The following is a 454,118-nucleotide window of genomic DNA, read 5'->3' as shown; positions in this document are numbered from 1 at the left end:
GGGATAGTCATGAAGTAGCGCGTGATGTCAGGGTGCGTCACCGTCAGCGGACCGCCGGCCTCGATCAGCGCAGTGAAGGTCGGGAGCATCGAGCCGCGGCTGCCGAGCACGTTGCCGAATCGCACTGACAGGTAGCGGCCCTTGCCTCGCGCTGCGACCGATGCCGTGAGACGTTCGGCCAGGCGCTTCGAGTGGCCGAGCACGCTCGTCGGGTTTGCGGCCTTGTCCGTCGATATGTTGACGAACGTTTCGACATCGGCGGCGAAGGCCGCTTCTAGCACGTTCAAAGACCCGAGCACGTTCGTCTTCCATGCTTCATCGGGATACTGCTCGAGCATAGGCAGATGTTTGAGCGCGGCCGCATGGAAGACGACCTGCGGGCGACGCTCGGCCATGAGGTCTCGAATAGCTTCGGCATCGCGGATGTCGGCGAGAACAACGTCTTTCGTGTGCAGCAGTCCGTGGCCGGCGATCGAGATTTGCACGGCCTGCAGTGCCGACTCGTCGCGGTCGAGCATCATGAGCTCGGCTGGTCCGAATTTAGCGATCTGTCTGCAGAGCTCGGCGCCTATTGAGCCGCCAGCGCCGGTGACCAGCACTCGCTTGTCAGTGAGGTATCCGGCAACGGTGGCAACGTCAGTATCCACAGGGTGGCGCCCGACGATGTCTTCGATCGAGATGTCGCGCAGGTCTCCCATCCCGCGTCGCCCTTCGAGGATGTCGTCGAGCGGCGGCATGACCAACACGCGGAGATCTGCTTCTGCCGCTTGGTCAGAAATGCGTTGCAGCATTGACGCGTCGGCTCGCGCGATTGCGACGACGAGCGCTGTCGCGCCGGTGTTCTGAGCAATACGCGCGAGGTCCTCTCCCTTGCCGAGCACCTTCACACCTGAGCGGACGGCGTTCGCCTGCTCCGGGGCGTCATCGATGATTCCGATGGGGTTGAAGCGGGACTTGCTGTCGGTACGCATCCGCTTGATGAGGCTAGACCCGACGAAACCAGCGCCGTAGACGAGCACGGGTGTGGCCGCGTCAGTCGGTCGGCTCGCGCGCTCGATCGCGACGCGACGAAAATAGCGCGTGAGCGCCATTGCGAGGAAGGCGAGCGGGGCCGCGATGAGTGCCGTGCTTCGCGGGATGCCGAGCTCGTTGCCGAAGATGACGATCGGCAGGGCAATCACGACGAAGGTCAGCGCTACTGACCCCGTCAGGCTGAGGACCTCGTCAAAACTGCCGACCTGGTAGCGCCGGCGGTAGAGGTTCAAGATCAGCCCGGCCCCCAGCTGCACTAGGACGGCGACGACGCAGATGGCAAGTAACGTGAGCCAGTTCGTGTCGCGGAAGGTGAACTCGTAGCGGAGCCAGATCGCAACCACGATGGCAAGGATCCACGCGATGGCGTCGAACAGGTACTGGTAGACACGAATCCCGGCTCGGATCGATCGAAGAGTCGTTCCGTTGCCTGCGCTCGAACTCACCAGTTGCCTCCGTGTCACTGCCAGCCCGCGACGAACCATCTTCACAGGCGCGACCGGACGTTCTCTTCGGTGTCAATGATACCCAAGGGCTCGTGCCGGGCTGGTGCACAGGCGGACTCAACGTTGGACGCAGCGTGTACCCGTGCGCCAACCCCAGCAAAATGCCGGCGAGTTGAACAGTGTCAGCGGCGTGCAGGGTCGCTCGCTAATGCGCTTCCGAATGGATACCAGTTGCCAGGATGTTGCGCTATGTTTCTCGCCATGGCTAAGAAGACATTTGTGCAGTTGGTCGACGACTTCTCGGGCGACAGCATCTCGGACGGCGAAGGCCGTACCGTGCGCTTTGCATTCGACGGAGCAGAGTATGAGATCGACCTTTCCAACGAGCACGTCGAGGAGTTCTCGAACGTGCTCGAGCGCTACGTGCGTGCATCGCGCCGAGTCTCGGGACGCCGCAAGACCGGTGGGGCAAGCGCTGCCCGCAACGGCGGCAACTCCGAGACCGCGGCTATTCGTGAGTGGGCCGAGTCGCAGGGGATCAAGGTCGCCTCGCGTGGCCGGATCTCTGCGGACATTGTGGAGCAGTACCGGAATCGTTGATTCCCGTATAGCCGAATGCGCCGTCCCGGTTTGGGGCGGCGCATTTTGTTTCGATACGCGGTCGGGCGCCGCCCGACCGCTGCTCAACCAACGGGTGGGGCGGGCGGGTGCGTGACCATTGCTCGGACTGCTTCTAGGGGTACAGAGACCCAGGTGGGGCGATTGCGCAATTCATAGACGACCTCGTAGAGCGCCTTGTCGAGCAACAGCGCGCTGAAGACCGGATCCTGCTCGTCGACGGGACCCAGCGCATCCGCATACCCCGACAGGAACTCGGCGCGGCGCTGGGCTACCCAGTCGCCGGCTGCCGTGGGATCGCCGCCTGGGTTCTGCTGCAGGGCAGAGCCGGCGGCGTAGTCGAATGAGCGCAGCATGCCGACGATGTCGCGCTGGCGCGGCTCGCGCACCATCCGCTCGTGGAGCGGCCGCAGCGGCTCGCCCTCGAAGTCGATCAGCGCCCAGCTGCCGTCGGCCGAGCGCAGCACCTGGCCGAGGTGCAGATCCCCGTGGATCTGCTGCAGCTGGCCGAGCGCATCGATCTCGCGGAGCCGCGCCGCCGCTGCGGACAGGTCGTCGTCGAGATCCGAGAGCACGCCCGCGCCTTGCTCGCGCGCCCAGGCGAGGCGCTGCTCGAGGCCGGTGATGAAACGCAGCGTGTCGGCCTCGGTCGCGACGGCCGTGCCCAGCGCATCCGCGAGGTCCTTGTGCACGGTGGCGACCGCTGCGCCGAGTGCTGCGGCGTCGGGCACGTCGCGCTGCTCGCCGCGCAGCGTGGCGAGCGCGTGCTGGCGGAAGAGCTCCCAGCCGTCCTCGCCGCCGGAGACGAACGACGAGACGGCCAGCAGGTGGCCGCTGACGAATGCGTCGCCCGCCGGCCAGGTGGCCGTCAATGCGGCCAAGAGGCTCGGCACCGGCTTGCACCGCGCGCGTGTCAGGGCGCCGGTGACGACGACGTCGGGGTTGTCGCCGGGGGAGACGACCCGGAAGACCTTCGCGATCCACGGGTGCTCGCCGCCGCCGATGATCGACGTGTTCGACTGCTCGCCGGAGATGACGCGGATCTCGCCTACGGCCTCTGGCGTGCTGGTCGCCTCGCCGCTGAGGCCCTCGACCGCACGGTTGCCGGAGGCGACGTCGATGAATGCCTGCACCGCATCCGCGTCGTGGCACGCATCGATCAGCCAGCGGCTGCCGAACTGCGCGATGCCTGCCGAGCCCGGCTCGTCGCGCCAGGCGACCGGCACCTGCAGCAGGGTCTCGCCCGCGCGCAGCAGCAGGATGGCCGCGTCGCCGAGGTCGTAGGCGCGCTCGAGCGTGACGTCGACCACCTGGCCCTTCAGCGGGTACCAGCGGGTGGTGGGCATCCAGGCGGCGATCGCGTCGATGACCTGCCGGTCGCCGAAGTCGGGAGCGTCGGTCGGGGTGGTTGCGCTCATGGGGGCCATGATGCCGCCCGCAGGTGAGTGCTGGCTATGGGTGGTTCTCGGTGTGCAGCTGCAGGCCGTGCACCGTGGCCATGAGCTGCGAGATGGGCGCGATGAGGCCCTGGGTCGAGCAATTGCCGGTGAGCGGGGAGCGCAGCCCGGAGACGACGCCGACCGCGATCGCACCCTCGGCGGTCGGCATGCTGACGACCGGGCCGCCGGAGTCGCCGAAGCAGAATGCCCTCTCGCCGCTCGAGCGCACGATCTGCACGTTCATGCACTCGTTGCCGTGGCTCGTGCCGTAGCAGGTGACGTAGGCCTCGCCCGCGGTCAGGTCGCACTTCCAGCCAGTGATCTGGCCGGAGGAGCAGAGCCGGTAGCCGGCCGGCGGCCAGGTGTTCTGCGAGCCGGTGATGGTCACCGTGCCGGTCTCGCTCGTGTAGATGCGGGGGAGCGTGCGCGCGTCGTAGTCGGCGGCGATCACGCCCAGGTCGTAGAAGCGGGCGCCGTCGTTGAGCTCGGCCACCAGATCGCTCGTGCCGATGCGGGTGCCGTTCACGTTGCGCACCGCGCGGTCGTCGGCGTAGTCGCTGCAGTGCGCCGCGGTGACGACGACCGGGCGGTGCCCGTAGAAGCCGGTGAAGCCAGAGGTGCAGCTGACCCATGCGCCGGTGGAGAACTGCGTCTGCACGCGCATGCCACCCGAGAGGACGCTCGTGTCGTTGGAGCGGCCAGTGATGATGTTGGCTGCTGCGGGTGCGTCGAGGTGTGCGCCCGCCGGGAACTGCTGCGTCAGGGCGGCGTTGACGGGTGCGGAGTCGGTCTCCTGGACCGTCACTTCCGCGCCGAGGGCTGCGGCGGCCTGCTCGGTCGCGCCGATGACGTCGAGCACCTCGCCCTCGAGCTCGATGTGCTCGCTGCCGACGGCTGTTGCGGCTGCCTGCGTCGGGATCTCGATCGAGAGGGTGTCGGTGCCGAGGCCGATCGCGAAGGCGCCGTCGACCGGCATGCTCGCGGCGAGGTCGTAGGCGACCTCGAGCCTCTCCTGCTCGCTCGAGCGCTGCGGCACGAACGTGACGTCGATGCCTTGGTCCCCGGCAGCATCCGCCATCTGTCGCACCTCGGTGGGCACGGGGCCGGCCCAGCCGATCGCGATCGTGCCCGCCACCGGGTCGCCCTCGATCGCGCCGAGTCGCGGGTGGGGCGTCAGCGCATCCCACTGGGCGATCTGGTCGATGACCGCGAAGTGGGCCTCCTGCACCTCGGCGAGGTCGTCGGCAGCGGCAGTGGGCGCGACGGGTGCGAGGGCGACTGCGGAGCCGACGGCGAAGGCGCCGATGGCTGACAGGAGCATGGAGCGGCGGCGCAAGCGGGACCTCGTGATGTTCGGGCTGGGGAGGGGGAGGGACTGTGCTGAGTGTACCCCTGAGGCTCAAGTGACGGTAGAGGGTTGCGGACGCGAGCCCGCCGACTCAGATCGCGCGCTGCCAGATGTGCTCGCGGAGCATCAGCACGATCGGGGAGCCCTCGCTGTCGTGCGCGGCCAGGCGCAGATAGGTGAGGTCGGCGCCCGCGACGATCCTGTCGACCGGCACCGCGGCGCTCTCGGCCCACTCGGTCAGGCTCGTGGCGCCGTTCACGGTGGCCTGCAGGTCGGCGAGGAGCGCGGCGATGTCGGTGTCGCTGTAGGCGGGCGGCCGCTCGAGGTCGTTCAGCATCTTCAGAACGTACCCCGAGCGTGTACCCCAACGGCTGAGAAGTCGGTGAGTGATTACTGAGGGCGGCGGTCCGGTCTGCTCGACCGGCGCCGGCTCCTTCGCGCCCACCGGGTTCACGACCTTCGCCCTCGACCGGGCTGGTGCGTGTCGGCGTCGACGAGCCCTGACTCGCCGCGCCCCGGCGCCGCGATGTGTCGTGACAAGCGGCGCTCTTCAGCCGAAGAGTATCTCCGCTTCGCGGTAGCGGTGCTCGGGGACGCGCTTGAGGTCGCCCAGTGCATCCGCCATGGGCACGCGCACGATGTCGGTGCCCCGTAGCGCCACCATCGAGCCCCACGCTTCGTCGATGATCGCGTCGACCGCCGCGAGCCCGAAGCGCGTCGCCAGCACGCGGTCGGCGCCGCTGGGCGCCCCGCCGCGCTGGATGTGACCGAGCACGGTCGAGCGCGACTCGATGCCGGTGCGCTCCTCGATCATGGGCGCCAGCAGCTCGCCGATGCCGCCCAATCGCGGCCGGTTGAAGGCATCCAGGCCCTTGTGCGAGTGCGCCTCGTCCATGCCCTCGAGCTTGAAGCCTTCGGAGACGACCACGAGCGGCGCGCGGCGCCGGTCATAGACCGACTGCACGTAGTCGCAGATCCACTCGATCGAGCGCGGCTGCTCGGGGATGAGCGTGACGTGCGCGCCGGTGGCGATGCCCGTGTGGAGCGCGATCCAGCCGACGTGGCGGCCCATGACCTCGAGCACCATGCAGCGCATATGCGAATCGCCCGTGGTGCGCAGCCGGTCGCCCGCGTCTGTCGCGATCTGTACCGCGGTGTCGAAGCCGAAGGTGTAGTCGGTGGCGTCGAGATCGTTGTCGATCGTCTTCGGGACCCCAATGACCTGCAGGCCGTCGTTCGCGAGCCGGTTGGCAGCCGCGAGCGTGCCCTCGCCGCCGAGCGCCATCACAGCGTCGATACCGAGACGATCGAGGGTCTCCCTGATCTTGTCTGGCCCACCATTCGGGCCCTCGTAGGGGTTCGTGCGGCTGGTGCCGAGGATCGTGCCGCCGATGCGCGAGATGCCGCGCACCGAGGAACGATTGAGCACGCGCACGTCGCCATCGACCAGACCCCGGTACCCGTCGCGGATGCCCACGAACTCGAGGCCATGGTGCACCATGCCGGTGAGCACCGCGGCGCGGATGACTGCGTTGAGGCCGGGGCCATCGCCGCCAGACGTGAGGATGCCGACTCGCATATCACCTTCCACCGGAGAGCCCTGGGTGAGCCAACCGACGGATCCATTCAAGCGGCGGCCGCGAGGAAAGTCCAACCCGCTAGAAAGTTCGACTCGCGCGTGTGGCAGCGGGCGAGCACGCCTTGTCGCACCGGCGCGTCGTCACGAATCCCCGCGCGTCTTGAGCCACGCGATGCGCGGAAGGTCGAAGGTTGAGGCGATCACCAGAACGATGGCAGCGACGCCGAATGCCGGGATCATGAACATCGCGGCGCGGAGGCCCAGCAGCTGCTCGACCAACGCAAGACAAGCTGGCGCGGCAGCGATTGCCAAGCCGAGTGCGAACGTGCTCGCTGCAGCCGCGGTATCGGCTCGATGATTCGACGCAGTCACGAGTCTTGCCAGAGAGAGCGGGAACTGCCCACCGACACCGAGGCCGATCACAAAGAGTGAGCTGAACCCAAGGATCAGAGAGGGACCTAGCCAGAGCGCGAAGAAGCCCACGATGCTGAGCATCACCGAGCCGATCAGCAGCGCGTCCTGGGACACGCGCGACGCGACGCGCGAGAGGACGAGTCGGCTGACGACCATACCGAGCAGCATGCAGGTTGGACTCGCGGTGGCGAGCGCCACATCCACACCGCCGAATTGCAGGAGCCAAACTGGCGCCCAGAGGGCCGTGGCGAACTCGATTCCCAGTACGAGGATGGTGCTGATCCACACGATCACAAATGAAGTGCTACTCCCCGCTACTGCTTCGACGACCTTCGTCTGCGCTTTCGGGCCGCGACGCAGAGTGATGGCGTTCACCATGAGTGAGCCGACGACGAGCACGAAGGCCACCGCAAGGCCGACTCGCCAGCCGAGGACGCTCGCACTGGCGACACCCACGAGCACTGGAGCCGTGAGCCCGGCAATCTGCGAGAGCGCCGATCCCTCATTGAGTAAGCGGGCTCGAACCGCCAGCGGGTTGTCGGAGAGATCGGCAAACGCGTTGGACTGCACCAGCGTTGCGAAGATGCCCGTGAGGCCGATCCCGATCAACGTGATCGCGAGACTGCTTCCCAGGAGGTAGCAACCGAGGCCGACGGCGATACCGACTGAGCCGATCAGGATGCTCCGGGCACGGTTGATTCGGCGCGCGAGCGCGGGCGCGACGAGCGCACCGACGATGAAGCCGGACCCGAAGGCTGTCGCGTGCAGCGATGCGAGCCCCATCGGGATGTCGAGGTCGTGCGCGAGAAGTTGAACGGTCGGCGCGTATCCGTCAATCACGAATGCGACGATGCCGAGCTGCGCGTACCGCAGCCACGTCACCGGCGTGCGCCTTACCGCCCCCGCGATTCTTGCGTCAGTCATGTCTGCTCGTTCGGTCTGGTGTCCCCGCCGAGCGGGACCTGCTTGCGGAGGTCTACCCGCGGAACGCGGAGATGCCAGTCAGTCGCTCGCCCAGGATGAGCGTGTGCACCTCATCAGTGCCTTCGTACGTGCGCACCGACTCGAGGTTGTTCGCGTGCCGCAGCGGCGAGTAGTCGAGGGTGATGCCGTTGCCGCCCAACATGCTGCGCGCGTCGCGGGCGATGTCGATTGCGATGCGGGTGTTGTTCAGCTTCGCGACCGAGATCATGTGGCGCTGCAACGTTCCCGCGTCCTTGCGTCGTCCGAGGTGCAGCGCCACGAGCTGCGCCTTCTGGATCTCGAGCGCCCAGTCGACGAGCTTCTTCTGCGTGAGCTGGTAGCCGGCGAGCGGCTTGCCGAACTGCAACCGCTCCTGCGCGTAGCCGAGCGCCGCGTCGAAGCTGTCTCTCGCCGCGCCGACGGCACCCCACGCGATGCCGTAGCGCGCCTCGTTGAGGCAGGAGAACGGGCCGCTCAGGCCCTGAGCGCCCGGCAGCATCGCGTCGGCAGACACCCGAACACCCTCGAGAGTGATGTCGCACTGGATCGACGCACGCATTGAAAGCTTCTGCGCAATCGGCACAGCTGTGAACCCTTGGCTGTCCGTCGGCACGATGAATCCGCGCACGCCCGAGTCGGTCATCGCCCAGATGATGGCCAGCTGTGCGATGGAGGCGAGGCCGATCCAGCGCTTGGCGCCGTCGATCACCCACGCGTCGCCGTCACGGCGAGCAGTGGTGAGCATGCTGGAGGGATCGGAGCCAGCGGTGGGTTCCGTGAGACCGAAGCAACCGATGACCTCGCCCGCAGCCATGCGAGGCAGCCACGTCTGCTTCTGTTCCTCCGAGCCGTGCTTGGCGATCGCTGACATCGCGAGGGATCCCTGCACCGAGACGAACGTACGAATGCCCGAGTCGCCTGCCTCGAGCTCCTGCATCGCGAGCCCGTACTCGACTGCGCTCTTGCCGGCGCAGCCATACCCCTCGATATGCATACCGAGCAGACCGAGTTCTGCCATTTCAGGCACCAGCTCGAGCGGGAAGACGCCCTCGTCGTACCACGAGGCAATGTTCGAGCGGATGCGGCGGTCGACGAATGCTCGCACGGAGTCGCGCACCTCCAACTCTGCTTCGCTCAGTTCATGATCGAGCTCCAGCAGATCGCTGGCGCTGGCGTCGACGATGCTGCTCGCATCACGGTTCACGGGAGACTCCTTCTCTCGGGGTGCTCCTAGCCTGGCCGGTGCAGGGGCACCGTTGCGCATTGGTGCGCAAACGGGCAACGGTCCTTGCGTTTGCGGCATCGACGACCTGCGGGGGTTGGGCGTGGGCAACAGTGGGAGCCGAACGGGTTCGAGAAGGGGAGCGATGTCTAGGGGAACAGTGCGCGGCAATGGCGACAGCGGGGGTGCGCGAGCATGATCGCGTTGACCGAGCTCGAGTCGATCTTCGGTCGGCCCGCGACGGGGCCGCTTGCCGGCTTAGTCGTCGCCGACCTCAGCCGCGTGCTGGCAGGGCCGTACGCGACCATGCTCCTGGCCGACATGGGTGCGCTCGTCATCAAGGTCGAGAGCCCCGAAGGCGATGACACTCGCGGATGGGTGCCACCGGTCAGGGACGGCGTCGGCACCTACTACCTCACCGCCAACCGCAACAAGCACTCGATCGCGCTCGACTTCGCTGACCCGGACGACCTCGCCGTGCTGCATCGCGTCATCGATCGTGCTGACGTGCTGGTTGAGAACTTCCGGCCGGGCAGCCTCGCCAAGTTCGGGCTCGACGCGCAGACGCTGCAAGCGCGCCATGAAGACCTGATCTATGCCTCGATCACAGGCTTCGGCTCGAAGGGAGGTGCCGACCTGCCGGGCTACGACCTGCTGGCGCAAGCGGTCTCCGGGCTGATGTCCGTCACGGGTGACGCGAAGGGGGAGCCCACGAAGGTCGGTGCGGCTCTGGTTGACGTCATCACCGGCCTGCACACTGCGGTCGGCATCCTCGGGGCACTCCAGGCTCGCTCGACGACGGGCGCGGGAGACCGCATCGAGACCAATCTGCTCTCGTCGATCCTCTCAGGCCTCGTCAACCAGACATCTGCCTACGTCGCTGCCGGAGTCGTGCCGCAGCGGATGGGCAACGAGCATCCCAGCCTCTACCCCTATGAGCCGTTCCCGACGGCAGATCGGCAGCTCGTTCTCGCCGTCGGCAACGACCGCCAGTTCGAGCGCCTCTGTGCAGTGCTCGGCGTGGCCGAGGTGGCCGAAGACGAGCGCTTCCGGACCATGGCAGCACGCAACGCCAACCGTGCCTCGCTGCGGACGCTTCTCGTGCAGCGATTGCGTACCAGGGGAGCGGATGCGTGGTTCGATGAGCTGCGACGCGTGGGAGTGCCGTGCGGGCCGATCCAGGGCGTCGACGGTGGCGTCCAGCTTGCAGCTGAGATCGGGTTGGAGCCGATCGCGATGGTGGGACCGGCGGATGCCGCCGTGCCTACCGTGCGGCATCCGATCTCGTACACACGCGCGACGGTCGATTATTCTCAGGCGCCGCCAGAACTCGATGCAGATCGCGAGCGCGTGCTGGAGTGGCTCGCAGGCTGAGCGGCCGACGCGGCATTGTGCCGCTCACCTCCGCCGAAGACGAGGGCGGCGACCTCGATGACTGCGCGCACAGCGGGATCGGCCGTCCCGGCTCGAAACGCGAGGCGTACGGCGACGGCGCCGAGATCGGTGGTGAGTGGTCGGAATGCGATGCCGCGCGACGGCAGGCTGTCTCTCACGCCAGACAGCGTGAGGGCAATGCCCTCTCCTGCTTCGACGAGCAGAAGCTCGGTGGCGGAGTCGGGTGCAGTGTGCACGATGCGCGGCACGAACCGACCGTGGCGCCCGAGCAGATGAAGTCGGTGTGAGAGTGTCGCGCCGCTGCCGCCGGGGAGCACGACCCAGGCCTCGTCGACGAGTTGCTGCGGCGAGATCTGCGGGTGGCGAGCGAGGCGGTGCGCGGACGGGAGTGCGACGAGCAACTCTTCCTGCGCGATCACGCGCGACTCGATCTCACGCGGCAGGAAGTCCCAGCGCCCCACCACCAGGTCGAGACTGCCGTCCTGCAGTCGCTCCAGACCTGGACGCGAGAGTTGCGAACTCTCGAGCTCGACTGTGAGGCCCGGTCGTTCGCGCCGACTGCCAGTCATCAGTTCGGCGACCAGATGGCCGACGGAAGCGCCAGCGAAGCCCAGACGGACCCGACCGGTCTCACCGGCGCTCGCGCGCCGCACGATTTCTGACACCCGCTCCGACATCGTGACCAACTCGCGCGCGGGCTGCACGAGTGCTTCGCCGGCGGGAGTCAGCGTGACGCTGCGCGTACTGCGCTCGAACAGTTGCACGACGAGCTGCTCTTCGAGCCGTTGGATGAGTCGGCTGAGCACCGACTGCGCCATGTGCAGCCGGGCAGCGGTGCGCCCGAAGTGCAATTCGTCGGCCAGCACGAGGAAGGCTCGAGCCTCGCGGATTTCCACGCGCACAGTCTAAGTCCCGCGCAAGTGATATCGTTATCATGTGGGCGCTGGTGCCCTCGACGAAGCGCAATGAGAGGCCGATCGATGTCACAGACGTTCCGCTTGAGGAAGCCGGTGCCAGCCAAGACGACTGAGCGGTCGTACTGGATCCAATCGTCTGGGATGCGCGACGAGGACTATCTCCCTGCGCTCCGCGGTGACATTGACGCCGACATCGCGATCGTCGGCGGCGGCCTCACCGGGCTGTGGACCGCTTGGCGCATCAAGGAGCTCAATCCCGACGCCGACGTCGCGATCCTCGAGGCCGACTTCTGTGGTTCAGGTGCCTCGGGGCGCAATGGCGGCCAGGTACACACGTGGTTCGGCAGCCTCGACTACCTTCGCTCAGTCGTGGGTAGGAAGGAAGCGATCCGGCTCGCGCGCGCTACCCGCGATGCCATCGCTGAGATGCAGCAGCTGCAGGCCGACGGCGTGCTCGAGATGGATCTGCGCCTCGGCGGATTCGTGAGTGTCTCCGTCGCGGCAGCGCACGACGGTGGGTGGCAGGAGAAGCTCGCCGAGCTCGAGTCGATCGGCGAGGCGCCCTACGAGGCGATGGGCAGGGAGCGTGCCCAGGCGGTCTCTGCTGCGGCGACGAGCCGCGAGGGAGTCTTCGAGCAGTTCTCGGGCACGATGGATCCCTTCAAACTGTCCCGGAGCCTGCGCGACCAGCTTGTCTCGCGCGGCGTGCGCATCTACGAGCAGTCGCCTGTCGTTGAGTTTCGCACTGGCTGCCCAAGCACCCTCGTCACGCCACAGGGGAGCGTCGTTGCCAAGGACGTGCTGATCGCGAGCGGAGCGTGGGCAGGATCGATCCCGCAGATCAACCGTGCCGTCTACACCGTCGACGGGCAGGTTGTCACGACCGAGCCGATTCGCGAGCTGCTCGACGAGATCGGCATCGAGCCCGGGCGGGCGATCAGTGACAGTCAGATGCAGGTGCTCTACCTGCAGCGCACCGTCGACGACCGGCTGCTGCTGGGGCAAGGCAGCGGATTGCCGGTCTACAAGGATCAGCTCGGGCAGCGCACGAACCACAACCCGCAGTTGCAGGAGGACGTGACGGCCGAGTTGCGCCGAATGTATCCCCAATTGCATGATGTGGCGATCGACTACTCGTGGGCGGGACCGATCGATATCTCGGCAAGCCACCTGCCGGTCATCGACACGCTCGACAAGGCACCAAACGTGCTGTTCTGCGTGGGATGGACCGGCACCGCGCTCGCGCAGATTCCTGTGGTGGCGCGGATGCTCGCCGCCCGCCTGCTGGGCGTCGACGACGAATGGTCGAAGAGCCCGCTCGCAGACCAATCAGGTCGCATCACCAGGGTGTTCCCCGAACCGTTTCGCTTCATCGGCGCGAACGTCGTGCGTAAGGCTGTGCAGCGGCGAGTCGTGCGAGAGCGCGCTGGCCAGCGCGTGGCCTGGCCGACGCGCGCACTCATCTCGCTCATGCCGCGCTACCGTGAGCCGGCGCAGGAGTACGTGCCGACAGAGCGACCGTGACCAATAGAGCGCAGGAGACCGCAATGCTCACCATCGACTCAGTCACCGGCACGAACTTCGCCTACCATCGGGTGCCGCTCACTCGCTGGCTCGACGACATGGTCGCGCTGGAGCGACGCGAGCTCGAGCTGTGGGGGATCGCCCAACACGTCGACCTGCTCGAGTTGACCGTGCCGGCCGTGCGCAAGCTGAAGGGCGAATTGGACGCTCGCGGCCTGAGGGTCGCGTGCGTCACGCCGGAGCAGATCATGTACCCGGTGAACTTCGCCAGCGCCGACCCCGCCATCATTGCCCGCACGCAGCGAATGTTCACGAATGCCGCAGAGCTGTGCGCGGAGCTCGGGGGCGACCTGGTGTTCTTGACACCCGGATGGGGCTGGGAAGGGGAGCCGGTCCAGGACGCCCAGCGGCGCGCGGCAGCGCAGCTCCACGACATCGCGGAGCATGCTGCCGGGCTCGGCCTGCGCTGCGTGCTCGAAGCGCTGCAGCGGCACGAGTCGAACCTCGGCGTCGGCATCGAGCAGCTTGGCGCGGTGTTGGATGCGGCCGACGCGCCAGCGCTCGGCGTGGCGCTCGACACGGTCGCCATGGCGACATCCGGCGAGGGCATCGATGACTACTTCTCGCGCTTCGGCGACCGCGTGTGGCACGTGCATCTGGTGGACGGCTCGCCCGGAGGCCATCGTGCGTGGGGTGACGGAGAGCTGCCGCTCGTGGACTACCTGACCGCGCTGCGGGCAGTCGGCTACGAGGGGCTCCTGACCCCCGAGCTGTTTGGCACGCCCTACGTCTACGACCCGACCGCTGCGCACGCGGCGAATCTCGCGTCCATCCGGCAGGCGTTCGAGCGCGTCGACGCAGGCATAGCGGGCATCCGCTGATGCCGGTCACGCTCCAGGACGTCGCAGCCGCCGCGGGGGTCTCGCAGGCCACAGCCGCGCGAGCGCTGAACAATTACGGCTCCGTCAGTGCTGGCGCGAAAGAACGGGTGCTCAAGGCTGCCGCTGATCTGGGCTATGAGACCAACCACGTCGCCCAGGCCCTGCGCTCTGGCAACACCCGCACCGTCAACTTCCTCCCCGGGAACATTGGGGCACCGTTCTTCGCGCGCATCGCGCATATCCTCTCTGGCACGCTCGAAGAGGCGGGATATGTGCTTGCTGTCTCGAGCTCGTATGAGCAGGTGGAGCGGGAGCGCTCGATCATCGAGTCGATGCGCGCTCGGATGAGTCCTGGCCTGATCGTGGCGCCAGCCCACCGGGACCTGCATGAGCACCTGCAGCGGCTGCAGCAGCGCGGCACCGCGGTCGTCGCGATCGACCGGTCGCTCGCGGAGCGTGGGATCGATTCGATCACCGTCGACAACTACGCGCTCGGTGCCGACGCTGCGGCGCACCTGATCGCGCTCGGGCACCGCACGCTCGGACTGATCTACGATTCCGACGACATCGGGTCGACACCCGATCGCGTCCGCGGCGCTGCAGAGGCCATCAGGGCTGCCGGCGGCACGGTCGTTGCGATCCAGGCGGGCACAGACCTCGAGATGGCGACGACGCGCATCTGCGAGCGCCTGGCTCTATCGTCGTCGGAGCCCACTGCGCTCATCCCCATGGATGCACTCATGACCGAGGCGACGATCGCTGCGATCCGCCAGCTCGATCTGCGCATCCGCACTGACCTGTCACTCGTCGCGGTCGACGACCATTCGCTCGCGCGGCTGCTCGACCCTCCGTTGACCGTCATGGCGCAGCCGGTCGATCAGATTGGGGAAGATGCGGCGAGACTCATGATCCAACGCCTGGAGGGCGAGCGCACCGACGAGGTGGTCGATCTGCGTCATCGTGCTGAACTCATCGTGCGCGGCTCCACCGCTCTCCGCAACTGAGCGACACTTCCCACGTACGGAAGAACGCCATGTCCTGTCTGGGACATGGCGTTCTTTCGTGTCGGAGCGCTAGAGCACTGCGGGCAACCAGGTCGACAGCACCGGAATGAACGTGACGGCCAAGAGCACGGCAACCAGCGCAAGGAACAATGGGATGAACGCTCGCACGAATGCTGGGATCGACACCCGCGTGATCGCGGCGACGGTGTAGACGACGGTGCCGACCGGCGGCGTGAGCGAGCCGATGCTCAGGTTGAGCACGATGATGATGCCGAACTGCACGGGGTCGATGCCGAGTTGCACCGCAAGCGGGGCGAGCACGGGCACCAGGATGATCATGAGGCTCGACGACTCGAGGAAGATGCCGAGCACCAGCAGGATCAGGTTGATGATCAGCATCACGATGACGGGGTTGTCGGAGATGCCCAGGAGCAGCCCGGAGAGCTGGTCGGGGATGCGCTCGTAGGCGACGACGATCGCGAACACCGAGGCGGCTGCGATGATGATCATCACCACGCCCGTGATCAGCACGGCTTCGCGCAGCAGATTCGGGATGTCGCGCCAGGTGATGTTCTTGTAGACGAAGATGCTCAGGATGAGCGCGTACACCACGAGCACCGCACCGAGCTCGGTCGGTGTCATGATGCCCATGCGCAGGCCCACGAGCAACAGGACCGGCATCAGCAGTGCTGCGAAGGTGCGGCGGAAACCGCGCCAGATCTCACGCAGCGTTGGCCGTCGCTCATTCGCGCGCGGGAAATTGTGCACGCGTGCGAGCACCCACACAGTGGTGGAAAGCGCGATGGCGATGAGGATGCCCGGCAGCACGCCGCCGATGAAGAGGTCTCCGATAGAGACACCGCCGAGCACGCCATAGAGGATGAGGCCGATGCTCGGAGGCAGGATTGGCGAGATCGAACCCGAGGCGACGCTGATCGCTGACGCGAACGCGTTCGTGTAGCCCTGCTTGCGCATGATCGGCACCAGGATCTTCGCGTCGATCGCAGCGTCGGCGTTCGCCGAGCCGGACATGCCGCCGATCATCAGGCTGTTGAGCACGTTGACCTGTGCCAGGCCGCCGCGGAAATGCCCGACGAGCGTCGTGGCGAAGCCCATCATGCGTTCGGCGACGCCACCGCCGGCCATGATCACGCCGGCGAGGATGAAGAAGGGCACGGCGAGGAGTGGAAAGGAGTCAAGCCCGCTCGTCAGCCGCTGCACGACCTGAGGGCCGCCGCCGCCGCCCTCGAACACGAGGTACCCGACCGAGATCGCCAGCAGTGCCGCCCAAACCGGTACCCGGAGGGCGAGCAGTCCGAGCATTATCGCGATCAGCAACGCGAGGGTCATGCGCGTGTTCCCTTCTCGTTGTCATCGGCTTGGCGTTCGGTGATGAAAACGGCCTCCGTGACGGAAGTCGGAGGCTCGTATCCGCCGCCGACGGGGGCGCTGGCCTCCAGCGACGCGAATTCGTCGTCGCTGTCGTCCTGCAGCGGGGCGAATTCGCCGGTCGCGACTCCGCGCCCGGCATGCAGCAAGTCGCGGATCGAGTAGATCGCCATGAGCGCGAAGCCGACAACGATCGCAGCAGTGAACACGCCACGGTTGACGCCGAGCCCTGGGACCTCGACGAACCGCGTGTGCAGCAGGGCGTCGACTGCGAAGTAGAGCACGTAGCCGATCAGCGCCAGCACCAGCAGCTGCACGAGCAGCTGCGTCGCTGCTTGCAGACGCTGCGGGAAGCGGGAAACGAGCACGTCGATCACGATGTGGCGACCGCGTCGGGCGATTCCTCCGGCGCTGATGTACGTGATCCAGATGAAGGACAGCATCGCTATCGAGCCAGCACCCGGGATGGGACTGTCGAAGATGTAGCGCGCAGCGACATCGGCGCACAAGAGCACGACGCTGACCGCCAGGAGGAGCGAGGGGATGACTTCTTCGATCGCTGTCGCGATCGCGGCGAGCGCTCTGCGCGGCCTGGTCTGCGTGGATTGTGTGGGCACTGCTTCGTCCTGATTCCGTTGACGTCGTTGTCGCGTCGGCGGCGCTGAGCACGCCAGGCTGAATATTGATAACGTTACCATTGAACGGAGGGCCGCCGCGAAATGCCGCGGCGTCCGAGTCGCAGCAGAGGCGAGAGGCGTGAAGATGCGTGGAGCTCCAGTGAAGATCGTGCACCCAGACGGGAGCCAAGACGAGCGTGGAGAACTCGAGCGCGCGTTGCAAGAGCACGGCATCCCTCTGGACGACGTCGAGGTGCACTATGGCGCCCCTGCGGATGCCGATGAGTGGGTCTCGCGGGTCGGCGACGCCGAGCTCGTGATGCTGGGCTGGAGCGTGCCGGATGCCGCGCTTGAGCGCTTCCCCGCTGTGCGGGCGATCGTATTCCTGGGCACCGGTGCTGCCGATCACATCAACCTGGCACTCGCTGACCGACTCGGCATTGAAGTGCGCACGGTGTCGGGCTACGGCGACGACTCCGTCGCTGAGCACGCGCTTGCGCTGCTGCTGTCGATGGCCCGTCGGATCCCCGAGCACGATGCCCAGGTGCGCAACGGTCAATGGGGACAGCGCGCCGGCACGCTGCTGCGCGGCAAGACCGTCGGCGTCGTCGGTCTGGGTGGCATTGGCAGCCGGTTTGCGCAACTTGCAACCGGAATCGGCATGGAGGTCGTCGGTTGGAACCGCAGCGCGGAACGCGGCGCGAGCATCCATGACGGCATTCCTCTGCTGCCGCTCGATGAGCTGTGTCGGCGTGCCGACGTCGTGTCATTGCACCTCGCGCTCAACCGAGACACCGAGGCGCTGATCTCGGCTGAGCGCATTGACTCGATGGCCCCGGGAACGATCCTGGTGAACACGGCGCGCGGGGGTGTCGTCGATGAGGCCGCTGTGCGTCGCCGCGCCGAGGCGGGGGAGCTGCGCTACGCGGCTGACGTCTTCGATCCCGAGCCGTTGCCTGCGGATTCGCCGCAACGGCAGTCGCCGAATACGGTGCTGACGCCGCACGTCGCCTTCTTCACCCCGGAAGCAACCCTCGAGCTGTACCGGGGCGCGTGCGCGCACGTCGCGACGCTGCTCGTGAAGGCAGCGTGATGACGATGCGAGCTGGCCACCTGCTGATCCAGAGCCTGCACGAGCAGGGTCTGACCCACTACACCTGCGTGCCGGGCGAGAGTTTCCTCCCCGCCCTCGACGCCATGCCCGACTACCCGGGCAGTGACCTCACCGTGTGCCGACACGAATCGCCTGCCGGGCACATGGCCGAGGCGCACGGCAAACTCACCGGGATGCCCGGGGTGTGCTTCGTCACACGCGGGCCAGGAGCGATGCACGCATCCATCGCAGTGCACACTGCCGACCAGGATGCGACTCCGCTGCTGCTCCTCATCGGCCAGATCGATGCCAAGGATCGCGGGCGCGGCGCCTTCCAGGAGTTCGACTCGCACCAGGTCTTCTCGTCGATGGCGAAGTGGGTCGTGACCATCGACCACGCAGAGCGCATCCCCGAGACGATTGCGCGTGCCGTGCGCATCGCAACGACCGGCCGACCTGGCCCGGTCGTCATCGAGCTGCCCGAGAACATGCTGTACGACGAGGTGGAGGCACAGCGAGCCCGCCCTGTCGCACAGGTCGAGCGCGAGCGCATCGACGGTTTCGCTGAGCAACTTGCTGACGAGCTCCAATCCGCTCAGCGGCCGCTCATCGTGCTCGGTCGCGGCGGTTGGGGTCATGAGCAGCATGCTGCGATCGCTCGTTTCGCAGAGAGCAACGCACTGCCCGTCGTCGCTGCCTGGCGCTGTCAAGACCTCATCGACAACGACTCCGCCTCGTATGCTGGCCACCTGAGCCTGTCGGTCGAGCCCGAACTCGTCTCGTTGGTGGAGGAGTCGGATCTCGTCATCGGGATCGGCGGCCACTTCGGCGATGTCGACACCCGTGGCTACCAGCTGCTGGAGCCCGCAGAGGGTCGTAGGGTCGTCCACATCGCGCATGCAGAAGTCGATCTCGATCGATACGTGCATGCGGACGTCGCAGTGATGGCGAAGTCGGGCGAAGCGCTGCGCAGCCTCGACGGCCTGGTGGTCGACTCTGAGCGCTGGCGGGAACGCACGGCGGCGGCACACGAGGACTATCTGCGTCGTCGCACGCCAGCCCTTGATGACCTGCTCGGCACCGCGATCGCCTGGCTCGCCGATCGGGCGCCAGCCGGCTCCGTCGTCGCGAACGGTGCTGGGAACTACGCGGTGTGGCTGCATCGGTACTACCGCTACCGCACCTATGGCACGCAGCTCGCGCCCGCGAACGGCGCCATGAGCTACGGGCTGCCGGCAGGCATCGCCGCTGCAACGCTCGATGCGGGTAAGCCCACCTTCGTGTTCGGGGGCGACGGATGCTTCACGATGAGCAGCATGGAACTCGCGACCGTCGCTGCGCGCCAACTGCCGGTGATCTCGATCGTCGTGAACAACGAGGCCTACGGAACGATTCGGATGCACCAGGAGCGGGAGTTCCCCGGTCGCGTGAGCGGCACGGGCCTCGTCAACCCGGACTTCGCGGCGCTCGCACGGGCGCACGGAATCGTCGGTAGCACCGTCACCGATCTCGAAGGATTCACGAGCGCGATCGAGGCGGCACTTGACTCAGGAGGCCCAGCGCTCATCGAGGTGCAGACAGACGTCCGGAGCATCTCGCCGACAACACGCATCACCGAGGCTGGGCTCGCAGCGGTCGACAGTCGCTGACTGAGAGCGGTGCGCTACCGATCGGCCCGCGATCAGTAGCGCACCGCATCTTGCAGTTTGGCGCGCGGACGACTCAGAGAGCGTCGAGCACGCTGCGTGCCACGTCCACCGCCATGCGCTGGACGGCTTCGTCCGTCATAGCTGCCAGGTGGGGCGTCGCGATGATACGTGGCTCGTGCAGGATCGCGTCGTCAGCGGCGGGCGGCTCCTGCTCGTACACGTCGACCGCGGCCCCCATGAGGCTGCCAGAGCGCACCGCGGCGATCAGTGCGTCATGGTCAACGAGTCCGCCTCGGGCGGCGTTGATCAGCACCGCGCCGTCGGGCAGCAGGCTGATGCGCCTGGCATCGATGATGCCGCGAGTGGCATCGCCGCCAGGCAGGTGGAGGCTCAGGATGTCGGAGCGCGAGATCACGTCGTCGAGCGATTCCAGCGCGGTGATCTGCGCATCCGCGAGCACGGCAGCGTCAGCGAACGGATCGTAGGCGATCACCGCGACACCCAGCGCCTGAACGCGGCGCGCGACCGCGCGACCGATGGCGCCGGCGCCAACCAATCCGAGCGTCGAACCCTGCAACTCGCGCCCGAGCAGCCCGGCGCGCTGCACCTGGCCGGGCAGTGAGCTGGGCTGCTGCAGCGCACCGCCAGCGAGCGACTCGCGCCCCTCGTCGAAGCGACGGAAGAGGCTGAACGCTGCGGCCACCACATACTCGGCCACTGACTCGGTGTTCGAATGGGGAGTGTTGACGACGACAATGCCGCGGTCGCGCGACGCTTCGAGGTCGATGTTGTCGAGACCCGCACCGTGCCGTCCGACGACTCGCAATCGAGGCGCCAGATCCAGCAGCGCGGCATCGACGCGCGTCGATCGAACGATCAGCGCGTCGGCGTCGCGCAAGGCTGCCGCCATGCGCGCATCTCCGGGGCCATCCAGCACGACGACGTCGACGCCGCTGTCTCGCAAGAGCCGCTCGCCATCTGCATGGATGCTCTCCTGCAGCACGATGCGAGCTGCAGCTGCGGTGCTCATACCTCGCCTGCGTACGTGTAGACCGTCGACGTGGTGGTGAAGAACTCACGCGCCGCGGTGCCCTGCTCACGGCTGCCGTAGCTCGAAGCCTTGTTGCCGCCGAACGGCACGTGGAGATCCGTTCCCGCGGCGGAGCGGTTGACAGCCAGGATGCCTGCACGGCATCGTGCAGAGAAGTCACGAGCCCGTGCGAGCGAGCTCGTGATGATGCTTGCGGAGAGGCCGTACTCGACAGCATCGGCCAGACGGAGGGCCTCTGCGTAGTCGTGCACGCGGATGACGGTGGCGACAGGCCCGAAGACCTCTTCTTGATTGATGCGCCAGTCGTTCTCGGTGTGCGTGAACAGCGTCGGCTGGAGGTAGTACCCGGGCGTCTCTGCTTCGACGCGCTCGCCACCGAACGCAAGCTGACCACCCTCGGAGCGAGCGATCTCGATGTACTTCAGATCCTGCTCGAGCTGCGACTCGCTCACGACCGGGCCCATGGTCGTGCCCGCTGCGCGGGCGTCGCCAACGGTAAGGCCGCGCATCCGCTGCACCAAGGCTTCGATGAACCGATCGTGCACGGCGTCGTGCACGATCAACCGGCTGGATGCGGTGCACCGCTGGCCGGTGCTGCCGAACGCGCCATCCATGGCCGCGTCGACCGCGATCTCGAGGTCGGCGTCGTCCATGACGATCAGCGGGTTCTTGCCGCCGAGCTCGAGCTGCACCTTCTTCATGCCGTGTGCAACGGCCGCCGCTGCGACCGTGCGCCCGACCGCCGAGGATCCGGTGAACGTGATGGCCTGCACGTCAGGCGACTCGCACAGCCTGACGCCAATCTCGCGCCCGGCACCCATGACGAAGTTGAACACGCCGTCAGGGCATCCGCTGGCGTGGATGATCTCAGCCATCAACCAGCTTGTGCCGGGCGTGAGCTCCGCCGGCTTCAGGACGACCGTGTTGCCGTACGCGAGCGCCGGCGCCGACTTCCATGCCGGGATCGCAATCGGAAAGTTCCAGGGAGTGATGATGCCGACGACGCCGACGGGACGGTGCACCGTCTCGATCGTCGCGGGTGTCGCCAGACTTGCGTAGACGGATCCGCGCGCGCTCAATACTTCACCGGCGTAGTAGGCGAACGTCGCGGCCGCGCGCCGAACCTCGCCGATCGACTCGGCAAGCGTCTTGCCCTCTTCGCGCGCAAGCATGTCGGCCAGTTCGCCCTCGCGAGCGGTGATGCCGGCGCTGATGCGCTGCAGCACTGCCGAGCGCTCGGCGATCGGCGTCGCTGCCCAGCCGGGGAATGCGCGGGCAGCCGCCTCGATCGCGGCATCTGCCTCAGCGACGCCGCCCTTGGCGTACAGACCGATCAGATCGCCGGTGTCTGAGGGGTTCCGGTTCTCGGTATAGGCAGTTCCAGCGACGAGCGAGCCGTCGATGAAGTGGTCGTACCGGGGTGCTGCCGAAGTCATGATGCTCCTTCATGAGCGCGCGGTGCGTGCCCGACATTGTGCCGGGCACGCACCGCGCTGTGGGTGTGGATGGGTGGGCGTCAGCCCTGCGCGGCCTCGCGAACCTGCTCGTAGAGCTCTTCGTTGCCCTCGTAGAACGGAGCGGTGCGCTCGCGGTAGGCGTCCGAGTCAGCTTCGTGGAACTCCACGCCAGACTCTTCCTCCATCAGCGCCATCGTCGACTCGATCTCGGCGGCGTACTGCTCCTGCGCTCGCTCGCCGCCGGCGATGAACTCCTCAGAGATGATCTGCTGCTGCTCCTCGGTCAGCGACTGCCACAGGGCTTCGCTGATGCCGAAGCCGATGAGCGTCTGGAAGTGACCGGTGAGCGTGACATGTGTCGCGACCTCCTGCCAGCGCTGCACGTAGGTGCCGTTGATCGGCCCCTCTGCGGCATCGACGACACCCTGCTCGAGAGCGCTGTAGGTCTCGGTGTTCGCGACCTCTGTGGGCACCGCGCCGAGGAGGTCGAATGTGGTGATCCACGTGTCGATCGGAGGTGTGCGCAGCTTGATGCCTGCGAGGTCGTCAGGGTGGGGAACCGGCTGGTTGGCGAAGATGTGCCGCGGCCCGTCAGTCCAGCCGAGCGAGAGAATCCGGATGCCCTGCTCGGCAGCGGCCTGGTCACTCATCTCCTGGAAGAGCTCGGAGCCGAGGAAGTTGTTGACCTCTTCTGTGCTGTCGAACAAGAAGGGGCCACCCAATAGGTTGAAGTCTGTAGCACCCATCTGTCCGATCGCCGAAGCGTCCATGTAGGCGATGAGATCTTCGCCGTTTGCGACCTGCTCGGCGGTGTCGCTGGTCGTGCCGATCTGCCCCGCGGGGAAGACCTCCATCACCAGCTCACCGTTCGATCGCTCTTGAATCGTTGCGGCGACTTCCTCGAGGATCTGTCCGTCGATGCTCGTTGGCGGGTTGACGGTTGAGATTCGGATCGTGCGGGTTTCGCCGCTCGCCGCCTCGCCGTTGCTGGCCTCGGGGCTGTCGCCGCCCGACGTGCTGCAGCCGGTCAGCAGCAGGCCGGCCGTAGCGACGAGTGCGGTGCCTACCAGCAGATGCTTCTTCTTCATGGCCAATGTCCTTACGGTCTTCGGACGCGCAGCACTCCAATGGGCTCACGCGATTTGATAACGATATCACTGCCGCCATGCGCTTCGCATAACGGAATTGCAACGGTGTGGCAGCAGTGCGCAGGTCGCGGCGGCATGACGGGGCAGCGCAGGCGATCTGCGGGGGAGTGCGGCTGGCCCGGAGTGTCTCAGCTCGTGGGGACGGAGATCACCGCGAAGGAGCCGCTGCCGTGCACGATCGGCGTTTCGCCGTCGAGGATGAATGCACCGGCACCGCGGTGCAGCTCAAGCCGCTCGTCACCCGACACAAGTTCGCATTGATCGGCGAGCGCGATCAGGATCTTGGGTCCGAACGCTGGCACCTGCGAGCCTTTGTCCCCGCCCTCGCCCTCGTGCAGATCGACGCGGAACTCCTCCACACCGGCGCTCGCCGACGCGGAGTGCGGCCTGCTGAGATATGCGGGCCTCGTGATCAGGTTTGCGATCGACTCGCCGACGTCGACGCGCTTTGGTGTGAGACCGAGTCGGAAGACGTTGTCTGAGTTCGCCATCACCTCGAGTGCCAACCCAGAGAGATATGCGTGGGGTACACCCGAGTGCACCATCACGGACTCACCCGGCGCGAGCCGCACGCGCTCCAGCATCAAGCTGACCAGGGCACCCGCGTCGCCCGGATACTGCTGCTCGAGCTCGAGCAGCGTCCCTGCCGACTCTGAGCCGTCAGCTGCCAATCGAGTCGCGGCGGCGACAGCTTCTGCGACGCTCTCAGCAGGAGCCGTGGCGAGGATCTCGACAGCCTTCCGCAGTGCGGGCTCATCGCCCGGATCGAGTGCTTCGAGTGCCGCCTGCGTTCGTGCGAGTCCGAAGGGAGCCAGAGTGCGCGCGATGTCTTCGGCCGACCGCAGGCCAACGAGGCCCTCGAATTGCGTGAGCGCGAAGATCATCTCGGGCTTGTGGTTGCCGTCGACGAAGCGGCGGTCTGACGCGGGCGCGGCGGCGTCGGCCGCGAAGCCTTGTGCTGCGCGGGCGGCGCTCGGATGCACCTGCAGCGAGACCGCCCTCCCGGGTGCGAGCAGCTTGACGAGGTAGGGAAGCTCGCTGTCGAAGCGCTCGGCAACAGCAGCGCCGAGCGCGCGGGTCGGGTCTTCAGCGATGAGTGCCGCGAGCGTGCGCCCGTCGGCTAGCGTCGATGAGCCCGCTGGGTGCGAGCCGAACCAGATCTCGGCCAACGGATGGCCTGGAACGCCCACGCCGGCGTACTCCTGGATCGCACGGGTGGACCCCCATGCATATGGTTGCTGGGCTGGCACCAACGCGAACATCGTGCTCCTATCCAAATGAGGCGATCTCTGCTGGCCGCTGGGGCCAACCGCCCACGTGCTGGCATGCATACGACCCTCGTGCAACGCCGGCAGCCAAAGCACCCTCGACGTTCTCTCCGTCGAGAGTGGCCGCGATGAATCCTGCCATGAATGCGTCGCCCGCGCCCGTCGTGTCGACCACGCTCACAGGCATGGGCATCGCCCGCCACCGCTGCGCACCTCGGCCGGCGAGTGCTCCTTCTGGGCCCAGCGTCGCCACGGCTGTACGAGCGCCGTTCTCAAGCATCTCGAGCACCATGGCCTCGGCGACCACCGCGTCTTCGCCAGCCGACGCGAAGGCGACCGCGAGGCGGTGCGACTCCGGGCTGACGCTGCAGTCCTGGCTCACTGGCACCGGCGACATGGCTGCGATCGAAGCACCGAACGCGCGCGAGCGCGGCAACATGCCAACGTGAACCCAGCGACTCGCCCCGATCATCTCGAGCGCGTCGCTTGTCGGATAGTACTCCGCAGTGACCCCGAATTCCTCGGTTTCGAATCTTCGGTCGCCCTGTTCCGTCCGGCTGATCGTCGTCAGCGCGGTGCTGCCGGGCATCGTGACAAGACCGTCGAGCACTACGCCCCGCGCTGCGGCCGCATTGGCGACAGCACTAGCGTTCTCATCGTCACCGACGGCGCCGAAGTAGCCAACCCGCAGACCCATCATCGCCAGCTGGACGGCTACGTTCAGCGCATTGCCGCCGATCAGGTCGCCGATTTCGGGCTCGTCGAGGTATCTATCGAGGGTGTTATCGCCCACCACGGCGACGTCGAGCGGTTGCGAGGTCATCATCGAACTCCGTCGTATTGCGCAGGTCGCTACCTGCAGGGGGTCACTGGCGCTCTCACTCTGGCACGCCTTGGTTGGTCTCGGCGCGAAGGGCAGGGCCGGTGACGGCCCTGCCCTTCGCGCATGCTGAGGCTAGAAATTGCCCTTCTTGTAGTAGCGGCGCGTGGTGAGCGGGTGGTCACGCACGACCTGCAGGTGCATGCTCAGTCGCTCGAACGCTGCCGCGATGACGGCCGGCGCAATCAATGCGCGTACGTCGTCGGAGATCGACCCGAGCTCGAAGTCCTTCGTGTCGAACACGCGCAACTTCTTGGTGACTGTGGTCGCGAAGCGCTCCACACGGTCTGCCAGCGGGCGCTGCTCGTCCTCACCCTTGATGAGCCACACGCTCGTGTCCTCTTCCAGCAGTTCGAGCGTGCCGTGGAAGAAGTCGGATGCGTGCACCGGGCGAGTCCAGATCCACTGCATCTCTTCCAAGATGCACATGGCGTAGTACCAGGCCTCGTACCAGGTGTTGCCAGCACCGGTCACGATGTGGTGCTGCTCATCCTTGATCTCGACGGCAAACGCCTCGGCGCGTGGTTCGAAGGCGCGCTTGACCTCGACGAGCTGTGCCGGCACCGTCTGCAGCTCGGCGACGATGCGGTCGAAGTCGTCGATCTCACCCCGGACGTCCATGATCGCGAGCGCGACGAGGAGCGACTGCAGGTAGAAGTTCTCGCTCGAGGTGTCGTCAGCGCAGAAGTTGGTGAAGTTGATGTCTGCCAGCTCAGCGAGCGGCGTGTCAGCCTTTGCGGTCAGCGTGAGCACGCGAGCGCCCTTGCCGCGCACGAACTCGAGTGCGGCAAGCGCTTCCTTGGTGGTGCCAGAGACGGTCGGAAAGACGACCAGCGACTTGGGGCCGAGGTGCTGGCTGCCCGAGTTGACGAGCTCCGCTGCCATCTCGACAAAGGTCGGGAAGGTCGAGCGGGTCTGCAGCAGCCGTGCCGCAGGCTGCATCAAGAAGTTCACGCCGCCCGCGCCGGCGAAGAAGATGTTCTCGATCCCATTCGCAAGTTCAGATTCCAGCGCGCTGCGGATTCCGGCGGCGTGCTGCACCGCCCCGCTCTGGATACCGAGGTACCGCTCTTCGTCAAAGTTCAGCATGTCGCATTCCATCCTTCATCGGCGTGCTCGTCGAGCATCATGTCGGACAACTGTAACAGGACGTCTGGCAAGTGCGAATATGCTGGTGATCAGCGTCCGACTTCAGCGCCAGGCGGATGCGCGCACGGCACACAGCGCCGGTTGGCGCTCGGTGCTTGGTACGGTCGAGCGACACGCTGGAGGCTGCGATGCAGTTCGAACAAGGAGTCACCCTGTCTAGGACCACACCGGCGGCTCAGGCCAGCCGAGGAAGCATGGTGCTCCGCGTCTACGACCAGATCCTCGCGCTCATCGCCGACCTGGGGTTGAAGCCAGGAGATCGGTTGACCGCCGAGACGGAACTGGCAGAAGTCTTCGGTGTGTCCCGCTCTACCGTCAGAGAGGCTCTTCGACTGCTCGAGCAGGAAGGCGTCGTGCATGCCAAGCAGGGGCAGGGTCGGTTCGTGTCGGCGTCTGGGTCCATGCGACTCGAGCGCCCGATGACGAAGTACGAGAGCATCACGGAGGTGCTGACCGCCCGCGGCTATACCGTCACGAGTGCGGTCCTCGATGTGCGCGTCGCCGCAGCGGATGCTCGGGAAGCTGACGCACTCGGGCTTGCCGAGGGCGCAGAGGTCATCCGTCTGCTCCGGATCCGCTACGGCAACAACGAGCCGCTTGTGGTCAGCGAGAACACCTTGCCGCGTGCAGCGATGCCCGGTCCCATCGAGCATCGCGACTGGAGTGGCTCGCTCACCCTCGCGCTCGCTGGCCACGGTCACCATGTCAATGCTTCCGTGGCGACAATTTCGGCAGTCGAGCTGCCCGAGGCCTGGCAGGCGCGCTACAGCCTTGCGGGCCTGGGTCCGTGGTTGCTCGTCTCTGAGGTTGGCATGACCCGCACTGGCGACCACGTCTTGCTGGCGTCGGACTATCACCGCGGGGCTGAGATCTCCTTCAGCGTGCTCCGGCACCGCTGATCCATCACTCGCGCCGTTCGAGGGCTTCGCCGTCGAGCGGGCTCTGGCATGCCCGAGCGCAGGCCGCAGCTGGGGCCATCGAGACAGGCAGGTCTGACTATTGCGCGTTGATGTAGGGCATCAATGGTGTAGTGTCTGACAACATTCGAGCCCACTGGGGGATCGGGCGAAGCAAAGGAGCTTGACAATGACGCGTAGAAAAGTTTCAGCCCTCCTCGCAGTAGCGACGGTTGCACTCACTGCCGGCTGCGCCGCGGGAACAGGCGCCGACCGCGATCCCGTGGATGCGCAGGGCGCTGCCGCGGACACGCCCAGGATCGCGTTCATCCCCGGGATTTCCTCTGACCCGTTCTTCGTTGCAATGGAGATCGCGGCGCAAGAACAAGCTGAGGAACTCGGGTTCGAGTTGGTCTATCAAGGCAGCTCGAGCGACTATTCACCGCAGGCGCAGTTGCCGTTCGTCGAGAGCGCGCTCGCGGACGACATCGACGCGTTGATCATCGCCCCTACCGATGGGGACGCACTGCAGGCATCCGTGCAGCGCGCAACAGCCCAGGGCGTCCCTGTCATCACGGTCGACACGACGGTCACGGATCAGTCTGAACTTGTCTCGCATGTCACCGGCGACAACGAAGACGGTGGCCGACAGGCAGCGATCGCAATGGCAGAGCTCGTCGGTGGCGACGGGCAGGTCTTCGTCATGTCAGGTGCGCCCACGATCACGACCGACACGCAGCGTGTCGAAGGCTTTGTCAATGAGATCGAGGCGAACCACCCCGATATCGAGATCGTCGGCATTGAATACGCGTACAGTCAGCCGACCGAAGCGACCACCAAGATCAACGCGGCGCTGTTGAACTACCCGGATCTGGCTGGCGTGTTCGCGGTCGAGGGCAACAGCGGCGTTGGTGCGGTCGCGGCATTGCGAAACGCGGATGCCATTGGCGACGTCGCGCTCATCGGGTACGACGCCTACTCGAACCAGGTTGCCGAGCTCGAAGAGGGCCTCTACAGCGCGCTTATTGCACAGGACCCTGCCGAAGAGGCACGCATCGCCATTGAGTTCGCGCTCGCGGCTATCGAAGGACGAGACGACGACATCGAAGCCCAGGTCATCATCCCGAACGTGGTCATGACAGCCGAGAACCTCTCTGAGACGCGCCAGTACCAGTACGCCGAGAAGTAGCCGAGGCAGTCTGCCTGATGCAAGAGACCAACACCGAAGGACGTAGAACCATGCGCAAGAAGAAGTTTCAGAAGCAGGTCATCGCAGTCGGCATCACCGCTGTCGCGGGACTGGCGCTCGGCGGCTGCGCGAGCAGCGGGACGATGACGGAAACGGATGGCGGCCAGGGCGAAGCGGACGATCCCATCCGCGTCGCATTCATCCCGGGCATCTCCTCTGATCCATTCTTCCGAGCTATGGAGATCGCGGCCACGGCTGAAGCCGCCGAACTCGGCATAGAGCTCATCTGGCAAGGTGCATCGGATGCATATTCTCCGCAGGCTCAGCTCCCGTTCGTCGACGCGGCGTTGGCCGACGATATCGATGCACTGGTACTCGTTCCGACGGATGCTGACGCGCTGCAGCCCAGCGTCGCACGAGCCACCGGTATGGGGATCCCCGTGGTAACCGTCGATACCTCGGTGACTGACAGGTCTGAGCTCGTCGCGCACATTACCGGCGACAACGTCGATGGTGGCTCGCGCGCAGCTGAAGAGCTGAGCGACCAGATTGGTGGTGAGGGCACCGTGCTCGTCATCTCGGCATCGCCGACGAACACGACGGGCACGCAGCGTGTCGAAGGCTTCGAAGCGACGCTCGCGAGCGACCATCCGGGACTCGAGATGCTGCCGGTGCAGTACGCCTACAGTCAGCCGTCTGAAGCAACGACCATCTTGAACACAACGTTGCTTGAATATCCTGATCTCGCCGGCGTCTTCGCTGTCGACGGCACGTCATGCACTGGCGCGATCGCGGCACTCAACAACGCCGACATGGTGGGGGAAGTCTCGCTCATCTGCTATGACGCGTATGCGGCGCAGGTCGCTGAACTCGAAGCAGGATCGATCTCCGGCCTCATTGCACAGGACCCGGCGCAGGAAGCACGCCTTGCACTGCAGTATGCACTGGCGGCTGTCACTGGCGAGGGCGCAGACGCAATCGAGTCAGAGGTAGTCATCCCCAATGTGGTCATGAATCTCGACAACCTCGCGGAGACTCGCGAGTACGAGTACGCGGAGTGAACCCGGTGAGCACGGCGACGAGAGATACGCCCGCAGTCGAATCCAGCCCGCTCCGGGCGAAGCGGGGTGGCCGATGGGTAGAGCTCGCGACACGGCAGGAGACGCTGCTGATCGTGGTCTTCGCGATCATGGTGACCGTCTTCTCGATCCTGAATCCGCGCTACTTCTCCACTGCCAGCTTCGGCAACATCATGCAGGACTTCGCTCCTGTGATGCTGATGGCGATCGGGCAGACGTTCGTGATCATCACGGGTGGAATCGACCTCTCGGTTGGCGCCGTCCTCGGGCTCTCGGGGGTTTCCGCGGCACTGACCGTTCGCGCAACCACCGCGAACGGCATCGATCCGGGGCTGAGCATCGCGGCTGGCATCGGCACGGCGCTGCTGGTCGGCGTGCTGGTCGGTGTGATCAACGGCTTGCTGGTGACACGCGTGAATCTCGCGCCCTTCATCGCGACGCTCGCCACGATGGGAGCCTGCATGGGCACGACGCTTGTTGTCACCGGTGGGGTCCAGATCGCGGGTGCCCCCGCTGAAGTCGTGCAGATCGGCAACACTCGATACCTCGATGTCTTCACTGCACCGCTGCTTGTGGCGCTCGTGATTCTTGTCGTGGCAGCGGTCGTGCTATCGAAGACGCGCTTTGGCCGCCACACATACGCCATCGGCTCGAACGTCTTCGCCGCGCGCGTCGCGGGCATCAACGTGAAGCGACACCTCATGAAGGTGTACGTGCTCGGGGGCGTGCTCGCCTCGATCGCCGGCCTGTTCGTCTACTTCCGACTCGGATCGGGTTCTCCCGCCTCAGGGCGTGGTGGAGAGCTGCAGGCGATCGCTGCCGCAGTCATCGGTGGTGTCAGCCTCATGGGTGGTCTTGGCCGTGTCACCGGCGCGGCTCTGGGCGCGCTCATCACGGCAAGCGTCCTCAGCGGGCTCATTCTGATCGGCGTCGAGCCGAATGCGCAGCAGATCGTCGTCGGTGCTCTCATCGCCGTCGCCGTCGCAGTGCAAGGTATCGGCCGCTCGAACGCAGGAAGCTAGGGAGAAAGCAATGACCGCACAGCAGCCTGTGTACGAAGCACGCGGGATCAGCAAGCGCTACGGCAACGTGATCGCGCTGGACGACGTCGACTTCTCCGTCGCGGCGGGTGAGGTCGTCGGCCTTGTCGGCGACAACGGCGCGGGAAAGTCGACCCTCGTGAAAGCGCTCTCGGGGGCCCACCGCCCCAATTCCGGCGAACTCTACCTCGACGGGGAGAGAGTCGAATGGCACTCGCCCCAGCAGGCACTGGAAGCCGGTATAGAGACCTTGTACCAGGATTCTTCGCTCGCGCCCGATCTCTCCGTCAGCGCCAATATGTTCCTAGGTCGCGAACAACTGGTGCCCGGGTTCTGGGGAAAACTTGGGTTCCTGGCCAACAAGCGCATGGATGAGGTGGCGAGCCAAGAGTTGCAGAACGTCGGCATTGCGGTGCCGTCATCGACACGCTCGATCTCAAAGCTCTCCGGTGGTCAGCGGCAAGCAGTCGCGATCGGGCGTGCGGTCAGCTGGGCAAACAAGGTCATCATCCTCGATGAACCGACCAACCACCTTGGTGCCCGCCAATCTGCAGAGGTCTTGCATGTTGTCAAGGCGGCTCGCGAACGAGGCCTCGCCGTCATCTTCATCTCGCACACCCTGCCTCACGTGTTGGAGGTGACCGATCGCATCGTCGTGCTGCGCCTCGGCAAGGTGTCGGTCGAAGCACCAACGAGCGAATTCACCCCGGACACCCTTGTCAAGGCCATTACGGGACTGAGCGGAGCCGCATGACCGACACGTCGCTTGCTGAGCCGGATGCTGATCTGCTCGCTCGTCTGGATCTCGCAGTCGCCGAGCACGCCGAATCGGCTGAGACGCTCCTGGTCGACCTCGTCGCGATCTCGAGCGTCAATCCTCTGCAGCCAGGAGTCAGTGCGGAAGAGCACCTGGGTGGCGAGTCTGCCGCGAACGCGCTCCTGGCCGAGTGGATGTCGCGCGCGGGCGCCGAGAATCACACCGTGACAGGCGATCGCGGACGCGACAATCTCGTTGCGGTGCTGCCAGGCTCCGGGGGAGGGCGTTCGCTCGCGGTCAACGGTCATATCGACACGGTGGCTTCACAAGATGGTTGGCGCACCGACCCATGGACGGCCGTACGAACGGAGAACCGAATCTATGGGCTAGGCACGACGGATATGAAAGCCGCTCATGCTGCGACATGGCTCGCCTTCCGCGCTCTCTCTGATGTCGGCATCCAACTCGCGGGCGATCTCCACCTGCATTCCGTGATCGGCGAAGAGACCATGAGTCATGAGTTGGGCACGACCGCGGTGCTCGAAGCTGGATTCGTCCCGGATGCCGTGTTGATTCCCGAGCCCACTTCGTACGACGATGGCGCGCTCCAAGTTGCAAACACCGCCGCGGGCAACTACCTCTTCTCGATGACGGTGCGCGGAAGGTCGACACATTGGGCGTCGCGCAATCTGGCCATCAGAGCCGGAGGCGGGGGCGATGCAGTGGGCGTGAACGCGATCGACAAGGCCTTCTACATCTATTCGGCGATGCGTCAGCTCGAAGAGCAGTGGGCCTTCACGAAGCGCCACCCACAGTTCGCGCCGGGGGCGTTCATTATTCACCCGGGTGTGCTGCATGCGGATGTCGGATTTCCGGCAGCTCCGTATTTCCCTGACCGCGCACGCTTCGATTATTTGCTGTCCTTTCCTCCTGGCGATACCTCGGAGGCCATCCGGGCAGAGGTCGAAGGGCACATCAACGCGGCCGCAGCACTCGATCCTTGGCTTGCCGCGCATCCGATCGAGTTCGACTGGATCGATACCTGGCCACCCGCCTACACTGACCCGCAGGGCGATTTCAGTCGCGTGGTGATGGCCGCGCGGAATGAGGTAGTGGCGGGCTTAGGGGCGCCGGCCATGGATGCGCCGCGTCCGAACGGCGCACAGTCGGACGCGTCGTTCTATGAGGCGCGCGGTGTGCCGGCGCTCGTGTGCGGCCCGGGCAATCTCCAATCCGCACATGCTGCAAATGAATTCGTCGATCGACGGCTGATTCCGGCAACCGCCCGCATGATCCTGAAGACAGCACTCCGGTGGAGCACGTGAAGCGCGTTGCGGCACCGAACCCCTCGGTGACGCCTGCGTCTAGAGGAGGGCATCCCCTATATGAGGCGATCGTCTTCGACTGCGACGGGGTGCTCGTCGACAGCGAAGAGCTGGCCATGGAGGTCTCGCATCGGCTCCTCGCCGAGCTCGGTCTGCACTACGACCCCGCAGAGATGCGGCAACGCTTCGTCGGCTGCTCGAGTCAGTTCTTCCGCGAGACGGTAGAGGCAGATCTCGGGCGTCCGCTGCCGCCGGATTGGGATACGCGCTCCAGCAATGAGATGGCAGAGGCGCTACGGCGTGATGTCACAGCCATCCCCGGTGTTGAAGCAGCACTTCGATCCGTCCGTCTACCCATCGCGGTCGCGTCGAATTCTGGGCACGATCGCATCCGGCTCAGCCTCGAGACGGTCGGCTTGATCGACATGTTCGATTCAGCAATCGCCAGTGCGGAGGACGTCGCCGAGGGCAAGCCCGCGCCCGACGTGTATCTGCACGCGGCGGCTCTGCTAGGCGCCGACCCTGCCAGGTGTATCGCGATCGATGACAGCCACTTCGGCGTGCTCGCGGCCTATCGCGCGGGAATGCGTGTGCTGGCCTTCGAAGGCGCTGGCCCAATAGCGAAGCTGCCGGACAGCGACCGGGTGACGAGGTTCCAATACATGCGCGAACTGCCGGCGCTGCTCGACACTGTGCAGCGTGAAGTACTAGTCGGAATTTCGAGCTGCGACGGCAACGGAAAAGCACAGACCCGCCGAACGTGAGATGGATGACGGGGTCCTCCAAGCCGGCCCCGCCAGCTGGACGCTCACGGTGTTCGTGGTGCCAGCACGCTCCGTCGTCGCGCTTGTCGTTGTCGGCATCGCGTGGCTACGCATGCTGCCGAACGCGAGGGATCTCATCAGCGAATGAGACCATTCCCATCGCGATACAGACCAGGTGTGCCGTTCGTCGTCTGGCTGGCGATGACAGCCGTCGCGAACACCGTCGTCAACGTGTTCATCGCGCACTTCCTCTTCATGCTCTTCGCACGCGGCGACACTTCGGGCGACTTCGTCGGGCCGCCCGCCCTCATCGTCGTCACGCTCATGCTGCTGCTACTCGATTTCTGCCTCTATCTCGGTCGCTACCCGCGCTTCGACCGCTAGGGCGTTCGGCAACCCGTCTCGTTCGCCAAGAAGCTGCGCACCCGCTTCGGCGACCGCGGCAACCTGCACACGTGCCTGGGCTTCACGAGCATGGCGGTCTCGACAACGCCACGGTGGATACGATTCGCCGATACCTGGAAGTAGTGGGCGGCGGGCTCTCGATCGAGTATGTGGTGGGCGACGAGCGCGTCCAGGTCGCCTGAACGCACTCGCCGTCGCTGCGCAGCTGCTACTCGACCGGCGCCGGTTCCTTCGCGCCCACCGGGTTGACGACCTTCGCGCCCTCGACCGGGGTGGTGCGTGCCGGCATCCGCTTCATGATGCGTCGGACGATGAGCCAGACGATCAGGCCGGCGATGGCGAGGATGACGAGCGTCGGCATCGCCTGGCCGAGGCCGAACAGGAAGGTGGCGCCCCAGGCGAGGAAGCCGTTCCAGCCGTCGACCAGGCCGTCGAAGAAGCTGGGCGTGCCGGTCGGGCCTTCGACGGTCGTCGAGCGGATCTGCACCTCGAGCGTCGACATCGCCACCAGCTCCTCGAGCGAGCGCTGCTGCGAGAGCAGGCTCTCGAGCTCGCTGGTGCGCTGCGTCAGCTGCGCCTCGACCTCGAGCAGCGTCTCGGTGTCGGCCGCAGTCGTCAGCAGCTCGGTGAGGCGCTCGACGGATGCCCGTGAGGCGTTCACCCGCACCTCGAGATCGCGCACCTGGTTGGTGACGACCTCTTCGCCCAGGTCGAGCGCCGTGACCTCGGCCAGGCCGCGCAGGGCGTCGAGCATGCCGTCGACCTCGGCGGCCGGTACGCGCACCGTGAGCGTCGCCCAGGCGGGCTCGAAGTCAGTGGAGGCGCCCTCGGCGCGGCGGTCGATCGTGCCGCCGCGAGCCTGGGCGGCGTCGGAGACCGCGTTGGCGATCTGCAGCGGGTCGCCGGCGCGCATCGCGACGGTGCCGGTGACGATCACCGCGCGATCCTCGTCGGTGGCGATCTCGGGCTGGCCGCCGCCGGCGCTTGAGTCGGAGCCGTCGCCGGAGGTGCCCATGTCGCCGCCGCTCTCTTCCTGCGGCATCTCGACGCCGGGCCAATCGGGCGCGGACTCGAAGCCGGGTTCAGCGGCAGGGGAGACGGAGCTGCCCGCTGCAGAGCAGCCGGCGAGGAGGACGGTGCCGGCGATGACGATGCCGGCCATCGAGAGGAGTCTGCGGGTCATGCTTCCAGCGTGGGCGCAAACTTTCTGAAGCACAGCCCAACCTTTGCGGTGACTCGGGCGTCAGCGGGTTACGAGACGATTGGAACTTCAAGGCAGTGCGGGAGGTGGAACAACTGACGAGGGGGTTGTGTCCAACCGACAGCAACCGGGCCGCGTGCCGGTGTCCCGGGTCGCCCCGATGTCTGCCGCACTTTCGCCGACGACCAACTTGCCCCGAGATGTGCGTTGAGCGCCACCGGATGTGGGTGACCGTAAATATTTCCAACGCCGAACGAATAGACCAGCCGATGGTAAGCGTTCGCGCCGGGCGACGGTACAGCTCCGGGTTGTCTTGGCTTAGCACCGTGGTGAGTAGCGACGAGTCCAACTAGGCGTCCTGGTTGAGGGCAGAACATGGAGTAATCCGCGTCGCCCGGGAAGATCCAAAGCAGTTTGTCCGCAAGCCTTCGTACGGTCAACACGATCCCGCTGTCGTTGATTGAGTTCCCGCGACAGTAATCGATGAGGATCTCCTGGGTCCGCTGTCCAATTGACACTCTTGGTTTGCTTGAACGCTTGACGATAAGAATGTCACCGCCAGCCTCGAGTATTGCAGCTCCGAACTGGCTCTGAGTCTTACCGATGGCTTGTCGCGGAGCGATCCATTGCGACCGCAACAGCCTTGGTTCGAAATCCACCCCCGCCCAGTGGTCTTGATGCCAGTGCGAAAGAACGACGACCGGCTGTTCGCAAACGCAGTACTTGAGGTTGGTGGGTCGTGTTCTGGCGTTCCCTCCGAACGCGGCGCCGACATCGCTGTAGATGAAAGCAAAACCTTGTGCGTCAACGAGCGCGCTTGCAGCACCTTGTCCCACGTCGAATGTCGCGAAGGCTGCTAGGCGCGGCGTCGCCCCGAGTACGGTCGCGACTCGATCCGCTGTGGCGCTGGGCCACGCAGCCATGCCGAAGATTCTGTCTAGGCGCCTGGAGTCGCCGATAGGTACGGGGCGTACTTCCCTGATCTCGAATGAGCTGCCGAAGACTACCTCCGCCCAGTTTGACGCCTCGGGCCAGACTGAGCTCCACGTGGGAAGGTCAGAAACGTCAGTTTCAAGAAGACCGCCCTTAAAAGTGCTCAACTCCGTAGAAATTTGAGAGACGGAGGGCTGCGATTCGAATGCTTGCTGCCACATCCGACGAAAGATTCCGGAGGTGCGCTTGAACTCGGCTCCGGAAAAGCGCTCATCAGTCGCGTCAATAAGATCAAGTCGAACAACCCGTTCATCATGGGATAGCGACTCAACGATCGCAAAGTAGCGTCGCTCGGGAACCGGTAGGAACCGTGGCGTGCTCTGGGCCGCTTGTCGCGGCAGTGTGCCAGTCAGAGTCATGGGTACTCAAGATCCTTGGGCTGCCGTCAGGGAGAGGGAGGAGAAATGCCCATCTCACCGTAGCGAGCGGACCTTCCCCTCGCTGCGAGGTGAGCAGGTGAAATTGTTCCAGGCCAGGGCTCCCCATTGATGCGTTGGCGCTCTCCTCTGAATCGTGGCGGGCCGTCGCCGACAGAATCACGGATGCGTCGAAGCGAGAGTAGGCGTCCGGTCGTCACGTCCACGGAACTGACCCCGCCAGTGACAGTGCCCCGACTTGCAGTGTGACTGACTACCTACGTGCTTTCGCCTCGGCCTTGGCGGCCTTGAGCGCCGCTTTCGCGGCCTCGCGCTCGGCGGCCGCCTCGGCCTTGGACTCTGCGGCCCGCAGCCGGTCTGTGACCTTGGCCACCGCATCCGCTGCCTTCGACTCCGCCTGGCGCAGATCAATGCGTGCCTTCTCGACGAGCTTCGCCGCCTCGCGCACCTGCTTGTCGCTGGTGATGGCGGTCGGCAGCCGGTCGATGCTATCGGCCGTGTTGTCAGTGCGCTCGAGCCAGCGCTCGATGCCGTCGAAGAGGCGGCTGAGGCCGAAGCCGAAGCCGGTGTCGCGGTCGGTGTCGACCGGCTCGAACACGCCCGCCCGCACCGCCGGCGCCAGCAGCGGGAACCGCTCGTCGGTGACGAGCTCTGGCAGCGCCCTGCGCACCGCGTCGTCGACCGCCGCGTTGCTCGACGCCTTCGCGTAGAGCGCGATGTAGCCGAGCAGCAGTAGCAACGTCGGCACCTTGCCGTCGTCGGGCATCCGCACGCCCTCGAGCGCCGTCAGCCCCGCCTCGATGATCGCCAGCCGGTTCGGCGTCGTCGGCGTCGAACTCGGCGGCAGGTCGGCCAGCCACGGGTGCGCGTCGTAGGCGGCCCGCACGAACATCGCCCACTCGCGCAGACCCTTGCGCCAGGTCTCGGCCGCGCCCGGCACCGTGATCTCGCTCGCCGTGTCGTACATGAGCAGCAGCAGGTCGTCCTTGCCGGTGACGTAGCGGTAGAGGCTCATCGGGGCGACGCCCACCGCCGCCGCCACCTTGCCCATGCTGACAGCCTCGAGGCCGTGCTCGTCGGCGATGGCGATCGCCGCCTCGACGATGCGCTCGGTCGTCAGCTCGCGCTTGGGCCCGCGGTGCGGCAGCGCGGCGACGCCCCACGTGACGGCGTGCGCGTGGGGGAGCACGGGGGTCTCGGCGTGCTGGGGGCCGGGGTCGGTGCTCATCGCTGGATCACTGCCGCTCGTCGGGGTGCGTGCCGGTGCGCTCGCCGGTCTCGAGGCGCGCGATCCGAGCCATCTCGTCATCGCTGAGCGCGAAGCCGTCGACGTCGCGGTTCTCCCTCAGGCGCTGCGGATGCGTCGACTTGGGAATGAGGGCGCCCTCGAGCTGCAGATGCCAGCGGATGATCGCCTGGGCGGGGGAGACGCCGTGGTTGTTGGCGATCTTCTTGATCGTGGGGTCGTCGAGGATGCGCGCGCGGCCGAGCGGGCTCCAGGCCTGCGTGACGATGCCGTTGGCGTCGTGGAAGGCGCGGAGGTCGTGCTGCGGCAGCCACGGGTGCGACTCGACCTGGTTGATCGCCGGTGCGACGCCGGTCTCGTCGATGAGGCTTTGGATGTGGGCTTGGGTGAAGTTGCTGACGCCGATTGAGCGCACGCGGCCCTCCTGCTGGAGCGCGATGAGCTCGCGCCAGACGTCGACGAACTGCCCGCGGGCCGGGCGCGGCCAGTGGATCATGTAGACGTCGACGTGGGTGCCGAGGCTGCGCTCGGTGGCTTCGAAGGATTTGCGGGCCGCCGCCGGGCTCTGGTCAGGGTCGCCCCAGAACTTGCTCGTGAGGGTCAGCTCGTCGCGGGCGATGCCGCGATCGGCCGCCCGTGCGACCGCGGTGCCCACCTCGCGCTCGTTGCCGTAGAACTCGGCGCCGTCGATGAGCCGGTAGCGGGCGTCGAGCCCGGCCGCCACGACCCGCTCGGTCTCCTCGAGCGGCACCTTGTAGAGCCCGAAGCCCAGCGCGGGGATGGCGCTGCCATCGTTGAGCTCGAGCGTGCGGGGCATGCGTCGATTGTGTCAGGCGGTCGCGTGGCGGCCGGCCGCCGATACGTTGAGAGAACCCCGTTGCTCGCTCCGCCCGACGATTGGACGCCTGTGCCCACCTCATCTGCTGTCACGCCCGACCTCGGCCGCATCGGCTTCTGGCGCGGGGGACCGATGCTCACTCCTGGGATGGCCGCCGCTGTCGAGCGGCTCGGCTACGGCACGATCTGGATCGGCGGATCGCCGACCGCCGACCTGGGGATCGCGGAGCAGCTGCTCGGGGCGACCGAGCACGTGACGATCGCCACCGGAATCGTGAACATCTGGACGGCGCCCGCTGCGGAGGTCGCTGATTCCTACCACCGGCTGGAGCAGGCGCACCCGGGCCGCTTCCTGCTCGGCATCGGCATCGGGCACCGCGAGCGGAACGACGACTACCGCAAGCCCTTCGCCGCGCTGGTCGACTACCTCGACGACCTCGATGCCGCAGGTGTGCCCGTGTCGCGGCGCGTGATCGCGGCCCTCGGGCCACGCACCCTGCGTCTGGCCGCCGACCGGGCTGCCGGGACGCATCCGTACATGACGACGCCGCAGCACACGCGGTTCGCGCGCGAGACCGTCGGGCCAGATGTGCTCATCGCGCCCGAGCAGCGCCTCGTGCCCAGCACCGACGCCGCGGCCGCGCGGGAGTCGGCGCGCGGGTTCCTCGACCGCTACCTGTCGCTGTCGAACTACCGGCGCACGCTCGAATCGCGCGGCTTCTCCGCCGCCGAGCTTGACGACGGAGCGACCGATGCCGCGGTCGACGCGCTCGCGCCCCACGGCACGCCCGCCGAGCTGGCCGCAGCCGTGCAGGGGCACCTCGACGCCGGCGCCGACCACGTGTGCGTGCAGCTGTTGCCGCAGCGGGACGACCCGCTGCCCGGCCTCGAGGCGCTCGCGGGCGAGCTCGGGCTGCGCTGAGAGCTTCCGGCGTGGAGCCGGACGGGCGTCAGACCGGACTGGGCTCTGCGTCTGATGAGCCCGCGTAGCCGTCCATGAAGCGTCGGTACATCACCTGGTTGGGGAACGCGTCGCGCACATGGGTGCCGACGACGTGGGCGAGTTCGGGTGCAGGATGCCCGACGAAGCCCCAGCGGTCCTTGCCCTGATCCCACGGCATCTCCGATGGGAACCACGACTCCACGCGATAGACGCCTCGGACGATCCCGTATGCGACACCCAACGCGAACTCGGTGCGCTCACGTACCCATCCGGCGACCTTCCAGTGACCTCTCGTCGCCTCGTAGATCTCCTGCTCGTTCATGTCGGGACGCCAACCCCTCTGGATCTTGAGCATGATGACGGCGCCCTCGATTGGAGGGCAGGCCGCGGCGCGGTGCCGTGCCACGACTGCAGGCAGCGTCGCCAGGCCGTGACGGCCTGAGTGGTGCCCGCGCACGAGATTCGTCAGAGGATGGTGATTCGCGTGGAAGGCGTCGATGACCGCCTGTTCGACGATGAACGCGGTTGATTCGTCCTCGATGCCCGTGCGCAGGAAGAGCATGTCGACCGTTCGCCCGCTTGCTTCGATCTCGTTGATCCTGCGGAGCTTGGCTCGCTCGGACTGCAGGTCTGCTCCAGCTTCGCGGACGTGCGCGTTGAGGCGGTCGCCGACGCCCTTGCCGACATAGAAGACCTGTCCGTCGCGCGGATCGCGCAGTGCGTACACGTAGTAGCCGAGAATGGCCGCGACTTCGCCAGGGATGCGGACCTCAGCAGACATCCTGCGATGCTATCCGCGGGCGTCCAGGTCTTTGTCGGTCAGCCGGCCGGCGTCGTCGGCTGCCGGTGCTCCCAGCCGTCGCCGCCTCGCAGGTACTCGACCCGCACGTGCTTGCGGTCGAGCGTCGCCTGCAGGAAGACGCACCGCGTCGGCTCCAGCGCCCACAGCACCCACTCCGGATTGGGCTGGCCGACGTAGCTGGGGCGTTCCCGCCAGTCTGCGGCAGACGCATCCGCCCCCATCTCGGTGACGAAGCCCGACACCTCCACCTGGCGGCCGAGCTCGCGCCAGAAGAACAGCGCCGTCGCGACCGGGTTGCGCTCGAGCTCCTGCCCCTTGCGCGAGCCGCGGTTCGAAGAGAAGTGCAGGCCGTGCTCGTCGACGTCCTTCACGATGAGCGTGCGACTCGCGGGAGCGCCGTCCTCGCCGATGGTGCTCAGCGTGAACGCGTTGGGCTGCCGCGCGCCGCTGGCGATGGCGTCATCGAGCCAGGTGGTGAAGAGCGCGAGCGGATGCGTCGGCACAGCCCCCGGGTCGAGCACCGGCATGGTCTCGGGGAAGGTGGGCAGCGCGCGGAGGCGCTCGCGGAGCTCGCTCATGCCGCCACGCTACGCCCGCCGCGCCCGCCTCGCGTTTTCATCCGAAGATGGGTCACTTTCTGCGCTTGATCGGCGATCGGAAGAGCGGTTCGTGACCCATTTCTTCTGCGGGCTCAGCGCGGCAGCTCGATCGGCGCCGTGTCGGGCGGGTCGCCGATGCCGTGCCGCAGGTCGGGCTGGTGGCGGCGGAAGATGGCTGCGATGGCTGCCGCGATCGCCACCATCACCGCGCCCACCCAGACGCCGCCGACGCCGCCGACCGCATCGATGCACACGCCCGCGAGCGCCGAGCCTACGGCGGCGCCGAGCAGCTGGCCGGTGCCGATCCAGGCGTAGGCCTCGGGGGTGTCGGCGAACTTCACGGTGCCGGCGATGATCGCCGAGAACGCCGCGAGCGCAGGCGCGGTGCCGAGGCCGGCGATGAACAGTGCGATCGAGAGGCCGAACACCTCGGTCATCGGCAGCGCGATCACCATGCCTGCCAGCACCACCGTGAGCCGGATGGCGACCGACCAGGGTGCGATGCCGCGGCTGCCGATGGCGAAGCCGCCGACGAGCGAGCCGATCGCTGAGACGGCCAGCACGATGCCCGCCTCGAGCGCACCCTCACCGAAGGTGCCGACCACGCCGGCCTCGACGGCCGAGAAGCCGCCGATGAACATCGCCGAGATGACGACCGACAGCAGCACGGGCGGCTTTCGCAGCACCCGGCCGAGCTTGCGAGTCGTCGGCGGGATGCGCAGTCGGCGCACCTCCAGATTGAGGATGAACAGCACCGCCCCGAAGAACTGGATCGCGATCGTCACCAGCAGCGTCACCCCGGTGCCGGCGAGCGCCACCAGCGAGACCACCAGCACGGGGCCGAACACCCAGATGATCTCCTGCAGCGCCGCGTCGAACGAGAACAGCGGCGACAGCAGCCGCTGCGGCACCATGCGCGGGTAGAGGGTGCGCACCGTCGGCGTCACCGGCGGCGTGGCCGCGCCCGCGACGATGCCGGCGAGCAGGTCGACCCACAGCGGCACCGCCTGCGTGGCCAGCAGCAGCAGCGCGCCCGCCGAGATCGCCGCCGTCACCAGCAGCACCGTCAGCGTGCCGAAGCGCGACAGCAGCCGGGTGATGAACGGCCCGGCGGTGGCCATCCCGACCGAGAACGCGGCGAGCACGAGGCCGGCGGCGCTGTAGGAGCCGTGCAGGTGCTCCATGTGCATGAGGATGCCGAGCGACATCATGCCCGCGGGGAAGCGGGCGATCAGCTGGCTGAAGATGATGCGCGCCAGCCCGGGAACCTTCAGCACCTCGGAGTATGCGCGCACCAGGTGATACTACGGTCCGGATGCGTCCAGGCAGTGAAGGCGCGGGGGTCGCGCGGCCGCGCGCCGCGGCCCGCTCGAGGAGGTGGAGCCGGGGGCTCAGTCCTCCCGCGGCGACTTGATGAGGAAGCCGGCCACCACGAACAGGGCGGCGGCGACCAGGTGGCCCCAGAACCAGAACGCGGTGAGCGCCTCGCCCTGCCACTCGAACGGCACGATCGGGTTCCAGATCACGGCGATGGCGGCGAACACCGGCACCCACCACCAGTGCTTCGCCTGGATGGCGAACCAGCCGACGATGAGCGCCAGGATCGAGATGACGTACCGCAGCACCTCATCCCACGCGCCCGCCAGCCACAGCTGCGCGGCGACCAGCGCGAGCGCGGCGAGGATGCCGGGGGCGAGCGCGTTGCGCTGGAAGCTGGGGCCGTAGCGGTTGTCGTCCATGGTGCCTCCAGGCTATTGCCGTTCTGCCGCACTCCTGAGCCAGTGCTGAGCGGGCGGGGCGGTACTCCTGGGGCAGCTCGCCTACGGTGTCGATACCACCGTTTCGACGAGGAGGCGGCCGTGGCAGAGGCAGCGCGCACCACCGTTGGAAGCCGATGGACGCGCCTGCAGGCGCTCGCCGTCGCGGCGGCCCTCGCGGTCGGCCTGGCCGTCCTACCGGCGACGGCACCGCCCGCGCAGGCGGCACCACCGCCCGGCCAGGGCGAGGTGATCGTCACGATCACCGCCGACGACACCGGCCTGCCCGTCGAGAACGCGTGGGTGCAGGTGACCGCCGACGACCCCAACGGGCTGCTCTTCGACGGCTACACCGACGCATCCGGCACCGTCACGATCCACGCCGACCCCGGCGCATACCGCATCTGGGCGAGCTACGGCGGGTACGCCGAGTCGTTCTTCCCGAACGCGTTCCTGCTGGCGGATGCGCAGGTCATCAGGGTCGTCGAGGGCGCGACCCAGTCGCGGGCGATGCGCCTGATGGTGGGCGGCAGCGCCACCATCACCACCACCTTCGCGGGCGCCGCGCCCGAGCAGGAGGTGATGGTGAGCCTGGTGCGCCGTCAGGCCGACGGCTCGTTCGAGTTCGTGCCCAACATCGGCTGCAGCACCTTCACCGGCAGCTGCCTCATCGAGGGCGTGCCACCGGGCGACTACCGCGCGATCGCCTCGATCGGCTCCTGGACCCCGGGCTACGGCCAGTGGCTGCCGGGCGTGTGGCCCTCGCGCACCGGCACCGTCTCGATCGCCGACCGCCAGCACGTCGATGCCACCGTCACCATGCCGGCGGCCACGACCGTCACCGGCAGCGTGATGCTCGACTTCGCCAGCGCCGTGCCCGCCGTCGACGTGCAGGTGCGCGCCGTCTACCTCGACGCGATGCCGCAGGAGGAGCCGCTGGTCGCGCAGCTCTCGATCGCCCCCGGCGCCAACGCGCCGTTCACCCTGCCGGTCGAGCCCGGCCGCGCCTTCCAACTGCAGCTCGAGTCGCAGCTGACCAACACCGGCGCGACCTTCGACCCGGGCAAGGTGATCATCACCGAGCAGTGGACAGCGTCGGGCATGGCGCTCGTCGGCACCGCCGTGACGGTCGCCGTCGGCGAGGCCCGCAGCTTCACGCTCACCGGCCACGCGGGCGCACGCTTCACCGGCGACTACACGATCCGGGGCGACTCGGGCGGGCCGCTGAGCGTCGACTGCGACACCTGCGGCATCCCGGTGGTCGAGCTGTATCGGCAGGTCGGCGGCGCCTGGGTGCTCGTCGACGAGCACCGGTGGGGCTCAGAGGACGTCTTCGGCGCCGTCCAGGGGTTCTGGTTCACGGGCGTCGCGCCCGGCACCTACACGCTCGGCTTCTGGGCCGACACGCTCTGCCGCGAGTACTGGCGCGACTCCGAGACGCTCACCGGGGCGACGAGCTTCCAGGTGACGATGGCCGGCATCACCGGAGAGCTGCGCGCCGACCTGCAGCCGATCGCCGGCGGCTGCACGCAGCCGACGCCCGACCCGGATCCCGGCCCGGACCCTGATCCCGACCCGGGGCCTGGTCCCGGCCCCGATCCCGACCCAGGACCGGACCCTGGCCCGGGCCCGGATCCCGACCCGGGTTCGCTGCCGACGGCCGAGCGGTTGGCGGGCGCGAACCGCTATGCCACCTCGGTCGCGATCTCGCAGCGTTCGTTCCCGGGGACGGCGCCGGTGGTCTATCTCGCGAGCGGGACGAGCTTCCCCGACGGTCTCGCCGCCGGACCTGCGGCCGCGCACGAGGGCGGACCGGTGCTGCTGACCCCGCAGGGCTCGGTGCCGCAGGTCGTGCTGGATGAGATCGCGCGACTGCAGCCGGCGAAGGTCGTGATCGTCGGCGGTACGCCGTCGGTCTCGGCGGCGGCGTCGCAGCAGGTCGCGGGGCTGCCGGGCAGCCCGACGGTCACGCGCCTCGGCGGCGCGAACCGCTACGAGACGAGCCGGCTGATCGCTGCGCACGCGTTCCCGACCGGTGCGCCGGCGGCGTTCCTGGCGACCGGAGCGAAGTTCCCGGATGCGCTGACGGCCGGTCCCGCAGCTGCGCTGCGGGACGGACCGGTGCTGCTGGTGCGCGGCAACGCGCCCACCGCCGACGCCGAGACGCTCCAGACGCTCGCCGCGCTCGGCGTCGGCTGGGTGGGCATCGCAGGCGACGCGAACTCGGTCTCGGCGGGCATCGCTTCGAGCGTCGACGCGGCGGTGCCGACGGTGCAGCGCTTCGCCGGCGGCAACCGCTTCGAGACGGCCACGCTGATCGGCGGGCTCTTCCCGACCGCTGACACGGTGCTGGTCGCGAGCGGCCTGGGCTTCGCCGACGCGCTGCCGGGCGCGGCGGCGGCGGGCGCCGCGGGTGCGCCGATGGTGCTCGCGCGCAACAGCTGCATGCCCGCGCCGACGCTCGCCGCGCTCGAGGGCTGGATGCCCAGTCGCGTCGTGCTGCTCGGCGGCATCCCGACGCTCAATGCGGCGGTCGCCGGCTACACCCGCTGCTGAGCCCCGACGGACCGGCTGCGGCACCACACCGCGGCCGACCCGCCGAGCGTTGCGTCAGGCGCTCAGCGTCTTGCGGATGCGCTGCAGGCTGACCGGGCCCGAGGTGCCGAGCTGCTGCGCGAAGAGGCTGACGCGCAGCTCTTCGAGCATCCAGCGGGCGGCGACCAGCGCATCCGTCGCCCCGTCCTTGAGCGGCAGCGTGCCACCGGCCGCGGTGTAGAGGGCGGTGGCCTGCTCGACCTCGGTCATCCAGGTGCGGTCGCGGTTGGCGGTCTCGGGCAGCCGCGCCACGCGATGCACGATCGCCCGCACGTAGACCTCCAGGCGCGGCAGCCGCTCGAGCCCCGTGCGGCTGACGAAGCCGTCGAAGATGAGCTGCTCGAGGTGCGCGCGGGCGTCCGCGAGCGCCGCCATGTGCGCCAGGCTCGCACCCTCGCGAATCGCCTTGTCGGCGTTCCGGGCAGCGGTGAGGATGCGCGCCACCTGGCTCGCCAGCGCGAACATCCGGTCGACGAGCCCCGCCTCCACCCGGCCGCGCACCGAGGCGAACTCGGCCGCGGACGCGGGCACCGCATCCGCCATCTCGGCATCGATGATCGCGAGCATCAGATCGTCGAAGAGCCGGTCGGTCGAGGGGTAGGGGCTCGCGCCCAGCGCCAGCTTCTCGGCGCCCGTCAGGTTCGCCTGCACGTAGGGCGCGGGGCTCTTGACCTGCGTCAGCAGCAGCTGCCGCACCGCCGCCCGCTGGTCGCGCTGCTGCGCCTCGCTCGTCGACGCGAGCCGGATGCCCACTCTGCCCTTGCCCGTCACCGCATAGCCCGGGTACGCGCGCACCGTGTTGCCGCCCTGCTTGACGTCGATGTGGGCGGGGAGATCCTGGTCGAAGCCGGGCACCTCGTCGCGCTCGAGATCGCTCGTCACCTTCACGGCCGCCTTCGCCACCTGCGCCGTCGCCTGCTGGCCGAAGCGCCGCTTGAGCGCCTCGAGGTCCTTGCCCTGCCCGAGGCGCCGGCCGCGGGCATCCTCCACCGCGAAGGTGGGCTTGAGGTGGTCGGGGATGCGTCCCCAGTCGACGTCGGTGCCGGCCGCCTGCACGTAGGCGGTGCGGCTGACCCGCGCGGCCAGCACCTCGGCGAGGGAGCGGTCGGTGGGAGCCGCCGGCAGCTCGGCCAGCATGCTGCGCGCCCAGTCGGCCGCCGGCACCACGTGCTTGCGGATGTGCTTGGGCAGGCTCTTGATCATCGCGGTCAGCAGCTCTTCGCGCATGCCCGGCACGAGCCAGTCGAACCCGGCCTCGCTGAGCCTGGGCAGCACCGCGAGCGGCACGTGCACCGTGAGCCCGTCGTCGGCAGTGCCGGGCTCGAAGCGGTAGCTCAGCCGCAACCGCTGCTCGCCCTGCAACCACTTGGTGGGGAACTGCTCGTGGTCGACCCGCGCATCCTCGCCCGTGAGATCCTCGCGCGTCATCGTCAGCAGCTCGGGGGTCTCCTCGCGGGCCTTTCGCCACCAGCCTTCGAAGGTGCGCGTGCTCGCCACATCGGCGGGGATGCGCGCGTCGAAGAACTCGAACACCGCCTCGTCGCCCACCAGCAGGTCGCGGCGCCGCTGGCGCTCCTCGAGCCGCTCGATCTCGCGCCGCAGCTCGCGGTTCTTGCGGTCGAACTCCTGCGGGCTGTCCCACTCGCCCTCGACGAGCGCGTGCCGGATGAACAGCTCGCGCGCGTGCTCGGCGTCGATGCGCGCGTACTGGATGCGGCGCCGCTCGACGATCGGCACCCCGAACAGCGTCACCTTCTCGTACGCCACCACCGCGCCCTGCTTGCGCTCCCAGTGCGGCTCGCTCACCTGCCGCTTCGCCAGCTCGCCCGCGAGCGGCTCGGCCCAGGCGAGGTCGACGGATGCGGCGGTGCGGGCGAAGAGGCGGCTGGTCTCCACGAGCTCGGCGGCCATGACCGCTCTGGGCGGGCTCTTCGCCAGCGCGGAGCCCGGGAAGATCTGGAACCGCGCGCCGCGCGCACCGAGGTACTCGGCGCGCTGCTTGGTGCGGCGATCGTGCTGGCGCTTGCTCTCGCCGGGCCGCGCCTGCTGCGCCTTGCCGGTCTCGTCGATGATGCCGATGCGGCCCAGCAGCCCCGCCAGCAGCGCCTTGTGCACGGCGACCGCGTCGACCGTCGCGACGTAGCGGTCGTCACCCTCCGTAGGTCGAGGAGCGCCGCCGCGCAGCGGCGACGCGTCACGAGACCGGGACCCCTCGCGCCCTACGGCCTCGTGACGCGAGCCGGCTCCGCCGGCGCGCTCCTCGACCTGCGGGCCGCCGGCTCTGCCGGCGCGCTCCTCGACCTGCGGGCCGCCGGCTCTGCCGGCGCGCTCCTCGACCTGCGGGCCGCCGGCTCCGCCGGCGCGCTCCTCGACCCGCGCGCTCACCCGCTCCCGCTTCAGCCCCATCGCCCGCGTCAGCTGCCGCACCACGTCCTGCCACTCGCGCACCCGCCGGAAGTTCAGGTGCTCCCGCTTGCACAGCCGCCGGAACGCGCTGCCCGACAGCGCCGCCTGCTGCTCCTGCAGGTACCGCCACAGCGCCAGCAGCGAGAGGAAGTCGCTCGTCGGGTCGGCGAAGCGCGCGTGCAGCCGATCCGCCTCCTCGCGCCGCTCGAGCGGCCGCTCCCGCGGGTCCTGAATGGTCAGCCCGGCGACGATCGCGATGACCTCGTGCGCGACGTCCGCATCCCGGCCGGCCACGGCCATCCGCCCGAATCTCGGGTCGACGGGCAGTCGCGCGAGCTCGCGGCCGATCTTCGTGATCGCCCCCGACTTGCTCATCGCGCCGAGCTCGAGCAGCAGGTCGTTGCCGTCCTTGATGTCGCGCGCGGCGGGCGGCTGCAGGAACGGGAACTCCGCCAGCGGCCCGAGCCCCAGGCTCGCCGCCTGCAGGATCACCGCCGCCAGGTTCGTGCGCAGGATCTCAGGGTCGGTGAACTCCGGCCGCTTCTCGAAGTCGGCCTCCGAGTAGAGCCTGATCGCGATGCCCGGCGCCACGCGCCCCGCGCGCCCCGACCGCTGGTTGGCGCTCGCCTGGCTGATCGCCTCGATCGGCAGCCGTTGCACCTTCGAGCGGGCCGAGTAGCGCGAGATGCGGGCCGTCCCCGTGTCGATGACGTGACGGATGCCCGGCACAGTCAGGCTCGTCTCCGCCACATTCGTGGCGAGCACGACCCGACGCCGCACGCCGGGGCGGGTGCTCTGCTCGAACACGCGGTGCTGGTCGGCGGCGCTGAGGCGGCCGTACAGCGGCAGGATCTCGGTGTGCTGGCCGAGCCGGCCCTGCAGCTGATCCTGCGCGTCGCGGATGTCGGCCTCGCTGGGCAGGAACACCAGCACGTCACCGGCGTCGTCGCGCTCGATCTCCTTCAGGGCCGCCGCGATGCCCTCGACCGGGTCGAGGTCCTGGGTGTCCTCGTCGTCGGTGCCGTCGTCTCCGTCGGCACCCGCGCTCGCGGAACCGGGGCCACCGCCGGCACCACCGGCACCACCGGCACCACCGCCGGCGCCGCCGCCGGCGCGCCCCGCGCTGCCACCGTGCCCTGACGCATCCTTCGCCTCGGCGACGAGCGGCCGGTAGCGGATGTCGACCGGGAACGTGCGCCCCGACACCTCGATGATGGGGGCGTCGTCGAAGTGGCGGCTGAACGACTCCGGGTCGATCGTCGCGCTCGTGACGATCACCTTGAGATCAGGGCGGCGGGGGAGCAGGCGCTTCAGGTAGCCGATCAGGAAGTCGATCGTGAGGCTGCGCTCGTGCGCCTCGTCGATGACGATCGCGTCGTAGGTCTGCAGATCGCGGTCGCGGTGCATCTCGGCTAGCAGGATGCCGTCGGTCATCACCTTGATGCGGGTGCCCTTGCTCACCTGGTCGGTGAAGCGCACCTTGTAGCCGACCTCGCTGCCCATCTCGACGTGCAGCTCCTCTGCGAGCCGCTCGGCGATCGTGCGGGCCGCGAGCCTGCGGGGCTGCGTGTGGCCGATGCTCTGGCGGCCGAGCTCGAGCAGCATCTTCGGCAGCTGGGTGGTCTTGCCCGACCCGGTGGCGCCCGCGACGATCACCACCTGGTTGGCGCTGATCGCCGCCATGATCTCGTCGCGCGCCTCGCTGACCGGAAGCTCGGCCGGGTACTCGATGCGCATCCACCCATTCTCCCGCACCCGCGCCGCCCCGCCTCGCGTCCGCCCTGCCGCGCCTCGCGTCCGCCGTGCGCCGCCCGGTTGCCACCCGTCGCACGGACCCGTTCGTGATCGGGCGACCCGAAATTTCGGGTCCTCCCGTCAAGAACCGGTCCATCTGAGGATGGTGCCGCGCACGATCGGGTCCATCGCTCACGATCGGGTCCGTGTGGGCGCGGCGCGTGGCTCCGCGAGCCATCCACAAGGCAGCCCGCCGACGCTGCGCCCCAGAGCCGCGGTGCGGCACCCTCCCGCCCATGAGGGAATCGGATATTCGGATCTGGGAGCAGCGCGCACTGGTGCAGCGAGCGGGTGATCTGCTCGAGCAGTCGCCGGGTCAGCCGTCGCGCAATGCGACGCTCGTCCGCATTCGCCACGGCGTGTACGCCCGCGCCGATGAGGTCGGTGAAGATGCGCACGGCGTGCGCTACCTCGCGCGAATCGAGGCCGTGGCCGAGGTGCGCAAGCGCCCGATCTTCGCACGGGAGTCGGCGCTCGCGGTCCACGGCAACCCCTACGGCAAAGAGCCCGAGCGCGTGTTCACCGCCGGCGGCTCGAAGACGGCCGGCCTGAAGGCAGGCGTGCAGCACGATCGAGCCGAGCTCGACGATGCGGACATCGTCGAGTGCCACGGCCTGCTCGTGGTCTCGCTGCCTCATGCGCTGGCCGACTTGGCGCGGCATCGCGACCAGCGGGTCGCGGTCGCGGCGATCGATGCGGCGCTCCACGAGCAGCGCACCACCAAGGCGGCGATCCGCGAGGCGCTCGCGCGGCAGAGCCGCATGGGACGCGCGAAGGCGGAAGCCGCGATCGCCTTCGCCGACGGCAGGGCCGAGTCAGTGGGCGAGTCTTGGAGCCGCGTGGTGATGCATCTGCTCGGCTTTTCGGCGCCGCAGCTGCAGCAGGCAGTGCTTGGGGGCAGCGGAGCGGAGTACTTCCCCGACTTCCGCTGGGTGCTGCCAGAGCTCCCGCGTCCGTTGCTCGGCGAGTTCGACGGCATGAAGAAATATGGGCGCATCGCCGCGGAGCAGGGCCGCACGCCCCAAGAGGCGCTGGCGCGCGAGAAGTTCCGCGACGACGATCTGCGCGTCGACAACGACACCGCCCACTGGGTCTGGGCAGATCTGCTCGAGCCGACGCGGCTCGAGCGCATCCTTCTCGCGCACCGACTTCCTCGAGTGCGCCGCCGATCCCTCTGGCTTCCGCGCACAGCATAAGTCCACTCCACGCTTGCCGCAGCACCACAACACTTGTGGTGTACTACCTAAGAGTTGTACCGTGAGCCGTGCGTGGACCGTCGACGTCCGACACGTGAAGGATTGGCTGATGTCGCTGGACGATCGTTCGTATGACCAGGTGATCGGTGCTTTGGAAGTGCTCGCTGAGCACGGTCCCCAACTGGGGCGACCCTTGGTCGACTCGATCGCGGGCTCACGGCACCGGAACATGAAAGAGCTCCGGCCGGGGTCGAGCGGGCGCTCCGAGTTGCGGCTGCTGTTCGCGTCGACCCGGAACGGCATGCGGTCGTCCTTGTCGGTGGCGACAAGGCTGGCAATTGAAACCGTTGGTACACCGTCAACGTGCCGATTGCCGACGCACGATTCGATGCTCACCTGGAACGACTAAGGAGGCTGTGATGTCAATGACGCTAGAAGAGCTGCTTGCCATTCGGCCGGCCGATCCGAAGCGGATCGCGGAGCACAGGAAGCGGATGCTGGAGGAAGTTCGCGCGTACCGGCTTCGCGAACTTCGAGAGGCCGCTGCTCTGACGCAGGTGCAACTGGCGGAGCGTCTTGAGGTGAGTCAGAATCGTGTGTCTCGGCTTGAGCAAGGTGACATCGAGCGTTCGCAAGTGGACACGCTGCGACGCTACGTCGAAGCCGTTGGCGGGCGACTTCGGATCGAGGTCGAGTTCGGCGACGAGCGCATTCAGATCGCTTGAGCCGTGAGGGACGGCGAGGTCGCGTTACCGTGACCCCATGAGTGAGATCAGCGTGCGAGCGTTGGCGGCAGCCGACCGAGAGCGGTGGCAGGAACTCTTCCACGGCTACCGCACCTTCTACGGCAACCCGCACGACGACGCGGTCGCCGAGCGCGTGTGGCAGTGGGCGCTCGACCCGGCGCGCCAGGTGCAGGCGCTCGTCGCCGAGCTGGACGGCGAGGTCGTCGGCATCGCGCACTGGCGTCGCTTCGCGCGACCATCGGTGGGGGAGACCGGCATCTACCTCGACGACCTCTTCGCCGACCCAGCCGCGCGCGGCAAGGGCGTCGGCCGCGCGCTCATCGCCCGTCTGCAGGCGATCGCCGCGCACGAGGGCGCCTCGGTCGTGCGCTGGATCACCGCCGACGACAACGCCACCGCCCAGCGCCTCTACGACCGCGTCGCGACGAAGACGCGGTGGCTCACCTACGACGCGGCGCCAACCGCCCACTGATCACCGCATCCGCACCCTGGTGCCGCTCAGGATCGAGGGGCAGGATCGACGCATGGACATCCACGACAACGGCCCGCAGCGCAACGCGTTCGACATCGAGACCGCCTCGCGCGAGAACACGAACTACCGCCAGGTCGCCTGGAGCGGCGCCCACCTGCAGGTGGTGCTCATGTCGATCGAACCCGGCAGCTCGATCGGCCTCGAGGTGCACTACGGCACCGACCAGTTCATCCGCCTCGACGCCGGCCAGGGCCGCGTCGTGATGGGGCCCTCCGAGAAGGATCTGCCCTTCGAGCAGGACGTCATCGACGGCTGGAGCGTGCAGGTGCCCGCCGGCACATGGCACGACATCATCAACACCGGCAGCGAGCCCCTGAAGCTCTACACGGTCTACGCGCCCACCCACCACGCGCAGGGCATCGTGCAGGCCACCGCGGCCGATGCCGAGGCCGATGAGGAGGCCGGCCGCGACGAGCCGCCCGCCTTCGCCGAGGAGATCGACACCAAGGGCGAGGACAAGGCCTGACGCCACCCGCCCCACGCACGACGCCCGCCGAGTGGATCGGCGGGCGTCGTCGCGTCTGGGGCGTGCGACCGAGCTCGGCGGTCGGGCTGCCGGGTGACGGCGAGCGGATGCGTCAGGGCCGCTGGTCGCCCGGGGTGACGAGCGGATGCGTCAGGGCCGCGGAGTGCCCAGGTGGTCGTCGGTCTCGGCGCCGTCGGTGCCCTCGGGCGCGGCATTCACGTCGGTCTCGGCCGGGGGCGTCGCGAGGTCGGGGTCGGCGCCGATGACCGTCGTGCCGTTCTCGGCCGCGTCGCTCGGGCCCGGACGGTCGGCGGAGCGCTCGGGTTCGCCCGCGGCCTCCCACGCGTCGTAGTCGGCGTCGGTCGGCGCCGCCCCGTCGCGCACGGGCTGATCGGCGAAGTCGGCGGCGTACGCCTCCGCGCCGGCCGCGCCGACGCCCGCGTAGCCGGCCGATCCCGCGGCGACCGAGCCCGCAGCGCCGGCCGACGCGGCACCGCCCAGCACTGCCGCTTCTGCCGCTGCTGAGCCGCGGCCGCGCACGGGGTCGTCGCTGTCGTCGATGTCGCCGTCGAAGGGGTTGTCGCCGATCAGCGGCGGCAGCTCCTCACCGTGCTCGCCGCGGCGCTCGAGCACGAAGACCGCGCTGAGCATCGTGATGATCGACAGGCCGACGAACACCCAGCCGAGGATGCTGTTGGCGAGCAGCCCCATGGGGTCGGTCACTCGGGTGTAGCTGAGGATGGCCAGCAGTGCGCCGATCGCGACCAGCACGCAGGTCAGGACGACGAACCAGGTGGGGCGGGTGCGGCGCGTGGCGATGAGTGCGCCGAGGACGAGTGCTGCGAGTCCGAGCAGGTAGTGCATGGGGTCAGCCTAGGCGCGCCGCCTGCGATCTGCGCAGATCTCAACGTCTCAGGCGGTCGTTCGCTCCATATATCGCGGCGAAACATCACCTGACACGTTGAGATTCGCCCGAGCCAGGCGCGCTCCAGCGCGACACGCGAGGTCGGCCGGCGTCAGCGCTCTCGCCTACCCTTGATCGGTGACCTCCCTGCCCCAGACCCGTGCCGACGAGCACTTCGGTTCCTGGGCGGTCGACCACCTCTCGCCGACCTATCCGGAGCGCGCCGCCTGGGGCACCGTGCAGCCGCTGCGCGCCTGGCAGCAGGAGGCGCTCGAGCAGTACTTCCGCACCGAGCCGCGCGACTTCCTCGCCGCCGCCACCCCGGGCGCCGGCAAGACCACCTTCGCCCTCCGCCTGGCGAGCGAGCTGCTGCGTCGCGGCACCGTCCAGCGCATCACGGTCGTCGCCCCCACCGAGCATCTGAAGCAGCAGTGGGCTGACGCCGCCCACAAGGCGGGCATCCGGCTCGACCCCGACTTCGCCAACGCCGACGGCGACTACCCGCGGCAGTACCACGGCGTCGTCGTGACGTACGCGCAGGTCGCGGCCCGCGCATCCGTGCACGAGCGCATCACCCGCAGCGCCGCCAGCCTGGTGATCCTCGACGAGGTGCACCACGCCGGCGACGCCCTCAGCTGGGGCGAGTCGGTGCTCGAGGCGTTCGGCCCCGCCACCCGCCGGCTGTCGCTGACCGGCACGCCGTTCCGCAGCGACACCGCGCCGATCCCGTTCGTCGAGTACGTGCGCGACGAGCGCGGCATCCGCCTCAGCCGCACCGACTACGCGTACGGCTACGACGCGGCGCTGCGGGACAACGTCGTGCGCCCGGTGGTGTTCATGGCCTACGCCGGCACGATGGCGTGGCGCACCTCGATGGGCGACGAGATGAAGGCGACGCTCGGCCACGGCGACACGAAGGACATCACCGCCGGCGCCTGGCGCACCGCGCTCGACCCGGGCGGCGAGTGGATCCAGCAGGTGCTCAAGAGCGCGGATGTGCGCCTGACGCACGTGCGGCAGGCGGTGCCGGATGCGGGGGGCCTGGTGGTCGCGACCGACCAGGCACAGGCGCGCCAGTACGCGCAGATCCTGCGCGGCATCACCGGGCACGAGCCGACGGTCGTGCTCTCGGATGACGCCGGCGCATCCAGCCGCATCGACGCCTTCTCGAAGGGCGACAGCCGCTGGATGGTCGCGGTGCGGATGGTCTCGGAGGGCGTCGACGTGCCGCGGCTGGCGGTGGGCGTCTACGCGACCAGCTCGTCGACGCCGCTCTTCTTCGCGCAGCTCATCGGCCGCTTTGTGCGCAAGCGCGCACGCGGCGAGATCGCCACCGTGTTCCTGCCGAGCGTGCCGCCGCTGCTGGCGCTCGCGGCCGAGCTCGAGCGGCAGCGCGACCACGCGCTCGACCGCGAGCAGGCCGACGACCAGCTGCTCGACGACGACCTGATGGCCGCCGCCGAGCAGGGCGACAAGGACGACCGCGAGCCCGCGCCCTTCACGTGGGAGCCGCTCGAGTCGAGCGCCACCTTCGACCGGGTGCTCTTCGGCGAGGCCGAGTTCGGGCAGCTCGTCGAGCCCGCCAGCGAGGAGGAGCTCGACTTCATCGGCATCCCCGGGCTGCTCGACGCCGAGGACGTCTCCGAGCTGCTCAAGCGGCGCCATGCGCGGCAGGCGGCGCGCATCCGCGAGCGGCCGCAGGCCGAGGCAGGGCCCGAGCCGCTCTACCGCAACATGCGCGAGGAGCGGCAGCTGCTCAACTCGCTGGTCGCGATCGTCGCCAAGCGGCGCGGCGAGGCGCACGCGCTCGTGCACGCCGAGTCGCGGCGCGTCTGCGGCGGGCCGCCGGTGGCGCAGGCCTCGATGCAGCAGCTGCGCGACCGCATCCACTACCTGCGCAAGGTGATGGACCGCGGCCGCTGAACGCCCGTGTCACTCGACCGTGAAGTCGGCGTGCCAGACGTAGATCGCGTCCGGCGGCGCACCGGTCAGCGCGACCAGGCGCTCGGCGTCGCCGATCGGCGGATGCTCGCCGTCGAGGGGTGCGAAGAAGATCTTGCGCGTCGTGGTGCCATCGGCGTTCGGCGGCTGGTGCAGCTCCTGGAAGCCGTCCCCCTCGCTCTGCGCGACGTAGCCGTTCGCGGCCGCCCAGGCTTCGAGCTGCTCGAGCGCGCCGCCGTCGCTCGCGACGAAGGCCTCCGAGGTCTGCATGACGCCCGGCTCGCCATCGGTCGGGGAGCGATACGTGATCGCGCACACGACGTCCAGGCCCGCGAGCGCCTCGGCGGCAACGAATCCGGGCTCGGGAGCGGCCTGCGCCAGCTGCTCCTCCTGGGTGCCCATCCACCAGACGATCGACGAGCGGTCGACGATGAACTCGTCGCCGCAGTACGGCAGCGCAGCAGCCGACGCAGTGGAGGTCGGGGAGGGCGATGCGGTCGGGGTCGCCGAGGGTGTGGGCTCGGCCGAGGGTGCGGCCGGCGCTGGCGTGCCCGGCGCGGTGGTGGCCGCGGGCTGCGGCGCGGCGCAGCCGGCGAGCGCTGCAACGGCCAACGCAAGCAGGAACCCGGCGAGCGTGCGGCGCACGGGGCTGAAGGGAGACGACATGCTCCATCCCATTCCTCCAGGCTGGGATGGCGCTCGAGATCCGATCACGATCGGATCAAGGTTTCCGCTTGGCGTCGGCCCGGGACGGGCCGACGAGCTGGCGTCGCGGCGGAGACCCGAAAGGGTCTCCGCCTTCAGCTCCAGCGCTCAGTCGTGCTCGACCCAGCAGGTCAGCACGGCGGAGGCCATCACGTAGGCCGCCTCGTCCTGCGTCCTGGTGCCGTCGCCGAAGCCGTCGGGGAGCGCGGTGGCATCGACCGTGAGCGTCTTGCCGTCGCGCAGGAACGCGACCATCCCGTCGCCGGTCGAGAACGACGGCAGGCCGAGCCCGAGCATCCCCTCGATGTCCTCGGCACCCAGCGTCTGCTGCAGGGCGTCGAAGTGCTCCTGCCCGGCCGCCGCATCGGTCACGTCGTGCACGGTCAGCACCACCGGCGCGCCGTCGACGTCATAGGTGCAGGCGAACATGGGGGAGTCCCAGCTCGACGACGGCGCGGCCGAGGCCTCGAGGTCGAAGATCTGTGCCGCCGAGGTGACGACCTGACCCTCGCACACCATGCGCGCGGCCTCGGACGGACCCTGCGCATCCGTCGTGCCGGTCTCATGCGCGTCGTGCTCCTCGTGCGCGGCATCCTCGCCGTGCGCGTCGTGCTCGGCGCCGGACATCACGGTGCCGTCGGGCATGGTGTGGGAGGGCGCAGCGGGGGAGGGCGCCGGCTCGCCGGACGCTGCCGCGCAGCCGCTCAGCAGCAGCGAGGCGACGGCGAGCGTGGTGAGCAGCGTGGTGCTCTTGCGGATCGTGCGAGCCATGGGAGCCATCCGTTCTGTGACGTAGGGGTGCCAGGGGTTCGTCGCCGCACCGCGTTCGGATTGGTGCGGTTGCCCCGGATGGATGCTGCGGTGAAACTGCTCCAATCCGCACCGGCGAGGGTGCCGAACCACGTTCCAAGAGCGGGCACGTCCAACTGCCCGAGACTCAAGGAAGAGGTACCGCCATGAAGAAGACAGCACTCCTGCTGGCAGCACCGGCACTCGGCATCAGCCTGGTGGCGATGGGCGCCATGCCGGCGATGGCCCACGACGGAGCCCACGCATACGAGACGACGCTCGACGAGATCAACAACAGCGGCGCGACCGGTGAGGTCTGGATCGACGTCGAGGGCAGCCAGGCCACCGTCACGCTGAACGCCTCCGGGCTGGCCGCCGAGTTCGACGGCGCGCCCTACCCGCACGTGCAGCACATCCACATCGGAGCAATGGGCACCTGCCCCAGCCCGGATGCCGACGAGAACGGCGACGGCATCATCAGCACCACCGAGGGCGGACCCTCGTACGGTGAGATCGGCCAGACCCTCTCGATCGGCGACGCCGACAAGAGCCCCGAGGGTGCACTCGACCTGATGGCGGCGCCGGGTGGCGACACCATCACGTACGAGGAGACCTTCGACATCAGCGAGGCCACCGCGACCGCGCTGCACGACGGCACGGCAGTGGTCGTGGTGCACGGCCTCGACCCGGCCACGCAGCCTGAGGGCGCGACCGAGCCGAGCGACCTGGTGCCCGAGCTGCCGCTCGCCGCCACCTCGCCCGCGCTCTGCGGCGCACTCGCGATGGCGCCTGCAGGCGGCGTCGACACCGGCGTCACCACCGCCGGCGACAACGGCGCAGAGATGGGCTTCGTCGCCCTGGGCGCCACGCTGGCCGCGATGACGGCAGCCGGCATCTACGTCGTCCGTCGTCGCACGGCCAACGAGAACTAAGCACCAGTCAGCTCGATGATGCTCCACGGAACGGGCCGTCGCCTCCGCCTCACGGCGGTGGCGGCGGCCCTCCTGCTCGCTCTCACCGCCTGCGGCACGGCCGCCGACGACGCTGGGCAGCCGGAGGCATCCGCTGCCCCGTCCCCGGCCACCAGCGCGGCGCCCGAACCCAGTGCCGAACCGAGCGCCGACGGCGACTCGGCACCGAGCGAATCGGACGCCGACGAGCCTGCCATGCCCGCCTCGCAGCCCGTGCGCATCGACATCCCCGCGCTCGACCGCACCTCCGAGCTCATCGTCACCGGGCAGCGCGCCGACGGCACGCTCGAGGTGCCGCCCGGCGCCGAGGGCTCGCCCGCCAGCTGGTACGACGGCTCGCCCACCCCCGGCGAGCGCGGCGCGTCGGTGATCCTCGGGCACGTCAACTCGCTGTCGGACGTCAGCGGCGTCTTCTACGAGCTCGACACGCTCGAGCCGGGCGATGAGATCCGGGTCACGCGCGAGGACGGCTCGACCGCGGTCTTCGCGGTCGACCACCTCGAGTCGTTCCCGAAGGACGAGTTCCCGACCCGCGCGGTCTACTACCCGGTGCCGGGCGCGGAGCTGCGCCTGATCACCTGCGACGACCTGGGCGCCGGCGGCGACGACTTCCCGAACAACACGGTGGTGTTCGCGACCCTCGTGCCGGGGGCGTAGCGGGCGCACTCGACGCGACCCAGCGCATCCGCTCGTCTGCCTGTCGGAGGCGGCTGTGTATGCACGGGCGGCGATCTGTGGCACGATATTGGCAAGGACGGCCGCAATTCGCGGTCGTGTGCATACACAGCGGATGCGGGGGTGCGGTTCCATGTCGACGGAGCGCGCGAGCGATCGGGCCTACGCCAGCCTGCGCGCCGCGATCGTCGACTGGGAGCTCGAGCCCGGCACGGTGCTGCAGGAGGTCGAGCAGGCCGCGCGCCTGGGCGTCTCCCGCACACCGCTGCGGGAAGCGCTCTCGCGACTCGCCTCCGACGGGCTGGTCGAGCCGCTGCCGGGCCGCGGGCTCGTCGTCAGCGCCTTCTCGCTCGAGGACGTGGCCCAGCTCTACGAGCTGCGCGCCGCCCTCGAGACGCATGCCGCCCGGCTGGCCGCCGCCCGCCACCGCGCCGAGCCCTTCCAGGAGCTCGAGGCGGCGTTCACCCGCGTCGCCGACGTGCTCGACGACGATGACGAGGCGCACCACGGCTACTACGCGCTGGTGGCCCGCTTCGACGCCGCCATCGACGAGGCGGTCGGCAACCGCTTCCTGGTCGCAGACCTGCAGAGCATGCGCGCGCACCTCGCCCGCGCACGCCGGCTCTCGCGCCGCTCGCAGCAGCGGCTGACCTCGGCGGCCGCCGAGCATCTCGCCATCGTGCGTGCCATCCTCGATGGCGACGGCGAGCTCGCCGCGAACGCCACCCACGTGCACCTCAGCAACGCGCTGCGGTCGATCCGCCAGACGGCTCCGGCCGCGCACGCATCCGAACACGACTGAACCCACCTCCAGCGATAGGAGCACCATGAACGCCAGTGTCACCAGCCACGAGCCCGCCACGAAGCACGAGGTCCGTGCCCACAAGAGCGCCGAGAACCTGCCCCGCGAGGAGCAGCTGGCGTGGAAGATCGCGCAGGTGGCCGTCGACCCGGTCGAGGTGGAGGCGGAGGTCGTCGAGATGATCGCGAACCGCATCATCGACAACGCCTCGGTCGCGATCGCCTCGCTCAACCGGGCGCCGGTCGTCTCGGCGCGCGAGCAGGCGCAGCGCCACCCCTACCAGCCCGGCGCCGCCGTCTTCGGCGTCGAGGGCACCGTCAGCCCCGAGTGGGCGGCGTGGGCGAACGGCGTGGCCGTGCGCGAGCTCGACTACCACGACACCTTCCTGGCCGCGGACTACTCGCACCCGGGCGACAACATCCCGCCGATCCTGGCGGTCGCGCAGCACGTCGGCTGCGACGGCGCGGCGCTGGTGCGCGGCATCGCGACCGGCTACGAGATCCAGGTCGACCTGGTGCGCGCCATCAGCCTGCACAAGCACAAGATCGACCACGTCGCGCACCTCGGCCCGTCGGCCGCCGCCGGCATCGGCACCATGCTGGGCCTCGAGGCAGAGACCGTCTTCCAGGCCGTCGGCCAGGCGCTGCACACCACCACCGCCACGCGCCAGTCGCGCAAGGGCGAGATCTCCACCTGGAAGGCGCACGCGCCGGCCTTCGCGGGCAAGATGGCCGTCGAGGCGGTCGACCGTGCGATGCGCGGGCAGACCAGCCCCGTGCCGATCTACGAGGGCGAGGACGGCGTGATCGCCTGGCTGCTCGACGGCTGGGAGGGCTCCTACCAGGTGCCGCTGCCCGCGGCGGGCGAGCCCAAGCGCGGCATCCTCGACACGTACACGAAGGAGCACTCGGCCGAGTACCAGGCGCAGGCCTGGATCGACCTGGCGCGCAAACTCTCGGCCGAGCGGCCCGAGCTGCGCGAGCCCGAGAACGTCGCCTCGATCGTGCTCCACACCAGCCACCACACGCACTACGTGATCGGCTCTGGCGCCAACGACCCGCAGAAGTACGACCCCACCGCGAGCCGCGAGACGCTCGACCACTCGATCCCGTACATCGTCGCCGTCGCGCTGCAGGACGGCGGCTGGCACCACGTCGGCTCCTACGCGCCCGAGCGCGCCCAGCGCCCCGACACGGTCGAGCTGTGGAACAAGATCACCACGGTCGAGGACCCGATCTGGACCGAGCGCTACCACGACCCGGACCCGCAGAAGAAGGCGTTCGGCGGCCGCATCGTGATCACCATGGTCGACGGCGAGACGATCGAGGACGAGATCTCGGTGGCGGATGCGCACCCGGCCGGGGCGCGCCCGTTCGGCCGCGCGGAGTACGTGCACAAGCTGCGCACCCTCGCGCAGGGCATCATCGCCGACGCCGAGATCGACCGCTTCCTCGCACTGGTCGAGCGCCTGCCGGAGCTGACCGTCGATGAGGTGCGGCAGCTGAACGTCGTCGGCCCCGAGGGCACGATCGACGTCGGCACCACGAAGGGCCTCTTCTAGTGCTGTCGACGAGCGTCTCGCCGAGCGAGAAGCGCACGGCGCTCCGGGCCGGCCTGGCCTCGGGCACGCTGCAGCGCTTCCCCGGCGCGTTCACGCCGCTGACCGCGCCGCTCATCCAGCAGCTGGGCTTCGAGGGCGTCTACATCTCCGGCGCCGTCATGTCGGCGGAGCTGGGCCTGCCCGACATCGGCCTCACCACGCTCAGCGAGGTGGCGGAGCGGGGCCGGCAGATCTCGCGCATGACCGATCTGCCGACGCTGATCGACGCCGACACGGGCTTCGGCGAGGCGATGAACCTCGCCCGCGCCGTGCACGAGCTCGAGGACGCTGGCGTGTCGGGGCTGCACCTGGAGGACCAGGTCAACCCCAAGCGCTGCGGCCACCTCGACGGCAAGGAGGTCGTCAGCCAGGACCTCGCGATGCAGCGCATCGCGGCGGCGGTCGCCGCCCGCCGTGACAGCGACCTGGTGATCATGGCCCGCACCGACATCCGCGGCGTGCAGGGCATGGCGGCGGCGATCGACCGAGCCAAGGCGCTCGAGGCCGCCGGTGCCGACGCCATCTTCCCCGAGGCGATGGCCACGCTCGAGGAGTTCGCCGCCATCCGCGCGGCCGTGCAGGTGCCGATCTTGGCCAACATGACCGAGTTCGGCAAGAGCGCCCTGTTCACCCACCAGCAGCTGCAGGACGTCGGCGTCAACATCGCCATCCATCCCGTCTCGCTGCTGCGCATCGCCATGGGCGCCATCGAGCGCGAGCTCGGCCTGCTGAGCGAGACCGGCACCCTCGACGGCGCGGTCGATCGCATGCAGACGCGGGCGCGGCTGTACGAGCTGAACGACTACGCCGCCTACAACGCGTTCGACGAGGGCGTGTTCAACTTCGAGGTGCCGAGCGCGGCGTCGATGGAGGGCACGACGCACGCATGAGTCGTCTCTTCACGCCCGTCGCGGTCGGGCCCGTCGTGGCCCGCAACCGCGCCTGGGTCTCACCGATGTGCCAGTACTCCTGCGAGCGCCAGGACGGCATGCCGGGCGAGTGGCACCACGAGCACCTCGCCTCCTTCGCGCGCGGCGGCGCCGGGCTCGTCATGACCGAGGCCGCCGCGGTGGTGCCCGAGGGCCGCATCTCGCCGCAGGATGCCGGCATCTGGAACGACGCGCAGGCCGAGGCCTGGGCGCCGATCGCCGCCCGCATCCGCGCCCACGGGGCCGTGCCCGCGATGCAGCTCGCGCACGCCGGCCGCAAGGCATCCACCTACCGTCCGTGGTCGGGCCGCGACACCGTGCCCGCGAGCGAGGGCGGCTGGCAGAGCGTGAGTGCGACGACGGATGCGTTCGGTCGCTTCGCGCCGCCGCGTGCGTTGACCACGGCGGAGGTCGCGACGCTGCCGGAGGCCTTCGCCGCGGCCGCCCGTCGCGCCGTGGCCGCCGGCTTCGAGGCGCTCGAGGTGCATGCCGCGCACGGCTACCTGCTGCACCAGTTCCTCTCGCCGCTGTCGAACGCCCGCACGGACGAGTGGGGCGCCGTCGAGTGGCGCACGACCGACGGCGAGCGCGACCCGCGCGGGCTGCGCGTCGAGCTGCTGCGCCAGGTGGTCGCGGCCGTCCGGGCAGCGGCGCCGGAGGCGGCGCTGATGGTGCGGCTGAGTGCCTCCGACTGGGTCGACGGCGGCATCGACACCGCTATGACGATCGAGCACGTGCGGGCGGCCGCCGAGGCGGGCGCCGACTGGTTCGACCTCTCCTCCGGCGGGCTCGACCCGCGGCAGCAGATCGCGCTCGAGCCCGGCTACCAGGTGCCCTTCGCCCGCGACGTGCGGGCGGCGACGGGCGTCACGGTGAACGCGGTGGGGCTGATCGACGAGCCGGCGCACGCCGAGCGGGTGCTCGCCGACGGCGACGCCGACGCGATCATGCTCGCCCGCCCCTGGCTGCGCAACCCGCACTGGGCGCTCGCGGCCGAGGCCGAGCTCGACGGCGACCCCGATAGCCGGCCCGACGCATCCGCCGGCACCGTCTCGGTGTGGCCGCCGCAGTACACCCGCGCGCGGCGCCTCCCCCCATCCGCCGAGCGCTGAGCCGTCAGCTCGAGGGCTCGAAGACGAACTCCGGCTCGGCGTTCGTGCCCGCCGTGCCGTGCTTCGCGCCCGTCTCGACGAACGCCTTGAGCCGCGCGTTGAGGTCGGCCCAGCCGTAGTCGTACGAGGCGCGGGCGCCCGCCGCATCGTCGTCCCACAGCAGCGCCGAGTCGTGCGTCAGGGTCACGCGCGTGCCGGCATCGGTCGCCTCCAGCTCGTAGCGCACCTCGCCCCACGCGCCCGCGCCCATGCCCATCTGGCCGAGCCAGGCGTAGACGCTGCCGGGCGTCACCGCGCTCACGTGGCCCCACAGGGCAGAGGCGTCGCCCTGCCGCTCGACGACGGCGGCGCCGCACTGCAGCGGCAGCTCGAAGCTGCTCGGGCCGTCGAGCAGTTGGTAGGGCGCGCCCCACCAGGCGGCGGGCTCCTCGACGAGCGCCTGCCAGACGCGGGCGGGCTCGGCGGCGATGTCGATCGCCTGGGTGATGTGGAACTCGGTCATGCGCTGCTCCTTCGCAGTCGGTGTCGGCGCAGTCGGTGAGGGTGCAGGCGCCTCGGCGAGGCGCTTGAGGCCGTCGAGCGCGTGCGCCGTGCGCGCGCTCTCCGGCTCGAGCCACCCGATGGTGGCTTGGAACAGGGCGGATGCGTTGAGGGCGTTCAGGCGCTCACGGCCGCGTTGGGTGACGAGCACGAGATCGGCCTCGCGCAGCACCTGCAGGTGGCGCTGGGTCGCGAAGCGGCTGGGGGAGGCGCCCTCGCGCTCGAGCCGCGCGTGCAGCGCGCCGCTGGTGGCCGTCTCGATCCGGAGCGCGTCGACGATGCTGCGGCGCGCCGGGTGGGAGAGCGCTGCCCACACCGCATCGCGTGCCTGCATCTCCGCCTCCCAGAACAGGTGCGGAAAACCGCACACGACGAGGATGCCCGCGCACCGCATCCGCCGTCAACCCCTGCTCTGCACGCTGTCGGACCCTGTTCGGCGCGGTGCGGCGAGGCGCGCGCTCGATGCGGCGCGCGCGATGCGGCATGCTTGAGGGCAGCGCCCAGCGTGGAGCGCGACCGATCGAGACCCGACCGGCGCCGCGCACGCACCGACGGCGGCTGCACCGAACAACGGGAGACCTGATGGCGATCGACCTGTCCACCTACTCGCTGAGCGACGACGAGGTGGCGCTCGCGGAAGCCGTGCGTGACTTCGCCGAGCGCGTGGTCGCTCCGGTCTCGTACGAGGCCGACCGCACCAAGACGCTGCCGATGGATGTGGTGGCGCAGATGGGCGAGATGGGCCTGTTCGGGATCCCCTTCCCGGAGGAGTTCGGCGGCCAGGGCGGCGACTACTTCGCGCTCTGCCTGGCCATCGAGGCGCTCGCGCGCGTGGACCAGTCGATCGCGATCACGCTCGAGGCCGGCGTCTCGCTCGGCGCCATGCCGATCTTCAACTTCGGCAGCGACGAGCAGAAGGCCGAGCTGCTGCCGGCGCTGCTGGCCGGCGAGGCGCTCGCGGGCTTCGGCCTCACCGAGCCCGAGGCCGGCTCGGACGCCGGCGCCACCCGCACCACCGCGCGCCTGGAGGGCGACGAGTGGGTCATCAACGGCTCGAAGCAGTTCATCACGAACTCCGGCACGCCGATCACGAAGTTCATCACCGTCACCGCCGTCACCGGCGAGACCGACGGCCGCAAGGAGATCTCCACCATCTACGTGCCCAACGGCACGCCGGGCTTCACGGTGGAACCCGCCTACGACAAGGTCGGCTGGCACGCCTCGGACACGCATCCGCTCACCTTCTCGGACGTGCGCGTGCCGGCGGCGAACCTGGTCGGCCAGCGCGGGCGCGGCTTCGCGAACTTCCTGCACATCCTCGACGAGGGGCGCATCGCGATCGCGGCGCTCTCGACCGGCGCCGCCGAGGGCTGCCTGGAGGAGGCGGTCGACTACGCGCACAAGCGCAAGGTCTTCGGCGAGCCGCTCGCGAGCCGACAGAACGTGCAGTTCGTGCTCGCCCGCATGCAGACGCGGGTGCACAACGCGCGCCTCGCCTGGCACCACGCCGCTCGGCTGCGCGACGCCGGCAAGCCCTTCAAGACCGAGGCGGCGCTCGCCAAGCTCACCGCGAGCGACGCGGCGATGGACAACGCCCGCGACGCCACGCAGATCTTCGGCGGCAACGGCTTCATGAACGAGTACGCGGTGGCGCGGCACTACCGCGACTCGAAGATCCTCGAGATCGGCGAGGGCACCAGCGAGGTGCAGCTGCTCGTGATCGCGCGCGCCCTCGGCGTCGCCTGATCGCTGGATCGCGCTGATCGCTGGATCTCCCTGATCGCTGGATCGCGCGGAGCGCCGGAGCGCGCGGAGGCCTCAGCCCGTTGATGAGAGGCCTCTCACGCGCCCTTCCTTCCCACCTCACGCGCGAGGCGGAGAGTTGCTCTCATCAGGCCCCGATGCACTGGGGCTCAGCACACCCAGGAGGAGCAGCATGAACACCAAGTGGATGGCAATGGGAGCAGTGGGAGTCCTCGGTCTCGGCGCGATCGCCGCCAGCGCCGCGGGCGTCGCGAGCGCCGTGGAGCTGCGCACCGCAGACGGCGCCGTCGTCGAGTCGGCCCACGCGAGCAGCGACATGCTCGGCAGCGGCACGGTGCAGATCAAGGCGAGCGGCGACCGCGCCACGGTCGTCTCGGCCGCGGCGACGGACACCGCGGGCCCGACCGACTCGGGTGCCCCGGAGACCACGGCACCGGCCCCGCAGCAGGATTCGGCGCCCAGCCCCGCGTCGGCGCAGAGCCCGGCGTCGGCGCAGAGCCCGGCATCGGCACAGAGCCCGGCGTCGGCACCGAGTGCCCAGTCGCCGGTCTCGGCACCGAGCGCGCAGTCGGCGCAGTCGCCCGCCTCGGCACCGTCGAACGCCTGACTCGCGCCCGGCACGCACGACGCCCCGCCATCACGGCGGGGCGTCGTGCTGCGTGAGCCTCCTGAGAGCGGTCAGGGCCTGGGCTCGTCGCCCTCGGGCTCGCCGCCCTCCGGCTCGCCGGCTCCGGGCTCGCCGGCTCCGGCCTGCTCCGGATGCCTGCGCGCCTGGCGCTCGCGCCGCAGTCGCTCCATCCGCTCCTCGCCGACCGTGAGGGCGTTGTCGCCGGATGCGGTGTGATCGGGCCGGTCGGGGCCCTTGCGCTGGATCCGCCCCGGATCCAGGTTGCGCGTCACGTCGGCCGCGTGGATCGTGCCGGTCGTCGCATCCGTCCACCACTCGGTGAGCGAGGGGTCCTCGGTGTCGAGCCAGGCGCCCGCGCCATCGTCGGCGACGACCTCGCTGGAGCCGAAGACGAAGTCGTCGCCGTGCTCCTCGATGCCCAGCCGCACGCCCTGGGCGATGGCTGCCTTCGCGTACTTGCGCCGCAGCATGTAGGGGTCGGTGCGAAGCTCCTTCGCCCAGGCGAACATGATGCCGATGACCACGATCGCGAACGGCAGCGCCGTGACCACCATGAGCGACTGCAGGCCGCCGAGCGCCGTCTCGCCGCCGGCGACCAGCAGCGTGGCCGCGGTCGCGCCGAGCAGCACGCCCCACGTGATCGTCACCCACATGCTCGGCTCCGGCTTGCCGCGCTGGCTCATCGAGCCCATGACGATGGATGCGGAGTCGGCGGAGGTGACGAAGAAGATGGTGATCGAGATGAGCGCGAGCACCGAGGTGATGATGCCGAGCGGCAGGTTGCCGAGCACGGTGAACAGGATCGCTTCGGCCGAGCCGGACCCGCTGATGCCGAGCCCGTCCATCTCCATCGCCATCGAGGTGCCGCCCAGCACGGTGAACCAGACGAGGCAGATGATCGACGGCACGATGATCACCACGGTGACGAACTCGCGCAGCGTGCGGCCGCGGGAGATCTTCGCGATGAACATGCCGACGAACGGCGTCCACGAGACCCACCAGGCCCAGTAGTAGGTGGTCCAGGCCGACAGGAACGCCTGCGTCTCCTCGCCCTGCGAGCCGCTGCGGGCGAGCATGGTGCCGAGCTCGGAGAAGAACGACACCACCACCGAGGGCAGCAGGTTGAGCACCAGCAGTGTCGGGCCGGCGACGAAGACGAACAGCCCGAGCACGCCGGCGATGATCATGTTGATGTTCGAGAGCGCGCGGATGCCGCGCTTGATGCCCGAGACCGCGGAGACCACGAACATCGCCGTCAGCACCGCGATGGCGCCGATGATGAAGCCGTTGCCGACCTCGCCGATGCCGGTGATGATCTCGAAGCCGCGGCTGATCTGCAGCGCGCCGATGCCGAGCGAGATCGCGGTGCCGCCGAGGGTCACGACGATCGCGAAGATGTCGATGATCGAGCCGAGCCAACCCTCGGTCTTCTGGCCGAAGATGGGGGTGAAGATGGCCGAGATCAGCGGCGAGCGGCCGCGCCGATAGGCGGCGTAGGCGATCGCGCCGCCCACCAGCGCGTAGTACGCCCAGGCCATCGGGCCCCAGTGCAGCAGCGTCTGCGCGAGTGCGGCGTGCATGGCGTCGACGGTGCCGTCCTCGACCCGGAAGCCGGGCGGCAGGTCGACGAAGTAGGTGAGCGGCTCCATCGGGCCGTAGAAGAGCAGGCCGATGCCGAGGCCGGCCGAGAAGAGCATCGCCACCCACGAGACGGTCGAGAACTCCGGCTCCTCGTCGTCCATGCCCAGCCGCACGCCGCCGGTGCGGCCGTAGCCGACGAAGAGCATGAAGATCGTGATCGCGATCGTGAGCGCGCCGAACATCCAGCCGAAGTTGACCGTCACCCAGCCGAGCGACGCGCTGCCGACCGCCTGGATGCTGTCGGGATCGACGATGCCCCAGATGATGACCGCGGCGACGAAGGCGCCGGCGATCGCGAAGACGGCCCAGTTGGTGGCGAACTCCTTCCCGGTGCGCTCGACGCCGATGCCGGGGATGAGGGCCGGATGCACGAGCCCCGGCTCGGTCACCTCGCGCACCACCTGCTTGACGGGTGTGCGGGGCTTGCGGGGCGGTGTCGCCGGTGTGCTCTCGGACATGAGGGGTGCCTCGTCTCGTCGGCGGATGCGTCCCTGCACGTCCCGTGCGGCCGCGTCGCGAGAATAGCGCGGCCGATGGCAGCGGCCCGGAGCGGCCGCGGATCGTTGCGCCATCGTGACCGTTCGCCCGACGAACGAGTTCACCGCCGCGGTGCCCTAGAGTCGGATGCGCGTCCCCGCCCATCCCTTTCCGAGGAGCACCATGGCTGAGCCTGACATCAAGAAGGGCCTCGCTGGCGTCTACGCCGACACCACCGAGGTCTCGAAGGTCAACCCCGACACCAACTCCCTGCTCTACCGCGGCTACCCCGTGCAGGAGCTCGCCGCCACCCAGCCCTTCGAGGCCGTCGCCTACCTGCTCTGGCACGGCGACCTGCCCGACGAGGCGCAGCTGGCCGAGTTCCGCGCCGCCGAGCGCGAGCTGCGCGCCCTGCCCGACAACGTCAAGACCGTGATGGATGCGCTGCCCGAGACCGCGCATCCGATGGACGTCGTGCGCACGGCCGTCTCGATCGTCGGAGCCAGCGACCCGGGCGCCGAGGACGCATCCGACGACCTCGACAAGGCCTTCCGCCTCTTCGCCGTGCTGCCCGCGATCGTCAGCTACGAGCAGCGCAGGCGCAACGGCCAGCCGCTGGTCGAGCCGCGCGACGACCTCGACTACGCCGCGAACTTCCTCTGGATGTCGTTCGGCGAGGAGGCCGACCCGCTCGTGGTCGAGGCCTTCAATCAGTCGATGATCCTGTACGCCGAGCACTCCTTCAACGCCTCGACGTTCACCGCGCGCGTGGTCACCTCGACGCTCGCCGACCTCTACTCGGCCGTCGTCGCCGCGATCGGCGCCCTCAAGGGCCACCTTCACGGCGGCGCCAACGAGGCCGTGATGGAGGTCTTCGGCGAGGTCGGCAGCGCGGAAGAGGCGGATGCGTGGATGCAGACCGCGCTCGACGAGAAGCGCAAGATCATGGGCTTCGGGCACCGCGTGTACAAGAACGGCGACTCGCGCGTGCCGACGATGCGGGCGGCCCTCGAGCGGCTCGTGGAGCACTACGACCGGCCCGACATGCTGGAGATCTACCACGCGCTCGAGCAGGCGATGGCCGACCGCAAGCCCATCAAGCCCAACCTCGACTTCCCCTCCGGCCCGGCCTACGCGCTGATCGGCTTCGACGTGCCCATCTTCACGCCGCTGTTCGTCGCCGCGCGCGTCACCGGCTGGACGGCGCACATCATCGAGCAGCGCGCGAACAACGCGCTGATCCGGCCGCTCTCGGCCTACAGCGGGCCGGACGAGCGGCACGTCGACGGCGTCGACGCATCCGCCCTGCCCCAGGACACATCGACCATTGAGGAGACCGAATGAGCATTCCCGCACTCGAGCTGAACGACGGCCGCAGCATCCCGCAGCTGGGCTTCGGCGTGTTCAAGGTCGACCCGGCGGAGACCGAGCGCATCGTGACCGACGCGCTCGAGGCCGGCTACCGCCACATCGACACCGCAGCCATCTACGGCAACGAGGAGGGCGTGGGCCGCGCCATCGCCGCGTCGGGGATCGCGCGCGAGGAGCTCTTCGTCACGACCAAGCTGTGGAACGACCGCCGCGGCGCCGCCGACACGCGCGCGGCGATGGGGGAGAGCCTCGAGAAGCTCGGTCTCTCGCACGTCGACCTGTACCTGATCCACTGGCCGACGCCCGCCGCGGGCTCGCCGGTCGAGACGTGGGAGACGCTCGCCGCTCTGCGCGATGAGGGGCTCGCCACGTCGATCGGCGTCTCGAACTTCGACGAGCGGTTCCTGCCGGCGATCCTCGAGACCGGCATCGTGCCGGCCGTCGACCAGATCGAGCTGCACCCGCAGTTCCAGCAGCGCGCGGCGACGGCGCTGGCGGCTGAGCACCGGATCGCCATCGAGGCGTGGGGGCCGCTCGGCCAGGGCAAGGTCGACTACTCGGGCGGGCCGATCGGCGAGATCGCCGAGCGGCTGGGCGTCTCGTGGGCGCAGGTGGTCATCGCGTGGCACCTGGCCTCTGGCCGCATCGTCTTCCCGAAGTCGAACCGCCGCGAGCGCATGGACGAGAACCTCGCCGCCGCGTCGGTGCAGCTGACGGCCGACGACGTCGCCGCGATCGACGCGCTCGATCAGGGCGCCGCGGGCCGTGTCTCGGCGGACCCCGCCGAGGTGAGCTGAGCGCTCGGCGCTCCGCGTCACGCTTCGACGACCCCTTCCGCCTTCGGCGACCCGGTGCACCGAGTCGCGGGAGGCGGAAGGGGTCGTCTTGCTGTGCGGCGCTCTGCTGCGGTGCGCTGCCCCTCTCCACAGGCGGTCGACGCGGTCGCTCGCGGCGCGGCGCGGCGGTGCGAAGGTGCGCCGCATGGACGAACCGATCACTGCCGAGGCCGAGAGCTACGTGCGCGAGCTGGCCGAGCTGTGGCTCGCGCCCCACGAGCAGGAGTGCCTCTCCTGCTACCTCGACCGGGTGGTCGCCGTGTTCGGCTGCCAGGGCGACCTGCGCTTCGCCGGGCGCTACCGCGACCTTGCCGCGCCGCGGGCGACGGCGCTCGAGCGGCGGCTGTCCGACTCCGGCGGCCGCTGCGACTGCGAGGTGCTGATGAACACCATGCAGCCCGCCTGGCATCTCTGGAAGCCTCGCCGCACAGAGGTGGTCGATGGCTGGGCGACCGAGCTCGACGCGGAGCCGCCCGACGAGATGCCGCACTGCACGGGCGTGCGCCGCGGCTCGACGCAGCCCTGCCGCAACTGGCACTCGATGCTGCGGCCCAGCTCGCGTGGCCGCCGCGGCGGGTCGCGCTGATGACGCCGCCCAGGGCGTGATCCGCATGCTGCAGAAGCACGCAGATCCGGCGCGCCCCTGCTGATGCCAGCGCGCCCTCGCATTCCTTGATGTGGGGGATGCGGCGACGCGGTCTCACAGGTCTCCGGCGGTGCAGCCGAGGTCCCGCCGAGGTGCGGCCGAGATGCCGTCAACGTGCCACTGGTGCGCCGGCCGGCGCAGGTCTACGCTCAGGCTCATCGACGACGGGGTCGACTTGTGGGTCACGCCGATCAGGGCCCGCCGAATCGAATCGAATCGAATCGAATCGAAGGAGACCTGTCATGGTCAAGCGGATCGGCGCGGTGTTCGCCGCCCTAGGACTCACGTTCTCAATGCTGGCTATCGCCCCGCCTGCATTGGCGGCCCCGCCGCCGGGCGCTGCGCAGGTCGCGTTCGGCGACTCTGAGGCGGCGGGAACAGGCAACCTGCTCTACGTCGACAGGTCATGCCTGCGATCGCGGGTGTCATACCCGCTCATCCTCAAGGCGAAGTCGTACGCATGCGCGAGCGCGACCACGACCGATGCGCTCACCCAGATAGGCACCGCCGTCGCGGCCCAACAGCTGGGGCACGCTACGAGACTCGTCACGGTGACGGCCGGCGTCAACGACCTCGGCTGGCAGCAGGTGCTGCAGACCTGCTACTCGCAGGGCGACGCGGCGTGCCAGGCTGCGCTGGCGCAGGCCGCAACGGCGCTTCCCGGCGTCGGTGCACGGCTGACGCAGGCGGTGGGCGCGATCCGGCAGGCGGCTCCGAACGCGACGATCCTCGTGACGGGGTACCCACGGCTCTTCGGACAGATCTCGAAGCCGTGCACCGTGGGCTGGCTCGAGGGCACGAAGATCGTCGTGACGGCCAACCAGGCGGCGATGGCGAACGCGGGTGTGAACGGGCTGAACACCGTGATCAGCAGCGTCGTCACTGGCTTCACCCTGGCCGGCGACTCGAAGGTCGATTTCGTGGACGTCGCGTCGCTGTTCAGCGGGCGCGGGCTGTGCGACACGAGGCCCCGGTGGATCTACGGCGTCATCGGAGTGCCTGTGCTCTCGAATGCGAGCCTGCACGTCAATGCCGTAGGGCAGCTCGCCATCGCGGCGGCGGTCTGGAGGCAGCGCTAGCTCGGCGCGTAGCGTGGCGGTCATGCGGGATGAGAGCGACAACAGGCTCGCGAAGGCCTCGAGCGACTACCTGCGGCTGCACGCCGACAACCCCGTCGACTGGCGCGAGTGGGGCGACGCCGCCTTCGCCGAGGCGCGCGAGCGCGGCGTGCCGGTGTTCGCCTCGGTCGGCTACGCCACCTGCCACTGGTGCCACGTGATGGCGCGCGAGTCGTTCGCCGACCCGGCGATCGGACAGCAGCTGCGCGAGGCCTTCGTCGCGGTGAAGGTCGACCGCGAGGAGCGGCCCGACGTCGATGCGGCCCTGATGGGCGCCGCCTCCGCCTTCACGCGCAATCTCGGCTGGCCGTTGAGCGTGTTCCTCACGCCCGAGGGCTTGCCGTTCTTCGCCGGCACCTACTTCCCACCGGTCGGCCGGCAGGGCATGCCGGGCTTCCAAGAGGTGCTGGCAGCGGTCGGGCAGGCCTGGCACGACCAGCCGGATGCGGTGGCCGGCACCGCAGCACGGGTGCAGGAGGCGCTGCGCTCGGCGAGCGCAGCGGCAGGCGCGGACGATGGCGCGCTGCCCGATGCGGCAGCGGTGCGCGCGGCGCTCGCGGCCACCGCCGGGCAGGAGGACGCCCGCTTCGGCGGCTTCGGTGAGGGGCAGAAGTTCCCGCAGGCGCCCCTCATCGTGGCACTCGCGATGGCGGATGCTGGCTCGGTGAACCCTGCAGCGGATGCCGCCTCGGTGCCCGGGGCCGCCGCTGCCGCCTCACCGGATGCCGCCGACGCTCAGCCAGCGAGACCGCTGCGCGCGCTCGCCGGTCGGCTGCTCGACGCGGCCGCGGGCGACGACGCGGTGGTCGCGGCCGGCGGCTACTCGCACCTGCGCGGCCGCGACGGCGGGTTCTTCCGCTACGCGACCCAGCGCGACTGGTCGGTGCCGCACTTCGAGCGGATGCTGGTCGACAACGCGCAGCTGCTGCAGGCCGCGACACTGCTGGGCCGCGAGACCGTCGCCGACGGCATCGTCGACTTCCTGGCCGAGGTGCTGCGGCTGCCGAGCGGCGCCTTCGCCATCGCCGAGGACGCCGAGTCGCTCGTCGACGGGCAGCGGGTCGAAGGCGGCTGGCACCTGCCGGAGCACGCCGACGCGCAGCGCGAGCGCCCTCCGCTCGATCGCCTCGTCGTCACGAGCGCCAACGGGCTGGCGATCGAGGCGCTCGCGATCCGCGCCCTGCGCGACGAGGACGGGCGCGCGCGGCGCCTCGCGGAGGCAGCCGCCGAGCACCTGCTCACCGCCCACGCGCCCCATGCAGCGGGGGCCGCCACTCGAGCGGCTGCGGATGCGGATGCTCCCACCGCGCTGGTGCACGCCAGCCTCGACGGGGTCCCCTCGAGCGCTGCCGCCACCGCGGCAGACGCCGGTTGCCTCGCCAGCGGGCTGCTCGCGCTCACCGCGGCGACCGGCGAGCCGCGCTGGGCGGCCGCCGCGCGCGCGATCCTGGACGCGGCGCCCGACCCGGCGGCGACCGCATCGCAGGGGCCGGCCCTGCAGCTCGGCCCTGCCTCCGACGGCGACGCGCCCTCGGGGCAGGCGGCGCTCGCTGGCGCGCTGCAGCAGCTCTACGCACTCACCGGCGACGCCGCGCACCTCGAGCGCGCGACGCGGCTGCTCGACGCGCGCCTGGCGATGCGCAACCCGTTCGCCGGCGCCGCCACGCTGCGCGTCGCCGCGCTGCTGGCGGAGCCGCCGCGCACTGTCGTGATCGTGGGGGAGCCTCCCGCCGACGAAGCCCGCGCGCTGCGCCGCGAGCCCGGCGCACTCGTGGTGACGACGGAGCAGGCAGCGGCGCTCGCCGACGCGGGCTTCACGCTGGTCGAGGGCAAGAGCGAGCCCGGCGCCTACCGCTGCGAGGGATTCGTCTGCGAGCTGCCACAGCGCTTCTGAGCTGCCCGGCGGTGCTGCGCAGGCCGGCAACGCTGCGCTGCCCCGCGAGGCTGGGACACCGCGCGACGCAGGGGCGCCCCCGCTACGGCCAGATCGGCGCCGGCGGCCAGTAGCGCAGGCGGATCTGCGGCTCGGGCATCGCGATGCCGTAGGCGACCGGCAGGAACCACAGCGCGACCGCGATGCTGACGATCACCAGCACGGCGATCACGGTCCAGCCGGCGGCGCGGCGCTCGACGTCGTCCTCCCAGCGGGGCAGCCCCGGGCGGCGCGCGCGCCGACCGTGCGGAGCGTGGTGGGGGATCGCGGCGGCGATGTCCGCGTCGAGGCGCGCCGAAGCATCCGCCCCCACCACCGCGGGCGGCCGGTAGCGCCCGACGAGCAGCTGCAGCGCGTAGGCGAGGCCGATGAGCATGAACGGCAGGAAGACGATCGCGTAGAAGAAGAAGATCGTGCGGTCGGGGAACGCCAGCCACGGCAGGTAGCCGGCGGCGATCGCGACCAGCAGGAAGCCCGCGCGGCGGTCGGGGGCGCGGCCGAGCCAGAACAGCAGCACGCCGATCACCAGCACGCCCGCGTACCAGGTGAGCAGGTTGGGCAGCGCGGTGATCCACCAGACGCCCGCATCGGTCGTCGCCGACTCGAACGCCGTCGGGCGACCCAGCCACAGCCACTCGATCGCCGGCGACTGGTAGGGGTGATCCTTGTCGAGGCCGACGTGGAAGCCGAGCTGCTGCGCGTGGTACATCCACAGCGACTGCAACCCCAGCGGCACCCAGGCGAGCAGGCCGCCCCAGCGCAGGTCGGCGCGCTCGAGCGCGAGCTGTGAGCCCCAGCCGCCATCGAACCAGCCGGCGTAGCTGGCGACGTAGACGATGAGCGCCGGCCCGACGAACAGCACCACGCTGACCGGCGCCTGCAGCAGCAGGGTGCTCAGCCACGGGCGGCGGAAGCCGGCGCGGCGGCGATCGAGCGCGTCCATCAGCACGATCCAGAGGCCGAACACCGCGAGGAAGGCCGCGCCCGACCACTTGGTGGCGCAGGCGGCGCCCAGCAGCACGCCGGCGACGATGATCCAGGGGCGGCCCCACAGTGCCGACAGGAAGCGCCGCCGCCCCTCGGCCAGCGCCCGCACGCTGCGGGCGGGGGAGCCGCGCCGGTCGAGCAGCAGCGCTCCGGCGCCGGCGAGCACGAACAGCGCGAGGATGCCGTCGAGCAGCGCGGTGCGGCTCATCACGATCGCGAAGCCGTCGATCGCGAGCCAGAAGGCCGCGAGCGACGCGAACGCGATCGAGCGCAGCATGCCGCGGGCGATCGCGTAGGTGAGGGCGACCATCGCGACGCCGGCGAGGGCGCTCGGCAGCCGCCACCAGAAGGCGTCGGTCATGCCGAAGGCCGCCATTGCCATGCCGATGATCCACTTGCCCAGCGGCGGGTGCACGACGTAGTCGGGCTCGCTCGTCAGCCCGCTCGCGTCGCCGGCCTCGAACGCCTCGTTCGCACCCTCGCCCCATTCGCCCTCGTAGCCGAGCTGCCACATCGACCAGCCCTCTTTGACGTAGTACGTCTCGTCGAAGACCAGCTGGTGCGGGTGGCCGAGCGCCGTCAGCCGCGCGATCGCGGCGATCGCCACGATGGCGACGGGCGCTGCCACCTCAAGCGTGCGGCGGATGCGCGGCTCGTGCAGCCGCGCTTCCACGCGGCCGTACGCCGCGGTGACCCGCTCGAGGCGCGGCCGGGAGGGCGCCTCGGGCGCGTCCTCGGTCGCGACACCGCCGCCGGAGCCGTCGGCGGGCTCGGCGGCGGTCGGCAGGGTCACACGGGCGATTCTTGCATCTGGCGGCCGGGGACTCGCGCCCGCCACGGGCGCCGCAGATAGCCTGAGCGCCGTGATCATCCTCGGCGCGACCCCCATCGGCAACCTGGGCGACGCGAGCGGCCGGCTGCGCGAGGCGCTCGCGACCGCGCCCGTCATCGCCGCCGAGGACACCCGCACGACCAAGCAGCTGCTGCGCGCCCTCGGCATCGACGCATCCGCCGTCTTCGTCGCCCTGCACGAGCACAACGAGGAGGCCGCCTCGCCCGCGCTGGTCGAGCGCGCCCGCGACGAGGACGTGCTCGTGCTCACCGACGCCGGCATGCCGACCGTCAGCGACCCGGGCTTCCGGCTCGTGCAGGCGGCGGTGGCCGCGGGCGTCGAGGTGACCTGCCTGCCGGGGCCATCGGCGGTGCTGACCGCGCTCGCGCTCAGCGGCCTTCCCACCGACCGCTTCGCGTTCGACGGCTTCCTGCCGCGCAAGAGCGGCGAGCGCGACCGCTTCCTGCAGCAGGTCGCGCGCGAGGAGCGCACGCTCGTGCTGTTCGAGGCGCCGCACCGGCTCGCCGAGTCGATCGACGCCATCGCCCGCGCGATGCCCGAGCGCCGCATCGCCGTGTGCCGGGAGCTGACCAAGCGCTTCGAGGAGGTGCGGCGCGGCACCGCGGCCGAGCTGCTGCCGTGGGCGAGCGAGGGCGTGAAGGGCGAGATCGTGCTGGTGATCGAGGGCGCGACGCCGGCGCTGACCGACGTGGATGCGGCGGTGCAGCAGGTGCTGCGACTCAAGGAGGGCGGAATGCGGCTGAAGGACGCCGCCGCCGAGGTCGCTGAGGCGACCGGGCACGCGCGCAACGCGCTCTACCAGGCCGCGCTCACGCATCCGCAGCCCTGACATGGCGTCGTCGTCACAATCTGTGGCGCGAACGTAGGATTGACCCCATGCCCGAGCGCTTCACCGTGACGACGCCGATCTACTACGTCAACGACGTGCCCCACATCGGCCACGCCTACAACGAGGTCGCCACCGACGTCCTCGCCCGCTGGCACCGGATGCGCGGCGACGACACGTGGATGCTCACCGGCACCGACGAGCACGGCCAGAAGATCATGCGCACCGCCGCCGCGAACGGCGTCAGCCCGCAGGAGTGGACCGACCGGCTGGTCGAGACCGCCTGGAAGCCGCAGCTCGAGCTGCTGAACATCCAGAACGACGACTTCATCCGCACCACCAGCGAGCGGCACAAGGCGGGCGTGCGCATCTTCCTCGAGCGGCTCAAGGAGGCCGGGTACATCTACCACGGCGAGTTCGAGGGCCAGTACTGCGTCGGCTGCGAGGAGTACAAGACCGCGAACGACCTGGTGCCCGGCACCGGCGAGTACGAGGGGCAGCTGGTGTGCGCGATCCACTCGCGCCCCATCGAGGTCGTGCGCGAGGCCAACTACTTCTTCAAGCTGAGCGAGTTCGGCGACCGGCTGCTCGAGCTCTACGACTCGCGCCCCGACTACGTGCAGCCCGAGCACGTGCGCAACGAGGTGCGGCAGTTCGTCAAGCAGGGCCTCACCGACCTGTCGATCAGCCGCAACACCTTCGACTGGGGCATCAAGGTGCCGTGGGACGAGTCGCACGTCGTCTACGTCTGGTTCGACGCGCTGCTCAACTACATCACCGCCATCGGCTACGGCGTCGACGACGAGCAGTTCGAGCGCCGCTGGCCGGGCGTGCACATCGTCGGCAAGGACATCGCGCGCTTCCACGCCGTCATCTGGCCCGCCATGCAGATGGCCGCGGGCCTGCCGATCAGCGAGCACGTCTTCGGCCACGGCTGGCTGCTCGTCGGCGGCGAGAAGATGTCGAAGTCGAAGGCCACCGGCATCGAGCCGAAGCAGATCACCGAGGTGTTCGGCGTCGACGCGTTCCGCTACTACTTCATGTCGGCGATCGCCTTCGGCGCCGACGGCTCCTTCTCGTGGGAGGACCTCGACGCCCGCTACCACTCCGAGCTCGCCAACGGGCTCGGCAACCTCGCCTCGCGCGTGATCGCCATGGTGCACAAGTACTGCGACGGCGTGGTGCCCGACGTGATCCCGGATGCGGAGATCGCGACCCTGATGGCGGATGCGGTGGGTCGCGCCGACAAGGCGATCGACACCTTCCAGATCCACGACGCGGTCGACGCCGCGATGTCGATCGTCGAGCGCCTCAACGGCTACATCACCGAGCAGGCGCCGTGGGTGCTCGCGAAGGACGAGGCGCAGCGGCTGCGGCTGCACGCGGTGCTCGCCACCAACGTGCAGGGCATCGGCACGGCCGCGATCATGCTCGCGCCCGTCATGCCCGAGACGGCGCAGAAGCTGTGGGCCGCGGTCGGCGGCGAGGGCGACGTGACGGCGCAGCCCATCCAGCAGGCGCACCAGTGGCGCGGCACCGGCCGGGTCACGACGGTGCCGCCGCTGTTCCCGCGCATCGAGCAGCCGTAGCGGCAGCTGCCAGTTGAGGTTCTGCGTCCGAGTTGAGGCTCGAACGGACGCAGAACCTCCACCGGGCGCCCGGATCGGGCGCCCGGATCGCGTGTTGACCGAGCCCGGTCGTGCGGCGATCATGAGCGCATGAGCGAGACCACGCACGAGCGCGTCGGCGAGCAGTCGATCGTGCACCGCCGCGAGTTCGATGCGCCGGCGTTCGCGGTGCAGCGCGCGCACACCACCGCCGCGCTGTTCGCGCAGTGGATGGGTCCGCGCGGCTCGACCATGCGCATCCAGCGGTTCGACGCCCGCACCGGCGGCTCGTTCGACTACGTGGTCGAGCGCGGCGGCGATTGGCGATTCTGGGGCTCGTACCACGAGGTGGTCGCCGGCCGCATCGTGCACACCTGGGAGTTCCAGGAGGAGCCGGGGCAGCCGACGCTCGAGGTGCTGGAGTTCCGCGAGCTCGCCGATCATCGCAGCGAGCTCGAGATCACCTCGACCTACGCTTCGAAGGCTGCGTGCGACGCGATGGCGGCGTCGGGGCTCGACGGCGGCATGGACGAGAACTTCGACCGGCTCGACGAGGTGCTCGCGAGCCTCGCGCACTGAGCTCGTCCCGGGACCCGAGACGGGTCCCGGCGCTGGCGTCGCAGTGGACGCCCGAAAGGGTGGCCTCCGCTTCCAGCTCCACCGCGCTACCCGGCGAGCAGCGTCAGCGTGAAGCGGTGCGCGAGCCCGTCGATCGAGACCTCGAGGTCGGCACCGCCGTCGATGCCTTCTGGCACCTCGATCGTGTAGGTGCGGGCCGAGTCGAACGCGGCGCACTCGCCGGCCACGAACTCGACCGAGAGCTGCCATGCCGACTCGACGACCGGCGCTGCCGCCGACGGCCAGCAGTCGGCGCTGGCAGGCAACGAGATCGCGAGAGTGTCAGGCGCATCGATCCAGGTCGCCACGGCGCCCAGTCGCAGCACGTCGTCGACCGAGGCGCCGCTGCCGGCGGGGAGGCCCGGCTCGCCGGCGTCGAGCGCCGCCGCGAGGCTCAGCGTGCCGGAGCGCAGCGCGCTGCCCGCGCCCTCGGCGGTCTGGCTCGCACCCGACTCGCCAACGCCCGACTCGCTTGCACCCGACTGGCTCGCACCCGACTGGCTCGCACCCGACTGGCTCGCACCCGACTGGCTCGCACCCGACTCGCTGGCGAGCGCTTCGGGCTGCGCCGGCGCCTGCTCGGCCGATTCGGCGGCACCCGCGGCGGGCTGCGCGCCGTCAGCCGGCGGCGCATCGGCCGGCGGCTGCGCCGAGCTGCAGGCAGCCACCGTCAGCACGGTCGCCAGCGCTGCCGCGATCGCGAGCATTCGGGGCATGCCGAGTCGACCTCCTGCGGGGTTGCTGTACCGGCAATCGTGGCACCGGACCCATTGCGCAGCCTGGACGATCGCTCAGGTTTTCCTGTGGTCCGGCGCTTCTAGGCTGGAGCCATGCCAGCGAGCCACGACGCGCCCTCGTCCACCCCAGCATCCGGGACAAAGCCCGGCAACGCATCCGCTCAAGTGCCCGACGTGCCGAGCGCGACGGTGCTGCCGGGCGGCGAGTACATCCGCGAGCGGCACGACGACGGCAAGCGCGACATGACGCGCCCGCCGATCCCGGAGCCGCTCGGCGTGCCGATCTACGACAACCACACCCACCTCGAGATCAAGGACGGCGAGCACTTCACATATGCGGATGCGCTGCGTGCGGCCGAGCAGGCGGGCGTCGCCGGCGTCATCCAGGTCGGCGGCGACGTGGAGTCGTCGCAGTGGTCGGCGGCGCTCGCCGCCCAGGATCGGCGCGTGCTCGCCGCGGTCGCCATCCACCCGAACGAGGCGCCCGGCTACGCGAGCGCCGGCACGCTCGCCGACGCGCTCGCGACCATCGACGAGCTGGCCGCCCAGCCCCGCGTGCGCGCGGTGGGCGAGACGGGGCTCGACTTCTTCCGCACCGGCGACGATGGCCGGCGCGCGCAGTTCGAGTCGTTCGAGGCGCACATCGGGATCGCGAAGCGACACGGCATCGCGCTGCAGATCCACGACCGCGACGCGCACGACGAGGTGGTCGAGACGCTGCTGCGGGTGGGCGCGCCCGAGACGACCGTCTTCCACTGCTTCTCGGGCGACGAGCACCTGGCACGCATCGCCGCCGAGCACGGCTGGTACCTCTCCTTCGCCGGCACCGTCACCTTCTCGAACGCGAAGAACCTGCACGCGGCGCTGCAGGTGGCCGACCGCAGCCGCATCCTGGTCGAGACGGATGCGCCGTTCCTGACCCCCGCGCCGTTCCGCGGCCGCCCGAACAGCCCCTACCTGACGCCGCTCACCGTGCGCTTCATGGCCGAGCGGCTGGGCGTCGAGGCCGATCAGCTGGCCGCCGAGACGGCCGAGAACACCCTGCGCGCCTACGGCAGCTGGGGCTGACCGCAGCGACGAGCCCCGCCGCCGGCGACTGCCGGGCGGCGGGGCTCGAGGCGGCGCGGCCGTGGCCCCGGCGCAGCGGCTGGGGTCAGTTGGTCTCGGACATCGGCTGGATCTCGACGGTGAAGTCCTGCCCGTCCTGCGTCCAGTCGTCGACATGCGCCTCGGTGATGGTGTCGTCGGCGCCCACCACGGGGAAGGCCCAGCCGAACACGCGCAGGTCGGCGGTGCAGGCCATCATCGGGTCGGACTCCTCCCACTCGAAGTCGATCTCGAGCATGCCGTCGTCGACCTCGATCGACTCGCCGGCGGGCTGGCAGTTGAGGCTGCCGCTGCCGGTGCCCAGCACGTGCACGAGCGTGCGGTCGGCGTCGGCCCAGACCACCAGCGGCTCACCGCCCGGGATGTCGTCGATGCTGTAGGCGGCGAGCGCGTCATCCTCGAGGCGGTACGGCGCCTCCGCCTCCGCGGTGGGCGACGGCTCCGAGGTCTGGGTGGGCTCCGGGGTGACGGTCTCGGTCACCGTCGGCACGGGCGTCTGCGAGTCGGGGGCCGGTGCGCTCTCCTCCGGCTCGCCTGCCGACGCGCAGCCGGCAAGGGCGACGATGCCGATGATCGCTATGGGCAGGATCCTTCGCATGACGTCCAACTCCTTCGGTGACGGCCCGTGCTGCTCACAGGAGATTCCGCGTCCGCCAACCGTGCACGACGGGGCTGGATGCGGCCTGGACGGATCATTGCAATTCGAGCACGTCGTCGGGCGCGACGGTGACGTCGAGGAAGGGACCGGCGTCGCTGGTGCCGGTGACCCGCACCTCGACCGGCAGGGTCGCCGAGACAGCCTCCGGCAGGGTGAACTGCCAGCCGTAGACCACGAAGTCGTCCGTGCAGGTCGTGCCCACGGCCGGCTCGAAGGTGACATCGATCACACCCGGCCCGCTCGAGACCGCGCCGACCGGCGTCGGCACGCACGCGGGAGTGCCGGAGTCGCCCAGCAGCACCGCGATCGTCCTGCCCGGCTCCACCCAGAGCGCCGACAGCGGTTCGCCGCCCGCGATCATCAGGTTGCTCTGCGCGCCGAGCTGGTCGGCGGGGATGACTTCGGGCGCGGGCGCCTCGCCCGCGTCGGGGATCTCGCTCGGCTGCGGGTCGGCGGTGGGGCCCGCGTCGAGCAGGTCGTCGGGGCCGAGCTCGACCTCGATGGTGACGTCCGCGTCGCTGGTGTTCACGAGCTCCACCGGCACGGTGGCCGAGGGGTCGATGGGCTCGGGCAGCACGAGCTCCCAGCCGTGCAGGCGGAAGTCCATGGTGCACATCGCCTCGGGGTTCGGCGGGTCGAAGCGCACCGTGATGGTCGGCCCGCTCGGGTCGAGGCCCGCGCCCTGCGGCTGCACGATGCACTCGCCACCGGCGCCCGATCCGCCCACAATCACCGCGAGCGACTCGCCCGGCGTCGCCCAGCGCACCGCGATCGCCGACTCCTGGATGCCGTCGAAGACGTCGAGGCCGGGCAGCCGCGCATCGTCGAGCGGCACAGGCTCGGCGCCCGGGGTCACCCCCGGCGCCATCGTCGCGCCAGGATCGGTGTCGCCGCTCGCGCAGCCGGCCACGAGCGCGGCCGCACCCACGAGCGCGACGGCCGCGAGCATCCGTGACCGCCTGGTCGTGCGGGTCGTGGTGCTGGGCATGCGTTCCTCCTTCGGAGCGCCACCGGCGCCCTCGCCGGTCGCGTCACCATCGTCGCAGGCGCCGCCGTGGGGCGCCTGCCGGTGCGCTCAGCATAGGCTCGACGCGTGAGCGAGAGCATCGAAGGAGCGGCGGCGGGAGACGCGGCCGGGCGCGCGGCGGAGGGCCGATCGAGCGCGGCGACGCTGCTGGGCGGCACCGAGATCCGCGCGCTGGCGGCCGAGCTCGACCTGACGCCCACCAAGCGCTGGGGGCAGAACTTCGTCGTCGACGCGAACACCGTGCGGCGCATCGTCAGGACGGCGGATGTGTCGGGCCTGGATGTCGTGGAGGTCGGGCCCGGTCTCGGCTCGCTCACGCTCGGCCTGACCGAGGTGGGCGCCAGGGTGGCGGCAGTCGAGATCGACCAGCGCCTCGCCGAGCTGCTGCCGCGCACCGTCGCGCGCAAGCAGCCGGATGCCCGGCTCGAGGTCGTGCACCACGATGCGCTCACGCTCGAGGAGCTGCCCTTCGCGCCGCAGGCCGTGGTGGCGAACCTGCCCTACAACGTCTCGGTGCCGGTGCTCATCCACCTGCTCGAGCGCTTCGAGACGATCGAGCGGGTGCTCGTGATGGTGCAGGCGGAGGTGGGCCACCGGCTCGCCGCGCGGCCGGGCTCGAAGACCTACGGCTCGCCCTCGGCGAAGGTCGCCTGGTGGGGGCCGTGGTCGCTCGAGGGCGACGTGTCGCGGCAGATCTTCTGGCCGGTGCCGAACGTCGACAGCGTGCTGGTGGGCTTCCGGCGCGGGCCCTCGATGGGCTCGGAGTCGCTGCGGCGGCGCACCTTCGCCGTGATCGACGGCGCCTTCGGGCAGCGGCGCAAGATGCTGCGGCAGGCGCTCTCGGGGCTCTACGGCTCGTCGGCCGCCGCCACCGAGGTGCTCGAGCGCGCCGGCGTCGACCCGACGCTGCGCGGCGAGGCGCTGTCGCTGCCCGACTTCATCCGCATCGCGGAGGCCGCATCCGCTGCCGAGACCGAGGAGCCCTGATGGTCGAGCGCATAGACAAGAGCACGAGCGCCGAGGCGCTGCTGGCCGCCACTGGGCGCACGCGAGAGGCATGGCGGGCGCTGCTTGAGCAGGCCGGTGCCCTCGAGTGGACGCACAAGGCGACCGCCGAGTGGCTCGTGAACGAGCAGGGCGTCGACGGCTGGTGGGCGCAGGGCATCACGGTCGACTTCGAGCAGACCCACAAGGGACGGCTGCCCGGGCAGCAGGCCGACGGCACCTTCGTGGTCTCCAAGACCCGCACTGTGCCGGGCGAGCGGCTCGATGCGCTCGCTGCGGTGCGAACGGCGATCGAGGCGCGGCACGGCGACGCGCACGGCGAAAACCTCGCCGCCTCCTACCCGGTCGTGCGGTGGCGCCTCGACGACGGCACCCGGCTGTCCGCAGCGGCACAGAAGCAGGGCAAGAGCGGCACCGGCATCAACCTGACGTTCGAGAAGCTGCCCGACCCCGCGGCGATGGCGCCCGCGGAAGAGGAGATCGCGGCGATCTTCGAGGCCGCCGCCGGCTGAGACGGCTCCCTTCCCTCTCGCGCAGCCGCTCCCGCACGAGATGGGTCACGAAATGCTGCGTCCCGCTGCGAGATCGAGCAGATCGTGACCCATCTCCGCGGCTCGGGCGGTCAGAGCCGCGCGTCCAGCTCGGCCACCAGGCGCTTCGGCGCCGTCACGCGGAAGCTCGCGTCGATGAGCTCGCCCATGCGCACCCAATCGGTCGCGCTCCCGAGGTCGACGGCAACCCATCCGTACGGCCCGAGGTAAGCGGGCGCGATGGCGCCCTCGCCCAGCATCGCCAGCCGCTCGTCGGGCTCGAGCAGCACGCTCAGCCGCGGCGGGTGCAGGCCCTCGTTGTGCTCGGCCTTCGTGGTGCCGCCGTAGTAGGCGAAGACCTTCTGCGTGAAGAACGCCGGCCGGCCGTGCGAGACCTTCTCGCTCGCGCCCGGCATCGCCAGCGCGATCGCGCGCACGCGTGCCAGCAGGGGGTCGTCGGCGTCGAACATGAGCGCATGCGCCATGCGGGTGCGCGGTAGCCCCCCGGCCGGCGCGAGCGATGCAGCGGTTGGGCGACCGTGCAGGAACGGCCGTCGACGGCCACTAGGTTTGAGGCGTGGGACGAGGCAGCGCGGTGCGGGCGAAAGCGCCCGGCAAGATCAACGTGCACCTCGGCGTGGGCGCGCTGCAGGACGACGGCTACCACGACGTCGCCACCGCGTACCAGGCCGTCAGCCTCTACGAGTTCGTGGAGGCGACCGAGGCGCCCGACTTCTCGGTGCGCTTCTCGGGACCGATCCCGCACGAGCACCTCTCGACCGGGGCCGACAACCTGGCGATCCGCGCGGCGATGGCGCTCGCGCGCCGCGGCCGCGTCACCAGCGGCGTGGCGCTCTCGATCGAGAAGCACGTGCCGATCGCCGGCGGCATGGGCGGCGGCTCGGCCGACGCGGCCGCGACGCTCGTGGCGTGCGACGAGCTGTGGGGGCTGCACCTGGGCCGGGAGGCGCTGCACGAGATCGCGCGCGAGCTGGGCGCCGACGTGCCCTTCGCGCTCGCCGGCGGCACCGCCATCGGCACCGGCCGCGGCGACCAGCTCTCGCCCGCGCTCGCGAAGGGGCAGTTCCACTGGGTGCTCGCCTACGCCGACGCGGGGCTCTCGACCCCCGACGTCTACCGGGCGCTCGACGAGCACCGGGCGCTGCACGCGGCCGACATCGCCCCCGCGCACGACGTGCCGACGGTGGATGCGCGGGTGCTGCAGGCGCTCCGGGCCGGCGATGCGGGCATGCTGGCCGAGTCGCTGCAGAACGACCTGCAGGCGCCCGCGCTGCGGCTCAAGCCGCGCCTCGCCGGCACGCTCGAGCTGGGGGAGCGCTCCGGCGCGCTCGCCGGCGTGATCTCCGGATCGGGACCGACCGTCGCGTTCCTGTGCGACTCGCTTGAGTCGGCGATCGAGCTGCAGATCAGCCTCTCGGCCGCGCAGCTGATGGCGGTGAAGGTGACCGGCCCCGTGCCCGGCGCCCGCCTGATCGACTGACGCGCCCGATTCTCAACGTGTCAGGTGGTGGTTCGCCGCACCCCATGCGCCGAACGACCACCTGAGACGTTGAGATCCTGGGCGTGCGGGATGATGGAGGCCATATGGCACATCTCCTGGGCGCCGAGCGCGTCGGCATCGCCTTCCCCACCCGCACCGTGTTCGAGTCGATCTCGCTCGGGCTCGAGGACGGCGACCGCATCGGCATCGTCGGCCGCAACGGCGACGGCAAGTCGACGCTGCTGCGCATGCTCGCCGGCCGACTCGAGCCCACCAGCGGCCGCGTCACCCGCCGGGGCGGCCTGCAGGTCGGCGTGCTCGACCAGCAGGACACGCTCGACCAGGACAGCACCATCGGCCACGCCATCGTCGGCGACCGGCCCGAGTATGAGTGGGCGGGCGACGCGCGCATCCGCGACCTGCTCGCCGGCCTGGTGGGTGACCTCGACTGGCACGCCCGCATCGGCGACCTCTCCGGCGGGCAGCGCCGCCGCGTGGCGCTCGCGCAGCTGCTGGCCGCCGACTGGGACGTGCTCTTCCTCGACGAGCCCACCAACCACCTCGACGTGCAGGGCATCGCCTGGCTCGCCGAGCACCTGAACAAGCGCTACGCGACCGGCCGCGGTGCGTTCGTCGCCGTCACGCACGACCGGTGGTTCCTGGATGCGGTGTGCACGGGCACGTGGGAGGTGCACGACGGGCAGGTGGAGCCGTTCGAGGGCGGCTACGCCGCATACATCCTGCAGCGCGTCGAGCGCGACCGCATGTCGGCCGCGACCGAGGCGAAGCGGCAGAACCTGATGAAGAAGGAGCTCGCGTGGTTGCGCCGCGGGGCGCCGGCGCGCACGGCGAAGCCGAAGTTCCGCATCGACGCCGCCAACCAGCTGATCGAGGACGAGCCGCCGGCGCGCGACCCGATCCAGCTCGCGCAGCTGGCCGCCACCCGGCTCGGCAAGGACGTCGTCGACATCGTCGACGCGAGCGTCGAGCTCGGCGGCCGCACCATCCTCGACGACGTCACCTGGCGCATCGCGCCCGGCGAGCGCGCGGGCATCCTGGGTCGCAACGGCGCCGGGAAGTCGACCCTGCTCGCCCTGATCGCGGGACGCATCCGCCCCACCACCGGCCGCGTGAAGACCGGCAAGACGGTGAAGATCGCCGAGCTCACGCAGGATCTCGCCGAGCTCACCGAGCACGAGAACGATCCCGTGCGCGTGGTCGTCAGCAGCCTGAAGTCGAGCTACCAGAGCGGCGGCAAGGAGCTCACGCCCGGCCAGCTGCTCGAGCGCCTCGGCTTCCGCAGCGGCGAGCTCTCGACCCCGGTGAAGGACCTCTCCGGCGGTCAGCGGCGCCGCCTGCAGCTGCTGCTGATCCTGCTCGACGAGCCCAACGTGCTGATCCTCGACGAGCCCACCAACGACCTCGACACCGACATGCTCGCCGCCATGGAGGACGTGCTCGACTCCTGGGCGGGCTGCCTCATCGTCGTCAGCCACGACCGCTACCTGATCGAGCGGGTCACCGACCACCAGTTCGCCATCGTCGACGGCGGGCTGCGCCACGTGCCGGGCGGGGTGGATGCGTACCTGGCGCTCTCGGGCACGGGCTCGGTCGCGGGCAAGGTCGGCCCGGCATCGCAGCAGCAGGACACGCGAGCGCAGGACTCCTCGGCGACGTCGGCGGACGCATCCGCACCCTCGGAGGGCGCGAAGCCGTCGGCGCTCACCGGCGCCGAGCGGCGCGCGCTCGAGAAGGAGGCCGCGAGCCTCGACCGCCGGCTCGAGAAGGCGACGAAGCAGCGCGCGACGCTGCTGCAGCGCTTCGAGACCGCCGACCACAGCGACTTCGACGCGCTCGCCGCGCTGCAGGCCGAGCTGGCAGCGGTCGACGAGCGCATCGGCGAGCTCGAGGAGGCGTGGCTCGAGACGCACGAGGGCCTCGAGGCCTGAGCGCGGCGCGCGCAGCGCGCGGCACGTCGGCGGCCGCGCAGCGGCTCCGATACCTTGGCGATGTGATTGCTTCGCTGCCGAACGCGACGAACCTTGACGCACGCCGCGTTGCGAAGCTTTTGAGCGCGCGCGCTGTCGACCCGAAGGTCATTAGCGAAATCGCTCAGGCGTTGCCTTCGGATGCCTTGGGCGTGATCCTGTACGGCAGTCAAGCTCGCGGAGACGCTTCCGAATCCTCGGATATCGATTTGCTCGTGGTCGCCAATCGGCACGCCGCGACAGTTGCCTGCGGCAGGGTCAATGTGTCGACGTACGACTTTTCTCAGCTTGAGTCCGCGGCCGGAACCATCTTTGGCATGCACCTGGCGCGCGACGGCGTGATCCTGCACGACGCGGGGCGCGTGAGATCGCTTATCAGCGGTTTCCATACCGTCGATTTGCCTCGACTTCGATCTCGACTGCGCTCGCTCGCAGGACTGCTCACCTTGCCAGACGACCAAGTGCTAGCACGGCTGCCCGCATTCGTGCGTCACGCCCGTTATGTGCTCCGTACGGCCAAGTACATGCAGGCTATAGAAGCGGGCGCTCCATGCTTTTCAGTCGCCGAGCTAGCCGTGCGAGATGCCGATCCGGCTCTCGCCGCGATGCTTTCATCGCATTCGGCGGTCCAGGGCCCTCCGACTCTGTCCGTGTTATCGGAGCTCGACAGGCGCATCCGCGAGATTCTTGAACCGGAGTCCCTGGGATACCAGTCCATCGCGGATCTGATCGTCGGTGAGTCTGTACATCGTCCGGAGTTGGCAGATGCAGCCATTCTTCTCCTTGCAACAGACTCGGATGGGCCATATACCGAGATTCCACGGGTGATTCTGTGACCGACGAAGCTGCCTTCGTCGGCGACATTCACGGCCGAGTGGATGTCCTGCAGGGGATGCTGACCCGTCTAGCCAACATTCCCGTCCCGCTCGTGTTCCTCGGCGACTATGTTGATCGGGGGCCGGACTCGAGCCGTGTCATAGACACTCTCATCGCCCTAGCGGCCGGCCGGCAGGCCGAGACGGTGTTCCTCCGGGGAAATCACGACGAGGCAATGCTGCGGGCAATGTCGGAGGACGATTCGATAGACAAGTTTCTGCGTATGGGAGGCGCGCCGACGATTTCTTCGTACATTGAGGGAGCGTCGCACGATGTCGTTGCGCACTTCCGGCGCGCTGTCCCCTCGACGCATCGAGCTTTCCTGTCAGCAACGCTGCCTAGTTGGACCAACGGTAGCGTTCTTGCCGTCCACGATGCGCGCACTGTGCCCCTTGGACGCTCGTTTCTGGTGGCAGGTCACTCGGCCAGGGTGGGCCTGGTGCCTACATTGGGTGCCAACTACGCACTTATCGATACTGGCTGCGGGACCCTCCCACGGGGGAGATTAACCTGCTTCAGATGGCCATCGAAAGAGTGGTTCCAGTCAAGTTCCGAGGCTTGACCTACGACTGTTGGCGATGGCCGAGGCGAGGGGCGCGTTGCCGCTGGCATTTGCCACTTCCTCGGCGGTCTCAAAGCTCCGCAACGCGCTGACCTGGTCTCCGAGGCGTGCGAACCTCTCAGCTTGCAGACGCAGGCCAGTGGCGCGGCCTATAGCGCTGCCCGACCGCTCGCTTTGGCGGATCGTCTCCTCGATTGCTGCTTGCTCTGCGTCTCCGTCCCCCAAGTTGGCGTAAGCACGCGCTAACAAGCCGCTCGCAATGCTGATCCCGTTGGAGTTGCCGAGCTCCTTATTGATCTCGAGAGATCGATCAAGCTTCTCCACCGCTTCGTCGGCACGCCCGACTTGAACCAGCGCGTCTCCCCACCCGCTCAGGCAGCGTGCCATCTCGACAGGATCGTCCTCGAGCTCCGCGGCCGCCGACTCGAAGTTCGCCGCAGCGATCTCCGGCTGTGAGTTCTTGAGGGCAAGCCAGCCCAAGTGCAGTGAAGTCATCAGTGCATGGCGTGGGTCGCCCGCGATTCGTCGAGCGTCGCCGGCTCGTTCGTAAGCGGCGCGCGCTTCGTCGAGATGAGAGATGTGTGCGAGCGAATGGCCGAGATTGTCGAGTGCGTAGGTGAGCTGCTCCGTCACGTCATGCGGGGACGACTCCGCTAGACGGATCGCCTCCTCCAGGGCTGCGATGGACCGCTCGATGTCTCCTTGGGATCGCGCAATCACGCCAATGTTAGCCATGGCGCTCACCAACGCCGAGTCTTCGTCAGAGCTTCGGTCGCGCCGGGCCGACAGCGCTGCGACTGCATGCTTGTTCTGTTCTGTCGCATCTTCTAGCAACCCCCTACGCCGCGCGAAGCGGGCGGACGCCACGAGCGCCGCAGGGTCACCATCCTCGGCGGCCTGGGCGAAGAGGATTTCTGCTCGAACCGTGGCGCCCTGCGTCTCGGCCTCGAGAGCCGCCTCGAGGGGATCCACCGACGCGCGTTCGAAGTCGGCGAATGATCCCGGCATGTCGATCACCATGGGTGACCTTGCGCTCAGGGTGCCAGACCATTCACGCAGGCTGCGATGCACCCTGAGCGCAAGGTTCTCATCAGTGTCGAAGGTCGAGTAAAGAATCTTCTGACTCTCCTGCAGCCGCTGTTTGAATGCCAGGACCTTCTTTAGTTCATCGCCTGGATCACGAAGTAGTTCAGGGGCAATAGTTCGAAAATAGACGTGGATGTCACGCATGTCGCTGTTTACTGCCGCAAGCAGATCTAACGCGTAATAGAACTCCTCTTCTGTGCCGGAGCTAAACTTCGACTCGCCCGGTGGCGTCCCCCACCTTTCTCCCAGCACTACCAACATGAAGTCGCAAGGCTCGATCAATCGATTGATCAGGGTCTGGGCGCGGCCAACTCCCGGGGGCGTTTCTTCCCACCCTCTGTCGATGAAGATCACACCTTCACGCATGGCGTCCGAGCGGTTGAATATGCGGAGCGCTTGGCGCACGGCGTCCCGTTCGGGGTCGAGCCCTGAAGGTGATGCGATGAAGACCTGACGTCCTTGGAGCTCGATCGGCATAGTCGGAGGCTAGCCGAACGCGTAGATCTTCGGCATGAGTATCGAACCAATTGCGCCGCCCAAAGCCACGTCACACTTACTTCTATCAAATCGCAGCCTCGCGATCGGGACTGCTTAGGCCCCAGGCGACTCGGATACAGTGGCGGGAGCCGCGCCGGAGCGGTGCAGCGAAATCGCGGAGCAGCACGAAGGGAGCGCCCATGTCAGAGCAGACGATCCTCGTCGTCGACGACGATCCCGCGCTCGCCGAGATGATCGGCATCGTGCTCGCGGGCGAGGGCTACGCGCTCGAGTACTGCGCCGACGGGTCGGATGCGCTCGACCGGTTCCACGAGGTGCGTCCCGATCTGGTGCTGCTCGATCTGATGCTGCCGGGCAAGGACGGCATCCAGATCTGCACCGAGATCCGCGCCGAGTCGGGCGTGCCCATCATCATGCTGACCGCGAAGGGCGACCCGACCGACATCGTGCTCGGCCTGGAGTCCGGCGCGGACGACTACGTCGTCAAGCCCTTCAACCCGAAGGAGCTGGTCGCCCGCGTGCGCACCCGGCTGCGCCCGCAGCGCGCCGCCGACACCGGCACCCTGAAGGCGGCCGACCTCGAGATCGACGTCGAGGGGCACCGGGTGAGCCGCGCAGGCGAGACCATCGCGCTGACGCCGCTGGAGTTCGAGCTGCTCGTCACGCTCGCCTCCAAGCCCAGCCAGGTGTTCACGCGCGAGATGCTGCTCGAGCAGGTCTGGGGCTACCACTACAAGGCCGACACGCGGCTGGTGAACGTGCACGTGCAGCGGCTGCGCTCCAAGGTCGAGCGCGACGTCGACAACCCCGTGGTCGTGACGACCGTGCGCGGGGTCGGCTACCGCGCCGGCGCCCCGCTGGGCTGAGCCGCCCGTGGCCGCACGACGCCTCACGATGTGGGAGCGCGCCATCGGCGTGTTCCGGCGATCGCTGCAGGCGCGCGTGGTCGCGGCCAGCATGGCGCTCTCGACGCTCGCGCTGGTGGGCGTGTTCGGCTACATGTCGGCCTCGGTCGGCCAGAACCTCTTCGAGACCCGCCGCGACGACGCGCTGGTCGAGGCGGTGCAGGCCTCCGGCGAGATGCAGCAGATCTTCAACGAGGCCGTCACCCAGAACCTCACGAGCGGCGAGGTGGATGCGCTGCAGGACACCGCGCTGCAGGCGATCTCCGGCATCATCTCCAGCCGCTCCACCACCGAGTACGCGATGCTGCGCTCGAACGGGCAGGCAGAGACGCTGCTGCAGATGAACGACGTGCAGTCGCAGGCCTTCGAGGCCGATCTGCTGACGTTCGATCTGCGCCGGGCGGTCGCCGATGCGCCCGAGAGCCCCTTCTACCAATCGGTGCGCATCGCCACGCCCACCGGCGACCAGCCCGGGCTGATCGTCGGCACCGCGGTGGACGTGCCGCTCACCGGCCAGTACGAGCTGTACCTGATGACGAGCCTGCAGTCGACGCAGGAGACGCTCGACTTCATGCAGCTGACGATGATGCTCGGTGGCCTCGCGCTCATCGCGCTCATCGGCATGATCACCTGGATGGTCGCGCGCCTGATCGTGGGCCCGGTGCAGACCGCCGCCGAGTCGAGCGCGCGCATCGCGGCGGGCGAGCTCGACGTGCGCATCCCGGTGCGGGGCGACGACGAGCTGGCGAAGCTCGGCCGCTCGTTCAACGACATGGCCGACTCGATCTCGCGCCAGATCAACGAGCTCGCGACCCTCTCCACCGTGCAGCAGCGCTTCGTCTCCGACGTCTCGCACGAGCTGCGCACCCCGCTCACCACCATCCGGCTGGCCGGCGACGTGCTGTACGACCGGCGCACGTCCTTCGACCCGGTCACCAGCCGCACGGTCGAGCTGCTCTACACGCAGATCGAGCGCTTCGAGCAGCTGCTCGCCGACCTGCTCGAGCTCAGCCGCTTCGACGCCGGCGCCTCGCAGCTCGAGATCGAGCCGACCAACCTGGTGCGCCTCGCCGAGCGCGAGATCGAGGCGGTGCAGCCGCTGGCCGCCGAGCGCGGCACCGAGCTGCGGCTGGTGGCGCCCGGCGGGCACTTCGAGGCAGAGGTCGACCCGCGCCGCATCCGCCGCATCCTGCAGAACCTGCTCGGCAACGCCATCGACCACGGCGAGGGCAAGCCGGTGGTGGTGATCGTCGATTCGTCGACGGATGCGGCGGGCATCGCCGTGCGCGATCACGGCGTGGGGATGTCGGAGGAGGAGGCACAGCGGGTGTTCGACCGCTTCTGGCGCGCCGACCCCTCGCGGCAGCGCCGCACCGGCGGATCCGGGCTGGGGCTCTCGATCAGCCGTGACGACGCGGCGCTGCACGGGGGCTGGATCGACATCTGGTCGAAGCCCGGCGAGGGCACCCAGTTCCGGCTCACGCTGCCGCGCGCCGGCGCCACGGCGGTCGCCTCGCCCATCGAGCTGGTGCCCGACGACACGCAGCCGCTGGCGCTGCCGGTGGCGATGCCGCCGGACGGCTCGACGCCCGAGCCGGCGCGCGAGCCCGACAGCGACGGGACGGCGCTGTTCGATCCCGCCGTCTCGACCACGACCGTCTCCACCGACACCGGAGGGAACGAGGTCAGCCCCACCGACTCCGGTATCACCAGCACCGACACGACCGCGACCGAGGAGGCCGACCGATGAAACGCATCCTGATCGCACTCGTGGCCGTGCTGGGACTGGTCGGATGCGTCGCCATCCCCGACGCCGGACCGGTCGTGCAGGGGCAGGTGGACACCGACCAGCAGAGCAACGACCTGCTCTTCCTGCCGCCGGGCCCGGAGGAGGGCGCCACGCAGGAGGAGATCATCCTCGGCTTCCTCACGGCCGCCATCAACCCGAGCGACGACTTCGAGGTCGCCCGCGAGTACCTGTCGGGTCTCGCCGCCGCGACCTGGAATCCCAACGCCCGCGTGATCGTGCGCTCTGGCGTGCAGCCAGAGATCTCGCTGAGCGGCGAGACGGAGACCGAGGCGAGCGCCGTCGTCTCGGCGCTGTCCGAGCTCGACGCCGGGGGAGCGCTGCGGCTGACCGGCGGCGACCGCATGCTGGAGTTCGCGCTCGCGCAGATCGAGGGCGAGTGGCGCATCGTCGAGGCGCCGGAGGGCATCGTGCTCTCCGCCTATTACTTCGACCAGCTCTTCCGCGCGCACACGCTCTCCTGGGTCACCCCCGACGGCACGCGCGCCGTGCCGGAGGTGCGCTGGTTCGAGCGCACCGCCAGCACGCTGAAGGAGCGCATCGTCGACGCCCTGCTGCGCGGGCCCTCTGCCTGGCTGGCGCCGGCGGTGACCACGTATGCCGCGCCGGACGCCGCGCTCGTCGGGCCGCCGCGCATCACCGGCACCACCATGACCGTCACGCTCGGCGCCGTGCAGCTCGAGCAGCTTCCCTCTGCCAGCCTGGTGCCGCTCGCGGCGCAGCTGGCGCGGTCGCTGCAGGATGTCGGCGTGCGCGAGGTGCGGGTGGAGGTGGAGGGGATCAGCGGCTTCATCTCGAGCACCGAGGCGGAACCGGTCGACCAGGGCAGCGTCGACCAGCGCCCGCTGGTGCTCGAGGGCGACGAGCTGCGCTCGGTCGGTGGCGGCACGTCGATGATCGACGACGTCGGGCCGACGCTGGCCGAGATCGGGGCGACGAGCTTCACCGTCGGTGCCGCAGGCGGCATCGCCAGCACGGGCACCGCCGCGACCTGGATCGTGCCCGGCGCAGACCCCGTGGTGGTCTCCACGGCTGTCGGGGCCGTGCCGACCGTGGACGACAGCGGCTGGGTGCTGCTGCAGGAGCGCGGCGCGGCGCAGCGACTGGTCGCGTGGCGCGATGGCGAGCGCGTCGAGCTCGCGCTGCCGCCGGGCTCGAACGAGATCGCCGCGATGGAGCTCTCGCGCGATGGCACGCGGCTGGCGGTCGTCACCTCCGACGGCAGCACCAGCGCGGTCTGGGTGCTCGCGGTCGTGCGCGACGTCGACGGCAGACCCGTCAGCCTCGGCGAGCCCTACCCGATGCCCGGCGTCGAGGGCGCCGGCACCGACATCACCTGGGTCAGCCCGACGCAGGTCGCGGTGCTCGCCACCGACGACGACGCCGCGCAGATCGCGGTGCTCACCATCGGCGGCGTCTCCGAGCAGCTGCCCACCCCGAACGGCCCCGTGCGTGCGATCGTCGGCGGCAGCGAGGGCACCGCGACCCTGCGCGCCCTGGGTGCCGAGGGCTCGCTGCTGTCGCTGCGCGATCGCGTGTGGAGCCCGGCGAACGGCCTCGACCCGATCCAGCTGATGGTCACGCAGCAGTAGCCGCACGACTCTCCACAGGTGTGGTGCGCGCGCGAGCGAGCCCGCGCATCCGCACGCCATCCTTGCCCGCATGGATTCGACCGCCCGTGCACCGACGAGCGCCCGTGCACCGACGAGCGCCACGCGGCTGGCGGCCGCGCTGCGCGAGGCGGCGAGCGTGCTCTGGCCGGTCGAGTGCGCGGGCTGCGGCGCGCTCGACATCGCCGTCTGCCCGGCCTGCCGGGACCAGCTGCTCGCGGGACTCGTGCGGGAGCGGTTCGAAGGCATGCCGCTCGTGGCGGCCGCCGAGTACGCGGGGTCGGTGCGCGCTCTGATCGGTTCGCTCAAGGAGCACGGCGGCCGAGCCGAGGCGCGTGCCCTCGGCGCGGGGCTGGCGCTCGCACTCGCGGCGCTGCCGCCGGCCGAGGCGGTGCTTGTGCCGTCGGGTCGCGAGGGGATGCGTCGGCGCGGCTTCGACCCGGTCGTGCTCGTCGCGCGCGCGGCCGGGCTGCGCACCGCGGCACTGCGCCGCGCTCCTGCGGGGCGGGGGAGCGGCGCCCAGAAGGAGCGCACGATCGAGGAGCGGGCGCGCGCCGCGCGGGGGTCGCTCGTGCTCCCGCAGCGGGCCGCGCGGGCGCTCGCGGGACTGCCGGTGGTGGTCGTCGACGACATCGTCACGAGCGGCGCGACGGTGCGCGAAGCGGTGCGCGCGCTGCGCGTCGCGGGCTGCGAACCGGTCGGGATCGCGGCCGTCGCGAGGACGCCCAGGCGACTCCCGGGATGACTGGCGAAACGCATGGCTGCCGGGGGTAGAGTGTCGGCACGCAAGTCGGCACAGCAGCCGCTGGCGCCGACGCCGAACATTACGGGAGGCCACGATGGAGATCACATTCGGCGCAAAGGGCGCTGACATCACAGACCGGTTCCGTGCGTACGCCGAGGAGAAGCTCGCGAAGGTCACGCAGCTGCTTCCCCGAGCCACCGCTCTCGATGTCAAGCTCACCCGGCACGCGGTGCCTCATACCTCGGTCGCAGGTGGCCGGGTGGAGATCACCGTGCACGGCCCGGGCTCCATCATCCGCGCCGAATCCGATGGGCCCGACAAGTACATGGCCTTCGACTCCGCCTACCACCGCGTCATGGAGCGCGCGCGTCGCGTGCACGACAAGCGCACCGACCACGGCGGCCGCAAGCGCACCCCGCTGCACGAGGCGGTCGCGACGGGCTTCCAGCAGGTCGACATCACGCCCGCCGACCCGGCCGTCGTCGACGCGGTGCGCACCGGATCCATCCCTACCGTCGAGGCCGAGCAGCAGGAGACCGACTGGTCGCCGGTGGTCATCCGCCAGAAGCGCTTCCCCTCCAAGCGCATGAGCGTGCGGGATGCGGTCGACCAGATGGAGCTGGTCGGTCACCCCTTCTACCTCTTCGTCGACGACGCCAGCGGTGAGTGCGCGGTCGTCTACCGGCGCAAGGGCTGGTCCTACGGCGTCATCACGCTCGACGACCAGGCCTCCGAGGCAGCCGCCGCCGACACCGAGCGCGCTGCGTCCTGATCGGCACCCAGAGGCGTCCCGGAGCCTTCCGGGGCGCCTCTGGCCTGTGCCTTGTTAGGATGGGCAGTCGGTTACCGAACCGGTCTCTTCCTCCCGGCGCCCCCACCCGGGCGCTCTGACCCCAGAACACGGAAGGCATCCCACCGTGGCCAATATCTTCGAGAACATGCTGCGTGCCGGCGAGGGCCGGCTGCGCCGTCGGCTGGAGCGCATCGCCAAGGACGTCACCGCGCTCGAGGATGCCTTCGAAGAGCTGACCGACGAGGAGCTGGCGGGCGAGACCGACGAGTTCCGCAAGCGCTACGCCGACGGCGAGCCGCTCGACGCGCTGCTGCCCGAGGCCTTCGCGGCCGTGCGCGAGGCGGCCAAGCGCACGCTCGGCATGCGCCCGTACGAGGTGCAGGTGATGGGCGCCGCGGCCCTCCACCTCGGCAACATCGCCGAGATGAAGACCGGTGAGGGCAAGACGCTGGTGGCCCCGATCGCCGCATACCTCAACGCCATCCCCGGCAACGGCGTGCACGTCGTCACTGTCAACGACTACCTGGCGAGCTACCAGTCGGAGCTCATGGGCCGGGTCTTCCGCGCGCTCGGCATGACCACCGGCTGCATCCTCGCCGGCCAGACCCCCGAGGTGCGGCGCGAGCAGTACGCCGCCGACGTCACCTACGGCACGAACAACGAGTTCGGCTTCGACTACCTGCGCGACAACATGGCGCACTCGCGCGAGGCGATGGTGCAGCGCGGCCACGGCTTCGCGATCGTGGACGAGGTCGACTCGATCCTCATCGACGAGGCCCGCACCCCGCTCATCATCTCCGGCCCCGCGGCCGGCGAGGCCAACCGCTGGTTCGGTGAGTTCGCCCGCATCGCGAAGAAGCTGCGACCCGAGATCGACTACGAGGTCGACGAGAAGAAGCGCACCGTCGGCGTGCTCGAGCCCGGCATCGAGCGGGTCGAGGACCTGCTGGGCATCGACAGCCTCTACGAGTCGGCGAACACCCCGCTGATCTCCTTCCTCAACACCGCGCTCAAGGCGAAGGCGCTGTTCAAGCGCGACTCCGACTACGTGGTCATGAACGGCGAGGTGCTGATCGTCGACGAGCACACCGGCCGCATCATGCAGGGCCGCCGCTTCAACGAGGGCATCCACCAGGCGATCGAGGCGAAGGAAGGGGTGCAGATCAAGGCCGAGAACCAGACGGTCGCGACGGTCACCCTGCAGAACTACTTCCGTCTCTACGAGAAGCTCGCCGGCATGACCGGCACCGCCGACACCGAGGCGGCCGAGTTCATGTCGACCTACAAGCTCGGCGTCGTCCCGATCCCGACGAACAAGCCGCTCGTGCGCATCGACCAGTCCGACCTCGTCTACGCGACGGTGGAGGGCAAGTTCAAGCACGTGGTCGAGGACATCGCCGAGCGGCACGAGAAGGGCCAGCCGGTGCTGGTCGGCACCACGAGCGTCGAGAAGAGCGAGTACCTCTCGACGCAGCTGTCGAAGCTCGGCATCAAGCACGAGGTGCTGAACGCCAAGAACCACGCCCGTGAGGCCGCGATCATCGCGCAGGCCGGTGGGCTCGGCGCGGTCACCGTCGCCACCAACATGGCGGGCCGAGGCACCGACATCATGCTGGGCGGCAACGCCGAGCACCTCGCCGTCACCAAGATGCAGGAGCTGGGCCTGAGCCCCTCCGAGACCCCGGAGGAGTACGAGGAGCGCTGGGACGAGGTCTTCGCCGAGGTCAAGGAGGAGGTCGCCGCCGAGGCCGCGAAGGTGCTCGAGGCCGGCGGGCTCTACGTGCTCGGCACCGAGCGCCACGAGTCGCGCCGCATCGACAACCAGCTGCGCGGCCGCTCCGGCCGCCAGGGCGACCCGGGCGAGAGCCGCTTCTACCTGTCGATGCAGGACGACCTGCTGCGGCTGTTCGGCGGCTCCGTCGCCCAGCGGTTCCTGGCAGCGGATGCGGATGAGGACGAGATCCCGCTGGAGTCGAAGATCTTCTCCCGCACCATCCGCTCCGCGCAGGCGCAGATCGAGGGCCGCAACGCCGAGATGCGCAAGAACGTGCTCAAGTACGACGACGTGATGAACCGCCAGCGCGAGGCGATCTACTCCGACCGTCGTCACATCCTCGACGGCGACGACCTCGACACCCGCGTGCAGGGCTTCCTCGAGGGCACGATCCGCGCCGTCGTCGACGAGCACGCCGTCGGCAACGACAGCGACGACTGGAACCTCGAGTCGCTCTGGAACGACGCCAAGCAGATCTTCCCGGTCAGCATCACCATCGACGAGGTGGTCGCCGAGGCGCAGCCGCGCCTGACCGCCGACTTCGTCTACGAGCAGCTGCTCTCGGATGCCCGCATCGCCTACGCGAAGCGCGAGGAGGAGCTCGGCTCGCCCGCCATGCGGCTGCTCGAGCGACGCGTCGTGCTCTCGGTCATCGACCGCAAGTGGCGCGACCACCTGTACGAGATGGACTATCTGCGCGAGGGCATCGGCCTGCGCAGCATGGCCCAGCGCGACCCGGTGGTGGAGTACCAGAACGAGGGCTTCGCGCTCTACCAGCAGATGATGTCGGCGATCCGCGAGGAGTCGGTGACGTTCCTGTTCAACCTCGACGTCAAGGTGCAGCAGGGCACGACGGCCGCTGCGCCCGCCATCGAGGGCGGCGGGCTGGAGGAGACCGAGGCCGACACCTCGAACCTCACCTACTCGGCGCCGGACGAGGACGGCGAGGCCTCGGTGCACGACGCCAAGGGCAAGGAGCTCGGCGCCGCGACCGGCAAGGCGCGCGCCAAGAGCGGCAACCCCGCGGTGGCGGCGAAGGCCCAGGCGGGCGCGGCCGGTGGCAACCGGCAGCAGCGCCGCGCAGCGACCAAGCAGGCGGCCGCCAAGCCGAAGCAGGTCGGCGCCTTCGGCCAGGCGAAGGACGACCCGGAGGACTGACGCGGCTCAGCCGCCGAGCGACTGTAGGCCGTTCCAGGCGGTGACGCCCAGCGGCGGTCCGTAGGCGCCGGTCGCGCCGCCGTTGGAGTAGACCGCGGTGATCGTGCCGGCGCCGGTGGCCGCATCGAGGTTGGAGACCCAGCCCGAGCCCGAGGCGCCGTCGCCCATCTCGCAGTCGGCGCCGTAGTTGGGGTCGTCGCCGGCGCCGTAGCCGACGTCGTCCTCGGCGCAGTACCGCAGCACCTCGGCGTCGAAGTCGTCGTTGCCCGGGTAGCCGGCGATCACCACGCCGTTCGTCTCCGCCGTGAAGCTCACGCCCTGACCGCCCACCGCGTCCTCGAGCGTCTGGCCCTGCTGCGGCGCGAAGCGGATCAGCCCGAAGTCGAAGCCCATCCAGCCGTTGTCGTCGGCGCCGTCGAGCCAGCGCGTGTTCGCATCGAGGTACTGCTGCGGCACCCAGAGCTCCTCGGCCTCCCAGGTGCCGAACGGCGCGTCGCCGCGCTCGTAGCCGGGGCTGAAGGTGATGCGGTCGTAGTAGTCGCGCGTGTCGTCATCCCAGACGCAGTGCGCCGCCGTGAGCACGACCAGGCCGGTCGCGCTGTTGATGACCGTGCCGCTGCAGGTGTACTCCGCCTCTTCGCTCTCGAGCACCAGGCGCCCGACGGTGGTGAGCAGCAGGTCGCCCCCCGCACGGTGCGGCTGGCCCGCGTAGAGCTCGTCACCGGCATCGCTGGTCGGCAGCGCGATGCCGGGGGCGACAGCAGGCGTGCCGCGGGTCGGCGCCAGCACCATGTCGTACGCGGCGTCGGGGAAGTAGCCGTCGCCCGTCCGGCCGGGCTCACCCGCATAGAGCTCGCCGGAGTCCGCAGCGGTCTCGTCGCTCGTGGTGATCGGCTCGTCGGGCTCGACCCGCTCTGCGGCCGAGCCGGCCGGGTCGTCCTGCGGCGCGGGGGTCGGCTGCCACGATCTGGCCGGCTGCGGCACCGGCGTGCTGGGCGGCTGCTGCGCTGCCGGTGACTGCTGCGGCGCGGTGGGCAGCGGCGGCGGCAGGATGCAGCCGGTCACCGTGAGCACGGCGGCCGCCGCGGTGAGTACGGCTGCTGTTCGGAGGTGGCGCATGGTGGTCACCACGCTAGGGCGGCGCACCGGGGGAAGGCTGGGAGGCTAGGCCGGCGGATCCAGCGCGACGAGCAGGATGCCCGTCCAGTGGCAGGCGAACGCGAGCACGGTGCAGACGTGGAAGATCTCGTGGAAGCCGAAGTGGCCGGGGAAGGGGTTGGGCTTCTTCAGCCCGTAGAAGACGGCGCCGACCGTGTAGGCCAGGCCGCCGGCGATCGTCAGAGCCGCGGTGGCGGCGTTCGCCGCCCAGATCTGGCCCATGAAGGCGACCGCCGCCCAGCCCAGCGCCAGATAGATGGGCACGTAGAGCCAGCGCGGCGCACCCAGCCAGAAGACCCGGAAGGCGATGCCCAGCAGCGCGCCGCCCCAGATCACGGCCAGCAGGATCCAGTCGGTGGGGGAGGGCAGCGTCAGCATCGCGATCGGCGTGTAGCTGCCGGCGATCAGGAGGAAGATGTTGGCGTGGTCGAGCCGCTTGAGCACGACGCGCGTGCGCTCCTGCCAGCGGAAGCGGTGGTAGACGGCGGAGATGCCGAACAGCAGCACGCCCGAGAGCGCGAACACCGCGGTCGTCCAGGTGGCGACGGGGCCGTCGGCCAGCACCACCAGGACGATGCCGAGCACGAGGGCGAGCGGCGCGGTCGCGGCGTGGATCCAGCCGCGCCAGGTGGGCTTCTGCTCGATGGCCGCCTCGGCGATCGCGTCGCCGGCGGCCTCGATGAAGGGCAGGTGGGCGTCTGCCGGGTCGCTCATGGCTCGCATGATGACAGCGTACGGCGTACGCAGTGACCGGATGCGCATGCATCCGTCGTGCGGGCGGGTAGATTCAGCGGATGCGACTGCGAAGCGCCCCGGGCTCACCGCTCGTCTACCGCTACTACGAGCGACGGCTGCGACGCGACCTCGAGCGGGCGCCCGTGCCGCGGCACATCGCCATGATCATCGACGGCAACAGGCGCTGGGCGCGCGAGCAGAATCTGGCCACCGCCGGGCACGGCCACCGCGCGGGCGCCGCGAAGCTGCGCGAGTTCGTCGACTGGTGCGCCTCGATCGGCGTCGAGGTCGTCACCCTCTACCTGCTCTCGCGCGACAACCTCAGCGGCCGCGCGACGGAGGAGCTCGGCGAGCTGTGCGAGATCATCGCGGAGCTCGCCGACGACCTGTCTCGGCAGCCGGGCCGACGCATCCGCCACGTCGGTGACATGAAGGGACTGCCGGAGCCGCTCGTCGGTGCGCTGCAGGCCGCCGTCGACCGCAGCGCGCAGCACGACGGCATCCACGTGAACCTCGCCGTCGGCTACGGCGGCCGGCACGAGCTGGTCGAGGCGGTGCGGCGCATCCTCGCCAGCGCGGGCGAGGTCAGCCACGAGGAGCTCGCCGAGCGGCTCACGCCCGAGCTGATCGCGGAGCACCTCTCGACCGCCGGCCAGCCCGACCCGGACCTGGTGATCCGCACCTCTGGCGAGCAGCGGCTGAGCGACTTCATGCTGTGGCAGAGCGCCCACAGCGAGTTCTACTTCGTCGAGGCGCTCGGGCCAGACCTGCGCGAGGTCGACTTCCTGCGTGCCGTGCGCGCGTACGGGCTGCGGGAGCGCCGCTACGGGAAGTGACGACGCCCAGGGGTGCCGACGGACGCCGACCCGAACCTTCAAGGTGTCCTTGAGGTGAACAGAATGGGCGCATCCGTGTGTCTGCGTCGCCCGCGTGGGCGGCGACCGTAGATTCGGCCATGTCGGGCAGCTTCGCCCGACGAGCGAGCGGCCATCGTGTCTGCGAGCACCACGGGAGGCGACGGCCGCGTGATCCGACCCTAGGTCGGAAGGGAGCGCCTCGTGCCTGAACTCGCCACCACCCCCGCAGCCGAAGTCTTCGAGGTCGACGACGTCGAGACCCGCCAGCGCACGTACGTGCTCGACACCAGCGTGCTGCTGTCGGACCCGGGGGCGATCCACCGCTTCGCCGAGCACCAGGTGGTGATCCCGGTGATCGTCATCGCCGAGCTCGAGAAGAAGCGGCACGACCCCGAGATCGGCTACTTCGCGCGCAAGGCGCTGCGAAACCTCGACGACCTGCGCACCGCGCACGAGCGGCTGGACTTCCCGGTGCCGACCGACGGCGGCGGGAGCCTGCGGGTCGAGCTGAACCACACGAACCAGCAGGTGCTGCCCAGCGGCCTGCAGCTGGGCGACAACGATTCGCGCATCCTCGCCGTCGCATCCAATCTGGCTGGCGATGGCCTCGACGTCTGCGTCGTGTCGAAGGACATGCCGATGCGCGTGAAGGCCGCCTCCATCGGCCTGGCCGCCGAGGAGTACCTGGCCGAGCAGGCGGTCGACTCGGGCTGGACGGGCATGGCCGAGATCGCGCTCTCCGGCGAGCAGATCAACGCGCTCTACGAGGACGAGCGCATCGAGACGGCCGCAGTCAAGGACCTGGCGCTCAACACCGGCCTCGTGATCTCCTCCGAGCGCGGCTCGGCGCTCGGACGCGTGACGCGGCCCGGCGAGATCTCGCTCGTGCGCGGCGACCGCGAGGTGTTCGGCGTGCACGGCCGCTCTGCCGAGCAGCGCCTCGCGATCGACCTGCTGCTCGACAACGAGGTGGGCATCGTCTCGCTCGGCGGCTCGGCAGGCACCGGCAAGTCGGCGCTCGCGCTCGCGGCGGGCCTCGAGGCCGTGCTCGAGCGGCGCCTGCACAAGAAGGTCATCGTCTTCCGCCCCCTCTACGCCGTCGGCGGCCAGGAGCTCGGCTATCTGCCCGGCGACAAGGACGAGAAGATGAACCCCTGGGGCCAGGCGATCTACGACACCCTCGGCGCACTGGTGGGCGACAACGTGCTCGACGAGGTCGCCGACCGCGGCATGCTCGAGGTGCTGCCGCTGACGCACATCCGCGGCCGCTCCCTGCACGACGCCTTCGTGATCGTCGACGAGGCGCAGTCGCTCGAGCGCAACGTGCTGCTGACGGTGCTCTCGCGCATCGGCCAGAACTCGCGCGTGGTGCTCACGCACGACGTCGCGCAGCGCGACAATCTGCGCGTCGGCCGGCACGACGGCGTCGCGAGCGTCATCGAGACGCTCAAGGGCGAAGACCTCTTCGGCCACATCACGCTGATGCGTTCGGAGCGCTCGCGCATCGCCGCGCTGGTGACGAGCCTGCTGGAGGGGTGAGCGTTCGCTGCGCCGCGCAGCGCACGGGCGCGATGGCGCCGCACGGCGCTGCGCACGACCGCGGCGGTGCGGCGCAGCGCAGTGGACCTGTTCGAGATTCCGGGACCCCGCAGATCGGGACTCACGATCTCGAACGGGTCCAGCTCATGCGGCAGACGGCGGTCGACGGTGGGTGGCTGCCGGTAGCGTGAGCGCATGCTCGAGCTGACGAAGGCCGAGGCGAGACGGATGCGTCTGGTCGCGCAGGGGCTGGCGCGCGGCGGCCGGGCGGGCGGTGCCGCGGGCTCCGCGGCCGGCCGCACATCCAGCGGTGGCGCTTCGGCCACGGCCGGTCGCACGCCCGTCGAGGTCGTGCGCCGCATGGTCGCGATGCAGGGGCAGGATCTGCGGCAGGTGCTCCGCGCGATCGCGATCCGCTCGGCGGCGGGCACGGCGGTCGCCGACGTGCGCGCCGCCTTCGACCGCGGCGAGCTCGTGCGCTCGTGGGCGATGCGCGGCACCCTGTTCGTCTCGACGCCGCAGGATCTCGCGGTGCTGCATGGCGCCGTCGCAGAGCGGATGCGGCGGCAGGAGTGGCGAATGTGCACCGAGCGCGGCATCGACGAGGCCACCGCCGCGCGTGCCGCGGCGGTCGCTACCGCAGCGCTGGCTGCCGGGCCGATGCGGCGCTCCGACCTGCTCGCGGCCTGGCAGGCGGCCGGCATCGAGACCGGCGGCGGCAACGGCTATCACCTGCTGGCCTTGCTCGCCTACGACGAGCTGGTGCGGTTCGGGCCGTTCGCTGCGACCGGTGCGGGCGATCGCGAGCAGCTGCTCGTCGGTGGCGCCGCCCCCGCGGTCACGGCTCCGCAGGCCGCGCTCGACGAGGCGCTGGTGCGCTTCGCGATCGCGCGCGGGCCCGTCGCGGCCGACGACGCCGCCTGGTGGCTGGGCACCGGCAGGGTGGCGGTGCGGGCCTCGCTCCAACGAGCGGTCGCCGCCGGCAGGCTCGCGGAGGCCGAGGTCGCGGGCGAACGGATGGTGCTGGAGCCCGGCTCCCAGCCCGCGCGCACGACCGGGGTGACGCTCGCGCCGGGCTTCGACGAGTGGTTCCTGGGCTACCGGGACCGCTCGTTCACGGCAAGCCCCGCCGCGCTCGCGGCGATCCTGCCCGGCCGCAACGGCGTCTTCCGGCCGATGGTGCTGGTGGACGGCCGGACGGTCGGTTCGTGGCGGATCCCCATCGCGAAGGGCGTTCCGGCGGGGGAGCCGCGGCTCGAGCTCGCCGAGGCGCTGCCGGCCGCACGGCAGCGGCAGATCGAGCGCGCGCTCGCGCGCTGGCCGCACGCATGACGAGCGTCAGGACTGCAGCTGACCCCGCCAGATGCTCTCGCCGCTGTGCGTCGGGTCACCGTCGAACGGCTCGACCGAGACGTCGACGATCGGGAACCGGCCGATGTCCACACCCTCGGGCAGCACGTACTCCTGGGTGCCTGCGTCGAGGATGCCGACGTTGATCATGCCCTGCACGTCGGTGTCGATGAGCCAGACATCGAAGTAGCCGTCGGCGGCGGGCAGCGCGCCGGTGTCGAGCACCAGCACCTGACGACCGTCGCGCTCGACCACTTCCGCGCTCGCCGGTGCGAGGCCGCCGGTCAGCGGCTCCAGCGGAGCGGCCGCGACGACCGTCCCCGGGTTCGTGCGGTTCGCAAGGACGCCGACCCCGAGCGCGACACCGCCGACGACGACTGCAGTGGCGACGCACGCGAGCGCCAGCGCACCCGCGCTGAAGCGCCGAATGCCGCGTGCCCGTCGAGCGCGCCGCGGAGCGACGTGATCGTTCGCCCGGCTGTCGTCGCGGAGCGGCACCGCGGCACCGGTGATGGCGTCGTCTGCGTCACCGGAGGTCCGAATCCCGGCCATCGTCTCGGGCTCGGCGATCTCCGCGGCGATCCGCGTCCAGAGGCCCGCCGGCAGCGGCTCAGGGCTCACCGCCGCTGCACGCAGATGCCCGACCTCGGCGCGCAGTGTCGCAAGCTCGGCGCGGCAGACGTCGCAGGCGTCGAGATGCGCATCGTGCTCGGCGGCATCGAGAGCGAGCTCGGCGAGCCGCTCAGGCGAGATGTGCGTCATGAGCTCCCTCCCATCGGTCTCTGAGTCTTCGGAGCGAACGGGACAAATGGCTCTTGACCGTCCCCACCGGCATCTGCAGCGTGTCGGCGATGACGGCCGTGGGCTGGTCCTCGAGCACGGCCATCCGCACGATCGTGCCCTGCGGCTCGCCCAGGGAGGCGAGCGCCTCTTCGACGGCGATCGCCTCTGCGACCGCGACGGGCACGTCATCCGTGCCCTCGGTCTCGAGCTGCTCGAACAGCGCCTCGGGGGCGACGGTGCGCTCGCGCTGCACCGCGGAGGAGCGGCAGTGGTCGGCGATCCGTCGACGGGCGATGCGCACGAGCCACGCGCCCAGCGGACCGGCGTCGGGGTCGTAGGCGTCGCGGGACCGCCACGCTGAGACGAAGGTGCGCTGCACGACGTCCTCCGCATCCGACCGGCTCATCGCGCGCAGCGCCAGGGCGAGCACCAGGCCACCCCAGCGCTCGTACGCGAGGCGGAGACCATCCTCGGCCGGGCCATCGGCGAAGACGCGGGCGATCATCGCCTCGTGCTCCTCATCGCTCCGCACCCCGCTACGGTATCTCAGCCGATCAGCGTGGCGGTGGCCACGACGTTGTCCTCGAACGCCCCCGCCACGGGATCCCACTCGCCGGCGCAGGTGATGAGGCGCAACCGGTGCTCGCCGTCGCGCGCGAAGAGCTCGTCGACGGGCAGGCGCTCCTTGCCGAGCTGCTCAACCGTGTCGACGCGGTACCGCAGCACCTCGCCACTGCGCGTCATGACCTCGATCGTGAAGCCGGGCGTCGCGTCGAGCAGCACGGCCATAGGCGCCGCGCCCTGATCGGAGGCGACGTGCGCTGCGATGACCGCCGAGCCGGCGTCCGCGCCGGGCTCTGGCCCGAAGCGGTACCAGCCGGCTTCCGAGACCAGCAGCGGCACATCCATCTGGCCGTCGTCGCGCACGCCGACCGGCACGACGGCCAGGTCGACTCCGAGCTCGGGCATCGACAGCGCGACCGGCTCGTCGCTCGGCTGCTGCGCCTGCGCGCCGATCCCTGCGTCGGATCGACCGATCGACGTGCTGGCGGGCGCGGCGGCGGACGGCTGGGCGGATGCGGTCGGTGCCGCCGCGCCGGACGCGCTCGGCATCGGAGCCGTGGGTGCGTCGGGCAGCAGCAGGACGATCCCGACGACCACCGCGGCGGCGCTCAGGACGGCGGCGATCACCATGGGTGCCTTGGCTCGGGACACGGTGCTCCTCTCGATCGGGTCGTGCAGGAGTCCCCGCGGGCACAGCCGCGGGGACTCCCTCCAGTCAGCGTCGCTCGGCGACCGGTGCCGTCTGGCGGCGGACCACGACGAGCGCCGCGAGCCCCATCAGGCCGGCGATCGCAAGTGCGATGCCGGTGGTCCCGTCATCGCCGGCAGCGACGCCGAGGTCGGACGGCACACCGCTCGGGGCGCTGTGCGCCTCGACGGTCTGCACGGCGAGCGCCAGGTTGCCGTCTGCGGCGCTGCCCCAGGCGGTCACGATGGTGTTGACGCCCTCAGCGAGCTCGAGATCGGCCGGGCCGATCGCGATGTCCTCGGTGCCCGCGAGCACGACATCGGCAGAGACCGAGCCGGCCGCGGTCTCGAGTGCGGCCTCATCCGGGTTCGTGAGGCCCTCGACGATGATGTCGCCGCCGGCGCGGATGTCGACCGCGGGTGCGGCTGCCAGGTGCCGGACCGTGAGCCGGGCCTGGCCGGCCTCGACGGCGGCGGTGTCGTTCGCGAACGCCGACAGCGTCGGGTCACCGCTCTCCGTGAGGTGCGCGGCGAGGGTCAGATTGGCCGAGGCGGGCACCTCGACCCCCATCGCCTCGATGGCAGGGTCTGCGGAATCGGGTGTGTCGCCGTCGGCGAAGACCTGGATGTCGTAGCTGCCGGCGGCGAGCATCATCGGGTCGGTGAGCGTCCCGGGCTCGAAGTCGGCGATGGCCTCTTCGCCATTGATGTAGACGTCGACCGTCAGGCCGGGCACGGCGTGCAGCACCGACACCGTCGAGTCGCCCTCGGCCGCCATGGCCGGAGCGGCGCCGAATGCCGACAGGGCGAGAGCGGCGCCGACGCCGATCGCGAGCTTGCGCTTCATGGTCTTCTCCTCAATCTTCGCGACACGGTGTGCGTCGCCTCTACCCCCATATCGGCGAGCGAGACCCGATCGGTTGCAGCAGATTCGAAAGAATGCATCCCGGGCGTGTCGCGGACAGGCCGCGGCCTGTGGAGAACGGCATCGCCAGCACCCCGATCCTGGCTACCGTGGCCCGCGTGACCACACTGGCGGAGGCGACGGCGAGCGAGCTCGCCGGGCGGCAGCCACCGCTGCGCCTGCGCCCGGCCGACCTGCTCGGAGTCCCGCTCGCCTCGGCCGTCGCCGCGCTGCTGGTCACGCAGGGCTGGGATGCGACCGCGATCGTGCCGCTGGCGGTGGCAGCCTTCGCGGCGCCCGCCCTCGCGCGCATCGACACGGCCGAGCGTCGGCTGCCGAACGCGATCACGCTGCCGCTGCTCCTGCTGGGTGCCCTCGCCTGCGTCGTGCGACTGCTGACCGGCGACCCCGCGCTGCTCGTCGCGCTCGGCTGCGGCGTCATCCTGCTGGTCATGGCGATCACCGGCGGCATGGGCATGGGCGATGTGAAGCTCGGCACGGCGCTCGCGCTCGCGACCGCGACGCTCGGGTGGGCCGTCCCGCTCGCGGGACTGGCCGCATCCGTCATGGTGGGCGGCATCGCCGGGCTCCTCGCGCTCGTCGCCGGCCGGCGCACGGTGGCGTTCGGGCCGTGGCTGCTCGTCGGCCACGCGCTGGCCGCCGTCGCTGCGGCGTTGCGCGTCGTGTGACCTGCGTCATGTGTCCTGCGCTGTGCGACGCGCATTGTGTGACGCGCGTTGCGTGGCGCGCGTTGTGTGGCGCGCGCTGTGACCTGCGCAGTGCTACCCGCGCAGTGTGACCCGCGCTATGTGACCTCGCGTGACAGCCCGATTGGTCGGCGCAGGTATCTGATTCCTAGCGTGGTGGGCAGGCCGGATACCCCGGCAGCACGCTTGAAGGAGCCACCATGTCCATCCGCCCCAGCCTCTCCAACCGCCGTCAGCCCGGCCGCGCGCTCGCGATCGCCGGCGCCCTCGGCATCGCCGTCACCCTGGTCGGCTGCAGCGCCGCCGCCGGTGCCGACGGCGCAGAGCTCGGCTCGGCCGAGAACCCCGTGCAGCTGGGCGTCGTGGGTGCCGCCGAGCCGTACTGGGAGGCCTACGAGGAGGCCGTCGAGGCCGAGGGCATCGAGCTCGACATCGTCGACTTCGGCGACTACAACCAGCCCAACCCCGCCACCAGCGAGGGCGAGCTCGACATCAACCAGTTCCAGCACATCATCTACCTCGCCAACTACAACGTGCAGTCCGGCGACGACCTGCAGCCGATCGGCTCGACCGCGACCTACCCGATCGGGCTCTACTCGTCGCAGTACGAGTCGACCGACGACATCCCGGACGGCGCCGAGGTGATCGTGCCGAACGATGACACCAACCAGGCGCGCGGCCTGCTCGTGCTGCAGTCGGCCGGGCTCGTCGTGCTCGAGGACGGCGGCAGCCCCTACTCGACCGTCGACGACGTCATCGAGGCCGAGTCGCGCGTGACTGTCAGCGCCGTCGACGCCGCCATCACCGCCACCTCGCTGCCCGATGTCGCGGCCGCGATCATCAACAACGACTTCCTCACCGACGCCGGCATCGACCCGGCCGACGCGATCGCCGTCGACGACCCGGCCGACCCGGCAGCGCAGCCCTACATCAACGTCTTCGCGACCACTGCCGACAACGCCGACAACGAGGTGCTGAACCGTCTGGTCGAGATCTACCAGACCAACGAGGAGGTGCAGGCGGGCGCGCTCGAGTCCTCCGGCGGCACCGGCCTGTTCGTGCAGACGCCAAAGGCAGAGCTGCAGGCGAGCCTCGCCGCCGTGCAGGAGGCGCTGCAGCAGCAGTAGCCACCTGCGGCACCCGCGGAGTGTGCGGTTCTTGCGCGGCCGGAGCCGGATGCGCGCAAGACCTGCACACTCGCAGACCCGCGCCCTGCGCGGCGCACCACCACTCAGCACAGCAAGGAGCGACCGTGACCAGCCACATCGTGCTCGATCGGGTCAGCAAGCGGTTCCCGCCCGCGAAGCGCGGCGGCGACGAGATCGTGGCCGTCGACGACGTCTCGCTCGCGATCGAGCAGGGCGAGGTCTTCGGCATCATCGGCTACTCGGGCGCCGGCAAGTCGACGCTCGTGCGGCTCATCAACCAGCTCGAGCCGGTCACGAGCGGAGCGATCACCGTCGGCGACGTGACGATCAGCGAACTGCGCGGCAAGCGCCTGCGCGAGCAGCAGACCCGCATCGGCATGATCTTCCAGCGCTTCAACCTGCTCACCTCGCGCACGGTCGCCGGCAACGTCGCCTATCCGCTCGAAGTGATCGGGGTCGGGCGGGCAGAGCGCACGCGGCGCGTCGAGGAGCTGCTCGAGTTCGTCGGCCTCGAGGGCCGCGCCGACGCCTACCCCGAGCAGCTCTCCGGCGGGCAGCAGCAGCGCGTCGGCATCGCACGCGCGCTGGCCGCGAACCCGCAGATCCTGCTCGCCGACGAAGCCACATCCGCCCTGGACCCCGAGACGACGGCCGAGGTGCTCGACCTGCTGGCCCGCGTCAACCGCCAGCTGGGCGTCACGATCGTCGTGATCACCCACGAGATGGAGGTGATCACCCGCATCGCCGACCGCGTGGCGGTGATGGATGCGGGGCGTGTCGTCGAGACGGGCCTCACCTACGACGTGTTCACACGACCGCAGACCGCGACGGCGAAGCGCTTCGTGCAGACGGTCGTGCGGGCGCTGCCGGAGGGCGACGAGCTCGCCAGGCTGCGCGCGACGCACGATGGCCGCTTCTTCACCATCTCGTTCACCGACGAGGGCGTGAGCGAGGCGCGGGTGTTCTCGGCGCTCGCGAAGGCCGGTGTCGACTTCAACCTCGTGCACGGCGGGGTCGACGACATCCAGGGGCGGGTCTACGGCCTGCTGACGATCGCGGTGCGCGGTGAGGCGGACGCGGTGGCACGCGCGCTGGACGGCATCGGCTCGGGCGTCACGGTGGAGGAGCAGCGATGAGCGAGATCGTGGGCGTGCTGCCCGACCTGCTGGAGCAGACGGCGATCATGCTGTGGATGGTCGCGCTCTCGCTCGCCCTCGGCGGCATCGGCGGGCTGGTCATCGGCACGGGGCTGACCGTCACCCGCCGCGGCGGCATCCTGCAGCAGCCCATCGTGTGGTGGGTGCTGAACGTGCTCGTCAACACCTTCCGCCCGATCCCGTTCATCATCCTGCTGGCGGCGCTGCAGCCGGTCGGCCGGCTGGTGGTCGGGAAGGGCATCGGCACCGAATACGCCGTCTTCGCCATCGCCATCGCCGCGACCTTCGGCATCGCCCGCATCGTCGAGCAGAACCTGGTGGCGCTGCCGGCCGGTGTCGTCGAGGCGGCGCGGGCGACGGGCGCGAGCCCGTGGCGCATCATCCGCACGGTGATCATCCCGGAGACGCTCGGGCCGCTCGTGCTCGGCTTCACCTTCGCGGTCATCGCCATCGTCGACATGTCGGCCGTTGCCGGGCTCGTCGGCGGCGAGGGCCTCGGCAACTGGGCCGTCATGTACGGCTACCGGCAGTTCGACGAGGTCGTGACGTGGTCGGCGCTGATCATGGTGGTGATCGTCGTGCAGCTGATTCAGGCGTTGGGCAACTGGCTCGCGCGCCGCATCATGCGCCGATGAGTCAGCCGGCGCATCCGTCGTGATCGGCGGATGCGCGGGGCCGGCTCAGTCGCCCAGCCGCCGGTAGGCGCGGGCCGACAGCGGCAGGAAGATCGCGATGATGAGCGCTGGCCAGCCGATCGCGAGCCAGATCGATGCATCGGCGAGCCAGCCGCCGGTGATGCCGGTGGCGTTGCCGAACAGCTGTCGCACGGCGGTGGCGGTCGCCGAGATGGGGTTCCACTCGGTGATCGCTCCCAGCCAGGCGGGCATCGTCTCAGGCGCGACCAGCGCGTTCGAGGCGAAGCCGATCGGCCAGACGAGCACCTGCACGGCGACCATCGCGCTCTCCCCGCGGAAGGTCAGCCCCAGGAAGATGCCCAGCCAGACCAGCGTGTAGCGCAGCCACAGCAGCAGTGCCACGCCTGCGATCGCCTCGAGCGGCGTGGCGTCGATGCGCCAGCCCATGAGCAGCCCGCCGCCGACCAGCACCACCAGCTCGAGCGCGGAGCTGAGCATGTCGGCGCCGCTGCGGCCCATCGCCACCGCCGCACCGCTCATCGGCAGCGAGCGGAACCGGTCGGAGATGCCTCGCTTGGCGTCCTCGGCCATGCCGAGCATCGTGCCCTGGATGCCGAACATCATCACCATCGCCAGCAGCCCCGGCAGTAGGAAGCCGATGTAGTCGTCGCCGCCGGGCACCTCGATGGCGCCGCCGAACAGCAGGCCGAACATCGCCAGCAGCATGAGCGAGAACGCCAGGTTGAAGATGGGCGCCATCGGCTGCCGCACCCAGTGCGCGAGCTCGCGGCGCGTGAGGATGCCCGCGTGGGTGAGCGTGGTCATGCTGCCTCCTTGGTGAGGGTGAGGAAGACGTCATCGAGAGTGGGGCGGCGCAGCTCGAGGTCGGCGATCTCGATGCCGGCGGCGTCGACCGCGCGCAGCACGGCGAGCACCGCCGCGGTGCCATCCAGCGCGGGCACGGTGACGGTGCGTGTCTCCTCGTCGACATGCGCCTCAGCGCCGATGGCCGACTGCATCGCCGCCGCAGTCGCCGCGAGGTCGGCGGGATCGTTCGGCGCCACCGCGACGCGGTCGCCGCCGATCGACTGCTTGAGCTCTCGCGGCGTGCCCTCGGCGATCACGGCGCCGCGGCGCAGCACCGAGATGCGGCCGGCCATGCGGTCGGCCTCGTCGAGGTACTGCGTGGTCAGCAGCACCGCGGCGCCGCGCTGCGCGACCTCCCCGACTGCCAACCAGACCTCCGCGCGGCCGCGTGGGTCGAGCCCGGTGGTGGGCTCGTCGAGGAACAGGACTGCGGGGGAGAGCAGCAGCGCGACCGCGATGTCGAGTCGTCGCCGCATGCCGCCGGAGTACTGCGAGACGGGCTTCGCGGCGGCCTCGATGAGCTCGAAGCGCTCGAGCAGCTCGTCGGCCCGCGCTCTGGCGGCCGCGGGCGCGAGCCCGGCCAGCCGGCCGAACATGACGAGGTTCTGCCTGCCGCCCAGGATGTCGTCGACGGCGTGCGCCTGCCCGACGAGCCCGATCCGGCGGCGCACCTCGCCGGCCTGCCTGCGCACGTCGAAGCCGGCGATCGACGCCTGGCCGGCGTCGGCGCGGCGCAAGGTCGTGAGCACGCCCACCGCGGTGCTCTTGCCCGCGCCGTTCGGTCCGAGCAGTCCGTGAATGGTGCCGGCGAGCACCTCGAGGTCGAAGCCGTCGAGAGCGGCGGTGCCGCCATAGCGCTTGTGGATCCCGGTGGCGCTGATCGCGAGTGGGGTGGACATCGAACCCTTTCCTCGTACATTGTACGGAGTGAAGCGAGATCACCGTACACCATACGGAGTTCCTCTACAATGGACGCATGAGCGACAAGCACGAGGCCGTGGATCCGACCGAGGAGCCCCGCAGGACGCTGCGGCTGCTGTGGCGCGCATCGCTCACCGACGAGGCACCCAAGCGCGGTCCGCGACCGCGGGCGTCGACCGACGAGATCGTGCGCTCGGCCGTCGCGATCGCCGACGAGGAAGGCATCGACGCGGTCACCATGCGCAGCGTCGCGGAACGTGTGGGCGTGGGCGCGATGACCCTCTACGGCTACGTGCCCGGCCGCTCGGAGCTGCTGGGCCTGATGATCGACGAGGTGGCGGGGGAGGCCCCGCGGGCGCCGCACGCCGGCGGGCTCGGCGAGCGGGTGGTCGCGATCGCGGAGGAGCTGATGGCCGAGTACCGGCGGCACCCTTGGCGGGTCGACGCGCGCCTGCCCCGCCCCTGGATCGGGCCGCACCTGAGCGATCGCTACGAGTGGCAGCTCGCCGGCATCGACGGCTTCGGCCTCGACGACATCACGATGGATCAGGTGGTCACCACGATCAGAGCCTTCGTCGACGGTATCGCGCGCGGCTGGGTCGCAGAGCAGGAGCGGATGGCGCTCGGCGAGAGCGATCTCGAGTGGTGGCTGCAGACGGGCGCGGTGCTCGAAGAGGTGATGGACGGCAGCAGGTACCCGGTCTCCGGCCGCGTCGGCCAGGCCGCCGGCGAGGACTACGGACTCGGCGACGCCGAGCGCTCGTTCCGCTTCGGGCTGGAGATGATCGTGGTCGGCGCCATGGCGCTCGCCGATCGCGCTTCGTCATAGTCCGTCACAGTCGAGCGGAACCGGGCACCGGCGCGCATGATGGTCGCATGAGCGCAGTCGCCACCCATCTCGTCGGCAGCATCAACCAGCCAGACGCGGAGTCCGTCTTCCGCGTCGTCGCCGACCGGCTCGACGATGTGCCGCGCATCCCCGACGGAGAGGTGGGCGAGCGCTACTACTGGATCCAGTTCCAGACGCTGCGCTTCGACCAGACGCCCGGCCTCGAGCGCGTCGGGGAGCCGGGGTACCGCATCCGCGACCAGTTCGACGTGCGCCAGTTCACGATCACGGGCGACGTGCAGCTGCCGGAGCTCGGCTATGCCGCCGCCGCGATCGACTCCTATGCGCGCTTCGCCGCGCTGCAGGAGCAGGGCGTGCTCGCCGCCGGCACGCGCTTCCAGGTGTCGCTGCCGACGCCGATCGCGATCCTCGGCGCCTTCATCGAGCCGGGCAGCCGTGCCGCCTTCGAGCCGATCTACCGGGATGCGCTCAGAGCCGAACTCGACGCGATCCTGGCCGCGATCCCGCACGAGCGGCTCGCGATCCAATTCGACGCGGCTGTGGAGTTCGCGATCCTCGAGCGCGACCGCAAGCCCGGCTTCATCATCGAGCCATGGTGGGACGGCGACGCGCTCGACGGTGTCGTCGCCAGGCTGAGCGAGCTCGCCTCATGGGTGCCGGCCGAGGTGCAGCAGGGCTTCCACCTCTGCTACGGCGACGTCGAGGAGGCGCACTTCGTGCAGCCCGAGGATGCCGGCACCCTCGCCGCCGTCATCCGCGGCGTGCTCGCTGCTGCGCCGCGCCAGGTCGACTGGATCCACCTGCCCGTGCCGATCGAGCGCGACGACGAGGCCTACTTCGCGCCGCTCGCGGGCATCGAGTGGGGCCGGACGCAGCCGTTCCTGGGCCTCGTGCACCATGAGGACGGCGTCGACGGCGCCCTGCGCCGCGCCCGTGCCGCGCAGACGGCAGTGCCGGCGCTCGCGGCGCCCGGGGCGTTCGGCATCGCCACCGAATGCGGCTTCGGCCGCGGCCCGGCCGAGCGCACCGCGCCGCTGCTCGACCTCCATCACGACGTCGCAGAGCGACTGGTTGGGGAGCTCGCCGGCTGATCAGCGCCGTCGCCTTCGCGGCAGCAGCTCAGTCCTCAGGCTCGGTGAGCGCGACCGCGTAGGCCCGCACCGAGCGGTTGTATCGCGGCAGCGTCGGCTCGATCGCCTCGACCACGACGCGCATCGCCTCGTCGTGGCGGCCGGCGGTGTGCAGCGCGAGCGCGAGGAAGACGCGCGGGGCGGCGCCGGTCGACGGATGCGTCGGCGCGGCCTCCAGCACCGCGATCGCCTCGTCGAGACGGCCGGTGTTGCGCAGCGTCGAGCCGTACTGCACGGCAAGCTGCGCGTGCTGCTCGGGCTCGAGGCCCAGCGCGAGCGCCCGCTCATACTCGCGCTCGGCCTCTTGCTCGAAGCCGTTCGAGTCGTACATGCCTGCCAGCTCGAACGCGCCACGCCCGTCGGTGCCCGGGTACGCATCCGCCAGCTGCTGCATCTCGGCCACCGCCGCATCCCGCGGCGTCTGGTCGAGCCGTTCCCAGAGCGCGTCGGCGCGCGCCTGCCAGTCGCCGCTCATGCGCGCTCCTCGGTGAGCATGGCGGCGTAGTCGGTGAGCGCTCGCCGGTACATCGGCAGCGTCGGCACCAGCGCCTCGATCGTGACGCGCAGCGCCTCGTCGTGTCGGCCCGCGTCGTGCAGCGTCAGCGCGAGGAAGGCGTCGCGGGCGGCACCGACCTCCGGGTGGTCGGGCGCGTCACGAAGCATGGCGAGCGCCTCCTCGAGGCGGCCGAGGTTGCGCAGCGTGGAGGCGTGCTGGATCTGCCGGTGCGCATCGAGGTCGGGGTCGATCTCGGCGAGGCCGGCGGCCGCCGCCTCCTCGTAGAGGGCCGCAGCCTGGGGCTCGAGCCCCGCGCCGTCGTGCGCGCTCGCGAGCTCGAACAGCCCGAGCGCGGGATGCGGTGCCGTCGGCGCGAGCACGGCCATGCGCTCGACCCGCTCGAGGTCGTCGATCGACTCGTCGTCCCAGAGGGCGGCGAGGTCCCGCTCCCAGCTCATGCCGAGCTCCCCTCCGCCGCCGGAGGCACCTGCAGTCCGGTGTGGTGCGCCGCGAACGCCAGCTGGTCGGCGAACTCGAGGGCCGCGGCATCCTTCGGCTTGCCCATGCCGTGCCCGGCGCGGGTATCGACCGAGAGCAGCACGGGCGCATCCTTCATCGGGTCCGCGCCGCCATCGCCGGCGGTCGCCGAGCCGGGCGCGACCGAGCCGGCGTCGGCCTGCGCCCGCTGCAGCTCGGCGGCGAACTTGAACGAGTGCGCCGGCACGACGCGGTCGTCGTGGTCGCCGGTGGTGATGAGCGTCGGGGGATAGGCGACGCCCGCCCGCACGTTGTGCAGCGGCGAGTATGCACGCAGGTACCCGAACGCATCCGCCTCGTCCGGGTCGCCGTAGTCGCTCGCCCACGCCCAGCCGATCGTGAAGCGGTGGTAGCGCAGCATGTCGAGCACGCCGACGCCCGGCAGCACCGCGGCCCACAGCTCGGGCCGCTGCGTCAGCGCGGCGCCGGCGAGCAGGCCGCCGTTCGAGCGGCCGTGCAGCGCCAGCTGGCGGGCCGTCGTGACGCCCGAGTCGATCAGTCGCTCGGCGACGGCGAAGAGGTCGTCGAAGACCTGCTGCTTGCGCTCCTTCGTGCCGCCCTTGTGCCACTCGGAGCCGAACTCGCCGCCGCCGCGCAGGTTCGGCACCACCAGCACGCCGCCCGCGGCGACCCACGCCGCCAGCACCGCGCGGAAGCCGGGGTTCATCGGGATGTTGAAGCCGCCGTAGCCCCAGATCAGCGTCGGCTGCGGGTCGTCGACCAGCACGGTGTCGGTGAGCGCAGTGTGGTCCGGTGCAGGGTCGTGCAGCGCAGTGGCGCCCAGCGTGGTGTCGGCCGGCGCCGCATCGCTCTGCGGCTCAGTCTCCTCCGCTGCGGGCCGCACCACGAAGGCCGGCACCGTCTCGCCGTCGCTGGAGACGACGCGGATGCGCTGCGTGGTCGCCGCGGGCGCCGCCGGCCCCGGGGTGGCGATCGTGCGGTGCGAGACGAGCCGCGCGCCGTCCACCTCGATGACGTGGCGCGTGCCGCGGTCGACGAAGCTCTGCGTCAGCGCGGTCACGGTGCCGGAGTGCGCGCTGGTCTCGGAGCCGACGATGCTGACGCCCTCGCCGAGCGGCACGTCGTCGCCGACCGCGCCGTCGAAGCTCGCCAGCTGCATGCGGTGGCTCGCGTCGTGCGAGTACTCGAGCACGAGACCGGATGCGGTGAGGCCGGCATCGAGCAGCACGTCCTCCGGGTGCTCGGGCACGATGGCGCGCTCGTCGCCGGTCGCGAGGTCGAAGGCCGCGAGCCGGTACCGCGGCGCATCCGCGTCGGTGACGGCGTAGAGCAGACCGCCGTGGATGCCGATCGCGTTCCACTCCTGCTCGTGGCCGCTGACCAGCTGCCGGTACTCAGTCTCGTCGTGGCGGCGCACCGCCAGGTCGTTGCCGCTGGAGGAGCCGGTGTCGGTCGAGAGCACGAACCACTCGTCGTCGCGCGGCCAGTGGCGCGCGAACAGCCGCGGCTCGTCGGGGCGGGAGAAGAGCACGGTGTCGCCTGCCGGGTCGGCGCCGACCTCGTGCCGCATCAGGCGCCCGGCTCCCATCTCGTCGGTGAGCGCGTCGTCGGTCGGCTCGTCGTAGGCCCAGTAGCTGAAGGCGCGGCCGCCGGGCAGCCAGACCGCGGAGTTCCACTTGGTCCACCCGATCTCGTCGGCGAGGTCCTCCCCGGTGTCGACGTCGCGCACGCGGATGGTGCGCCAGTCGGAGCCGCCGTCGGCCGCGCCGTAGGCGAGCAGCGCGCCGTCGGGGGAGACGGTCGCCATGGTCACCGCGACCGTGCCGTCGCTCGAGAGCGCGTTCGGGTCGAGCAGCACGCGCGGCGCCGCCTCCCCGGTGCCGTCCAGCTCGTCGATCGAGTCGGCGACGACAAGCACAGGCTGGTTCTGGCCGTCGGAGTGCCAGGCGAAGACCCGGCCGCCGCGCACCCAGGGGCAACCGCGGGTGGGCGCCTCCAGCAGCGCGGTGACGCGCTCGCGGAACGCCTCGCGGGCGGGCAGCGCCGCCAGGAACGGCTCGGCGAACGCGTTCTGCGCCTCGATGAACGCCCGCGTTTCGGCCGAGTCGCCGTCCTCGAGCCAGCGGTACGGGTCGGCGATCGCCTCCCCGTGGATGGTCTCGACCGTGTCGTCTCTTCTCACCTCGGGGTAGCGCATCCGCCCACCCTACGAGGCGCCGTCGCGTGTCGGCTGTCGCCCGCCGCCGCACGCCTCATGCTCCGACCTGCTGCGCCTGAAAGCGCGCCACTTGCTGCTCGGGGTTGTCGGGTCGCGCAACCGCTGCCGACGACAACCGGCGCTGGTAGTCGTCGTGCGGCGGCTGGCCCCGCTGACCCGCGTGTCGCGAGTGTGCAGTTCGTGCGTCCAGCAAGTCTGCACGAGAACTGCACACTGGCCACACGCGGGAGGGGCACCCGCCGCAGCGGATGCCCCTCTCGCGGTGCTAGCTACTTCGCGACGCTGACTTCCGGCTCCTCAACGCGGATTCCGGCCGTCTCGGCCTTGTCGACGTCGATCTGCGGCGGCGGCTGCCGGAACCCACGGGTCATGACCGCGAGGATGACGACGCCGACGCCCACCCAGATGAGCCCGACGGCGAGCGCGGAGCCGGAGAGGCTGGTCCAAAGCCAGGCGGTGAGGAGGAAGCCGATGCCGGGCAGCACCCCGTAGAGCAGGATCGCGCGTGCGCCGCGGCGGCGCTCATCGACGAGGTGGTGCTTGATCACGCTCAGGTTCACCATGCTGAAGGCGACGAGCGCTCCGAAGCTGATGAGGCTCGAAAGCGTCATCAAATCGAGGGCGAGTCCCACGAGGGAGACCACAGCGACGGCCGCGGTCGCTCCGGCCGGCGTGCGGAAGCGCGGGTGCACGAAGGCGAAGAGCCGGCGGGGCAGCATGCGGTCGCGCCCCATCGCGAAGAGGATGCGCGAGACAGTGGCCTGCGAGGCCATCACTGAGGCGAAGCATCCCGCGACATAGGCGGCGGTGAAGAAGGCACTCAGCAGCTCGCCGCCCGCCGCGGCCATGACGTCGAGCGACGCCGAGTCGGGGGAGGAGTACGTCGTGTAGTCGGGGAAGACGAGGTTGGAGGCAGCGGAGAGCAGCATGAACAGCAGCCCGCCAAGCACTGTCACGAGGATGATCGCGCGGGGCAGGGTCCGCTCGGGAGCCTTCGTCTCCTCTGCAAGGGTTGAGACCGCATCGAAGCCGAGGAACGAGAAGCACAGCAGCGCGCTGCCCGAGAGAATCGCGACCAGGTTGGCGCGGTCGTTGAGGAACACCTCGGCGAGACTGGGCATCGACGTACCGGAGATGCCGCCCACCACCATGACGAGGAAGACGCCGATGAAGACGACCTGCAACGCGAGCAGGGCGACGTTGACACCGGCGAGGAGCCGGATACCGATGATGTTGAGGATCGTCACCAGCACGAGCGCGGCGACGAAGAAGACCCACATCGGGATGGCGGGGAAGGCCGCATTCAGGTAGATGCCGATCACGAGGTACGTCACCATGGGCAGCAACAGGTAGTCGAGTAGTAGCGCCCAGCCCGCGAGGAAGCCGACATGCCCGCCGAAGGTGCGCCGGCTGAAGGTGTACGCGGAGCCCGCCACCGGGTGTCGGCGCACCATCGTGGCGTAGCTGACGGCCGTGAACGCCATCGCCACGAGCGTGATCGCATAGGCGGCGACGAGATTGCCGTCGGTCATGACGTTGGCGATGCCAAGCGTCGTGAACACGGTCAACGGGATCATGTAGGCGAGACCGAAGGTCATCGCCCCGCCCAGGCCCAGCACTCGCTTGAGTTGGGGTGCGGCGTCATTGCTGCGGGTCATGATGGCCTCCATCGGCTCAGATGGCTCCCCATTCTGGGTCTGCGGACGGCTGGCATCCATACGTCATCTGACGGATGTCGCAGCGATGATCGACGGCGCCCGGAAGCGGCGCACGTCGCCTTTGGGTGCCGGCGCGAGCGTGACGAGCGCCCCCTCCTGCACTTGATGGATGAGCAGTGCCTGGCCGATAGACGAGTCCTCGGTCTCGTACGGGAAGCACAGGGCGGTCTGGCCAGGAGCGCCGAGGTAGTAGACACCGTTGAGTCCCCGGATGATCGTGGAGCGGAGATGCTCCGCGGTCGCCGCACGATCGGTCGTGCCGTTCGTCGTCCACGCATCGGCCAGCAGCCGCACTTGGTCGTAGGCCGCACTCGCCTGCGACCAACCGGGCGCCTCGCCGTAGCGGAGCATGAACTGGCGCTGGAAGCGCTCGCCCATCGCGTCCTCGTAGCGGCCGGTGACTGTCGACCACACGATGCCTTCGGCCGCATCCCCCGCGAGCGCCTGGAAATGTGGGATGGCAGCGGCGTACACGTAGTACACCAGCCCCTCGTACCCGCTCTGGGCGAGGCAGCGCTGCAGCAGGGCGACGTCGGGCAGGAAGTGAGTGATGAGCACGGCGTCCGGCTCCAGCTGTCGGATCGCGTCGTGCACTCCTCGCCAGTCGGCGTCGCGGACGGGCACGCGGATACGCTCACTCAGCTCCCAGCCGATCTCGGTGAGCTGCACCGCGAGCTCGCTGTCAGCGAGCGTGCTGCTGGGAGTGTCAGCCTCGACCGCGACCACTCGCCTGCCCTCGGGACGCCAGCTGCCATCGTCGACGAGCGTCTCTAGGAACGCAGCGAAACCGCGGCGGTAGTGCACCTCAGTCGGACACGTCTGGAACACGTTGCCGTAGCGCTCGGGGTCGTCCCGGACGAGCTGTGCGAGCGATTCGAGGCTCGCGGTGTGCAGCAGCGGGCACCCGTGCTGCGCGATGCGGTCGATCATCGCGGGCTGCTCGGCAGTGACATAACTCGTCGTGATCCCGTCCGCGTCCTCGGCGATCAGCCGCTCGACCGCCCGCTCGACCGAGCCTGCATCGAAGAGGTCGACTTCCTCGATCCGGTGCTCGACCAATCGCCCGTCGATCCCGCCGCGCTCGTTGATCTCGCGCACCGCGATGGAGGCGCCGCGGACCAGTTCGAGCGCGTCGGACGCGCCGGCGCCCAGCAACGGCGCAATCGTGCCCAGCACGATCGGGCGGTGCTCGGGGAAGGAGACCGCCGCATCCGCACCCGCATCCCACCGCCGGTGCAGCGTCGCCGCCGCGTGCTGGATCTCTGCTTGCGTGATCGACGTGGAGAGCACGTTGCCGCCCGGCAGCGGGAGCACGATCAACGAGGCATCGACCGCCATCGCTGCCAGGCCCGATCGGCTTCCCTGGCCGAGTTTGCTCAGCAGGCGCTCGACCTGCGTCGACACGGTGCGCGGGCGGGTGCCGAGACGACCCGCGATCTCGCCGTTCGTGAGTCCCAGTGCCACGAGCGTGAGGACTTGCGCCTCTCGTGTGGTGATCCCGCGAGGGAGCGTCGCAGGAGCGACGGCCACCGACGCGGTCGGCTCGTCGGTGGTGGTCGCTCGCGTGAGATGCACCGCATGCCATGCGGACCGCGAATGCCACAGGAACCGGGCGCTACGACGTCCCGTGATGATGAAGCCGCGCGCGAGCGCGAGCAGCTCCGGCTCGCGGGCTGCGTCGTCCGCGTGTGGCGCGAGGCGGATCGTGAAGACGTCGGTGGTTCCATCGGCGGGGGTCACGCTCACGACGATACGTCATATGACGCATGACAAGCGTGCGCCGCGGACGGTCTACTGGGTCACAGCGCCGCACGAATCCGGCGCGGCGGCCCAATGACGGGAGGCACCGATGACGGCACGATGGACGGTCAGCATCGACGCAGGCGGCACATTCACCGACGCGATCGCTCGCTCGACGGAGGGTGATACGCGCGTCGCGAAGGTGGCATCAACACCCCACGATCCGGCGCAGGGTCTGCAGCGCGCGATCGAGGCGCTCGCGGCCGAGGGCTTGCCGCTCAGCGACGTCGCGCTGCTGTGCCACGGCACGACCGTCGCGACGAACGCCATCCTTACGGATGGGCTCGCGGATGTGGCGCTCGTGACCACTCTCGGTTTCCGGGATGTCATGGGGTACCGCCAGAGCAGCCGTCCCGACGTCTACAGCCTCACCCCGCGACGCCCCCGCGACCTGGTCGACCGTCGCGCCCGCATCGAGGTCGATGAGCGCATCGGGGGCCGTGGCGAAGTGGTTGTCGCGCTTACCGACGATGAGATCGCGCGGGTCGTGGACGAGGTCGTCGCGCTCGCCCCCTCCGCGGTGGCCGTGAGCCTGCTGTTCAGCTACCTCGAGGACGAGCACGAGCGCCGTCTGGGCGCAGCCCTGCGCGCCGCGCTGCCGGACACTCCGATCTCGGTCTCGAGTGAGATCGTGCGAGAGTTCCGCGAGTACCCGCGCACCGCCACTACCGTGCTCAACGCCGCGCTGCGGCCGGTCGTCGGCGCCTACTTGGGGCGCGCGGAAGCCGCCGTGGTGGAGGCGGGCCTCGATGCGCCCTTCGTGGTGATGCAATCGAATGGCGGAAGCGTGCCGGCCGAGCGCGCCGAGCGCCAGTCGCACCAGCTCGTACTCTCGGGGCCCGCCGGCGGCGTCGCCGGACTTGTGCACCTCGCCGAGGTGCACGGTATCGACAACCTCATCAGCCTCGACATGGGCGGAACATCGACCGACGTCTGCCTCGTGCGCGACGGTCGCGCACCGTTCGCGCGAGAGCAGCGGCTGCAGGATCACACGCTCCTCGCCCCGACCATCGACATCCACACCATCGGCGCGGGCGGCGGCAGCATCGCCTGGCTAGACCCGACGGGGCGGCTCCGTGTCGGCCCGCACTCCGCTCGCGCGGTCCCGGGCCCGGCATCGTACGGACGCGGCGGCGTCGAGCCCACCATCACCGACGCGCACGTCGTGCTCGGCACGCTCGGCGGCGCAGAACTCGCGGGCGGGCTCACGCTCGACCGGGACGCTGCGGTTCGAGCGATGGCGCGTGTCGGGGAACCCCTGGGGCTCTCGCCCGAGGAGACTGCAGAGGCGATCCTCGCGATCGGCCTCGCACACATGGTCCAAGCGGTGCGCAAGGTCAGCGTGGAGCGCGGGCTCGACCCTAAGGAGTTCTCGCTGGTGCCATTCGGCGGTGCCGGACCGCTCCACGCAGGCTTGCTGCTGCGCCACCTGGGCCTCCGCTCGGTCATCGTGCCGCGCCAGCCCGGACTGTTCTCGGCGGACGGTCTGCTCGTCGCCGGTCTGCGGTTCGACGACTCGCGCACGGTGCTCCGGACGCTCGAGCCGCACGCGGTCGCCGATCTCGCCGAGTGGTACGAGTCCGCTGAGGCGATCGGCCGGGCGCAGCTCGAGCTCGACGGCGTGCCGGGTGACGCGATCACGGCGCAAGCATCGGCCGACTGCCGCTATCACGGCCAGGGCTACGAGCTCACCATCCCGATCGAGGAGGCGGACGTGACGGGCCTCGCCGACGTGGCGGAGCGCTTCCACGCCGCGCACGGGGAGCTCTACGGGCACGCGAGCCGCGGCGAAGCGATCGAGCTCGTCACTGTCCGTATGGCGGTCACCGGGGCGTACGCACGTCCTAGCCGCTCCGCAGCCGACAGCGGGGACGCCGTCGATTCGCGCATAGGCCGGCGCGAGGTGCGCATCCCCGCAGAGGGGATGCGCGAGATCGACGTGATCGATCGCGCGCTGCTGCGCGCGGGGGACCGCGTCGACGGTCCGGCGATCATCGCCCAGATGGACTCGACCACCTTCTTGCTGGGCAGACAGCACGCCATCGTCGCCGACGGGGGCGATCTCATCGTGATGGAGGATGACCGATGACTCTCACCGACCAGCCGGCAGTGACGGCAGCGATCGACCCGGTGACCTTCGAGGTCGCCGCCGCGGGCCTGCAGTCCGCGGCCGAGGAGATGGGCAGCGTGCTCAAGCGCTCCAGCTACAGCCCCATCATCCGTGACATGGACGACTTCTCGTGCGCCATCTTCACGGCGGACGGCCACTTGGTCGCGCAGGCCGATTACATCCCCGCGCAACTCGGTGCCATGTCGCTTGTCGTCCAGGCGGTGCTTGCGCGCTGGAACGGCCGCATCCAGCCGGGCGACGTCTACATCTGCAACCATCCATACCTCGGTGCGATGCACCTGCCCGACATCAACATCGTGGCACCCGTGTTCGAGGGGAGCGAGCTCATCGCCTGGACGGGCACTGCGGCGCATCACATCGACGTCGGCGGCGTGAATCCCGGCAGCGAGGGCCCAGAGTTGCAGGACCTGTTCGGCGAGGGGCTCGTCCTCCCGCCGGTGCGGCTCTCGATCGCGGGTGAGGAGAACGACGACGTCATCGCGCTGCTCACCGAGAACATCCGCGATCCTCGCAGCACCATCAGCGATCTCCGAGCGCAGCGCGCGGCCTGCCACCTGGGCTCCGACCGAGTGCTGGAGCTGGCCGAGCGCTACGGAGTGGAGGTGCTGAGCCAGATCATGGCGCGCATGCTCGACTCGGTGGAGCGCGGCGTCCGCACCGCGCTCGACGACCTCCCGGACGGAACGGGGAGCGCCGAAGGCTTCTTGGACGACGACGGGAGGGGCGGTCGCCCGACGCGGATCCACGTGGCGGTGACGAAGCGTGGCGACCGGCTGCACATCGATCTCTCGGGCAGCGACCCGCAGACGGCGGGTGCCATGAACGTGCCGTGGGCGAGCGCCCGGGCCGGCATCGTGTACGCGGTGCGCGCCGTTGTCGCGCCCGACATGGGAGCGAACGACGGGCTCTTGCGAGCGGTCGACATCGTCGCACCAGACGGCATCGTGCTCAACCCGATCGCTCCGGCGGCCGTCTCCATCCGCCACAACACCTGCCAGCGCTTCGCGGACACGCTCATTCGGGCGCTGACAGACCTGTGGCCGAGTAAGGCGGTCGGCAGCAGCACCGTGAGCTTCTTCTGCTTCAACGTCGGTAGCACCGATCCGCGCACCGGCCGACCTGCGGTCATGGCGGATGTCGTCGGCGGTGGCACCGGCGCGTCGTCGCTCGGCGACGGGCTCGATGGCGTGGACACGTACATGTCGAACGTCGGCGTCATGCCCGCGGAGGTGGTCGAGACGAACTACGCCGTGCGCGTTCGCCGCACCGAGTTTGTCCCCGGCTCGCAGGGCCGCGGCCAGTTCAACGGCGGCATGGGGCTGCGCCGTGAGTACGAGATCCTCGACCACGCCCAGCGCGTCACGTTCTACGCCGAGCAGACGCATCCTGACTTCCGCCCCCGCGGTGCGGCCGGTGGCGAGGACGGCAAGTCGACGCGGATCACCTTCGTGGACGAGCAGGGCAGGGAGACCGCCGCGCCGTCGAAGGCTTCCACGACGCTGCCTGCAGGCACGATCGTGCGCGTCGAGACGGCGGGCGGAGGTGGCTACGGGAACCCTGCCTTGCGAAGCGAGGATGACGCCGCAGCGGACCTCGCGGATGGCAGGCTGGAGGCGCGACCGTGACGGCGTCGCATCCGGTCTACAGCGCGACGCACCGGCACGACGTGCGCGAGCTCGACTCCGCTCTGCGCGACGCCGCTCCGGTACCGTTCTGGATCGACGACCTGCCGACCGGGGAAGCGGCTCCTCGGCTTCGGGAGGATGCGACTGCCGATCTGCTGGTGATCGGCGGAGGCTTCGCGGGGCTCTGGACGGCGCTGCAGGCGAAAGAGCCGAATCCCGGTCGCGACGTGCTGCTTATCGAGGCTCGGACGCTGGGCTGGGCAGCGAGTGGCCGGAATGGCGGGTTCTGTGAGGCGAGCCTGACGCACGGCGGCGCGAACGCTCGCATGCGGTTCGAGGACGAGCTGGCAGCGATCCGGGAGGTGGAGCGTGACAACTTCACGGGGTTGCTGGGCACGCTCGACCGATACCGGATGCAGGTCGAGTTCGAGCAGACCGGCGTGCTGCAGACCGCGGTCGAGGAGCATCACGTCGCCGAGCTGCGCGCCGCGGCCACTCCCGAGACGCCGCTGCTGACGGGAGAGGCGCTCGCGAGGTACACGCGAGCGCCCGTGCACCGCGCCGGGCTGCTCAAGCGCGACGGCTATGCGCTGCTGCACCCGGCGCGGCTCGTCCAGGAGCTGCGTCGCGTCTGCGTGGAACTCGGCGTTCGGATCCATGAGGCGACACCCGCGCTGGCGCTGCGACGCGACGGCGATGGCGTCACAGTCCAGGTGCCGGGAGGCGCCATCCGAGCACGACGCGTCGCTCTGGCCTCCAACGGCTTCCGATCGCTGCTGCCGCGCCTGCGGCTGCTGACCCTCCCGGTCTACGACTACGCGCTGATGACCGAGCCGCTGACCGCAGCGCAGCTCGAGGAGATCGGATGGACGGGCAGGCACGGCATCACGGACTCAGGCAGGCAGTTCCATTACGCCAGAAAGAGCGCCGATGACCGCATCCTCTGGGGAGGGTTCGATGCGGTCTACCACCCGGGCGGTCGCGTCCGTGACGAACACGATCAGCGGCCCGAGACGTTCCGACGGCTCGCCGACCACTTCCTCACGACGTTTCCCGCGCTCGCTGGCGTGCGCTTCACGCACAGTTGGGGCGGCATGATCGACATGTCGACTCGACTCGTGGCGAGCCAGGGAACCGCGCTCGGAGGCCGGGTGGCGTACTCGTTGGGGTACACCGGCCTGGGAGTGGCTGCCACGCGATTCGGCGCGGCGACCATGCTCGACCTGCTCGAGGGATCCGACACTGCCCGAACCCGACTGCGGCTGGCGACGGGCCTGCCGATCCCCATCCCGCCCGAACCCTTCGCCACACCGATCGTGCAGACGATCCGGGGTGCCGTCGCGCGTGCGGACGAGCGAGGAAGGCCCGGCCCGCTGCTGACCACGCTTGAGCGCTTCGGCATCGGCTTCGACTCCTGAGATCGTGCCCGCCGCGCACGCGGGTGTGCAACGGCGCACGGAGAAGGGCGCGGATCCGAACCGGATCCGCGCCCTTGCGCCGTGGCGGGCGGCAGCTACTTCGCGACGCCCGGGTGCGTCATCGACAGCAGGTCGAGCGCCTTGTCCATGTCGGCCTCGGTCAGCTCGCCGCGCTCGACGTAGCCGAGGTCGATGACGGCCTCGCGCACGGTGATGCCCTCGGCGACCGAGTGCTTGGCGATCTTCGCGGCCGCCTCGTAGCCGATCAGGCGGTTGAGCGGCGTCACGATCGAGGGGCTCATGCCGGCCAGCGCGGCGGCGCGCTCGACGTTGGCCTCCAGGCCCGCGACGGTCTTGTCGGCGAGCACGCGCGAGGCGTTCGAGAGCAGCCGGATCGACTCGAGCAGCGCCGTGCCCATCACCGGGATCTGCACGTTGAGCTCGAACGAGCCGGAGGCGCCGGCCCACGCGATCGTCGCGTCGTTGCCGATGATGCGCGCGCAGACCATCAGCACGGCCTCGGGGACGACGGGGTTGACCTTGCCCGGCATGATCGACGAGCCCGGCTGCAGGTCGGGGATCTGCAGCTCGCCGAGGCCCGTGTTCGGCCCCGAGCCCATCCAGCGCAGGTCGTTGTTGATCTTCGTGAGCGAGACCGCGATCGTGCGCAGGGCGCCGGATGCCTCCACGAGGCCGTCGCGGTTGGCCTGCGCCTCGAAGTGGTTGCGCGCCTCGGTGATCGGCAGCCCGCTGGAGGCGGCGATCTCGGCGATCACCTTCTCGGGGAAGCCGAGCGGCGTGTTGATGCCCGTGCCGACGGCGGTGCCGCCCTGCGGCACCTCGGCCACGCGGGGGAGCGCGGCCTGGATGCGCTCGATGCCGTAGCGCACCTGCGCGGCGTAGCCGCCGAACTCCTGGCCGAGCGTGACCGGCGTCGCGTCCATCAGGTGCGTGCGGCCGGGCTTGACGGCGTCGGCCCAGAGCGTCGCCTTCTCCTCCAGCGCGCCGGCGAGGTGCTCGAGCGCCGGGATCGCCTGCTCGATGAGCGCACCGGTGACGGCGATGTGCACCGAGGTGGGGAAGACGTCGTTCGACGACTGCGAGGCGTTGACGTGGTCGTTCGGGTGCACCGTGTCGCCGAGGTGCTTGGTCGCGAGCGTCGCGAGCACCTCGTTCATGTTCATGTTCGACGAGGTGCCCGAGCCGGTCTGGTACGTGTCGATCGGGAACTGGTCGTGGTGGGCGCCGCCGATGACCTCGTCGGCGGCCGCGACGATCGCGTCGGCGATCCGGCCGTCGACCGTGCCGAGCTCCTTGTTCGCCAGGGCCGCGGCGCGCTTGATGCGCGCGAGCGCCACGATCTGGGCGGGCTCCAGGCCCGAGCCCGAGATGGGGAAGTTCTCGACCGCTCGCTGCGTCTGCGCGGCGTAGAGCGCGTCCTTGGGCACGCGCACCTCGCCCATCGTGTCGTGCTCGATCCGGTAGTCGACGTCGTTCACTGCACTGCCTTTCACTTGGCTGCTGGTTGCGTTCTGGGTGGCTAGTCGCCGGCGGTGAGCTGCGCGCTCACGGCTTCGGCGAAGGTCTGCAGCTCCGTGTCGTCGGCGGTGCCGCCGATGACCACGGTGGATGCGTCGTGCTCGGTCGTGAGCACGTACGCGAGGTTGCCGGGGTCCTCCGTCGCACGCTGGTCGTACTCGATCCAGGTGGTGCCGTCGATCGTGCGCTCGCCCGTGCGCGTCGCGCCCTCGATCGCGGCGACGAGCCAGGTCGGGTTCGCGTCGATCGCCTGCTGCACGAAGGCGTACTGCTCGGCGGGGGTGATGTAGCCGACGTGCCAGGTGACGATCTGGTCGGCTCCCGTGCGGATCTCGGCCGCGTTCGAGCCCCAGCCCTCCGGCAGCTCCGGCACGATCAGCGGCTGGTTCGAGACGATCTGCGAGGCCTCGGCCGCCGCGGCGACGTCGATCGGCTCGCGCTCGGGCATCGGCGGCCGCACCACCACGAGCACCATCACCAACACGACCCCGAGGCACACCACGATCGCCGCGAGCAGGTTCGTGAAGGTGCGGTTCTCACGGTGCCGTCGCGACGATGCGGCCTTGCGGGCGGCAGCCTCGTCGGGGGTCTCCGGCCGGCCGAGCTCGGCGACGACGCGGGGGTCCTTGCCGCTCATGCCCGATCGGCGCCTTCCGGGTTCTCCGACGCGGTCGAGGCCGACGTGCGGGCGGCGTCGAGGCGCGCCTTGGCGCCCTGCAGCCACTCCTCGCAGCGGTCGGCCAGCGCGTTGCCGCGCTCCCAGAGCGCGAGCGAATCCTCGAGCGTCGCGCCGCCCGACTCGAGCGCCGTCACCACCCGCACCAGCTCGTCGCGAGCCTGCTCGTACGAGAGCTCGGGGACGTCGCTGTTCACGGGGCTGTCGGCTGCATCGGTCACGTGCTCCAGCCTACCGCGCGGCCCGCACATGCAGGATGCTCGCGTGCGACCGCGCGGCCATGTCCGTCGCCGCCGTCACCGGTCGTGGCGCCGGCCTGTCAGGGCTGCGGATGCGCGGCGCGCACCTCGGCGTCGAGGGTGCCGGATGCGAGGGTGACGAGCAGTGCTTCGCCTGCGGTCAGCGTCGCCGCGTCGCGCGCGACAGAGCCGGCTGCGGTCTGCACGACGGCGTAGCCGCGGTCGAGGGTCGCCTGCGGGCTGAGCGCCCGCAGGGTCTGTCGCAGGTGGTCGAGGCGCTGGCCGCCGAGGTCGACGACGCGACCGGTGAGCTCGTCGGCCCGAGCGGTCAGCCGGGCGAGGTCGTCGCCGAGGGACTCGATGATCGTCTCGGGGCGTGCAAGCGAGGGGCGCGTGCGGAACGCCTCGAGCCGCTCCGCCTCGCGGGCGACGTGCTGCGTCACCCTCGCGCGCAGCTGCGCGCGCGCTTGCGCGATGCGGTTGAGCTCCTCCGCGACATCCGGCACCACCCGCTTCGCCGCATCCGTCGGCGTCGACGCGCGCAGGTCGGCGACGTCGTCGAGCAGCGGGCGATCGTTCTCGTGGCCGATCGCCGAGACGATCGGCGTGGTCGCGGCCGCGACCGCGCGCAGCAGCCGCTCGTCGCTGAAGCCGAGCAGGTTCTGGAAGTCGCCGCCGCCGCGGGCGATCACGATCACGTCGACTTCCGGGTCGGCCTCCAGCAGCGCGAGCGCGGCGAGCACCGTCGGCACCGTCTGGTCGCCCTGCACCGCGGCGTGCTCGACGCGGAACTCGACCCCCGGCCAGCGCAGCTGCGCGTTGCGCAGCACATCCTTCTCGGCATCCGAGTCGCGCCCGGTGATGAGCCCGATGCGGTTCGGCAGAAACGGGAGGGGGCGCTTGCGGCCAGCGTCGAACAGCCCCTCCTCGGCGAGCGCGCGGCGCAGCGCCTCGAGCCGGGCGAGCAGGTCGCCGAGGCCGACGTGGCGCATCTGCTGCGTCACCATCGAGAGGGTGCCGGCGCGCGGCCAGTAGTCGGGCTTCACGAGCATCACCGCGCGGTCGCCCTGCTTGAAGTCGCCCTCGATGCGACTGAGGGTCGAGCTCCAGACGTTGAACGAGACCGTGGCGTCGGCGGTGACGTCCTTGAGCTTGCCGAAGACGTTGCCGCGCGAGTTCGACCACTGCGTGATCTCGCCCTCGACCCACAGGTGCCCGAGCCTGCCGATGTAGCCCTTCAGCTCGGCGCCCAGGCGCTCCACGCTCCACGGCTCGTCGGGGGTGCCGGTGATGCGTTCGGCCATCGTGCTCCTCGGTGTCTGCCTCGAAAGTGCGGCGGTGTTCGCTCGCAGCGACCACGGGGCCACCGCGTGCCACCAACGGTAGACTGGGGCGGTGACGATCACGAACGGACGAGTGCCTCTGGACGACCCCCGTCCCGCACTCCGTCGGGGCCGCCTGCAGAATCACCCGGTGGATGGAGCCAAGCGCATCTTGCTCGCGTCGCCGCGCGGCTACTGCGCTGGCGTCGATCGCGCGGTGCTTGCCGTCGAGAAGGCGCTGCAGCAGTACGAGGGCCCGATCTACGTGCGCAAGGAGATCGTGCACAACAAGCACGTCGTCTCGCAGCTGACCGAGCAGGGCGCCATCTTCGTCAACGAGGTCGACGAGATTCCAGAGGGCGAGCGCGTCATCTTCAGCGCTCACGGTGTCAGCCCGGCAGTGGTGCAGGCGGCGGCCGACCGGGGCCTCGACGCCATCGATGCGACCTGCCCGCTCGTGACGAAGGTGCACCGCGAGGCCGTGCGCTTCTCGCGTGACGACTACGAGATCCTGCTGGTCGGCCACGAGGGCCACGAAGAGGTCGAGGGCACCGCCGGCCACGCACCCGACCGCGTCACGATCGTGAACAACCCCCACGAGGCCGACACGGTGCAGGTCAAGAACCCCGACCGCCTCGTGTGGCTGAGCCAGACGACGCTCTCCGTCGACGAGGCCATGGAGACGGTGCGCCGCCTCCGGGCTCGCTTCCCGAACCTGCAGGATCCGCCCAGCGACGACATCTGCTACGCCACCCAGAACCGCCAGGTCGCCATCAAGAAGGTGGCGCCGGAGGCCGACGTCGTGATCGTCGTCGGCAGCGCCAACTCCTCGAACTCGGTGCGCTTGGTCGAGGTGGCGCTCGAGTACGGCGCGAAGGCCGCTTACCGGGTCGACTTCTCGACCGAGATCCAGCAGGAGTGGCTCGAGGGTGCGCGCACGGTGGGCATCTCGAGCGGTGCGAGCGTGCCGGAGGGGCTCGTGCGCGAGGTGCTGCAGGAGCTCGAGGACGCCGGCTACGCCGACGTCGCCGAGGTGCGCACCGCCGAGGAAGACCTCATCTTCTCGCTGCCCAAGGAGCTGCGCCCCAGCCGCAAGCGCTGAGGACGCCTCACGGCGCTGCCGGGGTCGGCGGCGTTGCTCAGCGGTCCTTGAGTTGCCTGTGCAACGGGCGTCGCGCTACCAATTCCGTCGCCATCGCGCTGACGAGCAGTGCGATGCATGCTGCCGCCAATCCACGCAGCGCATCCGCAGCGAAGGAGGGGTGCCAAGCCTGCAGCGCGATGAGACCCGCAGTGTTGCTGATGGCAATGAGGCCGGCGAACCATGCAGTCTCGAGGGTGAGGATCCAACGCAGTGCGATGGGCGCGACACCGCTCACTCGGTAGCTTGCGACCGCAGACTGCCGACCGACGATGGTGAGCGCGAGCAGGCCGCCACCGAGGACGCCGACGAGGAGTGACATCCATCGACTGGGTCTGTCGAGGTGGCGTTGCACTGCGGACGTCGCATCTTGATGGGTGAGCGTGGCGATCACAGGCCCCCCGAAGACTCGTATCTGTGCTGTCGCCGCGGCCAACGCAGACGCACTCTCGGCGCCGGGCTCAAACTCGACCAGGCACCGTTCGCCAGATCGGGCGCTTATGGGCGCAGTAACTGCGATCGCTGCGTCGAGCGGGATTCCCTCTGGTTGGTCCGATCCCGGGACTGCTGCGACCGGGACGTCATCAATGACGACATGGCCAGGATTCATCTGAGCAGCGAGGCCAATGCCGATCACGGCGGTCGACGCCGACAATTCCGGCACGAGCGAAGTGCTCACCTCGACAACCGGGACCCCTAGGCCGGTCGGTCCGACGACCGTACGATGGGAGTTCCAGATGAGGCCCGCGCGGGCGACTTCGGAACGATTCGCGAGCCTCTCACATGAACGTCGATCGATCTGCACCTCAGCCCGCGTGCTGGAGGCGATGACGGCGACTTGGCCACCTGCGGCGGTCAGTACCTGCTGGTCTGCAGTGAAGCTTGCGTGATCGACGGCGGCGACAGCGCTCAACGTCGCGCCGAGTGCGATGACGACGCACGAGAGTGCGACCGTGCCAATGCGACCGCCGGTCGCATTGAGCAACGCCTCACGGACGATCGCCGCGGGCCGTAATCCGTCACGCGCCACGAGCGAGATCCACGACGACGTCGCATGCGGCAATAAGGTGCTGATCGTGGGTGGCCACGACGATCGCGCTGCGAGAGCGCAGGGACCGGAGCAGCGCGACGACGTTCTCAGCATTGGCTCGGTCGAGTCCCGCGGTCGGCTCGTCAGCGAGCACAAGTGGGCGGTCGAGGGCAAGGGCGCGTGCGAACGACAGTCGCTGCTGTTCGCCACCGCTGAGAGTGTCGGCGTCGTTGCGCTTCCTGGGTGCGATGTCGACACGCTGAAGGCACTGGATCGACCTGCGCAGTGCGGCGGTGTCAGAAATGCCCGTCGAAAGTGCTGCGACGAGGACGTTGTCGAGCGTCGTTCGTGCACCCAACGCATTGCCACCTTGCGGTACCCATGCGACGGCGCCGGCTGGCACCGGGATGGCCTGATCGCCGTCGCACCAATCGATGGTCCCCGACTCGATCGGCACGGAGCCCGCGATCGCGCCGAGCAAGGTTGTCTTGCCGCTCCCCGACGGGCCCCGCACGGCGGTGATCGTCCCGGACTTCAAAGTGAAGCTGAGACCGTCCAGGATTCGTGTCGATCCGAGCTCGACAATGACGTCGTGTGCGATCAACCGCATGTCGCCTGGGTTTCTGCAGGTGCCTGAGCGCCGACGCGCAAGACCTGTGAGCCGATGAGCGAGGCCGGCACCACAGACGTGCCACTGACCCCGATCGAGGTGGTGCCCTCGACTTGCACCGCGTTTGTCGCGTCGCCGTCAACGGTGACAACACAAGGCGTCCCATCGTCTGTCGCGATCAATGCTGAGCTGGGGACGACGCCGTACTCTTCTGGTTCGGCCAATGCCCATATGGCCTCCCGATATTGCACTTCAGTTTCCGACGTTCTCGTAGACGGCAGAGAAGCTGCCTGGATTGCCGCCAGCAGCGGAGCCAACCCGGGCTCAGCGATTGCGGTTCCTGAAATGGGGAAGGTGCTTTCCGCAATTGTAAGAACAGTGCTCGCGGTAGACAGGCGCGCGTCGACCGAAGCTCCCTCCAACGGTGCTAGCCGAGCTTCGACGACGGGTGCGGTGAACTCACCGAGTCGACCGCCTTCGGACACGACTGACCCAACCGGGGCCTCGAAGCGGCCCACGGAGGTCTCCGTCGGGTTCGCGAAGAGCACCGACGAAGCGCGGAACACTCCGTCGCGTGGCCAGCCGCCTTCGCCGTTCCGTGCGTCGATCGCGAGCCGAAGAGCTGCGCTGTACCGCTCTCCGGAGCCGTCGACGCCCAGGTGCTCTGCGACGAGTTGGACATCGGTGCCGGTCGACCCCGGCGATACATCGCCGACGAGTGGCGAAGTCGCGACGAACCACCGGACCGCTCGTCGGTCGACCTGCAGGGCGACAGCACCGTTTTCGATGTCTGCCCCGTGCCCGGTCGACGAAGACGTCACGGTGCCGCCGATCGGTGAGATCAGCTCTCGCGACTGACCAGAAACGAGCGTGACAGTGACCGGAGAGGATGCATCATCGACGACGCTGCCGACAGAAACAACCGGGTCCGCCTCGTCGACGATCGCCGCTCGCTCGAAACGGTCTGCGAGAACGAGCGTAGTCGCAACGACGAGAACGGGAACCACCCAGAACGCGATCAGCAGCGCTGCGGCGGTGCGAGGGTTCAACCGGTCTCGATGCCTACGCGTCACGGATCGACAACCTCCGGTGGGTTCGCGAAGCAGGCCTCATCGAGTCCCGCGTCCACGAGCTGGGCATGCTCGTCCTCTACCGTGCCGGCAGGCTGGATGCCTGCGCTCTCGAGGCACTCGCGGACTTGCACGGAGGCGGCCGACGAGTACGCATTCTGGATCTGCCAGGCGATGTCGATCGGCTGGAACGGGGTGTAGCACGTCGACTCTACGCCAGACGTGATCGCGCTTTCGGGCAGTGAGTAGTCGATCACGGTTCCCGTGTCATCGGAGACGCGAAGGGGGTGACCGGCGGCCTCCATGCACGTCGCAAACTGCTGAAACGCCGTGCGGTATTCATGCTCCGTAGTCGCAGATTGCTCGTCGTCGCCCGCTGCGCAGCCTGACACGCCGAAGACGAGCGCGAGAGCTGCGCCCAGGACAAGTTGCCGACTCGATGTGCGCGCTTTATTCCCCTTCGGAGGCAGTCTCAACTCGACAGCGAGAAGTAGGATCGACCGGAGGAACTGCCGTTATGATTCGTCAGAATTTGACCACCAGGGTCTGCACGGTAGGCGTTCGTCGGGTGGTATGTCCATGATGTGTAGTAGGTCGGGCTACCCGCGTACGGCCGGTATGCGATCCGAACCGAAAACTGGCCGCAGTCAAGGAACTCGGTCGTCCGGGCTCCGCCGCCTGGGTAGTAAGTCCCGATCGCCGATGCGCCGCCGGGGCAGCCGATGCCGCCGACGCCGGCGAGAGCGGGCGTCGCACCTGCACCGATTGTCAGGCCAGCAACGGCAATTGTTGTCAAGGCGAGCGCTGCGATCCTGGAACCTATGGCCATGGCCTTCTCCTTTAAAGCCGAACGTGGCCCAAACAGTAGCACCTGGTTGCCGTTGCCTGAGAGCTTGCTTGATCGACGCTGAACCGAGCGGAACGGCCGCACAGTCGCTTGTTGTGCGGCGGTCCCTTCTTTAGGCCGAAAGGCTTGACGGTTATGAACTCCATGCGGTGCGGACGGCAGCGGATCAGCTCCGACGAGTCTTAGGCGGCCTACTTCGCGACGCTCACCCGAGAGCCGCTCCCGCAGAGAAGCGGCAGCGAACCTAGGACGGTTCATCATTCTTCACGGTGCATTCTCGCAATCGGGTCGCAACCATCGCGCCACGAGGAGGTCGAGGGCACCGCCGGCCACGCGCCCGATCGCGTCACGATCGTGAACAACCCCGACTAAGCCGACACGGTGCAGGTGAAGAACCCCGACCGCCTCGTGTGGCTGAGCCAGACGACGCTCTCTGTCGACGAGGCCATGGAGACGGTGCGCAGGCTCCGCATCCGTTTCCCGAACCTGCAGGATCCGCCCAGCGACGACATCTGCTACGCCACCCAGAACCGCCAGGTCGCCATCAAGAAGGTGGCGCCGGAGGCCGACGTCGTGATCGTCGTCGGCAGCGCCAACTCCTCCAACTCGGTGCGCTTGGTCGAGGTGGCGCTCGAGTACGGCGCGAAGGCCGCTTACCGGGTCGACTTCTCGACCGAGATCCAGCAGGAGTGGCTCGAGGGTGCCCGCACGGTGGGCATCTCGAGCGGTGCGAGCGTGCCGGAAGGGCTCGTGCGCGAGGTGCTGCAGGAGCTCGAGGACGCCGGCTACGCCGACGTCGCAGAGGTGCGCACCGCCGAGGAAGACCTCATCTTCTCGCTGCCGAAGGAGCTGCGCCCCAGTCGCAAGCGCTGAGCGGAGCGGCCGCCCTGGCGTGCCACAGCGCCCGTGGGTACGATCGGGCCATGACTGACGCACAGCCGCAGAGCCAGCCGCAGGACGACCAGTGGGCCGAGCAGATGGCCGATGGTGAAGACTACGACGAGTCGATGGGCGAGAGCACCGATTCCGACCGAGTGCTCGCGACCGATGAGCTCGACGAGATCGACGGCGACGACGCTCCCGAAGGCTCAGAAGGCCGCGACGAGGAGTGGGAGGGCGACGACCCCGCCGACATCCCCGACGAGCATGGTGGCACTCAGGCGGGCGTCGACACCGACGACAACGGCGTCGACGACACCGTGATGCCCGAGGGCACCGACAGCATCATCGACGCCGGCGACTGGGAGTAGGGCCACCGCGGTGCGGTCGTTGGCGAGCGGTCGCAACTGAACCGCCTCGGTCACGCAACCGCGCGGGATGCGCCACGTGGACGCATCCGCACCAAGACGCAGAACGGGCGCCTCGCGAAGAGGCGCCCGTTCTTGTCTGCGATGACTACTTGCTCGACCAGCCTGCCGAGCCGAGCTGCTGCGTCGACGAGGCGACGCGCGCCGCCATCGCCGTCTCGGCTGCCTTGCCCCACGAGCGCGGGTCGTAGACCTTCTTGTTGCCGACCTCGCCGTCGACCTTCAGTACGCCGTCGTAGTTCGAGAACATGCTCGAGGCGACCGAGCGCGTGTAGGCGTACTGGGTGTCGGTGTCGATGTTCATCTTGATGACGCCGCTGGCGACCGCGGTGGCGATCTCCTCATCCGACGAGCCCGAGCCGCCGTGGAAGACCAGGTCGAGCGGCTTGGGGCCGCTCTCGGGGCGGCCTGCGCCGAACTTCTCGGCGATGCCCGCCTGGATCTGCCCCAGGAGCTCTGGCCGCAGCTTCACGTTGCCCGGCTTGTAGACGCCGTGCACGTTGCCGAACGTGAGTGCTGCCATGTAGCGGCCGTGCTCGCCGAGGCCCAGCGCCTCGACCATCGCGACCGCGTCGTCGAGCGTCGTGTAGAGCTGGTCGTTGATCTCGTGGCTCACGCCATCCTCTTCGCCGCCGACCACACCGATCTCGACTTCGAGCACCTGGTTGAGGGCATGCGTGCGAGGCAGGATCTGCTTCGCGATCTCGAGATTCTCCTCGAGCGGCACCGACGAGCCATCCCACATGTGCGACTGGAACAGGGGAGCACGGCCGGCCTTGACCTCTTCCTCGCTCGCCTCGATGAGCGGGAAGACGAAGCCGTCGAGGGCGTCCTTCGGGCAGTGGTCGGTGTGCAGCGCGACCTTGATCGGATAGGCCTTTGCGACCTCGGTGACGAAGCGGGCGAAGGCGATCGCTCCGCCTGCGCGGTTCTTCACGCTCTGGCCGGCGAAGAAGTCGGCGCCGCCGGTGGTGACCTGGATGATGCCGTCGGAGCCGGCCTCGGTCAGGCCCTGCAGCACGGCGTTGATCGTCGACGACGACGACACGTTGATGGCGGGGTAGGCGAAGGCGTTCTTCTTCGCCTTGTCGAGCATCTCTGCATACTCTTCTGGCGTTGCGACGGGCATGGCACAGCTCCTGACTCGTCTGGGGCGCGGGCCGTTGACGCGGGCCGCGCGGGATCAGGCTCAGTCTAAGAGGCAGGACGTGCGGATGCGCGGGGTCGCGTCGTGCCGGCCCGGGCCGACAGCGAGTGTCGGCGGCCGCATCTATCGTCGCGGCATGCCGAAGATGATCCGGATTCCCGATTTGCCCGAGTCGGTGCACGCCGCCCTCGCTAGCCGGGCCGACGCACGCGGTCTGTCGTTCAACGCCTACCTGCTTGAGGAGCTCACCCGAATCGCGGCACGCGAGCCTGCAGGGCTGCGCGGCGCGGGCGATGTGCCCGAGCACGGAGGCGAGCCCGGCTGACCGCTGGAGACGTGCATGCGGCGTTCGGGTGGACGGTCTACGCTTCTGGCACGCGCCCTGCCGACGCCGGGTGCGCCCAGGAGGCACGACATGCAGACGAACGATGGGCAGCTGCGCGACGCCATCGTCCGCACGGCACTCGAGCGGATCGTGGCCGCACTCGATGAGGCTCGCGAGGAGCTGGACGAGCTCGACGCCGTCGGTGACGACGGCAACCACGGCACCCACATGCTCGCCGGTGCCACCGCCGCACTCGCCGCCGCTGAGGCCGCGTCCGACGGCGGGGCACTCGCCGCCGCCAGCGATGCCTGGGCGGGCGAAGTGGGCAACGCCAACACGCTCTGGGGCGCGATGGGCAGAGCTGCGGCCGCCGCGATCGTCGACGGGCCGACGGCCATGGTCGATGCCGCGCTGCGCGGCCTCGAGGCCGCCACGGACGCCCATCTGGGCCAGAAGTCGCTCGTCGACACGCTGCTGCCGGCGCTCGGTGACGCCCACGTGCACCTGCAGCGCGGCGAGAGCGGCGCCGATGCCGCCGCCCACGCGGCCGGCGTCGCCGAGGAGGCAGCGATGCAGACCGCTGCCATCGAGGATCGCTTCGACGCCTCCAGCCCCGACCTGGGCTACCCCGACCCCGGGGCCGCCTCGTCGGCGGTCGTCCTGGCCGCGGTCGCGGACGTCATCGCCGAGCTCGAGTGAGACCCTCGCACCTGCGAAGGAACCGCGGGACTTTCGCCGCACGGCATGGCGGCCAGGACGCATCCGCTCACTAGGCTCGAAACAATCCCTGATCCGTTGGAGGACACCCCGTGCCGCAGAGCGACTCGCAGAAGGCTCCCGTCTTCGACAACCCCGACCGCAACCTCGCGATGGAGCTCGTGCGAGCCACCGAGGCCGCCGCCATCCGCGCCGTGCCGTACATCGGCCGCGGTGACAAGAACGCGGCCGACGGCGCAGCGGTCGACGCCATGCGCACCTTCCTCGCCACCGTCGCCTTCGACGGCGTGATCGTCATCGGCGAGGGCGAGAAGGATGAGGCGCCGATGCTCTTCAACGGCGAGCACGTCGGCAACGGCCGCGGCCCCAGCGCCGACATCGCGGTCGACCCGATCGACGGCACCTCGCTCACCGCCGCCGGCCGCCAGAACGCGCTCAGCGTCATCGCGGTCGCCGACCGCGGCACGATGTACGACCCGGTCGACGCGTTCTACATGGACAAGCTGGTCGCCGGCCCCGAGGCGATCGGCGTCATCTCGCTCGACCAGTCGATCGGCGACAACATCCGCGAGTACGCGAAGGCCACCGGCAAGGACGTCGAGGAGATCGTGGTCGCCGTGCTCGACCGCCCGCGCCACGCGGAGCTCATCGAGGAGATCCGCTCGGCCGGCGCCGGCACGCGCCTGATGCGCGACGGCGACGTCGCCGGCGGCATCAACGCCTCCCGCTGGGAGAGCCGCATCGACATCTGCGCCGGGGCCGGCGGCACCCCCGAGGGCGTCATCACCGCGTGCGCGATCAAGGCGCTCGGCGGCTTCATGGAAGGCCGCCTCGCACCGCAGAGCGACGAGGAGCACCGCAAGGTCGTCGCGGCCGGTCACGACCTCACGCGCGTGCTCGGGCTGAACGATCTGGTCGCGAGCGACAACACCTACTTCGTCGCCACCGGCGTCACCGACGGGCAGCTGCTCGACGGCGTGCGCCGCAAGGGGCCGCTCATCCGCACCGAGTCGCTCGTGCTGCGCTCGAAGACGGGCACCGCGCGCCGCGTGATCGCCGAGCACCGCGCCGAGAAGTGGCTCGAGAAGGAGTGGGCGCGCAGCTGACGCACGCCCGATCGCGACCCCGTGGCCCCGGCGGCCGCGGGGTCGCGTCGTCTGCGGCGCGGGCTGCGTCGTCGCGGCGCCGGGCCGCGTCTCTTGCGGCGCTGGCCACGTCGGGGTGAGCGGATGCTCGGCGCACGCGGCCGGGTGCGGCACGATGGGTGCGTGAGCGGCTCTGCGCGCGCCGGCGACCGGCTGGTCGGCATCGACCTGGCTCGCTTCGTCGCGCTGGCGGGCATGATGGCCGCGCACACGCTCACCTGGGCGGGTGCGCCGCCGGCAGCGGCCGTGGCGCTCACCGACGGGCCGCCCTCGACGCTGTTCGCGGTGCTGGGCGGCGTGAGCGTCGTGCTCGCCGCTCGCGCCCGGCTCGCCGTCGGCGATCGGGCCGGAGCGGTGCGCTCGACCGTCGTGCGGGGCCTGGTCGTGGCGGTGCTGGGCGTGCTGGTGGCGCCACTGGCGACCGCGGTCTACGTGGTGCTGGTGCCCTTCGGTGTCGCGATCGCCGTCGGCGGCCTCGCGCTGCTCGCGCCGACGTGGCTGCTGGCCGTGCTGGCCGCCGCGATCGGGGTCGGTGGCGGCAGCGCCGTCGCCTGGGGTGCGGCGAACCTACCGTCGCTCACGCGCATCTCGCGCGAGCTGAGCCCCGCCGAGTCGCTGCTGCCCGCGCTCACCGACGTGCTGCTCACCGGGGTCTACCCGGCGCTGATCTGGTTCGGTTACCTGCTCATGGGCATGCTGGCCGCGCGGGCGCTGCTCGCCGCGCGCGCCCAGCACGCCGAGCGGGCGACCCTCGTGCGGCTGGCGGGCCTCGGGGCACTGCTGGCAGGTATCGGCGTCGCCTTGAGCGAGGTGGGCGTGCTGCTGCTCACCACTGCGGTCGCGCCGGGGGAGCCGGCGCTCGCCCGCGACATCCTGCTGCAGAACGGGTACGGCGCCGTGCCCGTCGCTCCGGCCGAGCCCGGCGGTCTGCTGTGGCAGCTGCTCGCCGCGCCGCACACGGGCACGCCGGCCGACATCGCCCGCACCGCCGGCATCGCGCTGCTCACGATCGCGCTGCTGAGCCTGCTCGTGCTGCGCCTTGGCCCGCGCGCCCGCCGGCTGCTCGAGCCGGTGCGCGCGGCCGGCGGCGCCCCGCTGACGATCTACATCGTGCACATCGTGCTGGTGACGCTGCTGGGCGGGCTCTTCATCGAGACCGCACCGGGGATCGCGAGCGGCTGGGGCGGCTGGGCGGTGCAGGTCGCGGTCGCGCTCCTGATCGGCGCTTGGCTGGCGGCCAGCGGTGCGCGCGGGCCGTTCGAGCGGCTCGTCGGCTGGTTCGCCGATCGCGCCGGCGGCGACCGCGCCGACGACCGGGCGCACGCGACCGGGGGTTGACACGGGCGGAGCGCGAGCGTACATTACCAAACAGTTATAGAACCGAATGGTGATGGAGGCGAGAGGCGAGATGCACGAGCACAGTGTCGACGACGAGGCGCTCGACCGCATCTTCGCCGCGCTCTCCGACCGCACGCGCCGCCGCATCCTGCTGCGGCTGCGGTCGGGGGCCGCGACCGTCACCGAGCTCACCGCGCTCACCGACCTGAGCCAGCCGGCGGTCTCCAAGCATCTGAAGGTGCTGGGGGAGGCTGGGCTGGTGCGGGCCGAGCGCGACGCGCAGCGCATCCACCGCATGATCGAGCTGGCGCCGCTCATTCGCGCTGCCGTCTTCGTCTCCCAGTTCGAGGTGCAGGTCGACGCCCGACTCGACCGCCTCGAGGCGCACCTCACGTCGGGAACCCGGCCGGACGCATCCGGCCCGACACCGAAGGAAGCATCATGAAGACCCGATTCAGCCTGCCGGACGACACCTCGATCGCCTACGAGCGCGACTTCAATGCGCCGGCGAGCGAGGTGTGGAAGGCCTACACCGACCCGGAGATCGTGCGCACGTGGATGCTGGGCCCCGACCCCGAGACCGAGTTCCCGACGTGCGAGATGGACATGCGCGCCGGAGGCTCGTTCCGCTGGGTGTGGGTCGACGGCAGCGGCGAGCTCGAGATCTCCGGCGACGTGCTCGAAGCAGACGCGCCGCACCGCATCGTCACGACCGAGCGCATGAGCGGCAGCGCGGTGGGCGGCATGGAGTTCCCGCCCACCACGAACAGCTCGACGCTCACCGAGCACGACGGCGTCACGACGCTGCGCACGGTGATCGTCTACGACTCGAAGGAGAGCCGCGACGGCGCCTACGCGAGCGGCATGGACGCCGGCATCGACGCCGGCTATGAGCGCATGGCCTCGCACTGGGGCTGAGGCTCGGGCCCGCGCTGGGTTGAGGCTCGGGTCCTCGCGCTGACCAGAGCAGCGGCGCCGGTGACGCGTGCTCTGTGTGCGACCGGTGGAGGTACCCGCGAGCGGTGGGGTCGCAGCTCCACCGCTCGCGGGTTGCTCCACCGCTCGAGCAGGCCTGGCCGCACGGGGGCGCGTCAGCGCACCGGCTGCGGGGCGCGCATGGCGAACAGGCGCGCGGCGGGGCCGTCGCCGGCGAGCAGCACGGTCGGCGGCCCCGCCTCCACCAGGCGACCGGCATCCAGGTGCCAGACCACGTCGGCGGATGCGACCAGCTCGGCGTCGTGGGTGAGGACGAGCGTCGTGCCGGCTCGGCCGCGCACGACCTCGCGCAGCGTCTCGCGCGTCTGCGCGTCGAGGTGCGCGTCGGCCTCGTCGAGGACGAGGATGCGCGGATCGCCCAGCATCGCCCGGGCGAGTGCGACGCGCGTGCGCTGGCCGGCCGAGAGCTGCCTGCCGGACTCCCCGACGTCGGTGCCCCAGCCCTGGTCGAGTCGCTCGGCGAGCGCGTCGACGCCGGTGATGGCGGCGATTCGGCCCACCTCGCTGTCGCCGGCAGCCCGGCCGGATCGGGCAGGGGCTCGAGCTGCAGGAAGCGGATCGCCGCGGCTCTGGCGACCCCGGCGCGCGCGTGGTACTCGGCGACCCGGCCCAGGTTGCGCAGGTGCGTCGCGAGCATGCCGACGACGGTGAGCGCGCCGACGATCGCCCGGGGGATCATGGTGTCTCCTCGTCGTTCTCTGGTCGTCGCGCTGTCGCAACGGGATCCATTCGAATGGCCGGCGATGAGTCGGCGATGGCCAGGGGATGGGACGGCTCTCACATGCCGGTGGAAGACGCAGCCCTCGCCCGCGAGACTGGTGCGGCGGACGCCGTCGTCCGCACGAGGAGGGTCGGATGCGCTCGATGATGTCGATGCCCGGCAACCAGTGGCCGCCCGCGATGAGCATCTCGATCGAGGACCACAGCTCGCCGATCGAGGAGTTGCTCTGGATCCGCGAGGCATATGCGCTGCAACCGGAGGGCGACGTGCCGCCGCTGCTCGTCCAGACGCCGGAGGCCGCGGGGGAGCCGGAGGATGCTTCCATGTGGGAGGCGGCCCGGGTGCAGCTCTGGAGCGCGGCGGTGCAGCATGCCGGAGGCGTGATCCCGGGGGAGCGGCTCGAGGCCCTCATGCACACCGAGGACGCCTCGGACGAGCGGCTGGCGGCACTGCTTGCCATGCACGGGCCGAGCTGGCGCGACCGCTTCGGCGACGCGGCGCTCGAGCGCGGCTACCTGGAGTGGAGCGGTCGGCGCTTCGATGCGCTGACACAGGCGATGCAGCAACCGCTGCGGGAAACGCCCGAGCACCGCTCGCTCGCCGCGCTCATCGCGGCGTGGGAGGCCGGGCTCACGAGGATCGTCACGATCCCGTGCCGCAGCGAGCACACCCGCGTCATCAGCAGCTCTGCGCTTCTCATGACGGAGGAGACGCGCGCCGATCCCGCCGCGTACGCCGCGGCCCTCGGTGCCTTCTGAGCAGCGCCTTCTCGTGAGCAGCACCTGCTCCTGAGCAGCACGAGCGGCCGTGCCGTCCGTTGCGCTGGTCACGATCCGGTCACGTTCGAACGGCGGGTTTGACACGCGCGAGCCTGCGGCGCATGCTTGAACCTGAAACCTGAACCACCTGTCAGGTTCTTGACACCGTGAAGCCGCACGAGGGAGTGCTCGCCCAGCCGAGCCGCCCCTGACGGGGCTCGCACAGCTGAAAGGCAACTCATGCGCAGGACAACGAAGTTCGCCGGGGTCGGCATCGCCATCGCGGCGCTCGCCCTCACGGCGTGCGCTCCCACCACAGCAGGCCCGGATGCCTCCGAGCCGGCCGGCTCCGAGGGCGCGGCCGAGACGGTCACCGTCGATGTCGGCATGATCACCTCGATCACCGGCCCGCTCGCCGCCTACGGCGCCACCTACCAGCAGGGCTTCGAGGCAGGCCTCGACTACGCCACCGACGGCACCGGCGAGATCGAGGGCATCGAGCTCAACATCGAGTGGCTCGACGACCAGGGCAACCCCGACACGGCCGTCAACCTCGCCAAGGACGTCATCGGCCAGGGCTACCAGATCATCGGCGGGTCCGCGGCCTCCGGCGTCTCGCTGGCCGTCGCCGAGCAGGCGGCGCAGAACAACGTGCTGTTCCTCTCCGGCCCCGCCGCTGCCGATGCCATCACCGGCATCAACGAGCAGACCTTCCGCTCGGGCCGCCAGACGCTGCAGGATGTCGCGACCGCCGCGACCTTCCTCGACAGCGTCGAGGGCTCGAACATCGTCGTGTTCGGCCAGGACAACGCGTTCGGCCAGGGCAACGTCGCCTCGGTCGAGGCAGTGCTCGGCGCCGAGGGCGCGACCGTGACGCCCATCCTCGTCCCCGAGGACGCCACCGAGTTCACGCCGTTCGCGCAGCAGATCGCCGCCGAGAGCCCCGACATGGTCTTCGTCGCCTGGGCCGGCGCCACGACCGGTGCCATGTGGGAGGCGCTCGCGCAGCAGCAGGTGCTCGAGTCGACGACCGTCGTCACAGGCCTCGCCGACCGCGCGTCGTACCAGGCCTACGGACCGGGATCGGGCGACATCCAGTTCCTGAACCACTACTTCCCGGGCGCGACCGACAACGAGGCGGCACAGGCGATGGACGCCTACCTCGAGGAGAACGGCTACGAGGCCGACCTGTTCACGCCGGACGGCTTCGTCGGCGCGCAGATGCTCGTGCACGCCATCACCGAGGCCGCCGGCGACGTCGACGGCATGATCGCCGCGCTCGAGGGCTGGACCTTCGAGTCGGTCAAGGGCGAGCTCACCATCCGCGCCGAGGACCACGCGCTCATCCAGCCGATGTTCCAGGTCTCGCTCGTCGACCAGGACGGCGAGTGGGTGCCGGAGCTCGTCGAGATCGCCGACGCCGAGGCCGTCGCACCTCCGATCGCGGGCGAGTGATGGCTGACCGACTCGCGCTCGCGCTGCACAGCGTCGGCCTCCAGATCGGCGGCGCGCGCATCCTGCACGACGTCTCGATCGAGGTCGCGACCGGAGAGATGATCGGGGTCATCGGCCCCAATGGCGCCGGCAAGACGACGCTGTTCAACATCATCTCGGGCGTCCTCATCCCCACGAGCGGCTCCGTGTCGCTCGCGGGCGAGGATGTCACGCGGCGCAAGGTGCACCAGCGGGCGAGGGTCGGTCTCGGCCGCACGTTCCAGACCTCCAGCGTCTTCGCCGGCCTCACCGCCGGCGAGAACGTGCGCCTCGCGGCGCAGTCGAAGCTCGGGGGAGCGACCAGCCCCTGGAAGTTCCCCCGGGCCGACGACGAGGCCGCCGGCATCGCCGAGCGCTGCCTCGAAGAGGTGGGCCTGGCCCACCACATCGACACGGAGGCCGGCGTGCTCTCGCACGGCGACAAGCGCAAGCTCGAGATCGCCATGCTGCTGGCCACCGAGCCCGAGGTGGTGCTGCTCGACGAGCCCATGGCGGGCGTCGGCTCGGGCGACGTGCCGGGCCTGGTCGAGGTGATCCGCCGCCTGCACGCCTCCGGGCGCACCGTGCTGATGGTCGAGCACCACATGGAGGTGCTGCTCGGCCTCGTCGACCGCGTCGCCGTCATGCACCACGGCGAGCTGCTCGCGATCGACACCCCCAAGGCCGTCATGGCCAACCCCGAAGTCCAGAAGGCCTACCTCGGAGAGACCGTATGACCGACATCCTCACCGTGCGCGGCCTCAGCGCCCGGATCGCCGGCCAGCAGGTCGTCGAGGACGCCTCCTTCGACGTCGCCGAGCACGGCGTCACAGCGCTGCTGGGCCGCAACGGCGTCGGCAAGTCCTCCACCATCAAGGCGCTGCTGGGCCTCTACGAGCGCAGCGGCGAGGTGACCTTCGACGGCACCCGCATCGACAAGCTGATGACCCACCGCATCGTGCAGCAGGGCATCGCCTACGTGCCAGAGGACCGCGAGGTCTTCAGCCAGCTCACCGTCGAGGAGAACCTCCGCCTCGCTGAGCGCGACGGCGCCCCCAACCGGGCCGTCGTCGCCGCGCTCTTCCCGGAGCTCATCGAGCGCGCCAAGCAGCAGGCGGGCACGCTCTCGGGCGGCCAGCAGCAGATGGTCTCGCTCGCGCGTGCCCTGATGAACGAGAATCGGCTGCTGCTCGTCGACGAGCCCACCAAGGGGCTCGCACCGCTGATCGTCGGCACCGTGACCAAGGCGCTCGAGGCCGCCGCCGAGCGCACACCGATGCTGCTCGTGGAGCAGAACCTGCAGGTGGTGCGCGCCCTCGCGCACACCGTCATCGTCCTCTCCGGCGGTCGCGTGGTCCACACGGGCCCGGCCGCCGAGTTCCTCGACTCCGACCTCGTGCACCGGCACCTCGGTGTCTCGACCGACGAGGAGGCAGCGTGAGCATCATCATCCTGCTGCTCATCACCGGCGTGGGCCTCGGCGCCCTCTACTTCCTGGTGGCGAGCGGGCTCTCGCTCATCTACGGCCTGATGGGCGTGCTGAACTTCGCGCACGGCTCGTTCCTGACCATCGCCGGCTTCATCGGCTGGGAGGTCGGTCGCAGGGTCGGCGACGGCACCTGGAGCGGCCTGCTGATCGGCATGCTCGTCGGCGTCGTGGTCGGCGCCGTGGTGGCGGCCCTCACCGAGCTGGTCTTCATCCGGCCGCTCTACAACCGCCACATCGAGCAGGTGCTCGTCACCGTCGGGCTCGGCCTGGCATCGGTGGCCCTGTTCGAGGGCATCTGGGGCACCGACCCGATCCAGATCCGGCTGCCGGGGTGGCTCGGCCAGACCACGAACGTGCTGGGCGCCAACATCCCGAACGACCGCTGGCTCCTCATCGGCGCCGCCGTCGCCGTGCTGCTGCTGATCGTGCTGTTCCTGCAGCGCACCAGCTACGGCCTCGTCATCCGCGCCGGCGTCGAGAACCGCACCATGGTGACCGCGCTCGGCATCGACGTGCGCCGCGCCTTCACGATCGTCTTCGCCATCGGCGGTGCCGCGGCCGGCCTCGGCGGCGTGCTCGCCTCCGTCTACTACGGCCAGGTGTCGGCGCACCAGGGCACCTCGCTGCTCATCTTCGCCTTCATCGTCACCGTCATCGGCGGCCTCGGCTCCCTCACCGGTGCGGCCATCGCATCCGTGCTCGTGGCCGTCATCCAGCAGTTCGCGAACTTCTACGGCGGCTGGGGCGACTTCGCGGTCGTCCTCGCCCTGGCACTCGTGCTGCTGTTCCGACCGACCGGCCTCATGGGCAAGGTCAAGCACTAGGAGATGACGATGCGCACCTTCTTCACGTCCCTCTGGGGCAAGCTCGCCATCGGCGGCGTCATCGTCGTCGTCGCCGCGATCCTGCCGCTGCTCAACATCCACATCCCGGGCGTGCTGCCCGGCCCGACCTACACGGCCGGCGCGATGTCGATGCTCGCCTACGCGTTCCTCATCGCGGCGCTCGCGCTCAGCTACCACCTCATCTTCGGCGTCGCCGGGATGCTCTCGTTCGGTCACGCGATGTTCTTCGCCGCGGGCGCGTACGGGCTCGCCATCCTGCTGGGGCTGCTCGCGCCCAGCGGCATGCCGCCGACGGTGGTCTTCCTCATCTCGATCGTGCTCACGCTCGTGCTGGCGCTCGTGCTCGGCGGGCTGGTCGGCGCGCTCGCGCTGCGGGTGACCGGCATCTCGTTCGCCATGGTCACGCTCGCCTTCGCGCAGGCCGCGAACGTGCTCATCCGCCGCAACACCGGCGGCCTCACCGGCGGCGAGGAGGGCGTGCGCATCACCACCGAGGTGGTGCCAGAGTTCTTCGTCGGCGTCGTCAACACCCGCAACCTGTACTGGCTGGCGCTGGGCATCCTCGTGCTCGTCTACCTCGCATGCCTGTGGGTCGAGCGCTCCCGGCTCGGCCACGTGGTGGCCGCCTCGCGCGAGAACGAGCTGCGCGTGACGGTGCTGGGCCTGCGGCCCTACACCGTGCGCCTGTTCGTGTTCATCGCCGCCGCGGTGCTCGGCTCCGTCGCCGGCATGGGCTTCATGCTGCTGCAGTCGGGCGCCACGCCCCGCATCTCGACGGCCGACTTCACGCTCACCCTGCTCGTGATCGTCGTGCTCGGCGGCCTCGGCTACCGCTGGGGCGCGATCGTCGGCGGCATCGTCTACACGATCCTCGACCAGCGGCTGGCCGACCTGGCCTCCGCCGCCTGGATCCACGACCTGCCCGACGTGCTCCGCATCCCGCTGTCCGAGCCGCTGTTCATCCTCGGCATGCTCTTCGTGCTGGTCGTGATGTTCGCGCCCGGCGGCATCGTCGGCCTCAGCCATCGCATCACGAAGCGGCGCGGCGGCAAGCAGGACGTCGCACAGCCCGAGGCGCTGCAGGACGTGGAAGCCTAGGGCGATGGCAGCCGAAGCGACGACACCGGGCGAGTGCACCCCCGGCGCGCTCACCCCTGGCGCACCGACACCGGGCGCGCTCACCGTGGGCCGCTGGCCCGCCGACCGTGCCGCGACCGACCCGGCGCGGCCCGCGATCCTCGATCGCGGCGTCACCGTCTCCTACGGTGAACTCGAGGCGCGCGCCACCGCACTCGCGCATGCGCTCGGCGAGGCCGGCCACGGCCGCGGCGCCCGCATCGCGACCGTCACCGGCTCGACCGCCGACCAGGTGGTGCTCTTCTTCGCCTGCGCGAAGGCCGGCGCCATGCTCGTGCCGCTGTCGTGGCGGCTCACGGCGGGCGAGCTTGCCGCCCAGCTGACCATCGCCGACCCCTCGCTGCTGCTGGTCGAGGACGACCACCTGCCCGTCGCCGAGGCCGCGCTCGCGCGCCTGGGCGAGCACCGCATCCGCACCACCACCCTGGGCGCCTCCGGCGTCGAGGCACAGGTGCCGGATGCGTCGGCCCACCTCGGTCACGGCGTGCCGGCCGACGACGATGGCCTGCTCATGCTCTTCACCTCCGGCACCACGAGCGCGCCGAAGGCCGTCGTGCTCAGCCACGCGAACTGCGCCTGGAACAACCTCGCGCTCTCGCGCGCCACGCCGCTCACCCCCGACGACGTCGTGCTGCAGGTGCTGCCGCAGCACCACGTGGCGGGCTGGAACATCCAGCCGCTGCTGGCCTGGTGGGTGGGTGCGCGCGTCGTGCTCGAGCGCACCTTCGACGCCGGCCGCGCGCTCGCGCTCATCGAGCGGCACCGCGTCACCGCCACCATGGGCGTGCCCACGACCTACCGGGCGCTCATCCAGCACCCCGACTTCGTCGCGCGCGACCTCACCAGCATCCGCACCGCCATCGTCGGCGGCGGCATGCTCGACCCGCGCGCGGCCGAGCAGCTTTCGCAGCAGGGCGTGCACGTGCAGCAGGGCTACGGCCTCACCGAGGCGGCGCCCAACGTCACCATCTGCCGCGACGAGTCCGACGCCGGCACCGTCGGCCGCGCCTACCCCCACGTCGACCTCGCGCTGCTCATCGACGGACGGGTCGAGCACGGTCCCGGCACCGGCGAGCTGCTCGTGCGCGGGCCGGCGGTCTTCCAGGGCTACTTCCGCGACCCGGACGCGACCGCCGCCACGCACCACGGGCCGTGGCTGCGCACCGGCGACCTGGTCGCGCGCGACGCGGCCGGACGCATCCGCATCGTCGACCGGGTGAAGGACATCGTGCGATCGGGCAGCGAGTCGATCGCGCCTATTGAGGTCGAGATGGCGTTGCTCGAGCACCCGGGCGTGGCCGACGCGGCCGTCGCGGGCGTGCCGAGCGATCGCTGGGGCGAGGAGCTGGTCGCCTGGCTGGTGCTGGCCGAGCCCGTCGACGAGGCGGCGCTGGCCGAGCACCTCGACGGTCGCCTCGCCGACTTCAAGCACCCCAAGCAGTACGTCGTGGTCGAGGACATCCCGCGCACCACGAGCGGCAAGCCGCTGCGCCGCGCGCTGACGGCCGCCTACACGCAGGAGAGGGCGGACGCATGACTGCCGAGCCGAGGACGAAGCGCGGCGAGCTGACCAAGGCGAAGCTGCTGGCGGCAGCCGAGCAGGTCTTCGCCGAGCAGGGCTACCAGGCCGCGTCGATCTCGCGCATCACCGAGCGCGCGCGGGTGGCCCAGGGCACCTTCTACCTGTACTTCGCGTCGAAGCTCGACCTGTTCGAGCAGCTCGTGGAGGACCTCAACCGGCGCGTGCGCGCGGCCATGAGCGACGGCGCGGCGCGCGGCTCCAACCGTGCAGAGGCCGAGCGCGAGGGCTTCCGCGGCTTCTTCGCCTTCACCGCCGAGCACCCGGCGCTCTACCGCGTCGTGCGCGAGGCCGAGCACGTGGCTCCTGGCGCCATGCGCAACCACTACGAGCGCATCGTCGAGGGCTACATGGAGGGCCTCACCCGCGCGAAGGCCGCCGGCGAGATCGCCGACATCGACCCCGAGGTCGCGGCCTGGGCGCTGATGGGCGTCGGCGAGATGATCGGCATGCGCTACGTGCTGTGGCCGACGGCGGAGGACGGGCCGTACGGCACCGGTGCCACCACCGTGCCCGAGCACGTGTTCGACGAGATGGTCGCCTTCGTGCAGCGCGCGCTCGGCACCGTCCCCCCGCACCACACCGTCGCCGCCCCGGCGACCGACGACGTCGCCACCGCGACACCGACCAAGGAGGACGCATGAGCACGCTCGCTGGCCGCAGGGCCGTCATCACCGGCGGCGCCGCCGGCATCGGTGCGGCGATCGCCCGCTCGTTCGCCGCGGAGGGCGCGGAGGTGGTCATCGCCGACCGCGACGGGGCGGCCGCGCAGGCGCTCGCGAGCGAGCTCGGCGGCGAGGCGTGGGAGGTCGACTTCCTCGACACCGCCGCGCTCGAGTCGCTCGAGCTGCGCGCCGACATCCTGGTGAACAACGCCGGCATCCAGCGCGTCGCGCCCATCGAGCAGTACGAGCCCGAGATGTGGCGCCGCATCCACACGCTCATGCTCGAGGCGCCGTTCCTGCTCATCCGCGCGGCGCTGCCGGGCATGTACGAGCGCGGCTTCGGGCGCGTCATCAACCTCTCGAGCGTGCACGGCCTGCGCGCATCCGCCTTCAAGTCCGCCTACGTCGCCGCCAAGCACGGCCTCGAGGGCCTCTCGAAGGTGACGGCGCTCGAGGGCGCCGAGCACGGTGTCACCTCGAACTGCATCAACCCCGGCTACGTGAAGACCGCGCTGGTCGAGTCGCAGATCGCCGACCAGGCGGCCACGCACGGCATCCCCGAGAGCGAGGTGCTCGAGAAGGTCATGCTGACCGAGGCTGCCATCAAGCGCCTCGTCGAGCCCGAGGAGGTCGCCTCGCTCGCGACCTGGCTCGCCGGCCCGCACGCGGGCATGGTCACCGGCACCTCGTACGTCATGGATGGCGGATGGAGCGCGCGATGACCAGCGGTGCGAACGAGACGCCGCTGCGGCTGCCCGTCGACGGCGGCGAGCTCGTCGGCACGCTGTGGCGAGCGGATGCGTCGGGCACGCCCGTCGTCGCCATCCACGGGATCACGGCGAACCACCGCTCCTTCTCGCCGCTGGCCGACAGCCTGGAGTCGCCGCTGCTCGCGCTCGACCTGCGCGGTCGCGGCGGCTCGCGGTCGCTGCCCGGTCCCTACGGCCTCGCGCAGCACGCGGACGATGTCGCGGCGGCCATGCGCGCCGCCGGCATCGGGCGGGCGATCGTCGTCGGCCACTCGATGGGTGCCTACGTGGCGGCGCGCCTCGCCCACGCGCACCCGCAGCTGGTCGAGTCGCTCGTGCTCGTCGACGGCGGCCTGCCGCTGCGCCCCGCGCCCGAAGGCAGCGAGCTGGCGCCCGAGGACGTGCTGGGCCCGGCCATCGAGCGGCTGCGGATGACCTTCGCGTCGCCGGCCGCCTACCGCGACTTCTGGCGCCAGCACCCGGCCTTCGGCCCGTACTGGTGCGAGGCGATCGAGGAGTACGTCGACTACGACCTGATGCCGGTCGACGGCGCGCTGCGACCCTCCGCGAACCCGGACGCGGTGATGGCGAACCTCGTCGAGCTCGACGGCCGCGGCGGCTACACCGAAGCGCTGCTGGCGCTCGAGCAGCCCGTCCAGCTGCTGCGCAGCCCGCGCGGACTGTTCGACGAGATGCCGGGCCTCTACGATGACGAGTGGCTGGCGACGTGGACGTCCCGGCTGCCTGCGCTCTCCGTCACGGACGTCGAGCACACGAACCACTACACGATCCTGATGGGTGCGGGGGTGGATGCGGTGGCCGAAGCGGCCGCACGCGCCGCCGTCGCCCCGCGGGCCCACGCAGTGCAGAAGGAGACACGCTGATGATCGACAAGACCTATGCGTCCGCGGCGGAGGCGGTCGCAGACATCCCGGACGGCGCGACCATCGCCGTCGGAGGCTTCGGCCTCTCTGGCAACCCGATGGCGCTCATCAAGGCCATCGAGGCGAGCGGCGTGACCGGCCTCAAGGTGGTCTCGAACAACTGCGGCGTCGACGACTGGGGCCTGGGCCTGCTGCTGCGCGGCGGTCAGATCGACAAGATGACGTCCTCCTACGTGGGCGAGAACAAGGAGTTCGAGCGCCGCTACCTGGCCGGCGAGCTCGAGCTCGAGCTGACCCCGCAGGGCACCCTGGCCGAGAAGCTGCGCGCCGGCGGCTCTGGCATCGGCGCCTTCTACACCCGCGCCGGCGTCGGCACGCAGGTGCAGGAGGGCGGCCTGCCCCAGCGCTACAACGCCGACGGCACCGTCGCCCAGGCCTCGGCCCCGAAGCCCACCGCCACCTTCGACGTGGACGGCGAGCCCAAGGAGTTCGTGCTCGAGGAGGCCATCACGACCGACTTCTCGCTCGTGCACGCGCTGCGCGGCGACCGCCACGGCAACCTGGTGTTCAACAAGGCCGCCCGGCAGTTCTCGCCGCCCGCGGCGATGGCCGGCCGCATCTGCATCGCCCAGGTGGAGGAGCTCGTCGAGCCGGGCGAGATCGACCCGGATGCGGTGCACCTGCCGGGCGTGTTCGTGCACCGGATCATCGAGGTCGGCACCGACATCGAGAAGCGCATCGAGCGCCGCACCGTGTCTGAGGAATCCACGAGCGAGGAGAGCTGAGATGGCACTGACCCGCAATGAGATGGCCGCCCGCGCAGCGCAGGAGCTGCAGGACGGCATGTACGTCAACCTCGGCATCGGGCTGCCCACGCTGGTGCCCAACTACGTGCCCGACGACGTGACCGTCGTGCTGCAGAGCGAGAACGGCATCCTCGGTGTCGGCCCGTATCCGACCGAGGCCAACGTCGACCCCGACCTGATCAACGCCGGCAAGGAGACCGTCACGACGCTGCCGGGCACCTCGTTCTTCGACTCGGCCACGTCGTTCGCGATGATCCGCGGCGGCAAGATCGATGCCGCCATCCTGGGCGCCATGCAGGTCTCGGCCGGCGGCGACATCGCCAACTGGATGATCCCCGGCAAGATGGTCAAGGGCCCCGGCGGTGCGATGGACCTCGTGCACGGCGCCCGCCACGTGATCGTGCTGATGGAGCACGTCGCGAAGGACGGCTCGGCGAAGATCGTGAACGCCTGCTCGCTGCCGCTGACCGGCAAGGGCGTCGTCGACCGGATCGTCACCGACCTGGCTGTGCTCGACGTCACGCCCGAGGGCCTGAAGCTGGTCGAGCTCGCGCCGGGCGTCACGCTCGAGGAAGTGCGGGAGAAGACCGAGCCGGAGATCCTGGAATGAGCGCCGTTCCTCGAGTGAGCGCCGTTCCTCGCACCGGGCTGCCGGCATGACGACGATCCTGGACGGCATCGATGCGCAGGTCGTCCAGACCGACCGCCTCAGCGCATCCGTCCTGCGGCGCACGCCCGAGGGAGCCACCGGCGCCCCGGTCGTGCTCATCCACGGCAACGTGTCGTCGTCGCTGTTCTGGCAGCCGCTGATGCTGGCGCTGCCGCGGCCGACGATCGCGATCGATCTGCGTGGCTTCGGCGACAGCGAGACGCTGCCGGTCGACGCCACGCGGGGGCTGCGCGACTTCTCCGACGACGTCGCCTCGGTGCTGGATGCGCTGGGCGTCTCGGGCGCGCACGTGGTCGGCTGGTCGATGGGCGGCGGTGTCGTGATGCAGCTGCTGCTCGACCGGCCCGATCTGGTGCGCTCGCTGACGCTGCAGGCGCCGGTGCCCCCGCAGGGCTTCGGCACCCGGCTCGACGGCTCGCTCTGCACGCCGGATGCGGCGGGCACGGGCGGCGGGGGAGCCAATGCCGACTTCGTCGCGCGGCTCGCGGCCGGCGACACCTCCGCGGACGAGCAGACCAGCCCGCGCTCGGTCTACCGCGCGAGCTACGTGGCGCCGGGGTTCAGCGACGAGCAGGAGGACCTCTGGGTCGAGTCGATGCTGTCGACGAAGACCGGCGAGGACAACTACCCCGGCGACGGGATCGCGACGGAGTCGTGGCCCGGCTTCGCCGCCGGCGACCGCGGCATCCTCAACACGATGTCGGCGAAGCACCTCGACCTGACGGGCATCGTCGACGTGGCGGAGAAGCCGGCCATCCTGTGGGTGCGCGGCGCGCACGACGTGATCGTCGGCGACGAGTCGTTCTTCGACTTCCACACGCTCGGCAAGCACGGCATCGTGCCGGGCTGGCCGGGGGAGGAGGCCGCGCCGCCGCAGCAGATGATCGCGCAGACGCGCGCGGTGCTCGACGCGTACGCGGCGAACGGCGGCAGCTACCAGGAGGCCGTGTTCGAGGGTGCCGGCCACTCCCCGCACCTGGAGGATCCGCATCGCTTCCGCACCCTGCTGCAGCAGCACATCGAGGCGCACGACCCCTCGTAGGTCGAGGAGGCCGCGTCCGCAGGACGCTGCCGTCACGAGACCGGTGGTTCCCTCGTAGGTCGAGGCGGCCGCGTCGGCAGGACGCTGCCGTTGCGACACCGGTGGTCGCCGCTCGCTCTCCACAGCCGCAAACGTCTGCCCGACGCGCTCGTCGCGCATCCGTCACTGTCGTGCGATGCCGTACATGTACATCCTCGCGTGCGCAGACGGTTCCTACTACGTGGGACGCACCTGGGATGCGGAACGCCGCGTCGCCGAGCACAACGCGGGCATCGGCGCGAAGTACACGAAGCGCCGACGGCCGGTGCAGATCGTGCACGCCGAGTGGTTCGAGCGGATCGACGAGGCGTACGCGGCCGAGAAGCAGGTGCCGGGATGGGGCCGGCGGAAGCGGCAGCTGCTGATCGAGGGGCGAGCGGACGATTTGCCGGGATCGGGATCGCGGTCGTGGGCTGCGAGGCAGAGACGGGACGGTCAGCCGCCTCCGGTCTCGTGACGGCAACGGGCTTCGCCCGCGGCCTCCTCGACCTACGAAGCGGGCTTCGCCCGCGGCCTCCTCGACCTACGAAGAGGGCCCCGCATCCGGGATGGATGCGAGGCCCTCGGCGTCGAACGACGTGGCTACTCGACGGGGTCGATGCCCTCGCTCAGCGAGTCGACGTACTCCTGGTTCTCGCCGATCCAGGTCGCGACGACCTCGGGGTAGTCGCTGGCCTCAGCGTCGCTGTTGAACATCGCGTTCTCGAGCGAGAAGAGCAGCTCCGAGTCCATCCGGAAGTTCGACAGCGCCTCGGCGACCTGCGGGAAGTCCTCCTCGATGCCGGTGCGGGCCAGCGTGTGGATCTCCTCGGCGGCGCCGAGCGTGCCCTCGGGGTCCTCGAGGTCGCGGATCGGGAACTCGTCGTACGCCCAGTGCGGGCGCCACAGCGTGACGACGATGTTCTCGCCGGCGTCGACCGCCGAGCTGAGCTCCGCGAGCATCGCGGGCGTCGACGAGGTGATGAACTCCATGCCGTCGAGGCCGTAGGTCGGGATGACCGCGTCCTGCGTGGCGGCGGTCAGGCCCGCGCCCGGCTCGATGCCGACGATGCGGTTGTCGAACGCGTCCGCGTTGTCGGCGAGCTCCTCGATCGAGGTGATCGGGGCATCCTCGTTGACCGCGAGCGTGAGCACGGCATCGTCGTTCCACGAGCCGAGGTCGACGATGTCCTCGCCGAACTCCTCCATGTAGTCAGCGTGCGTGGTCGGCAGCCAGCCGTCGAGCGCCACGTCGTAGTCGCCGCTGGCGACACCGGCGAAGACGGGGCCGGCGTCGGCGTACTCGAGCTCGACGTCGTAGCCCTTCTCCTCCAGGATGGCCTCCCACAGGAACGAGGCGGCCTCGCCCTCGGGCCAGCCGTTGAAGACGCCGATCGTGAGCTCGGTCTGCTGCTCGGTCGCGCCGCCCTCGGGCGCCTCCGGGTCGTCACCGGCTGCCGAGCAGCCAGCCAGCGCGAGCGCGCCGACAGCGGCGATCGCGGTACCGCGGATGATTCGCTTGTTCATGGTGTGTGTCCTCTCTCGTTTCGTATCGTGTGTCTCAGACGCGACCGCTGGGACGGCCGCATCAGTCTCAGCGGCCGCCGGCGGCGGCCGCTTCGGTCTCTGCGGTCGGCGATGCGACCATGTCGGGTTCGACTACCGCCGGCCTCGGCGCGTCAGCAGCGGCCCTGCGGGCACGCAGCTTCGCGACAGGGCTGTGGTCCTGCAGGCTGCCGAGGGCGTTCGTGACGCGGTCGAGGAAGATCGCGAGGATCACCACCGACAGGCCCGCCTCGGAGCCGAGGCCGATGTCGATGCGCTGCAGCGACTGCACGATCGGCTGACCGAGCCCGCCGGCGCCGACCATGGCGGCGATGACCACCATCGACAGCGACAGCATGATGATCTGGTTGACGCCCGTCATGATCGTCGGCAGCGCCAGCGGCAGCTGGATCTGGCGCAGGATGCGCCCGGGCGATGCGCCGAAGGCGCTGCCTGCCTCGACGATCTCGCGGTTCACGCCGCGGATGCCGAGCTCGGTGAGGCGCACGCCAGGGGCCATCGCGAAGGCGATCGTGGCGATGATGCCGGGCACCACGCCCACGTTGAACAGGATGATCGCCGGGATCAGGTAGACGAAGGCGGGCATCGTCTGCAGGAAGTCGAGCACCGGGCGCACGATGGTGGAGACGGTGTCGTTGCGGGCGGCCCAGATGCCCAGCGGGATGGCGATCAGCAGCGCGAAGAACGCGGCGACGATCGTCAGCGCGAGGGTGGCCATCGCGTTGTCCCACTGGTTCACCAGCACGATCACGAATAAGCCGATGACGGTGCCGAGAGCCATCTTCCAGCCGCGCACCAGGAAGGCGATGGCGGCGAGCACGAGGATGAGCACCAGCTCGGGCGGCTCGATCAGGACGTACTCGATGGCGTCGTAGATGCCGGTGATGACCGACTTGACGAAGTCGAACAGGATCGCCAGGTTGGCCGTGATCCAGTCGACACCGGCCTCGACCCAGTCACCGAGGGGAAGTCGCAGGTCATCGAACATCGGACACCTCCGTGTCGTCGAGGGTCTGCGTGACGAGCTGGGGATCCATCGCCGGCGGGATGTCGACGATGGTGAACTCGCTCGTGTCGGTGGAGACGTTGCCGAGGGCCGCGAGCAGCAGCACGCGCGGCACGATGCCGAGCAGTCGGTCGTCCTCGCCGACCACCGCGATGGGCATGCCGCTCGTGATGGCGAGCTCCGGCAGATCCGCCAGGCTCGTGTCGGGGCTCACCGTCGGCACGCTCGCGTCGACGAGCGTGCCGAGGTCGTGCTCGCCCTTCTGGATCGCGCGGAGCACGTCGCGATCCTTGACGGCACCGAGCACGGTGCGGCCGGGCCCGGTCACGAGCAGGCCGGAGATCTGCATGTCGCGCATGGTCTTCAGCGCACCGCGCGGGCCCATCGTGACCGGCACGGCTGCGGCGGGAGGCTCCATGACGCTCGCCGCGGTGAGCACGCGGGTGCGGTCGACATCCTGCACGAACTGGGCCACATAGTCGTTGGCCGGGTCGGTGAGGATGTCCTCCGGCGTGCCGATCTGCACGATCCGGCCGTCGCGCATGACCGCGATGCGATCGCCCAGGAACATCGCCTCGTTGAGATCGTGGGTGATGAAGACGATGGTCTTGCCGAGCTCGGCCTGCAGCTCGACGAGCTGCTCCTGCATCTCACGGCGGATGAGCGGGTCGAGTGCGCTGAAGGCCTCGTCCATGAGCAGCACGGGGGTGTCGGCGCAGAGCGCGCGGGCGATGCCGACGCGCTGCTGCATGCCGCCGGAGAGCTCGCTGGGAAGACGGTGCTCCCAGCCGGAGAGGCCGACGCGCTCGATGACCGCGCGGGCGAGCTCGAGCCGCTTCGATCGCTCGACGCCCTGGATCTCGAGACCGTACGCGACGTTGTCGAGCACCGTCCGGTGGGGCAGCAGGGCGAAGTGCTGGAACACCATCGACACCTGCGAGCGGCGCACGGCGCGCAGCCGCTTCGGGTCGATGCCGGTGACCGGCTCGCCTTGGATGTCGACCGAGCCGGCCGTCGCGTCGAGCAGGCCGTTCAGCATGCGGATCAGGGTCGACTTGCCGGAGCCGGAGAGGCCCATGACGACGAAGATCTCGCCGCGCTTGACCTCGAAGGAGGCGTCGATCACCGCTGCGGTGCCGAGCTTGGCCACCTCGTCGCGGGAGGCGCCTTGGGCCAGCCGGTCGGCGGCCTCACGCGCGCGCCGTCCGAACACCTTGGTCAGGTGCTCGACGCGCACGACGATGTCATCGACGATGGGCGCATCGCCGTTCGCGCTGGGTTCGCTCACGTTCGCTCCTGTCGCCCCGGTCAGGGGCTCTCAGTCGTGGACGGGTGCAGCCGCGCTCGCGGTCGTTCGTCTGCCGTTCTCGCACGAGTCGTCTCGTTCGCGAAGCGGCACCATACGCTCGCCGACAGGTTCGTCGACGGTCGCGTCCTTGTGGGGACGGCCAGCCGAATCTGCTGAACGCCTCGTCAAGGGTACCCATAGCCAAAACCTGCGATTTGGATTGCGGCGGCCGAGATCCACGGGAATCCGCGGAATCACGCGGATGTCGCCCTTGGCGAACGCCGTGATTGTAACGCTTTCGTTATGGCTTGGGGCACAATCGCGCCCCGATCACTGCCACCAGGGCCGCTCGCGCTGGGCAGCGCGACGGCGCGACTCGAGCTCCTGCATCTGCTCGTGGCGCTCGCCGATCTCGTGCACGGCGGAGACGCAGCGCTGCACCAGCGCGTCGAGATCGTCGCACTCGTGGCGCCGTGCGGCACCGATGATGATGGCCGCGCAGGCCTCGGCGTCGCCGGCCGCGTCGTGGTGCTGGAAGTCGTCGAAGCCGGCCGCCAGCGCCGCGACCGGCAGCCGGTACGACTCGAGCACGAAGGTCTTGCGGGCGATGCGCAGCGAATCCGTCCAGCGCATGTCGGGCACCGGCAGCCGCGCCGCCTTCGCGGCCGCCCGCATGACGCCCTTGTCGAAGCCGGCGTTGTGGGCGACGTAGACGTCGTCGCCGCCGAAGTCGAGGATGCGCTCCTGCGCCTCGGCCCAGTCGGGCGAGCCCAGCACTTGGTGCGCCTGGATGCCGTGGATCTTGACGTTCCACTCCCAGAACTCGTCGTATGGCGCGGTTGGCCTGATCAGCGTCGAGAAGCGGTCGACGACCATGCCGTCGCGCACCTTCACGAGCCCCACCGCGCACGCGGACGCAGCGTTTCCGTTGGCGGTCTCGAAATCGATCGCGGTGAAGTCGAGTGCCATGCCACCATCTTCACAGAGCCCGCCCACACGGCTGACCGGCCCCGGGCATCCGCTCGCCATCATCACCGGCGTCGCATCTGCCAGCATTGGGGCATGGCAAACCCCACGCTCGAGGCCCTGCACGACATCGACGCCGCCGACCATGCCGGCGCATGGGCGATCGTGCGCGAGGCGGAGCTGGTGGTGCCCGCGGTGGTGGAGAACCCGCGCGACCCGGGCTTTGGCAAGTTCCTGGTGCTGCCGCACAAGGAGATGCAGCTGGTGGTCGCGTTCACAGCCGCGACGCGCATCGGCGGCTTCGCGACGCGCACGCGCAGGCACCTGAAGCTCACCGGCGCCGAGCTGGCCGCGGGCATCCCGGCGGGGCACGCGATCGTGCTCGACCCCGGCCACGACGACGGCCGGGTGTTCCTGCCGGAGGTCATCGCCGGCGACGCTGCGCAGGCGTAGGCGAGCGACCGGCTCGGCGACAGTGCCGAGATCGTTCAGCCGCGACGGCTGGGCTGGCTCAGGTGCAGGCGCCCACGAGCTCAGTGCGGTCGATCGCGTTCGAGACGGCGTCGAGCGCGGTGGCCGCGGTGACGACGCTCGTGTCGACGACCACCTCGGTCGCGGGGGAGCGGCCGTAGGAGACGAAGGTCCAGACGTTCTCCTCCTGCGCCACCTGGAGCCAGTCGACCGAGCGGTCGGGGGTGAGCTCGATGCTGATGCAGCGGTCGGTCGACGGCGCGGGCACGGGCATGCCGCAGCGGAGCGTGATCGCGCTCGGGTCGCCCCACGCGGAGGTGCCCTGGCTGGTGGTGTCGCGCTGCTCGAGCGGCACCGGCAGGCTCTCGTCGCCGATCTGGGCGGGGAGTGTGACCATCACCTCGGCGCAGCCGGGGTCGCTCGCCTCCTCCGCGGGGGGCAGCGCGAGGGAGCGGGCGCAGCCGGTGAGGGCCAGCAGCGCGATGGCCGCGGCGGCGAGGGGGAGCAGACGCACCCCTCGAGCCTATCGACGCGCGTCGCCTCCGACGTCCGGGACTCCGTGCACCGATCGGGCCCCGGCGCACCAGGTCCGCACGGCGGAGCGGCTCCCGTCGATGGGGCGAAAGACGGGCAGCGGGCGGCTACCGTTGCGCACATGGACGCCGCGCCCAACGACCCCACCCTGCACGAGGCCGGCGAGCTCGAGGCGCTGCGCCGCTTCCTGCCGCTGCTGCCGGCCGGTGACGTCACCGATATCGGCCCCGGCGACGATGCCGCAGTCGTGCGCGCCGCCGACGGTCGCTTCGTCGTCACCACCGACACGATGCTCGAGGGCGCCGACTTCCGCCTCGGCTGGTCGAGCTGGCGCGACCTGGGCTGGAAGGCCGTCGCCACCAACCTGATCGACGTCGCCGCGATGGGTGCCCGCCCCACCTCGCTCGTGGTCGCCCTCGCGGTCGCGCCCTCGACGCGCGTGTCGGCGCTCGAGGCCTTCGCGCGGGGCCTCGCCGACGCCATCGCGGCCATGGCCCCCGGCTGCGGCGTGGTCGGCGGCGACCTCGGCACCGCGCCCCACGCAACGATCGCCGTGACCGCCTTCGGCGACCTCGAAGCCCGCGCGCCGGTGCTGCGCTCGGGTGCCAGGGTGACGGATGCGGTGTGGTGCGCGGGCGGTCTCGGCCTGGCCGCGACGGGGTTGCGTCACCTCTTCTCGCAGGCGCAGGACGAGGCGGCGGTGCCCGTCGCCGCAGCCGCCGAGCGGCTGCGCGCCGGAGCGCACGGCCGCGCCGTCGCAGCGCAGCTCGCGCCCGTCACGCCGATCACGGCCGGCACGCTGCTGGCGGATCTCGGCGCCACCGCGATGCTCGACGTCTCCGACGGCCTCGCGCTCGACGCCGCCAGGGTGGCACGCGCATCCGGGGTGCGCATCGCGCTCGAGCGATCCGGTGTGGAGGCCGCGGCGGCGGAGGCGCTCGCGATGGGCGCTCCGCTCGAGGCGGCGCTGCACGGCGGCGAGGATCACGCGCTGCTGTTCACGCTGCCGGCGGGCGTCCAGCCACCCGCCGAGCTCGTCGGCCACGCCGTGCACCGGCTCGGCCGCGTCGAGGCGCTGGCCGACGACGAGCAGCCCGGCGTCACCCTCGACGCCGCGCCCCTCGAGCCGCGCGGCTGGGACCCGTACCGCGCGGTGCAGCGCTGAAGCGGAGACCCTTTCGGGTCTCCGCCGCGACCTCAGCGCCGAGGTCCGTCTCGGGCCTCAGACATCCGCCTGACCCTGCGGGCCGCCGCGCGACTCAGTGGTCGGCGAAGGCGCCGGTGGTCGTGAGGTAGTGCAGCGTCGTGTCGCCGTAGTTGCGCGTGCGCTCCACCTCGAGATCGCCCGGCGGCTCGAGCGGCCCGGCCTTCTTCGCCCGCTCGACGACGACGGTCGCCGGGTGCGACAGCAGCGGTCCCAGATCGATCAGCACGGCCGTGAGCTCGTCATCCGGCTGGTCGTAGGGCGGGTCGATGAACACCAGGTCGAAGCTGCGCCCGGAGCGCTGCAGGAACGGCGTCACCGCCACCTGCTCGACCAGCGCCCGCGTCGCGCCCGCCTTCGCTACCGTCTCCGCGTTGCGGATCGCCACCTTCGCCGCCGCCCGGTCGCGCTCGACCAGCACCACCGACTCGGCGCCGCGGCTGGCGGCCTCGAGCCCGAGCGCGCCCGATCCGGCGAACAGGTCGAGCACCCGGGCCCCGTCGCACAGGCTGCGAGCGTCGAGCGCGCTGAAGATCGCCTCGCGCACCCGCTCGGAGGTCGGCCTCGTGCCTCGCACGGGCACGTGCAGGCGGGCGCCGCCGGCGAGGCCTCCGATGATGCGGGTCATGGCGACATCTTCGCGCATGCCGCCGACGCCACGCTCCCAGCCATGCACAGGCCGGGGACGGATGCGCGGCGGGCGTCAGCCGTGCGCCCTACCCTGAGAGCGTGGCGAAGAAGGATGCGAGCGGCACGGCGCTGCCCGACGGCTTCGAGCGGCCGCTCGAGCGCGTGCTGGGCAAGGCCGCCTCCGGCAAGCTCGAGCGCGCCTTCGGCATGACCACCCTCGGCGACCTGGTCTGGCACCTGCCGCGCCGCTACGCCAAGCGCGGCGAGCTGACCGAGCTGGCGAGCCTGGTGCCCGGCGAGCACGTCACCGTGGTCGCGAAGGTGCGCACGGTCGAGACGCGGGTGCTGCAGCGCGACGCGAAGGGGCGGCCGCGCACCCTCACCACCATCACGATCACCGATGGCACCAGCAGCCTCGATCTGGCCTTCTTCAACCAGGCGTTCCGCGGCGAGCAGCTGCATCAGGGGGTCACGGCGCTGTTCTCGGGCACGGTCGGCATCTATAAGGACCGCCGCCAGCTCGCGCACCCCGACTTCGAGCTCTTCGACGAGGAGGCGGGCGTCGACGCCGAGCAGTGGGCGAACCAGCCCGTGCCGATCTATCCCGCCACCTCCACCCTCGCCACCACGAAGCTCCAGCAGCTCGTCGCGCAGGGCCTCGACGCGCTCGGCGAGGTCGACGACCCGGTGCCTGCCGAGACGCGGCGGGAGCACAAGCTGCTGCCGCTCACCGAGGCGCTGCGCATGGCGCACGCACCGGCGAGCGAGCAGGAGGCCTACCGCGCCCGGCACACGCTCGCCTGGCAGGAGGCGTTCCTGCTGCAGACCTACCTGCTCGCCACCCGCGACTGGTTCGACACCCTGCCGACCGCGCCGAGGCATCCGGGGCCGCTGCTGCAGCGCTTCGACGACGGACTGCCGTGGCAGCTCACCGACGACCAGCAGACGGCTGGCGAGGCGATCGCCGCCGATCTCGCCAGCGGCACCGCCATGCACCGGCTCGTGCAGGGCGAGGTGGGCTCGGGCAAGACCGTCGTCGCCACCCGTGCGATGCTGACGGTCGCCGAGTCGGGCGGGCAGGCGGCGCTGCTGGCGCCCACCGAGGTGCTCGCGATGCAGCACCTGCGCTCCATCACCCGCTCGCTCGGCCCCGACCTCGCCGCTGAGCTGCAGCCGACGCTGCTGACCGGCCAGATGCCCGCCGGCGAGCGCAAGAAGGCCATGCTGCGCATCGCTGCCGGACAGTCGCGCATCGTCGTCGGCACGCACGCGCTGCTGAGCGAGAAGACCACCTTCGCCGAGCTGGCGCTCGTGATCATCGACGAGCAGCACCGATTCGGTGTCGCCCAGCGCGAGGCGCTGCGATCGAAGGGCCTCCACCCGCACACGCTGGTGCTGACTGCCACGCCCATCCCGCGCACCATCGCGATGACCGCCTTCGGCGACCTCGACGTCTCGACGATCCGCTCGCTACCGGCCGGCCGCAGCCCCATCAAGACCTTCGTCGTCGACCGCGCCGCGCATCCGGGGGTCTTCCACCGCGTGTGGCAGCGCATGCACGAGGAGATCGAGGCCGGCCGCCAGGCCTTCGTCGTCTGCCCCGCCATCTCGCCCGGCAAGCTGGAGGGCATCGACGTGCATCCGCCGGCTGAGGGTGAGGGGGCGGATGCGTCGGCCGACCCCGCGCAGGCGGCCCCGGTCGACGACGTCAGCACGACGCTCAAGCAGCTGCGGCGATCGCCCGTGGGCGCGCACCGCATCGCGCCGCTGCACGGCGGCATGCCCACCGACGACAAGGACCGCACGATGCGCGCCTTCCGCGACCGCGAGATCGACGTGCTGGTCGCGACCACCGTCATCGAGGTGGGTGTGGACGTGCCGAACGCCACCATGATGGCGGTGCTCTCGGCCGACCGCTTCGGCGTCTCGCAGCTGCACCAGCTGCGCGGCCGCGTCGGCCGCGGCGAGCACGCGGGGCTGTGCATGCTGGTCACCTCCGTCGACGAGCTCAGCGACGCCCGCGAGCGGCTCGACGCGGTCGCCGGCACGCTCGACGGCTTCGCGCTCGCGGAGGTCGACCTCGAGCAGCGCGGCGAGGGCGATGTGCTGGGCCTTGTGCAGTCCGGAAGCCGCAGCGGCCTCAAGGTGCTGCGGGTCGCGCGCGACGGCGCGATCATCGACGCCGCCCGCGCGGCCGCGCGGCAGGTGCTCGACGACGACCCGAGGCTGGAGCGCCACCGCGCGCTGCGCCACGCGGTGCACGGCCGCCTGGATCCGGACGCCCGCGCGGCCCTGGTCACCGCGTAGCCCCGCCGCGCCGCCCGCCCGCCTCGCCCCGCGCATCCGCCCGCTGGCGCGGTCGCGTGGCCGACGGTTCTGAGCAGAGGAGATGTTCTCAGCAGAGGACGATGCGTCCTCCCCTCGCGACATTTCGCGAGTTCATCCTCAACTGGGAACGGCGGCACGGGCCGCGCGGGCGGTGACGACGGAGGCAGCGCGCCAGTGTCGCCGTCCGTTCACTCGCGCCCGATAGGCTGGATCCCATGCCCCGCATCGCCGTCGTGCCCGGTTCCTTCGACCCTGTGACCCTGGGTCACATCGACGTCATCGCACGCGCGGCGAAGCTGTTCGACGAAGTGCACGTCGTCGTCACCCACAACCCCGACAAGCAGGCGTTCCTGCCGGTGGTCGAGCGCGAGCAGCTCATCGAGCGCTCCATCGAGGAGGCCCGCATCGAAGGCCAGGTGCGCATCGCGAACTGGTCGATGGGCCTGCTGGTCGACTACTGCCAGCAGGTGGGCGCCGAGGTGCTCGTGAAGGGCATCCGCACCTCCACAGACCTCTCGTACGAGACGCCGATGTCGATCGTCAACCGCAACCTCGCGGGCGTCGAGACCATCTTCATGCTGCCGAACCCCGAGAACGCGCACGTCTCCTCCTCGCTCGTGCGACAGGTCTCCGAGCTCGGCGGCGACATCAGCCCCTACGTGCCCCGGGCGGTCGCCACCTTCCTGCAGCAGCGATGAGCGATCCGCAGCCCGGCCTCGATCAGCCCGGCGCCCACCAGCCCGGCGCCGACCTGCAGCTCTGGGCGGTGCGCGGCATGGGCGAGATCCGCTCCGGCGACGACCTGCCGGCGATCATCGCCGACGCGCTCGCCCCGCTCGAGCCGCGCGACGGCGACGTCGTCGTCGTCACCAGCAAGGTCGTCTCGAAGGCCGAGGGACGCATCCGCCCCGCCGACGAGCGCGAGCAGGCCATCGACGACGAGTCGGTGCGGCTGGTCGCCAGCCGCGAGCACCCCGGCGGCGTCACCCGCATCGTCGAGCACCGCACCGGCCTGGTGCTGGCGGCCGCCGGCATCGACGCGTCGAACACCGACGACGGCACGATCCTGCTGCTGCCGCTCGATTCGGATGCGTCGGCTCGCGCGATCGCCGAGACCCTGCGGTCGCGCTTCGGCGCACGGGTGGGCGTCATCGTCAGCGACACGCTCGGCCGCGCCTGGCGCGTCGGGCAGACCGACGTCGCGATCGGTGCTGCGGGCCTCCGCGTACTCGAGCCGCTCAGCGGCCAGCTCGATGCCAACGGGCGGCCGCTGGTCGTGACCGCGCCCGCGATCGCCGACGAGATCGCGGGGGCCGCCGACCTGGTCGCAGGCAAGTCTGACGGCGTGCCGGTCGTGCTCGTGCGCGGCATGGGGCGGCATGTGGCGGAGCTCGACGAGCCCGGCGCGACGCGGCTCGTGCGCAGCGCCGCCGATGACATGTTCCGGCTGGGTACCGATGAGGCCTGGGCGCAGGGCTTCGCCGCCGGTCGAGCCTCGGCGAGCGCGATGGCCGAGTCGGAGGCGACGTCGTGAGCGGCATCGGGACGCCGCCGGAGCCGGAGGCGACCGCCGCCGAGACCGAGGTCGTCACGGCCGCCGCGAGCGACCAGCCCACCGCCGGCGAGCGCATCGAGCGCGCGGTCGGCAGCGTCATCTCCGGCAAGCACGAGGAGATCCGCACGGTGCTCACCGTGCTGCTGGCCGAGGGGCACATGCTGCTGGAGGATGTGCCCGGCGTCGGCAAGACGCAGCTGGCCCGAGCCTTCGCCGCGGCCATCGGCGGCACGGTGCGCCGCATCCAGTGCACGCCCGACCTGCTGCCCAGCGACATCACCGGCATGTCGATGCTCGACCAGCGCACCGGCGAGCTGCGCTTCCAGCCCGGCCCGGTGTTCGCCAACATCGTGATCGCCGACGAGATCAACCGCGCGAGCCCCAAGACGCAGGCGGCGCTGCTGGAGTGCATGGCCGAGGGCCAGGTGACCGTCGACGGCATCACGCACATCCTGCCCAAGCCGTTCCTCGTGGTGGCGACGCAGAACCCGATCGACATGGAGGGCACCTACGCGCTGCCGGAGGCGCAGCGCGACCGCTTCATGGCGCGGCTCGAGCTCGGCTACCCCGACGAGGATGCCGAGCACGCGATGGTCTCCGCGCGCGAGACCGCGCAGCCGCTCGACGCGGTGCGGGCGGTGACGACCGAGGAGCAGTTCCAGAGCGAGATCGACCAGGCACGTGCCGTGCGCGCGCACGAGCTGGTCGAGCGCTACGCGGTGCGGCTCGCCCGCGCCACCCGCGCCCACCCCGACGTGCGGCTGGGCGCGAGCCCGCGCGCCACCCTGCAGCTGGTGCGCGCGGCGAAGGCGCACGCGCACCTGCTGGGCCGCGACTGGCTCTCGCCCGACGACGTCAAGGCACTCGCGGTGCACGTGCTGCCGCACCACCTGGTGATGCACGACCCGCACGCGCGCTACGAGGATGCCACCGCGGTGGTGGCGCAGGCGCTGGCCAAGACGGTCGCCCCCGTCATGCGCTGATGGCCGGTGAAGGCTCGCGCCAGAGCGGCGCCGCGGACGGCGCCACCAGCGGCGACCAGAGTGGCAGCCGGCGCGGCACGCGCCGCCAGGCCGACCGCTCGAGCGCCCGTCCCACACCCCGCGGCGGCGTGCTGCTGATGGCCGGCGCGCTGCTGCTCGTCGCCGCCTACTGGGAGCGGCAGGTCGTGCTGCTGGTGCCGGCGGCGCTCTGCCTGAGCATCGTGCTGCTGGGCGCATGGTGGGCGATCGGCGCGGTCGGCAGCGTGCGGCTCGGTGTGCCCGGCGTGGTGCAGGAGGGGGCGGATGCGTCGCTGCGCATCGCGGGCGAGCGTCGGCATGCGGGTGCCCGGTGGTCGACGTGGGCGCCCGGCCCGGAGCGCTACCTGCTGCTGGAGGGCGAGCTCGACGGCGAGGGCCGCGACACCGTGCGGCTGGGCGAGCACGCGCGCGGCCGCTGGCGGCTGGCGCCGGTGTCGGTGACCGCGCTCGATCCGTTCCGCGTGATGCGCACCACCCGCACCGTCGACCCGCTCGCGAGCCTGGTGGTGGGCCCGGAGGTGCTGGCGATCCCGTCCTCCGCGCTGCGCTCGAACCGCGAGGAGGGCAGGCTCGCGCAGTCCCGCACCGCCGACAACGTGGATGCGATGGTGCGCGAGTGGCGGCCCGGCGACCCGCAGCGCCGCGTGCACTGGCGGCAGAGCGCCAAGCGCGGCCAGCTGATGGTGCGGCAGGAGGCGAACCCCTCGAGCGACGACGACCTGGTGGTGGTCGACACCGCGGCGGCGGCGGACGCCGACCGCGACGCGCAGGATCGCCTCGCACGCGCCGCTTGCTCGATCGTGCGCGCGCTCGCCGGGCAGGAGCGCACCGTCGTCGTGCACGAGACCGGCGAGCCCAGCATCCTGCGGGCCGACTGGCGCGACCTGCCGGCGGCGCTCGCGGCGTTCGCCTCCATGGAGGCGGTCGAGCGGGCCGAGCCGGAGCGGCCCGGCGGGGCGCCGGCGCACGTGATCGCGCTCGAGGAGTCGGCGCCCGAGACGTGGACGCTGACGCCCGGCACGACCCTCTGGCTGGTCGCCGCCCGCGATGCCCCGCCGCGCCGCATCGCGCCCGGCTCGCGCGTGCGCATCCAGCGCTGGATCGACCGCGTCGGCCCGGTGAGGGAGCTCTCGTGAGCGCGAGCGAGCTGCTGCGCCGCGGTGCCCGGCGGAGGCAGCCGGACCGGGACCCGGGACGGGCCCCGGCGCTGGGGTCGCGGCAGAGGCCCGAAAGGGCCTCCGCCCGCAGCTCCACCGCGCAGGCCGGCACGGTCGAGACGATCGCCCTGGCGGTGCTGCCGATCGCGTGGCTGTGGTCGGCGATCACGGTGCTGGGGGAGGCGTGGCTGTGGCCGGTCGTCGCCGCCGTCGCGACCATGACGATCGCCGCCTCGCTGGTGCGCGCGGTCTGGCCGCCGCTGGTGGCCTCCGCGGCCGCGGCGCTCGCGGGCGTCGCCTGGGTGACCGGCCTCACCGCGCCCGAGCAGGCGATCCTCGGCATCGTGCCGACCCCCGAAGCGGTGCTCGAGTCGCTGGCGGTGCTGAACCAGGGCGTCATCGACATCGCCTGGGCGCAGTCGACCCCGCTGGATGCGACCGGCGCGGTGCTCGCCGTCATCGTGGCGGCGGCGGTCGCGGTGACCGTGATGACGGATGTGCTGGGGCACGGCCTGCGCGTGCCCGCCGTCGCGGTCGTGGTCGCGGCGGCGCCGCTGCTGCTGCCGATCGCCTTCCGCATCGACGTGCCGTGGTGGCATGCGCTGCCGGGCGTCATCGCCACCGCCGCCGTACTCGTGGCGCCCGCGATCGACGAGCGGGCTGCGCAGCCTCGCGGCTGGGTGGCGCCGGTCGCGCTGGTGGCGGCGGCCGCCGTGCTCTCGGCGGCGGTGCCGCTGGTGGCGCCGAGCCCGCGCGAGAGCGAGTTCGACCTGCCGACCTTCCAGGAGCTGTTCACGCCGGCGACGCCGGTGCTCAGCACCCGGATCGACCTCGGCGACGAGCTGCGCCGCCCCGCCGACCGACCCGTGTTCACCTACTCGACCACCGACGGCGACCCGATCGTCTCGCGCCTGATGACGCTGCCGGAGGCGGGCCCGGAGGGCTTCGTCGCGCTCGAGCCGCAGCCCGGCAGTCCCCAGGAGCTCGTCGAGGGCGCGGGGCTGGGCGAGCCGGTGCGGATGACGGTGCGGATGGGTGACGTGCGCGCCGAGAGCCTGCCGACGCCCGAGCGCGTGGCCGGCCTGCAGGCGCGGGAGGGCTCCAGCTGGGACGACGCGAACGACGCGCTGCGCATCAGTGCGGACGTCGAGACCCGCGAGCTCGAGTACACCGCCACCGGCACCCGCTCGCTGCCGCTCGACCAGCTGCCCGCCGACGCCGGCTCGAGCGGTCACGACCCGTACCTGGCGATGCCCGAGGCCGCCGCCGCGATCGTCACGCAGGGCGCGGCGCTCGTCGACGAGGGCATGAGCGCCGCCCAGCGCGTGCAGGCGGTGCACGGCTTCATGACCGAGGGGCTCTGGAACTACTCCGAGCAGCTCGATCTGCCCGGCTTCGCCGGTGCCGGGGGCGACGGCTGGGAGGCGCTCGCGGGCTTCCTCGAGACCCGCAGCGGCTACTGCGTGCACTACGCCAGCGCCACCGCCGGCCTGCTGCGCGGCGCCGGCGTGCCCGCGCGCGTGGTGATCGGCTTCCTGCCCGGCAGCGACATCAGCGGCGGCTGGGCCGTCTCCACCAACGACATGCACGCCTGGGCCGAGGCCTGGATCGACGGCGCCGGCTGGGTGCGGGTCGAGACTACGCCGGGCGCCGGCACCGGGGTGGCGAGCCCTGAGGGCGCGGAGATCACGCAGAGTCCCACGCCCGAGCCCACGCCGTCCGAGACCCCGGAGGAGACCGCGCCGCCGACCGCCTCGCCCACGCCCAGCACCGCGCCGACGGCGCCGGCCCCGAGCGACAGCGCCGCCCCCGGCGCGCCCAGCCCGGGCGACGGGATTACCATCGACCCGGCGCTGCTGCGGGCGCTGCTGATCGGGCTGGGCGTGCTGCTGGTGCTGGCGCTGCCGGCGATCGTGCGCGCCGTGCAGCGCGCGGTGCGGCTGCGGCGCGGCGCCACCGGCGGCTGGGCCGAGCTGCGGGCGACGCTCGCCGATCTCGGCACGCTTCTGCCGGCATCGGCGACCCCCGGCCAGCTGCAGGCGGCGCTCGCGAGCCGTGTGGAGCCGGCCGCCGCGGCGGCAGCCGACCGCGTGCGCCTGACCGCCGAGCGGGCGGCCTTCGACGCCGGCCCGCGCGATCGCGGCGTCGTCGACGCCGACGTGCGCACCGTACGGCAGGCGCTCGCGGCGGGCGCGCCCTGGTGGCGCCGAACGCTGGCGGCGGTGCTGCCGCGCAGCCTGGCGGGGATCGTCGCGCGCGACGACGACGAGGGCTGAACGTCCGGGCATCCGAGTCGACGTAGTCTGGACGACATGCTGTGGTCGATCGTGATCCCCGTGAAGGGCTCCATCGGCAAGTCGCGCCTCGACGCGGGTGACGCGCGCGCGGCGCTCGCGGTGGCCTTCGCCCGCGACACCATCGCGGCGGCGCGAGCCACCGCATCCGTCGACCGCCTGGTGGTGGTCACCTGCGACGCGCAGGTCACTGAGGGGCTGGCCGGCATCGAGGTCGTCGACGACCCGAGCGCCGGGCTGCGCTCCGCGATCCTGGCGGGCACCGCGGTGCTCGACCCGGCCGCACCGGTGGCCGTCGTTCTCGGCGACCTGCCAGCGCTCACCCCCGCAGAGCTGGAGGCGGCGCTCGAGCTGGCCGGGCGCGAGGCGCGCTCCTACGTGCCCGACGCGCTCACCACCGGCACGACGCTGCTGGCGGCGAGGCGGGCGGATGCGCTGCGGCCGCACTTCGGCCCCGGCTCCGCCGAGCTGCACCGGCGCGCCGGCCACGTCGAGCTGCCCGTCGCGTCGGAGTCGGGGCTGCGGGTCGACGTCGACGAGCTGGCCGACCTGCACATCGCGGTCGATCTCGGCGTCGGCGAGTACACCCGCGCCGTGCTGCGGGACGCGGCGATCGCCGCCTAGCCCTACGGGAGAGCGAGCGCCAGCGCGTCGCGCGCCACCTGCGCGGCCGGCCCGCCGGGCGTCAGCAGCAGCGGGCGCGCCTCGGCGCGGATGCCCAGCTCGCGGAGCGCACCCAGCCCCGCCTCGTCCTCCTCCGCGACCAGCCAGCCGTCGAGCAGGCCGCCTCGCGAGCGTGCGCCGTAGTGCGCGGCGACCGCAGCCGCATCCGCCTCGACACCGATGACCTCGAGGCAGGTCGCCGCCATGCCGCGCAGCGCCCTCCCCCCGACGATGGGGGAGACGCCCACGATCGGCGCGGCCGCCGTCTCGAGCGCCTCGCGCACCCCCGGCACGCCCAGGATCGTGCCGATCGAGACCACCGGGTTCGAGGGTGCGACGAGCAGCACGTCGGCATCGGCGATGGCCGCCCGGGCGGCGTGCGAGATGCGGGCGCGCTCGACGCCGTGCTGCACGAAGCGGTGCGCGGGCGCCTGCGCGCGGGTGCGCACCCACCACTCCTCGAAGTGGATGACGCCCTCGTCGGTGACCACGTGCGTGGGCACCTCGTCGTTCGTGACCGGCAGCAGGGTGGCGCCCAGGGGCCAGCGGGCGGAGAGCCGAGCGGTCGCCTCGGTGAGGGTGGCGTTCTCGCGCAGCAGCGCAGTGCGGGCCAGGTGGGTGCCGAGGTCGAGGTCACCGAGCGTGAACCAGGGCCAGCCGACGCCGTAGGCGGTCAGCTCGGCCGCCACGCGCTCGCTCTCGCCCGCCCGGCCCCAGCCGCGCTCGGTGTCGCCGACGCCCGCGAGCGCGTACATGAGCGAGTCGAGGTCGGGGCACACCTTCACGCCCGCGAGCCACATGTCGTCGCCCACGTTCGCGACGATCGTGATGTCGTCGTCGGGGGCCGCCTCGCGCAGCCCGAGGGCGAAGCGGGCGCCGCCGACGCCGCCGGCCAGCACGGTGATCCTCATGCGCGATGCCTCCTCACGGGCTGGTGCCTGCTCATGCGCTGCCGCTGCAGCCGCGGTGCGTGCTGCTGCGCGCTCATGCGTCGATCCTCCGGTACCTGATGGCGACCCCGTCGGGGGCGGCGTCGATCGACGCCTCCACCCCGTAGACCGAGCGGATGCGGTCGGACGTCAGCACCGCATCCGCATCGCCCGCCGCGATCACCCGCCCGCCGTCCACGAGCACCACGCGGTCGGCGTGGGTGGCGGCGAGGGCGAGGTCGTGCACGGTCAGCACGACCGGCCGGTCGGCCGCCAGGCGCCGCACGAGCTCGAGCAGGTCGAGCTGCCAGGCGACGTCGAGGTGGTTGGTGGGCTCGTCGAGCAGCAGGGCGCTGCCGGGGGCGGATCCCGCCTGCTGCGCGAGCGCGCGGGCGATGTGCACGCGCTGCAGCTCGCCGCCGGAGAGCGCGCCCAGGCGCCGCTCGGCGAGCGTGGTGGCGCCGGCGTCGGCGAGGGCCGCCTCGACCGCGCCGTCGTCGCCGATCGAGAAGCCCAGCATGCGGTGGTGCGGCGTGCGGCCGAGGCGCACGGCCTCCCGGGCGGTGAGCTGCGGCACGGCGTCGGCCAGCTGCTCGACGAGCGCCACCCGGCGGGCGCGCTCGCGGGCGGGCACGGTGTCGAGGCGCACGGTGTCGAGGCCCGCAGTGCCGAGCCGCCCGGTGGCGCCCCGTGCGGTGCTCAGGTGCACCTCGCCGCGCACCGTCGCGCGCTCGGGCACGACGCCGGCGATGGCGCGCAGCATGGTCGACTTGCCGGCGCCGTTGGGTCCGACGAGCGCGGTGATCTGGCCGGTCGGCGCGCTCCAGGAGGCGTCGTCGACGAGCGTGCGGCCGGGCACGGCGATCGTGAGGCCACGCACCTCGAGGCCGTGTTGCGTCTCGCCGTGCACCTCGCGGCCGCGTTGCGTCTCGCCGCGCACCTCGAGGCCGCGTTGCGTCTCGCCGTGCACCTCGCGGCCGAGCGTCTCACGCCCGCTCGCGTCGCGCCCGCTCACGTGCGCACCCGCTCGGTGAGGTCGCGCCCGCTCACGTGCGCACCCGCCCGGTGAGCATGAGCGCCGCGAACACGGGGGCGCCGATGAGCGCGGTGACGATGCCGACGGGCAGCTCGCGCGGGTCGAAGGCGGCGCGCGCGACGGTGTCGGCGACCAGCAGCACGATCGCGCCGGCGAGGCCAGAGGCGGGCAGCAGCAGCGCGTGCGAGGAGCCCACCACCAGCCGCACCGCGTGCGGCACGACCAGGCCGATGAAGCCGATCGCGCCCGAGACCGACACCAGCACGCCGGTGACGAGCGCGCACGCCACCAGCAGCACCCAGCGGGTGCGGCGGGCATCGACGCCGAGCGCGCCGGCGGCGCTGTCGCCGAGCGAGAGCGCGTCGAGCAGGCGGCCGCTCACGAGCAGCGGCAGCGCGAGCGCGGCGCCGACCAGCGCGATGAGCGCGCTCTGCCAGCTGATCGAGGCGAGCGAGCCCAGCAGCCACGCCAGGATCTCCCGGTAGGCGTCGCCGTCGGCGCCCCAGAAGATCACCAGCGAGACCAGGGCCGAGGCGGCGGATGCGACCACGACGCCCGCGAGCACGGTGCGGGTGGGCGTCGCCCCGCCCGCAGCGCCCGCGAGGCCGAGGGTCGCCAGCAGTGCCAGCAGCGCACCCGCGAAGGCCGCCACCGGCAGCAGCACGCCGAGGCCGGCGATCAGCACCAGCACCGCGCCGACCGATGCGCCGGAGGAGACGCCCAGCAGGTAGGGGTCGGCGAGCGGGTTGCGCACGAGCGCCTGCATGACCACGCCGACGATCGCGAGCCCGGCGCCGACCGCGCAGGCGGCGAGCACGCGCGGCATGCGCAGCTTCACCACGATCGCGTCCTCGATCGCGCTCAGCGGCGTGGTGCCGACGCCGAGGCGCGCGGCGAGCGAGGCGAACGCGTCGGCCGGCGCGATGCCGGCCGCGCCGAAGCACACCGCCGCGAGCGCGGCAGCGACCAGCACGGCGCCCAGCGCCGGCAGCGCCCAGCGGCGCGCGCGCCGTCCGCGCCGCGACAGGTATAGGGCGCTTCGCTCCTCCGCCCCGCGTTCGCGAGCAAACCGCCCTATATCTGTCGCACGAGCGGGCGCATGGGGCCCGTTCTCGGCGTCGAGGCGCGCCGGATGCGCCGCGTCGCCGGCGAGCGGGTCGCGAGCGGGCGCACCCGGCTCGGTTCCGGGCGCGAGAGGCTCCGTTCGCGACCGCTCGCTCGGCGGCCGCGACGCCCCACGATCGGTGCGCGTCATTCCATGCCCATCTCGCGCACCGCATCCGCCACCAGGGCCGCGGCCTCGACGGAGCCGACGCCCGCCTCGGCCATCGGGAACGGCACGACCACGAAGCGCTCCGCCTGCACGGCGCTCAGCTGCGCGGTCGCAGCGTTCGCCCGCAGCCGCTCGATCTTCGACTCGGCCGTGTGCCAGGGGGCGTCGACGAGCACGATCACGTCGGGATCGCTCGCGGCGAGCGCCTCCCACGACAGGGTCGTCCAGGTCTCGTCGATCTCCGCCTCCACGTTCGTGAGCCCGGCCGCGTCGAGCACCAGCTGCGGGGCGCCCGAGCCCGCGCCGACATAGGGCGCGTCCTCGCCGGAGGAGTACCAGAGGGCGGTGAGTGCGCCATCCGCGCCTTCGGCGACCGGCTCGACCTCCGCGAGCGCCGCTCGCTGCGACTCGGCGAGCGAGGTCCCGGCCTCGGGTACGCCCAGCACGGCACCGGCGTCGGCGAACTCGCCGAACAGCGCATCCCACGTGAGCGGCGGCACCTCGGTCGACCAGCAGGCGGCGGGGGAGACCCACGTGGTCACGCCCAGCTGCTGCAGCTGCTCGCGGTCGCCGACCGCCTCGGGGGCGAAGGCCGACTCCCAGCCCGCCACCACCGCATCCGGGTCGAGCCCGAGCACGGCCTCGCGCGAGGGCATGCCCTCGATGGTGGGCGCGTCGAGCTCGCTGCCGTCCGCGCTCAGCACCGGCCCGTCGAGGAACGCGGTCGTCACGATGTGCTCACCGAGGCCCAGCGCCACCACGAGCTCTGCCGCGGTCGACTTGATCGCCACGATGCGCTCGGCCGGATGCGTCATCGGCGTGACGTCGATGCCGCAGTCGTCGATGGCGCTCGCCTCCGCACCGCTCGTGCCGCTCGCACCCGGATCGGCACTGCCGGTCGGCGTCGGCTGGCCCGCGCAGGCCGTCAGCGCCAGCGTGCTCAGGGCGAGCAGCGCGACCGTCGGGGCGAGGCGACCGCGGCGGCGGCGGGTGCGGCTGGGTGCGTGCATCGGCGGGATCCTCCTGGGCAGGCTGACGCGAACGTGAACTTCGGGTTCGCGCGCGGAGGTGATGCCCGGCGCGACTGCAGTCTAGCGGGCTCGCGCGGCACCGCTGCGGGACGCACGACCGATCGCTCGACCGCTTCGGGCATCCGATCGACGAGGCCGAGCGCCGCTTCGAGCGCACCGAGGATTCGGTCGGGGCGGTCGGCCGCATGTCGGCGTGCCAGATGCTTGACCACTCTCACCCGGCAGGACAGACTCAGGAGACCGATCCGCAACGAGGCGGAGAAAGTCGAGGAACCCCCATGACCACAGTTCGTGCAGCGATCACCCAGACGACGTGGACGGGCGACAAAGCGTCGATGCTCGATCGCCACGAGGCCTTCATGCGGGAAGCCGCCGAGCAGGGCGCGCAGATCATCTGCTTCCAGGAGCTCTTCTACGGCCCCTACTTCGGCATCACGCAGGACAAGAAGTACTACGACTACGCCGAGCCGGCCGACGGCCCCATCGTGCAGCGCTTCGCGGCGCTCGCGAAGGAGCTGCAGATGGTCACGATCCTCCCCATCTACGAGGAGGAGCAGACCGGCGTCTACTACAACACCGCGGTCGTCGTCGATGCCGACGGCACCATCCTCGGCAAGTACCGCAAGCACCACCTCCCGCACCTCGACCGCTTCTGGGAGAAGTTCTACTTCCGCCCCGGCAACCTCGGCTACCCGATGTTCGAGACCGCCGTCGGCAAGGTCGGCGTGCACATCTGCTACGACCGGCACTTCCCCGAGGGCTGGCGCGAGCTCGGCCTCTCGGGCGCCCAGATCGTCTTCAACCCCAACGCCACCAAGCCCGGCCTGTCGAACCGGCTGTGGGAGGTCGAGGGCCCCGCGGCGGCGGTCGCGAACGGCTACTTCGTGCTGCAGCCCAACCGCGTCGCCCGCGAGGACAACGAGTACGGCGAGCTCGCCGTCGACTTCTACGGCACCAGCCAGGTGATCGACCCGCGCGGCAACTGGGTGGGCGAGCGCGGCTCGGAGACCAGCGAAGAGCTGCTGATCCGCGACCTCGACATGGATCTGGTCAAGGAGATGCGCGACGACTGGCAGTTCTACCGGGATCGCCGGCCCGACTCCTACACCCAGATCGCGAAGCCGTAAGGGGGCGCACGATGGCAACCACCCTCATCACCGGAGGCACCGTCGTCTCCGCCACCGGCCGCTCGCTCGCCGACGTGCTCGTCGACGGCGAGACCATCCGCGCCGTGCTCGAGCCGGGCAGCCGGCTGCTCGGCACCGACCTGAAGCAGAGCGTCGACACGGTGGTGGATGCGACGGGCAAGTACGTCATCCCCGGCGGCATCGACGCCCACACCCACATGCAGATGCCCTTCGGCGGCACGGAGGCGAGCGACACCTTCGAGACCGGCACGCGGGCGGCGGCGTGGGGCGGCACCACCACGATCATCGACTTCGCCATCCAGAAGTACGGCGAGCGGGTCGAGGACGGCCTGGCCGCCTGGCACGAGAAGGCCGCCGGCAACTGCGCGGTCGACTACGGCTTCCACCAGATCATCGGCGACGTCAACGACGAGTCGCTGAAGGCCATGCGCGGCCTGCTCGACGAGGGCGTCTCGAGCTTCAAGCTCTTCATGGCCTACCCAGGGGTGTTCTACTCCGACGACGCGCAGGTGCTGAAGGCCATGCAGGTCTCGGCCGACACCGGCCTGATGACGATGATGCACGCCGAGAACGGCCCGGCGATCGACGTGCTCGCGCAGCAGCTGCTCGCGCAGGGCAAGACCGACCCCTACTTCCACGGCATCGCGCGCGCCTGGCAGATGGAGGAGGAGGCGACGCACCGCTCGATCATGCTCGCCAACCTCACCGGCGCCCCGCTCTACGTCGTGCACGTGAGCGCGAAGCAGGCGGTGGCGCAGATCGCCACGGCCCGCGACGGCGGTCAGAACGTCTTCGGCGAGACCTGCCCGCAGTACCTCTACCTCTCGCTCGAGGACCAGCTGGGCGCGAAGGGCGATCAGTGGGGCGAGTTCGAGGGGGCGAAGTGGGTGTGCTCGACGCCGCTGCGCTCGAAGCACGAGCACCACAGCGACGAGCTGTGGACGGCGCTGCGCACCAACGACATCCAGATGGTCTCCACCGACCACTGCCCCTTCTGCATGAAGGATCAGAAGGAGCTGGGCCTGGGCGACTTCTCGAAGATCCCCAACGGCATCGGCTCGGTCGAGCACCGCATGGACCTGCTCTTCCAGGGGGTCGTCGACGGGCACCTGACGCCCGAGCGCTGGGTCGAGATCACCGCCACCACGCCCGCGCGCATGTTCGGCCTGTACGGCAAGAAGGGCGTCATCCAGCCCGGCGCCGACGCCGACATCGTCGTCTACGACCCGAAGGGCCACACCTCGATCGGCCTCGAGAAGACCCACCACATGAACATGGACTACTCCGCGTGGGAGGGCTACGAGATCGACGGCCACGTCGACACCGTGATGAGCCGCGGCCGGGTGATCGTCGATGCGGATGCGTACCTGGGCACGGCGGGCGACGGCGCGTACGTGAAGCGCGGCCTGAGCCAGTACCTGCTGTGACGCGCCGCTCAGGGCTCGCAGCAGCCACAGGGCCTGCAGCAGGCGCAGTGCCCCCGACCCCTCGACCGATCGGAGCATGATGGACTTCGGTGCCGTCTTCCAGACCAACCCGCCCGCGAGCCGCGCGGTGCAGCTTGCGCAGCTGGCCGAGGTGCACGGGTTCGACAACGTGTGGACCTTCGACAGCCACGTGCTGTGGCAGGAGCCCTACGTCATCCACTCGGCCATCCTCGCCGCCACCCGGCGGGTGACGGTCGGCCCGTTCGTGACCAACCCGGCGACGCGCGACTGGTCGGTCACCGCATCCGTCTTCGCCACCCTGAACGAGATGTACGGCAACCGCACGATCTGCGGCATCGGCCGGGGCGACTCGGCGGTGCGCGTGGGCGGCGGCAAGCCCACCACGCTGAAGGACCTGCGGCAGGCCGTGCACGTCATCCGCGAGCTGGGCTCGAGCCGCGAGGTGGAGGTGGCCACCGCGGACGGCGAGCCGCTGACCCTGCGGCTGCCCTGGTCGCACGGCTCCGAGCTGCCGGTGTGGGTGGCCGCCTACGGCCCGATGGCGCTCAAGCTCACCGGCGAGGTCGCCGACGGCTACATCCTGCAGCTGGCCGACCCGGAGATCACCGCGTGGATGATCGACCACGTGCGCAGCGCCGCCGACAACGCCGGCCGCGACCCGATGTCGATCAAGATCTGCGTCGCCGGCCCCGCCTACGTCGGCGACGACATCGCCCACCAGCGCGAGCAGTCGCGCTGGTTCGGCGGCATGGTCGGCAACCACGTGGCCGACATCGTCGCCCGCTACGGCAAGGCCGCCGGCACCGACGGCGAGGCGGGCGTGATCCCGAAAGACCTGGCCGACTACATCGAGCAGCGCTCCGGCTACGACTACAACTCGCACGGCAAGGCCGACAACGACCACGTCGACTTCGTGCCGGATGCCATCGTCGACCGCTTCTGCGTGCTCGGCACCGCAGACGACCACATCGAGAAGCTCACGCGCCTGAAGGACCTCGGCGTCGACCAGTTCGCCGCCTACGTCATGCACGACGACAAGGAGGAGACGCTGCGCCAGTACGGGGAGCGCATCATCCCGGCACTGCGCGAGCACAGCGCGGCCAGGTCGTGACCCCTTGCGGCTGAGCAGCAGGCAGACCCGGGCGATCGGCTTCGGCGCGCTGGGCGTGCTCTCGCTGGCCGTGGTCTGGGAGGGCTACAAGCTGCTCGGGCCGCCGGAGGGCATCTCGATCGGCGAGACCGTGCTGCTGCCGCGCACCACCGAGCTGGCGATGCCGCACGTGTGGGACTCGGTGGCGCGCGCCTTCCAGCCGGCCTCCAGCGCCAGCGGCGAGCTCGTGATCGTCGCGGTCGCGAAGGCGGCCGCCTCGACGCTCGGCATCGCCGGCCTGGGCATGCTGCTGGGCGCCGTGGTGGGCGTGCTGCTGGCGCTGCTGATGCAGCGCTTCCTGCTCGCCGACCGCGCCATGCTGCCCTGGCTCATCCTCAGCCAGACCGTGCCGCTGATCGCGCTGGCACCGCTCGTGGTCGCCTGGGGCGGCAAGCTGCAGCTCGGCCCGTTCGAGTGGGAGCGGTGGATGAGCGTGGCGGTCATCGCCTCCTACCTGGCGTTCTTCCCGGTCGCGATCGGCACGCTGCGGGGGCTGCGCAGCCCCGAGCAGGCGCACCTCGACCTCTTCCGGGCGCAGGGCGCCGGCTGGTGGAAGACGCTGCGCTACCTGCGGCTGCCCGCCGCAGTGCCGCACCTGCTGGCCGCGCTGCGGCTGGGCACGGCGACCGCCATCATCGGCACCGTGGTGGCCGAGGTCTCCACCGGCGCGCGCGGCGGCATCGGCAGGCTGATCGTCGAATACGCCCAGTCGGGCTCCTCCGATCCGGCGAAGGCGTGGGCGCCGATCGCCGGCGCCGTCGTGCTCGGCCTCGTCGCGGCGGGAGCCGTCGCACTCGCGGGGCTGATGCTCCACAACTACCGAAGAGCGGAGGCGCGATGAGCGCGGTCGAGGTCGCAGGCGTCACGAAGGTGTTCGAGACCCGCACAGACACGGTGCGGGCGCTCGACGAGGTGAGCCTCACTGTCGCCGACGGCGAGTTCGTCGCGCTGATCGGCCCCTCCGGCTGCGGCAAGTCGACGCTCATGCGGCTGATCGCCGACCTCGACGAGCCGAGCGAGGGCGAGGTGCGGGTCTTCGGCATGCCCGCCCGCACGGCGCGCCTCGAGCGCGCCTACGGCATCGCCTTCCAGCAGGCGGGGCTGCTGCCGTGGCGCACCGTGCGTGCCAACGTCGAGCTCCCGCTCGAGCTGCACGGCGCATCCGCCGCCGCACGCAGGGCGCGGGCCGACGAGCTGGTCGAGCTGGTGGGGCTGGGCGACTTCGCCGACCACCACCCCGATCAGCTCTCCGGCGGCATGCAGCAGCGCGTCGCGATCGCCCGCTCGCTCGCCGAGCACCCGCGGCTGCTGCTGATGGACGAGCCCTTCGGCGCCCTCGACGAGATGACCCGCGAGCGGCTGCAGGGCGAGCTGCTGCGCATCCGCACCGAGACCGGCGCGGCGGTCGTCTTCGTCACCCACTCGATCCCGGAGGCGGTCTTCCTCGCCGACCGGGTGGTGGTGATGAGCCCGCGGCCCGGCCGCATCACCGAGATCGTCGACATCGACCGGCCGGACGCGACGGCCGATGCCGAGTCGATGCGGGAGTCGGATGCGTTCTTCCGCTCGGTCACGGCGGTGCGGGAGGCGCTCCACGGCGGTGGCGCCGCTGCCGAGTCCGCCGCCACGCACGGGGCCTCGACGCGAGGGGTCGAGACGCGATGACCGACACGGCGACCCGGCAGCTCGCGCTGGGCCAGGCAGGCGGGCGCAAGGCAGCCCGCCGGCACTGGAGCGAGCACGGCTGGGTGCGCTTCACCGCTCCGGCGGTGCTCGGCGCCGCCGCGCTGGGGCTGTGGGAGGCGGCGGTGCACCTGCTCGACATCCAGCCCTACCTGCTGCCGGCGCCGAGCGCCATCCTCGACCAGCTGGTCACGGCCATCGGCGGCATCGCGCAGGCGACGCTCGCGACCGGCACCAATGCCCTCATCGGGCTGCTGCTGGGTGCGGTGGTCGCCGTCGTCACCGCGGCGCTCGCCTCCCGGTTGCGCTGGATCGACCAGCTCGTGGCGCCGCTGGTGGCGGCGATCGCGGTCGTGCCGATCGTGGCGCTCGCGCCGGTGCTGCAGACCATGTACGGCGCCACCAGCGAGATGCCGCGCATCCTGGTGGTCGCGATCGCCTCCTTCGTGCCGGTGTTCATCACCACGCTCCGCGGCCTGCGGCAGGTGCGCCCCGTGCACCTCGACCTGATGCGCGCCTACGGCGCGAGCGGCTGGCAGGCGACGCGCATCGTGACGCTGCCGGGCGCGGTGCCCTACGTCTTCGGCGGCCTCACCATCGCCTCGTCGATCGCCGTCATCTCTGCGGTCGTGGCGGAGTACTTCGGCGGCCTGCAGAACGGCCTCGGCAGCCGCATCGCCAGCGCTGCCGCGCAGTCCGGCTACCCGCGCGCCTGGGCCTACGTCGTGGCATCGATCGTGCTCGGCCTGGTCTTCTACGGCGTCACCCTGCTCGCCGAGCGGCTCGCCAGCCGCTGGGCGCACATCCCCATCACCTGAAGTCACACCACCAGAACACCACCAGAATCGAGAGCACCATGCAACGCAATGAAGCACTGCCCGGTCGATCGAAGCGCCGCCGCACCCTCCTCGCGGCGGTCGCGGCAGCCGCATCCGTCATCCTCGCCGCCTGCTCGCCAGGGGCCGCACCCAGCGAATCGGAGCCCGGCGCCGAGGGCAACGACGAGCTGACCCCCATCACGCTGCAGCTGCAGTGGTTCGCGCAGGGCCAGTTCGCCGGCTACTACGCGGCCCTCGACCAGGGCTTCTACGAGGACGCCGGGCTCGACGTGACCATCGCCGAGGGCGGTGCCGACATCGTGCCGCAGACGGCAGTCGCCAGCGGCTCTGCCGACTTCGCGCTCGCGTGGGTGCCCAAGGCGCTCGCCAGCCGCGAGCAGGGCGCCATGATCACGAACGTCGCGCAGATCTTCCAGCGCTCGGGCACCCTGCAGGTGTCGTTCGCCGACGCCGGCATCGAGTCGGTCGCCGACCTCGAGGGCAAGAACGTCGGCTCGTGGGGCTTCGGCAACGAGTTCGAGCTGTTCGCCGCGCTCACCGAGGCGGGGCTCGACCCGATGAGCGACGTGACGCTCGTGCAGCAGGCCTTCGACATGTCTGGCCTGCTCGCCGGTGACATCGACGCCGCGCAGGCGATGACCTACAACGAGTACGCGCAGCTGCTCGAGAGCGTCAACCCCGACACGGGCGAGCTCTACACCGCCGAGGACTTCTCGGTGCTCGACTGGAACGACGTCGGCACCGCGATGCTGCAGGACGCCATCTGGACCTCCAGCGACCGGCTCGAGGACCCCGAGTTCCAGGCCACCACGGTCGCCTTCATCAAGGCGTCGATCCAGGGCTGGATGTACGCGCGCGACAACCCCGAGGAGACGGCGCAGATCGTCGTCGACGCGGGCAGCCAGCTGGGCGCCTCGCACCAGCTGTGGATGGTGAACGAGACCAACCGGCTCGTGTGGCCCGCCGAGGGCGGCGTCGGCCTGATCGATGAGGCCGCCTGGGACCAGACGGTCGAGATCGCGATGAACACCGCCAACCAGGACGGCGCGACGGTGCTGACCGCCGAGCCCGACGAGGGCGCGTGGACGAACGAGTACGTGCAGCAGGCGCTCGACGAGCTCGAGGCCGAGGGCGTCGACGTGTTCGGCGCCGACTACGCACCGATCGAGGTCGAGCTGGAGGAGGGCGGCCAGTAGAGTCCGAACCAGCCCCCCTGTCAGATACCACGCGAGGAGCGAGCCATGACCACACCAGACCCTGCTGCAGGCGACCGCGCACGCGAGCTCGACGAGCTCGTGCTGCACTCCTGGTCGAAGCACGGCCAGGTCAATCCGTTCACGATCGCGCGCGCCGAGGGCGTGCGGATGTGGGACTACGAGGGCCGAGAGTACCTGGACTTCTCGAGCCAGCTCGTCAACACGAACATTGGGCACTCCCACCCGAAGGTCGTGGCGGCGATCCAGCAGCAGGCGGCAGAGCTCGCCACGGTCGCGCCGCCCACCACGAACCTCGCTCGTGGTGAGGCGGCCGAGCGCATCCTGTCGAAGATCGACGACATGGCTGCCGTCTTCTTCACCAACGGCGGGGCGGATGCGGTCGAGAACGCGATCCGGATGGCCCGCATCCACACGGGCCGGGCCAAGGTGCTCTCGCACTACCGCTCGTACCACGGCAACACCGGCTCGGCGATCAACGCGACCGGCGACCAGCGCCGGGTGGGCAACGAGTACGCGACCGGCCACGTGCACTGCTTCGGGCCGTTCCTCTACCGCTCGGAGTTCTGGGCGGAGACCGAGGAGCAGGAGGGCGAGCGCGCGCTGCAGCACGCCCGCCGGGTGCTCGAGGCGGAGGGGCCCTCGACCTTCGCGGCCATCATCGTCGAGGCGGTGCCGGGCACGGCGGGCATCCTGCTGCCGCCGCCCGGCTACCTGCAGGGGCTGCGCGATCTCGCCGACGAGCACGGCATCGTGCTGATCTTCGACGAGGTGATGGCGGGCTTCGGCCGCACCGGCTACTGGTTCGCGCACCAGCACGACGGCGTGAAGCCCGACCTGGTCACCTTCGCGAAGGGCGTCAACTCGGGCTACGTGCCGGTCGGCGGCGTCGTCATCAGCGAGAAGATCCTGGCGACCTTCCGCGAGCGGGCGATCCCGGGCGGGCTGACCTACTCGGGCAACCCGCTCGCGGCCGCCTCGATCGTCGCGTCGATCGACGCGATGACGGAGGAGGGCATCGTCGAGCACGCGAAGCACCTGGGGGAGGACGTCTTCGGCCCGGCGCTGCGCGAGATGGCCGAGCGGCACCCGATCATCGGCGAGGTGCGGGGCCGCGGCGTCTTCTGGGCCCTTGACCTCGTGCAGGACCGCGAGAGCCGGAAGCCCGTGGACGCATCCGTCATCGCATCGATCAAGGCGGCGCTGCTCGAGCGCGGCTATGTGCCGTTCGGGGCCGACAACCGCATCCACGTCGTGCCGCCGCTGGTGATCAGCGACGAGGACGCGCGCGCGGGCCTGGCGATCCTCGACGAGGTGCTCGCCGCCCACGCCTGAGCGAGCTGAACGTGTGAGGTGGCGGTTCGCCGCATGGTGTGCGCCGAACGACCACCTCACACGTTGAGATCCGGCCGCGGCGGGCCTGCCAGACTGGCACGCATGAGCATTCACCTGCTGGGCGGCGGCTGGGCCGACGACGAATCGCGCTGGACGGGCCGCTTCATCGACGAGGCGCGGCAGCGCGCCGGCGGCCCGCCGACGATCGCGGTCGTGCTGTGGGCGGCCGACGAGGCCGAGGGCGCGACGTGGCACGCCGACTACCGCGACGACATGACGAAGCTCGGCGCGGGCGAGGTGCGCATCGTGCAGCTGACCGCCGAGCGCACGCTGCTGCCGACCGATCTGGGCGGCGCCGACGGCATCTTCATCGGCGGCGGCCTCACCCCCGGCTACCACGCGGCCGTCATGCCGGCGGCCGACACGATCCGCGGGCTGGTCTCCACCGGCGTGCCCTACGCGGGCTTCTCGGCCGGCTCGATGATCGCCGGCGACGTCGCGCTGCTGGGCGGCTGGCGCATCGGCGGCGTGCCCGTCACGGCCGAGTCGAACGCCGAGGGGCTCGACGACGTCACCCTCGATGCGGGCCTGGGCCTGATCGACCTGGTGGTCGACGTGCACTGCGCGCAGTACGGCACGCTCTCTCGCGCGGTCGCGATCGTGCACGCCGGCCTCGCCGAGCGGGTGGTCGCGATCGACGAGAACACCTCGCTCATCATCGGCCCCGGCGGCCTGGAGGTCGCCGGCGACGGCAGCGTCTGGACGGCCGACCGCGACGGCGAACGGGTCAGCATCGGGGTGCTCGCGGCATGAGCGGGCGGCCCCTCGCCGAGCTCGTCGATGCAGGGTGGGCGGATGCGCTGGCGCCCGTCGAGCACGTCGTGCACGGCCTGGGCGAGCGGCTGCGCGCCGAGACGGCCGCTGGGCGGCCCTCGCTGCCGCCGGGCGACGCGGTGCTGCGCGCCTTCCGGCGGCCGATGGCGGATGCGCGGGTGCTGGTCGTCGGCCAGGACCCGTACCCGACACCCGGGCACTCGATCGGGCTCGCGTTCGCGGTCGAGCGCCACGTGCGGCCGCTGCCGCGCTCGCTCGGCAACATCTACCGCGAGCTGCACGACGATCTCGGCATCGAGCCGGCCGCCCACGGCGATCTCTCGAGCTGGGCCGATCAGGGGGTGCTGCTGCTCAACCGGGTGCTGACCGTCGAGGCCGGCGTCACGGGCTCGCACCGGCGCTGGGGTTGGGAGCAGGTGACGGAGACGGCGATCCGGGCGCTGGTCGCACGTCGCGACGCCGCGGGCGCGCCGGCGCCGCTGGTGGCGATCCTCTGGGGCGCGCAGGCGCAGTCGCTCGCGCCGCTGCTCGAGGGCGTGCCGGTGATCGCCTCGCCGCACCCCTCGCCGCTGAGCGCCCACCGCGGCTTCTTCGGCTCGCGCCCCTTCTCGCGCGCGAACGCGGCGCTGGTGGCGCAGGGGGCGGCGCCGATCGACTGGCGCATCCCCGACGCGCGCTGACGTAGGCCGACGCGACCTCGGGCAGGCTCCGGCGGCCTGACGCAAGCCGCGCAGAGGCGTTGCGCAAGCGTGGCTGAGGGAAGCCGCAGGTTTCTGTAACGGCGGTTGCAAACCGGTTCTCCGAGGAGCACGCTGGCGTCAGCCGCGTCGAGGGTCGCCGCGGAGGAGGCAGCGATCATGGCCATCGCGCAGCACCGGGCACCGGTCGACTACACGGTGCCGCTGGCCTGGGCGGCGGTGATCGCCCTCGCCGTCGGCATCGTCGCCGGCTTCGCCATGGGTCTCGCCTCCGCGCCGGGCGGCGAGGGGCTGCAGCGCGGCGTCATCCTCGGCCTCGCGCTCGGCGTGCCCGCCGCGGTCGCCGTCGTCTTCACGAGGCGCTTCGTCGACCAGGGGGCCCAGCCGTGGCTCGTGACCGCGCTCGGGCTCGCGGTCATGGTGCTCATCGCCGCACTGCTGTTCGCACTCACCCAGTTCGACGTCTCGATGGCGCCGGTGGGCGCGGCGCTCGGCGTCGCGACCGGCGCCCTCTCGCTCGGGGTCGGCCTCTGGCTCGCCCAGCGCAGCGACCGCTCGATCGAGGCCACCCACCGACGCCACTGAGCACTGCATGCCCGGCGGATGCTCGGCATCCGTCACCGTGTCGGTCCGAGGTGGCACCATGGTGGGGTGACCGAGTTCGAGCAGTGGCGCGCGAAGCGCGAGCGCACCGACGCGCAGGCGGCCGCTGCCGCGAGCGATGTCAGCGCCACCGTGACCGACCTCGGGCCGGGATTCTGGATGGTGTCGGTCGCCGGCGCCACTCGCGGCTTCATCGTGCAGATCGAGGTGCGGGGCGAGACGCGCTACGACGCGCGGCTGCGCCACATGAACCCCGGCCAGGGCACCCGCATCGGCGAGTACTGGGAGCTCGAGAAGGCCGTCACGGCGATCCTCGCCGAGCCGCCGCGCTTCGTCGGGCGCGACCCGTTCCGCGAGCTGACGAACTACGCCACGCGCGACGAGATGCGCGAGCGCACCGAGCGCAAGCGGCTGCAGCGCCGGGCGGGCCGCTTCCTGGGCTAGGAGCGGCTCCCGATCTCGTCGAGCCGTGCGAGATCGTGCACGTCGGCCGCGCGCGGCTCGTAGCCGCTGTGCAGCTCGCGCTGCAGCTCGGCATCGATGCACCGCACGGGTCGATCGCCGATGAGACCGGTCGTCAGGCGCTCGATCGGGTAGCACAGCTCGCCGTCGAGCACCCGCTGCACGAGCGCGTCCGACCGCTCGATCACCGGATGCAGGTCGACCCGCAGGCGAGCGCCGGCCACCTCGACGCGCACCGGGAGCCAGTCCGTCTCGACTTCGCAGCCGAGCTCGGCAAGGGCGGCGAGCGCGGCCTCGAGGCGAGCAGCGGGGACCAGCACGTCGAGGTCGCGGTGCTCGCGCGTCTGCCGCCCCACGAGCGCGTCGACCCCCCAGCCGCCCGCGATCCACACCGGCTCGCCGATCGCGTCGAGGGCGAGAGCGACGTCGTCCGGCTGCATCCCGCCACGGTACGCGACGTAGGCTCGAGCCATGACCGCGATCCACGAGCTCGGCGCCCTGGAGCTGTGGAAGCTGCTGCACGCGCGCGAGCTGAGCGCCGTGCAGGTCGCCGAGCACTTCCTCGACCGCATCGCCCGCCTCGACGCTGCGAACGCCTTCGTGCACGTCGACGCCGGCCTCGCCCTCGAGCGCGCCCGCGCCGCCGACGCGGCGGAGGATCGCACGGGCATCATCCACGGGCTGCCCTTCGCCGACAAGGACCTCACGCCCCGCGCCGGCCAGCCCGCGAGCATGGGCAGCCGCGCGCTCGAGGGCGCGATCGCCGAGGTCACGCATCCGCTCGCGCAGGTGCTCGACGCCGGCGGCGGCGTGGTGCTCGGGCGCACCGCAGCGCCCGAGTTCGGCTTCGCCGGCTACACGCGCTCGGCCCTGCACGGCGCGACGACCCTGCCCGGGCGCCCCGACCTGCACGCCGGCGGCTCCTCCGGCGGCGCAGCCGCGGCGGTCGCCCAGGGGCTGCTGCCGTTCGCGCCCGGCTCCGACGGCGGCGGCTCCATCCGCATCCCCGCGGCGACCTGCGGCCTCGTGGGGCTGAAGCCCACGCGCGGCCGCATCCCGGCGCAGAGCGGTGTCGGGCAGGTGGGCGGGCTCACCACGGCGGGCGCGATCGCCCGCTCGGTGATCGACGTGGCGCTGCTCACCGATGCGCTCATCGGGCGGGTCAATGGCCGCACGCCGCATGGGCTGAGCCTGCGCTCGCCCGAGCACGACGACGGCTCGCTGCTCGCGGCGGCGATGCGCGGCCAGGGGCGCTTCCGCATCGCCGTGATGACCGGTGGCACGCCCTGGGACGCGAGCGACGACATCCGCATCGCACCAGAGGCCGAGGATGCGGTCGCCGCCACCGTGCGCGCGCTCGAGGCGCTCGGCCACGAGGTGGGCGAGGTGGCGCTGCCGGATGCGTCGGGCGACCTGGGCGTGCCGGGTGTCGCCGGCTACCCGGCGGCGTTCACCGACCTGTGGCGGGGTGGGGCGGCGACCATCCCGATCCCGCGCGAGCAGCGGCACCTGCTCGAGCCGCTCGCCCGCTGGATCATCGACACGAGCGATGAGCTGACCGCCGGCGGCCTCGCCCGGGCGCAGCTGTGGGCGACCGAGTACGAGCGGCGGGTGATCGCGGCCTTCTCGCCCTGGGATGCCGTGCTCACGCCCACGACGGCGCTCACGCCGCGGCCGCTCGACTGGTACCCGGCGGGCGACGGCGAGGCCGACTTCCGCGCCCAGGTGCTGCACACGCCGCACACCTCGTTCGTGAACCTCACCGGCCTGCCGGCGATCTCGCTGCCGGTGCACCAGATGGCGCCGCCGCCCGAGGGCGAAGGCCTGCCGATGGGCGTGCAGCTCATCGGCCGCCCGGGGGAGGAGGGGACGCTGCTGGCGATCGGTCGCCAGCTCGAGCGCCGCATCCCGTGGACGCAGCGCGTCGTCGACCGCATGCGAGCCTGAGCGGAGGCGTCCGCGCGACGCTCACGCTGTCGGCGGCGCCTTCCGTGGCCGGAGCCGGCCGACCTGTGCGGCGGTGGGGGCGGGCGGGGCGAGTCGGGGTCCGCGGCCTGCCGTGTCGCCGCCGCCGACGCGATTGCTGCGCTCGGTGAGCGCCACCAGGCCCAGATGGCGATCAGCCGTCCAGCACACCAGCCGGCCCCGTTGATCCTTCGTGCGGCCGAGGATCCTTGCCTCACCGAGCTCGGTGAGCGCACGATGCGCCGCCGCAGGCGAGCCGCCGAGCCGAGCGACCACAGACTCCGCAGTCAGCACGGGATCGCTGGCGAGGGTGGCGAGGATGCGCAGCACGAGCGCGTCGCTGCGTGGGGTCGCGGGTGAGAGCCCGCGTTCGCGACGGTCGGCGATCAGCTGCTCGAGGACGGCCGCGTCGAGCGCCGTGATGTCCTCCGAGAGCCGCACGGCATTGCCCGCGGCGAGCTCGGCGGCGTGTGCGAAGCCGAGCACCCAGTCGTCGAGCCGCGGCGGGTTCGCTCGAAAGGCTGTGAGTCCACCCAGATAGGCGTCGACGTCGCCGGCGAACACCGTGCTGATCGGGATGAGGGTGTTGCGCAGCGCATCGGCGCGGCGCAGCACCGTGTGGATGAGCGCCCGACCGGTGCGCCCATTGCCGTCGATGAATGGATGGATCGTCTCGAATTGCGCGTGCGCGATCGCCGCTCGCACGACGGGATTGCCGTCGGTCGCCGTGAGGAAGCCGCTGAGATCGTCGACCAGGCGTCGCACTTCACCGTCGGGCGGTGGCACGAAGTCTGCCCGCAAGGGGCTCCAGCCGGGACCACCCACCCAGTTCTGCTCGGTGCGCAGTCCGGGGGTCAGCGCGGGCTGGATGACGTGCTGCAGCCGTTCGATGTCGCGGGTCGTGATCGGCCGCTCTCGATCGGCGAGCTCGGCGATGGCCTGCTCTGTCGCACGCACGTTGGCGACGACCTCGAGCGCCACCCGGTTCCCCTGATGCAGTGCTTCGGCGATCGCCAGCTTCTTCGGCGCGATGCGGTTGCCCTCGATCCACGAGGACGAGATGCTCTCCGATCGGACGAGCAGGTGGTTCAGGTACCGTCCACGCGAGCCGATCCGCTCATCAGCGCGGGCGAGCACCGCGAGTGCGTCCGCAGCGGCGGACTGCGCCGCCTCGCCGATGGGCGGCAGCCGATTTCCGAGCTCGTCGGGGACATACGCTCGGTAGTGGCCCGCTGCGCGATCCTTGCGGCTCAGTCCGGCTGCATCATCCGGCTTCCAGAGCAGGTCGACATAGTGCGCCATGTCCGTCTCCTCGCCTGATCGTGACCCGAATACATCTACCTTAACCCTGCTAAGTGAGAAATAACGGGAGAGCGATCTCAGTTGCGCACCGTTGCGTCAGGGGGAGGTGGCTTCCCGTGGCGGCAGGTTGCGACCGCGCTTCGGCAGGTAGCCGCCCTTCTCGAGCCCCGCCTCGATCTCGAAGCGGTTCTTCGTCGCGTCCTGGCCGGCCGCGAAGTACATCGGGATGAACCACAGCCCGTAGCGCTCCCACTGCCGACGGTGCACGTCCTCGTGCTCGAGCACCGAGGGCGCATCGGATGCGTGGGTCAGGTAGGTCGCGCCGACCGTCGTGCCGCCGCGCCCGAACGCCCACTTCGGCAGGCCGGTGATCACGTGCAGCTCGCCCTCCGTGCGCTCGTCTCCGCCGAGGATCCGGCCCCAGAGGCGCGCCGCCTGCGTCGCGATGCGGGCGCCGCCGCGGGCGAGCGGGGGAGCGGTGACGAGCTCGAACGCGGGCCCGCCAAGCGTGCGGCCGACGGAGCCGAGGGCAGTGCCGGAGCGGGCGAGGAGGCTGGATCGTGAAACTGCCATGCGGGCGACGATAGCGCGCCGATAGCCTGGACTCATGTGCCCGGAGCCGTACGGCAATCCTGATGGGGCGCCTGCGCAGCCACCCCTGCGGGTCGCCCTGGTCTCGATGCACACCTCGCCCGCGGACCGCCCTGGCAAGGGTGACGCCGGCGGCCTGAACGTGCTCGTGCTCGAGAGCGCGATGGCGCTCGCCGCTCGCGGCAATCGGGTCGACATCTTCACCCGCTCCACCGGCGCGCCGCGCACCGAGGCGCTCGCGCCGGGCGTCGCGCTGCACGCGCTCGAGACCGGCGGCGGCATCGTGCGCAAGCACGAGCTGCCCAACCTCGCCGACGAGTTCGGCGAGCAGCTGCAGCGGTTCGCCTTCGCCGCCGACGAGCCCTTCGACGTCATCCACGCGCACTACTGGCTCTCGGGCCTGGCGGCGCTGCCGGTGGCCCTCTCGCTCGGCATGCCGATCGTGCAGACCTTCCACACGCTGGCCGAGGAGAAGAACCGGCGGATCGGCGACGACGACCGCCCCGAGCCCGAGCGTCGGCTGCTCACCGAGCGCTACCTGGCCAGCGAGGTCGACGCGATCGCCGCCGTCTCGCGCGCCGAGGTCGACGTCCTCTGCGACGGCGTGGGCGCATCCGCCGAACGCGTCTGGCTCGTGCCGCCGGCGGTCGACACGATGCTGTTCCAGCCCGCGCCGCTGGCGGCCCGGCTGGATGTGCGCGCCAGGCTCGGCGTGCGCCCCGAGGACGGCCTGGTGGTGTGCGTCGGCCGCGTGCAGCCGCTGAAGGGGCAGGATCTGGCGGTGCGCATGCTGCAGCATCTGCCCGGTGCGGTGCTCGTGCTCGCGGGCGACGCGACGCCCGGCTCGGAGCGCTATCTGGAGTCGCTGCACGACCTGGCCCGCGACCTCGGCGTCGAGCGTCGCGTGCGCCACATCGGCAGCCTCGACCGCGAAGCGCTCGCACAGCTGCTCGACGCCGCCGACGTGGTGGTGGTGCCCAGCCGCACCGAGTCCTTCGGCCTCGTGCCGCTGGAGGCCGCAGCCTCGGGCACGCCCGTGGTGGCCTCACGCGTCGGCGGGCTGCTGGAGTCGGTGATCGACGGGCAGACGGGCATCCTCATCGACGGGCGCGATCCGCTCGACTGGGCGCAGGCGGTGGGCTCGATCCTCGAGGACGACGACCTGCAGGTCGAGTTCGGGCTGGCCGGCCGGCGCGCGGCGAGCCGCCGCGACTGGCAGGATGTCGCGCTCGAGCTCGAGACGGTCTATCGGGCGGCGGCCCGAGCCCGCGCGTAGCCGCCCACGCGCTGGGCGACCGCAGCCTCCACGTTCTGAGCAGAGGAGATGTTCCGAACAGAGGACGATCCGTCCTCATCTGGCGACAACGATGCGATGCATCCTCTGCTCAGGACGCAGAGGGCGCGGTGGCGACGCCGGTCGGCGGCGCGGGCAGCGGCGCCGCCGTGCACGCGACGAGGGGCCGGGCGGGAGCCCGACCGGCGCCGCCCGGCACGCGAAGAGGGGCCGGGCGCGAGCCCGACCCCTCTTCCGCGCGCGTGTGCGTCAGCGGTCGACGACCTCCGCGTCGACGGCACCCGACGCATCCGTCTGCGACGAGCCGGCGCCCAGCTGCCCCTGCGAGCCCTGCTTGAGCGCGGCCAGCCGAGCCTCGATCTCGGTCTCGCGGCCGACGTCCTCGAGCGCCTCGAACTGCGCGTCGAGCGACGAGGCGGCGAGCTCCTGCTGGCCCATCACCTTCGCCTCCTCGCGGCGGATCTTCTCCTCGAAGCGGCCGATCTCGCTCGTGGGGTCCAGGATGTCGATCGACTTCACGGCGTCGTGCACCTGCGTCTGCGCCTCGGCGACCTTCGAGCGCGCGATGAGCTCGGAGCGCTTCGACTTCAGCTCGTCGAGCTTGCCCTTCATCGTCTGCAGGCCGGTCTTCAGCTTGTCGACGACCTCGTTCTGCGACTGGATCGAGGGCTCGGCCGAGCGGGCCTCCGACTCCGACTGCATCTGCTTGCCGATCGCGACCTTGGCGAGGTTGTCGAACTTCGCCGCGTCGCCCGAGCCCGATGCGCGCAACTCCTCGGCGCGCTGCGAGGCGGCGAGTGCCTTGCGGCCCCAGTCCTCGGCGGCGCGCACGTCCTCCTGGTAGTCCTGCTCCTGCATGCGCAGGTTGCCGATGGTCTGCGCGATGGCAGCCTCGGCGTCGGCGATCGAGTTCGTGTAGTCACGAACCATCTGATCGAGCATCTTCTGCGGGTCCTCTGCCTGGTCGAGGAGCGCGTTGATGTTGGCCTTCGCGAGCTGCGCGATGCGGCCGAGGATGGACTGCTTGGACATGGTGTTCCTTCCTGCGGTTGCCGCCGGAGCGGCCATTGGATCGTGTCGGTTCAGTTGTGGTCGATGGATGTGTCAGGTCACGCTGCTGGGTGGGGTCACGGTGCGCATCGGCGAGGGCCGGCCCCGGTGCGGCTCAGCCGCCGAAGCTGCCGCCTCCGCCGCCGAAGCCGCCGCCGCCGCCCCCGAAGCCGCCGCCGAAGAAGCCGCCCCCGCCGCCGCCGAAGGAGCCGCCGCCGCCGGAGAACAGGTCGCCGAGGCCGCCGCCTCCGCCGCCCGAGCCGCCGGCGAAGGGGTCGGAGTAGGCGCCGCCGTGGCCGCCGCCGGAGCCGCGCATCATGTCGCCGAGGATGTAGCCGAGCAGGCCGCCGGTGAGCATGTCCTGCCCGCGCCCGCCGCCGCGGCGGTAGTAGGGGTTCTGCGACTGGCCGCCCCAGCCGCCGATGTCGCCGGAGGCGTCCTGCATCGCCTGCTCGGCATGCTCCGATGCGGCCTGCGCGTACTGGGTCGCCGACGCGTCGTCGTGCCCCTGCAGGCGCAGCGCCTGCGCGAGCTCCTGCTGCGCGGTGGCGAGCAGCTGGCGGGCGTGCGGGCCGACGCCGATGCGGCGGGTGGCGATGAAGTCCTCGGCGCGGTCGATGTTCGAGCGGGCGGAGGTGATCCAGCGCTCGAGGCCGGCCTTCGAGCGCTGCAGCTGCTCGCCGTGCGCCCGCGCCTGCCCGGTCGCCTCGTCGAGCCGCTGGTTGGCGCGCTGCAGGTTCGCGAGCACGGTGAGCGTGTCAGTGGGCCGCTGCTGGGCGATCGCGACCTGCTCCTCCACGAAGCGGATGAGCGGGGTCAGGTCGGTCGTGGAGGTCGCGCGCTGCGTCTTGGCCGCGGCGATGTCGCCGATCGAGTCCTGCACGAGGTCGGCGAGCTGCCGCGCGGAGTTCGCCAGGTCGCCCTCGGCGCGCTCGACGGCGGCCAGCAGGCCGGAGGACTGCGCCAGCGCGGCCTCGGCCGCATGCACGGCGAGCGCCGCGTCCGAGCCGTTGCCTGCGGCGACGGCCTCGCGGCCGGCGGCGATCGACTGATCGATGTTCGGCAGCTGCCGCTCGGCGCCGGCGATGTTCTCCCGCACCGGGTCGATCGAGGCGCCCGAGTGCACGTCGTCGAGGCGGTCGAGGATCTGCTTGGCGTTCGCGATCCGCCCGTCGAGCGCGGCACGCGACTGCGCGACCGACTCGAGCACCTGCGGCGCGTTCTGCTCGAGGTCGCGCAGCTGCTCGAACGACGCGCCGTGGCTGGCCAGCTCGTTGCCGGCGCCCTCGGCGATCTGCAGGATGCGGCTCGACCAGTCGTGCACCTCCTGGTCGGTGTCGGGGAAGGCGTCGTCGAGCTGCTGCTGCAGGCCGAAGGCCTCCTGCAGTCCGCCCTTCGCCTTGTCGAGCGCCTGGCGGTAGGGGCGCACGGCCTCCTCGCCGAACTGCGCGTTGGCGAAGGCGAGCTCCTGCTCGCTCTGCTGCACGGTGTCGTCGAGCTGCACGAGCGCGATGTCGGCGCGCTGCTTGAGCTCCTCGAGGCTGAGCTGCTGCTGCTTCTGGGCGGCGACCTGGCCCTTGCGCTTCTTGTTGGCCTTCGTCCCGCGGTAGATCAGGTAGCCGCCGCCGCCCACGACGGCCGCGCCGCCGACGAGCGCCACGACCGGCCAGACGGCCGAGCCGTCGACGTTCACCTCGGTGCCGCCGCCCGAGCCGCCCGTGCCCCCGCTCGCGACCGCCTCGTCGATGGCATCCGCCATGGCCATCACGCCGCCGGCGACGTCGCCGTTGTTGAGCGCCGGCACGAGCGCCTGCTGCGCCACCTGGTCGACCTCGCCTGCCGAGAGCGGGTAGGCGTTCGCGACCGCGCGGCCCCATTGTCCGTCCTCCCAGGCGATGGTCACCAGCAGCGCATCCTGCGGCAGGCCGGAGGCCTCGGCGCTCTGCACCGCCCACTCGCCGCGGTCCATGCCGTCGAAGCTGCCGACGACGGCGACGTAGAGGTCGGCCTCCGCCTCGGCGTTGTGCTGGTCGAGGAAGGAGTTCAGGTCGTCCGCGTCGCTCGAGAACTCGCCCGTGGTGTCGACGAACGCGTCGCCGCCCAGGTCGACGGGGTCCTCGGTGACGAGCGCGCCAGCCGAGAGCCCGAGCAGCCCGGCGGCGCCCAGGCCCATGACGATCAAGGGGCGTGCCACCACTGTCGACGGGCGAACGATCCGGACGTGCATCTGTGCTCCCAGCCGCCGGCCTAGGGGTGCCGGCTTGGCGCGAGTCTAACCAGCGCACCTTGCCGCGAACCTTGGAGATGGCGGCACTGCGCGGCGCTCTCAGCGAACGCTGTACCCCGCCGGTCGCGGCGGGCGAACGGGTCACTCGTTGGGCGTGCCCACCACCGCGAACGGCTCGCCGCCGTCGAGCTGCACGATCACGACCGGCACGTCGGCGGATGGCGTCCCGTCGCCGCAAACACCGGCCGGCAGCACCGCCGTGGGCGCGTCGAGCACCGCTGATGCACCGGGCGAGAGCGCGAACGACTCCGCCTCGCCGCCGGCGATCCGCCCGCTCGAGTTCTCGATCTCGAGCGCGATGACCGGCTCGAGCTCGAGCGCGACGGACCGGGTGCCGATGTTCGTCACCTCGACGGGCGCGAAGCCGCTGCCCGGCCCAGCTGCAGGTGCCAGCTCCATCATGGTCAGCGCGAGCCCCACGTCGCCCGCTCGCGAGAGGCCGCACCAGGCCGCACCGGGGTCGAGCGGCAGCGTGCGCGCGTCCGCGGGCCACGACCCGGCAGCGGCTGCGTCGCCGCCGTCCGATGCACCCGTGTCGCCCGATGCACCCGTGTCGCCCTCGCCCGCATCCTCCGCGCCGGCGCCGCTGTCGGCGCCCTCGTCGACGCTCGGACCGGTCGCGGGAGCGTCGACGCCCGACTCCTGCGCCGACTCCGGAGCAGCGCCGGAGTCGGACACGGTGCCCATGCCGGTCTGCTGCAGCGGCGACAGTCCCGGCGCCACGAACGGCGCCACGATCAGCACACCGGCGACGGTCGCCGCCGACGACAGCGCGATGGTCTTCGGCCGCCGCCGCTTCCTGGCGCCGGCGATGATCGCGTCGGTGTCGAGCCGCGCGCCGGCCGTCGGGATGTCGTGCAGCCGCCGCCGCAGCTCGTCGTCGCCGCTCATGCGCCGCCTCCCATGGTGCGCTCATCGCGCTCCGCCTCCTGCGTGAGCATCCCGCGCAGCTTGCCCAGCGCATCCGACAGGTACCGCTTGACCGCGCCCGCCGAGATGCCCAGCTCGGCGGCGATCTGCTCGACGGTGCGGTCCTCGTCGTAGCGCAGCACGATGCAGGCGCGCTCGCGCGGCGAGAGCTTCTGCAGCCGGCGCGCCATGTCGAGCCGCTCGCCCGTGAGCGTCGAGCCCGAGTCGACCAGCTCGCGCTCGGTCACGAGCGGGGCGATCCGCCGCCACCGCTGCCCGCGGCGGGCGCGGTCGAGGAAGCGGTTCGCGATCGCCTTCCGCACGTAGGCCTCCGCCTGCTCGACCGCGAAGCCGTTGCGCAGCCGGCCGAACGTGGCCGTCAGGGCGTCCTGCACCATGTCGCGCGCCTCCTCCTCATCTCCCGAGAGGAGCAGCGCGTAGCGCACCAGTGCTTCGCCGCGCTCGGCGACGAGCTCTGCCACGACCAGCTCCCACCTGGCTGCCACGCGCACTCCCTCTGTCTACTGAGACGAACGACCGCAGTCGAAGGTTGGGGTCAGTCTGCCGTGGCTTGCCGCGAAGCGGCGGCGTCGGCCCCGGCCGCCCGCATGCGCGCCGCGAGTCCGGGGTTGGATGCCTCCACCTGCGCGAGCACGGATGCGCGCGTCGCGTCCGACTTGTTCTGGCTCATCTTGCACTTGGCGTCGAAGGAGCGCACGGTCAGCCGCAGCCCGATCGTGCCCATCGCCATGCCGCGATTGCCGTCGTCGTCGACGTCGAGCCGCACGCCGTCCTCGGGCGCGTAGGCCTGCTCGAAATGGGTGACGAGGCGCTGCAGCGTCTCCAGGTTCGCCTGCGCGTCGAGCACTTCGACGTCGCACGTGAGCGTTGCCTGCTCGAAGTTCCAGGTGGGGATCTGCCCGGCATCGGCGCCGAGGTACCAGCTGGGGGAGATGTAGCCGTGGTCGCCCTGCACGATGACGAGCATCCGGTGCGGCTCACCGCCCTCGCGCGGCTGCAGCAGGCCGTGCAGGCGACCGTCGGCACGGCCGAGGTGCGTCTCGAGGACGATGGGCTCGCTGTCGCCGCCCCGATCGTGCGGTGCGAGCAGCACCGGCGAGGGCGAAGCGACCGGCCCGGATGCCGGGTGCGAGATCAGCTGCATCCACGGATTGCGGGTGATCAGCTCGCGCACGTCGGCGACGCCGATCTTGTAGAGCGGGTTGGGCTGCATGCTCTCAGTGTCTCCCACGCTCGGCGACGCGGCCGCGAACGGCGCGGCTTCGTGCCCCAACGGTGCCCTCCGAGCCCGCTAGCCCCTCGCCTCGCGTCTTTGCTCGGGCGCGCGCCTCGCCTCGCGCATCGCGCCGCTGCGACCGTTGCGCCGAGAAAATGGGTCACTCGTTGCTCGAAGCCCGGCCGGGGCCGAGCGGATGGTGACCCCGATCCGCTGCGCGCAGGGGCGAAGCGGATGCGCGGGGCGGGTTGGGCGGCTGTCCACAGCCGAGCGGGCGGCCGGCGCGCGAGCAGACAGCTGCGCGGCATTCTGCGCGCCATGACATCACGCTCTCCGCTGCCCGAGTCGCTCGGCACTGCGTTCAACGTGCGCGATGGACTGGAGGCCGGCGTCGGGCACGGACGGCTGCGCGGTCGAGACCTGTCGGCCCCGTTCCACGGCGTTCGTGCGGTCCTTGCCGAAGACGTCGCCGCACGCGCCCGCGCTTTCGCCACTCGCATGCTGCCGCACCAGGCTTTCGCTGGTCGTACCGCAGCGCGGCTCTGGGGGCTGCCGCTCGCTCAGCGGTGGACCGCGGAGGAGCCGCTCGACGTCGCGCGACCGCATGATGCCTACCGGAGCAGGGTCAAGGGCACGCGCGAGGTCGTCGTCGCGGCTGGCCGCCTCACGACCCTGGAGATCGATGGGCTGCGCGTGCTCTCGCCGGCTGCGACTGCGTTGACGCTCGGACGTGAACTCCATCACGAGCACCTGGTGCAGGTGGTCGACGCGCTGCTCACGCCCGCGAAGCGCTATCCGGAGCTGCGGCTGCCCCGCGAGCCGGGCGCCGCATGCATGACGCGTGCGGAGCTCGACGACTTCCTGCGTCGCTGCGCGGGGCTCAGCGGCGTCGTCGCGCTGCGTGCCGCCGCTGCCGATGCGCGCGCAGGGGCGGAGTCGCGCTTCGAGACGATCACGCGGCTGCTCATCGTTGAGGCGGGGCTGCCCGAGCCGGTGGTGCACCCGAGCGTGGTCGTGGACGGCATCGAGCTGCACCCGGACCTCGGCTACCCAGAGCTCAAGATCGCGATCGAGTACGAGGGCGACGGTCACCGCGATGAGCAGCGGTGGGGGCAGGACATCGATCGCTACGCGCGCCTCGAGGCCGCCGGCTGGATCATCGTGCGCATCACGAAGGCAGACCTGCCGCGCCGAGGGGCCCGGCTCGTCGAGCGCGTCGCGACCGCGCTGGCGCGCCGCGGCTGACGCCATCGCGCGAAATGGGTCACGATCTGCTCGAGTCGATCGTGATGATCGAGCAGATCGTGACCCATTTCCTCCCAGCGGAGGCGAGGAGCGAGGCGAGGAGCCTCAGGCGGGGACGCGCTCCGCCGCCAGCTGCGTCTGCTGCATGTGCTCGAGGCGCCACCGCACGTGGTTGAGCTGGCGCACGAGGCCGGTGGGCAGCGAGTGCCCGAACTGGCCGAAGAAGGCCTCGACGTCGACGAGCTCCGACAGCCACGCCTTCGGGCGCACCTCGAAGAGCTCGTCGAGCGTCTCCTGGTCGAGCTCGAGGCCCTCGAGATTCAGCGCGCCGGTGGCCGGCATGACGCCGATCGCCGTGTCGACGCCCTCCGCGGTGCCTGCGACGCGGCCCGCGATCCACTCGAGCACCCGGGCGTTCTCACCGAAGCCAGGCCACATGAATCCGCCGTCCTCGTCGCGGCGGAACCAGTTCACCGAGAAGATCTTCGGCGCGTGGCGGCCGAGGCGGTGGCCCATGTCGATCCAGTGCGAGAAGTAGTCGCCCATGTTGTAGCCGCAGAAGGGCAGCATCGCGAAGGGATCGCGGCGGATGTCGCCGACCGTGCCCTCAGCGGCGGCCGTCTGCTGGCTCGAGACCGTGGAGCCGATGTAGACGCCGTGCTCCCAGTCGCGCGCCTGCATCACCAGCGGCACCTGCGTGGGGCGGCGGCCGCCGAAGATGATCGCGTCGAGCGGCACGGCCTCCTCCCAGTCGGGGGCGATGGAGGGCGCCTGCTCGGCGCGCACCGTGAAGCGCGCGTTCGGGTGGGCGGCGGGGCCGTTGGCCGGGTCGTAGGGGCGGCCCTGCCAGTCGGTGAGGCCCTCGGGGGCCTCCTTCGTCATGCCCTCCCACCAGACGTCGCCGTCAGCGGTCAGTGCGACGTTCGTGAACATCGTGTCGTGCGACATCATCGCCATGGCGGTGGCGTTCGTCTTCTCGCTCGTGCCGGGGGCGACGCCGAAGAAGCCGTTCTCGGGGTTGATGGCCCAGAGGCGGCCATCCTCGCCGGGGCGCATCCAGACGATGTCGTCGCCGAGCGTCTCGACCTTCCAGCCGGGGATGGTCGGCTGCAGCATCGCGAGGTTCGTCTTACCGCAGGCGGAGGGGAAGGCGCCGGCGAGGTGCATGACGCGGCCGTCCTCGTGGCGCATGCGCAGCAGCAGCATGTGCTCGGCGAGCCAGCCCTCATCGCGCGCCTGCACCGAGGCGATGCGCAGGGCGAAGCACTTCTTCGCCAGCAGGGCGTTGCCGCCGTAGGCGGAGCCGAACGACCAGATCTCGCGCGTCTCGGGGAAGTGGGAGATGTAGCGGGTGCTGTTGAACGGCCAGGGCACGTCCTGCTCGCCCTCGGCGAGCGGAGCGCCGATCGAGTGCACCGCGGGCACCCAGTCCCTCGTGCCGTGCATCGCCTTGAGCGCAGCCGTGCCGACGCGCGTCATCGCGTGCATGGAGGCGACGACGTAGGGGGAGTCGGTGATCTCGATGCCGAGCTTCGAGATGGGGCCGCCGACCGGGCCCATCGAGAAGGGGATCACGTACATCGTGCGACCGCGCATCGCACCGTCGAAGAGCCCGCCGAGCACCTGGCGCATCGACTCGGGGTCGCGCCAGTTGTTCGTGGGGCCGGCGTCGTCGGAATCCTCGGCGCAGATGAAGGTGCGGCTCTCCATGCGGGCGACGTCGTCGGGGTTCGAGCGCGCGAGGTAGCTGTTCGGCCGCGCGGGCACGGGCACGATGGTGCCGGCCTCGAGCATGATGTCGACCAGCCGCTGGTACTCCTCGGCGCTCCCGTCGGCCCAGACGATGTCGGCCGGCTCGGTGAGCTCGGCGATCGACGCCACCCACGAGACCACACCCGGGTCGGCGCCCTCGGGGGCGTTGACCAGAGCCGGCTTGACGGGCTTGGCGGATGAGCGGGTCGGCGCGGGAGGGAGGAGCGTCATGTCTCGAGTCTTGCCCGCGAGCACCGCCAGGTGTCGCCGATCCCTGAGAAGAATCCACCCATCCTTCACTTCCACGAAACTTGGATGCCCCAAGGGCGGAACGCGCCTTGTATGACGTCGTTCGCGACGAACATGGCGAAGATTCGCTGAAAGTTTCGTACACTGGGCGCATGGTCGACGCAGCAGTCCTGGGGCACCGCATCCGTCATTTCCGTACCAGTGCCGAGCTCACGCTCGACGGGCTGGGGGAGCGCATCGGGCTGGCGGGCAGTCAGCTGAGCCTGATCGAGAACGGGCACCGCGAGCCGAAGCTCAGCCACCTGCAGGCGATCGCCGAGGTGCTGGGCGTCACGAGTGCGCAGCTGCTCGACCCCGAGCCCCCCAGCGAGCGCAGCCGCATGGAGCTCGACCTGCAGCGGCTGCAGGAGGGCGCCAGCTACAAGCGACTGGGGCTTCCTGCGGTGCGACCGACCCGCTCGATGAGCGACGACCACCTGCGCGCGCTCGTCGGCCTGCACCGCGAGCTCGACCGCCGCGCCCGCGAGGCGATCGCCACGCCCGAGCAGGCGCGCCGCGACGCCACCGCCATCCGCCACCGCATGCGCCAGCAGAGCAACGCGCTGCCCGAGATCGACGAGCTCGCCGAGGAGCAGCTGCGAGCGGTCGGCTACGACGGCGGCAGCCTCACCCACCGCACCGTGAGCGAGATCGCGGCGCGGCTGGGCTTCGAGCTCGTCTACGTCACCGACCTGCCGCACTCGACGCGCTCGGTCACCGACCTCGAGACCGGCCGCATCTACCTGCCGCCGGCGTCGATCCCCGGCGGGCACGGCCTGCGCTCGATGGCGCTGCAGGCGATCGCGCACCGGCTGCTCGGGCACCACGAGCCGCGCGGCTACGCCGAGTTCCTGCAACAGCGGCTCGAGATCAACTACTTCGCCGCCGCGACGCTCATGCCGCGCTCGCGGGCGGTCGACTACCTCAAGCGCGCGAAGAAGGAGCGCAACCTCGCCGTCGAGGACTTCCGCGACGCGTTCGGGGTCACGCACGAGACCGCGGCGATGCGCTTCACGAACCTCGCGACCACCCACCTCGACCTGCGCGTGCACTTCCTGCGCGTGCAGGAGGACGGCGCCCTCTCGCGCGTGTACGAGAACGACGGCATCCCGGTGCCGGTCGATGCCTCCGGTCACGCCGAGGGGCAGCTGGTGTGCCGCAAGTTCGCCGCTCGCAGCGCCTTCGAGCGCACGAGCCGCACGACGGAGTTCTACCAGTACACCGACACGCCCGCCGGCACCTACTGGTGCTCGACGCAGATCGGCGCGGGCCACGACGGCGAGTTCTCGATCTCGTTCGGCGTGCCCTTCGACGACGCGAAGTTCTTCCGCGGATCGCAGACCGCCTTCCGGCAGGTCTCCACCTGCCCCGACGAGCGCTGCTGCGCCCGCCCCGACGACGCGCTCGCGGGCCGCTGGCGCCACAAGTCGTGGGCCTCGGCGCGCATGCACCAGCACACGCTCGCGCCGCTGCCGCGCGGCACCTACCCGGGCGTGGACGACGCGGAGCTCTACGAGTTCCTCGAGCGCCACGCGCCAGAGCTGTGACAGGCAGAGCCGTGACAGGCAGAGCTGTGACAGGCAGTGCTGTGACGGCCAGCGCCGTGACGAGCGTCGCATGAAGATGCGGGGGCGGATGCGTCTGCCCGCCATCCTGGGTCGCACGGCCCTTGGCAGGCGGTCACCACGGGCCTACCCTGATCTCGCCACGTCGACCGAGGGAGCCGACATGACCGAGACAGCCGACGGACTCGATTCTCCGGAGCAGACCCTGCGGCGGGGCGCGCAGCACCTCGCAGAGCTCCATCCTGCACTCGATGCGCAGCTGGTCGAGCGCATCGTCTTCGAGTCGCATGCGACGCTCGTGCGCGGGGCGCGCATCCGTCATCACCTTCCGCCGCTCGCGCTCAAGTTCGCCGCCGATCGCCTGCGGGCGCTCGAGGGCGGCGACCGCCGCGGCGAGGGCGGTCCGCTGCGCATCATGATCGAGTCGATCCGCAACGACGGCATCTCGCAGATGGCCGCCGCCTACCTGAACGCGCTCGGCGAGGGCCGCGTCGAGGCGCTCTCGGGCGCGATCAGCCCCGCCGACGTGGTGCTGCGCACGGTCGTCGACGTGATGGAGGAGGATGGCGTGCCGCTCGGCGAGGCGTACCCGAAGCCGATCACCGATGACGTCGCCCGTTCCGCCGACGTGATCGTCACGATGCTCATCGAGCACCCGTTCGACCTCGCGCCGGGGCAGCGCATCGAGCAGTGGGACTTCGACGATCCGGCCGGCCGCGGCACCGACGAGGTGCGGCGCATCCGCGACCGCGTCCGCCGCCGGGTGCAGGACTACCTCGACGGCCTCGACGCTTGAAGCGATCGGCACGAAAGCCATATCACGCGATATCATCGGCCTATGGTGAATCCGATTCGGGAACTTCGCGAGGCTGCGGGACTGAGTCAGACTGAGCTCGCACGACGGTCCGGGATTGCGCAGCCGAATGTCGCTGCCTACGAGTCGGGGCGTCGCAAGGCCTCGGCCGAGATGCTGGGGCGCCTGCAGGCGGCCGCGCGGCCGCTGCCGCACGATGCGCTCGCCGCGCGCCGAGCCGAACTCCTGCAACTCGCCGCCCAGTACGGCCTGAGCAACGTGCGCGTATTCGGTTCCGCAGCTCGCCTCGCCGACGGTCCGAAGAGCGATCTGGACATCCTGGTCACGCGCTCGCCCGGCACCGGGCTACTCACCGTCTCGGCGTTCGCCGCTGCGGCGAGCGCATTGCTCGATGTCGAGGTCGACGTGGTGACTGACGGCGGTCTGCCTGCCCAGCACGAGATCCTGGAAACGGCTGTCGCGGTATGAAGCAACGGGATACCGCAGCCCTGCGCGAGATCGTGCGGTTGTGCGCTGTCGGCTCGAATCTCGTGGCGCGCGGCGAGGAGTGGTACCTCGGTGACCCCGACAATGTGCCGGGCCTGGCGGCCGAGTCACTGATCATCAAGATCGGCGAGAATGTCGCTCGGCTGAGTCCAGACACGACGGACCGGCATCCCGAAGTTCCTTGGTCGCTGATCAAGCGGATGAGGGACCGCCTGGCGCATCACTATGAAGGGACGGATTACGGCGCGGTCTGGGACACGATCGTCGTCGATCTGCCGACGATCAGCAGATACATCCAGTCGCTCAACACCACCTGACCGCCGCCATGCCTTGCGGCCGCGTCGAGGTGCGGCGAGCCCGCCCGGCGCTATCTTTTCGCCATGACCACCGACGCCGAGCAGAAGCTCGCCTCCCGCGACCTCACGCTCGACCTCGCGCGCGTCGCGGCGGTGCTGCTCGTGGTCGTCATCCACCTGCTGTTCGTGGGCGTCGGCCGCGCCGCCGACGGCGCGCTGGTCATCGAGCGCACGGTCGAGGCGCAGCCGTGGTTCGCCGGCGCCACCTGGGTCGGCGACATCATGCCGCTGTTCTTCGTGGTCGGCGGCTTCGCGGCACTGGCGGGCTGGCAGAGCCTCGAGCGGCGCACGCCGGCGGGCGCGCCCGTCGACGCGAGCGCCTTCGTGCGCACCCGGCTCGCGCGGCTCGCCCGACCCTCGCTGCCGCTGTTCATCTTCCTGGCGGTCGCGCTGCTCGCGGCTTGGGCGCTCGGCGTCGACGCGGCGCTCGTCGACACGGTCGCGATCGGCATCGGCTCGCCGCTGTGGTTCCTCGCCGCCTACGTGCTGGCGCAGGCGCTCGCACCCGTGATGATCGGGCTGCACCGGCGCGCGCCGGTCGCGACCCTCGCGGTGCTCGCGGTCGCCGCCGCGGCCGTCGATGCGGTGCGGCAGCTCTCGGGCATCGAGCTGCTCGGCCTGCCCAACGTCGTCCTCATCTGGGTGGCGGTGCAGCAGCTGGGCTTCTGGATGCACGACGGATGGTTCCGGTCGCGCTCGGCGTGGACGCTCGGCCTCATCATCGCGCTCGGCTTCGGCGCGCTGGTCACGGTCGTGCCGCTCGCGGGCTACTCGTGGAGCATGCTCTCGAACCAGTACCCGCCGACGATGCCGATGCTCGTGCTGGGCCTCGCGCAGGCGGCGGCGCTGACGCTGCTGCACCGGCCGCTCAGCGCCCTCATGCGCACGAGGGTCGCGCGGGGCATCGTCTGGTTCGCCGGCAGCCGGCTCATGACGATCTACCTCTGGCACCTGCCGGTGATCATGCTGCTGGTCGGTGTGCAGCTGCTCCTGCCGATGCCGCTGCCCGACCCCGGCTCCGGCACCTGGTGGCTGACGCGCATCCCGATCTTCCTCATCGTGCTGGGCGTCGTGTGGCTGCTCTCGCTCGCGCTGGTGCGCTACGAGCGCAGCCCGTCGCACCTGGTCGACCCGGTGCATCCCGGCATGCTCGTGACCGTCGCGGCGGTGCTGCTGTTCGCGGCGGGCCCGTTCCTCATCATGGTGCTCGGGCTCGACACGCTGCTGGCGGCGCTGAGCCTTGTGGGAACGACGGCGGCGATCTGGCTGATCCGCGGCCGCCGCGCGAGGCTGCTCGCGCCGTGAGCGCCGCGGTCGGGACGCGCCTCGGCGCGCGACCCGACGCATCCGCTCACGGCATCGGGGTCGTGAGGCCGGCGAAGGCCAGGACGCGACGTGCGACCTCCTCGGGCTGGTCGTCGACGAGCCAGTGGCCGGCGCCCGGCACCTCCTCGATCCGCACGTCGGGCGCGTAGCGGTCGATGCCCTCGAGCACGTCGCGCGGCAGCACGTGGTCGTCGCCGCCGAGGAGTACGAGGATCGGCATGGTGGGGAGCCGATCGCGGAAGGCGCCGCGCACGATGCGGAGGAACTCGGGCACCACCAGCTGCCGGTAGATGCGCGAGCCGGCGCGGGCTCGGGCGGGATCGCGCATGCTCGCGACGTACACCTCGGCGTCGGCAGCCGGCACGCCGCCGTAGCCGGCGAGCAGCCAGCGGGGGAGCCGCTGCCGGCCGCCGCGCAGCAGGCGTGCGCCCAGCCGAGGCGTCGCGAGCGCGTACTGGAACCACAGCCCCGGCATCGATCGCACCATCGACGGCCGCGGCCGAAGGTACATCGGGGGCACCGAGAGCACGCCGACGTGGGTGACGCGCTCGGGATGCTCGATCGCGAGCGACATCGCCACGAGCGCGCCGATGTCGTGCCCGACGACGACGGCCCGCTCGATCTCGCGCGCGTTGAGCAGCGCGACGGCATCGCCGCGCAGCTGGGCCAGGCCGTAGCGCGCGTCGGGTGCCTCGCTGCTGCCGAAGCCGCGCAGGTCGGGCGCGATCACGTGCGCGTGCTGCGCCAGGAGTGGGATGGCGCGCGACCACTCGCGCGAGCTCTGCGGGAACCCGTGCAGCAGCAGGATCGGCGTGCCGGCGCCCGCTTCGACGACGTGCGCCCGCAGCTCGGGCAGTTCGACGACATGCTCACGAGTCGAGGGGCTGGGCTGCGCGTCCAATGGCTTCCCCTTCGCGAGTGCGAACACTGTTGGTGGCCGGCACGACGGCCGGGATCTGGCTGATCCGCGGCCGCCGTGCGGCGCTCATCGCCACGTGCGTGTGGCGTCAGCCGAGAGCTTCGACCAGCAGCTCGGCGATCGCGCGCTGGCCAGCGGAATTCGGGTGCAAGCTGCGGGCTGCGACGGGTGCCCCGTTCACGAAGCCGCTGATCCAGCGATCACCCGTGTCGCACAGCCCGTGGCCGGCGAAGGTGCCCGTCAGCGGGACGAACGAGACGTTCGCATCGATGCCCGTCATCTGGGAGTACTCCAATGCGTAGCCGGCCAACCCGGCCGCGATTGCCCCGTTCACCTGCATCACTGCGACATTGATGAACTGGGCCTGCGCCGCGGTGACCTTCACCGGGGTGCGTTCGAACGCGCCGATGCTGCAGGGCGTCGCAACCTGGCCGAACAGCATGGGGTATCCCGTCACGGCGATGTGCGCGTTGGGAGCGTGCTGCCGCACGGTCGCGACCATCAGTCCGATGTCGTCCGGCAAGGCCGCGAGCGCCGCAAACGCTCCGCCGGTCGCCGCCTGGCACGCCAGCGAGCTCTCGTCCTGCGCGCATTCCTGCAGGAGCGTCGTCCAGCCGAGGTTGTTGATGCCTGCGGTGATCGTGACCAGCTGCGTATCCGATCCGAGGTGGCTGAGCTGCTCGGTCAGCACATCGGCCGTGGTCGCGCCAGAGCAGGCGGAAGAGGCGACGTCGATGCCGAACGCGCGGGCGAAGAGCTGCGGGTAGGCCTTGCGCGACTGCATGCAGTCGGTATCGACATACGGCAGGTTGCCGGTGCCCGCGGCAATCGAGTCGCCGAGCGCCACGTAGGCGGCACCGTCCGGTGGATCATCCGCGGCAGTGGCCGGCGCGATGCCGGCGGCCAGGAGGCCGCTGGCGGCGAGGGCGGTGAGGATGGCGAGAGTGCGACGGCGCATGACTTCCCCCTGAGGTGGAGATCGGGGAATCGGGTGCCCCGGTCAGCTTTGCTGCTCAATCTCCTCCGGCCCATCGTCGGGGGAGTGACGCAACCGTAACAGTGATATCAGCCACGGATCCTTGCGATCCGCGCAGGACTTGCCTCAGCGTGCGCCGGCCCGTCGGCCTGCGTTCCAGTCGGGAATGGAGCGATGGCGGTGCGCCGCGTACGCCCGAGTGCGCTCAGCGCGTCGGGCGGAATCCCCGCAGCATCAGCGAGTGCAGCACGACGAACACGCTCGAGAAGGCCATCGCGGCGCCGGCGATGAGCGGGCTCAGCAGCCCGAGCATCGCGAGCGGGATGGCCGCCGCGTTGTAGGCGAAGGCCCAGAAGAGGTTGCCGCGAATGGTGCGCAGCGTGCGGCGCGAGAGCGCGATCGCGTCGGCGGCGCCGGCGAGGTCGCCGTGTACGAGTGTGATGTCGGCGGCCTGCTGCGCGGCGTCGGTGCCGGTGCCCATCGCGAGCCCCAGGTCGGCGGCGACGAGTGCGGCGGCGCTCCGATTCTTCGCAAAATCGTAATGATTCGTTCGCTTGTGCGACGCCATAGGGTTGTCACGCAGACGGCTTTGCACTGATCAGTCGCCGCGCAGAGCAAAGCCAGAGAGCGCGTATTGGCCACGGGCAGCGAAAGGCAAACAGATGAAAGTGTCCGCGGAAGCACGAACGGTAGTTGAGGAATTCAGAGCTGTGGTTGCGGCGATGCGACGCCGCACTCTTGTGGTTGCGCTCGCTATCGTGCTCGTCCCAATGGTGCTTTTAGGCGTGCGCTGGGCCGCCCCCTCGTTGGGGCAAATCCCGTTCGGGTGGCAGATGCACACCAGCTGCTGGGGCAACCCCGGCAAAGTGGATTGCACTCCGTGAGCGGCTACTCAGTCAGTCGAGTTCTCGCCCTTCTCTCCATTGTCTGGGGGATGCGTTACATCTTTCTCGCGGTCGAGCTACAGGATCTTACGATCTCGATCTTCTTCCTTTCGTGGGCGTTGGCATGGGCGACGCTGGCTTTGTTCTTGTGGTTAGAGCGTGGCACCTTGCTGATTTCTGGGGCTGTGATCGTTCTGGGTGCCGTGGATCTGCTTTTACTTGACAGGTGGTACGACTACGCGGTGATGATCATGGGCTGGTTGGCGCTGGCACTGTTTATCGCACCACGTCGTCGGCACGATCAACTCTTCGTCGCCAGGATCCTGCTCAGCACGGTTTACGCTTTCGGGGCTTTGTCAAAGCTCCAGCCTTCGTGGCTCATCGGCGACAACCTGCTCTCTCTGGCTGCCACCCGCCCCGCGGCGGCCTGGCTTGAGATCTTTCTGGTGCAGCCGTGGCTTTCCATTGCAGCCACTGCGCTGGTAGCCACCGAGTTGTGGATGGCGGTCGGACTTTGGATTCCACGGACACGGCTGATCACTGCGGTCATCGGCATCCTGCTCCACATCGCGCTCACGATCCTGGCAACTCGCGGCGGCATGTTTGGGCTTTTGCACCTCGTTGCGCTTAATGGTGGACTGGTCCTGCTTTATCCGGCGTTCTGGCAGCGGCTGCTGCCTGCCGAAACTGCCGAGCGTTCGGTCCCAACGACGCAGTGAGTAGCGGAGTGCGCGCGTCGGCGCCGCGCTCAGGCGGTCGGCTTGAAGGCCCTCAGCGTCAGCGAGTGCAGCACCACGAACACGCTCGAGAACGCCATCGCGGCGCCAGCGATGAGCGGGCTCAGCAGCCCGAGCATCGCGAGCGGGATCGCGGCCGCGTTGTAGGCGAAGGCCCAGAACAGGTTGCCGCGAATGGTGCGCAGCGTGCGGCGCGAGAGCGCGATCGCGTCGGCCGCACCGGCGAGATCGCCGTGCACGAGGGTGATGTCGGCGGCCTGCTGCGCGGCGTCGGTGCCGGTGCCCATCGCGAGCCCCAGATCGGCGGCGGCGAGTGCGGCGGCGTCGTTCACGCCGTCGCCCGCCATCGCGACGCGCGCCCCGCGCGCCTGCTCGGCGATGACCGCGTCCACCTTCTGCGCCGGAGTCACGCCGGCGATCACGCGGCGAATGCCGACCTCGGCCGCCACCGCTTGCGCGGCGCGCTCGTGGTCGCCCGTGAGCATCACGACGTCGATGCCGAGCTGCGAGAGGCGCTCGACAGCGGCACGGCTGGTCGCCTTGACGGTGTCGCGCACCGCGACGACGGCGCGCATCCGCCCGTCCCACGCGATCGCGAGGGCGGTGGCGCCCTTCGCCTCAGCCGCCTCGAACGCGTCCGCCAGCTCGGGAGGCATGGATACGCTCCAGTCGGCAGCGAGCCAGGCGGGCTTGCCCACCTGCACTGCCCGCCCGTCGACGTCGCCGACGACCCCGGCACCCTGCGCGGCCCGCACGTCGGTCGCCACGTCCACCGAGTCGACGGCCTCGACGATGGCCCTGGCGATCGGGTGCTCGCTCGCACGCTCCACGGCGGCGGCGACGCGCAGCGCCTCATCGGCGTCCTCACCAGCAGCGGCGACGACGCTCTCGACGCTCATGCGCCCCTCGGTCACGGTGCCGGTCTTGTCGACGAGCATCGCCGTGATGCCGCGGCTCGACTCGAGCACGCGCGCGTCGCGGATGAGGATGCCCAGTTCGGCACCGCGGGTCGTGCCGGCCAGCAGCGCGGTCGGGGTCGCGAGGCCGAGGGCGCACGGGCAAGCGATGATGAGCGTCGCGACGGCAGCGGTGAAGGCGGCCGGCACGTCGCCGGTGATGAGCAGCCATCCCACGAGCGAGAGCAGCGAGAGCACGAGCACGGTCGGCACGAAGTACTGCGAGACGCGGTCGGCGAGCCGCTGCACGTCGGCCTTGCCCTCCTGGGCGCGCTGCAGCAGCGACGCGATGCGCGAGAGCTCGGTGTCGGCGCCGACGCGCGTGGCCTCGACGACGAGCATGCCGTGGCCGTTGATGGTGGCGCCGACGACCTCCGAGCCCTCGGTCACCTCGACCGGCAGCGACTCACCGGTCAGCAGCGAGGCGTCGATCGCAGAGGCGCCTTCGACGACCACACCGTCGGCGGCGATCTTCTCGCCCGGCACGACGCGGAAGCGATCGCCCACGACCAGGTCGGTCACCGCAATGCGCGACTCGACGCCGTCGCGGATGACGCTCGCCTCCTTCGCGCCCAGCCGCGCGAGCGAGCGCATCGCCTGCTGGCTCGAGCGCTTGGTGCGGTGCTCGATGTAGCGGCCGCCGAGCAGGAAGACCGTCACGATCGCGGCGACCTCGAGGTAGAGCTCGTCGCCGTGCCCGCCGAACCACTGCATCTCCATGCGCATGCCGATCTCGCCGGCGCTGCCCCAGATGAGCGCCCACAGCGACCAGCCCATCGCGGCGATCACGCCGAGCGAGACGAGCGTGTCCATCGTCGCGGCGCCGTGACGCAGGTTGACGGCGGCGGCGCGGTGGAACGGCCACGCGCCCCAGATCGCGATCGGCAGCGTCAGCGCGAGCGCCACCCACTGCCAGCCGGCGAACTGCAGCGCGGGCACCATCGACAGCACGCCGACGGGCGCGCCGAGAATGGCGGATGCGACCAGTCGCCGCACGAGACTCGTCCCGCGGGCGTCGTGGTCGTCCTCGGCCGCCGGCTCGGGGAGCGCAGCGGTGTAGCCGGTCGCCTCGACCGTGCGGATGGCGTCCTCGACGGACGTGCCCTGCGGCAGGGTCACGTGCGCGACCTCGGTGGCGTAGTTGACGCTCGCCTCGACGCCCGGCAGCTTGCTGAGCTTGCGCTCGATGCGGTTGGCGCACGAGGAGCAGGTCATGCCGCCGATCTCGAGATCGATCGTCGTCGCACTGGTGGTGTCGGTCACGTCTGCCACTATACCCCCTAGGGGTATTTAGATGTGCGTCGGTCGAGTGGCTGACCCAGTCGGCGCATCGAAACCAGAAAGCGCCGACCCCCGCAGGGATCGGCGCTTTCCATGATGAAGTCTCAGCCCTCGACGAGCGTGTATCCGGCCTCGCTGACCGCCGCGCGCACGTCGTCGATGCGCAGCGGGCTGTCGGAGGCGACGGTCACGGTCGAGCGGCCGCCGGCGACGAGCTGCACGTCGACGCCTTCGACGCCTGCGAGCCCCGAGATCTCCTCGGTGACCGACGAGACGCAGTGGCCGCAGGTCATGCCCTCGACCGAGAACGCCTGCGAGACGCCGGCGTCCGTCGCGGTGGCCGCAGCGTCGGTCGAGCAGCAGCCGCCACCGCAGCAGCCGCCCGCCTGCTCGTTCGTGTCGGTCGGGATGGTCGTGATCTCGATGTCCTGCAGCATGGGTGCCTTCCGATTGACGTGGGTGTGGTTCAGGAGCGCACGAGGCGTGCGATGGCTGCGCTCGCCTCGGCGAGCTTCGCCTCGGCCACGGGTCCGCCCTGCGCGGCGGCTTCCGCGACGCAGTGTGCGAGGTGGTCTTCGAGCAGCTGCAGCGCGACGGTCTCGAGCGCCTTGGTGGCGGCCGAGACCTGAGTGAGGATGTCGATGCAGTACACGTCTTCGTCGACCATGCGGGCGACACCGCGCACTTGGCCCTCGGCACGGCGCAGGCGCTTGAGCAGCGCATCCTTATTGTCGGCATAGCCGTGCGTCGGCGCGACAGCGGTGGTGGTCATGCGTCGATCATACCCCCGAGGGGTATTGCGATCAAGCGTCAGGCGGCGACGGCGCCGAGGTGCTCGGGCGTCGCCCAGCTGCGCCAGATGGCGGCCAGCAGCGCGGCGAACAGCGCGTCGGCCTGCGCGGCGGGGTAGTGGCCCAGAATCTCGAGCGCGATGAAGCCGTGCACGCCGGCGAAGATCGTGCGGGCGGTGGTCTCGACGTCGCCGTGCAGGATTCCCTGCTCGGTCGCAGCCGTCACGGCCTCGAGCAGCGGCTCTGTAGCGCGCTCGCGCGCCTCCGCGATTGCGGGGGAGTCGTTGGTGCGGCCGAAGACGACCTGGAACATCGCGGCGTTCTCGGTCGCCCACTGGCGGATCGCGTGCGCGATGCCCACGATGTGCTGCACAGGGTCGTCGCTGTGCGCCGTGCGCTGCGCCGCCACGAACGAACTGGCGGCGCGCACCGTGATCGCCTCGAGCAGCTCACCCCGCGATCCGAACAGCGAGTACACGGCGGAGGTCGAGGTGCCGACGGATGCGACCAGTGGCCGCAGGGAGAAATCGGGGCCTTCCACCGCCATCAAGTCAGTGGCGGCCTCGAGCAGGCGCTGTTGCAGGTGCTCGTCATGAAGGCGTGGGCGTCCCATGCAAGTAAGCGTACGGTGTTTCGCGCGCGTCCCCGGACCCGCCGCGCAGGCGGAAGAATTTGGTGCCCCCAGCAGGATTCGAACCTGCGGCCTTCTGCTCCGGAGGCAGACGCTCTATCCCCTGAGCTATGGGGGCCGGGCTGTGTGAACAGCGACGACCAATCTATCACCGAGCTGGCTACGCGCCGACCGTCGCCACTGCGAGCCCTGCGGCGGCGCCGACGATCATCCATGGTCCGAATGCCAGGTCGGACTTGATGGATGCGCGACGCACGGCCATGAGGGCGAAGGCGACGAGGGCGAGCACGATGAAGCCGCCGAGGATGCCGAAGAAGACTGCCTGCCAGCCGAACCAACCGAGCGCGAGCCCGAGCACGAGTGAGAGCTTGACGTCGCCGAGGCCGAGGCTGGCGGGGGAGATGAAGGCGAAGATGAAGTAGCCGGCCCCGACGGCGAGCATTGCAAGGACCGCAGTCCAGAACCGTCCCCACTCGCCGGTCACAATCGCGGCGAGCAGCAGCAACACGAGCACGAGCCCGGTCGTCGGCCACACGATCATGTCCGGCAGCCGGAAGACCGCGAGGTCGACTGCAATCAGCAGCGCACAGCCGATCGCGAGCACGCATAGTGCGAGCAGCACGGCCCAGTGGCCGGCGAGGAGAGCCGCGCCCGCGCCGAAGATGGTCCCAAGCACGCCGGGAACCCAGCGGTGCAACCACTTCGACGAGCTGTCGACGATGCCGCGGGCCCACGGCGTCAGCAACACCGCGGCCGCAGCGCACAGTGCGGCCGCGGTCGCGATCATGAGCGGCGGCATCGCCACTGATGCTATGTCAGCGGCAGCGACCAGCCGCCGACGCTCAAGCTTCGGGGCTCAGGCCCGCCTCAAGGTCGATGAACGCCTTGTCCACCAGGTCGGCGATCGCGTCAGCGCCGCCACCGCTGTTGTCCCACATGCGGATGGCCGTCTTGACGGCGGTCGTCGCAGCTCCCGCGATCAGGCGCGGGAACGGGTCGGTGTCAGGGTCGACGCCGCTGCGCTCGGCAATGGCTTCGCGGATTGCCTCCTCGAGCTCCTCGAACTGTGCCATGCGATGCGGCATCAGTGTAGGGAATCGCTCAACGAGCTCGTCCTTCGCCTTGAGAGCGGCCATCTGCTCCTTCGTCCAGCCGCGGATGGCGGTCGTCAGCACAGCGCGCAGGGACTTCAGCGGAGGCTCATCCGTCGACCGCTCATCGAGTCCGGCGAGCATCTCGATCGGAGCGTTGTTATGTGCCGCGATGATCGCGGCTTCCTTCGACGTGAAGTAGTTCGAGACGGTGCGCGGCGAGACGAACGCACGCTCCGCGATCTGGTCGATCGTGACGCTGTCGAGCCCGTTCTCGCTGGTCAGAGTGAAGGCGGCGTCGGCGATCGTGCGGCGCGTCAGTTGCTTTTTGCGCTCGCGCAGACCGGGCTGGGGCTGCTCGTCGGCAGCGGAGTTCGTCTCAGGCATGGCGGCTCACTGTAACGGCGAGAAGTCGAGTACGAGCCCTGCGGATGCTCTGGGTCGGCCCTGGGGGTCGGTGGCATTCAGTTGCATGACGGTGTCCGGTCCTCGGAAACGGGTGGGCGCTGCTGTTGCACCCGGTGGTCGCGGTGCCGGCGGGTGCGCGGCTCCACGGAGCAATCTTCTGCCGTAACACTGTTTCAGTCAAGCCCTCTTGCGCAAACCGGAAGGTTGCCGCTCATGCAACGCGGGTCTTGAGCAAATCTTTAGCCTTCGGATTCTTGCGCGCTGAGCAATCCGCGTGCGAACATCATTGTCGTCGTCCTGAACGGGCCGGCATCCCTCAAGCACCGGAGTCCCCAGCTCTGGGCCTGTCAAGTTAGGAAATTTCCATGCTCGCATTCCTCGTTGCGGCTCAGACCTTTGTGGCTGAGCGTTTTGACAAGAAGAACGACCGCGGCGCGACCGCAGTCGAGTACGGCCTGCTCGTCGGCCTGATCGCCGTCGTGATCATCGTGGCCGTCACGGCCCTTGGTGGACAGCTCGACACGCTGTTCGGCAACGTCTCGGATGCGCTCCCCGAGGGCACGCAGCCCCCAACCACTCCGTGACGTCGAGTTAGTTGATTGGCGCCCGGCGTGGGTTCACCGTCGGGCGCCATCGCTCTCGGAGCACATTCGACGAAGGAGCATCACGTGTCTGCACGCGCGAAGGACACAGGGGCGGCGGCTGTCGAGTTCGCGCTCGTGGTCCCGCTGCTGCTCGCGCTCACTTTGGGCATCATCGGCTTCGGCCACGCTTTCCACGTTCAGACCGTGCTTGACAATGCAGCACGGGATGCAGTGCGTATAGCGGCGATTGGCAATCTGCCGGCCGATGCCGCCGCCGAAACTGCCGCACAATCAACGATTGCTGGCGTCGCAATCGACTCTGCTTCAGCCTCGGTTGCGATAGCAGCTGCGGAGGTCGATGTCGACTGGTCTGCCTGCCGCACTCCTCCGGAGTCCGCTGACCCGCGCACCGTACGCGTCTCGATCGAGCACACGTTTGGCATGCTCGGCGGCCTCTTCGGCGATCTCACTCTCACAGGACAAGGGACCATGCGATGCAACGGTTGACTGGAAGCCCTGCAGACCGCGGCGCAGTTGCTGTGTGGGTCGCGATCCTGCTCATCCCGCTGATGGTCATCGCGGCACTGGCGATCGACGTCGCAGGCATGCACGCCGACCGCCAACGGCTCCAGACCGGCGCTGACGCGGCAGCCCTGGCCGTCGCGCTGGATTGCGCGCAGGGAGATTGCGGCGAGGCGAATGGAACGGCGGAGCGCCTGGCAGACGCGAATTCTCCGTTTGGTGGTGAAGCCTCCGTCGCCGACGTGACGGTTTACCCCGAATTGAGTCGTGTCGAAGTCAGTGTGGAGTCTGACCGCACGCATTGGTTCGTGCCGGGCAGTACCGATCTCGCTGCGTATGGCGCCGCCGCATGGAATACTGCTCCGAGCGCAGCAAGGTCGCCGATTCCATTCGCATTCGCGGAGTGCGAACTCGTGAACTTCGGCGTTCTTGCCACAGATGTAGATGGCAACGTGGTCGGGCTGCAAGAGAGTGCGATTGGTCAGCGGTTTCAGCTGGACCAATCGCAGGTTTCGCCAACAGGCGTTTGCAACAAGACGAACAGCGGCCTGTACGCTCCGGGCGGCTTCGGCTGGCTGGCGCCGGACTACGCTGCCGGTGAACTGCCGTGCAGTGTGCACACGCGAGTAGGCGAGAACGTTGGCTCCGGGAACGGTACGGCGGACAGTGCGTGTTACACGCGCCTGCAACAGGAGATTGTTCGAGGCAACGACGCCTCAGAGCCATACGGCCTGCTCCCGGTGTTCAGCACAGCCGATCAGGCGAACAACGCCAAGAACTACCGCATCATGGGCTACATCGCGGTGACCCTGGAGGGCTACTGCTTCCACGGAAATCGAGAGTACGGCCTAGACGTTAACGGCGCTGCCGTCTCGAGTTCGGCGTTGTGCAAAAACCCTGGCAATGGCGCGGGTTGGATCACGATCATGCCGCAGCGATTTGTCTCGACGGATGCCGAGGTAGAGACGGATCCCGGGGCTCCGAACTTGGGAGTTGTCGTCATCACGCTTGAACTTCCGAACGGTGGAACCCCATGATTCGTCGTCTGATTGTTGCGCTCGTGGCGCTGCTCATTGCCGCGGTCGGAGGAGTCGCCACCTACCTGTACGCCTCGAATGCTGATTCCCGCGCCATGGCGCGAATGGACCCGGTGCAGGTGCTGGTGGTGGCGGAGCCGATTGCTGAGGGCACGCCCGCAGAATCGATCTCGCGTTCGCTGACCGTGGCAGAGATTCCGTCGGCTGCTGTCGTTCCTGGCGGTGTCGTCGACCTCAGTGACGTTGCAGGCCTCCTGACGGTGACCGACCTGCAGGTGGGTGAGCAGTTGCTCGCCTCGCGTTTCGTCGCGCCTGAAGCGGTGCCTGGCGAAGTCGAAGTTCCTGCAGACATGCACCTGTTGACCATCGAACTGGAACCGCGCAGAGTCATTGGAGGCGAACTCCACGCTGGCGACACGGTCGGATTCTTCGTCTCCGCGACCGACAGCGAGACTTCCGCGACCCACCTGATGCTGCACAAGGTGCTCGTCACTGACGTTCGCGGCGGTGTCAGCACTGTGACAAACGAGGACGGGTCGACCTCCGAGCAAGCTGCTGCAGGCAGCGTGATGGTGACCCTCGCGCTGTCTCCTGCCGACGCGGAGCGGGTCGTATTCGCTTCGGAGTTTGCGACGATCTGGCTCTCGCTCGAGGGCGAAGCAGTGCCTGAAGCCGGCACGCAGATCGTGACCATCGAGGAGATCTTCCAATGAGCCAGAACGTGCTGCTCGCGAGCGATTCGAACGAGTTGAGGGGCAGAATCCACGACGCTGCTGGCGGCACGAGCGTCGCCGTGTCGTCGCATCCGTTGCCTGTCGAGCCCATGCAGTTGCTGGCGCTGACGCAGCACCAGACTTTGCCCGATGTGCTCGTTCTCGACGCGACGAGCGACGCGCCGTCGGCCTTGGGACTGGCTGCGCGATTCGATCGCGACTTCCCGGGCACCGGCGTACTGCTCATCGGTGACCCGGTTGCGCTGTCGAGCGCAGCAATGCGCGCTGGCGTGCGTGGCGTCGTACCGGAGGATGCCGGCCAGGAGCAGTTGCGAGATGTCATCGCCCAGATCGCGCGGGCGATGCAGTCGCGCCGTCTCGGGATCGGGGCTGGCGCGGTCGGACAGCCGCTAGACGCACCGGGCCGCGTGCTCACTGTGCTATCGCCGAAGGGCGGCGCCGGCAAGACCATGCTCGCGACGAATCTGGCCATCGGGCTCGCGGAGCGGGCGCCCGGATCCGTCGTGCTCGTCGACCTCGATGTGCAGTTCGGCGATGTCGCGACGGCGCTGAATCTCGACCCCGAGTACACGCTTGACGACGTCGTTCACGGAGCAGCACTTACCGATGCCATTGCGATGAAGACGTTGTTGACCTTGCACGAGTCAGGTCTCTCGGTCGTCTGCGCCCCGGAGAGTCCCGTCGCAGCCGACGGCATCACCGCCGAGCAAGTCAACGCGCTACTGGAGACGCTCAAGACACAGTTCCGCTATGTCGTGGTCGATACCGCTGCCGGTCTCGAACCCCGCACGCTTGCAGCACTGGATCACACCACCGAGCCCATCTTGGTGACGACCTTCGACGTCGCGGGGGCGAGGGGCCTGCGCAAGGAAATCGCCACATTGCGCGAGCTCGGCATGCTGACCAATGCGCGCCAGACGATCCTCAACTTCGCTGATCCGAAGGCGGGGCTGAGCGTGTCCGACATCGAAGCGACCATACGCTCAGGTGTCGACCTGACAATTCCGTACTCGAAGGCGGTCACGGCATCGCTCAACACTGGTATCCCGCTGCTGCAGCGCGCGCCTCGCGATCCGGTAGTGAAGCAGGTTCGCAAGTTGCTCGGTGCATTCGCGCCCGCAGCGAAGCCGCTTCAACCGTTCGGAAAGAGCGAATCGTGACGAGCCTCTCCCAGCGGCTCTCTGTTGCGAGGGTTACGTTGCCAGACACTGAGCCTGAGCCCGGCACTCGTCGCGCTGCAAGGTTGGCTGCCGAACGTGCCACGGGCGAGGTCGCGATTGCAGACCTCCCCGAAGGGTCAAACGACAACGCTTTCGTAGCAAACGAGCAGCACGAAGGGCCGACCGCTCCACAGATAGATGGACTGCTGCGAGTCAAACAGCGTGCAGCCGATGCGCTGTTCGAGCGCATCGGTGCCCGACTCAACGACCCGAACTTGAGCGAAGAGCAATTGCACATTCTGGTGCGCGACGAACTCAACGCCGTGGTCGAGGCAGAGCAAGCGCCACTGACGGTGGAAGAGCGGCAGCGCCTCATCAACGAAGTACGCGATGACGTCCTTGGACTTGGCCCGCTGCAAAAGCTCATCGACGACGAGACCGTGACCGAGATCATGGTCAATGGACCTGACAACATTTATGTCGAGCAGCACGGAAAACTTGGTCGGGCGCCCGCCCGCTTCACCTCAGAAGACCAGCTCCGCCGTGTGATCGAACGCATTGTGATGCGCATGGGGCGTCGCATCGATGAGTCTTCACCGATGGTCGATGCCCGCCTCGAGGATGGCTCGCGAGTGAACGCCGTGATCCCTCCGCTCGCGTTCTCTGGCTCAACACTGACGATTCGCAAGTTCGCGAAGGATCCGTTTAAGGTTCCTGACCTCATTCGCTTCGGCACGCTGACTCCGCAGATGGCACGCCTACTGCAGGCGTGCGTCGAGGGCAAGCTCAACGTCATCGTCTCCGGAGGAACCGGTACCGGTAAGACGACGCTGCTCAACGTGCTCTCGTCGTTCATTCCCCCGCGCGAGCGCATTATCACGATCGAAGATGCGGTGGAGCTGCAACTGCAGCAGGAGCATGTGGTGCGCCTCGAGTCGCGCCCTCAAAACATCGAGGGCAAGGGCGAGATCACCATCCGTGACCTGGTTCGCAACTCGCTTCGTATGCGCCCCGACCGCATCGTGGTCGGCGAGGTGCGTGGTGGTGAGACGCTCGACATGCTGCAGGCGATGAACACCGGTCACGACGGATCGCTCTCGACCGTGCACGCCAACTCACCCCGTGACGCGATTGCGCGACTTGAGACCCTCGTCCTCATGGCTGGAATGGAGCTGCCGCTACGGGCCATCCGAGAGCAGATCTCGTCAGCTGTCGATGTCATCGTGCAGCTGAGCCGACTTCGTGACGGCACTCGGCGTGTCACCGCGGTAACCGAGGTGGTGGGCATGGAGGGCCAGACAGTCACGTTGCAGGACGTGTTCCTCTTCGATTACGCCGCGGGTGTCGACAACTCCGGCCGGTTCCAGGGCGTGCCGATCGCCACTGGTGTGCGTCCGAAGTTCACGGAGCGATTCGATGATCTTGGCATCGAGCTACCTCCGGGCACCTTCGACATCCAGGGCACGCCGTGAGCCTGGCACTGATTGGCGCGGGTGCGGTTGCTGCAGGGGTCGGCGCCGCAGCGCTGGTCGTCGCTCGACCAGGTCGGGAGCGACTGCCTCGAGAGCGTCGGCGACCCAATATCGAGGACGGCGAGGGTGCACTTTCGGGTGCGGCCGAGGCTGCGACGGATGTAATCGGCCGCCTGCTGCGAGGCCGGTCGCATGCAATTGCTCACAACCTCGGCCTCGCAGGCGTCTCGATGCGACCTCAGGATCTTGCCTTTCTCGTCGCCATTGCCTCACTAGTGGTGGTAGCTGCGACCATGCTGCTCGGCGGCGGATTGCTGGCGGTTCCGGTCGCGGCGCTCGCCCCGATGGGCGCAGTGCTCTGGGTGCGAAATCGCATCGACAAGCGCCGCAAGGCCTTCGCTGACCAACTGGACGGCACCCTGCAACTCATGGCCTCGAGCCTCCGCGCCGGCCACAGTATGCTGCAGGCGCTCTCGTCAGTCGCCAAGGAGTCAGAAGAGCCGACGGCCTCAGAGCTCGCTCGCGTCGTCAATGAGACTCGCGTCGGTCGCCCTGTCGTGCCGGCGCTGGAAGAAGCGGCCGAGCGGATGCAGAGCGAGGACTTCGTCTGGGCGGTGCAGGCGATCGCCATCAACCGTGAAGTGGGCGGCAGTCTGGCGGAGACGCTCGACGGCGTCGCCGGAACGATCCGAGAACGCGGTCAGGTGCGTCGCCAGGTCGCCGCACTCAGCGCCGAAGGCCGCCTGTCGGCTGTCATCCTCATGCTGCTGCCATTCGGTGTCACAGGCTTCCTCCTGATGTCGAACCCGGGCTACCTCGCGCCGTTCATCGAGTCGCCACTCGGGTTCGGGCTGATCGGCGTCGGTGTCGTGCTGCTGATCGTCGGCGGCTTTTGGCTTCGCAAGGTCGTGGAGATCGAGTTCTGATGCCGACTGCCGTCATCCTCGCTTGCTTGCTTGTGGCGGTTGCCGTCGGTGCCATCGTCTGGGTGATGGCCGACGCGCTGCAGCCGGCGCGCGCGCACGCGCTCGCGAATCTGCAGCGCGGGCAGCGCACGGAACTCGCCGATGGGCCGAAGGCCGCGAGCGATGGGCTGCCGAAGTTGGCTCGCAGGCTGACCGTTCCCACGCTGGTGGCGGTGCTCGAGCGACAGCACGCACGCGCTGGCCGACCAGCGGACTGGACCGTCGATCGTCTGCTCGCGCTCAAACTGCTGTGGGTGCCGACCGCAATCGCGCTCTTCATTCTGATGTTCGTCTCGGGCCAGGAACCACTGATCTTGCTGATCGTGGGGATCTCCGCCGTCGTCGTGTACTTTGTGCCCGATCTGCTGTTGCTCAGTCGCGGGCAAGAGCGTGACCAGCTCATCCAGAAGCAACTCGCTGACACGCTCGATCAGATGACAATCGCGGTTGAGGCCGGTCTGGGATTCGATGCTGCGATGACGCGTGCAGCCTCCAACGGCAAGGGGGCGCTCGCTGAGGAGCTCACGCGAACGCTGCAGGACATGCGCATGGGGCGGTCGCGCAAGCAGGCGTTCCACGACCTTGCGGATCGCAGTCATGTGTCAGATCTCCGCGCGTTCGTCCGCGCGATTCTGCAGGCAGATGCCTACGGCATCTCGATCGGTGATGTGCTGCGCACGCAAGCCGACGAGATGCGATTGAAGCGTCGCCAGCGTGCGGAGGAGAAGGCGCAGCAAGTACCGGTGAAGGTGCTCATGCCGCTGATGCTCTGCATCTTGCCCGTTTTGTTCATCGCAGTCATGGCACCGGCCGTGATGGACATGATCGACGCATTCAGCGGGATGTGATCCACAGCCGGACGTCACTGCTGTGTGGGATGATGTACGCCAATGCGCACCGCTCATGCAGCCTTCTCCATGTCGCTCGTGGGCGACACCGACTTCGTGCTGCTCGCGCTGCCGGCGGAGGCGTACGCATCCGCTGACCAGATCTCGATCGCGGTCGACGGGGCGCCGGTCGACTGGCGCATTCTGGCCGGAGCTCACGACACGCGACAGCTCGTCTTCACCGCGCCGACCGGCACGCTCGACGTCGACATCCAGACGAGTCTCAGCAACCTGCGGCGGCCCATCGACGACGCCGACCCGGCCCGCTATCTCGAGGACTCCCGCTATATAGAGGCATCGGCGCTGCGCGGCTTCGTCGACGAGCGCTTCGGGCGTGCGAGCGGCTTCGAGCAGCTCGACGCGATGCGCAACTGGATTGCGCGCGGCTTCACCTACTCTCCCGCCATGTCGGCGATCGACGACTCTGCGGTAACCACCCTGCAGAAGCGCGGTGGCATGTGCCGCGACTACGCGCACGTCATGATCGCGCTCGCTCGAGCCGCCGGCATGCCGGCGCGCTACGTGGGCGTCTACGCTCCCGGGCTCAACCCGCCCGACTTCCACGCCGTCGCCGAAGTGTTCGTCGACGGCGACTGGTGGGTGTTCGACCCGACCGGGCTCGCGCCGCGTGGAAGCCTCATCCGCATCGCGACCGGCGCGGATGCGCTCGAGACTGCCTGGGCGACCACGGCCGGCAACCCGGTGGTGCTGACGCGGCTGACCGTCGAGACGACCGATGACTCGATCATCGAAGGCGCCGTCGATGATCCTACGATGCGGTACCGGATCCTCTGACGGGCGTCAGTTGACGTTCGCGGCGACCTCGTCGAGCACCTGCTGCGCGTCGCGCGCTTCGACGAAGTAGATGGAGGCCGCGGCGATCACTGCGCCGTTCGCCTGCGCCGACGCGACGCCGATCTCGCCGACGGTCTCGAACGGGGGAGCGTCGAAGTCACCCGGGCCCTCCAGCACCCCGACCACCAGCCGGTCCGACCCGGTCACGTGCTGGTACGCGCACACCGTGCCCCCCGCATCCGCAATGTCTGCGATCGCGCCGGGCAGTTCGCCCTGGTCGCTCGACGGCGCGAAGTTCGGGTTGAACGCGTAGAGCTGGTCGGCCGTGAACACGTCGGTGCAGGGCAGGTCGCCCGCCACCGGCGGTGTCGTCACCTCGGGGGTGTCGGTCTCGGCGGGCGTCTCGGTGTCGTCCGGCTGCCCGGGCTCGGTCGTCTCAGTCGGCTCGACGGTGACCGTCGGGCTGGTCGTGGGATCCGACGAATCCGCCGGGGCCAGCGCGCCCGGCTCGCAACCGGTGAGCGCCATCGCCGTCACCGCGGCCATGATCGTGACGGGCAGGAGACGAGGGCGGATGCGCAGGCTGGGGCTCGACATCCAGCCAGACTAGGGCGCGGGGCCGGGGATCCCGGGGCAGGCACGCGGACTAGAATCGAAGGATGCAGCCCTCCGAAATCTCTGCCGCCGTGCTCGCCGCCGTCCGCTCTGCGGTGGGCCGACGAAGCAGCGACGTGGAGGTCGGCGAGAGCGACATCGTTCTGGAGCGCCCGCGCAACCGCGACCACGGCGACTGGGCGACGAACGCCGCCATGCGCTTCGCCAAGAAGGCCGGCGCGAATCCGCGCGAGCTCGCCGAGGAGGTCGCGGCCGAGCTGGCCGCCGTCGACGGCATCGAGCGCGCAGATGTGGCCGGCCCCGGCTTCATCAACCTCACCATCGCCGCCGGCGCCGCGGGCGAGCTCGCCCGCACGATCGTCGAGGCCGGTGACGCCTACGGCTCGGGCGAGACGCTGCAGGACATCAAGATCAACCTCGAGTTCGTCTCCGCGAACCCGACCGGGCCCATCCACATGGGCGGCACCCGCTGGGCCGCGGTGGGCGACAGCCTCGGCCGCGTGCTCGAGCGCCAGGGCGCGCTCGTCACCCGCGAGTACTACTTCAACGACCACGGCGGCCAGATCGACCGCTTCGCGCGCAGCCTGGTCGCGGCCTTCCGCGGCGACCCCACGCCCGAGGACGGCTACGGCGGCGCTTACATCGCCGAGATCGCCCGCAAGGTCGACGACGCGTACGACGGCGACCTGCTCGACCTCGACGACGCCGATCTGCAGGAGGCGTTCCGCGCCAACGGCGTCGCGCTGATGTTCGAGGAGATCAAGCAGGATCTGCACGACTTCGGCGTCGACTTCGATGTCTACTTCCACGAGCACCAGGTGCAGTCCGACGGCTCGGTGCAGCGTGCGATCGAGACGCTGCGCGAGCGCGGCCACGTCTTCGAGGAGGAGGGCGCGACCTGGCTGCGCACCACCACCTTCGGCGACGACAAGGATCGCGTCATCCTGCGCTCGAACGGCGCCCCGGCGTACTTCTCGGGCGACCTGGGCTACTACCAGAACAAGCGCGACCGCGGCTTCGAGCAGAACATCATCATGCTCGGCGCCGACCACCACGGCTACGTCGGCCGCATGATGGCGATGTGCGCGGCGTTCGGCGACAAGCCGCACCACAACCTGCAGATCCTGATCGGTCAGATGGTCAACCTGCTGCGCGAGGGCCAGCCGGTGCGGATGTCGAAGCGTGCGGGCACCATCGTGACGATGGAAGACCTGGTGGATGCGGTGGGTGTCGACGCCGCCCGCTACGCCCTGGTGCGCTCGAGTGCAGACACGCCCCTCGACATCGACCTCGAGCTGCTCACGCAGCGCACGAACGACAACCCCGTCTACTACGTGCAGTACGCGCACGCCCGGATGTCGGCGGTCGGCCGCAACGCCGCCGCAGCGGGTGTGGACCGCTCGGAGTTCGACCCGTCGCTGCTCTCGCATGCGAGCGAGTCCGCGCTGCTCGGCGCCCTCGCCGACTTCCCGCGCGTGCTGGCGCAGGCCGCAGAGCTGCGCGAGCCGCACCGCGTCGCCCGCTTCGCCGAGGAGCTCGCCGGCCTGTACCACCGCTGGTACGACGCCTGCCGCGTCACGCCCGTCGGCGACGAGCCGATCACGACTGTGCACCGCACGCGCCTGTGGCTGAACGACGCGACCGGTCAGGTGCTGCGCACGGCGCTGTCCACGGTCGGCGTCAGCGCGCCCGAGCGGATGTAGCGCAGCGGGAGCTGTCGCACCTCTGCAACCTTTGGCGCGGGATCAAGGCTGGGTGCGCCGTTCACCGGTTGAACTGCAGTCTGTGGACAAGAAGCGCGCGGAATCAGCCAGTGGTGCATGCTCGCGGGATGGCATCCACGACACCGGGATTGACGCCAAGCCACGCCTGCTTGCAAACTGTAAGCATGCCCAACGTTCTGGTTCGTGATCTGCCTGAAGACGTGCACGCTGCGCTGCTGGGGAAGGCTGCTGCGCGTCAGCAGTCGCTGCAGCACTTCCTGGCTATCGAGCTGCGGCGCATTGCTGAGGAGAAGCAGCTCGCCGACATCCTGGATGACATCGAGCGGAGGCAGTCGGGCGGGCGAATCGGATTCCAGCAAGCGGTGGACGCCATTGAAGCTGAGCGTGATCGGCGGTGAAGGTCGTCGACGCCTCCGTGCTGGTGAACGCTCTCGGCGACGATGGAGACGCAGGCCGGAGCGCGCGTGCAGCCCTGCGCGCTGCGGACGAATTCACGGCACCCGACCTGATCAATGTTGAGGTGATGGCCGCGCTGCGCCGATTGTGGCTCGCCGGATCGCTCTCGGATGCACAGTTCGAAGCAGCATCGAGCGACCTGCAACAGCTCGCGTTCCCACGAGTGCCGACCCGGCACCTGGTGACTCGCGCCTACGACCTGCGCGCGAGTGTCAGCGCCTACGACGCGATGTACGTCGCCCTGGCAGAGGCGCTCGACTGCGATCTGCTCACTGGCGACCGGCGGCTCGCCAACGCCAACGGGCCTCGCTGCCGCATTCGCGTTGTCCGCTGATCAGCGCTTGCGCTGCACCGCGGGCCGGTAGGCCGAGACGCTCGGCTCGCCCGGGATCCAGAAGCGCCAGGGGTAGGCGGATGCGTCGCCGCCGGGGCCGCTGACGCCGACGCGGGGGCCGGTGCGGTGGTGCGGCGGCGCGGTCGCCGGTTCGAAGGACCAGCCGGTGGGGATCTCGATACGGCGCTGCGCGCCTACTCGATCAACAGGTTCGTCGTCGACAGTGCGGTGGAAGGCAGCGCCGTCGTCGGTGAGCGTCGCGCCGAGCGCTTGGGCGACGTTGCCGGGGCCGCGGGCGAGCTCACCTGCGATCCGCGTCGCGCGGCGCACATGCCGGCGCTCCGCCGCGAGCTCGTAGCCCTCAACCACCTCACCGGCACGCACGAGCACACCCCAGCCAGAGCCTTCCGGCCCGGCGACGATGTTCACCGCGTGGTGCATGCCGTAGGTGAAGTAGCAGTAGACGTGTCCGCCGGGACCGAACATCGTCGCGTTCCTGGCCGTCTTGCCGCGGAACGTGTGCGCGCCCGGGTCGTCGCTGCCGCGGTATGCCTCGACCTCGGTGAGGCGCACGGCGACGGCCCCCGACGCATCCGCTCGTCTGAGCACGCCACCGAGCAGCAGCGGAGCGAGCTCGAGCGGGTCGCGCTCGAACCAGGTGGGGTCGGGAGTGGCCACCCTGGCACGTTACTCATAATCACGACGCTGGGAATTATGAGCAACGCCGCGTCGCCGAGCGCCGCGCGGTATCTGACTGTTCCGTAGGATGGAGGCAGCGCCACAAGCGCCGCACACCACCCGCACCCGGAGCGATCCGTCGCGGGCACACGCACCACCACTCGGACGGAGTTCCGTGCCGCATCCGCTCGCCCCCCAGCTGCCCGACACCAGCGACGCCAACGCGCTCGTCGAGGGCGTCTGGCCTGCGGGCGCCGAGCGCATCGACGGCGCGATGCACGTCGGGGGCGTGGCGCTCACCGCGATCGCCGAGCAGCACGGCACGCCCTTCCTGCTCGTCGACGAGGCGGTCGTGCGCGAGCGCGCCCGCCGCATCCGCACCGCTTTCGAGGCGGCGTTCACGGATGCGGAGGCTGACTCGGGAGGGCAGGGCGTCGACGTCTACTACGCGGGCAAGGCGCTGCTGACCGCCGACGTCGCGCGCTGGATGCGCGCCGAGGGGCTGCGCATCGACGTCTGCACCGGCGGCGAGCTCGCCACGGCGCTCCGCGCGGGCGTCGAGCCGGCCGCGATCGGCTTCCACGGCAACAACAAATCCGTTGTCGAGATCGAGGCGGGCGTGGCCGCCGGCATCGGCACCTTCATCATCGACTCGCCCATCGAGGCCGAGCGCATCGCCGCCGCAGCCGAGCGCGCCGGCCGCGTGCAGCGGGTGCGGCTGCGCATCTCGGTGGGCGTGCACGCCTCCACGCACGAGTTCCTCGCCACCAGCCACGAGGATCAGAAGTTCGGCATCCCGGTCGCCGAGGCGCCCGCGCTCGTGGCGCGCATCCGCGAGCTGCCGAGCCTCGAGCTCGTCGGCCTGCACACGCACATCGGCTCGCAGATCTTCGACGCCGCCGGCTTCGGCGAATCCGCCCGCCGCATGCTCACCCTGCACGCCGAGCTCGGCGGCACCGGCAGCACCGCCGACGGCGCCTTCCCCGAGCTCAACCTCGGCGGCGGCTTCGGCATCGCCTACACGGCCGCCGACAGCCCCGAGCCCATCGAGACGATCGCGACGAGGCTGGCGGATGCGGTGCGAGACGCCGCAGACGAGCTCGGCATCGCGGTGCCCAGGATCTCGATCGAGCCCGGCCGCTGGATCGTCGGCCCGGCCGGCGTGACCGTCTACCGCGTCGGCACGATCAAGCCCGTGCAGCTCGAGCAGGGCACCCGCACCTACGTCTCGGTCGACGGCGGCATGGGCGACAACGCCCGGCCGGCCCTCTACGGGGCGCAGTACTCCGCGCGGATCGCGAGTCGCGCATCCGCCGCCGAGCCCATGCTGACCCGGGTCGCCGGCCGCCACTGCGAGTCGGGCGACATCGTCGTCGACGCCGAGTGGCTGCCGGGCGACGTGGCGCCGGGCGACCTGCTCGCCGTCGCCGCGACCGGTGCCTACTGCCACTCGCTCGCCTCGAACTACAACGCCGCGCCGCGCCCGCCGGTGCTCGCGGTGGCGGACGGCGTCGTCCGCACGCTCGTGCGCCGCGAGACCATCGACGACCTGCTCGGCCGCGACGCCGGGCTCGACCGCCAGAATCCCGGAGCCGCATCATGAACTCCTACCGTTCCCTCCGCATCGCGCTGCTCGGCGCCGGCAGCGTCGGCTCGCAGGTGGCGCGCCTGCTGCTCGAGCACGGCGACGAGTTCGCCGCCCGCGTCGGCGCGCCCCTCGAGCTGGTCGGCATCGGCGTGCGCGACCTCGACGCCAAGCGCGACGTGGAGCTGCCGCGCGAGCTGCTCACCACCGACCTCGACACGCTCGTCGCCAGCGCCGACATCGTGGTCGAGCTGCTGGGCGGCATCGAGCCGGCCCGCACGCTGCTGCTCGAGGCGCTCGCCGCCGGCGCCGACGTCGTCACCGCCAACAAGGCGCTGGTCGCCGCGCACGGTCCCGAGCTGTTCGCCGCGGCCGAGATCGTCGGCGCGCAGGTCGCCTACGAGGCTGCCGTCGCCGGCGCCATCCCGATCATCCGCCCGCTCGAGCACTCGCTCGCCGGCGACCGCGTCATCCGCGTAATGGGCATCGTCAACGGCACCACCAACTTCATCCTCGACCGCATGCACACCGAGGGCTCCACGCTCGAGGAGTCGCTCGCGATCGCCACCGAGCTCGGCTACGCCGAGGCCGACCCGACCGCCGACATCGAGGGCTTCGACGCCGCCAGCAAGGCGACCATCCTCGCCTCGCTCGCCTTCCACACCGAGGTGCCCGCCAGCGAGGTGCACCGCGAGGGCATCACCGGCGTCACCAGCGACATGGTCGCGCAGGCCGAGCGCGCCGGCCGGGTGCTGAAGCTGGTCGCGATCTGCGAGCGGCTGCCAGCCGGCGAGGGCCAGCCCGGCGGTGCGGGCGACCGCGTCTCGGCACGCGTGCATCCCGTCTCGCTGCCGGCGACGCATCCGCTCGCCGCCGTGCGCCAGGCGATGAACGCCGTCTTCGTGACCGCCGAGGCAGCGGGCGACCTGATGTTCTACGGCGCCGGCGCCGGCGGGCCCGAGACCGCCTCTGCGGTGCTCGGGGACCTGGTCTCGATCGCGCGCCGGCACGTCGCGGGCGGCCCGGGCACCGCCGGCTCGACGCACGCGAAGCTGCCGCTGGCGCCCTTCGGCGAGGTGCTCGCGCGGCACGAGATCGCGCTCACGGTCGCCGACCAGCCGGGCGTGCTCTCGGTGATCGCCGGGCTCGTGGCGCTGCACGGCGTCTCGGTCGAGTCGGTGCGCCAGGATGTGCGCGACGGCGCCGCCACCCTGGTGCTCGGCACCCACACCGCGACCGAGGCGCGCATCGCAGACGTGCTCGCCGCGCTCGAGCAGCAGGATGACGTGGAGCGGATCGACAGCGTGATCCGGCTCATCGACTAGGAGGAACCGATGGCGAACCAGACTGCACGCACGCAGGGCGTACGCAACCAGGGCTCACGCAACCAGTGGCGCGGCCTGCTGCACGAGTGGGCAGACGTGCTGAACGTGACGGATGCGTCCACGGTCGTGACGCTCGGCGAGGGCGGCACCCCGCTCATCGAGTCGCGCGCGCTCTCGCAGCTGACGGATGCGCGGGTGTTCGTGAAGTTCGAGGGCCTGAACCCGACGGGGTCGTTCAAGGACCGCGGCATGACCGTCGCGGTCTCGCGGGCCGTCGAGCGGGGCGCGAAGGCGATCGCCTGCGCCTCCACCGGCAACACCTCGGCCTCGGCCGCCGCCTACGCGGCCGCCGCCGGCATCCAGGCGATCGTGCTGGTGCCCGAGGGCAAGATCTCGATGGGCAAGCTCGCCCAGTCGGTCGTGCACGGCGCCCGCATCGTGCAGGTGCGCGGCAACTTCGACGACTGCCTCGAGATCTCGAAGGAGCTCGCCGAGCAGTACCCGGTGCACCTGGTGAACTCGGTGAACGACGACCGCATCGAGGGGCAGAAGACCGCCGCGCTCGAGATCGTCGACGTGCTGGGCGACGCGCCCGACATCCACTGCATCCCGGTCGGCAACGCCGGCAACATCACCAGCTACTGGCGCGGCTACTCGCTGGCCGAGACCAGCGGTGTCGCCACCAAGCGGCCGCGCATGCTCGGCTTCCAGGCCGCCGGCGCCGCCCCGATCGTGCGGGGCGAGCGGGTGCTCGAGCCCGACACGGTCGCCACCGCCATCCGCATCGGCAACCCGGCCTCGTGGCAGCAGGCGCTCGACGCCCGCGACGAGTCGGGCGGCTACATCGGCGCGATCGCCGACGCCGACATCCTGAAGGCGCAGCGGCTGCTGGCCTCCTCGACCGGCGTCTTCGTCGAGCCGGCCTCGGCGATCTCGGTCGCGGGCCTGCTCGAGCGGCACGCGGCGGGGGAGATCCCCGCCGGCTCGACCATCGCGCTGACGGTCACCGGCCACGGCCTGAAGGACGCCCAGTGGGGGCTGAAGCTCGACGACGGCTCCGACGCCGCGCCCGAGTCGGCCGACGCCGACACCACGCAGGTCGCCGAGCTGCTGGGCCTCGCATGAGCGGTGCTGGTGTGACTGATGTGACCGTGCCGCTCGGCCGTCGCGTGCACGTGCGCGTGCCCGCCACCAGCGCCAACCTCGGCCCCGGCTTCGACACGCTGGGCCTGGCGCTCAACGTGCACGACGAGCTCGACGTCGAGGCGACCGCGTCCGGCGTGACGGTGGAGGTCGCGGGCATCGGCGCCGCGGACACCGAGCACGCCGTGCCCACCGACGAGACCAACCTGGTGGCGCGCGCGATCCTGCACGTGTTCGACCGGGTGGGCGTCGAGGCGCCCGGGCTCGCGCTCACGGCGACCAACAGCATCCCGCACGGCCGCGGCATGGGCTCCTCCGGCGCCGCGATCGTCTCGGGCGTGCTGGCGGCGAAGGGGCTGCTCGAGGGCATCGTCGAGGTCACCGACGACGACGTGCTGCGCTACGCGACCGAGCTCGAGGGCCACCCCGACAACGTCGCGCCCGCCATCTTCGGCGGCCTCACCATCGCCTGGGTCGACCAGAGCGGCCCGCGCCACAAGCAGCTCGCCGTGCACCGCGGCGTCTCGCTGCTGGTCGCGGTGCCCGAGGCGACCATGTCGACGAAGCTCGCCCGCAGCCTGCAGCCGGAGGCCGTGCCGCACGCCGACGCCGTCTTCAACCTCTCGCGCTCGGCGCTGCTGGTCGCGGCGCTGACGCAGAGCCCCGAGCTGCTGCTCGATGCCACCGAGGATCGCCTGCACCAGTCGTATCGGGCCAGCGCCATGCCGCAGACGAGCGAGCTCGTCGAGCAGCTGCGCGCCGCCGGCCACGCGGCCGTCGTCTCGGGTGCCGGCCCGTCGGTGCTCGTGCTCGCCGCCGACCCGGCGGCCCGGCTCGAGGCGGCGACCATCGTCGAGAACCGCCCCGAGGGATGGACTGCGCGCCTGCTCGCGGTCGACATCCGCGGTGGTACAGTGGAGCGCATCCCCACCAGTGCCGCGGCCCAGCCCGGTTCGGGGAGTTTCTGACTCCACTCTCTGCATTTCTGATGCGCTCGACCGTCGGCCAGCACTGTTCGCTGCACCGGCCGTGGGCGCAGCGGGAGACAAGGTCCCATGCCCGCGGCATCGCGCGCGGGCCAACATCGAAGGAGCCCTCGCGTCATGACCAGCGAGTCGACCAACCGCACCCCGGCAGCAGACGCTGCCACCAACCCCGCAGCCGAGGCTGCGCAGGCCGAGACAGCACCGTCCGAGGCACCCGCCGCGCCCAAGCGCCGCTCGCGCCGCGCGTCGTCGTCGTCAGTGGCGGAGCAGGCTGCGGCCCCCGCCTCGACCGCCGCCGCCGAGGCGCCCGCCGCTGAGGCTGCGCCCGCGCAGGCCGCAGCAGACGCCGCCTCGGCCGAGAAGCCGGCCACCAAGCGTCCCGCGCGCCGCACGGCCGCGCAGAAGCGCGCCGACGAGGCAGCCGCGGTCGAGGCCGCCGGCACCGATTCCGGCACCACCGAGTCGGGAACCACCGGCTCGGCCGTCACCGAGTCGGCCAGCGCCGGCTCGAGCGAGCAGCCCGCAGCCGACACCGGCAGCGGGGCCGCCGCCGCCGAGAAGCCGGCCACCAAGCGTCCCGCGCGCCGCACCGCCGCGCAGAAGCGCGCCGACGAGGCCGCAGCCGCCGAGGCCGCAGCCCCCGCCGAGCAGGACGGCGCCGCCGCCCTCCTCGAGAGCGCCCTCGACAAGAAGAGCAGCGACAAGGCCGGCTCCGACAAGGCCGCCGACAAGGGCGATTCCGACAAGGCTGGCAGCGACAAGGCCGACAGCGACAAGGCCGACAGCGACAAGGCCGACTCCGACAAGCGCGGCAACCGCAAGCGCGGCGACAAGGCCGACGCCGACGAGCAGACCACGACGGATGCGCCTGCGGCCGACGCAGGCACGTCGCGTTCGCGCCGTGGCCGCGGCAACGCATCCGCCACCGAGTCCGACAGCGGCTCGAACGACGGCGACCGCCGCGACGACCAGCGCGGCGACGACCAGGACGACCAGGGCGACGACCAGCAGTCGTCGAACTCGCGCCGCCGCCGCAGCCGCGGCAAGGGCGGCCAGGGCGGCGACCAGCAGGACGGCCAGCGCGGCAACCAGCGCGGCCAGCAGAACCAGCAGCAGGACGACGACTCGGACGACGAGGGCGGCTCGCGCCGCGGTCGCGGTCGCGGCCGGGGCCAGAACGGCAACCAGGGTGGCCAGGGCGGCAACCAGGGCGGCAACCAGGGCGGCAACCAGCAGCAGTCCGACCAGGACGGCGGCTCGCGCCGCGGCCGCGGCCGTGAGCGCACCCGCACGCGCGGCCAGGACGACGAGCCGCAGATCCACGAGGACGACGTGCTGCTGCCGGTCGCCGGCATCCTCGACGTGCTCGACAACTACGCCTTCGTGCGCACCTCCGGCTACCTGCCCGGCTCGAACGACGTCTACGTCTCGCTCGCCCAGGTCAAGAAGCACGGCCTGCGCAAGGGCGACGCCGTCGTCGGCGCCATCAAGCAGCCGCGCGAGGGCGAGCAGCACTCGACGCGCCAGAAGTACAACGCGCTCGTGCGCGTCGACACGATCAACGGCCAGACCACCGAGGACTCGCTCGCCCGCGTCGAGTTCTCGAAGCTGACGCCGCTCTACCCGCAGGAGCGCCTGCGCCTGGAGACCACGTCGAACAAGCTCTCGACCCGCGTCATCGACCTGGTCGCGCCGATCGGCAAGGGCCAGCGCGGCCTGATCGTCTCGCCGCCCAAGGCCGGCAAGACGCTCGTCATGCAGGCCATCGCCAACGCGATCGCCGAGAACAACCCCGAAGTGCACCTGATGATCGTGCTCGTCGACGAGCGCCCCGAGGAGGTCACCGACTTCCAGCGCACCGTCAAGGGCGAGGTCATCGCGTCGACCTTCGACCGGCCCGCCGAGGATCACACGATCGTCGCCGAGCTCGCGATCGAGCGCGCCAAGCGTCTGGTCGAGCTCGGTCACGACGTGGTCGTGCTGCTCGACGGCATCACGCGCCTCGGCCGTGCCTACAACCTCTCCGCCCCGCCCTCGGGCCGGATTCTCTCCGGCGGCGTCGACTCGAGCGCGCTGTACCCGCCGAAGAAGTTCTTCGGCGCCGCGCGCAACATCGAGCACGGCGGCTCGCTCACCATCCTCGCCACCGCGCTCGTCGAGACCGGCTCGAAGATGGACGAGGTGATCTTCGAGGAGTTCAAGGGCACCGGCAACATGGAGCTGCGCCTCTCACGCCACATGGCCGACAAGCGCATCTTCCCCGCGGTCGACGTCAACGCATCCGGCACCCGTCGTGAAGAGATGCTCATGGGCGTCGAGGAGACCAAGGTGATGTGGAAGCTGCGCCGGGCCCTCGCCGGCCTCGAGACGCAGCAGGCGCTCGAGCTGGTGCTCAAGCAGCTCAAGGAGACGCAGTCGAACGTCGAGTTCCTGATGAAGGTCTCGAAGTCGGTGCCCGGCCAGCACGACAAGGACTGACATGTTCGAGTCGGTCGCCGGGCTGCTCGCCGAGCACGCCGACCTCGAGCAGCAGCTCGCCGACCCGGCGCTGCACGCCGATGCTGTGCGTGCGCGCCGGGTGAACCGGCGCTACGCCGAGCTCAACCAGATCAAGGCAGCGCACGAGCGCTGGCAGGCCTCGGTCGAGGACCTCGAGGCGGCGCGCGAGCTCGCCCGCGAGGACGACGCCTTCGCCGAGGAGGTGCCCGCGCTCGAGCAGACCGCCCACGAGGCGGAGGAGAAGCTGCGCAGGCTCCTCATCCCGCGCGACCCCGACGACGGGCGCGATGTGATCATGGAGGTCAAGGGCGGCGAGGGCGGCGAGGAGTCGGCGCTGTTCGCGGCCGACCTGGTGCGCATGTACTCGCACTACGCGGCCGCCCGCGGCTGGAAGGTCGAGATGCTCGAGTCGACCGCCAGCGACATGGGCGGCTACAAGGATGTGCAGATCGCCATCAAGTCCTCCTCGAATGACCCCGCCGAGGGCGTCTGGGCGTCGCTGAAGTACGAGGGCGGCGTGCATCGCGTGCAGCGCGTGCCGGCGACCGAGTCGCAGGGCCGCATCCACACCTCCACGACCGGCGTGCTGGTCTTCCCCGAGGTGGATGCGCCGGACGAGATCCAGATCGACCAGAACGACCTGAAGATCGACGTCTACCGCTCCTCGGGCCCCGGTGGTCAGAGCGTGAACACCACCGACTCGGCCGTGCGCATCACGCACGTGCCGACCGGCATCACCGTGTCGATGCAGAACGAGAAGAGCCAGCTGCAGAACCGCGAGGCCGGCATGCGCGTGCTGCGCGCCCGGCTGCTGGCGCGGCAGCAGGAGGAGCTCGAGGCGGCCGCCTCCGACGCGCGCAAGTCGCAGATCCGCGGCATGGACCGCTCCGAGCGCATCCGCACCTACAACTTCCCCGAGAACCGCATCGCCGACCACCGCACCGGTTTCAAGGCCTACAACCTCGACACCGTCATGGACGGCGCGCTGCAAGCGGTCATCGACTCCTGCATCAGCGCCGACGAGGAGGCGCGGCTCGCGGCCCTCGCTGGCGACGAGGGCTGACCGCGGCATGACCGACAGGCCGGGGCGGATGCGTCCTGGGCGCGGGCGGGCACGCGCGGCCCCGATGGGGGCCGCGTTCTGGCGCTTCTGGAGCGTCGAGCTCGCCACCGAGACCGGCCTCGGCCTGGCGGTCATCGCCCTGCAGACGATGGTCGTGCTCGACCTCGGCGGCGGAGCGACCGAGGTCGGCTGGCTCTCCTCGGCCCGCTGGCTGCCCTACATGGTGCTGGGGCTGCTGGTCGGCGCGATCGTCGAGCGGATGCGTCGGCGCACGGTCATGATCGTCAGCGACGTCGTGCGCGCGGTCGTCCTGGGCGGCCTCGCAGCCGTCTGGCTGAGCGGCGGCGGCGCGCTGTGGGTGCTGCTGCTCGCGGTCATGCTGCTCGGCACAGCGAGCCTCGTGAACGACGCCGCCTCGCAGGCGTTCGTGCCGCGACTGGTCGGCCGCGACCGGCTGCTGCCCGCGCACCAGCGGCTCGACATCGGCTCGAACGCGGCGCAGTCGGCCGGGCCCGCGGTCTCGGGCGTCGTGATCGCCTGGCTCGGGGCGCCCATCTCGCTGCTGCTGGCCGCCGGTGCGCACGTTGTCTCGGCCGTGGTGCTGTGGACGCTGCCGGCCGATGAGCGGCTGCCGCGCCGCGCGCACGGCCTGGGGCGCTCGATCGCGCACGGCCTGCGCTTCGTGCACCGGCATCCGCGTCTGGGTCCTTTCGCGCGCTGGACGCACGTGTGGTTCCTGTGCAACGGCGCAGCGATGACGCTGCTCGTGCCGCTGGTGCTGCTCGAGCTCGAGGCCGGGCCCGCTGGCTTGGGCCTGGCGATCGGTGTGCTCGGCGCGGCGACGCTCGTGGGCACGTCCCTCGCGGGCGTCGTCGGCTCGCGCCTGGGCGCTGCGCGCACCATCATCGTCAGCCGCGTGACCTCGCCCATCGCGTGGAGCGCCGTCGCGCTCAGCGCCTTCGCGGGCGACGTGCTCACCGCCGGTCTCTCGACGGTCGTGCTGCTGGCGGGGCTGGCGCTCGTCGGCGTCGGCATGGGCATCGGCAACCCGAGCGAGATGGCGCTGCGGCAGCGCGCGACGCCCGACCGCATGCAGGCGCGGATGAACGCCACGATGCGCACCGTCAACCGCGCGATGTTCGTCATCTCGGCACCGCTCGCTGGGCTGCTGGGCGACGCGATCGGCTTCGGCCCGGCCCTCGCGATCGTCTGCGCAGGCTTCGCGATCGCGGCGATCGGGCTCGCGGTCTCTCCGCTCGCCCGCGGCCGCACCGCGCACTGACCGGGCGCGCCGCGGCGCGAGCGAGCCTTGAGCAGCGCCGCACCGCGCCGATAGCCTGTCGTCGTGATCTCTCAGCTGCCGAACCCGCTGCTGCCCGCGAGCTACGACCTGATCTGGTCAGGCGTGGTCGTGGTGGTGCTCGCGCTGATGGTGACGGCGCTGTGGCAGGCGCTGCGCTCGAAGGCGCACACGGGCGGCCAGCAGCTCCTCTGGGCGCTCGTCATCGTCGTCGCGCCCGTGCTCGGCGCTATCGCCTGGTTCGTGCTCGGCCGCCCGAGGGACGCCGCCGCGCCGACCGCCTCGTAGCGCCCGCGCCGCCCGAGAACCGGGGCCGCGCATTCATCAGGCTCGACACGATCTCGACCGGCGGCGGCTCGGTGGTGCGGTTCGACCTGCGCTGACTGCTACTCGGGTCGCGCCCGGCTCACCCCGGCTTCTCAACGTGCGAGGTGGTACGCCGCCGCGATAGTTGCGGCGAACCCCCACCTGGCACGTTGAAATCCTCTGGCGCGGGCGACGCGTAGGCTCGCGCACATGGCCCAGGTCACACTGCTGTGCGGGCCCGCCTGCGCGGGCAAGTCGACCCTCGCGCGCGAGCTCGAAGCCGGGGGAGCGCTCGTGCTCTCCTACGACCGCGAGGCGTGGGCGCGCGGGGTGCGCGACGGCAAGCCTTCGCAGCAGCTCATGCACGAGATCGATGACGACTTCCATCGGCAGGTCGCCGATGCCGTCTCGGCCGACCGGCACGTGGTGCTCGACGCGTCGCTGTCGACCCGCGGCGTGCGGGATCGGTGGCGGATGCGCTGCGGCGCCATGGACGCGCAGGTCGAGCTGGTCGTCGTGCGAGCCCCGCTCGAAGCGCTGCTGGAGCGCTCGCACGAGCGCGAGGCCGGCCCCGAGTCGGTGGTGCTCAGCGACGAGGAGCTGCGCGACTATGTCGCCGGCTTCGAGTGGCCCGGCGACGACGAGCGGCACCGCACCGTCGACACCGCCTGATCCTGCCAGGATGGGCGCATGGATCCCGCCGTCGCCCTCTCGCTCGGCTCGCTGCTGCTGATGCTGGGCTCGCTCGCGATCGGCATCGTCGTGCACCTCATCGGCCTGGGCCGCATCGCGCCGACGCCCGTGCTGGGGCTGCTCGGCTGGCGGCTGCGGACGGATGCGCGGGTCTACACGGGCACCCACCGCGCCGCCACGCCGCTGACCTGGCTGACCGCGGCGGTCGCCGCGGTGGCGGCTGGCGGCGCGCTCGTCGCCGGTGCGCAGGGAAGCGCCGACGAATCCGCGGTGCTGCTCGTGCTCGCCGCCATCGTGCTCCTCATCGGGCTCACGCTCGCCACCTGGCGCGCGCACACCGCCCTCGGCGACGACGCGCTGCGCGACGACGGCCCTGACGCTCGCTGACCGCTCCGCCCAGCGCGAGACCCCGGGCACACCCTGCCAGATCGGCCCGGACTTGCTAGAATCCTTCCTGGATCCGAGGCTGGATCCGCGGACGAGGGAGCCGTACCCGCATCGCGACAAGACGGCCGGAAGGACTCGTCATGTCCTGGGTGATCCTGATCGCCTCCGGTCTGCTCGAGGCGGTCTGGGCGGCCGCCATGCAGGCCTCGAAGGGCTTCAAGCGGTGGAAGCCGACGGTGCTGTTCGCCGTCGCGATGATCGTCTCGATGGGCGGGCTCGCGTGGGCGATGCTCGAGATCCCCACCGGCACCGCCTATGCGGTCTGGGTGGGCGTCGGCGCCGTCGCGACCGTGCTGCTGCAGCTCGCCCGCGGCAAGGAGCGCCTCACGCTGGTGCGCTCGCTGCTGCTCGTGCTGCTGGTCGGATGCCTCGTCGGCCTGAAGCTGGTGAGCTGAGATGCGCGGCCGCACCGCATGGATCGTGCTGCTCGGCAGCGCCGTGCTCGAGGCCGTCTGGGCGACGGCGCTCGGCCAGTCGGAGGGCTTCACGCGGCTCGTGCCCTCGATCGTCTTCGTCGTCGCCGGCATCGCCAGCTTCATCGGCCTCGAGCGGGCTGTGCGCGTGATCCCGCTGGCGACCGGCTACGCCGTCTGGACGGGCGTCGGGGGAGCGCTCACCGTCGTGTGGGCGCTCGCGACCGGCGCGCAGCCGTTCAACCCGCTCATGCTGGTCTTCCTCGCCGGCATCCTCGCGGCGGTCGCGGGCCTCGCGCTCACCGAGCGCGCCGAGCCCGCCTCGCCCGCCGAGCCCGCCACGAGGGACCCCGAGCCGACGTCGCCCCAACCGTCCGCACCTGCGCCCCCCACCGCATCCGACCCCGCCTGACACGCTGCACAGCGCCCGTCGCAGCATCGGGGTCACGATCTGCGCCGCGCGCAACCGAGATCGAGCCGTTCGTGACCCGGATCCACCGGGAAGCCCTAGATCGAGTACTCGATCTGCGGCAGCTCCGCCGGCGACAGCTGCGAGACCGGCCTGGCGGGCATCCCCACGAGCGTCACGCCCGACGGCGCGTCGTGCAGCACGACCGCGTTCGCGCCCACCTTCACGTCGTCGCCGAGCGCGATCGGCCCGAGGATCTTCGCGCCCGCCCCCACCAGCACGCGGTGCCCGAGCGTGGGGTGGCGCTTGACGGCGGCGTTGGCCGTGCCGCCCAGCGTGACGCCGTGGTAGAGCATCACGTCGTCACCGGTTTCGGCCGTCTCGCCGATCACGACGCCCATGCCGTGGTCGATGAAGAAGCGGCGGCCGAGCCGCGCCCCGGGGTGGATCTCGACGCCGGTGAGGAACCGCATCCACTGACTGCCGGCACGCGCGAGCGGGCGCGCACCGGCATGCCAGAGGCGGTGATGGATGCGGTGGGCCCACACCGCGTGCAGGGTCGAGTAGGTGAGCGCGATCGTCACGCTGCCGTGCGCAGCGGGGTCGTGCCGCTTCGCGTTCTCGATGTCCTCACGGATGTTGAGCAGGCCCAACCGATCCTCCTTGTTCGTGCGGTGATGGCGGATGCGTCGTCCCGCCCGGGCGGACCGGTCAGGCCAGCTCGGCGTAGACGGGCATCGAGAGGTAGCGCTCGCCGGTGTCGGGTGCGATCACGACGATCGTCTTGCCGGCCGACTCGGGGCGGCGGGCGACCTGCAGGGCGCTCCAGACGGCGGCGCCGGCGGAGATGCCGGCGAAGATGCCCTCCTTGGCGGCGAGCTCGCGCGTGGTGGCGACCGAGTCGTCGAGCGAGACGTCGATGACCTCGTCGTAGACCTCGCGGTCGAGGATGGCGGGCACGAAGTTGGCACCCAGCCCCTGGATCTTGTGGGGGCCGGCCTTGCCCTCGGTCAGCAGCGGCGAGTCGATCGGCTCGACCGCCACGACCTGCACCGATGGCTTGCGCTCCTTGAGCAGGTTGCCGGCGCCCGAGATGGTGCCGCCGGTGCCGATGCCGGCGACGAAGATGTCGACGGCGCCGTCGGTGTCGGCCCAGATCTCCTCGCCGGTGGTCTCGCGGTGCACGCGCACGTTCGCCTCGTTCTCGAACTGGCGGGCGAGCACGGCGCCGGGCGTCTCGTCGACGATCTGCTGCGCGCGCTCGACCGCGCCGCGCATGCCGTCGGGGCCGGGCGTGAGCACGAGCTCCGCACCGTAGGCCTTCAGGATCGCGCGCCGCTCGACAGACATGGTCTCGGGCATCGAGAGGATCACCTTGTAGCCGCGGGCCGCGCCGACCAGTGCGAGCGCGATGCCGGTGTTGCCGCTGGTGCCCTCGACGATGGTGCCGCCGGGCTGCAGGTCGCCGGAGGCCTCTGCGGCGTCGACGATGGCCTTGCCGATGCGGTCCTTGACGGACGCGGCGGGGTTGAACGACTCGAGCTTGACCAGCACGGTCGCGTCCGAGTCGTTGATGCGCTGCAGCCGCACCAGGGGTGTGCCGCCGATCGTGGCCGTGATGTCGTCGAAGATGCGCGCCATGCGAATACCTTTCATCGGGTGGAAGCTTTGCTTCTAGTCTACGCCGCTCGTGCTGGGAGTCAGCGCACGCCGCTCGCCCGGCATTCCCGTCCGGAACCCGCAGCCGCTGGCGCTAGCGTGATGCTGTGGATCCTCAGGTGGTCGCCGACCTCGTGCGCGACGCTCGCTCGCGCCTCGGCCTGGCCGGCATCGACGGCCCCGACGCCGAGCTGCTCGCCGCCTGGGCTGCCGGCAGCTCGCTCGGCGAGGTGCGCGTCGACATGGCCATGGGCCGGTCGTTCGAAGCGGATGCGGTGGCCCGCTTCCTCACGGCCGTCGCCCGCCGCGAGGGCCGGGAGCCGCTGCAGCACATCACCGGCTCCGCGCCGTTCCGGCATGTGGAGCTGCGCGTGGGACCGGGCGTCTTCACCCCCAGGCCCGAGACCGAGGTGCTGGTCGACGTCGCGCTCGAGCACCTGCGGCGGCACCGGCCTGAGCTGGGCAGCGGGCTCGTGCTCGATGTCGGCACCGGCAGCGGGGCCGTCGCGATCACGATCGCCCGCGAGGCCGACGTGCCGGTGGTCGCCGTCGAGCAGAGCCCGGCCGCCTACGTCTGGGCGCGGCGCAACATCGCCGAGCTCGCGCCCGCGACCGTGCTGCTGCACGCGGATGCGCGGGATGCCGCCGCGCTCGCCGCTGTCGGGGTCGAGCCGGGCTCGCTCGCCGCGCTCGTGTCGAACCCGCCCTACGTGCCCCACGCATCCGTGCCCGCCGACCACGAGGTGCGATGGTTCGATCCGGCGACCGCGCTCTACTCGGGCGCCGACGGGCTCGACTTCATCCGAGACCTGGTCTCGATCGCCGCCGACCTCGTGCGGCCCGGCGGGCTGGTGGCCGTGGAGCACGCCGAGCAGCAGGCCGCCGACGTGCGCGAGCTGCTGGCCGATGCGGGCTTCCGCGACGCCTTCACGCGGCGCGATCTCGCCGGCCGCGACCGCGTCACCGGCGCCATCCGCTGACCCCGCCACCGCCCGTCGCGGGGGACGGTGGCGGCCCTGCCAGCACTACCATGGACGGGTGCCCGCCATCCACGACACCGCCGACCCTGCCTCGCTGCTCGCCGGGATCCGCGCGGCTCGCACGGCCATCGCGGCCGGGCGGTGCATCGTGATGCCGACCGACACGGTCTACGGCATCGCGGCCGACGCCTTCTCGCACCAGGCGGTCGCCGGGCTGCTCGCCGCCAAGGGTCGCGACCGCGGCTTCCCGCCGCCGGTGCTGGTCGCCGACCGCCACATGGCAGCGGCGCTCGCCGAGCGCATCCCGGCCGAGATCGAGCCGCTGCTCGACGCGCACTGGCCGGGCCCGCTCACCGTCATCGTGCGCGCGCAGTCCTCGCTGGCGTGGGATCTGGGCGACACCGGCGGCACCGTCGCGCTGCGCGTGCCCGACCACCCCATCGCCATCGGCCTGCTGCAGGAGACCGGCCCGCTCGCGGTCTCGAGCGCCAACCTGCATGGCATGCCCGCGCCCACCGAGGCCGCCGCGGCCGCCGAGATGCTCGGCGAGAGCGTCGCGCTGGTGCTCGATGCCGGCACCGTCGGCGGTCAGGCGCCGGGGCAGCAGCCCGCCGGCGCGAACAACGGCTCCACCATCCTCGACTGCTCGAGCGAGGGCGTCTTCCGCATCGTCCGGCAGGGCGTGCTGCCGCGCGAGACGATCGCCGCGGTGCTCGGCGAGCAGCTGCAGGCCGCGGCGCCGGCGGAGGGCGGCCAGGCCGACCCTCCCGCCGCCGGATGACGCGATGACCTTCCTCCTCATCACGCTCGCGGCGGCGGTCATCACCTTCATCGCCAGCCGCGTCGTGCTGCGCCTCGCGCTCAAGCACGGCATCCATCCGCCCGTGAGGGAGCGCGATGTGCACTCGCGACCGACGCCGCGGCTGGGCGGCGTCGCGATGTGCATCGGCATGCTCGGCGCCTTCGGCATCGCCACGCTCATCCCCTCGCTCGCGGGCGTCTTCGCCGAGCCCATCCGCATCTGGACGCTGCTGGGCGCGGCGCTCGCCATCACCGTCATCGGCGTGCTCGACGACCTCTTCGACCTCGACTGGATGCTGAAGCTCGGCGCGCAGATCCTGGTCGCCACCGGTGTGGCCGTGTTCGGCGTGCAGATCGTCAGCCTGCCGATCGCGGGGCTCACCGTGCCCTCGGCGACCATGGCGATCGTGCTGACGGTGCTCATCATCGTGCTGGTGATGAACGCCCTGAACTTCATCGACGGGCTCGACGGGCTCGTCACGGGCACGACGATCATCGGCTCGGCAGCCTTCTTCGGCTACATCTGGATGATCAGCCAGAACTTCGCCCAGCAGAATGCCTACTTCTCGCTCGCGAGCCTCATCACCGCGGTGATCGTCGGCGTCTGCCTGGGCTTCCTGCCCGTCAACTGGCACCCGGCCCGCATGTTCATGGGCGACGGCGGAGCGCTGATGCTGGGCCTGCTGACCGCGGCGAGCGCCATCGCCGTCACCGGCCAGATCGACATCGGCACCATGGGCGGCCGCAGCCAGATCCTGCCCGCGTTCATCCCGGTGCTGCTGCCGCTGGCCATCCTGCTGCTGCCTTTGACCGACTTCGTGCTCGCGGTCGTGCGGCGCGTCATCAACGGCAACAGCCCCTTCGCCGCCGACCGCAAGCACCTGCACCACCGGCTGCTCGACATGGGCCACTCGCACCTCGGTGCCGTGCTCATCTTCTACGCCTGGACGGCGGTGGTCTCGATCGGCTGCTTGCTCTTCCTGATCTGGCCGTGGTGGGTCGTCGTCGGCGTCATGCTCGCGGGCTTCCTGGTCTGCGCGCTGCTCACCGCCGCGCCGGTCGGCAAGCGCATCTGGCGCACCTTCCTGCGGGTGATGCGCGAGCGGCGCGGCACTCGTGGGAAGATGGCTGCCGACGCAACGACACTCGCCGACACCAGCGCCGAGACGCCGATTCCCAGGGGAGACATCCGGTGACCAGCACCCAGATCATGCAGCGCATCCTGCTGTGGGGAGGCATCCTCGCCGCGGCCGTCGCCGTCATCGGCGGGGTGGTCGGATGGTTCCTGGCCGCAGGCGCGGGCGTCGCCTCCGCACTGGTCGGCACGGCACTCGCGATCATCTTCTGCATGCTGACGGCCGGCAGCATCCTGCTGGCGCTGAAGGTGTCGAAGGGCGAGATGGTCTCCGGCGCCTTCTTCGGCATCGTGCTGGGCGGCTGGCTGCTCAAGTTCGCGCTCTTCATCGTGCTGGTGTTCGTGCTGGGCGAGCAGAGCTGGCTGCACCGCGGCGTCGCCTTCGGCTCGCTCGTGGCCGCCGTGATCGGCTCGCTCGCCATCGACTGCGTCGTGATCGCCACTAGCCGTCAGCCGACGATCGACAGCGACGCCGACGATGAGACCCAGGGACGCCCAGCATCGGGCGCACGCGCCTGAATCCTGCGCCCGGATTGGCCGATCGGCTGAATCCGCTCTGATAGAGTTGTGATCGCTCCCCCCTGTTGTGCCGCTCATACCCTGAGCGTGTGTGCGCGAGGGGGCGCACCGACGTCGAACCGGCGCCAGGCGCCATGAGGTTGAGGAAGAAACGCTGAACGCCTTGATGACGCTGCTGGCCTCCGCTGCGAACGAGCCCGAGCCGTTCCATCCGCCGAGCCTGGCCGACTTCTTCCCGCAGGTCTTCCTGTTCGCTGAGCCGACGATCCCGTGGTTCGAGGACGACTCGCCCATCTTCGGCATCAACCGCATCATGCTGGTGCGCTTCATCGCCGCGATCGCGCTCATCCTGATCTTCGTGCTCGGTACCCGCAAGATGCGGCTCATCCCCACGCGCGGTCAGAGCCTGATCGAGATGGGCCTGGGCTTCGTGCGCGACGGCATCGCCTACGACCTCCTCGGCGAGAAGGACGGCAAGCGCTTCCTGCCGCTCCTCACCACCATCTTCTTCATGGTGCTGGCGATGAACCTCACCGGCGTCATCCCGTTCCTCAACATCGCGGGCACCTCGGTGATCGGCGTGCCGCTCGTGCTCGCGATCGTCTCGTACCTCGCCTTCATCTACGCGGGCGTCAAGAAGCACCCGGGTGCGTTCTTCAGGAACTCGCTGGCTCCCGCCGGGGTGCCCTGGTTCCTGTACATCATCGTCACGCCGCTCGAGTTCATCTCCACGTTCCTCCTGCGGCCGATCACGCTGACGCTGCGACTGATGATGAACCTGCTCGTCGGCCACCTCATGCTCGTGCTGTTCTTCGCCGCGACGCACTTCTTCCTCTTCAGCCTCGGCGGTGGCTTCATCGCACTGGGCGCCGGCACGCTCGTGTTCGGCTTCGCATTCACCGTCTTCGAGCTGCTCGTCTGCGTCCTGCAGGCCTACGTCTTCGCAATTCTCACCGCTGTCTACATCCAGCTCGCGCTGGCTGAAGAGCACTGACCAACCACCGGACTCCCGGAACACAACGGAAGGAAACACCGTGGACAACGCCACGACCATTCTCGCCGAGATCAACGGCAACATCGGCACGGTCGGCTACGGCCTCGCCGCGATCGGCCCGGCCATCGGCGTCGGCATCGTTGTCGGCAAGACGATCGAGGGTGTTGCGCGCCAGCCCGAGCTGCAGGGCCGCCTGACGGTCCTCATGTTCATCGGCATCGCGTTCACCGAGGCGCTCGCCTTCATCGGCATCGCCACGTTCTTCTTCATGGTCTGAGGACCCGATGCTGACAACTGCACTCAGGATGGCGGAGGAGGGGGAGCAGCCCAACCCGCTGCTCCCCGCCTTCTACGACATCCTCTGGTCGTCGGTCATCTTCGTCGTCCTCCTGCTGATCTTCTGGAAGGTCGTCCTGCCTCGCGTGCAGGCGCTGCTCGACGAGCGCGCCGCAGCGATCGAGGGCGGCATCAAGAAGGCCGAGGAGGCGCAGGCGGAAGCCGCTGCCGCACTGGAGTCGTACAACACGCAGCTCGCCGAGGCCCGTGCCGAGGCGTCCTCGATCAAGGAGAAGGCTCGCGCCGACGCCGCGAAGATCGAAGCCGACCTCAAGGCACGCGCCACCGAGGATGCCGAGCGCATCACCGCGCAGGCGCAGCAGCGCATCGAGCAGGAGCGCCAGGCGGCGTTCTCGTCGCTGAAGTCCGAGGTGGGCACGCTCGCCCTCGACCTCAGCGAGAAGGTCGTCGGGGAGTCGATGGACGACTCGCGCTCGGCAGCCATCGTCGACCGCTTCCTCGCTGACCTCGAGCGCGAGGGTGTGAGCCGCTAGTGGGCAGCGCGACCAGCCAGGCGCGAGCCGGCATCGACGAGGCGCTCCGCGCGCAGCCGCAGGCCGGGCTCGAGGACGCACGGGAGCTCTTCCAGGCTTCGCGCGCGATCGAGCGCAGCTCGCAGGTGCTCGCCTCGCTCGGCGACCCGGTCTCGACCCCCGACGCGCGTGCGGCCCTGGCCCACCGCGTGCTCGGTCAGCTCGGTGCACCTGCGAGATCGATCGTCGCGCACCTGGCCCGCCAGCGCTGGTCCGACGCCGCCGACATCCTCTCCGCCATCGACGGCGCGGGCATCCGCGTCGCCGTGCGCGCGGCGGGGGATGCCGATGTCGCGGGCGAGATCGCCTCGTTCCAGCGGATCGTCGCCTCGGATGCCGAGCTCGAGCTGGCCCTGGGTGGCCTGCGCGGCACGGCCGACGAGAAGGCACGCCTCGTTCAGCAGCTGCTCGCAGACAAGTCGAGCGAGCCCGCTGCGGTCATCCTCGACCACCTGGTGCGCGCGCCGCGAGGCCGCCGCATCGGAGCGATGCTGCGCTCGGCGGCGGCTGAGGTGGCTGCGGCTGCCGGCCGCTCGCTCGCGACCGTCACCACGGCCCGTGAGATCTCCGCCTCGCAGCTCGACCGGCTCCGCGCCGGCCTCGAGCGCCAGTACGGCCGCACGCTGCAGCTGCAGCAGATCGTCGACCCCGCCGTGCTCGGCGGACTTCGCGTCTCGATCGGCGACGACATCATCGACGGCACCGTCCGTTCCAAGTTCACCGACCTGCGCCTGAAGCTCGGCTAGGTCGAAAGCCCCGAAGAGGAAGACACATGTCAGAGCTCACCATCAGCCCAGACGAGATCAAGGGCGCCCTCGCCGACTTCGTCTCGTCCTACGAGGCGTCGACGTCGACGACGGCCGAGGTCGGCCACGTCATCGACGCTGCAGACGGCATCGCGCACGTCGAGGGTCTCCCCGGCGTCATGGCGAACGAGCTGGTCCGCTTCGCGGACGGCACGCTCGGCCTTGCGCAGAACCTCGACGAGGCCGAGATCGGCGTCGTCGTGCTCGGTGAGTTCGCCGGCATCGAAGCAGGCATGGAGGTGACCCGCACTGGCGAGGTCCTCTCCGTCCCCGTCGGCGAGGGCTACCTCGGCCGCGTCGTCGACCCGCTCGGCAACCCGATCGACGGCCTGGGCGACATCGCCTCGACCGGCCGCCGCGCCCTCGAGCTCCAGGCTCCCGGCGTCATGCAGCGCAAGTCGGTGCACGAGCCGCTCCAGACCGGTGTCAAGGCGATCGACGCCATGATCCCCGTCGGCCGCGGCCAGCGCCAGCTGATCATCGGCGACCGCCAGACCGGCAAGACGGCCCTGGCGATCGACACGATCATCAACCAGAAGGCCAACTGGGAATCCGGCGAAGTCAACAAGCAGGTGCGTTGCATCTACGTCGCCATCGGCCAGAAGGGCTCGACCATCGCTTCGGTGAAGGGCGCGCTCGAGGACGCCGGTGCGATGGAGTACACGACCATCGTCGCCTCGCCCGCATCCGACCCCGCAGGCTTCAAGTACCTCGCCCCGTACTCGGGCTCGGCTATCGGCCAGCACTGGATGTACGAGGGCAAGCACGTCCTGATCATCTTCGATGACCTGTCGAAGCAGGCAGAGGCCTACCGTGCGGTCTCGCTGCTCCTCCGCCGCCCGCCGGGCCGCGAGGCATACCCGGGTGACGTCTTCTACCTGCACTCGCGTCTGCTCGAGCGCTGCGCGAAGCTCTCCGACGAGCTGGGTGCGGGTTCGATGACCGGTCTGCCGATCATCGAGACGAAGGCCAACGACGTCTCGGCGTACATCCCCACCAACGTGATCTCGATCACCGACGGCCAGATCTTCCTGCAGTCCGACCTGTTCAACGCCAACCAGCGTCCCGCGGTCGACGTCGGCATCTCGGTCTCCCGAGTCGGTGGCGACGCGCAGGTCAAGTCGATCAAGTCGGTCTCCGGCACGCTCAAGCTCGAGCTCGCCCAGTATCGCTCGCTCGAGGCCTTCGCGATGTTCGCATCCGACCTCGACGCCACGTCGCGCCGTCAGCTCGCCCGAGGCGCACGCCTCACCGAGCTGCTGAAGCAGCCGCAGTACTCGCCGTACCCGGTGGAGGAGCAGGTCGTCTCGATCTGGGCCGGCACCAACGGCAAGTTCGACGACGTCGAGGTCAGCCAGGTGCTGCAGTTCGAGTCGGAGCTGCTCGAGCACCTGCGCAGCAACAGCACCGTGCTCGCCACGATCCGCGACTCCGGCAAGCTCGAGGACGACACCAAGGCGCAGCTCGAGTCCGAGGTCGACGAGTTCGCCAAGAACTGGCAGGGCAAGGACTCCGCGAGCATCACGGACCCGGGCACCGAGGCGAACAACCCGATGGTTGAGGACGTCAACCAGGAGCAGATCGTCAAGGGCCGTCGCTGACGCGAGCTCGCTGAGGAGGCGGAATGGGAGCCCAGCTCCGGGTCTATACGCAGAAGATCAAGTCTGCGCAGTCGACCAAGAAGATCACCAAGGCGATGGAGCTCATCGCTGCATCGCGAATCCAGAAGGCGCTCGTGCGCGTGAAGGCGTCGAACCCGTACGCACGGGCGCTGACGCGCGCCGTGAGCGCGGTCGCCACGTACTCCAACGAGGCGCACCCGCTGACGGTCGAGCGCGACGAGCTCAAGCGTGCGGCGATCGTCGTGCTGACGAGCGACCGCGGCCTGGCCGGCGCGTTCAACTCGCAGATCATCCGCGAGGTGGGCGAGCTGCGGGCGAAGCTCGAGGCTGAGGGCAAGGAGGTCGATCACTACCTGATCGGCAACAAGGCCGTCGGCTACTTCAAGTTCCGCCAGCGCCCCTACATCAGGGAGTGGACGGGCATCTCGGACGTGCCGACGCCCGAGGTCGCGCAGGAGATCGCGGAGGCTGTGCTCGAGGCGTACGTCTCGGAGCAGGTCGACGAGATCCACGTCGTCTACAACCGCTTCGTCAGCATGATGACGCAGGACCCGACCTCGGTGCGGCTGCTGCCGCTCGAGGTGGTGGAGGCGGAGGACGCCGGCACCGCAGAGCACCTGCCGCTGTACGAGTTCGAGCCCGAGCCCGCTGGGGTGCTCGACGCCCTGCTGCCGGTCTACGTCGAGAGCCGCATCTTCAACGCACTGCTGCAGTCGGCCGCCGCCAAGCAGGCCGCCACGCAGAAGGCGATGAAGTCGGCCTCCGACAACGCCGACAAGCTCATCACCGACTACACCCGCCTGCGCAACAACGCGCGCCAGGCCGAGATCACGACGCAGATCTCCGAGATCGTGGGCGGCGCGGACGCCCTCGCCTCGGCGAAGTAGCCACGAAAGGCAACCACCATGACCATCACTGACACCACCGAGACCTCGCAGACGCAGGCCGGCGTCGGTCGCGTCGCTCGCGTGACCGGTCCCGTCGTCGACATCGAGTTCCCGCACGACGCGATCCCCGCCGTCTACAACGCGCTCAAGACGACCGTCGACTTCGGCGACGGCACGCCCACGCAGGAGATCACGCTCGAGGTCGCCCAGCACCTCGGCGACGACCTCGTGCGCGCCATCGCGCTGAAGCCCACGGACGGCCTCGTCCGCGGCCAGGAGGTGCGCGACACCGGCGAGCCGATCATGGTTCCCGTCGGCGACATCACCAAGGGCAAGGTCTTCAACGTCATCGGCGAGGCGCTGAACCTCCCCGAGGGCGAGACGCTCGAGGTGACCGAGCGCTGGGGCATCCACCGCAAGGCGCCCTCGTTCGACCAGCTCGAGTCGAAGACCGAGCTCTTCGAGACCGGCATCAAGTCGATCGACCTCCTCACACCGTACGTGCAGGGCGGCAAGATCGGCCTGTTCGGCGGTGCCGGTGTCGGCAAGACGGTCCTCATCCAGGAGATGATCCAGCGCGTTGCGCAGGACCACGGCGGTGTGTCGGTGTTCGCCGGTGTCGGCGAGCGCACCCGTGAGGGCAACGACCTCATCCACGAGATGGAGGAGGCGGGCGTGTTCGACAAGACCGCCCTCGTCTTCGGCCAGATGGACGAGCCCCCGGGCACGCGTCTGCGCGTCGCGCTCAGCGCGCTGACGATGGCGGAGTACTTCCGCGACGTGCAGAAGCAGGACGTGCTGCTGTTCATCGACAACATCTTCCGCTTCACGCAGGCCGGCTCCGAGGTCTCGACGCTGCTGGGCCGCATGCCCAGCGCCGTCGGCTACCAGCCGAACCTCGCGGACGAGATGGGCATCCTGCAGGAGCGCATCACCTCGACCCGCGGCCACTCGATCACGTCGCTGCAGGCCATCTACGTGCCTGCTGACGACTACACCGACCCGGCCCCGGCCACGACCTTCGCGCACCTCGACGCGACGACGGAGCTGAGCCGCGAGATCGCGTCGAAGGGCCTCTACCCGGCCATCGACCCGCTCACGTCGACCAGCCGCATCCTCGACCCCCGCTACCTGGGCGACGACCACTACCGCGTCGCGACGACGGTCAAGCAGATCCTCCAGAAGAACAAGGAGCTGCAGGAGATCATCGCCATCCTCGGTGTCGACGAGCTGTCCGAGGAGGACAAGATCGTCGTGAACCGTGCGCGTCGCATCCAGCAGTTCCTCTCGCAGAACACCTACATGGCGAAGAAGTTCACCGGTGTCGAGGGCTCCACGGTGCCGCTCAAGGAGACCGTCGAGTCGTTCGACGCGATCGCCAAGGGCGAGTTCGACCACGTCGCCGAGCAGGCCTTCTTCAACGTCGGCGGCATCTCCGACGTCGAGGAGAAGTGGGCGCAGATCCAGAAGGAGAACGGCTGATGGCTCTGACCGTCAGCATCGTCTCCGCCGCCGAGGAGGTCTGGACGGGCGAGGCCACGCAGGTCATCGCCAAGACCACCGAGGGCGAGATCGGCATCTTGAAGGGCCACGAGCCGGTGCTCGCGGTGCTCGCCGACGAGGGCACGGTGCGCGTCACCGAGTCCTCGGGCACGGTGCACACCGTCGAGGCCGCTGACGGCTTCCTCTCGGTCGACCACGACCGGGTCGAGATCGTCGCTCGGAACGCCAAGCTCGCGTGATCGTCCTGCTGCCGCCCAGCGAGACGAAGGCGGCAGGCGGGAGCGGCGCAAGCCTCACGACGGCCAGGCCGGGTGAGTCCCCATTGGGATTCCCCGGGCTGGCCGTCGCCCGTTCGCGGGCCCTGGCTGCGCTCGACCGCCTGGTCGCCGCTGGGCAGGATGTCTCGACGCCCGCGAAGGCCCGCGCCGCCGCCGACAACGCGGCCGTGCGCTCGGCACCGACCATGCCGGCGATCGACCGCTACACGGGCGTGCTCTACGACGCGCTCGGCGCCGGCTCGCTCGATGCCGACGCTCGCGCCTGGGTCGAGACCCACGTCGTCATCCAGTCGGCCCTGCTCGGCTTCGTGCGCGCATCCGACCACATCCCCGCCTACAAGGTGTCCGAGCACACAAAGCTGCCGGGGGAGCGGATGCGCGACCTCTGGTCCGAGGCCGGTGCGGTGATCGACGGCTTCGCTCTCGACCTGCGCTCGAAGGCCTACGCCGCGCTCGCGCCGGTCGCGGGCGCGGTGCCGGTCGAGATCGTCTCGCCCGAGGGCAAGGCGCTCAACCACTGGAACAAGGCGGGCAAGGGCGCGCTGGTGCGCTCGCTCGCAGAGGCTGCCGTCGAGGTCGATTCGGCGGATGCGCTGGTGCGCTGGGCGGCGTCGGCGTCGGTGCCGCTGACCGGCACCGAGACGGGCCTGCGCCTGGTCGTGCAGGACCCCCGCTTGGCCCCGTCTGAGCCGGGCACCGCCGCTGGACCCGTTCAGGATCGGTAGACCCCTTCGCGCAGGCGGTCAGAGCCTGCTGGACCTGTTCGAGACTGGGGGACCTGTTCGAACGGGTCCCGCGATCCCCAAGAGGTCCGTTCTAGGATCGAGCCGTGTCGAACCGTGCCGAGACGCTGCAGCGCATCCGCGAGGCCTTCGAGCCGCTGCCGATCCGGCTGCAGCCGATGTTCGGCGAGCAGGCGATCTACTGCGACGACCGCATCTTCGGCTTCATCTGCGACGACACCCTGCTGCTCAAGCTCGTGCCCGAGGCGACCGAGCTCACCGAGCAGCTCCCGCGCGGCGAGGCCTACCCGGGCTCCAAGCCCTACGGCATCGTCGACGACGATGCGATGGACGACATCGACTGGCTCCACGAGGTCGCGCAGACCATCGCCGCGACCCAGCCGCACAAGCCCGCCAAGCCGCGGAAGCCCGCGGCCGGCACAGCGAAGGCGCGGCGACCGGGCGCGCACTGACCGCGGCGGAGATCGCCAGCCGACGTCGGTAGCCTGTCTGACATGACGCGCACACTCGGCACCAGCGGCATCGAGGTCTCACCCATCGGCCTCGGATGCAACAACTTCGGTCGCAAGGGCACCCGCACGGAGGACCAGTCGGGCACCGACGCGGTCATCCACGCCGCCATCGACCACGGCATCACGCTGTTCGACACCGCCGACATCTACGGCAACCCCGCCACGACGTCCGAGACGCTCATGGGCGTCGCACTGGCGAAGGCCGGCAGCGCCGCCCGCGACAAGGTCGTGCTTGCCACCAAGTGGGGCCACCAGGGCTTCGCGATCGACGGCACCGAGACGTGGGGCCCCAAGGGCGCGCGGCAGTACATCCGCAAGGCCGTCGAGGCTTCGCTGCGCCGGCTGCAGACCGACCGCATCGACCTCTACCAGCAGCACACGCCCGACCCCGAGACGCCCATCGAGGAGACCGTGCGCGCGCTCGACGAGCTCGTCGCCGAGGGCAAGATCCGCGCCTACGGCCACTCGAACTTCAGCCCCGAGCAGATCGCCGCCGCGGCCGAGGTCGAGACGCCGAACGGGTTCGTCTCGGCGCAGGACGAGTACTCGCTCGTCGCCCGCGACGTCGAGAAGGAGGTGCTGCCGGCCGTGCTCGAGACCGGCATCGGATTCCTGCCCTACTTCCCGCTCGCCAACGGCCTGCTCTCCGGCAAGTACTCGAAGGGCACGGGGCCGGCGGATGCGCGTCTGACCGCCCTGAAGCCGCAGCTGCTCGAGCAGACCGACTGGGCGCGCATCGACGAGTACGAGCGCATCGTCGGCGACGCCGGCACGACCATGCTCGTGACCACCTTCCAGTGGATGCTCGCGCAGCCGGCCGTCACGAGCGTCATCGCCGGAGCGACCCGGCCCGAGCAGGTCGCGCAGAATGCGGCGGCCGGCAAGGGCGAGCTCGACGCGGCCACCATCGAGCGCATCGCCGACCTCTTCTCCTAGCGGCTGCCGCGCTGGCGCAGCGCAGCGCTATCGGAGTGCCGCGTAGCCCTGCTCGCCGCGCGGATTCGCGGCCGCGCGGATCGTCGGCAGGCGGCGGCGCTCCTCGCCGCCAGCGCCCGGACCGGCAGCGCCCGCCTCGAACGACGCGAACGAGAGCCGCCCGAGCGACCAGGGCCCCGCATCCGTCACCACGTGGCCGCGCCGGCGCAGCTCGGCGATGGTCGCCTCGCCCAGCCGCGACTCGACGTGCAGCCCGCCGGGCTCCCACACGCGCGGCTCAAACGACGAGACCAGGTGCGTCAGATGCCAGGCGGGCGCGTCGATCGCCGCCTGCGGGCTGAGCCCCAGCACCCGCATGCCCAGCAGCATCGAGAGCTGCCACTGATCCTGCTGGTCGCCGCCGGGCGTGCCGAGCGCCGCCACCGTGCCGTCGTCGTCGACCAGCATCGTCGGCGACAGGGTGGTGCGGGGGCGGATGCCCGGTGCCAGGCTCGTGGGCAGCCCGGGTTCCAGCCACAGCATCTGGGCACGCGTGCCGAGGCAGAAGCCGAGCTCGGCGATCGTCGGGCTCGACTGCAGCCAGCCGCCCGACGGCGTGGCGGAGACGACCATGCCGTCCCTGTCGACGACGTCGATGTGGCAGGTGTCGCCGCGCGTGGGCTCGCCGGTGCCGGCGGCGGCTGCGCCGCCGTCCGCGGCGGCGGCGGCCGCGTGCTCGTCGGCGGTGCGCACCTGCGCGAGCCGTGGAGCGCCGTGCAGAGCGCCGGGCCGCAGCGCCAGCGACGCCTGCTCGCCGATGAGCGCGCGCCGCTCGGCGAGATAGTCGGGGTGCAGCAGCCGCGACAGGTCGGCCCCGTCGCCGAACCAGGCGTCGCGGTCGGCGAACGCGAGCTTCGCCGCCTCGGCCGCGACGTGCACGAGATCGGGACCGAACGCATCCGACCCCTCGTGCGCGGCACGCTCCGGCAGCAGCGGGTCGAGGATGCCGAGCGCCTCGAGCAGCGCCGGGCCCTGCGTCCAAGCACCGGCCTTGTGCACGGTGGTGCCGCGCCAGGGCAGCGAGAGGGTGTCCTCCCACTGGGGGCGCCAAGCGGCCAGGTCGTCGCCCGTGAGCAGGCCCGCGTGGGCCTCGCCGGTGGAGTCCATCTGCGGCTCGCGGCTGTGGCGGTCGATCGCCTCCGCGACGAAGCCCTCGCTCCAGGCGGCGATGGCGGCATCGCACGCGGCCTCGCGCGCCTTGCCACGGCCTGCGTCGGCGAGGCGCCGGTAGGTCTCGGCCAGCGCCGGATTGCGGATCATGTCCCAGTCGGCGGGCGCCGGGTCGGCCCAGAGCGCAGCCGAGGCGGGCCAGTGCTCGCGGAAGAAGTCGGCGCGGCCGGCGATCGTGCGGGCGACGCGCGGCAGCACCCGGTGGCCGCGGTCGGCCAGCTCGATCGCGAACGCCAGCACCTCGGCGGGCGCCCAGCTGCCGTGGTCGCGCAGCAGCGTCAGCCACGCGGGCACCGCACCCGGCACGACCGCCGCGAGCAGGCCGGTGCCGGGGATGTGTTCGATGCCCTCCGCGCGCATCTGCTCGATGGTCGCGGCGGCAGGCGTGACGCCCTGGCCGCTCAGCACCCGCGGCTCGCCGCCCGGCACCCGCACGATCAGCGGCATGTCGCCGCCCGGCCCGTTCAGGTGCGGCTCGACCACGTGCAGCACGAAGCCGGCAGCGACAGCCGCATCGGCGGCATTGCCGCCGCGCTCGAGCACGGCCATGCCGCTGGAGGAGGCGAGCCAATGCGTGGAGGCGACCGCCCCGAACGAACCGGTGAGCTCTGGGCGGGTGCGCATCATGCGGACACGTTAGCGCCGTCGCGCCCCCCACCCCCCCAGGTACAGGGCTGTCTGCTCCTGCACCGCACCGCGAGCAGCAGACCGCCGTATATCGGTGCCCGGGCGCCGCTCAGGCTGCGAACGCCCGCGCTGCCGATCGTGCCGGGTCGAGGTCCAGCCGACGCAGCAGCTGTGCGTTGAGCGCCACCACCACCGTCGAGACCGACATCAGCAGCGCACCCACCGACATCGGCAGCACGAAGCCGACGGGCGCGAGCACCCCCGCCGCGAGCGGCACCGACAGCAGGTTGTAGCCGGCAGCCCACCAGAGGTTCTGCACCATCTTCCGTGCGCTCGCGCTCGAGAGCTGCACCACCGAGACGACGCTGCGGGGATCCGAGCTTGCGAGGATCACATCGGCCGAGGCGATCGCCACATCGGTGCCCGCGCCGATCGCGAGCCCCACGTCGGCGCGCGCGAGCGCCGGCGCATCGTTCACGCCGTCGCCCACGAACGCCACCCGGCGCCCCTCGCCCTGCAGGCGGGCGACCTCGCGCTCCTTGTGCTCGGGGCGCACGCCCGCCGCAACCCGGTCGATGCCCAGCTCCTTCGCGACCGACTGCGCCACCGCCTCGGCATCGCCCGTGACCATCGCGACCTCGATGCCCAGCGCGTGCAGCGCATCCACTGCCTGCCTCGACTCCTCGCGGATCTCGTCGGCGAGCCGCAGCGCACCGGCGACCTCGCCGTCGACGACCACGTGCAGGATGATCGCGCCCTCGGCACGCCACGGCTCGACCGCGGGCAGCTCCTGCGCTCCCTCCTCAGCCAGCATGTGCGGGCCGCCCACGCGCACGGTGCGGCCGTCGACCGTGGCGGTGACGCCGACGGCGGGGGAGGACGTGAAGTCGGATGCCTCTGGCACGGTCAGGCGCGCGTCCTCGGCCGCGCGCACGATGGCCCGGGCGAGGGGGTGCTCGCTCGGGGTCTCCGCCGCGGCAGCCAGCGCGAGCAGTCGGTCGGCGGCACCGAGGCCCGCGTGCGCGTCGGCCACGAGGTGCTCGAGCACGACCGGCTCGCCCGCGGTGAGCGTGCCGGTCTTGTCGAAGAGCACGACGTCGATGTGCCGCATGGTCTCGAGCGCGAGGCGGTCGGCGATCAGCACACCGCCGCGGGCCGCGCGCTCCGTGGCAATCGAGACGACCAGCGGGATGGCCAGGCCCAGCGCGTGCGGGCACGCGATCACGAGCACCGTGACCGCGCGGATGACGGCGTCGTCGGGCATGCCGACCAGCGACCATACGACCGCGGTGACGACGGCCGCGCCCAGCGCGAACCAGAACAGCCAGCCCGCGGCGCGATCGGCGAGGCGCTGCGCCTTCGAGGTCGAGGCCTGCGCGTGGGCGACCAGGCGCCGGATCCCCGCCAGCGCCGTCTCGTCGCCCACCGCGTCGATGCGCACGCGCACACCCGAGTCGGTCGCCACCGTGCCGGCGACGACCCGGTCACCCGCACCGCGCGCGACGGGGCGAGACTCGCCGGTGATCATGGCCTCGTCGAAGCTGGCTGATCCCTCGATCACGACGCCGTCGGCCGGGACGCGCGCGCCGGGGCGCACGACCACCACGTCGTCGAGCTGCAGTGCGTCGGGGGAGACGAGCTCGGTGCCGCCGTCGACGACCCGCTCGGCCTCGTCGGGCAGCAGGGCCGCGAGCGAGTCGAGCGCGCTGGAGGTCTGCGCGAGCGAGCGCATCTCGATCCAGTGCCCCAGCAGCATGATCACGATCAGCAGCGCGAGCTCCCACCAGAACTCGAGCTCGTGGTCGGCCAGCCCGAGGGTGGACGCCCAGGAGGCGACGAACGCGACGGTGATCGCGAGCCCGATCAGCAGCATCATGCCCGGCTTGCGCGCGCGCAGCTCGTCGACCGCGCCGGTCAGGAACGGCCTGCCGCCGACGACGTACATGATCGTGCCGAGCACGGGGGCGACCCAGTGGAGCCACGGCCAATCGGGCAGCGTGTAACCGACGATCGAGGCGAACATGCCGCTCAGCAGCACCGTGGGCACGGCGAGCGCGAGCATCCACCAGAACAGGCGACGGTAGATCGCGACATGGTCGCCGTGGCCCGCGTGGCCCGCGTGGCCGTCGTGACTCGCGTGCGCGTCGTGGCCCGCGTGGCCGTCGTGACTCGCGCGGGTATCGTGACCGGCGTGCGTGTCGTGACCGGCGTGCGCGTCGTGACCGGCGTGCGTGTCGTGACTGGCGTGCGTGTCGTGACCGGCGTGCGTGTCGTGACTGGCGTGCGCGTCGTGCGTTGCCTGGGCGTGGTGGCTGGTCTCGTCGGTCCCGCTCATGCTTGTCAGGCTATACCCCCTAGGGGTATATATCCACACCCCTTCAATGGGATGCCGCGCGGTACTCGTGCGGTGCCGCACCCTGCGCGCATGGAGACCATTCGCATCCGCACCCCGCAATCCCTGCTGCAGCTGCTGCCGCGCCTGGTCGGCGAGGTCGGTGCGCCATCGCTCGTGGCGCTGCCGTTCTCGGACGGCCGCTCCGGCATGCCGATGGCGCTCGACCTGCCCGCGGCGCACAGCGTCGAGGCCGTCGCCCGGGCGATCCGGTCGAGCGCCCTCGGCGCCGAGGCCGTCGTGCTGATCGCCTGCCTCCCCGAGTCGCTCGGCGCCGGTCCGCTGCCGTTGCGCGACGAGCTGCTCGGCGTGGCCGAGCGACTCGACCGTGCGGGCATCCGCATCCTGGAGCTGCTCGCGATCGCCCCCGACGCGTGGGGCGACTACGCCCATCCCGATGCCGCGCGCGGGCCGCTCGCCGAGCTCGACCTGCTCGACGACCCAGCGCCCGGTGTGCCGGCGCCGAGGCGCGTGCCGGGGTTGCCGGAGGGCGACTGCGGCGCCGCCGGGCAGGCGGTCGCCACCCGGCTCGAGGCGCTGCAGCGCGCCGAGCTGGATGCGGCCCGGGCGGCCCCGATCGAGGCGCTCGAGCTCGCAGTGGCCCTGGCGCCGCAGCTGGACTCGGGGCCGGGCGCGCTGGGCGTCGATCCGGCGCGGGCCGCAGCGCTCGCCGCCGTCCTGGTCGCCAGCCCGCTCCTGCGCGATCTCGCGATCGAGCTCGCCATCGACGGCATCGACGCGGCGCAGCACACGCTGGCCGCGAGCCAGGACGCAGACGCGATCGCCGGCGGTACGGCGGCGAACCGCTTCATGGGCGTCGGGCCGGCACCCGACGCGGAGCGCCTGCACGAGCGCCTCCGCCGATGGAGCGCGATCGCCGAGGCAGTGCCCCTCGAGGCACGCGCACCGCTGCTCGTGATCGTCGGATTCCTGCAGTTCTTCGTGGGCAGGGGCCGCACCGCGGCACGCTGCGCCGAGCTGGCGATGGCGGTCGATCCGGGTCTGACGATGGCGCCGCTGCTGCGCGACATCGTCGACGCCAGAGGCGCTCCCGACTGGGTGCTGCGACCTGATGTCTCAGCCATGCAGCAGACGGGAGGATCCGGTGCGGATGCCCGTTGATGGGCGTGGTGCATCACCTGGCGTCCGATCATGGGAGACTGGAGGATGTGACCCATATCGGACCGGCGACCGGCGAGCACGCGACAGAGGGCCCTGAGGGGCAGCGGTTCGCGGTGCGCTGGGCAGGTCTGACCGACACCGGCTTCCGCCGCCAGCACAACGAGGACTCCCTCGTCACGCAGCCGCCGATCTTCGCGGTGGCCGACGGCATGGGCGGTCACTCCCACGGCGACCTCGCCAGCAAGGCAGTCGCCGAGGAGCTCGGGGGACTCGCGGACCTCGAGGCCGTCGAGCCGATCGATGTCGTCGACGCCCTCCGGCGCGCGACTGACATCATCGAGAAGCTCGGCGACGGCGAGGGGGCCGCAGGCACCACCGTCACCGGCTGCGCGTTCGCGATGCACGACGACGCCCCGCACTTCGCGGTCTTCAACGTGGGCGACTCCCGCACCTATGCGATGCTCGGCGAGCGACTCACGCGCATCACCATCGACCACTCGGTCGTGCAGGAGCTGATCGACGCGGGCCTGCTCACCGAGGAAGAGGCCGAGACGCACCCGGAGGCCAACGTCGTCACGCGCGGCGTCGGCGCCGGCATCGACCCGGTGCCCGACTACTTCCTGCTGCCGATCATGCCCCAGCTGCGGCTGCTGGTCTGCTCCGACGGCCTCACCAAGGAGGTGCACGACATCGAGATCGAGCGCCTGCTGAGTGAGCACGCGGAGCCCGCAGCCGCCGCCAGCGCGCTCGTCGCCGCTGCGCTCGACAACGGCGGACGCGACAACGTCTCCGTCATCGTCGTCGACGTCACGAAGGCCCCCACCGTCGACGACGTCGACCGCACCGTGCCCCGGACGACGCTGCGCGACGAGGAGACCAGGCGAGCCTGATGGCCAGGCGGCTTCCCTCCGCGCCCCCGGTCCTTCCCGGCTACTCGCACCTCCACGTGCTCGGCACGGGCGGCTATGCCGACGTCTTCCTGTACGAGCAGGCGCTGCCGCGCAGGCCGGTCGCGGTCAAGGTGCTGCTGGCCGAGCTCGTCGACGAGGACGTGCGCCGCTCGTTCCGCACCGAGGTCAACCTGATGGGCCGCCTCTCCTCGCATCCGAGCATCCTCACCGTCTACGGGGCCAGCGTCGCCAGCGACGGCCGCCCCTACCTCGTGATGGAGCTCGCCAACCCCGAGCTGGGCGACCGCTTCCGCACCGAGCCGCTGCAGGTCGAGGCCGCGCTGCGCGTGGCCATCCGCATCGGCGCCGCCGTCGAGACCGCGCACCGCGCCGGCGTGCTGCACCGCGACATCAAGCCCGCCAACATCCTCACCACCTCCTTCGGCCACCCGGTGCTGAGCGACTTCGGCATCGCCGGCCTGCAGCACGACACCACCGAGGCGGCCGGCGTCTCGGTGCCCTGGGCGGCACCCGAGGTGCTGCGCGGCGACACCGGCGGCACCGTCGCCACCGAGGTCTGGTCGCTCGGCGCGACGATCTTCTCCCTCATCGCCGGACGCAGCCCCGCAGAGCAGCCCGGCCGGGCCAACGACCACGACGCGCTCAGCGGCCGCATCATGAACCACGAGCTGCTGCCATCGCGCGCCATCCCGGTGCCGCTGCGCGCCGTGCTCGACAAGGCGCTCGCGGCCAAGCCCAGCGACCGCTACGAGTCCGTCGAGGCGATGCTGCTCGAGCTGCAGGCCGTGCAGCGCGAGCTCGGCTTCGACGAGACCCCCGTCGAGGTCGAGGTCGACGCGTGGGCCGCGGAGCCCGCGCCCGAGCACGAGGTCGAGGAGGATTCGGATGCGCTGCGGCTGCGCGCGCGACGCTCCCGCAGGGGTGCGGGCATCACGGGCAGCCGGGTCGACATCTCGCAGTCCACCGGCAGGCGGCAGCCGCAGAAGCCCAAGCGCTTCGCGATCGGCGTCGGGATCGGCGTCGCGAGCATCGTCGTGCTGGGCATCGTCGCGGTCGCGGCCATGGCGCTCTCGAGCGTCTCGCAGCAGATTCCCGTGGTCGCAGAGGTGGTGGCGGCACCCGAGTCCGGTCGCGTCGTGTACAGCTGGGACGACCCCGGGCTGGTCGGCACCGACTCGTACCACGTGCGCACCACGACGGGCGATGCGTTCATCCAGGGCGGCCGCGAGTTCTCGCTCACGGGCGAGCCGGGCGAGCAGCTGTGCATCGACGTCGCCGTCAACCGCGACGGTGCCACGGGTGAGCCCACCAGGGCGTGCGCGGAGCCATTGCCGTGAAGCGCCGCGTCGCCGGTGTCGCGCTGGGCAGCCTGCTGGCTGCCGGCGTCGTCGCCGGGGCGGTGCTGACGCCCGGCTACGCATCGCTCGAGCCGCACCTCGACGGCTCGAGCGTCTGGATCGCGAACGCCGACGCCGGCGTGATCGGGCTCGCGAACACCGCGAACAGCTCGATCGAGCGGATCGTCAGCGCCGGCTCCGCCGACCTGGCGCTGCAGGCCGCCAGCGGCACCATCATCATCGACCGGGACGCCTCGACCGCCCGTGTCGTGCTCGAGGGCGCCGCACAGCCGGGCCCGGCGGTGCCGATCGCACCCGAGGCCGAGGTGGGCGTGCGAGGCGATCGCATCGTCGTCACCTCGCCCTCCACCGGCGATGTCTGGCGCACCACCACAGGCGCGCTCGCTGAGGGCGCTCCGCTCGGCGACGCAGTCGTCGCGCTCGGCAGCGGTGGCGTGGCCGTGCTCACCGACGACGGCCTGCTGGCCGCCTCGCCCGGCCTCGGCCGAGTGCTGCGCGTCGACGCTGCGGGCGAGATCGTCTCGAGCGACCGCGCGCCGGTGTCGCCCTCGGCTCCCGAGCTGCAGCTGACGGTGCTCGGCGACGACTGGGTGCTCTACGACTCGGGCTCCGGCGTGCTCTCCACGCGCACCTGGCAGACGGTGCTGGATGCCAGCGGCGTGCGCCTGCAGGAGCCCGGCGCGGCCTCCCAGACCGTGGTCTACGCCGCCGACGGCACGCTCGTGCGCCAGCGGCTGGGCGTGCCGAGCTCGACCGTGCTCGCCTCCGGCGCCGGCGGCGAGGCCGCCAACCCCATCGTGACCGAGGAGTGCGTCTTCGCGGTCTGGCACGGCGGCACCGCCTGGCGCTCGTGCGAGGGTGCCGAGCCCGTCGTGCTGAGCCTCGAGGAGGTCGCGGTCGACGCCGACCTGCGCATCGTGCAGCGCGGCAGCGCCACAGCGGTCGTCGACCCCGGCACCGGCGATGCCTGGGCGATCGATCGCGACGGCAGCCGCATCACCGGCTGGGAGCTCGCCGACGAGGAGCCGACTCCCGAGGATCCTGCCGAGGGCGAGACCGTCGAGGAGACGGTGGAGGCCGACCCTGCGCCGCCGGTCGCCGAGGACGACGAGCTCGGCGCTCGCCCCGGCGCGGTCGCGCTGCTGCCGGTGCTGCTCAACGACAGCGATGCGAACGGCGACCCCATCGTCATCACCGAGGCGCAGGTCGACCGCGACGACGCATCCGTCTCCCTCACGCCCGACGGCCGCAGCATCCGGCTGGAGGCCCCGGAGTCGGGGGAGGCTCGCGTCAGCTACCGGGTCTCGGACGGGACCATGAGCGACCAGGCCGTCGCGACCGTCACGATCCGCTCGGGCGATGAGCCGCCGGAGCTCGTCCGGCCCCTGCAGGCGACGCTCGAGGCCGGCGGGTCGATCGTGCTCGATGCGCTCGACGGCTGGGTCGACCCGGAGGGCGACCCGCTCGCCGTGCTCTCCGCCGCCGCAGAGGAGCCCGATCGCGTCAGCGTGCGTGCCGACGGCAGGCTCGAGTTCCGCGACGGCCGCGCGGGCGCCCAGCGGGAGGTGCGCGTGACCGTCACGGACGGCGAGCACGAGGTGACCGAGACGATCGCGCTCACCGTGCACGCGGGCACCGTGCCCATCACCGCGCAGCCCGTCACCGCGGTCACCCGGGTGGGACACGAGCTCGTGCTCGAGCCGCTGCTGGCCGCGCGCGGCGGATCCGGCGAGCTGAGCCTGCACAACGTGGTCGCCGGTGCCGCCCCCGTCACCCCCGACTTCTCCGACGGCACCATCAGGGTCAGCCCCACCGAGCCCGGCCTGCTGCGCTTCGGCTACGTCGTCAGCGACGGCGAGTCGACCAGGAACGGGCTCGTGGCCGTGCGCGTGCTGGAGGGCACCGATGCCTCCTCCGCACCGGTCACGCGGCCCGCCAGGGCCACGGTGCCGGCGATCAGCGCGACCGAGGTGGAGGTCGGCTCGCTCGCCCACGACCCGGCCGGCGGCGTGGTGGCGATCACGGAGGCATCCTCCGACAGCGAGAGCGTGCGCGCCGAGGTGATCGACGGCGAGCGCGTGCGGCTCTCGCTCGCCGACGACCTCGAGGGCGACGCGAGCGTGACGTACACGGTCACGAACGGCCTCACCTCGGCGACCGGCGAGCTGCGGGTGTCGCAGTCGGCGACGGCGGCCGTGCAGGCACCGATCGCGCGCGACGACGTCGTCTCGGTGCGACCGGGCGGCCTGGTCGAGATCCCGGTGCTCGCCAACGACGAGCAGCCTGACGGCCTGCCCATCGCACTCGAGCCGGAGCCGGTGGCGGCGCCGGAGGAGGGCCTGCTGTTCGTCGACGGCGACCGGATGCGCTACGTCGCCGCCCAGGAGCCCGGCACGTTCACGGCCACCTACGCCGTGCGCGGCCCGGACGGCCAGACGGCGAGCGCCGACATCACGCTGCGGGTCGTCGACGCCGCAACGGGGACGAATGCGGCACCCATCGCGCCCACGATCGAGGCCCGCGTGGTGGCGGGCGCGAGCGTCGACCTGCCGCTGCCGCTCTCGCACGCCGACCCGAACGGAGACCCCGTGCAGCTGCTCGGGCCATCCGCCGCGCCGGCGCTCGGCTTCGTCACGCAGTCGGGCCGCTCGTCGACGCTGCGCTACCAGGCGGGGGACTACTCGGAGGGCACCGACGAGTTCCGCTACCGCATCAAGGACGACCTCGGCGCGGTCGCGGAGGGGCTCGTGCGGATCACCGTCGTGCCGCCCGGGCCGGCGCTGCCGCCTGTGCTCGAGGCCGACGAGGCGCAGATGCGGCCCGACTCGACGCTCGTGGTGCCCGTGCTCGACAACGACAGCGACCCCGCAGGGCTGCCGCTGGAGATCGTCGGCATCGAGGTCGTCACGACCGGCGCGACCGTCGAGCAGCGCGACGGCGCCGTGCTGGTGACCGCGGGTCCCGACGCGTCGGCGATCGGCGTGCTGGTGACGGTCGAGAACTCGGCCGGCTCGAGCGCCACCAGCTGGCTGCGCATCGAGGTCGACCCCGACGCGCCGCCGCCCGCGCCGGACGTGGAGGACGTGCAGGTGGCGATCCAGTCGATCGCCGATGCCGAGGCGGTCGTCATCGAGCCGCTGGCGCACGCCTCGGTGCGGGACGGCCGCAGCGACGTGCTCGAGGCCGCGCTGCCGCTCGAGACCACCGGTGTGCAGCTGCGCGACGACGGCGCCATCGAGATCGCGGTCACCGACCGCACCCGCTTCGTACCCTTCACCATCACCCGCAGCGACGACCCGTCGGCGACCGGCACCGCCGTGATCGCCGTGCCTGGGCGGCTCGACGCGCTGCCTCAGCTGCGCGCCGGCGTCGCGCCGCTGAGGGTGCAGGCGGGAGAGACGATCGAGATCGCCATCGACGACGTCGTCGACACCGTCGACGGCAGCGGCGTCCTCCTCACCGACGCGAGCGCCGTCGAGGTCTCGCCCGACTCCGGGGTGAACCCGGTGATCGACCTCAAGACGCTGCGCTTCGCGCCTCCACCCACCTACTACGGTCCAGCCAGCATCAGCTTCGAGGTCACCGACGGCGACAGCGCGACCGATCCGGAGGGCCGCATCGGCACCATCGTGCTGCCCATCGAGGTCGTGCCCGGCGACGATCAGCCGCTGGGCGTGCTCGGCGCCTACGTGCGGCTCGAGGCGGGCGATGAGCGAGAGATCGACCTGACCCGCATCACCCGCTCGCCGGATCCGGCACGGCTGCAGGCTGCCACGTGGGCGATCCTCGAGGGCGTTCCGCCGGGCTTTCGCGCCTCCGTCACCGGCTCGACGCTGACGGTCGCCGCGCTGGAGGGCACCGCCGCCGGCACCACCGAGGATGTCGAGATCGGCGTCTGGGACTCCGCGGGCGAGGGCCAGAGCGGTGCCGTGCGGCTGCAGGTGATCACCTCGACCAGACCGCTCGCCGCCCCGGTCGCCGACGCGGTCACCGTGCAGCGCGGCAGGAGCGCGCAGGTGACGCCGCTCGCCAACGACGAGGCCTCCAACCCCTTCCCGACTGTGCCGCTGCGCATCGGCGCGATCAGCGAGGAGGGCGCTGCCGAGCGCGGCATCAGCGCCTCGCTCGACGGCGGCACCGTGACGATCGACGTGGATGGCGCGGCGCAGATCGGCACCACCATCGTGCGCGTGCTGGTCGTCGATGCGACAGATGCGCCCAGCCGCGCCGTCTGGAGCCCGATCACCGTGACGGTGCAGGACGTGCCGGATGCGCCTGCGCCACCCGTGCAGGCGTTCGACGAGCACGTCGACGGGGTGGTCACGATGCGCATCGAGCCGCCCGCCGCGAATGGCAGCCCCATCACCGGCTACCGGATCCTCGGCGGCGAGACCACCTACGAATGCGGCGCCGAGCCGCGCTGCCGCATCGAGGGCCTGCCGCCCGGCGTCGAGCTGCGCCTGCGCGCGGTCGCCGTCAACGCACTGGGTGCCAGTGCGCCCTCCGCCGCCTCCGAGCCGGTGCACGCCGACCGACGCCCGGCGGTCGTGCGGGGCATCACTGCCGCACCCACCGGCGAGCCCGGCTCGATGCGCATCACCTGGCAGCCGGTGCCGCAGCCGCAGGGCGGCACGCCCATCGAGGGCTACCTGGTGCGCATCACCGGCAACGGGGCCGACCGCATCCTGCGCGCGGGAGCCACCGAGCGCAGCACCGTGGTGACCGACCTGACGCCCGGGCTGGCGTACTCCGTGGCCGTCGCCGCGCGGAACGCCGCCGGCGTACCCGACGAGGGCTGGCGCTGGCCCAGCGCGCCGGTGCCGTTCACCGCCGTCGGCGAGCCCGCCACGACGCCGGTGCTGATCACCGGCCAGACCACCGGCACCGTCACCGCCAGCTGGTCGCGGGTCGACGCCGGCGGCGCGTCGAGCGTCGCCTACGCGGCGCGCATCGTGCCGGTCGGCGAGGCCGCCTCGCTCGGCTGCGACAGCAGCGGCACCGGCGTGCCGGCCGGCAGCACCGCCACGAGCGCGACGCTCTCGGTGGCGGAGGGCTCGCGCGCGGTCGTCGCGGTCATCGCCGACAACGGCTGGCACTGCTCCGTCTCCCTCTCCGACCCGGTCTTCGGCAAGCCCGCACCGGTCGATGCCGCACAGGTGCGGGTCTCCGCCGGCGCAGCGCAGGTGCGCGACGACGCGCTCGACCTGCAGCTGACGCAGGTGCCATCGCTGCCCAGCGGCATGTGGTTCGAGGCGCGCGTGCGGCAGGCGCCGCAGGCGACCGAGCCGGTCTGGACGCGGGTGGGCGCGAACTCGTGGCTCACCCCGACGACCACGTCCTTCGCCTACGGGCGCGAGGCATCCGTCGACCTGCGCGCCTGCGCGCCCTCCGGCGCCGGCGCCGCGAAGGTGTGCTCCGATCCGACCTCGGTCGGCAGCGGCATGCCGCTGAGCCTCGAGGCCACCGTCAACGCGTGCACCCCGCTCGCACCGCTGAACGCCACACCGCCCGCGAACGCCGGCGCGACCATCCGGGGAGAGGTGGTGGCCTCCTACCTCATCGGCAGCACCTGGAGCTCGGAGCGGGCGGCATCCGAGCCCGTTCCGGCGGGGGCGACGCAGGTGCGGGCGTGGGGCGTCGTAACCTATCTGGAGTCCAGACCGCATCGCGACGAGCAGCCGACCGTCGCGGGCTGCGGGCTGTGAGCAGGCCATGACCATCGACCGAAGGGAGTCGCCCGTGGAGGTCGATGTCGCGAGCATCCAGGAGCTGGCAGAGCACGTCGTCGAGCGCGTCGAGCGGGTGCTGGTGGGCAAGCCCCTCGCGGTGCAGCTCTCGCTCACGGCCATGCTCAGCCACGGCCATCTGCTGATCGAGGACAACCCCGGCACCGGCAAGACCTCGCTCGCCCGCGCGCTCGCGGCCACCATCGACGGCACCGCCAGCCGCATCCAGTTCACGCCCGACCTGCTGCCCGGCGACATCACCGGCGTGAGCGTCTGGAGCCAGGGGCGCGGCGAGTTCGAGTACCGCCCGGGCCCGGTCTTCGCCAACGTGGTGCTCGCCGACGAGATCAACCGCGCGAGCCCGAAGACGCAGTCGGCGCTGCTGGAGGTGATGCAGGAGGGTCACGTCACGGTCGACGGCATCGCGCACCCGGTGCCGCATCCGTTCATGGTGATCGCGACGCAGAACCCCATCGAGCACGCCGGCACCTACCAGCTGCCAGAGGCCCAGCTCGACCGCTTCGCCCTCAAGGCGTCCATCGGCTACCCCGACCACGCCTCGACGCTGCGCATCCTCACCGATTCGGGCGAAGAGGTCTCGCCCGACGAGATCAAGCCGGTGGCGGATGCGCGGCTCATCCAGGCGATGGCGGCCCGGATCCGCAAGGTGCACGTCGAGGCGTCGATCGTCGACTACGTCGCCCGCCTGGTCGACGCCACCCGGGAGGCGGACGAGGTGCGGCTGGGCGTCTCGGTGCGCGGCGCGCTCGCGCTCGTGCGCACGTCGCGCGCGTGGGCGGCGATCCACGGCCGCGACTACGTCACGCCCGACGACGTCAAGGCGCTCACGGTGCCTGCCCTCGCGCACCGGCTGGTGCTGCAGCCCGAGGCCGAGTTCGATGACGTGCGCCCCGAGAGCATCGTGCAGCAGCTGATGCTGACCGTGGCGCCGCCCAGGCGCTGAGACCGGGCACCGCGATGCGCGCACTCGACGCCGTCACGCGCACGCTCAGCCCGTGGGGCTGGTCGCTGGTCGCGGTGGTCGTGCTCGGGCTCGTGCTGGCGCGCACGCTGGGTTGGACGGAGGCGCTGGTCGCGGCCGTGGCGGCCGCGGTGCTGCTGCTGGGCGCCATCCCGTGGATCGTGGGCGAGCGCTGGGCGCGGGCCCGCATCGGCCTGAGCGCCGAGCGGGTGCCGGTCGGGGCCGATGCGCTCGCGCTGGTGGAGGTGTCGCGGCCGACCCGGGCGGCGACGCCCAATCAGGTCGACCTCGTCGTGGGCGAGGACGAGGTGGTGCTGGAGATTCCGCCGATCGAGGTCGGCGGGAGAGTGGTGCGCTCGGTGCCGCTGGACACCTCCCGGCGCGGCCTGCGCACCATCGGCCCCGCCACCATCATCCGCACCGACCCCTTCGGCGTGCTCGAGCGGCGCCACCGCCTGACCGACTCCCGCACGCTCGTCGTGCACCCGCGCGTGGTGCGGCTGCCGGGCGGCGCGGGCGGCATCGTGCGCGACCTCGACGGCGAGGCGGCCGCCGAGCGCACCGCCGACGACGTCTCCTTCCACAGCCTGCGCGAGTACGCGCCGGGCGACGACCGCCGGCTGGTGCACTGGCGCTCGAGCGCCCGGCTGGGCACGCTGCTGGTGCGGCAGTTCGAGCCGTCCAGGCGCGCCGACACCCTGATCGTGCTCTCCACCGACCCGCGCGAGTACGACGGCGACGACTTCGAGCTCGCGCTCTCGCTGGTCGGCACCCTGGGACTGGCGGCGATGGCCGACCGCCGCGCCCTGCGCATCGTCGAGAGCCCGCGCGGCGAGCGCGGCGAGGCGCACGCCATCGACGCGGCGACGCGCGATCGGCTGCTCGATGCCCTCGCCGTGCTCCAGCCGCAGCAGCCCCTCGGCATCGCCGCGGCCGCTCGCGCCTCCCGGCGAGCGGCGCCCGGCAGCCTCGCCTGGCTCATCACCGGCTCCACCGTCCCGCCTCGCACGCTCCGCACGGCGGCCAACGGCATGCCCGCCGGCGTCGTCTCGGTGGTCGTGCGCGCCGCGGTGGGAGCGCTGCCGTCCCGCTCGCGGCTCGGCGACGCCGATGTCGTCACCGTCGGCGCCATCGAGGATCTCTCGCGCGGCATCGGGCAGTCGAGGCAGCGATGATCCAGCGCGCCCCCGCCGTCGCGATGCTGCTGCTGGCCATCGGTGCCGCCTGCGTGCCCATGTGGTGGATCTTCGGCACGCTGCAGCTGGTGGTGGCGCTGGCCGTCGTGCTGCTCGTCGGCGCCGCGATCGCGTGGCTGGGCACCGTGCGCCACTGGTCGTCGATCACGATCATCCTCACCGGCCTCGCCGCGCTCGCCCTGCTCGCCGTGCCGCTCACCGCGCCCCAGCGCATCCCTCGCGGGGAGTGGCTGCCGGCCCTGCCGGACGCCGCCGCCGCGGTGGTGCTCGCCTGGCGCCGCCTGCTGACCATCGGCCTGCCGGTCGGCACCGGCGACTCGCTGCTCATGGCACCGGTCGTCCTGGTGCTCGCCGGCACGATCATCGGCGTGTCGCTCGCGCTCCGCTCGAAGCGGGCGGAGACCGCGGCGCTCGTGCCGGCCGCCATCGCGGCCTGGTCGATCCTGTGGGGTCCGCACGAGCTGCCCAACCCGTGGCTGACGGGGCTGGCCTCGATCGTGCCGATCGCCGGGTACGTCGCCATCGTGCGGCAGGCGCGCCGCCGCCGCAGGGCTCCCCGCGCGCTCTCGTCGCTCGCGCGCCGGGTCGGCGCCGGTGCGGTGGTCGCGGTGCTCGCGGTGGGCGCCGCCGGCGCGGCGGGTGCGGTCGTCCCGCTGCCCGACCGCACGGTGCTGCGCGGCGACAGCCCCTCGTCGATCGATCTCCAGGGCACCTCGCCGCTGGCCGCCTACCGCTCCTTCTGGTCGCCCGAGAGCCGTGACGCCGCCCAGCTGACGGTCACCGGTCTCGAGCCGGGTGACCGCATCCGCATGGCCGTGCTGGAGAGCTACGACGGCGAGGTGCTGGGCATCGGCCGCTCGGCGTTCGAGCGCGTGCCGATCGCCGAGCCGGGCGACGGCCGCGTGATCGGCGTCACGGTCGACGCGCTGACCACCCCGTGGCTGCCGGTGGTGGGCAGCCCCTCCGCGATCCGCTTCGTGGGCGACCGCGCCGAGCGGCTCGCCGCCGGGCTGCACCGCAACGACGCGCTCGGCACCTACTTCTTGGAGCTCGGCATCGCGCCCGGCGACGGCTACCAGATGCTCTCCGAGCCCGGCCACCCGATGGTCGCGCCGGAGGCCGTGGCCGCGCTCGAGCCCGCCGACCCCCGGCAGGGCTCGCAGTCGCTGCCCGACGCCATGCTCGGCCGGCTCGCGGCGTGGACGGGCGAGGCGGCGACGCCCAGCGAGCGGCTCGCCGCGATGCTCGAGGGGCTGCGCGCCGACGGCTACGTCAGCCATGGCGTGGAGGCCGACGAGGCGCCCTCGCGCCCCGGGCACTCGCTCGAGCGGCTCGAGGAGATGTTCGCCGAGCCGATGATCGGCGACGCCGAGCAGTACGCCACCGCCGCCATGCTGCTGGCGCGGCAGCTGGGCTTCGACGCGCGGGTGGTCGTCGGCTTCACGCCCGAGGGCATCGCGTCCGGCCAGCCGACCGGCGTCGTCGGCGCCGATGCGGATGCGTGGATCGAGGTGCGGACGGAGGCCGGCTGGGTGGGGCTCGACGTGACGCCGGAGCCGCGACCGATCCCCGAGCAGGAGCAGGGCTCGCCGACGACCGTCGAGGAGCCGCCGATGCAGCAGGCGCCCGCACCGGCCCCCGGCGGGCAGACCGAGGGCGGTGACGCCGCGGCACCCAGCGCGCCGCAGGACACCGACGACGGCATGGCGCGGCTGCTGCAGGTGCTCGCCGCCAGTGCCGCGGTGCTCGGTCTGCTGGCGCTCGTCGCCGCGATCCCGGTCGGGCTGGTGGTGGCGAAGGTCGTGCGCCGCCGGCGGCGACGGAGCGCCGAGGAGCCGCGCGATCGGGCGGAGGGCGCGTGGGCCGAGGTGGTCGACGGGCTCCGCGACCGCGGCGAGACGCTGCCGCCCGGCGGCACGCGCCTCGAGCAGGCGGCCGCCGACGCGCGCATGCGCGAGCTCGCGCACCGCGTGGACCGCGCCGTGTTCGCGGCCGACCCGCCCAGCGAGCCCGAGGTCGACGCGACGTGGATGCTGGGCCGCGCGGTGCTCGACGCGCGCGACGCCGGTCAGGGATGGCTGCAGCCGCTCCTGACTCGGCTGAACCCCGCCTCGCTCGTGCGGCGCTAGCGAGCGCGGCCGCAGCGCTCCCGATGGGCCCGCCGCCGGCCGTGGCTGCCGCGGCGCTCCCGATGGGCCCGCCGCCGGCGATGGCTGCCGCGGCGCTCTCCACAGGCGCGCCGTCGCCCGCCGCGCACGCGCGCGCCGCTGGCGCATCCTGCCGCCATGCCGACCCGCATCGACCTGCCGCGCCCGCCCGCAGACCCCGAGCCCGCGCCGTTCCCGCTGCTGGCGAGCCTGGCGCCGGTGCTGGGCGCCGGCGCCATGTGGCTGCTGCTGCAGACGCCCACGGTGCTGGTCTTCGCCATCCTCGGACCGGTGATCGCGGTGGCGAGCATGGGCGACGGCCGCCGCAATCGCAAGCGACGGCGCGCGCGGGAGGCGGCGCGCTGGAGGGCCGAGATCGCCGAGGTCGCGAACCGGATCGACACGGCGCTCGACGAGCAGCGGGCCGAGCTCGCCGCCGCGCACCCGGGGCCGCGGGCCGTGGCCGCCCGTCCCTCCCATGATCCGCACCGGTGGCGGCGGGAGCCCGGCGCTGCGGTGCCGGTGGTGCTGGGCACGGGGCCGCTGGCCTCCGGCATCGCCGTCGAGGGCGAGGTGCCGGCGACCGAGCCGGCGGTGCGCAGGCTGGGTGCCGCCGAGCAGGCCGAGCGGCTGCGCTCGGCGGCGGCGGTCGTCGAGGGCCCGCTCGTGGTCGACGCGCGCGAGGGGATCGGCATCGTCGGTCCGCCGCTCATCGCCCTCGCACTCGCGCGCTCGGCGGTCGTGCAGGCGGCGGATGCGGTGCCACCCGACGCCGCGGAGGCGATCGTCCCAGCCGACCCGGCCTGGGACTGGCTGGCGCAGCTGCCGCATCCGATCCACCGCGAGCCGGGCTCGAGCGTGCGCCTGGTGGGCGACGGTGTGGAGGTGACGATCGCGGTGGCCGAGCACGCCTCGCAGCTGCCGCGCGAGTGCCGCATCGTCGTGCACGCCTCGCTCGATGCGGCGCGCGTCGGCGAGCGCACCTGCACCCCCGCGGCGATCGCCGAGCGCGAGGCGCTGGCGGCGGTCGAGACCCTGGCTGCGGCAGCCGCGCACGCCGGCATCCGGCTGGCGGGCGGCCTGCCCGCCCATGTCGAGCTCGAGACGCTGCCGGTGGCCGAGGGCGGGCTCGCCGCGGTCTTCCTCGCCGACGAGGCGCCGATCGAGCTCGACCTCGTGCGCGATGGCCCGCACGCGGTGGTCGGCGGCACGACGGGCTCTGGCAAGAGCGAGCTGCTGATCGCCTGGGTGGCGGCGATGGCCGCCGGGCGCTCGACCGCGGAGGTCTCGTTCCTCCTGGTCGACTTCAAGGGCGGCGCCTCCTTCGCGCCGCTGCTGGGCCTGGCGCACTGCGTCGGCGTGATGACCGATCTCGACCAGGCGGGCGCGGTGCGCGCGATCGAGAGCCTGAAGGCCGAGCTGCGCCGCCGCGAGCGGCTGCTGGCCGAGCAGGGCGCGCGATCGATCGAGGAGGCCGTGGGCATGCCGCGGCTGGTGATCGTGGTCGACGAGTTCGCCGCCATGCTCGCCGAGCTGCCCGACCTGCACCGGCTCTTCGTCGATCTCGCCGCCCGCGGCCGCTCGCTCGGCGTGCACCTGGTGCTCTGCACGCAGCGGCCTGCAGAGGCGGTGCGCGACTCGCTGCTGGCCAACTGCGGCATCCGCATCTCGCTGCGCGTCACCGACGAGCACGACGCGGTCGCCGTCACCGGTGACGCCTCGGCCGCGTCGATCCCGCTGGCGGCACGCGGTCGCTGCGTCGTGCGGGTCAGCGGCGGGGCCACCCGCACGGCGCAGGCGGCGCTGGCCGGGCCCGCGCACCTGGCCGCGCTGGTCGCTGCGGCCGCCGAGCAGCCGCGCGCCCCGCGGCCCTGGCGCGAGCCGCTGCCGGCCTCGTTGCCGCTGGCGGCCGTCGACGCGGCGATCCGCGCCGCGGCAGCCGGGAGGGTCGGCACGGGTGGGCAGTCGGACGCCGTGCGCTCGGACGCCGTGCGCTCGGACGCCGTGCGCTCGGACGCCGCGCGCACGGACACCGCGCCCGCGGGAATCCGGCTGGGCCTCGTCGACCGACCCGCAGAGCAGCTGGTCGCGCCGGTGCTGTGGCGGCCGCGGACCGACGGCGCGCTACTGGTGGTCGGGGGAGCGGCGAGCGGCCGCACGAGCCTCGCCGAGCTGCTCGCCGGCCAGCTCGGCACGAGCGTCGTCGACCGCGAGGACGCCCTCTGGGATGCGCTGCACGAGCCCGGCCCGCTGGTGGTCGACGACCTCGACCTGCAGCTGGCTCGCCTCAGCGACGAGCAGCAGTCGAGCGTCGCGCAGACCCTCGCCCGCCGCATGCGGGAGGGGTCGCCGGTGGCGCTCACCGCGCGCCGGGTCTCGACCGCGATGGGGCAGATCGCGCCGCTGGCCGAGCTGCGCATCCTGCTGCGCATCGCGAGCAGGCAGGAGCACATCGTGGCCGGCGGCGCCGGGCATCTGCACGACGGCGCGCTGCCGCCCGGCGCGGGCTGGCTCGACGACGAGCGCATCCAGCTCGCGCTGCCCGAGGGCCCGGCGGCCAGGCGCGCGCCCCGCGCGGTGCCGCTGCCGGAGGGCCCGATCGCCGCGGTGCTCGGCCCGGGTGCGCAGCTGCCGGCCGCGCTCGCCGCGCTCGACCTGGCGGCGCGCTCGGCGAAGCCGGGGCAGGGTGCCGCCGGCGGCGACGCAGCGGGGCCCGCCACGGGTGCCGCCCCCGAGCTCGTGCTCGGCTCGGTCGGCGAGTGGGAGGCGGCGTGGGGCGAGCTCGACCGGCTGCGCGCCGAGCGGCCGGTGCTGGTGCTCGGGGTGGACGAGCGGCAGCTGCGACAGGTGCTGCGGCACGCGCCGCCGCCGCCGCCGATGCGCTCGGCACCGGCCTGGGTGCTCGACGGCGGCCGCTTCGAGCGGCTGCGCTACCCCAGCAGCGAGGCGAGCGGCGTCGCCTGAGTGTCGAGCGCCGACGCGACCGCGGCATTGGCCACCTGCCCGCCGGTGGTGTTCAGCCCGGCCGCCAGTCCCGCATCCGCCTGCAGCGCCCCCCGCCAGCCGAGATCGGCCAGCCGCGTGGTCGCGTGCAGCGTGGCGTTGGTGAGCGCCTCGGTCGAGGTGCGCGGCACCGCGCCCGGCAGGTTCGTGACGCATGCGAAGACGGTGTCGTGCACGCGGAAGGTCGGCTGCTGGTGGGTCGTCGGCCGCGAGTCGGCGAAGCAGCCGCCCTGGTCGATCGCGATGTCGACCAGCACGGAACCGGGCCGCATGGCCTGGACCATCTCGGTGGTGACGAGCTTCGGCGCCTTCGCGCCGGGGATCAGCACCGAGCCGATCACCAGGTCGGCGTCGCGCACCGACTCCGAGACGGTGACGCGGTTCGAGTGCAGCGTCTGCACGCGGCCGCCGTAGATGGTGTCGAACTGCCGCAGGCGGGGGAGCGAGACGTCGAGCACCGTCACGCGCGAGCCGAGGCCCACGGCCATCTCGACCGCGGCCGTGCCGGCGACGCCGCCGCCGACCACGACCGTGTGGCCCGTACGGGTGCCGGGCACGCCGCCCAGCAGCAGCCCGGCACCGCCGGCGGGGGCGGTCAGCAGGGAGGCGCCCTGCACGACCGAGAGCCGGCCGGCGACCTCGCTCATGGGGGCGAGCATCGGCAGCGAGCCGTCGGGCGCGCGCACCGTCTCGTAGGCGATCGCCGTCGTGCCCGCGTCGAGCAGCGCCTGCGCCAGCACCGGCTCCGCCGCCAGGTGCAGGTAGGCGAACAGCGTCAGGTCCTCGCGCAGGAAGCCGTACTCGGCCGGGATCGGCTCCTTGACCTTCAGCACCAGCTCGGCCGCCCACGCCTCGGCCGCGGTCGCGACGATGCGCGCACCGGCCTCCTCGTAGGCGGTATCCGGGAAGCCGCTGCCGGCGCCGGCGCCGGTCTCCACCAGCACCTCGTGGCCGCGGGCGACGAGCTCGGTCGCGCCGGTCGCCGTAAGGGCGACCCGCGCTTCGTCTGCCTTCGTCTCGCGGGGGACCCCGATCCGCATCACTTGGCGCTCAGGCTCGACGCGATCGCGCGGCCGATCACATCGATCGCCTCGCGGATCTGGTCGTCGGTGATCGCGAGGCTCGGCAGGAAGCGCAGCACGTTGTAGTCGGTGCCGGCGGTCAGCACGAGCACGCCGTCGAGCCCGGCTGCCGCCGAGATCGGAGCGGTCGGGATCGGTGCGCCCGATTCCGGGTCGATGAACTCGATCGCCAGCATCGCGCCCTTGCCGCGCACCTCGATGATCTCGGGGTGCTGCTCGGCCAGCTGGTCCAGCAGCGGCCGCATCACGCGCTCGATGCGCTGCGCCTCGCCGTTCAGGTCGTCGGCCTCGAGCTGCTCGAAGATCGCCACCGCGGCGGCGCACGCGATCGGGTTGCCGCCGAAGGTGCCGCCCAGGCCGCCGACATGCACGCTGTCCATGATCTCGGCGCGGCCGGTGACACCGGCCAGCGGCAGGCCGCCGGCGATGCCCTTGGCCGAGAGCACCAGGTCGGGCACCCAGTCGAAGTGCTCGGAGGCGAAGGTCGCGCCGGTGCGGCAGATGCCGGACTGCACCTCATCGGCGATCATGACGACGCCGTTTGCGGTGCACCACTCCTGCATGGCGGGCAGGTAGCCGTCAGCGGGCACGATGAACCCGCCCTCGCCCTGGATGGGCTCGATCACGAGGCACGAGAGGTCCTCGACGCCCACGTGCTTCTCGAGGTAGTACTGGGTGCGCTCGGCGGCCTCAGCGCCCGTCAGCCCGTCCTGCAGCGGGTAGGAGCCCGGCGCGTGGAAGATGTCAGAGGCGAGCGGGCCCATGCCGGATGCGTACGGCATCGGCTTGTAGTTCATGGTCATCGTCAGGTTCGTGCGGCCGTGGTAGCCGTGCTCGACGACGGCGACGGCGCGGCGGCCGGTGTACTTGCGCGCGATCTTCACGCCGTTCTCGACAGCCTCCGAGCCTGAGTTCACGAAGAACGACTTCTTGGCGTGGTCGCCCGGGGTGTGCGCCGCGAGGTACTCGGCGACCCGCACGTAGGGCTCATAGGGCGTGGTGCCGAACAGCGAGTGCGTGAGCTTGCCCACCTGCTCGCGCACCGCGGCCACCACCTTGTCGTTGGTGTGACCGATGGTCGTGACGCCGATGCCGCAGCCGAGGTCGATGAACCGGTTGCCGTCGACGTCGGTGATGATCGCGTCGTGCGCCGACTCGATGAACACGGGCAGCTGGTGCGGCACCGCCTTCGCGACGACGCGCTCCTTGCGCTCCAGCAGGGCGCGGCTGTTCGGGCCGGGGATCTCGGTGACGATGGAGCGGGAGAGCGCAGGCGCGGCGATGTCGGTCATGCCGCCGATCCTACGCTGAGCGGCATGGTCAGGACAGCCGGTCGGCACTGGTGATCCGCCCATCACGGCCCGCCGATGCTGGAAGCGCCACGAGGGCCTCGGCATAGGGTGGCGGCATGCCTATGCAGCACGCCTATGCCGTCGAGGTCGAGTGGACCGGAGCGGGCGATCAGGGCACCGCCACCTACCGCTCCTACACGCGCGATCACGTCGTGCGCATCGACGGGCTGCCCGACATCCTGGGCTCGAGCGACAAGACCTTCCGCGGTGACGCGAAGCGCCACAACCCCGAGCAGCTGCTGCTGACGGCGCTCGCGCAGTGCCACATGCTCAGCTACCTGCACCAGGCCGCCAGCCGCGGCATCGTCGTCACCGCCTACCGCGACCAGGCGACCGCGACGATGGAGACCGCAGGCACCGGCGGCCGCTTCACGAGCGCGCTGCTGCGCCCGGTGGTGACGATCACGGATGCGTCCCAGGCCGAGGACGCGCTGGACGCGCACGGGCACGCGTCCGAGGACTGCTTCATCGCCGCATCCGTCGCCTTCCCGGTGCTGCACGAGCCGACCATCCTGGTCGCCGGCGAGGTCGTCGCGGGCGGGCCCGATGGGGACGGCGGCGCGGCATGAGCCCCTCCAGCAGCACGGGCCAGCGCCGCCGCGTCATCCTGCTCGGCTCCACCGGCTCGATCGGCGTGCAGACGCTCGACGTCATCCGCGCCAACCCGAACCGCTTCGAGGTCGTCGGCCTCATCGCCGGCAGCGATCGGGCGGGCCTCGACGCCCAGCAGGCCGAGTTCGGCGGCGAGGCGGCACTGGGGGCGGATGCGGCAGTCACCATGATCGAGTCGGTCGAGGCCGACGTCGTGGTCAACGGCATCACCGGCTCGGTCGGGCTCGCGCCCACGCTCGCCGCGATCGATGCCGGCCGCACCCTTGCGCTCGCCAACAAGGAATCGCTCATCGCCGGCGGCGACCTGGTCATGGCGCGCGCGCAGCCCGGCCAGATCGTGCCGGTGGACTCTGAGCACTCGGCCATCGCGCAGTGCCTGCGCGCCGGAGACCACGCCGAGGTGCGCAGGCTCGTGCTCACCGCATCCGGTGGACCCTTCCGGGGCTGGAGCCGCCAGCGGATGGCGGATGTGTCACCGGCGGATGCGCTCGCGCACCCCACGTGGGACATGGGGCCGATGGTCACGACCAACTCGGCCACGATGGTCAACAAGGGCCTCGAGGTGATCGAGGCCCACCTGCTGTTCGACGTGCCGCTCGAGCGCATCGACGTGACCGTGCACCCGCAGTCGATCGTGCACTCGATGGTCGAGTTCATCGATGGCTCGACGATCGTGCAGGCCTCGCCACCCGACATGCGGCTGCCGCTCTCGCTCGGGCTCGACTGGCCGCACCGCATCGCAGAGGTGGGCACGCCGCTCGACTGGACGACCGCGTCGAGCTGGGAGTTCGAGCCGCTCGACGAGGAGGCCTTCCCCGCCGTGGCGCTCGCGAAGCGCGTCGGCCGGGCGGGCTCGACGTTCCCCGCGGTGTTCAACGCCGCGAACGAGCAGGCGGTCACGGCCTTCCACCTGGGCGAGATCGGCTTCCTCGACATCATCCCCACCATCGAGCGGGTGCTCGAGCAGCACGAGCCGGGGGAGCTGACGCTCGAGACGGTGCTCGCCGCCGAGCGCTGGGCGCGCCGCGCCGCCGACGAGGCCGCCGGCGTGAACCGCTAGCGGGGGAGCACCACCACCTCGACGTCCGCGTCGTCGATCGCCGCCACCACGGCGCCCGCGTCGTCCCACCAGCGCGCGTAGTGATCGGGGTCGAGGTTGATCTGCACCCCGTGCGCGACGCGCGTCGGGGCCAGCTGCTCGCGGCCCTCGAGCTTCGCGAGCGCCCGGTAGAAGAGCACGGCCGAGCCGTACGCATCCATTCGGATCTCGTAGTCGCCCCAGCCGGTGCGCTGCTGGAAGAGGCCGCGCGAGTCGGGGCCGGCGTCGTCGCCGTGGTCGACCACCCGCAGGCTCGACTCGCCCATCGCCGTCATCACGCCGATCCGCACGTCGCGCTCTGAGAGCCCCAGGTCGCGGCCCGCCTGCACGACGATGGCGGCGTTCGCCAGCTGCCCACCGCTCCAGCCGGCGACCGAGCGCGGCAGCTCGCCCTCGACGCGCGCCGTCTGCGCGACCGGATCGGGCGCGGGGCGGGTGATCGCCCAGGCGAGCAGCACCACCAGCAGCAGTCCGATCGCGCCCAGCACGATCGCCCGGCCGTCGAGCCGCGAGGCGGGCACGCGCTCGGCGACGGGCCGGCGCGCACCTGCACCGGTGCCCGCGCGGCCGCGACGGGTGCCGCCGCGCGGCGTGGCGGGACGGCGCGCAGCTGCGCGACGCGATGCTGGGCTGCCGGACATGCTCGCCAGCGTAGGCACATTGCCTATGGCACTAGCCTTGACGCTCGATGGAAGCCGTCCTCCTCTACATCGTGGGCGTGCTCGTCGTCGTCGTCGGCCTGGCCGTCTCGATCGGCCTGCACGAGCTCGGGCACCTGTGGCCCGCGAAGCTCTTCGGCGTGCGCGTCGGCCAGTGGATGATCGGCTTCGGGCCGACCATCTTCTCGTTCCGCAGGGGCGAGACCGAGTACGGCATGAAGTGGATCCCGCTCGGCGGCTACATCTCCATGTCGGGCATGTTCCCGCCGCTGCGGCCAGGCGGTGAGTCGCGGGATGCGTCCACGGGCTTCCTCGACACGCTCGTGCAGGATGCGCGTGACTCGAGCGCCGACACGATCCACGAGGGCGAGGAGGAGCGGGCGTTCTGGCGCCTGGCCACCTGGAAGCGCATCGTGATCATGCTCGGCGGCCCGACCATGAACCTGCTGATCGCCATCGTCGCCTACGGCGTCGTGCTGTGCGGCTTCGGCATCGCCGTGCCCTCGACCACGATCGCGAGCGTCTCGGAGTGCGTCATCGCCGCATCCGCCGACCGCACCGACTGCGAGGCGAGCGACCCGCTCGCGCCGGCCGCAGAGGCGGGCATCGAGCCGGGCGACCGGATCGTCTCGATCGCCGGCCAGCCGATCGACCGCTGGGACGACATCCAGGGCGCGATCCGCGAGCTCGGCGGCGAGCGCGTGCCGTTCGTCGTCGAGCGCGACGGGGCGGAGATGACGCTCGAGGTCGCCCCGCTGCCGAGCGAGCGCTACGTCTTCGACGACGCCGGCCAGATGGTCGAGGTGGACGGCGAGCCGCTCACCGAGACCGTCGGCTTCGTCGGCATCGGCCCGCGCTACGAGGTCGAGCAGCAGCCTGTCAGCGCCGTGCTGCCCGCCGTCGGCGACAACGTCGTGCGGGTGGGCGAGCTCATCATCACCCTGCCGCAGCGGCTCGTCGACGTGGCGGAGGCCGCGTTCGGACCGGGGGAGCGCGACCCGAACGGACCGATGTCGGTCGTCGGCGTCGGCCGCATGGCGGGCGAGATCGCGGCGCTCGACCAGGTGCCCGTGCTCGAGCGGATCAGCGCCATGGTGCAGCTGATCGCGAGCCTCAACGTAGCGCTGTTCGTGTTCAACCTCATCCCGCTCATGCCGCTCGACGGCGGCCACGTGCTGGGCGCGATCGTCGATGCGGTGCGGCGCGGATGGGCGAAGCTGCGCGGGAAGGTCGCAACACCGCTGGACACGGCCAAGTGGGTGCCGGTGACCCTCGCGGTGACCGCGGTGCTCGGCGTCATGAGCGCGCTGCTGATCTACGCCGACATCGTCAAGCCGATCAGCGTCTTCGGCGGGTAGCGCGCGCCTGCGCGTCTCGAGCGGAGGAGAGATTCGGGATCCGGCGCCAGCCGAGGAGAAATCGTCCTCTCCCGGAGACATCTCCTCTGCTCGCGACCTGCGGGTGGCCTTCCACGGCGCGAGATCGCCGCGGGGGAGGCGCGACCGCTCGGGCGGCTACTGCTCGCGGGTGCCCTGGTGGAAGCGCTGGCGCCAGCGGCCGCCGGTGCGCACCCAGAGGCTGCTGCGCAGCGCCGGCTCGTCGCCGGCCGAGCGCCAGAGGATGAGCAGCGTGTCGTCGCCGAGCTCGTGGGTGGCGAGCAGCTCGAGCTCGACCGGCGAGGGCAGCGGCGCGATCTCGGCGAGCAGCTCGTCGCGGCTCCAGCGCCGGCCGGAGACGCCGATCTCCTCCCACTCAGGGTGCAGCAGCGCCGCGACCGAGGCCGGGTCGGCACGCACCTCATCGCTCAGCAGCGAGCGCTCGAGCCGCACGACCTCCGCCTCCGCAGGCGCGTCGGTGAGGAAGTCGAAGCCGTCGAAGAGATCGGGGGAGTGCACGGGCGCGGCGGGCGCGGGCGCCGGCGCAGCCGCGCTCGTGACGCCGCCGAACCCGGGTCCCGCATCCGGCACCTTGCCCCGCTGGTAGGCGGCGGCCGCGCCGTTCGCGAGCCGGTCGGCGGCCTCGTTGAGCTCGTGACCCGCGTGGCCCTTCACCCACTCGAACGTCACGACGCCGCCCGCAGCCCGGCGCTCGGTCATGAGCCGGTCGAGCTCCTGCATGAGCTCGACGTTCATCACCGGCTTGCCGTCGGCCTTCTTCCAGCCCTTGCGCTTCCAGCCCGGCATCCACTGCGTGATCGCCTTGATGACGTACTGGCTGTCGCACAGGATGTGCAGCTCGTCGACGCCGCCGGACTGCTGCAGCAGGTCGATGACGGCCGAGAGCTCACCGATGTTGTTCGTGCCCTGGCGCTGGCCGCCGGCGGCCCAGCGGGCCTCGTCGATGTACCAGGCCCAGCCGGTGGGGCCGGGGTTGCCGAGGGAGGAGCCGTCTGCCGCTGCGGTGATCACCCGTCGATCCTGCCAGGCCGCGTCCGCGCTCATCGCCGCGGCGCGTAGTCTTGATGCCATGGCAGCCATCAACCTCGGCAAGCCCGAGTCGCTCACGCTCGCGCCCCGCCGCAAGAGCCGGCAGATCAAGGTCGGCAAGGTGCTCGTCGGCGGCGACGCGCCGGTCTCGGTGCAGTCGATGACCACGACCAAGACCACCGACATCAACGCGACGCTGCAGCAGATCGCCGAGCTCACCGCCACCGGCTGCGACATCGTGCGCGTCGCGGTGCCGAGCCAGGACGACGCCGATGTGCTCCACATCATCGCGAAGAAGAGCCAGATCCCGGTGATCGCCGACATCCACTTCCAGCCGAAGTACGTCTTCCAGGCCATCGACGCCGGCTGCGCCGCCGTGCGCGTCAACCCGGGCAACATCCGCAAGTTCGACGACAAGGTCGGCGAGATCGCCAAGGCCGCGAAGGACGCCGGCACGAGCCTGCGCATCGGCGTCAACGCCGGCAGCCTCGACCCGCGCCTGCTCCAGAAGTACGGCAAGGCCACCCCCGAGGCGCTCGTCGAGTCGGCGGTCTGGGAGGCGAGCCTGTTCGAGGAGCACGACTTCCACGACTTCAAGATCTCGGTCAAGCACCACGACCCGGTGGTGATGGTGAAGACCTACCGGCAGCTCGCCGAGCGCGGCGACTGGCCGCTGCACCTGGGCGTGACCGAGGCGGGCCCGGCCTTCCAGGGCACGATCAAGTCGGCGACCGCGTTCGGCATCCTGCTCGCCGAGGGCATCGGCGACACCATCCGCGTCTCGCTCTCGGCCCCGCCGGTCGAGGAGATCAAGGTGGGCATGCAGATCCTGCAGTCGCTGGGGCTGCGCGAGAAGAAGCTCGAGATCGTCTCCTGCCCGTCGTGCGGCCGCGCGCAGGTCGACGTCTACACGCTCGCGGAGGACGTCACCGAGGGCCTCAAGGATGTGCAGATCCCGCTGCGCGTCGCCGTGATGGGATGCGTCGTCAACGGTCCCGGCGAGGCCCGCGAGGCCGACCTCGGGGTCGCCTCGGGCAACGGCAAGGGGCAGATCTTCATCAAGGGCGAGGTCGTCAAGACCGTGCCGGAGGCCGACATCGTCGCCACCCTGATCGAGGAGGCGCGCCGCATCGCCGACGAGCAGGGCCTGCCGGCCGGCGAGGCCGAGGTCGTCACGGTCTGACATGAGCCAGTCGCCGGGTGAACCACCGCGCGCCCAGCCCGCTCCCGACGGGGCTGCAGACGAGACCGCGCTGAGCGTCGGGCTGCAGCCCGAGGCGGCCGCGGATCGGCCGCACCCCGCGCAGGGCCGCACGCTCGTGGTGCTCTCGGTCGCGCAGGCGCTCGGCGGCCTCTCCAACGGCGTCGCGCTCGGCGTCGGCTCGCTGCTGGTCGAGCAGGTCACCGGTCGCGCGGAGCTCGCCGGCCTCGCCGCCACGCTGCTGACGCTGGGCGGCGCCGGGCTCGCGGTGCCGCTGGCGCGACTGGCGCAGCGGCGCGGCCGCCGCATCGCGCTGACGACCGGCACGCTGCTGGCGCTCGCCGGCGCCGTGATCCTCGCCGTCGGCGGTTCGCTCGACTCGCCGCTGCTCGTGCTGCCGGGCTTCTTCGTGCTCGGCGGCGCGATGGCCGTGAACCTCCAGTCGCGCTTCGCCGCGACCGATCTCTCCACGCCCCGCCATCGCGGCCGCGACCTGTCGCTCGTCGTGTGGATGACGACCATCGGCGTGGTCATCGGCCCGAACCTCATCGGCCCCGGCGATGCGCTCGGGCTGGCGCTCGGGCTGCCGCACCTGGTCGGCGCATACGTCATCTCGGCCGTCGCGATGGCGATCACCGCCGCCGTCCTGTGGGTGCTGCTGCGACCGGATCCGCTGCTGGAGAGCCGCGTCGGCCTGCCCCCGCAGACCGAGCGGCCGCGCCTGCGCCTGCGCGCGCATCCGCGTGCCCTCGCCGCCGTGATCGCGGTCGCTGCCGCCCATTCGACGATGGTCGGCGTCATGGCGCTCACCCCCGTGCACCTCGACCACGCCGGCCAGCACCTGGGCGTCATCGGCTTCACGATGAGCGCGCACACCGCCGGCATGTACGCGCTCTCGCCGCTGTTCGGGTGGCTCACCGACCGCGTCGGCGCCCGCGCGACCGTGCTCACCGGCGCCGTCATCCTGCTGCTCGCGATCGCGGCGAACCTCGCCCTGCCCGCCAGCCTCGCGCCCATCGGGCTGGCGCTGCTGGGTCTGGGCTGGAGCGCCGCGACCGTCGCCGGGTCGACGCTGGTCGCCGCAGCGGTCGAGCTGCCGCTGCGCCCGGCGCTGCAGGGCCGATCGGATCTCGTGATGGGGCTGTGCGCGGCCGCCGCCGGGGCCGCTGCCGGCCCGATCCTGGGCGTGGTCGGCTACGCCGGGCTGAACCTCGCGATGCTGCCGGTGATCGCGGCGCTGGTGGTCGCGGCCATCCTGGCCACGCGCGTGCGTGACCGTGCCGCATGAGCGGCACACCGCATCCGCTCACGCAATCTCCAGAGTGCTGATCGCGTGAGCAGATACCGTGACCGGGGCGAGAGCCCGTCAGAGCATGCCCGGCAGCGGCCGCGGCGACCGACCGCGAGGAGCGACGCGTGACCCAAGCAGTGCCCGGCAGGGATCCGATCACGCCCGAGGAGCTCGAGCGGGCCAAGACGATCATCCGCTCGATCGAGCAGGCCTTCCAGTCGACCGTCGTCGGCCAGCACCAGCTGCTGCGCTCGCTGCTGGTCGCGCTGCTGACCGGCGGCCACGTGCTGATGGAGTCGGTGCCGGGCCTGGCGAAGACGACCGCCGCGGCGACGCTCGCGCGCGCGGTCTCGGCCTCGTTCCACCGCATCCAGTGCACGCCCGACCTGCTGCCCAGCGACATCGTCGGCACGCAGATCTACAACCAGCACTCGGGCGAGTTCCGCACCCAGCTGGGCCCGGTGCACGCCAACTTCGTGCTGCTCGACGAGATCAACCGCTCGAGCGCCAAGACGCAGTCGGCGATGCTCGAGGCGATGCAGGAGCGGCAGACCTCCATCGGCGGCGAGACCTTCCCGCTGCCCTCGCCGTTCCTCGTGCTCGCGACCCAGAACCCGATCGAGCAGGAGGGCACCTACACGCTGCCCGAGGCGCAGCTCGACCGCTTCCTGCTGAAGGAGATCCTCACCTACCCCTCGCCGACCGAGGAGGCCGAGATCGTGCGCCGCGCGGAGGCGGGCGTCTTCGACGACGACCACGACAAGCCGGTCGTCTCGCTCGAGGAGGTGCGGTTCCTGCAGGGGCTCGTCAAGCGCGTCTACGTCGACCAGGCGATCACCAACTACGTCGTGCAGCTCATGTACGTGACGCGGCACGCGGAGGACTACATCGGCGCGCAGCTGGCCGGCTACATCGAGTACGGTGCCAGCCCGCGCGGCTCGCTGTCGTTCTCGCAGGCCTCGCGCGCGCTCGCGCTCGTGCAGGGCCGCGACTGGGTCATCCCGGAGGACGTCAAGGACCTGCGGCACGCCGTGCTGCGCCACCGCATGATCCTCGGCTACGAGGCGGAGGCCGACGGCGTCACGAGCGAGCAGATCATCGACGCCATCTTCGGCGCAGTGCGGACCCCGTAGCGCCGTGACGACCCAGCGGCGGCTGCGCAAGGTGAAGACGACCATGTCGATTCACGCGCATCGCCGTACCCTCGAGCTGCTCGACGGGGAGTACGCCTCGATCCACCACGGCCGCAGCCACGACTTCGACGACCTGCGCGAGTACCAGCCGGGCGACGAGGTCAAGGACATCGACTGGAAGGCGACCGCGCGCAGCCACGTGCCGCTCGTCAAGCGCTACATCGCCTCGCGCCAGCACAACGTGCTGCTGGTGGTGGACTCCGGCCGCAACATGGCGGCCATCGCGGAGTCGGGGGAGTCGAAGCGCGAGCTCGCGATCCTGGTCGCCGGCGTGCTGGGCTACCTCGCCACCCGCCACGGCGACCGCGTCGCGCTGCTGATGGGCGACCAGGAGCGGCGGCAGGACATGCAGGAGGGCGGCAGCGAGTCGCACCTCGAGCGCATGCTGCGGCGCATCGACGAGGCGATCTCGGTCGAGGGCCCGCGCTCGAACCTGGCGGCGGTGCTCGAGCATGCCGTGCGGCGGATGCGTCGACGCTCCTTGATCGTGGTGGTCGCCGACGACCTGGCCTACACGCACGACCTCGACGTGCACCTGGGCCGGCTGCACGCCAGGCACGAGGTGCTGTGGGTGTCGATCGGCGACGCCGACCTGATGTCGCGCGCGGGCGACCACCGCGAGCTCGTCGGCGTCGACACCGGCGCCGGCCTGCCCGCCTTCCTGCGGCGCGATCGCGGGCTGCGGAAGGCCTTCGACGGCGCCAGCGCAGAGCGCCGGGAGCGGCTCGAGACGGGCCTGCGCACCCTGGGCATCGCATCCGCTCGCATCGCCTCGACCGAGACCGCCATCGGCTCGCTGTTCACGCTGCTCGAGAGGCACCGCCGTGCGCGCCGCTGAAGCCGCAGCCGGGCTGGCCATGCTGCCCGCCCCCGACACCTACGGCCCCTTCGGCTACTGGCCGTGGTGGGTGCTGGGCGCCAGCGCGCTGCTGCTGGTGATCGCGCTGTACGCCTTCTCGTGGCTGTGGACGCGGCCGCGCGGCATCCTCACGCCGCCACCGCCGCCGCCCGTGCCGATCGACGTGCGCAGCGTGAAGCAGAAGTACCTCGGCATGATCGACGAGGTGGTCGCCGAGCACCAGGCGGGCGAGCTCGACCCGCGCGAGCTCTCGCAGCGGCTCAGCCTCGTGCTGCGCTTCTTCGCCCACGAGTCGACCGGCGTGGTGGCAGAGGTGATGACGCTGCGCGACCTGGGCGAGGCTGACCTGCCCTCGGTCGAGGGCGCCGTCTCGCAGTACTACCCCTCGTCGTTCCGCCGCGCCGCCAGGCACGACCCCGACGCCGCGATCGCCTCGGCCCGGCAGGTGGTGGCGACATGGATGTGATGCTGCTGTGGCCGTGGATGCTCGCCCTCGCGGGCGTCGTGGCGGTGGTGCTCGCCGTGCTCGGCCTGTGGCTGCCGCGTCATCGCCGCGACCGGGGCCTGCCGGTCGCGCACGTCGATCGCATGACCGGGCTCGCCGCGTTCCGCGGTGCGTTGCTGCGCTACCGGCTGTGGATCGGCGGCGCCCTGCTCGCCTCGGTCGTGGGTGCGCTCGTCGCCGGCGCGGTCGCGGCGCGGCCCTCCGGCATCCACGCCAACCAGGAGGACGACTACAAGCGCGACATCATGCTGTGCCTGGACGTCTCCGGCTCGATGGTCGACGTGGATGCCGAGATCCTCGGCGTCTACCAGCAGATCGCGGCCGGGCTCGACGGCGAGCGCATCGGCATGCGCATCTTCGACGCGTCGAGCGTCATGTCGTTCCCGCTCACGAGCGACTACGACTACATCGCCGAGCAGCTGGGCCGCTACGAGCGGGCGCTGAACGGCACGCTCGGGCCCGACGAGCAGTTCAACTACCTCGCCGGCACCGCCAGCGGCCTGGGCGCCTCGCTGGTGGGCGACGGGCTCGCCTCCTGCGTGCTCGACTTCGCCGACCTGGAGGCCAGCGAGCGGCCGCGCTCGATCATCCTCGCCACCGACAACATGGTGAACGGGCAGCAGATCTTCTCGCTGCCGCAGGCGGGGCAGCTCGCCGTCGACCACGAGGTGCGCGTGTACGCCATCAACCCGTTCGACTGGGGCGGCGACCCGGTCTCGCAGGAGCTGCGCGAGACGGCCGAGGGCACCGGCGGCGCCTACTTCCCGCTCGACTTCGCCCAGACCGTGCCGCAGATCGTCGACCGGGTGAACGCCATCGAGGCCGGCTACATCGAGACGCCGCCGCAGATCCAGGTGGTCGACCGGCCGGGCGCCCTGCCGCTGGTCGTGCTGGTCGTGGTCGCCGCCGTCTGCGCTGTCGCTGCGAGGGTGCGCCTGTGATGCTCACCTTCCACCCCACGCTCCCCATCGTCGTCATCGTCGTCGGCGTACTGGCGCTCGGGCTGTGCCTGTGGCAGCTGGTCGCCGCGCGCGGCCGCCGGCTCGCCTGGACCCGCCGCGCCCTGCTGGTGCTGCTGGCCGTCGCGATGGCGTTCCGGCCCGCGCTGCCCGGCGGCGAGGTGCCGACCGCCTCCATCCAGGCGCGCGTGTTCGTGATGATCGACACCTCGCAGTCGGTCGCCGCCGAGGACTGGGGCGCCGAGCCGCGCCTGACCGGCATGCAGGCGGATGTCGTCGAGATCGCCCGCTCGTTCGCCGGTGCCGACATCTCGGTGATCTCCTTCGACTCCCAGGCGAGCCTGCGCGTGCCGCTCACCGACGACGGCTCGGCGGTGATCGAGATGGTGCGGGCGCTGCGGCCCGAGATCGCCCAGCAGTCGCGCGGCACCTCGGTCGCCGCGGCGCACGACCTGCTGCGCACCGAGCTCGAGCGCAGCGAGGCTCAGGATCCGGCCAGTCCCGCCGTCGTCTTCTACCTCGGCGACGGCGAGCACACGGCCGAGGAGGAGCCGCAGTCGTTCGACGACCTCGCGGGTCAGGTCGATCGCGGGCTGGTGCTGGGCTACGGCACCGAGCAGGGCGGCCGCATGCGGGTGTCGAGCTTCGACGCCGGCGAGCAGCAGCAGTACCTGCAGGATCCGGCCGGCGGCGACGCGATCAGCCGCATCGACGAGGACAGGCTGCGCGGCATCGCCGACCAGCTCGGCATCACCTACCTGCACCGGGCGTCCGGTCTGCCGCTCGAGGATGCCCTGGGCCCGATGGCGGCGCTCGACGGCGAGGCGAACCTCGACCGCACCGAGGAGGCGCGTCTCGAGGTCGCCTGGGTCTTCGGCATCCCCATCGCGCTGCTGCTCGCCTGGGAGGGCTTCAGCCTCGCCCGCTCGCTGCGCACCACCAGCGGCATCCTGCCGAAGGGGGCGAATCGATGAAGCGCCTCTTCCGCCGCCGGGTGGTCACCGACGACCAGCGCCGCACGCTGCGCTGGTGGCTGACGCTCGGGCTCATCCCGTTCGCGCTGGCCGCCGTCATCCTGGCGACGAAGCTCATCAGCGTCAACGTGCTGAGCGAGACGGCGATCGACCGCTTCGAGTCGCGCGCCTACTCGCAGGGCGCGGAGGCGGCGCGCGGGCTGGAGGCCTGGAACTGGACCGAGCCGTGGAAGGCGCCGTTCGCGGTCGGCGTGAACCTCACGATGGCGGGCACGCTCGAAGAGGGCCGCGCCAAGATCGAGGAGGCGATCGCCCTGCACGGCGAGCCCACGACGGCGCCGCAGATGCACGAGCACTGCGTCATGATCGCCTCGCTCGTGACGGCGATCGAGAAGCAGGGCGACGTGGCGCGCGAGGCGGAGGACACGCAGGCGGCCAACGGCTTCTACAACGAGGCGCTCGCGCTCATCGCGGCCCAGCCCGACGGCTGCATCGACACGCCCCTTCCCGGCGAGGCCGACACGGCTGCGCAGTTCGAGGCCGCGGTGCCGCGCATCGAGGAGAAGATCGAGGACGAGTCGTCGCAGGACGGCGAGGGCGAAGGGGAGGGGGAGAGCGAGGGCGGCGAGCAGACGCCCCAGGATCAGCTCGAGGAGCAGAACCAGGAGGCGCAGGAGGAGCAGCAGCAGCAGGACCAGTACGACGAGGGCGACGAGCCCGGCGGCGGCGGCCCGAGCGTCGAGCAGCCTTGGTGAGTCTCTAGACTCGCAAGGGTGATCCGCCTCTCCCAGCTCTTCTTCACCACGCTCCGCGAGGACCCGGCCGAGGCCGAGGTCGCCAGCCACCGGCTGCTGCTGCGCGCCGGCTACATCCGCCGCGCCGGCGCCGGCCTCTACTCGTGGCTGCCGCTCGGCCTGCGCGTGCGCCGCAACATCGAGCGCATCGTGCGGGAGGAGATGGAGGCCGTGGGCGCCCAGGAGGTGCTCTTCCCCGGCCTGCTGCCGCGCGAGCCGTACGAGCGCAGCGGCCGCTGGACGGAGTACGGCGACGGCATCTTCACGCTGCAGGACCGCAAGGGGGCCGACCACCTGCTCGCGCCCACGCACGAAGAGGTCTTCACGCTGCTCGTGCAGGATCTGGTCTCGAGCTACAAGTCCCTGCCGCTGACGATCTTCCAGATCCAGGACAAGTACCGCGACGAGGCCCGCCCGCGCGCCGGCCTGCTGCGCGCTCGCGAGTTCACGATGAAGGACGCCTACTCCTTCGACGTGTCCGATGCCGGGCTCGACGCCTCCTACCGGGTGCAGCGCGACGCCTACGAGCGCATCTTCCAGCGCCTCGGGCTCGACTACGTCATCGTCGACGCGGATGCCGGCGCGATGGGCGGCTCGAAGTCTGAGGAGTTCATGCACCCGACGGCCGTCGGCGAGGACACCATTGTGCGCACGGCGGGCGGCTACGCGGCCAACGTCGAGAAGTTCCAGACCGTCGTGCCCGAGCCCATCGCGATCGAGGGCCAGGCGGATGCGGTGGTGCGGGAGACGCCCGACACCCCCACGATCGAGACGCTCGTGGCCGACGCCAATGCGCGCTTCCCCCGCGAGGACGGCCGCGAATGGACGGCCGCCGACACGCTCAAGAACGTCGTGCTGCGCCTCACGCACCCCGACGGCAGCCGCGAGCTCGTCGTCATCGGCCTCCCCGGTGACCGCGGGGTCGACGAGAAGCGCGTGGAGGTCGCGTTCCAGCCGGCCGAGGTCACCGCAGCCGACGAGGACGACTTCGCGGCCAACCCGGGCCTCGTGAAGGGCTACATCGGCCCGTGGTCGGCCTCGGGCGCCGTGCTGGGGGAGAAGGCCGCCACGGGCATCCGCTACCTGCTCGACAAGCGCATCGTCGACGGCACGAGCTGGATCACCGGCGCGAACGAGCCCGGCAAGCACGTCTTCGGGCTGGTCGCGGGCCGCGACTTCGTCGGTGACGGATGGGTCGAGGCCGCCGACGTGCGCGCCGGCGACCCCGCTCCCGACGGCTCCGGACCGGTCACGCTCGAACGCGGCATGGAGGTGGGCCACGTCTTCCAGCTCGGCCGCAAGTTCGCCGACGCGCTCGGCCTCAAGGTGCTCGACGAGAACGGCAAGCTCGTCACCGTCACGATGGGCTCCTACGGCATCGGCGTGACCCGCAACCTCGCCGCCATCGCCGAGATCGCGCGCGATGACAAGGGGCTCATCTGGCCGCGCGAGGTCGCGCCGTTCGACGTGCACGTGGTCGCCACGGGCCGCGACCAGGCCATCTTCGGCGTCGCCGAGACGGTGGTCGCCGAGCTCGAGGCCCGCGGGCTCGAGGTGCTCTTCGACGACCGCCCGAAGGTCTCGCCGGGTGTGAAGTTCGGCGACGCCGAGCTCATCGGCGTGCCGCAGATCGTGATCGTCGGCCGCGACGCCGTCGAGGGCTCCGTCGAGGTCTGGGACCGCGCGACGGGGGAGCGGCAGAAGGTGGAGATCGGCGAGCTCCAGGCGGCGCTGGGGCGCTAGCGCAGGCGCTCTGCCTCTGCCTCGGCCTCGGGGTCGACGACCTCCCACTGGCCGGTGACGGTCTGCTCGTCCTCCCACACCTCGATGCCGCGCACCTCGGGCAGCATGTCGCGGGTGAAGACCGGGTCCCTGCCGGCGCGGCGCTGCTCGTCGTAGTTCTTCAGCACCTTGAACGCGACGCCCGAGAGCAGGCCGATCGCGACCAGGTTGACGATCGCCATCAGGCCCATCAGGAGGTCGGCGGTGTTCCAGATGGTCGCCGTCGCGATCACGGAGCCGCCGACGACGGCGATGACCGCCAGCACGCGGTAGGCCGTCAGCACCCACGGCCGCTCGGTGATGAACTCGATGTTCGACTCGCCGTAGTAGTAGTTGCCGATGATCGACGAGAACGCCAGCAGGAACACGATCACCGACAGCGCGATGCCCGCCCAGTCGCCGAGCTGGCCGGTGAGCGCATCGAAGGTGAGGCCGATGCCGCCCTCGGCGCCGGTGAGGTCCGGCGTCGAGACGAGGATGATGAACGCGGTGATCGAGCAGACCAGGAACGTGTCGAAGTAGACGCCCAGGGTCTGCACGAGGCCCTGCTTCGCGGGGTGCGTGACGGCGGCCGAGGCGCCGGCGTTCGGCGCAGAGCCGAGCCCGGCCTCGTTCGAGAACATGCCGCGCTTGACGCCCTGCATGAGGATCGTGCCGATCGCGCCGCCGGCGACCTGCTGGAACCCGAAGGCGCCGGCGTAGATCTCGCCGAGCACCCGCGGCACCTCGGTGATGTTCATCGCCACGATCATGATGCCGAGGATCAGGTACAGCAGCGCCATCGCGGGCACGAGCGACTCGGTGACCTTCGCGATGCGGCGCACGCCGCCGAAGATGATCAGGGCGGTCAGTATCGCCACCGCGATGCCGAGCGTCCAGGCGAGCCAGGGGGCGTCCGTGCCCACGGTCGAGCTGACCGTCGCGACGATCGTGTTGGCCTGCAGCGACGAGAAGGCGAAGGGGAAGACGGCGATCAGGATGACCGCGAAGAGCACGCCCATCCAGCGCTTCCCGAGGCCGCGCTGCATGTAGTACGCGGGGCCGCCGCGGAAGCCGTCGCTGTAGCGGTGCTTGTAGAGCTGCGCGAGCGTCGACTCGATGAAGGAGGAGGCGCCGCCGACGAAGGCCATCGTCCACATCCAGAATACCGCTCCGGGACCGCCGATGGCGATCGCGGTGGCGACGCCGGCGATGTTGCCGACGCCGACGCGGCTGGCGGCCGAGATCGTGAACGCCTGGAACGAGGAGACCGACTGCGCGCTGCCGTCGCGCGCCTTCGGCGTCTTGTCGCCGAGCACCGTGAACATCGCGGGCAGCAGCCGCAGCTGCACGACGCCGCTGCGCACGGTGAAGTAGATGCCCAATGCCGCGAGGATCGGCAGCACGATCCAGGTCCACCAGAAGTCGCCGGCCGTCAGGATCAGATCGTTGAACGCGTCCACGAGCAGTCACCCTAGACCTATGGCCTGGCTCAGTCCCGGCTCGGGCCGCGATGTGAGCATGCGGCTCTGCCCCGCTGGCCCCGCCGTGCCTGTAGACTGACCGGTCGGCATTCGTTGCCGAACGGACCGCAGGAACAAGGAGCCCACAAGTGAAGATCGATCTGAACGTGCTGAAGACCGTCGAGCGCGAGCGGGAGATCTCCCAGGACGACCTGATCCGCATCACCGAGCAGGCCATCCTGCAGGCGCACGTGCGCTCGGGCGAGAAGCCCGACCCCGCAGCGCCGCAGCCGCGCGTCGAGATCGACCGCAAGACGGGCGAGGTGACGCTGTACGAGCCCGAGCTCGACGAGGACGGCAACCGCATCGGCGAGTCGGTCGCGACCACCGACGACTTCAGCCGCATCGCCGCCACCGCCGCCAAGCAGGTCATCTTCCAGGCGCTGCGCGACAAGAGTGACGAGACCGTGCTGGGCGCCTACAAGGATCGCGAGGGCGACATCATCGCCGGCGTCGTGCAGCAGGGCACCAACCCGCGCATGGTGCAGGTCAAGCTCGGCGACGACATGGAGGCGCTGCTGCCCCCCGAGGAGCAGGCGCCGGGCGAGACGTACGCCCATGGCAAGCGGATGCGCGTCTACATCACCAAGGTCGAGCGCGGCCAGCGCGGGCCGCAGGTGACCGTCAGCCGCACCCACCCCTCGCTCGTGCGCCGGCTGTTCGCGCTCGAGGTCCCCGAGATCGCCTCCGGCGCCGTCGAGATCGTGGCGATCGCCCGCGAGGCCGGCCATCGCTCGAAGATCGCCGTGCGCGCGACGCAGCCGGGCATCAACGCCAAGGGCGCGTGCATCGGCGAGATGGGCGCGCGCGTGCGCGCCGTGCAGGCCGAGTTGGGGGAGGAGAAAGTCGACATCGTCGACTTCTCCGAGGACCTGCCAGCCTTTGTCGCCAGCGCACTCAGCCCGGCACGGGTGTCGGATGCGTTCATGCTGGATGAGAAGACCCGGGCCGTCCGTGCGCTGGTGCCCGACTTCCAGCTCTCGCTCGCGATCGGCCGCGAGGGGCAGAACGCCCGGCTGGCCGCGAAGCTGACCGGCGCGAAGATCGACATCCAGCCCGACTCGGTGATGGAGGACTGAGCTCAGCCGGCCGGGCGTGTCGCCTGTTATGCTGAACTCCATCCGTACGTGCCTTGGCTGTCGCGCGCGCTCCGAACCCGCACTCCTGGTGCGGATCGCTGCGCAGGGCGACGAGGCGGTCGTCGATCACGATCGACGACTTCCCGGCAGGGGCGCGTGGGTGCATCCGACGCAGCAGTGCGCGGAACGCGCACTGCGTGCGATCCCGCGGGCCCTGCGCCAGCGGCACCTGGATACCTCGCCCATCGCCCGATGGGCACAGGACGGGCTCGCCTGAGCCCCGACCGAAGGAACGAAACCCACATGGACAACTGATGAGCAGCTCGAAATGAGACCCGTCAGCTATTGACGTCCGCCCTGTCCTGGGCGGACCAGGACAGGAGAGAAGTGGCAAACCCACGCGTTCACGAGATCGCCGCCGAAGTCGGCGTCGAGAGCAAGGTCGCCATGGCCAAGCTCAAGGAGATGGGCGAGTTCGTCAAGGGACCCGCCTCGGCGGTCGCGCCCCCGGTCGCTCGCAAGCTCAAGGCTGCGCTCGAGGCCGATGGCGCCGCTGGCGCCGCAGCCGAGAAGAAGTCCGCTGCTGCCGCACCGGCAGCGGCGAAGGCCTCCGCGAAGACCCCCGCCGCGAGCAAGCCCGCTCCGGCACCCAAGGCAGATGCCCCGGCGCCTGCGCCGAAGGCCGCCCCGGCCCCGGCAGCTGCGGCTGCCCCGGCTGCAGCCGCCCCCGCCGCTGAGCAGCCCGCTCAGGCCGCCGCGCCGAAGCCCGAGGGCGATGCGCCCGCCGGCGACGCCGCATCCGGCCCGACGCCCAACGCCATCCCGCGCCCGATGGCGCGCCCCGGCGCGCCGCGGCCCGGCAACAATCCGTTCGCCTCCAGCCAGGGCATGGGCCGTCCGCGCGGCGGCAACAACCCGTTCACCAGCAAGCAGGGCGCTGCGCGCCCGGCGGCGCCGCGCCCCGGTGCGCCCCGCCCCGGCGCACCGCGTCCAGGCTCGCCCCGCCCCGGCTCTCCCCGCGGCGCGGGTGCCGGGCGTCCCGGCGGCGGCGCCGGCGGCCCCGGTGGCTTCCAGCGTCCCGGCCAGGGCGCGCCCAGCCGTGGCGCTCCCGGTCGCGGCGGTCCCGCCTTCGCGGGTCGCGGCGGCGGTCGTGGTCGCGGTGGCACGGCTGGTGCGTTCGGCAAGGGCGGCGCCAAGGGCAAGTCGCGCAAGTCGAAGCGCACGAAGCGGCTCGAGTTCGAGATGCGGGAGGCTCCGTCGGTCGGCGGCGTCAAGATCCGCCGCGGCGACGGCACGACCGTCGTCCGCATGCGCCGCGGCGCCTCGATCGCCGACTTCGCCGAGAAGATCGATGCAAGCCCCGCCGACCTCGTGACGGTGCTGTTCCACCTCGGTGAGATGGCGACGGCGACGGAGTCGCTCGACGAGTCGACCTTCCAGATCCTCGGCGAGGAGCTGGGCTACCGCATCCAGATCGTCAGCCCCGAGGACGAGGACAAGGAGCTCCTGGAGGGCTTCGACATCGATCTCGAGCAGGAGCTCGAGGACGAGTCGGACGAAGACCTGGAGTACCGCTCGCCGGTGGTCACCGTCATGGGTCACGTCGACCACGGAAAGACCCGCCTGCTCGACGCGATCCGCAACGAGAACGTCATCGAGGGCGAGGCCGGCGGCATCACGCAGCACATCGGCGCCTACCAGGTCTGGCAGGAGCACGAGGGCGAGGACCGCTCGGTCACCTTCATCGACACCCCGGGTCACGAGGCGTTCACCGCCATGCGTGCCCGCGGTGCGCAGGTCACCGACATCGCGATCCTGGTGGTCGCGGCCGACGACGGCATCATGCCGCAGACGGTCGAGGCGCTGAACCACGCGCAGGCCGCAGGCGTGCCGATCGTGGTCGCGGTCAACAAGGTCGACAAGCCCGAGGCCAACCCGGCCAAGGTGCGCCAGCAGCTCACCGAGTACGGCCTGGTTGCAGAGGAGTACGGCGGCGACACGATGTTCGTCGACGTCTCGGCGCTGGCCCGCACCGGCATCGACGAGCTGCTCGAGGCGGTGCTGCTGACGGCGGACGCCGGTCTCGACCTGCGTGCGAACCCGAACAAGGAGGCGCGCGGCGTCGCCATCGAGGCACGCCTCGACAAGGGCCGCGGCTCGGTCGCGACCGTGCTCATCCAGTCCGGAACGCTGCGCGTCGGCGACGCCATCGTGGCGGGAACGGCCTACGGCCGCGTCCGTGCGATGGTCGACGACCGCGGTGAGCTGGTGCAGGAGGCGTACCCCTCGATGCCCGTGCAGGTGCAGGGCCTCTCGCGCGTCCCCCGTGCAGGTGACACGTTCATCTCCACGGAGGAGGACCGCACGGCGCGCCAGATCGCTGAGAAGCGTGAGGCCGTCGAGCGCAACGCGCAGCTGGCGAAGGCCCGCAAGCGTCTGACGCTCGAGGACTTCTCGACCCAGCTCGAGCAGGGCAAGGTCGAGACGCTCAACCTCATCATCAAGGGTGACGTCTCGGGTGCCGTCGAGGCGCTCGAGGAGTCGCTGCTGAAGATCGAGATCGATGACAGCGTCGACCTGCGGATCATCCACCGCGGTGTCGGTGGCGTCACCGAGTCCGACGTGAACCTCGCGACGGTCGACAACGCCGTGATCATCGGCTTCAACGTCCGCCCCGACCCGAAGGCCCGTGAGCGCGCCGCCCGTGAGGGCGTCGACGTGCGGTTCTACAACGTCATCTACGCGGCGATCGAAGACATCGAGAACTCGCTCAAGGGCATGCTCAAGCCCGAGTACGAGGAGGTCAAGTCGGGTGTGGCGGAGATCCGCGAGGTCTTCCGCTCGTCGAAGTTCGGCAACATCGCCGGCTCGATCGTCCGCTCCGGCACGATCACCCGCAACGCGAAGGCCCGTGTCATCCGCGACGGCGTCGTGCTGGCCGATGGCCTGGCCATCGAGTCGCTGCGCCGCTTCAAGGACGACGTCACCGAGGTGAAGACGGACTACGAGTGCGGTATCGGCCTCGGCAAGTTCAACGATCTGCAGATCGGCGACGAGATCGAGACCACCGAGATGGTGGAGAAGCCGCGCGTCTGATCGCGTGATTGCCAGAATGAGCAGGTGAATGTGGGGCGGCCTCGGTCGCCCCACATCCGTCTCGAGACTGGAGGAAGTCATGAAGGAGAACCCCAGGGCGAGGAAGATCGCCGACCGCATCCGCGAGATCACCGTGCGCGCCCTCGAGCGCGAGGTGAAGGACCCGCGGCTCGGCTTCGTGACGATCACGGATGTCCGGGTCACCGGCGATCTGCAGCACGCGTCGATCTTCTACACCGTCTACGGCAGCGACGAGGAGCGGGCCGACACGGCGATCGCCCTGGCGAGCGCCAAGGGCGTGGTGCGGCGCGAGATCGGCAAGGGGCTCTCGCTGCGGCTGACGCCGGCGATCGAGTTCTTCCTCGACGCGCTGCCCGAGAACGCCGCGTCGATCGAGCACCTGCTCGACGAGGCGCGGATGCGCGACAAGGCCGCCCACGACGCGGCTGCGTCAGCGAAGTACGCCGGCGACGCCGACCCGTACCGCAAGCCGCACGAGGACGAAGAGCGCGACGAGGCCTGATGCGCCGCGCAGCCGCTGGGGCGATCGCACTGTCGGTCGTGCTCGGCGGCTGCGCCATGCAGGACGACAGCCTCATCGAGCTCACCCCGACGCAGGCGGCCGCGGCGTACCGCGACGCGATCTGCCGGGTGCTGCAGACCGACGGCGATGTGGGGGCGGCGCTCACCTCGGACGACCATGACGCCGTATTCGAGGCCGCGCGAGCGCGCGCGGAGGTGCTCTCGAATCGAGGCATCACGGTCTCCGAGCAGCACGAGTGGCCCGCCGGCGCGGAAGCGGTCTGGCAGGTCGACGAAGCACTGTCCCGTGAGCTCAGCTGGGTGCTGGCGGTCGCTGGTGCGTCATCGACCGCAGCCGCTCGTGCCGTGCCCCGACCGGATCTCGCACAGCGCGCATCGCTCGACCAGCACGTGCGAGCGGCGCTCGCACTGCCGGCCGACGACGTCGAGCTCTGCCGCTGACTCTCAGGCCTGGGCGAAGCGCAGCCGCCGCGTTCCCAGGTCGGCCTCGGTGAGCCGCACCCGGATGCGCGAGCCGGGCTCCGCATCCGTCTCACACTTCGCCTCCGTGGGCGGGTCGATGAGCTGGATCGTGGCGCCCTCCTTGCGGGCCTCGACCACCACGGCGTCGAACTCGTGGCCGATGCGGTCGCGCAGCACCGCGATCTCGACCGCGTCGATCGACTCGCGCTCGAGCGTGCCGGCGAGCTGGCTCGAGCGCTGCATGATCTCCGGCAGCCCCGTCAGCCCCTCGGCCGCCCACTGCGGGATCTCGCGCCCGTTCGCGATCGCCTCGCAGTGCGCGAGCACGTAGCGGTCGACGAGTCGGCGCAGCGGCGCGGTGGTGTGCGCGTAGGGCGCCCCGATCGCCGCCTGCTCGAGCCGCGACGCCTCAGAGCCGTCGTGCAGCACGTCATAGCCGGCGCCGCGGAAGAGCCGCCTGGCCGCCTGCAGGATCGCGAGCGTGGTCGGCTTCGCACGATCGAGCCGCCGCAGGAACGCGCCGTAGTGCTCGTCCTCCGCCCACTCCTCGCCGATCGCGCGCACCTCCTTGCGGAAGCGGTTGACGTCGCCCTTCGGCGGCCGCGGCATGGTGCGCAGGATGCCGCGCTTCGCCCGCAGCTGCAGGTTCGCCGCCTCCATGCCGGTCATGAGCGAGATCTGCGCGTTCCAGCGCTCCACCGGCAGCAGCACACGCCGCTCGATGAAGAAGCTGTCGCCCTCGCGCGCGATCTCCTCCTCCGGCATGTCGAGGCTCGCTCCCTCGCGCGCCTCCTCGAGCGCGATGCGCAGCTCGCCCACCGTCTCGAGCAGGCCCAGCATCGCGTCGCCCGCCTCGACCCGCTCCTGCGCCTGCGCGTAGGTGAGCTGCTCGCGCGAGCGCACCCGTGCGCGCTCCAGGGTCGTCTCGGTGACGTCGCCCGACGCATCCAGGTGCATCGTCCACACGTAGGCGCCGCGCTCCTGGCCGGCGAGCAGGCTCGCTGCGCCCTCGCTGACGACCGGCGGGTGCAGCGGCACGCGGCCGTCGGGCGCGTACATCGTCTGGCCGCGCCGCCGCGCCTCGGCGTCGATCGCGCCGCCGGGGGCGACGAAGGCGGGCACGTCGGCGATCGCGTAGCGCACCACGAAGCCTTCGCCGTCGCGCTCGATGTGGAGCGCCTGGTCGAGGTCGGTGGCGCCGGGCGGGTCGATGGTGACGAACTCGATGCCGGTCTGGTCGGCCTCCGGCAGCTGCGGGTCGGCCGCGAAGGCCCCGGCCTCCGCCTGTGCCTCCGACGGGAACTCGCTCGTCAGCTCGAGCTCGGCCCTGATGGCGGCGAGCGCCGCCTCGAGCTCGTCGGTGGTCTCGGTCAGTCGCTGGTGTCGTGCCGGCATGCGCACCAACCTATGCCCCGCGGATTCTCAACGTGCTGGGTGCGCCTTCGGCGCACCCCCTGCGCCGAGCCAGCACCTCACACGTTGAGATCTCAGTCGGGGAGGCGCACGCTGCCGTCCGCCCGCACGATCAGCCCGTCGATTGCCAGGGAGGCGAGCGCACGCTCGAGCTGCTCGCCATCGGGCCACAGCTGCGCCGCCTCCGCCTCGGTCAGCGGCACGTCGATGCCGCGCAGCGCCCGCAGCACCGTGCCGCGCACCTGCCGGTCGCTGCCGGCGAAGCTCGCCTGCCGCGGTGCTCGCTTGCCTTGGTAGGGCGGGTAGCCGGCCGCGCGCCAGGCGCAGGCGTCGGCGATCGGGCATGCCTCGCACGTCGGTGCGCGGGCGGTGCAGACGAGCGCGCCGAGCTCCATGAGCGCGATGGAGATGACGGATGCGTCCTGGTCGTCCACAGGCAGCAGGGCCTCGACGTCGGCCAGGTCGCGTCGCCGCGCGGGACCTGCCTCGCCCTGCCCGTGCATCGCGCGGGCGACGACCCGTCGCACGTTCGTGTCGACGACCGGGTGGCGGTCGCCGTAGTGGAAGACGGCGACGGCCCGCGCCGTGTAGTCGCCGACGCCCGGCAGCGCGAGCAGCGCATCCACGTCCCTCGGCACCTCGCCACCGTGCCGCTCGACGATCGCGCGCGCTGTGTCCTGCAGCCGCAGCGCGCGCCGCGGGTAGCCGAGCGTGCCCCACTGCCGCAGCACCTCGTGGGTGGGCGCGTCGGCGAGGTCGGCGGGCGTGGGCCAGCGCGCCAGCCAGCGGTCGATCTCGATCGCGACCCGAGCGGCCTGCGTCTGCTGCAGCATGATCTCGCTCACGAGCGTGCCCCAGGCGTCGAACTCGGGCCGGCGCCACGGCAGATCGCGGGCGTGCGCCCGGTACCAGCCGGCGAGCTCGTCGAGCGGGAGGGCACCGGGCATCCAGCCAGCGTAGACGGGTCGCCGCTAGCGTCGATCGGGTGAGCCAGCCCCAGCCGCCGATTCCGCAGCCGTCCTTCCCGGGGCAGTTCGAGCAGGGCCGAGCGGCGCAGCCCATGCCCGCGGGGTCATCGCAGCAGCCGGCGCAGGCACCGTGGCAGCCGGGGCAGGCCGCGCCGTGGCAATCGGCGCCGCGGCAACCGCTGCCAGAGGTCGACCTGGCCGCCGCGGCGACCGCGGCGAGGGGCCGCAGCCTCGCGCCCGATCTCGCGCGCGGCATCATGCTGCTGCTGATCGCCCTCGCGAACGTTCCGTGGTGGCTCACCGCCGCCGAGCACGGTGCGACGAACGCGCACGGGATCGGGTACGAAGGCGCCGACCTCATCTACCAGCTCGTCTCGCTGGTCGTCATCGATGGCCGCGCCTACCCGCTGTTCGCGTTCCTGTTCGGCTACGGCATCTGGCAGATGTACAGCAGGCAGGCCGCAGCGGGCACGCCCTGGCGGGATGCCCGCCGCGTGCTGCAGATCAGGCACGGCTGGATGGTCGCGTTCGGTGCGGTGCACGCGTTGCTGCTCTGGTTCGGCGACATCGTCGGCGCCTACGGGCTCGTCGGGCTCATCGTCGTCGGCGCCCTGCTGCGGCGCTCCGACCGCACGCTCGTCGTCGTCGCGTGGATCGTCACCGGCCTGCTGGCCGTGGCAGGCGTGCTGACGCTCGTCAGCGGCCTGCTGCTGGGCTCCGGAGCCTTCGGGGATGCCTCGCTGTTCGCCACCTCCGACATTCCGGCGGTGGCCGCCGAATCGAACTACCTGCTGTTCATGGCCGCGAGCTTCGGCACCTGGCTCCTCGCGACCCCCGGGCAGGTCATCATGCTGACCGTGCCGCTCGCCGTGGTGCTCGGCCTGCTGGCAGCGCGCCGGGGCCTGCTCGACCGACCGCAGGAGCACCGGGCGCTGCTGACGCGCATCGCCGTCGGCGGCATCCTGATCGGCTGGGCCGGCGGCGCGGTCGCGGCGCTGCAGTTCGCGGGCGTGCTGCTCGACCCGGCAGTCTCCTTCGCCACCATGGGCATCACGGGGCTCGCGGGCGTCGCCGGCGGCATCGGCTACGCCGCGCTGTTCGGCCTCATCGGCGCCGCGATCGGCCGCCGCGGCGAGCGACGACCGCATGGCATCGTCACCCGCGCCGTCAGCGCCGTCGGCAAGCGCTCGCTCACGAGCTACCTGCTGCAGTCGGTGCTGTTCGCGCCGGTGCTGGCGGCTTGGGGCTTCGGCCTCGGGGCGACGATGACGCCGCTGACCGCTGCCGGCCTCGCGGTCGGCGTCTGGCTCGTCACCGCGGTGGTCGCACTGCTGCTCGACCTGCGGGGCAAGCGAGGCCCCGCCGAGGCGCTGCTGCGCCGGCTCGCCTACGGCAGGCGCCCGGTGGCCGCGCCGACACCTGTCGGCTGATCGCGAACACCGCAGGCGCGCCCGCCCGAGCGCTTAGGCTGGCCGCATGGCAGACAGCGCACTCCTCATGCGGGCCGCGTCGTGGACGCCCGAGCAGAAGCAGCTCTACACGCAGCTGGCCGAGCTCATGCTGCGGCGCAACCCGAGCGGCCGCCGGCTGGTGGCGGTCGAGGGCCGCGACGGCACCGGCAAGACCCACTTCGCCGACGCCCTGCAGGTCGCCTTCGCGCGCGCCGGCGTCGAGGCGTTCCGCGCGAGCGTCGACGACTTCCACCGTCCGCAGGCCTTCCGCTACCGCCAGGGGCGCGACTCGCCCAAGGGCTACTACGAGGATGCCTTCGACACCGAGCTGCTCGACCGCGTGCTGCTGCACCCGTTCCGCATGGGCGGCTCGACGGGCTTCCAGACGCGCGCGTTCGACCTGCACCGCGATGCGCCGGTCGAGATGGCGTGGGAGAGCGCCGGGCCGGACGCGGTGCTGATCGTCGACGGCGTCTTCCTGCAGCGCCCGGCGCTGGCGGGCAAGTGGCATGCGGTCGTCTACCTGGAGGCGACCGACCGGGTCAGAGGCGAGCGGATGCGCGCACGGGATGGCGCGCACCCCGACGTCCAGCACGAGTCGCACCGCCGCTACCGCGAGGCGCACGACTTCTACGAGTCGAACTCCACGCCGCGTCGCAAAGCTGCGTTCATCGTCGACAACACCGACTGGCGCAAGCCCTTCCAGTCCTTCGCCGACAGCTGCTAGGCGAGCCCCCGCACGACCGACGGCGGCAGGAAGTCGCCCGTGCGCTCCACTTCGTGCACGAGCTCGACGAGCGCCGCGTTCACGGGCGCCTCCAACCCGATCCGCACCGCCGCATCCACCACGGCGCCGTTGATCGCATCCACCTCGGTCAGCTGGCCGCGCCGGATCGACTGCTGCGTCGAGCCGAGGTTGGGCACGTCGCCCAGCCGCTCCTTGATGCGCAGCGGCACCTGCTGCGCGAGGCGCCGCGGCGCGTAGGCGACCACGCGCACGAGCAGGGGCGTGAGGCCCTGCAGCGGCTGGAAGGCCACCCCCGCGGCGAGCCCCGTGCGGGCGGTCTCCCGCATCGAGGCGAGCATGACGCGCCGCAGCCCCGGGTCGCGGATCACGTCCTGCACCGAGTGGCCGACGATGGCGGGGATGGCGTTGACCATGTTGATCAGCAGCTTCGTCCACTGCGCGCCCTCGATCGAGGGCGTCTCGCTGGTCGGCAGCGCCTCGCCCAGCAGTGCGGCGAAGCGCGCGCCCTCGGTGCCGCCGACGATGGTGTCGCCGGTCGCGGTGACCGTGACGATGCCGGGCTCGAGCGAGTTCGCCGCCATCAGCGAGATGCCGCCGGCGACGCGCTCGTGCCCGAGCAGCCGCGCGGCCGCCCGCTCGCCGCCCAGCCCGTTCTGCACCACCAGCAGCGGCACGCCCGCAAGCGAAGCCCGGTTCGCCGACAGCGCCTCGACGGCGCCGGTCGCCTTGACCGCCAGGATCGCCGCGTCCGGCCGCTCCGCCAGCGTCTCGAGCGCCGCCACGTGCGCCGTGTGCGCGCCGAAGCCGCCCTTGATGCGCAGCCCGTGCGCCTCGATAGCGGCCAGATTCTCGCCCCGCGCGGTGACGGTCACCTCGTGCCCCACCGCATCCAGCCTCGCCGCGATGGTGCCGCCGATCGCACCCGCGCCGATCACCGCGATGCGCTGCCGGGCAGGGCTCGTCCCACTCGTCGCCGCCATGCTGGCCAGGCTAACGCGCCTTCGCCGACCCGTCCCGGCCACGCCGACCCGGTGCACCCGGTCGCGCTGGCCGCAACGGGTCGGCAGAGCTGCGCGCTCGCCGTCGCCGGTAGGCTTCCGGGGTGCCAGCAGCCCCCACAGCCCCCGACGGCATCCTGCTCGTCGACAAGCCGCAGGGCATCACGAGCCACACCGCCGTCAGCCGCGCCCGCCGTGCGCTCGGCACCCGCAAGGTCGGCCACGCCGGCACGCTCGACCCGATGGCGACGGGCCTGCTCATCCTCGGGGTCGGCCCCTCCACGCGCCTGCTGACCCACATGGTCGGCCTCGACAAGACCTACACGGCGACCATCGCGCTGGGCGCCGCCACCACCACGGACGACGCCGAGGGCGAGGTGACCGGACGAGCGGATGCGTCGCACCTGTCGGGCGACGACCTCACGGCCCCGATCGCCGCCCTCACGGGCGAGATCGAGCAGGTGCCCTCGTCGGTCAGCGCCATCAAGGTCGACGGCGAGCGTGCGTACAGCCGGGTGCGGGCGGGGGAGCAGGTGGAGCTGCAGGCCCGGCCCGTCACCGTCTCCCGCTTCGACGTGCTCGCGTTCCGGCCCGCCGCATCCGCCTCCACACCCGCAGAGGTCGACGTGATCGTCGACTGCTCGAGCGGCACGTACATCCGTGCGCTGGCGCGCGATCTGGGCCAGGCGCTCGGCGTCGGCGGCCACCTCACGGCGCTGCGCCGCACGCACGTCGGGCCGTTCGAGGTCCGCGGCGCCCCGATCGCCGACGACTTGCCGGAAGAGGGCGCGGCCGAGCTGCTCGTGCCGCCAGCCGCGGCCGCCGCGCGCATCCTGCCCGTCGCGCAGCTCGACGACGAGCGGGCCGCGAACCTCATGCACGGCCGCAAGACCCCCGCGCTCGACGGCGAGGCGGGCATCGTGGCTGCCGTGCACGGCGAGCGGCTCATCGGCATCGCCCGCGTCTCGGGCAACCGGCTGCTGCCGGTGACGAACTTCCCGACTGTCTGATCTGGAGGACGAGTGATCGACTGGCTCATGCTCGCGCAGGCGATCGGCCTGGCCGCGATCGGCGTCGCCGTGGTGATCGTCGGGCTGCTGCGCAAGCCGTTCAACGACTGGATCCTGGGCGCGGCGGCGCTCACGCTGCTGACGCTCGTGGTGCAGGCGGTCGCCTCGATCGTCGCGCCGCTCATGGGCGCGGGGCCGACGGGCGACCTGTTCGAGTACTGGGTCTACCTGATCTCGGCGCTGCTCATCCCGCCGGCAGCGGTGATGTGGGCGCTCATCGACAAGAAGAGCGAGTGGCAGAGCCTCATCGTCGGCATCGCCATCCTGGCGGTCGCCGTGATGGCCTACCGGATGCACCAGATCTGGTTCGTGCAGGTGGCGTGACGCCGGGCCGTAGAATCGATCGAGTGAGCGAGCGCAGGCATGCAGGCATCGGGCGGGTCCTCATCGCGGTCTACGCGGTGCTGGCGATCGGCGCGACCGGCCGCTCCTTCGTGCAGATCGTGCAGCGCTTCGACGAGGCGCCGCTCGCCTACACGCTGAGCGCCGTCGCCGCGGTCGTCTACATCGTCGCCACCGTCGCGCTCGCGATGCAGCGCAGCGAGACCGCCAGGAAGGTCGCGCTCGCCGCCGTCTGCTTCGAGCTCGCCGGCGTGGTCGTGGTCGGCACGCTCTCGCTCGTCGCGCCCGAGCTGTTCGGCCACCCCTCCGTGTGGAGCTGGTTCGGCATCGGCTACCTGTTCATCCCCGCCGTGCTGCCGTTCCTGGGCCTCTGGTGGCTGCGCGTCAGCCGGGAGCGGGTGGCAGCGTGAGCGCCGTCGCCCCGGGGGCGTCCGACCGGGCCGCATCCGAGCCCGACCCGATGGCCTGGATCGACGAGCTCGTCTCGATGCCCAGCGCCGTCACGATCGGCAAGTTCGATGGCGTGCACGTCGGCCACCAGCGCATCCTCGAGCAGCTCCGCGCGCTCGCCGAGCCCGCGGCAGCGGGTGCGCCGCGGCTGTCGACCACGGTCGTCACCTTCGACCGCAACCCGCTCGAGGTGGTGCGCCCCGACATCGCACCGGTGCCGCTCACCTCGCTCGACGACAAGGTCGCGCTGCTGCGCGACGCGGGCGCCGACCGCGTGATCGTCATCCCCTTCACGAAGGCCGCCGCGGCCCAGCCGCCGCAGGAGTTCGCCGAGCGCGTGCTCTTCGACGGCCTCGGGGCGCGGATGCTGCTGGTCGGCGACGACTTCCGGTTCGGCTTCAAGGGTGCGGGCACGCCCGCGCTGCTGCGCGAGCTCGGCGAGCCGCGCGGCGTGCGCGTCGAGTCGATCGACGACATCTGCTTCACCGACGGTCGCCGCGTCTCCTCGACCTGGATCCGCGAGGCGCTCGAGCTCGGCCGCATCGGTGAGGCGAACGAGATGCTCGGCCGCCGCCACCGGCTGCGCGGCGATGTCGTGCGCGGGTTCCAGCGCGGCAGGGCGCTCGGCTTCCCGACCGCCAACCTGGGAACGCCCGTCGATGGCTTCATCCCCGCCGACGGCGTCTATGCGGCGATCGCCCACGTCGACGCCGGCACCTTCGCCGCCGCCGTCTCGATCGGCGACAACCCCACCTTCGACGGCGTGCAGGCGAAGACGGTCGAGGCCTACCTGCTGGACGTCGATCTCGACCTCTACCACCGCCCGATCGAGCTCGAGCTGGTCGACTTCGTGCGCCCCATGCACCGCTTCGAGGGACTCGATGAGCTGATCGCGCAGATGCACCGCGACGTCGAGCAGACGCGCGAGAGCGTGGTGCCGCTGCTCGCTGGGTAGACTTCCCTGCACGCAAGCCGCGAACCACCTAGCGATGATCCGCACCGCAGCTTCAGCAGAAGGAACAGCGTGACCAGTCCTCGTCCAGCATCGGCCAGTCAAGCGCTCGCCCCCGCAGAGCGCGCCGTCCAGCTGCTCGGCGGTGACCTCTCAGAGGTCGCGCTCCGGCAGCACCTCGAGGGGCTCCCGACCGTCGACGCCGTGGGCCTCGAGGCCCGCGCCGCATCGTTCGGCACGCGCTCCATCAAGACCACCTCGAAGGCGGCGGCGCTCGACACCGTCATCCGCATGATCGACCTGACGACCCTGCAGGGCTCGGACACCCGTGGCAAGGTGCGCTCGCTGGTGGCGAAGGCACTCGTGCCCGACGCATCCGACCCCTCCACACCCCGTCCCGCGGCCGTCTGCGTCTACGGCGACATGGTCGGGAACGCCGTTGAGGCGCTCGGCTCCGCGTGGAGCGCCGGCAAGGACGACGGGATCAACGTCGCCGCCGTCGCGACCGCCTTCCCCTCCGGCCGCGCCAGCATCGGCGTCAAGCTGCAGGACACCCGCGACGCGGTCGCCGCCGGCGCCGACGAGATCGACATGGTCATCGACCGCGGCGCCTTCCTGGAGGGCAACTACGGCAAGGTCTTCGACGAGATCGTGCAGACCAAGGATGCCTGCCGCCGGGACGACGGCACCTACGCGCATCTGAAGGTCATCCTCGAGACCGGCGAGCTCGTCACCTACGACAACGTGCGGCGCGCCTCCTGGCTGTCGATCCTGGCCGGTGGCGACTTCATCAAGACCTCGACCGGCAAGGTGCAGCCCGCGGCGACGCTGCCGGTGACCACCCTCATGCTGCAGGTCGTGCGCGACTGGGAGCGGCTGACGGGGGAGCGCATCGGCGTGAAGCCCGCCGGCGGCATCTCCACCTCGAAGGACGCCATCAAGTACCTGGTCGCGGTCGCCGAGACCTGCGGCGAGGCGTGGCTCGACCCGCACCTCTTCCGCTTCGGCGCCTCGAGCCTGCTGAACGACGTGCTGCTGCAGCGCCAGAAGCTCACCACCGGCCGCTACTCCGGCCCCGACTACGTGACGATCGACTGAGGCTCGCGATGACATTCCTCGACTACGCACCGGCTCCCGAGTCGACCTCCATCCTGGGTCTGCGCGACGAGTACGGCCTGTTCATCGACGGCGAGTGGCGCCCGGGCGGCGGCACGAGCTTCGCCTCCGTCTCGCCCTCGACCGAGCGGCAGATCGCCATGTTCGCCGCCGCCGACGAGGGCGACGTGGATGCCGCGGTCGCCGCCGCGCGCAAGGCCTACCGCACCGTCTGGGGCCCCATGTCGGGCCGCGACCGCGGCAAGTACCTCTTCCGCATCGCGCGCATCCTGCAGGAGCGGGCGCGCGAGCTCGCGGTGGCCGAGTCGCTCGACAACGGCAAGCCCATCAAGGAGACCCGCGACGCCGACGTGCCGCTGGTCGCCCAATGGTTCTTCCACTGTGCCGGCTGGGCCGACAAGCTCGACTGGGTCGGGCTCGGCGCGGGCCCGCAGGCGCACGGCGTGGCCGCGCAGATCATCCCCTGGAACTTCCCGCTGCTGATGCTGTCGTGGAAGATCGCCCCGGCGCTCGCCGCCGGCAACACGGTGGTGCTCAAGCCCGCCGAGACCACGCCGCTGACGGCGATGCTGTTCGCCGACATCTGCCAGCAGGCCGGCCTGCCCGCGGGCGTCGTCAACCTCATCACCGGCGCAGGCGAGACCGGCTCGGCGCTGGTGCGCCACCCCGATGTCGACAAGGTCGCCTTCACCGGCTCCACCGCCGTCGGCCGCGAGATCGCCAAGGCGCTCGCCGGCACGAGCAAGAAGCTGACGCTCGAGCTGGGCGGCAAGGGCGCCAACATCGTCTTCGATGACGCCCCGCTCGATCAGGCCATCGAGGGCATCGTCAACGGCATCTTCTTCAACCAGGGCCAGGTCTGCTGCGCCGGCAGCCGCCTGCTGGTGCAGGAGAACATCCACGACGCGGTGATGGATCGCCTCAAAGAGCGCATGGCCACCCTGCGCCTGGGCGACCCGCTCGACAAGAACACCGACGTGGGCGCGATCAACTCCACCGCGCAGCTCGAACGCATCACCCGGCTCGTCGACGCCGGCATCGCCGAGGGCGGCGAGGCCTGGAGCGCGCCGTGCGAGCTGCCCAAGGAGGGCTACTGGTTCGCGCCCACGGTCGTCACCGGCGTCGAGGCCTCCTCCACGATCGCGCGCGAGGAGATCTTCGGCCCGGTGCTGTCGGTGCTCACCTTCCGCACGCCCGACGAGGCGATCGCGAAGGCCAACAACACGCCCTACGGCCTCTCGGCCGGCATCTGGAGCGACAAGGGCAGCCGCGTGCTGGCCGTCGCCGACAAGCTGCGCGCCGGCGTGGTGTGGACGAACACGTTCAACAAGTTCGACCCCGCGAGCCCCTTCGGCGGCTACAAGGAGTCGGGCTACGGCCGCGAGGGCGGCCGCCAGGGCATGCAGGCATACCTGAAGGGCGGCAAGTGATGGCCACGAGCAAGACCACGACGGCCAAGGCGACCACCGCGGAGCGCACCGCGTCCCGCACGGCCGCACGCACCGCATCCGACCGCGCCGCATCGGCCCGGCTCGATGTGCCGAAGACCTACAAGCTCTTCATCGGCGGCGCCTTCCCGCGCAGCGAGTCCGGTCGCGTCACCGAGGTGACGGATGCGAAGGGCCGCTTCGTCGCGAACGTCGCCAAGGCGTCGCGCAAGGATGCCCGCGAGGCCGTGCGCGCGGCCCGCAAGGCGCACCCCGGCTGGGCGGGCGCGACCGCGTACAACCGCGGCCAGGTGCTCTACCGCGTCGCCGAGGTGCTCGAGGGCCGCAAGGCGCAGTTCGTCGACGAGCTCGTCAGGACCGAGGGCCTCACCGCCGCGCGGGCGGCGAAGCAGGTCGAGGCCGCCATCGACCTGTGGGTGTGGCACGCGGGCTGGACCGACAAGATCGCGGCGATCGCCGGCAACGCCAACGCGGTCGCCGGTCCGTACTTCAACATCTCGGTGCCCGAGCCCACCGGCGTGGTGGCGATCATCGCGCCGCAGACCGATGGGCTGCTGGGCCTGACCTCGGTGGTCGCGCCCGCGCTCGTGACGGGCAACAGCGTCGTCGTCGTGCCCGGATCCGCGCAGCTCTCGGCTATCTCGCTCGCCGAGGTGCTCGCGACCAGCGACCTGCCGGGCGGCGTGGTCAACGTGCTCACGGGCGACGCGGCAGAGCTCGCGCCCTGGCTCGCGAGCCACGCCGACGTCAACGCGCTCGACCTCACCGGCGCGGGCGAGCTCGACTGGATCACGCTCGAGCAGTCCGCCGCCGACACGCTCAAGCGCGTGCTGCGCCCCGAGCCGGGCATCGCGCCCGAGACGCCCCAGCGCATCCTCGCCCTGACGGAGACGAAGACCATTTGGCACACGAAGTCGCGCCTGTAGCGGTGCGGGGTCGGCGTGCTGGGTCGAGCGGCGAGCGCATGCGCTCGCTGAGCGGCGGGCACTGATGTCGGGCGGGCACGCGCACGGCCACAGCGCCGGCGGCGACGCTTCGAGCACGACGCGCATCGCCGTCGCGTTCGGCATCACCGCGGTGCTGCTGCTCGCGCAGATCGTCGGCTCGATCGTCACCGGCTCGCTCGCGCTGCTGGTCGACACCGTCCACATGCTGACGGATGTCGCCGGGCTCGGCGTCGCGCTCGGCGCGCAGCGGCTGCTGCGCCGGCCGCCGAGCGGGCGCCGCACGTGGGGGCTCGTGCGGGTCGAGGTGCTCGCGGCCGCCGCGCAGGCCGCGGCGCTGCTGATCGTCGCGCTGGTGGTGGTGATCGAGGGCGTGCGCCGGCTGGGCGAGCCGACCGAGGTGCCGGGGCCGCTGCTGCTGGTCTTCGGCGTCGTCGGGCTGGTGGGCAACCTCGTCTCGCTCGCGGTGCTCGCCGGCGGCCGCGGCTCGAGCCTCAACCTGCGGGCGGCGTTCCTCGAGGTGCTGAACGACGCGATCGGCTCGGTCGCAGTGATTGCGGCGGCGGTCGCCATCTGGGTCTGGGGCTTCCAGCAGGCCGACCTGATCGCGAGCGCGCTGGTGGCGGCGCTGATCGTGCCGCGCTCGATCGTGCTGTTGCGCGACACCGGCCGCATCCTGCTGGAGTCGGCGCCGCAGGAGATCGACCTCGAGGATGTGCGCGTGCACCTGATGGAGGTGGAGCACGTCGTGTCGGTGCACGACCTGCATGTCTCGACGCTCGGTACGGGCCTGCACCAGCTGACGGCGCACGTCGTGGTGGCGGAGAGCTGCTTCGGCGATGGTCACGCGCCGCGCATTCTCGATGCGCTGCAGGAGTGCGCCGCCGAGCACTTCCCGCTCCCGCTCGAGCACGCCACCTTCCAGCTCGAGCCCCCCGGCCACGCCGAGCACGAGCCGCACCTGCACGCCTGATCCAGGGCATCTCACTGAGGTGCCAACCGCCACCAAGCGCTCAGGGACGTTGCGGTGTCGGACGCTTGACACGAAGACTCCCGAGGTGCACCATCAACGCGAAGTCTCGGGCAGTTGGCGATTGGGCAATCCATGACAACGCAGACGTTGAACGTTCGGTTCCGTCCTCAATCGTTGACGCTTGCAGCGATCGTGATCGCTGCCTTCGTCGTGGGATTCGTGGTCTCGTTCGCTCCTGCCGCCGCACATGCTGGCGTCTCGACGGGCGGGACGGGAGCCTTCTCCTGGTCCGGTTCTTACCGCAACAATGCGACCGTTGCGACATACCCGTCGACCCATCAGGCCAACGCGTTCACCGACACCTGGCCAAACGGTCACACAGCACCGGCAGGCTGGGTCGGCTCCCGAGGCAGGCTCTTCAACGCCTCCACAGGCGCACTGCGATGCGAAGGCTCGAACCAATACAACCCGTCCGCACTTCCGTCAGGTTCTCACCAGGTCGGTGTCTCGTGCGTCATCTACCAGGCCGGAACCTGGTATAGCTATGGCGTGAGCCGCGCTTACAACGGATCGTCCTGGACCAACAGGTACACCTTCGCAAGTGGAAACCAAAACTCCTAAGAGGTGTCGACCATGAAGAAGCCAACTCGACTGGGCATCATCGTCGCGAGCGTCTGTGCGTGTCTACTCGGTCTGGGTGTCGGTACGGCGGCGGCGCAAGGAGCGTTCGTGCTCGCGCCAGCGGGATTGAGTCCGGCCGATGGTGCGGATTCTGCGACGGCACCAACACCTGAGTACGCCGTGAACGCTGAGGAGCTGACCTACGGCTCGGCCGCAGACGCGATCTCTCCCGACACAGAGCCGGATCTCATCCTCGTCGAATACTCGGCCGGAATGACCGGCTATGTCCTCAAGAGCGATCTCGACGGCGCCCAGGGGCCGGGTGACGAGGCCACCCCAGAGGAAGTGCTTGCGTGGCAGGCCGTGGAGGGGCAGTCTGACCGGAGCATTCCTGTCTATGACGTCAGCGGCCAAACGATCATCGGGGAGTTTGTGATCGCAGGAATTGACACCGAGCGATAGCTCGAATCAACTGCACGTCTCGAGCAGGTCGGCATACCAGCGGCAGCCGGCCAGCCAGGTGTCGATGCGGATGCGCTCATCGCGCGCGTGCAGCGTCAGCCGCTCCTCGCGGGTCATCTCGAACGGCGTGAAGCGGTAGACGCGGTCGGTGATGCGGTGCGCGTGCCGGCCGTCGGTGCCGCCGAGCATCACGTAGGGCACCGTCAGCACATCCGGCCGCAGCCGCGCGATCGCCGCCTCGAGGTCAGTCCAACCAGACCCCTCCGAAGGGCTCTCGGCGCTGGGCCCGTGCCCGTGCAGCACCGTCAGCTCGACCGCCTCGTCGGCGATCGCGCGCTCCATGAACGCGACGGTCTCCTCGACCGACGAGCCCAGCGCGATGCGCGCGTTGACCACCGCGACCGCCTCTTGGGCGAGCGCGTTCGGCGCCGCCGCGCCCGAGAGCTGCGTCACGACCGCCGTGGTCGCGAGCATCGCCCGCGTCTCGTCCTGCCGCGCCAGGATCCGCTCCACGAGCGGCCGCGAGCGCCGCACATTTCGCAGCACCGCGCCCTGCACACCCTCGGCCTCGGCGCCGAGCAGCTCGAGCATGCGCAGCGCGGGCTCGGGCAGCGAGCGCGGCCACTTCGCGAAGTCCAGCCGCCGAATGGCGCGCGCCAGCCGCGAGGTGGCCGGCAGTGCCGGCGGCGTCGACGCGTGCCCGCCCGTCTGCGCCACGCGCATCCGCACGTTGGCGAAGCCCTTCTCGGCCACCCCGACCACGGCGACGTCCTGCGTCACGCCCGTGATCGGAGGCTCGATGATCGCCCCGCCCTCGTCGAGCGCCCACGCGGGCCGCACGCCGCGCCGCTCGAGCTCGGCGATCGCCGACTCGGCGCCGGTGCCCATGGTCTCCTCGTCGTGCCCGAACACCAGCCAGACGTCGCGCGCGGGCACGAAGCCCGCTCCCAGCAGCGCGTCGATGGCGACGCAGATGGCGACGAGCGAGCCCTTGTCGTCGAGGGTGCCGCGGCCCCAGATATGGGTCTCGTCGCGGTGACCGGAATACGGCGGATGCGTCCAGGCCGCCCCGCCGATGCCGTCACCATCGGTCCGGTCGCCGTCGGGTGCGGGCACGACATCCTGGTGCGCCATCAGCAGCGCCGGCGCGCCCTCGCCGCGGCCGGGCCAGCGGGCGAGCATCGTGTCGCCGATCCACTCGGCCTCGAGGGCGGCGAAGAGCCGTAGGAAGCGCTCCTCGAGCGCTGCCCGGAAGGCCGGCAGCTGCTCGGGGGCCTCGGTGGGCACCTGCACGAGGGCGATCAGGTGCTCGGTGGCGTCATCGGCGATCTGCACTCGCGCAGGCTATCGTCGGCACCGATGGAACCCGCTGCACCGCACGGCTACGACGCCGAGGAAGCCGAGCTGCTCGCCAAGCTGCGCGGCGCCGGCAGCGTGTTCGCCGAGGAGGAGCTGGCCGAGCTGCAGGCTGCTGCCGAGGTGGACGACGACCTCGAAGCGCTGCGGTTCTTCGTCGAGCGGCGCACGCTCGGCGAGCCGATCGAGCACATCGTCGGCAGCGCCGCCTTCGCCGAGCTGCGCGTCGCCGTGCACGCGGGCGTGTTCGTGCCGCGTCGCCGCACGCTGCTGCTGGCGACCATCGTCGCCGACCGGCTGCGCGAGCTCGCCGACCGGCGCGCACCCGGCGAGCCAGCTCCGCGCCTGCTCGACCTCGGCTGCGGCACGGGCGCCATCGCGGCCCTCGCGATGCACCGCGTGCCGGGGATCGAGGTGGTCGCGATCGATTCCGACCCGGCCGCCGTGCGCTGCGCGCAGGTCAACCTGCCGGGCGCGGTGGTGGTGCGGGCGGACGAGATCGAGGCGCTGCACGGCCTGCCCGCCCCCGGCAGCATTGCGCCCGGCGCCGACGGACCCGGCCCCGACGCGCCAGGCACCGGCGCGCCCGCCGGCACCGGCGCATCCGCCCTGTTCGACGTCATCGCCGCCAACCTGCCCTACGTGCCGAGCGCCGAACTCGTGCACCTGCCGCACGACACCCTCGAGTACGAGTCGGCGCTCGCGCTCGACGGCGGCTTCGACGGGCTCGACCCGCTCGGCGAGCACGCCACCGCCATGGCCGCGCACCTGCGCACCGGCGGCATCGCCGTCACCGAGGTCGCGCCGCACCAGGTCGAGACGGCGGCGGCGATCCTCGAGGCGGTCGGCTTCTCGGCCATCGAGGTGCGCGGCGACGACGAGATCGGCGCGACCGCGCTCATCGCCACCCGGTGAGCGCGCTATCGATCCGTGGTCGGTGATGTGTGACCGCCGATCCGTGTCGGTGGCCCTGACGAAGCGGCCACCCGGCGCGTTACCGTGGGGCGACCCAGCAAAGAGGAGGCTGCCGTGAGCGTCGAGGACAACACCCGCGAGATCGAGGAGGGCGTCGTCACCGACCTGCGCGAGCGCATGACCTACGGCGGCTATCTCGGCCTCGACACGCTGCTCGCCTCGCAGCACCCCAAGAGCAGCCCCGAGCACCACGACGAGCTGCTGTTCATCATCCAGCACCAGACCACCGAGCTGTGGCTCAAGCTCGTCATCCATGAGCTCGACGATGCCCGCCGGCTGCTCGCGAGCGACGACCTGGGCGCGGCGCTCAAGCGCATCGCGCGCGTCAAGCACATCCAGGAGGTGCTGACGCAGCAGTGGTCGGTGCTCGCCACCCTCACGCCCACCGAGTACGCGCAGTTCCGCGGCTCGCTCGCGAGCGCCTCGGGCTTCCAGAGCGCGCAGTACCGGCAGGTCGAGTTCGCGCTCGGCAACAAGCACGCCCGCATGCTGCAGGTGTTCGAGTCGAACCCAGCCGACCACGCGGCGCTCGAGGCCGAGCTGCACCGGCCGAGCCTGTACGACGAGTTCCTGCGGCTGCTGGCGCGCCGCGGCCACGACGTGCCCGCCGAGCTGCTCGAGCGCGATGTCACCAAGGCGCACGTCTACACCGAGGCGCTCGTGCCGGTCTTCCAGAAGATCTACGAGGACGCCGGCCGGCCCGACGTCGACGAGGACTGGCGCGCCTACGAGGCCTGCGAGGAGCTCGTCGACCTCGAGGACAACTTCCAGTTCTGGCGCTTCCGTCACCTGCGCACCGTCACCCGCACGATCGGCATGAAGACCGGCACCGGCGGCTCGAGCGGCGTCGACTTCCTCAAGCGCGCGCTCGAGCTCACCTTCTTCCCCGAGCTCTACGTCGTGCGCACCCGGATCGAGGAGTGAGCCTCCCGATCATCGCCCGGGTGGATCGGGCGCGCATCGGCGGCCACTGGGTGACGGATGCGGTGGTCGAGCTCGGCGAGACCGGCATGCGCCTGGTGCCCCAAGACGAGATGCCGCCGAAGGTGCGCACGCGCATCCAGGGTGCCCTGCTGCCGCCGATCACCGACGCGCACGTGCACCTGGGACTGGCACAGGCGGCGCTGCGCGAGCCGACGGCGCTCGGCAGGGTGCTCGACCTCGGCTGGGCGCCGGATGCGCTGCCCGGGCTCATCGAGGCGGCGGGCGCCGCGCACCGCGGGCTCGACGTGCGCTTCGCGGGCCCCTTCCACGCCGCTGTCGGCGGCTACCCGTCCGACCGGGCGTGGGCGCCGCCGGGCGCCGTCGCCGAGCTGGCGGACGCGGCCGACGCGGCGCGCTCGATCCGCGCCCAGGCCGACTCCGGCGCATCCGTCATCAAGGTCGTGCTCAACAGCGACGACGGGCCCGTGCCCGACGACGGGCTGCTGGGCGCCATCTCCGCAGAGGCGCACGGCGCGGGGCTGCTGGTCGCCGCCCACGTGCAGGGCGCCGGGCAGGCCGCGCGGGCGCTCGCGGCAGGGGTCGACGTGCTCGCCCACACGCCCTGGACGGAGCGGCTGAGCGACGACGTCATCCGTGCGGCCGCGGCCGGGCAGACGTGGATCTCGACGCTCGCGATGCACGGCCGCGACGGTGACGAGCTCGCCTTCGCGCGCGCCACCGACAACTTGGCGCGCTTCGCCGCAGCCGGGGGAGCGGTCGCCTACGGCACCGACCTCGGCAACGGCATCGAGCGCTTCGACCTCGACCCGCACGAGCTCGCCGCGCTACGGCAGGCGGGCATTGAGGGCACCGCGCTCGTCGACGCGCTGCTCGCCGAGTGGCTGCTGCCGCCCGGGCCCGTGGTGACCAGCGGCATGCCGGAGGTGCACGACGACGACTCGTTGATCGATGCGCTGCTAGGGCCGGCCCGGCACCGGCCGCGTTCGCGATCGATCACCTGGTTCGACCTGGAGGAGGACGCATGACCACCGCAGACCCCGGCATCGCCGCACCTGCCGACGGCGGCACCGCCGCGCTGGCCGCGCAGCTCGACGCCGCCGACCCGCTCGCCGCCCACACGAGCGCCTTCGTGCGCGACGGCGACGTCGTCTCCTACCTCGACGGCAACTCGCTCGGGCGCCCGCTCGCGTCGCTGCCGGAGCGCTTCGCCGGCTTCATCGAGGGCGACTGGGGCGGCCGCCTCATCCGCGCCTGGGACGAGCAGTGGATGGAGCGGCCCTTCGCGCTCGGCGACCGTATCGGCGCGCTCGTCGGCGCCGCCGCCGGCCAGGCCTTCGTCGGCGACTCCACCACGGTGCTGCTCTACAAGCTCGTGCGCGCGGCCGTCGACGCGCAGCTGAAGGCCGATCCCGCGCGCACCGAGATCGTCATCGACGACGACAACTTCCCGACCGACCGCTTCATCGTCGAGGGGGTCGCAGCCGAGCGCGGCATGACGATCCGGTGGATCGAGGCCGACCCGGCGAGCGGCGTCACGCTCCAGCAGGTGCAGGAGGCGGTCAGCGAGCGCACGGCGCTCGTGCTGCTCAGCCACGTCGCCTACCGCTCGGGCTTCGTCGCCGACCTGCCCGACATCACCGCAGCCGTGCACGAGGCCGGCGGCCTGATGCTGTGGGACCTGTGCCACTCGGCGGGCGTGATCCCGACCGAGCTCGACGCGGCCGGCGTCGACCTGGCGGTCGGGTGCACCTACAAGTACCTGAACGGCGGGCCCGGCTCGCCCGCCTTCGGCTACGTCGCGCAGCGGCTGCAGGGCAGCCTCGCCCAGCCCATCCAGGGCTGGATGGGGGCGGCGGATGTCTTCGGCATGGAGCGCGAGTACCGGGCCGCGCGCGACCTGCGCGGCTTCCTCTCCGGCACCCCGCCCGTGCTCGCCACCGTCGCCCTCGAGGCGATGCTCGAGGTCATCGAGCAGGTGGGGATCGCGGCCATCCGCGAGAAGTCGATCGCGCTCACCGATTTCGCCGAGGCGGCGCTGCGCGAGCACGTGCTCCCGCACGGCGAGGAGGGCGACCGCGCGGTGCTCGCGAGCCCGCCCGCCGGGCCGCACCGGGGCAGTCACCTGACGGTGACGCATCCGTCGTTCTCTGCCGTGAACGCCGCGCTCTGGGAGCAGGGAGTGATCGGCGACTTCCGAGCGCCCGACGGCATCCGCATCGGCCTGTCGCCGCTGTCGACGACCTTCGCCGAGGTCGAGCTCGGCATCGCCGCGCTCGGGGAGGCGATGCGCGCCGAGCGCCGCCGGGCATCGTGATGCGCTCCGGGCTAGGCTCATGGCGCGGGTCCACCCAGCCGCACCCAGACAACGCCGCCCACGAGGCCTGACCAGGCAATGGAGCCAGCCATGACCGATGTTCCCGCATACAAGCTCGACCCGGCACCGCAGGGGGAGCACACGTACACGGGCCCGACCCGCATGGAGCGCGACTCGCTCGGCGAGCTGCCCGTGCCCGCCGACGCCTACTGGGGCATCCACACCGAGCGCGCGCTGATCAATTTCCCGATCACCGGCCGCTCCATCTCGGTCTACTCCGACCTCGTCAACGCGCTCGCCGTCGTCAAGCAGGCGTGCGCGCGGGCGAACAAGGAGATCGGCGTCCTCGACGCCGCCAAGGCCGACATGATCGACCACATCTGCCGTCGCATCCAGGCGGGCGAGCTGCACGACCAGTTCAAGGTGGGCGTCATCCAGGGCGGCGCCGGCACCTCGACGAACATGAACACCAACGAGGTGATCGCGAACGCTGCGCTGGTCGAGCTCGGCCACGCCAAGGGCGAGTACGAGCACTTCCACCCGATCGACGACGTCAACCGCTCGCAGTCGACGAACGACACCTACCCCACGTCGATCAAGGTCGCGATGGCCTTCACGCTGCGGCGCCTGCTCGACGAGCTCTCGAGGCTGACGGATGCGCTGGACGCGAAGGCGCGCGAGTTCCACGACGTGCTCAAGGTCGGCCGCACCCAGCTGCAGGACGCGGTGCCGATGACGCTCGGGCAGGAGTTCCGCGGCTTCGCCGTGACCCTGCGCGAGGACTACGACCGACTCGAGGAGACCATCAAGTGGCTCGGCGAGGTCAACCTGGGCGCCACCGCGATCGGCACCGGCATCACCGCCGACCCGCGCTACGCGGAGGCCGCCGCCCGCCACCTGGCCGAGCTCACCGGGCTGCCGATCGTCACGGCCAGCGACCTGGTGGAGGCGACCAGCGACACCGGCGTGTTCATGACCGTCTCGGGCGCGCTCAAGCGCTGCGCGGTGAAGCTCTCGAAGATCTGCAACGACCTGCGGCTGCTCTCCTCCGGCCCGCAGGCGGGGCTGGGCGAGATCTCGCTGCCCGCCAAGGCGGCAGGCTCGTCGATCATGCCCGGCAAGGTCAACCCGGTCATCCCCGAGGTCGTCAACCAGGTGGCGTTCGCCGTCATCGGCTCCGACGCCACGGTCACCGCCGCATCCGAGGCCGGTCAGCTGCAGCTCAACGCCTTCGAGCCGGTCATCACCCACCAGATCCTGCAGAGCCTGCACTGGATGACGCAGGCGTGCATGACCCTGCGCGTCAACTGCATCGACGGCATCGAGGCCAACCACGAGCGGCTCGCGCTCATGGTCGGCAGCTCGGTCGGCGTCGTCACCGCGCTGACGCCCTACCTCGGCTACACCGACTCGGCGAAGCTCGCGCACGAGGCGCTCACCAGTGACAAGTCGATCGCCGACCTGGTGGTCGACAGCGGCCTGATGGACCGCGAGCGGGTCGAGAAGCTGCTCGCGCCCGCGCGGCTGTCCGGCCTGCAGCCGGTCACGCAGGCGATGCCGGTGATCGTGCCGGAGCAGCTGCCGGACGACGAGCGCTCCTGACCCGAGCCGCCCGCGACGCAGGGCGGGACGCCTCCCGATACGATCCCCGGGTGAGCGCCCCCGTCCCGCCGTCCCCCTTCGCGCCCAGGTCCGGCCCCAACGTCGGATTCATCGCCGGCGTGGTCGGCGTCGTCGTGCTGGCGCTCGCGTCGATCGCCGTCATCTTCATCCTCGACGGCGCCATCGGGGACTCGGCGCTGGTCGCGGGCTCAGGCCTGATGGCGCTGTTCCCGCTGGGCTTCGTCGTCTGGGCGGTGCTGGCGATCGATCGCTGGGAGCCAGAGCCGCGCATCGCGATGTGGTTCGCGGCCCTCTGGGGCGGCATCGCCGCCGTGCTGCTGACGCTGTGGCTGAACGAGGCGGTGCTGCAGCCGCTCGTGGCGCCGTGGCTGAGCTCGCAGGAGCAGTTCGAGTTCTACGCCACCGTCATCCAGGCGCCGATCACCGAGGAGCTGTGGAAGGCGATCCCGGTCGTCATCATGTTCCTGTTCTTTCGGAAGGCCTTCGACGGCCCGGTCGACGGCATCGTGTTCGCGGCGCTCTCGGCGGCCGGCTTCGCCTTCACCGAGAACATCCTCTACTTCGGCACCTCCATCAGCGAGAGCGGCGACGGCTCGTTCATCTTCTTCATGCGCGGCATCATGAGCCCGCTGACCCACGCCATCTTCACCTCGGTCGGCATCGGCCTGGCGTTGGGCTTCGCCGCCCGGCTGCGCAGCCGCTGGTGGATCCTGCTCGCGTTCCCGGCCGGCCACCTCGTCTCGGCGCTGCTGCACGCGCTGTGGAACTCGGCGAGCTGGTGGGTGCCGGGCGACACGCTCGGCTTCTTCGTCTACTACCTGGTGGTGCAGGTGCCGCTGTGCCTGCTCGCGGCGGGAGTCGTGTGGCTGCTGCTGCGGCAGGAGAAGAAGATCACGCGCGTGCGGCTGCACGACTACGGTCGCGCCGGCTGGTTCAGCTACGACGAGGTCGAGCTGCTCTCCTCCGGCGACGGCCGCTCGCTGCTGATGGACTGGAGTCGTCAGCGAGGGCTGCGCAAGCAGATGCAGCAGTACATCCAGACCTCCACCAGGCTCGCCAACCACCGGCAGCACGCGCTGGTCGGGCGCGACCGTGCCCGGCACGTGGCCGACGAGGCGGGCCTGCTCGCGAAGCTCATGCATCTGCGCCGCGCGATGGCGACCGTTGCCATCGGCCAGCCCGTGCCGATGCAGCAGGGGATGCCCGTGGCGGCGCACGCGGGCGCGCGCGTGCAGCGCTTCGGCGACCTGGAGCCGGGCTGGACGCAGCGCCGCTGACTCTCGCGGGATCCACGCCGCCGCAGGCGGCCGAGACCTGGTAGTCTTGGCCGGTTGCCGTGAATCGGCCGCGGACAAAGAGCGCTCGTGCATCCAGCACGGGCACCGCGCTGCGAGGAGAGAGGGGCCCCATACATGAGCCTGAACGCAGACATCAAGAAGGCCATCATCGAGGAGTACGCCACGCACGAGGGCGACACCGGGAGCCCCGAGGTGCAGGTCGCGATGCTGTCGCGCCGCATCCTCGACCTCACGGAGCACCTGAAGGAGCACAAGCACGACCACCACTCGCGTCGTGGTCTGCTGCTGCTCGTCGGTCAGCGCCGTCGCCTGCTCGGCTACCTCCAGGATGTTGACATCACGCGCTACCGCACGCTCATCGAGCGTCTCGGCCTGCGCCGCTAGCCTTCCAGCGTTCACGAAGGGCCGTCCCCGCGGGGGCGGCCCTTCTGCGTCGTCCGAGGCGGCACGTTCCGTCGCCCGCGCGATCGCTCAGGCGGCGTTGCGCACCAGCGCCATCGCGAACGCGACCGCGATCGTCGACAGCGCCAGCACCGCACCGGCGCCCAGCGCTGCGAGCGCCTGCCGCCGACTGCTCGGAAGCTGGGCGATCGACGCGGGCATCGGCCGTGCCGCCCGCGCTGGCTGCCGCCCCTGATCGGCGACCAGGGAGCGGATGCGGTGCACCAGCACCTGCACGTCGGGGTCTGTCATGCGCCAGGGCCTCGCGGCGACGACCGTGAGCCTGCCGGAGGTGACCTCGAGCTCGAGCGGCAGCGGCGCCTCCCGCAGCAGCTGCTGCAGGCCGGGCGGAGGACCGCCCTCCGCCGCGCGTGCCTGCGGACCGAGCCACGGCACCTCCAGGTAGCCGCGCAGCACCTCGGGGCCGCCGCGCCGCTCTGCGATGCGATGCCGCCACACGCCCCACTCGGCACCGTCGGCGGCGCGCAGCACGTCGACGCCCAGCTGGTCGAACCCCTGCCGCAGCAGCCCCGCCTGCTTCATCGGCATCCGGACCCGCTGCGCGTACGAGAGGTCGTTGACGGCCGCGAACGGCACGAGCCCGGCTGCGCGACGCAGCGCATCCCGTCGTCGCAGCCAGCGCCAGACCAGCAGGACCGTACCGATCGCGGTCATGACGGCCCCGACGATCGTCATCTCGAGCTCGTCACCGCTCGTGAGCCCGACCAGCAGGATGAGCGCACCCGGCAGCAGCAGCCCCCAGCCGGCGATCGCGAGGCCGACGCCTGGCACGTCGGTCGCCTGGCGATGCTCGCGCAGCCAGGCGCGCGCCGCCCGGCGCCCGGCACGACCGAGCGGCTGCTGCAGCGGGCGGAGGTCGGGGGAGCGGATGCTGGCCACCGCGGGAGCATAGCGGGCGGCTCCAGCGATTCCGGTGCGCTGACTGCTAGCATCGACTCGGCCGCAGCAGTTGACCGCGGCCATCGCGCATCCGCAGACGAGGCCGAGAGGCTGGTCGTTGGTGGAGGATGCCGAAGCCGAGCTTCGACCTCGCCCACTGATGACCACCTCCTCGCCGCACCGATGCGCGGATATCGACAGCGCGCTCGCGCGCCCACGAGAGGAGTGACCCTATGGAGGGTCCCGAGATCACATTCGCCGAAGCCGTCATCGACAACGGCCGCTTCGGCACCCGCACCGTCCGCTTCGAGACCGGCCGCCTGGCGCAGCAGGCTCAGGGCGCCGCGGTCGCGTACATCGACGAGGAGACGATGCTGCTGAGCGCCACGAGCGTCTCGAAGCACCCGAAGGACCACTTCGACTTCTTCCCGCTGACGGTGGACGTCGAGGAGCGCATGTACGCCGCGGGCCGCATCCCCGGCTCGTTCTTCCGCCGCGAGGGCCGCCCCTCGACCGACGCCATCCTGACCTGCCGCCTCATCGACCGGCCGCTGCGCCCGTCGTTCGTGGAGGGCATTCGCAACGAGGTGCAGGTCGTCGTGACCGTGCTGGCGATCGACCCCGACGAGATCTACGACTCGCTCGCGATCAACGCGGCATCGATGTCGACCCAGCTCAGCGGCCTGCCCTTCGACGGCCCGATCGGCGGTGTGCGCGTCGCGCTCATCGACGGCCAGTGGGTCGCGTTCCCGAAGCACTCGCAGCTCGAGCAGGCCGTGTTCAACATGGTCGTCGCCGGCCGCGTGGTCACCGACGCCGCAGGCGCCGAGGATGTCGCGATCATGATGGTCGAGGCCGAGGCCACCGACAACTCGTGGACGCTCATCGAGGGCGGCGCCGTGAAGCCGACCGAGGAGATCGTCGCGCAGGGCCTCGAGGCCTCGAAGCCCTTCATCAAGCAGCTCGTCGCCGCCCAGGCGGAGGTCGCCAAGACCGCCGCCAAGGAGACGCAGGAGTACCCGCTCTTCCCGCCGTACACCGACGAGGCGCTGGAGGCAGTCCGCGGCATCGCCAAGGACCGCCTGACCGAGGTCTACCAGATCGCCGGCAAGCTCGAGCGCAACGCCGCCGACGACGCGCTCAAGGAGCAGGTCAAGCAGGAGATCAACGAGCGCATCGAGCGCGGCGAGCTCTCGCCGAGCATCGCGGGCGACGTCTCCGGCGCCTACAAGTCCGTCACCAAGGAGGTCGTCCGCGGACGCATCCTCTCCGAGGGCGTGCGCATGGACGGTCGCGGCCTCGCTGACATCCGTCCGCTCGACGCCGAGGTGGCGGTCGTGCCGCGCGTGCACGGCTCCGCCATCTTCCAGCGCGGCGAGACCCAGATCATGGGCATCACCACGCTCAACATGCTCAAGCTCGAGCAGCAGATCGACTCGCTGAGCCCTGTCACCACGAAGCGCTACATGCACAACTACAACTTCCCGCCGTACTCGACCGGTGAGACGGGTCGCGTCGGCAGCCCGAAGCGCCGCGAGATCGGCCACGGCGCCCTGGCCGAGCGCGCGCTCGTGCCCGTGCTGCCCAGCCGCGAGGACTTCCCCTACGCGATCCGCCAGGTCTCGGAGGCGCTGGGCTCGAACGGCTCGACGTCGATGGGCTCGGTCTGCGCCTCGACGCTCGCGCTGCTCAACGCCGGTGTGCCGCTCAAGGCTCCGGTCGCGGGCATCGCGATGGGCCTGGTCAGCGACACGGTCGACGGCGAGACCCGCTACGCGGCGCTCACCGACATCCTGGGCGCTGAGGACGCGCTCGGCGACATGGACTTCAAGGTCGCCGGCACGCCGGAGTACATCACGGCCATCCAGCTCGACACGAAGCTCTCGGGCCTGCCGGCCTCGGTGCTCACGGGTGCGCTCACGCAGGCGAAGGAGGCGCGCACGAAGATCCTCGAGGTCCTCACGGCCGCCATCGACGCTCCGGACGAGATGGCGCCCACCGCGCCGCGCGTCATCAGCGTGCAGATCCCGGTCGACAAGATCGGCGAGCTGATCGGCCCGAAGGGCAAGACGATCAACCAGATCCAGGACGACACGGGCGCCCAGATCTCGATCGAGGACTCGGGTGTCGTCTACATCGGTGCCGTCGACGGTCCCTCGGCGGAGGCCGCGCGCGCCGCGGTCAACGCGATCGCGAACCCCTCGAACCCCGAGCCCGGCGAGCGCTTCCTCGGCACGGTCGTGAAGATCGCGTCGTTCGGCGCCTTCGTCTCGCTCATGCCCGGCCGCGACGGCCTGCTGCACGTGACGGCCATGCGCGCCCTCAACGGCGGCAAGCGCATCGAGGCCGTCGAGGACGTCGTCTCGGTCGGTCAGAAGATCCAGGTGCAGATCACCAAGATCGACGACCGCGGCAAGCTCTCGCTCGAGGTCGTCGACGACAGCGAGCCGGTCGCCCCGACCGCCGCAGCCGGCGACGCCGAGTCCTCGGTGTCCTCGGTCTCGGCCGACTCCGCGGAGTAACCGAGCCCCGCACGACGACGGATGCCCTCACCCGGCCGGGTGGGGGCATCCGTCGTCTGTGCGCACGCGGGTAGAGTCGACGGATGCCTGCTGTCGCCCTGCCGCTCGAGACCCCAGAGATCGTCATCAACGCCGCGGGCGACGCGGTGGTGCGCAGGAGCGTGCTGCCCAGCGGCGTGCGCGTGCTGACCGAGCAGGTGCCGGGGGCGGCGAGCGCCTCGGTGGGCTTCTGGGTGCCGGTGGGCTCGCGCGACGAGCGCGAGGACGCGCGCGGGGCGACGCACTTCCTCGAGCACCTGCTGTTCAAGGGCACGCCCACCCGCACGGCCTTCGACATCGCCGTCGCCTTCGACGAGGTGGGCGGCGAGCACAACGCGCTCACCGCCAAGGAGCACACCTGCTACTACGCCAAGGTGCGCGACCGCGATCTCGGCATGGCCGTCGACGTGCTGGCCGACATGGTGACCTCCTCCGTGCTCGACGCGGACGAGTTCGAGCACGAGCGCGAGGTCATCCTGGAAGAGCTCGCGATGGCCGACGACGACCCGGGCGACGTCGCGGGGGAGCGGCTGAGCGAGCTCGTGCACGGCCTCGAGGCGCCGCTGGGCCGCCCGATCGGGGGCACGAACGAGTCGATCCGCGCCGTCTCGCGCGACCGCGTCGCCGAGCACTACCGCGAGCACTACGACGCGAGCGACCTCGTCGTCACGGTCGCCGGCGCCGTCGACCACGACACGGTGGTCGAGCAGCTGCAGGAGGCGCTGGGCCGCTACGGGTGGCCGCTCGCGGACGCCGAGCCGAAGGCGCGCCGCGACGGCGCGCTGCAGCCGTACACCGCAGGCGGGCTCACGGTCGTGCGGCGCCCGCTCGAGCAGGTCAGCCTGATGATCGGCACGCCCGGGCTCACCGCGCTCGACCCGCGCCGCAGCACCATGGCGGTGCTCAACGCCGTGCTGGGCGCCGGTATGTCGTCGCGGCTGTTCCAGGAGATCCGCGAGCGGCGCGGCCTGGCGTACTCGGTCTACTCCTTCGCCTCCGGCTACGCCGACGCGGGCCTGATGGGCATGGCGGCGGCCTGCCAGCCGCACAAGACGCTCGAGGTCGCCACGCTCATGCTCGCCGAGCTCGAGCGGCTCGCCGACGGCGCGAGCGAGGAGGAGCTGCGCCGCGCGAAGGGGCAGCTCGCCGGCGGCTCGGCGCTCGCGCTCGAGGAGAGCGACACGCGCATGGCGCGCCTGGGGCGGGCGGAGCTGACGCTCGGGGAGTACCTCGACATCGACGCGACGCTCGAGCGCATCGAGCGGGTCACCGACGCGGATGTGCGCGCCCTGGCAGCGGAGCTCGCGAGCGGCGCGCGCTCGATCTCGGCGGTCGGGCAGGTCCCGGAGGGGCTCGAGCGGCTTGTCGCCGCCGGCAATCGGGGTACGGTGGGAGCAGCGGTCCCAGCCGCTCACTGAGCGCACGTTCGCGTGCCTCCCACGAACTGACCGGGCGCATCGGCGCGCCCACACGGAGGAATGATGGCGCACCTGCTCTACCTGGTCCGACACGGTGAGCAGCTGGATGCGGAGCACGGCGTCGACGACGGCAAGCTCTCCGCCCGCGGGGTGCGGCAGGCGCAGGCGATCGCGCAGCGGCTCTCGGGCGTGCACTTCGATCATGCGTGGACGTCGCCGCTCACGCGCGCGACCGAGACGGCGTCGATCATGCAGCAGCGGCTGCCGGCGGTCGAGTTCGAGAAGTCATCGCTGCTGCTCGACTGCATCCCCTCCGGCAAGACGGAGCACACGCCCGCGGGCTTCCACCGCTTCCTTGAGAGCGTGCGCCCCGAGGAGGCCGAAGCCGGCGCCGCGCAGATGCACGACGCGGGGGAGCAGTGGCTGCGGCCCTCGCGCGGCGACGTCAACGAGCTGCTCGTCACCCACAACTTCGTCATCGGCTGGTTCGTGCGCGAGGTCATGCAGTCGCCCGAGTGGCAGTGGATGAGCCTCAACCAGGCCAATTGCGGCCTCACGATCATCCGTCGCCGCACTGGCAAGCCGCCGCAGCTCGTGGTGCACAACGACCTCGGCCACCTGCCCGCCGAGGAGCGCACCGGCATGCCGCTGCCGCAGCCCTACTGAGCGCCGCGCCGGTCAGTTGAGGTTTTGCGTCCGAGTTGACACTCCGGAGGACGCAAACCCTCAACTCGCTGTGACTGCTGCCGGGTGGCGGCACCCAGTCGTTGCCTCACTGTCCACAAGTGGGCGGATCCGCCGCGCAGCCCGAGCGCGTGTCGAGCACCCTGCACCCATGGCCGGGCACACCCAGATCGACGAACTCGCAGGCGCACCATCGGTCAGCGTCGCGGCGCTGCGTGCACGCGGGGTGAGCGAGAAGCGGCTGCGCGCGAAGTCGCTCGTCCGGCCGTTCCGGGGCATCCGGGCAGCTGGCATTGCGGAGGACCTGGCCGGCCGGGCGCGGCAATACGCGCCACGCCTGCGCCCGGGCCAGGCCTTCGGCGGCACCGCCGCGGCAGCGACCCTGGGACTGCCGCTCCCGATCTCGGCCGATCAGGATCCCGTCACCATCGTCGTCCCGCGCGGTGCGTACCGCCCGCGCACCGCCGGTATCGAGAGCATCTCCCTCCTGCAGCAACGGCTCGTCGTCTGGCGCATTGACGACATACCGGTGACGTCGCCGATCCTGACCCTCTGCACCCTCGCGCGCACGCTCGACGTGGATGCGCTCATCGTGGTCGCCGATGCGCTGATGGCGCCTCGCGATCGCTACCCGCAGCTCCGCTTCGACCGTCCTGCGGCGACGCCAGAGCGGCTCGCGGCCGCGCTGCGCGTCTGGGCCGGAGCACCGGGCGCCGACCGGCTTCGCTCCGCCCTCGAAGAGGCACGGCCGGGCGTCGATTCGCCGATGGAGACGCCGACGCGGTGCCTCCTCGTGCGGGCGGGGCTGCCTGAGCCGGAGATCAACGGCGAGATCTTCTACGAGGGCCGGCTGATCGCCCAGCCCGATCTGCTCTACCGGGAAGCGAAAGTGGCGATCGAGTACGACGGCGAGCAGCACTTCCTCGACCCCAAGCAGCGCGCCCATGACCTCGCGCGCGACGAGCGGCTGCGCGCACTCGGCTGGGTCGTCATACGCCTCAGCGCGACGATGCTCGGCAAACCCTGGCAGATCGTCGAGCGCGTGCGGACCGCGCTCGCTCGCGCGCCGATCGCACACGCGTCGCACGCGCGGGTGGCGAGTTGAGGCTTTGCGCCCTTCCGAGTGTCAACTCGGACGCAAACCCTCAACTGACGGGCTTCGCGAACCAGCTCGTGGCGTTCGGGTTGTCGTTGTAGGCGGGCACGGATGCGTAGCCGCGGCTCGCGTAGAGGCCGTTGGCGGCCGCGAGGGCCTTGTTGGTGTCGAGCACGACCTCGCGCGCGCCCAGCTCGACGGCCCTTGCCTCGAGCGCGGCCAGCAGCGCTGCGCCGGTGCCCTGACCGCGGCCTGCCGGCGCGACGTACAGGTGCTTCACCTCGAAGCGCTCCGGCGCGAGCCGTCGCAGGGCGCCGCAGCCGACCGGCTCGTCGCCGCGCCAGGCCACCAGGAACGCGCCATCGGGCGCACGGAGGGTCGCCGGATCGGCGGGCTTCGGTGTGTAGACGCCGCCGATGAAGGTGATGGCGCGGTCGGTGAAGTACGCCTGCAGCAGCGACTGAGCGACGTCGGTGGCCGGGTCCTCGGGAGCGATCGTGATGGGCACCCGGCAACTCTACGACCGCCGCCGGACCGGCACCTCGGTGGCCGTAGGCTGGCTGCATGGCAGGAACGAGGCGCGTCGGCATCGCAGGCTCCACCGGGCGGCTCGGCTCGCTCGCGCTGCGGCTCGCGCAGGAGGCCGACGACCTCGAGCCGGTCGAGATCGACGTGCGCGACGGGCTCGAGCTCGACGGGCTCGACGTCCTCTTCGACGCGACCGTGCTCGCGGCCAGCGCGAAGCTCGTCGAGGCGGCGACCGAGGCGGGCACGCCGCTCGTCATCGCGACCAGCGGCTGGAGCCACGAGCGCATCGGCGCCCTCCGCGACCGCGGTGCCGATCGCATCCGCATCGTGCCCAACTTCTCGCTCGGCAGCGTGCTCGAGACGCACCTGGCGACGATCGCGGCGCAGCACTTCGAGGCCGTCGAGGTGGTCGAGGCGCACCACGACCGCAAGCGCGACGCCCCCAGCGGCACCGCCACCCGCACCGCCGAGGCGATCGGGGCGGTGCGCGGCTTCCGGCCGGCGACGCCCGACGAGCCCGGCCGCGGCGAGATCATCGCCGGCGTGCCGGTGCACGCCATCCGGCTGCCCGGCGTCGTCGCGCGCCAGGAGGTCATCTTCGGTGGCATCGGCGAGACGCTCACGATCCGCCACGACACGACGTCGAGCGACTCGTACTCGGCGGGCATCCTGCTGGCGCTGCGCGCCGAGCCGCAGGCCGGCGTGACGGTCGGCATCGGCGACCTGCTGGGCCTCGCGTGAGCGACGCGACCGACGCCACCGGCACCGGCACGCCCGCTGAGGGTGCGCCCGACGCCACAGCTCCCGCTGCTGGTGCCCCCGGCACCGCCGCCCGCACCGGCACCGCCCGGGCGCTCGCGCTCGTGATGGCGGCGGCGCTCGCCCTCTACGTGGTAGTCGCCGGCGGGCTCGCGATCGGCTTCCTGCTCACCGGCACGCCGCTCAGCATCGTGGTCGGCGTCGCGCTGGCGATCTTCACCATCGTCGGCGCCTGGGCGCTCGCGTCCGAGCTCGTGTTCGGCATCCGCCTCGACCGCGCCGTGCGGGCGCTCGCCGCCGAGGGCGGGATGCCCGCGCCGCTGCCGGCGACCGCCTCCGGCCGCGCCGACAAGGCCGCCGCCGAGGGCGCCTTCCCGGTCGCGAAGGCCGACGTGGAGGCGCACCCGGAGTCCTGGCAGTCGTGGCTGCGGCTGTCGATGGCGTACGACGCCGCGCGCGACCGCAAGCGCGCCCGCATGGCTGCCCGCAAGGCGCTCGAACTGCGGAAGACTGGAGCACAGGAGGCACGATGACCCACCCCACCACCGCCGTCACCGGCGCGCCTGCGCAGCCCGACGCATCCGCCCACCCCTACGAGGCGCTGCTCGCCGACGTCTTCGCGAACGGCGAGCACAAGGGCGACCGCACCGGCACCGGCACGCGCAGCGTGTTCGGCCGTCAGCTGCGCTACGACCTCAGCCGCGGCTTCCCGCTCATCACCTCGAAGCGCGTGCACTTCAAGTCGATCGCGCTCGAGCTGCTGTGGTTCCTGCGCGGCGACTCCAACGTGCGCTGGCTGCAGGAGCAGGGCGTCACGATCTGGGACGAGTGGGCGGATGCCGATGGTGAGCTGGGCCCGGTCTACGGCGTGCAGTGGCGCTCTTGGCCCGACCCGCACGGAGGCACCATCGACCAGATCGCGCAGGTGGTCGAGTCGATCCGCACGAACCCCGAGAGCCGCCGCCACATCGTCTCGGCGTGGAACCCGGCCGACATCCCCGAGATGGCGCTCGCCCCCTGCCACGCCTTCTTCCAGTTCGACGTCACGGGCGGCCGCCTGAGCTGCCAGCTGTACCAGCGCTCGGCAGACATGTTCCTCGGTGTGCCCTTCAACATCGCCAGCTACGCGCTGCTGACCCACATGGTGGCGCAGCAGACCGGCCTCGAGGTGGGCGACTTCGTCTGGACCGGCGGCGACTGCCACATCTACGACAACCACGTCGAGCAGGTCGAGCGGCAGCTCGCGCGCGAGCCCTTCGCGCTGCCGACGCTGCGCATCACGCGCACGCCCGAGTCCATCCTCGACTACGAGTTCGACGACTTCGAGGTGGTCGGCTACGAGCACCACCCCGGCATCAAGGCGCCGGTCGCGGTCTGAGCCGCGAGCGGCAGGGGAAGGCAGACGGATGCTCGGCATGATCTGGGCGCAGGCGCGCGGCGGCGTCATCGGCGAGGCCGGCGACATGCCCTGGCGTCTGCCGGAGGACATGGCGCGGTTCAAGGCCATCACCCTCGGCCACCCGGTCGTGATGGGCCGCCGCACGTGGGAGTCGTTCCCCGAGCGCTTCCGCCCGCTGCCGGGCCGCGACAACATCGTCATCACCTCGAACCCCGACTACATCGCTGCGGGCGCCCGGGTGGTCGCGAGCCTCGACGAGGCGCTCGCAGCCGCCGGCGCGCTGCTCGAGCATCCCGGCGACGAGGTGTGGGTGATCGGCGGCGGCCGCGTCTACCGCGACGCCATCGAGCGCGCCGACCGGCTCGAGATCACTGACATCGACCTCGACGCCGCCGGCGACACGACGGCGCCCGAGCCGGTCACGGGCACAGCGGATGCGCTGTGGCGCGAGATCGCGCGCGACCCGGCCACGGGGTGGCACGAGAGCACCTCGGGGCTGCGGTACGCCTACCGCACCCTCGAGCGCATCCGCTGATCAGCGCAGCTGCAGCGACCAGGAGCCGCGCGCGCTGACACCGAGGACGACCGGGCCCTCATGGATCTGTCCCGTCGCCGGGAACGTGGGGAACGGCGCCAACGGGCTCGACTCCTGCCAGTGGCCGTGGAGCTCACGCGGTCCGACGAAGCGGCCGGATGCCTCGGCGTCGACACGGATCGTGCGAGCGGGGCCGTCGTAGAGGTAGACGGCCGGGCCTTGGCCGCTCGCGGTCGTCGTCAGGATCGGGGCGCTCGTGAGATCGCGGAGCTCGAGCGCCCACGGGCCGGTCGCGGTCACCCGGAGCCGCCGGACGCTCGCCGAGTCGCCGTACGGCGCGATGAGCGCCGTGCCACCGGTCGAGCCGAGCCCTCCCACGAGGCTGTCGAGGTGCTGGCCCCCAGCGTCGAGCGCATCGACCACCTGGAATCCGGAGCCTTCGAAGCGCACGATGACCTGCCCGTAGCGCACGTCGCGGCCGAGATCGATCGTCGCGTCGCCCGTGCCGGTGTGCCGCTGCATGGGGAAGCGTCCGTACACCTGGCCGATCTGCTCGCGCAGCGGCGTCGTGCACCGCGCCAGCTGCAGCACGCTGTCGCTGAGCGTCGCGGCGCTGCCGAGCCCGGTGACGGTGCGCACGCCGAGCCGGCTGGCCTCGCCGCGCAGCATCGATCCGATCGCCGGGTGGCACGCGTTCGGCGAGAGGTACATCGGAACCCCGGTCGCGGACGAGAGCACGGCACCCGCGAGCGCGTCGGGGAAGTTCTGACCGGTGGCGAGCAGCATCCGAGTCGATGTCGGTGCTTCCTCGATCGACTCGTTGATCAGCCGAGCGGTCTCGTAACGGTTGCCACCGGCGTACCGGAAGGTCCAGGCGGCGCCCGCTCGCTCGAGACCGAGTCGGTCGGCCTCGCTCACCGACGGCTCGCCACCTGCGACGTGCAGGCCGAGGCCCCGCACCTCGGGCCCGACCCGTGCGAGCCAGGCGTCCGATCCGGCGCGCGTGGGCGCATGGTGGTCGAGGATCACAGCCTCGCGGTAGCGCCCCGCGACCGAGGCGGCCACGAGCGCGTCGGGGAAGGTGGCTCCCGAGACGATCCACGCGGCATCGACGGGACCGCTCTCGCGCAGGCGCTCGAGCAGCTCCAGCGAGGTCTCCACGCGGTTGGCACCACCGATGCGGGTGCGCTCGACCTGCGGGCTCGCGGTCGCGGCGGCCGCCACTGCGGCGTCGAGCACGGCGTCGGCGATGGAGGCCGTCGAGCCGACCGCGACGACCTCCGCGGGCGCGAGCTCCCGGATGCGCTCGGCGACGATGGCGGGCAGCTCGTTCGGGGCAGTGAGCAGCAGGTCGCCGCCTTCCGCAGCCACGACGGGGCCGGCCGAGAGCGCATCCGGGAACTTCAGGCCGTTCGCCAGATAGACCACGCCGCCCGTGGTCTCGCCAAGGCTGCGGGAGATCTCGACGCTGGTGGCGAAGCGGTTGCTGCCGGCGATCCGCTCGGTCGGCACCGCCTCTGCGCTGGGCGCGGCGGTGACCAGGCCGGTGGCGATGAGCGAGAGCGCCGCGCCGACAGCGAGGAGAGCGCGCATGGGTGTTCTCATGGGTGCGCCGCTACCGGATGCTCGAACGCGTCACCGAGTCAGAGGCCGTCTGCGACGGCTCCCCGAGCAGGGACGGCTCTGTCAGCAGCGACGGCGCGTTCGCGGGCGACCGGGGCTCTGCGTCCACCGGGGCATCGGCGGCGAACTCGCGCACGGTCAGCCTCCACGGGGAGTCGGACATCACCGCGACCACGGCGGGGCCGGCCGCCATCGTCGAGATGCTGCCGTTGAGCGGTTCGCAGCAGTGCTGGAAGGGCACGCGATAGCTCGCGCCGCCATCGAGCAGCTCGATGACCGCGAAAAGGTTGCCGCCATGGCTCGCCGTGACGGTGCGGGCCGGGCCACCGTAGATGAAGACCGCGTCGCGGTCGCCCGACAGGGGCGTGCCGAGCGTCGGCGCGCTGGAGAGGTCGGTCAGGCGCAGCGTCCAGGTGCCAGTGGTCTCGACATTGAGGTAGCGCACTGGGCGCTCGTGGAACGCCGCGAGCAGCGCGGTGCCGCTGTACGGACCCTGGTAGGAGATGGGCTCGTCGAGCAGCTGGCGGTCGGCGTCGAGCATCACGACGCGGTTGACGCCGCCGCTCGACATGGTGGCGCGCAGCTGCGCGTAGGGGATGCCGCGGGCGCCCAGGTCGATCAGCCGGCTGCCGGTGCCCGAGTGCTGCTGCGGCGCGAACGTGCCGTACTGCGCGGCGATCGTCTGCGGCAGCGTCAGCGGGCACGGTCCGAGCCGCAGCGCGAGGTCGCTGATGGTGGCGGAGGAGCCCAGGCCGATGACCGTGGTGACGCCGAGCCGGTCGGCTTCTGCCTGCAGCTTGGGCGTGATGGTCGCGTGGCACGCGTTGGGTGTCAGCAGCATCGGCACGTCGCGCAGCGCCGCGTGCACGGCGCCCGCGAGGGCGTCCGGGAAGTTCTGGCCGGTCGCGAGCAGCATGGCCGGTTCGGTCGAGGCGGCGGGGAACTGCTGGTTGATGAGCATCGCCGTCTGGTAGCGGTCGCTGCCGGCGTACCGCTGGATCTCGGCGGCGTGCACCAGCAGACCCTGCTGGTCGGCGGCGCTCACGGAGGGGGTGCCGCCGGCGATGTTGACGCGCAGGCCTGCGACCTGCGGTCCGACCCGGTCGAGCCACGCCTGCGTCGCCTGCGGGGTGGGGGCGTGGTGGTCCAGCACGACGGCCGAGCGGTCGCGGCCGGCCACGGATGCGGCCACGAGCGCGTCAGGGAAGTTGGCACCCGATGCGACCCACACCGAGTTCACTCCGCCGCTCTCCCGCAGGCGCTCGAGCAGCAGCAGCGAGGTCTCGACGCGGTTCGCACCGCCGACGCGCGTGAGCGTCTCCTCGGCCTCGTCGCCGTCTGCCTGTGCCGCGGCCAGGGCCGCGGCAGCAACCGCATCCGAGACCGACGCGGCCGAGCCGACCACGACGATCTCGCTGGGGGCGAGTTCGCGGATGCGCTCGGCGACCGCGGCGTGCAGCTGGTTCGGGGGCGTCAGCAGCAGGTGGCCGCCCTCCGCCGCGACGACAGGGCCGGCGGCGAGCGCATCCGGGAATTTCAGGCCGTTGGCGAGATAGACCACGTCGCCGGTGGCCGGCGTCTGGCGGGAGATCTCGACCGACGTCGCGAATCGGTCGCTGCCGGCAATGCGGGTCGTCGAGGCGGCTTCGGCCGCCGGTGCGGCGGTGACGAGACCGGTGGCGACGAGCGAGAGCGCAGCGGCGAGGGCAAGGAGAGCGCGCATGGGTGTCCTCGTGGAAGGGCCGGCGACATCGCCGACAGACTGGGGTGAGGCTGAGCCTAATGTGCTGAATCCTCAGCTCTGCGCGCCGCGCATAACGATCTGGACACGGCCGACGGCTGCGGACGTGGCGGGCCAGCTCGGGTGCGCCGATCCGTCAGCGCAGCGCGATCCAATAGCGCTCGACGCGCGAGCCGTCGTGACCGGTGCGGACGTCCTCGAGCGCGCCGCCGGCGCCGACGATGGTCGCGCGCGAGGGCGCGTTGTCCTCGCAGCAGATGAGCTGGCGATCGATGCCCATCGCGCGAGCGCGCTCGAGCACGAGGGCCAGCGCGGCGCCCGCGACGCCGCGGCCGCGCGCGCTCGGACGCACGCCGTAGCCGATGTGGCCGCCCTCCGCCAGCAGCCAGTCGTTCAGCTCGTGCCGCAGGTGGATCGAGCCGAGCACCTCGCCGGGCGCGGCCTCGTCGACGATCCACCAACAGGTGGCGGGCACGAAGCCGTCCAGCGCGCGCTCGTTCTGCAAGCGCTCGCGCTCGAGCCAGCGCGCGAAGCCGGCCTCGGTCGCGAGCTCCTCGACCTCGAACCCGAAGGTCGAGAACCCATGCAGCACCGCGCCGTCGAACTCGCGCATGCACGCGAGCCACGACGCGTGCAGCGCCCCGCTCGGCTCAGCCAGTCGCACCATCGCTCGCTCCCGCATCCGCCGATCGTACGGTGCAGCCGCCCTCCGCGAGCCCGCTCGCGTACCCAGCAGAGGAGCGATTCGCGATCGGTCGCCAAACGAGGATGGATCGTCCTCATCTGGCGACATCTCCTCAGCTCAGAACCGCGAACCCCCGGAACTCGGTCCGCGCAACCCGGCGCTGTACCCTGGGTGAGTGAGAGAGAACCCCTTCGGCCAGGTCCTGGTCGCGCTCGTCACCCCCTTCCGCGCCGACGGCGAGGTCGACTGGGACGACGTCGGACGACTCATCGACGACTGCGCGACGAACGGCGTCGACGGCATCGTGGTCTCCGGCACGACCGGTGAGACCTCCACGCTCACCGACCCCGAGAAGATCAAGCTCGTCGAGGTGGCGAAGTCGGTCGCGGGCGACCGCGCCAAGGTCATCCAGGGCGGCGGCTCCAACGAGACCGCCCACGCCATCGACCTCAACCAGCAGGCTGAGGCGGCCGGCGCCGACGGCGTCATGATCGTCACGCCCTACTACAACAAGCCCACCCAGGCCGGCGTGCTGACGCACTTCCGCATGATCGCCGACGCCACCGACCTGCCGGTGATCCTCTACGACATCCCCGGTCGCACGGGGATCCCGATCCGCTACGAGACGATCCTGCGCGCGGCCAAGCACCCGAACATCGTCGCGGTGAAGGACGCCAAGGGCGACTTCGCCGAGGTCAGCCGCGTGCTCAACCAGACCGACCTGCTCTACTTCTCGGGTGACGACGCCAACGTGCTGCCGCACCTGGCGATCGGCGCCTCCGGCCTGATCGGCGTCACCGCCAACGTCGCCGCCAGGCCGTACCGCACCATCGTCGACGCGGTGAACGCCGGCGACCTGCACACCGCGCAGGCGCAGCACCAGGCGCTCGAGCCGCTCGTGCGGGCGGTCATGACGCATGTGCCTGGTACCGTTGCAGCGAAGTACATCCTGCACGGCCTCGGCCGCATCGGCAGCCCGCGCGTGCGCCTGCCGCTCGTCGGCCCGGAGGACACCGAGGCGGCGCTCATCGAAGACGAGCTCGCACTCGTCACGGGAGTCGACGGCCTCGACCTGAGCGAGTTCCGTCCCGACCGCAACGCTGCGGCAGGCGGTGCGCTCCCCAAGGTGCACGGCACGACGCGATAGCGGCGAGCCGGCTGCACTCACCGGCATCGAACGGATGCCCCACACACGACAGAGCGCGCGAGCTGCGCGCAACCCACCACATCCGCTCATCCACCACAGCATCACCGGGTGAGCCAAATACGAAGGAGGGCCCTATGACGGCCATCATCCAGCCTGCCCCGCTCAAGGCAGGCACACTCCGCATGTTCCCGCTCGGCGGACTCGGCGAGGTCGGCCGCAACATGACGGTCTACGAGCTCGACGGCAAGCTGCTGATCGTCGACTGCGGCGTGCTCTTCCCCGAGGAGCACCAGCCGGGCGTCGACCTGATCCTGCCCGACTTCGGACCCATCCGCGATCGCCTCGACGACGTCGTCGGCGTCGTGCTCACGCACGGTCACGAGGACCACATCGGCGCCGTGCCCTACCTGCTGCGCCTCAAGGCCGACATCCCCCTGCTCGGCTCGAAGCTGACGCTCGCGCTCATCGAGGCGAAGCTCAAGGAGCATCGCATCAAGCCCTACACGCACACCGTGAAGGAAGGGCAGATCGAGCAGCTCGGGCCGTTCGAGACCGAGTACATCGCGGTCAACCACTCCATCCCCGACGCGCTCGCCGTCGCCATCCGCACCAAGGCCGGCCTCGTGCTGCACACGGGCGACTTCAAGATGGACCAGCTGCCGCTCGACGACCGCATCACCGACCTGCGCGCCTTCGCCCGCCTCGGCGAAGAGGGCGTGGATGCGTTCCTGGTCGACTCGACGAACGCCGACGTCCCGGGGTTCACGGCTCCCGAGCGCGAGATCGGCCCCGTCATCTCGCAGGTGATCGCCAAGACCACCGGCCTCGTGGTCGTCGCCTCGTTCTCGAGCCACGTGCACCGCGTGCAGCAGGTGCTCGACGCCGCGCACGAGAACGGCCGCAAGGTCGCCTTCGTGGGCCGCTCGATGGTGCGCAACATGGGCATCGCCGCCGACCTCGGCTACCTGATCGTGCCCGACGGCGTCGTGGTCGACCAGAAGAAGGCCGAGCAGATGCCTCGAAACGAGGTGGTCTTCATGTCGACCGGCTCGCAGGGCGAGCCGATGGCCGTGCTCAGCCGCATCGTCAACGGCGAGCACCGCATCGAGGTGGGGGAGGACGACACCGTCATCCTCGCCTCGAGCCTCATCCCGGGCAACGAGAACGCCGTCTTCCGCATCATCAACGGCCTCATGCAGCTGGGCGCCAAGGTCGTCCACAAGGGCAGCGCCAAGGTGCACGTCTCCGGCCACGCCTCGGCGGGCGAGCTGCTCTACTGCTACAACATCCTCGGCCCGGCCAACGTCATCCCGGTGCACGGCGAGTACCGCCACCTGCACGCGGCCGCGCAGCTCGCGATCGACACGGGCGTGCCGCGCGAGCGCGCGCACGTGGGCGAGAACGGGACCGTGTGGGATCTCAAGGACCACGAGATCACCGTCGCCGGCCAGCTCGAGATCGGCTTCGTGTACGTCGACGGCTCGTCGGTGGGCCGCCTCGACGAGGCCGACCTGAAGGATCGCCGCATCCTCGCCGAGGAGGGCTTCATCTCGATCTTCATCGCCCTCGAGCCGCAGACCGGCAAGGTCATCGTCGGCCCCGAGATCCACGCGCGCGGCTTCGCCGAGGACGACAAGGTCTTCGACGACATCCGCCCCAAGATCGTCAAGGCGCTCGCCGAGGCGGGCGAGCAGGGCGTGCGCGACACGCACCAGTACCAGCAGGTCGTGCGCCGCACCGTCGGCCGCTGGGTGGGCACGCGCATCCGCCGGCGCCCGATGATCGTGCCGGTCGTCATCGAGGCGTAGCAGCGCCGGACTGCTGCTGCTTCGCGGACCCCTTCGGGATCGCGGGACCCGTTCGAACCGGTCCCCGGATCCCGGAGGGGTCCAGCGCTTGCCGCAGCGGGTCCGCGGATCCAGGAAGGGTCCAGCGCTTGCTGCAGCGGGTTGGCCCGCAGTGGTCCAGCGCTTGGTGCCGGGCGTTCGCTCCCTCGTCCTGCCGGCGACGGATCTCATCCGACAGGATGAGTGCCGGATGCGCACGGTTGCCCTAGGTTTGCAGGCAGGGCGCCGACGCACCACGGCGCTGCCACTCCTCCGCAGGAGGCAGCCGAGAGGACCACGCCGTGGCCGAGCAGCACGACGACGCGCACCAGCAGACGGCCGAGGACGTCCGGCGAGGACCGATGGAGGAGTCGTTCCCGCCCGCCTCGCACGCCGCCGCCAGCTCGCGTGAGGCGCGCCGGCAGGCCAAGCAGCAGCACCGGCTCGAGACGCTCGAGCGCACGCAGCTGCACCGGGCCGAGAAGGCCGCACGCGGACCGGGGGCCTGGCGCACCTGGGTGCTGCCGATGCTGAAGGTCGGGGTCGCGGCGATCATCGCGATCGCGCTCGTGAAGCTCGCCTTCTTCCCCTCGGAGGAGCCGGCGGTCGCCGACGACCCGCTGGCCGGCGCCATGTTCGACGAGCCGGTCGCGATGGTCGAGCGCGGCTCGATCGAGAACGCCGTCTCGATCGACGGCACGGTCGTGCCGGTCGAGGCGGTGCCCATCCGCTCGACGCAGACCGGCATGGTCTCCCGCGTCTACTACGACGACGGGCTCGAGGTCGCAGAGGGAGAGGTGCTCTTCACGGTGCGGGTCGAGTCCGAGCCTGAGCCCGACGCCGAGGGCAACCTCGGTGAGCCGACCGCCGCGATCTGGAACATGCGAGCGCCCGCGACGGGCACGCTGGTCGGCTTCGACCTGCTCGCCGGCCAGATGATCGACCTGGGCGGCGAGGCGGGCGCCGTGCAGCCGCCGCGGCACCTCGTGCGCGCCTCCGTCGGCGCCGCCGACCAGTACCGGCTGACGAGCCTGCCGGAGTCGGCGACGGTGACGATCGACTCCGGCCCCGCGCCCTTCGAGTGCGCCGACGTCGCCATCCGCCAGCCCACGGGGGAAGAGGCGACGGCCGGCGCGAGCGCGACCCTCACCTGCGCGGTGCCGGCCGACGTCCGGGTCTTCGTGGGCCTCTCGACGAAGCTCGAGCTCGCCGCCGGCTCGGCATCCGACGTGCTGGTGCTGCCGACGACAGCCGTGCTCGGCAGCGCCGACGCCGGCATCGTCTACCGGCCGACGGTCGGCAGCGACGGCATGCCGGGCGAGCCGGAGGAGGTGCGCATCGAGCTGGGCATCAGCGACGGCTCCGTGGTCGAGGTGCGCGCGGGCCTCGCAGAGGGCGACGAGGTGCTGCAGTTCGTGCCCGGAGCGGTCGATCCCTGCGCCGACCCCGCCACCGCCGACCCGGCTGTCTGCGGGTTCTGATGCCGCTGCTGCACCTGCGCGGCGTCACCCGGCAGTTCGCCACCATCGACGGGCCCGCCCTGCAGATCCTGAAGGGCGTCGACCTCGACGTCGCGGCCCACGACCGGGTCTCGATCGTGGGCCGCTCGGGCTCGGGCAAGTCGACGCTGCTCAACATCCTCGGCCTGATCGATCAGCCCACCACGGGCATCGTCGAGCTCGACGGCGAGCCCGTCGCGCTCATGGGCGGGCGGATGCGCGACCGGCTGCGCGGCGCGACCGTCGGCTTCGTGTTCCAGCAGTTCAACCTCATCGAGGGCCTCACCGCGGCCGAGAACGTCGCGGTGCCGCTGCACTACGGCGCGGGCAGGCGCTACTGGCAGCGCCACCGGCTGGCGAGCGAGATGCTCGACCGCGTCGGCCTCAGCCACCGCATCGACACGAGGGCGACGAACCTCTCCGGCGGCGAGCAGCAGCGCGTCGCCATCGCCAGGGCGCTCGTGCGCAGCCCGCGGCTCATCCTCGCCGATGAGCCCACCGGCGCGCTCGACATCGAGACCGGCGGCCGCATCATGGATCTGCTCGACGAGGTCGCCAGCGACGCCGGCGCCGCGCTCGTCACGATCACGCACGACGTCGCCGTCGCCGCCCGCGCCCGCCGCATGCTGCGCATCGTCGACGGGCGGCTCGAGGCCACCGAGCAGGTAGCGGCATGACCGACGTCGTCGCAGCCATCCAGGACGCCTGGACCGAGCTGCGCATCCACCGGGGGCGCGTGCTGATGAGCCTCATCGGCGTGACGGTCGCGATCGCCGCACTCACCGCATCCGTCGCCATCGGCGAGCTGGCCCGCTCGACGCTGCTGGTCTCGTTCGAGTCGCAGAGCGGCCGTGCGGCCACGCTCTCGGTGAACATGTGGCAGGAGCAGCAGGGGAGCATCGACCCCTTCGCCGGCCCCGACTCGCCCTCGAGCGCCGACTCGCTGGCGATCATCGACGCGATGGATGCCGCCGTGGAGCGCTACGAGATCGAGTACTCGAGCGTGATCACCGATGCCAACGTGATGTTCCAGGGCGTCGCCGGCACACAGGGCGTCTCGGTGCAGGGCGTCGAGCCCGACCACGCGCTGATGCGCCACCTGAGCGTCGCCGAGGGCCGCTTCCTGATCGAGAGCGACCGTGCGCGACTGGCGCCCGCGGTGGTCGTCAACCGCGGCATGCTCGACGTGATCGGCGGCAGCCTCGAGGCCGCCCGCACCGTCGAGCTCGGCGGCGCGACGGCCGTCGTCGTGGGCGTCGTCGACCGCGGCATGCAGGACGAGTGGCCGCAGGCGTGGATGCTGCCGCGCGACCTGCTGCGCCTGCCCGAGGCGAGCGGGCCGATGTCGTACATGAACCCCCCGGGCCTGGAGGCGTGGGTGCCGGTGGAGCTGGCGGACGACGGCAAGCGGATGCTGAACCAGGACCTCACCGGGGCACTGCCGGGCTGGAGCGTCGACACGCAGCGCAGCGACTGGCAGGCGTGGGGCGACGACTACGACCCGCTGCTGCCGCTGCAGCTCACGCTCGTCGGCACCGCCGCGGTCATCCTGCTGCTGGGCGCCCTCGGCCTCATCACCGTCGCGGTGGTCTCGATCCGGCAGCGGGTGCGCGAGTTCGGCATCCGCCGGGCCTTCGGCGCCAGCCGCAGCCGCATCTTCGCCGCCGTGATGCTCGAATCGGTCGTCGGCACCGTGGTGGCCGGCGGCATCGGCATCGCCATCTGCATCTTCGCCTACCGGCTGCCGCTCGTGCAGGAGCTGCTCACCCAGGGGCTCGCGGGTGCGGCGCTGCCGGGCTTCCCGATGGCCGCCGCGATCACCGGCCTGCTCGTCTCGGCCGTCGTCGGCGCGATCGCCGGCAGCATCCCTGCCACCATCGCGGTGCGCTCGAAGGTGATCGAGGCGATCCGCTTCTGAAACCCGCGCCGACGCGCGGATCGTCCAGGTTTCGGAGTGCCTCCGGCCGCCTGTCGGCGCCTCGAATTAGGGTGTGCGCATGTCCACCACCAAGCCGACGCGCCCCACGGCGCCCAAGACCGCGCCCAAGAGCCGTGCGAAGGCCTCGTCGGGCGGTGCCTCGACCGGCGCCACCACCAAGGTGCAGCGGCAGTCGCGCGCGAGTGCAGCGCAGCCGGTGTTCGAGGACGACGGGCCCGGCATCGGCCAGCGCGCCTGGATGGGCCTCGCGCACGCCACCGGCGGCGCAGCCCGGGTGTTCGGCCGCGAGTCGCTCGCGAAGGACGAGCGCCGCGACGGCGTGCCCTTCTTCCTCACGATCCTCGCCGTCTTCGGCGCGATCGTCGAGTGGATCCTGCCCGTCAACCCGGTCGCGCAGGCGATCTCGGCCTACACCTTCGGCGGCCTGTTCGGTCAGGTGGCGATCGCGCTGCCGGTGGTGTTCGTGCTGCTCGCGCTGTGGATGTTCCGGCACCCCGCGTCCGTCAGCGACAACGGCCGCGTCGGCGTCGGCCTGGCACTGCTGCTCATCTCGGTCGCGGGCCTCTGCCATGTCATCACGGGCATGCCGGATGCGTCGCAGGGCATGCCCGCGCTGGCGAACGCGGGCGGCATCCTGGGCTGGGTCGCCTCGGCGCCGCTTGCGGCACTGCTGACGCCGATCGGCGCAGGCATCGTCAGCGGCATCGTCGCACTGCTCGCGGTGCTCGTGATCACCCGCACGGCCCCGAACCGCATTCCCGAGCGCCTCACCGACCTGTACGGCTACCTCTTCGGCGTCGACACCGGCAGCGAGGAGGAGCGCGAGGAGGCGCGGCGCGCGCGCAAGGAGGCGAAGGAGCTCGCGAAGTCGGAGGCCGCCGACGAGGAACCCGTCGACGGCGCCGAGTCGCTGCCCTTCTGGCGCCGCAACGCCACCGGCCGCGAGGTCGATCCGCCCTACGAGGGCGGCGGTCTTGACGACCTCGGCCTCGACGCGCTCGACCACGAGCAGGCCTACGACAGCCCCGTGGTCGTCGACCGCGATCAGCCGACCACCAAGGTCGGCCGGGTGCCCGCCGCGCCGGTCGAGCCGCTGCCGGCCGACCCCGGCGAGGACGACCACGAGCAGTACGCCACAGCGGTGCTCGCCGACCTCGAGCACGCCGAGGAGGCGATGCGCAAGCACACCGGCGAGATCCCGCCGGCCGACGGCGCGGCGCCGGCCACCGCATCCGCCCCCGCACCCGTGCGCGAGCGCCCCTACCGCCTGCCCTCGATCGCCTCGCTCGGCCAGGGCGACCCGCCAAAGGCGCGCTCGCAGGCCAACGACGACATCGTCGCCGCGATCACGCAGGTGCTCTCGTCGTTCAACGTCGATGCCAAGGTCACCGGCTTCTCGCGCGGCCCGACCGTCACGCGCTACGAGATCGAGGTCGCGCCGGGCGTGAAGGTGGAGCGCGTCACCGCGCTGTCGAAGAACCTCTCGTACGCCGTCGCCTCCAACGAGGTGCGCATCCTCTCGCCCATCCCCGGCAAGAGCGCGATCGGGATCGAGATCCCCAACCCCGACCGCGAGACGGTGAAGCTCGGCGACGTCCTGCGCTCGCGCGCGGCCGCTGACTCCAAGCACCCGATGACCATCGGCATCGGCAAGGACGTCGAGGGCGGCTACGTGGTCGCGAACCTCGCGAAGATGCCGCACCTGCTGGTCGCAGGATCCACCGGCTCCGGCAAGTCGTCGTTCGTCAACTCGATGATCACGAGCCTGCTCATGCGCGCCACACCCGCCGACGTGCGCATGGTGCTCGTCGACCCGAAGCGCGTCGAGCTGACCGCCTATCAGGGCGTGCCGCACCTGATCACCCCCATCATCACGAACCCCAAGAAGGCAGCGGAGGCGCTGCAGTGGGTCGTGAAGGAGATGGACATGCGCTACGACGACCTCGCGTCGTTCGGCTACAAGCACATCGATGACTTCAACGCCGCGGTGCGCGCGAACGAGATCGTGCTGCCCGCCGGCAGCCAGCGCACGCTGAAGGCCTACCCCTACCTGCTGGTGGTGGTCGACGAGCTCGCCGACCTGATGATGGTCGCCCCGCGCGACGTCGAGGATTCGATCGTGCGCATCACCCAGCTCGCGCGCGCGGCCGGCATCCACCTGGTGCTCGCCACGCAGCGCCCCTCGGTCGACGTCGTCACCGGCCTCATCAAGGCGAACGTGCCGAGCCGCTTCGCGTTCGCGGTCTCCTCGGTGACCGACTCGCGCGTCATCCTCGACCAGCCCGGCGCCGACAAGCTGATCGGCCAGGGCGACGGCCTCTTCCTGCCCATGGGAGCCAACAAGGCCATGCGCGTGCAGGGCGCCTGGGTCGAGGAGGCAGAGATCCAGCGGGTGGTGCAGCATGTCACCGGCCAGGCGCGGCCCGAGTACCGCGACGACGTCGCCGAGGTCGCCGAGAAGCGCGAGATCGACGCCGACATCGGCGACGACCTCGAGGACCTGTGCGCCGCGGCGGAGCTCGTCATCTCCACCCAGTTCGGCTCCACGTCGATGCTGCAGCGCAAGCTGCGGGTCGGCTTCGCGAAGGCCGGCCGCCTGATGGACCTGATGGAGTCGCGCGAGATCGTCGGGCCCTCCGAGGGCTCGAAGGCGCGCGACGTGCTGGTGCCGCCGGACGGCCTCGCCGCCGTGCTCGCCGAGCTGCGCGGCGAAGGGCCGTCGGCCGCGCCCGCGGCGCCGGCACCGGCGCAGCAGCAGGCGCCGGCGCAGCAGCCGGTCCCGTCGGCGCCCGCGCAGTCCGCACCCGCGCCCGCGTCGGCGTCGGCCGAGCCCGACGCATCCGCCGAGGACGACGACAGCGGCGCCTGGGTCGAGACCGACGACCGCTACAGCGACCCCTTCGACACGGCGAACCGCGACGGGCTCGAGGTCGTGGAGGCCGACGGCGACGACGACGAGGACGCCTGGTCGCTGACCGGCCGCGACTGAGCCGAAGACCAGCCGCGACTGGGTAGCCTGCACTCATGGGGATCCTGAGCCCGTGGCGCGGTCGCATCTGGCGTCGCGGCGACACGCCTGCGAGCGTGGCGAGCGTGCCGAACCTGATCTCGGTCGTGCGCATCCTGCTGACGCCGGTGTTCATCGTGGTGGCGCTCACGAACCCCGATCCCGGCCTCGCACGCACGCTCGGCGCGCTGCTGTTCGTGGTGCTGATCGCCACCGACTTCGTCGACGGCCAGATCGCGCGCGGCCGCAACCTGGTCACCGACTTCGGCACGCTCATCGACCCGATCGCCGACAAGGCCATCACCGGCAGCGCCTTCGTCGTGCTGTCCATCCTGGGCGAGCTGCCGTGGTGGGTCACCGCCGTCGTGCTGCTGCGCGAGTGGGGCATCACCGCCTACCGGCTGGTGGTCTCGTCGCAGACGGTGATCGCGGCCGATTGGGCCGGCAAGGCGAAGACCATGGCGCAGGCGATCGCGCTGCCGCTCGCGCTCGTGCCGCTGCAGTCGTGGCTGGGTGAGCCGGGCGTCTGGATCTGCGTCATCACGATGACGATCGCGGTGGCGCTCACGATCTACTCCGGGCTCGAGTTCGTGGTGCATGCGGTGAGGGCACGATGACGGATGCGCGGCCCGACGCGGGTGCGCAGGACGCCGACCTCGAGCTCGCCAGCTCCATCCTCGCCCGCGCCGCAGCGCGCGGCGTGACGATCGCGGTCGCCGAGTCGCTCACCGGCGGCCTGGTCGCCGAGACGCTGGTGCGCACGCCGGGCGCCTCCGCAGTGCTGCGTCTGGGCGTGGTCGCCTACGCCACCGAGATGAAGCACGAGGTGCTGCGAGTGCCGGCGACGCTGCTGGGCGCGCGCGGCCCCGTCGACCCGGAGGTGGCGATCGCGATGGCGCGCGGCGTTCGGCAGCTGGCCGCGCTCGACCGCTCCGCCTGCACGATCGGCGTCGCCACCACCGGTGTCGCCGGGCCGGGCGCGCAGGACGGGCATCCGCCGGGGGAGTTCCACGTCGGCGTGGAGATCGACACCGTGCACGGCCGGGTCGCCGAGTCGTCGTCGCATCTGGAGACGGGGGATCGCGAGGTCGTGCGGCACGCCGCGCTGCGGGCGGCGCTGCGGGCGCTCGATGCCGCGCTCGACCGCACGGATCTGCGGATCCACAGCGAATCCACACCGTGACCAGGGCCGGCGTGGAATGCGAGATGTGACAGTGGTGTTATCAACTTCGTGGACAACTCGGCAGAACGCAGGAGAGCTGCGACTAGGCTGGTGCATCCGACCACGGTGAAGGGGGAGACCATGGTGCTGGTTCGACAGGAGATCGGTGACGTGCTGCGCGACACGCGGCTGCGTCAGGGCAGGACGCTGCGTCAGGTCGCCTCGCGCGCCTCGGTGGCGCTGGGCTACCTGAGTGAGGTGGAGCGCGGCCAGAAGGAGGCCTCGAGCGAGATCCTCGCCTCGGTCGCGGACGCGCTCGACGTGCCGCTGTCGAGCGTGCTGCGAGAGGTGGGGGACCGTCTCGCAGTGCTCGAGGGCCTGAGCTTCGGCGAGTTCGACTCGCTCACCTCGCCGGTGCCGGACACGCTGCCGGCCGACATGGTCGCCGAGTTCGACGCCGCGGTGCACTAGAGGCATCGGGGATGCGCACGAGCGAGCTGCAGATCGCGATCTCGGAGGAGTTCGGCGCGCTGGGGTCGGTGCTGATGACCGACTTGACGCTGGGCAGCCTCGGCGGCCGCACGGGCACCGAGGCGCTCGCCGCTGGCGTGCCCGCGCGGCACGTGTGGTCCGCGATCTGCGACGCCAAGGACGTGCCCGCCGAGCGGCGGCACGGCAGGGGCCTGCGCGAGCCGCAGCGCTGAGCGGGCCGGCGACACGCCGACGCGACGTTCGAAGATAGGTTCGATCGGCGCGTAGGCTGAGGGAACGCGACAGGTCCGCTTCTCCACAGGCGGCAGCGCGGGCCGCACGCATGTCAGCGGCCCGACGTACCGTGAGCGCACCATCAGCCAAGCACTGCGAACGGAAGGCCAGCAATGCCCACACCTGCAGACCGCGACAAGTCGCTCGAGGCGGCGCTCGCGCAGATCGACCGTCAGTTCGGCAAGGGGTCGGTGATGCGCCTCGGCAGCGACGAGCGCGCGCCCGTCGCGACCATCCCGACCGGCTCCATCGCGCTCGACGTCGCACTCGGCGTCGGCGGCCTTCCGCGCGGCCGCATCATCGAGATCTACGGCCCGGAGTCCTCTGGCAAGACCACGTTGACGCTGCACGCCATCGCCAACGCGCAGCGCAACGGCGGCATCGCCGCGTTCATCGACGCCGAGCACGCGCTCGACCCGGAGTACGCGAAGAAGCTCGGCGTCGACATCGACGCGCTGCTGGTCTCGCAGCCCGACACGGGCGAGCAGGCGCTCGAGATCGCCGACATGCTCGTCCGCTCGGGCTCGATCGACCTGATCGTCATCGACTCCGTGGCCGCGCTCGTGCCGCGCGCCGAGATCGAGGGCGAGATGGGCGACAGCCACGTCGGCCTGCAGGCGCGCCTGATGTCGCAGGCGCTGCGCAAGCTCACCGGCGGCCTGAACCAGACGCAGACCACCATGATCTTCATCAACCAGCTGCGCGAGAAGATCGGCGTCTTCTTCGGCAGCCCCGAGACCACAGCCGGCGGCAAGGCGCTGAAGTTCTACGCGTCGGTGCGCCTGGACATCCGCCGCATCGAGACGCTGAAGGACGGCACCGACGCAGTCGGCAACCGCACCCGCGTCAAGGTCGTGAAGAACAAGATGGCGCCGCCCTTCAAGCAGGCGGAGTTCGACATCCTCTACGGCGTCGGCATCTCCCGCGAGGGCAGCCTGATCGACTTCGGGGTCGAGCACAGCATCGTGCGGAAGTCCGGTGCCTGGTACACCTACGACGGCGACCAGCTGGGCCAGGGCAAGGAGAAGGCCCGGCAGTTCCTGATCGACAACCCCGACCTGGCCGCCAAGATCGAGCTGCAGATCCTGCAGAAGCTCGGCATCGGCGCAGGCAAGGCCGCAGCCGAGGAGCCGGCCGCCGTCGAGTCGCTCGACGCGCGCCGCCAGGAGCGCCAGGGAGCGTGAGCGAGCAGAGCCGGCTGGCCGGCGTCACGCAGCTCTCCGCCTGGATCGCCTCTCGCGAGGACGAACCGGCAGAGGCGTGGGCGCCGCCGCCGGGGCTGCCGCGCGGTGGCTCCCGTCGCGCCCGCGCCGCAGACGATCGCCTGATCGATGCCGCCGAGCCCGAGGCCGAGGCGGCCGTCGAGCCGGAGCCGGTCGACGAGGAGGCTGCGCGCTCCATCGCGCTGCGTGCGCTCGGCAGGCGGGCGGCGAGCAGGCAGGAGCTCGACCGCACCCTCGAGCGTCGCGACGTCGCTCCGGAGGTGCGCGAGGCGGTGCTCGAGCGCCTCGAAACCGAGGGGCTCGTCGACGACGCACAGCTGGCTGAGGACCTCGCCGAGCGGCTGCGCGAGCGCAAGCATCTGGGGGAGCGCGGCATCGCCGCCGAGCTGCGCAAGCGCGGCCTCGACCCCGCCGTCCTCGAGCGTCCCGACTATGACGACGAGCTGCAGCGCGCCATCGACGCCGCCGCGGAGCGGCGCCGGCGGCTCGGCAGCCTCGACGACGAGACAGCAGAACGACGGCTCTCGGGCTGGCTGCAGCGCCGCGGCTTCGGCGGCGCGACCGTACGCATCGCGATCGAGCGCACGCGTGCCCGAGGGCCCCGGTTCCGCTGACGCTGCAGCGCGATCCCGCGCCGTCCTGCGGGTCCGCCGTCCGTCGGGCTGCGTTCAGGATTCGCTCAGTTTCGTGCCCTGTGATCCGGCTAGGTTCGAGGCATGAAGACGACCAGGATTGTTGCTGTTCCGGCCCTTGCGGCCGCCTCGTTGCTCGCACTGACAGGCTGCTTCCAGCTGCCGCCGGTGGGCGGCGCGCAGACGGCTGAGGAGCCGGGTGGCGGCACGACGCAGGAGCCCGGCGGCGGCACTGCTTCGGAGGACCTCGCTGGCTCGTCGTGGAGCGGCGAGCTCGGCCCCGGCTTCGCCACCATGGACTTCACCTTGAACGCCGACGGCACCGTCGACATCACCGATTGGAACGACGGTGACGGGCCCTTCGACAGCGCGGACGACGTCTGGTCCGGCGACCCGTCGAACCTGACGGTGACGATCACGCAGCTCACCGATCAGAACCAGGACTCCGGCTCCTTCGACGTGACCTTCACGGGCACGGCCGAGGGGGGCGAGATGGACCTCTCCGGCGAGTCGCCCGACGGCACCTGGACGCTGACGGCCACGCAGGGCTGAGTCACATCCGAATCTCGAGGCGCCCCGTGCTCAGGCACGGGGCGCCTCTCCCGTCCGCCGGTATCCTGGAGCGATGTCCACCACCCTCGCGCAGCGCACCTACGAGGTGAAGACCTTCGGCTGCCAGATGAACGTGCACGACTCGGAGCGGCTGCGCGGTTCGCTCGAAGAGGCGGGCTACACCGAAGCCCTCGACGGCGCGCCCGACGTGATGGTGATCAACACCTGCGCCGTGCGCGAGAACGCCGACCAGAAGCTCTATGGCCACCTCGGCTACCTCGCCAAGACGAAGCGGGAGCGCGAGGGCTTCCAGATCGCCGTCGGCGGCTGTCTGGCGCAGAAGGATCGCGCGAGCATCCTCGAACGCGCACCATGGGTGGACGTCGTCTTCGGCACACACAACCTGGGCTCGCTGCCGACCCTGCTGGAGCGCAGCCGTCACAACGGCGAGGCCGAGGTGGAGATCCTGGAAGCGCTCGAGGTCTTCCCCTCGACCCTGCCGACCAAGCGCGAATCCTCCTATGCCGGCTGGGTGTCCATCTCGGTCGGCTGCAACAACACCTGCACGTTCTGCATCGTGCCCTCGCTGCGGGGCAAGGAGCGCGACCGCCGCCCGGGTGAGATCCTCGCCGAGCTGCAGGCGCTCGTCGACGACGGCGCCATCGAGGTCACGCTGCTCGGGCAGAACGTCAACTCCTACGGCGTCGAGTTCGGCGACCGGCTCGCCTTCGGGAAGCTGCTGCGCGCGGCGGGCGAGATCGAAGGCCTCGAGCGCATCCGCTTCACCAGTCCGCACCCGGCGGCCTTCACCGACGACGTCATCGACGCCATGGCGGAGACGGATGCGGTGATGCCGCAGCTGCACATGCCGCTGCAGTCGGGCTCCGACCGGGTGCTGAAGGCGATGCGCCGCTCCTACCGGTCGACGAAGTTCCTCGGCATCCTCGACAAGGTCCGCGCGCGCATCCCGGATGCCGCCATCACGACCGACATCATCGTCGGCTTCCCTGGCGAGACCGAGGAGGACTTCCAGGAGACGATGCGCGTGGTGGAGGCCTCGCGCTTCGCCTCGGCATTCACCTTCCAGTACTCGATCCGGCCAGGCACGCCCGCGGCGACGATGCCCGATCAGGTGCCGAAGGAGGTCGTGCAGGAGCGCTTCGAGCGGCTCACCGCGCTGCAGGACCACATCGCCCACGAGGAGAACCAGCGGCAGGTCGGCCGCATTCTCGAGGTGCTGGTCTCTGTCGGCGAGGGCAAGAAGGATGCAGAGACGCACCGCTTGAGCGGCAGGGCGCAGGACAACCGGCTGGTGCACTTCAGCCCCGGCAGCCTCACCGGCGGGGATGCACCTCGCCCCGGTGACATCGTCACGACCGCCGTGACGCACGCGGCGCCCTTCCACCTGATCGCCGACGGCGAGCCGGTGGCGTTGCGCCGCACGCGCGCGGGCGACGCCTGGGATCGGGCGCAGGCCGAATCGTGCGCAGTGCCGAGCGCTGGCGCGACCGGTGCGGCGATCGGCGGCCCGGTCTCGCTCGGCCTGCCGACCCTGCGCGTGCGGTGAGCAGCGACGACCTGTGAGGCTCATCGCGGTCGTCGGCGCGACCGGCACCGGCAAGACCGAGCGCTCGCTCGAGATCGCGGACGCGATCATCGGCCTCGGCGAGACGGCAGAGATCGTCAACTGCGACGCCATGCAGCTCTACCGCGGCATGGACATCGGCACCGCGAAGGCGAGCGTCGCCGAGCGCCGTGGCCATCCGCACCACCTGCTGGATGTGCTGGAGCCGTGGCAGGACGCAGCGGTCGCGCAGTACCGGCAGGCAGCGCTGGCAGCGCTGGAGGCGATCGAGGCTCGCGGCGCCGTGCCGATCCTGGTCGGGGGCAGCGGGCTCTACGCCTCGAGCGTGCTCTACGACTTCGCCTTCCCGGCCACCGATGCGCAGCTGCGCGCACAGCTGGAGGCTGAGCTCGTGCAGCTCGGCGCCACCGAGATGCACGGGCGGCTGCTGCGCGTCGATCCCGCCGCGGCCGCCGCCATCGGCCCGCACAACGGCCGGCGGCTGGTGCGGGCGCTGGAGGCGGTCACGCTCACCGGTGAGCCCTTCCGCGTCGGGCTGCCGCCGGAGGCGGCGCTGCTGCGCCCCACGATCATCCAGCATCAGCGCGTCGAGCGCGCGGAGCTCGTGGGCCGTCTCGACCGGCGGGTGGAGCGGATGTGGTCGCTCGGCATCGTCGAGGAGGCGCGTCGGCTGCGCGCGGCGGGCATCGAGCGCGGTACAACGGCGCAGCAGGCGATCGGCTACCGGCAGGCGCTCGACCAGCTCGACGGCACCGTCACCGAGGCGGAGGCGATCGCGCAGACGCAGGCGCTCACGCGCCGCTACGCGCGGCGACAGGTCTCCTGGTTCCAGCGCTACCCGGCTGCGCCTGCAGCGGACGCGGCTGCCATCGCGCACCAGGCGCTCGATACGCTGTAGGGCATGACAGCAGTGGCCAGCGGCGTGTTCTCGAAGGGGCACGGAACGGGCAACGACTTCGTGCTCATCGCCGACCCTGACGGCGCGCAGCCGCTGACGGCCGAGCGCGTGCGCGCACTCGCCGACCGACGATTCGGCATCGGCGGCGACGGCGTCATCCGTGCGGTGCGTGCTGGCGCCACCGGCGATGCGGCGCTCGACGCGGCACCGCCCGGCACCTGGGCCATGGACTACTGGAACGCCGACGGCACGGTGAGCGAGATGTGCGGCAACGGCGTGCGCGTCTTCGTGCGCTTCCTGCTGGAGTCGCAGCTCGCCGAGCTCGCCGACGGCGAGGGCATCGACATCGTCACGCGCGCCGGGATCAAGCGCGTCGAGCGGCGGGGCCCGCTGTTCGCCGCAGATCTTGGCGCGTTCCAGCTCGGCGGCGACCGCCTGGTCGCGGCCGACGGGCTCGACGTCGACCGCCCCGGCCTCGACGTCAGCACCGGCAACCCGCATGTGGTCGTCGCGCTGGCGAGCGACGCGGAGCTCGAGGCGCTCGAGCTGCACGCCGCGCCCGCCCTCGACCCGGCCCCCGCATCCGGCGCGAACGTGGAGTTCGTGGTGCCAGGCACGATCGCCGACGGGGTCGGCTCGATCCGCATGCGCGTGCACGAGCGCGGATCCGGCGAGACGCTCTCGTGCGGCACCGGCGCGGTCGCCGCAGCGATGGCGACACGGCACTGGTCAGGGGACGCGGCGGACCGATGGATCGTCGACGTGCCGGGCGGCAGGCTCGAGGTCGAGGTGGACGAGCGCGGTCACGCCTGGCTGACCGGCCCGGCCGAGCTCGTGTTCCGCGGCGAGGGGCTCACTCCGGTGCTGTGACGGCGATGATCCGGTACGTCCGCTTGGAGTCCGCGCGCTCGACGTCGAAGTCCGCGAAGCGCTCGGTCAGCCAGCGCAGCAGCGAGTCGGCGCCCAGGTGCTTCTGCACCACCAGCCACGCGGTCGCGCCGGGAGCCAGCCGGGGGATCCAGGTCTCGAGCAGCTCGTGGAGCTGCGGCTTGCCGATGCGGATGGGCGGATTCGACCAGATGGCCGCGAAGCGCACGTCCTCCGGCACCCGCTCGGGTGTGGCAGGAGTGATGTTCGATAGACTGAGCAGCTCGGCATTCCGCTCCACGAGCGAGAGCGCTCGAGCGTTGACGTCGACCGCCCACACGTGCGCGTCGGGGGAGCGGGTCGCGAGCGTCGCGGCGATGGGACCCCAGCCGCAGCCCAGATCGAGCAGCTCGCCGGTCTCGGGGGGAGCGGGAACGGCAGCCAGCAGCACCTCGGTGCCGACATCGAGTCGGTCGCCGGAGAACACCCCGGTCGCGGTCACCATCTCCCGCTCGGCGCCGGCGATCGGCACCCGGATCGTGCGCACCGATTGCGGCGCGGCGGGATCGGGGGAGAAGTAATGGTCCGGCACGGACTCGACAGTAGCGAAGGACAGGACATGGCAGAACCGCAGGAGCACGACCCGCAGGGCGGACGCGCGATGGAGCGCATCCTCGCCTGGGCGCAGCCGGCAGAGGGCACGGTGCTCGACGAGCGAGCGCAGGCGCTCGACGGCGACACCATCGAGGGTGATGCGGACGGTGAGCAGCTCGACCGCGCCGATCGCGCGGCCCTGCGTCGCGTCGACGGCCTGCGCACCGAGCTCGAGGATGTCACCGAGGTCGAGTACCGCGAGCTGCGGCTCGAGAACGTCGTGCTCGTCGGGGTCTACTCGGGATCCACCGGGGACGCCGAGAACTCGCTCCGCGAGCTGGCGGCGCTCGCCGAGACCGCCGGAGCCCAGGTGCTCGACGGCATGCTGCAGCGCCGCCCCAACCCCGATCCCGCGACCTACGTGGGCCGCGGCAAGGCCGACGAGCTCGCCGAGGTCGTGCAGGAGCTCGGCGCCGACACGGTGGTGGCGGACAGCGAGCTCTCGCCCAGCCAGCGGCGCGCGCTCGAGGATCGCGTGAAGGTCAAGGTGATCGATCGCACCGCGGTCATCCTCGACATCTTCAGCCAGCACGCGAAGAGCCGCGAGGGCAAGGCGCAGGTCGAGCTCGCGCAGCTCGAGTACCTGCTGCCGCGACTGCGCGGCTGGGGCGAGTCGATGTCGAGGCAGGCCGGTGGTCAGGTCGGCGGCCAGGGTGCCGGCATGGGTTCCCGCGGACCGGGTGAGACGAAGATCGAGCTCGATCGTCGCCGCATCCACACGCGCATGGCGAAGCTGCGCCGGCAGATCAAGGGCTTCGCGCCCGCACGGCAGGCCAAGCGCGCGAACCGCGACCGCTTCGAGGTGCCCGGCGTCGCGATCGCCGGCTACACGAACGCCGGCAAGTCCTCGCTGCTCAATCGCATCACCGGAGCGGGCGTGCTGGTCGAGAACGCCCTGTTCGCGACCCTCGACGCCACCGTGCGGCGTGCCACGACGCCGGACGGCCGGGAGTTCACGATCGCCGACACCGTCGGCTTCGTGCGCAACCTGCCGCACCAGCTGGTCGAGGCGTTCCGCTCGACGCTCGAAGAGGTCGCGGAGTCAGAGCTGATCGTGCACGTCGTCGACGGCAGCCATCCGGACCCGGCATCGCAGATCGCGACCGTGCGCGACGTGCTGGGAGAGACGGGCGCCCGCTCCATCCCCGAGATCGTGGTGTTCAACAAGACCGACCTCATCAGCGACGATGAGCGGCTGGTGCTGCGCGGGCTGCAGCCGGATGCGATCTTCGCCTCCGCGCGCACGGGCGAGGGCGTCGACGAGATCCTCGCGCGCATCGCCGAGCTGCTGCCGCGGCCGGAGGTCGAGGTGACGCTGCTGGTGCCGTACGACCGCGGCGACGTGGTGTCGATGCTGCACGACCGATTCGAGGTGGTGCAGGAGCGGCACGAGGAGGGCGGCACCCGCATCGACGCCAAGGTCTCCGAGGCGGTGCTCAGCCAGCTGGCCGAGTTCCGGGCATGACCTCAGACTGAGCGCAGCACCGCCACGACCTTGCCGAGCACCTCGGACTCGTCGCCGAGGATCGGCTCGAAGGCCGAGTTGCGGGGCAGCAGCCAGGTGTGGCCGTCGCGCTGCTTGAAGACCTTGACGGTCGCCTCGTCGTCGAGCATGGCGGCGACGATGTCGCCGTTCTCGGCGTTGCGCTGCTGCCGCACGACGACCCAGTCGCCGTCGCAGATGGCGGCGTCGATCATCGACTCGCCGACCACCTTCAGCATGAACAGGTCGCCGCCGCTGCCCACGAGCTGCTTCGGCAGCGGCATGACGTCCTCGACCTGCTGCTCCGCCGTGATCGGGATGCCGGCCGCGATCTGGCCGACCATCGGCACGAATGTGGCCTGCTCCATGCTGCCGACCGCGCCGTCTGCCTCGTCAGTGATGAGCAGCTCGATGGTGCGCGGCCTCGAGGGGTCGCGGCGGATGATGCCCGCGAGCTCGAGCTGCCCCAGCTGGTGCGTCACGCTCGAGAGCGACGAGAGCCCGACGGCGTCCCCGATCTCGCGGTAGCTCGGCGGATAGCCGCGCTGGCGCACCGCGCCCTGGATGTACTGCAGGATCGCCTGCTGCTTCTCGGTCAGCTGCCTCGTCATCGCCCGCTCCGCTCTCGCTCGCGGGCCATGTCAGTGGCCTGCGATTGACTCCGTTTGGTTCGAAAGCGTATCCGACAGGCCGCTGGAATCAAACGGGTGTTCGAGCGTGTCGTGGAGAAACTCCGCGGCAGGGGTTGACGCATCCGTACTATCGAAGATAGGTTCGAAACAGAGATTCGCGGGCGGTGCTCCCGGCCGAGCATCGCCCGCGGATCCCAGACCAGAGGAGTACCGATGACTGCGATCGCACCCACCACGACGACGTCGACGATCCGCGTGCGGATGACCGCCCGTGGCCGCCGCGCTCTTGCGCTGCTCGTCGCCGCTCCTGTCATCGCCGCCGGGTCGCTCGCGGGCGTCGGTGTGCTCGGCGACGCGCTCTCCGGCGCGGTCGCCTCGGCGTCCTCGCAGTCCGGCGACTTCGAGTACGTCAGCGTGCTGCCCGGTCAGTCGCTGTGGCAGATCGCGCAGTCGGTCGCCCCCGGCGCCGATCCGCGCGACGTGGTCGCCGAGATCGAGATGCTCAACGGCATCGCTGGCGCCATCCAGCCCGGCGAGCAGCTGGCCATCCCGGCGCAGTACTCGCACTGAACGACGCTTCGCTGCTCTCGCGCGTCGGCGTACACGCTGTGCGCGGCATCTGACATCGGCTTAGGCTGGGTCGGTGACGAGCCTCGATGACCTGCCGATCCGCGACGACCTGCGCGGACTGACGCCCTATGGCGCACCGCAGCTTGAGGTGCCGGTCCGCCTGAACGTCAACGAGAACGCCTATCGCGTCCCCGAGGCGGTCGCCCTCGATATCGTGCAGGAGATCGCGCGCTCCCTGCCCGACGCGAACCGCTACCCCGACCGCGAGTTCGACACGCTGCGCGCCGGCTTCGCCGCTTACCTCGGCCACGGTCTGCAGCCCGAGCAGATCTGGGCGGGCAACGGCTCGAACGAGGTCCTGCAGCACGTGCTGCAGGCGTTCGGCGGGCCCGGGCGCTCCCTGCTCTCGTTCACTCCCACCTACTCGATGTATCCGCTCCTCGCACAGGGTGTGGGGATGCGTTGGGTCCCGGTGCCGCGCGCGGCCGACTTCACCCTCACCCCCGATGCCGTGCGCGGCGCGATCGTCGAGCACGACCCCGACGTGGTGTTCCTGTGCTCGCCCAACAACCCCACCGGCACCGCCATCGGCCTCGACGTCATCGAGGCGGCGGCCGAGGCTGCGCGTGGCATCGTGCTGGTCGACGAGGCCTACGCCGAGTTCGCGCACGACCGCAGCCAGACGGCGCTGACGCTGCTCGATCGCTTCCCGCGGCTGCTGGTCTCGCGCACCATGAGCAAGGCATTCGCCTTCGCCGGCATCCGGGTCGGCTACCTCGCCGCGCATCCCGCCGTCGTCGACGCGCTGCGACTCGTGCGGCTGCCCTACCACCTCTCGGCCATCACGCAGGCGGCTGCGATCGCGGCGCTGCGGCACAGCGACGAGATGCTCTCCCGCGTCGACTCGCTCCGCGAGCAGCGCGACCGCATTGTCGACGAGCTGACGGCGCTGGGCCTGCAGCCCTACCCCTCCGACTCGAACTTCGTCCTGGTGGGGGGCATCGACGACCCGAAGGCCGCCTTCCAGGCGCTGCTCGACCGCGGCATCCTGGTGCGCGACGTCGGCCTGCCCGGCACGCTGCGCATCACGGCCGGCACGCCGGGGGAGACGACCGCCCTGCTGGCGGCGATGGCCGCGCTCACCGGCCAATAGGATCGAAGCATGCCCCGCACAGCAACCATCGAGCGCACCACGAGCGAGTCGAGCATCCGCCTCTCGCTCGACCTCGACGGCACCGGCATCTCATCGATCTCGACGACCGTGCCCTTCTTCGACCACATGCTCACGGCGTTCTCGAAGCACTCGCTGATCGACCTCGACGTGCAGGCGACCGGCGACACCGACATCGACGCCCACCACACGGTCGAGGACACCGCGATCGCCCTCGGGCTGGCGCTGCAGGAGGCGCTCGGCGACAAGGCGGGGGTGCGCCGCTACGGCGACGCCACGGTGCCGCTCGACGAGGCGCTCGCGCGCGCCGTCATCGATCTCTCCGGACGGCCGTTCCTGGTGCACAGCGGGGAGCCCGCCGGCTTCGAGCTGCACCGCATCGGCGGGCACTTCACCGGCTCGCTGGTGCGTCACGTCTTCGAGGCGATCACGCTGAACGCGCGCATCACCGCGCACGTCGAGGTGCTGGCCGGCCGTGACCCGCACCACATCGCCGAGGCCGAGTTCAAGGCCTTCGCCCGCGCCATGCGCGTCGCGGTCGAGACCGACCCTCGCGTCACCGGCGTGCCCTCCACCAAGGGCGCGCTGTAGCGCGCGCTGCCCGATGCTGAGGACCACGCTGTGACCGCCGCTCGACCCAGGGTGGCGCTGCTCGACTACGGGCTCGGCAACGTGCACTCGGCCGCCAAGGCGCTCGAGGCAGCCGGAGCCGAGGTGTCGCTGACCGCCGACCGCACCGCGGTGATGGAGGCCGACGGCCTGGTCGTGCCCGGCGTGGGCTCGATCGCCGCCTGCATGGCGGGCATCCAGGCCATCCGCGGCGGCGAGCTGATCGGGCGGCGGCTCGCCGGCACACGACCGGTGCTCGGCATCTGCGTCGGCATGCAGGTGCTGTTCTCCTCCGGCGAGGAGGGCGGCGTCCACACGGACGCGCTCGACGAGTGGCCCGGCACCGTGCGCCGGCTGCAGGCCGACATCCTGCCCCACATGGGCTGGGCAGAGGTCGACGCGCCGGCGGACTCCGAGCTCTTCGCCGGCCTCCGCGACGAACGGTTCTACTTCGTCCACTCCTACGCCGCGACCGAATGGCACATCGACCCGCACCCCCGCATCCGCCAGCCGCGCGTCACGTGGGCAGAGCACGGCGAGCGCTTCATCGCCGCCGTCGAGAACGGCCCGCTGGCGGCGACGCAGTTCCACCCCGAGAAGTCGGGGGCGGCGGGCATCAGCCTGCTGGCGAACTGGGTTCGCGGCCTCTGACCCCTCGCGAGTACGATCGCTGAGGCTGATCGCATGACGCACCGCCCTGCGCGCTCGCACCACCCGCTCCGAAGAAGGCACCACCCCATGACCGATTTCAACCAGTCGCCCAAGCTGCAGCTGCTGCCCGCCATCGACGTCGCCGACGGCAAGGCCGTGCGGCTGACGCAGGGCAAGGCGGGCACCGAGACCTCCTTCGGCAGCCCGGTCGAGGCGGCCGAGGACTGGGTGCGCCAGGGCGCCGAGTGGATCCACCTCGTCGACCTCGACGCGGCGTTCGGCCGCGGCGACAACCGTGCGGTCATCAAGAAGGTCATCAAGGCGATCAAGGGCCGCGTGCAGGTCGAGCTCTCCGGCGGCATCCGCGACGAGGCCTCGCTCGAGGCAGCGCTGGCCACGGGCGTCAAGCGCATCAACCTCGGCACCGCGGCGCTCGAGAACCCCGAGTGGACGGCGTCGGCGATCGCCGAGTACGGCGAGCAGATCGCCGTCGGCCTCGACGTGCGTGGTACGACGCTGGCGGCGCGCGGCTGGACGCAGGACGGCGGCGACCTGTGGCACGTGCTCGAGCGCCTCGAGGCCGCGGGCTGCAGCCGCTACGTCGTCACCGACGTCACCAAGGACGGCACGCTCAAGGGTCCGAACATCGAGCTGCTCAAGCAGGTCGCGGACCGCACCGACAAGCCGATCGTCGCCTCCGGCGGCGTCTCCAGCCTCGACGACATCGCCGCGCTCCGCGAGCTCGTGCCGCACGGCGTGGAGGGCGCGATCGTCGGCAAGGCGCTCTACGCCGGCGCCTTCACGCTGGTCGCGGCGCTGGACGTCGCGGGGCAGTAGGGTCGGCGCGGTGAGTCGGGCGGCCGACTCTGCGGGGCGCCCCTGGGAGGGGCGCACATTCACGCACCACGACACCGCCTACGCGGGCGACGACGGCTCGGCGCCGGCGGGCTATCTCGATGCGGTCGGCGCGCTGGCCGCCGACGCCGGTGCTCGCGCGACGGTCGTCGACGCGCTGCGCGGCGAGCGGCTGCTGGTGCCGCTGCTGGCGGCCGCGGGCGAGACCGGCGTCGATGAGCGCGGTCGCACGGTCGACAAGACGCAGGAGCTCTCGATCGTCACGGTGCAGGGGCCGGACGGCGCCGGCATCCTCCCGATGTTCTCGCACGTCGGTGCGATGCAGTCCTGGAACGCCAAGGCCCGTCCCGTGCCCACGAGCGTGCAGCGGGCCGCTGCTGCTGCGCTCGACGGTCCGGGCCGGGTCGTCGTCGACCCCGGCAGCGAGAGCGAGTTCGTGCTCACACGGACGATGCTCGAGGCACTGCTGACGGATGCGCCATGGTCGTGGGGCGTGGAGGATGCGGCCGTGCACTCGGCTGTCGCCGCGGCGCTGTTCACCCAGCCCTCCGTGCAGGCGATCGTGCTGGCGACCGGTGACCCGCGCGGCCGGATGGCTGGCGCGGACCTCGAGGTGCACGCGCTCGTCGATGCGGCGGAGGACGCCGCCGCGCAGCTGCAGGCGGCGGCCGCCGCGCTCGGCGAGGCCGAGGTGGTGCGCGAGCGCATCGCGAGCGTCGCCGTGCGGATGCACCGCTGGGACGGGGGAGCGGCGCGGGTGCCGCTGGTGGCCCCCGCGGCGCTCGCGATCACGCGCGGGGAGTGGCAGTCGCGCGACTGACCGCGCGGCTCAGATGACGGAGCCGGTCCACTTCTCGCCCGGGCCCTTGCCGGGAGCGTCGGGCATCGTGCTGGCCTCGCGGAACGCCAGCTGCACCGAGCGCAGGCCGTCACGCAGCGGTGCGGCGTGCATGCTGCCCACCTCGGGGGCGGCGGCGGTGACGAGCCCGGCGAGCGCGTTGATCAGCTTGCGCGCCTCGTCGAGGTCGAGTTGCTGCTCGGGGTCGTCGGCAAGGCCGACCTTGACCGCTGCGGCGCTCAGCAGGTGGATCGCGACGGTGTTGATGAGCTCCACCGCCGGCACCTCCGCGATGTCGCGAGCCTGCTCGAGGCCGTCGTCGTCGTGGGTGTGCTGGGCGGCGTCAGTCATGGCTCTTCTCCCGAAGATAGGTCTCTGGTAGGCTTTTGCAGGTTTCGGGCTCTCGCCCGGAGGTGAAAGAGGAGCAATCCCACCCGCAGCCGCTTCAAGGCTACCGGGTCAGCAGCACCAGACGCTCGTCGTCGCAGGTGCTGAGCCATGCGGCAGCGACCGCGACGTGGCTGCTCTTCTCGCCGTGCACCAGCACACAGCATTCAATGAGAAGGAGCCCGCGATCAGCGATCCCCGCACCAACGAGCGTATCCGCGTTCCCGAAGTCCGACTGGTCGGCCCTGCCGGCGAGCAGGTCGGCGTCGTCCGGGTCGAGGATGCCCTTCGTCTTGCCCGCGAGGCTGAGCTCGACCTGGTCGAGGTCTCGCCGGATTCGCGCCCGCCCGTGGTCAAGATCATGGACTACGGCAAGTTCAAGTACGAGCAGGCGCAGAAGGCCAAGGATGCCCGGCGCAACCAGGCGAACACCGACCTCAAGGAGGTCCGCTTCCGCCTGAAGATCGACGAGCACGACTACGAGACGAAGCGCAAGCGTGCCCAGGGCTTCCTCGAGGGCGGCGACAAGGTCAAGGCCATGATCCTCTTCCGCGGCCGCGAGCAGTCGCGCCCGGAGCTGGGCGTGCGGCTGCTGCAGCGCTTCGCCGAGGACATCCAGGAGCACGGCTCCGTCGAGTCGAACCCGACCATCGACGGCCGCAACATGGTGATGATCGTCGGGCCTCTGCGCTCCAAGTCGGATGCGAAGGCCGAGCAGAACGCGGCGCGCATCGCGCACAAGAAGGAGCAGCAGGAGAAGCGCCGCATCGAGGCGGAGAAGCAGGCCGCGCACCAGGCTGCGATCGAGGCCGAGCGCCCCGCGCGCCCGACCCTGCCCGCGCAGAGCCGCACCCGCAGCGAGCCCGAGCCCATGCGCTCGAGCCGCCCGGCGTCCTCGTCGTCCTCGCGACCCTCCTCGTCCTCGTCGCGCCCGAGCTCCTCGTCGCGCCCGAGCACGGATTCCCGTTCGGAATCGCGTTCGGCGCCCCGAAGCACCGACTCGCGCCCGAAGCAGACGGCACGCACGGTGCAGCCGACGCCGGCGGGCGCGCCCCGCCCGGCCGGTGCGCCGCGCCCGCCGGCGCCGGCGGCGCCGGGTGCAGCCGCGCCTGCTGCAGCACCGTCTGCGGCGAAGCCCGCCGCGGCCCCCGCGGCCGCCAAGCCCGCTGCCTCGGCAGCACCCAAGCCCGCCGCGAAGCCCGGCGCCCCGAAGCCTGCGGCGAAGCCCGCAGCAGCGGCGGCCGCCAAGCCCGCGACGCCCAAGGCCAAGCCCGCGGCGAAGCCCGCTGGCGAGCCAGCATCTGAGTAGGAGACAAGAATGCCCAAGCAGAAGACGCACTCAGGTGCGAAGAAGCGCTTCAAGATCACCGGCACCGGCAAGGTCGTCAAGCAGGGCGCAGGCATGCGCCACAACCTCGAGGTGAAGTCGTCGGTCCAGACGCGCCGCCTCAACCGCGACGTGGTGCTCGCACCGGCCGACGCCAAGAACATCAAGAAGCTGCTCGGCCGCTGACGCGGACGACGAAGAAGAGATAGAGAGAACAGACTCATGGCACGTGTCAAGAGGGCGGTCAACGCCCACAAGAAGCGTCGCGTCATCCTCGAGCAGGCCTCGGGCTACCGCGGTCAGCGCTCGCGCCTCTACCGCAAGGCGAAGGAGCAGCTGCTCCACTCGCACGTCTACGCGTTCCGCGACCGCAAGGCCAAGAAGGGCGACTTCCGCCGTCTGTGGATCCAGCGCATCAACGCCGCGTCGCGCCAGAACGGCCTGACCTACAACCGCCTCATCCAGGGCCTCGGCCTTGCGGGCATCGAGGTCGACCGCCGCATGCTCGCCGACATGGCGATCAACGACGCCGCCACCTTCACCGCGCTGGTCGAGGCAGCGAAGGCGGCCCTGCCGGCCGACACGTCGGCTCCCAAGAACGCAGCCTGACTTGCTCGACAGCCCCCGCGCGCCCCGCGTGCGTGAGGCTGCCAAGCTCCAGCAGCGAACAGCCCGGTCTCAGACCGGGCTGTTCCTGTTGGAGGGCCCGGCAGCCCTCGAAGAGATCGTGCGCTGGCAGCCGGCGCTGCTCGTCGACATCTTCGCCACCGAGGCCGCCCACGAGCGGCACGGCGAGCTGATCGCGGCGGCAGCCCAGCACGCGCTCGTCACCGAGGTCTCCGAGCGCGCTCTCGCGGCGATCGCCGACACCGTGCACCCGCAGGGCCTGGTCGCCGTCGCGAAGCAGTCGCCCGTGCGCCTCGAGGATGCGATGGCGCGCGCCGCGGCCGCTGCGCACCCGCTCGTCGCGATCCTCCACGAGGTGCGCGACCCGGGCAACCTCGGCACGATCCTGCGCGCGGCCGACGCGGCCGGCGCATCCGCTGTCGTCGTGACGGCCAACTCGGTCGACCCCTACAGCCCGAAGGTCGTGCGCTCGACGACCGGCTCGCTCTTCCACGTCGACGTCTCGGTCGGGGCGAGCACGGCGGATGCGGTGGATGCGGCCCGCGCGCTGGGCATGCAGGTGCTGGCCGCCGACGTGTCGGGGGAGGAGCTCACCTCGCTGCAGGCCGCCGGCGTGCTCGCGCTGCCCACCGCGTGGCTCTTCGGCAACGAGGCTCGTGGCCTCGACGAGGCGGCCCTGGCGCTCGCCGACCGCGCCGCCCGGCTGCCCGTCTACGGTGCCGCGGAGTCGCTGAATCTCGCCACCGCGGCATCCGTCTGCCTGTACCAGAGCGCCTTCGCGCAGCGCGGCGTGTAACGACCGTCGTGTAACCGTTTCATTGCGATGTGCGCGTGCGCGCATCGGCGCGTCATAGGTCGTGCTTTGATGAGCGCATGCAGCCACTGGTGGAGCTCGATCACGTCAACAAGCACTACGGCGAACTCCACGTGCTCAACGACATCGATGTCACGATCCCCAAGGGTCAGGTGGTCGTCGTCATCGGCCCGTCTGGCTCCGGCAAGTCGACGTTCTGCCGGGCGATCAACCGGCTCGAGACGATCGACTCCGGCGAGATCCGCATCGATGGCGTGCCGCTGCCCTCGGAGGGCCGAGCGCTCGCGCAGCTCCGCGCCGACGTCGGCATGGTCTTCCAGTCGTTCAACCTCTTCGCGCACAAGTCGATCCTCGAGAACGTGACCCTCGGCCCCATCAAGGTGCGGGGCAAGAAGCGCAAGGAAGCCGAGGAGCACGCGATGCAGCTGCTCGACCGCGTCGGCATCGGCAATCAGGCGCACAAGATGCCTGCGCAGCTCTCGGGCGGCCAGCAGCAGCGCGTCGCGATCGCCCGCTCGCTCGCCATGGAGCCGAAGCTGATGCTCTTCGACGAGCCCACCAGCGCGCTCGACCCCGAGATGATCAACGAGGTGCTCGACGTGATGGTCGAGCTCGCGCACGGCGGCATGACCATGGTCGTCGTCACCCACGAGATGGGCTTCGCGCGCAAGGCCGCGGAGCGGGTGCTGTTCATGGCGGACGGCAAGGTGATGGAGGACTCCACGCCCGAGGAGTTCTTCACGAACCCCCAGACCTCGCGCGCCAAGGACTTCCTCTCGAAGATCCTCACGCACTGACCTGTCCCACACCACTCATCACCACCGAAGGAGAAGCACCATGCGCAGCAAGAGCAAGGTGACGCTCGGCGTCGCTGCTTTCGCCGTCCTCGCGCTCACCGCGTGCGGCGGCCCGGCCGGCACCACGTCGTCCGACCCCGCTGAGGCGCCCGACGAGAGCGGCGCCGCGAGCGGCGAGCACCCCTACGGCCTCGAGGTCGTCGAGTCGCCCGAGTTCGAGGAGGGCACGTCGATGGCCGAGTTCGCCGAGGCGGGCTCGATCACGATCGGCACGAAGTTCGACCAGCCGCTGTTCGGCCTCGTCGGCCCCGACGGCAACCCGGTCGGCTTCGACGTCGCCGTCGGCTCGCTCATCGCGGCAGAGCTCGGCATCCCCTACGAGAACATCGAATGGGTGGAGACGGTCTCGGCCAACCGCGAGACGTTCATCGAGAACGGCAACGTCGACATCGTCGTGGCGACCTACACGATCAACGACGCGCGCAAGGAGAAGGTCGACTTCGCCGGCCCGTACTACCTCGCCGGTCAGGCGCTCATGGTGCAGGCGGGCAACCCCGAGGGCATCATGGGCCCCGAGGACGTCGCCGGTCAGCCGGTCTGCTCGGTCGAGGGCTCGACGCCCGCCGCGCACATCGTCGACGAGTACGACGCAGATCTCGAGGCGACCGACCAGTACTCCAACTGCCTCGACCCGCTGCGCAACGGCCAGGTCGTCGCGCTGACGACCGACAACGTGATCCTCGCCGGCTTCGTCGACCAGAACCAGGGCGAGTTCGAGCTGGTCGCCGACGGCGAGACGTTCACGGACGAGCCCTACGGCATCGGCCTGGAGAAGGGTGACGACGAGTTCCGCACCTTCATCAACGACACGCTCGAGGCCGCGTACGAGGACGGCCGCATGGCCTCCATCTGGGAGCAGACGGCAGGCGTCGTGCTGCCCACGCCGGAGTTCCCGGCACCCGACCGCTACTGATCGATCACCCGAACCGGATGCGGGAGGGCGACCTCCCGCATCCGGCCTCCGGATGAGGGGCTGATGCAAGCAATCTTCGAGAACCTGCCGCTGTGGTGGCAGGGCATGGGCATGACGCTGCTGCTCACCGGCGTCGTCACGCTCATCGGGCTGCCGGTCGGCATCCTGCTGGCCGGCATGCGCGTTTCACCCGTCGCGGCGCTGCGAGTCGTCGCCGCGGTCTGGACAGAGGTCGCCAGGAACACACCGCTCACGCTCGTGTTCTTCTTCACGGCGTTCGTGCTGCCCAAGCTCGGCTTCATCTTCGACTTCACGCTCGGGGCGATCCTCGCGCTGACGTACTACACCAGCGCCTTCTTCGCCGAGGCGGTGCGATCGGGCATCAACTCGGTGCCCCTCGGCCAGGCCGAGGCCTCGCGCTCCATCGGGCTCGGGTTCGGCCAGACCATGGGGCTCGTGGTGCTGCCGCAGGCGTTCCGCAGCGTGCTGCCGCCGATCATCAACGTCATCATCGCCCTGACCAAGAACACGTCGGTGGCGATGGGCTTCTTCATCTTCGTGCTGACGTCGGTCGCGCAGCGACTGTCAACCAGCTACGGCGACCAGGCGCTGCAGATCTTCATCGGCGTCGCACTCAGCTACCTGATCATCACGGTGCCCCTCGGCCAGGCGGTCGACTACCTCGAGCGGAAATGGAGCGTGCAGCGATGAGCGGCTCCGTCCTCTTCGACGCGCCTGGGCCCAACGCGATCCGGCGCTCCCGCATCCTCTCGATCGTCTTCGCGATCGCGACCGTCGTGCTGCTGGGCCTGGCGGCCTACCAGCTGTGGCTCGGCGGCGCCTTCTACCAGGACCGCTGGGACATCTTCGGCCGGCCTGAGGTCTGGTTCGCTGCGCGCGGCCTGATGGCAGGTCTCGGCACGACGCTCTCGATCGCCGGCATCGCGGCCATCGGCGCGATGATCCTCGGCATCATCTTCTCGATCCTGAGGAACGCCGCATCGCGGTGGGTCCGCATCCCCACGACGATCGTGCTCGAGTTCTTCCGCGGCATGCCCGTGCTGCTGATGATGCTGTTCATCCTCATCGTCTTCGCGTCGGGCACCTACTGGTCGGTCGTGTGGGCGCTGGTCGTCTACAACGGCGCGATCATCGGCGAGGCGCTGCGGGCCGGCATGAAGTCGCTGCCCAAGGGGCAGCGCGAGAGCGGGCTCGCCATCGGCCTCACGCCGTTGCGCACCACGCTCGCGATCGAGCTGCCGCAGGCGCTGCGCATCATGCTGCCGATCATCCTGGCGCAGCTCATCGTGCTGCTGAAGGACACCTCGCTCGGCTACATCGTCGGCTCTCCCGAGATCCTCCGCATCGGCCGCCAGCTCGTCGACTTCTACGACCGGGAGGGCGGGCCATACGCACTCTCGATGTTCTTCGTGCTGCTCGCCATCTACCTCGCGCTCAACCTCAGCCTCTCAGCGATCGTCCGCTGGCTGCACAAGCGCGTCTCGCGGCCGCGCAAGGGCGGGCCGAATCTCGATGGCACGAAGACCGAGGCTGTCCCAGTCTCGACGCAAGCGATGCGGCAGCAGGCGGGTCGCGACCCGCTGGCCGACAGCACCCGCTACCCGGGGGCCGGCATGGAGGGCGGCGGCGGCTGACCCGCGCAGTCGTCGGTAGGATCGTCGGGTGTCAATCCCCGATGAGAACGCCGACCTCGGCGCGCGCGTCGACGCCGCGGTGATCGCGGCGCTCGCAGCGATCGAGGCCGCCCAGACCACCGCCGAGCTCACCGCGGCCAAGAACGCCCACAACGGCCAGGGGAGCGAGCTCGCGTCGCTCAACGGCTCGCTGCGCGACTTCGCGCCCGAGGACCGCAAGGCCGCCGGCCAACTCATCGGCGCGGGTCGCGGCCGCGTCGGCGAGGCGATCGCCGCTCGCCAGGGCGAGCTCGCCGCCGCTGAGGAACTGGCGCAGCTCGAGGCCGAGCGCGTCGACGTCACTGCCGTGCCGCGCATCCGCTCTGCCGGTGGACGGCACCCGCTGACCATGCTCATGGATGAGATGAGCGACGTGTTCGTCGGCATGGGCTGGGAGGTCGCCGAAGGCCCCGAGCTCGAGCACGAGTGGTACAACTTCGACGCGCTCAACGTCGACCCCGACCACCCGGCGCGCGGCGAATCCGACACCTTCTACGTCGCGCCCGCCGACCGCCACATGGTGCTGCGCACGCAGACGAGCCCGGTACAGATGCGCTCGATGCTCACGCGCGAGCTGCCCATCTACATCGTCGCGCCGGGCCGCGTCTACCGCACCGACGACATCGACGCCACGCACCTGCCGGTCTTCACGCAGATCGAGGGCCTCGCGGTCGACAAGGGCATCACGATGGCGCACCTGCGCGGCACGCTCGAGCACCTCGCCCGCGTCATGTTCGGCGAGGAGGCGAAGATCCGCCTGCGCCCCAACTACTTCCCCTTCACCGAGCCGAGCGCCGAGATGGATGTCTGGCATCCCGGTGCCCGCGGCGGCGCCCGCTGGATCGAGTGGGGCGGCTGCGGCATGGTCAACCCCAACGTGCTGCGCGCCGCCGGGCTCGACCCCGAGGTCTACTCGGGCTTCGCCTTCGGCATGGGCATCGAGCGCACTCTCCAGTTCCGCTACCAGCTCGACGACATGCGCGACATGATCGAGGGCGATGTGCGCTTCACCGAGCAGTTCGGGATGGTGATCTGATGCGGATTCCGCTGTCATGGCTCGCGGAGCACGTCGAGCTGCCGAAGGAGCACCCGGCCGAGTGGCTGCACGCGCAGCTTGTGCGCGTCGGCTTCGAGGAGGAGGCGGTGCACGGCGGCGAGCTGCGCGGGCCGATCGTGGTCGGCCGTGTGCTCGAGTTCGTCGAGGAACCGCAGAAGAACGGCAAGACCATCCGCTGGTGCCAGGTCGATGTCGGCGAGGTCAATGGCGGCGTGCGCGGCATCGTCTGCGGCGCCCTGAACTTCGAGGTCGGCGACCGCGTCGTGGTGACGCTGCCCGGGTCGGCGCTCGGCGACTTCGAGATCGCGGCGCGCAAGACCTACGGCCACGTCTCCGACGGCATGATCGCCTCGGTGCGCGAGCTCGGCATCGGCGACGACCACGACGGCATCCTGCGCCTCGATGAGGCCGGCATCCCGGGCGAGGTCGGGGCGGATGCCTTGGCGCTGCTCGGTCTGGACGACCAGGCCGTCGAGATCAACGTCACCCCCGATCGCGGCTACGCGCTCTCCATCCGCGGCATCGCGCGCGAGCTCGCCTCGTCGGTCGGCCGGCCCTTCACCGACCCCGCAGAGACCGCGCGCGCCGCCGTCGACTTCGGCGGCGCATCCGGCACCGCACCGGCGGGCTTCCCGCTGGCGATCGACGACGGCGCACCGATCCGCGGCGCCGTCGGCTGCTCGCGCTTCATCGCCCGTGTCGTGCGCGGCATCGACCAGTCGCGGCCCACGCCCGCGTGGATGGCCGGTCGCCTGCGACTCGCGGGCATGCGCTCGGTCTCGCTGGGCGTCGACATCACCAACTACGTGATGCTCGAGCTGGGGCAGCCGACCCACGCCTACGATCTCGGCAAGCTGCAGGGCGGCATCACCGTGCGCCGCGCGCACGCCGGCGAGCGCATCACGACGCTCGACGACGTCGACCGGGCGCTGCACGAGGAGGACCTGCTCATCACTGACGACCGCGGCGCCATCGGCATCGCCGGCGTCATGGGCGGCGCCGAGACCGAGATGGACGCGTCGACCACGGACGTGCTCATCGAGGCGGCCACCTTCGACGCGGTCTCCATCGGGCGCTCCTCCCGGCGCCACCGGCTGATCTCGGAGGCATCCAAGCGCTTCGAGCGCGGCGTCGACCCGGCGGTGGCGGATGCCGCGGCGGCGCGCGTCGCCCAGCTGCTGGTCGAGCTCGCTGGCGGCACGCTCGAGACCGAGCTCGGAGCCGAGGTGGGCGAGGTGCCGGCGATGACGCCGATCCCGATCCCGGTGGGCTTCTGGCGCACGCTGATGGGCGCCGACTACACCGACGACGAGGCCCGCACCGCGCTGCTGGCGATCGGCGCCTCCATCGACGAGGGTGCGGAGACGTGGACGGTCACGCCGCCCACCTGGCGCCCCGACATCGTCGACCGCGAGAGCCTGGTGGAGGAGATCGCGCGCATCGTCGGCTTCGACCGCATCCCCTCGGTGCTGCCGGTCGCGCCCCCGGGGCGCGGCCTCACGCGCGCGCAGCGACTGCGCCGCGCCGTCGCGAACGGTCTCGCCTCGGCGGGGCTGACCGAGGTGCTCGTGGCACCCTTCGTCTCGGAGCAGCAGGCCCGCATGACGGGAGCCGAGCCGGTGCGGCTCGAGAACGCGCTGGACGCAGAGCGTTCCTGGATGCGCGCGGCGCTCGTGCCGGGCATGCTCGACACCGCGCACCGCAACCTGGGCCGCGGCCTCACCGATCTCGCGCTGTTCGAGCTCGGCCGCGTCTTCCACGCGATCGACGGCCACGGCACCGCCGAGCTGCCCGGCGCCGCCGAGCGCCCGGCAGACGACGTGCTGGCCGACCTCGACCGGCTGCCGGCGCAGCCGGATCACGCCGCGGTGCTGCTGCTGGGCGAGCGGGTGCGCAAGCAGCCCGGCCGCCCCGTCGAGCGCTACGGCCTGGCCGACGCGATCGAGTCCGCCGAGCGCATCGCCCGCACGGTCGGGCTCGAGCTCGAGGTGCGGCAGGCGCAGCGCGAGTGGCTGCACCCGGGCCGCGCCGCCGAGCTGCTCGTCGGCGAGACGGTCGTCGGCGTGGCCGGCGAGCTGCTGCCCGCGATCGCCGCAGAGGCCGACCTGCCTCGCGTGGTCGCGGTGGCCGAGCTCGACCTGAGCGCGCTCATCGGCCTCGCCCGCGTGGGCCTCGAGACGCAGGTGATCGCGCCGGTGCCCGCTGCCACGCAGGATCTCTCGCTGGTGGTGCCGATCGATGTGCCCGCGGGCGAGGTGCGCCGCGCGGTGCGGGAGGGCGCGGGAGCGCTGCTCGAGCACATCGCGCTCGTCGACGACTACCGCTCCGCGGGCTCGGACCACGGCGGGCTCGGCGCGCACGAGAAGTCGCTCACGTTCGCGCTGCGCTTCCGCGCGCTCGATCGCACGCTCACGGCCGCCGAGGCGTCGGAGGCGAAGCTCGCGGGCCTCGCCGTCGCGGCCGAGCGCTTCGGGGCGAAGCTGCGGGAGTAGCGCCAGGCTGCCGGAGTAGCATCCGGGCCATGGTGGAGATCACGGTCTGCGGCACGGCCCTCGAGCGCGCGAGCGCCGAGCGGGCGACGGTCACGGTGCAGTCGCGCTGGAGCGCGCCCAGCCCAGAGGCCGCGATGCGCGCTGTCAGCGAGGCGCACGAGCGGCTCGTCAGCGACGCGAAGGCGCACGCGGCAGCCCAGGCGGCGGAGTCGTGGCACGCCGACCGGGTGTGGATCTCGCATCACCAGGAATGGGTGGGCGAGGGCCAGCCGCGCAACTCCGTCTACACCGCCTCGGCATCGGTGACGGTGCGCTTCCAGGACTTCGAGGCGCTGGGCACCTGGATCGGCCGGGTCGGCATCCACCAGACACACGAGGTGGGCGGCATCGAGTGGTCGCTCTCGGAGGAGACCCAGCGCGCGCTCGCCAAGGCGGCGCGCACCCGCGCGGTCGCCGACGCCGTCGAGCGGGCCGGCGACTACGCCGCCGCGGCGGGCCTCGGCTCGCCGGTGGTCGACGGCATCCAGGAACCCGGCACGACGCTGCCCCGCCCGCCGATGCCGAAGGGCCGTATGGCGACGATGGCGCTGGCCTCCGCCGAGGCCGCGCCCGCCGTCTCCCTCGAGGCCGGTGAGATCGAGGTGCACGCCGCCGTCGAGGTGCGCTTCGTCGCCGAACCGCAGCGGCACGCTATCTGATTCGGGTCGTCCGGGGGATCGGCGGCCGAGTAGCCTGGAGGCATGAGCCTCTCCGTCGCCGTCGCAGGCGCGAGCGGGTACGCGGGTGGCGAGCTGCTGCGGCTGCTCGCGCAGCACCCCGAGCTGGAGGTGCGCACGGTCACGGCGCACTCGAACGCCGGGCAGCCCCTCGTCTCCGTGCACCCGAACCTGCGCTCCCTCGCATCGCTGACCTTCCAGGAGACGACGCCGGAGATGCTCGCGGGGCACGACGTGGTCTTCCTGGCGCTGCCGCACGGGCACTCGGCGGCCATCGCCGCGCAGCTGCCCTCCTCGACGCTGGTCGTCGACGCCGGCGCCGACCACCGGCTCGAGAACGCCGAGGAGTGGGAGCAGTACTACGGCACCGAGCACGCCGGCACCTGGCCCTACGGCATGCCCGAGCTCATCCTCGCCGACGGCGGCCGCCAGCGGCGCGAGCTGCGCGCCGCCCGTCGCATCGCCGTGCCCGGCTGCAACGCCACCGCCGTCACGCTCGCGCTCGCACCGGGCGTCGCCGCCGGCCTCATCGACACCACGGCGATCACCTCGGTGCTCGCCGTCGGATCCTCCGGCGCCGGACGCGCCGCCAAGACCCACCTGCTGGCCGCCGAGCTCACAGGCTCCGCCACGCCCTACGGCGTCGGCGGCACGCACCGCCACCTGCCCGAGATCGCGCAGAACCTGCGCACCGCCGGCGGCAGCGACATCCGTCACTCCTTCACCCCCGTGCTGGTGCCCATGTCGCGCGGCATCCTCGCGACCGTCACCGCGCCGCTCGTGGGCGAGGCGACCGCCGAGCAGGTGCGCTCCGCGTGGCTGACCGCCTACGGCGAGGAGACCTTCATCCATGTCACGCCGGCCGGGCAGTACCCGCGCACCGCCGACGTGCTGGGCTCGAACTCGGTGCACCTGGGCGTCGGGCTCGACGAGGCGGCCGGCCGCGTGGTCGTGATCGCCGCGATCGACAACCTCGGCAAGGGCACCGCCGGTGCGGCCGTGCAGTCGGCGAACATCGCGCTCGGCTTCGACGAGCAGCTCGGCCTCTCGGTCGACGGACTCGCCCCGTGAGCGTGACCGCCGCGGCCGGCTTCCGCGCCGCGGGCGTCGCCGCCGGCTTGAAGTCGACCGGCGCGCTCGACGTCGCGCTGATCGTCAACGACGGACCGCGCTCCGATGCCGCGGGCGTGTTCACCTCCAATCGCGCCAAGGCGAACCCGGTGCTGTGGAGCGAGCAGGCGCTCGAGGGCGGCAGCGCCCGCGCGGTCATCCTGAACTCCGGCGGCGCCAACTGCTTCACGGGCGCCTTCGGCTTCCAGACCACCCACCAGACCGCCGAGCGCGTCGCGGAGCGCCTGGGCATCGGCGCGATCGAGGTGCAGGTGTGCTCGACCGGCCTGATCGGCGTCGGCGACGAGACCTTCCGCCGGGGCGTGCTCGCGGGCGTCGATGCGGCGGCGGATGCGCTGGCGCACGACAGCGCGGACGACGCGGCTGCGCTACGGGCCGCGCAGGCCATCATGACGACCGACTCCGTACCCAAGCAGGCGGTCGCCATCGGCGACGGCTACACGGTCGGCGGCATGGCGAAGGGCGCCGGCATGCTCGCCCCGGGCCTGGCCACGATGCTGGTCGTACTCACCACCGACGCGGTCGCCGAGGCCGATGTGCTCGACCGGGCGCTGCGCGCCGCCACCCGCGTCACCTTCGACCGGCTCGACTCCGACGGCTGCATGTCCACCAACGACACGGTGCTGCTGCTGGCCAGCGGCGCGTCCGGCACCACCGCCGACGAGGCCGGGCTCACCGCCGCGGTGACGCGGGTCTGCGACGACCTCGCCCAGCAGCTGCAGCTCGACGCCGAGGGCGCCAGCCACGACATCACCATCGAGGTGCGGCAGGCCGCCAGCGAGGACGAGGCCGTGACGGTCGCCCGCTCGGTCGCCCGCTCCAACCTGTTCAAGGCGGCCATCTTCGGCAACGACCCGAACTGGGGCCGTGTGCTCGCCGCCATCGGCACGACCGATGCGGCCTTCGACCCGTACGCGGTGGACGTCTCCTTCAACGGTGTGCGCGTCTGCCATGCGGGCACCCCCGACCGCCCTCGCGAGGAGGTCGACCTGACGCCCAGGGCAACCCGCATCGTCATCGACCTCTTCGCCGGTGACGCGACCGCGAGCATCCGCACCAACGACCTCACCCACGACTACGTGCACGAGAACTCCGCATATGCGAGCTAGCGCCATGGGAGATGGAGCGCGCGCGGCCGAGGCCGCCCGGAAGGCCGAGACGCTCATCGAGTCGCTGCCGTGGCTCGAGCGGTTCCGCGGCGCGACGATCGTCGTCAAGTACGGCGGCAACGCGATGGTGAGCGACGAGCTGCAGCGCGCCTTCGCCGAGGACATGGTCTACCTGCGCCACGTCGGCATCCAGCCGGTGGTCGTGCACGGCGGCGGCCCGCAGATCAACGAGGCGCTGCGCATCCACGGCATCGAGAGCGAGTTCCGCGGCGGCTACCGGGTCACCAGCCGCGCGGCGATGGACGTCGTGCGCATGGTGCTCACCGGCCAGGTGGCGCGCACGCTCGTGTCGCTCATCAACCGGCACGGGCCGCTCGCTGCGACGCTCTCGGGCGAGGACGCGGGGCTCTTCACCGGCCGCCGGCGCGGCACCGTCGTCGACGGCGAGGATGTCGACCTGGGCCAGGTGGGCGACGTGATCGCCGTCGATCCTGCTCCCGTGCTGCGGCTGCTGGAGGCCGGCCTCATCCCGGTGGTCTCGTCGATCGCTCCCGACGGCGATGCGCCGGGGGAGTCGTTGAACGTGAATGCGGATGCGGCTGCCGCGGCCCTCGCGGCCGCGCTGGGAGCTGCGAAGCTCGTCATCCTCACCGACGTCGAGGGCCTCTACCGCGACTGGCCCGACCGCGACTCGCTCATCAGCGAGATCACCGACGCCGAGCTCGAGGCCCTGCTGCCGAGCCTCGAGTCGGGCATGATCCCGAAGATGCAGGCGTGCCTGAGCGCGGTGCGCGCCGGCGTGCCGAAGGCGGCCATCATCGACGGCCGCTCGCCGCACTCGATCCTCACCGAGATCTTCACGACCGCGGGCTCCGGCACCGAAGTCGTCCCCGCATCCGTCACCACCGCATCCGTCACCACCGAATCCGCCACCGTGCCCACCCTCTCCGACAAGGAGCACCCATGACGCGCCACTTCCTCCGCGACGACGACCTCAGCCCCGCCGAGCAGCGCGAGGTGCTCGAGCGCGCCGTGCGGATGAAGCGCGACCGGTGGGCCGAGCGCCCGCTCGCGGGCCCGAAGTCGGTGGCGGTCATCTTCGACAAGTCCTCGACCCGCACGCGCGTCTCCTTCCACGTCGGCATCAGCGACATGGGCGGCTCGCCGCTGATCATCTCCACCGCCTCGAGCCAGCTCGGCGGCAAGGAGACCGCCGCCGACACCGCACGCGTGCTGGAGCGGCAGGTCGCCGCGATCGTCTGGCGCACCTACGCGCAGGCGGGGCTCGAGGAGATGGCCGCGGGCACCACGGTGCCGGTCGTCAATGCGCTCTCCGATGACTTCCACCCCTGCCAGCTGCTCGCCGACCTGCTGACCATGCAGGAGCACAAGGGCGAGCTCGCCGGCCTCACCGTCGCCTTCGTCGGCGACGGCCGCTCGAACATGGGGCAGTCGTACCTGCTCGCGTGCGCGACCGCGGGCATGCACGTGCGCGTGGGCTCGCCGGCGGCGCACTCGCCCGAGGCCGATGTCCTGGCCGACGCCCAGCGCATCGCGCGCGAGACCGGCGGCAGCGCGACCGTGGTGAGCAGCGCATCCGAGGCCGTCGCCGGTGCCGACATCGTCGTCACCGACACCTGGGTCTCGATGGGCAAGGAGGGTGAGAAGGCAGAGCGGGTCGCCACCTTCGGCGGCTTCAAGGTCGATCAGGCACTGATGGACCAAGCGAAGCCGGATGCGGTCTTCATGCACTGCCTGCCCGCCGACCGCGGCTTCGAGGTGACCGCCGACGTCATCGACGGACCGCAGTCGATCATCTGGGACGAGGCCGAGAACCGCCTGCACGCGCAGAAGGCGCTGCTGGCCTGGCTGCTCGAGAAGGCCGACGCATGAGCGGCGAGCAGCACGGCACCGGTGCCCACGACGCCGAGCCCCACGGCACCGAGCCCCACGGCACGAACGAGGGATCCCTCTGGGGCGGCCGCTTCGCCTCCGGCCCGAGCCCCGAGATGGCCCGGCTGTCGAAGTCGACCGAGTTCGACTGGCGGCTCGCGCAGCTCGACATCCGCGGCTCGAAGGCGCACGCCGTCGCGCTGCACGCCGCCGGGCTCCTCGACGACGCGCAGCTGGCCGCCATGCATGCCGCCCTCGACGAGCTCAGCGATCGCGTGCGCACCGGCGCCTTCGTCGCGGCGGAGTCCGATGAGGACGTGCACGGGGCGCTCGAGCGCGGCCTGATCGAGGTCGCCGGGGCAGAGCTGGGCGGCAGGCTGCGCGCCGGCCGTTCCCGCAACGATCAGATCGCGACCCTCGTGCGGGTGTGGATGCTGGAGGAGACCGAGGAGGTCGCCCGCGGCATCCGCGCGGTCATCGAGGCGCTCCGCATGCAGGCCGACGCCCACCCGGATGCGCCGATGCCCGGGCGCACCCACCTGCAGCACGCGCAGCCGGTGCTGCTCTCGCACCACCTGCTCGCGCACGCCTGGCCGCTGCTGCGCGACCTCGAGCGGCTCGCCGACTGGCGGGTGCGCGCGGGGGAGTCGCCCTACGGTGCCGGCGCGCTCGCAGGCTCGACGCTCGGCCTCGACCCGGCGCTGGTCGCGCGCGAGCTGGGCCTGGCATCGCCCAGCCCGAACTCGATCGACGCCACGGCGGCGCGCGACGTGGTCGCCGAGCTCACCTTCGTGCTGACGATGACGGCCATCGACCTCTCTCGCCTCGCCGAGGAGGTCATCTTCTGGTCGACGCGCGACGTCGGGTTCGCGAAGCTGCACGACGGCTTCTCGACCGGATCGTCGATCATGCCGCAGAAGAAGAACCCCGACATCGCCGAGCTCGCGCGCGGCAAGGCCGGCCGCCTGATCGGCGATCACACCGGCCTGCTCGCGACGCTGAAGGCGCTGCCGCTGGCCTACAACCGCGATCTGCAGGAGGACAAGGAGCCCGTCTTCGACGCCGTCGACCAGCTGCAGGTGCTGCTGCCGGCGTTCGCCGGCATGGTCGCCACGCTCGACTTCGATGAAGAGCGGATGCGCTCCGGCGCCGCCGCCGGCTACGCCCTCGCGACCGACGTGGCGGAATGGCTGGTGCAGCGGCGCGTGCCGTTCCGTGATGCGCATGAGATCTCGGGCGCGCTGGTGCGGCTGTGCGAGCAGCGCGGCATCGAGCTCGACGAGGCGAGCGACGAGGACTACCGCTCGGTCTCGGAGCACCTGACGCCCGAGGTGCGCGAGGTGCTCACGGTCGACGGAGCGATCGCGGCGCGCTCCGGCATCGGCGGCACCGCCGCCTCGGCGGTCGCCCAGCAGCGGCGCGCGCTGGACGCCAGGCTCGACCGCCTCGGGTAGATTCGTGCAGGTGATCGAAACCGCTCCCATCCAGCTCGACCCGGCATTCAGCAACGTCTGGGACGAGCTGCAGTACCGCGGCAGCGTGCACGTCTCGACCGACGCCGAGGCGCTCGAGGCGGCGCTCGCCGGCGATCCGATCACCTACTACTGCGGCTTCGATCCGACCGCGCCGAGCCTGCACCTGGGCAACCTGGCGCAGCTGATCATCATGCGCCGGCTGCAGCTCGCTGGCCACCGGCCGCTCGCGCTGGTCGGCGGCTCGACGGGTCTCATCGGCGATCCGAAGCCCACGGCCGAACGGCAGCTCAACGAGCGCGAGACCGTCGCCGAATGGGTGACGTACCTCGGCGACCAGATGCTGCGCTTCCTCTCCGACGAGGGCGACAATGCCGTGCGGCTGGTGAACAACCTCGACTGGACGGCGCCGATGTCGACGGTCGACTTCCTGCGCGAGATCGGCAAGCACTTCCGGGTCGGCACGATGCTGCGGAAGGACGCCGTCGCCTCGCGCATGGAGTCGGACGAGGGCATCTCCTACGCGGAGTTCAGCTACCAGGTGCTGCAGGGGCTCGACTTCCGCGAGCTGTTCCTGCGGTATGGGTGCACGATGCAGCTGGGCGGCAGCGACCAGTGGGGCAACCTGACGGCCGGCACGGAGTTGATCCGCAAGGCCGAGGGCGTGCACGCGCACGCACTGGGAACGCCGCTCATCACCGACGCGGACGGCAAGAAGTTCGGCAAGAGCGAGGGCAATGCCGTCTGGCTCGACGCCAACCTGACCACGCCGTACGCGATGTACCAGTTCTGGCTCAACCAGGACGACGCGATCGTGGTGCAGCTGCTGAAGTCGTTCACGTTCCTGCCCTCGGGCCGCATCGATGAGCTCGCGCGGGCCACGACCGACGCTCCTTTCCGCCGGGAAGCGCAGAAGGAGCTCGCGATCCAGGCGACGTCGTTCATCCACGGGGTCGAGGCGACGCAGCAGGCGATCGATGCCTCGCAGGCGCTGTTCGGCTCCGGCGATCTGACCGCCCTCGACGCATCCACCCTCGCCGCAGCTGTCGCCTCGCTCGACAAGCACGCGACGGCGACACCGGATGCGCCGGTGCTGCAGCTGCTGCAGGAGACCGGTCTCGTCGACACCCTCTCCGATGCCCGGCGCGCGATCGCCCAGGGTGGGGTGAGCGTCAACAACGAGCGCATCGACGATGCCTCCGCCACGCTGGAAGGGCGGCTGCTGCACGGCAGGTTCGCGGTGCTTCGCCGCGGGAAGAAGACGCTGGCCGGCATCGACGCCGGAGGGTGATGCACCGGCGCCGGCGCGACGCGGGTGAGTGTGAACGGGGGCCCGAGGGCCCCCGTTTCGTCGTTTCCGCTGAAACACGGGGCGACACGCCCGGGATGCGCACGTTTTGTGCCCTGGGGCCGACGTCCATGTAATGTTTCTACCTGTCACCCCAAAGACGCAGAGCCGAGAGGCCAGCGGATCAAGAGGGACCACCTCTTCGCCGTGAGGCGCCACGCATTTGCGTGTCGAGCCGAAACGCGAGTATGGTGACAATCCACTTCAACGATGAACGTGCGGAGCGCACGGACGGCAGCGAGAGCAGCCGGCCAGCGCGACACGCCGACTTGACAGTCACTCCGTCGCGTGTAACCTAGACAGGTTGCCACAAACCGGGACTTCGAGTCAGGCAGAAGCCGACTTGACAGTCACTCCGGAGCGTGTAACCTAGACAGGTTGCCACGATCCGGAACTCAACTGCGAGTCCGGTGGGAGTCAAACTCCGCACGGCGTGTCGAATTGACACTCGCCGAGAAGTGGTTATGATTGAGAAGTTGCCTCGACGCAGACCCGAAAGGGAAAGCACGAGAGCGTCCGATCCTTGAGAACTCAACAGCGTGCACAATGTCAAATGCCAAATTATTAACTCGTCCTGCCTTTTAGGCAGAACGATTCCTTTGGATAAGACAGATTGTCAGTAGACAGTCTATTTTGTCAGCATCAAACTCGCTGCCATCCGGTTTTCCCCGGTTGGTACGCAAATTTTCTTTACGGAGAGTTTGATCCTGGCTCAGGACGAACGCTGGCGGCGTGCTTAACACATGCAAGTCGAACGATGAAGGAGGAGCTTGCTCCTCCGGATTAGTGGCGAACGGGTGAGTAACACGTGAGCAATGTGCCCTTGACTCTGGAATAAGCGCTGGAAACGGCGTCTAATACCGGATACGACCTTCGGAGGCATCTCCTGGGGGTGGAAAGAATTTCGGTCAAGGATCAGCTCACGGCCTATCAGTTAGTTGGTGAGGTAATGGCTCACCAAGACGACGACGGGTAGCCGGCCTGAGAGGGTGACCGGCCACACTGGGACTGAGACACGGCCCAGACTCCTACGGGAGGCAGCAGTGGGGAATATTGCACAATGGGCGCAAGCCTGATGCAGCAACGCCGCGTGAGGGACGACGGCCTTCGGGTTGTAAACCTCTTTTAGCAGGGAAGAAGCGAAAGTGACGGTACCTGCAGAACAAGCACCGGCTAACTACGTGCCAGCAGCCGCGGTAATACGTAGGGTGCAAGCGTTGTCCGGAATTATTGGGCGTAAAGAGCTCGTAGGCGGTTTGTCACGTCTGCTGTGAAATCCCGAGGCTCAACCTCGGGCTTGCAGTGGGTACGGGCAGACTAGAGTGCGGTAGGGGAGATTGGAATTCCTGGTGTAGCGGTGGAATGCGCAGATATCAGGAGGAACACCGATGGCGAAGGCAGATCTCTGGGCCGTTACTGACGCTGAGGAGCGAAAGCATGGGGAGCAAACAGGCTTAGATACCCTGGTAGTCCATGCCGTAAACGTTGGGAACTAGATGTGGGGACCATTCCACGGTGTCCGTGTCGTAGCTAACGCATTAAGTTCCCCGCCTGGGGAGTACGGCCGCAAGGCTAAAACTCAAAGGAATTGACGGGGGCCCGCACAAGCGGCGGAGCATGCGGATTAATTCGATGCAACGCGAAGAACCTTACCAAGGCTTGACATATACGAGAACGCGCTGGAGACAGCGAACTCTTTGGACACTCGTATACAGGTGGTGCATGGTTGTCGTCAGCTCGTGTCGTGAGATGTTGGGTTAAGTCCCGCAACGAGCGCAACCCTCGTCCTATGTTGCCAGCACGTAATGGTGGGAACTCATGGGATACTGCCGGGGTCAACTCGGAGGAAGGTGGGGATGAGGTCAAATCATCATGCCCCTTATGTCTTGGGCTTCACGCATGCTACAATGGCCGGTACAATGGGCTGCGATACCGCAAGGTGGAGCGAATCCCAAAAAGCCGGTCTCAGTTCGGATTGGGGTCTGCAACTCGACCCCATGAAGTCGGAGTCGCTAGTAATCGTAGATCAGCAACGCTACGGTGAATACGTTCCCGGGCCTTGTACACACCGCCCGTCAAGTCATGAAAGTCGGTAACACCCGAAGCCGGTGGCCTAACCTTTTGGAGGGAGCCGTCGAAGGTGGGATCGGTAATTAGGACTAAGTCGTAACAAGGTAGCCGTACCGGAAGGTGCGGCTGGATCACCTCCTTTCTAAGGAGCATCTCGCCGGCGTAGCCGGCGCAGAGCCACTACGGTCGCATACGTCGACCGGTGGTCAGCTCATGGGTGGAACATTGACATTGGCACTCGAACGAACGAGTCCGAACCAGTACGGCTACGCAAGCAGCCTGGAACAGTCGGACACGGGAGATCGAGTGCATGCACGCTGTTGGGTCCTGAGGGACCGGACGGCGCCTTTTGGCGTCTGAAGAACCCTCGGACCGGCCGGCTGAAAGCGCACATGCGCTGAAGTCGTCGGTACCGACCGTAAGTTGAGAACTACACAGTGGACGCGAGCATCTTAGATTCGAGCTTCGGCTCGGATCACAAGATCTATTAATAGATCATTGGTCAGCAGCCTTCGGGCTGCCGATTAACCAATACTCATGTATGTGGTCAAGTTTCTAAGAGCAAACGGTGGATGCCTTGGCATCTGGAGCCGATGAAGGACGTAGTAATCTGCGATAATCCTCGGGGAGCTGATAAACGAGCTTTGATCCGAGGGTCTCCGAATGGGGAAACCCCGCTGGGCGGCGTGCCGACCCAGTGACTCCCGCCTGAATATATAGGGCGGGTAGAGGGAACGTGGGGAAGTGAAACATCTCAGTACCCACAGGAAGAGAAAACAACAGTGATTCCGTAAGTAGTGGCGAGCGAACGCGGAAGAGGCTAAACCGATCGTGTGTGATAGCCGGCAGGCGTTGCACGATCGGGGTTGTGGGACATCTCAGCTGCTCTGCCGAGCAGCAAGCGTTACAGACCGCGGTAGGCGAAGGACTTGGAAAGGTCCATCACAGAGGGTGACAATCCCGTAGCCGAAACCGCGCAATGGCGCGAGGTCCATCCCAAGTAGCACGGGGCCCGAGAAATCCCGTGTGAATCAGCCAGGACCACCTGGTAAGCCTAAATACTCCCAGATGACCGATAGCGGACAAGTACCGTGAGGGAAAGGTGAAAAGTACCCCGGGAGGGGAGTGAAATAGTACCTGAAACCGTTTGCTTACAAACCGTCGGAGCAGCCCTAGTAGCTGTGACGGCGTGCCTTTTGAAGAATGAGCCTGCGAGTTAGCGATATGTGGCGAGGTTAACCCGAGTGGGGAAGCCGTAGCGAAAGCGAGTCTGAATAGGGCGATTCAGTCGCATGTCCTAGACCCGAAGCGAAGTGATCTATCCATGGCCAGGTTGAAGCGAGTGTAAAAGCTCGTGGAGGACCGAACCCACTTAGGTTGAAAACTGAGGGGATGAGCTGTGGATAGGGGTGAAAGGCCAATCAAACTTCGTGATAGCTGGTTCTCTCCGAAATGCATTTAGGTGCAGCGTTGCGTGTTTCTTGCCGGAGGTAGAGCTACTGGATGGCCGATGGGCCCCAAAAGGTTACTGACGTCAGCCAAACTCCGAATGCCGGTAAGTGAGAGCGCAGCAGTGAGACGGTGGGGGATAAGCTTCATCGTCGAGAGGGAAACAACCCAGACCACCGACTAAGGTCCCTAAGCGTGTGCTAAGTGGAAAAGGATGTGGAGTTGCTTAGACAACCAGGAGGTTGGCTTAGAAGCAGCCACCCTTGAAAGAGTGCGTAATAGCTCACTGGTCAAGTGATTCTGCGCCGACAATTTAACGGGGCTCAAGCACATCACCGAAGTCGTGGAATTCGTACAACAGCTCGGCAGCTTGTCTGTCCAGGCGTACGGATTGGTAGGAGAGCGTCGTGTGGCGAGTGAAGCGGCGGAGTAATCCAGCCGTGGACGCTACACGAGTGAGAATGCAGGCATGAGTAGCGAAAGACTGGCGAGAAACCAGTCCTCCGAAAGACCAAGGGTTCCAGGGTCAAGCTAATCTTCCCTGGGTAAGCCGGGACCTAAGGCGAGGCCGACAGGCGTAGTCGATGGACATCAGGTTGATAATCCTGAGCTGGCGAAAAACCGCCCAAGCCAAACCAGTAATGCTAAGAGTCCGAATCCTTGGACCGATCCCTTCGGGGTGACGTCCTTGGCCTAGCACTCGACCCTATGCTGGGGCGGCTAGCGTATTAACAGGTGTGACGCAGGAAGGTAGCAGAACCGGGCCGATGGTTGAGTCCGGGTAAGCCGTAGGGCGTGGGATAGGCAAATCCGTCCCACATATAGCCTGAGAGCTTTGCCGAACCCTAGAGGGAAGTCTGTGATCCTATGCTGCCAAGAAAAGCATCGACGCGAGGTTTTAGTCACCCGTACCCCAAACCAACTCAGGTGGTCAGGTAGAGAATACTAAGGAGATCGAGAGAATCGTGGTTAAGGAACTCGGCAAAATGCCCCCGTAACTTCGGGAGAAGGGGGGCCTGAGGCGTGATGGCACTTGCTGCCTGAGCGTTTGAAGGCCGCAGAGACCAGTGGGAAGCGACTGTTTACTAAAAACACAGGTCCGTGCGAAGACGCAAGTCGATGTATACGGACTGACGCCTGCCCGGTGCTGGAAGGTTAAGAGGAAGGGTTAGCGTAAGCGAAGCTCAGAATTTAAGCCCCAGTAAACGGCGGTGGTAACTATAACCATCCTAAGGTAGCGAAATTCCTTGTCGGGTAAGTTCCGACCTGCACGAATGGCGTAACGACTTCCCAGCTGTCTCAACCGCGAACTCGGCGAAATTGCACTACGAGTAAAGATGCTCGTTACGCGCAGCAGGACGGAAAGACCCCGTGACCTTTACTACAGCTTGGTATTGGTGTTCGGTGTGGCTTGTGTAGGATAGGTGGGAGACTGTGAAGCCCGGACGCTAGTTCGGGTGGAGTCATTGTTGAAATACCACTCTGGTCACTCTGGATATCTAACTTCGAACCGTAATCCGGTTCAGGGACAGTGCCTGGTGGGTAGTTTAACTGGGGCGGTTGCCTCCCAAAAAGTAACGGAGGCGCCCAAAGGTTCCCTCAACCTGGTTGGTAATCAGGTGTCGAGTGTAAGTGCACAAGGGAGCTTGACTGTGACAGTGACAACTGGAGCAGGGACGAAAGTCGGGACTAGTGATCCGGCAGTGGCTTGTGGAAGCGCTGTCGCTCAACGGATAAAAGGTACCTCGGGGATAACAGGCTGATCTTGCCCAAGAGTCCATATCGACGGCATGGTTTGGCACCTCGATGTCGGCTCGTCGCATCCTGGGGCTGGAGTAGGTCCCAAGGGTTGGGCTGTTCGCCCATTAAAGCGGCACGCGAGCTGGGTTTAGAACGTCGTGAGACAGTTCGGTCCCTATCCGCTGCGCGCGTTGGAAGTTTGAGAGGATCTGACCCTAGTACGAGAGGACCGGGTTGGACGAACCTCTGGTGTGTCAGTTGTTCCGCCAGGAGCACCGCTGATTAGCTACGTTCGGGATGGATAACCGCTGAAAGCATCTAAGCGGGAAGCCGGCCTCAAGATGAGACTTCCGTGCCTTCGGGCGAGAGGCTCCCAGCTAGACTACTGGGTTGATAGGCCGGATGTGGAAGTGGGGACTAACGACCCATGGAGCTGACCGGTACTAATAAGCCGATGACTTGATAACATATATATGAGCTTGCTGCTCGCGTCCACTTTGTGGTTCTCGATGTACGGTCGAGAACCGCAGCCCTCCGCTTCAATGCGGAGAGCTGTGCAGATCGAAACATCAATAGTGTTTCGGCGGCCATAGCGAGAGGGAAACGCCCGGTCACATTCCGAACCCGGAAGCTAAGGCTCTCAGCGCCGATGGTACTGCAGGGGGGACCCTGTGGGAGAGTAGGACACCGCCGGACTTCTTTTGGAAAGGGGCCCCAGATTATTCTGGGGCCCCTTTTTTCATTTGTCCTACAGTTGTGGAAGCGCCGACGTGGTGGAGAGGATCGTGCCGTGAACGACGAGGCAGACCGTAGCAATTCGGGTCGCGACGACCATCGCCGCCGCAACGCCGGTGACGCCGGCCGGCCCAAGCGCGACGGCGACCGCCGTCCGCAGCGTGAGGGCGACCGCCGCTTCGGCGATCGCGACCAGCGTCCGCAGCGCGATGGCCACCGCAGCCTCGGGGACAGCGAGCGCAAGCTCCGCCCCGGTGACCGCGGCTACCGTCCCGACGGAGATCGTCGCACCTCGAGCCACGCCGATCGTCCACAGCGTGATGGTGATCGTCGGTTCGGCGACAGGGACAGCCGGCCCCGCGACGGCGACCGTCGCCCTCAGCGTGACGGTGAGCGACGCTTCGGTGACCGTGACCAGCGGCCGCAGCGCGACGGAGACCGCCGGCCCCAGCGTGACGGCGATCGTCGCTTCGGCGACCGCGACAACCGGCCGCAGCGTGGCGGCGAGCGACGCTTCGGCGACCGCGACCAGCGCCCGCAGCGTGGCGGCGAGCGACGCTTCGGCGACCGCGACCAGCGCCCGCAGCGTGACGGCGACCGTCGCTTCGGTGACCGTGACCAGCGGCCGCAGCGCGACGGAGACCGCCGGCCCCAGCGTGACGGCGATCGTCGCTTCGGCGACCGCGACCAGCGCTCGCAGCGCGATGGTGACCGCCGCCCGCCTCGTGACGGTGACCGCCGCCCGCCTCGTGATGGTGACCGCCGCCCGCCTCGTGACGGTGACCGCCGGCCGCCTCGTGACGGTGACCGCCGGCCGCCTCGTGACGGTGACCGCCGGCCGCCTCGTGACGGTGACCTCCGCCCGGCACGGGACGGCGATCGCACGTTCGGCGACCGCAAGCCGTCGCGCGACGGCGAGCGACGCTTCGGCGATCGCGACCAGCGTCCGCAGCGCGACAGCCGTCCGCAGCGTGATGGTGGCCGTGAGTTCGACGATCGCGACAGCCGACCCCAGCGCGATGGACGGCCCCAGCGGGACGGCGACCGCCCCTACGGCCGCGGCGACCAAGCGCGTCGCGACGACCAGCGCTCGCGCAACCAGGGGCCGCAGCGTGACGCCGCGCGTTCGGGGCGCGACTACGAGCACCGCGGAGACGGCTCCGGCGAGAGCTTCAAGCAGGTGCGCGACGATGACTTCGTGGCGCCCGACCTGCCCGAGGACATCCAAGCCGAAGATCTTGACATCGGCGCGCGTGCGCAGTTGAAGACCCTCACCAAGGAGAACGCCGAGTACGTCGCCAAGCACATGGCGATGGCCGGTCAGCTGATCGACGACAACCCGGAGCTCGCGCACCAGCACGCGCTCACGGCTGCCCGTCGCGCCGGGCGCATCGGCGTCGTGCGCGAGACGCTGGCGATCACCGCGTACCAGCTGGGCGACTTCGCGCTGGCGCTGCGCGAGCTGCGCACGTACCGCCGCATCACCGGTCGCGACGACCAGCTGCCGCTCATGGCGGATTGCGAGCGCGGACTCGGCCGCCCCGAGAAGGCGCTGGAGCTCGCCCGGTCTGTGGACGCATCCACTCTGGATACCGCAGTGCGGGTCGAGCTTGCGATCGTGAAGTCGGGTGCGCGCCTCGATCTCGGGCAGCAGGACGCCGCGCTCGAGGAACTGCGGATCCCGGAACTGCGCAAGGACAAGGCGTTCGAGTACAGCCCTGCGCTGTTCGCGAGCTTTGCCGGCGTGCTCGAGGAGCTCGGCCGCGACGACGAGGCGGCCGAGTGGTTCGCGCTCGCCGACCGCGCGATCGATGCGCTCGAGGCCGCGATGGCCCCCGGTGAGCTCGAGTACGTCGGCATCACCACCGAGGTCGGCGAGCCCATCGAACCGGTCGTCGGGGATGAGGGCGTCGCGCTCGACCCGGTGGATGGCGCGGAGCCCGCCGAGCCAACGTCGAACGACGAGGCGCTCGAGACGGCACGCGATGCGGCTGCGTCGACGGCCGTCGAGGCAGCGGACGTCCCGGAGAATGAGGACGAGACCGCGGACTCGGACGACAGTGCCGACGCCGAGCCGATCATCGAGACCGCGGACGTCCCGGACGTCGATGAGGCGCCCGCTGCCGCTGAGGCAGAGCCTGTCGTGGATGTCGAGGACGTGCCTGACGGCGACGCGGCCGAGGCTTCGGCGGCTGATGCGCCGGCCAGCGCTGCGGGTGACGTGCCGGTCGACGCTGCGGCTGACGCGCCGGTCGACGCTGCGGCTGATGCGCCGGTCGATGTGCCGGTTGCGGCGCCGGCTGCCCAGCAGGACGATGTGCTCTTCGGCGATGCGCTCTTCGGCGACGACCTCATCGAGCCCGTCGGCACTGCCGAGGCCGGCACCGAAGAGATCGACCAGGACCGAGCGGGGGAGGCCCAGCGCGACGGAGACGAGCGCTGATGGCACTGTTCCGCAAGGCCGCACCGTCGGCGCCAACGCCGATCGACGGCGTCGACTGCCTGTACCTCGACCTCGACGGGGTCGTCTACAAGGGCCCAGACGCGATCCCGCACGCCGTCGACAGCATCAATGGCGCGGGCGTGCGCCCGGTGTACCTGACGAACAACGCCTCGCGCACCGACGCTGAGGTCGCCGAGCACCTCGCGTCGTTCGGGCTGCAGCTCACGCCCGACGATGTCGTCACCAGTCCGCAGGCGGCCATGCGGCTGCTCGCGCAGCACCTCGAGCCGGGCGATCGCGTGCTCGTGGTCGGCGGCGCAGGCATCGTCGTCGAGGTCGAGGCGCGCGGCTGGCAGGTCGTGCGCACCGCCGCCGAGCAGCCGAAGGCGGTCGTGCAGGGGTTCCACCCCTCGGTCGGCTGGCAGGAGCTCGCCGAGGCCTCGTTCGCGCTCCACACCGGCATTCCGTGGGTGGCGACGAACGGCGACTGGACGATCCCGGTCGCCGGCGGCATCGCGCCCGGCAACGGCACGCTCGTCTCGGCGGTGCACACCGCAGTCGGCAGGCTGGCCGAGTTCGCAGGCAAGCCCGAGCGCCACATGTACGACGTCGCCACCGAGCGCTTCGCCGCCGCCGCACCCGCGATGGTGGGCGACCGCCTCGACACCGACATCCTCGGCGCGCGCCGTGCCGGCATCCGCTCGATCATGGTGCTCACGGGCGTCGACCGCGGCGCGCACCTCATCGGCGCCGACGAGACGATGCGGCCCGACCACATCATCGAGGACCTGCGCGGCCTCACCGAGCCGATCGCACCGCTGCGCGAGACGCTCGAGCGCTCCACGGGCGACACCTACTTCGAGGTGGGCACGGCTGCCGTGCGCCGCAGCGGCATCGACATCACGCTCGTGCGCGCAGGGGCGCGGCCGGTGGACACCATCCGCGCGGCCTGCGCCGCGGTGTGGACCGCCGACCGGCCCGTGCTGGGACTGCGGATCGCCGACCAGCTGCTCGCGCTCTAGCGTCGGGGGCCGCGACGCGGCTCAATCGTCGACGATGGGCGCGTCCCACAGCGCCCGCCAGCCGGCGATGCGCGCCGCATCCGGCACGACGCCGTAGGCGCGCCAGAACGCCGGCTCGGCGTCGGCGAGCCCGTTCCACTCCAGCGACCACGAGGCGATCGCCAGATCCGACCAGCGGTCGCCCACGCCGACGCGCCCGAGGTCGACGAGGCCCGCGAACCGGCCGGAGGCGAGGAGCGTGTTCGGTGCGCACGGGTCGCCGTGGCAGACGACCAGGTCGTCTGGGCCGGCGCCGTCAGCGGCTGAGTCGAGAGTGGATGCGGTCCAGTCGGGGGCGGGGAACGGGCAGTCGGCGACCGGCAGGGCGTGCAGGCACCGCAGCCCCTCGCCGAGCGCGGCGGCCGCGCGCTCCGGATCCCGCAGTCCCGCGGCGGAGACGATCGATGCCGCGTCGATCGCGGCGGTCACGAGCGTCTCGCCGGCTGCATCGGATGCCTGGTCGAGCACCCTCGGCACCGGCAGCGGACCCGCTTGGGCGAGCCAGCGCATCCGCTCTGCTTCGTCTGCGAGCGACTCGCCGGAGCCGGCCGGGCTCCACTTCGCGTAGACCGAGCCGTTCGGGCGGTCGATGCGGGCGGTGATGCCACCGGTCTCGTTCCGCCAGACCAGCTCGACCGGGTGGTGCTCGGCGAGCCGCGCGATCGCGCGCGGCACCGGCGTGCCCGCGGGCGGGGGAGCGGCGACGACGGAGGGCACGGGACGACGCTAGCGAACCGGCCGGCGTGGGCGGGCCGGCGTGGGCGGGCCGGCGTGGGCGGGCCGGCGTGGGCGGGCCGGCGTGGGCATAGCAATGCGGGTGGGTCGGTGCGGCCGGGCGGATCGAGCGCGAAGACTGCGCCGAGGGCGAACGATGTGGAGGCGGCGGCGCCCACGTGGTCTGCTTGCGGCATGACACGTGAGCGAACGCCTGGACGCGTGCTCGTGCTCGGCGGCACCCGCTGGGTCGGCCGTCGCATCGCACAGGCGCACCTCGAGCGCGGCGCCGAGGTGACGTGCCTCGCGCGCGGCGAGGGCGGCGACGCTCCTGCGGGCGCGCGGCTGCTGGTCGGCGACCGGGTGCGAGCGGATGCGTACGACGGGCTGGCAGGGGAGTGGGACGAGGTCGTCGACGTCACCCGGCTGCCCGCGCACGCGGCAGGAGCGCTCGACGCGCTCGCCGATCGCGCGCGCCACTGGACCTTCGTCTCCTCTGTCTCGGCGCAGCGGCTGGAGGGCGCACCCGTCGGCGCGGGCGAGGACGACGAGCTCGTGCCGGAGGACGAATCCGGCGAGGAGTATGGCGGCGCGAAGGCGTGGATCGAGCGCGTCGCTCGCGAGCGGCTCGGTGAGCGGCTCGCGATCGTGCGGCCGGGGCTGATCGGCGGGCCGGGCGACGAGAGCGGCCGCTTCGGCTACTGGGTGGCGCGGCTCGCCCTCGCCGGCGCGGAGCCGGTGCTGGTGCCGGCGCGCGACCAGCCGACGCAGACCATCGACGTGCGCGATCTGGTCGCCTTCCTGGTCGAGGTCGCGCCGACGCGCAGCGACATCGTCAACGCTGTCGGACCCACGGGCCGGCTGCACGACCACATCGCGCTCGCCCGCGAGCTCGCCGGCCACACGGGCGAGCTCGTGCGGGCGAGCGACGAGCAGCTCGACGCGCTCGGCATCGAGCACTGGGCGGGGCCGCGCGCGCTGCCGCTGACGCTGCCCGTCGAGCTGGGCTCGCACGCGCAGCGCTCGAGCGCGCGGTACCGCGCGGCCGGCGGCACGCACCGCCCGCTGCGGGAGACGCTCGAGGCCGTGCTCGCCGACGAGCGCGCGCTGGGTCTGGACCGGCCCGCTGCCCACAGGCTCTCGCGCGCCGACGAGCTGGCGGCGATCGGTTCGCTAGCCTCGCTGTCATGACGGATGCGCACGGCCAGCACGCAGGCGGCACCGACGAGCACGCCACCGACGGGCTCGTCGACGAGCTCGACCTGCTCGAGCAGCAGCCGCTCGAGGAGCGGGCCGAGCAGCTCGCGCGCATCCACGACAAGCTGCAGGCCGAGCTGGGCGCCGTGCGTGGCTGAGTCGGCCGCTGACGCGCCGGTGCAGCTCAGGCTCGACCAGGCGCTCGTCGAGCGCGGTCTCGCCCGCAGCCGCACGCAGGCGCAGCAGCAGATCGCCGCCGGGCTCGTGTCGGTCGACGGGCACGGCGTCGTGAAGGCGAGCCACAGGGTCGGCCCCGACGCCGAGCTCTCCGTCGAGGGCGGCGACCCGTGGGTCTCGCGCGCCGCGCACAAGCTGCTCGCCGCGATCGATGCCTTCGGCATCGACCCGTCGGGGCGCGACGCGCTCGACGCGGGCGCCTCGACCGGCGGCTTCACGCAGGTGCTGCTCGCGCGCGGTGCCGCGCATGTGACGGCGCTGGATGTCGGGCACGGCCAGTTCCAGCTCGACGTGGCCGCGCTTCCCATCACCCTCATCGAGGGGCAGAACGTGCGCGAGCTGGCGCCCGGCTCGATCGAGCCAGTGCCGTCGATCATCACCGCCGACCTGTCGTTCATCTCGCTGGGGCTGGCGATCGGGTCGCTGACGGGCGTCGCCGCGCCCGACGCCGACTGGGTGGTGCTCATCAAGCCGCAGTTCGAGGTGGGCCGCACGGGCGTGCGCGAGGGCATCGTGACCGACCCGACGCTGCGCGCGCAGGCGATCGAGCAGGTGCTCTGGGCCGCGTGGGATGCGGGGCTGGGCACGGCGGGGCTGATCGGCAGCCCGATCATCGGCGGCCGCGGCAACCTCGAGTACCTCGCGCACCTGTCGGCGACGGCCGGCACGAATCCGACACAATGGTTGGCGGAGTCCGTCAGGCTGTCGAAGGAGGCGCGGTGAGCGTTCGCAGGTTCCTGCTCGCATTCCACCCCGGGCGCGCCGAGGCGGTGCAGACGACGGCGAGCATCGCCGCGCGACTGCTGGCCGCCGGTGTGACGCCGGTCGTGCTCGCGGCCGACCGCGGCGTGCTGCTCGAGGGCCGATCGGGGCTCGACGCGGTCGAGCCCTACGAGTCTTCCGACATCCCCGAGATCGAGCTGATCATCACGCTCGGCGGCGATGGCACGATCCTGCGCGCCGCCGAGCTGCAGCGCGAGATCGACGCGCCGCTGCTGGGCATCAACCTCGGCCACGTCGGCTTCTTGGCCGAGGCCGAGATGGCGGATATCGACGAGGTCGTCGAGCGGGCGCTGCGCGCGGACTACGAGGTCGAGCACCGGCTGGTGATGCGCGTGCGGGTGTTCGACGGCGATCGCCAGGTGCACGAGACCTGGGCGATCAACGAGGCCGCGATCGAGAAGGCCGGTTCGGGTCGCATGATCTCGACGCTGCTCGAGATCGACGACCGGCCCATCTCGTCGTTCGGCACCGACGCCGTCATCCTCGCCACGCCGACGGGCTCGACCGCGTACTCCTTCTCGGCCGGCGGCCCCATCGTCTGGCCGACCGCCGAGGTGCTGCTGATGGTGCCGCTGGGCGCCCACGCGCTGTTCACCCGCCCCATGGTGGCCGCGCCGACGTCGACCATGTCGGTGACGATCGCGGACGACTCCACCAGCGCCGCGGTGCTGTGGTGCGACTCGCGCCGCTCGTTCGAGCTGCCGCCGGGCTCGCGCGTCGAGGGGACGCGCGACGACCGGCCGCTGCGACTCGCGCGGCTGACGCGCGCGCCCTTCTCCGACCGGCTGGTCGCGAAGTTCCACCTGCCCGTCGAAGGCTTCCGGCGGAAGCGGCCGTGACGCGGCTCGACGAGCTCACGATCCGCTCGCTGGGCGTGATCGACGATGCGCGGGTGCCGCTGGGCTCCGGCTTCACCGCGATCACGGGTGAGACCGGCGCGGGCAAGACGATGGTCGTGCAGGCGCTCGCGCTGCTGCGCGGCGAGCGCGCCGACGGCGGGGTGATCCGTGCCGGCGAGGAGCGCGCAGCCGTGCAGGGCGTGTGGCTCGTCGACGATGCGGATGCGGTCGCTCTCGTCGAGGACGCCGGCGGCAGCCTCGACGATGGCGAGCTGATCCTCGGGCGCGCGCTCTCGCGCGGGCCGGACGGCGCCGCCCGCTCGCGCGCGCAGGCCGGCGGTGCCGCGGTGCCGGCAGGGCTGCTGCGTGAGCTCGCCGACCGTCTGGTCGCGGTGCACGGGCAGGCGGACCAGCAGCGGCTGCGCTCCGCCGAGGCCCAGGCGGCGGCGCTCGACCGGGCGGCCGGCGCCGCGCTCGACGAGCTGCTGGGCGAGTATCGCCGTGAGCACGCGGCCTGGACGGACGCGCGGGACGCGGCCGAGCGCATCCGCACCGAGCACGATGCGCGGGCCGCCGAGGCCGCGTCGCTGCGCGCGGAGCTCGAGGAGCTCGAGGCCTTCGACCCGCAGCCGGGGGAGCAGCAGGAGCTCGCCGCGATCGCGAACCGGCTGGAGCACTCCGAGGGGCTGCGGATGGAGCTCGCCGAGGCGCACGCGGCGCTGCTGAGCGACGACGACGCGCCCGATGCGGTGACCCTCGCGGGCACCGCGCGCAGGCTGGTCGAGCGGGCCTCCACAGACGACGCGGCGCTCGCGGATGCGCTCGAGATGCTGGTGCAGGCGGATGCGCTGCTGCAGGAGGCGTCGGTCTCGATCGTGAAGGCGCTCGACGACCTGGAGCGGCCGGAGCGCAGCCTCGACGAGGTGCAGCAGCGGCGCGCCGACCTCTCGGGGCTCGAGCGCCGGCTCGGCCGCCCGCTCGAGGTGGCGCTCGAGGAAGCCCCGGGCGCGGCGCTGCGCCTGGTCGAGCTCGACGGCGACGACGAGGAGCTCGCGCGGCTGGCCGCCGAGGAGGAGCGCTGCCTGGCGGCGGCGACGGCGCTCGCCGATCGGCTGAGCGCGCTGCGGCAGGACGCCGCCCGCCGGCTCGAGGAGGCCGTCGGCGCCGAGCTGCGGGCGCTCGCGATGCCGAACGCGCGGCTGGTGGTCGAGGTCGCGCAAGCGGAGACCCTCGGCGCGAGCGGCCGGGACCGCGTCAGCATGCTGCTCGCGCCGCACCCGGGCGCCGAGCCGCGGCCGGTGCAGAAGGGCGCCTCGGGCGGCGAGCTCAGCCGCATCATGCTCGCGCTCGAGGTGGCGCTGGCCGCCGGCTCCCTGTCGGAGCAGAGCGTGCCGACCATGGTCTTCGACGAGGTCGACGCCGGCGTCGGCGGCGCCGCGGCGATCGAGATCGGCCGTCGCCTCGCGCAGCTCGCCGAGCACTGCCAGGTGATCGTCGTCACCCATCTGGCGCAGGTCGCCGCCTTCGCCGAGCACCATGTGCGTGTGGAGAAGGGCACCGACGGGCGCATCACCGCCTCGCAGGTCGCTGCGGTCGAAGGCGAGGCGCGCCTGGCCGAGCTCGCCCGCATGCTCTCGGGCACCGCATCCGACACCGCCCTCGCGCACGCCCGCGAGTTGCTCGCCGATGCGCGAGCGGTGGGATAGGCTCGAAACCCGTGAACCTCGCCCAGCCAGACGCTGACCAGCAGCCCACGGAAACCTCCGGCCAGAGCGCTCCCGCAGCGCCCGTCGCGAAGGTGACCAAGCAGATCTTCGTCACCGGTGGTGTCGTCTCCTCGCTCGGCAAGGGCCTCACCGCCGCGTCGCTCGGCAACCTCCTCACCGCGCGCGGCCTGCACGTGGTGATGCAGAAGCTCGACCCGTACCTGAACGTCGACCCGGGCACGATGAACCCGTTCCAGCACGGTGAGGTGTTCGTCACCGACGACGGCGCCGAGACCGACCTCGACATCGGCCACTACGAGCGATTCCTCGACGTGAACCTCTCGCAGGCGGCGAACGTCACGACCGGCCAGATCTACTCGCGCGTGATCGAGCGCGAGCGCCGCGGCGAGTACCTGGGCGACACCGTGCAGGTCATCCCGCACATCTCCGACGAGATCAAGCGCCGCATGCGGCTGCAGGCCGAGCAGGACCCGCAGCCCGACGTCATCATCACCGAGATCGGCGGCACGGTCGGCGACATCGAGTCGCAGCCGTTCATCGAGTCGGCGCGGCAGATCCGCCACGAGCTGGGCCGCCAGAACGTCTTCTTCGTGCACGTCTCGCTCGTGCCCTTCCTGGGCGCCTCCGGCGAGCAGAAGACGAAGCCCACGCAGCACTCGGTCGCGACGCTGCGCTCGATCGGCATCCAGCCCGACGCGCTCGTGCTGCGCAGCGACCGGCCGGTGAGCGAGTCGAACCGCAAGAAGATCGCGCTGATGTGCGACGTCGAGGAGGAGGCGGTCGTCAACACCGTCGACCTGCCCTCGATCTACGACATCCCCACGACACTGTTCGAGCAGCGGCTCGACGCCTACATCATGGGGCAGCTGGGCCTGCAGGCCGGCGACGTCGACTGGTCGCACTGGCAACCGGTGCTCGACGCGGTCCACCAGCCGAAGCACGAGGTCACCATCGGCCTGGTCGGCAAGTACATCGACCTGCCGGATGCGTACCTGTCGGTCACCGAGGCGATCAAGGCCGGCGCCTTCGCGAACCAGTCGAAGGTGAACCTGCGCTGGATCCGCTCCGACGACTGCGAGACGCCGGAGGGCGCCGCGGCACACCTGAGCGACGTCGACGGCATCGTGGTGCCCGGCGGCTTCGGCATCCGCGGCATCGAGGGCAAGCTCGGCGCGCTGAAGTTCACGCGCGAGAACGAGATCCCCACGCTCGGCATCTGCCTCGGCCTGCAGTGCATGGTCATCGAGGCCGCCCGCAACCTCGCGGGCATCGAAGGCGCATCCTCCACCGAGTTCGACGAGGCCACGCCGGCGCCGGTGATCGCCACGATGGCCGAGCAGCAGCAGCACCTGCACGGCGGCGACCTCGGCGGCACACAGCGGCTGGGGCTGTACGAGGCGAAGCTGGCCGAGGGCTCGCTCGCCGCGCGCCTCTACGGCAGCACCGTCTCGCACGAGCGCCACCGCCACCGCTACGAGGTGAACAACGCCTACCGCGAGCAGGTCGCTGCGGCCGGGCTGGCCTTCTCGGGCACCTCGCCCGACGACAAGCTGGTCGAGTACGTCGAGCTGCCCGGCCACCCCTTCTACATCGCCACCCAGGCGCACCCCGAGCTGCGCAGCCGGCCGAACCGCGCGCATCCGCTCTTCCGCGGCCTCGTCGAGGCGGCGCTCGATCGCCAGCGGGCGTCGAAGCTGTTCGACGAGACCGACGAGAGCGACGTCGACGGCTCGGCCCAGTAGCACCCGGTGATCGAGGACACGCTCGGCCGCCGGCCGGTGCTCGCGCGCGAGCGGCTGTTCGACGGGCGCGTGTTCGACGTGGACGCGCAGGAGTTCGAGCTGGGCGGTGACCGCATCCGGCGCGAGGTCATCATCCACCCCGGCGCCGTCGCGGTCGTCGCGGTCAACGACGCCGACGAGGTCATGCTCGTGCACCAGTACCGCCACCCGGCGGGCGGCACACTGTGGGAGCTGCCGGCGGGCCTGCTCGACGTCGCCGGGGAGGACCCGCTCGTGAGTGCCCGGCGCGAGCTGGCGGAGGAGACCGACCTCGCCGCCGACACCTGGCGCACGCTGATCGACATCTCCACCACCGGCGGCGGCTCGACCGAGATCATCCGCATCTACCTCGCCACCGACGTGCACGAGCTGCCCGAGCAGCACGCGCGCGAGCACGAGGAGGCCGAGATGGAGCGGCGCTGGGTGCCGCTCGAGGAAGTGCTCGAGGCGGCGACCCGCCTGCGGCTCCACAACGCGACGCTGCTGGCCGCGCTGCTGGCGCTCACGCAGCTGCGCGCCCGCGGCGTCGACGCACCGCCCGCCGACGCGGCCTTCGACTGGCACGCATCCGCCTCGTCATGACTCGGTCGTGCGGCAAGATGCAGGCGTGAGGCAGCCGTGACCCCCCAGCAGGCCGTCGAGCGGCTGCTGCGGCAGCTCGCCATCGAGCGCGGGCTGTCGAAGCACACGGTCGCCGCCTACCGCCGCGACCTGGCCGGCTACCTCGCCGTGCTCGAGGCGAGGGGCGTGACGGATGCGTCGGCCATCACGGGCGAGGACGTCGCGGCCTTCCGGGGCTCGCTCGCCGACCGCGCGCTGGCGCCCTCCTCGGTGGCGCGGCACCTCTCGGCGGTGAAGGCGCTGCACCGCTGGCTCGTCGACGAGCAGGTCGTGATCGAGGATGTCGCGAAGGACCAGCGCCCGCCGAAGCTGCCGCAGCGGCTGCCGAAGGCGATCTCGGTCTCGCAGATGCAGCGGCTGCTCGACGTCGCCGGGGCGGAGGCTGCGGCGGACGCTGGTGCGGATGCGGACGCCGGTGTGGGGAGGGCGAGCGATGGCGCGGCGGTCGACCCGGCCCGCCTGCGCGACCGCGCCCTGCTCGAGCTGCTCTACGCCACCGGCGCCCGCATCTCCGAGATCATCGCGCTCGACGTCGATGAGGTCGCCTCGGTCGGCGAGCACGGGCTGCTGCGCGTCACCGGCAAGGGCGCGAAGCAGCGGCTGGTGCCCGTCGGCTCCTACGCGCGGGCGGCGACGGATGCCTGGCTCGTGCGGGGGAGGGCGGCGTACGCCGCGAAGGGGCGCGGCACCCCGGCGCTGCTGCTGGGCGCTCGCGGCGGGCGGCTGAGCCGCCAGGCGGCGTGGGAGATCATCCAGCGCGTCGCCGAGGAGGCAGGGGTCGCGAACGTCTCGCCGCACACCTTCCGCCACTCGTTCGCCACGCACCTGCTCGAGGGCGGCGCCGATGTGCGGGTCGTGCAGGAGCTGCTGGGGCACGCCTCCGTCGCCACCACGCAGATCTACACGCACGTCACCGCCGACACGCTGCGGGACATGTACACGAGCGCGCACCCACGGGCGAGGTAGGCGCCGCCGGCGGCGCCGTGCGGGTGTCGGCGGGCAGGCGTAGCGTGACGCGCATGATCACCTTCGACGCCATCGGCACGGTCGTGCGCGACATGCCCGCCACACTCGCCTTCTACCGCGCGCTCGGGCTCGAGATCCCGTCTGCAGCGGATGCGGCTCCGCATGTCGAGGCCGTCCTGGTTGGCGGCATGCGGCTGATGTGGGACACCGAGGAGACGGTCCGGTCCTTCGATCCCGACTATGAGCGCGAGGAGGGCCAGAGCCATGCGCTCGCGGCCCGCTGCGACTCACCCGCGGAGGTCGACGCGACGGTCGGGCGGCTGGCGGGGCTCGGGCATCGGGTCGTCCGCGAGCCGTGGGACGCCGCCTGGGGTCAGCGCTACGCGACGGTGCAGGATCCCGACGGCTACAGCGTCGACCTCTACGCCGCGCTCTGACGCTAGGGTCTGGTCATGAGCATCGCCGCTTTCGACCGATACCCGCTGACCTTCGGTCCGAGCCCCGTGCATCCGCTCGACAATCTGTCGAAGCACCTCGGCGGGGCGGCGATCTGGGCCAAGCGTGAGGACGTGAGCTCAGGCCTCGCCTTCGGCGGCAACAAGACCCGCAAGCTCGAGTACATCGTGCCCGACGTGCTCGCCTCCGGCGCCGACACGCTCGTGTCGATCGGCGGCTACCAGTCGAACCACACCCGCCAGGTGGCCGCGGTCGCCGCGAAGCTCGGCCTCAAGGCGCGCCTGGTGCAGGAGAAGTGGGTCGACTGGGACGACCCGGTCAACGACAAGGCCGGCAACCTGCTGCTCTCGCGCATCATGGGCGCCGACAGCCGGCTCGACGACGCCGGCTTCGACATCGGCATCCGCTCCTCGTGGGAGGAGGCGCTCGCGGAGGTCGAGGCCGCCGGCGGCACGCCCTACGGCATCCCCGCCGGCGCGAGCGAGCACCCGCTCGGCGGGCTCGGCTTCGCCAACTGGGCCTACGAGGTGGCCGAGCAGGAGCGCGAGCTGGGCGTCTTCTTCGACACGATCGTCGTCTGCACCGTGACCGGCTCGACCCACGCCGGCATGATCGCCGGGTTCGCCGCCCTGGAGGACGCAGGCGGGCGACCGCGCCGCGTGCTCGGCATCGACGCATCCGCCACCATCGACAAGACGCGCGACCAGGTGGCGCGCATCGCCCGCAGCACGGCGCAGCTGATCGGCCTCGAGCGCGAGCTGCGCGATGACGAGATCGCCGTGCTCGAGGGCTGGGCGGGCGACAAGTACGGCATCCCCGTCGAGTCGACGGTGGATGCGATCCTGCTCTCGGGCAGGACCGAGGCGATGATCATCGACCCGGTCTACGAGGGCAAGTCGATGGCGGGACTCATCGACCTGGTGCGCTCGGGCGAGATCGCGCAGGACTCGACGGTGCTCTACGCGCACCTGGGCGGGCAGCCGGCACTGAACGCCTACTCGGGCATCTTCCCCTGGAGCTGACGGTGCGTCAGCGCTCTCCGATTGCGCCCTCTGCCCAGAGCGCTCGCGGGTTGCTGCGAAAGCCAGCACGCTCGTAGACCGGGATCGATCGCGGGCTCGCGTGCACCGTGACGTGCTCGAGGCCGCGCTCGCGCGCGGACGCGAGGACCGCATCCGCCAGCATCGTGCCGATGCCGCGCCCACGCGCATCCGGCACCACGTAGCAGCTCTGCAGATCGCCCGAGCGGCGCTCGAGCGCGCGCGGCGACGGCACGCGGGCCTGGATCGCCAGCCACGCCATGCCGACGACCTCGCCTGCCTCGACGGCGGCGAACGGCACGTGCGAGCCGCGGTGCTGCCGCGCCCAGCCGGCGACCTCTACGACGTAGGCGCCGAGGTCAGGCAGCGCCTCATCCGTCGACTCGCGCACCCATCGCCAGCGCAGCGCTGCGAGCGCCTCGAGCTCGTCGTCGCGTGCTTCGCGCACCGTCACTGCCGCCGCATCCACCATTCCGCCACCCTAGAGCGCGATCTCAACGTGCGAGGTGGTCGCTCGACCCTTGCTCAGCGATCGAATGGCCGCCTCGCACGTTGAGATCCGCCGCAGAGGTTCAGGTAGAGGTTGAGATACACGCCGCGTCGGGCTACCGGGGGAAGACGGCGGGGGTTCCTACACTCGAAGGCGTGAGCAACAGCACCGAGACCCTGGCCGGCATGGAGACGCCCACGCTCGGGCCCACCGGGCGTCCCGTGCGCGAGTTCCCCGTGCCCGAGCCGCTGACCAGCCACGGGCCGGCGCGCATCATCACGATGTGCAACCAGAAGGGCGGCGTCGGCAAGACCACCACCTCGATCAACCTGGGCGCGTCGGTCGCCGAGTACGGCCGCCGCGTGCTGGCCGTCGACTTCGACCCGCAGGGCGCGCTGAGCGCAGGCCTCGGCGTCGACAACCACGACTCGACGACGATCTACGACCTGCTGCTCAACCCGAAGCTCGACCCGAAGGACGCGATCCAGCAGACGAGCGTCGAGGGCCTCGACGTGATCCCGGCGAACATCGACCTCTCGGCCGCCGAGGTGCACCTCGTGAACGAGGTCGCACGCGAGCAGATCCTGCACCGCGTGCTGCGCCGCGTCGTCGACGACTACGACCTGATCCTGATCGACTGCCAGCCCTCGCTCGGCCTCCTCACCGTCAACGCGCTCACCGCGGCGCACGGCGTGCTCATCCCGCTCGAGAGCGAATTCTTCGCCCTGCGCGGCGTCGCGCTGCTGAAGGAGACCATCGAGAAGGTGCAGGACCGCCTGAACCCGGCGCTCGAGCTCGACGGCATCCTCGTGACCATGTTCGACTCTCGCACGCTGCACGCGCGCGAGGTCATGGACCGCGTGGTGCAGGCCTTCGGCGACACCGTGCTCGAGACCGTCGTGCGCCGCACGGTGAAGTTCCCCGACGCATCCGTCGCCGGGGTGCCTGTGACGCAGTTCGCCCCCGAGCACGCGGCTGCCGAGATCCACCGCCAGCTCGCGCGCGAGCTGATCGCCCGTGGCGCCATCGCCTGAGGGCGGGGCGCCTGACACCGCGGCGCCGGCTGTCGCGACGCCTGCGGCCGAGGCAGCTGAGGGCCCCGGCATCGAAGCGCCTGACGTCGAGGCGCCTGCAGCCGAGCAGACGGAGCCCGGCGGCTTCCGCCTCGCGCTCGACAACTTCGACGGGCCCTTCGACCTGCTGCTGACGCTGATCGGCAACCGGTCGATGGACGTCACCGAGATCGCGCTGAGCCGCGTCACGAACGACTTCATCGCCTACGTGCGCACGCTCGACACCTTCGAGGAGCTCGAGCAGGCGAGCGAGTTCATCGTGGTCGCCGCGACGCTGCTCGATCTGAAGATCGCCTCGCTGCTGCCCGCCGGCGACGTGGTCGACAGCGAGGACGTCGCGCTGCTCGAGGCCCGCGACCTGCTCTTCGCACGGCTGCTGCAGTACCGGGCGTTCAAGCAGGCGGCGCTCTGGATGGCCGAGCGGATCAGTGCCGAATCGACCCGCCACGCGCGCTCGGTGCGGCTCGAGGAGCGCTTCCGGCAGCGCACGCCCGAGCTCAAGTGGACCCTCTCGCCCGACGACTTCGCGGCGCTCGCGCTGCTGGCGATGACGCCGAAGGAGATCCCGACGGTCGGGCTGACGCACCTGCACGCGCCGCTCGTGTCCATCCGCGAGCAGGCGGCGCACATCGTCTCGACGCTGCGGCAGAAGGGCACCACGACCTTCCGCGAGCTGATCGCCGGGGAGGCCACGCGCGGTGTCATCGTCGCCCGCTTCCTCGCGGTGCTCGAGCTCTACCGGCACGCCGCGATCACCTTCGAGCAGCTGGAGCCGCTCGGCGAGCTCTCGATCAGCTGGACCGGCCACGACTTCCGCGACGAGGACCTCGTCGCGCTGGGGGCAGACTATGACCATGCCTGAGACCGACGCTGCGCCCGAGACAGACACGGTGACGACGGATGCGTCGGTCGACGCGGGCGCGCAGCCGGTGGCCGACGAGGCGGGCGATGCGACGTTCGAGGAGACTGCCGCGACGCGGGGTGAGGCGCAGCCCGACGAGGCGGCGGTGGTGGATCGCTCCCACCTGCCACTGGAGCGCCGCATCGAGGCGATCCTGATCGTCGCCGACGAGCCGCAGGGCGCCGTGCACCTCGCCACCGCGCTGCGCGCCCCCGTACCGGCGGTCAAGGCGGCCATCCAGTCGCTGCGGGCCGACTACGACGGCGCGGGCGAGGGGCCAGAGCGCGGCTTCGAGCTGCGCGAGGTTGGCGGCGGCTGGCGCATCTACGTGCGCGAGGCCTACGACGTCGACGCCGCAGACTTCGTGCTCACGCAGACCCCCACCAAGCTCTCGCAGGCCGCCCTCGAGACGCTCGCCGTCATCGCCTACAAGCAGCCGATCACGCGCGGCGCCGTCGCGGCCATCCGCGCCGTCAACGTCGACTCGGTGGTGCGCACGCTGCTGGGCCGGGGGCTCATCCGGGAGGCCTTCGCCGACAGCGAGACCGGCGCCATCAACTACGAGACCACCGAGCTGCTGCTGAGCCAGCTGGGCCTGAACTCGCTCGACGAGCTGCCGCCCATCTCGCCGCTGCTGCCCGATGGGGAAGAGGACGCATTCGCATGACCGATCCCAGCACCGGCGCGAATCAGGCGAGCACCGAGGGGGAGCGCCTGCAGAAGGTGCTCGCCGCCGCCGGCGTCGCCAGCCGCCGCGTCGTCGAGGACATGATCGTCGCAGGCCGCATCACGGTCGACGGCGCCGTCGTGACCGAGCTGGGCACCCGCATCCGCCCCGACGCCATGGTCACCGTCGACGGCACCGCCGTGCAGCTCGACACCACCAAGCGCTACCTCATGCTCAACAAGCCCACCGGCGTCGTCTCGACCATGAGCGATGAGCGCGGCCGGCCCGACCTGCGCGAGTTCGTCAGCGACATCCCCGAGCGGGTCTACAACGTCGGCCGGCTGGACGCCGACACGTCCGGCCTGCTGATCCTCACCAACGACGGCGACCTCGCCCACGTGCTCGCGCACCCGTCCTTCGGGGTGCAGAAGACCTACGTGGCGAAGGTGCGCGGTGCGGTCGACCAGCGCGTCATCCGCCGCCTGCTCGACGGCTTCGAGCTCGACGACGGCAGCATCCAGGCCGACGCCGCGCGGCTCATCGGCAGCCCGTCGATGGGCCATTCGATGGTCGAGCTGACGCTGCACTCCGGGCGCAACCGCATCGTGCGGCGCATGCTCGACCACGTCGGGCACCCGGTGGTCGAGCTCGTGCGGCGCTCGTTCGGCCCGCTCAACCTCGGCACCCTCCGCGCGGGGCGGGTGCGCGAACTCAGTACGATAGAGCGCGGCGCGATCCTCACACTCTCGAGGTCGGCGCCCTAGGCAGCAGCAGCCGACCCAGCCCCCGACCCAGGAGCCACCCGTGACCCACCGACTGCGCGGCCCCGTGCGCATCGTCGGCACCGGGCTGCTCGGCACCTCCATCGGCCTCGGCCTCGCCGCCCGCGGCGTCGAGGTGCAGCTGAGCGACGCCTCGCCGACCGCGATGCGGCTCGCCGCCGACTTCGGCGCCGGCCGCGTCGCCGAGCCGGGCGATGCGCCCGAGCTGATCGTGGTCGCCGTGCCGCCGGATGTCACGGCGCAGGTCGTGGCGGCCGAGCTCGAGGCGTTCCCGGATGCGGTGGTCACCGACGTCGCATCGGTCAAGGCCGTGCCGCTCGCCCAGCTGCGCGAGCTCGGCGCCGATGTCAGCCGCTACCTCGGCACCCACCCGATGGCGGGCCGGGAGAAGAGCGGTGCGATCGCCGGCACCGGCGACCTGTTCGTCGGCCGCCCCTGGGTGATCGCCGGCCACGACGGCATCTCGTACGAGCGCGGCAGCCTCGTCGACGACCTCATCCTCGACCTCGGCGCCGTGCCGATCGAGTCGACCCCCGACGAGCACGACCGCGCGGTCGCGATCGTCAGCCACGTGCCGCAGCTGGTCTCCTCGCTGATGGCCGCCCGGCTCGCCGACGCGCCGGATGAGGCGCTGCGACTGGCTGGCGGCGGCGTGCGCGACGTCACCCGCGTGGCCGCGAGCGATCCGGCGCTGTGGATCCAGATCCTGGGCGCCAACGCGCCCGCGATCGTCGAGCAGCTGCGCGCCCTGCAGGCCGACCTCGCGACGCTCGTCGGCGCGCTCGACGACCCGGAGGCATCCGGCAGCCGGAAGACGATGGCGGATGCGCTGCGTGCCGGCAACGACGGCGTCGCGCGCCTGCCGGGCAAGCACGGCACGCACACGCGCTTCACGCTCGTGCAGGTGCGCATCGACGACCGGCCGGGGCAGCTGGCGCGGCTGCTGGCCGACATCGGCGATGCCGACGTGAACCTCGAGGACGTGCGCATCGAGCACGCCGAGGGCGCACAGTTCGGCGTGGTGGAGATCACGGTGCTGCCGGAGGCCGTGCAGCGGCTGCACGAGGCGCTCGAGCAGCTCGGCTGGCAGGTGCTCGCATGAGCGGCGCTGACACGAGCGGCCGGGCGGTCGTCGTCGCGATCGACGGCCCCGCCGGCAGCGGCAAGTCGTCGGTGGCGCGCGCGGTGGCGCGCGAGCTGGGCTTCCAGTTCCTCGACACCGGCGCCGCCTACCGGGCGCTCACCTGGCTCATCCTGGAGCAGGGCGGCGACACCGACGACGAGCCGACCGTCATCGGCAGCCTGGGCGCGCTCGACTCGCTCGAGCTCACCGTCGACGCCGCCGGGCAGCGGGTGGCGATCCAGGGCCACGACGTCACCGAGGACATCCGCACCGAGCGCATCTCCGGCGCCGTCTCGGGCGTCGCCCGCACCGCCGCCGCCCGCGAGGCCGTCAACGTGCGCTTCCGCGCCATCATCGCCGCAGCGGCCCCCGGCATCGTCGCCGAGGGCCGCGACATCACCACGGTGGTCGCACCCGACGCCGACGTGCGCGTGCTGCTGACCGCCGACGAGGCCGTGCGCGTGCGCCGGCGCTTCGGCGACGTGGGCGGCGACGAGCTTCAGGTGGGCGCGCGCCTCGCGGCGCGCGACGCCTCCGATTCCCGTGTGGTCGACTTCCTCAACGCCGCGGACGGCGTGACGGTCGTCGACTCCACCCATCTCACCTTCGACGAGACGGTCGATGCGATCGTCCGGCTCGCGAGCGAGGAGCAGCATGACTGACACCCAGGGGCACGAGCCCACCGCAGACGACGTCGAGTTCGACGAGGGCGCCACGGATGCCGTGGAGACCGAGCAGGTCGAGTACGAGACCGACGAGGCGCGCGTCCAGGCGCTGCGCGCCGGGCTCGCCGGCTACGAGCTCGATGACGAGGACGCGGCGCTGCTCGACGGCGACGCGTTCGATCCGGACGCGGTCTACACGCTGCCGGCGCTGCCGGTGCTCGCGATCGTGGGGCGCCCGAACGTCGGCAAGTCGGCGCTCGTGAACCGCATCCTCGGTCGCCGCGAGGCCGTCGTGGAGGACACGCCGGGCGTCACCCGCGACCGCGTCTCCTACAAGGCGGAGTGGAACGGGCGCAACTTCACGCTCGTCGACACCGGCGGCTGGGAGCCCGACGCGCGCGGCATCGACCGCTCGGTCGCCATCCAGGCAGAGATCGCCGTCGAGCTCGCCGACGCCGTGCTGTTCGTCGTCGACGTCAACGTCGGCCCGACCTCGACCGACGAGCACGTGGTGCGCATGCTGCGGCAGTCGAAGCGGCCGGTCATCCTGGTGGCGAACAAGGCGGACGACGCCCGCCGCGACCTGGAGGCCGCGTCGCTGTGGAGCCTGGGCCTCGGCGAGCCGCTGCCGGTCTCCGCCGCGCACGGCCGCGGCGTCGCCGACATGCTCGACCTGGCCATGGAGGCGCTGCCCGAGATCTCGGCGGTCGCCAAGGAGGAGCTCGGCGGCCCGCGCCGCGTTGCACTGCTGGGCCGCCCGAACGTCGGCAAGTCGAGCCTGCTCAACAAGGCCGCGGGGGAGGAGCGCGTGGTCGTCAACGAGATCGCCGGCACCACCCGCGACCCCGTCGACGAGCAGATCGAGCTCGGCGGCCGTGTCTGGCGCTTCGTCGACACCGCCGGCATCCGCCGCCGCGTGCACCTGCAGCAGGGTGCCGACTTCTACGCCACGCTCCGCACCCAGGCGGCGCTCGAGAAGGCCGAGGTGGCCGTCGTGCTGCTCGACGTGACCGAGCCGCTCAGCGAGCAGGACGTGCGCATCATCGACCTGGTGCTCGAGTCGGGCCGCGCCCTGGTGCTGGCGTTCAACAAGTGGGACCAGCTCGACGACGACCGTCGCCGCTACCTCGAGCGGGAGATCGAGAAGGATCTCGCCCATGTCGACTGGGCGCCGCGCGTGAACATCTCCGCCCGCACCGGCCGCCACCTCGAGAAGCTCGTGCCGGCGCTCGAGACGGCGCTCGACTCGTGGGACACCCGCATCCCCACCGGCAAGCTCAACGCCTTCATCGCCGAGCTCACCGCCGCCCACCCGCACCCGCTGCGCGGCGGCAAGCAGGCACGCATCCTCTTCGCGACGCAGGCCTCGACCCGGCCGCCGACCTTCGTGCTGTTCACGACCGGCTTCCTCGACCCGCAGTACCGCCGCTTCATCCAGCGCCGCCTGCGCGAGGACTACGGCTTCGAGGGCAGCCCGATCGTCGTGAACATGCGCGTCAGGGAGAAGCGCACGCGCCGCACGTAGCCGCAGGGCAGCTGGAGATGTAGGGCGGTGTGCTCGAACACCTGCGCTGCAGGAGCAAACCGCCCTATACCTGTGAGCGCGGTCTGCGCACCTGGCGTACCCGCACGTGGGTTCAGCGCACCCGCCGCGCGGCGAACTGCATGCGCGGGTTCGCGAATGCGTCCTGCGCCTGCACGATGCGCAGCTCGCGCTCGCCCGAGTCGATCGTCGCCTGCAGCAGGTCGAACACGCTCGAGGCGGTGCGCTCGAGCGCGGTCGCGGCGGAGCCGGTCTCGCGGTAGTGGGCGGTGAACAGTGCGCTGGTGACATCGCCGGAGCCGTTCGCCTTGATCGGCAGGTGCGGCGTCTGCACGATCCAGGCGCCGGCGTCGTCGACGACCAGCATCTCGATGGTGTCGACGGCGCCACCGGCGCCGTCCTCGAGCGTCTCCCGGTCGGGTCGCAGCACGCTCGTCACGAGCACGGTGCGCGGGCCGAGGTCGCGCGCCCGGTCCGCCGACTCGAGGGTGGACTCGAGCGTGTCGGGCGAGGTCTCGGTCATGAAGCCGAGCTCGAACTGGTTCGGCGTGATGATGTCGGCGTGCGGCACGACCTTCTCGCGGATGAGCGGCGGGATCGCCGGAGCGACGAAGCAGCCGGAGTTCGCGTTGCCCATCACGGGGTCGCAGGTGAACGTCGCGGCCGGGTTCGCGGCCTTCACGCGACCCACCGCATCCACCACCACATCGACGATCTCCTCGCCGCCGAGGTAGCCCGAGAGCACGCCGTCGACGGTGCCCAGCACGCCGCGGTCCTCGATGCCGGCCACGACGGCCCGCACGTCGTCGGCGGGGATGGCCGGCCCGCCCCACGCGCCGTAGCCCGTGTGGTTCGAGAAGTTGACCGTGAGCACCGGCCACACCTCGTGCCCGATGCGCTGCAGCGGGAAGACGGCGGCGGAGTTGCCCACGTGCCCGTAGGCGACGTGTGACTGGATCGACAGGAACCTCATGCTGCGATTCTTCCACTGCAGGCGGGCTGCGTCAGCCCGGCCGGTTCACTCGAGCGCCTCCAGCAGCGTCTGCTGCGCGAAGCCGAGCCAGCTGACGACGTCCTTCAGCTGCGCGATGTCCTCGTCGGTGACGCCTGGGGTGAGCTCGCCCCTGTCCTGCCCGGTGCGCACGTGCAGCACCAGCCGCACCTCGCCCAGCGACCGCAGCCACGCATCCGCGCCCTCGGCATCGACGGTCAGTTGCAGCTCGGCCGTCTCATCCTCATCGCCCTCGGGGGGCAGCGCCGTCTCGAGGTCGGCGACCATGCGGGCCATGGTGCGGATGCGGTCGGCGGCGATGTCGGACGTGGCCAGTCGGCGGAACTCGGCCGCGTCGTCGTCGCTCTCGTACGCGCTCGGGTAGAGGCGCCGCATCACCGGGTCGTCGAGGATCGCCCGGCCGTCGACGACGGCGCGGTGCAGGCCGAGCACCTGCCTGCCGAGGTTGGCGAGCATGTCGGCCTCCTCCGGCAGCATCGCGCAGGCCGCGCCATCGCCGTCGCGGCGCCAGGCCTTCACGGTGTCGTCCTCACTGTCGCCCTCACGGTGTCGTCCTCACTGTGTGGTCCTCACTGGGCGCCCCCGGGCATCCGCTCGAGCGTCGCGACCAGGCCGTCGGCATGCAGGCCGGCCACGTGCATCTCCTGCTCCTCGCGCGCACCGTGGGCGACCACGGCTCGCCCCTCGAGCTCGGCCTGCGAGGTCAGCGCGTCGGCGCGGGCGGCGCTGTGGCCGAAGCGGCGCATGAGCACGCGCACCACGTAGGGGCGCAGTGTGACGGGGTCGTCCCAGAGCACGGTCGCCCATTCGTCGCCGGCGAGCGGGGCGGCGTCTTCGACGGCGGCAGCCTCCGCGCCGACCTGTGCGTCAGTCGCGTTCATGATGGATCACCTCGATGCCCGCGGTCGTCGGGCCGAGCACGGTCGCGACCACCGAGTGCGCGGCGGTGTCGGGCCCGCGGTCGATCGCGAGGCTCCACAGCGCCAGCAGGAACCCGGCGCTCGCGAGGCCGACGCCGAGCCAGGCGGGAGCGAGGTAGCCCAGGCCGGCGGCGATCACGGCACCGCCCAGGGCGGCGCCGAGGGCGTTGCCGACGTTGAAGGCAGCGTGGTTGGTGGCGGCGCCCAGCAGCGCCGCGTCGCCGGCGATGCGCATGATGCGCGCCTGGATGGTGGGGTTGAGCACCGAGCCGGCGCCGCCGATCAGGAACGCGAGCGCGAACAGCGCCACCGGCTGCCAGCCGAGCATCGCGAACAGCGCGAGCGAGCCGATCAGCACCGGGAAGGTGATGATGATGGTGCGGCGCATGCTGCGGTCGGCGGCCCAGCCGCCGATGATGTTGCCGACGGTCATGCCGACGCCGATGGTGGCGAGCAGCCACGCGATCGCCGACGGCGGCAGCTCCGCCACGCGCGTCACGATCTCGGCGGCATAGGAGTAGACGGCGAAGAAGCCGCCGAAGCCGATGCAGCCGACCGCGATCATCAGCCACAGCTGCGGCTTGCGGAAGGCGCGCAGCTCGCTGCGGGCGCTGCGGGTGGGGTCGCCCGGCACGCGCGGCAGCACCAGAGCGGCGAGCACGAGCGTGATGAGGAAGATGACGGCGACCGCCACGTAGGTCCAGCGCCAGCCGGCGACCTGGCCGAGCCAGGTGCCCAGCGGCACGCCGATGATGTTCGCCACCGTCAAGCCTGACATCGCGAGCGCCACGCCGGCGCCCTGGCGCCCGGGGCCCATGATGCGGGCCGCCAGCAGCGCGGCGACGCCGAAGTAGGCGCCGTGCGGGATGCCGGCGATGAAGCGCGCGAGCGTGGTGAGCTCGAAGCTCGGCATGAGGCCGCTGGCGAGGTTCGCGATCGTGAACGCCGCGGCCAGCAGCAGCACGAGCGTGCGCTGCGACAGCTTCGCCGCCCAGATCGACACCAGCGGCGCGCCCACCACGACGCCGAGGGCGTAGGCGGTGATCAGCCAGCCGGCGTGCGCGATGCCCCCGGCGGGGTCGGCCTCGAAGCCGGGCACCAGGTCGACGCCCGCGAGCGGCAGGATGCCCATGGTCGCGAACTCGGTGGTGCCGATGCCGAAGCCGCCGAGCGCGAGCGTGAAGAGCGCGAGGAACCGGCGCGGGGGAGAGAGCTGCATGCTGCCTCCAGCGTACGCGGATGCGCTGGGGCACCCGGGTTGCTACATTGGTCAGGTAAGGCTTGCCTCACTTGGGGCGCAACGACGGCAGACACCGGAGGCGGACATGGCGGGACCCGAGCGCGTCGCGGCGGTCGCACCCAAGTTCATCGAGCTCGAGGTGCTCGAGAACCAGCAGCTCTCCCCGCACATCCGCAGGGTCACGCTCGGCGGCGACGAGGTCTCGGCGATGACGCCGCAGGGCTACGACCAGTGGTTCCGCTTCTTCATGCGCCGCGACGGCCAGGACGAGCTGCGCATCCCGACGAGCCCGGCGACCTGGTTCCCGCAGTACCTGGCGATGCGCTCCTCCCAGCGCCCCTGGATCCGCAACTACACGGTGCGCGACTTCCGCCTCGAAGCGGGCGAGCTCGACATCGACTTCGTCTGCCACGAGGACCCGGGCCCCGGCGCCGCATGGGCGATGGGCGTCGAGCGCGGCGAGCGCGCCGTGCTGCTCGACGAGGGCCTGCTCTACAACGACGACGGCCAGCCCGGCGAGGTGCTGATGGTCGGCGACGAGTCGGCGCTGCCCGCGATCGCCGGCATCTGCGGCTCACTCGATGAGCGGATGCGCGGGGTCGCCATGATCGAGGTCGGTCACCGCGACGACATCCAGCCGGTGACGGCGCCGGCGGGCGTCGACGTGCGCTGGATCGAGCGCGGCGACGCCCGCGCCGGCGACGCCGCGCTCGAGGAGCTGCGCGGCCTGGCGCTGGTCGACGACCTGGGCTATGCCTACTCGGCGGGGGAGCAGGCGCTCGCGACCGGCGCCCGCCGACACCTCGTCCGCGACCGAGGCATGGACAAGCGCCGCATCACCTTCACCGGCTACTGGAAGCTCGGCAAGGCCTACGTGTCCTGAGCCGGGCGGGCGAAAGTTCCCGTGAACTTTCGCCACCGTGAGGTTGCGCGCAACCTGATGCGCCTGCGGGCCGATGGGGACGCATCCGCTTGCCTATCGTGAAGACGTGCCCACCGCATCTTCTCTGCCCGTCGACAGCGCCCACCAGGCGTGGCTCGACCGCGTCGCCCTCGCTGAGCTCGCCGTGCCGATCATCGGCCGCCTGTACCGGGAGCGCGATGTCGTCACCCACGTGCACGGCAAGAAGCTGGTGAACCAGTCGCCGATCGACATCATGAAGGCGCACAAGTGGGCCCGCCGCATCGGCGAGCACGTGCTGAGCATCGAGCAGTCGATGGCCGTGCTGCGCATCGTCGACGAGCTCGAGCTGCGCGGCATCTCGCTCGACCTGGGCCGCATCCTCGTCGACGCGCCGGCCGAGGGCTTCGAGGGGTGGGTGCGCGAGCAGCTGGCCGAGCTGCCCTCCTGGTCGCAGGACGAGCCGACCGACGTGGTGCTCTACGGCTTCGGCCGCATCGGGCGCCTGCTCGCGCGCATCCTGATCGGCCACGCCGGCAGCGGCCTCGGCCTGCGCCTGCGCGCCATCGTGGTGCGCCGCGGCGGCGAGGACGACCTCGAGAAGCGGGCGAGCCTGCTGCGCCGCGACTCGGTGCACGGCGCCTTCCAGGGCACCATCGACATCGACACCGAGGCGAACACGATCCTCGCCAACGGCACGCTCATCCAGGTCATCTACTCGGACGACCCGGCGACCGTCGACTACACGCAGCACGGCATCCAGCGCGCGATCGTGGTCGACAACACCGGCCGCTGGCGCGACCAGGACGGCCTCGCGCAGCACCTCGGCCGCCCGGGCGTCGAGCGCGTCGTGCTGACCGCGCCCGGCAAGAACCCGCTCAAGAACATCGTCTTCGGCGTCAACCACGAGACGATCGAGCCGAGCGACACCATCGTCACCGCCGCCTCCTGCACCACCAATGCGATCACGCCGGTGCTGCAGGTCATCAACGACGCGTACGGCATCGAGCACGGCCACGTCGAGACCGTGCACTCGTACACGAACGACCAGAACCTGATCGACAACTTCCACAAGGGCCAGCGGCGCGGCCGCTCGGCGGCGCTGAACATGGTGCTCACCGAGACCGGCGCCGCGAAGGCCGTCGCCAAGGCGCTGCCGGAGCTCGAGGGCAAGCTGACCGGCAACGCCATCCGCGTGCCCACGCCCGACGTGTCGATGGCCATCCTGAACCTCTCGCTCGAGCAGGACGTCGACCGCGACGCCGTCAACGAGCTGCTGCGCCGGACCTCGCTCACGGGCGAGCTGCGGGCGCAGATCGACTTCACCGACTCGGCCGAGGTGGTCTCGACCGACTTCGTCGGCAACAACCGCGCCGGCATCGTCGACGGTCTCGCGACCATCGCATCCGGCCGCCATCTGGTGCTCTACGTCTGGTACGACAACGAGTACGGCTACTCGTCGCAGGTGATCCGCGTCATCGAGCACATGGCCGACCAGATGGCCAAGGCCCGGCAGCTGCTGCCGGCCTGACACAGACTTGCCGCCGTCGGGACTCTCCTGGGTGGAAGCCCGACGGCGGCAAACCCTCTTCGCCGTGCACACGCATCCGATAGCGTCGAGCACATGCGCGAGGTGACCGAGAGCGAGCTGCGGAGCTGCTTCGTGAACGCGACGCGGCGCGAGCTCGAGCAGCTGCCGATGCCGGGGCTGCACGAGACCATCTGGGGCGAGCGCGAGTACCTCGGCTGGCGCGATCCGCGCTCGAACCGGCTCGGCTACATGGTGCACTGGCGCGGCGAGGAGCTGATCGGCGTCGTGGTGCACGGCGCGCCGGGCGGTCTGCGCCCCGGCATCGCCGCGATGTGCTCGCTGTGCCACTCGACGCAGCCCGCCACGCAGGTGCGCATGTTCAGCGCCCGGCTCGCCGGCCTCGACGGCGACACCGGCAGCTCGATGGGCACCTACATCTGCGATGCGCTGGACTGCTCGCACATCATCCGCACCGGCCCGCCGCACCTGGTCACCTCCGACCGCATCGCCGCGCGCGCCGAGTCGCTGCTCGAGCGCGTCACCCGATTCACCGGCCGCGTCGAGCGCGCCATCCGGGAGTCGTGAGGATGCGCAGGCTCACCGGCATCGCGAACGTGCGGCCCTGGGGCGAGGCCGCCGTCGACATCGTCTTCGAGGGCGATCGCATCGCGTCGGTCGCGCCGCACCGGTCCGGCGCGCTCGGCAGCCACTCGATCGGCGCCGACGTGCTCGACGGGCGCGGGCTGCTGGCGCTGCCGACGATCGTCAACGCGCACGCCCACATCGACAAGTCGTGGCTGGGGCTGCCGTGGCAGTCGTACGGCGGGGACGGCGGCACCGACGGCCGGATCCGGCACGAGCGCGCGCGTCGCGACGAGCTGGGCATCCCGAGCCTCGAGCGCACCGCCGCGGTGCTGGATGCGCACGTGCGGCACGGCACGACGGCGCTGCGCACGCACGTGGACGTCGACCTGGGGGTGCGGCTGCGCGGCATCGAGGCGGTGCGCGAGGCGGTCGCCGCGTACGACGGCGCGGTGGAGGCGACCATCGTCGCCTTCCCGCAGGACGGCGTGCTGCGCCGGCCCGGCGTGCTGAAGCTGCTCGACGCTGCCGCCGCCGCGGGCGCCGACCACATCGGCGGCCTCGACCCGGCATCGATCGACCGTGACCCGGTCGGGCAGCTCGACGGCATCTTCGGGCTCGCCGAGCGGCACGGGGTCGGCATCGACATCCACCTCCACGACGCCGCCGAGCTCGGCGCCTTCCAGCTCGAGCTCATCGTCGCCCGCACCGACCGGCTGCGCCTCGCGGGCCGCGTGAACATCGCCCACGGCTTCGCCATCGCGCAGCTGCCTCAGGCGCAGCGCCGCGACCTGCTGCAGGCCATGGGCGAGCTCGGCATCACGTTCACGACCGTGGCGCCCCTGCGCCTGCCCCAGCTGCCGCTCGCCGAATTCGACGCGGCCGGGGTGGCGTTCGCCTTCGGCACCGACGGCATCCGCGACCTGTGGAGCCCCTACGGGGACGGCGACACGCTTGCGATCGCCCGGCAGTTCGCGCGCGCCTCATCGATCGTGCGCGACGAAGATCTGCACCGCGTGGTCGAGCTCGCCACGAGCGACGCCGCCGGCTTCGTCGGCCGCGCGGTGCATGATCTCGTGCCGGGCGCTCGAGCCGACGTGGTGCTGCTCGACGCCGAGCACGCAATGGATGCGCTCGTGCGCACGCCGCCGCGGATCGCGGTCGTCGGCGGCGCACGACTGCTGCACGAATCACCGACCATCGACCAGGGAGATCACCATGGCTGACGCCTTCATCCTCGACGCGCTGCGCACCCCGCGGGGCCGCCGACGAGGCTCGCTCGCCGAGGTGCACCCGGTGCAGCTCGCCGGCGGGCTGCTGGCCGCCCTCGAGGGGCGCGGCGTCGCACCCGAGCGGATCGACGACGTCGTGCTCGGCACCGTCTCAGCGGTGGGCGAGCAGGGCGGCGTGCTCGCTCGCGCCGCCGTGCACGCAGGTGGCCTGCCCGACAGCGTGCCCGGCATGCAGGTCAACCGCTACTGCGCCTCGGGCCTGGAGGCGGTCACGACCGCCGCCGGCCGCATCGCGGCGGGCTTCGACGACCTGATCGTCGCCGGCGGCGTGGAGTCGATGTCGCGCGTGCCGCTGGGCGCCGACGGCGGGCCCTACGCGACCGACGCGACGATCCTGAAGCCCTGGAGCCTCATCCCGCAGGGCGTCAGCGCCGACGCCATCGCCTCCAAGGACGGCTTCTCGCGCGAGGACGTCGACGCCTACGCGCTGCGGTCGCAGCAGCGGGCCGCCGCCGCGTGGGACGAGGGCCGCTTCGACCGCTCGATCGTGCCGGTCTCGACGCCCGACGGCGTACCGCTGCTCGACCGCGACGAGCACATGCGCCCGGGCACGACGCCCGAGGCGCTGGCCGGGCTGGCACCGGCATTCGAGGTCTTCGGCGCCAGCGGCTTCGACGCCGTCGTGCGGCGCGAGCACCCGGAGATCCGCACGCTGCAGCACGTGCACACGGCCGGCAACTCCTCCGGCATCGTCGACGGGGCGGGGCTGGTCGTGGTCGGCAGCGGCGCCGCAGCCGACTCGCTGGGGCTCGCACCCCGGGCGCGCATCGTGGCCTCCACCTCGGTCGGCTCCGACCCGACGCTCATGCTCACGGGGCCTGTCGCCGCCACCGAGCGCGTGCTCGCCCGCGCCGGGCTCAGCCAGGACGACATCGACCTGTTCGAGATCAACGAGGCCTTCGCATCCGTCGTGCTGCACTGGCTGCGCGAGACCGGCGTCGACCCGGAGCGCACCAACGTCTCGGGTGGCGCGATCGCGATGGGGCACCCGCTGGGCGCGACCGGCGCGATGCTCATCGGCACCGCGCTGGACGAGCTCGAGCGGCGCGACCAGCAGCGGGCGCTCGTGACGCTCTGCGTGGGCGGCGGCATGGCCTCGGCGATGGTGATCGAGCGGGTCTGAGCCGCGGGGTCGGGCGCGCGGAACCGCGCGCCGTGACCCGACGCATCCGCTGCCTGCTTCGCCGAATCGGTCGGATAGTGTCGGTCGAGTGAGTGAAGACGCTTCGAAGTCCGAGTCCACGCTGCCGCCGGTCGTGCAGGAGCCGACCGTCACCGACGAGCTGGTGACCACCCGCCACACGCTGGCCACGCCCGAGGGCGAGCTGGCCTACACCGCCCGCGCCGGCCGCGTGGTGCTGTGGGAGGAGAAGGTCGAGGACGACGTGTTCAAGGGTCGCAAGGCCCGCGCGCAGGTCGCCATCACCGCCTACACGCTCGACGATGCCGACCCGACGACGCGGCCGGTGACCTTCGCCTTCAACGGCGGGCCGGGCTCGGCGAGCGTCTGGCTGCACATGGGCGTGCTCGGCCCCAAGCGAGTCGTGATGGGCGACGCGGGCGAGCTCGCGCCGCCGCCGTACGCGATCGCCGACAACCCGGAGTCACTGCTGACGGTGAGCGATCTGGTCTTCATCGACCCCGTCTCGACCGGGCGCTCGAGGCCCGTCGAGGGGCAGAAGGCGAAGGACTTCCACGGCTTCACCGCCGACATCGAGTCGGTCGCCGAGATCATCCGCCAGTGGGTGAGCGCCGAGGGCCGCTGGCTGAGCCCGAAGTTCCTGGCGGGGGAGTCGTACGGCACGACGCGCGCGGCCGGCCTCGCCCAGCACCTGCAGGAGTCGCTGGGCATGTACCTCAACGGGCTGCTGCTCATCTCGAGCGTGCTCGACTTCTCGACCGCCAACTTCGGCCGCGGCGGCGACCGCGCCCACGCGCTCTACCTGCCCTTCTACGCCGCGACGGCGTGGCAGCACGGCTTCCACGAGGGCCGCTCGCTCGAGGAGGTCGTCGACGAGGCCCGCGCCTATGCCGCGCGCGACTACCCGTACGTGCTCGGCCGCGGCAACCGGCTGACCGATGATGAGCGGGCGGATGCGGTGGGCACGATCGCGCGCCTGACCGGGCTGTCGGAGTCATACGTCGAGCGCGCGGATCTGCGCATCGAGCATTGGCGCTACTTCGGTGAGCTGCTGCGCGACCGGGGGCTGACGGTCGGCCGCCTCGACTCCCGCTTCACCGGGCCAGCGGCGAGCGGCATCGCCGAGCACATGGACGCCGACCCGTCGATGGACGCCATCCTCGGCCCGTACTCCGCCGCGTATCAGCACTACTTGCACCACGAGCTCGCTGTGCGTGACTCGGGGCCCTTCCACGTGTTCGGCCTGGGCGTCAACGAGCATTGGAGCTACAAGGAGTTCGAGAACGCGCCGGTGTTCGTGATCGACAAACTCTCGCGCGCCATGCGGCAGAACCCGCACCTGGCGGTGCACTTCGCCTACGGCTGGTTCGACGGCGCGACCCCGTTCTCGGCGGCGGAGGAGTCGGTCGCGCACCTGCAGATCCCGGATGCGCTGCGCGAGAACGTCGAGCACCGCTACTACGAGGCGGGCCACATGATGTACGTGCATGAGCCCTCTCGGGTGGCGCAGTCTGCTGATCTGGCTGACTTCGTGCGGCGGCGCTCGGGTTCCGCCTGAGGCTCGCTCGTCGGGTAGCGCCCGAAGGGTGCGGATCGAGACCCGCCACGCGCGCAGACCATCGCCCCACATGCGATAGTCTTTCTTGGTTGCCTTCGGGCACCTCGATCGCGAGATCGACGGGCTGTGGCGCAGCTTGGTAGCGCACTTGACTGGGGGTCAAGGGGTCGCAGGTTCAAATCCTGTCAGCCCGACAAAAAGCCCCGATCAGAAGCTATTTCTGGTCGGGGCATTGTCGTTCCGGACGTTGTTGGCGCCGCAAGCGCCTTCACGCCGGCGCGGAACGCCGGGTGGATCTTGGAAGCTCATGCTGCTGGTCGCTTAACGCGCACCTTGAGCGTGTCGCCGAAGAGCGCCTCAAGACTCCGCGTTCGCAGGTTCAAGCCGTTGCCATGACCCATGGCGCATTCGGATCCGTGACTTGACGGCAGCGACTCGCGATATAGCGGGTGTCCGGCTCTTGCCACAGGAACGTGTTGTGCCACTGGAAGGTGCGCACGTTCCCGCGCTCACCGCATCGTCGGCTTAGACGGAGAAGTACGCCGACGTGCGGCGTCCCACAACAAAGTCATCAATGCCCTCATCGGTCAACAGCGAACCCGTCATCACGACGATGAACAAACTGATGTCGCGATGTCCCTCCATGTCAGCGTCAAGCACCGACGGGACTCCCATGCCGAGCGTTTCGTCATCGACCGCGGGTGCGTATTCGCCCGCGAGGGGCCCAGTCGGATGAGCAAGGTACGAGTCCTCTCGCCACATAGCGAACACCGGGCCGTTTTTCACCTCGGTCGCGTGGGCCGCTGCGGCGAACTTCCGAGCCTGGTCCTTAACCTTGCCCTCGGCGGCACTGAGCACGAACGCATCCATCTCGGTTGGGTCGAATCCCGTGTGCCACCCCATCTCATCCAGGTGCTTGTGAGTACTCCGCTTGCTCTCGCGAGCCGTTTCGAGAATCTCATCCACTGCACCTGGGCGGAGATCGGTTGGCAGGTCTCGTAGCCATTGGAGTCGGATGGCCAGCTCCGAAAAGAGCCGCCGGTTCGGCGCAGCCGCCGAGGGCATTCCGTGCAGCGCTAGATGCGCGATGACCCGGCTTTGCGCGAAGGCCGCCCGACACCAACCGACGACGAACTGCGTTACCCGTGTCAGGGGAACATCGCTCAGGTCAACAGCGAGAACAGCGTCCGCGGTGCGCAAAGCAGCCTCGGCGTTCGGCGAGGCCTCGGAACGTTCGTTCGCAGTGCCTCGCTCGGCCTTCGCCTTCTCCTCATCCATGAAGCAAAGCTATACGCGGCAGGTCTTTCCGACGTACCTAATCCTGCGTGGTAGCGGCCAGTTCGAGGAGCCGCACTGCGTCACCGCATACGCGATTCATCGTCCGGACGAACTGAAGCACCGTGGCGTGTTCAGTCATCCGGCACTCCGGACGATAAGAATTCTGGCAAACAAAACTGCCCCTGCAAGCGACCGAAGTGTGAGAGAGCACGCCGACGGTTTAAGAGTGATGTTCAAATTCTGTCAGCCCGACAGAGAAAGCCCCGGAAGCTCGAAAGAGCCTCCGGGCCTTCTGCATGTCGCGAGAACACTTGCGGCCCCAAAAAGACCCGGATCGTCTGCAGACGCCCTCATCGGGCGTGTCGTGGCGCGTAGGGCATTACCTGGGCGTTAGTGTGTGAGCAAAAGCCATCGGAGATGGGAACAAGCATGAGCGATGCCGACGCTTCCAGCGCCGACAGCACGGCTGACAAGAAGGCTCGCAAAGTCCGACTTTCGCAAGAGGACGTTCCTGGATTCCCATTGGACCAAGCCCTCCGCGTGGCCCGCTCAATCGCGGAGAACTACGCCTTCAGTCCCACAAAGCCGCTGAATGTTGCAGCAGGTATGGGGGTAACCCCAACCTCGGGTTTCTTTCGAGGGGTGACCGGCGCGGCGGTTGCATACGGTCTGACCAGCGGAGGCTACAACGCAGCTGAGATCGGGTTGACTCCCCTTGGGCTCCGTATTGTTCGGCCGACGACCGAGGGCGATGATCTGGCGGCGAAGCGAGAAGCGCTTCTTAAGCCGAAGATCGTCGGCGACTTCTTGCGCAAGTACGATAACGCCGCGCTCCCCACGGATGCCATCGCAAAGAACGTGCTTCAAGAGAGAGGAGTCCCAGCAGCTCGTCTCGATGATGTCTATGACCTGATCATCAGCGGTGCTAACGATCTGGGGTTTCTCCGCGACCTGAGCGGCAAGCGCTACGTCGATTTGAGCGGAGCCACCGTTGCGAATGGAAGTGGATCGGATCTCGATACGGGGGCCGAGCAGTCTCCGTCGGTCACGCCTCGACTTCCCGCGGTTCCGTCTGCTCTCCCTCCAACTGGTGGGGCTCCGGCCGTCACCGTTTCATCAGGGGTCAACATCAATATTGAGATTCACATCGCGGCGGATGCCAGTACGCAAACTATCGACGACATTTTCAAGAGTATGAGTCGATATGTCCTCAGGTCTGATGGTGACGGCGATGCGAGTAGCACCTAAAGCCAGCTATCCATCACCCGAGTACCTCCGTCGTCTGCGAGAATTCCAAACCATTGCGCGTGAGGTCGGCCGTCCAGCTCGGCGAGCCGAGGTTTCGGTGCCTGCGCGCGCGCCACTGTCGGGTCGGGATGCGGAGGTTCTCGCTCGCCTCCGCTCCTTGTCAACAACCCTCGCGGATTCATTCGATCAGGCGCTTCGCGATCTGAACGATGAGACGCGGCTGAGTTACATGGGTCCAGCGGGCGAAATCCGCGAGGTGATGCGAGCTACGATCCAACTGCTCGCACCCGATGCTGAAATTCGAAGTCAGCCCTGGTTCAAAGGCACTCAGCAAGGTAGCAAGTCGAATCCAACTCAAGCGGAGCGCACGCGTTACGCGATTCAGCGCCAACGCGGTAGTGAAGACCACGCGCGCGAGCTCGACGAATTGATCGATCAGTCCATCGCAAAGATCACGCGGGAAACGTATGCCGCCGGTAGTAGCGCATTGCACGCTGGAGCCGCGCAGACACAGGTGCGCAAACTAACCGGGTGGGTGTTTGCAGTACTCGACGAAGTTCTGCCGGAGCACTAAGACTCGATGGATCGCAGCGGAGCCACCGTGCTCGCTTCGGACTCGGCCAGGAACGCGGCGCTGCGGCCTGTGTGGGTAGCGCGACACCCGTCTGCAGCGCATCGCGAGTAGTGCCGACTCGCGACGCGCGTACGATCGCGGCATGACCGTGCAGCGGAGGACGCTCTGGTCGATGCTCGTGGGGCTGACAGCGGCGGCCGCGGGGCTCGCCATGGCAGAGCTCGCTGCGCTGGTTGTCGCACCGCAGGCTAGCCCCTTCCTGGCGGTGGGCTCGCTCGTCATCGATCTCGCGCCCGCGGGCGTCAAGGACGCGGTCATCGCGCTGTTCGGCACCGGCGACAAGGTGTTCCTCCTCATCGTGCTCGCCGTGCTCCTCGCGGCGCTCGCAGCCGGCGCGGGGGTGCTCGAGCTCGTCGCACCGCCGTGGGGCACCGTGCTCCTGCTGGTCGTCGGCGCCTTCGGGACGCTCGCGGTCACCACGAGGGCAGAGGCGAGCGCGTTGTGGGCCGTGCCGGCCGTCGTGGGGACGCTCGGCTCGTGCCTGCTGCTGCGCCTCGCCATCGGCCGCCTCCGTGCCTGGTCAGCACGGACCGAACGGGACTCGGAGCATTCGGGACTGCACGCATCCGGAACCGCAGTCACTCGTCGCGGATTCCTCATGCTGCTCGGCGGTACTGCCGCGGCCGCGGTCGTCGTCGGCATCGGCGCACGCCTGGCGAACGCGGCGAGCCTCGCCGTCGATGCCGTGCGCGAGGCGATCGCCCTGCCGAGGCCTGCGACGCCGGCGCCGCAGATCCCCGCCTCCGCGTCCCTCGACGTCGAGGGGCTCTCGCCGCTGATCACGCCGAACGAGAGCTTCTACCGGATCGACACGGCGCTGCGCGTGCCCGCGGTCGACCCGGCCGAGTGGCGGCTGCGGGTGACCGGCATGGTCGAGCAGCAGATCGAGCTCTCGTTCGACGAGCTGCTCGCGCTGCCACTCACCGAGACCAGCATCACCCTGCTGTGCGTCTCGAACGAGGTCGGCGGCGAGCTGATCGGCAACGCCGTCTGGCTCGGCTACCCGATCCGTGAGCTACTGGCACGGGCGCGGCCGCAGGCGGGCGCCGACATGGTGCTCTCGCGCAGCGTCGACGGGTTCACGGCCAGCACGCCGCTCGAGATCCTGCAGGAGGAGGATCGCGACTGCCTGCTCGCCGTCGGCATGAACGGCGAGCCGCTGCCGCCCGAGCACGGTTTCCCGGTGCGGATGGTCGTGCCCGGCCTCTACGGCTACGTCTCCGCCACCAAGTGGGTGACCGAGCTGCACGTGACCACCTTCGAGCGCGACAGCGCCTACTGGACGGATCGCGGCTGGGCGGCGCGCGGGCCGGTGAAGATCGGCTCGCGCATCGACGTACCCACGGCCGGCAGGCGAGCGGATGCGGGGGCCGTCACGGTCGCGGGCGTCGCGTGGGCGCAGCACACGGGCGTCCGCGGCGTCGAGGTGCGCGTCGACGACGGCGCCTGGCAGCCCGCGCGCCTCGCCAGCGCGATCTCCTCCGACACCTGGGTGCAGTGGGTCTACGAGTGGGATGCGGCGCCGGGCGAGCACGAGCTGGCGGTGCGGGCGACGGATGCTTCGGGCTCGGTGCAGTCCGGAGCGCGCGTGCCCGTCGTTCCCGACGGCGCCGAGGGGTGGCACACCATCGCGGTGACGGTGGCCTGAGCGATCCGATGCGTCAGCGCGCGGGATCCCGCGGCGGGTTGTGCATGAACTCGATGCGGACGCCGTCCTCGTCCTCGAGGAAGGATGCGTAGTACCGCTCGGTGAAGCGCGGGTACTCCCGCGGCTCGCGCACGGCCGACCAGCCGGCGTCGAGCGCGATCCGGTGCAGGCGGTCGACCTCGCTGCGCGAGTCGACGGCGAAGGCGAGGTGCTGCCAGCCGACGCGGCCGTGCACGTGCGGGCCGGTACCGTGCTCGCGCGCCGGGAAGAGGATGAGCTCGGAGTCGTCGCCGCGGTGCCAGGAGACCGAGCCCTCCGCGTCTTGGCGCTCGCAGCCGAGTGCCTGCAGGACGGGATCGAAGCGCGCGATGCCGAGGTCGAGGTCGTCGACGGTGATGCCCAGGTGGTCGATCAGTGCCATCCGGGCACGCTACCCGCTGCGCACGGGTCGGGAAACTCCGGAAACAGGCGTGGGGGATCCTGAGCAACGCCTGAGGCCCACTAGGCTCATTCATAGGAAGCACCACCAGGTGCAGCTCACGACATGCAAAGGCGCACGCCGCGAAAGGGGAGAGCTCAATGGGTTCCCTTGTGCTCATGATCATTGGCCTGGCGATGTTCGCCGGCGGATACATCTTCTACTCGAAATACCTCGCCAATCGGGTCTACCGGCTGAACGCCGGCTTCAAGACCCCGGCGCACGAGCTGAACGACGGCGTCGACTACGTGCCGACGAACAAGTTCATCCTCTGGGGCCACCACTTCACCTCGGTCGCCGGTGCCGCGCCGATCGTCGGCCCGGCCATCGCCGTCATCTGGGGCTGGCTCCCGGCGCTGCTCTGGGTGACGATCGGCACGGTCTTCTTCGCGGGCATGCACGACCTCGGGGCGCTCTGGGCCTCACTGCGCAACAAGGGCAAGTCGATCGGTGCGCTCTCGGGCCGCTACATCGGCAAGCGCGGCGCGAACCTGTTCCTGGTCGTCATCTTCCTGCTGCTGCTCATGGTGATCGCCGCCTTCGCGGTCGTGATCAAGAACCTGCTCATCAGCACCCCGACGGCCGTGATCCCGACGTGGGGCGCGATCATCGTGGCGCTGCTCGTCGGCGTCGCCGTCTACCGCATGAAATGGCCGCTCATCCCGGTCACGGTGGTCGGTGTCATCGCCCTCTACTCGTTGATCGTCCTCGGCGACAGCGTGCCGGTCGTGCTGCCAGAGTCCTTCCTCGGCATGAGCCCGGCGACGGTGTGGATCCTCGCACTGTTCATCTACGGCGCGATCGCCTCGCTGCTGCCGGTCTGGGTGCTGCTGCAGCCGCGCGACTACATCAACGGCGTGCAGCTGTTCATCGGCCTGATCCTGCTCTTCGGCGCAGTGCTCATCGGTGCGCTCTTCTCGGCGAACCCGCCCGACATCGTCGCCCCCATGATCAACGGCAACCTGCCGGAGGGCACGCCGAGCATGGTGCCGCTGCTGTTCGTGACCATCGCGTGCGGCGCGATCTCCGGCTTCCACGGCATGGTCTCCTCGGGCACCAGCTCGAAGCAGATCGACAAGGAGACCGACGCCCGCTTCGTCGGCTACTTCGGGGCCGTCGGCGAGGGCATGCTCTCGCTCGGCACCATCCTGGCCGTGATCGGCGGCATCCGCTCGGTCGCCGAGTGGGAGGAGATCTACAGCTCGTTCGGCGCCGGCGGCGTCACCGCGTTCGTGCAGGGCGGCGGTGCACTGATGGAGAACGGCCTCGGGCTGCCTGCATCGCTCAGCGCCACCGTGCTCGCCACCATGGCGGTGCTCTTCGCCGCCACGACCATGGACACCGGCATGCGACTGCTGCGCTTCATCGTGCAGGAGATCGGCGACGCCGTGAAGGTCAAGATCACGAAGATCCCGGCGACGCTCGTCGTCGTGGTGGTCGGTCTCGGCCTGACGTTCTCGCAGGGCCTCGGCGGCGAGGGCGGTCTGCGCATCTGGCCGCTGTTCGGCACCACCAACCAGATCATGGCGTCGCTGACGCTCTCGATCATCGCGGTGATGCTCATCCGCAAGCGGCGCAACCCGTGGCCGGCGATCATCCCGCTCGTGCTGGTGTTCGTGCTGTCGTTCTGGGCGGCGATCGAGCAGCTGTTCAGCTTCACGGCGGCCGGCAACGAGGACTGGCTGCTGTTCGCGCTCGACGTCATCATCATCGTGGCGAGCGTCTGGGTCGCCATCGAGGCGGTCGGCGCGATGCGGCGGGCCCTCAAGGATCCGCCGGAGGCGGAGGGCGAGGACGCCGAGCTCACTGCCGTGCGAGAGAACGTCTGACACGTGCATCGCGCCAGCGTGGCCCAGCGCCGGGGGGAGTTCTCCCGGCGCTGGGCCGCGCTGCGCGACGGGCTGCACGAGTTCTACGTCGGCCCGTACCGCGACACGTTCCTGCGCGAGAAGCGCGATGAGGACGACCTGTTCATGATCGTCGTGCTGGGGGAGGCGCTCGGTGTGCCCGACCCCGCGGCGTACTACTCCGCCGAGCTGATGCCCGCCGTGTGGCAGGACTTCCACGCCTGGCACCGCCGCATCGGCATTCCCGCATCACCCTTGGATCACGTCGCATGCTGCTAGAGATCGCGCGCTCGCGCGGCATCCTGTTCGTCGGCGGCAAGGGCGGCGTCGGCAAGACCTCGGTCGCAGCCGCGCTCGCCCTCGCCCGCGCCAGGGACGGCGCACGGGTGCTCGTCGTCTCGACCGACCCGGCTCACAGCCTCGGCGAGGCGTGGGACCGCAGGCTCTCGGATGCGCTCACGCGCGTCTACGACGCCGGTGCCGGTTTCGTCGATGCGGTCGAGATCGACCCGCAGTCGACGATCGATCGGCACTTCGCGACGGTCGCCGACACCATGCTGCGGCTGCTGCCCGACCGCCTGCACCAGTCGGCCCAGCAGCACCTGGAACAGGCGCGATCCGCTCCCGGCAGCCACGAGTCGGCGGTGCTCGAGCGCATCGCGCAGCTGATCGAGAGCAGCCGCGACTCGCACGACCTCGTCATCTTCGACACCGCGCCATCCGGCCACACCCTGCGCCTGCTGGCGCTGCCGCAGCAGCTGACGGGCTGGACCGAGACGCTGCTCGCCAGCCGGGATCGCTCGGAGCGCTTCGCCGCCGCCGCGCGCAGCGTCGTCGGCACGAAGGATCCGGAGCCGACCGCCGACACGGAGCTGCGGCGCACCCTGATCGCCAGGCGCGACCGCTTCGCGCACATGCGCGCCAGCATCACTGATCCCGACCAGACGTCGTTCATCGTCGTGGGCATCGCCGAGCGGCTCCCGGTCGCCGAGTCGATCGACGTCGTCCGCCAGCTTGACGCGCTGGGCATCGCCCCCGCGGCGATCGTCGTGAACCGCCGCTCGCCGAGCGACGCGGGGCCGGTGCTCGCCGAGCGCCACGGTCGCGAGGAGGAGCACCTCGCGGTGCTGCGCGCCGCCGCTGGGGCGATCCCGATCGCGCAGATCCCCCTGCTGCCCGGCGACCTCGCCGGCGGCGACGCGCTGGCGGCACTCGCCGACCAGCTCGTGGGCGCATCGAGCGACTGAGCCTCCGCCTCCGCGCCGCCAGCAGGGGACTGCTGCGACACCGCTGCCGGCTACCGCCGAGCTCGAGCGCGCGTCCGCAGGCGCAGGACTACCACCGCCAGCACGCGCCAGCCGATCAGCATCAGCAGCAGCGTCAGCGTCGCGACGACGACGAACGGCACCGCCGTGCCCTGCCCGCTCAGCGCGCGCAGCAGCATCCCGCCCGCCACCGTCGCGAGCCAGATCGGCACGCCGGCGCGCAGCGGGGACAAGGGAGCGCGCCACCCGAGGCACAGCAGCCAGCCCAGGCCGAGCGCCGCGAGGAACGGCCACGCCGTCGTCGCCAGCCCCAAGCCGGCCTCGCCGAGCACGCCCCCGTCGTGCGTCGCGCGCCCGATGGCGGCGAAGGCGACGACCAGCACGGCGTCGATCGCGGTCGCGATCCACGCGGTGGTGGCGGATGCGGGGCGCCGGTGGGAGGCGTGACCTCGCGCGCGCTCATGCGAGTTCGTCGTGGCCATGCATCGACCGTACCGATCCAGGCGGCCGCGGCGCCGGGCGGCACGAGGGGTCTTCGGCTCGCGCGGGGTGACGCAGCCTCGCCCCGGATGCGGGGGAAGCATGTCTGGCCGGTATTGTTGTACTCAGCACAACAACCCCACCACGCTCGCGAGAAGGGCAGCACGATGCATCCGTCCGGCCCGATCGCCGCCTTCGAGGGCGTCTCCGTGCAGTACGGCAGCGTCACCGCGCTCGACGACGTCACGCTCGAGATCGAGCGCGGCGAGATCATCGGCATCGTCGGCGAATCCGGCGCCGGCAAGTCGACGATGCTGAACCTGCTCGACGCCGCCACGCATCCCACCGAGGGGCGCGTCGTCATCGACGGCACCGACCCGCAGCGGCTCAGCGGCCGTGAGATCCGGCTGCTGCGGCGCCGCATCGGCATGATCTTCCAGCGCTTCAACCTGCTCGGCAACCGCACGGCCCGGCAGAACGTGGCGCTGCCGCTCAAGCTGCAGCGCACGCAGGATCCGGCGCTGGTCGCCGAGCTGCTTGACTACGTCGGCCTCGCCGACCGCGCCGACCACTACCCGGCGCAGCTCTCCGGCGGCCAGCAGCAGCGCGTCGCCATCGCTCGCGCGCTCGTCACCCGGCCGGGCCTGCTGCTCGCCGACGAGCCCACCAGCTCGCTCGACACGCGCGCGACCGAGGATGTGCTCGAGCTGCTCGCCGCGACCCGGCGCGACTTCGGCGCCACCGTCGTGCTCGTCACCCATGAGCTCGACTCCGTCGCCGCGATCGCCGACCGCGCCGCCGTCCTCGAGGGCGGCGTGCTGCGCAGCGTCTTCCCGGTCGTGCGCTCCGCCGCCCGCGGTGAGCGCGACAGCTACCTGGCGCATGCGCAGCGGGTGCTGGGCGCATGAGCGGCTTCCTCGAATCGCTGACCGCCAACGCCGATCAGATCGGTGTGGCGATGGCCGAGACGGGCTACATGCTCGCCTTCTCGCTCCTCGCCGCGGTGCTCGTCGGCCTGCCGCTGGGCGTCACCATCTATCTCACGCGCCCCGGCGGACCCAAGGAGCACCGCCCGACCTGGGCGGTCGCGAACCTGTACGTCACGATCGTGCGCTCGTTCCCGTTCCTGCTGTTCGTGGTCTTCCTCATCCCGCTCACCCGGCTGCTCTACGGCACCACCTTCGGCACCGGAGCGGCCACCTTCCCGCTCTGCTTCGTCGGCATCGCGCTCTACGCGCGGCTCGTCGAGCAGATCCTGCTCGAGGTGCCCTCGGGCGTGCTGCACGCCGCGAGGTCGATGGGGGCGGATGTGTTCCAGACCGTCGTGCACTTCCTCCTGGTCGAGGGGCGGTCGGGTCTCGTCTACGCGCTCACCAGCGCCTCCATCAGCCTCATCTCCTACTCGACGGTGCTCGGCATCGTCGGCGGCGGCGGCCTGGGCGACTTCGCCCTGCGCTTCGGCTACCAGGAGTACGACTACCCCCTCATGTACTCGACGATCGTGATCGTGATCGTCTGCGTGCTGCTGCTGCAGACCGCAGGCGAGAAGGTCTCGGCCGTGCTCGACAAGCGCTGATCGCCGCCGGCGACCAGCTTCCAGCTCCACCACCACACGCCACTCGCACCGGAAGGCCCGCATGACCACCCGACCCGCCCGCCCCCTCCTCGCCCTGGCAGCGGCAGGCCTCGCCCTGGCGCTCGGCGCCTGCGCGGCGCCCGCCGGCGAAGCCGCATCCGACACCGTCACCATCCGCGTCGCCGCGACCGTCACGCCGATGACGGATGCGGTCGAGGCCGCCGCCGAGGTGATCGAGGAGGGCTACGAGGTCGAGCTGGTGCCGGTGAACGACTACGTGCAGCCGAACATCCTGCTGCAGCACGGCGAGATCGACGCGAACGTGGTGCAGTTCGAGGGCTTCATGGAGGAGTTCAACGCCGGCAACGACGCCGACCTGGTGGTCGTGCAGCCGGTCTACGCCACGGTGGTCGCCTTCTACTCGAAGAGCCTCACGGAGCTCGACCAGCTGCCGGAGGGCGGCAGCGTCGTGATCCCGAACGACAAGTCGAACGGCGCCCGCGCCCTGCAGATGCTCGCCGATGAGGGCCTCATCACCCTCGATCCGGCGGTGGAGCGCTTCCAGGCCCGGCTGACCGACGTGGTCGAGAACCCCCGCGGGCTCGAGCTCACCGCGGTCGACCTGCTGCAGCTGAACACCGCGTACGACGAGGCGGATGCGGTGTTCAACCTGCCGTCGTTCGCTCGCCAGCTCGGGCTGACGCCCGAGCTCGACGGGCTCGCGGTCGAGCAGGACGAGGCGTTCGAGGTCTCGCTCGTGACCCGCTCGGACAACGCCGATGCGCCGGAGATCGCCGCGCTTGTGCGCGCGATCACGAGCGACCACGTGCGCGAGCGGCTCGAGGAGCTGGGGGTGCCGGCCGCCTTCTGACCCGCCCCGGGCCGCCCTGCCCGCTTGCGCTGGCTGGCCTGCTCGCGCTGGCCGGCGACGAGTGGCGCAACGTGTGAGCGGTGGACCTGCGAGAGCACCGGTCGCGGGCAGCTCCACCGGTCGGAGGGCCGGCGGTGCCCGTCAGAGGGTGCGGAGCACGATGGCGGCGTTGTGGCCGCCGAAGCCGAACGAGTTCGAGAGCACGGTGCGCAGCGGCGCGGTGCGGGGCGCCTCGCGGGCGGCACCGGCGACCACGTCGAGCTGCGGGAACTCCGGATCGTCGAGGTTGATGGTCGGCGGGATGACCTGATCCCGCAGCGCCATGAGCGACAGTGCCGCCTCGAGCGTGCCCGCGGCGCCCAGCAGGTGGCCGGTGGTCGACTTGGTCGAGGTGACGGGCACCGCGGCGAGCGACGAGCCGAAGACCGTCTCGAGTGCGGCCGTCTCCATCGCGTCGTTCAGCGGCGTGCCGGTGCCGTGCGCGTTCACGTGGTCGACGTCGACGGGGGAGAGCGCGGCGTCGTCCAGGGCCGCCTGCATCGCAGCCGCCGCGCCGCTGCCGTCGGGGCGCGGGGCCGTCGCGTGGAAGGCGTCGGAGGTCGCGCCGTAGCCGGCGAGCTCGCCCAGCACGGTTGCGCCGCGGCGCCTGGCGTGCGCCTCCGACTCGACGAGCACTGCGACGGCACCGGCCGACATGACGAAGCCGCTGCGCGCGTGGTCGAAGGGGCGGGATGCGGCGGCAGGGTCGTCGGCGAAGCCCGCCGCGAGCGAGCCGAGGGTCGCGTTGACGCCCAGGTTGACGCGGTTGAGGCAGTCGTCCGCGCCCACGACGAGCACCGCATCCGCATACCCGTGCCTGATCGTGCGCAGGGCATCGCCGAGGCCGACCGTGCCGCTCGCGCAGGTGGCGGAGGTTCCGGCGCTCGCACCGCGCGCGCCGTGGCGCTGGCTGAGATAGGCCGCGGCGCCGTCGGGCCCGCCGTAGATGACCACGCCCGGCGGCACCCGGCGCGGCCCGAGGGCGTCGAGCGCGCGCACGGCATCCTGCGTGAGCGAGACCGCGCCGGAGCCGGTCGCGACGGTGATGGCGAAGCGCGCGGGGTCGGCGGCGGTGAAGCCCTCGAGCGCCTCGGCGGCCGCCGCGATCGCGTACAGCGCATGCCGATCGAGCCGGCGAGCATCGGTGCGCGAGACGTGCGCGAGCGGGTCGAAGCCGCGCACCTCGCCGCCGACCTTGACCGCGAGATCCGACACGTCGACGCCCTCGAGGGCCCGGATGCCGCTGCGGCCGTGCACGACGGCGTCCCACGTCGTGCGCAGGTCGAGTCCCGACGGCGTGATGGCGCCGAGTCCGGTGATGACGGCGCGGGCGCCATTCGCGGTGGTGCTGCTCATGGTCGCGCCTCTCCCGCGCTCGGGAACCCGCCGGCGCCGTTCACAGCCGCTCCGCTCCACCGGCCGCGACGAGCTCGGCGACTGCGACGCGGCGGATCTTGCCGCCGGCAGTCCGCGGCAGCGCGTCGGCGCGGAAGTAGCGGCGCGGCACGAACTGCTCGGGCAGCAGCCGGCGCAGCTCTGCCTGCATGACGGCCTTCGGCGGCACCGGGGCGCCCGCGCCGCCGATGGGGCTGTCGTCCGGCGCAGCGCCGGGCTCGCCGGCGTCGGCGGCCGCACCGCCCTCGATGACGACCGCGACGATCGAGCCGAGCGCGGCATCCGGCAGCGCGATCGCGCAGCACTGCTCGCAGCCGGGCACCGTGGCGAGCGCCCGCTCCACCTGCGGCAGCGACACCTTGTGGCCGCCGGTGACCGCCATGTCGCCGGCACGGCCGGCGAGCACGATCTCGCCATCGACGAGCGCGGCCAGGTCGCCGACGCTCGACCACCCGTCGTCGCCGGTGATGCGGTCGCCGCTGGTGGCTGTCAGGTAGCGCTCGACCTGCGAGGCGACGCGGATGTGCAGGGTGCCGATATCGCCGTCGGGCACGCGGGCGCCCGTCTCGTCGCGCACCTCGGCCTCGAGTCCGGCGAAGGGGGTCAGGTGGGTGCCGTCGCCGGCGTCGCTGGTGCCGATGAAGCCGATCTCGCTCGCGCCGTAGTAGCTGCGCACCAGCGCCCGCGGGGCGACCTCGCGGAAGCGGTCACGGATCGCCTCGCTCTGGTTCGCGCCGCCGGTGACCACCCAGCGCAGTGAGGCGAGCGGCGCCGTGCCGCTCGCGGTGCCGCTCGCGGTGCCGCCCTCGTCCTCGCGCCGAGCCGCGGCGGCGAGCGCCAGCAGCATCGACGGCACGCCCACGAAGCGCTCGATGCGGTGGCGAGCGATCGTGCGCACCGCTGACGCCGCGTCGAAGCGCGATTGCAGGTGCAGCGAGCCGCCGGTCGCGAGCGCCTCGACCAGCGCGTAGAGCGTGAGGCTGTAGGAGACCGGTCCGGGCGCGATCGTCTGCACGCCGGCGCTCGCGAACAGCGGGCCGCGACTGACCTCGACGTTGTAGTCCCAGCTGCCGCGGGTGCGCAGGAAGCCCTTCGGCAGGTCGGTCGTGCCCGAGGTGAACAGCAGCAGGTAGGGCTCGTCGCGCGGGCGCACCTCCGGCCCGGCCGAGACCGGCGCCACGGCAGCCAGCGCATCGAAGCGCTCGAGCCCGATGGCGCTGCCATGCCACGCTTCGGGCTCGAGCCCGGCCAGCGCGCGCTCGAAGTCGGAGTCGTCCGTGATCACCAGCGCCGGGTCGACGCGACGGATGGTCTCGAGCCGATGCTCGAGCGGCCAGAGCGGGTCGAGCACCGCCACGATCGCCCGGAACGACGCCACCCCGGCGATGAAGCGGCCCGCGTCGATCGCGCGCGAGAGCGAGACGGCGATGATCGGCACGCCGCCGGTCTCGTCGTCGGACGAGCTCGCGGGGCGGTACTGCAGCAGCTGCTCGATACCCGAGCGGATGCGGGTGCAGGCGTCATGCAGGTCGCGGTAGCTGAGCCGATCGCCGTCCCCGGCGAGCGCGAGGCGGCCAGGATCGGACGCCGCGAGCTCGATGATCGTGCGGGTGAACGTCACCCCTCGAGTCTAGGCAGGCGCCCCGCACGCCGGGCGCGCCCGCGGATGACGAGCTCGCCGACGCCGATCCTCACTAGCCTGGAGCCGGAGCGGAGGAGCCACCCATGACGGATGCGACGACCACGGATGCGGGTATGAGGACGGATGCGTTCACCGCGGCGTGGCAGGCGTGGCGCGCCCGTCGCTGGCGCGACGTCGCCGGGCCGCACGGCATCGCGGCGCTCGCGGCCACGCACTGGCTGGGTGCCGCCGAGGTCGAGCTCGACGGGATCCCCGGCCGCTGGCGCGCCGAGGGCGCGGCCGCGGTGGGCACGGGGCTCGCGGCAAGCGGCCTGACGCGGCTCGACGGCAGCTCCCTCGACGACGAGCAGCTGCTGGTCGCGGGCGAGGTGCTGCGCGACGGCGAGGCGCTGCTGCGCGTGTTCACCCGCGAGGGGGTGCCGGCGCTGCGCGTCGTCGACCCGGCGGCCGAGCGCCGCACGCGCCTGACAGGCATCAGCGCGTTCGAGCCGGACCCGTCATGGGTCGTGCGGGGCCGGTGGTCGGCGGGCGGCACGGCCAGCGGCGCCGACGCGCTCGAGATCGAGCAGGTCGACGGGCACCGCACGCGGCGCAGCGACGTCGGCTCGCTCGCCTTCGAGCTGGCCGGCCACGAGCTGCGGCTCACCACCACCGGCGGCGTCGACGCGGACGGCCGGGCGGCGCTCGCGGTCGTGTTCGCCGATGCCTCCAGCGGCGACGAGAGCTATCGCTTCCGCTTCCTGCGCCTGCCGCTGCCGGACGCCTCCGGCGCCGTCACGATCGACTGGAACCGCGCGTTCCTGCCCCCGTGCGCCTTCAGCGACCACTACGTCTGCCCGATGCCGAGCCCCGAGAACCGCCTGCCGGTCGCGGTGCGGGCGGGGGAGCGGATGCCGGTCACCGCGTGAGCGCCACCGGTGCGGTCGCGCTCGTCGAGGGCGAGAGCGGCAGGATCGCCCTGCGCTAGCGTCGCCCGCAGCAGACCGCGAGCAAGAGGAGCAGCGCGATGATCCCCACCACCACCGCCCACGACGGCCTGACGCTGCCGGTGCTCGGCTTCGGCACCTACAAGCTCACGGGGCACGCCGGCGCGGCGTCCATCGAGCGGGCCATCGCCAGCGGCTACACCCTGGTCGACTCTGCCTTCAACTACGAGAACGAGGGCTCCGTCGGGGCCGCGGTGCGCGCATCCGCCCATCATCACGCCGCGCGCGACGAGCTGATCGTGACCTCGAAGCTGCCCGGCCGGCACCAGCAGCACGACGCCGCAATCGCGACCGTCGAGGAGAGCGCGGCGCGGATGGGGCTCGAGCGGATCGACCTCTACCTGATCCACTGGCCGAATCCGCGCCAGGGCACCTACGTGGAGGCGTGGCAAGCGCTGATCGAGGCGAAGGAGCGCGGGCTGGTCGGCGCGATCGGCGTCTGCAACTTCCTGCCGGAGCACCTCGATCGGCTGCATGCCGAGACCGGTGTCATGCCGGAGGTGAACCAGATCGAGCTGCACCCGCACTTCCCGCAGGAGGAGCAGCTCGCCTACGACCGCGAGCACGGCATCATCACGCAGGCCTGGAGCCCGCTGGGGCGCGGCGGCGAGATGCTCGCCGAGCCCGAGATCGTCAGGATCGCCGAGGCGCATCGGGCGACGCCCGGCCAGGTGATCCTCGCCTGGGGCATCGCGCGCGGCGTCGTGCCGATCCCGAAGGCCGCTTCCCAGGATCGGCAGCGCGAGAACCTCGGCGCGCTCGAGCTGCGGCTCGGAGACGAGGAGGTCAGCGCGATCACGGCGCTCGGCCGCCCCGACGGCCGGCTGAAGGGGCAGGACCCGGCGGTCTACGAGGAGTTCTGACGCCGCTTGTGGCCGCCGATCGCCGGTCGTACGATGCGATCGGAAGGCAGAGCCATGAGCGATGATCCCGGCCGACATGAGTCGCTGGCTGCGCAGCGCCTCCGGTCGGCCGCGTTCCACCGCCTGCACGAGTCCGGAACGTTCGTCATGCCCAACCCTTGGGACGTCGGCAGCGCTCGGCAGCTCGAGCGGCTCGGCTTCCCGGCGCTCGCGTCGACGAGCGCGGGCGCCGCCTGGGCGAGCGGGTTGCCCGACAGCGGCTTGTCGCTGGATCTGGCGCTCGAGCACCTGCGTGCGCTGGTGCGCGCGGTCGACGTGCCCGTCAACGCCGACTTCCAGGGAGGCTATGCGATCGAGCCGGCGCAGGTGCACGCCAACGTCGTCGCGGCCAGCGCCACAGGCATCGCCGGGCTGTCGATCGAGGACTCCACCGGCGATGACCGGCGGCCGCTGCACTCGGTCAAGCTCTCCGTGGAGCGAGTCGCGGCGGCGCGGCAGGCGATCGACGACAGCGGCACGGGGGTCGTGCTGACCGCTCGCTCGGAGGGCTTCGTCGTCGGCCGTCCCGACCTGAAGGCGACGATCCGGCGTCTGCAGGCCTACGCCGAGGCGGGTGCCGACTGCTTGTACGCTCCGCGCATCACCACGGTCGACCAGATCACCGCGATCGTCGCAGCCGTGGCGCCCAAGCCCGTGAACCTGCTGATCAACGCGCCGTTCATCAGTGTCGCCGAGGCAGCCGGGCTCGGCGTCCGGCGCATCAGCGTGGGCGGCACGCTCGCCCGTGCCGCCTGGAGCGGATGGCTCGACGTCGCCCGTGAGATCGCCGAGGCAGGCACCTTCACCGGCTTCCAGCAGCTGCCCGACGTCGAGGCGATGCACCGATGAGCGCGTCGACCGCGGCAGCGCCATCCTGAGCCGTGAGCGGCCGTCCGCTACGGCGCGAGCGCGAGGATGCGGTCGTCGCCGTCCGCGGGTGAGCCGCGGCCATCCGTGTTGCCCGTGAGCACCCAGAGCGACCCATCCGGCGCGACCGCCACATCGCGCATCCGCCCGAATCTGCCCTGCCAGTGCACGGTCGAGGCCGACGGCTCGGTCAGCGGCACCTGTCGCAGGGAGGCGCCGCGCAGGTTCGCGATCCAGATGCTGCCCTCGGCGATCGCGATGCCGCTCGGGCTGGCCTCCGTCGGCTGCCACTGCTGCACCGGATCGGTGAAGCCCGCCACACCCGCGATGCCCTCGATCTGCGGCCAGCCGTAGTTCGCGCCGGCCTCGATGCGGTTGAGCTCGTCCCAGGTGTCCTGCCCGAACTCGCTCGCCCACATCGTGCCGTCCTCGTCCCAGGCGATGCCCTGCGGGTTGCGGTGGCCGAGCGAGTAGACGGGGGAGCCTGGGAACGGATTGTCTGCGGGGATGGTGCCGTCGGGCTCGAGCCGCAGGATCTTGCCGGCCAGGCTGCCGGGATCCTGCGCGGCGCCGGGCACGCCGGCGTCGCCGGTCGTGACGTAGAGCAGGCGATCGGGCCCGAAGGCGATGCGGCCGCCGTTGTGATTGCCGCTCGCCGGGATGCCGGTGATGACCTCCTGCGGCTGCCCGAGCTCGAGGCTGCCGGGCTCGCCGGTGAGCGCGACCCGCATGACCCGGTTGCCGTCGGCGGCCGTGCCGTACCAGTAGAGGTGCCCGTCGCCGACCGCAAGGCCGAGCAGACCGCCCTCGCCGCCGTGCGAGAGGCCGGCGACCTGCGCGAGCTCCCGCACGGCACCGCTCGCGGAGACCTCGAGGATGGTGCCGCTGTCGCGCTCGCTCACGAGCGCCGTCCGCTCGTCGACGAACGCGATCGACCAGGGGGCATCGAGGCCGGTCGCGACCGCGACGGGCTCGTCGAGCCTGCCGGGCTCGATGGCGGACGGCGACGCCGTGCCGGATGGCGGCGGTTCGGCGGATGGGTCGCTCACGGTGCCGCTGGAGGCCGGCGGTCCGGCGGGGCCCGTTGGCCCGCATCCGCTCAGCAGCAGCGCGCCGACGGCGATCGCCGCCGCGACCGCGCCCCGCCGGGTGCGAGCGTTGCGCTGCATGAGGAGACCATACTGCGCGGGCCGAGGGCCACCCGGGGCGAGCGCACCGCATCGCTGCGGCGGATGTGCTGGGAAGATCAGGTGCGGATGCGTACGGTTTGGTCTGTGAGCACCCTCGGCCCCGGCATCGATGCCGGTCGCGCGCCCTACGCGGAGCGCACGACGGGTGCGCGACCGGTGCTGCCCTGGTGGGCCTGGATCATCGCTGGCGCAGTGATCTTCACGGCAGGCGTCGCGGGCGTGCTCTTCGTGCCGGCCGAGACGGGCGTGGCCATCTGGTGGCCCGCCGCCGGGCTGTCGGTGGCGTTCGCGCTGCTGCAGCCGCGCTCGCGCATCGCGGGCGCCCTCGCGCTGGTGCTCGCGGTGACCACCATGGCGAACGCGATCGCGGGCAGGCCGCTGCCCGTTGCGCTCGCGTTCGGCGTCGCGAACGCGGCAGAGGTCGCTGTGATCCTCGCGGTGCTCGGCTCCGCGACGCGCAGGTTCGCGCTGTCCACGGTGCGGGCCGGCATCCGCTGGGTGATCGCGGTCGTCGCGGGCGCCGCGACGGTCGGCGTGCTCGCCGCAGCCGCCGTGGCACTGCTGGAGGGCGGCGAATTCTGGTCGACGGTCGTGTTCGCCGCCGCCTCGCACGCCGCCGCCGTGTGCCTGATCGCACCGTTGGCCGCGCTGCCGCCGCCCGTGCCGGTGGCGGCCGGCCGGGTGGAGATGGCGGTGCAGGTGCTGCTGCTCGCGGTGGTGCTCGCCGTGGTGTTCCACCCGTCGTCGTCGCTGCCGCTGGCCTTCGCGCCCTTCCCGCTGGTCGCCTGGGCGGCACTGCGGTTCTCGATCCGCTTCGTCATCGCCGAGACGGTGCTGGCGACCCTCGCGATGATCGCGCTGACGCTCGACGGCGGCGGCCCGTTCCGCCGGGAGGGGCTCGATCTGACGGTCGGTGCGGCGATGTTCGAGACGCTGCTCGTCTCGTTCGCCGGGTTCGCAGTCGTGCTCTCGGCCGCCCAGTACGAGCTGCGCGCGCTGACGCGCGAGGTCAACGCCGCCAACCTGCTGCTGACCGGCAGCGTCGTCGATGCCCGGATCGGCCTGGTGGTGGCGGAGCGCGACGCGGTCGCGACGCGGGTGACCTGGGCGAACCGCGCCGGCCGGCGGCTGCTGGCCGGCGAGCTCGACGGCGAGAGCTGGGCCGGACCGCTGCGGATCGCGGCGATGTCGGCGCTGCGCACGGGGGAGCAGGTCACCGTCGGCACGGATGGCGAGCGCACGATCACCGTCGCGGCCAACCCGATCGGGGGCGCGCACGATCGCATCGCGGTGCAGCTGCTCGACGTGACGGCCGTGCTGCGCGCCCGGCAGGCGCAGCTCGAGGCATCGGTCGAGCGCGATGCGGCCAGGGCCATCCGCGCGGAGCTCGAGCGGCAGCGTGACGACTTCCTCGTCACCACCAGCCACGAGCTGCGCACGCCCATCACGAGCATCGTCGGCTACTCGGAGCTGCTGCAGGACGGCGGCACGCTCAGCAGCGCTGAGCGGGACTGGGTGCGCGTCATCGCGCGCAACGGGGAGCGGCTCTCCGAGCTGGTCGAGGACCTGCTGACGCTCGGCCGCGGTGTGAGCGGCGCGGCGCTGCAGATCCGGCAGGAGGCGGTGCCGTGCGCCGAGCTGTTCGAGGAGGTGGCGGCGAACCTGCGCGTGGTGACCGAGCAGCGGCAGCTGCGGATGCAGCTGGAGCCGGGACCGCACGCGGTGTTCGCCTCTCGCAGCGATGCGGGCCGGATGCTCTCGAACCTGCTGGTGAACGCGTGCAAGTTCACGCCCGCGGGCGGGAGGGTCCGCCTCAGCGCGCACGCCGACGGCGACCTGGTGCTGATGCGCGTGGAGGACACCGGCCCCGGCATGTCCGCCGACGAGCGCTCCCAGGCGTTCGAGCGCTTCTACCGAGCGCCCGGCGCAGAGCGCGACAACGTCGCCGGCACCGGACTGGGTCTGGCGATCGTGGCAGAGCTCGCCGCGCGCAACGACGGCTCGGTGTCGCTGCTGCCGGCGGAGCCGCACGGTCTCGTCGTCGAGCTGCGCCTGCCGGCGGCGCGCGCGGCATCGCCCTCCGCGGGGTAGCGCAGGCGCTCCCACGAGCAGAAGGTGAGCCATACTTTGCGATATGGACTCAGCGCTGACCTCCATCGGGCTCCCGATCGCCCTCGGCATCATCATGCTGGGGCTCGGCCTCAGCCTCACCCTGCAGGATTTCGCGCGGGTGGCGAAGCACCCCAGGGCGGTGATCATCGCGCTCGCCTGCCAGCTGCTGCTGCTGCCCGCCCTGGCGTTCGGGCTCGTGCTGCTGTTCCAGCTGCCGCCAGTGCTGGCGGTGGGCATGATGATGCTCGCCGCATCGCCCGGTGGCACCACCGCGAACCTCTACAGCCACCTGTTCCGCGGCGACGTCGCCCTCAACATCTCGCTCACGGCCGTGAACTCGGTGGTGGCCGTCGTCACGCTCCCGCTGATCACGAATGTCGCGATCTGGTACTTCCAGCCGTTCGACGGCCAGCTGGGCCTGCAGTGGTCGAAGACCCTCGAGGTGTTCGCGATCGTGCTGCTGCCGGTCATCCTGGGCATGCTCGTGCGCCGCTTCCGGCCGCGCTTCGCCGACCGCATGGACAAGCCCGTGCGCATCGCCTCGGTCATCATCCTCGCCGTCGTCATCGCCGGCGCGGTGATCGCCAACTGGCAGCTCCTGATCGACAACGTCGCGCAGCTGGCGCTCATCACGGTGCTGTTCTGCCTGCTGAGCCTCGCGGTCGGCTACTGGGTGCCGCGGCTGCTGCGCGTCGAGCGCCGGCAGGCGATCGCCGCCTCGTTCGAGATCGGCATCCACAATGCGACGCTCGCGATCGTCATCGCGCAGAGCGTGCTCGGCTCGATGGAGCTCAGCCTGCCCGCCGCGGTCTACGGCGTGCTGATGTTCTTCGTCGCCTTCGCGTTCGGCTTCGCCCTCTTCAGACGAGCGGATGCGTCGGCCGAGCCGGCGGTGCCGGTCACCGACGCGAGCGCGGCGTAGCCGAGCACCGCGGTATCAGCCTGCCGAGGCGATCGCCTGCTCGAGATCGGCGACCAGGTCTGCCGGGTGCTCGAGCCCGATCGAGAGCCGCAGCACGCCGGCGCCCGGCCTCGCCTCGGGTGCCACCGGACGGTGCGTGAGCGAGGCGGGCTGCTGGATGAGCGAGTCGACGCTGCCGAGCGAGACCGCGTGCGTGAACAGCCGCACGCCCTCGGCGACCGCCGCCGCGCGTGCGTGCGTGCCGAGGTCGATCGCCAGCATCGAGCCGGGTCCGGCCATCTGGCGGCCCTCGCCCACGAGGCCGCCGGGGTCGCTGCCCTCGAGTCCCGGGTAGTGCACGCGGTCGACGCCGGCCATCGCGGCCAGCGCCTCGGCGACCTGCTGGGCGTTCGCCTGCTGCGCCCGCACCCGCAGCGGCAGCGTCTGCAACCCCCGGTGCATGAGGTAGGCGCTGAAGGGGTGCGCGATAGCGCCGGTGATGGCGCGGATCGGCCGGATCGCCTGCGCCCACGCTTCGTCGCACGCGACCACGCCGCCCATCACGTCGCCGTGGCCGCCGATGTACTTGGTCGCGGAGTGCAGCGAGAGCGCCACCCCGTGCTCGAGCGGCCGCTGCAGCACCGGGGTCGCGAAGGTGTTGTCGACCAGCACGGGCGCCTCGCCGGCCGCAGCGACGAGCGCGGCGAGGTCGACGAGCTCGAGGGTGGGGTTCGCCGGGGTCTCGGCGATCACGAGCCCGGTGTCGGGCCGCACGGCTGCCGCCACCTGCTCCACCGCATCCACGAACGTGGTCTCGGTGCCGAGCAGACCGGTCGCCAGCAGGTGGTCGGTGCCGCCGTAGAGCGGGCGCAGCGCGACCACATGGCTGCCGCGGCGCTGCTTGGCTGCGGTGAGCACGGCGGTGGTGGTGGCCATGCCCGAGGCGAAGGCGACCGCCTGCTCCGCACCCTCGAGCGCCGCGAAGGCCTGCTCGAAGCGCGCGACCGTCGGGTTCCAGAGGCGCTGGTAGACCGCGGTGGTGTCGTGCAGGTCGCCGCCGGTCGCACCTCGCTCGTAGGCGTCGCCACCGATGTCGATGCTGGGCAGCGGATACGTGGAGGAGAGGTCGATGGGGGTCGCGTGCACGCCCAGCGCCTCGAAGTCCTCGCGGCCGGCGTGCACCGCGAGCGAGTCGAGTCGGAGGGGAGCGTCATTGCTCGTCGTCATGCATCCGATCATGCCGCATACGCCGCGTGATGGGCGCACGGCGGCGCCGAGTCGCGCATTCGCGGCGGCGCCGCATCGCGCAGGCGCGGCGGCGCCGTCGCTCAGGTGCGGCTCAGCGCAGCGAAGGCGGGGCCGGCTTCGCGGCCCACGCGCCCGCGGCGGCCGGCCCCGGCTGCCTCGGCGGCGGCAGCAGCTCGCCGCCACCTGGGGCGAGCGAGGACTCGGGTGGCGGCGTCGGGTCGGGCTGCTCCGGTTGCGGCTCCGGCTCCGGCTCGGGCGCCGGCGCGGGCTGCGTCGGCTCGGGATCCGTCGTCGGAGGCGGCTGCGTCGGCTCCGGCTGGAGCGGCGGAGCGGTCTCCGTGGGCGGCGCCGGCGGAATGCTCGGCGCGGGCGGGATCGGGCCTGGCCGCTGCTCGCGCGGCGGCACCGTCGGGGGGACGGGCCGGGTGGTGCCCGGGTCGGTGACCGGCCGCGGCGCGGCGTTCGCGATCGCGTCCCTGGTGCTCTGCGACACGGCCGCGAGCGCTGCAGCCGCCTCGGCGTCGCCCTGCGCCTCGAGCTGCCAGGCCTCGGCCATCCAGGCGGATGCCAGGTGCAGCGTGAGGCTCTCGATGAGGTCGAGCACGTCGGAGGGCGTGTGGCCGCCGCGCAGCACGGCGAGCACGGCAGCGAGGTGCGCATCGGAGTCGCGCAGGCTCGCGATAGCCTGGGCGGGCGCGAGGCCGAGCTCAGCCTGCAGCGTCTCGAAGTCGGCACGGCCCTGCGCGGCCGCGGTCGCCGAGATGCGCAGCTGGGCGATCGCCGCCTCGAGGCGGTCGATGCGCGCGTCGTCGAAGTCGCGCGGGTCGCCGAGCGCGCGCAGCTCGTGGGCGAGCGCGTCGGCGCGCTCGGCGGTGACCCCCGAGACGGGCTCGCGCTCCGCGGCGGCCGCGGCGATGCACTCCTCGAGCACGTCGAACGACTGCGGGTCGCCCGAGGCGGCGGCCCGCGCCTCCCAGGAGTCCGCCAGCTCGCGATCCTCCGCCGTGACGAAGCCGCCCTCGGCGATGGTCTGCAGCAGCTCCTCGCGGTCGCTCGCGAAGGCGGCGCGCTCGCTGCCCGGCAGCAGCCAGCTCGCGCCGCCGACATGCTCGGCCGCCTCCAGCACGTCCTGCGCGCGGCGCTCGAGCCCCACGGCGCTCACGATCCGCACGGCGAGCTCGCAGCTGGCGCGGTCGTGCTCCTCGTGCCAGGCGTCGATCTGTCCGGCGAGGTCGCCGGCGCGCGCCTGCGAGCTCCACGCGACCAGGGAACCCGAGACGATCAGCGCGGTCGCGGCGACCGTCGAGAGCCCGACGATCCAGCGTCGGCGGTTGCGCCGTCGGTGCAGCTCGGCGAGCACCGCGATGCGGCGGCGTGCCTCAGCGTCTGCGGAGCCCGGGGGCTCGCGCTCGGGCTGCTCGTCCACCGGGAGGTCCTCGCATTCGTGCGTGAAGTGCACATTCATGGTACGTGGCATTCGCGGGCTTCGCACCCGATCCGAGGCGATCAGCGCCGCGCACCCGGCCATCGACCTGGCAGGATCGAGCCGTGAGCCTCCTCGCCCAGCCGCTGCGCATCGGCAGCTTCGAGACCCCGAACCGTCTGATGCAGGCCGCGCACTCGAAGCAGTACTCCGACCGGGTGGAATCCGACCGCGAGACCGCCTACTTCGTGCGCCGGGCGCGGGGCGGCTGCGGCCTCTTCGTCGCCGGCAATCACCTCGTGCACCCCAGCGCGTCCACGCGCGGCTTCCAGGACGCCTGGCGCCCAGAGGCGGTCGACGCCAGCCGCCGCATGACCGATGCGATCCACGACGCCGGCGCGCGGGTGCTCGTGCAGCTCAACCACCACGGTGCGCAGGCTTCCCCCGAGGGCCCGGAGGGGCCGCGCGCGGTGATCGCGCCGAGCCGCATCCTCTCGCCGTCGACGGGCGCGGCCACCCGCGAGGCGAGCGAGCGCGACATCGCAGACCTGGTGACCGCGTGGGCAGACGCGGCGGAGCGCTCCCGGCTGGGCGGCTTCGACGGCGTCGAGATCCACATGGCGCACGGCTACCTGCTGCACCAGTTCCTGAGCCCGCTCTACAACGGACGGGCGGATGCGTACGGTGGCGATCTCGAGGGTCGCACGCGCTTCCCGCGCGAGGTGCTGCGCGCGGTGCGCGCGCGCGTGGGCGACGACTTCACCGTCGGCATCCGGATCGTGGCGAACGAGCACAACGAGGCGGGGCTCGGCGCTGCCGACTGCCGCGAGATCGTCGCGGCGCTGCGCGAGGAGGCCCGCATCGACTTCCTCGACACCGCGGCCGGCGGCTATCACGATGTGCACTGGGTGTTCCCGTCCTCGGCGATGCCGACCGCGTGGCTGCGCGACGACGTCGCGGCGCTCAAGCGCGCGAACCCCGACATCCCGGTCTTCGGCGTCGGCGCCGCCACCTCGGTGGAGGCGGCCGAGGAGGTGCTGGCGAGCGGCATCGCCGACATGGTGGCGCTCACCCGCGGCCAGCTCGCCGACCCCGATCTGGCCACGAAGCTGCTCAGCGGCTCGACCGGCGGCATCCGCCACTGCATCCGGCTCAACCAGGGCTGCCTGGGGCGCGGCAGCGTGGGCCTGGCTGTCACCTGCACCGTCAATCCGGCCGCAGGGCACGAGCTCGAGCCGACGCCTGCGCGCGCCGCGCGGGCGGGGCGCTGGACGGTCGTCGGCGGAGGACCGGCAGGCATGCGCGCCGCGCTGGATCTCGCGCGGCTCGGCCACACGGTGACCCTGCTCGAGCGCGACGAGCAGCTCGGCGGTCAGCTGCTGCGCGCCGCACGCGTGCCCGGCAGGGAGTCGGTGTCGCTGCTGGTGGGCGACCTGGAGCGCGACGCGCGCGCCGCCGGCGTCGACATCCGGCTGTCCGCACCCGCGACGCTGGAGTCCATCCGCGCGACCTCGCCCGACGGCGTCGTGCTGGCGGCCGGCGCCCGCCCGCCCGACGGGACCGCGCTCGCCGTCGACGGCGCCTTCGCGGGGGAGCGGCCCGCGACGGTCGATGCGTGGACGGCGATCGACGAGCCGGCGCGCCTGGGCGGACGGATCCTGGTGGTCGACGACGACGGCACCGCCTACGCCTCCGGTGTGCTGCTGAGCCTGGTCGCCGCCGGCGCGAGCGTGCAGGTCGTGACGCCGTTCGAGCAGCTGCTGCCGCACGTCGGCACCGGCTACGAGCGGCAGCTGGTGCAGCGCACGCTCGCCGCAGGCGACTTCGCGCGCATCACGAGCTCGCGGGTGCGTGCGGCCGGCGCCGCGATCGTCGCCATCGACGCGCTGACCGGCGCCGAGACGCCGCTGGAGCCGCCCAGCTCGATCGTCGCGCTCACGCCGCGCCAGTCGGCGACGGTCGGTGGCTTGAGCGCCGAGGGGCTGGAGGCGAGCCTGGGCGTGCCCGTGACCGCCATCGGCGATGCGCTGGCGCCCCGCGGCATCGACGCGGCGATCGCTGAAGCCTGGCGCCTCGCGCTCAGCACCGCCGAGTGACCACTGGCGGGAGCCGAGCCGCTGCGGAATGCTGAGCAGCGTCGGCCGTGCGGCCGCAGAAGGGACGACGATGACAACGCTGCTCAACCCCTACCTGGCCTTCGAGAGCGAGGCCCGCGAGGCGATGAACTTCTACCACGGCGTCTTCGGCGGCGACCTGGTCGTCACCACCTTCGCGGACGGCGGCATGGCCGAGGATCCGGCCGACGCCGACCGCATCATGCACTCGCAGCTCACGACCGCCGACGGGCACACGATCATGGCCAGCGATGCGCCATCGTCGATGCGGCTCGACCGAGGGCGCCAGCAGGTCTCGATCTCCGGCGACGGCACGGAGCTGCTGCGGCGCTACTGGGATGGACTCAGCGACGGCGCGGAGGTGCTGCAGCCGCTCGAGCGCGCGCCCTGGGGCGACACCTTCGGCATGCTCGTCGATCGCTGGGGCGTGCTGTGGATGGTGAGCATCGCCGCCGACCCCGCTCAGACAGGGGGCTGAGGCGCGCCTCCCGAGGCGGTGTCCTCCTCGGTCTCCGGGTCGTGCTGATCGGGCGACGGTCGCTGCTCGTCGCGCTCCGCGCCCTCCTCCGGCTGCTGCGACTGCTGGTCGTGCTCGCTCATCGTGCGACTCCTTCTGATCGGCGTGCCTCTGTTCTATCCCGGATGGAGTCCGCTCGCGCTCGGCCGCTGCACAGGTTCGGTGCCGAGCGGCAGGGACCGGCGAGGTCGCGGTCACGGCACCACCGAGTCCGCCGCGCGACCTGAACCGCTCGTCAGGTCGCCGTCCTGCGCGGTCGCTGCGGGAGTAGGCTGTGGGCATCCACGACCCGCGAAGGAGCAGCCCCATGCCCGAGACGATCATCGCCGGCTATGCCCGCACGCCGTTCGCCAAGTTCCTGGGCCAGCTGGCGCAGACGCCCTCCACCGAGCTCGGCGCGCACGCCGCCAAGCACGCGCTCGAGAAGGCCGGTGTCGAGGCCTCCGCGGTCGACGCCGTCGTCGTCGGCCAGGTGCTGCAGGCCGCGGTGGGCCAGAACCCGCCGCGCCAGACCGCCGTCGGCGCCGGCATCCCGATGACCGTGCCGGCGCTCGGCATCAACGCCGTCTGCCTCTCGGGCACCGAGGCGATCGTGACCGGCCACCGCATGATCCAGCTCGGCGAGGCCGACGTGGTCGTCGCCGTCGGCCAGGAGTCGATGACGCTGGCTCCGCACGCCGCGCCGATGCGCGCCGGCAGCAAGTTCGGCAACACGAGCCTCATCGACACCATGCAGTTCGACGGCCTGACGGACGCATTCGACCGCGTCGCGATGGGCGAGTCGACCGACCAGCACAACGGCACGTTCGAGATCACCCGCGAGCAGCAGGACGAGCTCGCCGCCGCCTCCCACGCGCGGCTCGCCCGCGCCCAGGCCGACGGCACCCTCGACGACGAGATCGTCCCGATCGAGGCGAAGGCCGGCCGCACGACCGTCACGGTCGCCGCCGACGACGGCGTGCGCGCCGAGACCACCGCCGAGTCGCTCGCCGGGCTGCGCCCCGCCTTCACGAAGGACGGCACGGTCACCGCCGGCAACGCATCCCAGATCACCGACGGCGCCGCCGCCGTCGTGCTCGTCTCCGACACCTACGCAGCCGAGCACGGACTGCGGGGCCTGGCGAAGATCCGCTCGACCGGCTTCGTGGCGGGCAAGGATGTCTCGCTGCACTCGCAGCCGGCCGACGCGATCGAGCAGGCCCTCGAGCGCGCGGGGCTGAGCACGAGCGACCTGCAGGCGGTCGAGATCAACGAGGCATTCGCCGCCGTCGGCGTCGCCTCCACCCGCCAGCTCGGCATCGACCCCGAGATCGTGAACGCCAACGGCGGCGCGATCGCGATGGGACACCCCATCGGCGCCTCGGGCCTGCGCATCGTCGGCCACCTGGCGCGGCGCCTGCAGCAGCTCGGGACCGGCTCGATCGGCGCGACCGGCATCTGCGGCGGCGGCGGCCAGGGCTCCGCCGTGGTGCTCGAGGCCATCTGAGCCTCCCGGCCCGGGCCTTCCGCTCCGGCCTTCCGCTCCGGCCCTTCCGCTCCGAGCGGATTCCCGCACGATGACGCCCCCTCCCGCCTAGGCTGGGAGGGTGCGTCTCTCTGTGCTCGACCTTGCCCACATCAACCCCGGCGAGGCCGTCGCCGAGAGCCTCGCCGGCTCGGTCGAGCTGGCGCAGGCCGCCGAGCGGCTCGGCTTCGCGCGCGTCTGGTACGCCGAGCACCACAACATGGCGACCATCGCCTCGAGCGCCACGAGCGTGCTCATCGCGCACGTCGCCGCGCACACGAGCACCATCCGCCTCGGCGCCGGCGGCGTCATGCTGCCGAACCACTCGCCGCTGGTGATCGCCGAGCAGTTCGGCACGCTCGCCGAGCTGCACCCCGGCCGCATCGACCTCGGGCTCGGGCGTGCGCCCGGCACCGACCAGCGCACCTGGACGGCGCTGCGCCGCGACATCCGCGCCTCGGAGCAGTTCCCGCAGGACGTCGTCGAGCTGCGTGGCTACCTCGCAGGTGAGCCGGTCGTGCCCGGCATCAAGGCGGTGCCCGGCCACGGCACGAAGGTGCCGCTCACCATCCTCGGCTCCTCGCTGTTCGGCGCGCAGCTCGCTGCGGCCCTCGGCCTGCCGTACGCCTTCGCCTCGCACTTCGCGCCCGACGCGCTGCACCAGGCGGTGGCCGTCTACCGCGAGCGCTTCGAGCCCAGCGAGCAGCTCGCCGAGCCCTACGTGATCGCCGGCATCAACGCCGTCGTCGCCGACACCCGCGACGAGGCGATGACCATGCAGCGGCAGGTCGTGCGCGCGCGGGTGCGCAGCCTGCTGCTGCGCGACAGCCCGATCGCCGCGACCGTCGGGGATGACGAGCTGGATGCGCTGGCGGCGAGCCCGCAGGGCGCCCACGTCGCGAAGATGGTGCAGTACACCGCGCTCGGCACCGGCGAGGAGGCGACGGCGACGCTCCGCCGCTTCCAGATCGAGGCGGACGCGGACGAGCTGATCATGGCCGTGCAGGGCCGCACGCCGCAGCGCGTGCGGGCGCTCGAGCAGCTCGAGGCCGCCGGCGCGCTCGGCGAAGCGGCCGCAGCCTAGCCGCGCACGGCGCTGCCCGGCCGGGCGAGCGCGCTCATGGGCTCGCGCCGCAGCGCCTGCACGAGTGCCGCGGCGACGCTGATCGCGATGACCGCCGGCTCCTTGCCGCGCAGCTCCGGCAGCCCGATGGGGCTGGTGATGGTGCCGATGGCGGCATCGGTGTGCCCGGCCTCGCGCAGGCGCTTGCGGAAGCGCTGCCACTTCGCGGAGGAGCCGATCACGCCGATCGAGGCCAGGTCGCCGCGTCGCAGGGCGGCCTCGCACAGCACGAGATCCTCGGCATGGTCGTGCGTGAGCACGAGCACGTGCGCCTCGGCGGGCAGGGCGGCGAGCACGCTCTCGGGCGCCGGCGCGTGGATCAGGCGCAGGTCGGCGAGCCCGTCGTCGAGCCCCGCCGCCGCCAGCTGCTGCACCTGCGTCGCTCGGCTGTCCACCAGCTGCACCGCCAGCGGCAGCCGCGACAGGATGCGGGCCAGCTCCTGCCCCACGTGGCCGAGCCCGAACACCGCGACCACGGCCCGCGCGGGCTGCGGCTCGAGCAGCACCGCCACCTCGCCACCGCAGCACTGGCGGCCGTAGTCGTTCGCGGCGTGCTCGTGCAGCGCGAGCTCCAGCCGCTCGGGCTCCGCGGTGCCGGCGGCCAGCAGCGCCCGCGCACGGGCGACGGCGCTCGCCTCGAGGTTGCCCCCGCCGATGCTGTCCCAGGTGGCATCGGCGGCGACCACCATCTTGGCGCCCGCCTCGCGCGGCGCGTGGCCGCGCACCGAGGTGACGGTGACGAGCACGCCGGAGCGACCCTGCTCGCGGAGGTGCTGGAGCGCACGCAGCCAGTCCATCGCTAGCTCCCGCTCGCCCGCCGGGCGGCCTCGATCGCCCAGAACACCGCCTCCGGCGTGGCCGGGGAGGCGAGCTCGACCGCGTGCCCGGCTGGCCCGAACGCGCTGACCGCCTGGCGCAGCGCCTCACGGATGCTGAAGGCGAGCATGAGCGGCGGCTCGCCGACCGCCTTCGAGCCGTACACCGCGCCCTCCTCCGCCGCCCGCTCGAGCAGGTGCACGTGCAGCTCGCGCGGCATCTCCGAGAACGAGGGCAGCTTGTACGTGCTGGCGGCCTGGGTGAGGAGGCGCCCGCGGCCCTCGCCGTCCGAGGTGTCCCAGCGCAGATCCTCGAGCGTGAGCCAGCCGGCGCCCTGCACGAAGCCGCCCTCGATCTGCCCGATGTCCACCAGCGGCGAGAGGCTGTCGCCGACGTCGTGCACGATGTCGGTGCGCAGGAACGCGTAGGCGCCGGTGAAGCCGTCGACCTCGACCTCGGAGACGGCCGCGCCGTAGGCGAAGTACTTGAACGGGTCACCGTGCATGCGCACCGGGTCCCAGTGCAGGCCCTCGGTGCGGTAGAAGCCGGCGGCCGAGAGCTGGATGCGCTGCAGGTAGGCCCGCTGCACCACCTCGCGCCAGTCGAGTGCCGCGCCGGCGACCTCGGCGTCGACGCCGACCGAGGTGACCGACCCGCCTGCGAAGCGCACCGCATCCGACCCCACCCCGAGCCGCTCGGCGGCGACGACCGCCAGGCGGGCGCGGATCTGCTCGCACGCGTCCTTCACCGCGCCGCCGTTGAGGTCGGCGCCGGTGCTGGCCGCGGTGGCCGAGGTGTTGGGCACCTTGTCGGTGCGGGTGGGCGCGAGGCGCACGAGGCCCAGCGGCACGCCGAGCGCGGTGGCGGCGACCTGCCGCATCTTCGTGTGCAGGCCCTGCCCCATCTCGGTGCCGCCGTGGTTGATGAGCACCGAGCCGTCCTTGTAGACGTGCACGAGCGCGCCGGCCTGGTTGAAGGCGGTGTGGTTGAAGGAGATGCCGAACTTCACCGGCGTCAGGGCGATGCCGCGCTTGCGGTGCGGATGCGTGGCGTTGAAGCCGGCGACGTCGGCCCGGCGCGCGTCGAGATCGGCCCGGGCGGCCACCTCGTCGATCACGGCGGGCAGCCGCTCGGCGTGCCGCACCTCCTGCCCGTAGGGCGTGCGCTGGCCCGGCGCGTAGAGGTTGCGCCGGCGCAGCTCGGTGGGGTCGATGCCGAGCAGCGGCGCGCAGCGGCCCAGGATGTCCTCCATCACGAGCATGCCCTGGGGGCCGCCGAAGCCGCGGAACGCCGTCTGCGAGGTCTTGTTCGTGCGGGCGATGCGCCCGCGCAGCTCGACGTCGGGGATGAAGTAGGCGTTGTCCACGTGGCAGAGCGCACGCTGCAGGACGGGCTCGGAGAGGTCGAGGCACCAGCCGCCGTCGGAGGTGAGGGTGGCGCGCAGCCCCTGGAGCCGCCCGTCGTCGTCGAACCCGACCTCCCAGCTGGCGTGGAAGGGATGGCGCTTGCCGGTCATCGTGATGTCCTGCGTGCGGTTCAGTCGCAGGCGCACGGGTCGGCCGGTGAGGACGGCACCGAGCGCGGCGACGGCGGCCAGCCCGTGCGGCTGCCACTCCTTGCCGCCGAAGCCGCCGCCCATCCGCAGGCACTGCACGGTGACGTCGTGGCTGCGCAGACCCAGCACATGCGCGACGATCTCCTGCGTCTCGGAGGGGTGCTGCGTGCTGCTGTGCACGAACACCTGCCCGGCCTCGTCGACCTGCGCGATCGCCGCGTGGGTCTCGAGGTAGAAGTGCTCCTGCCCGCCGAACTCGAACTCGCCGCTGAACCGGTGGGCGGCGCGCGCCAGCCCGGCCTCCGCATCGCCCCTGGTGACGATCGGCTGCGCGCCCTGGAACTGCTCGGCCGCGATCGCCTCGCCGAGCGTCAGCACCGACGGCAGCGGCTCGTAGTCGACCTCCACCGCCTCGGCGCCCAGCCGGGCGGCGTCGAGGCTCTCGCCGAGCACCCAGCAGACGGCGTGGCCGTGGAACATCGCCTCGGCGGGGAGGAGCGGCTCGTCCTGCCGCACGCCGGCGTCGTTGACGCCCGGCACGTCGGCGGCTGTGAGCACGCGCACCACACCCGGCACCGCGAGCGCCGCCCGGGTGCGCAGCGCTGTCACTCTCGCGTGCGCGTGCGGGCTCTGCAGCGGCCAGGCGTGCAGCGCCCCGCGCATCCGCGGCAGCAGGTCGTCGGTGTAGAGCGCGGCACCCGTGACGTGCAGCTCGGCGCTCTCGTGCGACACGGCGCGGCCGACGACCGGATGCTCGGGACGCTCGGCCAGTGCGCTGGCGACCGACGGGGCGACGACCGGCGCGGTGGCGGCCAGTGCGGACGCAGCCGGAGCAGCGGCGGAGCGTGCGGCGACCATCAGATCACGGACTCGGCGTGGAGACGCAGCAGCGACTGCTCGAGCATGGCGCTGCGGTAGCGGGCGCTGGCGCGGTGGTCATCCAGCGGTGTGCCCTCGCCGCGCAGGACGGCCGCGGCAGCCCGCGCGGTCTCCTCGTTCCACGTGCGGCCCTCGAGGGCACGCTCGGCGGCGAGCGCGCGAATGGGGGTGGCGGCCACGCCGCCCAGCCCGATGCGGGCGGTGGTCACCAGACCGTCGTCGAGCGTCAGCGCGAACGCGACGGCGACCGCGGAGATGTCGTCGAAGCGGCGCTTGGCGATCTTGTGGAACGCGGTCAGCGGCGCGAGCGGCAGCGGGATGCGCACCGCCCGGATCACCTCGCCCGGTGCGCGCACGCTCTGCCGGTAGCCGGTGAAGTACTCGGCCAACGGCACCTCGCGCTCGCCGCTCGCCGAGACCAGCAGCAGCGTCGCCTCGAGCGCGAGCAGTGCCGGCGGGCTGTCGCCGATGGGGGAGCCGGTGCCGAGGTTGCCGCCGAGGGTGGCGGCGTTGCGGATCAGCCGGGAGGCGAACTGGGGCAGGAGCGCGTCGAGCATCGGCACCCGGCCGGCGATCCCGTGCTCGATCTCGCTGAGCGTCAGGGCGGCACCGAGCTCGATCGCGTCATCGGTCACCAGCAGCTCGCGCAGCGCCTCGAGGCGGTCGATCGCGAGCACGAGCGGCGGGCGCGCGTGGCGCAGGTTGCGCTCGACGCCGGCGTCGGTCGCGCCCGCCAGCAGCAGCGCCTCCGGCGTCTGCGCCAGCAGCTCGGTGAGCTCGTGCAGATCGGCGGGCCGCACGAAGGCGCCGCGCTCGCCGCGCACCACAGTGGGACGCGCCGACGGCGGTGCCTCTGCCCGGCGGTGGGCGAGCGCGTCCTCGGCCGCGGGGGTGCCGAGCGCGTAGGCCGCATCGCGGATGGGCCGGTAGCCCGTGCAGCGGCACAGGTTGCCGCTCAGCGCGTGCAGGTCGAAGCCGTTGGGCCCGCACTCGCCGTGCGCGGCCTGCGCGCCGTGCGCTGCATGATCGCCGAGCGCAGCCTGCTCGCCGGGCCGCCGCTGCTCGTCGGGCCGGCTGCCCTCGCTCCGACCATCCTGGGGCCGGTCCCGCGCTCCGGTCGGCCGCGCCGCCGCCGCGCGATCCGGGCGGTAGTACTCGGCTGCCATCGCGCAGACGAAGCCGGGGGTGCAGTAGCCGCACTGCGAGCCGCCCCGCTCGGCCATCTCCCGCTGCACCGGGTGCAGCTCACCAGCGGCGCCCGGGGACGGCGCGCTGCCCAGCCCCTCGGCGGTGACGATCTCCTGCCCGTCGAAGGCGAGCGCGGGCGGCAGGCACGCGTTGACCGCCGTCCAGCGGGTCGCCCCGCCGCCGTCGGGCCGGGCCACCAGCACCGCGCAGGCGCCGCACTCGCCTTCGGCGCAGCCCTCCTTGGCGCTCGTGCGGCCCTGCTCGCGCAGCCAGTCGAGCAGGCTCGTGTGCGGGCCGATCGCGTCGGCCGCGCGCGGGGCGCCGTCGACGGTGATCTCGATCGAACCCATCCGGCGCTCCCTCCGGCAGCCGCTCCGCGAGCGGCTCCGGCCGCGGTGCCCTGCAGTGAGACACGAGCATAGGCCCGCGCCCGCGACGACGGAACCGCGCGCACGGGCTCTGGGCCGCACGGCTCGCGATCACCGCACGGCTCGCGGTCAGGCCGGGGCGCGGTCAGCGCAGGGCCAGGCGGGCGACGGATGCGGCGGCCGCCTCGAGCAGGCCGGCCGCGTCGCGCTGCAGCTCGGTCAGCGTCGCGGGCCCGGCCGCGAGCGAGAAGGCCGGCACGCCCATCGCTCGCGCGGCCGCCGCATCGACCGATCCCGCCAGCACGCACAGCGGCACCCGGTGGCGCTGCGCGGCGGCGTGCACCACCGAGACCACCTTGCCGCCGGCCGACTGGGTGTCGAAGCGCCCCTCGCCGGTGAGCACCATGGCGGCGCCGGCGAGCGCCTCGTCGAGCCCGGCGAGCTCGGCGAACCAGTCACCGCCGGCGACGATCTCGCCGCCGGTGAGCGCCCGCAGCACGCTCGCGACGCCGCCGGCGGCACCGGCGCCGGGCACGTCGGCGATCGCCGCCGCGTCGATCCCGAGCGCCGCCGCTCCGACGCGCGCGAAGCGCTCGAGCGCGGCGTCGAGCGCGGCCACCTCGGCGGCGCTCGCACCCTTCTGCGGGCCGAACACGGCCGCTGCGCCGCGCGGGCCGGTGAGCGGCGCGTCGACGTCGGTGACGAAGCGCCAGGTGGCGGCGAGGGCGCGGGGATCGAAGCCTGCCGGGTCGAGGTGCGCGATCGCGCCGAGCCCGCCGCCACCGGCCTGCACGGGGAGGCCCGACGCATCCGTCAGCCGCGCCCCGAGGGCGGTCAGCAGCCCGGCGCCGCCGTCACTCGTGGCCGAGCCGCCCAGCAGCAGGGTGAGCTCGTCGGCGCCGCGGTCGAGCGCCGCGAGCACCACCGGGCCGAGGCCCGCGGTCGAGGCGGCCAGCGGCTGCAGCGGCGCATCCTCGACCTGGGGCAGCCCGGCGGCCTGCGCGAGCTCGATGATGGCGTGCGTGCCCTCGAGCGCCCAGCGCGCCCGTGCCGGGCGACCGATGGCGTCGACGGTGGCGGTGACGATCTCCTCGCCGCCGCGAGCGAGCAGCGCATCGAGCGAGCCCTCGCCGCCGTCGGCCATCGGCACGAGCAGCACGTCGGCGTCCGGCACCACCGAGCGGATGCCGCGGCCGGCCGCCGCGCACGCCTCGGCGGCGGTCAGGCTGCCCTTGAAGGCGTCGAAGGCGACGACCGCGCGCTGCCCGGCGGCGCTCGCGGCAGGCGTCACCGCGTGAGCCCGTAGCGCTCGGCGAAGCGGGCGAGGATGGTCTGCGGATGCGTCACGTGCGCCGCGCGGCCGGCGGCGACCAGGTCGTCGACCTCGGCGGGGGAGAAGTAGCCGTGGTCGCGGTAGACGCGGATGCGCTGCTCGAGCCCCTCGGCGCCGAGCTCCGGGTGGAACTGCGTGCCCACCGCATGCTCGCCGACGCGCACCATGTGGACGCACGCGGCAGAGACAGCGAGCGTCGTCGCGCCCTCGGGCGCCTGGGCGATGCCCTCCTTGTGGCCGCCGAACGCGGTGAAGGCACGCGGCAGGCCGTCGGTGAGCCAGTCCTCGCCGACCAGGCTCAGCTCGACCGGCGCCACCGACTCGGCGATGCCGCGCACCATGCGGTCGCCCAGAGCGTGCACGAGGGCACCGAGCCCGAGGCAGGCGCCCAGGTAGGGCACTCCGTCGCGGATGACGCGGGTGGCGAGGTCGGTCAGCCACGTGACGGTGGCGGCGTGGCCCGGCGGGCGGCCGTGCTCGTCGCTGAAGTTGGCGGGACCGCCGCCGACCAGCACGGCGTCGATGTCGGTCAGGTCGACGCCGCTCGCGCCCACCGCGCCGCTGCCGAGCGCCGGCTGCTCGCGGTCGAGCCGCACGCGCCGGATGCGGGCGTCGTCGAGGCGGCCGAAGCGCACCATCGCCTCGAGCTCCGCGTCGGCGACGGCGTCCTCGGGCCGCGACTGGACGATCAGGATCTGCCTCATGCTCTGCTCCCGTCGGCTGCCCAGATGCCGCTCGAGCCGCGCCGGTGCGAGCCGAGCAGATGCGTGTCGATGATGCCGACCGCCTCCATGAGCGCGTGCATCGTGGTGGGCCCCACGTGCGCGAAGCCGCGGCGCTTGAGCTCCTTCGACAGCGCGATCGACTCCGCGCTCTGCGTCGGCACCTCGGCGAAGGTCGTCGGCGTCGGCGTCGCAGCGGGCTGGAACGACCAGATCAGCGACGCCAGTCCCTCCGCCTCGCGCAGCGCCACGGTCGCGCGGGCGTTCTGGATGGTCGCGGCGATCTTGCGCCGATTGCGCACGATGCGCGCATCGGCCAGCAGCCTGGCCGTGTCGTCCTCGTCGAAGCGGGCCACCGCATCCGCCTCGAACCCGTGGAAGGCCTCGCGGAACGCCGGCCGCTTGCGCAGGATGGTCGACCACGACAGCCCCGACTGGAAGGCCTCGAGCGAGAGCCGCTCGAACAGTCCGGTCTCATCGCGCACGGGCATGCCCCACTCGCGGTCGTAGTAGTCGCGCATGAGCGGGTCGGTCGCGGCCCACGCGGGCCGGGCGAGGCCGTCGTCGCCGGCAAGCAGGCTCATGCGCTCCAGGCTAGCGGCGCGGGACCGGGCGCGAGCAGGACCGCGCTCTCCGATTAGGCTGATCCGGTGCAGACGGATGCGGTGGGTCGCGCCTGGCGGGAGGGCGTGTCGGTCGTCGTGGCGACCAGTGCCTACGGCCTCTCGTTCGGGGCGCTCTCGATCGCGAGCGGCCTCGATCTGTGGCAGACGATGGTGCTCAGCCTGCTGATGTTCTCGGGCGGCTCGCAGTTCGCGTTCATCGGCGTCATCGCCGCCGGCGGTGGCATCGCGGGCGTCGCGAGCGCCGGGATGCTGGGGCTGCGCAACGCCCTCTACGGCATGAGCATGCGGCGGGTGGTGCAGCCGCGGCCGATGCTGATGCCGCTGGCCGCGCACGTGACGATCGACGAGTCGACCGCAGTGGCGCTGGCGCAGTCGCAGCCGAAGGCGCAGCGGATCGGCTTCTGGGTCACGGGCGTCGGCATCTTCGTCGGCTGGAACCTGGCGACCCTCGCCGGTGCGCTGCTGGGCGACCTGCTCGGCGACCCGAAGCAGTGGGGCCTCGACGCCGCTGCCGCCGCGGCGTTCGTCGGCCTGCTGTGGCCGCGGCTGAAGGCAAGGCAGGCGATCGCGGTGGCCGCCGCCAGCGCGGCGCTCGCGGCGGCGCTGCTGCCGGTCGCGCCCTCCGGCACGCCCGTGATCCTGGCGGCGGTGGTCGGCGTCGTCGTGGGGCTCACGAACTGGTTCGGGCCCAAGCATGAGTCCGACCTGGCCGACCCCGGCGGGCCGGAGCACCGAGAGGGGCAGCACGCGTGACCCTCTGGCACCTCATCCTGCTCGCGTCCATCGCGGTGCTCGCGATCAAGCTGCTCGGCTACGCCGTGCCGCCGCGGCTGTTCGACCAGCCGCGCCCGCGCCGCACGCTCGAGCTGCTGACCGTCTCGCTGCTGGCCGGCCTGGTCGCCGTGCAGACGCTCGGCGGCGGCGAGGGGATCGTGCTCGACGCGCGCATCCCCGCGGTGCTGGTCGCGGCCGGCCTGTTCGCGGTGCGCGCGCCGTTCATCGTGGCGGTCGCGGCGGCCGCCGCGGTGGCCGCGCTGCTGCGCCAGTTCGCCGGCTTCTCCTGAGCCTCCCGCCGCGCCCGCGCATTCGCTAGGGTGGCGTCTCAGGGCGTCGGTGCCCTCGTCGGCGAGGGTTCCAGCGATGGGCCTTGCGCACAGGCTCCGACGCTATGCTGAACGTCCGCCAGCGCCTGCTGGCACCATTCGCGTGGAGGAACCGCATGACCGAGCACGACGGCCGCGACGGCGAGAGCACGCAGTCATGGGGTGACGACTACCGCGCGCAGCTGGCGGCGATGATCGAGGGCACCTCGCCGGAGGACCGCGAGGCGGTCGCCTCCCTGCCCTCGGGCTCGGCGATCCTCGTCGTGCGCCGCGGGCCGAACGTGGGCGCGCGCTTCCTGCTCGACCAGGACTCCACCATCGCCGGCCGCCACCCGGACGCCGACATCTTCCTCGACGACGTCACCGTCTCGCGCCGGCACGCCGAGTTCGCTCGCTCCGGCACGGCGTTCGAGCTGCGCGACCTCGGCTCGCTCAACGGCACGTACCACAACGGCGAGCGCGTCGAGTCGGTCGTGCTGCGCGACGGCGCCGAGGTGCAGGTCGGCAAGTTCCGTCTCACCTTCTACCGCTCCCGGCTCGATCTCGAGCAGCGGGCGTGAGCGCACAGGCTGCGAGGAAGCCCGCCGGCCTCCTCTCCATCGGCCAGGTGCTGGCGAAGCTGGGCCCGGAGTTCCCCGACCTGTCGCCGTCGAAGCTGCGCTTCCTCGAGGACCAGGGGCTCATCTCGCCCCAGCGCACCAGCTCCGGCTACCGCAAGTTCGACGCCGCCGACCTCGAGCGGCTGCGCTACATCCTGACGCTGCAGCGCGACCACTACCTGCCGCTGAAGGTGATCCTCGGCCACCTCGACGACATCGACGCCGGTCGCACCCCGCAGATCCCCGGCGCGAACGTGCGCGTCGAGGCCCCCTCCATCCTGGGTGCCGAGCGGCGGCTCTCGCGGGCAGAGCTGCAGGCCGAGACCGGCGCATCGAAGCAGCTGCTCGCCGACGCCCTCTCCGCCCAGCTGGTGCCGGGCGCCGAGCCCTTCGGCGATGCCGCCGTGCAGGCGCTGAAGTCCCTGGTCGAGCTGCAGCGCTTCGGCATCGAGCCGCGCCACCTGCGCGGCATGCGGCAATCGGCGCAGCGCGAGGCGGCGCTGATCGAGTCGGCGCTGAAGCCCATGCGCGGCCGTCGCGAGACCGGCAGCCAGGCCAGGGCAGCGGAGGCGGCGCGCGACCTCGCGAGCCAGATCCAGTCGGTGCGCGAGCTCCTCACGCGCGACTCGCTGGGCGCCTGATCGCGGGCGCGCCCCTGCCCGTCGTGGGCGGCAGGGCGTAGACTCGGCCTCGACACGCCGCCCGATCCGGATATCCCCGGGAGCGAGGCGTCGGGTCGCTACGGTGGGGCCAACACTCAACCATTACTTGAAGGTTGAGCCCAGCAGCGGAAGGGACGGCAATGCGCGACGGCAGCCGGGATGACCAGGGCGGGACGAGCCGCCACGAGCTCGGTCTGCTGTTCACCGACGGCCTCCCGCAGGAGGACGACGCCGTGGGCTACAAGGGCGCCATCGCCGCAGACGCGGCAGGCATCACCTACCGCCAGCTCGACTACTGGGCGCGCACCGGCCTGGTCGAGCCGACCGTCCGCTCGGCCACCGGCTCCGGCAGCCAGCGACTCTACTCCTTCCGCGACATCCTGGTGCTCAAGCTTGTCAAGCGCCTGCTCGACACCGGCATCTCGCTGCAGCAGATCCGCGTCGCCATCGTGCAGCTGCACGACGCCGGCGTGCGCGACCTGACCCAGACCACCCTCATCTCCGACGGCGCGAGCGTCTACCTCTGCACCTCGAACGACGAGGTCATCGACCTCCTCGGTCGCGGCCAGGGCGTGTTCGGCATCGCCGTCGGCAAGGTGCTGCGCGAGGTCGAGACGCAGCTGATCGAGCTCGAGGTCACGCCGGTCGACCAGCAGCCGGTCGACGAGCTCGCCGCCCGCCGCGCACGCAAGAGCCGCACGGCCTGACGCGCGGCCGCCGTCGGCGGCGCGCCTCCTCCGCGCCGCCGCTCCTCGAGTGGCCGCCTCCCGCGCTTGAGTGGCCACCTCCGCGCTTGAGTGGCCACCTCCACGCTTGAGTGGCCACCTCCACGCTTGAGTGGCCATCTCCGCGCTTGAGTGGTCTGCTCCGCGCTTGAGTGGCCGCCTCCGCGCTTGAGTGGCCGCCTCCGCGCTTGAGTGGCCACCTCCGCGCTTGCGTGGACCCTGGTGTGTTCAAGCGGCTCGATCGAGCCGACGCACGAAAACACAATGCCCTCGTCCGAGCATTCACGCGAAGACTGGCCACTCGAGCGGGGGACTGGCCACTCGAGCGGGGGACTGGCCACTCGAGCGGGGGACTGGCCACTCGAGCGGGGGACTGGCCACTCGAGCGGGGGGCTGGCCACTCGAGCGGGGGGCTGGCCACTCGAGCGGGGGGCTGGCCACTCGAGCGGGGGGCTGGCC

426 protein-coding genes, 2 tRNA genes, 3 rRNA genes, 2 pseudogenes and 1 riboswitch (1 of these 434 running past the window's edge) are annotated in these 454,118 nt (G+C 71.1%); of the genes and pseudogenes, 300 read left to right on the top strand and 133 right to left on the bottom strand.

Translation table 11 applies throughout. The features are described 5' to 3' along the window. Positions 1–1,478: the 5' portion of a polysaccharide biosynthesis protein gene (locus BM288_RS02135; protein ID WP_318255284.1), read on the bottom strand. The gene continues 409 nt to the left of window position 1, outside the view; 1,478 of the gene's 1,887 nt are visible here — the first part of the coding sequence; the start codon lies at positions 1,476–1,478; the stop codon falls past the left edge of the window. A 261-nt stretch (positions 1,479–1,739) separates the two neighbouring features. On the opposite strand from BM288_RS02135, the gene BM288_RS02130 reads away from it, so the two are divergent. Then, complete coding sequence (locus BM288_RS02130) at positions 1,740–2,078, top strand: histone-like nucleoid-structuring protein Lsr2 (RefSeq protein WP_092916177.1); 339 nt, start codon at positions 1,740–1,742, stop codon at positions 2,076–2,078. An 83-nt stretch (positions 2,079–2,161) separates the two neighbouring features. On the opposite strand, the gene BM288_RS02125 is transcribed toward BM288_RS02130, so the two are convergent. From BM288_RS02125 to BM288_RS02100, 6 genes are all read right to left on the bottom strand, one after another. Continuing rightward, positions 2,162–3,514: a maltokinase N-terminal cap-like domain-containing protein gene (locus BM288_RS02125; protein ID WP_143102983.1), complete on the bottom strand. Its 1,353-nt coding sequence runs from the start codon at positions 3,512–3,514 to the stop codon at positions 2,162–2,164. A gap of 34 nt (positions 3,515–3,548) precedes the next feature. Further along, positions 3,549–4,856, bottom strand: a complete 1,308-nt coding sequence (locus BM288_RS02120; RefSeq protein ID WP_143102982.1) for a trypsin-like serine protease — start codon at positions 4,854–4,856, stop codon at positions 3,549–3,551. A gap of 118 nt (positions 4,857–4,974) precedes the next feature. Further along, the gene (locus tag BM288_RS02115) at positions 4,975–5,220 is read right to left on the bottom strand and encodes a hypothetical protein (RefSeq protein ID WP_092915400.1); all 246 of its coding nucleotides are present in this window, start codon (positions 5,218–5,220) and stop codon (positions 4,975–4,977) included. 213 nt (positions 5,221–5,433) lie between these two features. Further along, positions 5,434–6,462: a 6-phosphofructokinase gene (locus BM288_RS02110; protein ID WP_092915398.1), complete on the bottom strand. Its 1,029-nt coding sequence runs from the start codon at positions 6,460–6,462 to the stop codon at positions 5,434–5,436. Between the two features lie 141 nt (positions 6,463–6,603). Beyond that, entirely contained in the window at positions 6,604–7,800 is a 1,197-nt protein-coding gene (locus tag BM288_RS02105) for an MFS transporter (protein ID WP_092915396.1), read from the bottom strand. A gap of 52 nt (positions 7,801–7,852) precedes the next feature. Next, positions 7,853–9,232, bottom strand: coding sequence for an acyl-CoA dehydrogenase family protein (locus BM288_RS02100; RefSeq protein WP_318255283.1), 1,380 nt, complete (start codon positions 9,230–9,232; stop codon positions 7,853–7,855). Between the two features lie 24 nt (positions 9,233–9,256). Here BM288_RS02100 and BM288_RS02095 point away from each other — a divergent pair, with 24 nt between their 5' ends. Beyond that, the gene (locus tag BM288_RS02095) at positions 9,257–10,435 is read left to right on the top strand and encodes a CaiB/BaiF CoA transferase family protein (protein ID WP_092915392.1); all 1,179 of its coding nucleotides are present in this window, start codon (positions 9,257–9,259) and stop codon (positions 10,433–10,435) included. On the opposite strand, the gene BM288_RS02090 is transcribed toward BM288_RS02095, so the two are convergent. Continuing rightward, positions 10,375–11,352 carry a LysR family transcriptional regulator gene (locus BM288_RS02090; RefSeq protein ID WP_092915390.1) on the bottom strand — a complete coding sequence of 326 codons (978 nt, stop codon included), beginning with the start codon at positions 11,350–11,352 and terminating at the stop codon, positions 10,375–10,377. The genes BM288_RS02095 and BM288_RS02090 overlap by 61 nt on opposite strands. A gap of 162 nt (positions 11,353–11,514) precedes the next feature. Here BM288_RS02090 and BM288_RS02085 point away from each other — a divergent pair, with 162 nt between their 5' ends. Genes BM288_RS02085 through BM288_RS02075 form a run of 3 tightly spaced genes read left to right on the top strand, consistent with a single transcriptional unit; the run spans position 11,515 to position 14,782 of the window. Beyond that, entirely contained in the window at positions 11,515–12,897 is a 1,383-nt protein-coding gene (locus BM288_RS02085) for an NAD(P)/FAD-dependent oxidoreductase (protein WP_177220214.1), read from the top strand. Between the two features lie 23 nt (positions 12,898–12,920). Beyond that, complete coding sequence (locus BM288_RS02080) at positions 12,921–13,778, top strand: sugar phosphate isomerase/epimerase family protein (RefSeq protein ID WP_092915386.1); 858 nt, start codon at positions 12,921–12,923, stop codon at positions 13,776–13,778. After that, positions 13,778–14,782: a LacI family DNA-binding transcriptional regulator gene (locus tag BM288_RS02075; RefSeq protein WP_092915384.1), complete on the top strand. Its 1,005-nt coding sequence runs from the start codon at positions 13,778–13,780 to the stop codon at positions 14,780–14,782. The genes BM288_RS02080 and BM288_RS02075 overlap by 1 nt, the downstream gene beginning before the upstream one ends. A 69-nt stretch (positions 14,783–14,851) precedes the next feature. Here the strand turns inward: BM288_RS02075 and BM288_RS02070 are convergent, their stop codons facing one another. Then, positions 14,852–16,132 carry a TRAP transporter large permease gene (locus BM288_RS02070; RefSeq protein ID WP_092915382.1) on the bottom strand — a complete coding sequence of 427 codons (1,281 nt, stop codon included), beginning with the start codon at positions 16,130–16,132 and terminating at the stop codon, positions 14,852–14,854. Further along, positions 16,129–16,788, bottom strand: coding sequence for a TRAP transporter small permease (locus BM288_RS14380; RefSeq protein WP_318255281.1), 660 nt, complete (start codon positions 16,786–16,788; stop codon positions 16,129–16,131). Before BM288_RS14380 ends, BM288_RS02070 begins: the two co-directional genes overlap by 4 nt. A gap of 160 nt (positions 16,789–16,948) precedes the next feature. Here BM288_RS14380 and BM288_RS02060 point away from each other — a divergent pair, with 160 nt between their 5' ends. Together BM288_RS02060 and BM288_RS02055 are read left to right on the top strand one after the other, a co-directional pair. After that, positions 16,949–17,881 carry an NAD(P)-dependent oxidoreductase gene (locus BM288_RS02060; protein ID WP_177220212.1) on the top strand — a complete coding sequence of 311 codons (933 nt, stop codon included), beginning with the start codon at positions 16,949–16,951 and terminating at the stop codon, positions 17,879–17,881. Beyond that, positions 17,881–19,530, top strand: coding sequence for a thiamine pyrophosphate-dependent enzyme (locus BM288_RS02055; protein ID WP_092915378.1), 1,650 nt, complete (start codon positions 17,881–17,883; stop codon positions 19,528–19,530). Before BM288_RS02060 ends, BM288_RS02055 begins: the two co-directional genes overlap by 1 nt. 73 nt (positions 19,531–19,603) lie before the next feature. On the opposite strand, the gene BM288_RS02050 is transcribed toward BM288_RS02055, so the two are convergent. The 6 genes from BM288_RS02050 to BM288_RS02025 all read right to left on the bottom strand — a co-directional run bounded on the left by BM288_RS02050 (position 19,604) and on the right by BM288_RS02025 (position 26,423). Continuing rightward, positions 19,604–20,533: a hydroxyacid dehydrogenase gene (locus BM288_RS02050; RefSeq protein ID WP_318255280.1), complete on the bottom strand. Its 930-nt coding sequence runs from the start codon at positions 20,531–20,533 to the stop codon at positions 19,604–19,606. 23 nt (positions 20,534–20,556) lie between these two features. Beyond that, the gene (locus BM288_RS02045; RefSeq protein WP_092915374.1) at positions 20,557–22,017 is read right to left on the bottom strand and encodes an aldehyde dehydrogenase family protein; all 1,461 of its coding nucleotides are present in this window, start codon (positions 22,015–22,017) and stop codon (positions 20,557–20,559) included. A gap of 80 nt (positions 22,018–22,097) precedes the next feature. Next, positions 22,098–23,126, bottom strand: a complete 1,029-nt coding sequence (gene dctP, locus BM288_RS02040; protein WP_092915372.1) for a TRAP transporter substrate-binding protein DctP — start codon at positions 23,124–23,126, stop codon at positions 22,098–22,100. A gap of 188 nt (positions 23,127–23,314) precedes the next feature. Next, entirely contained in the window at positions 23,315–24,517 is a 1,203-nt protein-coding gene (gene manA / locus BM288_RS02035) for a mannose-6-phosphate isomerase, class I (protein ID WP_092915370.1), read from the bottom strand. Then, positions 24,456–25,277 carry a PfkB family carbohydrate kinase gene (locus BM288_RS02030; protein ID WP_177220211.1) on the bottom strand — a complete coding sequence of 274 codons (822 nt, stop codon included), beginning with the start codon at positions 25,275–25,277 and terminating at the stop codon, positions 24,456–24,458. The genes manA and BM288_RS02030 overlap by 62 nt, the downstream gene beginning before the upstream one ends. 132 nt (positions 25,278–25,409) lie before the next feature. Beyond that, positions 25,410–26,423, bottom strand: a complete 1,014-nt coding sequence (locus BM288_RS02025; protein WP_092915366.1) for an SIS domain-containing protein — start codon at positions 26,421–26,423, stop codon at positions 25,410–25,412. Between the two features lie 254 nt (positions 26,424–26,677). On the opposite strand from BM288_RS02025, the gene BM288_RS02020 reads away from it, so the two are divergent. The 9 genes from BM288_RS02020 to BM288_RS01980 all read left to right on the top strand — a co-directional run bounded on the left by BM288_RS02020 (position 26,678) and on the right by BM288_RS01980 (position 34,120). Continuing rightward, complete coding sequence (locus tag BM288_RS02020) at positions 26,678–27,382, top strand: GntR family transcriptional regulator (RefSeq protein ID WP_092915364.1); 705 nt, start codon at positions 26,678–26,680, stop codon at positions 27,380–27,382. 280 nt (positions 27,383–27,662) lie between these two features. Further along, entirely contained in the window at positions 27,663–28,568 is a 906-nt protein-coding gene (locus BM288_RS02015) for an ABC transporter substrate-binding protein (RefSeq protein WP_177220210.1), read from the top strand. A 50-nt stretch (positions 28,569–28,618) separates the two neighbouring features. Continuing rightward, the gene (locus BM288_RS02010; RefSeq protein WP_177220209.1) at positions 28,619–29,629 is read left to right on the top strand and encodes an ABC transporter substrate-binding protein; all 1,011 of its coding nucleotides are present in this window, start codon (positions 28,619–28,621) and stop codon (positions 29,627–29,629) included. A gap of 113 nt (positions 29,630–29,742) precedes the next feature. Then, positions 29,743–30,669, top strand: a complete 927-nt coding sequence (locus BM288_RS02005; RefSeq protein ID WP_092915358.1) for an ABC transporter permease — start codon at positions 29,743–29,745, stop codon at positions 30,667–30,669. A 10-nt stretch (positions 30,670–30,679) separates the two neighbouring features. After that, on the top strand, positions 30,680–31,441 hold the full coding sequence (locus BM288_RS02000) for an ATP-binding cassette domain-containing protein (protein WP_092915356.1): 762 nt from the start codon (positions 30,680–30,682) through the stop codon (positions 31,439–31,441). Next, entirely contained in the window at positions 31,438–32,769 is a 1,332-nt protein-coding gene (locus tag BM288_RS01995) for a M20 family metallopeptidase (protein WP_092915354.1), read from the top strand. The genes BM288_RS02000 and BM288_RS01995 overlap by 4 nt, the downstream gene beginning before the upstream one ends. Beyond that, positions 32,757–33,533 (top strand): HAD family hydrolase, encoded by a 777-nt coding sequence (locus BM288_RS01990; protein WP_177220208.1) that lies wholly within the window; start codon positions 32,757–32,759, stop codon positions 33,531–33,533. The genes BM288_RS01995 and BM288_RS01990 overlap by 13 nt, the downstream gene beginning before the upstream one ends. Positions 33,534–33,710: 177 nt before the next feature. Next, on the top strand, positions 33,711–33,917 hold the full coding sequence (locus BM288_RS01985) for a hypothetical protein (protein WP_092915350.1): 207 nt from the start codon (positions 33,711–33,713) through the stop codon (positions 33,915–33,917). Positions 33,918–33,988: 71 nt separating this feature from the next. Further along, on the top strand, positions 33,989–34,120 hold the full coding sequence (locus tag BM288_RS01980; protein WP_318255279.1) for a hypothetical protein: 132 nt from the start codon (positions 33,989–33,991) through the stop codon (positions 34,118–34,120). 26 nt (positions 34,121–34,146) lie between these two features. Here BM288_RS01980 and BM288_RS01975 read toward each other — a convergent pair whose 3' ends face one another. From BM288_RS01975 to BM288_RS01965, 3 genes are all read right to left on the bottom strand, one after another. Beyond that, on the bottom strand, positions 34,147–35,121 hold the full coding sequence (locus tag BM288_RS01975) for a DUF4349 domain-containing protein (RefSeq protein ID WP_092915348.1): 975 nt from the start codon (positions 35,119–35,121) through the stop codon (positions 34,147–34,149). A 1,641-nt stretch (positions 35,122–36,762) separates the two neighbouring features. Then, positions 36,763–37,737 (bottom strand): TetR/AcrR family transcriptional regulator, encoded by a 975-nt coding sequence (locus BM288_RS01970; protein ID WP_177220207.1) that lies wholly within the window; start codon positions 37,735–37,737, stop codon positions 36,763–36,765. Between the two features lie 7 nt (positions 37,738–37,744). Next, complete coding sequence (locus BM288_RS01965; protein ID WP_092915344.1) at positions 37,745–38,572, bottom strand: aldo/keto reductase; 828 nt, start codon at positions 38,570–38,572, stop codon at positions 37,745–37,747. A gap of 90 nt (positions 38,573–38,662) precedes the next feature. Here BM288_RS01965 and BM288_RS01960 point away from each other — a divergent pair, with 90 nt between their 5' ends. Further along, the gene (locus BM288_RS01960) at positions 38,663–39,514 is read left to right on the top strand and encodes an LLM class F420-dependent oxidoreductase (protein ID WP_092915342.1); all 852 of its coding nucleotides are present in this window, start codon (positions 38,663–38,665) and stop codon (positions 39,512–39,514) included. 28 nt (positions 39,515–39,542) lie between these two features. On the opposite strand, the gene BM288_RS01955 is transcribed toward BM288_RS01960, so the two are convergent. The 4 genes from BM288_RS01955 to BM288_RS01940 form a co-directional block, all read right to left on the bottom strand. Beyond that, the gene (locus tag BM288_RS01955) at positions 39,543–40,316 is read right to left on the bottom strand and encodes an LEM-3-like GIY-YIG domain-containing protein (RefSeq protein WP_092915340.1); all 774 of its coding nucleotides are present in this window, start codon (positions 40,314–40,316) and stop codon (positions 39,543–39,545) included. Between the two features lie 38 nt (positions 40,317–40,354). Further along, a complete protein-coding gene (locus tag BM288_RS01950) occupies positions 40,355–40,915 on the bottom strand; it encodes a pyridoxine/pyridoxamine 5'-phosphate oxidase (RefSeq protein WP_092915338.1) in 561 nt (186 codons plus the stop codon). A gap of 113 nt (positions 40,916–41,028) precedes the next feature. After that, the gene (locus tag BM288_RS01945; RefSeq protein WP_318255278.1) at positions 41,029–42,231 is read right to left on the bottom strand and encodes an MFS transporter; all 1,203 of its coding nucleotides are present in this window, start codon (positions 42,229–42,231) and stop codon (positions 41,029–41,031) included. A 96-nt stretch (positions 42,232–42,327) separates the two neighbouring features. After that, a complete protein-coding gene (locus BM288_RS01940; protein WP_092915336.1) occupies positions 42,328–42,675 on the bottom strand; it encodes a DUF6804 family protein in 348 nt (115 codons plus the stop codon). 120 nt (positions 42,676–42,795) lie between these two features. On the opposite strand from BM288_RS01940, the gene BM288_RS01935 reads away from it, so the two are divergent. Continuing rightward, on the top strand, positions 42,796–45,249 hold the full coding sequence (locus BM288_RS01935) for a cell wall-binding repeat-containing protein (RefSeq protein ID WP_092915334.1): 2,454 nt from the start codon (positions 42,796–42,798) through the stop codon (positions 45,247–45,249). Between the two features lie 54 nt (positions 45,250–45,303). Here the strand turns inward: BM288_RS01935 and BM288_RS01930 are convergent, their stop codons facing one another. Then, on the bottom strand, positions 45,304–49,431 hold the full coding sequence (locus tag BM288_RS01930) for a DUF3418 domain-containing protein (protein ID WP_092915332.1): 4,128 nt from the start codon (positions 49,429–49,431) through the stop codon (positions 45,304–45,306). Positions 49,432–49,724: 293 nt separating this feature from the next. Here BM288_RS01930 and BM288_RS01925 point away from each other — a divergent pair, with 293 nt between their 5' ends. The 5 genes from BM288_RS01925 to BM288_RS01905 all read left to right on the top strand — a co-directional run bounded on the left by BM288_RS01925 (position 49,725) and on the right by BM288_RS01905 (position 52,428). Further along, positions 49,725–50,684 (top strand): hypothetical protein, encoded by a 960-nt coding sequence (locus tag BM288_RS01925; protein ID WP_143102980.1) that lies wholly within the window; start codon positions 49,725–49,727, stop codon positions 50,682–50,684. Between the two features lie 109 nt (positions 50,685–50,793). Continuing rightward, a complete protein-coding gene (locus BM288_RS01920) occupies positions 50,794–51,093 on the top strand; it encodes a type II toxin-antitoxin system RelE/ParE family toxin (protein WP_318255277.1) in 300 nt (99 codons plus the stop codon). A 10-nt stretch (positions 51,094–51,103) separates the two neighbouring features. Beyond that, positions 51,104–51,409 (top strand): helix-turn-helix domain-containing protein, encoded by a 306-nt coding sequence (locus tag BM288_RS01915; RefSeq protein WP_092915328.1) that lies wholly within the window; start codon positions 51,104–51,106, stop codon positions 51,407–51,409. 37 nt (positions 51,410–51,446) lie between these two features. Next, entirely contained in the window at positions 51,447–51,902 is a 456-nt protein-coding gene (locus BM288_RS01910; protein WP_092915326.1) for a GNAT family N-acetyltransferase, read from the top strand. A 52-nt stretch (positions 51,903–51,954) separates the two neighbouring features. Continuing rightward, positions 51,955–52,428: a cupin domain-containing protein gene (locus BM288_RS01905; RefSeq protein WP_092915324.1), complete on the top strand. Its 474-nt coding sequence runs from the start codon at positions 51,955–51,957 to the stop codon at positions 52,426–52,428. A gap of 150 nt (positions 52,429–52,578) precedes the next feature. Here BM288_RS01905 and BM288_RS01900 read toward each other — a convergent pair whose 3' ends face one another. Further along, complete coding sequence (locus BM288_RS01900; RefSeq protein WP_092915322.1) at positions 52,579–53,292, bottom strand: hypothetical protein; 714 nt, start codon at positions 53,290–53,292, stop codon at positions 52,579–52,581. A 178-nt stretch (positions 53,293–53,470) separates the two neighbouring features. On the opposite strand from BM288_RS01900, the gene BM288_RS01895 reads away from it, so the two are divergent. After that, entirely contained in the window at positions 53,471–55,255 is a 1,785-nt protein-coding gene (locus BM288_RS01895) for a DEAD/DEAH box helicase (protein WP_318255276.1), read from the top strand. A 9-nt stretch (positions 55,256–55,264) separates the two neighbouring features. Here BM288_RS01895 and BM288_RS01890 read toward each other — a convergent pair whose 3' ends face one another. Both BM288_RS01890 and BM288_RS01885 read right to left on the bottom strand, forming a co-directional pair. Beyond that, on the bottom strand, positions 55,265–55,939 hold the full coding sequence (locus BM288_RS01890; RefSeq protein WP_143102979.1) for a hypothetical protein: 675 nt from the start codon (positions 55,937–55,939) through the stop codon (positions 55,265–55,267). Positions 55,940–56,086: 147 nt separating this feature from the next. Beyond that, positions 56,087–56,749: a hypothetical protein gene (locus BM288_RS01885; RefSeq protein WP_092915318.1), complete on the bottom strand. Its 663-nt coding sequence runs from the start codon at positions 56,747–56,749 to the stop codon at positions 56,087–56,089. A 185-nt stretch (positions 56,750–56,934) separates the two neighbouring features. On the opposite strand from BM288_RS01885, the gene BM288_RS01880 reads away from it, so the two are divergent. From BM288_RS01880 to BM288_RS01855, 6 genes are all read left to right on the top strand, one after another. Further along, positions 56,935–57,699: a hypothetical protein gene (locus tag BM288_RS01880; protein ID WP_092915316.1), complete on the top strand. Its 765-nt coding sequence runs from the start codon at positions 56,935–56,937 to the stop codon at positions 57,697–57,699. Between the two features lie 15 nt (positions 57,700–57,714). Continuing rightward, complete coding sequence (locus BM288_RS01875) at positions 57,715–58,395, top strand: class F sortase (protein ID WP_318255275.1); 681 nt, start codon at positions 57,715–57,717, stop codon at positions 58,393–58,395. A gap of 151 nt (positions 58,396–58,546) precedes the next feature. After that, a complete protein-coding gene (locus BM288_RS01870; RefSeq protein ID WP_092915314.1) occupies positions 58,547–59,215 on the top strand; it encodes a GntR family transcriptional regulator in 669 nt (222 codons plus the stop codon). A 25-nt stretch (positions 59,216–59,240) separates the two neighbouring features. Continuing rightward, complete coding sequence (locus tag BM288_RS01865) at positions 59,241–60,776, top strand: MmgE/PrpD family protein (protein WP_092915312.1); 1,536 nt, start codon at positions 59,241–59,243, stop codon at positions 60,774–60,776. After that, positions 60,776–61,705, top strand: coding sequence for a methylisocitrate lyase (gene prpB / locus BM288_RS01860; RefSeq protein WP_092915310.1), 930 nt, complete (start codon positions 60,776–60,778; stop codon positions 61,703–61,705). The genes BM288_RS01865 and prpB overlap by 1 nt, the downstream gene beginning before the upstream one ends. Beyond that, positions 61,702–62,856 (top strand): oxidoreductase, encoded by a 1,155-nt coding sequence (locus BM288_RS01855; RefSeq protein ID WP_092915308.1) that lies wholly within the window; start codon positions 61,702–61,704, stop codon positions 62,854–62,856. Before prpB ends, BM288_RS01855 begins: the two co-directional genes overlap by 4 nt. A gap of 4 nt (positions 62,857–62,860) precedes the next feature. Here BM288_RS01855 and BM288_RS01850 read toward each other — a convergent pair whose 3' ends face one another. Continuing rightward, complete coding sequence (locus BM288_RS01850; RefSeq protein WP_177220206.1) at positions 62,861–63,730, bottom strand: helix-turn-helix domain-containing protein; 870 nt, start codon at positions 63,728–63,730, stop codon at positions 62,861–62,863. A gap of 248 nt (positions 63,731–63,978) precedes the next feature. On the opposite strand from BM288_RS01850, the gene BM288_RS01845 reads away from it, so the two are divergent. Both BM288_RS01845 and BM288_RS01840 read left to right on the top strand, forming a co-directional pair. Then, a complete protein-coding gene (locus tag BM288_RS01845) occupies positions 63,979–65,142 on the top strand; it encodes an acyl-CoA dehydrogenase family protein (RefSeq protein ID WP_177220205.1) in 1,164 nt (387 codons plus the stop codon). Between the two features lie 190 nt (positions 65,143–65,332). After that, complete coding sequence (locus BM288_RS01840; protein ID WP_177220204.1) at positions 65,333–65,767, top strand: hypothetical protein; 435 nt, start codon at positions 65,333–65,335, stop codon at positions 65,765–65,767. Between the two features lie 71 nt (positions 65,768–65,838). On the opposite strand, the gene BM288_RS01835 is transcribed toward BM288_RS01840, so the two are convergent. Next, positions 65,839–67,887, bottom strand: a complete 2,049-nt coding sequence (locus tag BM288_RS01835; RefSeq protein ID WP_092915302.1) for a BCCT family transporter — start codon at positions 67,885–67,887, stop codon at positions 65,839–65,841. A 202-nt stretch (positions 67,888–68,089) separates the two neighbouring features. Here BM288_RS01835 and BM288_RS01830 point away from each other — a divergent pair, with 202 nt between their 5' ends. From BM288_RS01830 to BM288_RS01810, 5 genes are all read left to right on the top strand, one after another. Next, a complete protein-coding gene (locus BM288_RS01830) occupies positions 68,090–69,250 on the top strand; it encodes a bifunctional 2-methylcitrate synthase/citrate synthase (protein WP_092915300.1) in 1,161 nt (386 codons plus the stop codon). Continuing rightward, complete coding sequence (locus BM288_RS01825) at positions 69,247–70,074, top strand: aldo/keto reductase (protein WP_092915298.1); 828 nt, start codon at positions 69,247–69,249, stop codon at positions 70,072–70,074. Before BM288_RS01830 ends, BM288_RS01825 begins: the two co-directional genes overlap by 4 nt. 184 nt (positions 70,075–70,258) lie before the next feature. Further along, on the top strand, positions 70,259–70,699 hold the full coding sequence (locus tag BM288_RS01820; protein ID WP_092915296.1) for a DUF2695 domain-containing protein: 441 nt from the start codon (positions 70,259–70,261) through the stop codon (positions 70,697–70,699). Between the two features lie 302 nt (positions 70,700–71,001). After that, on the top strand, positions 71,002–71,838 hold the full coding sequence (locus BM288_RS01815) for an SGNH/GDSL hydrolase family protein (RefSeq protein WP_177220203.1): 837 nt from the start codon (positions 71,002–71,004) through the stop codon (positions 71,836–71,838). Positions 71,839–71,860: 22 nt separating this feature from the next. After that, positions 71,861–73,771, top strand: coding sequence for a thioredoxin domain-containing protein (locus BM288_RS01810; protein WP_092915292.1), 1,911 nt, complete (start codon positions 71,861–71,863; stop codon positions 73,769–73,771). 82 nt (positions 73,772–73,853) lie between these two features. Here the strand turns inward: BM288_RS01810 and BM288_RS01805 are convergent, their stop codons facing one another. Beyond that, on the bottom strand, positions 73,854–75,590 hold the full coding sequence (locus BM288_RS01805; protein ID WP_177220202.1) for a dolichyl-phosphate-mannose--protein mannosyltransferase: 1,737 nt from the start codon (positions 75,588–75,590) through the stop codon (positions 73,854–73,856). Positions 75,591–75,660: 70 nt separating this feature from the next. Here BM288_RS01805 and rsmI point away from each other — a divergent pair, with 70 nt between their 5' ends. From rsmI to BM288_RS01790, 3 genes are all read left to right on the top strand, one after another. Then, the gene (gene rsmI, locus BM288_RS01800; RefSeq protein WP_092915288.1) at positions 75,661–76,479 is read left to right on the top strand and encodes a 16S rRNA (cytidine(1402)-2'-O)-methyltransferase; all 819 of its coding nucleotides are present in this window, start codon (positions 75,661–75,663) and stop codon (positions 76,477–76,479) included. Between the two features lie 47 nt (positions 76,480–76,526). Further along, entirely contained in the window at positions 76,527–78,065 is a 1,539-nt protein-coding gene (gene metG / locus BM288_RS01795; protein ID WP_092915286.1) for a methionine--tRNA ligase, read from the top strand. A gap of 129 nt (positions 78,066–78,194) precedes the next feature. Beyond that, entirely contained in the window at positions 78,195–78,662 is a 468-nt protein-coding gene (locus BM288_RS01790; RefSeq protein ID WP_092915284.1) for an SRPBCC domain-containing protein, read from the top strand. A gap of 86 nt (positions 78,663–78,748) precedes the next feature. On the opposite strand, the gene BM288_RS01785 is transcribed toward BM288_RS01790, so the two are convergent. Continuing rightward, on the bottom strand, positions 78,749–79,417 hold the full coding sequence (locus BM288_RS01785) for a hypothetical protein (protein WP_143102976.1): 669 nt from the start codon (positions 79,415–79,417) through the stop codon (positions 78,749–78,751). Between the two features lie 264 nt (positions 79,418–79,681). Here BM288_RS01785 and BM288_RS01780 point away from each other — a divergent pair, with 264 nt between their 5' ends. Then, on the top strand, positions 79,682–80,506 hold the full coding sequence (locus BM288_RS01780) for a TatD family hydrolase (protein ID WP_318255323.1): 825 nt from the start codon (positions 79,682–79,684) through the stop codon (positions 80,504–80,506). Positions 80,507–80,591: 85 nt separating this feature from the next. On the opposite strand, the gene BM288_RS01775 is transcribed toward BM288_RS01780, so the two are convergent. Beyond that, a complete protein-coding gene (locus BM288_RS01775) occupies positions 80,592–81,143 on the bottom strand; it encodes a hypothetical protein (RefSeq protein ID WP_092915278.1) in 552 nt (183 codons plus the stop codon). A 94-nt stretch (positions 81,144–81,237) separates the two neighbouring features. Then, positions 81,238–82,191 (bottom strand): hypothetical protein, encoded by a 954-nt coding sequence (locus BM288_RS01770; protein ID WP_143102975.1) that lies wholly within the window; start codon positions 82,189–82,191, stop codon positions 81,238–81,240. Between the two features lie 183 nt (positions 82,192–82,374). On the opposite strand from BM288_RS01770, the gene rsmA reads away from it, so the two are divergent. Continuing rightward, entirely contained in the window at positions 82,375–83,217 is an 843-nt protein-coding gene (gene rsmA / locus BM288_RS01765) for a 16S rRNA (adenine(1518)-N(6)/adenine(1519)-N(6))-dimethyltransferase RsmA (RefSeq protein ID WP_318255322.1), read from the top strand. Continuing rightward, the gene (locus BM288_RS01760) at positions 83,217–83,747 is read left to right on the top strand and encodes a hypothetical protein (RefSeq protein ID WP_092915274.1); all 531 of its coding nucleotides are present in this window, start codon (positions 83,217–83,219) and stop codon (positions 83,745–83,747) included. The genes rsmA and BM288_RS01760 overlap by 1 nt, the downstream gene beginning before the upstream one ends. Positions 83,748–83,857: 110 nt before the next feature. Here the strand turns inward: BM288_RS01760 and BM288_RS01755 are convergent, their stop codons facing one another. Next, positions 83,858–84,250, bottom strand: coding sequence for an MmcQ/YjbR family DNA-binding protein (locus tag BM288_RS01755; RefSeq protein WP_092915272.1), 393 nt, complete (start codon positions 84,248–84,250; stop codon positions 83,858–83,860). A 92-nt stretch (positions 84,251–84,342) separates the two neighbouring features. Here BM288_RS01755 and BM288_RS01750 point away from each other — a divergent pair, with 92 nt between their 5' ends. The 4 genes from BM288_RS01750 (at position 84,343) to BM288_RS14720 (ending at position 88,692) form a co-directional block, all read left to right on the top strand. After that, positions 84,343–85,266, top strand: coding sequence for a 4-(cytidine 5'-diphospho)-2-C-methyl-D-erythritol kinase (locus tag BM288_RS01750; RefSeq protein ID WP_092915270.1), 924 nt, complete (start codon positions 84,343–84,345; stop codon positions 85,264–85,266). Between the two features lie 104 nt (positions 85,267–85,370). Then, complete coding sequence (locus BM288_RS01745; protein ID WP_092915268.1) at positions 85,371–87,215, top strand: ABC-F family ATP-binding cassette domain-containing protein; 1,845 nt, start codon at positions 85,371–85,373, stop codon at positions 87,213–87,215. 62 nt (positions 87,216–87,277) lie between these two features. Further along, positions 87,278–88,090, top strand: coding sequence for a nucleotidyltransferase domain-containing protein (locus BM288_RS01740; RefSeq protein ID WP_177220201.1), 813 nt, complete (start codon positions 87,278–87,280; stop codon positions 88,088–88,090). Then, complete coding sequence (locus BM288_RS14720; RefSeq protein ID WP_092915264.1) at positions 88,087–88,692, top strand: metallophosphoesterase; 606 nt, start codon at positions 88,087–88,089, stop codon at positions 88,690–88,692. The genes BM288_RS01740 and BM288_RS14720 overlap by 4 nt, the downstream gene beginning before the upstream one ends. On the opposite strand, the gene BM288_RS01730 is transcribed toward BM288_RS14720, so the two are convergent. Then, positions 88,675–90,255, bottom strand: coding sequence for a DUF4062 domain-containing protein (locus BM288_RS01730; protein WP_092915262.1), 1,581 nt, complete (start codon positions 90,253–90,255; stop codon positions 88,675–88,677). The genes BM288_RS14720 and BM288_RS01730 overlap by 18 nt on opposite strands. A gap of 200 nt (positions 90,256–90,455) precedes the next feature. Between BM288_RS01730 and mtrA the strand changes: the two genes are divergently transcribed. The 6 genes from mtrA (at position 90,456) to secA (ending at position 99,068) form a co-directional block, all read left to right on the top strand. Further along, positions 90,456–91,142, top strand: coding sequence for an MtrAB system response regulator MtrA (gene mtrA, locus BM288_RS01725; RefSeq protein ID WP_092915260.1), 687 nt, complete (start codon positions 90,456–90,458; stop codon positions 91,140–91,142). A 7-nt stretch (positions 91,143–91,149) separates the two neighbouring features. After that, on the top strand, positions 91,150–92,931 hold the full coding sequence (gene mtrB / locus BM288_RS01720; protein ID WP_318255274.1) for an MtrAB system histidine kinase MtrB: 1,782 nt from the start codon (positions 91,150–91,152) through the stop codon (positions 92,929–92,931). Beyond that, positions 92,928–94,580, top strand: a complete 1,653-nt coding sequence (locus BM288_RS01715; protein ID WP_092915258.1) for an LpqB family beta-propeller domain-containing protein — start codon at positions 92,928–92,930, stop codon at positions 94,578–94,580. Before mtrB ends, BM288_RS01715 begins: the two co-directional genes overlap by 4 nt. 70 nt (positions 94,581–94,650) lie before the next feature. Then, the gene (locus tag BM288_RS01710) at positions 94,651–95,343 is read left to right on the top strand and encodes a ComF family protein (RefSeq protein ID WP_092915256.1); all 693 of its coding nucleotides are present in this window, start codon (positions 94,651–94,653) and stop codon (positions 95,341–95,343) included. Positions 95,344–95,437: 94 nt separating this feature from the next. Continuing rightward, positions 95,438–96,115 (top strand): ribosome hibernation-promoting factor, HPF/YfiA family, encoded by a 678-nt coding sequence (gene hpf / locus BM288_RS01705; protein WP_092915254.1) that lies wholly within the window; start codon positions 95,438–95,440, stop codon positions 96,113–96,115. Positions 96,116–96,260: 145 nt separating this feature from the next. Beyond that, positions 96,261–99,068, top strand: coding sequence for a preprotein translocase subunit SecA (secA, locus tag BM288_RS01700; protein WP_092915252.1), 2,808 nt, complete (start codon positions 96,261–96,263; stop codon positions 99,066–99,068). Between the two features lie 6 nt (positions 99,069–99,074). Here the strand turns inward: secA and BM288_RS01695 are convergent, their stop codons facing one another. Together BM288_RS01695 and trhA are read right to left on the bottom strand one after the other, a co-directional pair. Beyond that, complete coding sequence (locus BM288_RS01695; RefSeq protein WP_143102974.1) at positions 99,075–100,187, bottom strand: trypsin-like serine peptidase; 1,113 nt, start codon at positions 100,185–100,187, stop codon at positions 99,075–99,077. A 45-nt stretch (positions 100,188–100,232) separates the two neighbouring features. Further along, the gene (trhA, locus tag BM288_RS01690; protein ID WP_092915248.1) at positions 100,233–100,949 is read right to left on the bottom strand and encodes a PAQR family membrane homeostasis protein TrhA; all 717 of its coding nucleotides are present in this window, start codon (positions 100,947–100,949) and stop codon (positions 100,233–100,235) included. 71 nt (positions 100,950–101,020) lie between these two features. On the opposite strand from trhA, the gene uppS reads away from it, so the two are divergent. From uppS to BM288_RS01675, 3 genes are all read left to right on the top strand, one after another. After that, entirely contained in the window at positions 101,021–101,797 is a 777-nt protein-coding gene (gene uppS / locus BM288_RS01685) for a polyprenyl diphosphate synthase (RefSeq protein WP_092915246.1), read from the top strand. A 222-nt stretch (positions 101,798–102,019) separates the two neighbouring features. Beyond that, entirely contained in the window at positions 102,020–103,357 is a 1,338-nt protein-coding gene (locus BM288_RS01680; protein ID WP_318255273.1) for a PhoH family protein, read from the top strand. A 195-nt stretch (positions 103,358–103,552) separates the two neighbouring features. Next, complete coding sequence (locus tag BM288_RS01675) at positions 103,553–104,689, top strand: DNA glycosylase AlkZ-like family protein (protein ID WP_092915244.1); 1,137 nt, start codon at positions 103,553–103,555, stop codon at positions 104,687–104,689. Between the two features lie 6 nt (positions 104,690–104,695). On the opposite strand, the gene BM288_RS01670 is transcribed toward BM288_RS01675, so the two are convergent. The 4 genes from BM288_RS01670 to BM288_RS01655 all read right to left on the bottom strand — a co-directional run bounded on the left by BM288_RS01670 (position 104,696) and on the right by BM288_RS01655 (position 107,588). Then, positions 104,696–105,469, bottom strand: coding sequence for an anti-sigma factor (locus tag BM288_RS01670; RefSeq protein ID WP_092915242.1), 774 nt, complete (start codon positions 105,467–105,469; stop codon positions 104,696–104,698). Next, entirely contained in the window at positions 105,450–106,022 is a 573-nt protein-coding gene (locus tag BM288_RS01665; RefSeq protein ID WP_092915240.1) for an RNA polymerase sigma factor, read from the bottom strand. Before BM288_RS01665 ends, BM288_RS01670 begins: the two co-directional genes overlap by 20 nt. Positions 106,023–106,036: 14 nt before the next feature. Continuing rightward, positions 106,037–106,705, bottom strand: coding sequence for a class F sortase (locus BM288_RS01660; RefSeq protein WP_143102973.1), 669 nt, complete (start codon positions 106,703–106,705; stop codon positions 106,037–106,039). 64 nt (positions 106,706–106,769) lie between these two features. Then, complete coding sequence (locus tag BM288_RS01655) at positions 106,770–107,588, bottom strand: DUF4397 domain-containing protein (RefSeq protein WP_092915236.1); 819 nt, start codon at positions 107,586–107,588, stop codon at positions 106,770–106,772. A 176-nt stretch (positions 107,589–107,764) separates the two neighbouring features. Here BM288_RS01655 and BM288_RS01650 point away from each other — a divergent pair, with 176 nt between their 5' ends. From BM288_RS01650 to BM288_RS01635, 4 genes are all read left to right on the top strand, one after another. Then, a complete protein-coding gene (locus BM288_RS01650) occupies positions 107,765–108,334 on the top strand; it encodes a prepilin peptidase (RefSeq protein WP_177220200.1) in 570 nt (189 codons plus the stop codon). A 218-nt stretch (positions 108,335–108,552) separates the two neighbouring features. Continuing rightward, positions 108,553–109,479 (top strand): MetQ/NlpA family ABC transporter substrate-binding protein, encoded by a 927-nt coding sequence (locus BM288_RS01645; protein WP_092915234.1) that lies wholly within the window; start codon positions 108,553–108,555, stop codon positions 109,477–109,479. A 125-nt stretch (positions 109,480–109,604) separates the two neighbouring features. Next, positions 109,605–110,636, top strand: coding sequence for a methionine ABC transporter ATP-binding protein (locus BM288_RS01640; RefSeq protein ID WP_092915232.1), 1,032 nt, complete (start codon positions 109,605–109,607; stop codon positions 110,634–110,636). Then, entirely contained in the window at positions 110,633–111,292 is a 660-nt protein-coding gene (locus BM288_RS01635; protein ID WP_092915230.1) for a methionine ABC transporter permease, read from the top strand. Before BM288_RS01640 ends, BM288_RS01635 begins: the two co-directional genes overlap by 4 nt. Positions 111,293–111,337: 45 nt before the next feature. Here the strand turns inward: BM288_RS01635 and BM288_RS01630 are convergent, their stop codons facing one another. Both BM288_RS01630 and BM288_RS01625 read right to left on the bottom strand, forming a co-directional pair. After that, on the bottom strand, positions 111,338–112,117 hold the full coding sequence (locus BM288_RS01630) for an ABC transporter permease (protein WP_092915228.1): 780 nt from the start codon (positions 112,115–112,117) through the stop codon (positions 111,338–111,340). Beyond that, positions 112,114–113,058, bottom strand: a complete 945-nt coding sequence (locus BM288_RS01625; protein WP_092915226.1) for an ATP-binding cassette domain-containing protein — start codon at positions 113,056–113,058, stop codon at positions 112,114–112,116. Before BM288_RS01625 ends, BM288_RS01630 begins: the two co-directional genes overlap by 4 nt. Before the next feature lie 77 nt (positions 113,059–113,135). Here BM288_RS01625 and BM288_RS01620 point away from each other — a divergent pair, with 77 nt between their 5' ends. Beyond that, positions 113,136–113,909 (top strand): TetR/AcrR family transcriptional regulator, encoded by a 774-nt coding sequence (locus BM288_RS01620; protein ID WP_092915224.1) that lies wholly within the window; start codon positions 113,136–113,138, stop codon positions 113,907–113,909. A 47-nt stretch (positions 113,910–113,956) separates the two neighbouring features. Then, entirely contained in the window at positions 113,957–115,021 is a 1,065-nt protein-coding gene (locus BM288_RS01615) for a hypothetical protein (protein WP_092915222.1), read from the top strand. Between the two features lie 28 nt (positions 115,022–115,049). On the opposite strand, the gene BM288_RS01610 is transcribed toward BM288_RS01615, so the two are convergent. The 5 genes from BM288_RS01610 to BM288_RS01590 form a co-directional block, all read right to left on the bottom strand. Beyond that, positions 115,050–115,535: a tetratricopeptide repeat protein gene (locus BM288_RS01610; RefSeq protein ID WP_092915220.1), complete on the bottom strand. Its 486-nt coding sequence runs from the start codon at positions 115,533–115,535 to the stop codon at positions 115,050–115,052. Beyond that, the gene (locus tag BM288_RS01605; RefSeq protein WP_092915218.1) at positions 115,532–116,014 is read right to left on the bottom strand and encodes a tetratricopeptide repeat protein; all 483 of its coding nucleotides are present in this window, start codon (positions 116,012–116,014) and stop codon (positions 115,532–115,534) included. The genes BM288_RS01610 and BM288_RS01605 overlap by 4 nt, the downstream gene beginning before the upstream one ends. Beyond that, positions 116,011–118,251: a prolyl oligopeptidase family serine peptidase gene (locus BM288_RS01600; protein ID WP_092915216.1), complete on the bottom strand. Its 2,241-nt coding sequence runs from the start codon at positions 118,249–118,251 to the stop codon at positions 116,011–116,013. The genes BM288_RS01605 and BM288_RS01600 overlap by 4 nt, the downstream gene beginning before the upstream one ends. Positions 118,252–118,541: 290 nt before the next feature. Continuing rightward, complete coding sequence (locus tag BM288_RS01595) at positions 118,542–119,930, bottom strand: APC family permease (protein ID WP_092916157.1); 1,389 nt, start codon at positions 119,928–119,930, stop codon at positions 118,542–118,544. A gap of 63 nt (positions 119,931–119,993) precedes the next feature. After that, positions 119,994–121,730 (bottom strand): ABC transporter substrate-binding protein, encoded by a 1,737-nt coding sequence (locus BM288_RS01590; RefSeq protein ID WP_143102972.1) that lies wholly within the window; start codon positions 121,728–121,730, stop codon positions 119,994–119,996. Positions 121,731–121,839: 109 nt separating this feature from the next. On the opposite strand from BM288_RS01590, the gene BM288_RS01585 reads away from it, so the two are divergent. Genes BM288_RS01585 through BM288_RS01575 form a run of 3 tightly spaced genes read left to right on the top strand, consistent with a single transcriptional unit; the run spans position 121,840 to position 126,964 of the window. Beyond that, positions 121,840–123,879: a hydantoinase/oxoprolinase family protein gene (locus BM288_RS01585; protein ID WP_092915212.1), complete on the top strand. Its 2,040-nt coding sequence runs from the start codon at positions 121,840–121,842 to the stop codon at positions 123,877–123,879. Then, positions 123,876–125,546: a hydantoinase B/oxoprolinase family protein gene (locus BM288_RS01580; protein ID WP_092915210.1), complete on the top strand. Its 1,671-nt coding sequence runs from the start codon at positions 123,876–123,878 to the stop codon at positions 125,544–125,546. The genes BM288_RS01585 and BM288_RS01580 overlap by 4 nt, the downstream gene beginning before the upstream one ends. Then, positions 125,543–126,964, top strand: a complete 1,422-nt coding sequence (locus BM288_RS01575; RefSeq protein WP_318255272.1) for an NAD(P)/FAD-dependent oxidoreductase — start codon at positions 125,543–125,545, stop codon at positions 126,962–126,964. The genes BM288_RS01580 and BM288_RS01575 overlap by 4 nt, the downstream gene beginning before the upstream one ends. Positions 126,965–127,059: 95 nt before the next feature. Here BM288_RS01575 and BM288_RS01570 read toward each other — a convergent pair whose 3' ends face one another. The 4 genes from BM288_RS01570 to xseA form a co-directional block, all read right to left on the bottom strand. Next, the gene (locus tag BM288_RS01570; RefSeq protein WP_092915208.1) at positions 127,060–128,463 is read right to left on the bottom strand and encodes a class II fumarate hydratase; all 1,404 of its coding nucleotides are present in this window, start codon (positions 128,461–128,463) and stop codon (positions 127,060–127,062) included. A gap of 41 nt (positions 128,464–128,504) precedes the next feature. Next, a complete protein-coding gene (locus BM288_RS01565) occupies positions 128,505–129,140 on the bottom strand; it encodes a DUF4245 domain-containing protein (RefSeq protein WP_092915206.1) in 636 nt (211 codons plus the stop codon). Further along, on the bottom strand, positions 129,137–129,400 hold the full coding sequence (locus BM288_RS01560; protein WP_318255271.1) for an exodeoxyribonuclease VII small subunit: 264 nt from the start codon (positions 129,398–129,400) through the stop codon (positions 129,137–129,139). The genes BM288_RS01565 and BM288_RS01560 overlap by 4 nt, the downstream gene beginning before the upstream one ends. Before the next feature lie 98 nt (positions 129,401–129,498). Then, the gene (gene xseA, locus BM288_RS01555) at positions 129,499–130,722 is read right to left on the bottom strand and encodes an exodeoxyribonuclease VII large subunit (protein ID WP_092915202.1); all 1,224 of its coding nucleotides are present in this window, start codon (positions 130,720–130,722) and stop codon (positions 129,499–129,501) included. A 169-nt stretch (positions 130,723–130,891) separates the two neighbouring features. Here xseA and BM288_RS01550 point away from each other — a divergent pair, with 169 nt between their 5' ends. Then, positions 130,892–131,842, top strand: coding sequence for a 4-hydroxy-3-methylbut-2-enyl diphosphate reductase (locus BM288_RS01550; RefSeq protein WP_177220199.1), 951 nt, complete (start codon positions 130,892–130,894; stop codon positions 131,840–131,842). A 37-nt stretch (positions 131,843–131,879) separates the two neighbouring features. On the opposite strand, the gene BM288_RS01545 is transcribed toward BM288_RS01550, so the two are convergent. The 5 genes from BM288_RS01545 to BM288_RS14195 all read right to left on the bottom strand — a co-directional run bounded on the left by BM288_RS01545 (position 131,880) and on the right by BM288_RS14195 (position 135,420). Further along, positions 131,880–132,911 (bottom strand): hypothetical protein, encoded by a 1,032-nt coding sequence (locus tag BM288_RS01545; protein ID WP_092915200.1) that lies wholly within the window; start codon positions 132,909–132,911, stop codon positions 131,880–131,882. Further along, complete coding sequence (locus BM288_RS01540) at positions 132,901–133,521, bottom strand: ABC transporter ATP-binding protein (protein ID WP_092915198.1); 621 nt, start codon at positions 133,519–133,521, stop codon at positions 132,901–132,903. Before BM288_RS01540 ends, BM288_RS01545 begins: the two co-directional genes overlap by 11 nt. After that, positions 133,512–134,570, bottom strand: a complete 1,059-nt coding sequence (locus tag BM288_RS14200; protein WP_143102971.1) for a hypothetical protein — start codon at positions 134,568–134,570, stop codon at positions 133,512–133,514. The genes BM288_RS01540 and BM288_RS14200 overlap by 10 nt, the downstream gene beginning before the upstream one ends. Positions 134,571–134,590: 20 nt before the next feature. Then, positions 134,591–134,848: a hypothetical protein gene (locus BM288_RS01535; protein ID WP_143102970.1), complete on the bottom strand. Its 258-nt coding sequence runs from the start codon at positions 134,846–134,848 to the stop codon at positions 134,591–134,593. A gap of 215 nt (positions 134,849–135,063) precedes the next feature. Beyond that, positions 135,064–135,420 (bottom strand): hypothetical protein, encoded by a 357-nt coding sequence (locus tag BM288_RS14195; RefSeq protein ID WP_143102969.1) that lies wholly within the window; start codon positions 135,418–135,420, stop codon positions 135,064–135,066. A 291-nt stretch (positions 135,421–135,711) separates the two neighbouring features. On the opposite strand from BM288_RS14195, the pseudogene BM288_RS01530 reads away from it, so the two are divergent. Next, positions 135,712–136,311 (top strand): annotated as a pseudogene (locus BM288_RS01530) (4-hydroxy-3-methylbut-2-enyl diphosphate reductase); the annotation flags it as partial. 50 nt (positions 136,312–136,361) lie between these two features. Then, the gene (locus BM288_RS01525) at positions 136,362–136,688 is read left to right on the top strand and encodes a hypothetical protein (protein ID WP_092915194.1); all 327 of its coding nucleotides are present in this window, start codon (positions 136,362–136,364) and stop codon (positions 136,686–136,688) included. 145 nt (positions 136,689–136,833) lie between these two features. On the opposite strand, the gene fbaA is transcribed toward BM288_RS01525, so the two are convergent. After that, on the bottom strand, positions 136,834–137,874 hold the full coding sequence (gene fbaA / locus BM288_RS01520; RefSeq protein ID WP_092915192.1) for a class II fructose-bisphosphate aldolase: 1,041 nt from the start codon (positions 137,872–137,874) through the stop codon (positions 136,834–136,836). A gap of 154 nt (positions 137,875–138,028) precedes the next feature. Here fbaA and BM288_RS14190 point away from each other — a divergent pair, with 154 nt between their 5' ends. From BM288_RS14190 to BM288_RS01490, 6 genes are all read left to right on the top strand, one after another. After that, the gene (locus BM288_RS14190) at positions 138,029–138,217 is read left to right on the top strand and encodes a hypothetical protein (protein ID WP_143102968.1); all 189 of its coding nucleotides are present in this window, start codon (positions 138,029–138,031) and stop codon (positions 138,215–138,217) included. Between the two features lie 90 nt (positions 138,218–138,307). Further along, positions 138,308–138,916 carry a DAK2 domain-containing protein gene (locus BM288_RS01510; RefSeq protein ID WP_177220198.1) on the top strand — a complete coding sequence of 203 codons (609 nt, stop codon included), beginning with the start codon at positions 138,308–138,310 and terminating at the stop codon, positions 138,914–138,916. 170 nt (positions 138,917–139,086) lie between these two features. Further along, positions 139,087–140,040: a class II fructose-bisphosphatase gene (gene glpX, locus BM288_RS01505; protein ID WP_092916151.1), complete on the top strand. Its 954-nt coding sequence runs from the start codon at positions 139,087–139,089 to the stop codon at positions 140,038–140,040. A 162-nt stretch (positions 140,041–140,202) separates the two neighbouring features. Beyond that, positions 140,203–141,417 (top strand): heparan-alpha-glucosaminide N-acetyltransferase domain-containing protein, encoded by a 1,215-nt coding sequence (locus BM288_RS01500; RefSeq protein ID WP_092915186.1) that lies wholly within the window; start codon positions 140,203–140,205, stop codon positions 141,415–141,417. A 70-nt stretch (positions 141,418–141,487) separates the two neighbouring features. Beyond that, positions 141,488–141,862 carry an ArsR/SmtB family transcription factor gene (locus BM288_RS01495; protein ID WP_092916149.1) on the top strand — a complete coding sequence of 125 codons (375 nt, stop codon included), beginning with the start codon at positions 141,488–141,490 and terminating at the stop codon, positions 141,860–141,862. Continuing rightward, positions 141,859–142,335, top strand: a complete 477-nt coding sequence (locus BM288_RS01490) for an SRPBCC domain-containing protein (RefSeq protein WP_092915184.1) — start codon at positions 141,859–141,861, stop codon at positions 142,333–142,335. The genes BM288_RS01495 and BM288_RS01490 overlap by 4 nt, the downstream gene beginning before the upstream one ends. A 173-nt stretch (positions 142,336–142,508) precedes the next feature. Here BM288_RS01490 and BM288_RS14375 read toward each other — a convergent pair whose 3' ends face one another. Further along, positions 142,509–142,913 carry an ATP-binding cassette domain-containing protein gene (locus BM288_RS14375; RefSeq protein ID WP_177220197.1) on the bottom strand — a complete coding sequence of 135 codons (405 nt, stop codon included), beginning with the start codon at positions 142,911–142,913 and terminating at the stop codon, positions 142,509–142,511. Between the two features lie 355 nt (positions 142,914–143,268). On the opposite strand from BM288_RS14375, the gene BM288_RS14185 reads away from it, so the two are divergent. From BM288_RS14185 to BM288_RS01415, 14 genes are all read left to right on the top strand, one after another. Further along, positions 143,269–143,892, top strand: a complete 624-nt coding sequence (locus tag BM288_RS14185; protein WP_177220196.1) for a hypothetical protein — start codon at positions 143,269–143,271, stop codon at positions 143,890–143,892. A 240-nt stretch (positions 143,893–144,132) separates the two neighbouring features. Then, positions 144,133–145,347, top strand: a complete 1,215-nt coding sequence (locus BM288_RS01475) for a substrate-binding domain-containing protein (RefSeq protein WP_092915178.1) — start codon at positions 144,133–144,135, stop codon at positions 145,345–145,347. Continuing rightward, entirely contained in the window at positions 145,347–146,102 is a 756-nt protein-coding gene (locus tag BM288_RS01470) for an ABC transporter ATP-binding protein (RefSeq protein ID WP_092915176.1), read from the top strand. The genes BM288_RS01475 and BM288_RS01470 overlap by 1 nt, the downstream gene beginning before the upstream one ends. Further along, the gene (locus tag BM288_RS01465; protein ID WP_092915174.1) at positions 146,099–146,806 is read left to right on the top strand and encodes an ABC transporter ATP-binding protein; all 708 of its coding nucleotides are present in this window, start codon (positions 146,099–146,101) and stop codon (positions 146,804–146,806) included. The genes BM288_RS01470 and BM288_RS01465 overlap by 4 nt, the downstream gene beginning before the upstream one ends. Then, complete coding sequence (locus tag BM288_RS01460) at positions 146,803–147,678, top strand: branched-chain amino acid ABC transporter permease (protein WP_092915172.1); 876 nt, start codon at positions 146,803–146,805, stop codon at positions 147,676–147,678. The genes BM288_RS01465 and BM288_RS01460 overlap by 4 nt, the downstream gene beginning before the upstream one ends. Before the next feature lie 9 nt (positions 147,679–147,687). Further along, on the top strand, positions 147,688–148,797 hold the full coding sequence (locus BM288_RS01455; RefSeq protein WP_092915170.1) for a branched-chain amino acid ABC transporter permease: 1,110 nt from the start codon (positions 147,688–147,690) through the stop codon (positions 148,795–148,797). Between the two features lie 4 nt (positions 148,798–148,801). Continuing rightward, a complete protein-coding gene (locus tag BM288_RS01450; protein WP_092915168.1) occupies positions 148,802–150,373 on the top strand; it encodes a class I adenylate-forming enzyme family protein in 1,572 nt (523 codons plus the stop codon). Continuing rightward, a complete protein-coding gene (locus BM288_RS01445; RefSeq protein ID WP_092915166.1) occupies positions 150,370–151,059 on the top strand; it encodes a TetR/AcrR family transcriptional regulator in 690 nt (229 codons plus the stop codon). The genes BM288_RS01450 and BM288_RS01445 overlap by 4 nt, the downstream gene beginning before the upstream one ends. Next, entirely contained in the window at positions 151,056–151,802 is a 747-nt protein-coding gene (locus BM288_RS01440; protein WP_092915164.1) for a 3-hydroxybutyrate dehydrogenase, read from the top strand. Before BM288_RS01445 ends, BM288_RS01440 begins: the two co-directional genes overlap by 4 nt. Further along, complete coding sequence (locus BM288_RS01435) at positions 151,799–152,713, top strand: alpha/beta fold hydrolase (RefSeq protein WP_318255268.1); 915 nt, start codon at positions 151,799–151,801, stop codon at positions 152,711–152,713. The genes BM288_RS01440 and BM288_RS01435 overlap by 4 nt, the downstream gene beginning before the upstream one ends. Further along, positions 152,713–153,498 (top strand): CoA transferase subunit A, encoded by a 786-nt coding sequence (locus tag BM288_RS01430; protein WP_092915160.1) that lies wholly within the window; start codon positions 152,713–152,715, stop codon positions 153,496–153,498. The genes BM288_RS01435 and BM288_RS01430 overlap by 1 nt, the downstream gene beginning before the upstream one ends. Position 153,499: 1 nt before the next feature. Next, the gene (locus BM288_RS01425; protein ID WP_177220195.1) at positions 153,500–154,129 is read left to right on the top strand and encodes a CoA transferase subunit B; all 630 of its coding nucleotides are present in this window, start codon (positions 153,500–153,502) and stop codon (positions 154,127–154,129) included. Between the two features lie 46 nt (positions 154,130–154,175). Further along, entirely contained in the window at positions 154,176–155,231 is a 1,056-nt protein-coding gene (locus BM288_RS01420) for an alpha/beta fold hydrolase (RefSeq protein WP_092915158.1), read from the top strand. A 175-nt stretch (positions 155,232–155,406) separates the two neighbouring features. After that, positions 155,407–155,727 carry a GIY-YIG nuclease family protein gene (locus BM288_RS01415; RefSeq protein WP_177220194.1) on the top strand — a complete coding sequence of 107 codons (321 nt, stop codon included), beginning with the start codon at positions 155,407–155,409 and terminating at the stop codon, positions 155,725–155,727. A 125-nt stretch (positions 155,728–155,852) separates the two neighbouring features. Here BM288_RS01415 and BM288_RS01410 read toward each other — a convergent pair whose 3' ends face one another. From BM288_RS01410 to BM288_RS01395, 4 genes are all read right to left on the bottom strand, one after another. After that, positions 155,853–156,776: a glycine betaine ABC transporter substrate-binding protein gene (locus tag BM288_RS01410; RefSeq protein WP_092915154.1), complete on the bottom strand. Its 924-nt coding sequence runs from the start codon at positions 156,774–156,776 to the stop codon at positions 155,853–155,855. A gap of 67 nt (positions 156,777–156,843) precedes the next feature. Then, entirely contained in the window at positions 156,844–157,803 is a 960-nt protein-coding gene (locus BM288_RS01405; RefSeq protein ID WP_092915152.1) for an ABC transporter permease, read from the bottom strand. Next, a complete protein-coding gene (locus tag BM288_RS01400; protein WP_318255267.1) occupies positions 157,793–159,109 on the bottom strand; it encodes a quaternary amine ABC transporter ATP-binding protein in 1,317 nt (438 codons plus the stop codon). The genes BM288_RS01405 and BM288_RS01400 overlap by 11 nt, the downstream gene beginning before the upstream one ends. A gap of 330 nt (positions 159,110–159,439) precedes the next feature. Further along, positions 159,440–160,078, bottom strand: a complete 639-nt coding sequence (locus BM288_RS01395; protein ID WP_092915150.1) for an exonuclease domain-containing protein — start codon at positions 160,076–160,078, stop codon at positions 159,440–159,442. 93 nt (positions 160,079–160,171) lie between these two features. Between BM288_RS01395 and BM288_RS01390 the strand changes: the two genes are divergently transcribed. After that, positions 160,172–160,528, top strand: a complete 357-nt coding sequence (locus BM288_RS01390) for an SseB family protein (protein ID WP_092915148.1) — start codon at positions 160,172–160,174, stop codon at positions 160,526–160,528. A 58-nt stretch (positions 160,529–160,586) separates the two neighbouring features. Here the strand turns inward: BM288_RS01390 and BM288_RS01385 are convergent, their stop codons facing one another. Continuing rightward, entirely contained in the window at positions 160,587–161,060 is a 474-nt protein-coding gene (locus BM288_RS01385) for a DUF3515 family protein (RefSeq protein WP_318255266.1), read from the bottom strand. 141 nt (positions 161,061–161,201) lie between these two features. Between BM288_RS01385 and thiL the strand changes: the two genes are divergently transcribed. After that, positions 161,202–162,245 carry a thiamine-phosphate kinase gene (gene thiL / locus BM288_RS01380; RefSeq protein ID WP_092915146.1) on the top strand — a complete coding sequence of 348 codons (1,044 nt, stop codon included), beginning with the start codon at positions 161,202–161,204 and terminating at the stop codon, positions 162,243–162,245. 94 nt (positions 162,246–162,339) lie between these two features. Here thiL and rsmD read toward each other — a convergent pair whose 3' ends face one another. Next, positions 162,340–162,912, bottom strand: a complete 573-nt coding sequence (gene rsmD / locus BM288_RS01375; protein WP_092916142.1) for a 16S rRNA (guanine(966)-N(2))-methyltransferase RsmD — start codon at positions 162,910–162,912, stop codon at positions 162,340–162,342. A 101-nt stretch (positions 162,913–163,013) separates the two neighbouring features. Here rsmD and BM288_RS01370 point away from each other — a divergent pair, with 101 nt between their 5' ends. The 7 genes from BM288_RS01370 to cofC all read left to right on the top strand — a co-directional run bounded on the left by BM288_RS01370 (position 163,014) and on the right by cofC (position 171,894). Beyond that, positions 163,014–165,221: an ATP-dependent DNA helicase RecG gene (locus BM288_RS01370; RefSeq protein ID WP_318255265.1), complete on the top strand. Its 2,208-nt coding sequence runs from the start codon at positions 163,014–163,016 to the stop codon at positions 165,219–165,221. A gap of 236 nt (positions 165,222–165,457) precedes the next feature. Then, positions 165,458–165,940: a pantetheine-phosphate adenylyltransferase gene (gene coaD / locus BM288_RS01365; protein WP_092915144.1), complete on the top strand. Its 483-nt coding sequence runs from the start codon at positions 165,458–165,460 to the stop codon at positions 165,938–165,940. Continuing rightward, positions 165,937–166,776 (top strand): coenzyme F420-0:L-glutamate ligase, encoded by an 840-nt coding sequence (gene cofE, locus BM288_RS01360; protein ID WP_092915142.1) that lies wholly within the window; start codon positions 165,937–165,939, stop codon positions 166,774–166,776. Before coaD ends, cofE begins: the two co-directional genes overlap by 4 nt. Next, on the top strand, positions 166,773–167,780 hold the full coding sequence (locus BM288_RS01355; protein ID WP_092915140.1) for an AAA family ATPase: 1,008 nt from the start codon (positions 166,773–166,775) through the stop codon (positions 167,778–167,780). The genes cofE and BM288_RS01355 overlap by 4 nt, the downstream gene beginning before the upstream one ends. Then, on the top strand, positions 167,780–168,955 hold the full coding sequence (locus BM288_RS01350) for a DUF58 domain-containing protein (protein WP_092915138.1): 1,176 nt from the start codon (positions 167,780–167,782) through the stop codon (positions 168,953–168,955). Before BM288_RS01355 ends, BM288_RS01350 begins: the two co-directional genes overlap by 1 nt. Continuing rightward, positions 168,952–171,252 carry a transglutaminaseTgpA domain-containing protein gene (locus tag BM288_RS01345; protein WP_092915136.1) on the top strand — a complete coding sequence of 767 codons (2,301 nt, stop codon included), beginning with the start codon at positions 168,952–168,954 and terminating at the stop codon, positions 171,250–171,252. The genes BM288_RS01350 and BM288_RS01345 overlap by 4 nt, the downstream gene beginning before the upstream one ends. A gap of 36 nt (positions 171,253–171,288) precedes the next feature. Next, positions 171,289–171,894: a 2-phospho-L-lactate guanylyltransferase gene (gene cofC, locus BM288_RS01340; protein ID WP_092915134.1), complete on the top strand. Its 606-nt coding sequence runs from the start codon at positions 171,289–171,291 to the stop codon at positions 171,892–171,894. 2 nt (positions 171,895–171,896) lie between these two features. Here cofC and cofD read toward each other — a convergent pair whose 3' ends face one another. The 4 genes from cofD to BM288_RS01320 form a co-directional block, all read right to left on the bottom strand. Continuing rightward, positions 171,897–172,844, bottom strand: coding sequence for a 2-phospho-L-lactate transferase (gene cofD, locus BM288_RS01335; protein WP_092915132.1), 948 nt, complete (start codon positions 172,842–172,844; stop codon positions 171,897–171,899). 73 nt (positions 172,845–172,917) lie between these two features. Further along, positions 172,918–173,877, bottom strand: coding sequence for an ABC transporter ATP-binding protein (locus BM288_RS01330; RefSeq protein WP_092915130.1), 960 nt, complete (start codon positions 173,875–173,877; stop codon positions 172,918–172,920). 31 nt (positions 173,878–173,908) lie between these two features. Continuing rightward, positions 173,909–174,871 carry an iron chelate uptake ABC transporter family permease subunit gene (locus BM288_RS01325; RefSeq protein WP_318255264.1) on the bottom strand — a complete coding sequence of 321 codons (963 nt, stop codon included), beginning with the start codon at positions 174,869–174,871 and terminating at the stop codon, positions 173,909–173,911. A gap of 278 nt (positions 174,872–175,149) precedes the next feature. Further along, positions 175,150–176,181 (bottom strand): ABC transporter substrate-binding protein, encoded by a 1,032-nt coding sequence (locus BM288_RS01320; RefSeq protein WP_092915126.1) that lies wholly within the window; start codon positions 176,179–176,181, stop codon positions 175,150–175,152. Positions 176,182–176,480: 299 nt separating this feature from the next. On the opposite strand from BM288_RS01320, the gene BM288_RS01315 reads away from it, so the two are divergent. The 12 genes from BM288_RS01315 (at position 176,481) to BM288_RS01260 (ending at position 187,598) form a co-directional block, all read left to right on the top strand. Then, complete coding sequence (locus tag BM288_RS01315) at positions 176,481–177,329, top strand: nitrilase-related carbon-nitrogen hydrolase (RefSeq protein WP_092915124.1); 849 nt, start codon at positions 176,481–176,483, stop codon at positions 177,327–177,329. A gap of 11 nt (positions 177,330–177,340) precedes the next feature. Beyond that, entirely contained in the window at positions 177,341–178,777 is a 1,437-nt protein-coding gene (hydA, locus tag BM288_RS01310) for a dihydropyrimidinase (protein WP_092915122.1), read from the top strand. A gap of 79 nt (positions 178,778–178,856) precedes the next feature. Continuing rightward, the gene (locus BM288_RS01305) at positions 178,857–179,909 is read left to right on the top strand and encodes a TIGR03842 family LLM class F420-dependent oxidoreductase (protein ID WP_092915120.1); all 1,053 of its coding nucleotides are present in this window, start codon (positions 178,857–178,859) and stop codon (positions 179,907–179,909) included. A gap of 4 nt (positions 179,910–179,913) precedes the next feature. Then, complete coding sequence (locus BM288_RS01300) at positions 179,914–180,789, top strand: ABC transporter permease (protein WP_092915118.1); 876 nt, start codon at positions 179,914–179,916, stop codon at positions 180,787–180,789. Beyond that, positions 180,786–181,613 (top strand): ABC transporter ATP-binding protein, encoded by an 828-nt coding sequence (locus tag BM288_RS01295; protein WP_092915116.1) that lies wholly within the window; start codon positions 180,786–180,788, stop codon positions 181,611–181,613. Before BM288_RS01300 ends, BM288_RS01295 begins: the two co-directional genes overlap by 4 nt. Then, positions 181,610–182,449, top strand: a complete 840-nt coding sequence (locus BM288_RS01290; protein ID WP_092915114.1) for an ABC transporter permease — start codon at positions 181,610–181,612, stop codon at positions 182,447–182,449. Before BM288_RS01295 ends, BM288_RS01290 begins: the two co-directional genes overlap by 4 nt. Positions 182,450–182,487: 38 nt before the next feature. Continuing rightward, positions 182,488–183,666 carry an ABC transporter substrate-binding protein gene (locus tag BM288_RS01285; protein WP_092915112.1) on the top strand — a complete coding sequence of 393 codons (1,179 nt, stop codon included), beginning with the start codon at positions 182,488–182,490 and terminating at the stop codon, positions 183,664–183,666. Between the two features lie 45 nt (positions 183,667–183,711). Beyond that, a complete protein-coding gene (locus BM288_RS01280) occupies positions 183,712–185,019 on the top strand; it encodes an aspartate aminotransferase family protein (protein ID WP_092915110.1) in 1,308 nt (435 codons plus the stop codon). 102 nt (positions 185,020–185,121) lie between these two features. Beyond that, positions 185,122–185,832 carry a Type 1 glutamine amidotransferase-like domain-containing protein gene (locus BM288_RS01275; RefSeq protein ID WP_177220193.1) on the top strand — a complete coding sequence of 237 codons (711 nt, stop codon included), beginning with the start codon at positions 185,122–185,124 and terminating at the stop codon, positions 185,830–185,832. Next, complete coding sequence (locus BM288_RS01270; protein WP_092915106.1) at positions 185,829–186,533, top strand: uracil-DNA glycosylase; 705 nt, start codon at positions 185,829–185,831, stop codon at positions 186,531–186,533. Before BM288_RS01275 ends, BM288_RS01270 begins: the two co-directional genes overlap by 4 nt. A 177-nt stretch (positions 186,534–186,710) precedes the next feature. Further along, positions 186,711–187,136: a hypothetical protein gene (locus BM288_RS01265; RefSeq protein ID WP_092915104.1), complete on the top strand. Its 426-nt coding sequence runs from the start codon at positions 186,711–186,713 to the stop codon at positions 187,134–187,136. Between the two features lie 66 nt (positions 187,137–187,202). Then, positions 187,203–187,598 (top strand): hypothetical protein, encoded by a 396-nt coding sequence (locus BM288_RS01260; protein WP_092915102.1) that lies wholly within the window; start codon positions 187,203–187,205, stop codon positions 187,596–187,598. Here BM288_RS01260 and BM288_RS01255 read toward each other — a convergent pair. Beyond that, a complete protein-coding gene (locus BM288_RS01255) occupies positions 187,595–188,056 on the bottom strand; it encodes a nucleotidyltransferase domain-containing protein (RefSeq protein WP_177220192.1) in 462 nt (153 codons plus the stop codon). The genes BM288_RS01260 and BM288_RS01255 overlap by 4 nt on opposite strands. Before the next feature lie 31 nt (positions 188,057–188,087). Here BM288_RS01255 and BM288_RS01250 point away from each other — a divergent pair, with 31 nt between their 5' ends. Beyond that, complete coding sequence (locus BM288_RS01250; RefSeq protein WP_092915100.1) at positions 188,088–189,563, top strand: amidase; 1,476 nt, start codon at positions 188,088–188,090, stop codon at positions 189,561–189,563. Between the two features lie 21 nt (positions 189,564–189,584). On the opposite strand, the gene BM288_RS01245 is transcribed toward BM288_RS01250, so the two are convergent. Both BM288_RS01245 and BM288_RS01240 read right to left on the bottom strand, forming a co-directional pair. Continuing rightward, positions 189,585–190,883: a Fic family protein gene (locus tag BM288_RS01245; RefSeq protein ID WP_092915098.1), complete on the bottom strand. Its 1,299-nt coding sequence runs from the start codon at positions 190,881–190,883 to the stop codon at positions 189,585–189,587. Positions 190,884–190,979: 96 nt separating this feature from the next. After that, positions 190,980–191,456 carry a hypothetical protein gene (locus BM288_RS01240; RefSeq protein ID WP_318255262.1) on the bottom strand — a complete coding sequence of 159 codons (477 nt, stop codon included), beginning with the start codon at positions 191,454–191,456 and terminating at the stop codon, positions 190,980–190,982. A gap of 34 nt (positions 191,457–191,490) precedes the next feature. Between BM288_RS01240 and BM288_RS01235 the strand changes: the two genes are divergently transcribed. After that, positions 191,491–192,750, top strand: a complete 1,260-nt coding sequence (locus tag BM288_RS01235) for a glycosyltransferase (RefSeq protein ID WP_092915096.1) — start codon at positions 191,491–191,493, stop codon at positions 192,748–192,750. Positions 192,751–193,017: 267 nt separating this feature from the next. Here BM288_RS01235 and BM288_RS01230 read toward each other — a convergent pair whose 3' ends face one another. The 5 genes from BM288_RS01230 to BM288_RS01210 all read right to left on the bottom strand — a co-directional run bounded on the left by BM288_RS01230 (position 193,018) and on the right by BM288_RS01210 (position 198,248). Next, entirely contained in the window at positions 193,018–193,800 is a 783-nt protein-coding gene (locus tag BM288_RS01230) for a PspA/IM30 family protein (RefSeq protein WP_092915094.1), read from the bottom strand. A gap of 133 nt (positions 193,801–193,933) precedes the next feature. Further along, positions 193,934–196,012, bottom strand: coding sequence for a TPM domain-containing protein (locus BM288_RS01225; protein ID WP_177220190.1), 2,079 nt, complete (start codon positions 196,010–196,012; stop codon positions 193,934–193,936). A gap of 174 nt (positions 196,013–196,186) precedes the next feature. After that, complete coding sequence (locus BM288_RS01220; protein WP_092915090.1) at positions 196,187–196,996, bottom strand: hypothetical protein; 810 nt, start codon at positions 196,994–196,996, stop codon at positions 196,187–196,189. After that, positions 196,993–197,520, bottom strand: a complete 528-nt coding sequence (locus BM288_RS01215) for a sigma-70 family RNA polymerase sigma factor (protein ID WP_318255261.1) — start codon at positions 197,518–197,520, stop codon at positions 196,993–196,995. Before BM288_RS01215 ends, BM288_RS01220 begins: the two co-directional genes overlap by 4 nt. 50 nt (positions 197,521–197,570) lie before the next feature. Further along, positions 197,571–198,248: an FMN-binding negative transcriptional regulator gene (locus tag BM288_RS01210; protein ID WP_092915086.1), complete on the bottom strand. Its 678-nt coding sequence runs from the start codon at positions 198,246–198,248 to the stop codon at positions 197,571–197,573. 321 nt (positions 198,249–198,569) lie between these two features. Here BM288_RS01210 and BM288_RS01205 point away from each other — a divergent pair, with 321 nt between their 5' ends. Beyond that, positions 198,570–199,496 carry an endonuclease domain-containing protein gene (locus tag BM288_RS01205; RefSeq protein ID WP_092915084.1) on the top strand — a complete coding sequence of 309 codons (927 nt, stop codon included), beginning with the start codon at positions 198,570–198,572 and terminating at the stop codon, positions 199,494–199,496. A gap of 105 nt (positions 199,497–199,601) precedes the next feature. Here BM288_RS01205 and BM288_RS01200 read toward each other — a convergent pair whose 3' ends face one another. Continuing rightward, positions 199,602–201,479, bottom strand: a complete 1,878-nt coding sequence (locus tag BM288_RS01200) for a phosphoenolpyruvate carboxykinase (GTP) (RefSeq protein WP_092915082.1) — start codon at positions 201,477–201,479, stop codon at positions 199,602–199,604. A 170-nt stretch (positions 201,480–201,649) separates the two neighbouring features. Between BM288_RS01200 and BM288_RS01195 the strand changes: the two genes are divergently transcribed. The 5 genes from BM288_RS01195 (at position 201,650) to BM288_RS01175 (ending at position 206,062) form a co-directional block, all read left to right on the top strand. Further along, entirely contained in the window at positions 201,650–203,083 is a 1,434-nt protein-coding gene (locus BM288_RS01195; RefSeq protein ID WP_092915080.1) for a helix-turn-helix domain-containing protein, read from the top strand. Positions 203,084–203,264: 181 nt separating this feature from the next. Beyond that, complete coding sequence (locus BM288_RS01190) at positions 203,265–203,897, top strand: arsenate-mycothiol transferase ArsC (protein ID WP_177220189.1); 633 nt, start codon at positions 203,265–203,267, stop codon at positions 203,895–203,897. Between the two features lie 42 nt (positions 203,898–203,939). Further along, a complete protein-coding gene (locus tag BM288_RS01185) occupies positions 203,940–204,383 on the top strand; it encodes a helix-turn-helix domain-containing protein (protein ID WP_092915076.1) in 444 nt (147 codons plus the stop codon). Next, positions 204,380–204,718, top strand: coding sequence for a HepT-like ribonuclease domain-containing protein (locus BM288_RS01180; RefSeq protein WP_092915074.1), 339 nt, complete (start codon positions 204,380–204,382; stop codon positions 204,716–204,718). Before BM288_RS01185 ends, BM288_RS01180 begins: the two co-directional genes overlap by 4 nt. A gap of 63 nt (positions 204,719–204,781) precedes the next feature. After that, entirely contained in the window at positions 204,782–206,062 is a 1,281-nt protein-coding gene (locus tag BM288_RS01175; protein WP_092915072.1) for an acyltransferase family protein, read from the top strand. Between the two features lie 46 nt (positions 206,063–206,108). On the opposite strand, the gene BM288_RS01170 is transcribed toward BM288_RS01175, so the two are convergent. The 3 genes and pseudogenes from BM288_RS01170 to BM288_RS01160 all read right to left on the bottom strand — a co-directional run. Further along, the gene (locus BM288_RS01170) at positions 206,109–206,984 is read right to left on the bottom strand and encodes an alpha/beta fold hydrolase (protein ID WP_177220188.1); all 876 of its coding nucleotides are present in this window, start codon (positions 206,982–206,984) and stop codon (positions 206,109–206,111) included. A 106-nt stretch (positions 206,985–207,090) separates the two neighbouring features. Beyond that, positions 207,091–207,960, bottom strand: a complete 870-nt coding sequence (locus tag BM288_RS01165; RefSeq protein WP_092915068.1) for an SGNH/GDSL hydrolase family protein — start codon at positions 207,958–207,960, stop codon at positions 207,091–207,093. A gap of 223 nt (positions 207,961–208,183) precedes the next feature. Beyond that, a pseudogene (locus tag BM288_RS01160) lies at positions 208,184–208,495 on the bottom strand (heavy metal translocating P-type ATPase); the annotation flags it as partial. Positions 208,496–208,858: 363 nt separating this feature from the next. Between BM288_RS01160 and BM288_RS01155 the strand changes: the two are divergent. Further along, the gene (locus BM288_RS01155) at positions 208,859–209,581 is read left to right on the top strand and encodes an HTTM domain-containing protein (protein ID WP_092915066.1); all 723 of its coding nucleotides are present in this window, start codon (positions 208,859–208,861) and stop codon (positions 209,579–209,581) included. 29 nt (positions 209,582–209,610) lie between these two features. Here the strand turns inward: BM288_RS01155 and BM288_RS01150 are convergent, their stop codons facing one another. The 7 genes from BM288_RS01150 to BM288_RS01120 form a co-directional block, all read right to left on the bottom strand. Continuing rightward, a complete protein-coding gene (locus tag BM288_RS01150) occupies positions 209,611–211,770 on the bottom strand; it encodes a heavy metal translocating P-type ATPase (RefSeq protein WP_092916134.1) in 2,160 nt (719 codons plus the stop codon). Between the two features lie 170 nt (positions 211,771–211,940). Beyond that, on the bottom strand, positions 211,941–212,273 hold the full coding sequence (locus tag BM288_RS01145; protein ID WP_092915064.1) for a heavy-metal-associated domain-containing protein: 333 nt from the start codon (positions 212,271–212,273) through the stop codon (positions 211,941–211,943). 29 nt (positions 212,274–212,302) lie between these two features. After that, a complete protein-coding gene (locus tag BM288_RS01140) occupies positions 212,303–212,608 on the bottom strand; it encodes a metal-sensitive transcriptional regulator (protein WP_092915062.1) in 306 nt (101 codons plus the stop codon). 38 nt (positions 212,609–212,646) lie between these two features. Then, positions 212,647–213,240: a TetR/AcrR family transcriptional regulator gene (locus BM288_RS01135; protein WP_092915060.1), complete on the bottom strand. Its 594-nt coding sequence runs from the start codon at positions 213,238–213,240 to the stop codon at positions 212,647–212,649. Positions 213,241–213,300: 60 nt separating this feature from the next. Beyond that, a tRNA-Arg gene (locus BM288_RS01130) sits at positions 213,301–213,376 on the bottom strand. Positions 213,377–213,418: 42 nt separating this feature from the next. Continuing rightward, on the bottom strand, positions 213,419–214,057 hold the full coding sequence (locus BM288_RS01125; protein WP_092915058.1) for a prepilin peptidase: 639 nt from the start codon (positions 214,055–214,057) through the stop codon (positions 213,419–213,421). Between the two features lie 43 nt (positions 214,058–214,100). After that, positions 214,101–214,736 (bottom strand): TetR/AcrR family transcriptional regulator, encoded by a 636-nt coding sequence (locus tag BM288_RS01120; protein WP_092915056.1) that lies wholly within the window; start codon positions 214,734–214,736, stop codon positions 214,101–214,103. A gap of 386 nt (positions 214,737–215,122) precedes the next feature. On the opposite strand from BM288_RS01120, the gene BM288_RS01115 reads away from it, so the two are divergent. The 9 genes from BM288_RS01115 (at position 215,123) to BM288_RS01075 (ending at position 222,913) form a co-directional block, all read left to right on the top strand. Continuing rightward, a complete protein-coding gene (locus BM288_RS01115; RefSeq protein ID WP_092915054.1) occupies positions 215,123–215,341 on the top strand; it encodes a Flp family type IVb pilin in 219 nt (72 codons plus the stop codon). 84 nt (positions 215,342–215,425) lie between these two features. Beyond that, a complete protein-coding gene (locus BM288_RS01110) occupies positions 215,426–215,848 on the top strand; it encodes a TadE/TadG family type IV pilus assembly protein (protein ID WP_092915052.1) in 423 nt (140 codons plus the stop codon). A gap of 32 nt (positions 215,849–215,880) precedes the next feature. Continuing rightward, positions 215,881–216,900, top strand: coding sequence for a pilus assembly protein TadG-related protein (locus BM288_RS01105; protein WP_177220187.1), 1,020 nt, complete (start codon positions 215,881–215,883; stop codon positions 216,898–216,900). Further along, positions 216,897–217,613: a Flp pilus assembly protein CpaB gene (gene cpaB, locus BM288_RS01100; RefSeq protein ID WP_092915048.1), complete on the top strand. Its 717-nt coding sequence runs from the start codon at positions 216,897–216,899 to the stop codon at positions 217,611–217,613. Before BM288_RS01105 ends, cpaB begins: the two co-directional genes overlap by 4 nt. Further along, a complete protein-coding gene (locus tag BM288_RS01095; RefSeq protein ID WP_092915045.1) occupies positions 217,610–218,794 on the top strand; it encodes a CpaE/TadZ family protein in 1,185 nt (394 codons plus the stop codon). The genes cpaB and BM288_RS01095 overlap by 4 nt, the downstream gene beginning before the upstream one ends. Continuing rightward, positions 218,791–220,266, top strand: a complete 1,476-nt coding sequence (locus tag BM288_RS01090) for a TadA family conjugal transfer-associated ATPase (RefSeq protein ID WP_318255260.1) — start codon at positions 218,791–218,793, stop codon at positions 220,264–220,266. Before BM288_RS01095 ends, BM288_RS01090 begins: the two co-directional genes overlap by 4 nt. After that, positions 220,263–221,192 carry a type II secretion system F family protein gene (locus BM288_RS01085; RefSeq protein ID WP_092915043.1) on the top strand — a complete coding sequence of 310 codons (930 nt, stop codon included), beginning with the start codon at positions 220,263–220,265 and terminating at the stop codon, positions 221,190–221,192. The genes BM288_RS01090 and BM288_RS01085 overlap by 4 nt, the downstream gene beginning before the upstream one ends. Next, positions 221,192–222,079 carry a type II secretion system F family protein gene (locus BM288_RS01080; RefSeq protein WP_177220186.1) on the top strand — a complete coding sequence of 296 codons (888 nt, stop codon included), beginning with the start codon at positions 221,192–221,194 and terminating at the stop codon, positions 222,077–222,079. The genes BM288_RS01085 and BM288_RS01080 overlap by 1 nt, the downstream gene beginning before the upstream one ends. 42 nt (positions 222,080–222,121) lie before the next feature. Then, positions 222,122–222,913: a transglutaminase-like domain-containing protein gene (locus tag BM288_RS01075; RefSeq protein ID WP_092915041.1), complete on the top strand. Its 792-nt coding sequence runs from the start codon at positions 222,122–222,124 to the stop codon at positions 222,911–222,913. 6 nt (positions 222,914–222,919) lie between these two features. Here the strand turns inward: BM288_RS01075 and BM288_RS01070 are convergent, their stop codons facing one another. Beyond that, positions 222,920–223,510 carry a hypothetical protein gene (locus tag BM288_RS01070; protein ID WP_092915039.1) on the bottom strand — a complete coding sequence of 197 codons (591 nt, stop codon included), beginning with the start codon at positions 223,508–223,510 and terminating at the stop codon, positions 222,920–222,922. A 62-nt stretch (positions 223,511–223,572) separates the two neighbouring features. On the opposite strand from BM288_RS01070, the gene argS reads away from it, so the two are divergent. From argS to BM288_RS01055, 3 genes are all read left to right on the top strand, one after another. Continuing rightward, positions 223,573–225,231 carry an arginine--tRNA ligase gene (argS, locus tag BM288_RS01065; protein ID WP_092915037.1) on the top strand — a complete coding sequence of 553 codons (1,659 nt, stop codon included), beginning with the start codon at positions 223,573–223,575 and terminating at the stop codon, positions 225,229–225,231. Between the two features lie 185 nt (positions 225,232–225,416). Then, positions 225,417–225,650 (top strand): FitA-like ribbon-helix-helix domain-containing protein, encoded by a 234-nt coding sequence (locus tag BM288_RS01060; RefSeq protein WP_318255259.1) that lies wholly within the window; start codon positions 225,417–225,419, stop codon positions 225,648–225,650. Further along, entirely contained in the window at positions 225,647–226,042 is a 396-nt protein-coding gene (locus BM288_RS01055; RefSeq protein ID WP_092915035.1) for a type II toxin-antitoxin system VapC family toxin, read from the top strand. Before BM288_RS01060 ends, BM288_RS01055 begins: the two co-directional genes overlap by 4 nt. Here BM288_RS01055 and BM288_RS01050 read toward each other — a convergent pair whose 3' ends face one another. Further along, on the bottom strand, positions 226,043–226,720 hold the full coding sequence (locus BM288_RS01050; protein ID WP_092915033.1) for a DNA-3-methyladenine glycosylase: 678 nt from the start codon (positions 226,718–226,720) through the stop codon (positions 226,043–226,045). A 175-nt stretch (positions 226,721–226,895) separates the two neighbouring features. Here BM288_RS01050 and lysA point away from each other — a divergent pair, with 175 nt between their 5' ends. The 12 genes from lysA (at position 226,896) to BM288_RS00990 (ending at position 238,892) form a co-directional block, all read left to right on the top strand. After that, the gene (gene lysA / locus BM288_RS01045) at positions 226,896–228,323 is read left to right on the top strand and encodes a diaminopimelate decarboxylase (protein ID WP_318255257.1); all 1,428 of its coding nucleotides are present in this window, start codon (positions 226,896–226,898) and stop codon (positions 228,321–228,323) included. Continuing rightward, a complete protein-coding gene (locus BM288_RS01040; RefSeq protein ID WP_092915029.1) occupies positions 228,320–229,630 on the top strand; it encodes a homoserine dehydrogenase in 1,311 nt (436 codons plus the stop codon). The genes lysA and BM288_RS01040 overlap by 4 nt, the downstream gene beginning before the upstream one ends. Positions 229,631–229,639: 9 nt before the next feature. Beyond that, the gene (gene thrC, locus BM288_RS01035) at positions 229,640–230,755 is read left to right on the top strand and encodes a threonine synthase (protein ID WP_092915027.1); all 1,116 of its coding nucleotides are present in this window, start codon (positions 229,640–229,642) and stop codon (positions 230,753–230,755) included. A gap of 20 nt (positions 230,756–230,775) precedes the next feature. Continuing rightward, entirely contained in the window at positions 230,776–231,741 is a 966-nt protein-coding gene (gene thrB, locus BM288_RS01030) for a homoserine kinase (protein WP_318255319.1), read from the top strand. A 135-nt stretch (positions 231,742–231,876) separates the two neighbouring features. Next, entirely contained in the window at positions 231,877–234,237 is a 2,361-nt protein-coding gene (rho, locus tag BM288_RS01025) for a transcription termination factor Rho (RefSeq protein ID WP_092915023.1), read from the top strand. A 1-nt stretch (position 234,238) separates the two neighbouring features. Further along, positions 234,239–235,321: a peptide chain release factor 1 gene (gene prfA, locus BM288_RS01020; protein WP_092915021.1), complete on the top strand. Its 1,083-nt coding sequence runs from the start codon at positions 234,239–234,241 to the stop codon at positions 235,319–235,321. A 7-nt stretch (positions 235,322–235,328) separates the two neighbouring features. Further along, on the top strand, positions 235,329–236,603 hold the full coding sequence (locus BM288_RS01015; RefSeq protein WP_092915019.1) for an MFS transporter: 1,275 nt from the start codon (positions 235,329–235,331) through the stop codon (positions 236,601–236,603). 63 nt (positions 236,604–236,666) lie between these two features. Next, positions 236,667–236,909 carry a PLD nuclease N-terminal domain-containing protein gene (locus BM288_RS01010; protein ID WP_318255256.1) on the top strand — a complete coding sequence of 81 codons (243 nt, stop codon included), beginning with the start codon at positions 236,667–236,669 and terminating at the stop codon, positions 236,907–236,909. Positions 236,910–237,137: 228 nt separating this feature from the next. Then, entirely contained in the window at positions 237,138–237,599 is a 462-nt protein-coding gene (locus tag BM288_RS01005) for a P-loop nucleotide/nucleoside kinase family protein (protein WP_092915017.1), read from the top strand. A gap of 18 nt (positions 237,600–237,617) precedes the next feature. Continuing rightward, the gene (locus tag BM288_RS01000; RefSeq protein ID WP_092915015.1) at positions 237,618–238,007 is read left to right on the top strand and encodes a hypothetical protein; all 390 of its coding nucleotides are present in this window, start codon (positions 237,618–237,620) and stop codon (positions 238,005–238,007) included. Between the two features lie 66 nt (positions 238,008–238,073). Next, positions 238,074–238,137: riboswitch (guanidine-III (ykkC-III) riboswitch) on the top strand. A 10-nt stretch (positions 238,138–238,147) separates the two neighbouring features. Next, the gene (locus tag BM288_RS00995) at positions 238,148–238,462 is read left to right on the top strand and encodes a DMT family transporter (RefSeq protein ID WP_092915013.1); all 315 of its coding nucleotides are present in this window, start codon (positions 238,148–238,150) and stop codon (positions 238,460–238,462) included. A gap of 1 nt (position 238,463) precedes the next feature. After that, positions 238,464–238,892, top strand: coding sequence for a DMT family transporter (locus BM288_RS00990; protein ID WP_092915011.1), 429 nt, complete (start codon positions 238,464–238,466; stop codon positions 238,890–238,892). Between the two features lie 95 nt (positions 238,893–238,987). On the opposite strand, the gene epsC is transcribed toward BM288_RS00990, so the two are convergent. Together epsC and cysK are read right to left on the bottom strand one after the other, a co-directional pair. Further along, positions 238,988–239,542, bottom strand: coding sequence for a serine O-acetyltransferase EpsC (epsC, locus tag BM288_RS00985; RefSeq protein ID WP_092915009.1), 555 nt, complete (start codon positions 239,540–239,542; stop codon positions 238,988–238,990). A gap of 58 nt (positions 239,543–239,600) precedes the next feature. After that, complete coding sequence (gene cysK, locus BM288_RS00980; protein ID WP_177220185.1) at positions 239,601–240,530, bottom strand: cysteine synthase A; 930 nt, start codon at positions 240,528–240,530, stop codon at positions 239,601–239,603. A gap of 125 nt (positions 240,531–240,655) precedes the next feature. Between cysK and prmC the strand changes: the two genes are divergently transcribed. The 15 genes from prmC (at position 240,656) to BM288_RS00905 (ending at position 253,133) form a co-directional block, all read left to right on the top strand. Then, complete coding sequence (prmC, locus tag BM288_RS00975; RefSeq protein ID WP_092915007.1) at positions 240,656–241,528, top strand: peptide chain release factor N(5)-glutamine methyltransferase; 873 nt, start codon at positions 240,656–240,658, stop codon at positions 241,526–241,528. 58 nt (positions 241,529–241,586) lie between these two features. Then, positions 241,587–242,309 (top strand): L-threonylcarbamoyladenylate synthase, encoded by a 723-nt coding sequence (locus BM288_RS00970; protein ID WP_092915005.1) that lies wholly within the window; start codon positions 241,587–241,589, stop codon positions 242,307–242,309. Positions 242,310–242,313: 4 nt separating this feature from the next. Continuing rightward, positions 242,314–243,525 carry a glycosyltransferase family 4 protein gene (locus BM288_RS00965; protein ID WP_092915003.1) on the top strand — a complete coding sequence of 404 codons (1,212 nt, stop codon included), beginning with the start codon at positions 242,314–242,316 and terminating at the stop codon, positions 243,523–243,525. After that, a complete protein-coding gene (locus BM288_RS00960) occupies positions 243,522–243,983 on the top strand; it encodes a Cg1360 family ATP-synthase-associated protein (RefSeq protein ID WP_092915001.1) in 462 nt (153 codons plus the stop codon). The genes BM288_RS00965 and BM288_RS00960 overlap by 4 nt, the downstream gene beginning before the upstream one ends. A gap of 166 nt (positions 243,984–244,149) precedes the next feature. Beyond that, the gene (gene atpB, locus BM288_RS00955; RefSeq protein ID WP_092914999.1) at positions 244,150–244,977 is read left to right on the top strand and encodes a F0F1 ATP synthase subunit A; all 828 of its coding nucleotides are present in this window, start codon (positions 244,150–244,152) and stop codon (positions 244,975–244,977) included. Between the two features lie 40 nt (positions 244,978–245,017). Next, entirely contained in the window at positions 245,018–245,254 is a 237-nt protein-coding gene (atpE, locus tag BM288_RS00950; protein WP_092667153.1) for an ATP synthase F0 subunit C, read from the top strand. 7 nt (positions 245,255–245,261) lie between these two features. Beyond that, positions 245,262–245,807, top strand: a complete 546-nt coding sequence (locus BM288_RS00945; RefSeq protein ID WP_092914997.1) for a F0F1 ATP synthase subunit B — start codon at positions 245,262–245,264, stop codon at positions 245,805–245,807. Further along, a complete protein-coding gene (locus BM288_RS00940) occupies positions 245,807–246,592 on the top strand; it encodes a F0F1 ATP synthase subunit delta (protein ID WP_092914995.1) in 786 nt (261 codons plus the stop codon). Before BM288_RS00945 ends, BM288_RS00940 begins: the two co-directional genes overlap by 1 nt. Before the next feature lie 26 nt (positions 246,593–246,618). Then, the gene (atpA, locus tag BM288_RS00935; protein WP_092914993.1) at positions 246,619–248,253 is read left to right on the top strand and encodes a F0F1 ATP synthase subunit alpha; all 1,635 of its coding nucleotides are present in this window, start codon (positions 246,619–246,621) and stop codon (positions 248,251–248,253) included. Positions 248,254–248,276: 23 nt separating this feature from the next. Further along, the gene (locus tag BM288_RS00930) at positions 248,277–249,161 is read left to right on the top strand and encodes a F0F1 ATP synthase subunit gamma (protein ID WP_092914991.1); all 885 of its coding nucleotides are present in this window, start codon (positions 248,277–248,279) and stop codon (positions 249,159–249,161) included. 18 nt (positions 249,162–249,179) lie between these two features. Beyond that, positions 249,180–250,643 (top strand): F0F1 ATP synthase subunit beta, encoded by a 1,464-nt coding sequence (atpD, locus tag BM288_RS00925; RefSeq protein WP_177220184.1) that lies wholly within the window; start codon positions 249,180–249,182, stop codon positions 250,641–250,643. Beyond that, positions 250,643–250,903 carry a F0F1 ATP synthase subunit epsilon gene (locus BM288_RS00920; protein WP_092914989.1) on the top strand — a complete coding sequence of 87 codons (261 nt, stop codon included), beginning with the start codon at positions 250,643–250,645 and terminating at the stop codon, positions 250,901–250,903. Before atpD ends, BM288_RS00920 begins: the two co-directional genes overlap by 1 nt. Before the next feature lie 83 nt (positions 250,904–250,986). Continuing rightward, positions 250,987–251,667, top strand: coding sequence for a peroxide stress protein YaaA (gene yaaA / locus BM288_RS00915; protein ID WP_318255255.1), 681 nt, complete (start codon positions 250,987–250,989; stop codon positions 251,665–251,667). A gap of 104 nt (positions 251,668–251,771) precedes the next feature. Continuing rightward, positions 251,772–252,137: a TfoX/Sxy family protein gene (locus tag BM288_RS00910; RefSeq protein ID WP_092914985.1), complete on the top strand. Its 366-nt coding sequence runs from the start codon at positions 251,772–251,774 to the stop codon at positions 252,135–252,137. 42 nt (positions 252,138–252,179) lie between these two features. Continuing rightward, a complete protein-coding gene (locus BM288_RS00905) occupies positions 252,180–253,133 on the top strand; it encodes an aldo/keto reductase (RefSeq protein WP_092914983.1) in 954 nt (317 codons plus the stop codon). Between the two features lie 27 nt (positions 253,134–253,160). Here BM288_RS00905 and BM288_RS00900 read toward each other — a convergent pair whose 3' ends face one another. After that, positions 253,161–254,969 (bottom strand): gamma-glutamyltransferase family protein, encoded by a 1,809-nt coding sequence (locus BM288_RS00900; protein WP_092914981.1) that lies wholly within the window; start codon positions 254,967–254,969, stop codon positions 253,161–253,163. A 109-nt stretch (positions 254,970–255,078) separates the two neighbouring features. After that, the gene (locus BM288_RS00895) at positions 255,079–257,304 is read right to left on the bottom strand and encodes a heavy metal translocating P-type ATPase (protein ID WP_092914979.1); all 2,226 of its coding nucleotides are present in this window, start codon (positions 257,302–257,304) and stop codon (positions 255,079–255,081) included. A 90-nt stretch (positions 257,305–257,394) separates the two neighbouring features. Here BM288_RS00895 and BM288_RS00890 point away from each other — a divergent pair, with 90 nt between their 5' ends. The 8 genes from BM288_RS00890 to BM288_RS00855 all read left to right on the top strand — a co-directional run bounded on the left by BM288_RS00890 (position 257,395) and on the right by BM288_RS00855 (position 273,767). Then, positions 257,395–258,483 (top strand): DUF4192 family protein, encoded by a 1,089-nt coding sequence (locus tag BM288_RS00890; protein ID WP_092914977.1) that lies wholly within the window; start codon positions 257,395–257,397, stop codon positions 258,481–258,483. Between the two features lie 47 nt (positions 258,484–258,530). Continuing rightward, a complete protein-coding gene (locus BM288_RS00885) occupies positions 258,531–259,373 on the top strand; it encodes a PP2C family protein-serine/threonine phosphatase (protein WP_092914975.1) in 843 nt (280 codons plus the stop codon). Further along, positions 259,373–260,731 (top strand): serine/threonine-protein kinase, encoded by a 1,359-nt coding sequence (locus BM288_RS00880; protein WP_092914973.1) that lies wholly within the window; start codon positions 259,373–259,375, stop codon positions 260,729–260,731. Before BM288_RS00885 ends, BM288_RS00880 begins: the two co-directional genes overlap by 1 nt. Continuing rightward, positions 260,728–266,457: an Ig-like domain-containing protein gene (locus tag BM288_RS00875; RefSeq protein WP_092914971.1), complete on the top strand. Its 5,730-nt coding sequence runs from the start codon at positions 260,728–260,730 to the stop codon at positions 266,455–266,457. Before BM288_RS00880 ends, BM288_RS00875 begins: the two co-directional genes overlap by 4 nt. A gap of 7 nt (positions 266,458–266,464) precedes the next feature. Continuing rightward, the gene (locus BM288_RS00870) at positions 266,465–267,442 is read left to right on the top strand and encodes an AAA family ATPase (RefSeq protein ID WP_092914969.1); all 978 of its coding nucleotides are present in this window, start codon (positions 266,465–266,467) and stop codon (positions 267,440–267,442) included. 14 nt (positions 267,443–267,456) lie between these two features. Further along, positions 267,457–268,635 (top strand): DUF58 domain-containing protein, encoded by a 1,179-nt coding sequence (locus BM288_RS00865; RefSeq protein WP_092914967.1) that lies wholly within the window; start codon positions 267,457–267,459, stop codon positions 268,633–268,635. Beyond that, positions 268,632–270,785, top strand: coding sequence for a transglutaminase-like domain-containing protein (locus BM288_RS00860; protein ID WP_092914965.1), 2,154 nt, complete (start codon positions 268,632–268,634; stop codon positions 270,783–270,785). The genes BM288_RS00865 and BM288_RS00860 overlap by 4 nt, the downstream gene beginning before the upstream one ends. Before the next feature lie 156 nt (positions 270,786–270,941). Beyond that, entirely contained in the window at positions 270,942–273,767 is a 2,826-nt protein-coding gene (locus tag BM288_RS00855; RefSeq protein ID WP_092914963.1) for an FtsK/SpoIIIE domain-containing protein, read from the top strand. Here the strand turns inward: BM288_RS00855 and ald are convergent. Next, positions 273,734–274,846, bottom strand: a complete 1,113-nt coding sequence (ald, locus tag BM288_RS00850) for an alanine dehydrogenase (protein WP_092916121.1) — start codon at positions 274,844–274,846, stop codon at positions 273,734–273,736. The two genes, BM288_RS00855 and ald, sit on opposite strands and share 34 nt — an antisense overlap. Next, on the bottom strand, positions 274,846–276,180 hold the full coding sequence (locus tag BM288_RS00845) for an aminotransferase class III-fold pyridoxal phosphate-dependent enzyme (protein ID WP_177220183.1): 1,335 nt from the start codon (positions 276,178–276,180) through the stop codon (positions 274,846–274,848). Before BM288_RS00845 ends, ald begins: the two co-directional genes overlap by 1 nt. 116 nt (positions 276,181–276,296) lie before the next feature. Here BM288_RS00845 and BM288_RS00840 point away from each other — a divergent pair, with 116 nt between their 5' ends. Both BM288_RS00840 and dxr read left to right on the top strand, forming a co-directional pair. Then, the gene (locus BM288_RS00840; RefSeq protein ID WP_092914959.1) at positions 276,297–276,809 is read left to right on the top strand and encodes an OsmC family protein; all 513 of its coding nucleotides are present in this window, start codon (positions 276,297–276,299) and stop codon (positions 276,807–276,809) included. Then, complete coding sequence (gene dxr, locus BM288_RS00835) at positions 276,806–277,912, top strand: 1-deoxy-D-xylulose-5-phosphate reductoisomerase (RefSeq protein WP_092914957.1); 1,107 nt, start codon at positions 276,806–276,808, stop codon at positions 277,910–277,912. Before BM288_RS00840 ends, dxr begins: the two co-directional genes overlap by 4 nt. Here dxr and BM288_RS00830 read toward each other — a convergent pair. Next, positions 277,909–278,592 carry a hypothetical protein gene (locus BM288_RS00830; protein WP_092914955.1) on the bottom strand — a complete coding sequence of 228 codons (684 nt, stop codon included), beginning with the start codon at positions 278,590–278,592 and terminating at the stop codon, positions 277,909–277,911. The genes dxr and BM288_RS00830 overlap by 4 nt on opposite strands. Before the next feature lie 47 nt (positions 278,593–278,639). On the opposite strand from BM288_RS00830, the gene BM288_RS00825 reads away from it, so the two are divergent. After that, positions 278,640–279,968, top strand: coding sequence for a M50 family metallopeptidase (locus BM288_RS00825; RefSeq protein WP_092914953.1), 1,329 nt, complete (start codon positions 278,640–278,642; stop codon positions 279,966–279,968). Between the two features lie 156 nt (positions 279,969–280,124). On the opposite strand, the gene BM288_RS00820 is transcribed toward BM288_RS00825, so the two are convergent. Then, complete coding sequence (locus tag BM288_RS00820; RefSeq protein WP_318255253.1) at positions 280,125–281,018, bottom strand: ribonuclease HI family protein; 894 nt, start codon at positions 281,016–281,018, stop codon at positions 280,125–280,127. Between the two features lie 58 nt (positions 281,019–281,076). Between BM288_RS00820 and ispG the strand changes: the two genes are divergently transcribed. The 9 genes from ispG to BM288_RS00775 all read left to right on the top strand — a co-directional run bounded on the left by ispG (position 281,077) and on the right by BM288_RS00775 (position 290,555). Continuing rightward, positions 281,077–282,219, top strand: coding sequence for a flavodoxin-dependent (E)-4-hydroxy-3-methylbut-2-enyl-diphosphate synthase (ispG, locus tag BM288_RS00815; RefSeq protein WP_092914949.1), 1,143 nt, complete (start codon positions 281,077–281,079; stop codon positions 282,217–282,219). Position 282,220: 1 nt separating this feature from the next. Continuing rightward, positions 282,221–283,525: an MFS transporter gene (locus BM288_RS00810; protein ID WP_092914947.1), complete on the top strand. Its 1,305-nt coding sequence runs from the start codon at positions 282,221–282,223 to the stop codon at positions 283,523–283,525. A gap of 128 nt (positions 283,526–283,653) precedes the next feature. Further along, positions 283,654–284,661: an AAA family ATPase gene (locus tag BM288_RS00805; RefSeq protein ID WP_092914945.1), complete on the top strand. Its 1,008-nt coding sequence runs from the start codon at positions 283,654–283,656 to the stop codon at positions 284,659–284,661. Positions 284,662–284,665: 4 nt separating this feature from the next. After that, complete coding sequence (locus BM288_RS00800) at positions 284,666–285,559, top strand: DUF58 domain-containing protein (RefSeq protein ID WP_092914943.1); 894 nt, start codon at positions 284,666–284,668, stop codon at positions 285,557–285,559. Beyond that, positions 285,546–286,046 (top strand): hypothetical protein, encoded by a 501-nt coding sequence (locus tag BM288_RS00795; protein WP_092914941.1) that lies wholly within the window; start codon positions 285,546–285,548, stop codon positions 286,044–286,046. Before BM288_RS00800 ends, BM288_RS00795 begins: the two co-directional genes overlap by 14 nt. After that, the gene (locus BM288_RS00790; protein ID WP_143102961.1) at positions 286,037–287,026 is read left to right on the top strand and encodes a vWA domain-containing protein; all 990 of its coding nucleotides are present in this window, start codon (positions 286,037–286,039) and stop codon (positions 287,024–287,026) included. The genes BM288_RS00795 and BM288_RS00790 overlap by 10 nt, the downstream gene beginning before the upstream one ends. Beyond that, a complete protein-coding gene (locus tag BM288_RS00785; RefSeq protein ID WP_318255318.1) occupies positions 287,026–288,018 on the top strand; it encodes a VWA domain-containing protein in 993 nt (330 codons plus the stop codon). The genes BM288_RS00790 and BM288_RS00785 overlap by 1 nt, the downstream gene beginning before the upstream one ends. After that, a complete protein-coding gene (locus tag BM288_RS00780) occupies positions 288,015–288,773 on the top strand; it encodes a hypothetical protein (RefSeq protein WP_092914935.1) in 759 nt (252 codons plus the stop codon). Before BM288_RS00785 ends, BM288_RS00780 begins: the two co-directional genes overlap by 4 nt. Positions 288,774–288,791: 18 nt before the next feature. Beyond that, positions 288,792–290,555, top strand: coding sequence for a proline--tRNA ligase (locus BM288_RS00775; protein ID WP_092914933.1), 1,764 nt, complete (start codon positions 288,792–288,794; stop codon positions 290,553–290,555). Here the strand turns inward: BM288_RS00775 and BM288_RS00770 are convergent. Continuing rightward, positions 290,552–292,036 carry an alanine/glycine:cation symporter family protein gene (locus tag BM288_RS00770; RefSeq protein WP_092914931.1) on the bottom strand — a complete coding sequence of 495 codons (1,485 nt, stop codon included), beginning with the start codon at positions 292,034–292,036 and terminating at the stop codon, positions 290,552–290,554. The genes BM288_RS00775 and BM288_RS00770 overlap by 4 nt on opposite strands. Before the next feature lie 149 nt (positions 292,037–292,185). On the opposite strand from BM288_RS00770, the gene nusA reads away from it, so the two are divergent. The 5 genes from nusA to BM288_RS00745 all read left to right on the top strand — a co-directional run bounded on the left by nusA (position 292,186) and on the right by BM288_RS00745 (position 297,255). Beyond that, positions 292,186–293,175 (top strand): transcription termination factor NusA, encoded by a 990-nt coding sequence (gene nusA / locus BM288_RS00765; protein WP_092914929.1) that lies wholly within the window; start codon positions 292,186–292,188, stop codon positions 293,173–293,175. A 28-nt stretch (positions 293,176–293,203) separates the two neighbouring features. Further along, on the top strand, positions 293,204–293,452 hold the full coding sequence (locus BM288_RS14715; protein ID WP_092914927.1) for a YlxR family protein: 249 nt from the start codon (positions 293,204–293,206) through the stop codon (positions 293,450–293,452). Positions 293,453–293,562: 110 nt separating this feature from the next. Continuing rightward, complete coding sequence (gene infB / locus BM288_RS00755) at positions 293,563–296,271, top strand: translation initiation factor IF-2 (protein WP_092914926.1); 2,709 nt, start codon at positions 293,563–293,565, stop codon at positions 296,269–296,271. A gap of 79 nt (positions 296,272–296,350) precedes the next feature. After that, a complete protein-coding gene (rbfA, locus tag BM288_RS00750; RefSeq protein WP_092914924.1) occupies positions 296,351–296,794 on the top strand; it encodes a 30S ribosome-binding factor RbfA in 444 nt (147 codons plus the stop codon). Continuing rightward, a complete protein-coding gene (locus tag BM288_RS00745; RefSeq protein WP_092914922.1) occupies positions 296,794–297,255 on the top strand; it encodes a hypothetical protein in 462 nt (153 codons plus the stop codon). Before rbfA ends, BM288_RS00745 begins: the two co-directional genes overlap by 1 nt. Positions 297,256–297,258: 3 nt before the next feature. On the opposite strand, the gene BM288_RS00740 is transcribed toward BM288_RS00745, so the two are convergent. Together BM288_RS00740 and BM288_RS00735 are read right to left on the bottom strand one after the other, a co-directional pair. Continuing rightward, positions 297,259–298,671, bottom strand: coding sequence for an RNB domain-containing ribonuclease (locus BM288_RS00740; RefSeq protein WP_092914920.1), 1,413 nt, complete (start codon positions 298,669–298,671; stop codon positions 297,259–297,261). Positions 298,672–298,763: 92 nt separating this feature from the next. Then, the gene (locus tag BM288_RS00735) at positions 298,764–299,636 is read right to left on the bottom strand and encodes an HhH-GPD family protein (protein WP_092914918.1); all 873 of its coding nucleotides are present in this window, start codon (positions 299,634–299,636) and stop codon (positions 298,764–298,766) included. A 38-nt stretch (positions 299,637–299,674) separates the two neighbouring features. Here BM288_RS00735 and BM288_RS00730 point away from each other — a divergent pair, with 38 nt between their 5' ends. Together BM288_RS00730 and BM288_RS00725 are read left to right on the top strand one after the other, a co-directional pair. After that, entirely contained in the window at positions 299,675–301,087 is a 1,413-nt protein-coding gene (locus BM288_RS00730) for a DUF418 domain-containing protein (protein WP_318255252.1), read from the top strand. Between the two features lie 46 nt (positions 301,088–301,133). Then, positions 301,134–301,835, top strand: coding sequence for a nucleoside/nucleotide kinase family protein (locus tag BM288_RS00725; protein ID WP_092914916.1), 702 nt, complete (start codon positions 301,134–301,136; stop codon positions 301,833–301,835). Here the strand turns inward: BM288_RS00725 and BM288_RS00720 are convergent. After that, complete coding sequence (locus tag BM288_RS00720) at positions 301,832–302,836, bottom strand: ketopantoate reductase family protein (RefSeq protein ID WP_092914914.1); 1,005 nt, start codon at positions 302,834–302,836, stop codon at positions 301,832–301,834. The genes BM288_RS00725 and BM288_RS00720 overlap by 4 nt on opposite strands. A gap of 122 nt (positions 302,837–302,958) precedes the next feature. On the opposite strand from BM288_RS00720, the gene truB reads away from it, so the two are divergent. The 9 genes from truB (at position 302,959) to BM288_RS14175 (ending at position 311,232) form a co-directional block, all read left to right on the top strand. Further along, on the top strand, positions 302,959–303,864 hold the full coding sequence (gene truB, locus BM288_RS00715) for a tRNA pseudouridine(55) synthase TruB (RefSeq protein ID WP_092914912.1): 906 nt from the start codon (positions 302,959–302,961) through the stop codon (positions 303,862–303,864). A 12-nt stretch (positions 303,865–303,876) separates the two neighbouring features. Then, positions 303,877–304,248, top strand: a complete 372-nt coding sequence (locus BM288_RS00710; protein ID WP_318255251.1) for a hypothetical protein — start codon at positions 303,877–303,879, stop codon at positions 304,246–304,248. A gap of 14 nt (positions 304,249–304,262) precedes the next feature. After that, positions 304,263–304,676: a hypothetical protein gene (locus tag BM288_RS00705; RefSeq protein WP_404799682.1), complete on the top strand. Its 414-nt coding sequence runs from the start codon at positions 304,263–304,265 to the stop codon at positions 304,674–304,676. Then, positions 304,673–305,671: a bifunctional riboflavin kinase/FAD synthetase gene (locus BM288_RS00700; protein WP_318255249.1), complete on the top strand. Its 999-nt coding sequence runs from the start codon at positions 304,673–304,675 to the stop codon at positions 305,669–305,671. Before BM288_RS00705 ends, BM288_RS00700 begins: the two co-directional genes overlap by 4 nt. Positions 305,672–305,740: 69 nt before the next feature. After that, the gene (gene deoC / locus BM288_RS00695; protein WP_092914908.1) at positions 305,741–306,766 is read left to right on the top strand and encodes a deoxyribose-phosphate aldolase; all 1,026 of its coding nucleotides are present in this window, start codon (positions 305,741–305,743) and stop codon (positions 306,764–306,766) included. Between the two features lie 8 nt (positions 306,767–306,774). Continuing rightward, a complete protein-coding gene (locus tag BM288_RS00690) occupies positions 306,775–308,214 on the top strand; it encodes an aldehyde dehydrogenase family protein (RefSeq protein WP_092914906.1) in 1,440 nt (479 codons plus the stop codon). Then, complete coding sequence (locus tag BM288_RS00685; RefSeq protein WP_092914904.1) at positions 308,214–309,158, top strand: aldehyde dehydrogenase family protein; 945 nt, start codon at positions 308,214–308,216, stop codon at positions 309,156–309,158. The genes BM288_RS00690 and BM288_RS00685 overlap by 1 nt, the downstream gene beginning before the upstream one ends. Before the next feature lie 64 nt (positions 309,159–309,222). Beyond that, entirely contained in the window at positions 309,223–310,149 is a 927-nt protein-coding gene (locus BM288_RS00680) for a cation diffusion facilitator family transporter (protein ID WP_092914902.1), read from the top strand. A gap of 633 nt (positions 310,150–310,782) precedes the next feature. Continuing rightward, the gene (locus BM288_RS14175) at positions 310,783–311,232 is read left to right on the top strand and encodes a hypothetical protein (RefSeq protein WP_143102959.1); all 450 of its coding nucleotides are present in this window, start codon (positions 310,783–310,785) and stop codon (positions 311,230–311,232) included. Between the two features lie 6 nt (positions 311,233–311,238). On the opposite strand, the gene BM288_RS00670 is transcribed toward BM288_RS14175, so the two are convergent. After that, a complete protein-coding gene (locus BM288_RS00670) occupies positions 311,239–312,567 on the bottom strand; it encodes a M20/M25/M40 family metallo-hydrolase (protein WP_092914898.1) in 1,329 nt (442 codons plus the stop codon). Positions 312,568–312,591: 24 nt separating this feature from the next. On the opposite strand from BM288_RS00670, the gene BM288_RS00665 reads away from it, so the two are divergent. From BM288_RS00665 to rpsO, 7 genes are all read left to right on the top strand, one after another. Continuing rightward, the gene (locus BM288_RS00665; RefSeq protein WP_092914896.1) at positions 312,592–313,503 is read left to right on the top strand and encodes a N5-glutamine methyltransferase family protein; all 912 of its coding nucleotides are present in this window, start codon (positions 312,592–312,594) and stop codon (positions 313,501–313,503) included. Positions 313,504–313,617: 114 nt separating this feature from the next. Continuing rightward, the gene (locus tag BM288_RS00660; protein WP_092914894.1) at positions 313,618–314,487 is read left to right on the top strand and encodes a tryptophan 2,3-dioxygenase; all 870 of its coding nucleotides are present in this window, start codon (positions 313,618–313,620) and stop codon (positions 314,485–314,487) included. Then, a complete protein-coding gene (locus BM288_RS00655; protein WP_092914892.1) occupies positions 314,484–315,533 on the top strand; it encodes an amidohydrolase family protein in 1,050 nt (349 codons plus the stop codon). The genes BM288_RS00660 and BM288_RS00655 overlap by 4 nt, the downstream gene beginning before the upstream one ends. After that, a complete protein-coding gene (locus BM288_RS00650; protein ID WP_092914890.1) occupies positions 315,530–316,822 on the top strand; it encodes a kynureninase in 1,293 nt (430 codons plus the stop codon). Before BM288_RS00655 ends, BM288_RS00650 begins: the two co-directional genes overlap by 4 nt. Before the next feature lie 90 nt (positions 316,823–316,912). Further along, positions 316,913–318,424 (top strand): aspartate ammonia-lyase, encoded by a 1,512-nt coding sequence (locus tag BM288_RS00645; protein ID WP_092914888.1) that lies wholly within the window; start codon positions 316,913–316,915, stop codon positions 318,422–318,424. A 50-nt stretch (positions 318,425–318,474) separates the two neighbouring features. After that, on the top strand, positions 318,475–319,722 hold the full coding sequence (locus BM288_RS00640) for a PrsW family intramembrane metalloprotease (RefSeq protein ID WP_092914886.1): 1,248 nt from the start codon (positions 318,475–318,477) through the stop codon (positions 319,720–319,722). A 135-nt stretch (positions 319,723–319,857) separates the two neighbouring features. Further along, on the top strand, positions 319,858–320,127 hold the full coding sequence (rpsO, locus tag BM288_RS00635) for a 30S ribosomal protein S15 (RefSeq protein ID WP_092914884.1): 270 nt from the start codon (positions 319,858–319,860) through the stop codon (positions 320,125–320,127). Between the two features lie 87 nt (positions 320,128–320,214). Here the strand turns inward: rpsO and BM288_RS00630 are convergent, their stop codons facing one another. Continuing rightward, positions 320,215–321,084 (bottom strand): hypothetical protein, encoded by an 870-nt coding sequence (locus tag BM288_RS00630; protein ID WP_092914882.1) that lies wholly within the window; start codon positions 321,082–321,084, stop codon positions 320,215–320,217. Positions 321,085–321,317: 233 nt separating this feature from the next. Here BM288_RS00630 and BM288_RS00625 point away from each other — a divergent pair, with 233 nt between their 5' ends. The 4 genes from BM288_RS00625 to BM288_RS00610 all read left to right on the top strand — a co-directional run bounded on the left by BM288_RS00625 (position 321,318) and on the right by BM288_RS00610 (position 326,852). After that, a complete protein-coding gene (locus BM288_RS00625; protein ID WP_092914880.1) occupies positions 321,318–323,606 on the top strand; it encodes a polyribonucleotide nucleotidyltransferase in 2,289 nt (762 codons plus the stop codon). Positions 323,607–323,689: 83 nt separating this feature from the next. Continuing rightward, positions 323,690–325,063, top strand: a complete 1,374-nt coding sequence (locus tag BM288_RS00620; RefSeq protein ID WP_092914878.1) for a M16 family metallopeptidase — start codon at positions 323,690–323,692, stop codon at positions 325,061–325,063. Between the two features lie 63 nt (positions 325,064–325,126). Beyond that, positions 325,127–325,729, top strand: coding sequence for a histidine phosphatase family protein (locus BM288_RS00615; protein ID WP_092914876.1), 603 nt, complete (start codon positions 325,127–325,129; stop codon positions 325,727–325,729). 169 nt (positions 325,730–325,898) lie between these two features. Next, a complete protein-coding gene (locus tag BM288_RS00610; protein WP_092914874.1) occupies positions 325,899–326,852 on the top strand; it encodes an endonuclease domain-containing protein in 954 nt (317 codons plus the stop codon). 40 nt (positions 326,853–326,892) lie between these two features. Here the strand turns inward: BM288_RS00610 and BM288_RS00605 are convergent, their stop codons facing one another. Then, entirely contained in the window at positions 326,893–327,351 is a 459-nt protein-coding gene (locus tag BM288_RS00605) for a GNAT family N-acetyltransferase (protein ID WP_318255248.1), read from the bottom strand. Between the two features lie 56 nt (positions 327,352–327,407). On the opposite strand from BM288_RS00605, the gene dapB reads away from it, so the two are divergent. Genes dapB through BM288_RS00585 form a run of 4 tightly spaced genes read left to right on the top strand, consistent with a single transcriptional unit; the run spans position 327,408 to position 330,064 of the window. Then, positions 327,408–328,112, top strand: coding sequence for a 4-hydroxy-tetrahydrodipicolinate reductase (dapB, locus tag BM288_RS00600; RefSeq protein WP_092914872.1), 705 nt, complete (start codon positions 327,408–327,410; stop codon positions 328,110–328,112). Continuing rightward, positions 328,109–328,663 (top strand): hypothetical protein, encoded by a 555-nt coding sequence (locus BM288_RS00595; protein WP_318255247.1) that lies wholly within the window; start codon positions 328,109–328,111, stop codon positions 328,661–328,663. The genes dapB and BM288_RS00595 overlap by 4 nt, the downstream gene beginning before the upstream one ends. After that, positions 328,660–329,508, top strand: a complete 849-nt coding sequence (locus BM288_RS00590) for a thymidylate synthase (protein ID WP_092914870.1) — start codon at positions 328,660–328,662, stop codon at positions 329,506–329,508. The genes BM288_RS00595 and BM288_RS00590 overlap by 4 nt, the downstream gene beginning before the upstream one ends. A 28-nt stretch (positions 329,509–329,536) precedes the next feature. Further along, a complete protein-coding gene (locus BM288_RS00585) occupies positions 329,537–330,064 on the top strand; it encodes a dihydrofolate reductase (RefSeq protein ID WP_092914868.1) in 528 nt (175 codons plus the stop codon). Here the strand turns inward: BM288_RS00585 and BM288_RS00580 are convergent, their stop codons facing one another. From BM288_RS00580 to BM288_RS00570, 3 genes are all read right to left on the bottom strand, one after another. Then, positions 330,065–331,657: a cell wall-binding repeat-containing protein gene (locus BM288_RS00580; RefSeq protein WP_177220182.1), complete on the bottom strand. Its 1,593-nt coding sequence runs from the start codon at positions 331,655–331,657 to the stop codon at positions 330,065–330,067. 22 nt (positions 331,658–331,679) lie between these two features. Beyond that, the gene (locus BM288_RS00575) at positions 331,680–333,410 is read right to left on the bottom strand and encodes a cell wall-binding repeat-containing protein (protein ID WP_092914864.1); all 1,731 of its coding nucleotides are present in this window, start codon (positions 333,408–333,410) and stop codon (positions 331,680–331,682) included. Positions 333,411–333,564: 154 nt separating this feature from the next. After that, a complete protein-coding gene (locus tag BM288_RS00570; protein ID WP_318255246.1) occupies positions 333,565–334,110 on the bottom strand; it encodes a GNAT family N-acetyltransferase in 546 nt (181 codons plus the stop codon). 178 nt (positions 334,111–334,288) lie between these two features. On the opposite strand from BM288_RS00570, the gene dapA reads away from it, so the two are divergent. From dapA to dapF, 16 genes are all read left to right on the top strand, one after another. Next, positions 334,289–335,260 (top strand): 4-hydroxy-tetrahydrodipicolinate synthase, encoded by a 972-nt coding sequence (gene dapA, locus BM288_RS00565; protein ID WP_092914862.1) that lies wholly within the window; start codon positions 334,289–334,291, stop codon positions 335,258–335,260. 134 nt (positions 335,261–335,394) lie between these two features. Continuing rightward, positions 335,395–337,068, top strand: a complete 1,674-nt coding sequence (locus tag BM288_RS00560; RefSeq protein ID WP_318255245.1) for a ribonuclease J — start codon at positions 335,395–335,397, stop codon at positions 337,066–337,068. A gap of 320 nt (positions 337,069–337,388) precedes the next feature. Next, complete coding sequence (locus BM288_RS00555) at positions 337,389–338,567, top strand: efflux RND transporter periplasmic adaptor subunit (RefSeq protein WP_092914860.1); 1,179 nt, start codon at positions 337,389–337,391, stop codon at positions 338,565–338,567. Continuing rightward, complete coding sequence (locus BM288_RS00550) at positions 338,567–339,262, top strand: ABC transporter ATP-binding protein (protein ID WP_092914859.1); 696 nt, start codon at positions 338,567–338,569, stop codon at positions 339,260–339,262. The genes BM288_RS00555 and BM288_RS00550 overlap by 1 nt, the downstream gene beginning before the upstream one ends. Continuing rightward, entirely contained in the window at positions 339,259–340,503 is a 1,245-nt protein-coding gene (locus BM288_RS00545; protein WP_092914857.1) for an ABC transporter permease, read from the top strand. The genes BM288_RS00550 and BM288_RS00545 overlap by 4 nt, the downstream gene beginning before the upstream one ends. Positions 340,504–340,582: 79 nt before the next feature. Next, positions 340,583–343,513, top strand: a complete 2,931-nt coding sequence (locus BM288_RS00540) for an FtsK/SpoIIIE family DNA translocase (protein WP_092914855.1) — start codon at positions 340,583–340,585, stop codon at positions 343,511–343,513. A 35-nt stretch (positions 343,514–343,548) separates the two neighbouring features. Beyond that, on the top strand, positions 343,549–344,148 hold the full coding sequence (gene pgsA / locus BM288_RS00535; protein WP_092914853.1) for a CDP-diacylglycerol--glycerol-3-phosphate 3-phosphatidyltransferase: 600 nt from the start codon (positions 343,549–343,551) through the stop codon (positions 344,146–344,148). Continuing rightward, entirely contained in the window at positions 344,145–344,714 is a 570-nt protein-coding gene (locus tag BM288_RS00530; protein ID WP_092914851.1) for a CinA family protein, read from the top strand. The genes pgsA and BM288_RS00530 overlap by 4 nt, the downstream gene beginning before the upstream one ends. 120 nt (positions 344,715–344,834) lie before the next feature. Next, the gene (locus BM288_RS00525; RefSeq protein WP_092914849.1) at positions 344,835–345,164 is read left to right on the top strand and encodes a helix-turn-helix domain-containing protein; all 330 of its coding nucleotides are present in this window, start codon (positions 344,835–344,837) and stop codon (positions 345,162–345,164) included. 11 nt (positions 345,165–345,175) lie between these two features. Further along, entirely contained in the window at positions 345,176–345,397 is a 222-nt protein-coding gene (locus tag BM288_RS00520; RefSeq protein ID WP_092914847.1) for a DUF3046 domain-containing protein, read from the top strand. A 174-nt stretch (positions 345,398–345,571) separates the two neighbouring features. Further along, positions 345,572–346,642, top strand: a complete 1,071-nt coding sequence (gene recA, locus BM288_RS00515) for a recombinase RecA (protein WP_092914845.1) — start codon at positions 345,572–345,574, stop codon at positions 346,640–346,642. Next, a complete protein-coding gene (locus BM288_RS00510) occupies positions 346,639–347,295 on the top strand; it encodes a regulatory protein RecX (protein WP_092914843.1) in 657 nt (218 codons plus the stop codon). The genes recA and BM288_RS00510 overlap by 4 nt, the downstream gene beginning before the upstream one ends. 102 nt (positions 347,296–347,397) lie before the next feature. Then, complete coding sequence (locus BM288_RS00505; RefSeq protein ID WP_143102958.1) at positions 347,398–347,865, top strand: hypothetical protein; 468 nt, start codon at positions 347,398–347,400, stop codon at positions 347,863–347,865. Between the two features lie 73 nt (positions 347,866–347,938). Continuing rightward, positions 347,939–349,432 (top strand): tRNA (N6-isopentenyl adenosine(37)-C2)-methylthiotransferase MiaB, encoded by a 1,494-nt coding sequence (gene miaB, locus BM288_RS00500; protein ID WP_092914840.1) that lies wholly within the window; start codon positions 347,939–347,941, stop codon positions 349,430–349,432. 13 nt (positions 349,433–349,445) lie between these two features. Beyond that, a complete protein-coding gene (miaA, locus tag BM288_RS00495; RefSeq protein ID WP_092914838.1) occupies positions 349,446–350,348 on the top strand; it encodes a tRNA (adenosine(37)-N6)-dimethylallyltransferase MiaA in 903 nt (300 codons plus the stop codon). A 3-nt stretch (positions 350,349–350,351) separates the two neighbouring features. After that, the gene (gene dapF, locus BM288_RS00490) at positions 350,352–351,218 is read left to right on the top strand and encodes a diaminopimelate epimerase (RefSeq protein WP_092914836.1); all 867 of its coding nucleotides are present in this window, start codon (positions 350,352–350,354) and stop codon (positions 351,216–351,218) included. Here the strand turns inward: dapF and BM288_RS00485 are convergent. Next, positions 351,202–351,807 (bottom strand): class I SAM-dependent methyltransferase, encoded by a 606-nt coding sequence (locus BM288_RS00485; protein WP_318255243.1) that lies wholly within the window; start codon positions 351,805–351,807, stop codon positions 351,202–351,204. The two genes, dapF and BM288_RS00485, sit on opposite strands and share 17 nt — an antisense overlap. Positions 351,808–351,876: 69 nt before the next feature. On the opposite strand from BM288_RS00485, the gene hflX reads away from it, so the two are divergent. Continuing rightward, the gene (gene hflX, locus BM288_RS00480) at positions 351,877–353,334 is read left to right on the top strand and encodes a GTPase HflX (RefSeq protein ID WP_318255316.1); all 1,458 of its coding nucleotides are present in this window, start codon (positions 351,877–351,879) and stop codon (positions 353,332–353,334) included. A 2-nt stretch (positions 353,335–353,336) separates the two neighbouring features. Here the strand turns inward: hflX and lexA are convergent, their stop codons facing one another. After that, positions 353,337–353,963: a transcriptional repressor LexA gene (gene lexA, locus BM288_RS00475; protein WP_092914833.1), complete on the bottom strand. Its 627-nt coding sequence runs from the start codon at positions 353,961–353,963 to the stop codon at positions 353,337–353,339. A 234-nt stretch (positions 353,964–354,197) separates the two neighbouring features. On the opposite strand from lexA, the gene BM288_RS00470 reads away from it, so the two are divergent. From BM288_RS00470 to BM288_RS00445, 6 genes are all read left to right on the top strand, one after another. Continuing rightward, positions 354,198–354,554, top strand: coding sequence for a hypothetical protein (locus tag BM288_RS00470; RefSeq protein ID WP_092914831.1), 357 nt, complete (start codon positions 354,198–354,200; stop codon positions 354,552–354,554). Between the two features lie 73 nt (positions 354,555–354,627). Continuing rightward, complete coding sequence (locus tag BM288_RS00465; protein WP_092914829.1) at positions 354,628–355,707, top strand: histidinol-phosphate transaminase; 1,080 nt, start codon at positions 354,628–354,630, stop codon at positions 355,705–355,707. Between the two features lie 9 nt (positions 355,708–355,716). Then, entirely contained in the window at positions 355,717–356,316 is a 600-nt protein-coding gene (gene hisB, locus BM288_RS00460; RefSeq protein ID WP_092914827.1) for an imidazoleglycerol-phosphate dehydratase HisB, read from the top strand. A 30-nt stretch (positions 356,317–356,346) separates the two neighbouring features. Next, positions 356,347–356,985, top strand: a complete 639-nt coding sequence (hisH, locus tag BM288_RS00455; protein WP_092914825.1) for an imidazole glycerol phosphate synthase subunit HisH — start codon at positions 356,347–356,349, stop codon at positions 356,983–356,985. A gap of 87 nt (positions 356,986–357,072) precedes the next feature. Then, a complete protein-coding gene (gene priA, locus BM288_RS00450) occupies positions 357,073–357,822 on the top strand; it encodes a bifunctional 1-(5-phosphoribosyl)-5-((5-phosphoribosylamino)methylideneamino)imidazole-4-carboxamide isomerase/phosphoribosylanthranilate isomerase PriA (protein ID WP_092914823.1) in 750 nt (249 codons plus the stop codon). A 10-nt stretch (positions 357,823–357,832) separates the two neighbouring features. Next, on the top strand, positions 357,833–358,660 hold the full coding sequence (locus tag BM288_RS00445) for an SseB family protein (RefSeq protein WP_092914821.1): 828 nt from the start codon (positions 357,833–357,835) through the stop codon (positions 358,658–358,660). A 9-nt stretch (positions 358,661–358,669) separates the two neighbouring features. Here BM288_RS00445 and BM288_RS00440 read toward each other — a convergent pair whose 3' ends face one another. After that, positions 358,670–359,029 (bottom strand): DUF1844 domain-containing protein, encoded by a 360-nt coding sequence (locus BM288_RS00440; protein ID WP_092914819.1) that lies wholly within the window; start codon positions 359,027–359,029, stop codon positions 358,670–358,672. A 166-nt stretch (positions 359,030–359,195) separates the two neighbouring features. Between BM288_RS00440 and infC the strand changes: the two genes are divergently transcribed. From infC to rrf, 20 genes are all read left to right on the top strand, one after another. Next, positions 359,196–360,374 carry a translation initiation factor IF-3 gene (infC, locus tag BM288_RS00435; RefSeq protein WP_318255241.1) on the top strand — a complete coding sequence of 393 codons (1,179 nt, stop codon included), beginning with the start codon at positions 359,196–359,198 and terminating at the stop codon, positions 360,372–360,374. A gap of 9 nt (positions 360,375–360,383) precedes the next feature. Beyond that, positions 360,384–360,578 carry a 50S ribosomal protein L35 gene (rpmI, locus tag BM288_RS00430; protein WP_092914817.1) on the top strand — a complete coding sequence of 65 codons (195 nt, stop codon included), beginning with the start codon at positions 360,384–360,386 and terminating at the stop codon, positions 360,576–360,578. A gap of 36 nt (positions 360,579–360,614) precedes the next feature. Beyond that, positions 360,615–361,001 carry a 50S ribosomal protein L20 gene (gene rplT, locus BM288_RS00425; RefSeq protein WP_092914815.1) on the top strand — a complete coding sequence of 129 codons (387 nt, stop codon included), beginning with the start codon at positions 360,615–360,617 and terminating at the stop codon, positions 360,999–361,001. 1 nt (position 361,002) lies between these two features. After that, complete coding sequence (locus BM288_RS00420; RefSeq protein WP_092914813.1) at positions 361,003–361,815, top strand: TrmH family RNA methyltransferase; 813 nt, start codon at positions 361,003–361,005, stop codon at positions 361,813–361,815. Between the two features lie 77 nt (positions 361,816–361,892). Further along, positions 361,893–362,630 carry an amino acid ABC transporter ATP-binding protein gene (locus tag BM288_RS00415; RefSeq protein ID WP_092914811.1) on the top strand — a complete coding sequence of 246 codons (738 nt, stop codon included), beginning with the start codon at positions 361,893–361,895 and terminating at the stop codon, positions 362,628–362,630. Positions 362,631–362,670: 40 nt separating this feature from the next. Beyond that, the gene (locus tag BM288_RS00410) at positions 362,671–363,603 is read left to right on the top strand and encodes a glutamate ABC transporter substrate-binding protein (protein WP_092914809.1); all 933 of its coding nucleotides are present in this window, start codon (positions 362,671–362,673) and stop codon (positions 363,601–363,603) included. Positions 363,604–363,666: 63 nt separating this feature from the next. Then, a complete protein-coding gene (locus tag BM288_RS00405; protein ID WP_092914807.1) occupies positions 363,667–364,314 on the top strand; it encodes an amino acid ABC transporter permease in 648 nt (215 codons plus the stop codon). Next, positions 364,311–365,258, top strand: a complete 948-nt coding sequence (locus tag BM288_RS00400; protein WP_092914805.1) for an amino acid ABC transporter permease — start codon at positions 364,311–364,313, stop codon at positions 365,256–365,258. The genes BM288_RS00405 and BM288_RS00400 overlap by 4 nt, the downstream gene beginning before the upstream one ends. Before the next feature lie 28 nt (positions 365,259–365,286). Continuing rightward, entirely contained in the window at positions 365,287–366,333 is a 1,047-nt protein-coding gene (pheS, locus tag BM288_RS00395; RefSeq protein WP_092914803.1) for a phenylalanine--tRNA ligase subunit alpha, read from the top strand. Further along, the gene (gene pheT / locus BM288_RS00390) at positions 366,333–368,846 is read left to right on the top strand and encodes a phenylalanine--tRNA ligase subunit beta (protein WP_092914801.1); all 2,514 of its coding nucleotides are present in this window, start codon (positions 366,333–366,335) and stop codon (positions 368,844–368,846) included. The genes pheS and pheT overlap by 1 nt, the downstream gene beginning before the upstream one ends. 29 nt (positions 368,847–368,875) lie before the next feature. Further along, the gene (locus BM288_RS00385) at positions 368,876–369,544 is read left to right on the top strand and encodes an SIMPL domain-containing protein (protein ID WP_092914799.1); all 669 of its coding nucleotides are present in this window, start codon (positions 368,876–368,878) and stop codon (positions 369,542–369,544) included. Between the two features lie 42 nt (positions 369,545–369,586). Then, entirely contained in the window at positions 369,587–370,633 is a 1,047-nt protein-coding gene (argC, locus tag BM288_RS00380; RefSeq protein WP_092914797.1) for an N-acetyl-gamma-glutamyl-phosphate reductase, read from the top strand. Next, complete coding sequence (gene argJ, locus BM288_RS00375; protein ID WP_092914795.1) at positions 370,630–371,802, top strand: bifunctional glutamate N-acetyltransferase/amino-acid acetyltransferase ArgJ; 1,173 nt, start codon at positions 370,630–370,632, stop codon at positions 371,800–371,802. The genes argC and argJ overlap by 4 nt, the downstream gene beginning before the upstream one ends. A 4-nt stretch (positions 371,803–371,806) precedes the next feature. Further along, a complete protein-coding gene (gene argB / locus BM288_RS00370) occupies positions 371,807–372,769 on the top strand; it encodes an acetylglutamate kinase (RefSeq protein WP_092914793.1) in 963 nt (320 codons plus the stop codon). After that, complete coding sequence (argF, locus tag BM288_RS00365) at positions 372,766–373,695, top strand: ornithine carbamoyltransferase (protein WP_092914791.1); 930 nt, start codon at positions 372,766–372,768, stop codon at positions 373,693–373,695. Before argB ends, argF begins: the two co-directional genes overlap by 4 nt. After that, positions 373,692–375,149 carry an argininosuccinate lyase gene (gene argH / locus BM288_RS00360; RefSeq protein WP_092914789.1) on the top strand — a complete coding sequence of 486 codons (1,458 nt, stop codon included), beginning with the start codon at positions 373,692–373,694 and terminating at the stop codon, positions 375,147–375,149. The genes argF and argH overlap by 4 nt, the downstream gene beginning before the upstream one ends. Positions 375,150–375,159: 10 nt before the next feature. Continuing rightward, entirely contained in the window at positions 375,160–376,458 is a 1,299-nt protein-coding gene (tyrS, locus tag BM288_RS00355) for a tyrosine--tRNA ligase (RefSeq protein ID WP_318255240.1), read from the top strand. Between the two features lie 746 nt (positions 376,459–377,204). Then, positions 377,205–378,727: ribosomal RNA gene (locus tag BM288_RS00350) — 16S ribosomal RNA — on the top strand. Positions 378,728–379,130: 403 nt separating this feature from the next. Further along, positions 379,131–382,241 (top strand): 23S ribosomal RNA (locus tag BM288_RS00345). Positions 382,242–382,353: 112 nt separating this feature from the next. Continuing rightward, a 5S ribosomal RNA gene (gene rrf, locus BM288_RS00340) occupies positions 382,354–382,470 on the top strand. The 16S, 23S and 5S rRNA genes sit together here, the layout of an rRNA operon. Before the next feature lie 52 nt (positions 382,471–382,522). Here rrf and BM288_RS00335 read toward each other — a convergent pair. After that, the gene (locus tag BM288_RS00335) at positions 382,523–383,869 is read right to left on the bottom strand and encodes a hypothetical protein (RefSeq protein ID WP_143102957.1); all 1,347 of its coding nucleotides are present in this window, start codon (positions 383,867–383,869) and stop codon (positions 382,523–382,525) included. Between BM288_RS00335 and BM288_RS00330 the strand changes: the two genes are divergently transcribed. Together BM288_RS00330 and BM288_RS00325 are read left to right on the top strand one after the other, a co-directional pair. After that, entirely contained in the window at positions 383,822–384,952 is a 1,131-nt protein-coding gene (locus BM288_RS00330; protein WP_177220180.1) for a tetratricopeptide repeat protein, read from the top strand. The genes BM288_RS00335 and BM288_RS00330 overlap by 48 nt on opposite strands. Then, positions 384,952–385,974, top strand: a complete 1,023-nt coding sequence (locus tag BM288_RS00325; protein WP_092914783.1) for an HAD-IIA family hydrolase — start codon at positions 384,952–384,954, stop codon at positions 385,972–385,974. Before BM288_RS00330 ends, BM288_RS00325 begins: the two co-directional genes overlap by 1 nt. 21 nt (positions 385,975–385,995) lie before the next feature. On the opposite strand, the gene BM288_RS00320 is transcribed toward BM288_RS00325, so the two are convergent. Beyond that, the gene (locus tag BM288_RS00320; protein ID WP_092914781.1) at positions 385,996–386,730 is read right to left on the bottom strand and encodes an aminoglycoside 3'-phosphotransferase; all 735 of its coding nucleotides are present in this window, start codon (positions 386,728–386,730) and stop codon (positions 385,996–385,998) included. Between the two features lie 192 nt (positions 386,731–386,922). Between BM288_RS00320 and BM288_RS00315 the strand changes: the two genes are divergently transcribed. The 10 genes from BM288_RS00315 (at position 386,923) to BM288_RS00275 (ending at position 396,356) form a co-directional block, all read left to right on the top strand. After that, entirely contained in the window at positions 386,923–387,918 is a 996-nt protein-coding gene (locus tag BM288_RS00315) for an NAD-dependent epimerase/dehydratase family protein (RefSeq protein WP_092914779.1), read from the top strand. Further along, on the top strand, positions 387,915–388,082 hold the full coding sequence (locus BM288_RS14370; protein ID WP_177220179.1) for a hypothetical protein: 168 nt from the start codon (positions 387,915–387,917) through the stop codon (positions 388,080–388,082). Before BM288_RS00315 ends, BM288_RS14370 begins: the two co-directional genes overlap by 4 nt. Beyond that, positions 388,075–388,884 (top strand): TlyA family RNA methyltransferase, encoded by an 810-nt coding sequence (locus tag BM288_RS00310; RefSeq protein WP_318255239.1) that lies wholly within the window; start codon positions 388,075–388,077, stop codon positions 388,882–388,884. The genes BM288_RS14370 and BM288_RS00310 overlap by 8 nt, the downstream gene beginning before the upstream one ends. Beyond that, positions 388,881–389,783, top strand: coding sequence for an NAD kinase (locus tag BM288_RS00305; protein WP_318255238.1), 903 nt, complete (start codon positions 388,881–388,883; stop codon positions 389,781–389,783). Before BM288_RS00310 ends, BM288_RS00305 begins: the two co-directional genes overlap by 4 nt. Next, the gene (gene recN / locus BM288_RS00300) at positions 389,780–391,489 is read left to right on the top strand and encodes a DNA repair protein RecN (protein WP_092914773.1); all 1,710 of its coding nucleotides are present in this window, start codon (positions 389,780–389,782) and stop codon (positions 391,487–391,489) included. The genes BM288_RS00305 and recN overlap by 4 nt, the downstream gene beginning before the upstream one ends. A gap of 92 nt (positions 391,490–391,581) precedes the next feature. Next, on the top strand, positions 391,582–393,252 hold the full coding sequence (locus tag BM288_RS00295; RefSeq protein ID WP_092916101.1) for a CTP synthase: 1,671 nt from the start codon (positions 391,582–391,584) through the stop codon (positions 393,250–393,252). A gap of 6 nt (positions 393,253–393,258) precedes the next feature. Further along, positions 393,259–393,873: an NUDIX domain-containing protein gene (locus BM288_RS00290; protein ID WP_092914771.1), complete on the top strand. Its 615-nt coding sequence runs from the start codon at positions 393,259–393,261 to the stop codon at positions 393,871–393,873. A gap of 36 nt (positions 393,874–393,909) precedes the next feature. Further along, entirely contained in the window at positions 393,910–394,878 is a 969-nt protein-coding gene (locus BM288_RS00285) for a site-specific tyrosine recombinase XerD (protein ID WP_092914769.1), read from the top strand. Between the two features lie 53 nt (positions 394,879–394,931). Beyond that, positions 394,932–395,315, top strand: a complete 384-nt coding sequence (locus BM288_RS00280; RefSeq protein WP_092914767.1) for a VOC family protein — start codon at positions 394,932–394,934, stop codon at positions 395,313–395,315. A 15-nt stretch (positions 395,316–395,330) separates the two neighbouring features. Then, positions 395,331–396,356, top strand: coding sequence for a 1-aminocyclopropane-1-carboxylate deaminase (locus BM288_RS00275; RefSeq protein WP_092914765.1), 1,026 nt, complete (start codon positions 395,331–395,333; stop codon positions 396,354–396,356). A gap of 7 nt (positions 396,357–396,363) precedes the next feature. Here the strand turns inward: BM288_RS00275 and BM288_RS00270 are convergent, their stop codons facing one another. Next, entirely contained in the window at positions 396,364–396,846 is a 483-nt protein-coding gene (locus BM288_RS00270) for a GNAT family N-acetyltransferase (protein WP_092914763.1), read from the bottom strand. A gap of 203 nt (positions 396,847–397,049) precedes the next feature. On the opposite strand from BM288_RS00270, the gene BM288_RS00265 reads away from it, so the two are divergent. From BM288_RS00265 to der, 7 genes are read left to right on the top strand one after another with little or no spacing between them, the layout of a single operon-like run. Next, positions 397,050–397,898, top strand: coding sequence for a ParA family protein (locus BM288_RS00265; RefSeq protein WP_092916097.1), 849 nt, complete (start codon positions 397,050–397,052; stop codon positions 397,896–397,898). Further along, a complete protein-coding gene (locus BM288_RS00260; protein WP_404799680.1) occupies positions 397,882–398,799 on the top strand; it encodes a segregation and condensation protein A in 918 nt (305 codons plus the stop codon). Before BM288_RS00265 ends, BM288_RS00260 begins: the two co-directional genes overlap by 17 nt. Beyond that, entirely contained in the window at positions 398,792–399,505 is a 714-nt protein-coding gene (gene scpB / locus BM288_RS00255) for an SMC-Scp complex subunit ScpB (protein WP_092914761.1), read from the top strand. The genes BM288_RS00260 and scpB overlap by 8 nt, the downstream gene beginning before the upstream one ends. Next, positions 399,502–400,269 carry a pseudouridine synthase gene (locus BM288_RS00250; RefSeq protein ID WP_092914759.1) on the top strand — a complete coding sequence of 256 codons (768 nt, stop codon included), beginning with the start codon at positions 399,502–399,504 and terminating at the stop codon, positions 400,267–400,269. Before scpB ends, BM288_RS00250 begins: the two co-directional genes overlap by 4 nt. A gap of 40 nt (positions 400,270–400,309) precedes the next feature. Continuing rightward, complete coding sequence (locus tag BM288_RS00245; RefSeq protein WP_318255235.1) at positions 400,310–401,389, top strand: prephenate dehydrogenase; 1,080 nt, start codon at positions 400,310–400,312, stop codon at positions 401,387–401,389. Next, positions 401,386–402,072, top strand: coding sequence for a (d)CMP kinase (cmk, locus tag BM288_RS00240; protein WP_092914757.1), 687 nt, complete (start codon positions 401,386–401,388; stop codon positions 402,070–402,072). The genes BM288_RS00245 and cmk overlap by 4 nt, the downstream gene beginning before the upstream one ends. Beyond that, positions 402,065–403,600 carry a ribosome biogenesis GTPase Der gene (gene der / locus BM288_RS00235; protein ID WP_092914755.1) on the top strand — a complete coding sequence of 512 codons (1,536 nt, stop codon included), beginning with the start codon at positions 402,065–402,067 and terminating at the stop codon, positions 403,598–403,600. Before cmk ends, der begins: the two co-directional genes overlap by 8 nt. Before the next feature lie 112 nt (positions 403,601–403,712). Here the strand turns inward: der and pdxY are convergent, their stop codons facing one another. The 4 genes from pdxY to BM288_RS00215 are packed head-to-tail and all read right to left on the bottom strand — an operon-like array spanning position 403,713 to position 406,769. After that, complete coding sequence (pdxY, locus tag BM288_RS00230; RefSeq protein WP_092914753.1) at positions 403,713–404,591, bottom strand: pyridoxal kinase PdxY; 879 nt, start codon at positions 404,589–404,591, stop codon at positions 403,713–403,715. A gap of 45 nt (positions 404,592–404,636) precedes the next feature. Further along, positions 404,637–405,149 carry a DUF2017 family protein gene (locus BM288_RS00225; RefSeq protein ID WP_092914751.1) on the bottom strand — a complete coding sequence of 171 codons (513 nt, stop codon included), beginning with the start codon at positions 405,147–405,149 and terminating at the stop codon, positions 404,637–404,639. A 50-nt stretch (positions 405,150–405,199) separates the two neighbouring features. Beyond that, entirely contained in the window at positions 405,200–405,511 is a 312-nt protein-coding gene (locus tag BM288_RS00220; RefSeq protein ID WP_092914749.1) for an ATP-dependent Clp protease adaptor ClpS, read from the bottom strand. Then, positions 405,498–406,769: an MFS transporter gene (locus tag BM288_RS00215; RefSeq protein ID WP_092914747.1), complete on the bottom strand. Its 1,272-nt coding sequence runs from the start codon at positions 406,767–406,769 to the stop codon at positions 405,498–405,500. The genes BM288_RS00220 and BM288_RS00215 overlap by 14 nt, the downstream gene beginning before the upstream one ends. A gap of 106 nt (positions 406,770–406,875) precedes the next feature. Between BM288_RS00215 and BM288_RS00210 the strand changes: the two genes are divergently transcribed. The 7 genes from BM288_RS00210 to BM288_RS00180 all read left to right on the top strand — a co-directional run bounded on the left by BM288_RS00210 (position 406,876) and on the right by BM288_RS00180 (position 413,989). Then, positions 406,876–407,673 (top strand): siderophore-interacting protein, encoded by a 798-nt coding sequence (locus BM288_RS00210; protein WP_092914745.1) that lies wholly within the window; start codon positions 406,876–406,878, stop codon positions 407,671–407,673. Positions 407,674–407,746: 73 nt separating this feature from the next. After that, entirely contained in the window at positions 407,747–409,222 is a 1,476-nt protein-coding gene (locus tag BM288_RS00205) for a glyceraldehyde-3-phosphate dehydrogenase (protein WP_092914744.1), read from the top strand. Between the two features lie 93 nt (positions 409,223–409,315). Continuing rightward, the gene (locus BM288_RS00200; protein ID WP_092914742.1) at positions 409,316–409,807 is read left to right on the top strand and encodes an FBP domain-containing protein; all 492 of its coding nucleotides are present in this window, start codon (positions 409,316–409,318) and stop codon (positions 409,805–409,807) included. 2 nt (positions 409,808–409,809) lie between these two features. Further along, positions 409,810–411,030, top strand: a complete 1,221-nt coding sequence (locus BM288_RS00195; protein WP_092914740.1) for an amidohydrolase family protein — start codon at positions 409,810–409,812, stop codon at positions 411,028–411,030. Continuing rightward, positions 411,023–412,219 carry an acetyl-CoA C-acetyltransferase gene (locus tag BM288_RS00190; protein WP_092914738.1) on the top strand — a complete coding sequence of 399 codons (1,197 nt, stop codon included), beginning with the start codon at positions 411,023–411,025 and terminating at the stop codon, positions 412,217–412,219. Before BM288_RS00195 ends, BM288_RS00190 begins: the two co-directional genes overlap by 8 nt. 88 nt (positions 412,220–412,307) lie before the next feature. Then, positions 412,308–413,795 carry a S10 family peptidase gene (locus BM288_RS00185; RefSeq protein WP_318255232.1) on the top strand — a complete coding sequence of 496 codons (1,488 nt, stop codon included), beginning with the start codon at positions 412,308–412,310 and terminating at the stop codon, positions 413,793–413,795. 120 nt (positions 413,796–413,915) lie between these two features. Further along, a tRNA-Pro gene (locus tag BM288_RS00180) sits at positions 413,916–413,989 on the top strand. Between the two features lie 331 nt (positions 413,990–414,320). Here BM288_RS00180 and BM288_RS00175 read toward each other — a convergent pair. Continuing rightward, the gene (locus tag BM288_RS00175) at positions 414,321–415,073 is read right to left on the bottom strand and encodes a hypothetical protein (RefSeq protein WP_092914736.1); all 753 of its coding nucleotides are present in this window, start codon (positions 415,071–415,073) and stop codon (positions 414,321–414,323) included. A gap of 429 nt (positions 415,074–415,502) precedes the next feature. On the opposite strand from BM288_RS00175, the gene BM288_RS14170 reads away from it, so the two are divergent. The 3 genes from BM288_RS14170 (at position 415,503) to BM288_RS00170 (ending at position 418,603) form a co-directional block, all read left to right on the top strand. Then, positions 415,503–416,321 carry a hypothetical protein gene (locus BM288_RS14170; protein WP_143102956.1) on the top strand — a complete coding sequence of 273 codons (819 nt, stop codon included), beginning with the start codon at positions 415,503–415,505 and terminating at the stop codon, positions 416,319–416,321. Positions 416,322–416,478: 157 nt separating this feature from the next. Beyond that, entirely contained in the window at positions 416,479–416,895 is a 417-nt protein-coding gene (locus BM288_RS14165; RefSeq protein ID WP_143102955.1) for a pPIWI-associating nuclease domain-containing protein, read from the top strand. A 142-nt stretch (positions 416,896–417,037) separates the two neighbouring features. Then, a complete protein-coding gene (locus tag BM288_RS00170) occupies positions 417,038–418,603 on the top strand; it encodes a molybdopterin-dependent oxidoreductase (protein WP_092914734.1) in 1,566 nt (521 codons plus the stop codon). A 13-nt stretch (positions 418,604–418,616) separates the two neighbouring features. Here the strand turns inward: BM288_RS00170 and BM288_RS00165 are convergent, their stop codons facing one another. Then, positions 418,617–419,024 (bottom strand): VOC family protein, encoded by a 408-nt coding sequence (locus BM288_RS00165; protein ID WP_092914732.1) that lies wholly within the window; start codon positions 419,022–419,024, stop codon positions 418,617–418,619. A gap of 158 nt (positions 419,025–419,182) precedes the next feature. Between BM288_RS00165 and BM288_RS00160 the strand changes: the two genes are divergently transcribed. The 3 genes from BM288_RS00160 to BM288_RS00150 are packed head-to-tail and all read left to right on the top strand — an operon-like array spanning position 419,183 to position 422,175. Continuing rightward, a complete protein-coding gene (locus BM288_RS00160) occupies positions 419,183–420,910 on the top strand; it encodes a carbon starvation CstA family protein (protein WP_092914730.1) in 1,728 nt (575 codons plus the stop codon). Between the two features lie 3 nt (positions 420,911–420,913). Continuing rightward, complete coding sequence (locus tag BM288_RS00155) at positions 420,914–421,207, top strand: cory-CC-star protein (RefSeq protein ID WP_318255231.1); 294 nt, start codon at positions 420,914–420,916, stop codon at positions 421,205–421,207. Continuing rightward, positions 421,198–422,175 (top strand): ArsA family ATPase, encoded by a 978-nt coding sequence (locus tag BM288_RS00150; protein ID WP_092914726.1) that lies wholly within the window; start codon positions 421,198–421,200, stop codon positions 422,173–422,175. Before BM288_RS00155 ends, BM288_RS00150 begins: the two co-directional genes overlap by 10 nt. A gap of 50 nt (positions 422,176–422,225) precedes the next feature. Here BM288_RS00150 and BM288_RS00145 read toward each other — a convergent pair whose 3' ends face one another. Beyond that, entirely contained in the window at positions 422,226–422,675 is a 450-nt protein-coding gene (locus BM288_RS00145) for a DUF3054 domain-containing protein (protein WP_092914724.1), read from the bottom strand. Positions 422,676–422,840: 165 nt separating this feature from the next. On the opposite strand from BM288_RS00145, the gene BM288_RS00140 reads away from it, so the two are divergent. From BM288_RS00140 to BM288_RS00130, 3 genes are all read left to right on the top strand, one after another. Then, complete coding sequence (locus BM288_RS00140) at positions 422,841–423,581, top strand: ATP-binding cassette domain-containing protein (protein ID WP_092914722.1); 741 nt, start codon at positions 422,841–422,843, stop codon at positions 423,579–423,581. After that, entirely contained in the window at positions 423,578–424,249 is a 672-nt protein-coding gene (locus BM288_RS00135) for a methionine ABC transporter permease (RefSeq protein WP_092914720.1), read from the top strand. Before BM288_RS00140 ends, BM288_RS00135 begins: the two co-directional genes overlap by 4 nt. Before the next feature lie 61 nt (positions 424,250–424,310). Continuing rightward, on the top strand, positions 424,311–425,120 hold the full coding sequence (locus tag BM288_RS00130) for a MetQ/NlpA family ABC transporter substrate-binding protein (RefSeq protein ID WP_092914718.1): 810 nt from the start codon (positions 424,311–424,313) through the stop codon (positions 425,118–425,120). Between the two features lie 141 nt (positions 425,121–425,261). Here the strand turns inward: BM288_RS00130 and BM288_RS00125 are convergent, their stop codons facing one another. Continuing rightward, positions 425,262–426,515 (bottom strand): beta-ketoacyl-[acyl-carrier-protein] synthase family protein, encoded by a 1,254-nt coding sequence (locus BM288_RS00125; protein ID WP_092914716.1) that lies wholly within the window; start codon positions 426,513–426,515, stop codon positions 425,262–425,264. Positions 426,516–426,555: 40 nt separating this feature from the next. Next, on the bottom strand, positions 426,556–428,175 hold the full coding sequence (locus tag BM288_RS00120; RefSeq protein WP_092914714.1) for a class I adenylate-forming enzyme family protein: 1,620 nt from the start codon (positions 428,173–428,175) through the stop codon (positions 426,556–426,558). Between the two features lie 104 nt (positions 428,176–428,279). Here BM288_RS00120 and BM288_RS00115 point away from each other — a divergent pair, with 104 nt between their 5' ends. The 3 genes from BM288_RS00115 to BM288_RS00105 all read left to right on the top strand — a co-directional run bounded on the left by BM288_RS00115 (position 428,280) and on the right by BM288_RS00105 (position 430,933). Then, positions 428,280–429,104 carry a DUF1684 domain-containing protein gene (locus BM288_RS00115; RefSeq protein ID WP_318255230.1) on the top strand — a complete coding sequence of 275 codons (825 nt, stop codon included), beginning with the start codon at positions 428,280–428,282 and terminating at the stop codon, positions 429,102–429,104. Positions 429,105–429,202: 98 nt separating this feature from the next. Continuing rightward, positions 429,203–430,045, top strand: coding sequence for an aldo/keto reductase (locus BM288_RS00110; RefSeq protein ID WP_092914712.1), 843 nt, complete (start codon positions 429,203–429,205; stop codon positions 430,043–430,045). A gap of 54 nt (positions 430,046–430,099) precedes the next feature. After that, positions 430,100–430,933, top strand: coding sequence for an isocitrate lyase/PEP mutase family protein (locus BM288_RS00105; RefSeq protein ID WP_092914710.1), 834 nt, complete (start codon positions 430,100–430,102; stop codon positions 430,931–430,933). Between the two features lie 47 nt (positions 430,934–430,980). Here the strand turns inward: BM288_RS00105 and BM288_RS00100 are convergent, their stop codons facing one another. Further along, positions 430,981–432,120 (bottom strand): PQQ-dependent sugar dehydrogenase, encoded by a 1,140-nt coding sequence (locus BM288_RS00100; protein ID WP_092914708.1) that lies wholly within the window; start codon positions 432,118–432,120, stop codon positions 430,981–430,983. 105 nt (positions 432,121–432,225) lie between these two features. Here BM288_RS00100 and BM288_RS00095 point away from each other — a divergent pair, with 105 nt between their 5' ends. Together BM288_RS00095 and BM288_RS00090 are read left to right on the top strand one after the other, a co-directional pair. After that, positions 432,226–434,232: a sensor histidine kinase gene (locus tag BM288_RS00095; protein WP_177220178.1), complete on the top strand. Its 2,007-nt coding sequence runs from the start codon at positions 432,226–432,228 to the stop codon at positions 434,230–434,232. 43 nt (positions 434,233–434,275) lie between these two features. Beyond that, entirely contained in the window at positions 434,276–435,175 is a 900-nt protein-coding gene (locus tag BM288_RS00090; RefSeq protein WP_092914704.1) for a bile acid:sodium symporter family protein, read from the top strand. Between the two features lie 15 nt (positions 435,176–435,190). Here the strand turns inward: BM288_RS00090 and BM288_RS00085 are convergent, their stop codons facing one another. Together BM288_RS00085 and BM288_RS00080 are read right to left on the bottom strand one after the other, a co-directional pair. Continuing rightward, entirely contained in the window at positions 435,191–436,381 is a 1,191-nt protein-coding gene (locus BM288_RS00085; protein ID WP_092914702.1) for a trans-sulfuration enzyme family protein, read from the bottom strand. A 112-nt stretch (positions 436,382–436,493) separates the two neighbouring features. Next, positions 436,494–437,828 (bottom strand): hypothetical protein, encoded by a 1,335-nt coding sequence (locus tag BM288_RS00080; protein WP_143102953.1) that lies wholly within the window; start codon positions 437,826–437,828, stop codon positions 436,494–436,496. 122 nt (positions 437,829–437,950) lie between these two features. Here BM288_RS00080 and BM288_RS00075 point away from each other — a divergent pair, with 122 nt between their 5' ends. Together BM288_RS00075 and BM288_RS00070 are read left to right on the top strand one after the other, a co-directional pair. Continuing rightward, complete coding sequence (locus BM288_RS00075) at positions 437,951–439,921, top strand: oxidoreductase (protein ID WP_318255229.1); 1,971 nt, start codon at positions 437,951–437,953, stop codon at positions 439,919–439,921. Positions 439,922–439,991: 70 nt separating this feature from the next. Beyond that, positions 439,992–440,417: a VOC family protein gene (locus BM288_RS00070; RefSeq protein WP_092916076.1), complete on the top strand. Its 426-nt coding sequence runs from the start codon at positions 439,992–439,994 to the stop codon at positions 440,415–440,417. On the opposite strand, the gene BM288_RS14365 is transcribed toward BM288_RS00070, so the two are convergent. Then, positions 440,402–440,539 (bottom strand): hypothetical protein, encoded by a 138-nt coding sequence (locus tag BM288_RS14365; protein WP_177220177.1) that lies wholly within the window; start codon positions 440,537–440,539, stop codon positions 440,402–440,404. The two genes, BM288_RS00070 and BM288_RS14365, sit on opposite strands and share 16 nt — an antisense overlap. 224 nt (positions 440,540–440,763) lie before the next feature. Here BM288_RS14365 and BM288_RS00065 point away from each other — a divergent pair, with 224 nt between their 5' ends. Then, positions 440,764–441,942, top strand: coding sequence for an acetyl-CoA C-acyltransferase (locus tag BM288_RS00065; protein ID WP_092914698.1), 1,179 nt, complete (start codon positions 440,764–440,766; stop codon positions 441,940–441,942). A 100-nt stretch (positions 441,943–442,042) separates the two neighbouring features. Beyond that, positions 442,043–443,044: an LLM class flavin-dependent oxidoreductase gene (locus tag BM288_RS00060; protein WP_092914696.1), complete on the top strand. Its 1,002-nt coding sequence runs from the start codon at positions 442,043–442,045 to the stop codon at positions 443,042–443,044. Here BM288_RS00060 and xdhC read toward each other — a convergent pair. From xdhC to BM288_RS00030, 6 genes are all read right to left on the bottom strand, one after another. Next, positions 443,041–443,880, bottom strand: coding sequence for a xanthine dehydrogenase accessory protein XdhC (xdhC, locus tag BM288_RS00055; protein ID WP_092914694.1), 840 nt, complete (start codon positions 443,878–443,880; stop codon positions 443,041–443,043). The two genes, BM288_RS00060 and xdhC, sit on opposite strands and share 4 nt — an antisense overlap. 2 nt (positions 443,881–443,882) lie before the next feature. Beyond that, complete coding sequence (gene xdhB / locus BM288_RS00050; protein WP_092914692.1) at positions 443,883–446,312, bottom strand: xanthine dehydrogenase molybdopterin binding subunit; 2,430 nt, start codon at positions 446,310–446,312, stop codon at positions 443,883–443,885. After that, the gene (locus tag BM288_RS00045; RefSeq protein ID WP_092914690.1) at positions 446,312–447,871 is read right to left on the bottom strand and encodes a xanthine dehydrogenase small subunit; all 1,560 of its coding nucleotides are present in this window, start codon (positions 447,869–447,871) and stop codon (positions 446,312–446,314) included. The genes xdhB and BM288_RS00045 overlap by 1 nt, the downstream gene beginning before the upstream one ends. Positions 447,872–448,034: 163 nt before the next feature. Beyond that, entirely contained in the window at positions 448,035–449,180 is a 1,146-nt protein-coding gene (locus BM288_RS00040) for a glycerate kinase (protein ID WP_092914688.1), read from the bottom strand. Continuing rightward, positions 449,177–449,926 (bottom strand): glutamine amidotransferase-related protein, encoded by a 750-nt coding sequence (locus tag BM288_RS00035; protein WP_092914686.1) that lies wholly within the window; start codon positions 449,924–449,926, stop codon positions 449,177–449,179. The genes BM288_RS00040 and BM288_RS00035 overlap by 4 nt, the downstream gene beginning before the upstream one ends. After that, a complete protein-coding gene (locus BM288_RS00030; RefSeq protein WP_092914684.1) occupies positions 449,923–450,528 on the bottom strand; it encodes a DNA-3-methyladenine glycosylase I in 606 nt (201 codons plus the stop codon). The genes BM288_RS00035 and BM288_RS00030 overlap by 4 nt, the downstream gene beginning before the upstream one ends. A gap of 66 nt (positions 450,529–450,594) precedes the next feature. Here BM288_RS00030 and BM288_RS00025 point away from each other — a divergent pair, with 66 nt between their 5' ends. The 5 genes from BM288_RS00025 (at position 450,595) to BM288_RS00005 (ending at position 453,641) form a co-directional block, all read left to right on the top strand. Further along, a complete protein-coding gene (locus BM288_RS00025) occupies positions 450,595–451,323 on the top strand; it encodes an AzlC family ABC transporter permease (protein ID WP_092914682.1) in 729 nt (242 codons plus the stop codon). Beyond that, complete coding sequence (locus BM288_RS00020; protein WP_092914680.1) at positions 451,320–451,634, top strand: AzlD domain-containing protein; 315 nt, start codon at positions 451,320–451,322, stop codon at positions 451,632–451,634. The genes BM288_RS00025 and BM288_RS00020 overlap by 4 nt, the downstream gene beginning before the upstream one ends. Positions 451,635–451,789: 155 nt before the next feature. Next, positions 451,790–452,233 carry an FHA domain-containing protein gene (locus tag BM288_RS00015; RefSeq protein WP_177220176.1) on the top strand — a complete coding sequence of 148 codons (444 nt, stop codon included), beginning with the start codon at positions 451,790–451,792 and terminating at the stop codon, positions 452,231–452,233. After that, positions 452,230–452,913, top strand: coding sequence for a transcriptional regulator FtsR (ftsR, locus tag BM288_RS00010; RefSeq protein WP_092914676.1), 684 nt, complete (start codon positions 452,230–452,232; stop codon positions 452,911–452,913). The genes BM288_RS00015 and ftsR overlap by 4 nt, the downstream gene beginning before the upstream one ends. Before the next feature lie 161 nt (positions 452,914–453,074). Beyond that, the gene (locus BM288_RS00005; RefSeq protein WP_092914674.1) at positions 453,075–453,641 is read left to right on the top strand and encodes a MerR family transcriptional regulator; all 567 of its coding nucleotides are present in this window, start codon (positions 453,075–453,077) and stop codon (positions 453,639–453,641) included. Positions 453,642–454,118: the final 477 nt, after the last annotated feature.

Source organism: Agrococcus baldri (genome assembly GCA_900114805.1).
In the GTDB taxonomy this organism is placed as follows: Bacteria; Actinomycetota; Actinomycetes; order Actinomycetales; family Microbacteriaceae; genus Agrococcus; species Agrococcus baldri.
This window is presented reverse-complemented; position numbering and strand designations above follow the sequence as displayed.

Coding starts and splice junctions, on each gene's coding strand:
- BM288_RS02130 (WP_092916177.1), top strand. CDS start 1,740: ATGGCTAAGAAGACATTTGTGCAGTTGGTCGACGACTTCTCGGGCGAC.
- BM288_RS02125 (WP_143102983.1), bottom strand. CDS start 3,514: ATGAGCGCAACCACCCCGACCGACGCTCCCGACTTCGGCGACCGGCAG.
- BM288_RS02120 (WP_143102982.1), bottom strand. CDS start 4,856: ATGCTCCTGTCAGCCATCGGCGCCTTCGCCGTCGGCTCCGCAGTCGCC.
- BM288_RS02115 (WP_092915400.1), bottom strand. CDS start 5,220: ATGCTGAACGACCTCGAGCGGCCGCCCGCCTACAGCGACACCGACATC.
- BM288_RS02110 (WP_092915398.1), bottom strand. CDS start 6,462: ATGCGAGTCGGCATCCTCACGTCTGGCGGCGATGGCCCCGGCCTCAAC.
- BM288_RS02105 (WP_092915396.1), bottom strand. CDS start 7,800: ATGACTGACGCAAGAATCGCGGGGGCGGTAAGGCGCACGCCGGTGACG.
- BM288_RS02095 (WP_092915392.1), top strand. CDS start 9,257: ATGATCGCGTTGACCGAGCTCGAGTCGATCTTCGGTCGGCCCGCGACG.
- BM288_RS02085 (WP_177220214.1), top strand. CDS start 11,515: ATGCGCGACGAGGACTATCTCCCTGCGCTCCGCGGTGACATTGACGCC.
- BM288_RS02080 (WP_092915386.1), top strand. CDS start 12,921: ATGCTCACCATCGACTCAGTCACCGGCACGAACTTCGCCTACCATCGG.
- BM288_RS02075 (WP_092915384.1), top strand. CDS start 13,778: ATGCCGGTCACGCTCCAGGACGTCGCAGCCGCCGCGGGGGTCTCGCAG.
- BM288_RS02070 (WP_092915382.1), bottom strand. CDS start 16,132: ATGACCCTCGCGTTGCTGATCGCGATAATGCTCGGACTGCTCGCCCTC.
- BM288_RS02055 (WP_092915378.1), top strand. CDS start 17,881: ATGACGATGCGAGCTGGCCACCTGCTGATCCAGAGCCTGCACGAGCAG.
- BM288_RS02045 (WP_092915374.1), bottom strand. CDS start 22,017: ATGACTTCGGCAGCACCCCGGTACGACCACTTCATCGACGGCTCGCTC.
- dctP (WP_092915372.1), bottom strand. CDS start 23,126: ATGAAGAAGAAGCATCTGCTGGTAGGCACCGCACTCGTCGCTACGGCC.
- manA (WP_092915370.1), bottom strand. CDS start 24,517: ATGCATGCCAGCACGTGGGCGGTTGGCCCCAGCGGCCAGCAGAGATCG.
- BM288_RS02030 (WP_177220211.1), bottom strand. CDS start 25,277: ATGACCTCGCAACCGCTCGACGTCGCCGTGGTGGGCGATAACACCCTC.
- BM288_RS02025 (WP_092915366.1), bottom strand. CDS start 26,423: ATGCTGAACTTTGACGAAGAGCGGTACCTCGGTATCCAGAGCGGGGCG.
- BM288_RS02020 (WP_092915364.1), top strand. CDS start 26,678: ATGGTGCTCCGCGTCTACGACCAGATCCTCGCGCTCATCGCCGACCTG.
- BM288_RS02010 (WP_177220209.1), top strand. CDS start 28,619: ATGCGCAAGAAGAAGTTTCAGAAGCAGGTCATCGCAGTCGGCATCACC.
- BM288_RS02000 (WP_092915356.1), top strand. CDS start 30,680: ATGACCGCACAGCAGCCTGTGTACGAAGCACGCGGGATCAGCAAGCGC.
- BM288_RS01995 (WP_092915354.1), top strand. CDS start 31,438: ATGACCGACACGTCGCTTGCTGAGCCGGATGCTGATCTGCTCGCTCGT.
- BM288_RS01975 (WP_092915348.1), bottom strand. CDS start 35,121: ATGACCCGCAGACTCCTCTCGATGGCCGGCATCGTCATCGCCGGCACC.
- BM288_RS01970 (WP_177220207.1), bottom strand. CDS start 37,737: ATGAGCACCGACCCCGGCCCCCAGCACGCCGAGACCCCCGTGCTCCCC.
- BM288_RS01965 (WP_092915344.1), bottom strand. CDS start 38,572: ATGCCCCGCACGCTCGAGCTCAACGATGGCAGCGCCATCCCCGCGCTG.
- BM288_RS01955 (WP_092915340.1), bottom strand. CDS start 40,316: ATGTCTGCTGAGGTCCGCATCCCTGGCGAAGTCGCGGCCATTCTCGGC.
- BM288_RS01950 (WP_092915338.1), bottom strand. CDS start 40,915: ATGAGCGAGCTCCGCGAGCGCCTCCGCGCGCTGCCCACCTTCCCCGAG.
- BM288_RS01940 (WP_092915336.1), bottom strand. CDS start 42,675: ATGGACGACAACCGCTACGGCCCCAGCTTCCAGCGCAACGCGCTCGCC.
- BM288_RS01930 (WP_092915332.1), bottom strand. CDS start 49,431: ATGCGCATCGAGTACCCGGCCGAGCTTCCGGTCAGCGAGGCGCGCGAC.
- BM288_RS01925 (WP_143102980.1), top strand. CDS start 49,725: ATGAGGGAATCGGATATTCGGATCTGGGAGCAGCGCGCACTGGTGCAG.
- BM288_RS01920 (WP_318255277.1), top strand. CDS start 50,794: ATGTCGCTGGACGATCGTTCGTATGACCAGGTGATCGGTGCTTTGGAA.
- BM288_RS01915 (WP_092915328.1), top strand. CDS start 51,104: ATGTCAATGACGCTAGAAGAGCTGCTTGCCATTCGGCCGGCCGATCCG.
- BM288_RS01910 (WP_092915326.1), top strand. CDS start 51,447: ATGAGTGAGATCAGCGTGCGAGCGTTGGCGGCAGCCGACCGAGAGCGG.
- BM288_RS01905 (WP_092915324.1), top strand. CDS start 51,955: ATGGACATCCACGACAACGGCCCGCAGCGCAACGCGTTCGACATCGAG.
- BM288_RS01900 (WP_092915322.1), bottom strand. CDS start 53,292: ATGCACTACCTGCTCGGACTCGCAGCACTCGTCCTCGGCGCACTCATC.
- BM288_RS01890 (WP_143102979.1), bottom strand. CDS start 55,939: ATGTCGTCTCCCTTCAGCCCCGTGCGCCGCACGCTCGCCGGGTTCCTG.
- BM288_RS01885 (WP_092915318.1), bottom strand. CDS start 56,749: ATGGCTCGCACGATCCGCAAGAGCACCACGCTGCTCACCACGCTCGCC.
- BM288_RS01880 (WP_092915316.1), top strand. CDS start 56,935: ATGAAGAAGACAGCACTCCTGCTGGCAGCACCGGCACTCGGCATCAGC.
- BM288_RS01875 (WP_318255275.1), top strand. CDS start 57,715: ATGATGCTCCACGGAACGGGCCGTCGCCTCCGCCTCACGGCGGTGGCG.
- BM288_RS01870 (WP_092915314.1), top strand. CDS start 58,547: ATGTCGACGGAGCGCGCGAGCGATCGGGCCTACGCCAGCCTGCGCGCC.
- BM288_RS01865 (WP_092915312.1), top strand. CDS start 59,241: ATGAACGCCAGTGTCACCAGCCACGAGCCCGCCACGAAGCACGAGGTC.
- BM288_RS01855 (WP_092915308.1), top strand. CDS start 61,702: ATGAGTCGTCTCTTCACGCCCGTCGCGGTCGGGCCCGTCGTGGCCCGC.
- BM288_RS01850 (WP_177220206.1), bottom strand. CDS start 63,730: ATGCAGGCACGCGATGCGGTGTGGGCAGCGCTCTCCCACCCGGCGCGC.
- BM288_RS01845 (WP_177220205.1), top strand. CDS start 63,979: ATGGCGATCGACCTGTCCACCTACTCGCTGAGCGACGACGAGGTGGCG.
- BM288_RS01840 (WP_177220204.1), top strand. CDS start 65,333: ATGAACACCAAGTGGATGGCAATGGGAGCAGTGGGAGTCCTCGGTCTC.
- BM288_RS01835 (WP_092915302.1), bottom strand. CDS start 67,887: ATGTCCGAGAGCACACCGGCGACACCGCCCCGCAAGCCCCGCACACCC.
- BM288_RS01830 (WP_092915300.1), top strand. CDS start 68,090: ATGGCTGAGCCTGACATCAAGAAGGGCCTCGCTGGCGTCTACGCCGAC.
- BM288_RS01825 (WP_092915298.1), top strand. CDS start 69,247: ATGAGCATTCCCGCACTCGAGCTGAACGACGGCCGCAGCATCCCGCAG.
- BM288_RS01820 (WP_092915296.1), top strand. CDS start 70,259: ATGGACGAACCGATCACTGCCGAGGCCGAGAGCTACGTGCGCGAGCTG.
- BM288_RS01815 (WP_177220203.1), top strand. CDS start 71,002: ATGGTCAAGCGGATCGGCGCGGTGTTCGCCGCCCTAGGACTCACGTTC.
- BM288_RS01810 (WP_092915292.1), top strand. CDS start 71,861: ATGCGGGATGAGAGCGACAACAGGCTCGCGAAGGCCTCGAGCGACTAC.
- metG (WP_092915286.1), top strand. CDS start 76,527: ATGCCCGAGCGCTTCACCGTGACGACGCCGATCTACTACGTCAACGAC.
- BM288_RS01790 (WP_092915284.1), top strand. CDS start 78,195: ATGAGCGAGACCACGCACGAGCGCGTCGGCGAGCAGTCGATCGTGCAC.
- BM288_RS01785 (WP_143102976.1), bottom strand. CDS start 79,417: ATGCCCCGAATGCTCGCGATCGCGGCAGCGCTGGCGACCGTGCTGACG.
- BM288_RS01780 (WP_318255323.1), top strand. CDS start 79,682: ATGACGCGCCCGCCGATCCCGGAGCCGCTCGGCGTGCCGATCTACGAC.
- BM288_RS01775 (WP_092915278.1), bottom strand. CDS start 81,143: ATGCGAAGGATCCTGCCCATAGCGATCATCGGCATCGTCGCCCTTGCC.
- BM288_RS01770 (WP_143102975.1), bottom strand. CDS start 82,191: ATGCCCAGCACCACGACCCGCACGACCAGGCGGTCACGGATGCTCGCG.
- BM288_RS01760 (WP_092915274.1), top strand. CDS start 83,217: ATGGTCGAGCGCATAGACAAGAGCACGAGCGCCGAGGCGCTGCTGGCC.
- BM288_RS01755 (WP_092915272.1), bottom strand. CDS start 84,250: ATGGCGCATGCGCTCATGTTCGACGCCGACGACCCCCTGCTGGCACGC.
- BM288_RS01745 (WP_092915268.1), top strand. CDS start 85,371: ATGGCACATCTCCTGGGCGCCGAGCGCGTCGGCATCGCCTTCCCCACC.
- BM288_RS01730 (WP_092915262.1), bottom strand. CDS start 90,255: ATGCCGATCGAGCTCCAAGGACGTCAGGTCTTCATCGCATCACCTTCA.
- mtrA (WP_092915260.1), top strand. CDS start 90,456: ATGTCAGAGCAGACGATCCTCGTCGTCGACGACGATCCCGCGCTCGCC.
- BM288_RS01715 (WP_092915258.1), top strand. CDS start 92,928: ATGAAACGCATCCTGATCGCACTCGTGGCCGTGCTGGGACTGGTCGGA.
- BM288_RS01710 (WP_092915256.1), top strand. CDS start 94,651: ATGGATTCGACCGCCCGTGCACCGACGAGCGCCCGTGCACCGACGAGC.
- hpf (WP_092915254.1), top strand. CDS start 95,438: ATGGAGATCACATTCGGCGCAAAGGGCGCTGACATCACAGACCGGTTC.
- BM288_RS01695 (WP_143102974.1), bottom strand. CDS start 100,187: ATGCGCCACCTCCGAACAGCAGCCGTACTCACCGCGGCGGCCGCCGTG.
- trhA (WP_092915248.1), bottom strand. CDS start 100,949: ATGCGAGCCATGAGCGACCCGGCAGACGCCCACCTGCCCTTCATCGAG.
- uppS (WP_092915246.1), top strand. CDS start 101,021: ATGCGACTGCGAAGCGCCCCGGGCTCACCGCTCGTCTACCGCTACTAC.
- BM288_RS01675 (WP_092915244.1), top strand. CDS start 103,553: ATGCTCGAGCTGACGAAGGCCGAGGCGAGACGGATGCGTCTGGTCGCG.
- BM288_RS01670 (WP_092915242.1), bottom strand. CDS start 105,469: ATGACGCACATCTCGCCTGAGCGGCTCGCCGAGCTCGCTCTCGATGCC.
- BM288_RS01655 (WP_092915236.1), bottom strand. CDS start 107,588: ATGAAGCGCAAGCTCGCGATCGGCGTCGGCGCCGCTCTCGCCCTGTCG.
- BM288_RS01645 (WP_092915234.1), top strand. CDS start 108,553: ATGTCCATCCGCCCCAGCCTCTCCAACCGCCGTCAGCCCGGCCGCGCG.
- BM288_RS01635 (WP_092915230.1), top strand. CDS start 110,633: ATGAGCGAGATCGTGGGCGTGCTGCCCGACCTGCTGGAGCAGACGGCG.
- BM288_RS01630 (WP_092915228.1), bottom strand. CDS start 112,117: ATGACCACGCTCACCCACGCGGGCATCCTCACGCGCCGCGAGCTCGCG.
- BM288_RS01625 (WP_092915226.1), bottom strand. CDS start 113,058: ATGTCCACCCCACTCGCGATCAGCGCCACCGGGATCCACAAGCGCTAT.
- BM288_RS01620 (WP_092915224.1), top strand. CDS start 113,136: ATGAGCGACAAGCACGAGGCCGTGGATCCGACCGAGGAGCCCCGCAGG.
- BM288_RS01615 (WP_092915222.1), top strand. CDS start 113,957: ATGAGCGCAGTCGCCACCCATCTCGTCGGCAGCATCAACCAGCCAGAC.
- BM288_RS01610 (WP_092915220.1), bottom strand. CDS start 115,535: ATGAGCGGCGACTGGCAGGCGCGCGCCGACGCGCTCTGGGAACGGCTC.
- BM288_RS01605 (WP_092915218.1), bottom strand. CDS start 116,014: ATGAGCTGGGAGCGGGACCTCGCCGCCCTCTGGGACGACGAGTCGATC.
- BM288_RS01600 (WP_092915216.1), bottom strand. CDS start 118,251: ATGCGCTACCCCGAGGTGAGAAGAGACGACACGGTCGAGACCATCCAC.
- BM288_RS01595 (WP_092916157.1), bottom strand. CDS start 119,930: ATGACCCGCAGCAATGACGCCGCACCCCAACTCAAGCGAGTGCTGGGC.
- BM288_RS01585 (WP_092915212.1), top strand. CDS start 121,840: ATGACGGCACGATGGACGGTCAGCATCGACGCAGGCGGCACATTCACC.
- BM288_RS01580 (WP_092915210.1), top strand. CDS start 123,876: ATGACTCTCACCGACCAGCCGGCAGTGACGGCAGCGATCGACCCGGTG.
- BM288_RS01565 (WP_092915206.1), bottom strand. CDS start 129,140: ATGAGCGGCAAGGACCCCCGCGTCGTCGCCGAGCTCGGCCGGCCGGAG.
- xseA (WP_092915202.1), bottom strand. CDS start 130,722: ATGGCCGAACGCATCACCGGCACCCCCGACGAGCCGTGGAGCGTGGAG.
- BM288_RS01540 (WP_092915198.1), bottom strand. CDS start 133,521: ATGCGGTTGATCGCACACGACGTCATTGTCGAGCTCGGATCGACACGA.
- BM288_RS14195 (WP_143102969.1), bottom strand. CDS start 135,420: ATGGCCATAGGTTCCAGGATCGCAGCGCTCGCCTTGACAACAATTGCC.
- BM288_RS01525 (WP_092915194.1), top strand. CDS start 136,362: ATGACTGACGCACAGCCGCAGAGCCAGCCGCAGGACGACCAGTGGGCC.
- fbaA (WP_092915192.1), bottom strand. CDS start 137,874: ATGCCCGTCGCAACGCCAGAAGAGTATGCAGAGATGCTCGACAAGGCG.
- BM288_RS14190 (WP_143102968.1), top strand. CDS start 138,029: ATGCCGAAGATGATCCGGATTCCCGATTTGCCCGAGTCGGTGCACGCC.
- BM288_RS01510 (WP_177220198.1), top strand. CDS start 138,308: ATGCAGACGAACGATGGGCAGCTGCGCGACGCCATCGTCCGCACGGCA.
- glpX (WP_092916151.1), top strand. CDS start 139,087: ATGGAGCTCGTGCGAGCCACCGAGGCCGCCGCCATCCGCGCCGTGCCG.
- BM288_RS01495 (WP_092916149.1), top strand. CDS start 141,488: ATGCACGAGCACAGTGTCGACGACGAGGCGCTCGACCGCATCTTCGCC.
- BM288_RS01490 (WP_092915184.1), top strand. CDS start 141,859: ATGAAGACCCGATTCAGCCTGCCGGACGACACCTCGATCGCCTACGAG.
- BM288_RS14185 (WP_177220196.1), top strand. CDS start 143,269: ATGCGCTCGATGATGTCGATGCCCGGCAACCAGTGGCCGCCCGCGATG.
- BM288_RS01475 (WP_092915178.1), top strand. CDS start 144,133: ATGCGCAGGACAACGAAGTTCGCCGGGGTCGGCATCGCCATCGCGGCG.
- BM288_RS01470 (WP_092915176.1), top strand. CDS start 145,347: ATGGCTGACCGACTCGCGCTCGCGCTGCACAGCGTCGGCCTCCAGATC.
- BM288_RS01465 (WP_092915174.1), top strand. CDS start 146,099: ATGACCGACATCCTCACCGTGCGCGGCCTCAGCGCCCGGATCGCCGGC.
- BM288_RS01455 (WP_092915170.1), top strand. CDS start 147,688: ATGCGCACCTTCTTCACGTCCCTCTGGGGCAAGCTCGCCATCGGCGGC.
- BM288_RS01450 (WP_092915168.1), top strand. CDS start 148,802: ATGGCAGCCGAAGCGACGACACCGGGCGAGTGCACCCCCGGCGCGCTC.
- BM288_RS01445 (WP_092915166.1), top strand. CDS start 150,370: ATGACTGCCGAGCCGAGGACGAAGCGCGGCGAGCTGACCAAGGCGAAG.
- BM288_RS01440 (WP_092915164.1), top strand. CDS start 151,056: ATGAGCACGCTCGCTGGCCGCAGGGCCGTCATCACCGGCGGCGCCGCC.
- BM288_RS01435 (WP_318255268.1), top strand. CDS start 151,799: ATGACCAGCGGTGCGAACGAGACGCCGCTGCGGCTGCCCGTCGACGGC.
- BM288_RS01430 (WP_092915160.1), top strand. CDS start 152,713: ATGATCGACAAGACCTATGCGTCCGCGGCGGAGGCGGTCGCAGACATC.
- BM288_RS01425 (WP_177220195.1), top strand. CDS start 153,500: ATGGCACTGACCCGCAATGAGATGGCCGCCCGCGCAGCGCAGGAGCTG.
- BM288_RS01420 (WP_092915158.1), top strand. CDS start 154,176: ATGACGACGATCCTGGACGGCATCGATGCGCAGGTCGTCCAGACCGAC.
- BM288_RS01415 (WP_177220194.1), top strand. CDS start 155,407: ATGCCGTACATGTACATCCTCGCGTGCGCAGACGGTTCCTACTACGTG.
- BM288_RS01410 (WP_092915154.1), bottom strand. CDS start 156,776: ATGAACAAGCGAATCATCCGCGGTACCGCGATCGCCGCTGTCGGCGCG.
- BM288_RS01405 (WP_092915152.1), bottom strand. CDS start 157,803: ATGTTCGATGACCTGCGACTTCCCCTCGGTGACTGGGTCGAGGCCGGT.
- BM288_RS01395 (WP_092915150.1), bottom strand. CDS start 160,078: ATGGCACTCGACTTCACCGCGATCGATTTCGAGACCGCCAACGGAAAC.
- BM288_RS01390 (WP_092915148.1), top strand. CDS start 160,172: ATGGCAAACCCCACGCTCGAGGCCCTGCACGACATCGACGCCGCCGAC.
- thiL (WP_092915146.1), top strand. CDS start 161,202: ATGGACGCCGCGCCCAACGACCCCACCCTGCACGAGGCCGGCGAGCTC.
- rsmD (WP_092916142.1), bottom strand. CDS start 162,912: ATGACCCGCATCATCGGAGGCCTCGCCGGCGGCGCCCGCCTGCACGTG.
- coaD (WP_092915144.1), top strand. CDS start 165,458: ATGCCCCGCATCGCCGTCGTGCCCGGTTCCTTCGACCCTGTGACCCTG.
- cofE (WP_092915142.1), top strand. CDS start 165,937: ATGAGCGATCCGCAGCCCGGCCTCGATCAGCCCGGCGCCCACCAGCCC.
- BM288_RS01350 (WP_092915138.1), top strand. CDS start 167,780: ATGGCCGGTGAAGGCTCGCGCCAGAGCGGCGCCGCGGACGGCGCCACC.
- cofC (WP_092915134.1), top strand. CDS start 171,289: ATGCTGTGGTCGATCGTGATCCCCGTGAAGGGCTCCATCGGCAAGTCG.
- cofD (WP_092915132.1), bottom strand. CDS start 172,844: ATGAGGATCACCGTGCTGGCCGGCGGCGTCGGCGGCGCCCGCTTCGCC.
- BM288_RS01320 (WP_092915126.1), bottom strand. CDS start 176,181: ATGCACGCACCCAGCCGCACCCGCCGCCGCCGCGGTCGCCTCGCCCCG.
- BM288_RS01315 (WP_092915124.1), top strand. CDS start 176,481: ATGACCACAGTTCGTGCAGCGATCACCCAGACGACGTGGACGGGCGAC.
- hydA (WP_092915122.1), top strand. CDS start 177,341: ATGGCAACCACCCTCATCACCGGAGGCACCGTCGTCTCCGCCACCGGC.
- BM288_RS01305 (WP_092915120.1), top strand. CDS start 178,857: ATGGACTTCGGTGCCGTCTTCCAGACCAACCCGCCCGCGAGCCGCGCG.
- BM288_RS01295 (WP_092915116.1), top strand. CDS start 180,786: ATGAGCGCGGTCGAGGTCGCAGGCGTCACGAAGGTGTTCGAGACCCGC.
- BM288_RS01290 (WP_092915114.1), top strand. CDS start 181,610: ATGACCGACACGGCGACCCGGCAGCTCGCGCTGGGCCAGGCAGGCGGG.
- BM288_RS01285 (WP_092915112.1), top strand. CDS start 182,488: ATGCAACGCAATGAAGCACTGCCCGGTCGATCGAAGCGCCGCCGCACC.
- BM288_RS01280 (WP_092915110.1), top strand. CDS start 183,712: ATGACCACACCAGACCCTGCTGCAGGCGACCGCGCACGCGAGCTCGAC.
- BM288_RS01275 (WP_177220193.1), top strand. CDS start 185,122: ATGAGCATTCACCTGCTGGGCGGCGGCTGGGCCGACGACGAATCGCGC.
- BM288_RS01270 (WP_092915106.1), top strand. CDS start 185,829: ATGAGCGGGCGGCCCCTCGCCGAGCTCGTCGATGCAGGGTGGGCGGAT.
- BM288_RS01265 (WP_092915104.1), top strand. CDS start 186,711: ATGGCCATCGCGCAGCACCGGGCACCGGTCGACTACACGGTGCCGCTG.
- BM288_RS01255 (WP_177220192.1), bottom strand. CDS start 188,056: ATGCAGCCGGACGACGTCGCTCTCGCCCTCGACGCGATCGGCGAGCCG.
- BM288_RS01250 (WP_092915100.1), top strand. CDS start 188,088: ATGACCGCGATCCACGAGCTCGGCGCCCTGGAGCTGTGGAAGCTGCTG.
- BM288_RS01245 (WP_092915098.1), bottom strand. CDS start 190,883: ATGGCGCACTATGTCGACCTGCTCTGGAAGCCGGATGATGCAGCCGGA.
- BM288_RS01240 (WP_318255262.1), bottom strand. CDS start 191,456: ATGGCAGTTTCACGATCCAGCCTCCTCGCCCGCTCCGGCACTGCCCTC.
- BM288_RS01235 (WP_092915096.1), top strand. CDS start 191,491: ATGTGCCCGGAGCCGTACGGCAATCCTGATGGGGCGCCTGCGCAGCCA.
- BM288_RS01230 (WP_092915094.1), bottom strand. CDS start 193,800: ATGTCCAAGCAGTCCATCCTCGGCCGCATCGCGCAGCTCGCGAAGGCC.
- BM288_RS01220 (WP_092915090.1), bottom strand. CDS start 196,996: ATGAGCGGCGACGACGAGCTGCGGCGGCGGCTGCACGACATCCCGACG.
- BM288_RS01210 (WP_092915086.1), bottom strand. CDS start 198,248: ATGCAGCCCAACCCGCTCTACAAGATCGGCGTCGCCGACGTGCGCGAG.
- BM288_RS01205 (WP_092915084.1), top strand. CDS start 198,570: ATGACATCACGCTCTCCGCTGCCCGAGTCGCTCGGCACTGCGTTCAAC.
- BM288_RS01200 (WP_092915082.1), bottom strand. CDS start 201,479: ATGACGCTCCTCCCTCCCGCGCCGACCCGCTCATCCGCCAAGCCCGTC.
- BM288_RS01195 (WP_092915080.1), top strand. CDS start 201,650: ATGGTCGACGCAGCAGTCCTGGGGCACCGCATCCGTCATTTCCGTACC.
- BM288_RS01190 (WP_177220189.1), top strand. CDS start 203,265: ATGACCGAGACAGCCGACGGACTCGATTCTCCGGAGCAGACCCTGCGG.
- BM288_RS01185 (WP_092915076.1), top strand. CDS start 203,940: ATGGTGAATCCGATTCGGGAACTTCGCGAGGCTGCGGGACTGAGTCAG.
- BM288_RS01180 (WP_092915074.1), top strand. CDS start 204,380: ATGAAGCAACGGGATACCGCAGCCCTGCGCGAGATCGTGCGGTTGTGC.
- BM288_RS01175 (WP_092915072.1), top strand. CDS start 204,782: ATGACCACCGACGCCGAGCAGAAGCTCGCCTCCCGCGACCTCACGCTC.
- BM288_RS01165 (WP_092915068.1), bottom strand. CDS start 207,960: ATGCGCCGTCGCACTCTCGCCATCCTCACCGCCCTCGCCGCCAGCGGC.
- BM288_RS01150 (WP_092916134.1), bottom strand. CDS start 211,770: ATGACCTGCTCCTCGTGCGCCAACCGCATCGAGCGCAAGCTCAGCAAG.
- BM288_RS01145 (WP_092915064.1), bottom strand. CDS start 212,273: ATGCTGCAGGACATCGAGATCACGACCATCCCGACCGACACGAACGAG.
- BM288_RS01140 (WP_092915062.1), bottom strand. CDS start 212,608: ATGACCACCACCGCTGTCGCGCCGACGCACGGCTATGCCGACAATAAG.
- BM288_RS01135 (WP_092915060.1), bottom strand. CDS start 213,240: ATGGGACGCCCACGCCTTCATGACGAGCACCTGCAACAGCGCCTGCTC.
- BM288_RS01125 (WP_092915058.1), bottom strand. CDS start 214,057: ATGCCGCCGCTCATGATCGCGACCGCGGCCGCACTGTGCGCTGCGGCC.
- BM288_RS01120 (WP_092915056.1), bottom strand. CDS start 214,736: ATGCCTGAGACGAACTCCGCTGCCGACGAGCAGCCCCAGCCCGGTCTG.
- BM288_RS01115 (WP_092915054.1), top strand. CDS start 215,123: ATGCTCGCATTCCTCGTTGCGGCTCAGACCTTTGTGGCTGAGCGTTTT.
- cpaB (WP_092915048.1), top strand. CDS start 216,897: ATGATTCGTCGTCTGATTGTTGCGCTCGTGGCGCTGCTCATTGCCGCG.
- BM288_RS01095 (WP_092915045.1), top strand. CDS start 217,610: ATGAGCCAGAACGTGCTGCTCGCGAGCGATTCGAACGAGTTGAGGGGC.
- BM288_RS01080 (WP_177220186.1), top strand. CDS start 221,192: ATGCCGACTGCCGTCATCCTCGCTTGCTTGCTTGTGGCGGTTGCCGTC.
- BM288_RS01075 (WP_092915041.1), top strand. CDS start 222,122: ATGCGCACCGCTCATGCAGCCTTCTCCATGTCGCTCGTGGGCGACACC.
- BM288_RS01070 (WP_092915039.1), bottom strand. CDS start 223,510: ATGTCGAGCCCCAGCCTGCGCATCCGCCCTCGTCTCCTGCCCGTCACG.
- argS (WP_092915037.1), top strand. CDS start 223,573: ATGCAGCCCTCCGAAATCTCTGCCGCCGTGCTCGCCGCCGTCCGCTCT.
- BM288_RS01060 (WP_318255259.1), top strand. CDS start 225,417: ATGCCCAACGTTCTGGTTCGTGATCTGCCTGAAGACGTGCACGCTGCG.
- BM288_RS01040 (WP_092915029.1), top strand. CDS start 228,320: ATGAACTCCTACCGTTCCCTCCGCATCGCGCTGCTCGGCGCCGGCAGC.
- thrC (WP_092915027.1), top strand. CDS start 229,640: ATGGCGAACCAGACTGCACGCACGCAGGGCGTACGCAACCAGGGCTCA.
- rho (WP_092915023.1), top strand. CDS start 231,877: ATGACCAGCGAGTCGACCAACCGCACCCCGGCAGCAGACGCTGCCACC.
- prfA (WP_092915021.1), top strand. CDS start 234,239: ATGTTCGAGTCGGTCGCCGGGCTGCTCGCCGAGCACGCCGACCTCGAG.
- BM288_RS01015 (WP_092915019.1), top strand. CDS start 235,329: ATGACCGACAGGCCGGGGCGGATGCGTCCTGGGCGCGGGCGGGCACGC.
- BM288_RS01005 (WP_092915017.1), top strand. CDS start 237,138: ATGGCCCAGGTCACACTGCTGTGCGGGCCCGCCTGCGCGGGCAAGTCG.
- BM288_RS01000 (WP_092915015.1), top strand. CDS start 237,618: ATGGATCCCGCCGTCGCCCTCTCGCTCGGCTCGCTGCTGCTGATGCTG.
- BM288_RS00995 (WP_092915013.1), top strand. CDS start 238,148: ATGTCCTGGGTGATCCTGATCGCCTCCGGTCTGCTCGAGGCGGTCTGG.
- BM288_RS00990 (WP_092915011.1), top strand. CDS start 238,464: ATGCGCGGCCGCACCGCATGGATCGTGCTGCTCGGCAGCGCCGTGCTC.
- cysK (WP_177220185.1), bottom strand. CDS start 240,530: ATGGCGCGCATCTTCGACGACATCACGGCCACGATCGGCGGCACACCC.
- BM288_RS00965 (WP_092915003.1), top strand. CDS start 242,314: ATGACCTTCCTCCTCATCACGCTCGCGGCGGCGGTCATCACCTTCATC.
- atpB (WP_092914999.1), top strand. CDS start 244,150: ATGACGCTGCTGGCCTCCGCTGCGAACGAGCCCGAGCCGTTCCATCCG.
- BM288_RS00945 (WP_092914997.1), top strand. CDS start 245,262: ATGCTGACAACTGCACTCAGGATGGCGGAGGAGGGGGAGCAGCCCAAC.
- atpA (WP_092914993.1), top strand. CDS start 246,619: ATGTCAGAGCTCACCATCAGCCCAGACGAGATCAAGGGCGCCCTCGCC.
- BM288_RS00930 (WP_092914991.1), top strand. CDS start 248,277: ATGGGAGCCCAGCTCCGGGTCTATACGCAGAAGATCAAGTCTGCGCAG.
- atpD (WP_177220184.1), top strand. CDS start 249,180: ATGACCATCACTGACACCACCGAGACCTCGCAGACGCAGGCCGGCGTC.
- BM288_RS00920 (WP_092914989.1), top strand. CDS start 250,643: ATGGCTCTGACCGTCAGCATCGTCTCCGCCGCCGAGGAGGTCTGGACG.
- BM288_RS00905 (WP_092914983.1), top strand. CDS start 252,180: ATGACGCGCACACTCGGCACCAGCGGCATCGAGGTCTCACCCATCGGC.
- BM288_RS00900 (WP_092914981.1), bottom strand. CDS start 254,969: ATGATGCGCACCCGCCCAGAGCTCACCGGTTCGTTCGGGGCGGTCGCC.
- BM288_RS00895 (WP_092914979.1), bottom strand. CDS start 257,304: ATGAGCGGGACCGACGAGACCAGCCACCACGCCCAGGCAACGCACGAC.
- BM288_RS00890 (WP_092914977.1), top strand. CDS start 257,395: ATGGAGACCATTCGCATCCGCACCCCGCAATCCCTGCTGCAGCTGCTG.
- BM288_RS00880 (WP_092914973.1), top strand. CDS start 259,373: ATGGCCAGGCGGCTTCCCTCCGCGCCCCCGGTCCTTCCCGGCTACTCG.
- BM288_RS00870 (WP_092914969.1), top strand. CDS start 266,465: ATGACCATCGACCGAAGGGAGTCGCCCGTGGAGGTCGATGTCGCGAGC.
- BM288_RS00865 (WP_092914967.1), top strand. CDS start 267,457: ATGCGCGCACTCGACGCCGTCACGCGCACGCTCAGCCCGTGGGGCTGG.
- BM288_RS00860 (WP_092914965.1), top strand. CDS start 268,632: ATGATCCAGCGCGCCCCCGCCGTCGCGATGCTGCTGCTGGCCATCGGT.
- BM288_RS00855 (WP_092914963.1), top strand. CDS start 270,942: ATGCCGACCCGCATCGACCTGCCGCGCCCGCCCGCAGACCCCGAGCCC.
- ald (WP_092916121.1), bottom strand. CDS start 274,846: ATGCGGATCGGGGTCCCCCGCGAGACGAAGGCAGACGAAGCGCGGGTC.
- BM288_RS00845 (WP_177220183.1), bottom strand. CDS start 276,180: ATGACCGACATCGCCGCGCCTGCGCTCTCCCGCTCCATCGTCACCGAG.
- BM288_RS00840 (WP_092914959.1), top strand. CDS start 276,297: ATGCCTATGCAGCACGCCTATGCCGTCGAGGTCGAGTGGACCGGAGCG.
- dxr (WP_092914957.1), top strand. CDS start 276,806: ATGAGCCCCTCCAGCAGCACGGGCCAGCGCCGCCGCGTCATCCTGCTC.
- BM288_RS00830 (WP_092914955.1), bottom strand. CDS start 278,592: ATGTCCGGCAGCCCAGCATCGCGTCGCGCAGCTGCGCGCCGTCCCGCC.
- BM288_RS00825 (WP_092914953.1), top strand. CDS start 278,640: ATGGAAGCCGTCCTCCTCTACATCGTGGGCGTGCTCGTCGTCGTCGTC.
- ispG (WP_092914949.1), top strand. CDS start 281,077: ATGGCAGCCATCAACCTCGGCAAGCCCGAGTCGCTCACGCTCGCGCCC.
- BM288_RS00810 (WP_092914947.1), top strand. CDS start 282,221: ATGAGCCAGTCGCCGGGTGAACCACCGCGCGCCCAGCCCGCTCCCGAC.
- BM288_RS00790 (WP_143102961.1), top strand. CDS start 286,037: ATGGATGTGATGCTGCTGTGGCCGTGGATGCTCGCCCTCGCGGGCGTC.
- BM288_RS00785 (WP_318255318.1), top strand. CDS start 287,026: ATGCTCACCTTCCACCCCACGCTCCCCATCGTCGTCATCGTCGTCGGC.
- BM288_RS00780 (WP_092914935.1), top strand. CDS start 288,015: ATGAAGCGCCTCTTCCGCCGCCGGGTGGTCACCGACGACCAGCGCCGC.
- BM288_RS14715 (WP_092914927.1), top strand. CDS start 293,204: ATGCTGAACTCCATCCGTACGTGCCTTGGCTGTCGCGCGCGCTCCGAA.
- rbfA (WP_092914924.1), top strand. CDS start 296,351: ATGAAGGAGAACCCCAGGGCGAGGAAGATCGCCGACCGCATCCGCGAG.
- BM288_RS00745 (WP_092914922.1), top strand. CDS start 296,794: ATGCGCCGCGCAGCCGCTGGGGCGATCGCACTGTCGGTCGTGCTCGGC.
- BM288_RS00740 (WP_092914920.1), bottom strand. CDS start 298,671: ATGCCGGCACGACACCAGCGACTGACCGAGACCACCGACGAGCTCGAG.
- BM288_RS00735 (WP_092914918.1), bottom strand. CDS start 299,636: ATGCCCGGTGCCCTCCCGCTCGACGAGCTCGCCGGCTGGTACCGGGCG.
- BM288_RS00725 (WP_092914916.1), top strand. CDS start 301,134: ATGGCAGACAGCGCACTCCTCATGCGGGCCGCGTCGTGGACGCCCGAG.
- BM288_RS00720 (WP_092914914.1), bottom strand. CDS start 302,836: ATGGCGGCGACGAGTGGGACGAGCCCTGCCCGGCAGCGCATCGCGGTG.
- BM288_RS00690 (WP_092914906.1), top strand. CDS start 306,775: ATGACATTCCTCGACTACGCACCGGCTCCCGAGTCGACCTCCATCCTG.
- BM288_RS00685 (WP_092914904.1), top strand. CDS start 308,214: ATGGCCACGAGCAAGACCACGACGGCCAAGGCGACCACCGCGGAGCGC.
- BM288_RS00680 (WP_092914902.1), top strand. CDS start 309,223: ATGTCGGGCGGGCACGCGCACGGCCACAGCGCCGGCGGCGACGCTTCG.
- BM288_RS14175 (WP_143102959.1), top strand. CDS start 310,783: ATGAAGAAGCCAACTCGACTGGGCATCATCGTCGCGAGCGTCTGTGCG.
- BM288_RS00665 (WP_092914896.1), top strand. CDS start 312,592: ATGGAACCCGCTGCACCGCACGGCTACGACGCCGAGGAAGCCGAGCTG.
- BM288_RS00650 (WP_092914890.1), top strand. CDS start 315,530: ATGACCACCGCAGACCCCGGCATCGCCGCACCTGCCGACGGCGGCACC.
- BM288_RS00645 (WP_092914888.1), top strand. CDS start 316,913: ATGACCGATGTTCCCGCATACAAGCTCGACCCGGCACCGCAGGGGGAG.
- rpsO (WP_092914884.1), top strand. CDS start 319,858: ATGAGCCTGAACGCAGACATCAAGAAGGCCATCATCGAGGAGTACGCC.
- BM288_RS00625 (WP_092914880.1), top strand. CDS start 321,318: ATGGAGGGTCCCGAGATCACATTCGCCGAAGCCGTCATCGACAACGGC.
- BM288_RS00620 (WP_092914878.1), top strand. CDS start 323,690: ATGCCTGCTGTCGCCCTGCCGCTCGAGACCCCAGAGATCGTCATCAAC.
- BM288_RS00615 (WP_092914876.1), top strand. CDS start 325,127: ATGGCGCACCTGCTCTACCTGGTCCGACACGGTGAGCAGCTGGATGCG.
- BM288_RS00610 (WP_092914874.1), top strand. CDS start 325,899: ATGGCCGGGCACACCCAGATCGACGAACTCGCAGGCGCACCATCGGTC.
- dapB (WP_092914872.1), top strand. CDS start 327,408: ATGGCAGGAACGAGGCGCGTCGGCATCGCAGGCTCCACCGGGCGGCTC.
- BM288_RS00590 (WP_092914870.1), top strand. CDS start 328,660: ATGACCCACCCCACCACCGCCGTCACCGGCGCGCCTGCGCAGCCCGAC.
- BM288_RS00585 (WP_092914868.1), top strand. CDS start 329,537: ATGCTCGGCATGATCTGGGCGCAGGCGCGCGGCGGCGTCATCGGCGAG.
- BM288_RS00580 (WP_177220182.1), bottom strand. CDS start 331,657: ATGCGCGCTCTCCTCGCTGTCGGCGCGGCGCTCTCGCTCATCGCCACC.
- BM288_RS00575 (WP_092914864.1), bottom strand. CDS start 333,410: ATGCGCGCTCTCCTTGCCCTCGCCGCTGCGCTCTCGCTCGTCGCCACC.
- BM288_RS00570 (WP_318255246.1), bottom strand. CDS start 334,110: ATGCGGGAGCGAGCGATGGTGCGACTGGCTGAGCCGAGCGGGGCGCTG.
- BM288_RS00560 (WP_318255245.1), top strand. CDS start 335,395: ATGACGGCCATCATCCAGCCTGCCCCGCTCAAGGCAGGCACACTCCGC.
- BM288_RS00550 (WP_092914859.1), top strand. CDS start 338,567: ATGCCGCTGCTGCACCTGCGCGGCGTCACCCGGCAGTTCGCCACCATC.
- BM288_RS00545 (WP_092914857.1), top strand. CDS start 339,259: ATGACCGACGTCGTCGCAGCCATCCAGGACGCCTGGACCGAGCTGCGC.
- BM288_RS00540 (WP_092914855.1), top strand. CDS start 340,583: ATGTCCACCACCAAGCCGACGCGCCCCACGGCGCCCAAGACCGCGCCC.
- pgsA (WP_092914853.1), top strand. CDS start 343,549: ATGGGGATCCTGAGCCCGTGGCGCGGTCGCATCTGGCGTCGCGGCGAC.
- BM288_RS00530 (WP_092914851.1), top strand. CDS start 344,145: ATGACGGATGCGCGGCCCGACGCGGGTGCGCAGGACGCCGACCTCGAG.
- BM288_RS00525 (WP_092914849.1), top strand. CDS start 344,835: ATGGTGCTGGTTCGACAGGAGATCGGTGACGTGCTGCGCGACACGCGG.
- BM288_RS00520 (WP_092914847.1), top strand. CDS start 345,176: ATGCGCACGAGCGAGCTGCAGATCGCGATCTCGGAGGAGTTCGGCGCG.
- recA (WP_092914845.1), top strand. CDS start 345,572: ATGCCCACACCTGCAGACCGCGACAAGTCGCTCGAGGCGGCGCTCGCG.
- BM288_RS00505 (WP_143102958.1), top strand. CDS start 347,398: ATGAAGACGACCAGGATTGTTGCTGTTCCGGCCCTTGCGGCCGCCTCG.
- miaB (WP_092914840.1), top strand. CDS start 347,939: ATGTCCACCACCCTCGCGCAGCGCACCTACGAGGTGAAGACCTTCGGC.
- dapF (WP_092914836.1), top strand. CDS start 350,352: ATGACAGCAGTGGCCAGCGGCGTGTTCTCGAAGGGGCACGGAACGGGC.
- hflX (WP_318255316.1), top strand. CDS start 351,877: ATGGAGCGCATCCTCGCCTGGGCGCAGCCGGCAGAGGGCACGGTGCTC.
- lexA (WP_092914833.1), bottom strand. CDS start 353,963: ATGACGAGGCAGCTGACCGAGAAGCAGCAGGCGATCCTGCAGTACATC.
- BM288_RS00470 (WP_092914831.1), top strand. CDS start 354,198: ATGACTGCGATCGCACCCACCACGACGACGTCGACGATCCGCGTGCGG.
- hisB (WP_092914827.1), top strand. CDS start 355,717: ATGCCCCGCACAGCAACCATCGAGCGCACCACGAGCGAGTCGAGCATC.
- priA (WP_092914823.1), top strand. CDS start 357,073: ATGACCGATTTCAACCAGTCGCCCAAGCTGCAGCTGCTGCCCGCCATC.
- BM288_RS00440 (WP_092914819.1), bottom strand. CDS start 359,029: ATGACTGACGCCGCCCAGCACACCCACGACGACGACGGCCTCGAGCAG.
- rpmI (WP_092914817.1), top strand. CDS start 360,384: ATGCCCAAGCAGAAGACGCACTCAGGTGCGAAGAAGCGCTTCAAGATC.
- rplT (WP_092914815.1), top strand. CDS start 360,615: ATGGCACGTGTCAAGAGGGCGGTCAACGCCCACAAGAAGCGTCGCGTC.
- BM288_RS00415 (WP_092914811.1), top strand. CDS start 361,893: ATGCAGCCACTGGTGGAGCTCGATCACGTCAACAAGCACTACGGCGAA.
- BM288_RS00410 (WP_092914809.1), top strand. CDS start 362,671: ATGCGCAGCAAGAGCAAGGTGACGCTCGGCGTCGCTGCTTTCGCCGTC.
- BM288_RS00405 (WP_092914807.1), top strand. CDS start 363,667: ATGCAAGCAATCTTCGAGAACCTGCCGCTGTGGTGGCAGGGCATGGGC.
- BM288_RS00400 (WP_092914805.1), top strand. CDS start 364,311: ATGAGCGGCTCCGTCCTCTTCGACGCGCCTGGGCCCAACGCGATCCGG.
- pheT (WP_092914801.1), top strand. CDS start 366,333: ATGCGGATTCCGCTGTCATGGCTCGCGGAGCACGTCGAGCTGCCGAAG.
- BM288_RS00385 (WP_092914799.1), top strand. CDS start 368,876: ATGGTGGAGATCACGGTCTGCGGCACGGCCCTCGAGCGCGCGAGCGCC.
- argC (WP_092914797.1), top strand. CDS start 369,587: ATGAGCCTCTCCGTCGCCGTCGCAGGCGCGAGCGGGTACGCGGGTGGC.
- argB (WP_092914793.1), top strand. CDS start 371,807: ATGGGAGATGGAGCGCGCGCGGCCGAGGCCGCCCGGAAGGCCGAGACG.
- argF (WP_092914791.1), top strand. CDS start 372,766: ATGACGCGCCACTTCCTCCGCGACGACGACCTCAGCCCCGCCGAGCAG.
- argH (WP_092914789.1), top strand. CDS start 373,692: ATGAGCGGCGAGCAGCACGGCACCGGTGCCCACGACGCCGAGCCCCAC.
- BM288_RS00330 (WP_177220180.1), top strand. CDS start 383,822: ATGGCCGGTCAGCTGATCGACGACAACCCGGAGCTCGCGCACCAGCAC.
- BM288_RS00325 (WP_092914783.1), top strand. CDS start 384,952: ATGGCACTGTTCCGCAAGGCCGCACCGTCGGCGCCAACGCCGATCGAC.
- BM288_RS00315 (WP_092914779.1), top strand. CDS start 386,923: ATGACACGTGAGCGAACGCCTGGACGCGTGCTCGTGCTCGGCGGCACC.
- BM288_RS14370 (WP_177220179.1), top strand. CDS start 387,915: ATGACGGATGCGCACGGCCAGCACGCAGGCGGCACCGACGAGCACGCC.
- BM288_RS00280 (WP_092914767.1), top strand. CDS start 394,932: ATGATCACCTTCGACGCCATCGGCACGGTCGTGCGCGACATGCCCGCC.
- BM288_RS00275 (WP_092914765.1), top strand. CDS start 395,331: ATGAGCATCGCCGCTTTCGACCGATACCCGCTGACCTTCGGTCCGAGC.
- BM288_RS00270 (WP_092914763.1), bottom strand. CDS start 396,846: ATGGTGGATGCGGCGGCAGTGACGGTGCGCGAAGCACGCGACGACGAG.
- BM288_RS00265 (WP_092916097.1), top strand. CDS start 397,050: ATGGAGACGCCCACGCTCGGGCCCACCGGGCGTCCCGTGCGCGAGTTC.
- scpB (WP_092914761.1), top strand. CDS start 398,792: ATGCCTGAGACCGACGCTGCGCCCGAGACAGACACGGTGACGACGGAT.
- BM288_RS00250 (WP_092914759.1), top strand. CDS start 399,502: ATGACCGATCCCAGCACCGGCGCGAATCAGGCGAGCACCGAGGGGGAG.
- cmk (WP_092914757.1), top strand. CDS start 401,386: ATGAGCGGCGCTGACACGAGCGGCCGGGCGGTCGTCGTCGCGATCGAC.
- der (WP_092914755.1), top strand. CDS start 402,065: ATGACTGACACCCAGGGGCACGAGCCCACCGCAGACGACGTCGAGTTC.
- pdxY (WP_092914753.1), bottom strand. CDS start 404,591: ATGAGGTTCCTGTCGATCCAGTCACACGTCGCCTACGGGCACGTGGGC.
- BM288_RS00220 (WP_092914749.1), bottom strand. CDS start 405,511: ATGAACGCGACTGACGCACAGGTCGGCGCGGAGGCTGCCGCCGTCGAA.
- BM288_RS00215 (WP_092914747.1), bottom strand. CDS start 406,769: ATGCAGCTCTCTCCCCCGCGCCGGTTCCTCGCGCTCTTCACGCTCGCG.
- BM288_RS00210 (WP_092914745.1), top strand. CDS start 406,876: ATGGCGGGACCCGAGCGCGTCGCGGCGGTCGCACCCAAGTTCATCGAG.
- BM288_RS00205 (WP_092914744.1), top strand. CDS start 407,747: ATGGGGACGCATCCGCTTGCCTATCGTGAAGACGTGCCCACCGCATCT.
- BM288_RS00200 (WP_092914742.1), top strand. CDS start 409,316: ATGCGCGAGGTGACCGAGAGCGAGCTGCGGAGCTGCTTCGTGAACGCG.
- BM288_RS00195 (WP_092914740.1), top strand. CDS start 409,810: ATGCGCAGGCTCACCGGCATCGCGAACGTGCGGCCCTGGGGCGAGGCC.
- BM288_RS00190 (WP_092914738.1), top strand. CDS start 411,023: ATGGCTGACGCCTTCATCCTCGACGCGCTGCGCACCCCGCGGGGCCGC.
- BM288_RS00175 (WP_092914736.1), bottom strand. CDS start 415,073: ATGGATGAGGAGAAGGCGAAGGCCGAGCGAGGCACTGCGAACGAACGT.
- BM288_RS14170 (WP_143102956.1), top strand. CDS start 415,503: ATGAGCGATGCCGACGCTTCCAGCGCCGACAGCACGGCTGACAAGAAG.
- BM288_RS00170 (WP_092914734.1), top strand. CDS start 417,038: ATGACCGTGCAGCGGAGGACGCTCTGGTCGATGCTCGTGGGGCTGACA.
- BM288_RS00165 (WP_092914732.1), bottom strand. CDS start 419,024: ATGGCACTGATCGACCACCTGGGCATCACCGTCGACGACCTCGACCTC.
- BM288_RS00160 (WP_092914730.1), top strand. CDS start 419,183: ATGGGTTCCCTTGTGCTCATGATCATTGGCCTGGCGATGTTCGCCGGC.
- BM288_RS00150 (WP_092914726.1), top strand. CDS start 421,198: ATGCTGCTAGAGATCGCGCGCTCGCGCGGCATCCTGTTCGTCGGCGGC.
- BM288_RS00145 (WP_092914724.1), bottom strand. CDS start 422,675: ATGGCCACGACGAACTCGCATGAGCGCGCGCGAGGTCACGCCTCCCAC.
- BM288_RS00140 (WP_092914722.1), top strand. CDS start 422,841: ATGCATCCGTCCGGCCCGATCGCCGCCTTCGAGGGCGTCTCCGTGCAG.
- BM288_RS00135 (WP_092914720.1), top strand. CDS start 423,578: ATGAGCGGCTTCCTCGAATCGCTGACCGCCAACGCCGATCAGATCGGT.
- BM288_RS00130 (WP_092914718.1), top strand. CDS start 424,311: ATGACCACCCGACCCGCCCGCCCCCTCCTCGCCCTGGCAGCGGCAGGC.
- BM288_RS00125 (WP_092914716.1), bottom strand. CDS start 426,515: ATGAGCAGCACCACCGCGAATGGCGCCCGCGCCGTCATCACCGGACTC.
- BM288_RS00115 (WP_318255230.1), top strand. CDS start 428,280: ATGACGGATGCGACGACCACGGATGCGGGTATGAGGACGGATGCGTTC.
- BM288_RS00110 (WP_092914712.1), top strand. CDS start 429,203: ATGATCCCCACCACCACCGCCCACGACGGCCTGACGCTGCCGGTGCTC.
- BM288_RS00105 (WP_092914710.1), top strand. CDS start 430,100: ATGAGCGATGATCCCGGCCGACATGAGTCGCTGGCTGCGCAGCGCCTC.
- BM288_RS00100 (WP_092914708.1), bottom strand. CDS start 432,120: ATGCAGCGCAACGCTCGCACCCGGCGGGGCGCGGTCGCGGCGGCGATC.
- BM288_RS00090 (WP_092914704.1), top strand. CDS start 434,276: ATGGACTCAGCGCTGACCTCCATCGGGCTCCCGATCGCCCTCGGCATC.
- BM288_RS00085 (WP_092914702.1), bottom strand. CDS start 436,381: ATGACGACGAGCAATGACGCTCCCCTCCGACTCGACTCGCTCGCGGTG.
- BM288_RS00070 (WP_092916076.1), top strand. CDS start 439,992: ATGACAACGCTGCTCAACCCCTACCTGGCCTTCGAGAGCGAGGCCCGC.
- BM288_RS14365 (WP_177220177.1), bottom strand. CDS start 440,539: ATGAGCGAGCACGACCAGCAGTCGCAGCAGCCGGAGGAGGGCGCGGAG.
- BM288_RS00065 (WP_092914698.1), top strand. CDS start 440,764: ATGCCCGAGACGATCATCGCCGGCTATGCCCGCACGCCGTTCGCCAAG.
- xdhC (WP_092914694.1), bottom strand. CDS start 443,880: ATGGACTGGCTGCGTGCGCTCCAGCACCTCCGCGAGCAGGGTCGCTCC.
- xdhB (WP_092914692.1), bottom strand. CDS start 446,312: ATGGTCGCCGCACGCTCCGCCGCTGCTCCGGCTGCGTCCGCACTGGCC.
- BM288_RS00045 (WP_092914690.1), bottom strand. CDS start 447,871: ATGGGTTCGATCGAGATCACCGTCGACGGCGCCCCGCGCGCGGCCGAC.
- BM288_RS00035 (WP_092914686.1), bottom strand. CDS start 449,926: ATGAGGCAGATCCTGATCGTCCAGTCGCGGCCCGAGGACGCCGTCGCC.
- BM288_RS00030 (WP_092914684.1), bottom strand. CDS start 450,528: ATGAGCCTGCTTGCCGGCGACGACGGCCTCGCCCGGCCCGCGTGGGCC.
- BM288_RS00015 (WP_177220176.1), top strand. CDS start 451,790: ATGACCGAGCACGACGGCCGCGACGGCGAGAGCACGCAGTCATGGGGT.
- BM288_RS00005 (WP_092914674.1), top strand. CDS start 453,075: ATGCGCGACGGCAGCCGGGATGACCAGGGCGGGACGAGCCGCCACGAG.